The sequence below is a fragment of the Tenacibaculum sp. 190130A14a genome (genome assembly GCF_964048965.1).
Taxonomy (GTDB): domain Bacteria; phylum Bacteroidota; class Bacteroidia; order Flavobacteriales; family Flavobacteriaceae; genus Polaribacter; species Polaribacter polynesiense.
In genome coordinates, this window is sequence record NZ_OZ040189.1 from 288,357 (window position 1) to 749,729 (window position 461,373).

Below are 461,373 nucleotides of genomic sequence, written 5' to 3' on the forward strand. Positions count from 1 at the left end.
AGCTCTATCAAAAGAAATATAATGGTAGCTTCTCGTGATTTGTCAATTCCAAGCTTGTTTGAAAAGTTAATTGAACAAAGAGAACATTTAGCTTTAGTAGTTGATGAATACGGATCTGTAAGTGGTTTAGTTACCCAAGAAGATGTAATTGAAACCTTGCTAGGTTTTGAGATTATGGATGAGAGTGATAATGTAGCAGATCTTCAAAATTTAGCTAGAAAGAGTTGGGAAAACAGGGCTAAACGTTTAGGGATTATCGAAAGTGAAGAAAATAAAGACGAATAGTTTATTCGTCTTTTTCAAAAGTTAAATATACCGGAAAGTGATCTGAGTATCCTCCTTGATGCCAAGGACCAATATAGGTTCTAAACGGGCTATTTTTATATTTTCCTTTATAGCTTCGCATCCAATCTTTTGCGAAAATTTTAGCTTTTAAAAAACTATGGTAACTATCCTGCTCAAAAAAGTTTTTGGAGATAATTATTTGGTCAAACAAATGCCATTCTTTGTAAAAAGTTAAAGTCCCCTTACCTTTTTTGTATAAGCTTTTCATTGGGTTGTAAAAGTTCTCAGAAACTAAGTGTTCCTCTATACTTTCACTAGTAGGATTATCATTGAAGTCTCCCATAATTAATATTTTAGGATTTTCTGTTTCCTTTTTAATTTCATCAATGATGTAACGATTCAACTCAGCTGCCTTAATTCGTTTGTGTTTTGTTTCCTCTTCACCTTCTCTTCTTGAAGGCCAATGATTCACAATAATATAAACAAGTTCGTTGTATAAGCTTCCTTTTACTAACAATACATCTCTAGTATAATCTGGAGAACCATCATCATCTACCAAGTTTAAAGAATATGTTTTAGAAGAAAGTTCAATAAAAAAGTTTCTGTTATAAATTAACGATACATCAATACCTCTTTCATCGTTAGATTCAAAATGGATATAATCATAGTTGTATTTTAAAAGGTTGTTATGGCGAACTAAATCTTTTACAACGGTTGCGTTTTCTACTTCAACTAATCCCATAATTACGGGAGGGATATTTGCATGTTCCTTTCCCATTTGAGAAATTACAGAAGTGATTTTTTTTATCTTCTGATAATATTTTTTTTTGTTCCAACGGTGTTTTCCTGTTGGTGTAAAATCATCATCTGCCGTATGTGGATTGTTCACTGTATCAAATAAATTTTCAACATTGTAAAATCCAACTGTAAAATTGTTTTTTCTTCTACTTTTCAATTTAAATAAGTATTAAAATGAGGTTCCCCAAGGTATGAATTAATTATGTTTTAACACTTAAAATTACTTGGTTTTTAAGTTTTAATGGTTTGCAATAGAGCTGTTTTGTTAACTATATATTTTTTGATTGTAAATATTGATAAAAAATAAGAATAAATGGGAGAATTCTTAAAAAGTAACAATGTTAACTCTTTGTAAATAGGGAGCTTATTTAATGTGTAAATAACGAATAAAGAAGCTTTTAATAACTCAGATAATTAAAAAAAAGAGGAACTCTAAAGTATGTTTGTAATGCGTTTAGATAAGACGTAATTATTAACTTTTTAAACTTAAAAAAATGAAAAAATTAGTTGTTCTTTTAGTAGTAATGTTATTAAGCGCCCCTTCTTTTGCGGTTAATGACAATCCAGCAAAAAATGAAATTAGAAGCAAAATTGTAAAGCTTTTAGGAAGCACAGATTTTGCTGTACGTGAAGATGTAAAAACAAATGTTGATTTCTTAATTAATAAAAAAGGCGAATTAGTAGTCTTAAATATTGATTGTGCGAATCAGGAAATATGTGATTACGTAAAGTCTAGATTAAACTATAAGAAAATAGCGAGTGAATTAATATTAAAAAATAAGGTTTATAGAATGCCATTAGTGGTAAAGGCAAATTAAGATAAAACTTTAGTTGTGTTTAGAACCTCATTATTGATAATGAGGTTTTTTTATACTCTTTTTATAACATTGGTAACAATACCCCAAACGATAAAGTTGTTTTCTTCTGTTATTTCTATAATCGGATACTCAGGGTTTTCAGGTTTTAACCAAACTTTATCATGTTCAACGCGCAATCTTTTTACAGTAAATTCTCCATCTAAAAAACAAACGGCTATTTTACCATTTGTAGGAGGAATACTTCTGTCAATAACTAATAAATCATTATCGTCCAATCCTGCATTAATCATTGATTGACCACTTACTTTAGCAAAAAAGGTAGTTTCTTTATTTCTTATCAATTCTTCATCTAATGAAATACGAGTCTCTTCAAAATCATTGGTAGGAGAAGGGAACCCAGCTGAAATACCAATATCAATAAATAAGGAACCCTCGGAGGTACTTTTTTTAGGAGTGAATATGGTAAGAGGTTTCGCGGGTTTTAGTTTCATAATATACCGTTGTTTTATGGTGTGTTTGATAAACTAGTTTTAACAGTTAGATTTAGCTTTTCTTTTGAAAAGATGTTTGAGTTTATAAACTTTCACTAAGAGAATAAAAGTTGTTGTAATCAGCTTAAGCAAATATAGAAGTAAAGATAAGAAATTTGTACTTTTGTGCTCTATGATTGAAACTAGAGTAGCAATATCTGAAAAAGCGGTTTTAATAGGTATTATAACCCAACATCAAGATGAAAATCAAGCAGAAGAATATTTAGATGAATTGGAGTTTTTAACGGAAACTGCAGGAGGAGTAGCTGTAAAGAGATTTGTACAGAAAATGGAGAAGCCAAATCCTAAAACATTTTTAGGAACTGGTAAGCTTGATGATGTTAAGATGTATATTGAATCTAACAATATTGGTACTGCTATTTTTGATGATGAATTATCACCAGCACAGTTAAGAAATATTGAACGTATTTTGGACTGTAAAATTTTGGATAGAACAAATCTTATCTTAGATATTTTTGCTGGGAGAGCACAAACTAGTTCGGCAAAGGCGCAAGTGGAGTTGGCACAATACCAATATTTATTACCACGTTTAACAAGAATGTGGACTCACCTCGATAAACAAAAAGGGGGAATTGGTATGCGTGGGCCGGGAGAAACAGAGATTGAAACTGACCGTCGTATCATTCGTGATAAAATTTCGTTATTAAAAAAGAAGTTAGTTACTATTGATAAACAAATGGCGGTTCAACGTAAGAACCGTGGAAAAATGGTTCGTGTTGCTTTGGTAGGATATACAAACGTAGGTAAATCTACTTTAATGAATGTTGTAAGTAAAAGTGAAGTGTTTGCAGAAAACAAATTGTTTGCTACACTGGATACAACCGTTAGAAAAGTAGTCATTAAAAATATCCCCTTTTTAATGACAGATACTGTTGGGTTTATTCGAAAATTACCAACGCAATTAGTAGAGTCTTTTAAATCTACGTTAGATGAGGTGAGGGAAGCTGACTTATTGTTACATGTTGTAGATATTTCACATCCAAACTTTGAAGATCATATAGCTTCAGTAAATAAAATATTAGGTGAAATAGATAGTTTGGATAAACCAACTGTAATGGTTTTTAATAAAATTGATGCATATACTCATGAAATCATCGAAGAGGATGATTTGACTACTGAAAAGACTAAAAAGCATTATACAATTGAAGACTGGAAAAAGACATGGATGCATGATTTAGAAAAAGAAAGTATTTTTATTTCTGCTCTTAATAAAGATAACCTAGAAAACTTTAAAGAACAGGTATATGAAGAAGTGAAGAAAATTCATGTTCAACGCTTTCCTTATAACGATTTTCTATACGATTACGACTACTAATCACACATAAAAACAAATGAAAAACGCATTAAATTCTTTTTTTTAGAAAAAAAATACTATATTTAATGTGCAAATATGCAATTTTGTTTAACCCTTATAAGTCCCCTAAACGATGAAAAAAATGTATTACCCTTCCCCAAACTTCAGCAGTAATTTATTGATATCTAACTCATCTTTAGCGCTTCTAGTGTCTTAAAGAATTAAAAGATATATCATGAAAAGATTACTGCCATTACTTTTAGTAATGTGCATGTTCCAGCAATCGATAGTTGCTCAGGAAGTGTGTACTACTAATAAAGAATCCGTTGTTGTTGATGTGAATGAAATCGCACCAAAGAAATGCGAGGTTGAAGAGGTGCCTGTAAAAAAAGGAAGCCAAAAGAAAGCCCAAATTTCTAGTAAGCGATATTTTAAGAAAAGAGCACTTGAAAAGCAAGAGGCTATTCAGGTAAATGCATTAACAAATTTGAGCCTAGCTACTCACACAGTTGAGAATGAACATTTAAAAGACGTTAAAGAAAAGGTGCAACAAGTTGTGGCTACTATTTATACAAAAAAGGAAATGAAAGAGAGTGTTTCTTTTGGAGAAGTAGAAAGTATCCCTCAATTTGAATCTTGTAAAGATAGTGGTTTAAGCGGGATAGACTGTTTTAATTATGAGATGAAAAAGCACATTGAAGAGAACTTTACCTATCCAGAAGAAGCGCTGGTTAATGAAATTGAAGGAAATGTTTGGGTGAGCTTTATAATTAATATAAATGGATATGTAGACAATGTTAAAGTTACCGCTCCTAAATATGGTGAATCATTAAAAAAAGAAGCTGTTAGAATAGTTTCTTTGTTGCCAAAGTTTGTTCCTGGTAAGCAAAATGGAGTAGTTACAAATGTCGAGTATACATTTCCAATGAGTTTTACTTTAGCGGAGTAAATGTAATTTATTGGAGGTAAGGTGTTTAGTTTTTTTAGGAAAAAGCCCCTTTTTGAGCAATATTAACAGTTTTTAAAGGAAAAAAACTCTATTTTTGTATGCTAGTTCTGTTAGACCCCAAAACATTATGCTTGATGGAACTAGTGTAAAACTATAATGCCCCCAATATTATGACGAAAATACACCTGCTACTTATATTGGTGATGACAAGCATTACCAGTATTTTCTCACAACAAGAAGTTTGTGAAACCCCTGAAGATTCATTTGATGTGAATAGTATTACAAAATGTGCTGTTCAAGAATCTTCTTCAAAGAAAAAATCAAGACAAATTACGGTAAAAGTTTCTGCAAGCAAACGTTTCTTAAAAAGAAGAGAAGTTGCTCAGAAAAAAGCTGCAACAGGAGTTGGTAATATAGGTACTTCAGGAATACAAAACACTTCGGTTGAAAGTCCAATTGCCAAAGAACTTGCATTAAAAACAAATATCGAAGACCTTAAAAACAAATTATCTGCTGAGGAAGTTAGAAAAGCTTCTAAATTTAGTGAAGTAGATAAAATTCCAGCTTTCAAAGCGTGTAAGAAAACTAAGAAAGGAGAAAGAGTCGATTGCTTTAATGAAGAGATGATGAAGCATATTCAAAAGTATTTTCATTATCCAAGTAAAGCTGTTCAGGAATCGATTCAAGGAGAAGTTTGGGTTCGTTTTATCATTGATAAAGAAGGAAATGTAAAGAACATTAAAACACTAGGTCCTAAAAATGGAGAGACCTTAAACAATGTGGCCAAAAATGTTGTTTACAAATTACCACAATTTTCTCCTGCTAAAAAGAATGGAAGCCGTGTTGCTGTTAAGTATGGATTTCCTATTACATTCTCTTTAGAAGAGTAAGCTTACATACCCTTTTTCAACCAATTCAAAATAAATATATATGTTTAGAAAACTACTCTCAACTATTTTTTTGTTGTGTAGTTTGTCTTTTTACGCACAAACTACCATTGAAGGTAAAGTATTTGATGAATACTTAGAGCCTTTCCAAAGTGCAACAGTAAGAATTGACGATGTAACAGTAGTATCTGATGCTGACGGAAATTTTAAGATTACAACTAGTAAATCTTTACCCGTAAGTATGCAAGTTACTGCTTTTGGTTATCAAACTGAAGTCGTTAATGTTACTAGTTTAGATCAAGAAATTAACGTCATTTTAAAGGAAACTATTTCTTTAGAAGAAGTTGTAGTTTCTGCATCGAGAGCTCCAGAACGAGTTATTGAATCACCAGTAACAATTGAAAGAATGGGGATTACCGATATTAGAAATAATACATCTCCTAGTTTTTATGACGGATTAACAAACTTAAAAGGAGTGGAATCTCGTGAAAGTAGTTATGGATTCAAATCAATTAACACTAGAGGTTTTTCTACATTTGATAATACTCGTTTTGTACAGTTAGTAGATGGAGTTGATAGTTCTGTACCTGCATTGAATTTTTCGTTTGGTAATTATGTAGGGATTTCAGAGTTAGATGTACATAGTGTAGAGATATTACCAGGAGCATCGTCTGCTTTATACGGAGCAAATGCATTTAACGGTATCTTATTAATGAGAAGTAAAAGTCCATTTACCTATACAGGAATTAGTACTTCTTTTAAAACAGGATTTATTTCACAAGAGGCTTCAGCAGATGATGATTTATTCTACGATGTTGGTGTTAGAATGGCATATAAATTTAATGACTACTTAGCGGCGAAAGTTAACTTTAATTATTTTGAAGCAGAAGAGTGGCATGCTGTAGACCAATCAAACACATCTGGAGTAGGTGGAGTTAAGATTGACGGAACAAGAACAAGTAATACAGATTATGATGGTTTGAATGTTTATGGAGATGATTTTAGTGTAGATTTAAATGCGCTAAATCCATTATTACCATCAGTAAACGTGAGTAGAACTGGATATTTAGAAAGTGATCTTATAGATTATAAGAGTAAAAACTTAAAGTTTGATGGATCTTTACATTATAGACCATGGAAAAATGAGAAGTTAGAAATTATATTAAATTCACGTTTTACTTCTGGAGACCTAATTTATCAAGGTACGAGTAGATATGCCCAAAGAGGTAATTTTATGCAGCAGCATAGACTTGAGTTGAGAGGAGAAAATTTCTTTGCAAGAGGATATTATACAGCAAATGATGCTGGAAAAACTTTTGATTTAAGATCATTAGGTTTAGCGTTGAATGAGGTATATAATCCAAATACAAATTGGTACCAAGAGTACGCAGGAGTGTTTAGTGGATTAGTTACAATTCCAGGATTAAACCCAGGAAACGACGCTGATGCTAGAAGTTTTGCTAATAGAAATAGATTACAACCGGGATCTAACGCTTTCAATGCTGCGGTAAATCAAATTACAAATACTTCTGTAAATGAAGGAGGAGCTGCAATTTTTGATAATACTTCTTTCTACCATTTCGATGCTAATTATAATTTTAGAGATTTAATTCAATGGGGTGAATTCCAAGTTGGATTGAGTTACCGAAATACAGATGTAAATTCTCAAGGAACTTTATTTACCGATAGAGATGAGAAGATTAATTTCCAAGATTTTGGAGCTTACGCACAATTACAAAAGAAATTTTTAGACGATAGATTAAAGTTAACGACATCGATTCGTTATGATAAAACATCTGAATTAAAAGCGAATTATTCACCGAGATTTGCATTAAACTATTCATTAGGAGAAAGCAAGAATCATATTTTAAGAGCTTCTTTTCAAACAGGATTTAGAAACCCAAGTACACTTGAAAGATATTTAGGTTTAAGAATTGGACCTAGTGAATTTGTTTTAGGAACAGCAAATGATAATTTAGGACGTTTCAATGTTCAGGTAAATAACTTTGGAGGTGGTGGAACTTCTACCATTACAGGAGATTATGTATTCCAGAATGCAAGATTGATCGAAAATGGAGCAGCCGCTGGTTTAGAAACAATTAGACCAGAAAAAGTAAGTACGTACGAATTAGGGTATAGAAGTATTATCGGGCTAAGTGATAATAACGTTTTAGAGGTTGATATTAATGGTTATTACAATGATTATAGAGATTTTACTGCCTTTAAAAATGTATTTGTGCCAAATTACTTAGGAAACGGAACAAATGGAAATACCGCACTTACTAATGGTGATTTAACAAGGTTCTCAGTGTATGCTAATTCAAAGGCAGATGTAAGTTCTTATGGAGTAGGTATTGGTTTGAATACGAAAGTTTTAAAATCGTTTAATTTAGGAGCTAATTATACATGGTCTAGGTTTAGTTTTGACGAAAGTTCAGATCCAAGTTTTAAGCCTGGATTTAACACTCCAGAGCATAGATTTAAAGTGATGTTTGGAAATCCGAGTATCATTAAGAATGTTGGATTTAACGTGAATGTACGTTGGCAAAATGACTTTTTATGGGAGTCTAGTTTGTTAGATACCGAAATCGATGCTAGAACGATATTAGATGCTCAAATTAACTGGAGATTTACCAATAGATCTAGAATTAAAATCGGAGGAACAAATTTAACAGGAGATAACTATGTCGTTGCTCCAGGATCAGGATTAGTTGGTTCTATGTATTATATTTCATGGACGATTAATGATTAATGTTGAAGTAAGTTTATATAAAATAAAGCCGATGCAATCTGCATCGGCTTTATTGTTTTAAAGAGGTTACTTTATATCAATATTAAGAGTCTTGTAAGGCAAATAAAAAAGCAGACTTAATAGTCTGCTTTTTTATTAAATTATAGTTTTGTTTCTGTAATTATTCTACAGTTACAGATTTAGCAAGGTTTCTAGGTTGGTCTACATTTTTACCTAGCATTACTGCAATGTGGTATGAAAGTAACTGTAAAGGGATCGTAGTTAACAATGGAGTTAATGCTTCCTCGGTTTCTGGAATTTCAATAGTATGATCAGCAATTTCCTTTACGGTTTGATCACCTTCTGTAACGATGGCTACAATTTTACCACTTCGTGATTTGATTTCCTGAATATTACTTACTACTTTTTCATAATGTCCTTTTCTCGTTGCAATAACAAAAACTGGCATGTTTTCATCAATTAAGGCAATAGGTCCGTGCTTCATCTCTGCAGCAGGATATCCTTCAGCATGAATATAAGAGATTTCCTTAAGTTTTAAGGCTCCTTCTAATGCAACAGGGAAGTTGAATCCTCTACCTAAATATAAACAGTTCTTAGCGTCTTTATAAACTTCAGCTATTTCTTGAACTTGTGAATCAATTTTTAATAATTTCTCAACTTGATTTGGAATCAGCTGCATTGTTTGTAAATATTGTTGGAATGCAGTTTGAGATAATGTACCTCTTTTTTTAGCAAGTTTTAGAGCTATTAAAGACAATACCGTAATTTGAGTGGTGAAGGCTTTAGTAGAAGCTACACCAATTTCAGGACCTGCATGAGTGTACGCACCTGCATGTGTCTCACGAGCAATAGAAGAACCTACTACATTACAAACACCAAAAACAAAAGCTCCTTTAGATTTAGCAAGTTTAATTGCCGCTAAAGTATCCGCTGTTTCTCCAGACTGAGAAATAGCAATTACAACGTCTTTTTCGGTAATAATTGGGTTTCTATATCTAAATTCCGAAGCATATTCAACTTCAACAGGAATTCGAGCCATATCTTCAAAAAGATATTCTCCAACTAAACCAGCATGCCATGAAGTACCACAAGCAACGATAATAATTCTATCTGCGTTTAAGAATTTAGAAATATTATCATCAACACCAGCCATTTTAATAATCCCTTCGTCTGGTAACATTCTACCACGATACGTGTCAATAATGGCTTTAGGTTGTTCGTAGATTTCCTTTAACATGAAGTGGTCGTATCCTCCCTTTTCTATTTGTTCAAGGCTTAATTGAAGCTTTTGAATATTTGCATCAACTAATTTATCGTTGTCTATTTTACGAACTTTTATTCCTTTGTCCTTTTTTATAATAGCTAGTTCACCATCTTCTAAGTAGATAGCATCTTTTGTATATTCTATAAATGGAGAAGCATCAGAAGCAACAAAAAATTCTTTGTTATCGTTCCCAACTCCAATAGCTATTGGGCTTCCTAATCGAGCAACTACTAATTCGTTTGGCTTTGATTTGTCAAATACCGCAATGGCATATGCTCCAATAACTTGTGTTAAAGCAAGCTGAACTGCTTTTCCTAATTTACAACCTTCTGTCTTTTTAACCTCTTCAATTAGGTTTACTAAAACTTCCGTATCGGTATCACTCTGAAATTTATATCCTCGAGAAATAAGTTCTTTTTTAATAGTGTCATAATTTTCAATGATACCATTATGAACGATTACTAAATCACCAGATTCTGAAAAATGAGGGTGAGAGTTAGTATCATTAGGAACTCCGTGTGTTGCCCAACGAGTATGTCCAATACCAATGCGCCCAGCTTTTCGCTCCTCTTCTTTATTCGTAATTACTTCAAGGTCTGAAACCTTTCCTTTTGTTTTAGATAAATGCATTGTTTCGCCGTCATACATCATAACACCTGCACTATCATAACCACGATATTCTAATCGTTTTAATCCATTAATAACAATCGGATAAGCTTCTCTATATCCAATGTAACCAGTTATTCCACACATAACAATAGTTTATTTTTTTTCTGAATATGATATTTTTAAAATTGCCTTTTTAGCACCATTAGCATTGTCACCATCGTATAATGTTACAGCTCTTGGGTTCCAGTTGTAAGATTCTACGTTTGTATTTAATGCATTATTAGTACCAATAGCGTTGTCAGTAGGTGTATTGTATACTTTTAAAACTAAAGGATCATTTGTAAAATTAGTTTCCCCTTTTAATAATTTAGCTATATAATCTGTGATTCTAAAGGTATATTTCTCTGGTAATTTTTCAGTAACTACTAAGTTTCCATTAAAAACAGGTACTTCAAGATAAGCGTCAGACAATTGTGTTGGTTCAACATTCCCATTACTGTTCACAAAGTTTTGATACAAAAACAGTCTTTGTGGTACTAAAGCTGAGTCTCGACTAATTGTTTGATTTACATTGAAAGTTAATGCAGCATCATTAATTAACCAATTGTTAGCTCTTAACTCTGCCAATTTAATGTCGTCTAAAATTTTCACTTCAGCAATACTTCCTGCAGTTCCTTGAACAACAAAACTGTTAGCAGGAGCGGCATTAGTAGCATCACTCATTTTGTACATGCTGTTCGTGATACCTGAAAATTGGTAGCTATGGTTTTTAGCTACAGAGTCAATAACCTCACCAGCTGCATTTTTTACAGTAGTAGTTAATAACAAATCGATAGACGGTTTCAAATTTGTGTTTGCAAGAGTTAATGGTACAGCAGAACCATTATCTCCGTTATCAGTTACTTCAATTATAATCCCCTTTAAGATATTCTCAGTGAAAGCATCTTGAGATTCGAAATCTGAAGTATCATATTTGTCAATAAAATTCGTTTGGAAGAAACTCTTATTTAATGGAATATATTTAAAAGGATTTCCTGTAATGTTAGTTCCGTTTCCTACTTTCAAGGTATCTTTAAAGGTTCTTGGAGTGTCTGCTAAAACGGTTCTATCAAAAATATACATAGTGTCTTTCTCTACGTCTTTAAACGTAAAGGTAGAAACTAGACTTAATTCTGTTCCTTTGTCATACACAGCATCCGATAAAAAGCTGTTCGTTTTTGTAGGATCAGTTGGGTCTAATCTATTTAAGAAAGTGTTACTAGTATAAACTTTAACAGTAAAGCTTTTTTCTTGATCACCTAATAAATTATCAATTGTAAATTGAGGTTTTCCATCTGCATCTTTATCACCACTAGTAGCTTGTAAAGGAATCTTTAAAAGTACTTCTTCTAATACTGGAGCAGAAATAACATCCGTGTCCTCGTAGGTTTTATCCGTAAATTTTCGGTCTGAAGGAATCGCTAATTGAGAAATCAATGAAGCTTCAATTTTTTTAGCGTCTACATTATTGTAAACCCCCATCCAATAGTCTCCTCTTGTACCAAGTTCGATATTGTCAGCCCTTACAGCTTTATAAAAAGGAGCTGCTGTACTTGCATCAATATCAATTGGGGTTATTTCAACTTCTAATTCAATAGATCCTGTGTCAAACTTTGTATTGCTTACAATACTCGTTCCTATATCGTTAAAATCTTTTTCACAAGAAATGATTGTGGTTAATGCTAACGCACAAACACCTATAATACCAAATTTTTTAATCATTTTATTCGCTTAATTCTAATACGTTTTCTTTGTAAAATTCTAAATGAGATTCGGTTAGCATTTCTTCAGAAGGAAACTCAAGAATTTCTACTTCTTTTTCGCTAATAAAGCTTTCTAACTCCTCTGGTAATGATTCACTACCTTTAATTATAGCATCAGAATTTTCAATAGCACTTTTTAATATATTAATGTGATTTGGTGTTTCAAAAACAGAAATCTTATCGTTGTCGATTTGGTCAAAACGAACTTTGTTAGCTAACTCATTGTTTAACTCTCCTTCAAACCCATTGTTATATAATGAGGTAACGATTTTACTTTCAGTAAACAAAGGTTCTTCTTTATAAAATTCTCTTAAGTAAAGAGGTAATAAAGAAGCTAACCATCCATGAACATGAATAATATCTGGTGCCCAGTTTAACTTTTTAACCGTTTCAATTACACCTTTAGCAAAGAAAATCATACGTTCATCGTTATCATCAAATAACTTGTCATCTTCGTCTGTGTAAATAGCTTTACGCTTGAAATACTCATCATTATCAATAAAGTACACCTGCATTCTCTCTTTTGGAATAGAAGCAACTTTAATAATTAAAGGCATATCCATATCATTAATGATAAGGTTCATACCAGATAAACGAATTACTTCGTGAAGCTGATGTCTTCTTTCATTAATAACACCAAAACGTGGCATAAAAATACGGGTTTGAACTCCTTTTGAGTGGGCGTGTCTTGCAACATTAAATGCAGTAGATGATAACTCTGTTTCCGGTAAATATGGAATTACCTCAGAAGAAACATATAATATTCTCTTATCCTTCATTAAATCGAACTCTTTTTGTAAAGATGCAAAATTACGAAATTTTATGCTAAAATCATGTTAAATTGCTAATTTTGCGCGTATACGTAAGATTTGCAGATGAAAATTTTTAAATCAAAATCTGAATTAAAAGATTTTTTATTCACAATTAAAAAGAAAAAAAAGTCTATCGGATTTGTTCCAACCATGGGGGCTTTACATCAAGGGCATTTGTCTCTTGTAAAAAGATCTATAAAGAAAAATGACCTCACCGTAGTTAGTATTTTTGTAAACCCAACCCAGTTTGATAATAAAGAAGACCTAGAAAAGTACCCACAAACATTAGAGAACGATATAAAGTTATTAGAAAGTGTAAATTGTGATGTACTGTTTGCTCCTTCTGTAGAAGAAATTTATGCGTCAAGTATTACTTCTGAAAGTTTCGACTTTGATGGATTGGAACATCAAATGGAAGGAAAATTTAGAGATGGACATTTTGATGGAGTTGGTACTATTGTGAAAACTTTGTTTGAAATTGTTGAACCTACCAATGCTTATTTTGGAAAGAAAGATTTTCAACAATTACAAATTATTAAAAAACTAGTTGAGAAATATCATATTCCAGTTAAAGTTAAAGGAAGACCTATCTTTAGAGAAGAAGACGGTTTAGCTATGAGCTCTAGAAATGTTAGGTTAACAAAAGAACATAGAGGAGCAGCGCCGTTTATTTATAAAGTATTAAAAAAGGCAAGGAAAAAATTTGGCACAAAAAGTGCTATTGAAGTTACGCAATGGGTTGAAAAACAATTCAAAAAGCATCCGCTGTTAGAGTTGGAATATTTTACCATTGCCGATGAAGCTACGTTAACAACTATTGAAGAGAAAAAATCTGATCAAAAATATAGAGCGTTTATCGCTGTTTTTGCTGGAGAGATTCGATTAATAGATAATATGAGTTTAAAAAAGAAATAAATTCATTAGAGTTTCATCAAAAAAATGAATGTAAAACTTTAAAAAGTAGTAATTTTGCCCCTATGTTAGTACAAGTAGTAAAATCTAAAATCCACCGAGTAAAAGTTACAGGTGCTGATTTAAATTATATAGGAAGTATTACCATTGACGAAGATTTAATGGATGCCGCTGGAATAATTGAAGGAGAACGTGTTCAAATAGTTAACAATAACAATGGAGAACGTTTAGAAACTTATGCAATTCCTGGTCCGAGAGGAAGTGGAGAAATCACGTTAAATGGTGCAGCTGCCCGCAGAGTTCAAAAAGGAGATGTGCTAATTTTAATTGTATATGCTTTTATGGAATTGGAAGAGGCAAAGAACTTTAAGCCAAAATTAGTTTTTCCTAACGAAGCAGATAATACCCTTTCATAATTTTGAATTTCAAAAAAGTTTTAAAAATAATATTACCTCTCATTTTGGGAGGTTTTTTGGTATGGTATTCTTTGTCAAAAGTTTCTGTTGAAACATTGATGCAATACTTTAAAAAAGCAAATTATTGGTGGATTGCTTTAGGATTGTTCTTTGGTATTATAAGCCATTTATCTAGGGCATATCGTTGGAAGTTTTTACTAGAACCAATGGGATATAAGCCTGATTTTGGAAATAGTACTATGGCAGTTTTGGTAGCGTATTTAGTAAATTATGCAGTGCCAAGAGCAGGAGAGGTGTCTAGAGCGGCGGTAATGACGAATTATGAAGATATTCCGTTCGAAAAGGGATTCGGAACCATTGTTGCAGAGAGAATAGCAGATTTATTAATGATGCTCATCATTGTAGCAATTACGCTATTTGTGCAGTTTGATTTTATTTATGAACTGCTCACTAAAAATTTCGATCCCGTTAAAATAGGAATTGGTCTTGGAGTTTTAGCGATTGGAGGATTTGTATTTACAAGGTATGTAAAAAAAGCAGATTCAGGAATCGGCTTGAAAATTAAAAACTTTGTTGCTGGATTGATTGAAGGAGCTACAAGTATTTTTAAAATGAAAGATAAATGGGCTTTTATTTTTCATACCGTATTTATTTGGGTAATGTATGTGGTGATGTTTTGGGTTACAATTCAAGCTATTGAAGGGCTTAATGTGCCTCTTGGAGGTGTTTTGATAGGCTTTATTGCAGGAGGGTTTTCTATCGCTGCAACCAATGGAGGAATTGGTTTATACCCTGTTGCTGTGGCAGGAGCCTTTGCTTTATTTGGTATCGCAGAAGAACCAGCAAATGCGTTTGGTTGGATTATGTGGACAGCCCAAACAGCAATGATTATTGTTTTTGGAGGATTATCATTCTTATTCTTACCCATATACAACAAGAATAAATAATTAATTATACATAGATAATAAAAGAGGTATGAGCTAATCATACCTCTTTTATATTTTAGAGAGATCATATTTATTAAAACCTATGTAAGTTTATTTAGTTTAGTTTATCCTATTTTTGTCTTTGTTAAATTGCACCCTGAAAGGGATGATATTCAATTAGATTTGTAAGAATGTTTTGACACAAGAAAGAGTTAGATACTGTTTTATGGGGTGATGAAAGGAGCAGTCAGTAACTTTGTTAAGAGGAGAATCAGGAATAGAAAAGACTGTCGCAACTTAAAATACACCTTGAACGATTGAATGCAAGTAACTCAATTGTTTAATTCGTACAGAGACAAATACTCGGTAAATTTTTTAAGAATATTGAAGAAGTACAGCTAATGTAGTGGTAAATGATTCGAATCGAACTTTATATATAAATTCTATTGTAAGTACCATAATATATATAAAACATAAAGAAAGAGTTTATTTCTTTGATTTTTGGAATTCAAAATATTAGATGAATAGTGAAAAAATGAATTTTATTAGAGACGATAAACGTGTAAATGTTGAAGATTTAGAGAAATTGGAATTATTGATTAGTAACAGTTTGCCAAAAGATTATGTTCAACATATGATTGAGTTTAATGGAGGTTATCTGGCCTCTGGAGGTGTTAAAAATTACTATTACGATAATAAGTGTGTCAGTTTTGGTAGGTTATTTGACCTAGACAAGGTAAAGGATATGTTTAATGTAAAACATGAATTTCTTGTTAATCAAGGAATCTTGTCAATAGGTTCTGTTGTTGGAGGATATATTGGTATGGGCTATTCGCATAACAACTTAGGAGAGGTTTTTGTTTATTACTCTGACGGGAAAACGGAGAAAGTAGCAGAGTCCTTTAGTGAATTTATTGAAGAGTTAACTTTGGAAGAAGACGATTTTTTATAATATAAATAGAGAAATCTCTTTTTAAGTTAAGAGCTCGTTAAATTTTGGCGAGCTTTTTTATAACTAGGCTACATGACTGTTGGAGTCAATATTGTGGTATGCAATATGTTTAATGGGTTGAATAATGTAAGTAATTGTAAACAATGGAATGCCGTTGTGTAAGAGTTGATACAAAAGCAAAATTTGGTTCTACCTATAACTTAGTTAGTGTTGAAAAGCGTTACGATAGATTATCTTTAATTTTTGAAGGGGATGAAACTAGTGAGGAGATAGTCTATTCAATCAATAAAATTGAAAAAGTTAAAAAAGGAGTGTTAGAAGATGGATATACGATGGGGAATCAAGCAGGGTTTATTGGGCATGCATTTGGACCTGATGTAACTGATCGTGAGTTTCCTGAAGGAGGTTATCAAGTTTTTGATTCTTTTACGCTCGATGAAGAAGGAGATACGAAGGAACTTTTTATAATATCAATTGATGAAATTTTAAAGCTTCTTGAAGAATTCAAAGACTTTTTGATAGAAAACGGAAGGTAATTTTAAAAATGCGTATGCATTTTGTTTTTTTTATAAGAATGGTTATGGTTAATGATAAAATAACAACGGTTTATCCAATATAAAAATAAAACTATGAAGTACAATTTTATAAATACAAAAACAAAATTTGGTTCTACCTATAACTTAGTTAGTGTTGAAAAGCCTTACGATAGATTATCTTTAATCTTTGAAGGAGATGAAACGAGTGAGGAGATAGTCTATTCAATCAATGAAATTGAAAAAGTTAAAAAAGGAGTGTTAGAAGATGGATATACGATGAGGAATCAAGCAGGGTTTATTGGGCATGCATTTGGACCTGATGTAACTGATCGTGAGTTTCCTGAAGGAGGTTATCAAGTTTTTGATTCTTTTACGCTCGATGAAGAAGGAGATACGAAGGAACTTTTTATAATATCAATTGATGAAATTTTAAAGCTTCTTGAAGAATTCAAAGACTTTTTGATAGAAAATGGAAGGTAATTTTAAAAATGCGTATGCATTTTGTTTTTAAGGTAACAGCCCATCTTTATGATGAGCTGTATTGTTTAAAAGAAAAGATAAAAGCATATTTAATTTTGAAACTTGTAACTTTGAATCTTTCAAATTCTAAAAATGCCAAAAACCAAAACAACTTTTTTCTGTCAAAACTGTGGTACACAACATGCTCAATGGGTAGGACAATGTAATAATTGTAAACAATGGAATACCGTTGTGGAAGAGGTGATACAAAAAGAAGAAAAAAGGAACTGGAAATCTTCCTCTAATACACAAAAGAAAGTAGCAAAACCGTTACGAGTAGAAGAAATTCAATTAAATCCAGAAGAACGTTTTGGTACCAAAAACCAAGAGTTAGATACTGTTTTAGGAGGTGGTTTGGTGAAAGGTGCGGTAATTTTGTTAGGAGGTGAGCCGGGAATCGGAAAATCTACCTTGTTGTTACAAATAGCATTACAAATACCGCAAAAAGTATTGTATGTTTCTGGAGAAGAAAGCCAATCACAAATTAAAATGCGAGCTGAGCGATTGAATGCAAGTAATTCCAATTGTTTAATTCTTACAGAAACCAATACTCAGCAAATTTTTAAGAATATAGAAGAAGTTCAGCCAGATGTGCTAGTTATTGACTCTATTCAAACCCTACATACAAATTCTATTGAAGCTTCTCCTGGGAGTATTTCTCAAATAAGAGAAACTTCTGCTGAGTTGATAAAATTTGCAAAAGAAACGGCTACTCCTGTATTATTGATTGGACATATCAATAAAGAAGGAAATATTGCGGGGCCAAAGATTTTGGAGCATATGGTTGATGTGGTATTGCAGTTTGAAGGAGATAGAAATCATACCTATCGAATTTTACGTTCTCAGAAAAACCGTTTTGGGTCTACTGCTGAATTAGGAATTTACGAAATGCTTTCTGATGGTTTGAGAGAAGTGTCTAATCCATCAGAAATATTAATTTCTAAAAAAGATGCAGATTTAAGTGGTACTGCAATAGCTTCAACTTTAGAAGGGATTCGTCCATTAATGATAGAAATTCAGGCATTGGTGTCTACGGCAGTATATGGAACTCCGCAACGTACTACCACAGGCTATAACTTAAAACGCTTGCATATGATTTTAGCTGTATTAGAAAAAAGAGCAGGTTTTAAATTAGGAGCAAAAGATGTATTTTTAAATATTACAGGAGGGATTCAGGTAGATGATCCTGCTATAGATTTAGCAGTAGTAGCAGCTATTTTATCATCAAATCAAGATGTAGCAATTAATCCAGATGTATGTTTTGCTGCAGAAGTCGGTTTAGCAGGAGAAATAAGACCCGTTTCTAAAATAGACCAACGAATTTTGGAAGCTGAAAAGTTAGGTTACAAAACTTTTGTTACTTCTAAATACAATAAAATAACAAGCAAAAACCATTCTATCAGGCTAGTTTTAGTGAGTAAAATAGAGGAGGCTTTTGCCACGTTGTTTGCTTAGTTGTTTCGGTATTTTTATTATAAACGTCTCAAAGAAAAATGACCAGAGAACGTTTTTCCATTTCCGAGATCTAGGTTGAACCAGTACTCATTTGAAGGCATTTCTGCTCCATTATAAAAACCATACCATTTTTGTTTGTTTGCCGTTAATTTTTCTAAAATTTTACCATAACGATCAAATATAAGAACGCTTGCATTAGGAAAGTTGTTTAAGCCTTTTATTTCCCAGAAATCATTAATACCATCATTATTGGGAGTAAAGAACCTAGGGTAGTCAATTATCGTTACTTCTTTAGAGTCTTCTCCACATCCGTTTTTATCTCGAACATAAACTGTGTAAGTTTCATTTTTTAGATTTTCAAAAACATTATCATCCTGAAAATCTTGCCCGTTTATAGAGTATTCAAATACACCATCGCCAGTAACGATAATTTCTAAAGTATTATTGTCAGATAAATCAGTGACTTCGATATTGGAGATTTTTGGTAGTTCGGAACGAGTTAAATTAAAACTGGTGTAGTTTTTACATTCAATCCCGTTTTCGGTTTTGGTAAATTCTAAAACATAATTACCTTCCTTTATCAGAGTAGCATTACTTGATTTAGAAATAATACTGCCGTCTTCATGTGTCCAAAGATAACTGCTCATAGAGGTATCAACTTCTAATGTTAGAGACTTCTGTAAACCACAAATAACGTATTCTTTTTGTAATTCAATTGTTGGTGTTTGATTAACTAATAGGTGGAAACTTGTTTCAGAGAAGCAAGAAGGATTTAAAATATTTTCAACTTTTACATTAATTAACTGATCATAGGCAACAGTATTTTGAAAATTTAAAGGAAAAGAATTTGGTAAGATGTTTCCTTGATCATCAAAATATGTAATCTTTAAATTCGGTTGACTGCCGATAATTTCTGTTTCTAAACTAGGAATGCTAAAATTAGCAAATCCATTACCTTCATCACAAGCATAAATATTATTGGGTTTATTAATACTAGGTTGAGTACTTGTGATTAATTGTATTGTTGTTTCTGAAAAACATCCAGTAGAGGAATTTGTTACTCTGACTTTGATAATTTCATTAAAAGGAGTTGTATTGGTATAGGGGTTTGGTAATGGATAGGGTAATAAGTTGTCATTTTGATCATAAAAAGTAACTGTCATTCCAGATTGCCCCCCTAGAACTTGGTCTATAATTGTAGAGGTGTCGAAAGAGTTAGAAATTCCATCGTTATTATCATCACAACCAATTAAGTCATCTAAGCTGTTTGCTATTGGAAGCGGGGTTACTTTTAGGTTTACTGATTGTTCAGAATAACAATTGGTAATAGAGTTTATTAATCTTACATAAATCAAATCTTGATTAGGAACAATATTTGTGTAATTAGAATAAGAAGAGTGGTTAATTAGATGGTAATTACTATCGTAAAATTCTAAGCGTTCATCAGAAGTTGTATCAATTTTTATAGATGTTAAATCAAAATTGGAATACCCGTTGCCAATATCACAAGAAATAATGTCTTCTATGGGGTTTAGTTCTGGTAGGGGTTGGACCAGTAGTTGAAATGTTGTTGTTGTAAAACATTGAGGGTTGTTAGTAAAGAAAACATGAGCCGTTATTTGTTGTGAATTTTCAGTTGTATTAGTCATTGGGTTTGGCAATGGACTTGATAATAGTGCCCCATTTTCGTCATAGTATTCAATAGAAACATCAGGTTGATTTCCTGTGATTTGATTTTGAACATCAGAAGTGTCAAAATTAGACGAAATTCCAGACTTAAAAGAGTCTTCACAAGCATGTAAATCGGGTTGATTATTTATGGTTGGCGGAGAAGTTATTATTACTTCAGTGGAAATAACTTCTGTTTCTGTTCCACAAGTTACAGTTGCTGTAACGTTAAAAACACCTTCTTTTGAAAAAACATGATTGGGCTTCTCGAGTGTTGATGTGTTGTCAGCTCCACTCGTTGGATCATCAAAATTCCATAAAACAGAATCAAAATCTCCATTAATCACGAATTCCGTTGCTTCTGAATAACAGGTGTTGTTATGTGATATAGAACCATTTAAGTCGGTTTTATCTAAAAGGTATTTGTAAAAAAGAACATCCCTAGCATTATTCCCACTATTATTAACAATAGTATTGTCATTAACTGTTATTGATTTGCTTGTGTATGAAGAGGTTAGGTATATGGTTTTGCCTATGGCCAATAAGGGACCGGCAAGATCGTAATAATCAGGATAGCTGTTTTCACCTTCCGATTTAAGTACTAACTCAGAGGTAAAATTCGTTAAGTCTACTTTAAATAATATTAAGTCTATATTATATACGTCTGGAATAGGTTGTGTAGTGGTTAGGGTTTGCCCTCCAATAGTTATCTCCTTCTTAAAGCTTGATAATACAAACAAATCAGTACCCTCATGAGTTATAAAGGCTTTTTTTTCAACATCTCCAATACCATTTCCTATCAAGCCATAATAACCGCAATTGTCAATAATTTTATATTGATTTAGCTCACCAGTTTCTTTTGATACTTCCATTAAAACACTTCCCTGGTAACATTCGTTATCGATAGTGTTATCTATGGATAATGCATTAGTGTAAAAACTTGACGAACCCCAATACATGCTCCAGATATATAATTTCTGATTTGTTTCATTGTAATATATTGTTTGGGGTTCAAAAGCTCTGTTAGATGGGTTGTTTGATAACTCTTGAGTCCACAATAGATTAAGATTTGAATCAAGTTTTATAAGAGATGAGGTATGTTTATTAGCAGCAGAGTCTAGAATTTCTCCCGTAAAATAGATATTACCTAATTCGTCAATTTCAGAATCATTAAATGTTTCGTTTGAAGTATCACCATAGTGTTTTGCCTCTATTAAACTACCTGAAAGATTAAATTTAGCTGTAAAATATTGACTTCCTACTCCACTGGGTATGTCTATACCTATATGAGTATCAATGTATTGGTCTAGTTGGCCAACTACATAAACATGATCATTCCAATAATGCACTTTTCTTTTTAAATAGTACTCGTCACTTATTTTCTTTACCCATTCAATGTCACCATTAGAATTTAATTTTATTAAGCTATTTCCTCGTTCTATAGTAAAACCATCTACAATGATAGGACTTGAAGAATTGCTAATTGTAGTATAGATGTTATAGTTATTGTCTATGGTTGTACTAAATAATCTCGCAGAAGGAAAATTTCTTTCCCAAATTAGATTACAGTTAAAATCATATTTATGTATAGCCGCTTTCCAACCTTGTTCTAGGTCCATAGTTAATATGATTCCATCTTTTGTCTTATCAAGATCTTTAATATAATCTTCAACATGTCCTCCTATAGATTTCCCACAATCAAAACATTGAGAATATGAAAAAGTAGTATAGATCAATACTAATATAAAAAGAGATTTCGTTTTCATAGAGGGGAGATTTAAATAGCAAGTGCAAATATATGTTTTTTAGCTATTACAATTTAGGGATACCGAGAATATAATACCCTTGCTTTTTCCCTTTTGAGTTTTTGGCGTGATCAATTGTCCAAGTATAAGAATTGTTTTTTAGGTTTTTCAATAGGTAGTTTTTAATGTCACTAAAGGTGTACATTCTAACCAAAGAAGCTTGTCCATCCCAGGCATAAATAAAAGGAATTATAGGGATTAGATAGGTAAAAATGATTTGCTTTATGGTTACCCCTTTTGTGAAAGGAGTCATAAATAGTACCATAAGTATCATGATTGCCATAGAAATTGGTAAAAGCAACCACCAAAGTAACGTAGGAATATTATTTTCTCCCATTTCATAAATTAAAATAGGTTGTTTGTTTTCTTGAGCAGTTTGTAAGATTTTTTGAGCGTTTTTTGGTGGCATATGATGAAAGCTATTCATCATGGTTTTTAATCCTTCTGGTGCATTTTTAAAATCAGTAGCATTTAAAGATTCTTGTTGATAGTGTATATACTCTTTGTTTGCATTATTAATGCGATTTATTACTGCAATATTCGGATATAAGTCAGTGAGTAATAAGTTTACGGTAGTTGCTGAAGTTTTATTGATTCTTTCAATAACATCTAGCATAACGCCTCCAGATCCAGATCCGAGATCAACTATTTGAGTAAAATTGTATTGCTCTTTTGCACTTAAAATAAGGGAGGTTACTACATCTTTGGTTTTAAGGAGTTTTAATAGTAAAGCAAGTAAATTTGTAATACTACTTCTAATAAAAGAAGGCAACCAATGAAAGTCTTCAAACTCAAAAAGTTGTATCCGTTTCATAAAAGATGCTTTTTTGATTTTAAAGATACAGAAAAACCCTTACTATTTATAAGGGTTTTAATAGATACTTGTTTGAAGTAAGTATGAATATTTTTAAAAAAGGAAGATGTATCGAGAATAGATCGGTTGTTTGAAAAATTTAGTTCTCGACACAAACTGTCCTTAATTATTATTGTAATTTATATAAAGAGATGTATGTTTAACAACACCCGCCACCATCATAATGATAAGTAGACTCACTAATAAAAATATCATCTCTACCTAAGTCAGCTAAAGCTTGTGCAGTTTTATCACAAATAGCAATAGGTTGATTCTTTAATAAAGTATGCCCTTTTTTATCATCAAAATAATCTTCGTCACCAAAGTAAATTGCAGCTTTTCCTGTGAAAACACAAGGTCCATCTTCTGGCATTGGATCTTTAATAGCAGCTACTTCAATAGATTCGATGTAGATTAACTCATCTGTCGGGTAGTTCTTCGGGTCTAAGATTCGATAAGGTTTTCTTGCTCTAATTTCAATCGTTCCAAAACCAGCATCCGTTAACATTTTCACATATTCTGCAATTGGTAAGCTTCCACTTAAACAAAGTGCACGTAGACGTTCATCGTTACGCAATGTTTCATTCATTGGTTGCTCACAGGTAGGGTCACTCATTACCAAACGCCCGTGTGGTTTTAAAACACGATACATCTCTGCAATCGCTTTTTTTAAGTCGTCTGTTTTAAAGATGTTAAATAAACAGTTTTGCGCTGCAACATCTACTGAATTGTCTTCTACAGGTAAGTTTAGCGCATCTCCTTTACGTAGATCTACAAACTCGCTTTTGAACCAGTCGTTTTCCTCTTCTGCTATTTTAAAGTTTTTGCGAGAAGCCTCCAGCATTTCATCTACAACATCTAATCCAATTACGCCTCCTTTGTTTCTGTTAAAGTAAGCAAATTGTAATAATTCCATTCCTCCACCAACACCGACATAAAGCATTTTAGGATTGTTGGTTAAATCACGAGCATGCACCGTTGAACCACATCCGTAATTCATTTCTTGCATGATTCTAGGTATTTTTAAACCTGGTAACTCCCAAATAGGATTGGTTGTGCAACATAAGCCAACATCAGGAGTTAAGGCAGCTTCTTTATATACATCTTTTGTAGTTTCTAAATAACTCATCTATTTGTCTTTTTTTATTAAAAAGTCTATTGAAAATTTATCTAAACTTTTAGGAAGTAATAGTAAACCTACTAAAAGTATTGTTCTGTACATTACATGAGACAAATCCCATATAGGGTCTTTCATTCCATGACCAATTGTAACAATTACTAATACAGAAGCTAAAAAATACAGAGCAAGATCTCTTTTAAAACCTATAATTAGTAATAGTCCACCTATTAACTCTATGATAGAAGTATAATAAGCAGTGAAAAGTAACAAAAAATCAGGAAGTAGGTCGGTGTAACTTTTAAGAAAAAAGTTCTCATATACATTATTTAATCCAAATTTAAAGACTTTTCCAAATCCTTGGAAAAAGAAAACAAATCCCAGAATTAAACGCATGGTTGCTACCGCTATTTGCTGATTTCGAATCACTATATTTCTTTAATTAATTCTTTGAAAAGTGTAATCATTTTAGGTTCAGCCTTACCAGCTACTTCAATGATTTCTTCAATATTAACTGGTTGCAGGTTTTTTGGATCGCACTCATCAGTTAACACAGATACAGCAGCACATGGTAATTGTAAATGTTTTGCTACAATAACTTCAGGTACAGTGCTCATTCCAACGGCGTCAACCTCTAAAATCTGGAGCATTCTGTATTCGGCTCTTGTTTCTAATTGAGGACCTACAACACTTGCATATACACCTTCTTTCAAGTCTATGTCGTTAGCTTTCGCAATAGCTTTCATTTTTGTATTTAATTCTTTTGAATAAGGTTCTAACATGTCCGCAAAAAGGTCACCTAATTCTCCCGATCCTTTAAATGCTAAAGGAGAACTTCCTTGCAGGTTTAAATGGTCTTCTATTACCATTAAATGACCTTTTTTAAAGTTTAAATTTACAGCACCAGCAGCATTTGAAATTAATAAGGTTTTAATACCTAAAGCGTGTAAAGTTCTAATTCCGTAAGTAACCTCCCATAAATTGTAACCTTCATAAACATGAAAGCGACCTGACATAACAAGTACTTTTTTTCCAGAGAGTGTACCGTAAATTAGTTTTCCTGAATGAAACTCTACTGTAGCTTGAGGGAAATGTGGAATTTCTGAATATGGAATTTCATGCGCTATGTCTATTTCATTTACTAGTTTACCCAAACCAGTACCCAGTACAATTCCAATTTCTGGATTAGTAATTCCTTTATCTTGAAGAAACGTTTTTGTTTCTTGTAAGTCTAATTGTTTTTTTAGCATTTTTAGTTTTGTGTTTGACGTTGTATCACAAAGTTGTTGTTTTAGAAATGTAAACTTTGCTTGACTAAAGTTTATAAAAAACGATCGAATGCAGGGTTGCCTTTAATGTCATCAAAAACATCTACATCGTTTAAGGTTTCTAACAAATGTACTGAAACCTTTTGTAAGTCATTTAAACTATTGTGTAGTACTGTTGAGGTACCCCATTCTTTATTTTTAAAAAGATTATCATGTAGTTTTTTCATTCCTAGTAAGTAATACCCTCCATCTTCTGCTGGACCAAAAACAACATCGTGCAAATTGAGCTTTTCGAAAGCTTCGTTGATGTGTTTTTCTTGTAAATCAAATAAGTCACTACCAATTATCAACACCTTGTCATACTGGTCGTCAAAAGCTTGTTGAAAAGCATTTTGCATTCGTACTCCTAGGTCTTCTCCTGTTTGTGCATACTTATGATAAGCAGTAGTATCCCAAATGTCATTTTCTCTAATTTTTACAGAATAATAAACAGCTTTATCACAATTTAGTTTTTCTGTAACTTCTTTAGTATGATTTAATAAGAATTTATAAATGTTTAGTGCAGATTCATCGCCAATAGTTTTGGCTAAACGAGTTTTTACTTTTCCTAGTTCTGGATTTCTAGTAAATATTAACAATAGGTTCTTATTCATATATCTTTTCTCCTTTGTATAACCACTTACTCCATTCTTTATTGAAGGTGTGGACTTTTTCAGTGGGTTTGTTTTCTTTGTTTACTAAAGTGTTGTTTTGGTTTTTCCACTCAAAAATACCACCGTACAAATTGAAAATATTTGTATATCCTTGTTTTTGAAGTTTTTCAGCAATGTCCTCAGAGCGAATGCCTAAAGAGCAGTATACCACAATTTTGGTGTTTTTATTTTGAGGGAGTTTTTTTAAGGTTTTCTCTAAGTTGAAAAAATCATAACCAACGCAAATAGCATTTTTAAGATGGCTTATTTCAAATTCTTTGGGTTCTCGAGCATCTAATAAAATAACATTGTTTTCGTTCTGTAACTCTGTTATTGAAATATACGGAACACTTTCTGTGTTGTATTTTTTAAGCAACTGATTTAAATTCTTTTGAGAAAAAGAATTTAAACTAATTAAGAGAAGAAAGAAAACAATATTTTTCATGGTTTAAGCTACGGTTCCTTGACAGCTACTTCCTGCTCCTGCAGTACAGCCATAGCAGTGTTGGTTGATAATAATATTTCTGTTTTGTAACAACTCTTCATTATATTCAGATATATGCTTTGCTTTACTAGCTACTTTTAAGTTTAGCATTTGATTAAAATCGCAATCATATAAGTAACCATCCCAACTTACAGATAATGTATTGGTACACATTACATTTTCAACGGCCATTGGATTGTAAGCTTCTACTAAAGCATACATATAATCTTCATAGTTTTCAGAAGCAATTAAATAGTCTAAAAATCTGCTAATAGGCAAATTCGTAATGGCAAATAAACTATTAAATGAGATGCTAAAATCTTCATCTAAAGCCTTTTTGAAATCATTTTCTAATGCAGCTTGATCTCCAGGTAAGAAAGCCCCTGAAGGATTGTAAACCAAGTCTAGTTGTAATCCTGTTCCATCAACTCCATATCCAACTTCATTTAGCATTTGTAATGCTTTGATAGATTTATCGAAAACCCCATCACCACGTTGTTTATCTGTTTTTCCACGGGTCCAATGTGGCATTGATGAAACCACATGAACATTATGTTTCTTAAAGAATTCAGGTAAATCGTAATACTTTTTGTTGGCCCTAATTATGGTAAGGTTAGAGCGTACAATAAAATCTTTAATACCAGCTTTTGATGCTTCTTCAACGAACCAACGGAAATTTGGATTCATTTCGGGCGCTCCACCTGTTAAATCTAAAGTGTGAGCTCCTGTTTTTCGAATTACATCTAAACATTGTTCCATGGTTTCTCTGGTCATGATTTCTTTTCTGTCAGGACCGGCATCTACATGGCAATGTGCACATACTTGGTTGCACATATAACCAACATTTATTTGTAGTATTTCTAGTTTTTTAGGTTGTAAAGGAAACTGATTGGTTTCTTTTATTTTTTCAGCAAACGTGGGTAATTCACCATCAGCAAAAATTCCATTAGATAAAATTTCAAGCTGACGTTGGGTGTTTGCTAAGTCGTTATTTCTAGATTTTAAAGATTTTTTCATCTTGTAAATTTGTGTCAGGTCGAGCGCAGTCGAGACCTTTATGCTATTTCTCAACTGCGCTTGAGAAAACGTATTTAAGAGACGTTTTACATCTCCAGTTTATTCACTTTGTTCATCATTTGAACTCCATGAACTAAGGTAGCACCACTTTTGATGGCTGCTCCAACATGAATGGCTTCCATCATTTCTTCTTTGGTAATTCCACGTTGTAAGCCGTCTTTTGTATACGCGTCAATACAGTATGGGCATTGCTCGGTATGTGCTACTGCTAAAGCAATTAAACTTTTTTCACGAGCAGTTAAAGCACCTTCTTCGAAGACTTTTCCATAATAATCAAAGAACTTGTTACCAAGTTCTTCGCTCCATTCTGTTATTTTACCAAACTTACGTAAGTCTGCAGGGTCATAATATGTTTTAGACATGTTTCTTTGTTTCTATATGAAAAGTAAAAGTACCAAATAGTTTTTACAATTATTAGTGAGTCCCGTTGATGAACATGGGGGTTACTTTCCGTTTAAACTCCAGTCATATTCTAAATAACTAACTTTAGGGTTGTTATTAACCTTAGTTTTTGAGTATTTATTAATAAAGTCTATAAGGCTTCCTTTTTTAGTAAAATCTCCTTTGAACCATTCGAATATTTTAGATAATTGAACTTTGTTTTGTGAAATCTTATTTCTCTTAGTGTCATTGATAAACTTTCTCATTAATAAATCTGTTTTTGACTCGTAATTACTTTCTGTAAAAGCATAGTTTGGTAATTTCGGACAAGATCCTGAGGCACAGTTTACCGCAACATGAATTTTAGGGTCATTGTACTTTTTACGTAAAATCTCATGTTCAATTTGATTTAAAGTGTAAATTTTTCCTCCAACTTTGGCAAAAGGTATTTCCCAAGCATTTTTCCCTTTCTTTTTAATCTTCATAATGCTTTTAAGTGGGTAGTTATCTAAAATTAATTTGATAGTGTATGCGTTATAAGCGTTTGCCCAAAAAGCTTTTGCTTTTGCAGGAGACCAAGATTTCTGAGGTTTTGTTTCTGCCAAATAATTTAAATAAGTCTGAAGCTTGGCTTCATCCGCTTTAAAATTCTTATAGTTTACATTTCCTTTTGGATCTACGTGCTTTTTTAACAATGCGCTATAAGCACTTGTTTGTGCATTTGTATTTAAGAAAAAAGTTAAACTTAAAAGTAAAAATATCTTTTGCATGATTTCGATTTTGAGTTTTAGACGTGAGTATAAGGTATACATTACAAAGAATATTCCAAAAAAAATCTTAAAACAAAAAAAGCCTTAACAAATAAATGTTAAGGCTTTTGTACTGAAGGCGGGACTTGAACCCGCACGGGCATTACGGCCCATTGGATTTTAAGTCCAACGTGTCTACCAATTCCACCACTTCAGCGTTTATACTGTTATATGACTACTTTTTAAAGTTAAAATTAAGCCTCACTCGTTTAAAAGTGAGGCTTAGTACTGAAGGCGGGACTTGAACCCGCACGAGCATTACGGCTCATTGGATTTTAAGTCCAACGTGTCTACCAATTCCACCACTTCAGCATAATCTCTTTAAAAGGATTGAGCGAAAGACGGGATTTGAACCCGCGACCCTCACCTTGGCAAGGTGATGCTCTACCCCTGAGCTACTTTCGCGTAGTCATTTTTATTTTTAAGAACTTGTGCATTACTGCGAATGCGGGTGCAAATATAACACCATTTTTTTAATTACAAAGCAGTTTTTTAATTTTTTATTATTTATTTCAATGTGGTTTGGAGTAAAAATAAGAAGGTGAGGTTTTTAGCTGTATTACTATGTTGAAATTTAAAAATGAACCGTAAAGATTTTAATACTATATAATGTAGTAAAGCTATGGTTATTCAGATGGAATCAAATATCTTTGCAAAAATTTTTTAGAACAATATAGAGTGGAATCGGTTTCAACTTTAAAAAATAAAACTACAATTAAAGAATTGTTCTCTGATTTTAAGCAGCTTACAAAAGTTGGTTTGTCGGTAAGTGTTGTTTTTACATCTGTAACTGGATATTTGTTAGGTGCAGAAGAAATAAATTCAACAATCATTTTACTATTGGCAATTGGTGGATATTTAATGGTTGGTGCATCAAATGCATTTAATCAGGTGATAGAAAAAGATATTGATGCTGTAATGCAACGTACAAAAAATCGTCCATTGCCATCGGGAAGAATGTCTACAACTACTGCTTTAATAATCGCAACGGTATTTACAATTGCAGGTATTGCAATATTATATTCGATCAATGCAAAATGTGCATTATTTGGTGCAATTTCTATATTTCTTTATACAAGTGCTTATACTCCTTTAAAAGCGGTAACTCCGTTAGCGGTGTTTGTTGGAGCTATTCCAGGAGCCATTCCTTTTATGTTAGGCTGGGTAGCTGCTACTGGTAAATTCGGAGTAGAAGCTGGGTTTCTATTTATGATTCAGTTTTTTTGGCAGTTTCCCCATTTTTGGGCGATTGGTTGGTTGCAATATGAAGAATATAAAAAAGCAGGATTACACATGCTTCCTATGGATAAAAAAGACAAAGGAGCTGTGGCGCAAATTATATTTTATACCTGTGTAATGATAATGATGTCTGTAGCCCCAGTTTTAAAAGTAACAGGAGCTTTTTATATTCATCCAATTACGGCTGTTATTGTGTTCTTGTTAGGAACGTTGATGCTTTACTATGCATTCATCTTATACAAGACAGAGAAGAATACAGATGCAAGAAAATTAATGTTGGCAAGTGTTTTTTATATAACCATAGTGCCAATTATATATGTAGTAGATAAATTTTTACATTAATGAGTGAGCAAACTTTACAAGAAGAGTTAAAAGTTGGTAAAAGAAAGTCGGCAAAGCCAATGTTATGGATTTCCATGATTAGTATGGTGATGTTTTTTGCAGGATTAACAAGTGCATACATTGTTAGTCAAAAGAGAGAAGATTGGGTGTCTTTTGATTTGCCAGACGCATTTTACATTAGTACAGTGTTAATTGTATTAAGTAGTCTTACCTTATATCTGTCTCAAAACTTTTTAAAGAAGAACAATTGGAACCTTTCTTTCATGTTATTAATTACGACATTAGTATTAGGATTAGGTTTTGTTTGGTATCAATACGTAGGATTTAATGAATTAAGAGCAGCTGGGTTATATTTTACAGGACCAGAAAGTACCGTGTCTACATCCTTTATTATCGGTATTACTTTTATGCACGTTTTACACCTGTTAGGAGGAGTGATTGTGTTATTGGTTGTTATTTATAATCATTTTAAAAAGAAATATTCATCTACTGATATGCTTGGTTTTGAGTTGGGTGCAATCTTCTGGCATTTCGTAGATTTACTATGGATACTGTTATTTTTATTCTTTAAGTTTTACAAATAATATAAAATGCGTAATTTTGGCGCACTGTTTTAACAAAAATTAACAAAAAGAGATTTATGGGAGCAAATATTGCTGTAAATTCTGACAAAAAAGAGACCTGGGGCGGAGGTGGTGTGAAACCATTTGGCGCTAGTTATGGTAAAATGATGATGTGGTTTTTCATCTTATCAGATGCGTTAACCTTTTCTGGGTTTTTAGCAGCGTATGGTTTAACACGTTTTAAATTTATTGACTCATGGCCAATCGCTGATGAGGTATTTACGCACATTCCGTTTTTTCACGGTAATTATCCAATGATTTACGTTGCCTTTATGACGTTTATCTTAATTGTATCTTCGGTAACAATGGTGTTAGCAGTAGATGCAGGTCATAAAATGCAACAAAAGAAGGTAGCAACATATATGTTTATTACCATTATTTTTGGTATTATCTTCGTTGGATCTCAGGCTTGGGAATGGAAAACATTTATTAATGGTTCTTATGGAGCTGTTAAAACTTCTGATAATCATATTTTACAATTTGTCAAAGACGGTCATCAAGTGGCTTTAGCTGATTTTGTTCACGGTGATAGAAAAGATGGAAGAGTTGAGCACACAGCTAAAAATGGATTATGGTTTAACGATGAGGCTACAATTTCTCAATACTCTGTAGCACAAGTTCAAGAAGCATTTAAAGCAGATCCTTCTTTATTAATTAGAACTGAAAGAATCAATCCAGAGACAAAACAAAAAATTATTTTGTCTAGAGAAGAGAGTTTGGTTCAATTATCAAAAGCAACAGGAGTTGTAGAAGGAGCTAACTTAATACAAAACGAATATGGTAACCCAATTTTTGCAGATTTCTTCTTCTTTATTACAGGTTTCCACGGTTTCCACGTATTCTCTGGTATTGTATTAAACATTATCATTTTCTTCAATGTTGTGTTAGGAACATATGAGCGAAGAGGACATTATGAAATGGTAGAAAAAGTAGGTTTATATTGGCACTTTGTAGATTTAGTTTGGGTATTCGTATTCACATTCTTCTACTTAGTATAATCATAAAAATATTGTAAAATGGGTCACGCACACGAATCAAATACAAAAAGAATTTGGATTGTTTTAGCAATCTTATCTATTATAACAGCAGTAGAAGTAGTGTTAGGTATCTATAAGCCTAAAGGATTGTACTTAGGAGGCTTTTTAGGAACTAGCTGGTTAAACTGGATATTCATCATTTTAACAATTGCAAAAGCTTATTATATTGCTTGGGCATTCATGCACTTAGAAGGTGAAAAAAAATGGTTTAGACGTTCAGTTGTTTGGACAGCGGTTTTCTTAATTTGCTACTTAGTTACTTTAGTATTAATAGAAGGAAGCTATTTACATGAAACATTAGCACCACTTGTAAAATGGTAAGGTGTATATGAAATGATATAAGGTGGTGTTAAACCACCTTTTTTTTGCATATTACTAAACTTAAATTGAGATGAGTAAAAAACAAAAGTATATAGTACTATTCGCTTTATTTATTGTTCCGTTATTGTTTTATATTTTCTTACAATTAGGAACACATAATTTCGGAAAGCTTCCAATAGTTACAAAAGATGTGTTGGATGTTTCATTATTAGAAAAGAAACATACATTTAAAGGTAAAGTATCGGTAGTTGTGTTTGCTGGAAATGATGTTGCATTGGCAGAAGGTGAATTGTTTAACCTAAACGAAAAGGTGTACAAAAAGTTTTATGGGTATACCGATTTTCAAATGATTTGTTTGGTAACAAAGGAACAGGAAGAAGCAGTAGATAAATTCATAAAAAAGGTAAGTATTAACACGAATTTGGTTAAATGGAATTTTGTTTTTGCCTCTAAAGAAGAATTAAACGCGATATACGACAGCTTTAAAACAGGAGAACAATTGGATGCCAACGCACATGTTACAAAAGCTTATATTGTAGATAAGGAGAACAATTTACGCAGAGGAAAAACTACTATTAAGACAAATAAGGCACCAAGTACTTTTGGGTATAATATGAAGTCGGTAGCAGAACTTAAAAATGATATGCATGATGATGTAAAAGTAGTTTTGGCTGAATACAGTTTTGCTTTAAAAAAGAATAGGAGTGAGGACAGAAGAAAACTAAATATTTCAAATGAAAAAAAATAAATATTCATACGTAGGTATTTCCTTTATCGTATTGTTGTTTGGAATTTATTCAATCCCAAAAATTGTAAAGCACTTTCAAACTGCAGATTTATATAAGTTAAGTAAGGTGCCAGATTTTGAGTTTATCAATCAAAATGAAAAAACAATTACAAACAAAGATTTTGAAGGCAAAGTATATGTGGTAGAGTTTTTCTTTACAACTTGTCCTACGATTTGTCCAATAATGAATACCAAAATGGTCAATATTCAGAATGAGTTTATGGGGAATCCTAACTTTGGAATAGCCTCTTTTTCAATAACTCCTGAAATAGACACTCCGCAAGTTCTTAGAAATTATGCTAAGAGATATGGGATTAATCATGTTAATTGGCACTTGCTTACGGGAAAACCGGATGACGCGGTATTTGACTTGTCAAATGAAGGATTTAAACTACCTGTTGGTGTGGGAAGCCAGGATCATGGAGGTTTTTACCATTCAGGATTATTTGCTTTAGTTGATAAAGATGGTTATTTAAGATCTAGATATGACGAACATGGTAATCCTATTGGTTTTTACAGAGCTTTAGAAGAACACGGATTGTCAGATCAAATACAAGAGTTAAAAGAGGATATAAAACTTTTATTAAATGAGTAATAATTCAGTAGAAGAGAAAAAATACAAAAAGTTTATCTCAATTGTTTCAATTATAATTCCAGTAGCAGTGGCTGGGTTGTTTATGATTAATTTGAAAAGGTTAGGTTTTGATGTAGAGCCTTTACGCTTTTTACCACCAATTTATGCTTCAATAAATGGGTTAACAGCGGTTTTATTAGTGGCTGCTGTGGTGGCAATAAAGAAAGGAAATAGAAAATTGCACGAGCAATTAAATATGTTTGCTATTGTTTGTTCGGTGCTCTTTTTAGTGATGTATGTTGCCTATCATATGACCTCAGACTCGACTAAGTTTGGAGGAGAAGGAGTAATAAGATATGTGTACTACTTTATTTTGATTACCCATATTTTACTTTCTATAGTAGTGATCCCTTTTGTTTTATATACGTTTATGAGAGCACGCTTAGGTCAGTTTCCAGCTCATAAAAAAATAGCAAAAATCACATTTCCATTATGGTTGTATGTAGCCGTTACTGGTGTAATAGTGTATGTAATGATATCTCCGTATTATGTGTAAGAAACTTTTATTTGGGGTACTGTTATTTTGGTCGTTAAATATCTCATCTCAATGTGCTATGTGTAAGGCTGTAGTTGAGGGAGGGAATGAAACCATGGCAGAAGGAGTGAATGAAGGGATAACTTATTTAATGATATTTCCTTACATCCTTGTAGGGATTTTGTTTTACTTCATTTATAGGCATAATAAGAAGGCGAAAAATTAATTTACAAATTCTAGTAAATTAATTGTAACATATTGTAATTTTAGTCGTCATATAAAAACAAAATAAAAAAAAGATGTTCGATTGTGGACTGTAAAGTGTTCATAATCAAACATTTTTTAAGTTGATTTTTCTGTAATTGTTTTGTTTTTAAAGAATTACAGAGCGTTTCTTTTTTTGGAACGGCAATTGACAGACTTAAATGAACAAAAAAATATACGTCTTGAAAACAAAAATTGTACTACTAGCCACTTTATTTGCTTCATTAGCAGGGTTTTCTCAAAAACAATGGACTCTTAAAGAATGTGTGGATCATGCATTAAAAAACAACATAACTATTAAACAGAATAGATTAAGTGTTGATATTGCTAAATCAGATGTGAAGAATGCAAAAGGAAACTTTTTACCAACTTTAAATGCATCTACAGGAGGTAATTTAAACTTCGGTTCTACATTTGATCCTGTAACGAACGATAGGGTTTCTACCAGTACCTTTGGGGGATCTGCAAATTTAAGAGCAGGAATTACTGTTTTTAATGGTTACAGAAACTTAAATACATACAAACAAGCTAAGTTAGGAGTTGAATCAAGTAAACTTGATCTTGAAATTATTGAGAATGATATTTCATTAAGGGTTGTAAATACCTATTTAAGTGTATTATTTGCTAAAGAAAACCTAGAAGTAGCAAGAGTTCAGGCAGAAAATAGTAAAAAACAAATAGAAAGATCTCAAGCTCAGTTTGAAGCTGGAGCAATTCCTAAAGGAGATTTACTAAATGTACAATCTACTGCAGTAACAGACGCACAAAATTTAGTGACTCAAGAAAACAATTTAAACTTTACCTTATTACAATTGGCACAATTGCTACAGGTAGATTCGGAAGGTTTTGATGTTCAAAAGTTAGAAATAGACAAACCCTCGGTTGCTATTTTATATGATAACGCCGGAGTGGTTTACAAAAAAGCATTAGGAAATCGTCCTGAAATTGAAAAAGCAAAATTAGATATAAAGAATTCTGAATATGGAATCAATATAGCAAAGTCTGGTTACTTACCTACAGTATCTTTTTCTGGTAGTATTGGAAGTAATTATGGTTTTAATTTAGATTTACCAGCTGGTTTTTCTAATACGTCTCTTTTTACTCAGTTAGATAATAACTTGGGTTATGGTGTAGGATTTAGCGTTAATGTTCCAATTTTTAATGGGTTTAAAAATGACGCTAATGTGCAACGCTCAAAAATTAGCAAGTTAGTTTCTGAAACGAGGTTGGAAAATCAAAAATTACAACTGCGTCAAACAATTGAACAAGCATATTTAGACGCTAAAGCAGCGGCAAAGGCTTATGAGGCAGCTTCAATCTCTTTAGAAGCACAGAACGAAGCATTTAAAAATGCACAAGAAAGCTATAACTATGGAGCTATGACTCAGTTTGACTATGATCAAGTACGAAATAGATTAGTAAATGCAGAAGGAGCTGCAATTAGAGCAAAATATGATTACGTCTTTAAAACGAAAGTATTGAAGTTTTACTTCGGAGAATCTATTTTAGATTAATTTTAAAGCATAAAGTACAAATTTTAACCTCACCAATTTGGTGAGGTTTTTCTTTGTGTATCTTTGTCAAAAAAATAAGATAGGTGGCAACAATTCTTAATATTGAAACAGCAACAAAAAATTGTTCAGTGAGTATTGCTAAAGACGGAAATGTTTTGGCGTTAAAAGAACTTAATGATGGGAATTATTCGCATGCGGAGAAATTACATCCTTTTATTCAGGGTATCATTAAAGAAGCTTCTTTAAGTATGAAAGATATCGATGCAGTTGCTGTTAGCAAAGGGCCAGGGTCTTATACTGGACTAAGAATTGGTGTTTCGGCAGCAAAGGGCTTGTGTTTTGCTTTTGATAAGCCGTTAATTTCAATTGATACATTAACTTCCTTAGCGTACTCTATTGACGTTAAAGACGCTTTAATAGTACCTATGTTAGATGCACGTAGAATGGAGGTTTATGCAGCAGTTTATAATGAGAATTATCGTCAAATAAGAGAAATAAAAGCAGAGGTCATAGATGAAAATTCCTTTGCTGAATATTTAAAAGATCGGAAAGTGTATTTTCTTGGTGATGGTGCAGCAAAGTGCAAAGAAACAATAATACATAACAATGCTATTTTTATTGAAGGAAAATTTCCTTCAGCAAAAGAGATGGCGGCATTAAGTTATGACAAGTACAAAAAAAACGACATCGAAGATGTCGCTTATTTTGAACCTTTTTATTTAAAAGATTTTGTGGTTACTCCAGAGAAAAAGAAAGTTTAACCTTCTTTTTGTATCTCCACCGAATGTGGATAAGGAATTTCAATTCCTGCCTTATCTAGAGCTATTTTTACATTTTCAGTAGTACCAAAGTATACATCCCAGTAATCAGCTGTGTTTACCCAAGGACGTACGGCAAAATTAACCGAGCTATCTGCCAATTCAGATACATTAACAGAAGGAGCAGGGTCTTGTAATACTTTTGAGTTAGAAGTTAAAACTTCCATTAAAATTTCTTTGGTTTGTTTAATGTCCGCGTCATAAGATACTCCGAAAGTTAAATCAACACGTAGCTTACCTTCAGCGGTATAATTAATAATATTCCCATTAGATAAAGCTCCGTTAGGAATAATAGCTAATTTGTTTCCAGGAGTATTTAAATGGGTCGTAAAAATTTGAATTTCTTTAACAGCCCCGGTAATTCCTTGAGCTTCGATTAAATCGCCAACTTTAAAAGGTTTAAAAATCATAATTAGTGCTCCTCCTGCAAAATTAGATAACGAACCCTGTAAAGCTAAACCAATAGCTAAACCAGCAGCACCAATAATCGCAGCAAAAGAAGTTGTGGCAACACCAAGCTTAGAAACTACAGTAACAAATAATAAAGCCTTTAAAGCCCAGCTTAATAAATCTGCTAAAAACTTTTGTAACGTAATATCTACGTTTTGCCTTTTCATTATTCTTTTAGCTGCTTTAACAATAAATTTAATTATAAATAAACCTACAATTAAAATAGCCAAAGCGGTTAGCACTTTAGGTGTGTACTCTACTAATAAGTCTTGAATTTTATTCCAATACTTTTCCATGTTTAAAATTTAAAAAATTAATAATTGATTATTTGAGTTAATGGTAGTAGTGGTTTTTAGTTAAAGTTTAGAAAAGCAAAAATACTAAACCTAGTAATGCAGGTATCGATTGTACAAAGAAAATTCTTGGTTTTTTTGTAGAATAGGCTCCGTAGATACCAGCTACAAACACACAGCATAGGAAAAAGATAGCTACGTCAGTTTTTTGACTTATCATAGCCCAAATTAACCCAGCGGCTAGAAAACCATTATACAATCCTTGATTGGCTGCCAAAGTTTTAGTTTCTTCCGCAAATTCCTTACTTTTTAAACCGAAAGTTTTAATTCCTTTGGGTTTGGTCCAAAGAACCATTTCTAAAATAACGATGTAAATATGAATTAGAGCAACTAATCCAATTAAAATGTATTGTAATGTATTCATGCTTTCAAAGATAAAAAAAGCAGTTTTGAGAATCCAAAACTGCCAGTAGTATAGTTTTTATATTTAGTTTATTACTTTACTTCAAAAGTAACCTTAAGGTTTACTCTGAATTCGCTTACCTCATCATCGTTAACTACAACACTCTGCGATTGTACAAAAGCAGATTTGATGTTTTTAACCGACTTCGAAGCTTGCTTAATAGCTTTTTTAGTTGCGTCTTCCCAACTTTTTTCTGAGTTTGCTAAAATCTCAATAACTTTCATTACTGCCATAATAATTTTTTTTAGTTAAAAATGAGTTTGAATATACTAATTTTTTGGGAGCTAGAGGAGTAGCAAAAATAGGGGTATTTATCTCTATGTTAACTTAATGTTATGTAAATGTTTGTTTTTTGTAAAAAAATACATATATTTGTAATGTTAGTGTTAATAATTAAAGTGTTGAATATGAAAAAAATAGTTGTAATAGCATGTATGTTGTCGGCTGCTTTAATGCAAGCTCAAGAAATAACGCCTAAATATGAAAAGGCAGGAGATATGGTAAAAGTAACTTCTTACTATGAAAATGGTAAAGTTAAAGAACAAGGTTTCTTTAAGAATAAGAAGTTAGAAGGTACTTGGGTTACTTACGATAACGAAGGAAACAAAACGGCTATTGCACACTATGATCAAGGTAAGAAAGTAGGAAAATGGTTCTTATGGCATAAAGATGGTTTGAAAGAAGTGAATTATGAAAATAATGCCGTAGCCAGCGTTCAACACTGGAAAGAGTCTACTAATATTGCAATAAAATAATTGTTCAACCAAATATTCTTGGTTATATAAAAAAGGTCAGGTTTTTACCTGACCTTTTTATTTTCTTCCAAAATCTGCGGGAATCTCTCCCCAAGCTTTGGTTTCCCATTTTATAAGAGGATTCTTATAAGTATTGTTTTGAAGCCAAGTTTCGGCTCTTTTTATTAAATCTAGTATTTCTTTATTTGAGCTATCGAAAACAATATTAGTTCTGCATTGCTTTTTTTTAACCCAACTCATTGCAATTTTAGAATCTGAATAGATAGGAGTAGTTTCCATTTTTTTACTCTTTAACAAAGCAATTCCGTGCACTAAAGCTAAAAATTCTCCAATATTATTGGTGCCATTTTTAAAAGGGCCCATTTTAAAGATTTCTTTTTTAGATTTAGTAAATACACCTCTGTACTCCATAAGTCCAGGGTTTCCTGAGCATGCAGCGTCAACAGAAATGGTATCTAATAGAGGAGTGCCATATTTGGCTTTTTCAGAAGCAGAAAGTGTGGGCTTTTTAGTATCCTTTCCTTTATAGTCTTCATATTTTTTTTTCAAAGCAATCTCTGCTTCATCTTTACTAGAAAAAGCTTTGTATTGTGCTCCTTGAAAGCCGTCAATTTGTTTTTTGCAAGTTTCCCAAGTAGAAAAAACACCGGTTTTTTTTCCTTTCCAAACTACATAGTATTTCTTTTTTTTAGCCATGCTTAATAATTACTTCTTCAATTACTTTAGGAAAATGCTTGTATTCTAACTCATGAACTTTTGCTGCAATGGTTTCTGGAGTGTCATTTTCTGAAAGAGTAGTAGAAGCTTGAAAAATGATGGCTCCTTCATCATAATTTTCATTTACATAATGAATAGTAATCCCAGTTTCAGGCTCGTTTTGTTCTTTTACAGCTTTATGAACATGCATACCGTACATGCCTTTTCCTCCAAATTTTGGCAGTAAGGCAGGATGAATATTGATTATTTTGTCAGGGAACGCCTCAACAATTTTTGAAGGAATTCTCCATAAAAAGCCTGCCAAAACAATAAAATCGGCCTCAACATGTAAGAAATTTAATACAGTATCTTCTTTGGTAAAGTTCTCTTTATCAAAAAGTGAAGCCTCTATATTTAAGCGTTCACATCGCTCAAAAACTTTGGCATGCTCATTGTTAGACAGCACATGAGTAACAGTAGCAATCTTAGAAGAATTGAAATAATTGATGATATTTTCGGCATTGCTTCCGGATCCAGAAGCAAAAATTACAATGCGTTTCATGGTTTTTTGTTGTATTGTTACTGCAAAAAAAAGAATAATTATTAACAACAAGGGCAACAATAACAAAAGATTAAAGGATTTTTTTTATTTTAGACATCACATTTTTTAGCAAAAATTAGAATTAAAAATTAAGATTTGTATTTTTGCCCCGATTTTAAATTTTAAAACTTATAAAATTATGTCAGACATTGCATCAAGAGTAAAGGCAATTATCGTAGACAAATTAGGAGTAGACGATAACGAAGTAACTACAGAAGCTAGCTTCACAAACGATTTAGGAGCAGATTCTTTAGATACTGTTGAGTTAATCATGGAGTTCGAAAAAGAATTTGATATTCAAATTCCAGATGATCAAGCTGAAAATATCGCTACTGTAGGTCAAGCGGTAAATTATATTGAAGAAGCAAAAAAATAATTTATATGCAATTAAAGCGAGTTGTAGTAACTGGACTTGGCGCATTAACGCCAATAGGAAACAATAAAGAACAATATTGGAACGGCTTAGTTAACGGAGTTAGCGGAGCAGCACCTATAACGTATTTTGATGCTGCCAAGTTCAAAACTCGTTTTGCATGTGAGTTGAAAGACTTTAACGTGAATGATTTCATACATAGGAAAGAATCACGTAGAATGGATAAGTTTACACAATATGCAATGGTGGCTTCAGATGAAGCGATTGCAGATTCGAAGTTAAACTTAGACGAAGTAAACAAATTACGCGTAGGTGTAATTTGGGGAGCAGGAATTGGAGGTTTAGAAACTTTCCAAGAAGAGGTATTGAATTATTCAAAAGGAGATGGAACTCCTAAATTCAATCCTTTCTTTATCCCAAAAATGATTGCAGATATTGCTCCAGGAAACATTTCTATTAAAAATGGATTTATGGGGCCAAATTATACAACAGTATCTGCATGTGCATCATCTGCTAATGCAATGATTGATGCATTGAACTACATTCGCTTAGGACACTGTGATGTAGTTGTAACTGGTGGTTCTGAAGCTGCGGTTACAATTGCAGGTATGGGAGGTTTTAATGCAATGCACGCGTTATCTACTAATAACGAAAACCCAGAAAAAGCGTCAAGACCTTTTGATGCTACAAGAGATGGTTTTGTTTTAGGAGAAGGAGCTGGAGCTATTGTATTAGAAGAATACGAACATGCCAAAGCACGTGGAGCTAAGATTTATGCAGAAGTTGTTGGTGGAGGATTATCTTCTGATGCTCACCATATGACTGCACCACATCCAGAAGGAATCGGTGTAATTGCAGTAATGAAGAACTGTTTAGAAAATGCAGGTTTACAACCAGAAGATGTAGATCATATTAATACACATGGTACATCAACTCCATTAGGTGATGTTGCTGAATTAAAAGCGATTTCAGAGGTTTTTGGAGATCATGCGAAGAATATTAATATCAACTCTACAAAATCAATGACAGGGCACTTATTAGGAGCTGCTGGAGCTATTGAAGCTATTGCTACCATTTTAGCAATGGAACATGGAGAAGTTCCTCCTACAATTAACCATGCTACAGTTGATGAGAATATCAATCCAGAGTTAAACTTAACGCTTAATAAATCTCAAAAAAGAGAAATTAAAGTAGCTATCAGTAATACATTTGGTTTTGGAGGGCACAATGCTTGTGTTGCATTTAAAAAATTAGCGGAATAATATATGAATTTCCTTCGTAGAATAGTAAGACCACAATCAACAGACGATGAGGATTTTTACTATGAACTAAAGGAATTGCTAAATTTTAAGCCCATAAAGCTTTCTTATTATAAAAAGGCTTTTATACATCGATCAATGAAAATGGTTGATGGTAAAGGGAATCCTATAAATTACGAACGATTAGAGTTTTTAGGAGACGCCATTTTAGGATCTGTGGTATCTTCATATCTCTATAAACAATCACCAGATGGTAATGAAGGGTATTTAACCCAAATGAGATCTAAGATTGTTAGCAGAGAACACTTGAATACTTTAGGGAAAGATTTAGAGCTGATACGCTTTGTAAAAAGTAATATTGCTAAAGAACATATTAGTGATAATATACATGGTAATATATTTGAAGCTTTTATAGGAGCTATTTATTTAGATAGAGGATATAATTATTGTCATCAATTCATTTATGAACAGGTAATTTTACGCTATGTAGATATAGAACGCTTAGAAGGTAAAATTTCGAGTTATAAGGGGTATATCATTGAGTGGTGTCAAAAAAACAAGAAGAAGTATAATTTTCAGTCCTACGAAGATACTGGGAATCAAAATAAAAAGCACTTTAGTGTTCGAATTAGTATAGACGGTACCGTTATGGCAAAAGGAAGAGCAACTTCTAAAAAGAAAGCAGAGGAAATTGCAGCCAAAAGAGTATACTATGCTATGCAAAATCAAATGAAAAATTCCTAACTTCTTAAGAAAACGTTTTCGTTAATTTCACAAATTCTTTTCATTTCATTCCTTAACTTAGCAAAAAACAAATTGTTGTTTTTATGCAAGCTTATTCGTTAGAAATCAATGATTTTTGGTGTGCTGAATATACATTAATCGGTATTCACACGCCCTTAAATGACTATAAACTTGCCTATAAGTTAAATCAAATCTTAGATATAAGATTGATTAAAGCCAGTTATGAATTAGACTTCGAAGATAATTTTAATAAGTCTTCGTATCCAATTTTTGATTATTTAGATAAAGAATTAGATAATAGCTGGTTTTTAATAACAAATGTTTTTAAAGAAAAAAGAAAAACAGATGGTATCGGGTTATTTGAAGAAAGTTACTTTAAAACCTTTCTAATACCAGAAAAGAAGAAAGTAGATTACTTTTTAAAAATTGAAGGAGATTTAGATTATGAGTTTATCATAAAAATGGTTGATAAGATTAATCAAATTCCACAAATTTTAACCTCATATACTATAGATTCTGAAACACTAAAATCTAAAGAGAACTTAATTTTTTAAGATATGCCACATAACAAAAAGACGAAAATAGTAGCAACATTAGGACCCGCAACAAACACGAAGGAGATTTTAGCTGAAATGGGAGCAGCAGGGGTTAATGTTTTTCGTATTAACTTTTCACATGCAGATTATGATGTTGTAAAGGAACGCGTTCGTCAGATTCGTGAGATAAATGAAGAACGAGGATATAATGTAGCAATTTTAGCTGATTTGCAAGGGCCTAAACTTCGTGTAGGAGTTATGGAAGACGATGTAATATTGAAGGATAATGATACTTTTATATTTACAACTGAAGAGTGCACTGGTACGGCAGAAAAAGCATATATGACCTATCAACGTTTTCCTAAAGATGTAAAGGTAGGAGAGAAAATTTTAGTTGATGATGGAAAACTGATGTTTGAAGTTGTATCAACGGATAAATCAAAAGAAGTAATTACTAAAGTATTAGTAGGAGGGCCGTTAAAATCTAAAAAAGGAGTTAACTTACCAAATACCAATATTTCATTGCCAGCTTTAACTGAAAAGGATAAAAAAGATGTAGTTTTTGCACTAGAACAAGAAGTAGATTGGATTGCTTTATCGTTTGTAAGAACCCCTGAGGATTTACGTATGTTACGTGATCTAATCAAGCAGAAATCACGTTATAGAGTACCGGTAATAGCAAAAATAGAAAAACCAGAAGCAGTTGAGAATATTGACGCACTAATACCATATTGCGACGGTTTAATGGTGGCTCGTGGTGATTTAGGAGTAGAGGTGCCTATGCAAGATGTACCATTGATACAAAAGAGTTTAGTTCAAAGAGCAAAACAAGCAAGACTTCCTGTAATTATTGCTACACAAATGATGGAAACTATGATTGAAAATCCTGTACCTACAAGAGCAGAGGTTAACGATGTAGCGAATTCAATAATGGACGGTGCAGATGCTGTAATGTTATCTGGAGAAACTTCTGTAGGAAAGCATCCAGTGAAGGTAATCAAGAAAATGACTGAGATCATTGGAAGTGTTGAGTTTTCACCATTGATTAAAGTACCGCATAACCCTCCTCACATCAGAACGAATCGATTTATTACAAAATCTGTTTGTCATCATGCAGCTCAAATGGCAGATGATATTAAAGCTGCAGCTATTTCTACATTAACAAATAGTGGATATACAGCGTTTCAAATTTCAGCCTGGAGACCAAAATCGCATGTAATAGCTTTTACCTCTGAAAAAAGAATCTTAGGAAAGTTAAATTTACTTTGGGGAGTAAGAGCATACTTTTATGACCGAGATTTAAGTACAGATGATACTATTGATGATATTAACGAAATTATTAGAGAAAAAGGTTTTGTGAAGTCAGGAGATTTTATAATTAATTTATCTTCTATGCCAGTAGAAGCAAAAGGAATGGTAAACACTTTACGTGTATCTAGTATAGATTAGAAATAAACATATTTTAAATAAAAGAGGCGTTACTTTATCAGTAGCGCCTCTTTTTGTTTTATAGTTTTATCTTTCTAGAAGATATAATGGCATCATTGGTAACAAACGGCATTGGCATCATTACTTCTGTTCTGGGTTGTATATTCAATGATGGGTTCGATAATAAGTCATAAGAAATTTCATTCAATGTAAGATTAGGTGTTTCATTTTTATCTAATACGAATGAAAGATTTAGGCTGGTATCTGTATTACCCATTTGATATATTAAAAGGGTACCCTTATTGGTAAAAGGTTGTCCTTTATTAACTAAAGCATTGTTGGCAGTTAATTTCTGTATGCTTAAAGGAGTGGTGTTTACTAATTCATACTTATTTATTGCTCTCTGTGGAAGAATATTAATATCAATATGTCTTAGGTTTTCTATTATGGTATCTTTAGCAATGGTAACAATTGAGTTTTTAAGTTCAACATGCTTTGCTTTTTTATGATAGTTAAATAGGGTATTATATTTACTTTTTCCTTCTGCGAAAGAAATACTTCCTTCTTTATAATCTTTATCAAATACTTGTTTTGTATAATTATCTAAGTTTTTATTGTAAGTTCCCCAATAGGCTTCTTTAGAGTCTTGATTTTGTATATATACTAGACTATTCGGAAACTTTTTATCTACAGAAAACCCACTATGGTAAAAAGCAAGAATGAATACAATAATCGTAGCAAATCCAGTTATAGATTGAAGTCTATTTTTCTGTTTTTGTTCATGAAAAATTGGTAATAAAAAAACAATAATCAAAATGGTTAAAATAGAAGCTACGAATAGAATTTTTAATCCTAACGCTATAGGAAATAATTCAACCATTGGACTAAAAATATATACTGTAGGAATACCAATAATGGCAAAAAGTAAGGACTTATTCGCTTTTTTAATGTCCATAAAAATTAGGATAGACAAAATTAAAAGAGATGAATATATTGGGATAATCAAAAATCCAGCTCCTTGTAAATATTGATACACCAATGTATTGATAAGTAGCCCTAGAAGAATAGGAGCAATAAATAAATCGGTAGTTTTTTCTTTACTAAAATGATTGTAAATTTTAAAAGTAATCCAAAGGCTTAAAAAAACTGTGGCAAGAATATAGTAATGACCATTGTAGGTAAAACCATGTAAAATATCATTATATTTAGGATGAATTACCAATATTAATTTCCAAAGCAGGTAAGAAATACCACCTCCTATAAATAATGAAGCTAATAAAGGAAGAAACCCTTTAAACATGCCTTGTAGTGTAATTCTTCCTCTTTTCAATCCAATAAGAATTAAAAGTACAAGAGCCGCAAAACCTACAACCAGCATTGGCAAAATCCAACTGAAAGGATAGCTTAACAGTTTTAAAAAGGGAAAGTTTAAATAAATATAATCTTCATTACTATGAAAGTCATTTAAATTGGCTTCAGAAAAGTACTTCAATGTGGTTACCAAATAATCTGCTTGGTGCAATAAAGATTCTTTATTCATTCTATCATAAGAGTCTTGTGCGGTATGATAGTCAAAATGATCATCAATAAAAGCAAAATTGAATCCGTTGATATTTGCATTTTCTCTAAAAATAGTTAAATCTGTGTCGTTTGGTAGCTTTTTGTATACACTATACATTAAAGAACTGGCGGCAGGATAATTTGGAGATGCATTTAAAAATTTAGATAATAATTTTTGATTTTTACCATTGGTTTCCATCAACATAAAACTAGAACCTCCACTACCTCGAGCTTCAAAATTTAATACTAGCCCTATGTCTTTGGCTAAAGGATGGCATTCTACAAATGCTTGAGCTCCCAATAAACCAAGCTCTTCTGCATCAGAAAAAAGAACAATGATATCATTTTTAGGTTTTATACCTTTATCTAAAAAAGCTCTAACGCCTTCAAGAATGGTAACAATTCCAGATCCAGCATCACTAGCGCCAAGAGAAGAATGTGGGTTTGAATCGTAATGACTTAAAAGTAATAGCGATTTTCCTTCTTGTGTTCCTTCAATTTTAGCAATGATGTTTTCTACGGTAGTACCAGCACGCCATTTGTTATTTACTACAGATTGAATTTGGACTTCAGGGGTAAGACCGATTTTTTTTAATTCATTCACTAAATATTTTTGAACTTCTTTATGTTCTTTAGTACCTACATGATGAGATTTTTTAGAAATGTTTCTAAGATGGTATAAAGCATTGTCTACTAAAAATCCAGATTCTTTAAGGTTTTCTGAGGTTTGTTTTTCTGAAGGAATAATGTCTTTAAAACTCCAATAAACGGTAAAAAGGATAACGAGAATTGAAGCAAATTTGGTGGTTGATTTCATTAAATTTTCTCTTTTGATAAAAGTAGTAAATTAATTCCTATAGTTGTGATAGATGTTAAGTTGTTAAAAATCAGTATATTTAAGTCTAACTAAAAAACTAATCATTATGGGGATAATAAACTTTCAAGGGAAAAGAACAAATCAACCTGAGAAAAAAAGTGAACCAATTTTAGTTTCTGACTACATGAGTAAGAACCTAATAACTTTTAAAGAGAATCAGCCGATAGAAGATGTGATAGATACCTTGATTCAAAATAAAATATCTGGTGGTCCTGTGGTAAATGAAAAGAATGAGTTGATTGGAATTATTTCTGAAGGAGATTGTATGAAACAAATATCTGAAAGTAGGTACTATAATTTACCGATTGATCAAAATAATACCGTTGGAAAAGCAATGATAAAAGAGGTAGAAACTATTGATGGGAATATGAATATTTTTGATGCTGCCAATAAATTTTTAACGTCTAGAAGAAGGAGATTTCCAATTGTAGAAAATGGAAAATTGGTTGGTTTAATTAGTCAAAAGGATGTTTTAAAAGCGGCAATGAAATTAAAAGGAAATACTTGGAAATAACTAATCTTGTTTTACCAATAAATACATTTCATTTTCAAGTTCCAAATAGCCTTGGTCATATACATAAAAGTAGGTGTTACCTGCTTTTGTTGTATATATAGAGGTAATAAACTTGAAGTCAAAACCTTTATCAAACAATTTTCTACGAGTTACTTTGGTTTTACCTAAAGTATTTAATTCTGAAAGAACTTTGTAGTTTTTTCGCAATCTATTGTTCGTATTTCTAATCAGATTTTTACTTTCCTTATTTACTTTGTTATTGAAAGCATTTCTGCAATAATCGGAACAAAACTTTTTGTCTATTCTACCAATTACTTTATCACCACATTCTAGGCATTTTTTATCGCTCATAGTCTGTTTTTTTTAGTTCATACCATTTTGCGTTATGTCCTTCGAAAATAAAGTCGTTGACATATTGCAGACCGATTTTTTGCAAGATTTTATTCGATCCAATATTGTCGGTTTCAGCGGCTCCATAAATGATGTCGTAGTTCATTTCTTTAAAGCCAAAATCTAAACAAGCAAAGGCCGACTCTGAGGCATATCCTTTTCCCCAGAATCTAGGAATTAAACGATAGCCTATATCAATAAACTCAGTAAAGCCATTTAGTTCTTCTCGTTCTCCAGTATTGAATTTTAATCCAGACCAACCTATAAATTCGCCAGAGGCTTTTTCAAAGGCAGCAAATCTTCCAATACCATTTTCTCGGTATTGTTTTTCAAAAAAGGTAATAATGTCTTCTGCTTGTTTATATGTTGTAATAGGGCGGTTTCCAAGATATTTATGAACTTCAGGGTTTGAGTCTAATTCAAAAATTCCTGCTGTATCTTGTTTTTGAAATTCACGTAAAATTAACCGTTCTGTTTCTAGATAAAATGTCATTTGTTTAAGATAGTTAAATATTTAGGCCAGGGACCTGTTGCTTCTTTATATTGTTTAGCCATAGTTCTTGAAACTTGAGCTATATGTCCCAAATCATGCACAACCCAGGCAGCCAATAATTCACTTGCGGTAACCGTTCCAAACTCGGGATGAATACCGGTAAGTTGAAGTTGATTTACTGATAGGTTTAAAGAATGCAAATAACGGATGTTTTCTTTCCGAAGTTTTTTAAACTCTATAAGTAAATCGGTTAAACTTTTTCCTTGAGAGAGCTCAAATTGTGCGAAACGATCAAAAGGAACAAAATGTTTATGATCTTCAAATAAGATGATTTTTAAACGAGGAATCCAATCTGTTTTTTCACCGTGAATTAAGTGCCCCAAAACATCAAAAGGTGACCATGTGTTTTCACCTTCATTGGCATAAATCCATTCATCAGAAAGATTTTCTAATAAATTTATTAATGTATTTGGAGTTTTTTCTAAAACCTCTAAGCCCTTATCAATACTGAATTTCATGAGGTAAATATACTAAAAATATCCGATTACATTCATTTACAAACGAAAACAAATGATTACAAACCAATTATAGCTTGCATGATGTTGGATATTTGCAGTGTCGATTTATTGAAACGGCAATGTCTTAACTGTTTAACGAAAAAATAATAATTATGAATGCACTTAAAAACAGAGTACAGTTAATAGGAAACCTAGGTAACACACCAGAAGTAATCACTTTAGATAGTGGTAAAAAACTAGCTAAATTTTCTTTAGCAACAAACGAGACTTATAAAAATAGTCAGGGACAAAAAGTAACAGATACACAATGGCATTATATTGTTGCTTGGAACAAAACTGCAGAAATTATTGAGCAATATCTACAAAAGGGTAGCGAAGTAATCATTGAAGGAAAACTAACTTCAAGATCATTTGAAGATAGCGAAGGACATAAACGATATGTAACAGAGGTTGTTTGTAATGAATTACTAATGTTAGGAAACAAGTAGAGGGGAGAATTGCTACATCACCGCTAGAAAAGAAATTGAAAAATAAAGAATAAAACGGGCTAAATTGTTTAGCTCGTTTTTTAGTTAAAATAAAAACGTACTAAAACGTTTGTGGTAAGTCCTAATGATAATCGAGTAAACTTATCTACTTCGTTTGCACTTTGATTAATGCGATAATAGTTGTTAATAGCATTTTCACTACCTGTAACATTCCAAACAGCAACTCCAAAATCAGCTCCTACTTCTTCAGAGATTTTATATCGATAGGTAGCGGAAGCATCCATTCTAAAATAGTTTGATAATCTGCTGTTATTTGCATTTCCAAAGTTGATACTATTGTTAACTATTTCTTGGTTTTCTACAGGTTGAGAAGTAGGTTTTCCAGTTTGGTAGTTAATTCCTGCCGAAATTTTGAAAGCCTTGTAAGTATAGGTGTTACCAAGTGTAATTGAATGTGTAAAATCAAAATTACTTGGAAAATTGCGATCTTCTAGATTTTTAAAGGTGTACTTGTTTTTTAAGAAGGAATAACTTAACCAAGTGTTGAGATTTTTAAGTTTTTTTCGTGCTAAAAACTCTGCACCCCAAACATTGTAACTTCCTTTTGCTTTCTCAAACTCATATTTTGTAGTAAAACTTTGACTTTGCGTGGTAATTCCGTTTACTGTTTTATAATAACCTTTAGCATCAAGTAACAATGATTTGTTTTTATAACTGATTCCAAATGATAATTGTTTGCTTGTTATTACAGGGATTTCATCGTCATCAGACAATTGCCAACGCCTTTTTTCAATTCCTAAAAAATCATTTTGAAAGTTGATAATTTGTGAAACATTTTGATGTTTAAACTCTCCTAATACTTCTGTAGTAATCTTAGATGATATTTTCTTATGTACACTAATTCGAGGCTCAATAATGGTTTTATTAAACTTTTCAATATAGTTGAATCTAATCCCGGGTTTTATGATAAAATCATTTTCTAGGTTTTGGAACTGGATTTGAGCAAAAAGAGCATGTTCTCTAATTACGTCAGAACGTAGCCTAAGGAATCTGGGATTATCAACATCATTTAAATTAGTCACTTTAGATTCTGTGAAATTATACCCCAAATTATACTTCCAGTTATATTTATGATAACTTGCTTGTAACTTAGCCCCAGATTCAGACACAATGTTTTCCTGTAAAAAACGTTGATTGTCAAAAATATTTACATTAATAGCTTGCAGTTTGTAATCAGTTTCATACAGATTTAACTGTGTAGAAAAATCATCTGTCCAGTTTCTTTTATAACTAATTCCTCCTGCGATAGTATTTTGAGATAAACTACTTTGTTTCGTCTCTACATTCGTGTTTATTGTAGCGGTTTCATCAAAAGTTAAGTCGTTATTAATAGTGATGAAATTAATGCGAATTTCATCTTTTTTACTAGGCTTGTATAGCCAACGAAGTGAAGTGTCGTAAAATTTAAACTCTTGATTAGAGTTCGTCACATTGATACTGTTGTTTTGTACTTCTGTATTCTGTGTAACACGTTCAAAATACTCTTCATAAGTAGGTGTTCTTACCCATTCATCAATTGATCTTCTTGCTGCAATTTGTAAGGATGATTTTTTCCCTAAAGGGAGATCCAAAAACGCGTTGGCATTGATAAAATTTAAACTAGCACTTCCTTTCAACTCTTTTTGAATCTTATCATCAGTTTTCATGTGGATTGTTCCTGAAACTCCATTAGAAAAAGAAGCATCTGTTCCGTTAGTGATAACAATTGCTTTTTGTGTAATTTGTGGATTAAAACTAGAAATAAGTCCAAAGAAATGACCAGATTGATACATTTTAATATCATCCCAAAGAATAAGGTTTTGATCGTGAGATCCACCTCTTATATTAATATTAGAAACTGTTTCATCTGCACTTTGTATACCAGGTAATGCCTGTATCGAGTGAAGTACATCTGTTTCAATTAAACCTGGAAGTAATGAAAATTCAGAAAAGTTAATAGCAATACTTCCGTCAGCCACCTTATCTATTCCTTTTACCAAATATCCAGTTAGTGAAACATGACTTAGTTTTTCTTCCTGTTCTTGTAGGTAAATAGTTTTACATTCATTTTTTGAAAAAGATGCCAACGTAAGTGTAACGGGTTGATGTCCTAAAAATCGAATGGTTATTTTCTCAGATGGAAAACGAACTTTGGTTTCAAAATACCCTTGTTGATTGCTAACCGTATTGCTAAAGTTTGTATGAATGGTAGCTCCTTCTAAAATTGACTGATCCACAAAGCTTTTTAAAAATCCACAAACCTTATATACTTTAGAAATACTATAATGATTTGCATCTATTTTTGTGAAAATTAGCGAGGTTTGAGACTCAATGTTTTTAAATTTATGAACTAAAGAGGTTTCTTTCGAAATTGGGCGTATGCTGATATTTTCAATTAAATCACTGTTGTAATTAAACCGAATAGTATGTTGGTTAGAGATCTCTTCGAGTATGTTTTTTAAGGGTAGTTTACTTTGCGCAGTAAGTATGAAATTGCTTAAAAAAAATATCCAAAAAGTAATGTAATTCCTTTTAGTTTGGGTCATCAGAAATAATAATTTCTGTTTTATTCTTAATATTATACGTTAGATTAAAGGGATGAGTGATTGCTTTAATTGCACTTTCTAAGTTAGTGTGTGTAAATGCCCCTGTAAAATAAATCTCTTTGTTTTGTATGTTAGAAATCACAGTAACCTTATACTGTTTCTCTAATTCTGTTATAACGTCTTTTAACAATACACGCTCAAAAATACTTTGGTTATGTAACCATTGCGGTGTAGCAATAACAATGTTTCTTTTTTCTTCTGAGGTATTTGTTAAAACGAATTCAGAACCAGCAGGGAGTTTTACTGTTTTTTCATTATAACGTACTTCTACCAAACCTTCATAACAAGAAACCCTGAAAAGACCATCTCTAGAAACAACGTTAAATTCGGTACCTAAAACACTAACAGTTCCGTAAGAAGTATTTACATCAAAACGACTTCCTTTTTCTACATCAAAAAAGGCTTCACCCTTTAGGTCAAGATTTCTATTTTCTTCCCAGTTTTTTGATTGGTATTCTAATTTAGAAAGTTCATTTAACTGAACAACAGAATGATCTGGAAGTGTTATGGTTTTACTTTCGGAATATTGCGTGTCAAATTCTTTTATTGAAGGATTGTTCACAAAATAGAATAGTGAAAAACCAATAATTAGAGCTGCCGCAATTCTTGGAATTATTTTCTTCCAATTGGTGTTGTTTTTAGCAGATAAACGATTCTCTAAAGTTTCAAATGAAGTAACTTGAGCGTGTTTTTTAGCATTAAACCGTTGTCCTTCTTCAATAATTTCATTAAAAAAAGGAGCATCCTCTAAAGCATCAAAAGCAACTTGCTCATCAGGCGTTAGTTCATTTTTTAACCATTTTTCTATTAACTCATTTTTCTCCATTATTCCTCTTTATATATATAAAACAACTTGCTTACTTATTGTCCCATTATTTTTTATTCAATTCTTCTAATTGCTCTTTTAGCTTTTTAAAAGCTGCATAAATTTTATGCTCAGCAACTTTTTTAGTGATTCCCATAACTTCAGCAACTTCTTTGTGGGTTTTTCCATCAATTTTACTCAGCATAAAAGCAACACGTTCTTCTTCTTTTAAACTAGCTAAAGCTTTTTCATATCGTTGTAAAAACTCTTTTTTTCGCAGAACAAATTCAGGAGACTCATTGGTATAGTCGTTTGGTTTTACTTCCTGATATTTGAGAACTACCTTTTGATGTTTCACTGCATTTAACATTAAATTATTAGCAACAGTATATAGAAATGATTTTGCTTTTTCTGGAGTTACTTTAGCACAGTTTTCCCAAAGTTTAATAAAAGCATCTTGTGCTTTGTCACTTGGGTTTAACATATCACCATACTTATAATATAAAAAGTTACTAAGCCCTTGCGCATATTTTTCATAAATCGCGGCGAAGTGCTTTTTGTCACATATATTTTCAAATAAAGACTTTGACAAACTTAAGGAGGGTTTAAAAACTTTAGAAAGATAGAAATTTTTTTGGGACATTTAAAAATGAAGTTGTTTTAGAATAAAGACGAATTAAAAAACAGATTTATGAGAACTTTAAAATCCACCTTGTTATTACTAAGTACAATTCTGATTCTTTTTTCATGTAGAACAGAAGAACTTAAAATTATAGATCCACCTGTACAAAAAGCTCTTGTAGAAGACTCGCCTGTTGTGAAATTAATGAACAGAGCAGTTTTAAGAGATGGATCAAAAGATAATATTATAGATAAAGCTAGTTGCTTAAGTATTAAATTACCAGTTACGGTAGTGGTTAATTCTAAGGAAATTACTATTGATAGTGAAGACGGTTATGAAGAAATAGAAGCTATTTTTGATTTATTTGATGATGATGTAGATACTTTAGAAATTAAATATCCGATAGAAGTTATTTTAAGTGATCACACTATAGTTACCGTAAATTCAGACGATGAATTGGAAAACTTAACTAAAGACTGTAAGGGAGAAAATGAAGAAGATGACGATATCGAATGTTTAGATTTTGAATATCCTTTTACGGCCTCTGTGTTTAATGAAAACAATGATTTAATCTTAACCATAACCCTTGAAGATGATGAGCAGTTGTATGAATTATTACATGATTTGAAAAAATATGCTGCCGTTACAATCAATTTTCCTATCAACGTTAAATTATCGAGCGGAACCGTTCTTACAATTAACAGTTTAGAAGAGTTGGAAGAAGCTATTAGTAGCGCAGTTAATAGTTGCGATGAAGATGATGATAATGACTATGAAGATGATGATTGCGATGATTGTACCACCGATATCCTTAAAGAATTTTTTGAAAAGTGTGATGAGTGGAAAGTAGATAAGTTAAAAGTTAACGACGTAGATTATACAGATGATTATGAAAAGGCTACTTTTTACTTTAGAGAAGATGGGTCTATTAAAGTAACTAAAAATGGAAACATATATGAAGGAGAATGGGAAGCATCAGGAGACGCAAATGATATTATGATTACGATTAATGTAGATGGTTTAGATAAGTTTAATAAAACATGGACCCTACATGAATTAGATGATGAAGATGATGAAGTTCAAGTTAGTCTGTACTCTGGAGATGATAAAGTACGTTTTGAAAGTTTCTGTAACCAAGGGAGTAATAGTGGAGATAACTTAAGCGAAGTATTAATAGCTGTAAATAGTGTTTGGGTAGTAGAGAAGTATTTAGAAAATGGAGAAAATAAAACGGAAGATTTTGAACCATATGAGTTTTATTTTGAGTCTTCAGGTGAAGTAAAAGCAAAAACTGCTACTACTGTAGATAACGGAGAATGGAAATCATTTAATGATGGAACAGTGTTATTTATGGAGTTCCCTTCTCATGATATTTTAGAAAGGCTTAATGAAGATTGGAAGGTTATAGAGATTTCAGATACTCAAATAATGTTAAAGACCTACGATAGTAGTGGAGCAATTGAAAACATGTTGGTTTTCAATAAAAAATAGTTACTCCCAATTAATTCCTTTTATTTATTCTTGATGAACCAGCCAGTTAGTTAGTTACTCGGCTGGTTTTTTTGAGTCTTCTTTTAAGGTGTACCTGTGATGTGCTCGATGTAATTTTTTCTGAATACGTTCTCGTAGTCTTTGAGGTTTTAGTACTTCAATACTATCTCCAAAACCAAGAATTAAACGTTCTAATTCAAAATTTGGGATAACCAAAATATTAAAAATTGATCCTTCTTCAGTTTGTTTTATTAATCGTTGTGATTTATGAAAGGGCTTAGTAATTACATACGGAGCATTTGCTTTATCAACCCAAAAAGAGATGCGTTGAGGTCGAGCGTTTGAAACTGTCACACCAACCACATCTTTATAATAAAGATCTCCTTCAATCATTTTATCAATATAGGTTACATCTTTTAAAACTTTAATGGAACTAATACGATCTAAAGCAAAGGTGGTTTCTGTATTTTTTACCAAAGCCAATAAGAACCACCGGTTGTTGAATTCCTTCAATAATTGTGGGTGTAATGTAATGGTATTGGGTTTATCTGCTTTAAAAGATTGATATACGATTTCAATGACTGTTTTCTGTTGAATAGCATTATACAAAGGGTCGATAAATTCTAACCCCTTTAACTGTTCATTTTTATCTAAATGAATAATAGCTCTGTTCTCTTTTTGAGAAGAATACACAGAATCTTCGAGTCTCTGTAAAACACCATCCATCTCTTTAAATAAGGAAAAATCTTTGAATTGACGTAACACCTGAATGGCATCATTCATTACTTTTACATCATTCTCCGTTACAGGAATGTTCATAATAGAATACCCTTCTTCGGCATATCGATAATACTTACGTTGGTATACTTCAATAGGAGCATTATATCCTAATTTATCACTACGCATCATTTGTATATCTAGCTGAACAGTTCGTTTGCTTACGTATACATCTTTTCCTTCATATTCATATAAAGCATCAGAACAAGCATCAATTAAATCATCTAAGGTCCATCGACGCAAGGTATTTCGTAAACACTGATCAATTGTTTTATATCGGATTAAAGCGTTTTTATTAGAGGCCATTTATAAATTGTTTAGTTCATTAGTTAAATTGATACGCGCTTGCTTTTCAAATAAATCATTAAAAGTTTTAGAACCATAAATAGCTTCTTTATCTAAAAAATGTTGCAGTACTTTTTTACGACCTTTTTTATACATAAACCTTGGAACTAACTGATATTCTTTACGAATCAACTTTGTATAATTAGTATAAACCGCCGAAGACTTTCCTAATATGGTAAGATCGAAATCAACTAAAAATTGTGTGTCATTATCGGAAGCTTGGTGAGTTTTTGTAGCGATAATTTGCCGGTAAATACTTTCTAAAGAAGACTTTGATAAAATACGTTCTAATTCAAGTAAAGCAAAATCTGCACTCTTTTCTTCGTTGTCTTTGTTCCAGATATTGTAAATCACATCATGATAAAAAATAGAAAAAGCAACGATATCTGAATTTTCTAAATGCTCTTGGTATTCATCAAAATAAGAAAATAGTTCTTTTAAATGTGTTAAGTTATGATAAGCTCTATGTGACTCTGAATATTTTTGATGAAGGTTGGTCCAAAGCTTCTGAATATGTGCTTTGTTAGTGGTATATTTCTCTAAAAGACGAAAGAACCTATTTTCTAAATCCATATTGTTTTTTTGTAAAAATCATAAAATAATTTTTAGTACGCAAAAACATTGCGTAATAGTGTTAAATATTTGCAGTGTGATTAAGAAAAAGTCTTCGTTTTAGTGGGGAAATGCTATGAAAAGAAAATTAGAAGAATTAAAACAAAACAAAATGAAAATTACAGGAAAAGATTTAATTGAAATGGGTTTTAAATCAGGAAAATGGTTTCCAGAGGCTATGGAATATGTCAATTCAAATGAATTGACAGAAGTTGAAATGATGGACTATTTAGAGCAGTTTAAACCTGTACCGGAGATGCCATTGTTAAAAGAACCAGCTAGTTTTAGAATCAATATTAAGGCAGAGAATGAATTAGAAGAAATAAATGTAAACTCTGTAGTTCATTCGATGGAAGTATTAATGAAAACACCAACATTAGTAAACGGTGCTATTATGCCTGATGCTTGTCCTACTGGACCAGCAGGAACAATTCCTGTAGGTGGGGTAGCAGTTGCTAAAAATGCTATTCATCCAGGAATGCATAGTGCAGATATTTGTTGTTCGGTAATGTTGACGGATTTTGGGAAAGCAAACCCGAAGGAAGTATTGGATGCAGCTCATAGTATAACTCATTTTGGTTATGGAGGTCGTTCAAGAGAAGAGCAATTTAGATTCCCAATGGATTTATTAACAGAGATAGAAAATAATGTATTTTTAAATGACCAAAAAAGTATTTCGGCAGCACGTTCACATTTAGGAACTCAAGGCGATGGAAACCACTTTTTATTTGTAGGGAAATCAAAGAATACTGGAAATACAATGTTGGTTACGCATCATGGAAGTAGAGGTTTTGGAGCAAATTTATATGCTAAAGGAATAAAAGTCGCAGAACGATTTAGAAAAGAATTGTCGCCACAAACTTTAAAACAAAATGCTTGGATTCCTTATGAAACTGAAGAGGGGAAGGCCTATTGGGAAGCCTTACAAATTATAAGAAAATGGACAAAAAAGAATCATGAAGTATTACATGATGCTACTTTGGAAAAACTAAGAATTGAAAAAGAAAATCGATTTTGGAACGAACATAATTTTGTTTTTAAAGATGGTGATTTGTTTTACCATGCAAAAGGAGCAACGCCGTTGAATTCGAAATTTATGCCAGATATTACGGGGCCAAGGCTGATTCCGTTAAACATGAGTGAACCCGTGTTGATTGTCGAAGGAAAATCAACAGAAAGTAATTTAGGGTTTGCACCACACGGAGCAGGAAGAAATGTAAGTAGAACACAACATAGAAAAAGTAAAACAGGAACTTTTGAAGAAATATTTGAAGAAGAAACAAAAGGTTTAGATGTACGTTTTTTTTCTAATGAAATTGATATAACAGAATTACCTTCTGCATATAAAAATGCAGAAACAGTTCGTAACCAAATGGAAGAATTTGGTTTAGGCGAAGTGATTGATGAGGTATTGCCTTTTGGATGTATTATGGCGGGAGACTGGCAAAAGAATGCTCCTTGGAGAATTAGAAAAAGACAAGATAGAAAGAAGAGAACGAATAAATAAATCATAGAAATCTAAGAAACACGTTTTATAATCAACATACCTAAAAAGAGAAGCTATAATGGCAATAAGTTCTTTAGAAAAATCAATTGAGTATCTGTACGAGGTATTTTCTCCATATAAAGTTTCTGGAAATTTAAGAGAAAGAAGTTGTGAGTGTTGTGTTACAAATGAAGATATTACAAGATTATTATCTAAGTCATTACATGAGTTAGAAGTTAATGATATTAATAAATTTACTAGTAAGGCTGTTACAACCTTTGGAGATGAACAAGATTACAAACATTTTTTACCAAGGATACTTGAATTGGTTGCTATCTCTGAAGATTCACTTATAGATGATTTTTTAACTTTTGAAAAATTAAATTATCTAGAATGGGAAACATGGAATAACAAGGAAATAATAGCTGTTGATTTATTCTTTTATTACCAATTTGAAAACTCTTTGAAAAACGAAAATGTATCAATTGAATATTTTAATTCTTCTCTAGAATTGATTTGTAAGTATAAGAGTATAGATACAGTGATTAAAATATGGGAGTATAATTTTTCTATACTCTCTGTGAAATTTATTGTTAATTATGTTTTATTAGGTTCAATGATAGACCTATCTCAACATCAAAAAGAAATATTGGAAGAATGGTTTCATAGCGAGTACATTTTAAATCAGTTATCTAAACAGTTCTTTAAAGAGCATTTTAACGAAGAGTTTAAAGAAAGAATCTCCATAGTTTATACCATTTTGGAAAATAATAATAAACTTAATTCGTAAGTAGAGTGGTTGTTAGTAGTAAAAAAAATGAAAAAGAAATCGAGTATTTGGATACTATAGATTTTAAAGACGTTATCTATATAACAGAAGACAATGAAATCTATAGAAAGGAGCGTTTAGTTAAAGTGATAGGATTACCAGTATTAGTAGCTCCTATAGTTAAAATAGTTTCAAAAGAATTATTCATTTTAATAAATAAAAATGAAAGTAGAGAAAATAATTGCTGGCTTATCGATAATTACGGTAACATTGAAAAATCATTTTTTATTGATTGTCCTTTAGAACTTATTACTACTCAAAAATATATAATAGCCTCTTATAGTGATTCTATGATGGATATAGGGTCTGAGTTTGGAGATGCACAATTAGTTGTTTTTGATTACCAAGGAAATATTGTTTTTAAATACAATTCTGATAAAAATAAAAGTAGGATAGAATTTTTGGAGATTAAGTGTTTTTTAAAAAAAGACGAGTCTACTATTTTATTTATGTCCTATGGAAAAACAAAGTCAAAAAATGATTTTTCAATAGTATCGTTTAGCTTGATTGATTTTTCATCAAGAGAATTGTTTGAACTCTCTGATCTTAAAATAAAAAATGAAAAGCTTTATTTTACAGCTTTTATAGTAAAACATGATCAATGGTTTTTTCTTTGTCAACAAGATAGATATCATATTGTTGTTTACAGCCTAGGTCCTGGCGATAATTTGGAATTATACAAAAAAATAAGAGGTGTTGTTATAAAACCAATAATAGGATTGATTAATCAAGGGGTTCAAATCAAAGTTTGTACAGATATTAATATGAAAAAATCAGAATTGATCTCTATAAATATTTAGCTTTTATGCCTAAAAACAGAGGAAAAGAAGGAAAAGACAATAAGTTATTCGGACAAGCATTTATGCAGCGAAAAATGAAAGAAGCGGTAAATGATATGTCGTTTTTATTAGAAAGAGGTTATGGAGAATCGTCTTCTTGTGAGTTGGTAGGGAATCGATATAAGTTAAGCAAACGCCAACAACAAGCCATTAAAGGAATGGCAGCTGGAAATACTGCTGTTAAAAATAGAGAAGAGAAGCTACTTTTTAAGGAGAATCTTAAAAATAAGGAAATCATTATTGATGGATTTAATCAGGTTATTTTGCTAGAAAGTATGTTGTCGAGTGCGTATTTGTTTAAAGGAAAAGATACTGCATATAGAGATTTATCTTCTTTGCATGGAACCTATAAAAGTGTGAGTCAAACAAGCAAAGCTGTTGAAATGATAGGTGACTTACTACATCGTTTTGAAGTAGCTAAGGTAATTTGGTGTTTTGATAAACCGGTTTCTAATAGTGGGCGTATGAAAACAAAATTGTTAGCACTGGCTGAAGAAAAGCAATACAATTGGGAGGTTATTTTAGAGAATAATCCCGATAAAGTAATTGCTAATAGTAATTATGTAGCTATTACTTCTGATGCATGGATTTTAGATCGAGTTACAAACTGGTATAATTTAATGGATGATGTGATTCCGGAAGAATACCAGTTTTTAATTAGTTGTTAGGGAAGAAATTAAAAAATGGAAAAGGAAATTTTGTTTCATAAACTAGTTGAGGTACAAAACTATTTCAAACAGGAAAAAGAAAAGCATTATCTAGTTGCATGTAAAGAAGAACATTTAGAATGTTTTGCTGAAAGTTTAGTCAATAAAAGCAGTATTGTAGAATTAAATGCTCCTTATTTTGAAGAAGAAATAATTATTGATAGAAGCATATGTGTTGATTCGTTTTCTTTTTTAAACGAGAAAATGGAACTTTTGAAAACAGTTAAGCACTTTGAAAAAACAATGATCAATGATTTTTTGATTGTACTAGGACAAAGATTAACTTCTGCTACCATAAGAACAGAAGAAGGATTACCTCCTTTAGACCAAGAAGTGTTTAAGGTGAGTTTTAATTCCTATAACACTCAAATTAGTAAAGCCGTGAGAGCATTTGAAAAACATTCAGAAAGAACAAAAAATAGTTTTTGGGGAGTTATAAAGGGGAATCCTTGTGAAAAAGAAGAAAAAGTAAAGGAATTATTATGGCATATACTTCAACATAAAACTTGGTGGAATGTTTTTTATCATTACAAACATGAATTGATTTATGAAGTACGAATCTCGTCTGGACATGGAGCGAGATGGAAGAAAAATAATTTAGAATTTATTGGGTTTGTAGAGCCTTTTCTCAACTCTAAAACTTAATTTAAAATCAATCTAATAGAAAAAATCAAATAAAAATATCATATTTGCAATAGTTCATTGAAATGGCTTTCTAATTTTATGAGATATGTAAGACAATAGTGTTTTACATAATTTATAAAATGTAATTATTGTGAATTGGAAAATTCAAAAATTAAATAATGGAGAAATCATTATTTCAAAAGAGCCAGGTAATTCTATGTTACCTATTTTAAAATCAAAACAACCGGTAAAGTTAAAACCAATTAGTTGGGAAGAATGTGAGGTTGGAGATATTGTTTATTGTAAAGTTCGTGGAAACTGCTTTACACATCTTGTAAAAGGAAAAAACAATAAAAGAGGTTTGTTAATAGGAAATAACCATGGAAGAATTAATGGATGGACTAAAAATGTATATGGAATTGTAGTAGAAATATTACCAATGCCATAGGCATTTCAGAAAAGAAAGATAATAGAGAATATAGCTTCTCACACATTTTATAAATTATAATAAAAACAAAATATAACCTATGCGCATGCAATTAATACACATATCGGACGCTGAGAAGCGATTTTTATGTCGTTACCAATAGGTTATTGTAGTATAAAATCACTAAAAAGCGTCCAAGTTTAAAATTTGGACGTTTTTTTTATGAAAAATTTTCAGGCTGTTGAAAAAAGAGTTGCCCGTACTACATAACTAACTACCAGTAGGTTACTAATCTGAAGAAATTCGGACAGGAATTGTATACTTTAAATACAAGGTAAGTAACTGAAAATCAGAAAAATAAATTCAAAAAATATTTGTGTAGTTCAAAAATCCCTTTCATATTTGCATCGCAATTCAAGCAAAACAAGAGTACAGTTTTAACTACTATGTTTATAATTATCAGGGGAGTCTGGTTTTTATATAAGAAAAATAGAAAGTAAAGCTTAACACATTAAAACGAAGTAAACATGTTAAAATATCAATTAAACATTAGTACAGTAATAGAACCAGGTTCTTTTGTACACATGCTTCGCGATTTTCTTCATAAATAGAAATTACTATAACTTATATATGAGAAATCCGAAGCCTAATTAAAGTTTCGGATTTTTTTATGCCTTTTTAAATAGCCTAGTTTAAAATTCGAAACAATCATTCGACCTTAACCTTTATTGATAAGGTGTTTTATGTATGGGAAATTCCAATTGCTATATGCGATTGAATTTTACCAGTGGGAAAATAGTAGCCTAAATGAAAAAGTAATAAGTAGTAATAGTTGCTAAACATTAAGAGGCTTTACAAGAAAAAATAATCTAGTAAAGAACTTTTAAAAATGAAAAAGAATTGGAATATAAACAAGGTACAAAAAGAGGAAAGAAGTTTTTTAAACCTGGTAGATAAAAAATACCAAGAGTTTAATATGCCAACACGATACAAAGGAACAATTGACTCAATGCTTCAAGAGTTTTTTTCGAAAACTAGTAGAAAAAGACATGTATGGAAAAGAGAAGTTTTCAAAAGACTTTTGGTTCACTTGTATAATCAAAAATGTTATGGATTACTTAGAAACTATAATAGTGTAGAAGTTTTACATAATATAAGTTCTTTTGGTAATAGAATAGCAAGAACGATAGAAGATTGGGAGCGTAAAAGTTTACATAAAGAAGAGCAATTAAGATCATTAATAAGACACTGTTTTACCATATATGAAACACCTCGTTTTCTTGAAAGTTCATTTTTTGGAGCTGAGAAAAAATACATGCTTTGGTATGTGCAGTTAGGAAAAGGGAAAAGTGTTAAAGAGCTGAGTCAAATGCCAGTAAACTTAACGAGTAAAATGGCACATGAGTTTAGAAATGCTCCAGCATATTTTTTGGTAGATGAAGCTTTGAGATATGCACAAGCCATAGGTTATGGAGCATCAAGAGAAAAGGCAAAGATGATTTCATCTTCGAGGCTTTCAATTATTAGAGCAAATGAAGAAGTGTTTTGGGCTTCAGTAGTTCATTTTTTTGTTAGACAGGAAAATCTAAAAAAAGACGAGTTGGATCTTGTGATTGATTATATCACATTTAAATATAGAGAAGACAAATCATTTTCTATGAAAAATAGAACCTTAGATGCTCTTGTAAATAGTACTAGAGAATGGCATAGAACTGTTTATGAAAATGAAAAAGAAGAGGTTTTGTATTGGAAGTCATCTGGAATAAAGCCTTTATACGTTGAAGAAATTGAAAATGGTAAGAAGGTTATTTATAAAACAATCGAGTTATTAAATTCAATGCAATTATATGATGAAGGATTTGAAATGCAACATTGTGTTGGTGAATATGATCATGATTGTAAAGTTAAAAATTGCACCATTTTTTCATTGCAAAAAATAGTAGAAGGAGCATCAATAGAACGTTTGGCAACAATTGAAGTAAGGTTACCAGAATATGAAATAGCTCAAGCAAAAGCTAAGTTTAATGATGTGCCAGATAAAAAGTCTTTTGAATTGATTGATACATGGATTGATAATTCACAAGTCAAAGCAAGAAAAAAGATGGACTATGAAAGGCAGTACTATGTAAATGATGGAGTTGTAGAGAATATACAATCAAATTCAGAGAATCAAGGAGCAATAATAGCAGCTGTAAAAATCATCTTGTGGCTGTTATATATCCTAATGAAGATGGCTGCGACAAGTTAAAAAAGAGAGATGATAATGTAATTTATGTTATCATCTCTTCAAAAGAAAAATAAAAAGATGGGAAAGAAATTAAAAGGAAAAGACCTAATCAATTTAGGCTTTCCAAAGAATAATAGCATAAACATCGCCTTAGGGCAAATTAACCGATATAGAAAAAAGGAAAAGAAAGAACGCATTTTAGAAGAAGCAAAAGACGTATTGCTTCATCCAGAAAAATATCAAGGAAATGCGATTTGGGGGAAAGTTGCAGAAGGTTTAACCAAACCAGTAGAAGTTAAAAAGCATCAATTGCGAAATACAAGAGCTCCATTTTCAATTTATGGAGAAAACGAAATTGATGAACAAGCAAAGTATCAGTTATACGATGCTTTAAAATTACCCATAGCCGTGCAAGGAGCTTTAATGCCCGATGCACATTCAGGGTACGGTTTGCCTATAGGCGGTGTATTAGCTACCGAAAATGCTGTAATTCCATACGGAGTGGGATTAGACATTGGTTGTAGAATGGCATTAAGCATATTTCCGATGAAGGCCTCTTATTTAAAAGGGAAGCAACATCAAATGGAAAACATATTAAAAGAGCACACCAAATTTGGAATGTATGAAACCCATGCTAAAAAACAAGATCATGAAATATTCGAGCGTAGAGAGTTTCAAGACATTCCTTTGGTGAAGAAGTTAAAGATGAAAGCATATAATCAACTAGGAACTTCGGGTGGTGGAAATCATTTTGTAGAATTCGGAATTGTAAACATCTCTGATGAAAACAATGAATTCAATGTTCCAGTTGGTGAATATGTTGGACTATTAACGCACAGTGGCTCGAGAGCTTTGGGAGCAAACATTGCTAAACACTATACTTATTTAGCAAGTAAGCAATGTCCGCTTCCCAAAAATGTACAACATTTAGCATGGTTGGATATGGATACACATGACGGACAAGAGTATTGGCTAGCTATGAACTTAGCTGGAGATTATGCAAAGGCATGTCATGATAATATTCATAAACGAATTGCAAAATTGTTAGGTATAAAACCATTAACAATGATTGAGAATCACCACAATTTTGCATGGAAAGAGAAGGTAAATGGAGAGGAACGTATTGTACACAGAAAGGGAGCAACACCTGCTAATAAAGGAGCATTAGGAATTATTCCAGGATCTATGACTGCGCCAGGATATATTGTTCGTGGTTTAGGAAATCAAGAAAGTTTACAATCAGCGTCACATGGAGCAGGGAGAAAACATTCTCGAAGAAAATGTAAAGAGAAATTTACCAAAAGCGATATCAAACATCAATTAAAGATGAATGGAGTAAGCTTAATTGGAGGAGGAGTAGACGAAGCACCTATGGCCTATAAGAACATTAAAAAAGTAATGGGAAATCAGCAAGAGTTGGTTGAGGTAGTAGGAACTTTTACTCCAAAGATTGTAAGAATGGATAAGTAGTATTCAAAGATTAAATGTGAATTAGAAATCGTCATTACGATGAGCAAAACTTTGTGAAGCGAAGAAGTAACCTGTTTATCAAATAGGGGATTACTTCCTTCCACTCACAATGATAACAGTAAAAAAAAGAAAAAGTTATGGGAGCAAATCATAATATAAAAAGATATGGAGAGGTATGGCCAGATTATAAAATAGAGTTTGGTCTTAAAATTTTAGAAAAATTAAAACAATGGATTGTAGTTTCAGGAGGTTGGGCCTGGCATTTTATGTCAGAAATGAACCACAAAGAGTTCAAACATGCACATGACCATAAGGACATAGACATTTTTGTGAATCCGAAAAATGTAGGAATTGTAATGCAAATTTTACTGGAGGATGGATTCGAAAAAGTTTGGACTAGATATGACCATATGCCGAGCAACGAAAATTTTAGACGCTATGAAAAAAAAGAATGGTTACCAACAGGAAAAGAAGTCAGAGTAACGATTGATTTTTTCGAATCCAAAACAATCGAAAGTGTTGAGGTAAATGGTTGGAATGTGGTTGAACCAAAGACCTTGTTAGGTTTTTATGCAAACATTCATACAAGTGATAAATGTTGGGCAGTAAAATCGGCTATTAAGCTTTTAGAAAAGGGAGAAAACCTGATTGGAAATCCATTGTTGTCAAAAATCCCGTTGATGGGAATAACATAAAAAATGGAAACAAAAGTAATTCAGTTTACCGCAGGTCGTGGTCCTGCTGAATGTACTTGGGTAGTAGCAAAAGTTTTAAAGGTTTTTATAAAAAATGCTATAGAGAATAAAATTAGCTATGAAGTTCTTTACAAAGAACAAGGAGTTGAAAATGGAACGGTGCAATCCGTTTCCATTCAACTCAAGGGAAAAGAATTATCGGCATTTTTAAAAAACTGGTTAGGCACTATTCAATGGATTGGAAAATCGACATTTAGAAAATACCACAAACGTAAAAATTGGTTTATAGGCTGTTTTGAATTGGAATGCACAAGTGAATTAACACTTGCTGAAAAAGACATCGAATTTCAAGCGATTAGAAGTTCAGGTCCAGGCGGACAACATGCAAACAAGGTAAGTTCTGCAATTAGAGCAAAACATCGTTTAACAGGAGTTCAAGTATTGGTTTCAGAAAGTCGTTCGCAACATCAAAACAAAAAAATAGCCATTCAACGTTTAAAGAATTTGGTTGTTGTATATCATATTGAACAATTAAAAAATGCGGTTAGGCAAGAGTGGGAAAACCATTTGAATTTAGAAAGAGGAAACCCAATTCAAGTATTTAAAGGAACCGATTTTAAACATCAGAAAAAGAAAAAAATACCCTATAAATCTAAACGAAATCAATTGAAGAAAGATTTACGTAAAGAATTAGAATAACAAAGAACTCGTCATTACGATGAACGAAACAAAGAAAGATGAAAACATTAGCAAACAATTACATATTTAAAGCATTAGATGCTTTTCCATATGATTTAGAAGAAGCTATGGAAGCTTTGACGTATGCATTGGCATATGAAGAAAAAAATGTGATGGCTTTGTGTTTAATGGGACGCATATATGCAGAACATTTATGTGATTTTGAACAAGCGAAACAATATTATACGGAAGCCTTAGCCGAAAACATCAATGCGTTTCATGTATATCCAAATTATATCAATGTCTTATTATGGAATGAAGATCACAATGAAGCAGAGCGATTAATCGATTTTGCATTGACCTTAAAAGGAGCCGATAAAGGAGTGTTGCATGTTGCAAAGGCACAATTGTATGAGCAAAAAGAAAGCTATAAAAAAGCATTAAAGTTTTTAAAGGAAGCAAAGAAGTATACCTATAATGAAAGTTATATGTATACGATTAAAGAGCATATTTCAAGAGTAGAAGACAAGATTCCTAAGAAAAAGAAGCAAAAAAGTAAAAAAAAGGAGAACAAGAAATGCTATGGCTAGAAATAATAAATTGGGTAGTGAATATACCAAGATGAAAAGGAGAGAATTTCGAGTAAAATGTAAAAGAATCTTAAGGTTAAGAAAGAAGGGGATTTTTATAGAATTTCCTTTGTATAGGAAAACAATGAATTGGGATTGGTAATTCTATACAAAAACTCCAAGAGGGAAAATTGCTAAAAAAAGCCTCATTATAACAAGGCGTATAATGAGGCATTCATAAAAGCTCTTTGAATAGAAAAAATGAAAAAAAATGAATAAGAATAAAATAATTGTAATAGATATAGAAGCTACTTGTTGGGATGGAAAAATTCCACCAGGGCAAGTAAGTGAAATTATAGAATTTGGTATTTGTGTTTTAGATACTGAATCTGGAGAAATAGAAAAGAATAAAGGAATTTTAGTAAAACCAGAACGCTCTGAAGTAAGTTCATTTTGTACAGAGCTTACTACAATAACTCAAGACTTACTAGATAAAGAAGGTGTTTCATTTGAAGAAGCCTGTAATCAATTACGAAAAACATACAATTCAAAAGAATATGTTTGGGCGAGCTATGGTTTATATGATTTGAAAATGATTAAAAACCAATGTAACATCAGAAACATTGAGTACCCTTTATCACAAGAACATATAAATGTAAAAGAGTTGTTTAGAGAAGTAAAAGGAATGTCTAGAAAAGTAGGAATGAAAGGGGCTTTAGCTATACTAAATATACCTTTAGAAGGAACACACCATAGAGGTGTAGATGATGCAAAAAATATTGCAAAGGTTTTGCATTGGAGCTTAAAAAACAAAAAGGAAGCTGAACGTATTTAAAAATTGATTACTATTGTACTCACAAATGAAATTAGATTTTATACATATCAGTAAACAATTAGAACTTTGTTCGTATGGAACTTGCCCGGATATTGGCAAGACGGATGCTATGTATACTAATTTCAAGAATTATAATCGGTAGAAATTGATAAAAAGAGATACAAATACAAGCGTCCAATGTAAATTGGACGCTTTTTTTATGAAAAAAATTAAAAGGAAAAATGTTAGACTAATAAGATTTAAAATAAAGAGCTAAAACTGAAAACAATTGAGAGACAGACATTTGTAAATAGGAACTAAATTCGTTTAAATACGAACAGGAAATCTATTGTTTTAAAACAAATATAACTAATTGATAATCAGTAAAATAAATTAAATTTTTCCTTGTGTAATTAAAAAATAGCATTCATATTTGCAACGTCAAAACGAATTAAAAAGAATCGTATAAACAATATAAAATGAAACAGTATTTACAACATAGTATAACCTATCATAGTCAATTTCGTTCGCCGAAAAATGATCTACTATTATGTGGAGGAGACGCTGGGTTCATTTATAAAAAGGAGATAGATGATGGAAATATAAATTAAGTATTTCTTCATTTAAAAAGCATTAAAGCATCTCCTTGTACGAGATGCTTTTTTTATGCGATAAAACTAGGATGGACAAGCCAATTTGGTGGTGGCCACAGTTTTGAAAACTGTTCGGAGTTAACGACTCGTGTGGGTTCGAATCCCACTCCTTCCGCAAAAAAAGACAAGGTGGCTGAAAGGTTAAGGCAGCGGACTGCAACTCCGTTTTTTATGAGTTCGAATCTCATCCTTGTCTCAATGATTGAAGTAATTCAAACTTGTTTGAGAATTACGGAAATCCACTTTGTGGCTAGATGAGAACGCGCAGCACTCTCATCCTTGTCTCAATGATTGAAGCAATTCAAACTTGTTTGAGAATTGCGGAAATCCACTTTGTGGCTAGATGAGAACGCGCAGCAATCTCATCCTTGTCTCAATGATCTTTGAAATAAAAAAATATATCGTCATTCCGAAGGAGGAACGACTGAAGGAATCTCCTAACAGTAAAAGAGATCACTTCATTTCATTCGTAATGACATAATAAGGAAGTGTTGAGCAATTGGTTGGCTCGCTAGACTGTAAATCTAGTCTTTTTTAAGCGTGTAGGTTCGAGTCCTACCACTTCCACAAAAATGCTCCGCTGGCCAAAATGGTAAAGGCATCACGTTTAAGCCGTGTGATTTCTTGGTTCGAATCCAAGGTGGAGTACAAAATGGTTCATTGGGGTAATGGCTAGCCTTCCCGACTGTCTCTCGGGAGATACGAGTTCGATTCTCGTATGAACCGCTTTTACTGGGAAGATAACGATTGGTTGTTTACCTGCTTTGGATGCAGGAGGTTGTAGGTTCGAGTCCTGCTTCCCAGACAAAACCTAGAAAGGTGTGTGTTCACGGTGACTAAGGGGCATACGAATAGTTCATAGTTGTAAAAAGAAAAAGTAACCCCTAAAGTCACCAAAATTGAGGTATAACTCAGCTGGTAGAGTACCGTGCTTTTAACACGGGAGTCTTGGGTTCAAATCCCAATGCCTCAACAAATAGCAGGAATGACGGAACGGTATACGTGTCTGATTTAGAATCAGAATTTTGAGAGTTCGAATCTCTCTTCCTGTACAAAGAAACCCGTGATGTAATGGTTAGCATACAAGACTTTGACTCTTGTTGTATAGGTTCGACTCCTATCGGGTTTACAAATGGTGGCTTTAGTTTATTTGGTAAAACATTTCGTTGTGGTTGAAAAGAACAGGGTTCGATTCCCGAAGTCACCCTAAAAAGTAGTAATAAAAATAGAAAAAGAAGAAATAGTGGAACAAAAATGGAGAAATTTTAGTGGAAAAGTATTTGATGAATCTATTCTAAACGTGCTTGAAAAAGCAATTGTAAAGGAAAAGAAAGAAGGATATCGTTTAAAGGTTTGTGTTGGGTCAGATTCTCAAGCTTATAAATCGCATATTGAATATGCAACAGCAATTGTTGTATTGAGAGAAGGTAAAGGAGGCTTTATGTTTGTTAGAAACACAAAGGGAACCAAACAAATATCTATCAAAGAACGAATGCTTAAAGAGGTAACAATGTCTGTAAACATTGCCTATGCAATTTGCGATATGTTAGACAAGCATAATGTTGCCCTAGAGGTTCATGCAGATATTAATACAGATCCGAAGTTTCAATCGAGTGTTGCCTTGAAAGATGCTATGGGTTACATTTTAGGAATGGGGTTTGAATTTAAAGCGAAACCTTACGCATTTGCAAGTTCATCTTGTGCCGATAGAGTAGTATAATCGTAAATTTTTAAAATAAAATTGCACTACGCAAAAAGGCTACGTTAGACCTTCTAGAAATGAAATTTTGATTCTAATTATGCTTACTATTGGTTTAATGAAGAAAAAGAAAAGCCTTTTTATTTGTTAATTATGAAAAGGCTTTTTTTAGAGTTAAATAGTTGTTTTGTGCCAACCGAAAGGTTTGAAAGGTTCATCGACAAGTGTTGTAGTTATTTATAGTTTTTATACGTTGGTCTAATCATTGAGAGTGTTTTTTACTTCTACCTGAATAAATACATTATCCTTAACAAAAAAGTACTTGCATTTAGTTCCGAAATTCTTCCTTAAATAATTTTCAAACATAGCATCGTGTAGATTATGATTTTTATAAGCTTTGGATTCTGTAAGTAATTTCTTAAGACTTTGAGGTTTTAATTTAGCTTTTAAATCCTTAAACACCGCCTTTTGCTTAAAATACATATAATTTAAAGGTTTCTTTTTTTCTGAAACACAATAACGAATATCTGCATCGTTTTGTAATTGCTTTTTAATTAATAACTTTTCATTATACTTAATAAGCAATGTATCAACGTTACCGTTAATATATGGTACTTCTTCTGAAAAACATATTATTGAATCAACTACAGCCATTTCAATAAACTCATTACCTTTTACGAGGAAATAAGTACTGTATTTATGTTCATCAAAATACCTAAATAGTTTAGCCGCAATATAATCGTTATTAATTTTAGCCTCTTTATATATTTCTTCAAAAGTTTTTATAGTTGATGAGGTAGTTAAATCCCTAAATGTTTTTCTTTTTTCAAAGTGAATTGATCGTTCTTTGCTTCTTTGATTTACAAAGACATAATTATAAATAGTTTTATTATCGGGGTCAATGCGTCCTTTTAAAAGCGTTTCATCATACTTAATAAATAAAGTATCGTTTTTTCTTTCTTGGCTTTGTACCTTAACAAAGAGTAATACTAATAATATAAATAAGATTTTTTTCATATTCGTTCAATTTTTAAATACAAGTTTACACCATTTAAACTTTAAATTGGCAGGTGATTCACTTATATAAAGTAATCGAAACACTTACTTTTATGTTAATAGTTCATACTTAATTGTATACGTTTTCGAGCTAAATCTACTTCTAAAACTTTTACTTGTACATGCTGATGCAAGCTTACATGCTCATTGACATCTTTTACAAAAGTATCAGCCAAATTAGACACATGTACCAGTCCACTTTCTTTGATTCCTATATCTACAAAACAACCAAAGTTGGTAATGTTGTTTACAATTCCAGGAAGAATCATTCCTGTTCTTACATCATCAATAGTTTTTATATGCTCATTAAAGCTAAAAGCTTTTGCTTTTTCTCTAGGGTCTAATCCTGGCTTTTCTAATTCCTTAACAATGTCTTGTAAGGTTGGTAAACCATAAGAATCGGTTACATATTGTTGTAGCTTGATTTGATTTAAAACAGCTGAATTTCCGATTAACCCATCAACCTTAGTATTTAAGTCTTTGGCAATTTGTTTTACCAAGCTATAACGTTCTGGGTGTACTGCAGAGTCATCTAATATATTATCTCCGTTTTTTATACGTAAAAAACCAGCCGATTGTTCAAAAGCTTTTCCTCCTAATCGAGGTACTTTTTTAATAGCAGTTCTATTGGTAAATGCACCATTTTCATTTCGATAGTTTACAATATTCTCTGCTAGTTTTGGCCCAATACCCGATACATAACTCAATAAAGAAGCACTAGCGGTATTGATGTTAACCCCCACTTTGTTTACACAATGTGCTACAACAGTATCTAATGATTTCTTTAAGCTAGATTGCTCTACATCGTGTTGGTATTGTCCAACTCCAATCGATTTTGCATCTATTTTCACCAATTCTGCCAAAGGATCTGCTAATCTACGTCCGATAGATACCGCTCCACGAACCGTTACATCGTAATTAGGAAATTCGTCACGAGCAATTTTAGAGGCAGAATAAATGGAAGCACCTGCTTCACTCACGACAAAAACTTCTATTGCATTTTTAAAATGAATTCGTTTGATTAGTTGTTCGGTTTCTCTAGAAGCTGTTCCATTTCCGATAGCAATGGCTTCAATTTTATAAGCATCTGCTAAAGAACTAATTTTCTTTATAGCTTCTGTAGATTGATGTTGAGGTGCGTGCGGAAAGATTGTTTCGTTGTGCAATAAATCTCCTTGTTCATTTAAACATACTACTTTACATCCCGTTCTAAATCCAGGGTCAATAGCTAGAACTCGTTTTTCACCTAATGGAGCACCTAACAATAACTGCTGTAAATTTTTAGCAAATACTTTAATAGCACTTTCATCTGCTTTTTCTTTAGCAATATTAAGTGCCTCTGTACTTAAAGAAGGTAATAACAAACGTTTATAAGCATCGGCAATGGCTAATTCAATTTGATCGGCACATTCGTTATGAGAGCGGATAATTCGATCTTCCATTTTTTGCAAGGCACGTTCGTTATCGATTTCAATTTTTACACGAATAAACCCTTCTTTTTCGGCACGTAAAATGGCTAATAAGCGATGTGATGGAATGCGACTTAAGTTCTCTTCCCAATCGAAATAATCTTTGAATTTTTGAGCTTCATGCTCGTCTTTTTTTGTTTTAACCACTTTGGTAGCAATGGTTGCAAAACGTTCTAATTGATAACGAATATTATTTCTAATATCAGTTCGTTCATTAATCCATTCAGCAATAATATGTCGTGCACCTTCCAAGGCTTTTTCTTCAGACTCAACTTCGTTGTTCATGTATTTAGAGGCAGTGTATTCTAAATCATTTACACGTTGACTCATAATCATTTTAGCCAAAGGTTCTAATCCATTTTTACGAGCAGTTTCTGCTTTGGTTTTACGTTTCTTCTTATAAGGAAGGTAAATGTCTTCTAGGGTGGTAAGGTCTTCTACTTTTTCTATTTTTTCTTTTAATTCTTTGGTTAAAAGACCTTGTTCTTCGATGGTTTTTAAAATAGCAACTTTTCTTTTTTCAAGTGCTTCAAATTGCTCTTTTAATTGTACAATTTGACCAATTTCTACTTCGTCTAAATTTCCTGTTTTTTCTTTACGATAACGGGCAATAAAAGGAACCGTACAATCTTCATTTAATAATTCAATGGTATTTTGAATTGATTTTTGAGTGATTTGTGTACGGGAAGTGATATAGGATATTAGTTGCATTTTAGATTATTATAATTTAGTCAAATTTATAAAAAGTATATTTTTTCGTTTTTGGTAAATAAGCTCCTAAAACAGTTTTGTTCTCTATTTTAAATATGTTTATAGCCTTAGGTTTTTTAAAATCATTATCATAGTTATGGTAAATTCCATCAGTATTTTTGTCTTTAGTTGACTTTACAAAATCAGCTATTTCATCATAAACATTTCTTTTAACGACTCCTTCTTTATGATTAAAATTCTCATCAAATAAACAGTGTATCTTAATTGATTTGGTAGTTAAGTAATTAAAAAAAGAAGTTGAGTTTGGAGAAGAAAAACTTTCTATATTTAGTATGTTTGGAGAAAAGCCCATAAGTCCCATTTGAAAGAATATTAAGGCGGTCGAAGATCCTTTCATTGCTTGTTTTTGAGCTCCAATAACTACCTCATAAGTGTTATGATGTTTTATCACTCCAATACCTATATTGCTTTCAGAAATTTTTCTCAAAAATTTATTCGTTTCTTCAAAGTTTCTGTTGTTTTTAAAAGCGCCTCCTTCTTGAACTATTGAGGAGTTTTTAAAATTAATAGGCTCATTTATATTCGCTTCAATTCGTTTGATTTTTTGTTTATTCTTTAAATTATGAATAGCGCAAATTAATTTATTTTTTGAAGCGGTTACAAGAAATAGATTATTGTTATAAATAAAAGAGTTTGATCGTTTATACATATGCTGCTCTTCGAACAAAGGCTTTTTAACTTTTTCAAAAGTATAAGACCCATTAGCTAGATTTAAGGTTAAAATCTGAGTGTAAAAACGATTTTTGTCTAGTGTAAGGATAACATCATTATTTTTTATATATAATTTGTTAAACCTTGATGTTAACTCCATTGAAGTGGGGGATAGCTGAGTTCTTTCAGTTGAGTATGCTGCACCTTCGAAAAAGGTATTCTCTACAATTTGAGTTTTATATGGGTTTTCATTGATTTTGGTAAGCTCATATTCTATGTTTTTTACTTCTCTATGATTGGCTTTTTTATAATCGGCTAGTAATTTTTTTAACGAGATTTTTCTTTCAGCATTTATTAAAAATTCCTCTTTTTCTAAATGGAAGACTGTAGTTGTTGTTTTATTAGTAAACGTAAAGTTTTTAGAGATAATATTGGATGTTTTTTCATCTAAAAAAAGTAAATGTGAAGTATCTCCTTTATTAACACTTTGAAGAAAAATTAGTTTTTTAACCTTAAGGACATCTTCAATAAACTCAACTTTGTTTGACTTAAAGTCAAACTTAACCATCGCAAACTTGTCCTTTTCTTTATTGGAAAGAATTAAAGTATAATTGTTTTGTTTATTGTATAATTTACTAACAAGCACACTATACTTTTTCTTTATGTCTTGTAAAGCTAAGTCTTTTTGATAGTCAAAATTTTTGTTTAAAAGATGAGCGTGAATGGTCTTTTTTTCTAACAAAAAAGTAGCAATACTATTGTTGTAATTATTGAAAATAGAAAAGGATTTTTTAATGTGATATTTAGAACCATTTTCTTCAAGGTAAAATTCCCCAATTTTTTCTTGAGAATTTGCACAGCTAAGCCAAAAGAAAATTAGGGTTACGACAATTTTTTTCATAGAAATTTTAATTAAAAAACCTCACTAAAAAAGTGAGGTTTCAAATATAATAAAATGTTGTTTTTTAAGCGATAAACTCACCATTGTTTACCTTTTCAGAAGGTTGTACAAAAGCTAGTTTTCCATCAGGAGTATCTGTCATTAAAATCATACCTTGACTTTCTACACCTCTAATTTTTCTTGGAGCTAAATTGCAAAGTACTGTTACTTGTTGACCAACAATATCTTCGGGCTTAAAGCTTTCAGCAATACCAGAAACAATAGTACGAACATCGATACCAACATCAACTTTTAATTTTAAAAGCTTTTTAGCTTTGGCTACTTTTTCAGCTTCTAAAATAGTTCCTACTCTCATGTCCATTTTAGTAAAATCATCAAACTCAATAGTCTCTTTTTGTGGTTCAACAACTTTATTAGCAGCTTCATTTGCTTTTTTAGTAGCTTCTAATTTTTCTAATTGCGCTTCAATAGTTTTATCTTCTATCTTAGAGAATAATAACTCGCCTTTATTAACTTGATGATTTGCTGACAACAATATTTCTTTTTCAGAAATATCATTCCATGTTAAGCTATTATCAATATTTAAGATTGATTTTAATTTTGAAGATGTAAATGGTAAAAATGGCTCAGCTAATACAGCTAAACCTGTAGCAATTTGCAATGCTATATTCATAATAGTTTTTACACGTTCTTCATCCTCTTTAATTACTTTCCAAGGTTCTTCATCTGCTAAATACTTGTTTCCTAAACGTGCTAAATTCATTAATTCTTGAGAAGCTTCTCTAAATCGGTAGCGCTCTACAGATTTACCAATTACATCTGGGAATTGTTGTAATTGATCTAAAGCATCTTTATCCGCTTCCGTTAACTCTCCAGCTGTTGGAACAACTCCATTGTAATATTTGTTTGTTAAAACAACAACACGGTTAATAAAGTTACCAAAAATAGCTACCAATTCATTGTTGTTTTTAGCCTGAAAATCTTTCCAAGTAAAATCATTATCCTTACTTTCTGGTGCATTTGCAGTTAAAGTATAACGCAGCACATCTTGCTGATTAGGAAACTCTTCTAAATATTCATGTAACCAAACAGCCCAATTTTTAGAAGTAGATAATTTGTTTCCTTCTAAGTTTAAGAATTCGTTAGCAGGAACATTTTCTGGTAAAATATAATCACCATGAGCTTTTAACATTGATGGGAAAATCAAACAGTGAAATACAATATTATCTTTACCAATAAAGTGTACTAATTTAGTATCCTCTTTTTTCCAATAATCTTCCCAGTTTTTACCTTCTCTTGCCGCCCATTCTTTAGTAGCAGAAATGTATCCAATAGGAGCATCAAACCAAACATATAGTACTTTACCTTCTGCTCCTTCAACTGGAACAGGAATTCCCCAGTCTAAATCACGAGTTACTGCACGAGGTCTTAAACCATCATCAATCCAAGATTTACATTGTCCTAATACATTAGGTTTCCAATCGTTTTTATGGCTTTCTAAAATCCATTCACGTAAAAAAGCTTCGTGCTTATCTAATGGTAAAAACCAATGTTTTGTTTCTTTTAATGTAGGAACATTTCCTGTAATTGCCGATTTAGGATTAATTAAATCAGTAGCATTATGACTCGTTCCACATTTTTCACACTGATCACCATAACTTTCTTCATTTCCACATTTCGGGCAAGTACCAATTACAAAACGATCTGCTAAATATTGATCTGCTTCTGCATCGTATAACTGTTCCGTAACTTCTTCAATAAACTCTCCGTCATTGTACAATTTTGTAAAAAAATCAGAAGCTGTTTTATGATGGATTTCTGCTGAAGTACGCGAGTAATTGTCAAAAGAAATACCAAAATCTTGAAAAGATTTTTTGATAATTCCGTGGTATTTATCAATAATATCTTGCGGAGTAACACCTTCTTTTTTAGCACGCATTGGAATAGCTACTCCGTGCTCATCTGAACCACAAATGTAAGCTACATCTTTTCCTTTTTGGCGTAAATAACGTGCATAAATATCTCCAGGCACATATACCCCTGCTAAATGTCCTATATGAATAGGTCCGTTTGTATAGGGTAATGCAGCTGTAATTGTATATCTTTTTGGTGTACTCATTTTCTTCTACTAAAATTAAACCGCAAAAGTACAAAAAAGCAATTTTTAAAACTGTTATAAAATAGGTACATTTGATAGATTTTATAGTTTAGAATCAAGAAATAAAGCTTGATTATGAAAAAAAGAATATTCTTATTGTTTTTTATACTGGTAATACCTTCAGTATTTTGTCAAACTGAAAAAATGAATTTAAAAACACCGCCTTATTTAGCAAAAGGAGACACTATTGCTATTGTAGCTCCTGCAGGAATCTTAAAGAATCGAAAACATGTTATTGATAAGGCCAAAGAATTGGCTGAAAGTTGGGGACTAAAAGTGGTGTATGGAGAACATATGTTTAATCAAAATCATCACTTTGCAGGAACTGATGAAGAGCGATGTGAAGATTTTCAAAAAGCTTTAGATAATCCCAATATTAAGGCTATTTGGTCGGCACGAGGAGGTTATGGTTCTGTACGAATTTTAGATAGATTAGATTTTACAAAGTTCTTAGAACGTCCTAAATGGATTATTGGTTATTCTGATATTACTGCTTTTCATAATCATATCCATAATTTGGGAGTGGAAACATTACATGCAATGATGGGAACTAGCATGCAAGACCAGGTAACTGATATTGAGCATACAATTACAACCTTTAAAAAAGCCTTGTTTGGAGAAGGTTTAAGTTATAAGATTCCTTCATCAAAGTATAATAGAAAAGGAAATGTACAAGGTGAATTGGTAGGAGGGAATATTGCTATTTTGGCTTCAATGTTGGGGTCAAATAGTCAAATTTCTACGAAAGGAAAGATTTTGTTTATCGAAGAAATTGGAGAATACAAGTATTCTATAGATAGAATGTTGCAGAGTTTAAAAAGAGCTGGATACTTTAATGGAGTAAAAGGAATTGTAGTAGGAGATATGACAAAAATTAAAAAGAATACAACTCCTTGGGGGAGCTCTATAGAACAATTAGTTTTAGATGTGGTTCCTGAAGATATTCCTGTTTTGTTTGATTTTCCTGCAGGTCATGAACCTGATAATAGGGCATTAATTATGGGAAGAGGAGTAATACTAGATATTAATGAAACTACCTCCAATGTAATTTTTAAATAGTGGCTATACATAATGAATTAGGAAAAAAAGGAGAACAAATTGCGGTTGATTTTTTAGTAGAGAAAGGGTTTACTATTGTAGAAAGAAATTATAGATTTCAAAAAGCAGAGGTTGATATTATAGCTCGAAAGGATGAGTTATTATTAGCAGTTGAAGTAAAAACGAGATCTTCAATAGATTTTGGAGATCCGCAAGATTTTATAAATTCCAAAAAGATAAAACTACTACTTTCAGCAATAGATTATTATGTAGTAGAAAAGAACTTAGATATTGAAGTAAGGTTTGATGTTATTGCAGTGGTTATAGATAAATCCAAAACAGTAATAGAGCATATTGAAGACGCTTTTTTATATTTTTAAAAAAGAAAACCCAACTTATATAAGTTGGGTTTTCTTTTTATGAAGTCAGTTTTAATTAGTGACTTTCAAAATATTTTTTTACATCTTCGAACTGATCAGGCATTGCAATGATCTTCTTATCTTTATCTAAAACGAAATAAGAAGGAGTACCTAATAAGTTATATTTTTGAACAGTTTCATTACTCCATTTATGTTCTGGGTGCGTTCCTATTGCATTATGCCAATTCGGAAGTTTATTTGTAGTAAATGATACCCAAGCATCTTTATCACTTTCATTTTCAATACCAAATGAAATTACTGAAATGTTTTTGTGACTTTGCATAAAGCTATGTAATTCAGGTACATCTTTTACACAGTGAGGACAACTAGTACTCCAAAAAACAAGTAAATAGTTATCACCATCATTTAATGAAGATAATTGATAATCTGTTTCTCCTTCTTTCCAAGAAAAGTCTGGAGCAACTCTACCCACGGTAGCATTTAAAATTTGTAATTTTTCTTTTTTAAACTCTTCGTCTTGATCTTCTGATGGTAAGTCTTCGTAATATTCAGCAAATAACCAATCCACCATTTCTCCGTCTCTCTTATCAGTAAAAGAAGTGATTAAAAAGTGTACAAGGTCCTTTTTTAATTTACCTTTTGATACTTTAGATAAAACCGTTTTTATAGACTCTTTATAAATCTCTTTTTGAGCTTCTGGGTCTTCAGCAGTATTTAAATAGAAAATATAGTCATTTACCTTGTCAATAATGAAAGATGAATTGTATAGTTGCTTACTATCAAACTCTACAAACCTAAAGAAGTTTTCAATGGTGAACTCAGAAAATTCTTCAACACTTTCAAAAAGACTTGAAGGGTTGTATCGTTGAGAAGCTTTAATGAAGTGATGTACTAACATTCCTTCAGATTTAGTCTCAAACCCATCTTGTAATTCTTTTAAAGACTTAAGATCTTTTTTATAGGCTTTTTTCGTGTCTTTGTTAGGGTTTTTAATATACTCTAGCAAATATTGGTCTAATTTGTTTTGCTTTTTAGCATATGCTTGTAAATAATCTGCGTATAACTTATTCTCTCTTGAAGAAGTAAATACAACCGATTGGTCAGGGAATTTAGGATTAAAGATAAACTCAATATTTTCTTTATTAAATAAAAAATCTATAAATCCTGAACCTTGATTTCTATAAGTTGCTCTATATGCTCCTGGTGCAGCGTTCTTAGGTAATTGAATTGTAAATCTACCTAGAGCTTGCTTTTCCCCATTTACATTTACAGTGTCATACTTTATCGTAGTATGTCCTATAAATTTAGGTTTTACACCTTCTAATTTATGTAACATTAAAAAGTCACTTTTCTCTGGCGGGGTCATGGTACCTTTTATGGTATACTGAGCATTCGCTACTGATGTTGCAAATATTAATAAAGCAAGTAATTTTCTCATCATCATGATATAAAAGGGTTATTTTAAAGGTTTAAAACTAGTTATTTACCTACTAGTATCCAAGAAGTATGCCGAATTTATTTTTTCTTCATTATTTTAGTCTCCTTGTAATTTGTTAAAGGTTGAAAATGAGCTTTCAAAATAAAGTAGTATGGATAACTGGTGCTTCTTCTGGAATAGGAAAATCACTGGCAATTGAGGTTTCTAAACAAAATGTATTTCTGATTCTTTCTTCTAGAAGAAAAGAAGCATTAGAAGATGTAGTTAAAGAGTGTAGTTTTCCGGAAAACATTAAAGTGCTTCCTATAGATCTAGAAGCTTACGACACCCTTAATTTAAAAGTAGAAGAAGCAATTTCTCTGTTTGGTAGAATTGATGTTTTGGTAAACAATGGAGGTGTTAGTCAACGCTCTTTGGTGAAAGATACTAAAATTGAAGTGGATAAGCGTTTAATGGATATCAATTATCTTGGTACCGTAGCTTTAACAAAAGCCTTGTTACCTCACTTTGTTCAAAATAAATCGGGTCATTTTGTTGTAACAACCAGTATTGTTGGGAAAATAGGAACTCCTTTACGATCTAGTTATGCCGCCACAAAACACGCATTACATGGTTTTTTTGATAGTCTTCGTGCAGAACATCATAAAGATAATATTAGTGTTACGCTGGTATGCCCTGGTTTTGTAACAACTAATGTTTCAAAGAATGCATTAACAGGAGATGGAAGTCCGCAAAATTTGATGGATACGGCTACTGCGAATGGAATTGCTCCTGATCGATTTGCTAAATTAATGCTTAAGGCAATTAAAAATAAACGAGAAGAAGTTTATATAGCGGGCGCCAAAGAAAAACTTGGAGTATACGCAAAGAGGTTTTTTCCGAAGTTATTATCCAAAATGATTCGCAAATTGAGTGTTACTTAATCAAAAAAATTAATAGAATCAAAATAATTAATAATAGCTTCTTTCATCAATACAGTTTGCTCTCCTGGTTTTAAACTAGGCAGTTCTGTCAATGTTTTGTAGTGTGGCCAACCGTCATTGTCAAAAAAGTCGAATTCATAATACCCATAAGGTTCAAGTAATTTACATATAGCTATATGCATTAAGTTTACTTTTTCGTCTTTTTTAAATTTTCGTTGTCCTTGTCCTAATTCTTGAACACCAATTAAATAGATGATGGCATCAATGGTAAGCTCATCTCCTTCTGCAAATTGTTGTGATAATTTCTGATTCACAACATCCCACTTTTCCTTTAAGTTATTTGAAGTACTCATTTAAATTTTTGAGAAGCAAAGATACGAATGAGTTGTGTATATTTACATTGAAATATTTAAATGCCTATGAATACTTTTGATATAATTATTGCCGCTTTATTACTTTTTGGATTTGTACGTGGATTAATGAAAGGTTTGTTTGTTGAGGTTGCATCATTGGTAGCCTTAGTAGCTGGAGTTTATGGAGCTATTCATTTTTCATATTTTATTGGAGATTGGTTAAAAGGGAGTGTAGATTGGGAAGAAAAATATATTTCATTAGCAGCCTTTGCAGCAACATTTGTGGTAATCATTGTGGTCATTGCTTTGTTGGGGAAAATTTTAACAAAAATTGCTGACTTTGCTTCATTAGGAATTTTAAATAAAATATTAGGAGGGGTGTTTGGAGCGTTAAAAATAGGACTAATTTTAAGCGTGATTTTTATCTTTTTTGGAAAAATGAATGATACGATTCCATTTGTCTCACAAGAAAGTTTGAATGAATCTATTTTATATAAACCGGTAAAAAAGATTGCTCCAACAATATTTCCATCGATCATAAAAGATGAAGATGATGCTGAAGAAGAGAAGTCCACAACTAATGAGGAAAGTGTCTAATGGATAGTGCGTCAATTCGTGGTTTTATTACCTTGATCCTGATTTCAATTGCGTTATTATTGTCTGTTTTTTTATTAACCGTAAAAACAAAGAATAAGACGGGCAATAGGTTAATGGCTATATATTTTATAACGTTCGCAATTCATATTAGTGTCTTTTTTTATGCAAATTATGTAGAGGTTCCTATTGTCTTAGATAGGCTTCGAGATCAAATAGCTTTTTTTGCAAGTCCATTATTGTATTTATACGTTTTGTCTTGTATTTATTCTGATTTTAAACTTCAACCAAAACATCTCTTACATTTTATTCCTTTTGCCATTGAGTTATTCATGTATTTTCCTAATTTTTACTTGGCTTCAAATGAGCAACGAATACTATTTTATGAGAATTATTACTCGTACCCTGAAGTGAAAATATCTTTAGTTTATGGTGTTTCAGTGGCTTTGTTTTATTTGGTGTTGATATTTATCGAATTAAGAAAATATAGAAAACTCTTATTAGAAAATTATTCATCCACAAAAAATTACAATTATAAATGGTTGTTTCAACTAGCGGTTATTAGTGTGGTATTACTACTATTTTCTGCGATAAAAAGTATTTATAAATTGTTTGATAGTGATGATGCTACATTAGATATCATGCGTATCATAACAACACTTTTATTACTTGGTTTTTTATGTTGGATTGTGTTAAAAAGTATGTTGCAACCAGAGTTGTTTAGAGGTATCGACACTAAACATCAATTGGTGCGAACAATGTTAGAAAATGAAGGGAATGAAGTGGATGAGGAAGATGAAATTTCTACACAAATAAATACATTAAAAACTTATATGGATAAAGAAGAGCCTTTTTTAGATTCTTCACTTACAATCCATAATCTCGCAAATCAAATGAATATTTCTTACAGAGATTTATCGGTGCTAATTAACCATCACTTGAAACAACATTTCTTTGATTTTGTAAATGGTTATCGAATAGAAAAAGCCAAAGAAATACTTCAAAATCCATCAAATAAAAAGCGAACCGTATTAGAGATTCTGTATGAAGTTGGGTTTAATTCCAAATCTTCTTTTAATACGGAGTTTAAAAAGCAAACGGGTTTAACACCTACTCAATACAGGAGAAACTATTGGTAGTCAGTTTTTTGTAATAAAGTCGAACGTTTGCTGTAGATACTCAAACGCATTTGTTTTGTAAAAAAGAGTTCGACTTTAAGCAGTCAGTCGCCTACCTTAAAGAAGTGCCGCACTTTTGTTCTCGAATTAAAATTTTATTTATGAGAACTCAAAAAATCTTGATGCTAATTACATTGTTATGTACAACCTTACTTTCTGCTCAAGTAACAATTTCAGGAAAAATTAAAGATAAAAATGAAGTCATTTCTTTTGCAAATGTGGTGCTTAAAACCAGCGAAGGGAAAATTATTGCAGGTACTACTTCTGACGATCAAGGATATTTTAGCTTAAATTGTAAAGAAGGAAACTATCGTTTATTGGTTAGTTTTATTGGTTATAAAAATTTAGAAAGAGAGTTGTCAATAAAGGAATCAATTCACCTTGGAGTTATAGAAATTGAGGAAGAGGAAAATGTATTGAATGAAGTAGTTGTTAATTCTGAGAAAAAATTAATAGAACAAAAGAATGATCGTTTGGTTTTTAATGTTGCTAATAGTGTCTCTGTAAGTGGAGGAGATGTTGTCGATGTTCTTAAAGTAGCCCCTGGAATTTCAGTGCAAAATAATGCCATAAGTATGGTTGGTGGAGAAGCTACTAGAATTATGATTGAAGGAAGAATGGTACAACTTTCAGGTGAAGACCTCATAAATTTTTTAAACTCGATTGCAGCCGATGATATTAAATCTGTAGAAATTATTACTAATCCACCAGCACAATACGATGCAGTTGGGAACGGTGGGATTATCAATATTATATATAAGAAAGGAAGGAGAAACTCATGGAAGAATACAACTTCTTTAGCGTATAATGCGAATAAATATGGGTTTTTAACACTTCGAAACAATTTTTCTTTTAATAAAAATAAACTGCAATTAAATGCTTCTGTGAGTACTGTTAGAGGAGCGTTGCCAAATCAAGAGAATAGTTTAACTTATTTTCCAACAAGTGTCTGGAAAGTCGCTATTGAAACTAAAGAAAGGCGTAAAAATAATGCTGCTAGATTGTCTTTGAATTATGAATTGTCAAAAAATATTGAAATAGGAGGGCAGTACCTTGGTAATTTCAATACACCAAGTGATGATGCTCCTGGAAGAACAGAGTTTTATAATGTAGGAAATCAACTAGATAGTGTATTAGTTAAAACAGAACCGAGAAAAACGCGAGTGTTTAGTCATGTACTTAATTCATATGTTGTTTTAAAATTAGATACATTAGGTAGAAAACTGTCAGTTGATTTTGACTATTTTGATTACGAAAACACACTAGATGCAAAGGCTGTGGTAAATACATTTTCTCCACAAAATGAATTGATAAATGTAAACCAATCGGTTAGAAATTATAGCAAACAAAAAATTAATAACTATAATATAAAGTTAGATATGTATCATCCGTTAAAAGGGATGGATTTATCTTATGGAGTGAAGTTTAGTTTTGTGACTACTAAAAATAAATTAGAAAACTATAATACGATTACTGGAACGCCAGTTTTTGATACTAATTTATCTAATGAATTTGAATACGAAGAGAATGTGCAAGCTTTTTATGTTAATGCTTCAAAATCTATTAGTGATAAATGGAGCGTTCAAGCTGGCTTGCGTTTAGAGAATACAGCAACCAAAGGAGTTTCAAAAACGTTGAATCAGACCAATAAAAATAGTTATGCAAAACTGTTTCCATCGGTTTATGTGAGGTATCAAAAGGACGAGAATAATACGTTTAGTTTTAATTATGGAAGAGGGATAAACCGTCCTATTTTTAGAGATTTAAATCCGTTTAGAAATTATTTAAACAGTAATGTATATTCTGAAGGAAATCCGTTTATGCAACCTTCTTTTGTAGATCGTTTTAACTTAATTCATAACTACAAAGGTAAATTGGTTACAACACTTTATTTTCATCATATGCAAGACGGATTTGGAACGTTGTTTTCAGCAGAGCCAGAGAATAATATTCAAGCGGTAATAAGAAGAAATTATTATAAGGGAGTGTATTGGCAACTTTCTGAGTTGTATACCGTAAAACCATTTTCTTGGTGGAGAAGTCAGAATTATGCTCATATTTCAGGGAACTCTTCTACGGTTTTTAATGAGTTTGATGTTCCTGTTAAAAATGGTATACAGTTTAGTTTTTCAACGAATAATACGTTTAAAGTATCGGAGGATACAAGTTTACAGGTCGATTTCTTTTACCAACCGACATCATCTGCTAATATCTATACGCTGGGTACAATGTATGGTCTAAACTTAGGGGTTAAAAGAAGTTTTTTTAAGAAAAAGATTCAAGCAGCTGTTTTGTTTAATGATGTTTTTAATACGGCTAGTTTAAATAATTTAACATCCGAAATTAATGGAGTAAGGAATGTATATAGTCAAAACTATAATAGTAGACATGTTCGTTTTTCTCTTTCTTATAGTTTCGGAAATAAGAAAATAAAAGTAAAAGATAGAGGATTTGGAAATAGTGATGAGCAAAATAGAGCAAATTAAACAGTATAAAAAAACCGAAGCAAATCGCTTCGGTTTTTCATTTATAAGGTTGTTATTTTATAACATAGTTACTTTTCCTGTTGTTAAAGAGTATACTCCTCCAACAATCTTAATTTCACCATTGTCTTCCATTTCTTGTAATATCTTACTTCTTTCACGGATTCTTTCAATCGTCATCTTTACATTGTTTTCAATAGTTTTGTCAACAAATGCCTTATTAGATGAATTAGCTTCTCCTTCTACTTCTTCTGAAGCAGCTTTTGCAGCTGGTACGATGTTATCTAACATCGCTGTAATATTTCCTAATTCAACACCATCACAAGCAGCTTTTACAGCTCCACAGCTTTCATGTCCCATTACAAATACTAATTTACTACCTGCAACGGCACAAGAGTATTCCATACTACCTAAGATGTCTACGTTTTCAAAGTTACCTGCTACACGAGCAACGAAAACGTCTCCAATAGTTTGATCGAAAACCATTTCTACTGGTACACGAGAATCGATACATGATAAAATTACTGCTTTAGGAAACTGTCCTCCAGTTGTTTGTTGTACTAAATCAGTAACATTTGAAGATGTTAAGTTGTTGTCTACATAACGCTTGTTACCATCTAATAAATCTTGTAACACAGTATCTGCAGTGAAACCTGATTGAACTTCTTTTGTTATTGCTGTATTTCTCATAATTGTTTTTTAATTAATTTTTTTAATATATGTCTTTTATATTTTCTTTTGCCCACGATTGGCATTCTTTAAAAGTGCTAAAAATATGTTCTTCAGGAATAAAATCTGGAATCAAACCAATACGTTCCATCATATATCTTGGTTGTCTTAATAAACCAACAAACAATACTTGAACATGGGTTCCGTTCGATTTTAAATCTTGAATCATATCTTCCATAGCGTATAACCCAGATTGATCCATATACTGCATGAGATCTAAGCGCATAATTACGGTAGTTGCAGTTTTCGGAATCTGTTTGGTCATGGCTTGAAAATCACTGGTATATCCAAAGAATAAAGGTCCTTTGATATGTTTAATGAAAACTTCTTCTTTTAGTTCTATTGGGAAATCTACTTCATCATCCCAAGCTTCTTCAAAAGTTAATACTTCAGAGCGTTCAGCAGTTAAATCACCAATTTTCTTCATGAACATTAAAGAAGCAATGATTAAACCAATTCCTACTGCATAAACTAAATTCCAGAAAGTAGATAACACTAAAACAACTAACATTATTAATACTTCAGAACTTAATTTTATTGGACCTAGTTCAATATCTCTAGGTAAAGAAGGAATTGCTTTTAATCCTTTATAATCCATTACTCCTATACCAACGGTAATTAGAATACCTGCTAAAACTGCTGCGGGTATTTTTGAAGCAACGGGACCTAATCCTAAAAGGATAATTAACAGCATTACACCAGCAATCATACCAGATAGTTTGGTTTTTCCACCTGAATTAATGTTTACTACTGTTCTAATTGTAGCTCCTGCACCAGGAATTCCTCCAAATACGGCAGCTATGGTATTTCCAATACCTTGTCCAACAAGCTCTTTGTTAGGCTTGTGTTTGGTTTTGGTCATGTTATCTGCAACCACTGAAGTTAATAAGGAATCAATAGCTCCCAATAAGGCTAATGTCAATGCTGTAAAGAAATAAGGTGTGACATTAGCGAGTTTGAAACCAGTAAATATTTCCAAATTCGGAGCTGGAAATCCTTGCGGTATTTCTTCGATAGGTCTATAATCTAAGCCAAAAGCTACGGCAATACCTGTCATTACAACAAGTGCAACTAGAGTACTAGGTATGGCAGTTGTTATTCGCTTAAAACCATAAATAATAAATATGGTTCCTAATGCTAAAGCGAGTTCTAACCAACTAATATTTTTTAAAGCTCTGGGAAGCACATTAAAAGTGCCCATTACTCCAGAAGCTTCTTTTCCAGCTAGGGTTTTACTTTCGTTTAAGATATTTTCTTGAGTAATTTTTTCAGCTCTCTTGATGGTTTCTTTAAAATCTTCAAGAACTAATATACCTTCACTAGCTTCTTCTTTTAATATGTTTTCCAATATGATTTCCTCGGCCAAAGGTTTAAATTGCTCTACATATACAGGGTCTTCCTTGGCATAGTATCCAACAGAAGGTAGTATTTGTGTTACCAAAATGATTACTCCAATAGCTGTCATAAACCCTGAAACTACAGGGTAAGGAATATATCGAATATATTTTCCTAAACCAATGGCACCTAAACCTATTTGCATTAAACCTGCTAATAAGAAAACGGTTAATATAATAGGCATAGCCTTATTAATATCTCCATCATTAGCAGCAATAATAGTTGCAATAACTACCATACTTACTGCAGTCATCGGAGCAGTAGGACCAGAAATTTGAGTATCGGTACCTCCAAAAAGAGCAGCGAAGAAAGCTATTAAAATAGCTCCATATAAACCTGCACTAGGACCTAAACCAGAAGATACACCAAAAGCTAAAGCAAGAGGTAAAGCCACAATTCCGGCAGTTACACCACCGAATATGTCTCCACGAACGTTAGAAAATAGTTTTTTCATAAGTAAAGATGATTAGTACTTAAAAATACTAATTTTTTTTGATTGCTTTGGTCTTTTTTGATTTGATGATACGATCATAACACTTAAAAAAAGAGAGTGCAAATGTGTAAAACACTACACTCTCATATATGTTTATGCTGCTTTTGGACGTAATTTAAAGAATTCGATAAAGCTTGGTGGGTTTTCAACAATACCTCTTTCAGATATTAATTTAATATCGATATTTCTTTCTTTTGCTTTGTAGGCAAAATCTTCTAAGATTTCTATGATATCATTATCTAAATATCTTGTTTGTCTTACATCTAGTTCTAAATATGTGTTTTCTGGAAGATTATCTAATTCTTTTAAAATAGCTCCTTTGTTAAAGAAAGTTACTTCTTCTGCTAAAGTCATTTTAATTTTGTGCTGTCCGTTACTCTTATCTTCAATATGTAAGAAGTGAGAGTTTTGGTAACTCTTAAATAAGATTACTACAATTCCTACAGCTAATCCTAATCCAATACCTAATAATAAATCACCAGTTACAACCATTGGTACAACAGTTGCCATAAAAGGAATGAATTGCTTTCTTCCTAATTTGAACATGTTTATAAATGTAGCAGGTTTTGCTAATTTATATCCTACGATTAATAATACTGCTGCTAAAGCAGATAACGGAATTTTATTTAATAACGTTGGAATTAATATGATTGAAATTAATAAGAAGAAACCATGGATAATTGCTGACATTTTACTCTTACCACCTGATTGAATGTTTGCAGAACTACGAACAATTACCTGAGTAACTGGTAATCCTCCAATTAAACCAGAAACAATATTACCCACTCCTTGTGCTAATAATTCTCTGTTTGTTGGCGTTACGTTTTTGTCTGGGTCTAATTTATCAGTAGCTTCAACACATAATAAAGTTTCTAAACTTGCAACGATAGCAATAGTAAATGCCACAATCCATACATCTTTATTACCAATAGCTCCAAAATTAGGGAATGTAAATTGCCCTAAAAATGAATCAATTCCATCAGGAACAGGAACGCTTACTAATTGAGAAGCATTAATACCTAATTGCTCGTTACCTTCTGTAACAATATAAAAGATAATACCTACAACAACGGCTACTAAAGGACCTTGAATTAACTGGAAGATTTTACCTTTTTTAGATAATACCTGTTGCCATAAAATTAAAATACCTAATCCTATAAAACCTACTAAGGTTGATCCTACACTAATAGCATCTAATGAAAAATCAGCTGATTTATCATATCCAAAGAAAAAAGGAATTTGTTTCATAATGATAATGATACCAATACCTGTTAACATTCCTTTAATTACAGAAGAAGGAAAATAATATCCAATAACTCCTGCTTTTAATACTCCTAAAATTAGCTGAATAACACCTCCTAATACAACGGCTACTAAAAAGTTTTCAAAACCACCTAAGGTTGCAATCGAAGTTAATACGATTGCTGCTAATCCAGCAGCAGGTCCACTAACTCCAATTTTAGATCCACTTATACTTCCTACTACAATACCACCAACAATTCCGGCAATTAAACCTGAAAATAAAGGGGCTCCACTGGCTAAGGCAATACCTAAACATAAAGGTAACGCCACAAAAAACACAACTATACTAGCTGGTAAGTCGTTTTTGATTGTTTTAAACATACACAATAATTTTCTTTAGCTAACTTATTCAATTAGCTGATAAATTTGATTTTAATAAATATTTGTTGATCCTTATAAGTATTCTCAATACTTATTTATAAAAGGGAAAGTTGAATTTTATATTTAAGATAACTCCGGAGGTGGAGATTCTAAGCTATGGTAGATAGTTTGGTATAATTCTAAATTATACGTGTTAATCTTTGCTTTACTGTTAGCAGAAGAGACATTTATAAAAGCTACTTCTGTTTTTAAAATTTTTATTTCTTTAACTTCTTCTGATTTTTCGTTAGAATCTGTGTCCTCTTCAATGTCAAGGAGTAAAGAAGTTTCACAAATGTCATAATCGCTTAAGCTCACAATTGTAGGTACTGTTATACTAAATAACAATAAAAAAGTTAGGGAATATGTAAATAAGCTCTTGAGCATTTTTTAATCAAAAAACACAAATATAAGCAGTTGAGCCGTTGTTTTTTGTTAAAGAAGCTTAAAAATTTTAGAACTCTTTAAGATTTGTAGCAAGTGTCCAACCTATTTTTCCATCAGCAAGCTTGATTTTTTTCCAATTGTCGACGGTATCTAACACTTTTACCTTAGTGCCTTCATGTAAGGTAAATACTGCATCTGAATTATCAGTTGGAGCATTTTTAATCTCTATTTCCTCAGGGAAAATAATGGCTTGAATATTATTTTTTTCTTGATTATACTGGTTATAGGTTATCACTAACGTTACGGCTAATAGTAAAAAAGAAACGATACTAGTGGTAAAAAATAAACGCTTTCTATTAGGAGAATAGGCAAAGTAAAATAATAAGAATAAAGTCGATGCCAAAATTGATAATAGAATGTTTACAATAGCCCAAGTATTGTAGGTCAGCTTTTGTAAAACATTTTCATTAATTTTTTGAAAGATTGTTTTTGGCAAGGCTTCAATTCTATCAAGTGTTAATCTTTTAGCAAAGATTAAATTATTTTGAGCGTCTTCGTTTAAAGGGTTTAGTTTTAGCGCTTTTTCGTAGTTATAAATTGTAGGAGCTACTTGGTTTAGTTTGTAGTGACAATTACCAAGGTTATAGTACAATTCTGAAGAAACATTTCCTTGTGCTATAATTTCGTTATACTTTTTTATTGCTTCAGTATATTTTCCTTCTTTATACAGGGAATTTGCATCAGTAAATAGAGCTTCGGCGTTTTGTGCTAAGGCTATGCTTGATATAAGCAATAATAATATTACAAGTGTTTTCTTCATCATAATTGCTTGTCTAATTCCGTAATTACTTGTTTTGCTTTTTCGTACTCTTGATTCATTTGTACATTGTCAATAGGAGTATAACGGGCAAAATCACAATCGTTTAGTACAGATATAAAGTTGTCAATATCTGCTTGGTTTACATTTTTGTCTTGTAATAATGATGTTATTTTTTCTCTACTTATATCAGAGGTTTCTACTCCAAGTTTCGCTTTTAAATAGTTATGCAAAGCACGCTCTAGTGCTTCATAAAAAGCTTCTTTATTACCTAATTGTTTTTGGGCTTGGGATAAATATTTTTTAGCAAGCTTATCAGCTTTTCGTAACCTGTTACCTACTATATCTCCTGCGCGTTCTTCTCTTTTTTTGTTAATAAAAATTCCAACAGGTATTGCTATTAATGGTAACATCAATAGTACATAGAATAAAGTAGATTTGAAGAAGTCTGATTTTGTTTCGGATTCAAAGTTTGTAGAATTTTGAATATATCTAAAGTTGTTTCCAGTAACAGTTACCTCCCTTTTAGCCACTGCGTTGTTGTCAGAATTGGTAACCAATTCTTTTCCTTGTAACACATCAACATATAAATCTTCTGTGGTAATAGTTTGATACACCTCTTCTTTTGGGTTGAAATAAGAAAAACTCACTTTAGGAATTTTATATTTCCCTTTAAATTCTGGAACTACTGTATAATTATCAGTTACGCTTCCTCTTAACCCTTTTGAAGTTACTTTAACCTTTTCTTTTCGTTCTGGTTGATATACTTCTAATTCTTTTGGGGTTTCAATCTTCGGAAGTTCAAATAGTTTTAAATTACCTTCTCCGTTTACTGCAACTGTAATTTGAGAAGATTCATTTGCTTTTAAGGTGTTTTTACTCAGTGCCACGTCAAAAGAAAATTCTCCTACTGCACCATTAAAATTCTCTGGTTTATTAGCTAAAGGAAGCGATTTCGATCGTATAATTTTTTTAGCTGAAGCAAATTCTTTACGAACTTGTTTGGTAATGGCATTTCCAAAGAAATCTGCTCTTCCTGTTGGAACGCCCACGATAATATCCATTTTCATTGGATCAATGGTAAGCTTTCCATCTTTGGTAGGGATTAACAAAGCCTTTTGTAGGGTAACATAACGATAGCGTTCACCATTATATTTACCCATTTTAACTTGGATTCCGTTGATCTTAATATCTTGATTCCAGAAACCATTGTATTGTGGTGCTTCTGTAACTGCATAATCGTAAACATTTACATTTTCACTTACATATAATCTATATTCAACGTAGATTCCCTCTCCAACAAAAGGTCTTCCATTTGAAACTTCAGCAACTAAATGTATGTTTTGTTGTGCGACATAGTTAGGGTCATTAGGGTCTTTAGGTAATTCAACCGCATTTAAAACAATGATTTTAACAGTGTTTGATTTGATGGTTTCTCCGCCTAATTCAATACTTGCAGCAGGAAGCGTGAATTCTCCTTTTCTTTTTGGTTGAAGGATGTAAGTATATTTTTGAGAAAAGCTTGCTTTACCATTTACCCAAGATTGACTTACAGATTGACTTGGGCCTCCAACTACTTTAAAGTTTGTGAACTTTGGAGGGGTGAAATTATCGGCTCCTTGCTTATTAATAGAATATTCAACACGTAAACGTTGGTTCACACCCAATTTATTCTTGCTAACAGCAGCTTTAAATACGGTGTCTTGTGCATTAATACTACAAGTTATTAATGCAATAATGAATGATATGTAAAACTTTAACTTCATGTTATTTTTAAGTCGCGTAAAAATACTAAGATTTTAAAATATTAAAAATTACCAATCCTTTTCTTGCTTTACTTTTCTTCCCTTTGATTTTTTAACATTCATTTTCTTTTGAGTCTTCTTCTCTTCGTTGTTTAAACTCTCCAATAATTGTTTCATTTGTTCGGGGGTTAACTTTCCTTGTTGAGGTTTAGGTTGTTGGTTTTTATCTTTTTTATCGTTCTTTTTAGGATCCTGTTGGTCTTTTTGATCATCATTTTTTTGATCTTTCTTTTGATCCTTTTTGTCTTTATCGTCTCCGTCTTTCTTTTGGTCTTTCTGGTCTTTGTTTTTGTCTTTTTGATTTTGTTGATCCTGCTTGTTTTGCTGATCTTTATTCTTTTTGTCCTTGTTTTTGTCTTTGTTATCTTTTTGATTTTGTTGCTGCTTCTTTAAATTCTTTTGAGCAACTGCAAGGTTATAGCGTGTTTCGTCATCATCAGGAAAATTACGCAATGAGTTTTTATAGGCATCAACAGCTTGTTGATATTGTTTTTGCTCCATCATTGCATTCCCGATATTGTGGTATGCTTGTGCTTTTTCTATTTTATCTTTAGAGGTTTTGGTAGTTAATTCGTACTGTGCTACTGCTTCCTTATAGTTTTTATCTTGATATAAGGCGTTACCATAATTATAGTTGGCCTTTTCATATTTGCTGTTTTTATCTAAGGCTTTGCGATATGCAATAGCGGCATCTCCAAACTTTTGTTTGTTATAAAGTTTATTCCCTTCTCTTAAAAGTGTTCGGGCTTCACGTTGCAATTTTAAAGTGTCTCGTTGCGCATTTGCATTAAAAACTCCAGAAAATAAAATAACCAGAAAGAGTATACCTTGTAATTTCTTCATCTTCATTTACTATTTAGATTCCTCATTAAACAAATCAACTTTTTTCAACCATTTGGTTTTTCTTTCAAAGAAGAACATGTCTATTATTAAAAACAATAAACCAATACCTAAAAACCACTGAAATTGATCTTTATAATCTGAAAATTGTTTTGTTTCAAATTCACTTTTTTGAGCGTTTGAAATAATATCTTCTATAGTTTTAACTGGTTTCTCCGTTTTGTTTCCATCAATATATATACCATTAGAAGCTTCTGCTATATCTTGTAAGATATCTGGCTTACGTTGTGTTATAACTGTTTCTCCTTTATTATTCTTTTTATAACCAATAAGTGCGCCATTTAATTTTAAAGGGATTGGTCCACCTTTTTCAGTTCCTACACCAACCGTATAAACTTTTACACCTTCGTTTGCTATATTTTGCGCTATTTGTTTTGTTTCTTCTTGATGATCTTCACCATCAGAAATAATAATTAAAAAGCGATTGGTTTGCTCATCGTTATTATAATAGGTTTTTGCTAATTCTAGAGCTTCATTAATGGCCGTTCCTTGACTTGAAACCATATCTGGATTAGCATTTTGTAAAAACATTTTAGCTGCAGCATGATCTGTCGTTATTGGTAATAAAGGGTAAGAGTTACCCGCATAAATAATTACTCCAACACGATCACTTCCAAGTTTATCAATGATTTTAGAAATAATTTGTTTCGACTTTTCCAGTCTATTAGGAGCAATATCTTCTGCTAACATACTTTTTGAAACGTCTAAAGCAAAAACCACATCAACACCTTCTCTTTTTACCGTTTTTAACTTAGTTCCCATTTTAGGATTGGTTAAAGAGATAATTAAGAACGATAATCCTATAATGAAAAAGATGAATTTTAAAACAGATTTAAAAGTAGAAGTATTAGGAGCTATTTTATGTAATAGTTCTAAACTAGCAAACTTTTTTTGCGTTCTCTTTTTCCACCATATAACCAATAAAAAAACAACTATTAATATTGGAATAATAGTGAATAAATAAAAATATATTGGTTCTTCAATCTTATACATAATTAAATAAAGCTCTTAAATAAAGTGTTCTTTAATAAAAATTCTAACAACAAAAAGATTCCAGCTAAAAAAACTAAAAGTCTATACTTTTCAGTGTAGTTGTAATATTTAAATTCTTCTATTTTAGTTTTTTCTAACTTGTCAATCTCATCATAAATAGCTTTTAACTTTGAATTGTTGGTCGCTCTAAAATACTTTCCTTCTGTTTCTTGAGCTATATGTTTTAATAAATCCTCGTCAATTTCTACTTGTTGGTTTTTGAAAGAAAGTTTACCAGTTCTTGGGTCTCTTGCCCATGGGAATGGAGCCATGCCGTTGGTACCAATTCCTATGGTGTATACTTTAATATCATTTCCTTTAGCAAGTTCAGTAGCTGTTTTTGGGTCTACAAAACCTGCATTGTTAACACCATCGGTTAGTAAAATGATTACTTTACTTTTGGCTTTACTTTCTTTTAATCGGTTCACAGCAGAACCTAGTCCCATACCAATAGCAGTTCCTCCTTCTAACTGTCCCCATTTTATTTCAGAAATGGTTCTTTTTACAATCGATTTATCACTTGTAATTGGAGTTTGTGTAAAACTTTCACCAGCATAAACCACAATTCCGATTCTGTCATTCGGACGACGATTAACAAAGTCGGTAGCTACTCTTTTTAGGGCCTCTAATCTGTTTGGTTTGAGGTCTTTCGCAAGCATACTAGCCGATACATCAATAGCCATTACAATATCAATTCCTCTGTTGGTCTTTGTTTTTTTACTCACTGCAACATTTCGAGGCCTTGCTAACGCAACAATCAATGCACTTAATGCCAATAGTCTTAATACGTATAATAAAGGTTTTAGTTTAGGTAAAATACTTTTATTTACCTCAAACGCTTTAGTGCTAGATATTTTTAGTTTTGCACTATCCTTTTTTCTAGTATAAAAATTCCAAAAAGCTAATAATGGAATCAATGCTAATAGCCATAAAAATTCTGGACTATGAAATTCAAAATTATTCCACTTCATCTTCTGCTTCTTCTATAGGTTTCGTTTTAATATTATTAATCACACTTTCAGCATCTTTTCTGTCTTGTTCAATCTCGTGCGATAGTGGTTTGGATTTAGCAAACTTAACTAAATCGGCTTCTTGCAATAACTCCTTTAATTTTTGAATAATTTCTTTATCAACTTCAATGGTGTCTATCTCTTTAAAATCAGTTAATGTACCAATTAACTCATCCGTTGTATTTTCAAGAGCGGGGATGTTTAATTCTCTTTCAATGTATCCTCTTACAATATCGGTTAATTCAGAATAGTATTGTTTAATTTTATTATTCTGCCAAAGTAGTTTTTCGTCTAAATTTTTTAGTTTTTCTAACGCTTCTTCGTAAGGAGGTAGGGCCGGAATATTTTCTTTTTCTATTTCCTCTTTTTTCTTTCTAAAGAAGAAATAATAAATAGCTAAACCAATAACTGCTAGTGCAACTAAAGCCCACCAGATGTAATGTTTAAAATCGTCAAACTGATAGGGTTCACCTTTAATACCTTTAATTGGATATTTTTTCACTTTAGTAGTGTCAATAGGAACTGTTGCTACATTAATAAGCAAACTATCTGTTAAATAAGCTTGGTTTTTAATGAAAATTTGCTGACGGGGTATATAGAAAGCACCACTATCGAAACCTGTTAGCACGTATTTTTGTATCAGTTTGTTATTTATAGTATCAATTTTTAGGGTGTCAACTACCTCAAGACCGTTTAAGTTAGCTAGTTTAGGAATGATAACATTTTGAGTTTCGTTTATTGAAATTTTATATTCAAACTGTTCTCCAATTCTAATGTTAGTAGTGTCTACTTCAGCTTTGACCAAAGATTCTTGAGCAAAAGCAGAAGCACCTAAAAATAAACATATGTAAAGCAAGTGTTTCTTCATTGCCAACTATTATCCTTTTTGTTTAAAGTATCCTAAAAGCTTTTTTACATAACTTTCATCAACGCGAATATTGATGGTTCCTGCACCACTTCTTTTAAATGTGTTTTTAAAATAATCGGAAACTCTTAGGGAGTTAATTTTATATTGTTTTCTAACAGAGGAAGAACTTGTGTTTATGTAATGCACAGCTCCGGTTTCTGCATCTAGCATAGGTACCATACCGATATTTGGTATTTCCTCATCATGTTTGTCATAGACTCTTATCCCAGTGACATCATGTTTGTTTCCTATGAGTTTTAATGTTCGCTCATAGTTTTCATCCATGAAATCAGAAAGCATAAAAACAATCGCTTTCTTTTTCATCACGTTTGATAAAAATTTAAAAGCTTGTGAAATATCGGTTTTTCTACTTTCTGGTTTAAATTCAATCAGTTCACGAATAATACGCAAAACATGACTTTTTCCTTTTTTAGGAGGGATGAAAAGTTCGATTTGATCTGAAAATAAGATTAATCCAACTTTATCATTATTTTGAATAGCAGAAAAAGCTAGTGTTGCTGCTATTTCTGTTATAGTGTCTTTTTTAAATTGTTCGGTGGTACCAAAAAATTCAGATCCAGAAATATCTACCATGAGCATCATGGTAAGTTCTCTTTCTTCTTCAAAAACTTTTACATAAGGCTCGTTATAACGGGCGGTGACATTCCAGTCAATAGCTCGAATGTCATCGCCAAATTGATATTGTCGAACTTCAGAAAAAGTCATACCTCTTCCTTTAAAAGTAGAATGGTATTCGCCTCCAAAAATATGATTAGACAAACGACGTGTCTTAATCTCTATTTTTCGTACTTTTTTGAGTAATTCTTTTGTATCCATTTATTAGTTTAACCAAGTTTCTGGTAACGGAGGTAGCTCCATTTCAGTAACTTTACTCTCTTTTTTTATAGAAAATAAAGGAGCATCTTTTACAGTTAGATTTACATTGTTTTTTTCTGCAATCTCCTTAATAACATCAGCAATGTTTCTCTTTTGTGCCAATACTAAGCTGTTCATGATTAAGTTTGACTCTGTTTGTAGATCAAAACAATCAACATGAAAAGCAGGTTTATTGTCGAGATAAATAACTGCTTCAGTACTTTTCTTTTTTGGTAATTCTAAAATCTCTTTCGTACCAGTTAATGTCTTGTACGTCGTTAATTTAAATGTCATTTAATAGCTAAATTTAAGGGGTGAAATTTCTAGTTGAGTTGTTAGTTTTTAGCAAAACAATCAGGGTAGCTATGTAATGTTTACTATTACCTAGGGAATTTGAACCTCTACCTAGGGAACTTGAATCTCATTTATTATTGAGTTTATTATGTCTATAGATGATATATTTTCAGCTTCAGCTTCATAAGTAATACCAATTCTATGACGTAAAACATCGTATACAACTGCTCTTACATCTTCTGGGATTACATATCCTCTTCTTTTTATAAATGCATAACATTTTGCAGCTTTTGCCAAAGCAATACTACCACGAGGAGAAGAACCAAAACTAATTAAAGGTTGCAGTTTTTCTAAGTTGTAACGTTCTGGGTAGCGTGTGGCAAAAATGATGTCTAGAATATATTTTTCAATCTTTTCGTCCATATACACCTCATTAACAACCTCACGAGCTTTAATTATTTGGTCAATAGAAATCACTGGGTTGATTTTTCCAAAACTTCCATTTAAGTTTTGACGTAAAATAATTTGCTCATCTTGTAATTGAGGATAGTCGATTACAACCTTTAGCATGAAACGGTCTACCTGTGCTTCAGGTAAAGGGTAGGTTCCCTCTTGTTCAACTGGGTTTTGAGTAGCCATCACTAAGAATGGTTCGTCTAGTTTAAAAGTTTCATCACCAATAGTTATTTGACGTTCTTGCATTGCTTCTAGTAAAGCAGATTGTACTTTGGCAGGAGCACGGTTAATCTCATCAGCTAGTACAAAATTGGCAAAAATAGGTCCCTTTTTTATAGAGAAATCATTTTCTTTTACATTGTAAATCATAGTACCTACTACATCGGCAGGTAGTAAATCAGGGGTAAACTGAACTCTACTAAAACTACCTTGAACAGCTTTGGATAAGGTGTTTATGGCTAGTGTTTTAGCTAATCCTGGAACACCTTCAAGTAAAATATGTCCGTTACCTAAAAGCCCAATTAGTAATCGTTCAATCATTTGTTTTTGACCAACAATTACCTTGTTCATTTCATTTGTTAGTACATCAACAAAAGCACTTTCTCTTTCAATTTTTTCATTTATTACTCTTACGTCCACATCCATAGTTATTGAATTATGTCTTAGATTTTTAGTGAAACAAAGCTACAATAATAAGAAAATAACTATTGTTAAAGTAAGGTTAAAGCAAAAAGATGGGTTAATAAATTATTGTTAATAAAATTTATTCAGTGTTTTAACATATTTACAGGGTATTTGTTAAGAAATTAAGGGATTTATTGCTATTATTGCTGTTAACTAATCAAAATTAATTATACAATGAATTTACAACCAAAACTTCTTTTAGTAAGTTTTTTATTGATGGCGTTTGCTATAAATGCCCAAAATGTAAAAGGAAAGGTTACAGATCAAAATGGAGAAGCGCTCCCTTTTGTGAATGTAATTGAAAAAGGAACCACGAACGGTGTAACCACCGATGATCAAGGGTTATTTAGTATAAATGTACTAAAGTTACCATCCACACTAGTAGTTTCATCAGTTGGTTTTACTACCGTTGAAAAAACAATCAATTCAGCAAATTTTGTTGTTATTCAGATAGCAGAATCTAGTGAAAGTTTAGATGAAGTAGTTTTATTAGGGTCTCGTAATAAAGCAAGAACAGTGGTAGATTCTCCTGTTCCAGTAGATATTATAGATGTTACTGAATTGGCGAAAACATCACCTCAGGTAAACCTAAATCAAATCTTGAATTATGTAGCTCCTTCGTTTTCATCAAATACACAAACAATTTCGGATGGTACGGATCATATTGATCCAGCCTCACTAAGAGGATTAGGACCAGACCAAGTGTTGGTGTTAGTGAATGGTAAGAGAAGACATAGTTCTTCGTTAGTAAATGTTAATGGTACTTTTGGTAGAGGTAGTGTTGGAACAGATTTAAATGCAATTCCAGCAGCAGCTATTGAAAGAATTGATGTATTAAGAGACGGTGCAGCGGCACAGTATGGTTCTGATGCTATTGCAGGGGTTATTAATATTGTACTAAAGAAGTCAACAAATGAATTGAATTTATCTGTTACTTCAGGAGCAAGTATTTCTAAAAACTCTAATGGACAAACTGGAGGTATCGATGGTGAAAGTGTAAATGTATCTGCAAACTATGGTATTAACCTTGGTAAAAATGGTGGGTATGTGAATTTTACAGGAGACTTTGACTATAGGGATCCATATAACAGAATGAGTGAGTTTAGAGGGCAAATTTTTAATGCTTACAATTCGGTAGAATGGGTAGCAAGAAACTCAGGTTTAGACTTAGCAAACCTTTCAATAGGAGATATTAAGTTTGCAGCTCAAGGAGTTACTCATTTTGATTTAGCAACTAAAAACTCAATTAACGCAGCAGGGTCAATCGATGATTTAAGAACAATTTTAAATTTCGATACTACAGATGCTGAACTAGCGGTAAGAGGTTTAGAAAGAAGTGATTTTAACATGAGAGTTGGTCAATCTGGATTAAGAGGAGGGCGCTTTTTTGCAAATATGAGTTTACCTATTGATGAAACAACAGAATTGTACTCTTTTGCAGGATTTAGTTCAAGAAAAGGAAACTCTGCTGGTTTTTACAGGTTACCTTCTCAATCGAGAACCTATACACCTTTGTATATTAATGGATTCTTACCAGAAATAAATTCTAAAATTATAGACAAGTCTATTGCTGTAGGAATTAGAAGTAAAGCAGGTGACTGGGATGTAGATTTCAGTAATACTTGGGGAACAAACAGTTTTGATTTTGAAATTTCAAACACATCAAATGCTTCATTATTAAGCGCATCACCAACTCGTTTTGATGCAGGAGGGTTTGCATTTACTCAAAACACAACAAATCTTGATTTTAGTAATAATTACGAAGATATCTTTAGCGGTTTAAACGTGGCGTTAGGTGCTGAGTACAGAACTGAGTTCTACGATATTATTGCTGGAGAAGAAGCTTCTTATACACAATATGATGCAAATGGATTACCAATAACACCATTAACTTCAGCTTCAACTGATTTCTTTGGAAATGCTAGACCAGGAGGATCGCAAGTTTTCCCTGGGTTTACACCTAAGAATGCATTAAGTAGAGATAGAAGTAGTTTTGCTGCTTATGTAGATTTAGAGGCAGATTTAACAGACAAGTTTTTAGTTAGTGGAGCAGCGAGGTTTGAAAATTATAGTGATTTCGGATCAACAATAAACTTTAAGTTGGCGTCTCGCTATAAGTTAAGTGATAATCTTAATTTAAGAGCAGGAGCAAATACAGGGTTTAGAGCGCCTTCATTACACCAGCGTTATTTCAATGCTGTAGCAACTCAATTTATTAATGGAGTACCGTTTGAAGTAGGAACTTTTTCAAATGATAGCGATTTAGCAAATCAGTTAGGTATTCCTAAGTTAAAGGAAGAGGAGTCTGCAAGTGTTAGTTTAGGTTTTACAGCTAAAATTCCTAGTGCAAATCTTAAAGTTACAGCAGATGCCTATTTTGTAGCGATTGAAGATAGAGTAATATTAACAGATCGTTTCAATATTCCAGCTGGTTTTGCTACGAACGCAAATGCAGCGGCATTTTTTGCAAATGCTATTGATACAGAATCTAAAGGTCTTGATATTGTTGTAACACATCAAGCAGAATTAAATGAAGGAATGACTTTAAAGTCTGATTTATCTGCTACTTTTTCACAAACAAAAAGAGTAGATGATATCCATTCTTCACAAGTTTTAGTTGACTCTGGACAGGAAGATAGTTATTTCAGTGAAGCTTCTAGAATTTATTTAGAAGAAGCAGTTCCAAGGACAAAAGTGAATTTATCGAATACGTTACTAATGAAGAGGTTCAATGTGTTTTTAAGAAATGTTTATTTCGGAGAAGTAACAGAAGCTAGTAATGTTATTGCAAATCAACAAGTATATGGAGGAAAGTTAGTAACAGATTTCTCGGTTGGATTTAAAGCTACAGATGAATTAACACTTACAGTAGGAGCTAATAATATTTTTGATGTGTTTCCTGATAGAACGAATAGTACAAATGGAAACTTTAGCTCAGGAAGGTTTGAGTGGTCTAGAAGAGCACAGCAATTTGGAATTGGCGGAAGATTTGTTTTTGCGCGTTTAAACTTTGTATTAAAATAAGCTAATCCTTACTATTATGAAAAAAATAAAATTATCAATATATACGTTGCTGTTATCTATTGCTTTTATAGGATGTAATAGCAGTAACACAGAGTTGGTTGAAGGAACAGTTACTCCAACAACCCAAGTAACGATAGGATTTACAGATTCAAATAATAATCAAGATGTCCTAGAAGACGGAGGAAACGTAAGTTTCCAAGTGTCTTTGTCAAAAGCTTTACCGTATGATATTACTGTTGAATTTGAAGTAGAGTCAAGTGATGCTAGTTTAATGAGTAGTACTATTTCGGAAGTAAACTACGAAGAGAAAGTGGTTATTAGTGCAGGGCAAAAAACTGCTGATGTCGCTTTATCTTTTGTAGATGATGGTAAAAGTGATGCTGTAGAAACTTATACAGTTAACTTAAAGAATGCTTACACTACAAGTACTTTAACAACGCACTTTGTTACAGGAAGTAATGCTGCTGATAGTATGAGTAGAGTTATTAATGTATATGATTCATTACCAACAGTAATTGAAGCAGATAAAGGAACAGTTTCTTTATTGTTGGAGTGGCCAGGAGCAGAAGATTTAGACTTATATTTAAGAAGTGAACCAACAATTTTCTCTACTGTATTAGCTAATAGTTGGTTTTCTCAACCTGAGTCTGTTGATATTACAGAAGCAATGGGAGATGGAGATTTCTATTTAGGGTTAGATAATTTCAATTTACCTACGCCTTATGATGTAAGATGTACTTTGAAAATTGTATTACCTGATACTTCTACAGAGACTTTAATGACTGATTTAGTAACTACTGAAACCGCAGCTGCTAATGGAGAACCAGATGTATGGTTTAAGATTACTAGAAGAACAGATGGAGATAAGTCAACCTATTCAATAATCAAAATAAGATAATAAGATGAAAAATATATATAAAAAAATTAGCTTTTTATTCATATTAAGCTCGGTTATCTTTTTCAGTTCTTGTGCTGTAAATGATGATGATCCAGTGGTAGCTGTTACAAAAAATACAATTACAGCTCAAACAGAAAAAACATTCGAAAGAATAGAGTCGAGTGTTACAAGTTATACAGCTGTAATAAACTTCTCTCAAGCAGTTACAAACTTTTCGAGAGTATATTATACAGTAAATGGAACTCCGTTAGAAGCGGATGTTGATGAAGGATCTACTTCTTTAGAAGTAATGTTAGATTTCTCTGACCCTTCAGTGCTTTTTCAAAGTGTTGAAATCACTGACTTTAAAATAATTGATGCCAATACAGATAATGTAGAGCCAGTAGTTTCTGCAACATTGAAAGAATTAAATGTTGTTAAAGGAACAGATAAGTTCTTATTTATTTTAACATGGGAAGGAGATAGTGACCTAGATTGTGCTACAATTCAGAGAACTCCAACTGGTGTAACTGCAATTGATTTGTCAGATGGTACAACCAATACAGAAGTAGTAAGACTTCCAGAAGCTATTGCAGATGGAGATTATGCATTTGCAGTATTACCTTGGACAGTAAGTAGCAATGCAATTAAATGTTATTTAACAGTAATAAATGGAAGTCAAGTAGAAAAGTTTACAGGAACGCTACGTGACGCTACACCTGGAGGATTTTTCGGGTATACAACTATAGCAGATTTTGTTACCATTGAAAAAACCACAGATGCTGGTTCTGGAGAAGCAATGATGTCTTTAACACAAGTTTTATTTGAATAATTCTGGTTAAGAAGTATTCTCATAAAATAAAGAATAACACTAAAAAAGACCAAAGATTTTAATCTTTGGTCTTTTGTTTTTTTATAGTTAAAAATGTTAAAAAAGTATTTTTTATATTTTTTTAACCTGTAAATAAGTTAGATAACTTAAGTAATTAAAATAATTATTATTAATATTGTTACTACTAACTTAAAATTTTAATTATGAATTTAAAAACAATGCTACTAGCGTTGAGTTTTCTTGTTGTGTCTATTTCACACGCTCAACAAATCAAGGGTAAGGTTGTGGATGATCAGGGTGAACCTGTTCCTTTTGTGAATGTATTAGAAAAAGATACAGCAAATGGTGTAAGCACCAACGATCAGGGGGAATTTGAAATAACCGTAAAAAAAATGCCCGCAACACTGGTGTTTTCCTCTGTTGGATTTGCTACCCAAGAAAAAACATTGTACTCCGTTGCTTATGTAAATATTACATTAAGTGAAGATGGGGTTCTTGATGAGGTTGTTATCTCAGGATTGGCAACATCTACCAAAAGATCTAATTTAGCTAATACGGTTTCAACCATTAGTGCGGCTGAATTAACACAGGTTACTTCACAATCGGGTTTTGATAGTGCGTTATCAGGAAAGTTTACAGGAGCTGAGATTAAAGCGAACTCTGGAGCTCCAGGAGGAGGTATTTCTATGAGATTAAGAGGGGTTACATCAATCTTTGGAAATCAACAACCTTTATTTATTGTTGATGGAGTTTATGTTGACAACCAGTCAATTTCATTAGGAAATGACGTAGTAAGTGAAGCTGCTGGAGGAGGTAATGCTTCCACAAATCAAGATGATGCTTCTAACAGGATTGCAGATATTGATCCGGAAGATATTGAGAATGTAGAAATTTTAAAAGGAGCTTCTGCTGCAGCGATATATGGATCTAGAGCAGCTGGAGGGGTAGTTATTATCACTACGAAAAGAGGAAAGTCAGGGAAAGCAAGAGTAACGTTTTCTCAAACATTAGGGTTAAGAAGCCCAACAAGGTTATTAGGATTAAGAGATTGGGATCAGTCAGAAATTACAGCTTTAGGTGGGCCTCAAAATCCAACATTAAGAGATTACGAAGCTGAATTGTTTGATCATACCAGGGTTTCAACAACTACAAGATTTACAACTTCTGGGGGATCAGAAAAAACAGATTACTTCTTTGGTGCAACTTATAAAGATGAGCCAGGATTGGTTGAAAACACTGGTTATAAGAAGACATCTATTCGTTTAAATATAGGTCAGAAGTTTACAGATTGGTTAGATTTGTATGTTACTTCGAATTATATTAACTCAATAGGTGATAGAGGATTCTTTAACAATGGTAATGCAAATAGAACGGTTGGATATGCGTTAGCTTTTACCTATCCATGGGAAAACTTATCTCCAGTGGATGGAGTGTATCCAGCTGGAGGAGCAGGGTCAAATGTTTTAGAAACAGTGGCGATTACAACAAATAGAGAAAAGGTAAATAGATTTATAGGTAGTGCTACCACCAATGTTAAAATATTAGACGAAGAAAATAATCAACTGAAATTAGTATTACAAGCTGGTTTTGATCAATATACTTTAAGAACTACCAGTATTTTCCCAAGAGCATTATCATACTTTAGAGATCCGTCTACTTTAAGAGGGGCGGCAGTTTCAGGGTCAACAGTTAATACTAATTATAACTTATCTGCTTTCTTAGTACATAAATTAAAATTAGATAATGGATTGAGGTTTACTACACAGTTAGGTAGTTTCTTACAAGATTTTGATAGGAATACTGTACTTTCTATTGGAACTGGATTTGATGGTTCTTTAACGAATTTAACCTTAGCGAGTAACAAGAATATTTCTCAAGTTGAAAGATTACAAAAGGACAAAGGGTTTTTTGTTCAAGAGGAAATTAACTTCGACGATAAAATAATTGGTACTATTGGTTTTAGAGGAGATAAGTCTACTAATAATGGGCAGGCTAATAAAATGTATTATTATCCAAAAGCTAACTTGGCAATTAACTTACATAAGTTTGATTTTTGGGATTTTGAACCAATTTCAACCTTTAAACCAAGAATTGCATATGGGGAGGCAGGAAGGTTTCCAAATTTTGATGATAGATTTACTTTAACAGATGCTCAATTTATTGGAGGAAGCTCAGGATTAGCTCCTGATACTTTTAGAGGGAATCCGAATATTGGACCGGAAAGACAAAAAGAATTAGAATATGGTTTTGATATAGGACTATTAGATGGAAGAATTACTTTAGAAACAACGTTCTACAATAAGAAAATTGATGACTTATTAATTGAAGCACAAGTTCCAACATCTTCTGGTTTTACGAGAGAAATTAAAAACGCTGGAGAGTTAAAGAATACAGGAATCGAGTTAGGATTAACTGCAGGAGTTATAGAAAAAGAAGATTTTTCTTGGAATACGAATGTAAGATGGTGGAAAAATAAATCAGAAGTAACAAGACTTGATGTTCCTAGTTTTACAACTGGTGGTTTTGCGGCTTCTTTAGGAACGTTTTTAATTCAAGAAGGACAAAGTGCGACACAGATTGTAGGAACTTATCCTAATGATGGATCTATGACGCTAGAAGAAATTCTTAAGATTGATCCAGATCTTGATGGATTTGCAGTGTATGGAAATGCAGAACCAGATTTTCAAATGTCTTGGCAAAATAGTATTCGATACAAGAATTTTGATTTATCGTTTTTATGGCACTGGAAAAAGGGAGGAGATGGAATTAACTTAACTACTTTATTATACGATTTAGCTGGAACGACGTGGGATTATGACGATACAGGTTTAGATCCATCTGGTCAGTTAGCAAATGGTCCTTATAGAGCAAGTCAGGCTTTTTCAAATCCAGACCCAGTAATTGAAGATGCTGGTTATATAAGGCTTAGAGAGGTTGGACTATACTATACTTTTGATGAGGGAACATTTAAAGGTTTAGAGAGAGTTAAAGTTGGAATTTCGGGAAGAAACTTAATTAACATATTTGATTATAATAGTTACGATCCTGAAGTATCTAATTTCGGAAACAACGTGTTAGCAAATAATGTGGAGGTAACACCATACCCTGCTTCAAAGTTTATCAACTTTCACCTTAATGTTAATTTTTAAAAAAGAGAATTATGTTATTTAAAAATATATATAAAATAGTATTATTAACAGTTACCGTGTCTTTTTTCAGTTGTGAACTTGAAGAAATACCGAATTCAAATGCTCCAACACTTGAGAGTTTTGGTAATGAAGCTTCTCAAGCAGATATTCAGTCATTGGCAGTTGGTTTAGAAGCTGTAATGAGAAATGATTTAGACTTTCATTATGAAACCGTGAGTTATTTGGGGAGGGAATATTATGACCTTTCTGGAGTAGATCCAAGATATACTGGGGAAATTTTAAAAGGACCATTAGATAATAATGGGTTTTTAACAACACGTGCTTATGCTGCATGGTATAGGGTAGTAAAAGCAGCCAATGTGTTAATTTCTGCAGTAGAGAATTCTAAAGCAGGATTTGATACTTCAGTAAAAGCATCGTATTATGGCTATGCAAAAACGATAAAAGCATATGCGCTTTTAATGTTGGCAAACAGGCAATATACCAATGGTATAAGAATTGATGTTTCTGATCCAGATAATTTAGGTCCATTTGTAGGATATCCTGAAGCGTTAACTGCAATCGCAGGGATATTAGATGATGCAGCTACAGATTTAGGTGCTTCGCCAACGAGTTTCGATTTTCCGTTAAGTCCTGGTTATACAAATTTTAATACACCAGCAACATTTTTAGAATTCAATAGAGCCATAGCAGCAAGAGTTGCATTGTATCAAAATGATAAAGCAAAGGTTTTAACACTCTTAAATCAATCGTTTTTTGATTTAAGTGGAGGGTTAAATATGGGAGTTGCACATGTTTTTGGTGCAACAGGTAATGATATCTTAAACAGTTTATTCTATGTTTTAGGGCAATCAGGGCAAGAATTTGTAATTCATAATAGCTGGATTGCTGATGCAGAAGCTGGAGATACACGTGCAAGTAACAAATCGTTCTTGCTTTCTTCACCAGCATCATTTGACGGATTATCTGGTACACATCAAATTTCAGTGTATACAAGTAATACAGATCCGGTTTATCTTATAAGAAATGAAGAGCTAATTTTAATGTATGCAGAAGCAAATATTGGAACAGACAATACAGAAGCTATAGATGCAATTAATGTGGTAAGAAATGCAGCTGGATTAGCAAATTATTCAGGTGGAACTACAGATACTGATTTATTGGAAGAAGTGTTAAATCAAAGAAGGTATTCTTTACTTGGTGAAGGACATCGATGGATTGATTTAAGGCGTCTAAACAGATTAAATACAACCTATATTCCTTTAGATAGAGCGGGAGATAATATTCTTGAAGCTTTTCCAACACCATTTAGTGAACTAGGTATATAATTCAATATATGTAATAAAAAAAGCATCTATTTTTAAATAGATGCTTTTTTGTTTAAATGTGGTATTCTTTTAAAGCCAAAGAGTCTTTTTCAAAAACACCATAGGTATAATACTTTATCCAATCACCCGTGTTGATATAATAACTGTTTTCTTTTAATTGAATTTCTAAAGGAAGATGTCTATGACCAAATACAAAATAATGATAGTCTTTGGTCTCTAATTTGCGCTTACAATATTGTACTAGCCACTCATTATCTTCTCCTAAAAACTTAGCATCATCATCCCCTGAGATTAGTTTGTTTTTTACCGACATGTATTGACCTAATTTAATCCCTAAATCAGGATGCAGCCATCGAAACATCCATTGAAAAGGTTTAAAGGTGAATACTTTTTTCATGCGTTTATAACCTTTGTCATGTGGTCCTAATCCATCTCCATGGCCAATTAAAAACAGCTTTCCATTAATTAAAAACTCTTGAGGTTTATGATATACAGGAATGTTTAATTCTTTTTCAAAATAATCCGACATCCATAAATCATGATTCCCTACAAAAAAATAAATTGGGATCCCACTATCTTTAATTTCTGCTAGTTTTCCTAATACTCTTACAAAACCTTTAGGTACTACAGTTTTGTATTCAAACCAGAAATCAAATAAATCACCTAATAAAAAAATAGCCTCAGCATCCTTTTTTACTTCGTTTAACCATTGTACAAACTTTTGTTCGCGAGGAAAGCTCTTTTCTGGTGTAGGTGCTCCTAAATGTTGGTCAGAGGCAAAATATACTTTTTTATTGTTTTGCGTTGTAATTGAAATCAAATCGGAAAATTTTATCAAAAATAGCTATTTTATTTGTCTAACTTTGTGAAAAACGATTTATATGGAAATTGTATCTGTAAATTTAGGAGAAAGAAAAGAAATAGACTGGAAAGGGAAAAAGGTAACTACAGGAATTTTTAAATATACTGTTGACACCCCTATTTTTTTAGATATAGAAGAAGTTAGAAAGGATGTGATTTGTGATAGAGAGCATCATGGAGGAGTAGATCAGGCGGTATATGCATATTCAATTAAACACTACACTTATTTTAAAGATTTATATCCAGATTTAAATTGGGAAATGGGTATGTTTGGTGAAAACTTAACCATGTCTGATTTGGAAGAAACAAAAATTCATGTAGGAGATGTTTATAAAGTGGGAGAAGTAATTTTAGAAGTTACTAAACCCCGTCAACCTTGTATGAAACTAGGAGTTAGATTTAATAATATGAAAGTTGTAAAAGAGTTTTGGAATACAACTATGAGTGGTGTGTATTTTAAAGTTTTACAAACTGGGTTTGTTAAGAAAGGAGATATGTTTGAGTTAGTGCAATCTGATGAAAGTCAACCTACAATTGCAGATATCTACACTGAAAAAAGAAAGCAAAAGGCATGATAAATCCATTTGATGATACTTACTTTATGAAAAGGGCCTTACAAGAAGCTCAAATAGCCTTTGACAAAGGAGAAGTTCCTGTAGGAGCTGTTATTACCCATAAAGATCAAATCATTGCAAGAGCGCATAATTTGACAGAACTACTTAATGATGTTACTGCGCATGCAGAAATGCAAGCTTTTACTGCTGCTGCAGATTATTTAGGGGGGAAATATTTAAAAGATTGTACGTTGTACGTAACGCTAGAGCCTTGTCAAATGTGTGCAGGTGCTAGTTATTGGACCCAAATAGGAAAGATTGTATACGGAGCGAGTGAGCCTAAATTAGGGTACAGTGTTTTACAAACTAAGTTACATCCAAAAACCAAAGTAGTTTCTGGAGTTTTAGAAGAAGAGTGTAGTTTTTTACTGAAGAAATTTTTTGTCGAAAAACGTAATTTAAACTAAAGAACTTTAGAACAAAGTTTGTTGTTTGGTGCCACTTTCATGTTCTAATAACCATTTTTTTCGCCATACCCCTCCTGCGTATCCAGTAAGTGAACCATCTGAACCGATTACCCGATGACAAGGAATAACAATCCAAATTGGATTTTTACCATTTGCAGAGGCCACTGCTCTAATAGCTTTTACATCTCCAAGTTTTTTAGTTTGTTCAAGATAACTTCTGGTTTTTCCAAAAGGAATGTGTAGTAGTTCGCTCCAAACAGATTGTTGAAAAGGGGTGCCTTTCGGATTCAGTTTTAAATCAAATTCTTTTCTGTTTCCATTGAAGTATTCTTCTAATTGCTCAATACAGTTCTGTAATTCATTTGGAATATCTTGAGTTTCCTTTGAAGTAGCAACATGATTGTCTAATACTGAAATAGATTGAATACCATCTTCGTTACCAACAATTTCGGCTGTTCCAATAGGAGTTTGATAATATGCAGTATAGAGGCTAGACACCGAAGACTTCTTTAGAGTTTTGAGTGGTAATTTCGGAAATTTCATCAAAACTTAAACCATAAATGTCTACTAATTTGTCTATTACATTCGTGATATAAGAACTCTCGTTGCGTTTTCCTCTATAAGGAGTTGGGGCTAAATATGGCGCATCAGTCTCTAAAACAACATGCTTAATATCTATTTGATTTAAAAACTTATCTATTTTACCATTTTTAAAAGTAGCAACCCCTCCAATTCCTAATTTCATATTGTACGAAATGGCTTTTTGAGCTTGTTCTAAAGTTCCAGTAAAGCAATGGAAAATTCCATATAAATCTTCACTTTTTTCTGTTTCTAAAACTTCAAAAATTTCATCAAAGGCTTCTCTACAATGAATAACTATAGGAAGTTTTTTTTCTTTTGCCCATTGAATTTGCGTTCTAAAGGCTTCTTGTTGTTGAGGTAAAAAGCTTTTATCCCAATACAAATCAATTCCTATTTCACCAATAGCGTAAAAGCTACGTTTGTCTAACCACTCTTTTACATGAGCTAATTCTTCTTGATAGTTTTCTTTCACTGAAGTAGGGTGTAGCCCCATCATTAAGAAAACGTCGGTTGGATAGTTTTTCTCCAAATCGAACATTCTTTCGGTGTATGAACTATCAATAGCTGGTATAAAAAAACGAGAAATACCTGCGTTTTTAGCTCGCTGCATCATATCATTTCTATCTTCATCAAATTGTTCAGAATATAGGTGAGTGTGTGTATCTGTAATCATTTATAGCGTATCTTTACAGCTAGCAAAAGTACGAGAAATGGCAAGTTTGAAAAAAGTATTGAGAAAAAAGAAGTATATAAAAATAAAATTAAAGAAAATAATCACCAATCATTTAGAGTTAGAGGCTGAAATTAACGGAGTGAAAGGGCGTTTTATTTTAGATACAGGTGCTTCTAATTCTTGCGTAGGATTGGATTTAAAAGAGCATTTCAACTTAATATCTGAAGAAAGTGAAATAAAAGCGGCAGGTGCTGGCGCTACCGATATGGAAACACAAAAATCTGAAAATAATACTTTAAAAATTGGAAAATGGAAAACAAACCAATCTAATTTAGTGTTGTTTGATATGTCGCATGTAAAGGCAGCATTAACTCAGCATAATGCCGAAGAGGTGCATGGAATTATTGGTGCTGACGTGTTAGAAAGTGGTAAGGCTTTTATTGATTATGATAAAAAAGTGCTGTATTTGAAAAAATTAAAGAAAAAAAAGCGTAAAAAATTGTACCGTGTACCTTTTTAAAACGATGAAAATTTGTTAAAAACTGTTAAAATTTCAGTGCTAAATATTAGTTTTTCTAACTTAGGAAACATATTCATGTAAACCGATTTTATTGGTTTTTAAGAAATTTAGATTAAGAGTTTAGTATATTATTTTAAATGTTATAAGATGAAAGTCTTGTAACATTTTTTTTTGATAGGCGTCGAATAGATGTAATCAAATAAAATCAATAACCATGAAAACTTCAGTAAATAACTTAGTATTAGAAAGAGGAATTTTATCCTCCGTTTACAAACAAGAAATTAAAAGAAACATTCGATCAATGAAGGCAGAATCATTATCTCGTGTTAAAAACAAATTAAAAAGCGACAGCTCAAAATTGTATAGTGAAACAGCTACAATTTTAAAAGTCTCAATGTTTGCTATTGCTTTAGTACTTCTCGTTGTGTAAATAAAAAAATCTCACAACAAACGTTATGAGATTTTGAAAATTAATAATTAAGTCTTTTTCCTAGTTCAATTAATCTTTGGTCAAATTCATTTTCTTTATCGATTTGAATGACCTCAATATGAACATGTTCATAAAAATATTTTCTAAGATTTTTTATTAAGTCCTTTTGAGAATCAATCGAAATATTTTCAAAACCAATAGTATAACTAAAATCATCTGTATTTGTGTATTGGCCTAAATATATGTTTTGATTAGAGACTAAACCTTTAGTTTGTCTCAGAGATTTTATAAAATCTTTCTCTGTAGATTTTTTAGGATGTTTGAAATAGGAATAGATTTGTTCAATTTTAACTTTTTTAGAATCTAAAGATTGTTCGCTTAAATTTAAAATAACATCATTTGTAACATCAATTCCTCCATTAGAGTTTGTTTTTATACTTGTTATCGTATTGGATGGACCATATGGAATCGACCACCATCCAAAAAGAATAGATATGAAATTATACCTTAAAGTATGTTTTTTGACCTCATTACTTTTTAAAAAGTATACAGGAGAACAAACATGTATGTTACCTACTATTAATGAAATGCTATATTGATAAGTTATAAATTTATGTGTTTTGTTAGATGCTTTATTTTTAATTTCATCAACATTATAACCTTCAATATTCTTTAAACGATATATCATATATTAAGAAAGAATAGCTTTTATTCTTTTTACAGCTTCACGTAATTGTAATTCTGAAGCAGCATATGATAAACGAATGCAATTTGGTGCACCAAATGCTTCTCCAGTTACAGTGGCAACATTTGCTTCTTCTAACAATAGCATAGAAAAATCATTAGCATTGTTAATTTCTTTTCCTTGAATTGTTTTTCCAAAGAAAGCCGAAATGTCTGGGAAAATATAAAAAGCACCTTCTGGTACATTCAATTTAAAACCATCTATTTCGCCTAGAAGTTGTAACATCAAATCTCTACGGTTTTTAAATTCATCTACCATGTATTGAACTTTTTCAGGAGATGCCTTAACCGCTGTAATAGCCGCACGTTGTGCAATACAATTGGTTCCAGAAGTAATTTGCCCTTGCATTTTAGTACATGCTTTTGCAATCCATTGAGGAGCTCCAATAAAACCAATTCTCCAACCAGTCATGGCAAAAGCTTTGGCTAAACCATTTACAGTAATTGTACGATCGTACATGTTTTCTATGGCAGCAAAACTAAATGGTTTATCTCCATAGTTAATATGCTCATAGATTTCATCAGATAATATATATATCTGTGGATGATTTTCTAAAACCTTTGCTAGCGCTCTATACTCTTCTTCAGAATAAATAGATCCACTAGGGTTATTTGGTGAATTAAAGAAAATCATTTTTGTTTTTGGTGTAATAGCTGCCTCTAACTGCTCTGGAGTAATTTTAAAATCATTCTCGATAGAAGAAGGGATTTCAATAAATTTTGCTTCGCAAAGCATTGCAATAGCAGAATAGCTTACCCAGTATGGAGCTGGTAATAATACTTCGTCACCAGGATTTAATAATACCTGTGCTACATTAGCAATCGACTGTTTTGCTCCAGTAGATACAACGATTTGATTCGGTGCATAGGTTAAGTTATTATCACGCTTAAACTTTTCGCAAATAGCTTCTTTCAATTCAACATATCCGTCTACTGGTGTATATGAATTATAATCTTGATTAATAGCTTCAATTGCTGCGTCTTTAATAAAGTCTGGAGTGTTAAAATCAGGTTCTCCTAAACTTAAGCTAATAATATCTTTACCTTGTCCTTTTAATTCTCTTGCTTTAGCAGCCATGGCTAAAGTTTGTGAAACAGGTAAATTTTGAATTCTGTTTGATAATGCTTGTGACATTGTGTTTATTATTGTGGTGTTGTTACGCTAGTTGTGGTTTTTTTCCTAGTTCGGCTAAATGTCTAAAGTGCTCTATAATAGCTCTTCTAGTTGTTCTATATTCGTGATAAGGTAAATTGAATTCTTTAGCGGTCTCTTTAACGATTTTTGCTAACTTATCATAGTGAATATGCGAAATGTGTGGGAAAATATGGTGTTCTACTTGGTGGTTTAAACCGCCAGTATAAAAGTTAATTAACCAGTTTTTAGGAGCAAAATTAGCCGTTGTGTATAATTGGTGAATTGCCCAAGTGTTTTTCATGTTACCATCTTCGTCTGGCAAAGGCATTTCAGTTTTAGGTACAATATGAGCTAATTGAAAAATAACACTTAAAATAATTCCTGCAGTATAATGCATTGCAAAAAAACCTATTAACACTTTCCACCATGCAATATCTAAAACAGCAATTGGTAATACAATCCAAAGGGCATAGTATAATACCTTAGATACTACTAGTTTAGTCCATTCAGTTGCAGGATTTGGAAATTCACCGTACGATAATTTTCTTTTTAAATAACTGTGCATTTGTTTAAAATCGGTAGTGATAGCCCAGTTAATCGTTAATAAACCATATAAGAAAATTGAGTAGTATTTTTGGAATTTATGAATCCATAACCACTGTGCATGTTTAGAAAAACGAATAACTCTACCAGCATCAATATCTTCATCATGTTCAGGAATGTTTGTATACGTGTGGTGTAAAACATTGTGTTGTACTTTCCAGTTATATACGTTTCCAGCTAAAATATAAATACTACTTCCAAAAAGTTTATTTACCCATTTTTTGCTAGAAAATGATTCGTGATTTGCGTCATGCATAACGTTCATACCTACACCAGCCATTCCTACTCCCATCACTAAAGCGAGTGCTAATTTTATCCATTGAGACATATCAATAGTTAAAATCAAAATAAAAGGCACAATAAATAGAGAAAGCATAACTGCTGCCTTAATATAAAGTTTCCAATTCCCTGTTCTTTTAATGTTATTCTCTTTAAAATAAGTGTTTACACGTTTGTTAAGGGTTCTGAAAAACTTTGCTTGGTCAATTCGAGAAAAGTTTATTGTCTTCATTTGTTGTTTGTTATAAGTCGCAAAAATAAACGTTTTTACTACATGGTTATTGCTTTTAAGCTACTTTTTAACAATTTGAATATCTTTTATTGAAAAGTAAATGTTAGTGATTTGTTTTTTACTTTTGCACCGAAACTTATACCCAATATGGAAATCATTAAAAAATACTTTCCGAATCTTACGGAACAACAAATAGAACATTTTTCTAAATTACAAGAGTTGTATGAAGACTGGAACTTAAAAATTAATGTAGTTTCTCGAAAAGATATTGACGAGCTGTACTTACGACATATATTGCATTCACTAGGAATAGCAAAAGTAATGCAGTTTCAGCCAGGAGCCAATGTAATGGATGTTGGTACTGGTGGTGGTTTTCCAGGGATTCCTTTGGCAATTTTATTTCCAGAAACAAACTTTCACTTGGTAGATTCTATTGGAAAGAAAATTAAGGTGGTAAATGAAGTCGTAGAAGGCTTAGGTTTAGAGAATGTAAAAACTACGCACGGACGTGTAGAAGAAGTAAAGGAAACCTATGATTTTATAGTGAGTAGAGCAGTAGCACAAATGGAGACTTTTCATCGTTGGATTAAAAACAAGGTGCAAAAGAAGCAAAATCACGATTTAAAAAATGGGATTCTTTACCTAAAAGGAGGAGATTTAACCGAAGAATTAGTAAAATTCCCGAATGCTACCATTTATGATTTACCTAGTTATTTTGAAGAAGATTTCTTTGAAACAAAAAAAGTAGTTCATTTACCAGTAAAATTTAAGGGGTAAAAGAGGTGCTATTCTGAGAATTTTTCAGAAAGCAGGTTCCATAGTTCTGAATATCCATCATCATATCCTAAAGCCCAAATACCAACACCACCAAGATGGTTGGTTTTTATCCAATCGTATTTGATAGCAAGAGATTTTTTGTTTTCGAACCAAATTTCTTTGTAACTATTGTCTGAATTTTTAATGGTAATATAGCTGGAAGAGCTTTCAGGGTCAAATAATACGTTGCTTTTTAAAGAATCGATATAGATTCGTTGAATGTTTTTATATGGAGGATGAGATCTGAACCTTTTTACTTTTGAAGGGATTTTGTTAGAATAAGTATCCCATTCAGCACCATAATAAGGGAGTCCAATAATTAAGTTTTTGTTCTGAACACCTTTATTGAGGTAATGCTGAACAGAAGCTTCAAGTCCTTTTCCGAAAGTTCTACTATTTTGTAAAGGGCTAACAGGCCCCGCGATTTTACTAAAGCTGCCATAATAGTCGTAACCCATCAAAGTGTAAAAATCTATAGAAGAATTAAGGGTATTGATATCAAATATATTGTTCCAATCTATTCCATATAAACAAAGAGAAACCATGTATTCAGGGTTGGCTTTTTTTAGTTTTTTTGAAAGCGATGTGATAAATTGAGCGAGTTTTTGTTTATCTTTTTTAGCAACTCCTTCAAAATCAATATTGATACCATTAGCATTTCTGTAAGCAAGTAGTGCTATTAAATTATTTGTCAGTGTTTCTTGAGATTTTGCGCTGGATAGGAAAACAGAGTTGTCTTTACTTCCAAAGTTTGAAACAGAAAGAAATACCTTGCAATTATTGGCTTGTGCACTATCTATTAAAGCAGTTGTTTTCCATTGATGGATGTTTTTATAATTCCCTGTTTCAGGAATGATTTTATAGGTAAAATAAGAGATGCCCCAGAGTAAAGAGAAATTATAATTTTTATAGGTAGATCCGTTAGAATATAGATGCCAACCAAAAGTTCGGTAGTTTTTTTTGAGTTTTCTTTTTTTATGAATAACGATTCTATCTGAGACCTGGTTAAGGCTGTCCCACTCTTGTTCTTTTGTTAAAGAACTACTACTATAGGTTTTTTCGTGTAAGTTTTGTTGACTAATAAAATCTTGTTTAAGCGTTTTGTTTTTGCAAGAAATTATTAGGAATGCTAAAACTAGGGGGACTAATTGTTTCATGGTTTGATAGTAATTTAGTGTATTAAAACTACCATAAATAAACGAATATTAATACCAACGTCTTTTCTTTTTCTTAGAGTTTGCAGATTTTCTACTTTTTTTATGTTTGCTAACCGTATTGGGTTGTTTTTTAGGTTTGGGTTTTACTAAGGGAAAAGGATGGTCTTCTACAACTTTTATATCTCTTTTTAAAGTTTCTTGAATGGTTTTAATATAACTCAATTCATCCTTGCTACATAAAGAAAAAGCAATACCCGATTTCCCCGCTCTACCAGTTCTTCCAATTCTATGAATATAGGTTTCAGGAATGTTGGGTAGGTCAAAATTAATAACAGCATCTACTTTACTAATATCAATACCACGAGCGGCAACATCTGTAGCAATTAAAATAGTTGCCTTTTTGTTTTTAAAATCTTCAATGGCTTTGTTACGAATCGCTTGTGTTTTATCACCATGGATACTGGTAACTTTGTATCCGTTTTTTAGTAGAGTTTGTTCAAGTTTATCAACGCCAAACTTGGTACGTCTAAAAATGATGATTTTACCATGAATTTCATTTCTAAGAAGGTGTAAACATAAATCTGTTTTATTGCGTTTTGGAACATAATACAATAACTGACCAATATTTTTAGAAGTACTACCTGACGGAGCAATGGTTATTTTTTCTGGATCGAATAACATCGATTTTGCCAAATCAGCAATTTTAGAAGGCATGGTTGCCGAAAACAAAAGAGTTTGTTTTTTACGAGGGCATAACTCTTCAATTCGTTTTACATCATCTATAAACCCCATGTCTAACATTAAGTCAGCTTCATCTAGAACAAATGTTTTTAATAAACGTAAGTCAATAGTACCTTGTTTATGTAAGTCGATAAATCTACCAGGAGTTGCAATCAAGACATCTACTCCTTTGGTTAAAACATCTATTTGCGGAGCAGTAGACATTCCACCAAAAATAGCAGTACTTCTTAAATTAGTGTATTTGCCGTAGGTTTTGAAGCTTTCCTGAATTTGAATTGCTAACTCTCGCGTAGGACTAACAATTAAAGCTTTTATTTTTTTGCCACCTTTTTCTGAGTCTTGTTCTTTTAATAAGCTTTGGATAATTGGTAATGCAAAAGCGGCAGTTTTTCCGGTTCCGGTTTGTGCGGTTACAATTACATCTTTTTTATGCAATGCAACCGGAATTACCTTTTGTTGAACAGGTGTAGCAGTATGGTGTTTGTGCTCGGTAAGTGCTTTTAAAATTGTTTCGTGTAATTGTAATTCAGAAAACTGCATTCGATAAAATTTTGAGCAAAGGTAGGTGAAAAGAGTTGAAATAGACAGTGTATAGTAGGTTTTGCACTTTTTTTACATTTCATTGACACTTTTGACGAAGGACTCAAATAATTTAGTGGAAACATTAAAAATTAGAGTATGAGCATCATCAAAAAAATCACGGTTTTAATTAGTGTAGTTTTTACAATAGCATTGGTAAGTGGCTATGCCACGAAGAGTTCAAAAACTTCCAATAAAAAGGCAGAAAAGAAAGTAGTAGTTAAATCAAAAAAAATGATTCATATGTTTGTGACACATGGTCATTGCAGTACCCCATTTGAGGGAGTGATTGAAAATATGAATGTTTATACCCCTATGTTACAATATGAAGAAAATTCGTTGGGTAATATGAAGATTTCTTTTGAGGCAAATCCAAATACATTTCATGTTAACAGAGCAGAAGAGTTAACACCAAGAGTACAAACCCCAGGTTTATTTATTGGAATAAATAATGAAAACATAACTTTTAAATCTACGAATGTGTATAGGATGGGAGTTGATTGGTATCAGGTAAATGGTAAAATGACTATTAAAGGAGAAGAAAGAGAGGTAAAATTGTTTGCTACTAGTATTCGAGGGTCGTATGATAGTGGAGTGAGTTCAATGGTGTTACAAGGACGTGTAAATTTATTTGATTGGGGAATTGATTACGATAAACTTGTCAATGGAAAATCTGAAGATATAGCAACAAAATGGTTGTTTTTACATTTGAAAGTAGATTTGTGTTAAAAAACAAAAGTCATAGGTTGATTTAACTTATGACTTTTAATATAATTTTGATTAACTAGATAATACTCTTTATTTAGTGTCTTTTTTGAGTTTAGAAGCCATTATAAAGGCATTATATGCATTAATGATTTTACCTGATTTGCTCAGTTCAGAAAAAGGTATTTGTTTTTTCTGATTGTTGGTGTCAGAAATAGTAACAAGAGTGTCATAAGAAGTTCCCGATTTCATGATGATTTCTTTTATTTCACTTGCAGATAATTCTGGGTAATAAGACCATAACAATCCCGCTAAACCAGATACCATAGGAGCGGCTAAGGAAGTACCTCTAGAAAATTGATATTTGTCGTCTATTTCAGTAGTGTAAATTTTGACTCCTGGAGCGAATACATCTACGGTTTTTTTACCGTAACTAGAAAAATCTGTCAGCAGGTTTTTGCTTAAATTATAGCCGCTTGCACCAACAGCAATAAAATTATTCACTAGCTCTAAATCCCCCTGGTGATCTTTTGGGTAATATTCATTTACATCGGTGTTTATGGCGTCATTTCCTGCTCCATGTACTATAAGAACGTTTTTGCTTTCTGCATATTTGATAGCATCCAGAACCCAGTCTTGATGTAGAGAAAAACGTTTTCCCCAACTCATGTTTATTACTCGTGCACCATTATCTACAGCATATCTAATAGCTAGAGCAATATCTTTGTCGTGTTCATCGCCAGAAGCAACCATAACGACAGGCATTATCTTGATGTTGGTAGAGAATCCTTTAGCTCCAATGTTGTTGTTTCTATTAGCTCCAATAACACCTGAAACAGATATAGAGTGATTAAAGGGAACCTCACCCGAAACATTCGGATTTCCATAAAACTTATCGTTTATGTCGTTTGGATTGTCTCCAATAACTTCTCGTTCGTTATAGTTTAAGTTTAATGTGGTGTTTAACATACCACCGTACCATTTTTTGTAATGTGTAAGTGTGTTTATTAAATCGGTTTCTTTGGCGTTTTTTAAAAACTTAGCATGTGTAATTGTAACAGAATCTTTAGCAGTTTTTAGTAAGTTGTTTAAATCTTGAATACTAATGTTTTCTTTTTTTAAAAGACCTTTTAGACTGTTGTTGGCTGAATCATATTTAGTAATCCATTTGTCAAAATTACCGAGTGTGGTTTTGTATCTTTCAATTTTACTTTCTAACTGTTTTTTAGCTTCTAAATAAAGTCTGTGCTCTTTTGATGCATTTTCATCTAGGTCCGTTGAATTCTTTGTTTCAAATTTATGTTGGTATTTTTTTATGATTCGTACAATTTCCGAACTTTGATATTTTATGTATTGCCCTTTGGTATTACTTAGGAAATCCCAGCCATTCTTATCGTCAATATATCCGTTTTTATCATCGTCAATATTATTGTTGGCTATTTCTCCCTTGTTAATCCATATATAACCTTTTAAATCTTCGTGGTCAATATCTAATTTTGTATCAATAACAGCTACAATTACCTCTTTTCCTTTTGTTTTACTTAAAAGTCCTGAGTTATATAGCTTATCTAAACTAATACCGGGTATTGTATCTTTTTCAAAATCTTTATGATACCAACTTTTTAATTCTTTATTGGAAAGTTTTTTACTTTTAGTTAGTGTGGAGTTATTTTGATTTTCTTGACAAAAGCCGTTACTTAATGTAAGTGTGAAAATAAGGGTGAGAGCAATTTCTTTGATATTCATTTTACAGTTTATTTTAAACATAGCGAATGTAGTTTAAAATAAAAGAAAAACCAACTCTTTGACGCTTGTTAAGTTGTCAAAAAGTTGGTTGTTTATTATAATATAATCCTATACTTTAATAGTAAAAGTACAGCATAGTTTTTTTATCCTAAGAAAGGGTATTTGTAATCTTGTGGGCTTACAAATGTTTCTTTAATTAACCTTACAGATGTCCAACGTAATAAGTTCTGTGCAGAACCTGCTTTATCATTTGTTCCAGAAGCTCTAGCTCCTCCAAATGGTTGTTGTCCTACAACCGCACCAGTTGGTTTGTCATTGATATAGAAGTTTCCAGCAGCATTTTCTAAAGCTTTAGATGCTTTTTCAACAATGTATCTATCTGTAGAGAAAATTGCACCAGTCAAAGCATATTCTGTAGATTCATCTACTAACTTTAATGAAGCTTCCCATTCTGCATCTTCATAAATATAAATAGTAATAACAGGACCAAATAACTCTGTACACATAGTAGCGTATGTTGGAGATTTTGCTACAATTACAGTTGGTTCAATAAAGTATCCTTTCGATTTGTCATGACCACCACCAATAATAACATCAGCATCAGCGTCTGCTTTAGCAGCATCGATATAACTTGCAATTTTATCAAAAGAACCTTCATGGATTACAGCATTGATAAAGTTGTTGGTATCCTCTGGAGACCCCATTTTTAATTCGCTAGTTTGTGCAACTAAATGTTTCTTTACATCTTCCCACATAGAAGCAGGGATATATGCACGAGAAGCAGCTGAACATTTTTGACCTTGGTATTCGAAAGCACCTCTAGTAATTGCTGTAGCAACTTGTAATGGATTTGCTGAATTGTGTGCCCAGATAAAATCTTTACCTCCTGTTTCACCAACAATTCTTGGGTATGTTTTATAGGTTTCAATATTGTTACCAATTTGTTTCCATAAGTGTTTGAAAACATGGGTAGACCCTGTAAAGTGTAATCCAGAAAAATCTGGAGAAGCTAATACAGTATCAGTAATCATTACTGGATCACCATATACAACATTAATTACACCGTCAGGTAAACCAGCTTCTTTAAATAAGTCTACAATTACTTGAGCAGAATATGCTTGGTGATCAGATGGTTTCCAAACTACTACATTCCCCATTAAAGCTGCTGCTGCAGGTAAATTTGCAGCAATAGAAGTAAAGTTAAATGGAGTAATTGCATATACAAAACCTTCTAAAGGTCTGTATTCAACTCTATTCCATATTCCTGGAGCAGATTCTGGTTGATCTTTAAAAATTTGAGTCATAAACTCAACATTGAAACGGAAAAAATCAATCATCTCACAAGCAGCATCAATTTCTGCTTGGTGTACATTTTTAGACTGTGCAATCATCGTTGCAGCATTCATCTTAGCACGGTAAGGACCTGCTAATAACTCAGCAGCTTTTAAAAAGATTGATGCACGTTCCATCCAAGAAACAGAAGACCATGCTTCTCTAGCGGCTAAAGCTGTTTCAATAGCACTATCTACATGAGATTTATCAGCTGTGTGATATTGCCCAACCACATGTTTATGATCATGAGGAGGTGTAATATTTCTTGTATTACCAGTTCTTACTTCTTCACCATTAATGTGCATTGGCACATCAATATTACTGTTAAACATAGATTTGTAAGTAGCTAACAATTCTTCTCTTTCTGGAGAACCAGGAGCGTATCCTTTCACAGGTTCGTTGACCGCTTTAGGAACATTGAAAAATCCTCTTGTCATTTTGTATGTTGTTTGTTAAATTAAATTTACTTTTGGAAGACAAAGTTAAGTTTATTTTTAGTAATGACCTGACGATTTTTACGTCTATATTTAGCAAATTGAAATACTTTATGTGCACGGTAACTTATTTGCCCTTAGGAAATAACAATTTTATACTAACCTCTAATAGAGATGAAGATCCAAATAGAAAAACAATTCCGCCAAAGGAATATCTTGAAGATACAGTAAAACTGACCTATCCAAAAGATGAATTGGCAGGGGGAACTTGGATTGGTCTTAGTGAAAAAAATAGACTTATTTGCTTGTTAAATGGAGGCTTTACAAAACACCAAAGAAAAGAATCTTATCGTATGAGTAGAGGGGTTATTGTAAAAGAATTATTAAAAGTAGAGAACCCAGTTGAAATCATCAATCACTTCGATTTTGATGGGATTGAGCCGTTTACCATTGTATTGGTAGATTGGAAAAAAGAATTAAAGGCGTACGAATTAGTTTGGGATGGAGACGTAAGACATTTTCAAGAATTAGGAGAAGAACCAAAAATTTGGTCGTCGTCAACTTTATATACAGAAGAAGTTAAGCAATTGCGCAGAGAGTGGTTTGCCGAATGGGTTGAGGAAAATTCAAGCTTTCAACAAGAAGAAATAGTGAAATTTCATCAAGATGAAACTAAAGGAAACTCTGAAATTTCATTAAAAATGAAGCGTTCCAGAGTTGAAACCGTAAGTGTTACTTCTGTATCTAAAACTGAAGAAGAAGTATCATTAAAATACTATGATTTAATTCCTGCCTAGTTTTAAGAAATTAAAAAAGCAACAAAAGAAATTACTACAACTCCTATAGCTGCTAGCGTAATAAAAACAGTGTTTACAAACCAATATTTTATAAAGGTTTTAATATAGCCTTGGTTGTAAAATTTTTTCATTGCTAAATAAAGGTATACAAGAAAGGCGATACTAAATACCCACCAAGCATTTTCATTGTGATTTATGTTGTAGATGAGTAAGAAAATGGTTAATAAAATGAAGAATACCGTTTGGGTATGAAATACAAAAACAAGGTGTTCAACATAGGTGAATTTTCTTCTGATATAAATAAACTTAATAAACAAAGTGAAAATTGGGAGCAATATAAATAACGAAACAGAAGCATAAGAAATAAGTTGTTTTAAGAAGGCTTTTCCGTTGGAATTTTCCCATGAGTTAATTACGTTTACCCTTGTGTAGAGAAACTTGTTAAAAAAGGTTTTTTCAATCTTTAAACTGTCCAGTGCAGTTTGAGTAGCTATGCGTGGGTTTTCATATTGAAACCTCTTCATTCTTGAGATGCTAGATCCAAAATTAAAGTTAAGATTTTTGTTGTTTCCTTGTTTTAAAGCTGTGGAGTCAAGCTGAGGTATAAATTTTGTGATTTGTTTTTTGGTGGTTGAGTCAACACCTTTTAGTGTTTCGTTTAAGCCAGCTTTAATAGCATTATTAATCGAATCCAGTTCCTGTTGTGTTAGGTCTTTTGTAGGTTCGTTAAAACTAATTTGTTTTGGAGCCGTGTCATTGTTTAAGTCAGTGAAATTTTGATAGGTGTTTATGAGTCCTAAAACTAAAAAGAACAAGATAGAAACGGTTAGGTAAAATCGAAAAGGATTCGTGTATCTAACGCGTTTACCTTCGATATAGTTTTTAGAAACTTTACCAGGAGAAATTAATAAAGGGATAATGGTTTTCCAAAATTTCGCATCCCAAGAGAAAAAGCCATTAAAAACTTCTTTTACAAAGCTTACAAAGGTAATTTTAGATCCTTTGTTTTTTTGCCCGCATTCGGGGCAAAATTTTTCTTCTTTAGTAAACGGGTATCCACAATTTAAGCAGTTTGGGTCCTTGTAAAGGACTACGCTTTTCTTTTTGATCATTAGTTAAGAGTGGGAGTTGAAGTTAGTTGAAAAGTTGGGATAGTAACCAAAAATTCTTCTTTAGTATTTATGTTTAACATTTTATAATTTCCTTTCATAGCACCTGTTGAAGAGATTAGAAAACAATTGGACCTATAATTGTACGTGTCTTTAGGTAATAACACGGGAGTCTCACCAACAACACCTTCTCCTTCAACAAACTCTGTAGTGTTTAACGCATCAAAAATAGTCCAAAACCGTTCTAAAAGTTTTACTGTTTCCTTTGACTTGTTTTCAATCATAATATAATAGCTAAAAGCAAAGTATTTGCGATGACCACGAATCATAGCTCCGTTGTAAACGGTCTTTACAGAAATTTTTATGCCTTTAGTTATTTGTTGAAACATACCATAAAAATAAAGGTTTTTTAGGTTTATTCCAACACTAGAGCTATCGATTTTGGTTGAAATAGCCATTTCCAACACCAATTACTCTATCATAAATGCCTCCAAAAGGTTTGTAGTAGATAATGGCTGTGTATTCATTTTCAGTTTGATAGAATGATCCACTAAGCTCAATGGTGTTTAATATATTATTCTTGTCAACGGTTACATAATTGTAGTTATAAAATCCCTGTTTGAATAAAATTCGTGCTTCATAGAGTTTAGTTTTTGGGTTGTACCACATCTTGTTTTCTTCTGTAAGCTCGTAATTGTTAAAAGCACCATAAACGTAAATGTCTTTATTTTCAAAAGGTTCAAAAAGATCAAATGAAAAATGAACCATAGAGTAATCAGCTTCTGTATTGTTGTCATTGCCCTCCACTGTTCTTACTACAAATTGTCCATTTATGTCAGGGTTGTAGGAATATATTTTATCTACCCTAGGTTCATCTGTAAAAAGATAAGAATGGTAAATATCCTGCAATTCAGTTTTTCCAATATTAAAATTGGTATTTCGAATTTGCTTGCTGTCAAAATTTAGAAATTCATTTCCACCCCAAAAATTAGTTTTTACGGTATGATTGTATACTAGTTGGTTTGGTTTAATAAAAACGGGCTCTATATTTTTAATGACAGTATTCCAGTTATGGTTTTGAAAAAGTACAGCATTGATTTCCTGTGAAGGGGTGTTTATGTTTAAACCATTGTGGTTCACTGTAAACTGAACAGTTTGTTGTGTGTTGTTAGTGCTTGCGTTTCTGCTAGGGTATACAGCTACTCCTACAGTTGTTAAATCTTCATAAAAAACACAACGACGAGTAAAAACTACATTGTAATCTTCGTCAATTACAGAAACAAGATAATTACCACTTTTGGTAATAATGGTATTCTGATTAGGAAGATCTACACTGTAATGGGTGTAGTTTTGTAGTGTGTTAAAAGAATTGGTAACATTGATGATTTCGATTTGCTCAAATCCATTAATATATTGATTGGTAGCAAGACTACTTGGTTTCCAATCATGAGTCATGTGCTCAATTTTATATTGATATTCTTTGCTGTCAGCATCTAAGTCATCAAAAGACAATTCGAGTACTTGGCCTAAACGTACAATAGGTGTGTATTGGTTTTGGGCGTGTTTTGGTTTGAATTGAATTGTTTTGATGTTTTGCGAAAAAGCAACTCCACTAAGCCAAAATAATACGTAAACAAAATTTTTAATCATAAAAACAAAAGTATCAAAATACACGCCAAAGACAAATTATTTATTTAGAACAATTATAAATAAAAGAGAGTAGAAAAGATAAAAAACCAAATGCTTAATTTAAAATTTCAAAATCTGTAAATTTGCGTGTTTTTTTAGAAAATCAAATAAATAGTTACTATGTCAAAAGACATCCGTATAAAGAAGGGGCTTGATATAAAGCTCGTTGGCGAAGCAGAACAGGTAACTACCGAACTTTCCCTTGGTAGTGTTTTTGCTGTAAAGCCTAGTGATTTTCACGGCGTAATTCCAAAAATTTTAGCAAAAGAAGGTACTGAAGTAAAAGCAGGTCAAGCACTTTTCCATGATAAGGGTGATGAGCGTGTTTTATTTGCTAGTCCGGTAAGTGGTAAGGTTTCTGAAATCGTTCGTGGAGCTCGTAGAAAAGTTTTAGCAATTAAGATTACTGCTGATGGTAAGCAGGAATACAAAGATTTTGGAAAGGTTGAGGTAGATTCAATGTCTGGAGAAGAAGTGAAGAATCACTTGTTTACTTCAGGTTGTTGGCCTTTTGTAAAGCAACGTCCGTATGATGTTGTGGCAAACCCAAACCAAGCACCAAAAGCAATTTTTGTATCTGCGTACGCTAGTGCACCTTTAGCAGCTGATTATGATTATGCTTTAAAAGGTAAAGAGGCTGAGTTACAAGCGGCATTAACAGCATTAACCAAGTTAACTGAAGGTAAAGTTCATGTGTCTATTGCAAAGAATTCAACATTATCTCCATTCAAGGATTTAAAAGGAATTGAGTTGCATAAGGTTTCTGGGCCACACCCAGTAGGAAATGTAAGTACTCAAATAGCGCAAATCGATCCTATCAATAAAGGAGAAGTTGTGTGGGTAGTTAGTCCTCAAGACTTAGTAGTAATGGGAGAATTATTCTTAACAGGGAAATTCAATGCTACTAGAACAATTGCATTAGCAGGTTCTAAATTTAACAAGCCACAATATGTAACCGCAGTAGCAGGAGCTCAAATTGGGGATCTAGTAAAAGGAAACTTAGAGCAAGAAAATGCACGTGTAATTAGTGGTAATGTATTGAGTGGAGAGCAAGTTGGTGAAAATGATTTCTTAGGGTACTATGAGAACATAGTTACTGCTATTCCTGAAGGAAACGATTATGAATTATTTGGATGGAATAAGCCAGTTTTTGATAAAGTTTCTACATCAAGAGCATTTACATTCTCTTGGATGAATCCGAAGAAAAAATACGATTTAAATACAAATACTAACGGAGAACATAGAGCATTTGTGGTTACTGGTTCTTATGAAGAAGTATTTCCATTAGATATCTATCCGTTGCAATTATTAAAAGCTTGTATGTATAAAGACCTTGACGAAATGGAAGGGTTAGGAGCTTATGAAGTTGCACCAGAAGATTTTGCGTTAACAGAATTTATTTGTGTATCTAAACAACCTCACCAAAAGATAATTCGTGAAGGATTAGATTTAATGAGAGAAGAATTAGGATAAGATATGGGCTTAAAACAAAACTTACATAATTTAAAAGAAAAATATAAAGGTACTAAGATGGCACCTGCGTTTAACGCAATCCACACCTTTTTATATTTGCCTAATGAGATTACTCACGGAGGAACTCACATCAAGGCAGCAGATGATTTAAAGCGTACGATGAATATCGTAATCATGGCATTAGTTCCGTGTTTAATTTTCGGAATGTTCAATGCAGGTTACCAACACAACGCGGCAATCAATGGATTTACAGAAGGAATGTCTTTCTTTAGTGGAGACTTCTGGAATATGGATAATTTCTTCATTGGTTTAAAGAAGATTTTGCCATTAGTAATCGTATCATACTTAGTTGGTTTAGTTATCGAATTTATTTTCGCAGTAATTAAAGGACACGAAGTAGAAGAAGGATACTTAGTAACGGGAATGTTAGTTCCGTTAATCGTTCCAATAGATTTACCATTATGGATGTTAGCAGTAGCAGTTGCTTTTGGAGTTGTTATTGGTAAAGAAGTGTTTGGTGGTACTGGAATGAATATTTTAAATCCAGCATTAACAATTCGTGCATTCTTATTCTTTGCATATCCAACATGGATGTCTGGAGATAAAGTGTGGGTGCATGGAGCTGTTGAAAAAGCCGGAACTGCAGATGCAATTTCAGGAGAAACAATTTTAGGTAGTTTAGCACAAAACGCAGCACCTAATTTCTCTGTTTCAGATATGTTCTTTGGATTTGTTCCTGGTTCTATTGGAGAAACGTCAACACTTTTAATCCTATTAGGAGCGTTATTCTTAATCTTTACAAAAATTGGAAGTGCTAGAATTATGATTTCTTCGGTAATTGGAGCTTTAGTAATGGGATTCATCTTTAATCAAGTAGTTGATTTTGGATGGATCGGTGAAACTAGCAAGTTCTACGGATTAATGAGTTTAGATTTCTGGAAGCATTTATTAATTGGAGGTTTCGCATTTGGAGCTGTGTATATGGCAACTGACCCTGTATCGGCTGCACAAACAAATAAAGGGAAGTTAATTTACGGTTTCTTAATTGGATTTATTTCAATTATGATTCGTGTATTCAACCCGGCATATCCGGAGGGAGTAATGTTAGCAATTTTGTTAATGAATGTATTTGCTCCAACAATTGATCACTACGTGGTTCAAGGAAATGTAAAGAGAAGATTAAAACGTTTAAAAGCTAAAACTGCCTAATTATGAGTAAGAAGACAGACGGTAATATTTACACGGTACTATTTGCCATTGGTATGGTAATAGTAGTAGGAGCATTATTAGCAGGAATCTTTTCATTGACAAAACCTCTTATTACAATTAATGAGAAGGTAGAAAAGCAGCAAAATATTTTGTATGCAATGGGAGTGAATGAAAACGATGAAACAAGTGTAGCTTTTATAGCTGCAGACAAAGCAGAGGATGAGTTTGTTAAGTATATCAAAAAGCAATTAGTAATTGAGGGAGATAAGGTTTCTGAAGATGCTAAAGCATATTTAATTGATGTAAAGAAACAACAAACAGCTGCCAAAGAAGGTAAATCTCGTAAGCTTCCTTTGTTTGTTGGAGAAAAAGATGGTCAAACATTTTACATTGCTCCAATTAGAGGAAAAGGTTTATGGGATGCTATTTGGGGATATGTTGCTATGGATAAAAATATGGTAGTTCAAGGAGTATTCTTTGATCACAAAGGAGAAACACCAGGTTTAGGAGCTAACATTAAGCAACGTTTCTTTATGGATGATTTTGCAGGTGAAGATTTAATGAACAATGGTTCTTTCAAAGGAATTACGGTTTCTAAATCAAATGCAGATCCAAAGAATGAAGATAAAAATGATAATGAGGTAGATGCTATTGCAGGAGCTACAATTACTGGAGACGGTGTAGCTGCAATGATTAAGTCAGAATTAGCATTATACGTGCCTTACTTTAAAACATTGAAATAAATATGGGACTTTTATCAAAGAAAGACACAAAATTAATCACTGACCCGTTAGCGGATAACAATCCAATTACGATTCAGGTATTAGGTATTTGTTCTGCATTAGCAATTACTGCAGAGTTACAAGCTTCAATAGTGATGTCTATTTCTGTATTATTTGTATTAGGAGTAGGTAATGTGGTAATCTCATTAATGAGAAATATTATTCCATCTAAAATTAGAATTATTGTACAGTTAATCGTAGTCGCAACATTAGTAATTATTGTTGATTTAGTATTAAAAGCTTTTGCTTATGAGTTGAGTAAAACGCTTTCGGTATTCGTAGGATTAATTATTACGAACTGTATTATCATGGGACGTTTTGAAGCATTTGCTTTAGGTAATGGCCCATGGAGATCATTCTTAGACGGAATAGGAAATGCATTAGGATATGCAGTAATTTTAATTGCTGTAGGATTCTTTAGAGAGTTGTTAGGTTCTGGTACTTTATTAGGAATTAAAGTATTAGGAGACCCAATTGAAAAAACAGGATTATATGCTTTAGGATATGAGAATAACGGATTTATGTTATTATCACCAATGGCATTAATTGTTGTGGGTATCATTATTTGGGTACAACGTAGTAGAAATAAAGCATTAATCGAAGACTAAACGCAGAGCGTTTCAATAATATAAGATTATGGAGCATTTAGAATTATTTTTCAAATCGATATTTATAGATAACATGGTATTTGCTACGTTCTTAGGAATGTGTTCTTACCTTGCAGTATCTAAAAAAGTATCTACAGCAGTTGGTTTAGGAGCAGCGGTTATTTTCGTATTAGCTGTAACTGTACCAGTAAACTGGTTGTTAGATCAATATTTATTACAGCCAGGAGCATTATCTTGGTTAGGAGCAGAGTACGCAGATTACGACTTAAGTTTCTTATCATTTATCATGTTTATTGCAACTATTGCAACCATGGTACAATTAGTAGAAATTATTGTAGAGAAATTTGCACCAGCATTGTATAACTCTTTAGGTATTTTCTTACCACTTATCGCAGTAAACTGTGCTATTTTAGGAGGGTCATTATTTATGCAATCTCGTGAGATTCCAACATTAGGATTATCATTTACTTATGGTGTAGGTTCAGGAATTGGATGGTTTTTAGCAATTTTAGCTATTGCAGCTATTCGTGAAAAAATCAGATATTCATCTGTACCACCAGCTTTAAGAGGATTAGGAATTACATTTATCATTACTGGATTAATGGCTATCGGATTTATGAGTTTCGGTGGTATGTTAACAGGAGGTGATGATGCAGGTAAGAAAGAAGAAACACAAGCTGTAGTAGCTCCAAAAGTTGAGGAGAAGGTAGAGGAAGAAAAAGAGGAGACTGCTGCAGAGGAAACAAAAGAGATAGCTACTAACACTAAAGAAATTACAGAATAATATGTTTTTAGAAGTAAGTACAGGAGGAACGGTACTAATCACAGTATTAGCATTTTTAGCAGTAACCTTAGTTTTAGTAGGTTTATTGTTATTTGTTAAGCAAAAGTTAGCACCATCAGGACCAGTAAAGATTACCATTAATGGTGATAAGACAATTGAAGTACCTTCAGGAGGAACTTTATTGTCAACTTTAGGAAACGAGAAAATATTTTTACCATCTGCATGTGGTGGAGGTGGATCATGTGTGCAATGTGAATGTCATGTAAACGCGGGTGGAGGTGAAGCTTTACCAACAGAAACGCCTCACTTTACTCGTAAAGAATTGGCACATGGTATCCGTTTAGCATGTCAGGTAAAAGTAAAGCAAGACATGGATATTTCTATTCCAGAAGAAATTTTCGGAATTAAGAAATGGGAAGCTGTTGTAGTTAGAAATTATAACGTTGCATCTTTTATCAAGGAATTTGTAGTTGAAATTCCAGAAGATATGAATTATAAGGCTGGGGGGTATATTCAAATTGAAATCCCTAAGTGTGAGGTGAAGTTCTCAGATATGGACATTACTGCACACCCAGAAGAACACGATACTCCAGATAAATTCCAGGTAGAATGGGATAAGTTCGGTTTATGGCCGTTAGTAATGAAGAATGATGAGTTAGTAGAAAGAGCTTACTCTATGGCTTCTTACCCAGCAGAAGGACGTGAAATTATGTTGAACGTTCGTATTGCTACACCGCCATGGGATAGAGCTAAGAACGGATGGATGGATGTAAATCCAGGAATCGCATCGTCATATGTATTCTCAAGAAAGCCTGGAGATAAAGTAACTATTTCAGGGCCTTATGGAGAATTCTTCATTAACGAGTCGGATGCTGAAATGTTATATGTAGGAGGAGGAGCTGGTATGGCACCAATGCGTTCTCACTTATATCACTTATTTAAAACCTTAAAGACTGGAAGAAAAGTTTCTTATTGGTATGGAGGTCGTTCTAAGCGTGAGTTATTCTATTTAGAGCACTTCTGGGCATTAGAAAAAGAATTCCCGAACTTTAAATTCCATATTGCATTATCTGAACCATTAGAGGAAGATAATTGGAAAGTTAAAGAGAATTTAGAAGCTGAAGGAGATGGGTTTGTTGGATTTGTTCACAACTGTGTTATCGAACAATTCTTAAGCAAACATGATTCACCAGAAGATATTGAATTATACTTCTGTGGACCACCTTTAATGAACAAAGCCGTACAAAAAATGGGTGAAGATTTTGGTATTCCAGATGAAAACATTCGTTTTGATGACTTTGGAGGATAAAAACAAAGTAACTATTAGATATAAAAAGCCGAGCATTTTGCTCGGCTTTTTTTTATATTTTGAAATTCTGATATGCGAAAGGTAAATTAAACGTTCGTAAACAAATTTTATACGTTCGGAAACTATTTTGATACGATACCTAATTAAACAGTTTATTTTGTTTGTAGATCCTTAATATAGTAAGGTTAATAAGTTAAAAAGGAATTGTGTTTAAAAATTAAGTTATGAATTGTCCAAATTGTAATTCAATCGTTGTTAAAAGAATTAAAAGAAATAAGTTACAGAGAGTACTTTTTTTCTACAAAAAAAGGTTTAAATGTTTCACTTGTAAACAAGTATTTATGAATTAGAAGCTCTTGGTGTTTTAAAGAAAGATCGAGTGTTTTTAATTATTACAAAAGTATTTCAAGAAGTTTGTAATTTATTTAGAAAAAAATAAATAAATTTAAATAACTTTTAAGATTGAGTACTTTTACAGAATGAAAAAGATATTAATACTATTATTGTTTCTTAGTTTAACAGCCTTTGCTCAAACTGGTCCAGGTGGTGTTGGAGCAAGAGATGGTAGCAGTACTCTTCGAGTTTGGTTACGTGCAAATGATGTGAATGCAGATGGCGATATATCCAATAACCCAACAGTGGGAAGTACGGTAAGTGCTTGGAATGATTTTAGTGGTAACGGTAATAATTATACCAATAGCTCAGCAACAAGGTCACCCTCATATGCTAGTACGCCTTTTGGTTCTGTAAACTTTAATGCGGCAACCAATCCTGCTCAGGTTTTAAATGCTAATACAGGAGGTACATATACAGATGCGAGTGCTTTTTTTGCCATTAATCCGGTAAATGTTGGTAGTAGTAACTCTTTATTTGATAATACTTCTTATTCATTAAGAATTGAACAATGGTCGAATACGAATAGAATTGGACTCACAAGATATGGTGTGGCTGACTATTCTTCTTCCTTAATACCGCAATTCAATTCAAATACGATTGTTTCTTATCATAAAAACTCATCGTCTAGTAATGTTACTATTTATTCTAATAATAGCGTTGCAACAATCAATATTGGAAGTTCTTCAGCAGGTATACCATATGATAGAATTGGTAGAAATTCAAATGGAGCCGATGAGGCAAGTGGAGATTTCTACGAGATAATACTATATAATAGTAGATTAAACACTGCAGAACGTGTAATAGTTGAGAATTATTTAAGTGCTAAATTTGGAAGTATTTCAGTGTCTGATAATGTGTATAATGAAGATGAAAATGGAGACTTTGATCATAAAGTAGCTGGTATCGGTCAAGCACCCGACGGATCGAATCACTTAGATTCACAAGGTACAGGTATTGTCAGAATAAATGGGCCAAGTGATATTGATAATAATGAATATTTGATTTGGGGAGAAAATGTTGAAGATTCAGATTACGCATTCACACAAGTAGGGAAAAGATATAGAGTAAATACAGTTTGGAGAGTCAGTGAACGAGGAGATCTAGAAGATGTTAGTGCTGCTATTAGCCAATCTGATCTTGATTTAACAGGAGTGCCAACAGGAGTTTTTAAATTAGTAAGAAGTACTGTTGCCGATTTTAGTACCATAGCAGAAGAATATGACTTGTCCTTAGCGGGAGGAACATATTCAGGCACGGTTTCTTTTGATGATAATGATTATTTTACTTTAATGGTGGTTCCTTCTGTAGATTTAAAGCTTACAAAAACAGTTGACACAGCTATACCTAAGGTTGGAGATGTTGTTACTTTTTCATTATCAATAACCAATAGTGGTCCTCAAAGTGCTACTGGAGTCCAAGTAAGAGACTTGTTACCTACTGGCTTAACATACAATGCTGGAAGTTCTACTATAGGTACAGGAACCTATAATCAAGTTTCTGGATTATGGGATCTTAGCGGTGTAACCATAACTAGTGGGCAAACTATAACTGTTCAAATTGCGGCAACTGTAGCGTCTGCAGGAACCATTATAAATACAGGTGAAGTAATTAACGTAGATCAGGAAGATATAGATTCTGACTCTGTAGAATAAAAGAGACTTTTTATACACAGATAATGGTTGTACCTTTGCAACAAATTATTCTGAATGATTACGTTTCAAGATTTAGATTTATCCAATCCACTAAGAAATGCCATAGAAGATTTAGGGTTTGTAACTCCAACACCTATTCAAGAGGAAGCTTTTCCCAAAGTTCGCTCTGGAAATGATGTAGTAGGAATAGCACAAACAGGTACAGGTAAAACTTTTGCCTATGTGTTGCCTATTTTAAGAGATCTTAAATTTTCAAAGCAAGAAAACCCGAGAGTACTCATACTAGTTCCTACAAGAGAATTAGTAGTACAAGTGGTAGAGGAAATTGAGAAGTTGGCAAAGTATATGACACTTCGTGTTTTAGGAGTGTATGGTGGAGTAAATTTAAATCGCCATAAAGAGGCAGTTGCGCAAGGATGCGATGTTATTGTAGCTACCCCTGGTCGTTTGTATGATTTGGCAGTAAGTCGAGTATTAAAATTGAAATCAATTCAGAAATTAGTGATTGATGAAGTAGATGTGATGCTTGATTTAGGCTTTCGTTTTCAGATTTTAAACATTTTTGATTTACTTCCAGAAAGAAGGCAAAATGTGATGTTTTCCGCTACGATGACAGAAGATGTAGAAGCTTTGATTGATGATTATTTTATTGCACCTAAGAAAATAGCTATTGCGGTTAGTGGTACGCCTTTAGATAATATTGAGCAGAGTTCTTATAATGTGCCTAATTTTTACACAAAAATTAATTTGTTAAATGAACTACTGTTTGACAAACAAGAGTTTCATAAAGTACTTGTTTTTGCTCCTAATAAAAGAAATGCCGACCGAATTTTTAATTTATTAGAAGAAGAGTTTCCAGGTCAAAACTGTGTAATTCACTCTAACAAAACGCAAAACTATCGTTTACGATCTATAGAGGAGTTTAATAAAGGGAACCATAGAATTTTAATAGCAACTGATGTAATTGCTCGTGGTCTTGATTTAGTCGAAATTTCGCACGTAATTAACTTTAATCCTACACAGTACCCTGAAAACTATATGCATCGAATAGGGCGTACAGGAAGAGCTTCTCATAAAGGAAAATCAATTTTATTTGCTACTGAAAAAGAGCAGTTAGCGAAAAAAGAAATTGAGGAGTTAATGAATTATGAAATTCCGTTAGTAGATATTCCAGAACAGGTTGAAATATCAAACCAATTAACTGAAGAGGAACGTCCGAGAGAAGATAAGTCACAATCTGCCAATAGAACTTCTCAAGAGTATGTCCCTGGCCCTGCTTTTCATGAAAAGAAAGAAAAAAACAGAAAGGTCAATTTAGGAGGGTCTTATAAAAGAGAAATAGCTAAAAAATATAAAAAGCCTAAAACAAGAGGGCAGAAAAATACAAGTAAGAAGAATAGAAAACGTAAATAATGAGAGCACTTACCGAGCAAGAACTACATAATTTAGGTATGAATATCATTGGTAAGAAACTCCAAGAGAAAGGCTATGAGTTTGTTGCTATCAACAGTAAACTAAAGAGCCATCCTCAGTTTGTGTTATTTAAAAAAGGAGAGCCTACAATTTTTGTTCTTGTAAAAGTTTCAAATAATATTCAAAATCCAGATTCTTACGATGTTTTATGGATGGAAACGTTTAAAGAACATGCCAAAAAACAAAATGCAAAAGTTTGGTATGCAGGTATAGGTATAGCAAATGCAGAAAGTATAGACTTACCTGTTTTTAAAGACGAACCGTATTATGTTGCTTTTGAAGATTTTATAGATATATTGTAACTTATTGTTTTTCAAAGCATTGTATTTTGTAGAGCGGAACCTACCAGTTATACATACTTTTTTACCATTTATACATAAACCACTGAAAAACAAGGATAAAACCTAGTTTAGATGTATATTTGTGTAGGGGAAATTTTAAAAATCTACAAATGAAAAAAAAGTTACTTAAGGGGATTCAGGACTTTTTAAAGAACATCTTAGCAAAATTATCGGAATTTGGAAAAGGGGCCAGTTACGCTATTAATCACTAAGACCTACGAAAAAATTAAGTTTTGAAGAAAAACACCAGCATTTAGGAAAATGCTGGTGTTTTTTTATATCATATTTCTAATGTCTTGTTTTATCTACAACTAAACATTGTTGGTTTGTTGTTCAGAGGCTTTTCGTTCGAGCTCTGCTTGGAATTCTTCCATTACAGGTTTCACAGTACTTTCTGGTAAATCAACAATTTTAATATACATCAATCCGTCAATAGCATTGTTAAATTTTGGATCTACATTAAAAGAGATAATTCGAGCATTTTGTTTAATGTACTTTTTTATTAAAACAGGAATACGAAGTGCACCTGGTTCAAGTTCATCAATAACTTTATCAAATTTATTCATATCTGATTGCGTAGAGTCAAAAATGAAATCTTTATCAGCATCATTTAAACGAACTTTAAACTCTTTCTTAGGATGGATATATTGTGCTAAATAAGGATCGTAATAATGAGATTTCATAAACTCAATCATTAACGATTTAGAAAATTCAGAAAACTGATTGCTAATACTTACACCTCCCATTAAATACTTATGCTCTGGGTAGCGTAGAGTTACGTGAACAATACCTTTCCAAAGTAAAAATAATGGCATTGGTTTTTGTTGGTATTGTTTGATGATGAAAGCGCGTCCCATTTCAATGGTTTTTTCCATCATGCTATGAAGCTCAGGCTCTACTCTAAACAATGTTTGAACATAGAAACCATTAATACCATACTTTTTATATATTTCTTTACCTAGTCCCATTCTATAGGCACCAGCAACACATTTTTTTTCGTTGTCCCATAAAAATTTATGGTAGTAGTACTTGTCATACTTATCTAAATCAATAGACTTGTTCGTTCCTTCACCTACCTCTCTAAAGGTAATTTCACGTAAACGTCCTATTTCATGTAAAATATTCGGGATGTCTTTGGCATGTGCAAAGAAGACTTCGTAATTTTTACTTTGTAAGAGTCTCGCACCAGATTCACGTAATTTATCTACCTCTTTAGCAAATAACTCAGGATTTCTTTGAGACGTTATATTTTTTGCCTTTTTAGGAATCTTTAAGTTTTGAGTAGACAAGATTTTTTGAGGCGTTTTCTCAAAAGGATTCGCCAACATATATGTTTTCTTTCTTAAGAAATGATAAAAATCTGGAATTTCAGAATAGTTGTCTTGATCTTTAACAGAAATAGGTTTTCCTATTCTCACTTTAATTACCCTGCTTTTTTGAGAAAGCAATTCAGAAGGTAATTTAGCCGTACGTAGGGTATCACTTATTTTTGATAAAAAGTAAAATAACTTACTGTTTTTTGCATGGAAATAAATAGGGATAACCGGAACTTTTGCTTTTTTTATCAAGCGAACTGCTCCTTCTTCCCACTCTTTATCTACCATAAGTTTTCCGTCTCTGTAGGTAGAAACTTCTCCTGCAGGGAATATACCTAAAGGTTTTCCTTCACGTAAATGCAATAATGCATTTTTAATACCAGCTACACTAGATTTTGCGTCCTTATGATTTTCGAACGGGTTTACCGGCATTACATAAGGCTTTAAAGGCTCTATTCTATGAAGTAAAAAATTAGCGATTATTTTATAGTCTGCCCTGTGTTCAACTAAAAGCTTTAATAATAAAATACCATCTATTCCTCCTAATGGATGATTAGAAATGGTAATAAAAGGCCCCTCTTTTGGAATACGTTTTAAATCCTCTTCTGGAATTTCAAATTCTATTTGAAATTCATCAAGCAATCCATTTAAAAACGGTAAGTCCTTCTTATGCTTATGTTTGTTATATATTTTGTTGGCAGTGGAAATGCGCAAAATCTTCATTAAGAGCCATCCAGAAAACGTTCCAAACGCTCCAAATTTATCAACTCCAATAGCTTTTGCTATTTCCTTAGGTGTTACTAATCCCATTTAAAGATATCAATTAGACGTAACTGCAAATATAACGGAAATTTGTGAGCTTTAATAGCTTTTATTCTATGACCAACTGAGCGGTCTCCGTATTAATTTGACGAATAATCGATTTCCCCCTTTTTTGTATAGCTTTTATAGCATCATCGTTAAAATGACGAATGGTATAAAGCGTCACGTTTCTGTATGATTTGATATTAAAATCTGCTTGTAAATCGTTTAAAAAATCGTCAAACCTGTGATACTTATCTTCAATACAAACAGAAAAACTTATGGCCGAATTTTGGATAAGATTAACTTTCAATTTGTATTCGTGTAATTTTTTAAAAACATCACTAATGTTATGTTCTACCATAAATGAAAAATCCTTTGCAGAAATGGAAACTAAAATTTGGTTTTTCTTTACAATAAAACATGGCACTTCAGGAGTAATTTTTTTTCCTCTACCTACACAAGTTCCTGTTTTAGAAACATCATCAAAAGAGCGAACAAATAAAGGAATGTTTCGTTGTTCTAATGGCTGAATTGTTTTTGGATGAATTACCGAAGCTCCATAAAAAGCCATTTCAATAGCTTCTGTATAGGATATTTCTTCTAATAACTCAGTTTCAGTAAATACACGTGGATCAGCATTTAAAACACCGTCTACATCTTTCCATATTGTAACACTATTGGCATTCAAACAATAGGCAAAAATTCCTGCTGTAAAATCAGAACCTTCTCTTCCTAAAGTGGTGGTTTCTGATCCAGAACTCCCCAGAAATCCTTGGGTAATATTGAGTTGACTAGTATTTACATTTTCTTGAATTAACTTTTGTGTAAGGCTCCAGTTTATTTTAGCTCCTCTATAATTGGCATCTGTTTTTATAAGTGTTCGTACATCTAACCATTGGTTTGAAATACCTATATCCTCTAGGTAGGCACTTACTATGCTAGTAGATAGCAATTCACCAAAACCTACCATTTGATCGTAAACAAAATTGTAATCGTTGGAAGTATTTTTTATCATGAATCCACTTAGTTCACCAAATAAAAAAGTTACTTTCTGATAAATCTCATGCTCTTTGTCAAATAATCCATTCATCATGTCTTGATGAAAATCTTCAACAAAGTTCAATGACTCTTTTAAATCATCTTTTTTATAGAAATAACTATTTACAATACGTTCAAAAGCATTGGTCATTTTACCCATGGCAGAAATAACTACCAAAACATTTTCAGTACCTTCATGTTGTAATACTCTAGCAACATTTTTTACTCCATCAGGATCTTTGACAGAAGCCCCTCCAAACTTAAATATTCTCATTACAAAATTTTGATAAATTGTCTTCACTCATATGGCAAACTCTCCATTCGTCATAAACAGTTGCACCGGTGCTTTTATAAAAATCAATAGCGTTTACATTCCAATCTAAAACTTCCCATGCAACTCTTTTAAAATTGTTGTCATATGCATATTGTAAAACAGCAGCATATAAAGCTTTACCAGCGCCAATTCCTCTTTTAGACTTAGTAACCATTAAATCTTCTAAATGAATGGTTTTACCCTTCCAAGTAGAGTATCTTTCATAGAATAAAGTCATTCCTGCGATAGATCCATCACTCTCTTCAGCAACAAAGGTTTTAAACTTTGGATTTTCGGAAAAACCATCACGTATCAAATCTTCAACAGTTATTTTAACCGCATTGGGCTCTTTTTCAAAAACAGCTAATTCCACAATTAAATCATGAATAGCTTGGGCATCTTTCAAGGTGCCTTTTCGAATGGTAAAACTCATAATTTGAAATTTTAGGTAAAGATACTTTATAAAATTCTCCAATAAAACAAATGAGAAATTAAAACATATCAATTTTTTTTGTTGAAAATTTTTAAGTTTTAAACATTCGAAATCGTTGTAGTTCCGCAAAAAAGTTGGCATCTTTGTACACAACACAAAAATTTAACATGAATAACAAGCACACCACTCTTGGAGAGTTTATTATAGGTAACCAAAAGGACTTTAAATATTCTTCAGGAGAACTATCTCGTTTAATTAATTCTATTCGTTTAGCGGCTAAAGTAGTAAACCATGAAATTAGAAAAGCTGGTTTAGTTGATATTACAGGAGCAGCTGGTGATATCAATGTACAAGGAGAAGCACAGCAAAAACTTGATGTTTTAGCAAACGATTTGTTTAAACAAACATTAATTAACCGTGAAATTGTTTGTGGTATAGCGAGTGAAGAAGAGGATGATTTCGTAGTAGTTGAAGGGAAGAATAAAACAAATGACAATAAGTATGTTTTATTAATGGATCCGTTAGATGGTTCTTCAAATATTGATGTAAATGTGTCAGTGGGAACTATTTTCTCTATTTATAGAAGAGTATCTCCCGTAGGAACCCCAGTTACAAAAGAAGATTTCTTACAGAAAGGAAGTGAGCAAGTTGCGGCAGGATATGTTGCGTATGGTACTTCTACCATGTTAGTTTTTACAACAGGAAATGGTGTTAATGGATTTACTTTGAATCCAGCAATTGGTACTTTTTACTTATCACATCCTAATATGCAATACCCTGAAATCGGAAAAATTTATTCTGTAAGTGAAGGGTATTTTACACATTTTCAGGAAGGTATGAAACGCTTTTTAGTACATTGTAAAGAATTGAATGAGGCAGATAACAGACCATATACAGCGCGTTATATTGGTTCACTAGTTTCAGATTTTCATAGAAATATGATCAAAGGAGGGGTGTATATTTATCCTGCTACAGAAATAACACCAAAAGGAAAGTTACGTTTATTATATGAATGTAATCCAATGGCATTTATTTGTGAGCAAGCAGGAGGGAAGGCCTCTGATGGTTTTACAAGAATAATGGATATTAAACCTACCGAGCTTCATCAACGTGTTCCATTTTACTGTGGAAGTATTCAATTAGTTGAAAAAGCAGAAGCATTTATGAAAGAGTTTTCATCAGATGAGAAACCGGAATATTAAAGAATAAGTATTCTTTATACTGAAATAAAATTTGAATAAGGCAAACAGTTGTTTGCCTTATTTTTTTAGAGTAAATTTACACTTGTAAAAACGAAAAATTAATCAAATAAAAATCAAATAATTATGGCTTTTGAATTACCAGAATTAGGATATGCATACGATGCATTAGAACCACATATAGATGCTAGAACTATGGAAATTCACCATAGCAAACACCATAATGGATATACAACTAAATTAAATGGAGCAATTGCTGGAACTGATTTAGAAGGAAAGTCTATTGAAGATATTTTAACAAACTTAGATATGAGCAACGGAGCTGTTCGTAATAATGGAGGTGGATTCTATAACCACTCATTATTTTGGACAGTTATGAACCCAGAAGATAGAGGATATTTATCAGGAGAATTAAAAGATGCTATTGAAGCTGAATTTGGTTCTAAAGAAGCATTTATCGATGCTTTTTCTAAAGCAGCTGCTACACAGTTTGGATCTGGATGGGCATGGTTATGTGTGCACAAAGGAGGAAAAGTTGAAGTATGTTCTACTCCAAACCAAGATAACCCATTAATGCCAGGTGTTTCTTGTGGAGGTACTCCAATTTTAGGATTAGATGTTTGGGAGCATGCATACTATTTAAACTACCAAAACCGTCGTCCAGATTATATTGATGCTTTCTTCAAGGTAATTAACTGGAATGAAGTTGAAAGAAGATATGCAGAAGCTAAGTAATTAGTGTTTGTATAAAGAATAAATAAAACCCGCTTTAGAGCGGGTTTTTTTATACTATACTTTTTGTAATCGTAAACCTTGTACTCGTTGTTCAAAACTATCTTCTTCTACAGGAAGAATTACGCTATCAAATAACTCTAGTAAATCATCAGAATGTTTTTCAGAAGTTAATTGACGTAAGTTAAAATATACAAAAGAGCTCCATAAAACAGCTTTTAATTCTGTTTTAGTTTCATTCCACATGCGAATTTCAACCAATAAATTTTTGCTGCCATATTTAATTAATTGAGAATCGATTGTAACTGTTTCCATTAATGTTGCTGGTTTTAAATAAGCAATTTGATGAGAGCCTACTACCCAACTTTTACCGTTGTTTTTTCCATGTGCATAAATGTCTAAATTGTAGTTAGCAATAAGTTGATCTTCTCTTGCATTAATTAAATAATTGAAGTAAGAAGCATTGTTTAAATGGTTAAAAGGATCACAATCTTGAAATCTTATTTTTGTTCTGCTTTCTAGAATTTTTGGTAGTTCCATAGTGTAAAGTTTAATTAATATACCGATTGGTATATTTTTGGTTAAAAAAATATTATTGTTCTAATTCTTGTTTTATAATGTGTTTCATTGTTTGTGCTAGATCGATAAGGTAGCTATCATCTTTCATAATATACGACATATACACTGCGCCTTCTATCATATAAAAGAAACGTTTGGCATACAGCTCACCGTCTATAGTTGATTTTATTTCTTTCGACTTTTGCCCCATTTTTATTAAAAAAGAAAATTGTTCTAAGATTCTGGAATTATAAGAGCGAACTAAATTAGCAATAGCCGTATTCTGATTGTTAGAATCTACACCTATATTTAAAATTGGGCATCCACCAAATTGTTGACTATACCTATAATATGCTTTATAAAACGTAGCTACGTTGTGTAGCATAGCTAAAGGTGTTACTCCTTTATTTATATGTTGGTTTAAATCTTTTAGAACTTTTCTAACTGAAAAACGAAAAGCTTCAATGGCTAACTCTTCTTTATTTTCAAAATGTCCGTAAATAGCACCTTTTGTCAAACCTGTTGCTTGAGTAATCTTAGATAAACTCATTGCAGAATACCCATTTTTATTAAAAATAGGAGCAACAGTTTCAATGATATGTGCTTTTGTTTTTGCTGATTTAGACATTTATCATGTATTTCGAGGTAAAGATATAAAAAATATACCAATCGGTATTTTTTAATATCAAAAAAAAGCCCCGAAATTAAAATGGGGCTTCTATTATGCTTTTAATGCTTGCTCTAAATCTTTTAATAAGTCGTCAATATCTTCAATTCCAATACTTAAACGAATTAGTGAATCGGTAATTCCAATTTTTAAGCGTTCTGCTTCTGGAATTGATCCATGCGACATTGAAACCGGGTGGTTAGCTAAACTTTCTACTCCTCCGAGTGATTCAGCAAGCGTAAAGACGTTGATATTTTCTAAAAATTTAAAAGCAGCCTCCCTACTTTCATCCTTCAATTTAAAAGAAACCATTCCTCCGAAATCGTCCATTTGTTTCTTGGCAATTTCATGATTAGGATGATCTTCAAACCCTGGGAAATATACAGTTTTTACTTTAGGGTGATCTTTTAAGAAATTAGCAACAGCTTTTCCATTTTCACAATGACGTTGCATTCGAACGTGTAAAGTTTTAATCCCTCTTAAGGCTAAAAAACTATCCATTGGACCTGCTATTGCACCAGCCGCAAATTGAATAAAATGTAAATCTTTGGCAAGTGTGGCCTCTTTTACAATAAGTGCCCCCATGATTAGATCAGAATGACCGCCTAAATACTTTGTAGCAGAATGCATTACAATATCTACACCTAAGTCTAATGGTCGTTGTAAGTAAGGAGTAGCAAAAGTATTATCAACAGCCACGAGTATTTCAGGATTTATTCTTTTTACAGCAGAAGTAATTCCTTCAATGTCTGCAATCTTCATGAGTGGATTGGTAGGCGTTTCTAACCAAATTAGTTTAGTGTTGTCTGAAATAGCATTGGTTATATTGGAAACAACATCAGCATCAACATAAGTGAATTGTAACTCATATTTTTCAAATAGTTGGGTAAACAATCGGTATGTGCCCCCATAAATATCATCCCCTGTAATTACTTCATCTCCTGGTTTTAGTAATCGCAGTATGGCATCAATGGCTGCTAAACCAGATGAAAACGCAAAACCATGGGTTCCATTTTCTATGGCAGCAAAAGAATCTTCTAAGGCAGTTCTGGTAGGGTTGCTTCCTCTTGAATAAGCGTAACCTTTATGAATTCCTGGACTTACTTGTGCATAGGTAGAAGTTTGGAAAATAGGAGGCATTACAGAGCCTGTTGCTTCTTCATGTTTTTGTCCTCCATGAATGGTTTTGGTATTGAATTTCATCTACTGTGTTTTTAATTGTTATACCAATTTCACCAAAGCCATAATGATTCCTAAGTGAATTCCTTCATGTAAATTGTTAAAAGCAACGGCTCTTTCAATGGAAGTTAATTCAAATCCCATGCTTGTCATGTATGGAGTATATTCAGTAAAAATACCAGCTTCAAAATCTTCTTTCAAAGTATCAGGTAATCCCATTAATAACTCTTTAACTTCTTCCCATTCTTCTTCTGTAAAATCTTCTGAAGGAGCAGTACCTTTTCTATATTTTTCGATTAAATCATCAGGTACTAAACATTGGTTACCTGATAATTTATAATGTAATAATTGCTGTGTAACTACTAAGTGAGCTACATTCCATGCAATGTTGTTTTTAAAACCTTCTGGAGTTATATGAAGTTGTTCAAGGGTTAAACCTTCAATTTTTTTTAGAACAATTTCTCTAGATTTTTTTAAAACCTCAAATTCTGTATTCATTTTCTGATTATTTTAGCGATATCAAAGATACTTATTTAACATGAAGAAAGTTTATTTTTTACAAACCTGTGATACGTGTAGAAGAATACTAAAAGAAGTGAATATAGAAGGTTTTGAAAAACAAGAAATAAAGTTACATCCGATTACAGTTCCTCAATTAGAATCGCTAAGAGAAATGACTGATAGTTATGAAAGTTTATTTAATAAAAGGGCTAAGCTGTATAGAGAAATGGATTTGAAAAATCAGAATTTAACAGAAGCTGATTATAAGCAATATATTTTAGATGAATACACTTTTTTAAAGCGACCAGTTTTTGTTGTAGAAAATGAAATATTTATTGGAAACAGTAAAAAGGTTGTTGAAAGTCTTAAAGATCGTATAAACTAAAAAAGCAGCAGTATCAACTGCTGCTTTTTTTTTAAGTTTTTTCTTTTAGTTAAAAGCTAATTCTCCATTTTTAGATGAAATTAGTGATGCAAGTTCATCTTTGGTTAGTTTGGTTGTAATTCCTAATAACACAAACTTATCTCCATCACCACTAGCTTTAATGATGATTTCTCTAATGAAATCATTTTTTTCAAGGAATAAGATTTCAGCTTTTCCTCCTTTGTCTTTAGCTCTAACTAAAGTTTTTAAATTGTTTCTTCTTGAGAATTTTTTAAAATCTCTGGCAACGTCATCATCTTCGTTGTCAAAAATCATTAATTTGAAATCGCTCGATTTCTTAATCAAGTTTTTAATTTCAGTATCATCTTCATCATCAAAGAATTTTCCTGCAAAAGAACTTGATACGTTAATAGAAAAAGCGGTTTTGTCTTTGTTAGCTTTGTAAAAGCTTTTGAATTTAGTTTCTTGTGCGCTAACGTTTAAAAGGAATAAGCAAAAAATAGCTGTTATAAATCGTTTCATAATATTTGGTTTTGAAAGGAAGACGACTAGCTCTAAATTTTGTTACAAATGAGAAAATGGTACCAGTATCACGTTAAAGATAATTGGTTGTAAAATAGGACTATATTTGTATGAATAGAATTAGATGATAATATTGTTATGAAGAAACTTAGTCTTATTGTTTTACTCATTTATTCAATGCTGTCTTATGCTCAAAGTAGTTTTAATAGAGCTATAGAGCAATTAGGAGTTGATTTAAAATATTATCCGGAAACAAAAATTGAAGAAAAAAGTTTAACAATAAACTTGTTTAAGGAAACTAAAGAATTTTGTGAAGAGAATATCCCTAAAATAAACGTCATAAATTTTAATGAGTTTTCCAAAGCTAGATCAGTAGAAATAAAAAGTAAAAAGCCTTTGGGAGGAAACATCTATTTAAGGCTTACAATAGAAGAATGGACCTTTTCTGATGTTAAAAGAGCGCGAGATTTTGAGCGTAAATTTAAACTTATTCGTCATTTAGATTGTTTGAATAAAGGGGGTATTGAGTTTTGGAGAGTTAAAGAAAAGATGTATTTAATAATAAGTCCAGCAACAATGTTTAGTTACGAATTTGGAAAAGTAAAAAAGTCTATGAATAAAATACTAATATATTAGAGGAAGTGAGAAACAAAAAAAGTCTCAACAAATATTGTTAAGACTTTTAAGTTGGCCTACTAGGACTCGAACCTAGAATATCGGTACCAAAAACCGGTGTGTTACCATTACACCATAGGCCAATTTTCATAATGCAAATATAAAAACAAAGTTTTATATTTAAAAAAACAATAAACAGTTTTTATGAAAAAATCCTTACGAAACTCGTAAGGATTAGTTGGCCTACTAGGACTCGAACCTAGAATATCGGTACCAAAAACCGGTGTGTTGCCATTACACCATAGGCCAATTGCTTATTGCGGGTGCAAATATAGAGCTAATTTTGAATTCAACAAACTTTTTTTATTTTTTTTCATTTAACACAACTTTATACGGTTTGAACCCATTTTAAGAGATTCAAAATTATATTTTTGTTTCTAGTAAAAAACAGAGAGGAATTAATACTTTCGTATATTATTTTAGATCAAAGACTATGAACAATTTTAGCTATAAAAAATGGAATACTATTTTAGGATGGGTTTCATTTGCAATTGCATTAATCACCTATACTTTGACATTAGAGCCAACGGTGAGTTCTTGGGATTGTGGAGAATATATTTCTACAGCCGTTAAGTTAGAGGTAGGGCACCCACCAGGGGCGCCACTATTTCAAATGTTAGGAGCCTTTTTTGCAATGTTTACTAATGATCCATCTCAGTTTGCTAAAATGGTAAACTTTATGTCAGCATTGGCAAGTGCTTTTACCATTTTGTTCATGTTTTGGAGTATTACCAATCTAGCTAAGAAGATGGCAGTGAAAAATAATAAGTTTGGTAACGGAGAAAAAATTGCTGTTTTAGGAAGTGGTTTGGTAGGTGCATTGGCTTATACGTTTTCAGATAGTTTTTGGTTTAGTGCCGTAGAAGGGGAAGTATATGCAATGTCTTCTTTTTTAATGGCTTTATTATTTTGGTTAGGTTTAAAATGGGAAAATGAAATTCATTCTTCAAGAGGAAATAAGTGGTTAGTATTAATCAGTTTTGTAGTTGGATTATCGTTTGGAGTACATATTTTATCATTATTGGTTATTCCTTCAATAGTCATGTTGTACTTCTTTAAAACCTACAAAAATATTACACTAAAAACCACGGCAATTGCTACACTAGTTTCTATTTTGGTTTTGGCTGGAGTGTTTAAATTTTTATTCCCTTTCACATTAAAGTTTTTTAGTGTTGCTGAATTGTTCTTTATCAATTCAATAGGATTACCATATAATTCAGGAACAATTATAGCAGGGTTATTATTGATTGGATTATTCTACTACGGATTAAGTTATACACGTAAAAAGAATTTGGTAACGGCAAATACATTGGTCTTATCAGTGTTATTTATAATGATTGGTTTCTCGTCTTGGTTAATGTTACCAATTCGTGCAAATGCCGATACAGTGATTAACGAAAATAATCCATCTAGTGCACGTGAGCTATTAGCGTATTACAACCGTGAGCAATATGGAGATGCCAATGTGTTTTATGATAAATATTATTCATTTGCGTATGATAGAGAACAAGATAAAACGAATCCATATAAAGATGATAAACCAAAATACGAAAAAAGAAATGGCAAGTATGAAATTGTAAATAATTACAAGAATGTATTGCCTAATTGGTCAAGCAAACACAAAGGGTTTATACCAAGAATGGTAGATCCGGGAGCAGAACAATATTATAAGAAAATAGCGGGTATTCCTGCTCGTAGTAAACGAAGACCAACGTTTTTGGAGAACATGAAATTTATGGTCGATTATCAGTTCGGATACATGTATGGTCGTTATTTTATGTGGAACTTCGTAGGAAGACAAAATGATATTCAAGGACATTTAGATTATGAAAATGGAAATTGGTTGAGTGGTGTTAACTTTATCGATGAAATTCGTTTAGGCCCTCAAACTAACTTGCCAGATGAAATTCAGAACAACAAAGGAAGAAATAAATATTACTTCTTACCACTAATTTTAGGAATCATAGGGTTGCTGTACCATGCAAAGAAAGACCAAAAGAATTTATATGTTTTAGGATTGTTCTTTGTGTTTACAGGTTTCGCTATTATTTTCTACACCAACCCAAAACCATTTGAACCAAGAGAACGTGATTATGCAGTTGTAGGATCGTTTTATGTATTTGCTATGTGGATTGGTTTTGGAGTCTTAGCATTATACGATTACTTAAAATCATATGCATCTAAGAAAACCATTGCTATGGCAGTTTCAGTGGTTTCTTTATTGGCTGTTCCTGTATTAATGGGATTCCAAAACTGGGATGATCATGATAGAGGTGATAGATATACTGCGCAATTAAATGCACAAACTTATTTAGAAAGTTGCGATCCGAATGCAATCATATTTACCATTGGTGATAATGATACCTTCCCACTTTGGTATATGCAGCAAATGGAAGGAGTTCGTACCGATATTAAAATTGTAAACACAAGTTTATTTGCAACAGATTGGTATATAGATCAAATGAAGAAGAAAACGTATGAAGCAGATCCGATACCATCTCGATTAACGCACGATCAATATAAGTACGGAACGTTAGATGTGGCTTATTTCTATCCATTACCACAATTAAAAGATTCTATTTTACCAATTGGAGATTTTATGCGTTGGATAGAAAGTGATAACGATGCTACATATTTAAGTGCTGGAGAAGATTCTAAAGAAAAGTTTTATCCAACGAACAGAATACGTATTCCAGTGAACAAAAAGAACGCTATTGAATCTGGAATTGTAGCATTAAAAGATGCAGATAAAATATTAGACTATATAGATATTGAAATAGGTGAAGTATTGCCTAAGAACAGAATTTTAATGTTAGATATCTTAAATAATTTTGACTGGAAACGTCCAATTTATTTTACAGGAGGATCTAATTCTGATGATGAATATATTTGGATGAAGGATTATTTACAGTTAGACGGAATGGCCTATAAATTGGTTCCGATTAAAACATCAAATGAAGGAAAGTCAATGTTTGATATGGGACGTATCGACCCAGAGAAGATGTATGCTAATGTAAAGAAGTGGGATTGGAAGACTATTAATAATGGAGAAATCTATTTAGACGAACAAACTAAGAGAAATGCTATTTCGTTACGTAATAACTTAATGCGCTTGTCTGAAGAGTTTTTAAAGAAAGGAGATTCTGTACAAGCAAAGGATGTATTGGATTTATCTTTATACAAAATGCCAATTAAAGATTTTGATCATTATAGTATTTCATTAGGATATCCTGAGTTGTATTATCGCATTGGTGATAATGAGAAAGCACAAGAAACCGCAGGAACCTTAGCAGATATCTTTAAACAAAGATTAAAGTATTACAGTACTTTTAGAGGAGACGATGAAAACTTAATATTAGAAAACCTTGAAACTACTTTGTACATGTATCAAAATGTTGTGCAACAGATAGCGCAATATGATAAGGATGAAGAGTACGGTAGGAAAATGTTTGAAGATTATGTAAATCATGCTAGGTTGTTCAAGCATTTAATGCCAGAGGAAGAAGAACCGTTATTAGAAGAATTAGACTCTATAAAACCATAACATCTTGAGGTTTTATCTAATCAAAACACCACGTATTATAAAGAAGCTATTCTTTAATTATACGTGGTGTTTTGCATCTAAACAAAAAGAAGTTTACTTAACGTTTGACGATGGACCAACCCCTAAAATAACTTCATTCGTGTTAGATGAATTGGAAAAGTACAATGCGAAAGCTACTTTTTTTTGCATTGGAAAGAATATTGAAAACCATCCAGAGATATTCAAGAGAATTGTTGATGAAGGACATACGATTGGGAATCATACACAGAATCATTTTAACGGATGGGAACATACTAAAAATGATTATGTAATCAACGTTCAAAGGTGCGAAGAGGTAATTGGTCAATATACTGCAGGAATTTCTCAAAAACATTTGTTTAGACCACCTTATGGAAAAATTAAACGTTCTCAGGCACACGAATTGAGAAAAAAAGGATACCAGTTAATTATGTGGGACGTGTTGTCTGCCGACTTTGATAAGCGCGTGTCTAAAGAGGAATGTTTAAGAAACGTAATGTTACATACAAAGAAAGGAAGTATTGTAGTGTTTCACGATAGTGTTAAAGCTAGCGAAAGACTATGCTATGCTTTGCCAAAAGTATTAGAAAAGCTATCGAAAAAAGGATTTAGTTTTAAGGCAATTTAAACGTATTGCTGCACTAAACCAATTAAAGTATTTGCATCTTGCTCACCTGTTTGACGCCACATCATTTCCCCATTTTTATAAATCATAAAAGTAGGATTTCCTTTTACACGAAGTGCCTCAGCAAGAATTTCATTCTTCTTTATGTCAATCTTGATAACTTTGGCTTTATCACCTAAAGCAGCAGCAACATCTCGAAGAGTATCTAAACTAGGTTCAAATTCTTCCCAATCTGTGTAAAAATCGATTAACACAGGTTTGTTGATACTTATGATTTCACCAAACTTTGTCATTTTTTGCATACGGTTTTTAAGTAAAATGCCTAAAATTACTAATTTTTTTATTATGTCTATATGAAATTAAGGTTAAAAATGCTGAAAATCAGGCTTTTTTTAACTTTATGACGGTGATTTCGGGCCAAATTCCCACTCTTCCAGGAAAAGCATGGTAACCAAAACCTCTATTAACATTAATAAACCTTCCGAATTCATTGTATAAACCAGCCCATTGTTTGTATACATATTTAGCCGGACTCCATTTTATAAACCCAGGAATTTCAATTCCGAATTGTAGCCCATGTGTATGTCCACTTAACGTAAGCTGATAATTAAAATCATCTTCTTTTATCTTGTATTCCCAGTGGCTTGGGTCGTGGCTCATTAATACCTTAAAATCTTCCTTTAGAATTCCTTCAGAGGCTTTTTGTAAATCACCAGCTTGGTTAAATCCTTTTCCCCAGTTTTCAACCCCTACCAAAGCTATCTTTTCACCATTTTTTTCAAGATACCTGTTTTCATTTAACAACAATTCAAATCCAATTTTAGGGTGAATATCTTTAATTGCTTGAAAATTGGCTTGTTTCTCTTCTTTTGAATTCCATTTTGAGTAGTCTCCATAATCATGGTTTCCAAGAATTGAATACTTTCCCATAGGTGCTTTTAATTGTGAAAACATAGGAATCCAAGCATCCATTTCTTTAGCAAAATTGTTTACAATATCACCTGTAAATAAAATGACATCAGAATTTTGTTTGTTTATTAAATCAACACCATACTGAATTTGTTCTTTATTGTCGAAACTTCCTGAGTGAATGTCGGTAATATGAGTAATCGTAAAACCTTCAAAGGCTTCTGGTAAATCAGCAAAAGGCAATTCATATTGAATTACTTTATAATTAAACTTTCCTCTAAAAATACCATATAAAATACTGGCAAACGGAATGGCAGCAATTCCTAAGGCTAGTTGTGCTATGAACTTTCTTCTTCCCGCTAAACTTTGAGTTTCTTCTTTAGAGAAATAAGAAATTCCTTTTTGAAACCATCTTACAATATCTTCTCCTAACATAAAAAGTAGGATGACTAATTTGGGCAATAATACAATTAACAGTGCCCCAAAAGCATATTGAAATTGTCTTGTTTGCCCAGAGCTTCTGTCTGAAGAAAAAATAACATAGAAAAAGTTAATATAGGCTAAAGCTCCAGCAAGTAACCAACCATATCGTATAAATTTATTCTTGGTTACAGTTTTGATTGCTTGAAAAGCGTAAGTTTCAAACACAATGATTAGTGTTGAAATAAGAAGTAAAGGGATTACCCAACGAGGCATAGTGTACTGATTTTTAAAACGAAGCAAAGATACGTCGATTCCTAAAAATCAATTTTTAACATCATGTTAAAGTTTTGTACCTTGTCATCACTTAAAAACAGATCAAATGTCAGGTAAAAAAAGGCTATTCTTATTAGATGCTTATGCATTAATTTTTAGAGGATATTATGCGTTTATTAAAAATCCAAGAATCAATTCTAAAGGAGTAGATACTTCTGCTATTTTGGGATTTACCAATTCTTTACTGGATGTTATCAAACGAGAAAAGCCTGATTATCTTGCAGTATGTTTTGATAAAGGGGGAAGTGTTGATCGTGTGGAAATGTTTGAGGCTTACAAAGCAAATAGACAAGAAACTCCAGAGGCAATCCGCGTGGCAGTACCATATATAGAGCAGATATTAGAAGCAATGAATATTCCTGCAATTGTAAAAGAAGGGTATGAGGCAGATGATATTATTGGAACATTAGCAAAAAAAGCAGAAAAGGAAGATTTAGAAACCTATATGGTTACCCCCGATAAAGATTATGCGCAGCTAGTTTCTGAGACTACTTTCATGTACCGTCCACCACGAATGGGGAATGGTTATGAAAAATGGGGAGTAGAAGAGGTAAAAGAGAAGTTTGGAGTAGAAAGACCTGAACAAGTTATCGACTTTTTAGGAATGATGGGAGACTCTGTAGATAATATTCCTGGCTTACCAGGAGTAGGTGAAAAAACCGCTAAAAAGTTCTTAGCAGCTTATGGTTCTATGGAAGGTTTGTTTGAAAACATTCATGAACTGAAAGGAAAGATGAAAGAGAAAGTTGAAGCCAATCAAGAATTAGGATTACTTTCAAAGAAATTAGCAACAATTATGTTGGATGTTCCTGTTGAGTTAGAGCTAGATAAACTAGTAATGGAGCAACCAAATATTGAAGCAACCAAAACAATTTTCACAGAACTAGAGTTTCGTAGGTTAACCGATAACTTATTAAAAACTTTTTCAGTAGCAACAGAAGAAACAACTGCAACACCAAAGAAAACAACAAGTGGAGTAAATAAAGAAGGACAGTTTGATTTGTTCGCAGCACCCGGTGGAGGTAATGTAACAGAAGAAACTCAAATAAGTGGATTTAAAACTATTGAAAACACCCGTCATTTTTATCAATTAGTTGATACACCTGTATCAAGAAAATTACTCTTGACAAAGTTAATGCAGCAAACTTCTGTTTGTTTTGATACGGAAACAACAGGTTTGAAAGCTTTAGAAGTTGAGTTGATTGGAATTGCTTTTTCTTGGGAAGAAGGGAAGGGATATTATGTTGCCTTTCCAGAAAATCAAGAAGAAACTCAAGAGCTATTAGAAGAGTTTAGACCATTCTTTGAGAACGAATCTATAGAAAAGATAGGACATAACTTAAAGTATGATATTAAGGTATTGTCAAATTACCATATGCCTGTAAAGGGTAAGTTATTTGATACAATGATTGCACATTATTTGATTAATCCAGATATGCGCCATAATATGGATGTACTTTCAGAAACCTATTTGAACTATCAACCTGTTTCGATTACTGAATTGATAGGTAAAAAGGGGAAAAATCAATTGTCTATGCGACAAGTTGAATTGCCTAAGCAAACAGAATATGCCGTTGAAGATGCCGATGTAACTTTGCAGTTAAAAGAGCATTTTACAAAGGAATTATCAAGTGGGAATGTTACCGAATTATTCAATGATGTAGAAACACCATTGGTATCTGTATTGACAGCAATGGAAATTGAAGGAGTCAACTTAGATACAGAATTTTTAAAGTCTTTATCGAAAGAATTGACGGAAGATATAGCAAAACTTGAAAAGAATATTTATGAGCAGGCAGGTGAAGAATTCAATATAGCATCACCAAAGCAATTAGGACCTGTCTTATTTGAAAAATTGAAACTGGTAGACAAACCTAAAAAGACGAAAACAGGACAGTATTCTACTGCAGAAGACGTATTGTCTAGTTTAAAAGAACATCAGATTGTTTCAGATATCTTAGAGTATCGTCAGTATAAAAAATTACAAAGTACGTATGTAGATGCTTTACCAAATGAAATAAATCCTAAAACGGGAAGAGTTCATACGGTATATGCACAAGCGGTGGCAGCTACAGGACGTTTAAGTTCGAATAATCCGAACTTACAAAACATTCCAATTCGTACAAAAAGAGGACAGGAGGTGCGTAAAGCGTTTATTCCTAGAGATGAAAACCATGTGCTGTTAGCAGCAGATTATTCTCAAATAGAACTACGTATTATTGCAGCGCTGAGTGAAGAAGAAAACATGATTAAAGCTTTCCAAGAAGGTGAAGATATTCATGCTTCTACCGCAGCAAAAGTATTTGATGTAGCTATCGATGAGGTAACTCGTGAACAACGTAGCAATGCAAAAACGGTAAACTTTGGAATTATCTATGGAGTGTCTGCTTTTGGATTAAGTAATCAAACAAACTTAACAAGAAAAGAAGCTAAGGCCTTGATAGATGCCTACTATGAAACGTATCCGAAGTTAAAAGCTTATATGTCTAAGCAAGTAGATTTTGCTCGTGACAATGGATATGTAGAAACCGTTTTAAATCGTCGTAGGTATCTGAAAGATATCAATTCTAGAAATGCTATTGTACGCGGAGCGGCTGAACGAAATGCTGTAAATGCCCCAATACAAGGTTCGGCAGCCGATATTATTAAATTGGCTATGATTAACATTCATAAACGATTTGAACAAGAGAATTTCAAATCTAAAATGTTATTACAAGTGCATGATGAATTGGTATTTGATGCACATAAAGATGAGTTAGAGATTATAAAACCTATTATCAAAGAAGAAATGGAAGGCGCATTTAAAATGAGCGTTCCATTAGATGTTGAAATGGGAATTGGTCAAAACTGGTTAGAGGCGCATTAATTTCTAATGCGTAAAGTTTCCAAAATAAACCATATTAATATCCAATTCTTTATTTCCAAGTGTTGAACCATCATGAAAGCAGTTGTCTGTTGGTGCGATGTAATATTGATATGGTTCTTGTTTTATTTTTACAACAGGATAATCAGGGAAATATTTAAAAAATGTTTCTGCAACATTGTATACAGTCACTTTAGTAATATCTGTTTTTTTCTTTAACATGTTATACACTTGAATCATAGAAAGATTCATGTATAAAAAATGACGTGTTTCAGTTCCTATGTTGATACAAATTCTATTACCAAACTTGTGTGTTGTGTGCAGTGTCATAAACTGAGTTCCATCATTGTGAAGCCCCATATATTTCTTTTCTTCAACAGTAAAGTTATCTGGTAACCTGGTAATATCACATGCCACCATTTCTACATTTGGTAAATTGGTAGTAATGCAATGTAAATGAAAGGGTTTGCTGTTGGCAATCGTTGCTAGAAAGTTGTTGAGTTCGATATTCAAAGCCATGGTTAATTCTTGGTCTTTTGCGAAAGAAGCCATTACATCTTCTCTGTTTTTACAAGAACTAAAGTCAATTTTTGTAAAAAGATCTTTTACTTTTTGTGGTAATTCACCGAGGTAAATATGATTGTGGTCTTTTAACTCCGTATTTGGATTTAGAATTCTTTTTTCATCATTATTTAATGCTTTCCAGTCTCTTTTTGGAATATAAGCTTCATCAATATATAGAGGCAAAAAAGAATAGTGTTCATAGCTTACTTCACTTCCTTTATGTTGAGAATGATGTATTACCCCAGAGTTAATGTGCATCGTCTCAAAAGAATCTGACAGTCTACTGTGAATGCCAATTCCTTTTTTCATTTGTATTAGATTTTCCATATTATTTAAAAGTTTGGTTAGTTGATTTTTAATATTGAAAATTTCCAAAATAGACGATACACACATCTAAATGTTTTGCTCCTAAAGTAGAACCATCATGAAAACAATTATCTGTAGGAGCAATATAGTACTGATAAGGTTTTTGTTCTATTCTAATTACTGGGTAATCTGGAAAGTGTTTAAAGAAGTATTCTGGTATTGTAGAGATGTTTACTTCTTTCAATTCCTCTGGATTCATTTTCTCTTTCAGCATGGTATGTGCTTCCGTTAAAGAAAGGTTTACAAATAAGAAATAACGAGAATCTTTTCCAAGATTAATACTTATTCTATTCCCAAATTCATGAGCGGTTTCTATAGTCATTAATTGGGTACCATCATTATGTATTCCTAAGAATTTCTTATCACCTTGCTTATAGCCTTCAGGCAACATTGTAGTATTGCAGGCAACCAATTCTACATTTGGATAGTTAACTCCAACACAATGAAAATCGAATTTTTTTTGATTGGAAATAGGCGCTAAAAAATTGTCTAGTAGCTGTGTTGCTTGAAGCACTAGATCTGGATTGGTTCCTAGTTTTTCAAAAACCTGTTCACGATCTAAGCTTTCTTCTAATTGTAATTTTTGAAAACAGTTTTTTAAGTCTTCAGGAATTGTTCCTAGATATACTGTATTAAAGTCATTTCTACTTTCATCAGGTTCTAATAAATCTAATTCTTTTACAGTAAGTTGTCTCCAGTCTCTTTTATTTACATAAGCATGGTCTACATATTCAGGAACAAATTGTTCATCTAAATAATTTACCAAGGCAGCTTCTTGATCTGTATGATGCAGTGTTCCAGAATTAATAGTTATAGCATTAGCTCCCTCAGGAAGTGTGTTGTGAATCATTAATTGTCGTTTAATTTCCATAGTGCTGTTTTTTAAGTTTAGTATTGAAACTTTCCAAAATAGATCATTATTACATCTAAATTCTCCATTCCGTAGGTAGAGCCATCATGAAAACAATGATCGGTAGGAGCAATGTAATATTGATATGGTTTTTGAGGGATTTTGATTACAGGATAATCGGGAAAATGCTTAAAGAATAGTTTAGCAATGTTAGCTAAGTTAATTGAATCTCTCGGAATGTTTTTTTCTTTTTTTAGCATGTTATATGCTTGTGTTAGAGAAAGGTTTACATATAAGAAATAGCGCGTTTCTGCTCCAAGGTTTATAGTGAATCGATTTCCGGATTTATATGACCCATGAATAGAGGTTGGTTCAGCTCCATCGTTATGAATTCCCATATACTTTTTGTCTTCTTCTGTGAATCCTTCAGGAAGCACTGTGGTATCGCAAGCAACCATGTCTACATTTGGAAGATTAGCTCCAACAAAATGAAAATGAAAAGGGAGGTCGTTTGCAAAATCGGTCAAATACGATTGCATGTAGTTACTTAACTTCAAAGTAAGCTCTTTTTGATGTGTCATTTTTAAAACCACATCATCAGGGTGTACAGATTCTTGGAATTTAAGCTCCTGGAAAATTGTTTTTAAGTTCTCGGGGATGTCTCCAATATATATGGTGTTGTAATAATTTCTAGAATGATTTGGTTTTGATTTTATAGTAGTAATTTCTTCAAGAGATAGTTTTCTCCAATCTCTTTTTACTACATATGCGTCATTTTCATACTTAGGAACAAAGTTCCAATCTAGGTAGTTTACACGACTTTTTTCCTGATTAGTATGGTGAGTTGTTCCAGAATTGATTCTGATATCATCGTATATTGCTTCTGTAGAGCTGTGCAATTGTATTCCGTTAATAATTTTCATATGCTATACTTTTGATAATTGTGGAAGTTGATCAAATAACCCTGTATATACAATAGTCATGTCAATTTCTTTGTTTCCGTATGTCGAAGCATCATGGAAAAAATTATCTGTTGGAGCTACGTAAAACTGATAAGGTTTTATTTCCATTTTAATTACTGGGTAGTCCGGGAAATATTTAAAGAAATATTGAGTGATGTTGTTAGGGGATAATTCCGTTTTTTTAACATCAATTTTTTGACTTAATAAGTTGTATGCTTGAATTAAGGTAAGGTTGGTAAATAGTAAGGTTCGCGATTCATTACTGAGGTTTATAGATATTCTATTGCCAGATTTATACGCGGTATGTACCTTAAAAGGTCTACTTTGATCTATGTGTAAACCGATATAAATAAAGGCATCATCAATATAGTGGCATGTAATGGTTTCTCTATTTGGCATTGCTCGCGTAATGCGATGAAATTTGTAATCTTTGGTTGAAGAAGAGTTTTCTAAGAAGAAATGGAGCTCTTCATTTATTTTTTTAACAAGTTCCTTGTTCTTTTCAAAAGCAGGATATACTTCATCTGGATGCTTACAGTTTTCTAAACCAAGAGATGTAAATAGCTTTTTTAAATTGTGAGGTATTTCACCAATGTATAGGCTTTTACTGTAATTAGAAAATTGTGTGGTGTTATTTACCAACAGTTTTGTTTCTTCTTTTGAAAGAGATCTCCAATCGTGTTTTGGAATATAAGAATTAGCATCATATTGAATTCCGTTACGAGTCTCTGCTGTATGCACCCCAGAGCTATTTACTTGTAATTGGTTTTGAATATTAGGTATGCCTCCGAAAATATCTATGCCTTTTACTAACTTCATACCTCCACTTCTTTTTTAAATGAGTATAATTTTTTCTGTACTTCGTTATTTATTTTTAAGACATTACTGGTGTTGAAATCACTGATAATGTTTTCATAAGTCAAGGTTTCAATATTTAACTGATCCAGAGTTTCTTGAGGTAGCGAGTCTATAATATCGTTTTGAATAAAAGAAATCAATCGAACCATATCTTTACAATACATAGTTGGATTATTAAAGCCATTTTCAAAAGAATATCGATGTCCTAAAAACCCTCCACCACAAATATCATATACAGGACAATTCAGGCATTGTTCACATACGTTATCATGGGCTTTATAATAAATTTGAAAAGTTTCATTTTCAAATAAATCTTCAATGGTATTTGTATGAATGTTAATTTCATTTCTAGTAATGCCTTCAAAACAAGCTCTTAAAGAATCTACAACTTCAATGCTACCATCGGTTTCTAATACGATAACACCATTGGTTTGTTTTCCTATGAGTTGATTTCCTATGCCTTCAACTCCCACAACCATTTTCACAAGGGATTCGAAGAAATAAATTCCTGGTCGGTCCTTATCATCCTTCCATATTTTATATAATTCTATGAACCAATCAGCGTATGGAGTATAGTTGATGTCGTTTGCTTTTTCTGTATTGAGCCCTAACGGAGCTTGGTCATAATGACCATCTGGGAGTAATAGGTTTACTCTTTCCACTCCTAAATTTTTAACCTCATGGTAAAGTTCCTGTACAGGAATGTTAATATTAACTACTAACAGAAGTCCCATAAGGTTGTAATTTTTTCCGAGTTCTATGGCTTTAGCTACTTTAGTGTAAGAGCCTTTTCCATTATGAAAAACTCGATATTCATCATGATATTTTTTAGGTCCGTCAATACTAATACCCACAGAAATATCATTTTTTTGTAATAAAGTATACCATTTTTCATCTAGGGTTACTCCGTTTGTTTGTACTGTGAAATTGAATTCTAAATTGGGAGCTGTATTTTTAAAAATGGAAACACAACTTTCAAAATAATCAGGTTTTAAAAGGAGGGGTTCTCCTCCATGAAACACAATTTGAACGTATTTAATATCTGCCTTTTCACAATAGTTTTTTAGCTTTTCTGCAAACTCAGTTATCGTGTCTAAAGACATAAATTTTGGTTGATTTAAATACGTTGAATCACCCATATTGTACATGTAGCAGTAGGAGCAATTTAAGTTGCATCTACTGGCAATTTTTAAAACAAAAGAAGATACTTTATACATAGATTTAGTTTTTGTTAGGAAAACTAGATAACCTTTGTAAAAAAGATTATCTAGTGAACATTTTAATATTAACTCATAATATTAAAGTGCTGCTTGTAAGAAAGTATCATGCTTGTCGTAAGCAGAAACTCTTTCATTTTGTAGGCTGATTGCAACTACAGCACACGATCCTGGACCTCTTTTACCAAAGATGGCTTTGTAAAGGTCTAACTTGTCGTCATTAAAATCTTGTAAAGTTTTAGTTAAAACTTCTTTTTCCTTCAAATTTGAAGCGATTTTTGATTTTTTTTCCATGGTTGAAAAAATTTAAAAGTTATAAAATAATGCCATCAGTTAGGACATGGCAATTGCCCTTCATTTTGGTGTAAATGAAACTCTTTTATATGTTTGTTATAGTCGCCTTTGAATATCACTATTTCCTGTACTTCTATAACGTTGGTTTTTTACTGTTGTCTTTCCAAATGCATAGCGTATTGCAAGAGCTACACTTTGAGTGTCATGATAATTAGTGTCATTTATTTTGATGCCACCTACATTGATATTGTATCGGTCTTTGTTACTTCTAAAAATGTCTCTAGCTGATAATGAGATATTAAAGTTTCCTATGTTTTTTCTGAGTGCTAGCTCTGTTTCTAAACGATTTCCAATCTCTGTATTTACAATGGTAACCGGAAAGGTGTTTTTTGTATAAATAGTTAAAGAGAGTCCTTTCTCTTTAGAAATCATTATCATTTGATTCAATGCCAAATTGAATAAAAGTGTTTTACTATTGATAGATACGTTGTTGTTTGCGTAGCTTCCCGTTGTTTGAATATGTCCAAGAAGAGAAGAAGAGTTAATTCGCCACCAAGGTTTTACTCTTGCAGAGAGTGCAGTACTTACGAAATAGGCATATTTGTTTCCGTAATTTGTTTTTCTATTAACAATAATGTCTTCTTCTGAATTAAACGGAAGCGCATAAAATTCATCAAGAGTTTGGCTAGCTCCAATTTGGGAAGTAAGTCTTACTTTACCAATACTTCTAGTATAGCTAAGTTCTTGACGATAATATCTTGAAGGATTTAAAAATGGGTTTCCTTCAAAATAAGTTTTATCGGTTGTATATTCTCTAAAAGGGTTTACATCCCAAAAACTCGGACGTGTAATTCTGCTTGAAATTGATAATACGTAGCTGTTCTTTTTGTTTGGAGCAAATTTTAAAAACGCCGTTGGGAAGAAGTTTACATAATTTCTATCTACTACTTGATTGTTTTCAAGATATCCTTTAGCAACAGTGTTTTCTATTCTACTACCTATTTGATAAGACCAAGTCTTATTAATTTTGTGATTTATGAGCGCGTAAAAAGCATGGATATTTTCATCATATTGAAATAAATTACTTCTCTGTAGGTCATTTTCCCAACCTAATAAATCGGCCGTTCTGTTTTCAAATTTCAAATCGTTATGATTTTCAGAAAAAGAAAATTTTACTCCTGTTTCGAAAGTGAGTTTTTTATTGATAGGAAGTGTAAAATCTATTTTTATGGTTTTATTCGTTACTTTTTGAAGTGTTGTATTTCGAAACCAATCTCTGGTATATAAAACTGTAGCAGGAGTAACATTTGAAAGTAAGTTAGTCTTACTTACACTGAAATTGTCTGAAGTAAATTTTAGATAGTCTGCATCAACAGATAGGCGTTCTCCATTCTTGCCTAATTTTCCTACATAATTCAGATTGACGGAATAATTATGATTTTTCTGAGTATCGTCATTTGTGGTAATTGCTAAAGAATCGGTTGCTATATAAGTATCTAAACTATGAGCATTTCTATCTTGCTCTTCATCAGATCCTGAATACTCAAGAAACACACCCAGAATATGATTTTTGTTAATATTATAATCTATTCCAATGTTTGTTCCAGAGTACAAAGTTTTCATACTGTTTTCTCTATCAATAAACCTGGTTTGAATACTAGAAGGGTCTAGATGATGGTAGAAAATATCTTTTTCGAAAGAAGTGTTTCGTTCTCTATTGCTTACATAGGAAGTAGAGTAGAGGTTCCAATTAGATTTTCTGTAATTTAAATATACACTTCCTGCTTCAGAAAACACCCTAGTTTTACGAGCACTGAGACTGGCATTTCCAAGAAGCCCTTCTTCTTTGTTTTTCTTTGTAATAATATTTAATATTCCCGCTCCTCCTTCTGCTTCAAATCTACTAGAGGGTGTTGTAATAACTTCTATGGCTTCTAAATTGTCTGCAGGAAGACTCTTTAAATAGTTCATTAAAGCAACTCCAGAAAGTCTTTTTTTTCTGTTGTTTATATATACAATAACTCCCTGTGTTCCTGCAATTTCTATATTACCTCCTTCAGAAGTAGAAACAAATGGGGTTCTGTTAATTGTTTCCCATACGCTACTTCCTATTATTAAATCAGAATTAGCAATGTTAAAACGAAGTCTGTCTGTTTTTCTTTCAATAATACTTTTGTTCGCATTGATTTCAACTGTTGCTAATTTGGTGTTCTCTTTAAATTGAAAGTTGAAAGTTTTATTGCTAGATAGCTTTATAGAAACAATTGAATCATTAAAAGCTACATGATAAAAACTTAATGAGTAGTTGCCTTTTTTTAGACGATCTATTTTATAGTGACCTAAACTATCGGTTAATAGGTTTTTTATTAAAAGACTATCTTTTTTAAGACTTATAAATACGTCGGAAAGTGGATTGTTATATGTATCGGTAACCTTTCCTTTTAAGGTGTATTGAGCAAAGGCTGTTTCACAAAAAAGAACGATTAAAATAAAAGCAAAGATTACTCTTTTCATGCAATTTTTGATATCAAAATTTAAAACGATTAATACTGTTTTAGGTTTTGAATCCGACCAAAAGAAAATCTTGATTTTTACACTATTTACAATAAAAGATACATCAAGTGTTTTACTTGTGTAGTGTATTGTATGATAGTATAGTGAAAAGCATTTTTTTGGGGGACTCAAACAAAAAAATAATTTACTATAACTTATTCTTTTCGGTACTAACTTACAATAAAATTACTATACTTCCTAAGAGATAAAAACAATTGATATAAATTTTACTCTTTAGTGTAGTCGAAAGAACTTCTTTACAAAGAAATGTATGAAAAAGTTAAGGTAGAATTTTTTGTACTTTGTTTTGTAATTCTGGAATAACTTCTTGTTCGAACCATGGGTTTTTTGTTAGCCAAAATCTATTTCTGGGAGAAGGATGCGGTAGTACAAAGTACTTGGGTAAGTATAAAGGGTAATTGTTAACGGTTTCAGTCAATGTTCTTTTGGCTCGGTCCTTTAAATAATAGTTTTGTGCATACATTCCGATTAATAAAACCAGCTCAACATTTTTTAATTCGTTAAAAAGTTTGGCGTGCCATTCAGGAGCACATTCTTTTCTAGGGGGTAAATCACCACTCTTTCCTTTTCCTGGATAGCAAAACCCCATAGGGATAATTCCAAACAGTTCCGTGTTGTAAAATTGTTCGTTGGTTACATTAAGCCATTTTCTTAACTGTTTTCCGCTTGCATCATCCCATGGTATTCCCGAGGCATGAACTTTTGTTCCTGGCGCCTGACCAATAATGATAATTTTAGAATTAGGGCTTGCATATACAACAGGTCTAGGTGCTATGTGTTCTAAACAAATTGTACAGGAACGAATATCAGCGAGTAATTTTTCCATGGAATTAAAGTACAAAAAAAGCATCGCCTAAACGATGCTTTTTTTAAATGTATATAAACGATACTTATTTAAATAGTCTAAATATATCATTACCATTAGCAAATAGTAATAGCGCCAATAATAACACAAATCCGGTAACTTGTGCATATTCTAAAAACTTATCGCTAGGCTTTTTACCTGTAATCATTTCCCATAAAGTAAACATAACATGTCCACCATCTAAAGCAGGAATAGGTAATAAGTTCATAAAACCTAACATTATTGATAAAAACGCCGTAATATTCCAGAAAGTTTCCCAGCTAAATTCTGAAGGGAAGATACTTCCAATAGAAATAAATCCTCCAAGTCCTTTATAAGCACCAGTACTTGGATTAAAGATTTTTTTCATTTGTTTTATGTAGCTCGTCAAGGTAGTCCATGCTTTATTTGTACCAGCAGGAATCGCTTCTCCAAAAGAATATGATTTTTCTGCTAATTGGTAGTATCCTAATTTTTCCAAATCTTTTAATGATACAGCTCCCCAACGTACACCAAGATTACCATGGTTTGATACTTTAGCAGGTATTTCTACATCTTGGTTTTGTCTTTTTAAAGTAAGTGTAACGTCTTGTCCCTTTAATGTTTGTAGCATAGGCTTGGCCTGATCGTAATAAGAGATTTGTTGTCCGTTAATTGCCACTACAATATCTTTTGGCTGTATGTTCGCGTTCGCGTTAATAGAGTCTTTTTCAACTGCCGCAATAATAAAAGGATATCTAGGTGTAATAAAAGCCCCAGCATCTTTACCTCTATCTACTAATTGAGAGATGAAATCATTAGGAATCTCTTTAGTAAGAGTTTCTCCGTTTCTTTCTATTGTGTAACTATTACCATTGATGAACTCTAAAGGTAATTCTCTAAATTTTTCAATTTTATTACCATCAATAGTTAGTATTTTATCACCTGTTTGTAATCCTAAATCTTTTCCAAGTTGGTCTTGTACCCAAACTCCATCTTTTAAACTTTCGTTTGGTAAAAACTTTTCACCATAAGCCCACATTAAACAGATGTAGATTAAAATACCTAGCACGAAATTTACAAATACTCCACCTAACATAATAATTAAACGTTGCCATGCCGGTTTAGATCTAAATTCCCAAGGTTTAGGTTCTTCTTTCATTTGCTCAGTATCCATGCTTTCATCAATCATACCAGCAATTTTCACATATCCTCCTAGAGGAATCCATCCAATACCATAAACAGTTTCACCTATTTTCTTTTTGAATAAAGAAAACTTGTAGTCAAAGAATAAATAGAACTTTTCTACTTTGGTTTTAAAGAGCTTAGCGGGAATAAAATGTCCTAATTCGTGTAGCACAATTAATAGCGATAAACTTAAGATGAATTGTGATGCTTTTATTAATATCTCCATATGGGTACTTTATGTCTGAGTTTTAAAATCTGACAAATGTACGTTTTTCAAAAGAGTTCTAAAAGTTTGAAGTTTAGTTAGGCGATTGATTTAACAAACTTTTTAAGAAATGAGCCGTATTCCCCTGTTTTTTAGTCGTATTTTTGTGTAAAATTTGAAAGAAGTGGATTTAAAATTCTTTAAAAAATCTAAAAGTACAATAATCTTTTTGTTAGTATTTACAGCAGTTGGTATTCCTGTGTTTTATCATTTAGTTAAAGCAGATACTAAACTACCAATATATAATCCTGCAGATATCAACCCCAAATTAGTTGATGCTTCTGTTAGAAATAAAACAAAGAACCATACTATTGGAGACTTTTCTTTAATAAATCAAAACGGAGAAACTGTTACGAATGCCGATTATGATGGGAAGATTTATGTTGCTGACTTCTTTTTTACCCGTTGTCAAACCATTTGTATTTTAATGGCTTATAATATGACTGAGCTTCAAGAGCATTATAAAAATGACGATGAGGTTATGTTTTTATCGCATTCTGTAACTCCTGTAATGGATAGTGTTCCGCAATTACGTAAATATGCCAATGAGAAAGGAGTTATTGATGGTAAATGGAATGTTACTACTGGAGACAAAAAGCATATTTATAACTTAGCGCGTAAGCATTACTTTGCTACCTTAGATGAAGGTGATGGAGGAGCAAATGATTGGGTACATACGGAGAATTTTGTTTTAATAGATAAAGACCGCCGTATTCGTGGTGTTTATGATGGAACTAAGAAAGAAAATATGCAGAAAATAATTGACGATATTACCTTGCTAAAAGAAGAATACGCAAAATAATTATTTCAGTTTATTTCCGTCGCTATCAAAATTCTTATTCAATTCTTGCTCGGTTTTAATCACTGAAACCGCTAATGATAAAATCATAATTGCCATTGGTTGCCACGTAATTTCTTTACCAAAGTATGCTAAGGCCAAAGAAGCAACTAATGAAATTGCTGAATAAACTAAAAATTGCTTGATAAAAAAGCTGTTTGCAAATTTCCAAATAGTTTCGTTACTCATCGTTTTATTAGTACGATACCCGTAAATAGAATTTATCTTTTTTGGAGGGAAAAAATAAAAAATTAAGCTGAACAAAAAAAGAACACCGTTCACAGAAAGTACGTAATAAATAGACTCCATAATTAGTTTTTAATGGATGCTAAGATACCGCTTAAAATTTGATTGACATCTGCATTTTTACTTAAACTCATGCGTACAACAACCAAGTCGTGCTCTGGAAAAATGAATACATTTTGTCCCTTGTAGCCATTAAAAGAAAACATGTTTTTAGGAACATCTGGGTATTTCCCTCCAGTGTTTAACCAAATTTGAGCACCATAACCACCATCTACAGAATTACTTGACCCCGGAGTTGGTGTAGTTGCATAGTCAACCCAATCTTTATCAAATAAATGTTCTCCATTCCATGCTCCCTTGTTTAAATACAAAAGGCCAAATTTAGCCCAATCTCTTGGTGTTGCCCAAGCATAAGAAGATCCCACATAATTTCCACTCATATCGGTTTCAATAAGCATTGAGTTCATTCCTATTTTGTCGATTAAGGAAGTATACCAAAAATCTAAATATTCTTGATGTGTATTAAACTGTTTGCGTAAAATTCCAGAAAGTAAATTTGTGGTTCCTGAAGAGTAATTCCAAGTTTCATTAGGCTTCCCAATCAGAGGTTTATCAATTTGACTTTTGGTCATGTCTTTTTCTAAGAAGAGCATCTTGGTTACATCTGAAATGGTGTTGTAATCTTCTTCCCATTCCAAACCAGAATTCATTTGTAATAAGTTATGAATGGTAATGTTTTTTCTTTCGTCGTTACTCCATTCTTTGATAGGAGCTTTATCATGAACATTAATTTTTCCTTGGCATTGTAAAATTCCATATAACGTACTGGTAATACTTTTGGTCATAGACCAACCAAGAAGTTTTGAATCTTTATCTAAGCTGTCAGCGTATCTTTCTGCAATGATTTGGTTTTTATATACAACAACTGCGGCTCTAGTTTTGTTTTTCTCATTAAATAGCGTGTCCATTACAGTATTTAATTTCTTGTAATCAACATTGCTAAAAACAGTGTCTTTTTGTGGTGCATTTCCATAAGGAAAAGGTGTTGTATTATCAGGAACGGCTCTTTGAGGTACTAAAAATTTTTGATTGACATCGAAATCAGAAGAAACCAAAACAGCTCCTAAACCTTCTCTGTAAACAGCCTTTCTTGTTAAAAGTCCATATACAGAACCTGTAGCATATTTTTCTGATGCATTAATTTCGTCAGAGGTTAAATTAATAGGAGAGAAGTTATTGTCGTTATGATCGGTATAACTCAAACTTCTACCTGCTAAAAAAACAGAAGAGGCAGTGTTTTTTGCAGAGTATCCTGCAAGGATGTTTAATTTTGGATAATTGTATGAAAAAGCAATTATAATAACAACTACAAGTAGTACTAAAAATCTTTTTAAAAGCTTCATGGAGGATTTTTTGAGCAAATGTAAGAAAATCAGAATACTACTGTGTAAAAACTCTATTAAATAAATTAGGAATATGTAATGGATGATTGTTGGTTTGAGATACAAGCCCTACCTTTGTTGTAAATTTTATGAATGTATGTTTGATATAAAAAAGATTCGTGCAGATTTTCCAATTTTAAATAGAAAAGTTCACGGAAAACCTTTGGTATATCTTGATAATGGTGCTACCTCTCAAACACCGCAAGTGGTTATAGACGCTATTGTAGATTATTATACAAACTACAATGCAAATATTCATAGAGGAGTACATACGTTAAGTCAAGAAGCAACTGATAAATATGAAGAAGCTCGAATTAAGATTCAAAAACATTTTAATGCAAAGCATCCCTATGAAATTATTTTAACCTCTGGTACTACACATAGTATTAATATTGTAGCATCTGGATTTGCTGCAATTTTAAAAGAAGGTGATGAAATTATAGTATCGGCTTTAGAGCATCATTCTAATATTGTTCCATGGCAAATGCTATGTGAGAAAACAGGTGCTGTATTAAAGGTAATACCAATAAATGAAGATGGATCTTTACAAATGGGAGTGTACCATGAGCTATTGAATAATAAAACAAAACTAGTTTTTTGTAACCATGTGTCAAATGCTTTGGGAGTGATAAACCCAATAGAAGAATTGATACATGCAGCTCATAAATTTGGCGCTTATGTGTTAATTGATGGAGCACAAGCATGCCCTCACGTAAAACCAGATGTTCAAGAGTTGGATGTTGATTTCTATGTAGCTTCAGCGCATAAAATGTGTGGGCCTACGGGAGTTGGGTTATTGTATGGTAAAGAAGAACTGTTAAATATGTTACCTCCGTACCAGGGTGGAGGAGAAATGATAGAAACAGTAACCTTTGAAAAAACAACATACGCAGGATTGCCACATAAGTTTGAAGCTGGTACGCCGAATATTTGTGGAGGTATTGCCTTTGGAGTGGCGGTAGACTATATGAATGAAATAGGTTTTGAAGCTATTGCTACTCAAGAAGACAAATTGTTGCAATATGCAACAGAAGAATTAGAGAAAATAGAAGGATTGAAGATTTATGGTACTTCAAATAAAACTTCAGTAATCTCATTTAATTTAGAAGGAATTCACCCCTATGATGTTGGAGCAATTTTAGATAAACTTGGTATAGCGGTTAGAACAGGACACCATTGCGCACAGCCAATTATGGATTTTTTCTGTATTCCAGGTACAATAAGAGCATCGTTTACTTTTTATAATACCTTAGAAGAGGTAGATGAACTAGTAAAAGCGGTAAAAAGAGCACAGATGATGCTGTCGTAAACAATTTATAAACTCTATTTTCAAGTAGCCTTTCTAAAGCGTTTTTTAGAAAGGCTATTTTGTTTTTAATATGATGGGTTTTAATGAGTGAAATTGATATTTTTTCAAAAGTTTTTGTTAAAATTTGACGTTTTTTTGATGTTTTTGTTAAATTTTTACAAAGTTGATTTAGGGTGAAATGCTAGCTCGCCTACTGTTTTTATTGAGGAAATTGGAATTTGTTAAAAAATTTTTGTCAACACAAAAAAGTTATATATTGCAAATCGTTAAAAAAACCCTTCAAAAATTATCAATATGATAATTCTTTAACTATTACTCAACTAAAAAGTTAAGCTGGTGTTTTTTTTGCAAAAATTATTACTGCCTACGGTAAGGTGGTTAAGTATTAACTATATTTTAATTTTTACAACATGAAAAGAATTTTTTTAACACTAGCTGTTGCAGCTGGAGTTTTGGTAGGTTGCCAAGAAAACTCAAAAGACAATGATGCTATTGACGTGCAAGAAGTCGCTATCGACATGAGCGATTTTTCGGTAAGTTATGAGGAATCAGACAAGAGTAGAGGAAACTCACAATGTCAGTCAATGCAAGTTTTAAATAGGCAAATCAAAGAAAATCCAGGGTTATACAAAAAGATGTATGACGTAGAATACGCTACTCGTAAATTTATTGCTGCCAAGAAAGGTGGTAATGGAAATGGAAATGGTGGTGGAAACACTGGCGGTGGAGGTACCGGCGGTGGTGGTGGAACTACTGATAACTTAGGTGTTATTAATATTCCAGTTTATGTGCATGTGGTGTACAGCAACTCTCAACAAAATATTAGTGATGCTCAAATCGCATCTCAAATGAGAGTTTTAAATGATGACTTTAGAAAGCAAAATTCTGACGCTAATAATACTCCAGCTGAATTTGCAGGAGTTGCAGCTGATTCTGAGATTACATTTACGTTAGCAGGTACTTTCAGACACGCAAACTCAACTTCTTCATGGGGAACAAACAATGCTGTAAAGCAAGCGTATCCACCAGTAACTCCAGAAACTCACTTAAACATTTGGGTTGCTAATATTGGAGGAGGAATTTTAGGATATGCACAATTCCCAGGAGGTTCTTTAGCTACTGATGGTGTAGTATGTGCACCTCAATACTTTGGAACTACAGGATATGTAGAGGCTCCATTTAACGGTGGTCGTACAATGACTCACGAAGTTGGACACTACTTAAACTTACGTCACATTTGGGGAGACGGAAGATGTCGTCAAGATGATTTCGTAGCAGATACTCCTTCTTCTGATGCGCCTAACTACGGATGTCCTTCTTATCCTACAGTAAACTGTCGTTCAAACGATATGACAATGAACTATATGGACTACACAAATGATGCTTGTATGTCTATGTTCTCAGAAGGTCAAAAATCTAGAATGAGAGCTATCTTCCAACCAGGAGGAGCTAGAGCTTCTATGCTTAACTAATAAATTATTATTATAGATATAGAAAAAGAGCTGTCTTTAGTGCAGCTCTTTTTTCCTTTTACTAAGTAAGTTAGTGAATATGTTTTTAGATAAAAACAAACGACCAAGCATTTGCTTGGTCGTTTAATGTTAGTTGTGTTGTATGTTGTTTATTGTCTAGTCCATCCAGCTCCCCAAGTAGCATAGTCAGTACCAGTAGCACTTGCATTCTCAGTTAAGAAATCAGCAGTTGGAAAAGCTACTCCTGTATCGTTTTTAACGTTTGTAGTTACATCTTCAAACTTTACGTCCGTTGCTTTTAAATCTCCTGAAGTAACTCCAGCTCCTGTTGGGTTATCTGTAGCATCTCCATCTAAATCAAATCCTTCTGCGAATCCATCAAGTAAAACATTTGTAAAGATTCCTTGAGTACCAGCTCTTAAACGGATAGCTTCGTTTCCAGTTCCAGATCCTAATCCAACAATAGTTAAGTTAGTTACTGTTGGCTTAGAGAAATACTTAGGGCTTGATAAGTTTCCTATATCAGTATTGTACCCATCAGCTTCAATTCCTTTATCATGGTCAGTCCCGTGCTTTACATAAGCATCTGTAATTGTACCAGTATATCCTTCAGTCCAGTCGATAGAATCATCTTGAGCGTTTACAACAGATACATTGCTTACGTTTACTGTTCCACCAAAGAACTCAACTCCGTCATCCTTCCCTTCAAACATTTGGATGTATTCAATAGTTGTTAAGTTACCAACACCGTAGAAAGAAAATCCATTGTTCTCAGATTGACCATCAGCTTTACCTCCAGAATATTCAACACGTACATAACGTAAAATTCCTGAGTTATCGTTCGCAACATTTCCACCGTATGGTAAACTTGCAATTTCTGAAGTAGAAGTAGCAGTACCACCAGCAACAGAGTTAATAGGAGCTTTACCTAATAAGATTAATCCTCCCCAGTCTCCAGCGTTTGGAGTTGTTGCAGCAGAAGTAAAGATAATTGGTTGAGAAGAAGTTCCTTCAGCCATAATCTTAGCTCCTTGAGCAATTGCTAAATAAACATCAGCACCTGTTGCAGCAGCTTTAATAGTAGTTCCTGCTGGGATAGTTAATGTTGTACCGTTCTCAAAAATAGTTGGACCAGTAATTGTGTAACATTTAGTAGGGTCTAAAGATAAATCAGAAGTATAATTTCCTTTTAACTCTACTTCGCAAGGTGTAGGGTTAGTTCCACCTCCGTTATTGTTATTAGTAACGCTGTTGTCAGTAATAATGATATCAGCAGTATCATTGTCTCCACAAGAAGTGAAAATCGACGCAGCTATAGCTAATCCTAATAATAAATTATTTTTCATTGTTTTAAAGTTTATGTTCTATGTTTGTTAATTAAAATTTGTATTTCAGTCCTAATCCTAAGTTTGTACCTCTTTTATATTTTGATAAGGTTACATCTCCAATAGAAGTATTTTCTCTTACTCTTTCTATAGATGGATCTAATAAGTTTCTTGCATTTAAATTGATTTCCCATTTTTCTCCAATTTTATTCTTCCAAATAAAATCTAAAGTTGGTACTCCTTTTTCAATTACATTTCCTAATTGTCCAGCTCCTAAAGCATCTATTCTATCTGAGAAATAAGAGAATACTAATGAAGCAATTGGTTTATAGTTTTTATAATGGGTTGGACTATAGTTAATATTTGCATTGATTAAGAATGGAGATGCTCCTTGTAATTCATCACTATCTCTGTTAAAAGAAGTAGTAAATTGCGATTGTCCTCCTGAGATATTTCTAATCAAATCTTGCTCTGTATGCATGTAGGTGAAGTTGAATCCAGCAGAAAGTTGCGTTTCTTCATCTTCGTTTTGGATTAAATTTTTACGAGCTTCTAGTTCTACACCAATAACAGTTGCCTTGTTACTAGTTCTGAAATAACGTTGGTTACCCGCAGCACTACTTTCTGCAACTAAGTTGATAGGGTCATTAATTTGTTTTCCAAATACACCAATCGATAATAACTCATCTCTTGAAACAAACCATTCATATTTTAAATCTAAATTGAAGATTCTAGAAAATGATGGGTCGTCTAATAAGTTAGGGTTACCAGCAACTCTTTGTCCAATTCCTTCGTAGATAAATGGAGCTACCTCTTTAAATTCTGGAACAGACACAGTGTTGCTAAACGTAAAACGTAAATTTTGATCCTCTTTAAGAGCGTACTTAATGTTTAAGTTTGGTAAGAAGAATGTTTCCGATACACTTCTAGATCCAGGATCGCTTGGGTTAATGTTAATTACGTTGTAATCTACTTGTTGATTAAAAGACTCTATTCTAACCCCTGGTACAACAGTCCATTGCTCACCAAATTTAATTTCAGCAGAAGCGTAACCAGCATGTATTCTTAATTCACCATTATAAGTATTTTCATTGATTCCAGGCACACTTACAATATTAGTTCCTGTGTAGCTAGGAATAGTTCTGAATACATCTAATCTGAATATTTTTCCCGTTTGATTTCTAAAGATCTGTGCATTATCAATATTGAAAATAGCATCTAAATTGTTTACATCAGTAATTTCAAATCTACTATCTAAGATGTCGTATCCGTAACGAATGTTTTCAAAACTTCTTTCTTTAATTCTTCCGTTATAACCAAAGTTTAAGGTAAGATTTTCAGAAGTTTGGTAAGCCAAATTAATTCTACTGTTTAACTCTTCGTCAATAATCTTTTGGAAATAACGTTGGTTGTCAAAAGAGTTGTTCGTAAAGAATACAGGGTTCGTGTTAGGGTCGTTATCTAAAGCTAGATGGAAATTTTCCATACTAATTCTTTTTCTATCTGGTTCATGAGCGAATACGTTGTTGTATCCAACTCCCCAAGTAAGTTTGAACTTATTGTCTTCAAACTTGTGCTCACCTGTTAATTGATTTACAAAAACTAAATCTTGATTGTACTGAACATTCATTTGATAAAAACCTTGATCAGTATCAATTAAAGCGTCTCTGTTTTTACCTAAACCTTTATATCCGTAATATCCAACTTGATCACTAGAGCTATTTAAGAATAATGAAGTATACTTCAATTTGTTGTTGCTGTTAATACGATATAAAGCACTTAACATAGCAGTAGTTGAAGTTGAGTACTCGTACTCTTGTGAGTTAGGAAATTGTTTTTTAAATACGTTCGTATAATCTACTAATGGCCCTTCTCTATATTCGAAATCTCTGCTAAAAGAAGCAGTTCCGAATAAGCTTAATCGTGATCCATCTTTAAAATCAAAAGATTTTCCAGCATTGATTCCAATTGAGTTATTGATAGGGCTTCCTGCGTTTACTGGATCTACACCATGTGATAAAACGATAGCATAAGGATTGTTTCTGAAGCGATTGTAGTATCCGAAGTTTCCAGTTCCTTCGCTTTTCTTGAAATCTTCACCCATAGCTCTAGTGTTAGCTCCAGACCCTAAGTTTATCTCTACAAATCCGTTTCCTTTATATTCTTTAGATGAAACATCAATATTACCAGCGGCAAAATCCCCATAGAAAGTAGAAGAGTATGCTTTACTGATAGATACATTTTGAATGATATCAGAAGGGAATAAGTTTAGGTCGATGTTTTTCTTTGCAACATCGTTAGATGGTAATGAAAGTCCGTTCATTGTAGTATTTAGGTATCTATCACCTAATCCACGTACATATACATTACTTGAACCTTCTTGTTTAGAAACACCAGAGATTTTGGAAACGGCACCAGCAGCATCAGAAATACCTTTGTTAGATAATTCTTCAGCTCCAATACTTTCTTTGATAACGACTGCTTTCTTTTGTTCTAGTAATAAAGCGCTTGCTTTATCCTTACTTGTAGAAGCTTTAATCTCTACCTCGTCTAAAGCAACTCCCTCGCTAGCTCCTAAAACCTGATCTACTACTAAAGTTTCATTTGCTTTAACTATGATTTGTTTTTCAATAGTTTGGTAACCTACAAAGCTGAAAACAATTGTTTGGTTTCCTTCTGGTGCTGAAAGGGTATATTTACCATCAATATCAGTGGTCCCTCCAATAGTTGTTCCTTTTATAAAAACATTAGCGAAAGGTAATGGTTCGTTATTCAACTCTTTGTCGGTAACCGTCCCCGCTACGGTTCCTTTGCTTTGTGAAAAGACGAAGCTTGTAAAGCAAAAAAGAGTTATAAATAATATTTTTTTCATTAGAATAATTTGAGTTCTGTTTAATTCGAGGCAAAATTCAAATTACTGTGTAAAGCTAATGTTAGAGATAAATTATACTTGTATTATTAGAATGTTTACTTAATGTTAAGTAGTGTCTTTTTTGTTTCTTTAATGTTAAGTGATAGGACGTATTTCTCTTAATTTTAGGAGTTAGAAAATGCTGTATGCCTTGATATTACTAGGTTTTTAGATGAGTGTAATTGTCGAAATTTCGTGTTAATTTATTGTTTGTGAGTGTGATTGCTTGTAAGTACATATTTGTATTTTATAAGGATGTTACAATGAATGTTGTGGTTTTTAAATTAGAAAGAAGTTAAGCTAGGGTTGTTTGTTTAAAAAGTAAGTTTTTACTAGAAGTAGGCTAAATAGCTTGTAAAAAACAAACCTCTGTACCGAAGTACAGAGGTGTTTATTTTTTTAAAATTTTTAATATTTTTTTGGTAGATAAATATTCAAAGTGACGTTGGGTTACTTTAAAAGTTTTATCCAAAATTACTGTTGCTGGTAATGAGAAGGGTCTATTCTTTCTGGAAGCTAATAGTAACGGAATTTGATGAATTGGATTTCGGTTTTTACCAACTTGATCATTGGTGTAAGCTCTTCCTTCAAATTCGATAGGTTTTTTGGTTTCAGAATCCATTTTAACGGCATAATACTCTGAATTTAAAACGGCGATTACTTCGGGATTCTTAAAAGCAACCCTATTCATTTTTTTACAGTAGGTACACCAATCGGCAAAAAATGAAATGAATACTTTTTTGGGTTTTACAGCTAAGGAGTCATCCAGTTGTTCAAAAGAAATCCAGTTGACTTTTTGTTGTCCGGTTGCAGTAAAAGTAAAGTAACCAAAGATTAAGAAGAATACTATGTTATATTTACTAGGTTTCATTTAGTGAAATTTACCAAACTTTATGCCAATAAAAAATGTTCTTGGAGCATTTGGTCCGTAAATATAGTCAGAATCTCTAGTTGCACCAGTGTCAAAATCATCCTGATATGCATTGAACATATTTTTTACCCCTGCAGAAATAGTTGTCATAAAATTATCACTGAAGTCAAGGTGCGATTCTAATTTTAGATTTAAATCAAAGAAATTACCTACTTCATTTAGTTTTAAGAACCCTGTGTCACTTATTACTCTAGGAACAGTCATTTCTCCTGTGTAGGTTCCTGTAAGATCTATATTGAATTTTTCACTTGGAATCCAAGAGGTATTTATGTATCCATAAAAATTCGGGTTTCTTACAAATTCGTCAACAATAATATCCGACTCTCCAGGAGTTCCATCTGTTTCAAATAAAACTTGTGGTTCATCGTACTTTGATGCTTGCAAAGTACCTCCTAATTGAAATTGCCATTTTGGATTTGGAGAAATTCCAAATTCAAAATTAGCTCCATAAACTTTAGCTCCAGAACCATTTCTTACTTCTTCAACAATAGAACCATTCGCTAATGTTGAGCCTGTACTTACTAAAGTGAAAGGATCTTCTAGTGTGGTATAGAACCCTTCTAGTAAAAAGTCTAATTGTAGTAAGTTAATGTTTTTAGAATAGTTTAAAGAACCTGTAAAGGCATTCGAAAATTCTGTTTTTAAATTTTCAGAAAGAATAACAAATTGAGGTTCACCACCGACACTAGAGATGTGAACATCTTCATTAAATGCTTGTGGAGCTCTAAAACCTCTTGCGTAACCACCTCGAAATTTCAAGGCGTCTGTAAATTGATAAGAAACCGTTAATCTTGGAGATAAAGTTGTTTGACTCACGTTTACGTTTCTAGCAATAGCTCCAACGGTATAACTTCCATCCACGTTTACATTGTCTAAACGAGCGCCAAACAATGCTGTAAATTTTTCAGAGGGTTTCCATTCATATTGTCCGTAAACACCAAATGATTTTACTGATTGATCTACCAGGCGATTGTAACCGGCAATTTCATCTTCAGTTGAAGTGAAATTGTATTCAGTACCAACAGTTAAAACATCTTTGTTTTTAAAAGATTTAGTGTATTGTAAACCATTTACCCAAGCCAAATCTTTAGTTGTTCCAAAAGCATTATTAGCCAAAATACTATCCTGTGCTGTTCTTCCACCACCAAGTCCGCCATAATAACTACCACGATCTGTGTAAGATGCTGAGGTGTAAATTTGGAATTTGCTCGAATCATCTTTGCTGTACACTTCATAATCTGCACCACCAATAAAAGTATCGTGATCTAATTCTTCAGTAATATCTGTGAATTGAGGGGCAAGATTTAATTTATCTCCACCACGTCTGTGTTCTTTTATAGAATTTAAGTTTACGGATATTCTGCTTTTTTCAGTTGGTTTTATAAAAGCCTTTGCGCCTACAGTAGTATTTTTCAATTCTACTAGTTCAGTAAAACCATCACCATTAGCGTCAAAACTTTGACGGTTTCTGTTCATTCCAAACAACGAAATTCCGCTATTCAAATCATCAGCAACTACAGAAGTGTTAAATGTTAATGTTCTATCAAGTTTTTTACCATCAATAAAGGCAAAGTTAGAACCTATTTCCCAAGTATTTAAAACAGGGTCTTTTGTAATTACGTTTACAGTTCCTGCAATAGCACTTGAACCATATAAAGCCGACCCTCCACTACGAACTACTTCAATACGTTCAATAATATTAGTAGGGATTTGTTCTAAGCCATATACTCCAATTAATGAGGTGAAAACAGGTCTACTGTTTAATAAAACTTGGGTATATCCTCCATCCAATCCATTTAAACGGACCTGAGTAAATCCACAATTTTGACAGTTGGTTTCAACACGAACTCCAGGAGCGTAATTCAACCCATCTGCCATAGAAGCAGATTGTGTAGCGGTTAACAATCGTGGCTTTATGGTTGATACTACCACAGGAGTTTTTTTACGTTCTACTCTACTTCTAGTGGCGCTAATTACAACTTCGTCTAAACCTAATACATCTTCAAATAATTCAAAGTTTAGGTTGATTTGTTCATTAGATGTAGCAGTAACTTCTTTAGAAATCTTTCTGAATCCTTGTGAACTTACTTCAATCATAATTTTACCAGAAGGAACATTTAATTTATAAGATCCATCTTCGTTTGTGGTTACTCCCTGAGTTCCGTCTTTTACATAAACAGAAGCGAATGGAATTGGTTTGCTATTAGAGGTAACTTTTCCTGAAATGGTTTGACTAAAACCAGTATAAATTATTTGTGAAAATAAAAATATGAAAAGCGCGATTGGTGTTCTCATTATAAATTAAATTTTATGCAAATATATCTTTAACGCAACTAAGTTGCAATAATAAATTACATATTGTTTTTTTATTTGTTTTCTGCAAAGGTAAATAAATTTTTAGTCTTGCCTAAAAATTTATTTATATAAAACAAATTTTGTAAGTTTGCTTGTCTAAAAAAAATAAAGATGTTTAGTCAGTCAGAAGAAAACTATATAAAAGCAATTTATCATTTAGAAGTAGAGGTAACTAAAGGTATTAGTACCAATGCAATTGCTAAGAAATTAGAGACGAAAGCTTCTTCTGTAACAGATATGATAAAAAAGCTTTCTGAAAAGGAAGTGGTTGTTTATAAAAAGTATCAAGGAGTTACACTGACAGCATTTGGAAAACGAACAGCGATTAATATTATCCGTAAGCATCGCTTGTGGGAGGTGTTTTTAGTAGATAAACTAAATTTTTCTTGGGATGAAGTACATGAGGTTGCTGAGCAATTGGAGCATATAAAATCGCCTAAGTTGATTGATGAGCTAGATGCCTACTTAGGATTTCCTAAAAGAGACCCACATGGTGATCCGATTCCAGATAAAGAAGGTAATTTACATACCATAGAAAAAAGTTTGCTCTCTACCTTAGAAATAGGGGAAGAAGGAATATGTGTAGGTGTCGATGATAGTTCTTCTGAGTTTTTACAGTTTTTAGATAAACAGCAAATAGCGCTAGGAAAGAAAATAAAAGTAGTGAACATTGAACCTTTTGATGGTTCTTTATCTATAGAGCTAGAAGAGAAGGGAATGTCAATTTCTCACAAGATTGCTAATAATTTATACATTCAAAAAACAACAAAATAATAAATTAAGAAATGAGTTTATTTGATCAAATAGTAGAGTTTTGTAAAGAACACCCTATTCAGGGGGCTTTATACGCTACAATATTTACATGGGGGCTAACGGCTCTAGGAGCATCATTGGTTTTCTTTTTTAAGAAAATGAATAGAGCAGTTTTAGATGGTATGCTTGGTTTTACTGGAGGGGTAATGGTTGCGGCAAGTTTTTGGAGTTTGCTATCGCCAGCAATAGATAATAGCCCAGGAGAAGGTTTTGTAAAAGTAATTCCCTCGGCTGTAGGTTTTGCTTTGGGAGCTTTAGCTTTATTTGGCATGGATAAATGGTTGCCCCATTTACATATTAATTTTAAGGAAGAAGAAGCAGAAGGAGTTAAAACTAATTGGCACAAAACCACTTTACTAGTTTTAGCTATTACATTACATAATATTCCGGAAGGATTAGCTGTTGGAGTATTGTTCGGGGCTGCTTCAACGTTGGTTGGAGTAGAACAAACAGAAATGATTATTGCAGCTATTTCATTAGCTATTGGAATAGGGATTCAAAATTTCCCAGAAGGATTTGCGGTAGCTATGCCTTTGAGGAGACAAGGTGTTAGTAGAAGAAAGAGTTTTTGGTATGGACAATTATCGGCAGTAGTTGAACCATTTGCAGCAGTTTTAGGAGCTTTAGCAGTATCATTTTTTACTCCTATTTTACCATATGCTTTGGCTTTTGCTGCAGGAGCGATGATTTTTGTAGTGGTAGAAGAAGTAATACCAGAAACACAACGAGATAAATATACAGATATCGCCACGTTAGGTTTTATAGCCGGGTTTATTGTAATGATGACATTAGATGTTGGTTTAGGATAAAACAAAATAATATATAAAGTTCCCGCTTTTTGCGGGGTTTTTTATGTTAATAAGGGAGATTATGGAAATCGTATTCTTACTCTCATAGATTCTATGTAAATTGCTTTTTGTAAAAAAATATTAGTGCAACAACCATCAACTTTTCAAGTTTATAATGCTTCTGCCGGAAGTGGAAAAACATTTACTTTAGTAAAAGAATATTTGAAGATTTTATTAGAGTCTGAAGATATTTATCGCTTTCAAAAAATATTGGCAATCACATTTACCAATAAAGCAGCTGGTGAAATGAAAGAACGTGTGTTGCATAATTTGCAGGTTTTTTCTGAAGGAGAACATAATGATTTATTGGACGCAATTCTAGAAGAAACTGCAATAGATCGGATTGTAATACAAGAAAGAAGTAAGAAAATTATCAATGCCATACTTCAAAATTATGCGGCTTTTTCAATTACCACTATTGATAGTTTTACCCATAAGATTATTAAGAGCTTTGCCTATGATCTAGGATTGTCTTTAACCTTTGAAGTAGAAATGGATGCTGTTTCTTTATTGAATGAGGCAGTAGATGTGTTAATTTCTAAGATAGGAACTGATAAAGCATTGACAAAGCTTCTAATTAAATTTTCTTTAAGTAAAACAGACGACGATAAATCTTGGGATATATCTCGTGAATTGAATGAGTTTTCTAGAATTCTATTAAATGAAGATGATGTAAAGCATTTTAGAAAATTATCAAATAAAAAAATTGAAGACTTCACCTCTTTACAAGAAAAACTTCATAAGCATCAAGATAACATAGAACAGCGATTACAAACAATTGGAGAAGAAGGGGTTCGAGTAATTGAAAACTTAAATATAGCGCACAATGATTTTTATCGTTCTATGTTACCTAATCATTTCGTAGCACTTAAGAAAAAGCCAACATCGGCAAAATTTTTTGATGAAAGTAAATTGCGAGAGCGCATAGAAGAAAGCACATTTTATGCAAAGTCAAAATCTGATGATATAAAAGCTGCTATTGAAGGGGTTTTACCAGAGTTATTGAAATTATATACAGAATCGGAGCAATTATATCAACAATTTTTGTTGAATAAATTGGCCTCAAAAAGCATTATTCCATTAGCGGTTTTAAATAATATAAATTCAGAGTTAACTCATATAAAGGAGGAGAATAATTTGCGATTAAATGCGGAATTTAATCAATTGATTTCTGATAATATTAAAGATCAACCAGCTCCATTTATCTATGAGCGAATAGGGCAGCGTTTTATGCATTATTTTATAGATGAGATGCAAGATACTTCTGTGTTACAGTGGAAAAATTTGATTCCACTAATTGATAATGCTTTAGCACAAGAGAATAGTAATTTAATGTTGGTAGGAGATGGTAAGCAAGCTATTTATAGATGGAGAGGAGGTAAGGCAGAGCAGTTTATAAATTTAGGAGCAGAAAATGAAGGTTCTGTGAATCCTTTTCATATCGAAAAAGAAGTAAGAGAATTACAAAGAAATTTTAGAAGTTATTCTGAGGTTATCAATTTTAATAACCAATTTTTTCAGCATACGGCTAAATTTCTTCAAAATGAATCGTACCAACAGCTTTTTGAGGAAGGAAACAAACAATTAGAAAATTCTAAAAAAGGAGGTTGTGTTACGCTTAGCTTTTTAGAAAAGAATGAAGATAAAGAAGAAGAGAAATTAAAGTACCCAAAGCAAGTATTAGCAACCATTAATAAATTAAAAGAAGAGTTTTTACTAAATGAAATTTGTGTACTAACACGTAAAAGAAAAGATGGAGTTGAAGTGGCTAATTATTTAGCTGAAAACGGAATTTCAATTGTGTCTTCAGAAACGTTATTACTAGAGAACAGTGCTAAAGTAGGTTTTATAGTAAATTTACTTAGAGTGTTACAGTTTCAAAATGATAAAGAAACACTATTGGAGGTGTTATACTATTTGTACGAACATATAAATACAAAAGAAGATAAACATACCTTTATATATAAGAATATCTCACTAAACAATGAGCAGCTTTTTAAAGCTTTAGAAAGCTATGGGGTCTTTTTTGAATTATCAGCATTTTATCAACTCCCATTTTATGAGAAAGTTGAAGAAGTTATAAGGAGTTTTCAATTGATAAAATCTTCAGATGCCTATGTGCAATTTTTTCTCGATGTTATTTTAGAACAGCAAAGAAAAGGAACGAGCATTCCAGATTTTTTAGAGTTTTGGGAGGAGAAGAAACATTTGTTAAGTATTGTTGCTCCTGAAAGTAAAAGTGCTGTTCAGATAATGACCATTCATAAATCAAAAGGATTAGAGTTTCCAGTGGTGATTTTTCCATATGATTTAGATATATACAGACAAGTAAATCCCAAGGTTTGGTTGTATGATTTACCTAAAGATACATTTGATAGTTTTGATGAGTTACTGGTTCCATTTGCTAAGGAGTTAAATTATGTGAATGACGTAGGGGCTCATATTTATCAACAGCAAAGAGAAGAACTAGAACTTGATAATTTTAACTTATTATATGTGGCCTTAACAAGGGCAGTTGAACAGTTACATATTATTACGGAGAAAAAATTGTCTTCTAAAGGAATAGAAAATACTAATTTTTATTCAGGGGTGTTTATCAATTACTTAAAAAGTATAGGGATTTGGAATGATGAAGAATTGGAGTATTCTTTTGGAGAAGCACAAAGGAAAAGTTTGATAGAAAAGATTGAGTCGCATACGATTCTTCAAGAAAAATTTATTTCAACATCATGGAAGTCTCATCATATTCAAATGTTGGCTAGTGCTTCTAAATTATGGGATACAGAACAAGGTGAGGCAATAGCGTATGGTAACCTTATTCATGAAATGATGGCGAAGGTTCATAATAAGGATGATGTTGAAAGGGTAGTCATGTTGTACTATAAACAAGGAGTGTTAACTGGCCAGGAAAAAGAAACTATATATAAGGTGTTGAACGAAATAGTATGTCATCCGCAAATAGTATCGTATTACACAGCGTATAAAAGGGTAATAAATGAAAGAGAAATTGTAGATGTAGATGGACAGATAGTTATTCCAGATCGACTAGTTTTTACTAAGAATGGAACAGTGGTAATTATCGATTACAAAACTGGGAAACCACATAAAAAGTATCATCAGCAATTATTAAAGTATGAACAAGTACTGAAATCAATTAATCTTTTTGTTGAGAAAAAAATACTTGTTTATATAAATGAAGAAATTTTAATAGAAGAAGTTTAAAAAGAATATTTCAAACTTGTAATTTTACGACATCAAAACAAACAATTATGTACGGATCAATAAAAGAGCATCTTCAAAAAGAGATTCAAGAAATCAAGGATGCAGGATTGTATAAAACAGAAAGAATCATTACTTCATCTCAAGATGCAGTAATCAAAATATCTACAGGAGAAGAGGTAGTTAATTTTTGTGCAAATAATTATTTAGGATTGTCAAACCATCCAGAAGTAATTCAAGCTGCTAAAGATACTATGGATACACATGGTTTTGGAATGTCTTCTGTTCGTTTTATTTGTGGAACACAAGATATTCACAAACAATTGGAAGCAAAAATTGCTGAGTTTTATCAAACTGAAGATACCATATTGTACGCGGCTGCGTTTGATGCAAATGGAGGAGTGTTTGAACCGTTGTTAACAAAAGAAGACGCAATTATTTCAGATAGCTTAAATCATGCTTCTATTATCGATGGAGTTCGTTTGTGTAAAGCAGCAAGATATCGTTATGCTAATAACGATATGCAGGCTTTGGAAGAACAACTTATTGAAGCCAACAAGAATAACCATCGTTTTAAAATTATTGTAACAGATGGAGTTTTCTCAATGGATGGTATTGTAGCAGAACTTGATAAGATTTGTGATTTAGCTGATAAGTACGATGCACTTGTAATGATTGATGAATGTCATGCAGCTGGTTTTATTGGTGAAACTGGACGTGGTACTTTAGAGTTAAAGAAAGTAATGGGACGTATTGATATTATTACTGGAACTTTAGGAAAAGCTCTTGGAGGCGCAATGGGAGGATATACTACAGGTAAAAAAGAGATTATTGAAGTTTTGCGTCAACGCTCACGTCCTTATTTATTTTCAAATTCATTAGCCCCAGCAATTGTAGGTGCTTCTTTAAAAGTGTTTGACTTATTGTCAAACGATACGAGTTTACGTGATAAGCTAGAATGGAATACAAATTATTTCAGAGCTGAAATGGAAAAGGCAGGGTTTGACTTGGTAGGGGCTGATGCTGCTATTGTACCTGTTATGCTTTATGATGCTAAGTTATCTCAAGTAATGGCAAATAAATTATTGGAAGAAGGAATTTACGTTATTGGGTTCTTTTATCCAGTAGTTCCAAAAGAACAAGCTCGAATAAGAGTTCAGTTATCAGCTGCCCATGAAAAAGAGCATTTAGATAAGGCGATTAAGGCATTTAGTAAGGTAGGAAAAGAGCTAAATGTAATTTAAAGAACTTTATACAAAAACTTGTATTTCTTGTAAGTTTTTGTAGATTTGTTTTTGTAAATAAGTTTTAACAACTTACATTTGCGATTATATAAACGAACTTTTAATTTAAATTTTTAATAATGAAACAATTAAAATTAGCTGTGATGGCTTTATTTACGTTTGCTGCCGTAAGCGTAAGCGCACAGGATTCAGATAATCCATGGGCAATTGGTTTCGGTGTTAACGCTGTTGATGTTCAATGGCCTTGGGCTGATGGACCTTCAATGGAACAATTAGGGAAAGATTATATCGGTGTTAGTGACTGGAATGTTTTACCTTCTATTTCAAGATTAACTGTAGACCGTTATTTAAATGATGGATTTACTTTACAATTAGCAGGTTCTATCAACAAGATCGAAACTGTAAGATCAGAAAATGATACTGATGAGTTGTATTGGGCTATCGATGCAAATGTAAAGTATGACTTAAACAATGCTTTTGGTCAAACTGGATGGTTTGATCCTTATGTATATTTAGGTGGTGGTTATACTTCTTATGCAGACGAAGGTGAAGGAATGTTAAATGCTGGTGTTGGTTTCAATACTTGGTTTAACGATAACTTAGGATTAAATTTCCAAACTGGATATAAGCAAGAATTTGCTGATAAAGTACCAGTACACTTCCAACACTCTGTAGGATTAGTGTTTAAATTTGGAGGAAAAGATACTGATGGAGACGGAATCTACGATAAGGAAGATGCTTGTCCAGAAGTTGCTGGATTAGAAGAATTCAACGGATGTCCTGATACTGATGGTGATGGAATCAAAGATTCTGATGATGCTTGTCCAGAAGTAGCTGGTTTAGCTGCTTTAAATGGTTGTCCTGATGCTGATGGAGATGGTATCGCTGATAAAGATGATGCTTGTCCAAACGAAGCTGGAACTAAGGCAATGAACGGATGTCCAGATGCTGACGGTGACGGTGTTGCTGACAACAAAGATAAGTGTCCTAACCAAGCTGGTCCTGCTGCAAACGGAGGATGTCCTTGGCCAGATACTGACGGAGACGGAGTATTAGACAAAGATGATAAGTGTCCAAACGAAGCAGGTGTTGCTTCTAACAACGGGTGTCCAGAAGTAATCATTACTAAGGAAGCTGAGAAGAAATTAAACGATTTCGCAAGAGCTATTTACTTTAACTCAGGAAGAGCGTCTTTCAGACCAGGAGTTTCTGAAAAATTAGATATGATTGCTGCAATCATGAAAGAATACTCAAAAGCTAACTTTAGCATCCAAGGTCACACAGATAGCCAAGGTAGAGCTTCTACTAACAAGAGATTATCTGAAAAAAGAGCTAAGGCTGTTTTAGATTACTTAGTAGGGAAAGCTGGAGTAGCAGCTAACCGTTTAACTTCAGCTGGATTTGGTGAAGATTACCCAATCGCTGATAACAAAACTAGAGCTGGTAGAGCACAAAACAGACGTGTAGAAATTAAATTAGTAAAATAATTTAATTCAAACCAATAAAATGAAAGCCTCGATTATTTCGAGGCTTTTTTTTGTGCTTTATTTATAAAAATACTTGTAAACTTTTTTTAGTTTCAATCAAAAAAATTACCTTTGCACCTTGAAAAAACGAGCTAAAGCTCACACAACAAAATAAATAACTTTAATTACATATAGTAATGTCTACAATAACAGGTAAAGTTTCTCAAATTATTGGTCCAGTAATCGATGTTGAGTTTAATACAGAAAATACTGAATTACCAAAAATTTATGATTCATTAGAAATTAAAAAAGCTGATGGTTCTACTTTAGTATTAGAAGTACAGCAGCACATTGGTGAAGATACAGTTCGTACTATTTCTATGGACGCAACTGACGGATTACAAAGAGGGCAAGAAGTAATTGCTACTGGTAACCCAATTCAAATGCCAATTGGTAACGATATTTATGGACGTTTATTTAACGTAACTGGTGAAGCTATTGATGGTTTAGGAGATTTGCCTAAAACGGGTGAAGCTGGTTTACCAATTCACCGTCAAGCACCAAAGTTTGAAGAGTTATCTACTTCTACAGAAGTATTATTTACTGGAATTAAAGTAATTGACTTAATTGAGCCTTACGCAAAGGGAGGTAAAATTGGATTATTTGGAGGAGCAGGAGTAGGAAAGACTGTATTAATCCAGGAGTTAATTAACAACATCGCAAAAGGACACGGTGGTTTATCTGTTTTCGCAGGAGTAGGTGAAAGAACTCGTGAAGGAAATGATTTATTACGTGAGATGTTAGAATCTGGAATTATCAAATATGGTGATGATTTTATGCATTCTATGGAAGAAGGTGGATGGGATTTATCTAAAGTTGATAAAACAGGAATGAGAGATTCTAAAGCTACATTCGTATTTGGTCAGATGAATGAGCCACCAGGTGCACGTGCACGTGTTGCTTTATCTGGTTTAACAATCGCTGAGTATTTCCGTGATGGAGCGGGTGAAGCACAAGGGAAAGACGTATTATTCTTCGTTGATAATATCTTCCGTTTTACACAAGCAGGTTCTGAGGTATCAGCATTATTAGGACGTATGCCATCAGCAGTAGGATACCAACCAACATTAGCAACTGAAATGGGGGCTATGCAGGAGCGTATTACTTCTACTAAAAAGGGATCTATTACATCTGTACAAGCGGTTTACGTACCTGCGGATGATTTAACTGACCCTGCACCGGCAACAACGTTTGCCCACTTAGATGCAACTACAGTATTATCTCGTAAGATTGCCGAGTTAGGTATCTATCCAGCGGTAGATCCATTAGATTCTACATCTAGAATCTTAACTCCAGAAATTTTAGGAGATGAGCACTATAATACAGCACAAAGAGTAAAAGAGTTATTACAACGTTATAAAGAATTACAAGATATTATCGCAATCTTAGGTATGGAAGAATTATCTGAGGAGGATAAATTAGTAGTTCACCGTGCACGTCGTGTACAACGTTTCTTATCTCAACCATTCCACGTTGCAGAGCAATTTACAGGAATCCCTGGAGTATTAGTAGATATTAAAGATACTATTAAAGGATTCAACATGATTATGGATGGTGAGTTAGATAAATACCCTGAAGCAGCATTTAACTTAAGAGGATCAATTCAAGATGCAATTGATGCTGGAGAGAAGATGTTAGCTGAAGCTTAAAAACTATAAACTATGTTTTTAGAAATAGTAACGCCAGAGGCAATTTTATTTTCATCAGAAGTTGATTCTGTTGTAGTTCCAGGAATAAACGGTGATTTTCAAATGTTGAACAATCACGCACCTATAGTTTCAATTTTAGGTGAAGGAACTATCAAGATTCACACGCACACAAGTGAACACTTAGAATTTGACGATTTAAGTGGGCATTTCTCAAAACAAGCTGATGACGATAAAGTATTAACGTTAGATATTAAATCTGGAACTGTTGAAATGAAAGATAATAAAGCAATTATTTTAGCAGATTAATTACCAGTTTAAAATACAATGAAAAGCCAAACAATTTTGTTTGGCTTTTTTATTTTCACATGTTTTTAAAGAAATGAAATAGTTATCTTTGCAAGGATGAAAACAATATTTTTATTTATTAGTGGCCCTGAGATTTTCGTAATACTACTTATTGTAGTAATGTTGTTTGGTGCTAATAAAATACCAGAAATAGCAAGAGGATTAGGAAAGGGAATGCGTCAAATAAAAGATGCTACAAATGATATTAAGAGAGAGATAAATGAAAGTGCTAACAATCATGGTATCGATACTGATTTCGTAAAAGATATTAATAAGGAAGTAAATGAGGTAAAAGATAATATAGATGATTTTACTGGTCCTATTAAAAGAAATATGTAAAAAAACTCCCGATATATATCGGGAGTTTTTTATTTGATTCTACTTATTGTTAAACCATCTCGAATGGGTAATAAAACCGTTTCTAAGCGAGGATCTTCGTTAAGTAGTGTATTGTATTCTAAAAGTACTTTAGTATCTTTATCTTTAGGGTCAAGCGTTTCTACAACTTTACCACTCCATAGCACGTTGTCTGATAAAATAACACCTCCTGGATTCATTTTATGAATAATTAAGTTAAAGTAATTTACATAATTTGATTTATCAGCATCTATAAAAACTAAATCGAATTTATCTTCAATGGTAGGTATTATATCTAGCGCATTTCCTACATGTTGAATAATTTGATCTTTATATTCAGATTTTTGAAAATATTTATATTGAAGTTCTTCCAATTCTTCGTTTTTATCAATGGTATGCAGTATTCCATTCTTTTGCATACCTTCTGCCAAACATAGCGCTGAATAACCAGTATAAGTACCTATTTCTAAAATGCTTCTAGGGTTTATTAACTTTGAAATCATAGACAAGACTCTTCCTTGAAAAGCACCACTAAGCATACGTGGATTTAAAACTTTCTGCCATGTCTCTCTTCCTAACTCTTTAAGAATAGAAGGTTCTTGCTGTGAGTGATTTACAACGTAATTGTCAATTTCTTCAGGTAGAAAATGCATAAAATAAAATTTAAAGCAAAGGTATAAAAAAACGGAATTTACTTAGGTGTAAACCCCGTTTCAATCTAACAAAAAATCAAAAAACGGTTTTTAAACTAAAACCGAAAAAAGTGTTACAGTTTAAATTGTTTTAATTGCTCTTTCAGGGCCTCTTTATCTGAATTAGACAAACACTGAGTTTCCTGTTTGCTGCAATTAGAAGCTTTCATCTTAAAAAGTTTACTCATAGTTCTGTTTTGTTTTGTGTACATGGCACAAACCTTACAAACTAAAAGATGAAAGTTTAGTTTTATTTTTTCTAAAAATGTTGCTTCTCCATATTGACTTTTGTCGCATATGGTAGTAGCTTCATCACAGGTAATTAAAAATTTTCTAAACATTGTTTTACGTATTAAACCAGTTCTTTTCCATACAATTTCTTAGCTGGGTTCTAGCTCTATGGATTATAACCCATAAATTTGACGGGGTAATATCAAGTTCCTTACAAATTTCCTCTGTTTCAAACTCTTGTATTGTTTTCATTCTAAAAACCATACTATATTTCTCCGGTAAAGCATCGATACAATCGTCAAGTTGCCCTTTTAGCTCATTGTTCTCAATTGTTTTTTCTGCTTCATTTTTCCATGATTGAGGCACCCTTTCTTCAATCCAGCTACCCTCATTTTCACCATTGTCATAAAAATTCATACGAACTTCGGCTTGACCTTTTTTCGAATTGATCTTACGATAATAGTCAATAATTTTTCGTTTCAAAATTGACACAAGCCAAGTTCTTTCAGTAGACTTGCCTTCAAAATTTTTTGCCGATTTTAATCCAGCAAAAAAGGTTTCTTGAACTAAATCTTTTGCGATGTCACTGCTATTTACTCTAACTACTGCATAGTTAAAAAGGTAATCAGCGTAAGTGTCAATCCACTTGTTGGGGTCTAAGGAATTTTCATTTTGGTTCATCACGCCAAATATACATTATTTTTTACTGAAAGGGAACGTATAAATCCTACTTAAACCATTCGGAGTATTCTTGATATGTTTTACAATATCTTCCAAAGACTTCTTTTGTTTAAAGGATTTAGTTATTTCACTCGGATTCGAAGTAAAATAAAGGGTTTGTGTGTATATGTCAACAAACGGACAGTAATCCAATCGTTTAGAATTAATATTTGGGAAATGTACCGCTTTTTCCCATTCATTATTTTTTCCTTTTCTACTTATGTATATGTCCCCTCTACCTAAATCATCTTTTCTGCCATAAGATGTAAACAAAATAAAGCTTTCATCAGGAGCTATAAAAGCATTAAATTCATACTTCTCTGAGTTTACATTGGAATTTAAAGGGATAGGTTTGAGATATTTTCCATTTACAAATCTACTAACATAAATATCTTCTTTCCCAATAGAGTTTTCATATTCAGCTGTAAAAAATAAATCTCCATTATTGGTTACAGATGGGTAAAATTCATTGGCAGCTGTATTTATATTTGTACCAACATTAATAGGCTCTGACCATTTATCAGATAAAGATGATCGAGTAACATACCAAATATCAATATCGTTTTTTATTTCTCCTGAAGAGTTATCTTTTCTATTTGAAGCAAAAAATAATTTTAAACCATCAGGCGATAAAAAAGGTTCTAAATCTTTGTATTGACCTGAAAAAGAAACCACCCTTGGTTTTTGCCATTTACCATTAATCTTTTTTGAGTAAGCTATAAAAGAATATTCTTTGAGGTAGCTTTCTATGGTAAAATAGAATTCATCTTGATTTTTATTCATAGAAAAATCACGGACATTAGGTAAATCTTCAAACAATTCAGATAAGAAAAGTGACGGTTTTTGAGCAAAACCTATTTGAGAAAAAATAATAGTAACTAAAAAGAAAAACTTCTTCATAATTAACTCTTCTTAGCTTTACAGTTTCCTCTTCTTCTCATGTCTATTAGGTAAACAATTTCCCATTTTCCGTTATTGTTAAACAATTGAAAAGAGTTTGCTCCGCAATGACTAAAATTACCATTAAAATAAAACTCATATGGAGTCCATACAGAAGCCAGATTTCCATCAATATGTATGTTCCAAGATAATAGTTTTTCTAAATAAGTGTTTTCAGGTTTCTTACTTGCTATATTTTTTAATAATTGTTCTTTAGTCTCTGTTTTTAAATGTTTTTCGCCTTTTTTATTGGTAAAGGTGGTTTGTACTTTAAGATCTTTATGAAGCGTTGAATTTACAATAGCACTATCTCCTTTATGAAGCCCTTCAAAAAAAGTATGAATAGTTTGTTTAATTTCAAATTCTTGTTTCTTGCTATTTTGAGCATTAATAATGCTAGAGAAAACAAGAATAATCAAAAAAGTAATGATTTTTTGCATAACATTATGATTAGTTTGGTTGGTAAAACTATTTAAAACCAAACGTTTAAAAAATAATTTAAACAAAGATTAACAGAAGATTAACGAGTCAAAAAAAGAGAAGGATAATTGATTATTTGTGTATTTTTACAAACATTAAATTAAGAAACGATGTCTGTAGCAAAAAAGCAATATAAAAGGATTACAACAAAATCATTGGTAGAAATGAAATCTAATGGAGAAAAGATTTCTATGTTAACGGCTTACGATTATACAATGGCAAAGATTGTTGATGGGGCTGGGATTGATGTGATTTTAGTTGGAGATTCTGCATCAAACGTAATGGCAGGTCATGAAACAACATTACCTATCACCTTAGATCAAATGATTTATCATGCAAGCTCTGTGGTGAGAGCTATAGATCGTTGTTTAGTAGTAGTAGATTTACCTTTTGGTACCTATCAAGGAAATTCAAAAAATGCTTTGGAGTCTGCTATTAAAATTATGAAGGAAACGGGAGGTCATGCTGTGAAACTAGAAGGAGGTAGTGAAATAGGAGAGTCTATTTCACGTATTCTTACGGCAGGAATTCCTGTTATGGGACATCTAGGGTTAACACCACAATCAATTTATAAATTCGGTACCTATACGGTAAGAGCAAAGGAAGAGGAAGAAGCAAAGAAACTGATGGAAGATGCTAAATTATTAGAAGAGTTAGGATGTTTTGCTTTAGTTTTAGAAAAGGTTCCGGCAAAATTAGCAAAGAAGGTAGCTGAGAGTTTAACAATTCCGGTAATAGGAATTGGAGCAGGAGCAGGAGTAGATGGACAAGTATTAGTTACTCATGATATGTTAGGTATGACACATGAGTTTAACCCTCGTTTTTTACGCAGATACCTTGATATGTATGCGGAAATGACCGATGCTTTTAAACAGTATATAGACGACGTAAAATCGGTAGATTTTCCAAACGAAAAAGAACAATATTAAAAGTAACCTTCCGGATGGAAGGTTTTATTTTTTATAGTTATGAAAGTACTACATCTAGATACGAATCATTCTTTATTAATACATCAGCTTAAAGAGTTAGGCTTTACCAATGAAGAAGATTATACTTCTTCAAAAGAAGAAATTGTAAATAAAATAAACCAGTACGAGGGGATTGTAATTCGCAGTCGATTTACCATTGACAAGATGTTTTTAGACAAGGCAACCAATCTTAAGTTTATTGGTAGAGTAGGAGCAGGACTAGAAAATATAGATTGTGATTATGCGATTAAAAAAGGAATTACTTTAATTTCTGCACCAGAAGGAAATAGGAATGCCGTAGGAGAACATGCTCTAGGAATGTTATTGTCATTATTTAATAAACTGAATAAAGCAGATAAGGAAGTTAGTAATGGTAAATGGTTAAGAGAAGAAAATAGAGGTGTTGAACTTGATGGGAAAACAGTTGGTTTAATCGGGTATGGAAACATGGGGAAAGCATTTGCTAAGAAATTAAGAGGGTTTGATGTAAATGTTTTGTGTTATGATATTAAGCCAGATGTAGGAGATGAAAATTGTAAGCAAGTATCGTTAGAACAATTACAGCAAGAAACAGATGTTTTAAGCTTACATACTCCTCAAACAGCTTTAACGATAAATATGATAGATGCTAATTTTATTGAAAGCTTTTCGAAACCTTTTTGGTTGATTAATACAGCAAGAGGGAAATCTGTAGTAACTAAAGATTTGGTTACAGCTTTAGAATCGGGCAAAGTACTTGGAGCCGGTTTGGATGTGTTAGAATATGAGAAAAAATCATTTGAGAACTTATTTACTAATAACGAAATGCCAGAAGCGTTTCAGTATTTAATTAATGCAGAAAATGTAATCTTATCACCTCATGTTGCCGGTTGGACTATTGAAAGCAAAGAAAAGTTAGCTCAAACTATTGTAGATAAAATCAAAGCAAAATTTTGTTAACTTGCCCTTATGAAGAAAACAATCTTTGTTTTTTCGGCGTTAATAATCGCATTACTATCACTTTTTCAAATAAGTAAATACACCATCATTTCGGGAGGGGTGAGGACAGAGGTAATTATTTCGGTAATTGCTGTATTATCTTTTTTTGTAGGAATATATTTTAATAAAAGAATAAGAAAACCCAAGAGAAAGGAAGAAATAAATATAGATGTCTCTAAAATTAAAGAGTTAGAGATTACTTCTAGAGAGTATGAGGTTTTAGAATTAATTGCTCAAGGACTTTCAAATAAAGAAATAGCAGGAACTTTGTTTTTATCTGAAAGTACCATTAAAACTCATGTATCGAATCTATTGGTTAAGCTCAACGCCAAAAGAAGAACTCAAGCTGTTCAAATAGCTAAAGAAATCAATATTTTATAACTTTAAATACTAAAGTATGAGTAGATTGGTACTTTAGTATGACTTGTAAATTTTGATAAGAAACTACTTTTGAAAGTATAAATATTTAATTTTTAAAATTATGAAAGAAACAGTTCTAAAATATGGTTTGTATGGAGTAGCAGCTGGATTTGTGATTTTTATGTTACACCTTATTATTGGTATAGATAATTTTGATTACTCAACCAATGAAATCTTAGGGTACCTTTCTATATTTTTATCCTTGTCCTTTATTTATTTTGCTATTAAACACTATAGAGATAATGTGAATAATGGAGTAGTATCTTTAGGAAAAGGAATTGCTATTGGAGTTTTAATTTCTGTATTTGTTGGTGTAGGAATAGGTATTGCTGATTTTGTATATACAAAGTTTATCAATCCAGATTTCTTTTCTAACTACGAACAGATGCTTAAAGATCAAAGCAGGGAAGATGAAATTATAAAAATGACTAGTACTATGGCGGCTTTATTTATGCTTGTGCTAGTTACTATTATAGGATTTATCATATCTTTATTATCAGCACTATTTTTACAACGAAAATAAAATACTATGCAATACGAAGCTAATACACCAGAAGAATATATTGCTCAGATTCCTGAAGAAAGGCAAGCTGTTATGGAGCAATTACGAAATACGATTCTGAAAAATCTACCCAAAGGATTTGAAGAAGGTATCAATTATAAAATGATAGGATATTATGTTCCACACTCTATTTATCCAGATGGCTATCATTGTGATACAAATTTGCCTTTACCATTTATGAATATCGCTTCTCAAAAGAACTCAATAAACTTATATCATAACGGAATTTATGCTAAAAAAGAGTTATTAGATTGGTTTGTAGAAGAATATCCTAAACATTCTAATCGTAAATTAGATATGGGGAAGAGTTGTATCCGTTTTAAAAAAATTGAAGAAATTCCTTTTGAGTTAATCGCTGAGTTATGTAAGAAAATGACAGTAGAAGAGTGGATAGAAATTTATGAAACTAACGTAAAGAATAGGTAATGAAAAAAAAAGGTAGAGTAACGGGTATTGGAGGTGTTTTCTTTAAAACAAACAACGTTCAAGAAACAAAAGATTGGTATAGAGAACATTTGGGTTTTAATACAGATGATTGGGGATGCACATTTTGGTGGAAAGATACGGAAGGAAAGAATGCATCTACACAATGGAGCCCTTTTAAGAAAGACACTGCGTATTTTTCACCTTCTACAAAAGACTTTATGTTTAACTATCGCGTAGAAAACTTGGTAGAATTATTAGAAGAACTTAAAGAGCAAGGGGTAACAGTTATAGATAAAATAGAAGAGTATGAATATGGTAAGTTTGGTTGGATAGTTGATTTAGATGGAAATAAAATTGAATTATGGGAGCCAAAAGACGAAGCTTTTTTATAAATTTAACCCATATCAACTTAAAAATTAACTTATGGAAGTAGTAAACGAAAATGGAAACCCAGTTCCAACTCAAGAAAGTAAAAGAATCTTAGCAGGAATCTTGGCAATTATTTTAGGAGGTTTTGGAGTGCATAAATTTGTCTTAGGGTATACTAAGGAAGGTTTAATATTATTAGGAGCAACTTTATTATCGATGCTTTTAATGTGTTTAATTATTGGAGCATTTTTAATTTATATTCCATGGATTATTGGATTGGTAGAAGGAATTATTTATTTGACTAAATCAGATGAAGAGTTTGTTCAAACATATCAGGTAAATCAGAGAGGTTGGTTCTAAGCTTTTAAAATATGGAAGAAGAGAAGAAAAGTTTTGAAGAGAATCTAAACGAAGGATTAGATAAAGCAAAAGAAATCATGGATAACGTGACTGAAAAAGCTAGTGGTATTGCTGGTGAAGCAGCGGAGCATGTAGCTGATTTTGCTGAAGACGCTAAAGAGAAGATATCAGAAGCAATGTCTAAAGAATCTGTTCAAAATATAAAAGAGAAAGCAACAGGAATAGCTTCAGAGACTAAAGATAGTTTAGAAGATATGGTAGAAAAAGCTTCTGAGGTTTTAGGAGAAGCAAGTGAACATGTAGCCGATTTTGCAGAAGAAGCAGAAGAGGACGTTCAAGAAGTTGTAAAGAAAAGTAAAAACTTCTTTCAGAGATTATTTGGAAAATAGACCAAACTAAACAATAAAGAAAAAAGCGCCAACTGGCGCTTTTTTTATGCTATGTTATTTGTTTTATTTGTTCTAATTACGGCTTGTTCGTTTTTCCAATCAATCCACCTTTGACCACGAATTCTTCGCATTACATTGTCAACAGTTCGCATGATAAATACATTGTAAATAGCCTTTCCTAAATTTTTAGGGTTACGCGCAATTGCTCGTAAGCTCATTGAAAAACCAGGTGTTATATAACGCATGTAATGCCAATAACCTTCTGGCATATATAAAACATTACCATGCTCTAATTCAGCAACGTGTCCATGCGCTTTTTTTAAAGCTGGCCATTTCTCAAAATCAGGGTCGTTAAAGTCGATGTCTTCTCTAGTAATTAATGAATGAGGTATTTTATATAAGAACTTATTTTGTTTTTGGTCAAACAAAATACACTTCTTCTTGCCTTCAAAATGAAAATGGAAAATATTAGCTAAATCTATGTCGTAATGCATAAATGTATACGAATCTCTACCTCCAAAAAATAACATTGGAAGTCCCTTCATTAAGCGTAAGCCAAAATCTGGGAATTTGAAATCCTTTTGTAGTTGAGGAACTTCTTTTAAAATATTCCATAAAAAGATTCTAAATTTTGTAGGCTCTTTTTTTAGAAGATCCACATATTCACTCATTTTCATGGTTGCATGTGGTTCGTTAAAGCCGTCTTTGTAATCTACAGGTCTATCATCATACAAAGGAACTGTTTTATCTCCTGCAACCTCTTTCATGTACTCTAAAGACCACTTTTTGTATGCTGGCCAATCTTCTATAAAGTTTTCAATAACAACAGGTTTCTGTGGTTTGAAATAGTTTTTGATAAAATCTTCTTTTGTTATGGTTTTTACCCTGTCAATTTGAGTAAGATTCAATCCCATGGCTATCTGTTTTAAAAGAGCAAAGTTAAGAAATCGTTACGATACTTTATTCTTAAATTTGATAGATTAAATTTAATGTATGATAGATTTATCTGAAGATTTTTGGAGTAAGAAATACCAACATAATAAAATAGGTTGGGATTTAGGTGAAATTTCAAATCCGTTGAAAGAATATTTTGATCAGTTAAAAGATAAAAGTATTCGAATATTGATTCCTGGCGGAGGTAATTCTTATGAGGCTGAGTATTTGTTTAAGCTTGGTTTTACCAACGTGTTTGTTGCAGATTTGGCAAAAGAACCATTAGAAAAGATTAAGGAAAGAGTACCTGATTTTCCTCAAAATCAGTTACTACATATAGATTTCTTTGATTTGAAAGATGAGTTTGATTTGATTATAGAACAAACTTTTTTTTGTGCAATTAATCCTAGTTTAAGAGCAAAATATGCACAAAAAGTACATGAGTTATTAGTTGATCAAGGAAAGTTGGTGGGACTCATGTTTGATGCAAAACTAAATGAAGATCATCCACCGTTTGGTGGTAGTAAAGAGGAATACTTAGCGTACTTTGAATTAAATTTTACAATAGGAATTATGGAGCCATGTTATAATTCAACTGGAAACAGACAAGGAATGGAGTTGTTTGTGAAGTTGATAAAAAAATAGCCATCAAGTAACTGATGGCTATTTTTATAGTATAGTTGATGTGAGTTAACTTCTTAAAGCTTTAGCTTCTTGTTTTTTCAACTCATTTCTTTCAATTTTATGATCTGGTCTAGTCCACTTAGGTTTTTCACCTAAAGCTTCGTATTGTGAGTCTACAGCTTCAACCGATTCTCTTTGTTCATGCTTATAGAATGCTTTTTGCGGATTTAACCCTAAATCTTCAAACATTTTCATGTCTTCATTAATATCTGGGTTAGGAGTTGTTAATAATTTATCTCCTGCAAAGATAGAATTTGCTCCTGCAAAGAAACACATTGCCTGACCTTCTCTACTCATTTGTGTTCTACCTGCCGATAAACGTACTTGAGAATCTGGTAATACAATACGAGCAGTTGCTACCATACGTACCATTTCAAAAATGTTTACTGGTGGTTGGTCTTCTAATGGAGTTCCTTCTACGGCAACCAATGCATTGATTGGCACAGATTCTGGATGTGGAGAAAAACGTGTTAAGGTCTCTAACATTCCAGCTCTATCCTCTAAAGATTCTCCCATTCCAATAATTCCACCAGAACAAACGGTAACATTTGTTTTACGAACATTTTCAATAGTATCAACTCTATCTTTAAATGCACGTGTAGAAATTACATCGTCATAATAATCTTCAGAAGTATCAATATTGTGGTTGTAAGCATAAAGCCCTGCTTCTGCCAAACGTTTTGCTTGATTTTCTGTAACCATACCTAAAGTACAACAAACTTCCATGTCTAACTTATTAATGGTACGTACCATTTCTAATACTTGGTCAAACTCTGGTCCATCTTTTACATTTCTCCATGAAGCACCCATACATACTCTTGAAGAACCTCCTGATTTAGCACGTAAAGCTTGTGCTTTTACTTGATTTACCGTCATTAAATCATTTCCTTCAATATCGGTATGATAACGTGCAGCTTGTGGACAATATCCACAATCTTCAGAACAGCCTCCTGTTTTAATAGAGATTAATGTACTTACTTGTACTGTATTTGGATCGTGGTATTTTCTATGTATAGTAGAAGCTTCATATAAAAGCTCCATTAATGGTTTGTTATATATTGCTAGAATTTCTTCTTTCGTCCAATCGTGTCTTATTTCACTCATAAATTCAAGTTGTTTGTTGGGGTAAAAATAAGGATATTATTTTGATACTAACACCGAAACTGCATTTCCTCCAAATCCAACGGCGTTAACTATTATTTTTTTTATCTTTTTAGGGTGTTTTTGTGTTGCTATAAAAGGAACTTCTATTGCTTGTTGATGTGTTAGCATAAGCACTGCAAGTTCTAAACTTAACAATCCAGAAGCACCAAATGTGTGTCCTAATTTCCATTTATTTGTAGTTAAGAAAGGAAGGTTATTTTCAAATACTTTTTTAATGGCATTTACTTCAGAAAGATCTCCCTTAATAGTTCCTGGAGCATGCATAACAATAGCATCAATATCTTCAATGTTCGTGTTTTTTAATGCCATTTGCATTGATTTTTGAAAACAATCGGCGTTAGTAGATACTGAAGTATTGTGTTCTAGTATTTCTGTAGCATATCCAATTCCTTCAATGGTAGCTATCGCGTTTTCTTTTACTCCACTTTCTAAACAGAAGGTTGTAGCACCTTCTCCTAAGACCATGGTGTTTTTTTTCTTGTTTAGATCTAATGCTTTACAAGGAGTATCTTCACCTTCGTTTGAATATACCTTGAGCGCTTGCATTTGAGCAATGGTAAAATCGGTTAAAGAAGCTTCACTCGCACCAACCAAAAACTTATCTGTTAATCCAGATTGTAACCAGGCTACACCGTTTAATAAAGAATGTAGTCCTGTAGAACATGTAATTGAATGAGAAATTTCAGGCCCTTTACTTTGCAAATCATGAGCAATCCATGAGGAAATATTTCCAAGAGTAGTTGTTGGAGAGCTTAAGGTTGAAGAAACTCCTTTGTTTAAAAACTCTTTGTGATATTTTTCGAATAAAGAAGTAGCTCCACGAGAAGAACCTATGTTTATTCCGAAGTTGTCTTGAGTGGTCCAATTAGCATTTTGAACTGCTTTACGCGCTACAAAAAGAGTATAAAGAACCGTTTCGTCAAGATTTTTATACTTGTTGTCAGACAATCTAATTTCTTCGATTTTTTTTCGATCATCAGAAGAAAGCTGCGCTACCCAAGCATTGTTCTTTTTAGAAAGAAAATGTTCAGATTTTAAGTAATTGTTCCAAATAGATTTTGAATCACTTCCTAAAGCGGAAATAGAAGCAAATGATGTTATTGAAATAGGTTTGTTCAACTCAATAAAATTTTGGCAAAAATAAGGCTTCTCAAGAGATTCAGAAGAAAATTAATTAGTTATCTTGCTAATAAAAAATATGAGTGAGCAACATCAAAAAAGTTGGTTTAGTAGAAATTGGCTATGGTTTATTCCTGTAACAGGTTGTTTAGGTATAATTTTATTGTTTGTTTTTGGTATCGGTACAGTGATTTTTGGAGTTTCTAAAATGATAAATAATTCAACTCCAGTAGAATATGCGATAAAGAAGGCTTCTGAAAATGAATATGTTATAGAGAGCTTAGGGACTTCAATTGAAAAGTATGGTATTACTTCTGGAAACATATCATTGAACAATAATGATGGCGAAGTTGATTTTTCAATTCCTATTAGAGGAGAAAAAGGAGAAGGAACTCTGGTTGTTAGAGGGATAAAAACAGATGGAGTTTGGACCTATGAAGACTTATATGTTCATATTAAAGAAACCCAAGAAAAAATCAATCTATTAGAAAATGAAAAGATCCTAGAAAGTATCTAGAACCTTTTCTATAGTTGTATAAATTTTATTAAGCTGCGCTTCTGTAATAACATAAGGAGGTTGTATGTAAATAGTATTTCCTAAGGGTCTTAGAAAAATACCATCATTCATAAAAGATGTAAGTAGTTGATCTCTTAAGCTACCATATCTACTAGAATTTGTTTTTAAATCGATAGCTAAAATTACTCCTTTATAGCGAACTTCTGTAATTTTAGTATGGTCTTTTATTTTATTGGCAAAAGTTGAATGAGCAGCTGTAATTTGTTGAATGTTTTCCTGAATTTCTTCCGATTGTAATAATTCAATACTAGCAAGAGCAGCACGACAAGCGATAGGATTTGCTGAATAGGTATGGCAATGGAAGAATCCTTTTGCAATATCAGAACTTAAAAAAGCAGTATAAATTTCTTCTGTACAAGAAGTAATCGCCATTGGAACTAACCCTGCAGTCAATGCTTTACTTAAACAAATAATATCTGGTTTTGTGTTGATTTCGTTTGAAGCAAAGTTACTTCCTGTTTTTCCAAATCCAGTCATTACTTCATCTGCAATGGTTAGAATATCATTCTCTTTACAAAATTGTAGAATGATATCTAGATCTTCTGCTTTATGAATTTTCATACCTGCTGCACCTTGTACCAAAGGTTCATAAATAAATCCTGCTACTTTTTGTTTAGAAACAAGCTGTTTCAATTGATCAATAATAGCTTGGTTGTTTTCACCATTAGGAACAGGAATTCTCTCTACATGCATTAAAAAATCCTCAAAAGGTCCGTTGTAAACTGAAAGCCCAGATACAGACATAGCTCCAAAAGTATCCCCATGAAAACCATTTTCTAAAGCAATAAACAAACTTCTCTTTTCACCTTTGTTAAAATGATACTGTAATGCCATTTTAATTCCTGCCTCTACAGCGGTTGAACCATTATCATTGAAGAAGATTCTGTTTTGATTTTTCGGAAGAATTTTAATCAATTCTTCAGAGAGTTTTATTGCAGGTTCATGAGTAAAGTCACTAAACATTATCTGATCTAATGTTTGCATTTGCTCAGCTACCTGACCGGTAATGTACGGGTTACAGTGCCCAAACATACAAGTATACCAAGAAGAAATAGCATCAATATAGTCGTTGCCATTTTCGTCCGTTAACATACATCCTTTTGCTTTAACAATACCTAAACTATTAGGGTGTGTTTGGTGTTGTTTTAAAGGATGCCATAGGTGTTTTTTATCTCGTTCTTGTAAACTCATAATTTATCTTTAAAAAGGTTGGCATACTCTTTTATAACATTTTTGTCAAAGTAAGGTTCTTCTTCAATACGTCCTATTACAGGTACATTGGTCATTTTTTTGATAATACTTTCAGTAGTAGGGTGCTCATTCCCTGAGAAAAGAAGAGAAACATCGAAGCCTCTCTCTTTTAAATAATTTATAGTAAGTAAAGTATGGTTGATACTTCCTAGATAATGACGAGAAACTACAATGATTTTATAATTGGGTTTTAAAATATCTAATAAGGTGTGTTCATTATTTAAAGGAACTAATAGTCCTCCCGCACCTTCAATAACTAAATTGTTTTTGGTAGCAGGTTCTTTGATGTTATCTATATCAATTGTGATTCCATCAATTTCGGCAGACGCGTGCGGACTCATAGGTGTATTCAATCCATATGAGTTAGGATGAAAAACAGTTTTTTTATTTGAGATTAATCGCTCAACTTTATGTGTGTCTGAATATTCTAAATCGCCAGATTGTATAGGTTTCCAGTAATCAGCTTCTAAGGCTTCTGTTATAATGGCAGAAGCAATCGTTTTACCTACTTCTGTTGAAATTCCTGTGATAAAATACTTTTTCATTTGAAGATTGTTTTACAATCGTTACATATTAGTTTTCTACTTTCAAAAAAAGGAAATAGCATATAGAAAAAATTTTTTCGCTGAGGAGGAGCTACTAAGATTTTAGTAGAGTTGCATTGTATACAATATATATCATCACCATTGGTATTTTTCTCGTAAGTTCTTACTTCATTATATACACGAACAGCATCTTCTAAGTCATTATTATGAACTAATAACTTTACTCCACCGATAGCTTGACTTAACAAAGGATCTGAATCAATGGTTTTTTCATCCATTAGCATGGTTTTAAAACCTTCAGAGTCTAGTTTAGATTTTATAACTTGAGCTTCTGTTGAATATTCAAAAACTTCTAAAATTGTATAGTCATCTCTCATGGCTACTTCTTTTAGAGAACAAAAGTAGCAAGTTGTTCTAAAACATTGGTAATTTCTTCTCTTGAATTATAAGAATGTAGACAAAAGCGTAGACGTTCTTGATTCGTTGGAACAGTAGGGGAAAGAATTGGCTTTACGTTATAATTTTCATTTTGCAGTTGAGTGGCAATTTTTTTTACTTTTTCATTACCTGCAATAATACAACATTGTATAGCGGCATCACTTTCTATAAAGGTAAGGTTAAGTCGTTGTGATTCACTTTTAAAAAACTTGATATTTTCTTTGAGCTTCTTTTGAAGAATTTTCCCTTCGAGACTACTTAAATAATCATATCCAATTTTTATAGTAGCAAGCGCGTGAGGAGAAAGTCCAGTAGTGTAAATAAAACTCCTTGCAAAATTTATCAAATAATTGATAAGAGATTGACTACCTAAAATAGCAGCGCCATGGCATCCAAGACCTTTTCCAAAGGTGATAATCCGAGCAAAAACTGATTTTTCGAGATGAAGCTTTTGGACTAGCCCATGTTCGAAAACTCCCAATGCGTGGGCTTCATCTACAATAAAATATGCGCTGTGTTTATTGCAAATGGTTGTCATTGTTTTTAAATCTGGAGTGTCACCATCCATAGAGAAAACAGATTCGGTAACAACATATATAGTATGCTCTACTGTTGAGGTTGTTTTAGAATAACGAATAATTAGTTTTTCTAAGTCTACTATATCGTTATGTTTAAACTTGTAAGCTTTTGCATTAGAAAGTTGAATTCCATCACGTATAGAGGCATGGATGAACTCGTCATATAAAATGATATCACCACGTTGAGGTATAGATGAAAAGAATCCTAGGTTAGCGTCATATCCAGAGTTAAAAATTAAGGAAGCTTCAGAAATATGTGCTTGGTTCAATTGTTTTTCTACAAGTGGATATAAATTGTGGTTTCCAGAAAGTAATCGTGAACCAGTAGCTCCATTTATTTTTAAATTATTGTTTGTTAGAAACAAATGTGTTTTTTCAAAAATAACTTCAGTATTAGCAAACCCTAAATAGTCATTTGACGATAAATCAATTAAATTAGTTTGTAAACTAAGGGTTCTGAGAGCATCTTGCTCCGTTCTCTTTTTAAGTTTTTGTTGAAGTTTATTTGGAAATCTCATTGTAGCAAAAATAAAAAAGACTTACGAAATAGTAAGTCTTTTTTTTGCTCCCCCTCTTGGGCTCGAACCAAGGACCCTCTGATTAACAGTCAGATGCTCTAACCAACTGAGCTAAGGAGGAATGTTCTTATAGAACAATATATGTATGTTGTGGAAATTATCGGCTCCCACGTTGCCTTTGTTGTTTTTTGCTCCCCCTCTTGGGCTCGAACCAAGGACCCTCTGATTAACAGTCAGATGCTCTAACCAACTGAGCTAAGGAGGAATTTAAATCGTTATCTGATTTAAAATGCGAGTGCAAATTTAAGGTCTTTTTTAATATCTGCAAACTTTTTTTTAAAAAAAACCTAGAAAAATCAAGTTTAGTTTGAAAATCAAAAAGTTAATATTGAAGGTTTGAATGAAAACAAAATTGAGGGAATCCGTTTTTTGACTAAAAATAGTGCAAAAAAAAGAACTATGTTTAGTAAAAGTTGTACTTTTGTCTTCATTATTTTTATATAGAAAAGTATCATAAAATATATGGACAAGTTTTCGTTCTTAAACGCAGTACATTCAGGATTTGTTGGAGATTTATATGAGCAATATCAATTAAATCCAGATGCGGTAGAACCAAGTTGGAGAGCCTTTTTTCAAGGATATGATTTAGCAAATGAAAATTATTCGCTAACAGATGAAGAAGTTGAGGTAGAAATCCCTGAAGAAGTAAGAAAAGAATTTTTAGTAATCGATTTAATTAACGGTTACAGAACACGTGGGCATTTGTTTACTAAAACAAATCCAGTTCGTGATCGAAGAAAATATACGCCAACATTAGATGTTGAAAATTTTGGATTGTCTCAGAAAGACTTAAGTACGGTTTTCAATGCTGGAGAAATTTTAGGTATTGGAGCTAAAAGCTTATCAGACATCATCGATCACCTGAAAGCTATTTATTGCGACAGTATTGGGGTCGAGTATATGTATCTTCGTAACCCTGAGGAATTAAAATGGTGGCAAAACCGTTTAAATCATAATGATAATCACCCGAAGTACGATGCTGAAGCAAAGAAGTATATTCTTACAAAATTAAATCAAGCCTCAACTTTCGAAAGTTTTTTACAAACAAAGTATGTGGGTCAAAAGAGATTCTCTGTAGAAGGAGGAGAAACATTGATTCCCGGTATTAGTGTTGCTCTAAGAGATGCTGCTGAAAAGTATGGTGTTGAAGAATGTGTATTAGGAATGGCGCACCGAGGTCGTTTAAATACCTTAGTAAACATCTTCAAAAAACCTGTAAGAGATTTATTTAGTGAGTTTGAAGGGAAAGATTTTGAAGATCAAGATATTGATGGAGATGTAAAATATCACTTAGGGTTAACGTTAAGTAAAGAATACAAAGGCGGACAAAAAATGAAGATGAATTTGGTTCCAAATCCATCTCACTTAGAAACTGTTGCGGCAGTTGCTGAAGGAATTGTTCGTGCTAAAATAGACCAAGATTACATTGGCGATAATGGTAAGATTTTACCAATTATAGTGCATGGTGATGCAGCAATCGCAGGTCAAGGTATTGCTTATGAAGTTGCTCAAATGATGACCTTAAATGGTTACAAAACTGGAGGAACAATTCATGTGGTAGTAAACAACCAAGTAGGTTTTACAACGAACTATTTAGACGCACGTTCTAGTACCTATTGTACCGATGTAGCAAAAGTAACTTTATCTCCAGTTTTACATGTGAATGCAGATGATGCAGAAGCTGTGTGTCATGCAATGGAAATGGCGGTTGAATATAGAACTAAGTTTAAGAAAGATATTTACATTGACTTATTAGGATATCGTAAATATGGACATAATGAAGGGGATGAGCCTAGTTTTACACAACCTAAATTATATAAATCTATTAAGAAGCATAAAAATGCAAAAGAAATTTATGCAAACAAATTAATAGAAGAAGGAAGTATAAATTCTGATTATGTAAAAGAAATTACAGATGAATTCAAAGCGCATTTAGAAGCAGAGTTTACAGAATCTAAGAAGAAAGAAACTTCAAAGATTCAAGACTTTATGCCGGATGTTTGGGAAGGATTTGTTCGTAAGCAATTAGAAGATATGTTACAGCCAGTAGATACTACCTATTCGGTTGATGCATTAAAAGGTATTGCAAAAGTAATTTCTACAACTCCAGAAGGACATAAGTTTGTAAGAAAAGCGGAGCGTATTTTACAAGGACGTGAAAAAATGGTTTTTGAGCAAAACTCTTTAGATTGGGGTACGGCCGAAAACTTAGCGTATGGAACCTTATTAGAAGAAGGATATAATGTACGTATATCTGGAGAAGATGTAGAAAGAGGTACCTTCTCTCACCGTCATGCAATTATGCGTGATGAAGAAACATTAGAAAGAGTAAACCTATTAAATACCAATCCGAATAATAAAGGAGAAATGACTATTTACAATTCTCATTTATCGGAATATGGAGTGTTAGGTTTTGATTATGGATATGCAATGGCAGCTCCAAATACATTAACTATTTGGGAAGCGCAGTTTGGTGATTTTGCCAACGGTGCACAAATCATGTTCGATCAATATATTTCTTCAGCAGAAGATAAATGGAAATTGCAAAACGGATTGGTAATGTTATTACCACACGGTTATGAAGGGCAAGGACCAGAGCACTCTTCAGCAAGAATAGAACGTTTCTTACAATCATCTGCTATTGACAACTGGACGGTTGCCAACTGTTCTACACCAGCAAATATGTATCATATTTTGCGTCGTCAAATGAAGCGTGATTTTAGAAAGCCGTTAGTGGTGTTTACACCTAAGAGTTTATTACGTTTGCCTAGAGCTGTAAATACCATAGAAGATTTAGCAGAAGGAGCTTTCCAAGAAGTAATTGATGATACTATTGATGCTACTAAGGTGAAGAAAATGGTCTTTTGTACAGGTAAGTTCTACTATGACATGTTAGAAGAACGTGAGCGTTTAGGAAGAGAAGATGTTGCATTGATAAGAATAGAACAATTATTCCCATTACATAATGATAAGATTAAAGAAGTAATGGATAAGTATCCAAATGTAGAACGTTATGTTTGGGCTCAAGAAGAACCTAAAAATATGGGGTCTTGGGGGTATATGTTAGAGCGATTTGAATTGGCAAGATTAGAATGTGCTTCGAGAGATTATCACTCGGCACCAGCTGCGGGATCAAGTGCTCGTTATAAGCGTCGTCATCAAAGAGTATTAGACAAAGTTTTTGATTAAATAAAGAAAGAAAGTATTTCAGAATAAAAATAAAAAACATGAGTGTTTTAGAAATGAAAGTTCCTTCTCCGGGGGAATCAATTACAGAAGTAGAAATCGCAACTTGGTTAGTTGAAGATGGTGATTATGTAGAGAAAGATCAACCTATTGCTGAAGTTGATTCTGACAAAGCAACGTTAGAATTACCTGCGGAAGAGAGCGGAATTATCACTTTAAAAGCTGAAGAAGGTGATGCAGTAGCAGTAGGAGCTGTAGTATGTCATATTGATATGAGTGCTGCAAAACCAGAAGGAGGAGCAGAAAAGAAAGAAGCTCCAAAAGCAGAGGAGAAAAAAGAAGCTCCTAAAGCTGAACCGGCAAAAGAAACTTATGCAACAGGAGCTGCGTCTCCAGCGGCTAAGAAAATTTTAGCTGAAAAAGGAATTGCTGCTTCAGAAGTTAAAGGAACTGGTAAAGATGGTCGTGTAACAAAAGAAGATGCTGTAAAGGCGGTTCCATCAATGGGAACTCCAGGAATGGGATCTCGTGGTACAGAGCGTAAAAAATTATCAATGTTACGTCGTAAGGTTGCACAACGTTTAGTTTCTGTAAAAAATGAAACTGCTATGTTAACTACCTTTAACGAGGTAAACATGCAACCAATATTCGACTTACGTAAAGAGTATAAAGAAGATTTTAAAGCAAAACACGGAGTTGGTTTAGGATTTATGTCTTTCTTTACTTTAGCTGTGGTTAGAGCGTTAAAAATGTATCCAGATGTAAACTCTATGATTGATGGAGATTACAAAGTAAGTCATGACTTCCAAGATATTTCAATTGCAGTATCAGGTCCTAAAGGATTAATGGTACCCGTAATTAGAAATGCTGAAAACTTAACGTTTAGAGGAGTAGAAAGCGAAGTAAAGCGTTTGGCATTGCGTGCTCGTGATGGTCAAATTACAGTTGATGAAATGACAGGAGGAACATTTACAATTACCAATGGTGGTGTATTTGGTTCTATGTTATCTACACCAATTATCAATCCTCCACAAAGTGGAATTTTAGGAATGCACAACATTGTAAATCGTCCAATGGCGGTAAATGGTGAGGTGGTAATTCAACCAATTATGTATGTTGCATTATCTTATGACCACAGAATTATTGATGGTCGTGAGTCTGTTGGGTTCTTAGTAGCTGTAAAAGAAGCTTTAGAAAATCCAGTAGAATTATTAATGGACAACAATCCTAAGAAAGCTTTAGAAATGTAATCGAAAATTTCGATAGATCATAAATTGAAATCCTGCACATATGTGCAGGATTTTTTTTAACTTGACTTTTTTCAATAAAATATCTTTACAAAATATGCCCCCGATACTTATAAAATGGCGTACATATTTTTTAGTTCTTATGATAATGGCCTCTTTGGGAGTTTTTTACTTCATACAGAAAGGTACCACCGTTGAAATTGTTGTTTCGAAAATTATTGTTTCTATCTTTTTTACATTGTATTTTTTTGAAACTTTGAAAAAATCGAACTACGCATTAAGTGTAAGTTTGTTGCTCTTTTTTTTATCTACCATACTTTTTACAGTAGAAAGCAAAAGTGTTATCGGAATGTTTTTGTTGTTTTTTTATAGAATGACCTTAATGAAGGTAGTACTCAATCGAAAAGTAGATTGGAAGTTGTTTTTAACCGTTTTTTTAATTGCTATTTCAATTATGTCGTTGTTGTTTGTACTAGTTTTTAAAAACACACTATTTTATTACTTATCAATCTCAACAACATTAGTTTTGATAGGGTTAATATCTTTAGCTTTTACTAATATTATAAGTCGTAGTTCACCTAAAAATGTTTTGTTTTTTATTGCTATCGCACTTTTTGTGGCATGCGATACTATTTTTGGGGTAAAGAAATTAGAAATCGCAGATAATATCAATATTGTAATTGGTACTGCTTGCTATTATATTAGTTTCTTTTTAATAGTGAAATCTAGAGAGTTGGAGCCTTTTAATGATTGAAACTAGAAGTTGCTATAATTTGTCAGTCCAGCTGCAGTAAATCCAGCACGATTGTATTTTATAATCTAATAAGATTTGATTGAGTAACAACAATAAATTTAATGCTTAGAATAAATAAGAGGATGAACGAAAGTTCATTTTTTTTGTTTTTTGTAACTTTAGTAGCATTTAATTTTTAAAGTAGTATGAATGCTATTTACCATAATTTTTTAATCAAAGCTCCTTTACATAAAGTTTTTGATGCAGTATCAAAGCCAAAACAAATAGAGAATTGGTGGGCATTGCGTTGTGCTGGAATACCAGAGTTAGGAGCTCAATATAACTTGTATTTTGGTGAACCTTATAACTGGTATGGTAAAGTAACTGTGTTTGTTGTAAATCAATCTTTCCATATTAAAATGACAAAAGCTGACGAAGATTGGATACCTACAACTTTTGGTTTTGATTTAGAGGAGAAAAAGGAAGGAACCTATCTGCGATTTTTTCATAAAGATTGGCTAGTCATAAATGATCACTTTAAACATTCTTCATTTTGTTGGGCACAGTTATTAAATGGATTAAAGAATTATGTAGAAAAGGAAGAAATAATACCTTTTGAGCATAGAAATTAAAAAGAATAAGAAATATGAAACTAGGAGCTTTTTCAATCAGTTTAGCAGTAAAAGATTTACAAAAATCTAAAGAGTTTTATGAAACGTTGGGGTTTTCTGTATTTGCTGGAGATATTGCAATGAATTACTTAATTATGAAAAATGGAAATGCACTTATTGGGTTGTTTCATGGAATGTTTGAAAACAATATTCTGACGTTTAATCCTGAGTGGGATGAAAGTGCAAATACTTTGGAAGAGTTTGACGATGTGCGCAGTATTCAAGAGCATTTAAAGAACAATCATATTCAAATAGAAAGAGAAGCGGAAGAAGGAAGTACGGGGCCTGCAAGTATCGTTTTTTTTGATCCTGATGGGAATACAATTTTAATAGATCAACATGTAAATAAAAAATAAGGAACCATGTTTGATAAATGATTCCTTATTTTGTCAAGGGCTTACTTTAGGGGTAAGGGGTTATTTTATTTGTCGTTTAATGTCCAGTCATATTCTAAGTATACTACTTCTGCACCATCATTTGCCTTTACCTTAGAATATCTGTTAATATAGTCTACTAAAGAATTTTTAGAAGTGAAATCTTCTTGATACCACTCAAAAATTTTAGATACTTCTACTTTGTCTAGAGATATCTTGTTCTTATTAGGGTCGTTGATAAATTTTTTCATCAATCCTTCTAACTTAGTATCTATATTTTTTTCGGTAAATGCGAAATTAGGAAAACAAGGACCAGATTTAGAAGCTGCGTTTAAGCCTACATGAACTCTTGGGTCATCATGCCATCTTCTTAAAATTTTATGTTCTATATAATCAAGTGTATACGTTTTGTTTCCTACTTTAGCAATAGGTAGTTTCCAAGCGTTTTTTCCTTGGCGTTTGATCACCGTAATATTTTTTAACGGATAACTATCTAATATTAATTTTATAGTGTATGCATTATAAGCATTCATCCAAAAAGCTTTTGCTTTTTTAGAAGACCATCTTTTTCCTGGAATAGTACTTTCTAGATGTTTTAAATAAATATCTAAAAGCGCATGATTTTTTCTTAATCCTTTGTAATCTATGTTTCCTTTAGTGTCAACATAGGTTTTTAGTAAGGCGTCAAACACATCTGTTTGAGCTTGCGTTTGTTGAATGCTTAAACATAAAAATAAGCAAACGAGGGTAATTGTTTTTCGCATAGTTTTTGAATTTTGGTAGATTTTAACTAATCACGAAAGTTTAGACGAAGAACGCTTTTAATCTTTACAAGAATTATTAAATTTTTGAAAAAATTAAGAAAAAAAAGCACTATTTCTAAGAAAAATAGTGCTTTGTAGTAATTATTTTAACAAGTTTTTTATAAATCAAAACCGATGTTAACACCTAATTTGTTTGCAATTAACTTGGTAATTCTCTTTTTTACTTCTGGTATCTTTACACTTTCTAAAACAGTGTTAGCAAAAGCATACATTAATAATGCGCGTGCTTCTTTTTTAGGGATACCTCTTTGTTGCATATAAAATAAAGCTTGTTCATCTAATTGCCCAATAGTACAACCGTGTGAACATTTTACATCATCTGCAAAGATTTCTAATTGAGGCTTAGCATTAATTGTAGCTTTGTCGCTAATTAATATATTATTGTTTTGTTGGTAAGCGTTTGTTTTTTGCGCCTCTTTCTCAACAATTACTTTCCCGTTAAAAACTCCTGTAGAACGATCACTGTAAATACCTTTATAATCTTGGTGACTTTCACAATTAGGTTCTATGTGATGTACTAATGTGAAATGATCTACATGCTGTTTTCCTTCAGTAATAGTAACTCCTTTTAAGATAGAATCAATATGTTCTCCTTTTTGATAGAAGTTTAAATTGTTACGGGTAATATTTCCTCCAAATGAAAATGTATGTACAGAACAAACACTTTCTTTTTGTTGCTCAATATAAGTGTTGTCAACTAAAGATGCATTGATATTGTCATTTTGAATCTTATAGTAATCAACAGTAGCATGTGTATCTGTATAAATCTCAGTTACTGAATTTGTTAATACAGGATTGTCTGTTAAACTTTGGTGACGTTCTATAATTTGTACGTGTGCATTTCTTTCTGCAACCACTAAGTTACGAGGTTGTAACATCGTTGCGCTTTCATTTCCGGTAGTGAAGTTGATAATTTGAATTGGTTTTTCAACTTCTACATTTCTTGGAATATGAATAAAAGCACCTTCTGTAGCAAAAGCAGTATTTAACGCAGTTAAGTTGTCTTGCTTTGCAATTTTATTGAAATAATTTTCAATAACTGGCTTGTACTTTGATTTTGTAAGTGCGGCAGAAAGTAAACAAACGTCTAATCCATCATGCGTAGTTTCCGATAAAAAAGAACTGTACTTCCCATCGATAAAGATAATCTTATAACTATCAATATCATGTATAAAATACTTCTTTACATCTGCTAACTCAATGGCATTATCGTGGTCAGGAAATAAGCTATAATCTTCTTTTAAAATTGAATTTAAAGAAGTGTATTTCCAGGTTTCCAATTTTTTGGTAGGAAACCCTAGTTTTTCAAATTCTTGTAGCGCATTGGTGCGGATTTCATGAATATCAGAATTGATATTTAATCCATTTTCAAAAGCTACATATGATGATAATATTTTTTCTTTTAACTCCATTCTTTCAATGTTTAGTTGCAAACAACTAATTATGAGTTTACTTCATCCTTAATCCAATCGTATCCTTTCTCTTCTAACTCTAATGCTAAAGAAGCATCACCAGTTTTTACAATTTTACCATCGTGTAAAACGTGAACATAGTCGGGAACGATATAATCTAATAAACGTTGGTAGTGCGTAATAACGACTACAGCATTGTCTTTTGATTTTAATTTATTTACACCATTAGCAACAATACGTAAAGCATCAATATCTAAACCAGAATCTGTTTCATCTAAGATAGCTAATTTAGGTTCTAACATTGCCATTTGGAAAATCTCATTACGTTTCTTTTCTCCTCCAGAAAACCCTTCGTTTAAAGAACGAGATAAGAACTTACGATCGATCTCTAATAGTTCAGATTTTTCACGAATCTTTTTTAACATGTCTTTTGCAGGCATTTCTTCTAAACCTTGAGCCTTACGAGATTCGTTGATGGCTGTTTTAATAAAATTGGTTACAGTAACACCAGGGATTTCAACTGGATATTGGAATGATAAAAATACTCCTGCATGTGCTCTTTCTTCTGGAGCTAATTCACTAATATCTTCACCTTCTAATTCGATATTTCCAGAAGTAACTTCGTAATTTTCATTTCCTGCAATTACAGATGATAAAGTACTTTTTCCAGCACCATTTGGTCCCATAATAGCATGTACCTCTCCAGCTTTAACTTCTAAATTGATTCCTTTTAGAATGTCTTTGTCTTCTACCTGTGCGTGTAAGTTTTCTATTTTTAACATTGTTCTTATGTTATTGGCTTTAGCTAGGCTAAAAGCATTTTTTTATTGGTTATGTTTCTTATTGGTTGTTTAACCAACAGAACCTTCTAAACTAATTTCTAATAATTTTTGAGCTTCTACAGCAAACTCCATTGGTAATTTATTTAATACCTCTTTGCTAAATCCGTTTACAATTAACGCAATGGCTTTTTCAGTATCAATACCTCTTTGATTACAGTAGAATAATTGGTCTTCTCCAATTTTACTTGTAGTAGCTTCGTGCTCTATTTGAGCCGATTTATTTTTAGCTTCAATGTATGGGAAAGTATGTGCGCCACATTCATTACCCATTAATAAACTATCACATTGAGAGAAGTTACGCGCATTTTCGGCTCTAGAACCTATTTGTACTAAACCTCTATAGCTATTTTGCGATTTTCCTGCAGAAATTCCCTTAGAAATAATGGTAGATTTAGTATTCTTTCCTAAGTGAATCATTTTTGTACCTGTATCAGCTTGTTGGAAATTGTTAGTTACTGCAATGGAATAGAATTCTCCAACCGAATTATTTCCTTTTAATACACAACTCGGGTATTTCCATGTTACAGCTGATCCTGTTTCTACCTGTGTCCAAGAAATTTTAGCATTTGTTTCGCATAAACCTCTTTTGGTAACAAAATTGAAAACTCCTCCTTTTCCAGATGCATCTCCAGGGAACCAATTTTGTACGGTAGAATATTTTATCTCGGCATCATCCATTGCAATTAATTCTACTACTGCTGCGTGTAATTGATTTTCATCACGTTGAGGAGCAGTACATCCTTCTAAGTAAGATACATAACTGCTTTCATCTGCAACTACTAAGGTACGCTCAAATTGACCTGTTCCTCCTTCGTTAATACGGAAGTACGTAGATAATTCCATAGGACAACGAACACCTTTTGGAATATAGCAGAAAGATCCATCTGAAAATACTGCTGAATTTAAGGCTGCATAAAAATTATCAGTTGGTGGAACTACAGAACCTATATATTTCTTAACTAATTCAGGGTGTTCTTGAATTGCTTCAGAAATAGGCATGAATATAATACCCTTTTCGGCTAAAGTTTCTTTAAATGTGGTTGCAACAGAAACAGAATCCATTACAATATCCACAGCAACATTAGCTAAACGTTTTTGTTCTTCTAAAGAAATACCTAACTTTTCAAAAGTTGCCAACATTTCTGGATCAACTTCGTCTAAAGAGTTTAGTTTTGGTTTTTGTTTAGGAGCAGAATAGTAAGAAATAGCTTGAAAATCTGGCTTCTCATATTTTACATTAGCCCATTCTGGTTCTTCCATTTGTTGCCAAATTCTAAATGCTTCTAAACGCCATTCAGTCATCCATTCGGGCTCATTTTTCTTTTTAGAAATTGCGCGAACGATATCTTCATTTAAACCCGCTGGAAATTTATCTGCTTCAATATCTGTATAAAAACCATATTCGTATTCTTTGGTTTTTAATTCTTCTCTTAAATCGTCTTCAGTATATTTACTCATCAGTTTTCGGTCTTCCGTTATCTATTTTACTAAAAAATTAAAACTTATAGTGAGAAACTTTCTCCACAACCACAGGTTCTATTGGCGTTAGGATTGTTAAAAACAAATCCTTTCCCGTTTAAACCTCCAGAGTATTCTAGTGTAGTACCTACAAGGTATAGGAAGCTTTTTTTGTCAACAACGATTTTCACACCGTTATCTTCAAACATTTTATCGTTTTCTTGTTGTTGTTTGTCAAAGTTTAAGTCGTATGATAATCCTGAACATCCACCACTTTTAACACCAACACGAACATAATCGGTAGTGGCGTTAAATCCATCATCAGTCATTAACTCAATAACTTTCTTTTTAGCTGTATCTGAAACTTTTATCATATTTAAATAGATTAACTCTAAATAGATGGCAAATATACAACATAAGGAGCATTAAATCATAGTAAGTTAGGTTATGATTTTGTTATTGACTTATAAATAATATTTATAGAAGTAATTACTCTTGAAATTCTTTGTTGTTAACAAAGTCGTTATCCGAGAGTGTTAAAAGGAAAGATTTTAAATCTGCTTTGTCTTTATCTGTTAATTTTACGCCTCCGTCGTTCACTTTTTTCATTAAAGGATCTACGGTTGGAGATGGTTTCAAGCCTTCAGAATAATGATTGATAACTTCCTCCAAAGTAGCAAATCTTCCATCGTGCATGTATGGAGCTGTAAAAATTAAGTTGCGAAGAGAAGGTGTTCTAAATTTTCCATTATCATTAGGGTCACCGGTTACTTTTCCTAAACCTAAATCAGAAAAGGTTGTGTCCAATCCGTTGTTGTGAAATTTGTTATCTGTCCAAAGTGGGTTGTTGTTACTTCCGTGACAATGAAAACAATCACCTCTTGTTTCATCCATAAAAACATCAAACCCGTTTTTTTCTTCTGGAGTTAGTGTTGCATTACCAAGTAAAAATTGATCAAATTTTGAATTTCCAGAAATTAATGTTCTTTCAAACTGAGCAATAGCTTTGGTAACTAAACTTGAGTCTATTTTAGCAGTGCCAAAGGCTTGCTCAAATAATGTAGGGTATTCTGGGTCTTGTTGTAATTTTTGAGCCACTACTTGCCATTTACTGTGCATTTCAATAGGGTTTCTAACAGGCTCGAAAGCTTGTCTCTCCAAGCTTAATTCTTTTCCGTCCCAAGCAAAGCGTTCATCAAAATTCCACGCCAAATTAAAGAGAGGCATGGAGTTTCTCGAACCAAAATTACCGTCAACTCCTTCACTAAAACGAGTGTTATCTGTAAAAGCTCTTTTTGGGTCGTGACAACTCGCACAAGATTGGCTATTGTCTTTAGATAGTTTCTTATCAAAAAACAATTTTTTTCCGAGTGCAATACCCTCTTCTGTCAAGGGATTGTTGGAAGGTATTACTGGAGTAATTATTTTTTGTTGAAATAATTGAGGAATATTGAGAGTTGCTGGCTTAGGGGTATACACAGGCTCTTCTTCTTTTGATGAACAACTCAGCAAAAGAAGAAAAACGATTAAGTGTATACATTTTCTAAACATTGATATTTGTTATTGTGTTATGGTTCCTAAGCTAAATACTCCACTTTTACCATTAGCATGCATTTGTTTTTGAGCATCAAAATTTGGCATTAGCATGGTGTTTAATACGTTTAAATCCCAGTCGTTAGGGTTTTTAAACCATTCAGCTATGTTCATTTTAACTTCAATAGTGGCGTTGTTTGAAATGTTTATAGAGCCTAAATCTACCGTGAAAAAAGTGTCTTCTGTTTCTTTGGTAGCAGTATTGTAGGCTTTAATAGCATGGTAGTTGAAATTAGCTTGATTAAAGCTAGCATCTTTGTACTTACCATCCATTTGCATAAAATGATAACCACCTCCTAACATTGCTGGAACATCCCATAATGTTGTGTTGAGATCAGCATATTCACCATCTTTATTGTCCTCATTATTAAATCCAAAAACAAAACTTAATTGATATGATCCTTCAGATACCTTTTTAGGTAACTTAAACGTAAGGCTTTCATCTTCACTAACATCTACGAGTTTATAACCATCAAAAAGAGTAACATTTCCTTTTCCATCCATTAAAGCTACTCTAGAAATTAAGTAACGTAACCTGTCAATACTTAATTTAGTTCCCAGTTTGTTTGTATACTCTGTTTTGCTTAGATCTGTTTTTGTAAAGCTTGTACCATCCCAATTTTGAGTAAACTTTAAGCTTACAGTTATTTCTTTGATTAATTCATCATTATCTGAGCTACATGAGAGTAGTACACATAAACTAAATAATAGTGTTAGGTATTTCTTCATTCTGTTTTATATTGTAATTATTTTAATTTTATTATTAGGGCATCAGAAAAGCCTTTGTTGGTGCTAATATCAGCATTATTGCTGCTGCTTTCTCCAACAGCAATTATATTTCCATTTGAAAGTTCGGTAGCATCATAACAAAAATCGATATTACTTCCACCAATTGTTTTTTGCCATAGTAAATTTCCTTGCTTGTCTATTTTTAAAACCCAGGCATCGTTTTGTCCTTTGTTGATAATATCGTTATTACTACTTCTAGTACTACCCGATATAAGAAAATTACCATCGCTTGTTTTTTTGATAGATCGTCCAACATCAAAACTGCTTCCGCCTATAGATTTTTCCCAAAGTAATTCACCAGATGAACTGATTTTAAGAATCCATAAGTCTGCTCCTCCATTGTTAGAAGAAACGTTTTTATCAGTACTTCTTGCATCACCAATAACAATAAAATTTCCATCATCTGTTTTCGCTATGGCTCTTGCTTCATCTAGGGCAGATCCTCCATAGGATTTTTCCCAAAGAAGAGTTCCTGTTTTATTTATTTTAACGACCCAAAAGTCATATTCGCCTTTGTTATCATTGATATCTACATCAGTACTATCTGAAGAACCAACAAGAATATATCCATCGTTGGTTTCAATCACATCGTAGCAGGTGTCTGTATTGGCTCCTCCAAAATATCTTCTCCATTCAATACTTCCACTTGAATTTAATTTAATTCCCCAGTAATCTCCTCCTGCATGTCTTGCAACTGATATAGCTCTTGAATTTCCTTGTCCGCCCGAAGCAGTAACATCCAAGATAGCTCCTATGAAATAACCGCCATCGCTAGTTTGTATGAGAGAATATCCTTGGTCTGATCCAGAAAAACCGGTATTTGTTTTCCATTGAACGTCACCAGAAGCATTTAATTTTAAAATCCAAACATCTTCAAAACCTTCGTTTGCCGTTAAGTCTATATCGCTACTTTTACTGTAACCTACTATAGCAAACCCCGAATCATTAGTGTTGATGATTTTATATGCTTTTTCGTCTTGAGTACCTCCTAAAGTTTTTTGCCATTCAAGTTTATCTGACTGGTCAAATTTTAATAGCCAAAAATCATATTGAACAGTTGTTTTAGTGGTTGTAATATCTCCATCAATACTTTGCGTAAAACCTAAAACAAGATATCCTCCATCATTTGTAGCTACAACACTTTGAGCACTTTCATTTCGAGAACCTCCAAGGGTTTTGACAAGATCAACAGTGTGTTTTTTAACTGAAGAACCTGGTGTGTTATCTGAACTACAGCTATATAATACACTGAAAACAAGCAAGTATTTTAAGAATGGTTTAAACATTTATCTTATTGTTTTTTTAAGATGAATAAACCTCTATTTGAATCGCTTACTACAATTTTTCCACTTTTAAAATAAGGGTAAACATTCCAAACACCATTAAAGCTAGCATTGTTGTTTTCTGGATAAGTGTCAAAATATCCAACCTCTGAAATACTTTTACTTCCAATACTTGTAATATCAATAAATCGCACTCCCGCTGCATAGTTGGCTAAATAAAAAGTATTGTTTTTAACATATCCATTATGGTCAATAGCGTCAGTAGGACCATTATAAATGAAGTGTTGTGTTGGAGCATCTAAGTCGGTAAAGTCAAAAACGATTGTTCTTGTTTTACCTCCAAAATTTTGTTCATCCAACTCATCTCCTAAAATAAAATATTTTTGATCTTCTGTAAACCAACCTTGATGTACATATCCCACATTTGAATAAGCAATTTTGGCTAAATTCTTAGGGTTAGATTTATCGGTAATGTCTACAATAACAACCTCGTTTTCATTACTTCCAATTAATATTTCCTTACCCGTATAATCTGTGTCTGGTCCGTTGTAAGTTACCACTTGAGCATCATGGCTATAGTTGTCAGTACCCCATCCTCCTTCACTTTTTGGATTTTTAGGGTCTTGTATGTTGATAAACAGTGGTCCTCCTTTGTATGTGCCACTTTTACTAGTTCCAACAGGATAGGCATATCCTGATTGCTCATTGATTACAATATTATGGGCACTTCCAAACTCGTCAAAATGTTTGTCTGCAGTAAATGTTGCTGGAGGATTACTTACATTTCTTAATCTTGTCAAATCGAATACTTGCATACCATGTCCAGATGCTTCACTTACAATAAAAGCATGGTCACTGTAAACCTTAATGTCTCTCCAAGTACTTCCAATATTATTTACACTAGGAAGTTTTCCTAAATATACTGGGTTTTCAGTGTCGCTAATATCAATAAAAGCGGTTCCATCTCTTAACCCTACGATAGCATACTCTTTATCATTAGTTGGATCGGTCCATCCCCAAGAATCATTAACAAAGGTGGTGTTTAAGTCAGATAAGTTAAGATGCATTAATAAGTCATAATTGTTACATGGATATATTCCAGCTATACCAGATTCACATTTTACAAAGTTTTTTGTTACTGGAGGAGGGGCTGTTGTGTCACAAACATCTCCCATTCCGTCATTGTCGGTGTCTTTTTGGTCAGGATTTGCAGTTAACGGACAATTGTCATTTATATCTTTAACACCATCATTATCATCATCATCATCACAGATATCTCCGATACCATCTTTATCGTTGTCAGCCTGATCAGGATTTGCAGTATCTGGGCAATTGTCTTGAACATTTACAATGCCATCTTTATCTCTATCGGTATCTGCATTCTCTGTTGGAGAACAAGAGAAAATTAAACAGATAATGAAAACGTAATTTAAGGTTTTAAGGTAATTCATATGGTTAGAATTTGGGGTGTACTAAATTAGTGAATTAAGTATTTGTATAACAGTAAAAAACTAATAAACCCTACTTTTATTGTCGTATGGCGTAGTAGTGATTATCTTTGCAGCATGTTAGAAGATAAAAATCAAGAAAGAACATCGTTAGCTGAACTTGGGGAGTTTGGTTTAATTAATCATTTAACCAAACATTTTAAGTTACATCATTCAACAACAACTAAAGGAATTGGAGACGATGCAGCTGTTATTAGTACAGAAGGAGATGAATTATTAGTAACAACCGATTTATTAGTAGAAGGAATACATTTTGATTTAAGTTACATGCCTCTAAAACATTTAGGATATAAGGCTGTAATGGTAAATTTATCAGATGTATATGCTATGAATGGTCAAGCGAAACAAATAACAGTTTCAATTGCTGTTTCAAATCGTTTTCCTCTAGAAGCATTGGAAGCATTGTATGCAGGAATTCAATTAGCTTGTGATACTTATAAAGTTGATTTGATTGGTGGAGATACTACTTCTTCAACAAAAGGGATGTTGATTTCGGTAACCGCTTTAGGAACTGCTAAAAAGGAAGAAATAGTTTATAGAGATGGAGCAAAACCAACCGATTTAATTGTAGTTACTGGAGATTTAGGAGGAGCTTATTTAGGGTTACAGGTTTTAGAAAGAGAAAAACAAGTTTTTCAAGTAAATCCACAAAGCCAACCAGATTTAGATAAATACACGTATATCATAGAAAGGCAATTAAAGCCAGAAGCGAGAAAAGATATTCCTGAGCTTTTAAAAGAATTAGAGGTAAAGCCAACATCGATGATTGATATCTCCGACGGATTGTCTTCTGAAATTATGCATATCTGTACACAGAGTAAAGTAGGTTGTAAATTATATGAGGAGAAACTTCCATTAGATCCACAGGTAATTTCAACTTGTGAAGAGTTTGATTTAGACTCAACCATGATTGCTTTGAGTGGAGGCGAGGATTATGAATTGTTGTTTACGGTTTCTTTATCTGATTATGATAAAATAAAAGGAAATCCAAATTTAACAGTAATTGGTCATATTGCTGAAGAAAATGAAGGAATGAACCTAGTTACTAGAGCGAATCAAGAATTGGCATTAAAAGCGCAAGGTTGGAATTCTTTTAAAGGAGGAGAAGAATAGTAGTTATATAAATATTATATTAGTAAAAGGCACCTGAATATAAGAGGTGTTTTTTTTTGTTTTATGTGTAATTGGTTGATTTTTAATGAATAGGTGTCTTGCTTTAATTGAAAGAAAAAGTGGTATAAATATTGTATATTAGTCAAACGAAAAATTAATATTAATCTACAAAAAATTAAAAAAGAATGGGAATTTTTTCATTTATCAAAAACGCCGGAGCTAAAGTTTTCGGAATTGGAAAAACAACTGAAGAAGAAGCAGCTGATAAGTCAGCAAAATTAAGAGATGCAATTTCTACTTTAGAATTGGAAGTAAATGATCTTGGAATTGTTGTAAACGATGATAAAGTAACACTGTCTGGAGAAGCTGCAGATTTAGCAACTAAAGAAAAAGTAGTTTTAGTTGTTGGGAATACAGAAGGTATTGCAGAGGTTGAAGATAATATGACTGTTGCAGAAGTTGAAGAAATTGAAGAAGCAGCAATGGCACAGTTTCATACTGTAGAAAGAGGTGATTCTTTAAGTAAAATAGCAAAAGCGTTTTATGGAGACGCTATGAAATATCCAGTAATTTTTGAAGCGAATAAGCCTATGTTAACACATCCAGATAAAATCTATCCTGGACAGGTTTTAAGAATACCACCATTAGTGGACTAATCAAAAGTTAATCAACCAAAAAAAAGCACTGTAAAAAACAGTGCTTTTTTTATGCTTGTTTTTTATTTATACTGAAATTTGCAGTTTTATAAAATTATGAACGCAAGAGTTTTAGCATTGGTGGCAGTTTCTATTGCTACCGTTATATATGGAATAACCTTTACGGTAGCCAAAGAGGTAATGCCTCTATATATTAAGCCATTTGGATTTATATTACTAAGAGTAGGAGGGGCTGCTTTTGTTTTTTGGTTATTAGGAATACTTATTAGAGCTCCAAAAATCGACAAGAAAGATTATAAGTTTATTGCAGTAGCAGCTTTTTTTGGAGTAGGGTTGAATATGTTAACCTTTTTCAAGGGGTTGAGTTACACAACACCAATTAGTGCTGCTGTAATGATGGTAACCACACCGATTTTGGTATTGGTTTTTTCTTCTATTTATCTAAGAGAAAAATTACATTCGAAGAAAGTATTAGGAGTAGTTATAGGGCTCATTGGGGCAGTCGTTTTAATTGTTTACGGAAATACTGCAGAAGCTCAAGGAAGCAATGTAATGTTGGGAAATTTTTTGGTTTTTATTAATGCAGCATCCTATGCCGTTTATCTCGTTATTACTAAAAAACTAATTGCCAAATATCATCCTATTCAGTTTGTGAAATGGTTGTACTTGTTTGGGTTGTGTTTTGTAGTACCATTTGGGTATTCTGAACTGTCTGAAGTGCATTGGGTTAGTATGCCTATTAGTATTTATTTAAAAGCAGGTTTTGTGGTAGTTTTTACTACATGTGTTACATATTTGTTTAATCTATTTGCACTTTCTAAATTAAAACCAACAACGGTAAGTGTTTTTATTTATTTACAACCTGTAGTAGCTACTATATATGCTTTATTTGTAGGAAGTGATCAATTGAATTTAGTGAAAATTATAGCTACCATTTTTATTTTTTTAGGAGTGTTTTTAGTAACCACACAAAAGTCTTCTACCTCCAATAAATAATGTATCTTTGCAAATTATAAAATTGAAGAGATGATACAATCCATGACGGGTTATGGTAAATCTGTATTACAGTTACCAACAAAAAAAGTTACCATAGAAATCAAATCGCTAAATAGTAAGAATTTAGATTTAAATGTTCGAATTCCTTCTTATTACAAGGAAAAAGAACTCGAAGTTCGAAAAAAAATAGCGAAAGGTTTAGTGAGAGGAAAAGTAGACTTTTCAATTTATGTAGAAATGACTGCTGATGAAACTTCAACAACTATTAATAAAGGAGTTGTAAAAGAATATATGCAGCAGTTAAAGAATGTACTTTTTGTTGGGTCTCAAGATGATGTGGAGTTGTTAAAAATGGCTGTAAGAATGCCAGACGCCTTAAAGACAGAAAGAGAGGAGTTAAATGAAGATGAGTGGAATCAAATAGAAGCAAATATTTCAACAGCACTCAAAGAGATTATTCAATACAGAACTGATGAGGCTGCTTCATTAGAAATTGATTTTAAGGAGCGAATTGCTAATATAAAGACAGCATTAGAAGAGGTAAAGAAATTAGATGAAGAACGTATCGAGCATGTAAAAGCTCGTTTGGAAAAAGCCTTATCTGAAATTGAAGTAGAAGTAGATAAAAATCGCTTTGAACAAGAGCTTATTTATTATTTAGAGAAATTGGATATCAACGAAGAAAAAGTTCGTTTAGCAAATCATCTAGAATATTTTTTACAGGAGTTAGGAAGTGATACTTCTAACGGAAAAAAACTTGGGTTTATAGTTCAAGAAATTGGAAGAGAGATTAATACTACTGGTTCTAAGGCTAATTATGCACCTATCCAGAAATTGGTAATTCAGATGAAGGACGAATTAGAAAAAATTAAAGAACAAATATTAAACGTATTATAAAATGGCGAAAGATTTTCAAGGTAAATTATTTGTGTTTTCAGCACCTTCAGGTAGTGGTAAGACAACAATTGTACGTCATTTATTAGCACAAGAAAGATTTGGTTTAGAATTTTCAATTTCTGCAACTTCGAGAGAACCAAGAAGTAATGAAGTTGATGGTGTAGATTATTATTTTATTTCTGCTAAAGATTTTAAGCAAAAGATAAAAACAGATGAGTTTTTAGAGTGGGAAGAAGTTTATATGAATAACTTCTACGGAACATTAAAAACTGAGGTTGAACGTATTTGGGCACAAGGAAAGCATGTTATTTTTGATATAGATGTTAGAGGAGGTTTACGAATTAAAGAAAAGTTTCCAGAAGAAACTTTAGCGGTTTTTGTAAAACCACCAGATATTAATGAGTTATTGAGAAGATTAAAGAGCAGAGGAGAAGAAAGCGAGGAAAAAATAGCAGCAAGAATTGCAAAAGCACCAATAGAGTTAGCAACGGCTCCAATGTTTGATAAGGTTATTAAAAACTATGATTTGGAAGTTGCTTTAAAAGAAGCAGAAGCATTGGTAGATGATTTCTTAGGTTTAACAACAGCTTCAAAAGAAGAAGAGTAAATGAAAAAGATAGGGTTGTATTTTGGTACTTTTAATCCAATACATGTAGGGCACTTAATTATAGCTAATCACATGGTAGAAAACTCAGATTTAGATGAAATCTGGATGGTAGTTACTCCGCATAACCCTTTTAAAAAGAAAAGTTCTTTGTTAGATAATCACCATCGTTTAGAAATGGTGTATTTAGCAACAGAGAATTATGATAAAATTAAGCCTTCAGATATTGAGTTTAAGTTACCGCAACCTAATTATACTATAAATACCCTAACTCATATCTCAGAGAAATTTCCAGATTATAATTTCAGTTTAATTATGGGAGAAGATAATCTTAAGGGTCTTCATAAATGGAAAAATTATGAGGCAATTTTAGAAGATTATCAAGTATATGTATATCCTCGAATTTCTGAAGGGATTATCGAAACTCAATTTGATAATCATTTAAAAATAACAAGAGTCAATGCTCCTATAATTGAAATTTCTTCAACAATTATTCGAAATGGAATAAAAGAAGAAAAGAATATTCAACCCCTTATAGATTCTAGGGTTTGGAAATATATCGACGAAATGAATTTCTACAAAAAGTAAAAAAAAATTATGTAAGGATTAAACTTTTTAAAAATCGTAAGGTCATAAGAATGATTAACTTTTAAAAATTATTTATTATGAATTTACGAAATATTTCTAGAGTTTTTAGCGCATTATTTTTAACCACATTTTTATTTTTAGGGAGCTGTAGCTCAGATGACGGACTTAACCTTGATAATGAGTTAGAGTTAAGAACAGAAGAAGTAGAAGAAATTGTTCTTGCAGATGACATTTCTACAGAAGTAGAAGAGGTTTTAGAGGATGATGCTTTAGATGTTGATTTGTCTTCTAAAGGATCAACATCGAGTAGTGTTGCTCCTTGTGTAACAAGAACAGTTGAAACTACAGCAACTAGTAAAATTGTAACGTTAGATTTCGGTGATGGGTGCGAAACTAAAAGAGGAAAGGTTTTAAAAGGAAAGATTATTATAACGTATGTAAAAACTGATACAGGACATTCTAAATCTGTAAGTTTTGAGGCGTTCTCTGTAAATGATAATACTGTTGAAGGAGGTTTTTCTGCTGAAAAAATTAAAGAGAATACTAACGGAAACCCACAATCAACTATTACTGTAGATGTTAAGATTACAATGACTAGTGGAGTTGAAATTTCTAGAAAAGGTGAGAAGGTTAGAGAGATGATTGAAGGAGCAGATACTAGAGAAAGAGGTGATGATGTGTTTTCTATTTCAGGTAATTGGGAATCTGTAAATAGAGATGGAGTTGTAAAAACTGCGGAAATAACTACAAACTTAATTAGAAAGTTTGCGTGTAAGTTTATAGTTAGTGGAGTAGTTGAGTTATCTAAAAACGATAGAATATATACATTAGACTTTGGAGATGGAGAATGTGATAATAAAGCTACTTTAACCGATTCTGAAGGAAATACAAAGGAAATAACATTGCGTCGATAGAGAGATAGTTTTAGTTCAATTAGATGTTTAATAAGGTCGGTTTTCCGACCTTATTTTTTTGAAAAAAAGTATTTTTACTTGATAATCAAAAACTTTTCTGATTTTTGAGGGTCAAATAGATGTTAGCTAAATAAAAATGAAGACGCATTTTGATTAACGAACAAGAATTTATTCGCGAATTAACAAATAAAAGAAAGCAAGATAAAGCCTTCACTAAATTGTTGGATTTATATCAAGAACGTTTATATTGGCATATTCGTAAGATTGTAGGTACGCATGAAAATGCAAATGATGTATTGCAAAATACATTTATTAGGGTGTATCGAAGTTTAGGTAATTTTAAGCAGCAAAGTTCATTACATACATGGATGTATCGAATAGCGTATAATGAATCTATTAGGTTTTTAGAATCTCAGAAAAAAAGAGCGTATCCTTCAATGAATGAGGTAAACGATCAGTACATTGAAGATTTAAAAGCAGATGTGTTTTTTGATGGGGATCAGGCACAGTTGTTGTTACAAAGAGTATTGCAAGAATTACCAGAAAGACAACGAATTGTATTTCAGATGAAATACTTTGATGATTTAAAATTTAAAGAAGTAGCAAGCATCACAAATATTCACGAATCAACGGTGAAAACTAGCTATTATGCTGCTGTAAAGTATATAGAAAATCATATTACATCAGTTGATTTTCGACAAAAAATAAATGAATTATTAGTGAATAACGAATAATGAAAATGAGAGAAAGACATAAAGAAGATTTGGGTTTGGATGTTCCTTTAGGGTATTTTTCAAAATCTAAAGCAGACATTCTAGAAGCTACAGTTAATAAAAAATCAAAGGTAGTTAGTCTTAATAAGAAGCTTTATTATTGGTCGGCAGCTGCTGCGGTTGTAGCGCTCGTTTTTACCTTGTCGGTTTTTAACCCATTTAAAGAAGAAGTTAACAATGATATTTATAATGATGTTTTAATAGCAACATTATCTGTAAACGAAAATGAAATTGATGGAGTGGTAGATGAGTTTATTGATGACAATCTACTTACAGAAAATATATTTTTGGAATAAATTATAGTAAAAAACAATGTCTAAATAGTTAGATAGATGAAATCAAAAACTACATATTTAATAATAGCCTTTTTGTGTTGTTTAAATCTGTTTGCTCAAGAAGAATATCAAAATTTGAATTTGACTTCCCAACAAAAAGAACTTTTAAAACAACAAAAGGAACTCATTAAACAAAACAGAGATGCTTTTAAAGCGACGCTAACAGATGCTCAGAGAGAAATTTTAAAGAATACCGCGTTAACAAAGGAGCAGAGGAGAGCAGCTTTCAATAAAACATTGACACAAGCACAACGACAAATTTTACTTAAGAATAGGAATAATTTAAAGAGAGCCAAGGTAAAATTTCGCGCAACACTATCAAGAAAGCAAAAACAACTCATAAAAAATAGAGTAAAAAGAAACAAAGGAAATAATAGAAATAATCTCAGGAAATCTATTCGAACACGTAGGTTGAATAGATAATGAAGTTGTATAATTATGATTTAGTAGATAAGTGGTTAAGTTTTAATCTTAATCACTTATTTTTGTTTTTATGCAAAGAGTAAAAATTTTTGTTTTTTTTCTTCTATTAGCCCCATTACCACTGTTAGCCCAAACCGATCAGGTGGATGAGTTTATAGATGATTTATTAGGTGAAGATGATTTGATTAATGAGCTTATAAAATCCTCTTCTGTTCGTCATCTTGTTCAGGTAGGAGTGGATTATAATGACAAAACGTATTTTTCGGGAAGAGATATTGGAATTGACCAATTTCATATAGTTCCAAGAATAAGTTATGTACATTCTAAAGGTTTTTTTTCAAGTATTTCAGGAGTGTATTATAGTGGGTTTTCTCCCAAATGGGATTATACTTCCTTGTTGTTAGGTTATGGAAATAGTTTTGATAAACATAAAAAGTTTAATTGGTCCGTTTCTTATGCAAGGTATATATATTCAAATGATATAGAAGGTCTTTTTGAAAATGCTATTTCTGCAAGTGTTGATTATTTAAGTAAGAATAGAAACTTTGGTTCCGTGTTAGAGTCAACTTTTTTATTTGGAGGAGATACATCTTTTCAATTAACATCAACAACATTTAAAGAGTTTGAGCTGTATCAAAGAAACGGTTTTGAAATAAGTTTAAGACCACAAATAGAAATTACAATTGCACAACAAACTATAGAACAGATTAGGATTGATAGAGATGGTGTAATTCCAGTTATTATATATACTCAAAATCATGAGTTTGGTTTAATTAATACAGAGGTTAAATTTCCTGTTCAATGCAGTTATAAATCTTTTGATTTTGAATTGGGGTATACTTTAAATATTCCAAATTCTCTACCAGATGAAGGAGCGCTTAAATCAAGAGGTTTCTTTAATATATCCTTGTCATATACAATGTTATTTAATTAATAGATTGTAGAATCTTATTCTTAATCTTTCGTTATAATTACTATAACGATAATGAGTAATCAACCTTAATTACTATTTTTACACAAAGTTTTTTACAATAGTGGCCAAGAAAGAATCAAAAAGGAAAAAAATAAAACAAAAACTAACCGATAAATATAGGTTGGTAGTTTTAAATGAAAATACATTTCAAGAACGCTTTTCATTAAAGTTATCTCGATTAAATGTTTTCGTTTTTGGAGGTATTTTTTCAATACTGTTAATTGTATTAACTACCTTATTAATTGCCTTTACAGGTTTAAGGGAATATATACCCGGATATTCGTCTACAGCTTTAAAGATGAAGGCAACAAGGTTAACTTATGAAACAGATTCTTTAAAAAATAAACTAGCCGTTATTCAAGCATATACCAGTGCGTTACAACCTGTTCTAACTGGAGAAATAGAACCAGAAAAAGTAGATTCTATAATTTCTGAAACACAAACATTAGCTATTGATGATTCAAAACTTCTAGCAACAAAACAAGATTCTTTGTTTCGAGAAAAAATTGATAGTAAAGATCGATTTCCTCTTTCGGAAGGAGGTGAGGGAAGGGCTAAGGTTGTGTTCTTTTCGCCTTTAACGGGAAGTATCAGTCAACAGTTTAATGCAGATGATAAACATTTTGCAATAGATATTGTAGCTCCTACAGGTACTCCTGTAAAAGCTGTAGCAGATGGTACCGTTATTTTATCAGAATGGACTGCCGAAACAGGGTATGTAATTACGATACAACACGCTAATAGCTTTATTTCTATTTACAAACATAACGGAACTTTACTGAAGCAGCAGGGAGATTTTGTAAAAACAGGTGAAGCCATTGCTAATGTAGGTTCTACAGGAGAATTGTCTACAGGACCACATTTACATTTTGAATTATGGAATAGTGGTTACCCAGTAGATCCAACTAATTATATAGATTTTCAATAACATGTCGTTAAAGTCTTTTTTAGCAAAACCTTTTGCCAAATTTGCAGTTAAGCAAGTCAATAAGTGGGCAAAGAATCCGATAAAAACTCAAGAAAAAGTATTTCAATATTTAGTATCTGAAGGTTGTAAAACAGCTTTTGGAAAAGACCATGACTTTGTATCTATTAATACTTATCAAGATTTTAAAAAGAGAGTTCAAGTAAATGATTACGAAGGGCTAAGACCTTATGTAGATCGAATGGTAGCTGGTGAGGAAAATATACTTTGGAAAGGAAAGCCTATATACTTTGCAAAAACCTCTGGAACAACTTCTGGGGCTAAGTATATTCCTATAACGAAAGAATCGATGCCAACGCATATAAAATCGGCTAGAAATGCCTTGTTGAGCTATATTAATGAAACTGGAGATGCTAGTTTTGTGAATGGGAAAATGATTTTTTTACAAGGAAGTCCTGTATTAGAAGATAAAAATGGAATTAAGTTAGGTCGTTTAAGCGGTATTGTAGCGCACTATGTACCTAATTATTTACTTAAAAATAGATTGCCAAGTTGGGAAACTAACTGCATTGAAGATTGGGATACGAAGGTGGATAGAATTGTTGAAGAAACCTTACCAGAAGATATGTCGGTTATTAGTGGAATACCTTCTTGGGTTCAGATGTATTTTGAAAAGTTGATAGAAAAAACAGGAAAGTCTGTTTCTGAACTTTTTCCAAACTTTAATTTTTTTATCTACGGAGGAGTTAATTTTGAACCGTATAAAAACAAGTTTGAAGCTCTTATAGGAAAAAAAATAGACTATATAGAGTTGTACCCAGCTTCTGAAGGATTTATAGCATATCAAGATTCTCAGAAAGAGAAAGGGATGTTATTGCAGTTAGATAGCGGAATTTTTTATGAGTTTATTCCTGCAAATGAATTTTTTGAGGAGAATCCGATGAGAATATCGTTGAAGGATGTTCAGTTAGGAGTAAATTATGTGATAATTTTAAATACAACTGCTGGTTTATGGGGATATAACATAGGAGATACCGTAGAGTTTACTTCATTAAAACCTTATAGAATAAAAGTTACAGGGCGTATTAAGCATTTTATTTCTGCATTTGGAGAACATGTTATTGGGAAGGAAGTAGAAAAAGCATTAAATGATGCGATTGTAGGTACTAATGTAAATGTGAGTGAATTTACCGTTGCACCACAAGTAAACCCTGAAAATGGCTTGCCATATCATGAGTGGTTTATTGAGTTTGAAAATGAACCGGAAAATTTAGATGAATTGGCTGTGAAGATTGATGCTTCTATGCAAGAACAAAATATTTATTATCAAGATTTAATTGAAGGAAAAGTGTTACGTTCGCTGGTCATTAGAAAAGTGAAAAAAGGAGGGTTTCATGAGTATATGAAATCTATTGGTAAATTTGGAGGTCAGAATAAGATTCCTCAATTATCTGATAATAGAAAAATAGCGGATGTGTTGTGTAACTTTTTAATAGAATAATTAGAAGTTAAATTTAAAGTGTTTTTTTTCTTCATAAATTGTTTCGTACTCTATAAATACTTGAACGTTTCTAAGTTTTGTTCCTTTTAGTTTAACTAATAATTTGGTTTGTTCCGCTGGAAGTATTGAGTTTTTTCCATATTGATAACTTCCTAATCTGTTTTTAACTTCGCCAGATTCTTGAAGGAAATTTTCAAGAGAAGAGTAGGTTATTCCCTTACGTTCAAATGAAATTTTCTTGATTATAGCTGGCCCGAATCCATGATTGGAAATAGAAACAGTTAATGTGGAGTCCATTTGAATTAAATGATAGTCTAAATAAGGTTTAACAGAAAGTTTATTGTGATTTTGAGAAACCTTTATTTGCCATATTGATACAAATAGCGCAATTAAGGCTATTAAAATGACAGCGTAATTAGATACTTTTTCAAGAGATATTTTGTTCATTTGATTTATTTTTTAGCCGTAATAAAAAGGTAATCACCTAGATCATTTTCATATTTATTAATAATTGCATTGATTTGATTTGTATCAATGTCTCTTTTTAGCTTTTGTAGCCCCCGTTCTATTTCAGTTTTGTTAGATAAATCTGAAAAAGAGGAAATTCCGTTTCGAATGGCTTCGTTAAAATACATCTGCGGATTTTGTTTCCCACAGTACAAGAATTTATCTTCTAAATCTGGTTTAATGAAATATTTTTCAGAAGTATTACGTTTAAAACCAGAAGATTGTAATGCATCCAAAATATCTTCATGTTTTGGCATTTGATTAATGGAGTCTTCTAACATTTTAGGAAAGTATTCATTTAACCAATAACCTTGCATCTGCTCTTGAGTAGAAGTAAAAAGAACCAATTTGCAATTTGGTTTCAATACTCTAAAAAGTTCTCTAAAAGCCAGATTGATATCTTTCCAATGATGAATTGTCAGACTGGCAATAATTCCATCTATAGAATCACTGTTTAATTGCGTGTTCTCTGCTGTGCCAATTCTCCAATCAATTCTATTGTTCTTTTCTTTTGCTTTGAAAAGCATGGTTTCTGAAGGGTCTATTCCTATAAAACTATAACCTCTTTGTTGAAATTGATTGGTATAGTTTCCAGTGCCACAGCCTATATCTAAATAAAGTTTGCTAGGTTGAGGTTTTAACAGGAATAAGAGTCTTTCTGTTAAATATTTATCTGCTTTTCGGGTTTGATTATAACCTTTACCTATTTTATCGTATTTGACATTCATTTTTCCATGTATAGAGTTCTAAGATACTTCTTTTTAAAATGGAAATGAAGTATTATTGATTGAGTAATTGTTGTTTTTTCTTTAGTAGATATTCCCTTTCTAACAGATTGCGTACTTTTTTCAAAGCAAGGTCTATATAAATTATCGCTTGTTTGGTTTTACCTGTTTCTTCATAATATTTGGATTTAGTTCCATAGTATAAATAAGAACGTTGCTCGAGTTCTTCTGGAGCAAGTTGTTCAAAGTAATAATTGGCTTTTACATAGTTTTTTTGTTCAATACAAACTACAGCCATATTTAATAATATAGAAGGAGATGGGGCGATACTATATAAAGAATTATACCAATGTAAAATTTTGTCCCAGTCGGTTAATTCAAAAGAAGGCGCTTTGATATGTTCAGCTGCTATAGCTGCTTCATAATGATAAGAAGAGTATTCATTGGTTTCAACAGCTTTATTCATCATAGCGTTGCCCAATTGAATGAGTGGAAACGACCATTTGTTTCTGTCTTGAGATTTTAAGTCTAAAATTTCGTTAGAGGTATTAGTTTTAGCATCTAAACGAGCCGCATGAAAACACATCAAAGCAAACAGTGCATAAGTCATTGGTGTTTGAGTATGTTTATTTTTTAATAAAGATTTGCAAAGGCGCATTGCTTCACCACACATGTCTTTTTGAATTAAAACATCCTTTTTGTTAGAGTGAAATCCTTCGTTGAAGATAAGGTACAATACTTCTAGAACACTTTCTATTCGTTTTGGCAACTCTTTTCCTTGCGGAATTTTAAAGTCTATATGTAGTTTTTGAATATTGTTTCGAGCTCTAAAAACTCTTTTTCTAATGGTTCCTTCTTTGGTGAGTAAGGCAGAAGCGATCTCTTTAGAACTAAATCCCGATATTGTTTTTAAAGCAAAAGCAATTCTATCTTTTTGATCAAGTTGTGGATGACATGCAGCAAAGATCATTCGTAATTGTGCATCTTCAATTTCATCTTCTAAAAACAGTTCACTAATAGCAATGGTATCTACTCCATTTTTTAACTCAGGTAAGTGCTTTCTTTCAGTTTGGAGTTTTTTAAAGATGTCTAAAACTCTGTTTTTTGCTACCTGTGTTAACCAGGCCTCTGGGTGCTCAGGTAATTGTTCCTGCCATTTAAGATTGGCTTTTAAAAAAGCATCCTGAACGGCATCTTGAATAATTTCGAGATTAGAAAAACCAAAAATCCTCGTTAAAACAGAAACCATCTTTCCGCTATGTGTTCGGAAAAGATGGTCTATCATTTTATGTTCCATTATTGATCAAAAACCATGACTTCTCTAATCTCTACAGTATTTCCTAAATCGTAGTCTGGGAAATCTTGTGCAATTTCTTGGACGGCATCAAAATCTTTAGCTTCAATAATATAATATCCACCAACGATTTCTTTTACTTCAGCTGAGGTTAAATCGGTAACTGTTCTGTTTTTACCAACAATACGTCTAATTTGAGGTGTTAAAGCATTTCCATGTTTTACTATGCCTTGTTTCTCCATTTTTTCACTCCAAGCAAACCATTTGCCCATTCGGTTTTGTACTTCTTCAGGAGAAAGCCCTAAATCTGCGTATTCAGTTCCAACAAAAATCATCATAAATTCTTTCATAATTTCTAAATTTTTAAAGTTATTTCTCTTAGGACGACTGATGAGAATAAAACGGGACTATTTTCTTTAAAAATAATGAACTTAATTTTAAAAGACTCCAAATTAATAAAAAATAAAACCGCTGATAAGTACTTACCAACGGCTTTGAATGTAATAATAAAACAAAATCTATTTCTTTCTTAAATATATATTACCACTAATTGTTTTTAAGTTTAATGAGGCAATCCCATTTTTAACTGTGCCATAAATTTTACTGCCTACAACATTTCTCTTGTTCTTATTAAATTCTATGTCTAAATCTGAATATACAGTTCCTGTGAGCGTTTCAGCTTTAAATTTGGCATCGGTTACTACCAAATCGATATCTCCGCTAATTGTTTTAAGATTCATTTTTTTAGAATGTTTTTTCACAGTAACGTTACCGCTAATTAAATCTAGCGTAAGTTTTCCGTCATAACTTAATGCATCTACATCTCCCGAAATACTTTTAACTTTTAAAGCAATTCCATTAGGAACATACACAGTATAGTTAATTTTTATATCGTTGTGTTGGTCGCAATAGTTATAACTTTTAGATTTTTTTCCTTTACTTGTTCCTGTAGTTTTCTTTTTATACCTTTTGAATAGGTTTCCGTAGTCTGAAGTAACTTCATATTGACTATTTGATGCTTGACCTTTTAAACTAAAAGTATCATTGTCTTGATTATCATTAATATTTACTAGAGCTTCTACAGATATTTCATTTCTACTCCAGTTTTTTACTTCTATTTTTTCTGCGAACTTTACGTTTACAAATACACTTTCAATATTAGAAGCGCTGATTTTTTCGGTAACTTTTTTCTGTGCTGTTAGGGTACTATAAGACAATAGAAGCCCTATGAAGAAGATGAATCTTTTCATTGTATATGTTTTATGTTGTTAAATTTATTTTTTACGTAAGTAGATGTTTCCCAAAGAAGACTTTAATTTAATTTTGACACCTCCGTTGTTTATAGGGCTAACTATTTTTTTAATACCACTTACATTTCGTAATCCAGGTTTAGGAGTTGGTACATCAATATCAAAATTTGTATACACTGTACCATTTGTTTTTAACTCTAAACTAGCTTTGGTATTTGAAGGAATAGCAACATCGATTTCACTTGTAGATGAACTTACTGTAATAGGAGAGGTTTGACTTACTTTAGAAAACTCAATGTTAATTGGTCCAACATTAGAATGCGCAGTAATAGGTCCGGTAACATCTGTCATATGTATACGTCCGACATTAGTATTTACCTCTACTTCAGCAGTAAATCCAATTACCTCTATGCTTCCTAAGTTTCCAGTATCTACTGAAATGCCTACATTTTTTGGTAGTTCTATTTGAATTCCATGACGTTGAAAGTGAGATTTTAAATCTCTTATGATTAATGTACTTCCGTCTTTTGTTATTGAAAAACCAAATCCATTTGTGTTGTCTTTTCCTCCGGGGTAAATAGCCGTTAACCCCTTTCTTTTATCCTCTCTTTCTTTATGTCTTTTGTTTGAATGATTTTCATGAGACTCTTGAGCTTCATGATCTTCATCATGGTCGCAATTTCCGCAATTATCGTGTGATGATTTTAAATGTGAAATTGTTAACGAATTGGACGCACCCACTACAATTTTGGTTTTGGTATTGGTTTCAATACGCACCTTCTTTACTCCTGATAAAGCTTGAGTATATTCTTTGTTTTGAGCAATTGAAGCTCCACTAATAAATAATAGTATCAATAATATTTTTTTCATGATTTAATATGTTTTTCTCTAGAACAAACTTGCGATGTTGTATTCTAACTGTTGTTTTACGTATGTTGGTGTTTCGTCGTTGTCTAATAGTTTTTTCATAGGGTCGAGCGCTCTTTTTTCTTGAATCCTAGCTAGAATTTGAATTAATTCAATTTGCATAGTAGGTACTTTTTCCGTTTCTAACGATTTTATCAATGCTTGCCTTACACTTTCTAATGAAGAAAACTTTGCCAGTGCTTCTGCTGCAGCCAAACGCACGTTTACATTTTTATCATTAAATAACTTTTGTATAAGAGCATTAATTATTTGAGTGTCGTTATTATTAAACTCTTCTGCTTGAGAAACTGCAAGAATACGTTTACTAGCAGATTGGTTTTCTAATAGTGCCAACACTTGTTGTTCTTTTATATTTGATGAATTATGGTTGCTTGATTGTTGTCCAATTAAATAAGCACTTATTACGATTAAAATACTTGCGGCAATTCTTATATATGTTTTCCAAGGCGTATTTGAACGAATAGGAATAACTTTTGGTCCCTGCTTCTCAATTTCTTCATGAAGCATTTTCTCAAAATTAGCTTTTAGTTGCTTGCTAGGAACTTCCATACTATCAGAAGAAAAAAATGACAACAACTTCCTTGTGTGTTCTAGTTCTTCTTTACAGCTATTGCAAGATTCTAAATGAGTTTCAATAGTATTCATCTCATCTTGTGAGAGTTGTTTTTCGATATAATCAATGAGTTTATCTTGTATTTGGTTACAATCCATAATTAATTGTGTGTTGTTTGAAAGAAAATATCCTTTAACTTTTTTAAAGCTCTGTGTACTTTTACTTTTACCGCTCCTTCCGAACTTCCAATGATTTCTGCTATTTGTCCGTAGTTTATTTCCTGAAATCGATGCATTACAATCAATTCTCTATCGGACTCATTTAAACGCAAAAGTGATTTTTGTAAATGTTCTAGCTCTTCTTGATTACTGTTGGTAATTAATGTTTCATCAGTGCCTATAAGTTCATTTTCTATAATATTGGTTCTTTCTTTTTTTTGTTTTTGATAATAACTTGAAAAAATGTTTCTTGCTATTGTATAAATCCAAGAAGTAAAGTTTCCGCTTTTATAGGAAGTTCGATATTTCAAAACTTTTACAAATACCTCTTGAGTTAAATCTTCACTAACCATTTTGTTATGTACCATTTTGTTGAAAAAATTAAAGATGCGAACATGATATCTATCAAATAAAATAGACAATTGTTTTAGTTCTCCATTAGCTACTGCTAACATTAATTCTTCATCAGTTAGATGTTTCAACGAGTGTTAGTTTTGGTTAGTTTCTATCTTTAAAACCATCAATTTATAAAAAGGTTACATTCTTTTTTATTTTTTTTTGAAATAAAAAACCTCATAATTAAATTATGAGGTTGAAGTATTATTGTTGTTCTGTTTCGAGTTCAAAAACTTTTTGAATCATTTTATCACTCTTGTGCTGTAGTTTATACATGCCTATATCATTGAATAGATCTCTAGCAATGAGTATTTTCAAGTTACGTCGAATAAGCTGATTTGTTTTTAGGGATAGTTTATAGTCCTTCAACTGATTAAAAAACTTATTTGAAACTTCGTTATTTTTATCAAATTCCTTGATAAACTCGTCTATACTAAGTTTAGACAGTTGAACTCTGTTGTTATCAACATAGTTAAAAGCAAAGTTGTTTAGACGTCCAAAGAATATAGTTGGAATATAAGCGCTTGTATCAATTGGTACAAAAACGTCTGGAACAATACCACCGCCGCCAAAAACAATTTTTCCTTTTGGAGTTTTGTACTGTAAGCTATCTACTGTTTTAATACTGTCTTTATGAAAGAGTTCTCCGTTTTGGTATCTATTTCTAAAATCTTCATTGTAATTTGTAGTACTTTCCTCTTTTTTATAGGGTTTTTGAATAGATCTACCTGTTGGAGTATAATAACGTGCTGTTGTTAAGCGAACTGCAGAACCATCTCCTAGGTCCATTTCTTCTTGAACAAGTCCTTTTCCAAACGAACGACGTCCAATAATGGTTCCTTTATCGTTGTCTTGTAAGGCACCGGCAACAATTTCAGATGCAGAAGCAGAATTTTCATCAATTAAAACATAAAGTCCTCCTTTTTCAAAGTCACCTTTGTAAGTGGCAAATGATTCATTAACGTCCCCTTTATTGTTTTTAGTAAATACAATAAGTTTGCCGTCTTCTAAGAATTCATCAACAATTTTATTGGCAATGTCAATAAATCCGCCGCTATTACCTCTTAGGTCTAACACTAAATCGGTCATTCCATTTAAAAGTAGTTCATCTAAAGAGGTTTTAAATTCTTTATAGGTATTACGAGCAAAGCGATCTAATTTAATATACCCTATGCTATCGTTAAGCATATAAGCTACATCAACACTTTTAATATTTACTTTATTTCTATTTAGAGTTACATTGAAAATACTGTCGTTTGATTTACGGTACATTTGAAGGTTTACTTCTGTGTTCGGTTGTCCCTTTAAACGTTTTAAAATTTGTCCAGATTGCAAGTCTTTTCCGTATAAAGTATCGTTATCAGCAATTAAAATTCTATCACCAGCTTTAATCCCTTTTTTAATACTTGGCCCGCCTTTGATAGGTTGAATAACAGTAATGGTATCGCCAATCATTCTAAACTGTACACCAATACCAACAAAATTACCTTGCATATTTTCTGTCACTAATTGTAGGTTTTCTTTAGGGATATATACAGAGTGAGGATCTAATTTTTCAAGCATTTGAGCAATTGCTCCGTCTAAAAGTTCATCAGTATTCACTTGATCAACATAATCACGTTGAATGTAGTTGATTAAACGTTTTATTTTTTGTTCGTTGGCAGAACTGTTGCCAACAATAGGTTTGCTACCCGTACCAAAAAATGATCCGATAAACATTCCGAAAACTACGGCAACTGAAAAATATATAGGTAAATTATTTTTGTTCATAAGGTAAATGCATCAATTCTACGCCTGCTTTTTCTAAAAATTCTAAACCTGAAGTATCCTTGTATGCATCTGCATATACAACACGCTTAATACCTGCTTGGTGTATAAGTTTACTACATTGTTGACATGGAGATAATGTAATATACAATGTTGCTCCTTGGCATGATTGGGTAGAAGATGCTACTTTTAAAATGGCGTTTGCTTCTGCATGTAAAACATACCATTTAGTATAACCTTCTTCATCTTCACAATAATTTTCAAAACCAGAAGGAGTTCCGTTATATCCGTCAGAAATAATCATTCTGTCTTTAACAATTAAAGCGCCTACTTTTTTACGAATACAATGGGAAAGTTGTCCCCATTCTCTTGCCATTTTTAAATAAGCAATATCGTATTTTAATTGTTTTTTATTCAAGATTGAGAATTTTACTTAGCTAATTTAGTTAGAAATGAAAAAGAAAGATGTTAATTTTTACCAAAAAACACGGTCAAACATCATTTGCAAAGCAAAACCAATTACAATTGAAGATGCCACTAAAATCCAATCACGTCGATTTACACCAAAAATAGATTGAACTAAAGATCCTACAAGTAAAATTAATGCTACAATAATAACTTGGGCAGCTTCTACTCCTAAAGCAAATTCCAAAAGAGGTAAAAATTTATCACTTGTTTTACCTATCATCATTTTAAAATAGTTAGAAAAACCTAGTCCGTGTACTAAACCAAAAAACAATGCAAAAAACAGATTTTGATTTTCTTTCCCTACAGATGCTTTTTTAGCGGTTAATACATTCATTAAACCTGTAATAAATATGGTTAAAGGAATCAAAAACTCTACCAACGCAGGATTGATGTTAAGAACTCCATAAGCCGACAAGGCAAGTGTTATAGAATGCCCTATAGTAAATAATGTAATAAGCCATAGTACTTTTTTCCATTGTTTAAATTGGTATACAACAGCTAATACTATTAAAAATAAAATATGATCATAGGCTTTAATGTCTAATACATGGAATAAGCCCATTTTAAAGTAGAAAATGAAATCGTTCATTTAGGGTTTAAATTTTAATTTGTCGGTCTATTTGTTGGTCTAAAGATATAAAAGTTTCGGTTCTGGAAACCCCTTTTATAGTTTGAATATCTTTATTTAACAAATGCATTAAGTCTTCGTTGTTTTTACACATTATTTTTATAAAAATAGCATAGTTTCCTGTTGTATAATGACTTTCAACAACTTCTGGAATATCTTTTAAGCGTTTAATAGCAGAAGAATAAAGGCTTGAAGAATCTAAAAACACACCAACAAAAGCCGTAGTAGTATATCCTAAAGCTTTCGGATTTAAAGTCATCTTATAACCATCAATAAGATCTGAATCTTCTAATTTACGTAACCTTTGATGTATGGCAGCTCCAGAAATTCCTACTTCTCTTGCAATACTTAAAATAGGAGTACGTGCATCTTTCACCAATCGCTTAATGATGATTTTGTCTATTCCGTCTATTTTTGGCTTTTTACTCATTTTTATAAGTTTGATGATAAAAATAGAAAAATCCACTCGTTTGAGTGGATTTTATCTGTATTCTTTTATCTAAAAATTAGATTAACAAAACTCATCATAAGCTTCTGCTAAATTTGCAGCAATCATTTGAGCAGAACGACCTTCAATGTGATGGCGCTCTAACATGTGTACTAAATTTCCGTCTTTAAATAATGCAATGGCAGGTGAAGAAGGAGGGAATGGAATCATGTATTCTCTAGCTTTTGCAGTAGATTCTTTTTCTACTCCTGCAAAAACAGTTGTTAAATGATCTGGTTTTTTATCAGCTCCTAAAGAAGCAATAGCTCCTGGTCTAGCAGTACCTGCTGCACAACCACAAACTGAATTTACCATGACTAAAGTTGTTCCTTCTTTTGCTAAAGCTGTATCAACATCTTGAGCAGTATATAAAGCGTCGAAACCAGCATCTATCAACTGATCGCGCATTGGTTTTACTAATTCTTCTGGGTACATATTTTAATTTAAATTTTTCACAAAGATACCTTTTTTACATGCATAAACCAAGTTAGTTAACTAGATGAAAAGTATTACATAAGATGGATTATGTTTTCTAGTTATATTTGTCTTTTTAAATTTTTGAAATGGGAAAATTTGCAAAATGGTTAGGTGCTGGAGCTGGATTTACACTTGGAGGTCCAATTGGTGGAATTATTGGCTTTGTAGTTGGTAGTTTTATTGATGGTATTTCAGTGGAAGATTTTGTAGAAGAGCAAAAAGAGTACGAACAAAAACAGCACCATGGAAGAAGAGGAAGACCTACTTCTGGAGACTTTGAGATAAGTTTATTAATACTTGCTTCTATTGTTATTAAAGCTGATGGTAAAATTGATAAAAGGGAGTTAGATTATGTAAGAATGTATTTTGTAAAGATGTATGGTAAAGAAAGAGCAAATCATGCATTTAAACTTTTTAATGGGATTATTAAGAAACAAATATCTACAAGACAGGTTTGTTTACAGATACGTCAACACATGTCGCATTCTACAAGATTGCAATTAATTCATTTTTTATTTGGAATTGCTCAGTCAGATGGACAAGTATTGCCTTCTGAGGAACTAGAGATACGAAAAATTGCTGGATATTTATATGTTAATGAGTATGATTATAGTTCTATCAGAGCTATGTTTTATAATAATTCCGATAGCGATTATAAAATTTTAGAAATAAGCAAGAATGCTTCAAATGATGAGGTAAAAAAAGCTTACAGAAAAATGGCTAAAAAATATCATCCTGATAAATTGCAAGGTTTGGGAGAGGAGCATTTAAAAGGAGCGAAAGAGAAATTTCAGAAGATACAAATTGCTTATGAAAAGATAAAAAAGGAAAGAGGAATGTCATAATAGATTCTTTTTTTTATATTTATGTTGAGGGGAGCAAATTTTAATGGATATATGGGGAAAAAAATACTTTGCTTAGGACTTTTGTTTTTAAGTTTTACAGGCTTTGGTCAAAAAAGATATGCAGCAGATAAATACTTTGAAGATTACGCGTATAAAAAATCTGCTAAATTATATGAAGATATATACAACGATGGTACTACTTCGTATCAAGTATTAAGTAGATTGGGAGATTGTTATTATTTTAATTCGGATTTTATTGAAGCCGAAAAATGGTATACCAAATTAGTAGATAAATATTTGAGTGTACTATCACCAGAATACTTTTTTAGATATGCTCAGGTTTTAAAGAGTAATGGAAAGATTGAAGAGTCTGATAAATGGTTGCTGAAACTTAATGAGGTGAAAAAAGAAGATTCTAGAGGTCAGTATTTGGTGAATAATCAAGGGTATTTTTCAGAATATACCAATAGAAAAAAAACATTTATAAATATTCATAACCTTTCCACAAATACAAAGTATTCTGATTTTGGAGGCTTTACGTTTGATGATCATTTTTATTTCGCATCTACCAAACCAGATGATAACAATAAGAAAATATACAAATGGAATAATCAACCACATTTAAATATTTATAAATCAGAAGAGGTATTTAATACTGAAACCATGATTTTAGATCTTTCTTCACCAGAAAAGATAAATGCACTTTCTTCAAAGTATCATGAGTCAAGTATGGTAATTACCAAAGACGGGAAAACCATGTACTTTACCAGAACTAGCTTTGATGGTAAAAAGTTAAAAGGAGGAGAAAATAAAGTCGCAAATTTAAAAATTTACAAGGCAGAAAAGATTGGTAGAATGTGGGGTAATATTAAAGAATTACCTTTTAATAATGATAGTTATTCTATTGGACATCCTGCTTTAAGTGAAAATGAAGATATACTATATTTTTCATCTGATATGCCAAATGGTTTTGGAGGGACAGATATTTACAAAGTAGCTATTTTAGGAGAGAACGATTATGGTCAACCAATAAATTTAGGAAATGAAATTAATACTGAAGGAAGGGAAATGTTTCCTTTTATAGGGAGTGATGGAACGATGTATTTTTCTTCTGATGGTCACTTAGGTTTAGGAGCTTTGGATGTTTTTGAAGTTAAAAAGGAGCAAAATGTTTATAAAGGTCCGATCAACCTGGGAGCACCTGTAAATGGCGCTTATGATGATTTTGCTTTTGTTATTAATAATGAAAAAAACAGAGGATTCTTTTCGTCTAACAGGAAGAATGGAAAAGGAGATGATGATATTTATAGTTTTTTAATTTATCAATGTAAGGAGGATATTAAAGGTTTTGTAACCGATTCTGAAGATAAGACTCCAATTAAAGAAGCTATTGTTAAGTTGGTAGATAAAGAGGGGAAAATTGTAGCAGAGAAAAAAACAGGAAGAGAAGGAGAATATACCTTTTATGAAATTGAATGTAATAGAGAATTTACTGTGGTAGCTGAGAAAGAAGATTATGATAATAGTATCATAGAAATACGTACTAAGGAAACTAATGAAGAAGAGATAATCGCTAATTTTGAATTAAAATCGTTGATAGTGGAAGATCAAATAGTAATTAATCCTATTTACTTTAGTTTTGATAAGTACGAAATTAGAAAAGATGCAGCTTATGAATTAGAAAATGTTGTTGCAGTGATGAGTAACCACCCAGAAATGGTTATAAAAATAGAATCACATACAGATAGTCGTGGATTGAAGGATTATAACAGATGGCTTTCAGATATGCGAGCGAAAGCAACAAGAGATTATATTGTTTCAAGAGGTATTGCTCCAGAAAGAATAGAAAGTGCCATTGGTTATGGGGAAGATCAATTGTTAAACGATTGTAATGAGGCTCGTAAAGAATGTAGTGAAGAAGAACACCAAAAGAACAGAAGGTCTTATTTTTATATTATTAAAGGAGGTAAAGGAGTTAGTGTTGTTGGACAAAATGAAAATAAATAAAAAGAAGACATTTTAAATATCAATTAAAGTTAATGGTCATAAAAAAACCACCTTTAAAAGGTGGTTTTTGTTTTTTAATTAAATGATGTGTTAATCGTTAATAGTAACAGTTAATGTATCGTTAATAAGAACACCTGCTAATCCTACAGGGAAAAATTGTAATTCAATTGTTTCTTCACCTTCTGCATTACCATCATCAACAATAGTAATTAGATTATTAACAACATGTTCTAAGTTTACGCTGGCATCATACCCATAGTAGTAACCATCTTGTAATAAGAAAACACTTACTTGATGAATTGTAGGAACGTTAAAAACGAAATCTTGACCTTCAATTGCGGTTCCTCCAACAACTCTTACACCTATTTGGCCAGATACCCAAGCAAAAAACTCTTGTGCATCAAACCTTTCTTCTACTAGGTTCTCCTGAACAATAGTAAAAGAAGGACTATTACCTTCCGTTACAGTTACACTGGCTTCTTTAATGACAGCTTTAGAAGAATTTTCTCTAGGGATTTCCTCCAAGTCTTGATCTTGATCACATGAAGTGAACATTAATCCTAAAAACAGGATACTGAATAATTTTATATATATAGATTTTTTCATTTCTCTTAATTTAAAAAATTTAAAATTAATTTACATCCCAAAATATTTTAGAAGTAAAAGCATCACCTCTTGTTTGAGGAATAACATTTGCAGAATTACCTGAAACTTCAGATGCTGGATATAATAATCTTACTGGAATATTTGGATCAGTAAGGTTAAGAGGTAATGGTAAATTACTTGGGAATCCAGTTCTGTTGTATTCTATCCATAATTCACCACCCGAAACACTTGTTAAAGCAATCCATTTTTGAGTTAAAATTGCTTCTAATGAATTTCCTCCATTAAATCCAAGCGTAGCATCCATATCTGTAGCAGTAATATAAGTACTAGCACCACTTGCTCCTAATGAGTTAAATGAGCTTGTAATTCCTTGGTCAAATAAAGCTTTAGCATTACCTGTCAAATAACCTCTTTGTACAGCTTCTGCCTGTAAGAAATAGCTTTCAGCAGCAAGCATGATAGTTAAATCAGCATCAGCACCTTTTAAAACTCCATCTCCTAAAGCAGCAGAGTTTCCTGTTCCGTTTTGTTGAGTTCCAGCAAAAGTATTTCCGTCTCCTGTTTTCCATAAACGTTCTAACCTTGGATCATTAGAGTTGTCTAACAAATTGAATCCAAATTGAGAAGGTCCTGTTTGTCTTCCTCTATTTGTTGCTACATCAGCAGGAGTAAATCCATAGATTTCCCAGAAAGGATTTTGTCTGTCATCTGCATCTTGATAACCAGGGTTTAATGTAACATCTGCATCAATGAATTGAACCCCATTTAAGTCAGCAAACTTAGCATTGATATATGATAATAAATCAGCATCTGTTTCTGCTTTTAAAATTAAACGAACTAGAAGTCTAAGTTTTACTGTTTGTGCAAATTGCTTCCACTTAGCCATATCTCCACCAAAAACAATGTCGCTTGCAGAGAAATCTTCTGAGTTAGAGTTTCCATCTATTAATGTTATTGCATTGTCGGTTAACTCAATTAAACTCTTGTAAATATCTTCTGCATCATCATATTTAGGGAATAAGTTTTTGGTTCCCATATGCATTTCAGTGTACGGAGCATTTCCATATAAATCAACAATATATTGTAAGTAAAAAGCTAAAGAAACACTTGCGGCAGCTTTTTGATTACTCCAATCCTTACCATCATCATAATTTAATATGGTCGTGAAATTTAATGTGTTGGCATACAAATCATCCCAAACATCATTGTAAAATGTACTTGTGAATTGATATCTACTTTCTAAACCGTATGCATCGTTAAAAGAAAGGTAGTTTCCAGACCATGCAACTCCCATCCAATTACCAACTCTGTTTAATCTGTTTGCATAAACTTCAGCAGATAAAGTTTCTGCTCCAACAAAAAGTCTGTTTGGATTTAAAGAATTAAAATCTGGATTATCTATAGGGTCATTTACATCTAAATTACAAGATGCAATACTTAGTAAAAGTATAAATACTGACGTTAGTTTAAATATTTTTTTCATCTGTTATTTTTTTAAAATGCTACATTAACCGAAACAGTATAAAATCTAGTAGGAGGTGTTATACCATACCCCGCAATTCCAAGTCTTCCAGCAAATTCAGGATCATTATAATCGAAGTTGTCAGAAGGTAAAATAGTAAGTAAGTTTCTTCCACTTACACCAACATTAACTCGGCTTACATTAAGTTTTTCAATAAGCTTAGTAGGTAAATCATAGCTTAAAGAAACCTCTCTTAATTTAAATGCTGTAGCATCTGTAATAAAGTTTTCATCTATCGTATTATGTTCTCCCGTATAATAATCATATGCGTGATTGTAAGGGTGGAAGTTTGGATTACCACCTGCAGATAAAACGGTTGTGTTATCTGTACCTGTACCCACTACAGTTGAGTTAGGGAAAACGAAAGGAAGTCTGTCATTATATGTAGTTTCAACAGTTCTACCTTGAGAAGATAGTTGGTTTTTAATTCCTGAATAGAATACATGTCCGGTTCTGTAATCTGCAACAGCAGCAAAACGGAAGCCTTTATATCTAGCATTTAGAGAGAAGTTTAAAACATAATCTGGAGTTGTTTGACCTAATTTTTTTAATCCAGCTGCTACTAATGGTGTTCCATCAGTATCTACAACAACTCTCCCTTGATCATCTCTTTCGTAAGCAGTTCCTAATAATACAGGGAATTGTTCACCCTCAATTGCATATGCACCAATAGTACCCGTTCCGTTATCTACACGAACACGGTCTGATTGATCTGTAACTCTATCAACAGTAGATCTATAAGTACTAAAACCAACTCTACCGCTTAATTCTAAATCTTCTGTTTTTATAGGAGTAAATCCTAAATCAACTTCTAAAGAGTTAAAAGAGGTCTTACCAACATTTATAAGTGCTCTGTCATAACCACTTGTACTAGAAGAAGAAATTCCTAAAATTTGATTATCAATACTACCAAAAGAATAAGAAGCGTCTAAAGTAATTCTTGGCCCTCTGATGTTTAAAAACTCTAAGTTTGCATTGGTTTCAAAAGAGTTTACAAATTCTGGTTTGATATTTTGGTCAACAATCGTATTGTCAGCGATTAAAGATACTTGTCCTGTACTTGGATAAAAAGTATCGTTTATAGCCACGTTAGCAAGTTGTTGTGGAGCAATAGCTTGAGCATTACCTGTTTGTACAAAACTTGCAGAAACTTTTGCTTTGTGGAAAAATTTAGTCTTTAATCCTTCAATAGCTTTTGTAGGGATAAATGCTACTCCCACAGATGGGTAGAAGAAACTTCTGTTTTGACTTGGTAACACAGAGTTCCAATCATTTCTTGCAGTTGCATTTAAGAATAAATAATCCTTATACCCTAAATCTATTTGTCCGAATAAACCATTTGTTCTAGATCTAATGTTTCTTTCAAAAAAATCAGGGATAGAAGTAATGTTAGATAAATGGAAAAAACCAGGAATAGCTAAATCTAATCCTCCATTTACTTGACGAGAGTATCTTCTATCTTGTGTGTTAAATCCAACATTAGATTTAAATGTTAAATCTTCATTTAATCTGTAATCAAAATTAACTAAGAAGTCCGTATAGATATAGCGATCGCTATCGTTGTCTACACGATACCATGAACGAATTGATCTATCACCGAATACATAGTTTTGGGTATCTGTGTAAGAATTTCTTCTAAACTGCACGTCGTTTTGTGTAGTTCTTACAGAAGATCTTAATACAGCATTGATATTGTCGTTTAACTCATATGAGATTTCTCCAGATAAATCTACAATTCTACGTCTTCCTAATCTTCTGTCATTTTGAAGTGTCCAGTATGGACTTGTATCATAAATGGTCCAGTGATCGTTGTTATCCCCACTGTTAAAAGCTTCAACAGGAACGTTACCAGGAGTATTAGATAATCTTTGGTACATGCTAATTACCTGGTCATTCTCATTTCTGTTATTAACATTGTCTGTTTTTTGTTCCGTATATCTAGCAATGGCTTGAAAAGAGAATTTACCTAGCTTTTTACCAGCTGTTAAAGAGAAGTTGTTCTTACTTAAGTCACTTGTAGGAATTACTCCATTAAGATCTTGTCTTAAATAGCTAAAGTTGATAAAACCAGTTTCTATATTTCCGCCAGACATAGAAATAGAATTTTGGTAGTTGTACCCAGTATTGAAGAAAGGTAAAATGTTATCTTCAATATGTTTATAAGGGAAATTTCTAAAATTTCCATTAGCATCCGGAGTACCCACAGAAACAATAGCTCCATTATATGGAACACCCCAAGATCCTTGATCTACAGTTTCAATGTTTCCTCCCCATCCTTGACCAAAACGCTCTTGTGTTTCTGGTAAAAATGCAATTTCTTCTACAGTAACAGATGATTTAATGTTAAAAGAAAATTTATCTGCTTGTTTAAGCCCTTTTTTTGTGGTAACGATAATTACCCCAGCAGAACCTTGTTCACCATATAAAGCAGCACCATTTGCTCCTTTTATAACGTTCATCGATTCAATAGTGTTTGGATCTAATGTAGATAACACTTCAGCTGAAGATATAATGTTATCAATTACAATTAATGCAGAAACTCTACCAGAAATAGATCTAACCCCTCTTAGCGTGATTTGAGTATTTGGTGTTAAACCAGCAGAGGTAGTGTTGATTTGTAATCCAGAAACTTTACCTGCTAATGCCTGTGCTGCATCTGGGTTAACTGCTTGGTTAAGTTCTTCTGCCTTTACAACTTGATTCGCAGTTGTAATTTCATCAGGTTTACGCTTAATACCTATTGCAGTTACAACAACTTCTTGTAAAACGTTTTCGTCTTCTGCCATTAAAACGTCTATTTTGTTTGTTGCGCCTACCGTTTTCTCAATAGTTGCCATCCCAACAAAACTGAAAACTAAAATGTCTCCCGTGTTTGCCTTGATTGAATAGTTACCATCGAAATCTGTTTGTGTACCTGTAGCAGTGTTTTTAACAAGTACATTTACTCCAGGTAAAGGTCCGTTAGAATCGGTAACTGTACCAGTGATTGTTTTTTCTTGTGCGAGTGTTACATGCACAATAAACGCTAGGAATAGCGTTAGAAATCCATTAAACTTTTTTCTCATTGTGTTTTTAGTTTGGGTTAATTTCGAATCAAAATTCATAAAATTAATTCGTTAAAACAATTTTTTACTTCAAATAAGCACTTAAAAATATGCTTTATTTTTTATAAATATGTTAAAATTTAAACAAATCCTTATTTCTTGTTAAATATTATACTTGCCGTTTTTGGTTAGATTTATTAGAAAATACGTAGTTTTGCAGTTTCAATAATACGAACGATAAAAGAGTATGAAATTTACTGAATACAAAGGACTTGATTTACCAAAAGTGGCAGAAGAAATCTTAAACTATTGGGAGGAAAATAACATCTTTGAAAAGAGTATAACTTCACGAGAAGGAAACAAACCTTTTGTGTTTTTTGAAGGACCACCTTCTGCAAATGGTTTGCCAGGAATTCATCATGTAATGGCACGTGCTATTAAAGATATTTTTTGTCGTTATAAAACCCAAAAAGGGTATCAGGTTAAACGTAAAGCAGGATGGGATACGCATGGTTTACCTGTTGAGCTTGGGGTTGAAAAAGAATTAGGAATCACAAAAGAAGATATTGGTACGAAAATAACAGTAGAGGAATATAATACTGCTTGTAAAACGGCAGTAATGCGTTATACTGATATTTGGAATGATATGACCCGTAAGGCTGGGTATTGGGTAGACATGGATAGTCCATATGTAACTTATCAACCTAAGTACATGGAGTCTGTTTGGTGGTTACTAAAACAAATTTATAATAAAGACTTATTATATAAAGGATATACGATCCAACCTTATTCACCAAAAGCAGGTACCGGATTGAGTTCGCACGAGTTAAATCAACCTGGAACATACCAAGATGTTACAGATACTACCGTAGTGGCTCAATTTAAAGCAATAAAAGAAACGTTACCAAGTTTTTTACAGGTAGAAGGAAATGTACATTTTTTAGCATGGACAACTACTCCTTGGACCTTGCCATCAAATACAGCGTTAACAGTAGGTCCTAAAATTGATTATGTTTTAGTTAAAACGTTTAATCAATATACGTTTGAGCCTATACAAGTAGTACTTGCTAAAAACTTAGTAGGGAAACAATTTGCTGGAAAGAAATTTAATCAAGTAGAGAATGAAGCAGCCTTAGAAGAGTACAATGCAGGAGATAAGCAAGTACCTTATACAATTGTTAAAGAGTTTGTAGGGAAAGATTTGGTTGGAATTAGATATGAGCAATTATTAGATTATGCTTTACCATATCAAAATCCGGAAAATGCGTTTAGAGTAATTTCTGGTGATTTTGTAACTACGGAAGATGGTACAGGTATTGTGCATACTGCTCCTACTTTTGGAGCTGATGATGCTTTGGTTGCTAAACAAGCTACTCCAGAGGTTCCACCGATGTTAGTATTAGATGAAAATGAAAATCCAGTTCCATTAGTAGATTTACAAGGGAGATTCAGGCCAGAAATGGGAGAGTTTGCAGGAAAGTACGTGAAGAATGAATATTATGCAGATGAGGAGGTTCCGGAGAAATCGGTTGATGTAGAAATAGCGATCAAGTTAAAAACTGAAAATAAGGCCTTTAAGGTTGAGAAATATGTGCACAGTTATCCTAATTGTTGGAGAACTGATAAGCCAATTTTATATTATCCATTAGATTCTTGGTTTATCAAAGTAACCGATGTAAAGGATAAAATGTTCGAATTAAATGAAACAATTAATTGGAAACCAAAATCAACAGGAGAAGGTCGTTTTGGAAATTGGTTAAAGAATGCAAATGATTGGAATTTATCTCGTTCTCGTTTCTGGGGTATTCCATTACCAATTTGGAGAACAGAAGATGGAACGGAACAAATTTGTATTGGTTCTGTAGAAGAATTGAAATCAGAAATGGCAAAAGCAGTAGAAGCTGGTGTAATGACTGAAGATATTTTTGCTGATTTTGAAGTTGGAAATATGTCGGATGATAACTATGATAAAATCGATTTACACAAAAATGTAGTAGATAGAATTACATTGGTGTCATCTACAGGAAAACCAATGAAACGTGAAAGTGATTTAATTGATGTTTGGTTTGATTCTGGTTCTATGCCTTATGCACAATGGCATTATCCGTTTGAAAATAAAGAATTGATAGATACCAAAGAATCTTATCCAGCTGATTTTATTGCAGAAGGAGTTGATCAAACAAGAGGATGGTTTTATACATTACATGCAATTGGAACAATGGTATTTGATTCTGTTGCTTATAAAAATGTAGTATCTAATGGATTAGTGTTGGATAAGAATGGACAAAAAATGTCTAAGCGTTTAGGAAATGCTGTAGACCCTTTTGAAACTTTAGGGAAATATGGTGCAGATGCTACGCGTTGGTATATGATTTCAAATGCTAACCCATGGGATAACCTAAAGTTTGATTTAGCTGGAGTAGAGGAAGTACGTCGTAAATTCTTTGGAACTTTATACAATACATACTCATTCTTTAGCTTGTATGCTAATATCGATGGTTTTACTTATGCTGAAGATGAGGTTCCTTTAAAAGATCGTCCAGAAATTGATCGTTGGATTTTATCTGAATTAAATTCATTAGTTAAAAATGTAGATGCTTTTTATGCAGATTATGAACCAACACGTGCTACACGTGCTATTTCTGATTTTGTACAAGATCATTTAAGTAACTGGTATGTTCGTTTGTGTAGAAGAAGGTTCTGGAAAGGAGAGTATGGTCAAGATAAAATATCAGCATACCAAACATTGTATACCTGTATGCTAACAGTAGCTAAATTAGCATCACCTGTAGCACCATTTTATATGGATAGATTGTATAAGGATTTAGTCGGTGCTACTGGAAAAGAGACCTTTGAAAGTGTTCATTTAGCAAACTTCCCAAAATACAATGAAGCTTTAGTAGATAAATCTTTAGAACGTAAAATGGAAAGTGCGCAAACGATTTCTTCTTTGGTATTGTCATTAAGAGCTAAAGAGAAAATAAAAGTACGTCAACCGCTTAAAAAAGTGATGATTCCTGTATTAAACGCAACTCAAAAAGAAGAAATTTTAGCAGTAGCTGATTTAATTAAATCTGAGGTAAATGTTAAGGAAATTGAATTATTAGATGATGCATCTGATATTTTAGTAAAACAAATCAAACCAAATTTTAAGGCATTGGGGCCAAAGTTTGGTAAGGATATGAAGTTGATTGCGAGTAAGATACAGTCTTTTGGTCAGGAGGAAATTTCTAAAATTGAAAAAGAAGGGGGAATTTCCGTGGAAATTAATGATAAATTGATTACCTTGGAAACCACAGACGTAGAGATTTCATCAAAAGATATTGAGGGGTGGTTAGTAGCAAATGCAGAAGGTATAACAGTTGCATTAGATGTTACTATAACAGATGATTTACGTAAAGAGGGTGTAGCTAGAGAGTTAGTAAATAGAATTCAGAACGCTCGAAAAGATTCAGGGTTAGAAGTAACTGATAAAATAAAATTAACAATCTTAAATACTGCTGATTTACAAGAGTCGGTATCTTCAAATGAAGTTTATATAAAGACAGAAACTTTAACAAATGAGTTGGTTTTTGTTGATACGTTAGATAATGGTACAGAAATTGAATTCGATGCCATTAAAAGTAAAATGTTAATACAAAAAATATAGCATTATGGATGACGTTAAAGTAAGATACTCTGATGGAGATTTACAAGAGTTTAAAGAAATCATCTTGAATAAGATTGAGAAGGCGGAAGAGGATTTAAAATTATTACAAGCCTCTTACAAAAATGGATCTGATAATGGTACTGATGATACTTCACCAACATTTAAGTCGTTTGAAGAGGGATCAGATACTATGGCAAAAGAAGCAAACATGCAGTTAGCTATTCGACAAGAGAAGTTTATTAGAGATTTAAAAAATGCTCTTGTTCGTATTGAAAACAAAACATATGGTGTTTGTAGAGTAACAGGTAAATTGATTCAAAAGGAACGTTTAAAATTAGTTCCTCATGCAACTTTAAGTATAGAGGCAAAGCGTAAACAATAAAGAAAAGATAGTAAACCTAATAAAAGGGCGATCATTTAAATGATCGCCCTTTTATTTGACTGTTTGCTTACCAGTCGTATTTTTTATGTGCGTCTAATCTTACAAAAATGAAAAGGAGTAATGTGAATCCCCATAAGGATGAACCTCCGTAGCTAAAGAAGGGTAGTGGAATTCCAATGGTAGGAAGTAATCCAATAACCATTCCTACATTTACTACAACATGAAAGAAAAGAATTGATGCGAGTCCATAACCATAAATCCTTCCAAATTTATTTGTATGTGTTTCTGCTAAATAGATAATACGATATAAAAGAATCATGAAGAGTACAATGACTAATGTAGAGCCTATAAATCCCCATTCTTCACCAACAGTACTGAAAATATAATCTGTATGTTGCTCTGGAACAAAGTCTCCTTGTGTTCTGTCTCCTTGTAAAAAACCTTTGCCAGCAAATCCACCTGAACTGATAGTTAGCTCAGATTGATGTGTGTTATAACCAATACCACGGGTGTCTTTAATTTTTCCTAAAAGAATATCAAATCGGTCTTTTTGATGCTGCTCTAAAATATTGGTGTACATATATCCAACACCAAATATAAATATACTCGAAGCTAAGTATGCTCCTGTAATGAGTGGCCAGTTAAAGCGAAAGAATTGTTTGTTTTTGTAGGTGTAATATATCACGGTTAGAGTTAATATAGACAAAGAGCCTAATAAAACCCATTTGGTTCCAAAATTAATAGTTAAAAGAAAGAGTAGGATGGAAGTGACTCCTAAAATAAAATACTTTAATGTTAGTCCTTCTCTATTCAATACAAAAAAGAAAGAGAAGAATATTAAAACAGAACCCATATCCGGTTGCAGTGCAATAAAGAATGCAGGTAAGAAAATGACAATAAAAGCCTTAATTTGATTTTTTAGGAGCTTTAAATTGTATTGTCTATCACTCATTAATTTTGCTACGGCTAAAGCAGTAAATGCTTTGGCAAACTCGGAGGGTTGCAGTCCGATACCGCCAAAATTATACCAGGAAGTTGCGCCATTAATTTTTTTTCCAAAAACAAGTACTCCTGCTAATAAAACTAATGCAAACAAGTAGAAAACACTAGCGAAACGTTCGTAAAACTTAGCGTTAAAAAATAAAATAAAAATAATAAGGGGAAAGCTACAACAAATAAAAATTAGTTGTTTTCCATATTTGGTGCTAAAATTTAAAATACTTGATGTTTCTTCGGTAAGAGAAGAAGCGTAGATGTTCATCCATCCAAAGGCAACTAATAAAAGATATATGAGTATAATAACCCAATCAATTCCCGCAAATATGTTATTTCGTTCCTGTCGCAAGTGTGTCTTTTTTAGGAATTAACTTTTCATAGATACTTTGAAGATTTGCATTTTTCATTCTATCTTCAAGCGGTTTCCTTGTTGTTTTTCCAGTTAAATATTTTTCAATCATTAGACTTGTTATCGGTGCTGCATAGGTAGAACCGTAACCTCCATTTTCTATATAAACAGCCATGGCGATTTTAGGATTGTCTTTCGGGGCAAAGGCAACTAAAATAGAGTGATCTGGTGCCTGTACCTTTTCTCCATCTACTATTTTAATTTTGTTTTCAGCGGTCCCTGTTTTTCCACAAATATCAAGTCCTTTTACTTGATACCATTTTGCAGTACCATAGGTGAATACCTCATGCATTGCATCGATAGCTAAAGGAAAATGCTTAGGGTCGATCGTGGTATTTCTTTTCTTGGTAAATGTGGTATCAACAATACCTTTGTTATCAATACTTTTTACAATATGTGGTGTATAAAAATATCCTTTATTAGCTATAGCCGCAGTCATATTCGCTAATTGCATTGGAGTCGTCTCTATTTCTCCTTGTCCAATGGCGTTTGAAATCGTATAGGTAGTTCGAATTCCTCGTTTGTACCATCTGTCATAGAATTTTGCATCAGGAATTCTACCAGGTTGTCCTGAAGGCAAATCGTATCCTAAGTAATCACCAAGACCGAAGCTTTTAGCGTGTTTGCTCCAGTTTTCAATACCTATCTTAGGGTCGTCATATTTATCAATTATTTTTCTATAAGTAGTTGAGAAATAGCTGTTGCAAGATTTAGCAATTGCTGTTTTTAAACGAATAGGTCTACCAACAATCCCACAGTGACAGGCCATGAATTCATTTTTTCTATTACCATATTTATAACCATGATAACAATAAGTATAGAAATTTTCATCTATAACACCTTCCTGAAGACCTATTAACCCATTAATTACTTTAAAAGGAGATCCAGGAGGATACATTGCTTGTAAGCCTCTGTCAAAAGTAGGTCTGTTAATAGTGTCATAGAATAATTTCATCGAGTTTGGTGAACGTTTCCTACCTACAAGCATGTTTGGATCGTATGATGGAGCAGTAATTAATGCTAATATTTCACCAGTTCCGGGTTCAATAGCTACAATCCCACCTCTTTTTCCAGACATAAGCAATTCTCCATACTGCTGTAATTCGCTATCAATAGTTAATGTTAAATCTTTACCAGCTAAGGCTAAAGTGTCATATTTACCATTTTTATATGAACCAGTAACTTTATTGAGGTTGTTTCTTTTAAAACGTTTTTTTCCTTTAATACCTCTTAGGTCACTTTCATATTGGGCTTCAATTCCCATTTTTCCAATTAATTCGCCTTGCTCGTAATAATCACTTGTTCGTGCTTTGTGTTCATTAACTTCAGCAATAAAACCAACGACATTTGCGGCAGATTTAATTGGATAGTCTCTAATGATACGTTTTTGAATATAGAACCCTTTAAACTTATGTAGTTTTTCTTGAAGAAAGGCAAAGTCTTCTTTAGCCAGCTGTTTTAAGAAAACGGAAGGCAGCCATCGAGCATATTTTTCGGCTTTTTTAAAACGCTTTTTAAAGTTTTCCTTATCAATTTTTAATAATGAACAAAATTCTAAGGTATCAAGAGGTTGTACATCTTTTGGTATGACCATTACGTCATAAGATAATTGGTTAGCTACAAGAAGTTTACCATTTCTGTCGTAAACATAACCTCGTTCTGGATAGTCGTATTCTATTTTAATAGTAGCGCCATACAACGGATTCGAATTACCACCTCTTATAATTTGAAGTTGAAATAAACGTGCGATGTAAACAATGCTTATTAATGCAATTAAGAAAATGAGTAAAAAACTACGTTTCATGAATGCTATTTAGAAAATAAAAACCTACCTAAAAAATACAAAATTAATGTAAAAATGCTTGAAAAAAAGGTGTTTAACAATACATTAATAAAATTACTAAAACCAAAATTGATCAAAACAAAGAGTATAAAATGATGTATAACTGTTAAAATAGCAACATAATTAAATACCTTGTCAAAAGATTCTAATGATAGTGTAAAAGTTTGGTAGTCAGATTCCGATTTTTTGAAGATACTCTTTATAAAGAACAAACGTATGTATGCAATAAAAAGTGTAGCAAACGCATGTATTCCTCCAGAATTTGTAAAAGTATCAACCAGTAATCCTAGAAGAAAAGCGAAAATTAAAAAAGGAAATCGATTAATTCTAATTGGATATGCAAATACAAAAGCAATATATAAATAGGGATTAATATATCCCATAAGCTCAATATTGTTCAATATTAAAACTTGGAGTAACAATAGTGAAACGAATAAAATTGCTATTTGTAAAGGTTTATTCATTCGTTGAGTTTAACGTTTTTATTTCTTGTTTGTTGAGATTTGCAATAATATTAACATAACCTAAATTCGTCATATCATTGAATAGTGTTACATTAATTGTATTTGAAGCGGTAACCTTTTCAGGTAAATTAGCGACAGTACCAATTAGAATACCTTCAGGGAAAATGGTTGATTTACCTCCGGTAACAATGGTATCTCCAATTTTATATTGGGCTTGTCTTGGAATGTCGGTAAGTTGAACAGTTGTGTAGTCTTTTCCATCCCATTTTAAAGTTCCGTAGTGCTTGTTTCCTTTGAATCCTGCATTGATTCTACTTTTTGAATTTAAAATAGACTGTACTCGGGCATAACTGTTTGATACATTGTCTATAATACCAATAACACCTTTACTGTTTACAACAGCCATTTCTTTTTGAACTCCATTTTTGAGTCCTTTATTTATAGTAATAAAGTTATTTGGGCTTAGATAATCGTTGATAATGATTTTTCCTACAGTATATCTGTAGTTTTGATTGTAGATACTATCAATAATTGCTGAAAAATCAATGGAGTCCTTGTCTTTTGTATACGTTTCAAGCAAGTTTTTCAAGCGGTTGTTTTCCTCAGCTAAAAGTTTGTTTTCATTTTTTAAATTGAAATACTCACTAATATTGGCGCTTTTTTCTGAAATATTACCTGTAAATGAGTTGGTAGAGCTAATAAACTTACTTCTATGAAAAGAATGATTATTAATGATTAATGCAACAGCAATTATTTCTAAAAAAATAAAAAATAGGAAGTATTTAAACTTTCGTAAGAAATAAAAAAGCTGTTGCATAAATAATCATTGGGTTTTATTTAATTAAAACCGTTTTATATTTTTCTATGTTTTTTAATGCAATTCCAGTACCTCTAACTACTGCTCTTAATGGGTCTTCAGCAACATAAACTGGTAGGTCTGTTTTTCTAGATAAACGTTTGTCTAGTCCTCTTAACATAGAACCACCTCCAGCTAAATAAATACCTGTATTATAAATATCTGCTGCTAATTCAGGAGGAGTTTTTGATAAGGTTTCCATAACTGCGTCTTCAATTCGTAAAATAGACTTATCTAAAGCTTTTGCAATTTCACGATAAGATACTTGTACTTGTTTTGGTTTACCACTTAATAAATCTCGACCTTGCACCATCATGTCTTCTGGTGGCGTATCTAAATCTTCTGTAGCAGAACCAATTTGTATTTTTATTTTTTCAGCAGTACTCTCTCCAACATAAAGGTTGTGTTGTGTACGCATGTAGTACATAATATCACTTGTAAATAAATCACCAGCTACTTTTACAGATTGATCACATACAATACCAGCTAAAGCAATAACAGCAATTTCGGTTGTACCTCCACCTATATCAATAATCATATTGCCTTTAGGCTCCATGATGTCAATACCAACACCAATAGCCGCTGCCATTGGTTCGTAGATTAAATAAATCTCTTTAGCATTCATATGACGAGCAGAATCAATTACTGCTCTTTTTTCAACTTCTGTAATTCCAGAAGGAATACATACAACCATTCGCAAAGATGGTGGAAAAAGCTTCTTTTTAATTGCTGGAATTTGTTTAACAAACTCTTTAATCATTTCTTCTGAAGCTTGGAAATCTGCAATTACTCCATCTTTTAAGGGGCGAATAGTTTTTATATTCTCATGAGTTTTTCCTTGCATTTTGTTAGCTTCATGACCAGTTGCAATAATTTTACCAGTCATTCTATTTCTAGCTACTATGGAGGGGCTATCAATAACTACTTTGCCGTTATGGATAATAAGTGTATTTGCAGTTCCTAAATCAACTGCAATATCTTCTGTCATAAAGTCGAAAAAACCCATATGCTATTCGGTATTTCTATAATTTAAGGTGAATCTTACAAATCTAATAAAAATATGCTTGATTTCACGACGTTTGTTCTTAATGTTTAAAATGTCTTGTCCCTGTAAAAACCATGGCTAAATTGTGGTCATTACAATAGTCAATACTCAATTGATCTTTAATAGATCCTCCTGGTTGAATTACACTTTTTACTCCAGCTTTATCTGCTATTTCAACACAGTCTGGGAACGGAAAAAATGCATCACTCGCCATAACAGCTCCGTTTAAATCGAAATTAAAACTATTTGCTTTATCGATAGCTTGTCTTAGAGCATCAACTCTACTTGTTTGTCCTGTACCACTTGCACATAACTGTTTGTTCTTTGTTAAAACAATAGTATTTGATTTGGTATGCTTACATATTTTAGCTGCAAATAGTAAGTCTTCTAACTCACTTTCAGATGGTTTATTGTTGGTTACATACGATAAATCCTCTAACTTATCTGTTTTATTATCCTTTTCTTGAACTAAGGCTCCATTTAGGCAAGTTCTAACTGTTGTTTCTGGTAATGCTACTTCCTTTTGAACTAATAAAACTCTGTTCTTTTTTCCTTTTAAAATATCTAAAGCATCTTCGTCAAATGAAGGAGCAATTACTACTTCACAAAATAGTTTGTGAATTTCTTCTGCTGTTGCTTTGTCAATATTTGAATTTGAAATCAAAATTCCACCAAAAGCAGATACTGGGTCTCCAGCTAAAGCGTCTACGTAAGCTTGATAAATCGTATCTCTTTGTGCAAAACCACAAGCGTTATTGTGTTTTAAAATAGCAAATGTTGGAGCTTCTCCTTTAAACTCATTCATCAAGTTAACAGCAGCATCAACATCTAATAAGTTATTATAGCTTAATTCTTTTCCATGTAGTTTATTAAACATAGCATCTAAATCACCAAAGAAAAAACCTTTTTGATGTGGATTCTCACCGTAACGCAATACTTTTCCATTTGTTTCACTAATTTTTAAAGCTGCTTCTTCATGGTTTGCATTGAAGTAGTTAAAAATAGCAGTGTCGTAATGAGATGAAATATTAAAAGCTTTTGCAGCAAATTGTTTTCTCTCAATTAGTGAAGTAGTTCCGTTGTTTTCTGAAATAATATTTAAAAAATCATCATATTGTTCCATTGAAGAAACAATCACAGTGTCTTTAAAATTTTTAGCTGCTGCCCTAATTAAAGAAATACCACCGATATCTATTTTCTCAATAATGTCTTGTTCAGGAGCTCCAGATGCTACCGTTTTTTCAAATGGATATAAATCTACAATTACTAAATCTATTTGTGGAATATCATATTCAGCCAATTCAGCAACATCTCCCTCATGTTCTTGACGGTTTAAAATACCTCCAAAAACTTTTGGATGTAAAGTTTTTACTCGTCCTCCTAAAATTGAAGGATATGATGTAACGTCTTCTACCGGTACAACATCAATACCTAGTTCTTTTATAAATTTCTCTGTACCTCCTGTAGAATAAATAGTAACGTTAAGCTCGTTTAATTTTTTAACTATTGGAGCTAAACCATCTTTGTGAAAAACTGAAATTAATGCAGATTTAATCGTTTTTGTCGTGTTCATTTGTTGTTGTGTTGTTAAGCGTGCAAAATTACTAAAACAAGGGCGCTTATACAACAGTATATTTACAAGTTATGGGGAGTGCTAAAAAAACAAAACACCATCAAAAAAATACTTTCTTGATGGTGTTTTGTTATAACAAAACGAAAATTTTAATGTTATTCAGCGTTTTCTAAAAAATTACGGAACCACATTGCAAATTTTTCGTAAAGAGACAATCTTGTTTTCGAATGCGCATTTCCTAATGCGGCATAAGAAGGGAATTCTTTGTTACTCATCTTAAGGGGATTAAAAAAAGTTAAAAATTTGCTTTGAGCACCAAATTAAATAAAAAAATGCTAATAATCAAATATTTAGGGAATAAATTATAAAATAGTCGCTACTTTTTTACAAACATGTTCTAAAAGTTCTTCATCTTGAGGTGTGAAAGGGTTAACTGTATGAGAATCAATATCTATTTGACCAATGTTTTCTCCGTTTATAAAGATTGGTATTACAATTTCAGATTTTACTTTCCACCCACAAGAAATATAGTTGTCTTGTTCACTAACATCTTGTACTACAAAGTTCTCATTGCTTACAGCAACTTGTCCACAAATACCTTTACCAAAAGGAATAATAGTGTGATCTGTTGGTTCTCCATTATATTGAGCTAACTTTAATTCTTCTTTGTCTCCGTTTTTAAAATAGAAACCAACCCAATCATAATAAGATATTTCACCAGCTAAATAATCACATATCTGTTGTAATTTTTCTTCTCTTGAGTTTGTTGAAGAAATAATACCATCTACTTTATCTTTTAATTGCTCTATGTTCATTTTATATGTTTTAGTAGCTTATTCGTAATAGCTTATAAAAGCTTACAAAAATACTTTTAACAATTGTCTTATTAAAGTTAAAAATCAATTTTTGTAAATTTGTCCTGTTAATGAAACAATATTTTACTAAAATATCATCTGTATTACTTGCACTTTTAGTGTTGTTTTCTACATTTTCTTTTACTGTAGAGAAACATTATTGTGGTGATTTTTTAGTAAATACTTCTTATTTTGGAGAGTCAGATGGTTGTGCTGGAGAAGCAGCAGGAACCGATTGTGGAGTTAAGAAAGTTATAAAGAAATGTTGCAAGGATGAAGTTGAACAAATTGAAGGTCAAGATGAACTTCAAAAAATGTCAATAGATAAAATATCTTTTCAACAAAAAGCATTCATACTTTCTTATGCAGTTTCGTATAAATTGTTATTTCAAGGCTTGGAAAAACAATTTGTTCCACATAAAAACTATTTACCACCCAAACTCTTTTTTGATCTAAACGTTTTACATGAGGTTTTTACCATATGATTTTACACACTATTTTTTTAGAAATAAAATAATAAAGGTGTAATACAATTATATGATAAAAAATGAAAACATATATAGTTAGCATATTAATGCTAATATCATCTGTAGCATTTTCTCAAGAAGAATTTAAGGGAATGATTATGGATAAAAATAACTCTAAAGATAATTTGGGAGTTATGGGAGCCAATGTTTGGTGGTTGAACACTGAAATTGGAACTACAACAAATGAAAAAGGATGGTTTACATTACCTTATAAAGAGGAGTACAAGAAATTGGTAGTTAGTTTTATTGGGTATAAAACCGATACAATTTATGTTGAAAGTTTAAAACCAATTCATCATTATTTAACTGAAGAAAGTGTTTTAGAGGAGGTTGAAATAGATGCGAAAAAAGAAGCTACACAACGTTCATATTTGCAAGCACAAAATTTAGTTACCATTAATAGTGAAGAGCTGTTAAAAGCAGCTTGTTGTAATTTGTCTGAAAGCTTTGAAACGAATCCATCTATTGATGTGAATTTTTCGGACGCATTAACTGGAACAAAGCAAATTAAAATGTTGGGTTTAACAAGTCCGTATTTGTTAATTACTCAGGAGAATATTCCGTCAATAAGAGGAGCGTCTCAAGTGTTTGGACTAAGTTTTACTCCTGGTACTTGGGTAGAAAGTATTCAAATTACTAAAGGAGCTGGGAGTGTAGTGAATGGTTTTGAGAGTATTTCTGGACAAATTAATACAGAGTTAGTAAAGCCATCTACAGATAATAGCTTGTTTGTAAATGCCTATGGTTCTCTCGGTGGTAGATTTGAGTTAAATACTCATATAAACAAAAAGCTAAGTGATAAATGGGATACAGGATTGTATTTACATGGAAACTACAGAGGACAAAAGTTTGATCGAAATAAAGATGGGTTTTTAGATAACCCACTAGCCGATCAAGTTAATGTGCTAAATAGATGGCAATATACCGATGCCGAAAAAGGTTGGGTGAGTTTTTTTAATGTTCATTTTGTAAATGATAATAAGCAAGCGGGTCAATTAGGTTTTGATCCAGGTATTCATAAAGGATCAAATACTATTTGGGGAAGTGAGATTAAGACCAATAGGTTTGAGAGTTCGGTTAAAGTAGGGTATGTTTTTCCTGATTTACCATTTCAAAATGCAGGATTTCAAGCAGCCTATAGTAATCATAAACAAGATTCTTATTTTGGGTTAAGAGACTATGATATTCACCATGAGAGTTTTTATAGTAATCTGATATTTAACTCTATTATTGGAGACACACGCCATAAGTTTAAAACAGGAGTTAATTTTACCCATGATAATTATGATGAGTTTATTAATACTACTTCAACTGGAGCTGTTAATTTTAATAGAGATGAAACTTCTTTTGGGGCTTTCTTTGAATATGGGTATGATAATTCAGAAGATATAAGCATTACTGCCGGAATTAGAATAGATACGCATAATTTATTAGGAACTTTTGTTACTCCTCGTTTGCACGTAAGATATACTCCATGGGAAAAAGGAGTGTTAAGAGTATCTGTAGGAAGGGGAAAGAGAAGTGCCAATATTTTTGCTGAGAATCAAAAGTTATTTGCGTCTTCAAGAGCTATAAATATTGTTAATGCTGGCGGAAATATTTATGGTTTAGATCCAGAAGTAGCATGGAATTATGGAATCTCATTTTTGCAAGGGTATAAGTTATTTGGTAAAAAAGGGGATATTACATTTGATTATTATATGACTGATTTTAAAAATCAAGTGGTTGTAGATTGGGAGGATCCTCAAGGAATATCTTTTTATAATTTAAATGGAAGTAGTGTAGCAAATAGCTTTCAAATAGAGTTGAATCAAAATATCATTCCATATTTCAATACGAGGTTCTCGTATAAGTTTTATGATGTAAATACTGATTTTGTTTCTGGGAATTTATCAAAATCATTACTAGCAAAACATCGTTTTTTTGCGAATGTTTCTTACGAAACGACCAAAACACTCCAGCAATCTAATTGGAAGTTTGATGTAACTTATAACTGGATAGGGGAGCAACGTTTACCAGGGTCTTCTGAATATACCGAACCGTATAATTTGATGAATGCTCAGATAACAAGAGTGTTTTCAAATTCATTTGAAGTATATGCAGGAGGAGAAAATATTACAAATTATAAACAAAGTAATCCAGTATTAGGAAGTGAAAATCCTTTTGGTGCAGATTTTGATACAACAATTGTATATGCACCAATTTTTGGAGGGAATTTTTATGCCGGTTTACGATATAGACTAAATTAACTTTTAAACTAATTAAAAATGAAAAAAGTAGTATTATTAATAGTAGTGTTGTTTTTTAGCTTCACAGGATTTGCTCAAAAGAAAAACGCAAAAGTTACGTTAGAGGTAGATGGAGTTTGTATGATGTGTAAAAACAGAATAGAAAAGGCTGCTCTAAATATTAAAGGTGTAAAGTTTGCTAATTGGAATGTTAAAACGCATCAACTTATGGTTATTATGGATGAGCGTAAAACAAATATTAAAGCTGTTAAGCAGAAAATGGCAGATGTTGGTCATGATACAAAAGAAATCAAGGCTACAGATGAGGCGTATAATAATTTACATCCATGTTGTAAGTACAGAGATGAAGAAATAAAAAAAGATCATCAAAAGGAAAAAAGCTAATAAAAAAAGCCGAGTATTAAACTCGGCTTTTTTTATTATAACATTTGTAAGTTATTTAACTCTTGATTGGTTAACTCTCTCCATCTACCACGAGGTAAATTCTTTTTAGTTAATCCAGCAAAAATAACACGGTCTAATTTAACTACGTGATATCCGAAGTGTTCAAATATTTTACGTACAATTCTATTTCTTCCAGAGTGAATTTCTATTCCAACTTCTGTTTTTCGTTCACCTTCTACATAAGAAACAGCATCAATAAATACTTTCTTTCCTTCAATAATTACATCTCCACGTAATTTTTCTAAATCCGCTAACGTTAATTTCTTGTCTAATGAAGCGTGATATAATTTGCGTACATTATGTTTAGGATGAGTAAGTTTCTTAGCTAACTCCCCATCATTGGTAAAAAGTAATAACCCGGTGGTGTTTCTATCTAAGCGTCCTACAGGATAAATACGTTCTTTAGTGGCATTTGAAATTAACTCCATTACTGTCTTTCTACCACGGTCGTCTTCCATTGTAGTAATATAGTTTTTTGGTTTGTTCAAAAGCACATAACGCTTTTGCTCCATAGAGATTAATGTTCCATCAAACTTTACTTGGTCTCCTGGTTGAACTTTATATCCCATTTCGGTAATCAACTTGTCGTTTACAGTAACACTACCATGTTCAATATAAGTGTCTGCTTCTCTACGAGAACAAATTCCTGAATTGGCAATGTATTTATTTAAACGTACTCCATCATCCTTTTTTTGTGCTTGTTTTGGAGCAGATGATTTTGGTCTTCTGAAGTCTTTTTTAAACTGACCTTTTCCTTGAGGATTGCTGTTTTTACCAGCTTGTCGTCCTCTCGACGAGTTTTTTCTTTGCATTTCTTGAAAATTTTAAGCGCGCAAATGTACGCTAATTATTTGATTTTTAATCTAAAACTTGTACAACTTTATCTAAAAGTAAAGTCTTATCAATAAATAATAAACTAAAAACACCTATTAGCAACAATATTTTTAAAACATTATGTAGTAAGCGATACTGGTTTTTATCGGTTGCTTTCCAGATATAAAAGCCGATAAAAACAAGAATAACAGCTGCTAAATAGAAATAGTATTTCATATATTCTATTGCAGGGTAGTTAAATAAAATGCCAACAGGAATTAGTGTTAGAAGTAATAAAAATACAATAGCTTTTTTGGTGTTTTTCTCTCCGTACTGAACAGGAAAGGTATTATAGTTATTCGCTACAGCTCCTTTGATATTTTCTAAGTATTTAATTAATTCTCTAACCATTATAACTAGAAATAGAAAGAATGCATGAATAAAAATTACTTTAGAAAAGTTTTTATAATGAATAAATACCACAAAAAAAGGTAAAATGGTAAGCACTGTGGCTGCAATGAGTCCTGAAATTGGATATTTTTTTAGTTTATGAGAATAAAACCAAATTGCGAAAATATATATTGCAAAAAATAAAGCAGCTCTCCAGGATACTAACCAGCCAAAGCAAAATCCAACAAAATTTAGAAAAAAATATAAACTTAGTTTGGTTTCTTGTTTTACATATGCATCTAAATTAGATTTAACAGGTCTGTTAATTTTGTCTGCTTTTAGGTCGTAGAAATTATTAATGATATACCCCGCAGCGATAACACATACGGTGGCTAATACAAGATAAAGTAGATGCCAGTCAAAAATTACTTTTTTAATCGAATGTGCATCAGAAAAAATAAAAATAGCAGCCAAATATTGTGCTGCTATTAATACTAGTATATTATATCCTCTAACAACAGATAAAAGGCTAAATAGTTTGTAGGTTAAACTTCTGTTGTTGGTACTCATAAGTAATTTAAAATCTGTAAACTACCTCTAATTTGTATTCTTTTAAAATGCTCTTTGCTTTGTCAAAATCTTCGGTAAACCCTAAGATATATCCACCACCACCAGAACCACAAAGTTTCAAATAGTAATCATTGGTTTGAATACCTTTTTCCCAAACTTTATGAAATGCATCTGGAATCATTGGTTTAAAGTTTGCTAAAACTACTTTAGATAATTTTTTAACATTACCAAATAACGATGTTACATTTCCTTTTAAGAAATCATCAATACAAGCATCTGTATATGTAGCAAACTCTTCACTTATCATTTTTCTAAAACCTTCGTTTTTCATTTTATTCATAAAAATGTTAACCATAGGTTCGGTTTCTCCGATTTGTTCAGAGTCTAATAAGAACACTGCTCCTTTACCTTCTTTTTGAGAAGGAATGCCAGCTGGTTCAATATGTTCTTTCGAATTGATTAATATTGGTAAGCTTAAATAAGAATTTAACGGATCTAAACCAGAACTTTTTCCGTGGAAAAATGATTCCATCAAAGAAAAGATTTGCTTTAATTGTAAAAGTTTATCGCGTGTAAGGTTTTCTAAAACCGTAATTTTATCGTTGGCATATTTGTCATAAATAGAAGCAACCAAAGCTCCAGAGCTTCCTACACCATATCCTTGTGGGATAGAAGAGTCAAAATACATTCCTGCATCAATATCTTCTTTTAAATGTGCCAAATCAAAAGAAACAATGTCAGAATCTAAATTAGATAAATAATTGTAGAAGTTCTGCAAACTTTCATTTGACTTTAAAGCTTCACCATTTAAGTTACGTACCGTTTTTAATGCTCCTTTGTAAGTATTGAAAGGAATTGCTAATCCTTTGGAATCTTTAATAATTCCATACTCTCCAAACAACAATATTTTAGCATAAAATAAAGGTCCTTTCATAGGTATAGGTTTTAACCGCAAATATAAATAAAGTATTTTTTAAATACTTGTTATTGAATGTTTTTGTAAAAGGTTTTCCAAACACCAACCTTTTCTCCGTTATGGTACTTTCCTTTGGTTTCAATCTTTCCGCTTTTATAAAACGTTTTCCAAATACCATCTCTTTGTCCGTCTTTGTATTTTCCCTGTTCTTTTAGTTCACCACTTTCAAAATATACTTTCCTAACTCCATGAAGCTGTCCTTTTTTGTAATTAGCTTCGTGGTATGGTTTACCATTTTGATGGTAATAGGTAACTAATCCTTCAAATTCCTCTTTGTGTGGTTCTACAGAGGTGCTGAATCCTTCCATTTGTATTTGACCATTTTTAAAATAGTCAATAATCCAAAATCCATTTCCTTTTTTCTGTGGAGCAGGACGATAATATGACGCATTGTCTTTTGAGGTTTCTTGCCAATTAGCATCAAACCATATTGTTTCTTGCGCGTTTGCTGATAAGGTTAAAAAACTAACCAACATGAGCAGGTAAAATGTTGAAGTCTTCATAATTAAAGGGAATTAAGTTATACAATCTGAGCGCCAAAGCCCACATTATCACAAATATAATGATTTTTTTGGCAGTAATTGCTTAAAGTTTCCTTAACGAATTTTTCAACGGCGTCTTGCTCGTTTTGAGGGTATAATAAATGAACATTTGCTCCTGCATCTAAAGTAAAACAAATATTGCTATTGGTTTCTTGTCGGTATTCCCAAATTTTATTAATAATTTCTAAAGTGTTCGGCTTCATTAATATAAAATAAGGAGTACTCGTAAGCATCATTGCGTGCAATGTTAATGCTTCACTTTCTACCAACTCTATAAAGCTTTTGATGTCTCCGTTTTGAAGTATAATGGCTAATTTTGTGAGATTATCATTGGCCTGTTTAAATCTATTTTCTGCATAAGGATGATTATGCATTAGATTGTGTCCAACGGTTGAAGAGACCTGCTTCTCTCCTTTATCTACTAATAAAATAGTATCACAATAATTTTCAAATATAGGATGTACTTTGTGTGGGAATTTTATTCCGTACAAATCAGAGCTTCCTTCAATTTCAGGATGTTCACCCCAAACAACTAAAGGTCCTTCAATACTTCTACTTGCACTACCAGAACCTAACCTTGCTAAGAATGAGGCTTTCTGTTTAATAAAAATTTCTGTTGTAGAAGGACTTAATTCCTTCTCTAAATTCATCAAACACATGGCAATGGCAGACATTCCACTTGCAGAAGAGGCAATTCCACTACTATGTGGAAAAGAGTTCTCTGAATGTATGATCATTTTATATTCTAAGATATACGGACAGTATGTTGCAATTCGCTCAAAGAATTTTGCAATTTTAGGTTTAAAATCATCTTTCTTTTTGCCTTCAAAATAAAGTTCAAACTCAGCCGAATTACTTTTTTCTTTCTTTGTAAATTCAACTTTTGTTGTCGTATTGCAATTGTTCAAAGTAAAACTTATTGACGCGTTTTTAGGTATTTGAGGTTCGCTTTTTCCCCAATATTTAACCAAGGCAATGTTACTTGGTGTTTGCCAAGTAGTAATTAAGTTTTCTACGTTTTTTTCTGAAGATTTAAAAATAAATTCCGAAGTATTCAATGCTCTAAATTTTGTTGTAAAGATAGAACATCACCTACACTTGTGCTAATTTTTGTAAAACAACATCTTTGTAGGTTCTACTTATTGGAATTGCTTTATTTTCAATTTCAATGAACTCATTTGTATATGAGTGAATCTGATGCATATTTACAATAAAGGAACGATGTGTTCTTAAGAAGAAATCAGAATTAAGCTTTTCTTCCAAATTAGAAATTGTATCTCTAGAGGTAATGGTTTCTTTTTGAGTAACAATTTTCACATAATCTCCTAAGCTCTCAACGTAAAAGATATCCTTAAAGTCAACTTTAATCATTTTTCTATCCGCTCTTACAAACATAAAGTTAGAAGTGTTAGTTTCTTGATGAGTAGTAGTGGAGCTTTTTTGCTGGATGGTTATTTTTTGAATGGCTTGCAAGAAACGGTCAAAAGAAATTGGTTTTAACAAATAATCAGTTGCTTGAAGATCGAAACCATCAACGGCATACTCTCTGTATGCAGTAGTAAAAATAATATGAGAAGCATTTCCTAATATTTTAGCTAAGCTTAAACCTGTAATTTCAGGCATATTAATATCAAGGAAATAAATATCTATATTTTCATCGTGAGTAGTTTGAATAACTTCTAGAGCATTTTGATAACTAGCTATAAGGTGTAAATTAGGTGTTTTTTCAACATATGTAGCAAGTATTTCTCTAGCCACCGGTTCATCATCTACTATAATACAATTTAATATACTACTCATTTTTTAATGGAATTTTTAAATCTACAACATAGGCTGTCACTGTTTGATGAATGTTTAAATTGAAGTTAGCATCAAATAACATGTGCAATCTTTTTTTAATATTTTCTAAACCAATTCCTTTTTTAAGGAGAGATGTTTTTGTAGCAGAGTTTTTAATATAGAAAAACAAAAAATCCTTCGATGTTTTTAAGCTAATTTGAATGCTTAGTTTACCATCTATATGTTTACCATGTTTAAAAGCATTTTCAACAAAAGGTAGTAAAATCATAGGAGCAATTTGAATTATACTAGTATGAATTTCCTTGTCAAATTTAACGTGTAAATTTTCTTGAAACCTCATTTTTTCTAGTGCTATATAATCTTCAATATGTTGAATTTCATTACTTAATAACACACTTGGTTTTTCTACTTGATATAAGATGTAATCTAATAAGTTGGATAGCTTCAAGATCATGTCTGGAGCATTGTCAGATTTTTTTAAAGCAAAACCATATAAAGTGTTCAAAGTGTTGAATAGAAAATGCGGATGTATTTGCATTTTTAAAAACTTCAATTCTTGTTCCTTTAATTGTAGTTGTGTTTCCAAGAATTTATTTTTTAAATCTTCACTTTTTAAAGCAGATTTATAATTATGCATAACCAAGCCTAACATAATCACTACTAAAACTACAAAGTAAACTCCAAATACAATGAAGGGGAGTGTTTTGGTTAAAGGAGAAGCTTCATTTACTGTGAGATTATATGAGAATACTAAACCATAAAGAATAGACAGAATAATAAAAAAAGAGCTTACAATAAATGTGTAAACCGTGTAGAGTATGAATAATCCTTGTTTTTTTTGTAATAAATACTTAGGAATAAGAAAAAATAAAAAGAAATAGCCGGTACAAACAGTAATGGGCATTAAAAACAACGAAAATTTATTTACATAAGCGGTGTTTTTGGTACCATACCCTAAGAAATAGGTGTAAAAAAAGTAAACTCCAATCCAAAATAAAACATGAATTGCTGCTGTAGCTAACCATTTAAGTATTGACGAAGTTTTTTTCATTAGTGCAATATCTTTCTTTTTTTGAAAAAGAGATGTTTTTTGCGATAAAAAACGAAAAAAAAGAGGTGAATAACAAAATTGCAGGTTATCCTGCAAAAAGTGTAGTTTTAGTTTTTAATTTCGCATCATATCGAAATTAAAAAATAGGAGTCAATAACTCCAGTAAGTTTGGAGCATAATAACTTTAAAATTTAATACAATGAGATTTTTAATTTTTGGACAGTTTTTCGATAGGTTAAACGAAGGAGGACCAGTTTTTATGTACCCATTATTTTTTATGATGTTGGCTTGTATTGGCTTGATTGCTTTTTCTTTTCTTAGAGGAGATGAAAAAGGAGTCCTTAAAAAAACAGTACATCATATTAGTTTGTTTGCGATAGTTTGGGGGTTTTTAGGACAAATGATTGGTTTAATAGGTGCTTTTGATGCAATATCTGTTGCTACAGGAATAACTCCGCAAGTGTTAGCTGGTGGTTTAAAAGTGGCGCTTTTATGTCCAACTTTTGGAATGGTTGTTTTCTTAATTGCTAGATTAGGAATTATTGGGTTGACTCTTAAAAAAGGAGAAGCGTAAAAAGATTCAAATACTTTTTAAAATTATAATTATGAAGAAACAAATAATTGTTTTTATGGGATTGCTATGCTCTTTTTTTACCTATGCACAGCAAGCAGAATTAGATCAACTTTTGACGTCTTTTGAATCAGAACAAAAGGCTATGGGAACAGTTTCTATTTTTCAAAATGGAATGGAGGTTTATAATAAATCTTTTGGTAAAGCAAACTTGGCTCTAGACAAAATAGCAAATGAGAATACCAAGTATAAGATAGGGTCAATATCGAAAGTTTTTACTGCTAGTGTGATTTTAAAGTTAGTAGAAGAAAAGAAACTTAAGCTAAGCACATCACTAAGTATGTACTTTTCAAAGGTGCCCAATGCAAATAAAATAACGATAAAACATTTGTTAAGTCACCAAAGTGGTTTGTATAATATAACTGATGAAGAAGGGTTTCATACTTGGATACGTAAACCAAGGAATAGAAAAGAGATGCTTGGTAAAATTATAAAAGGAGGAACTGTTTTTGAGGCAGGGACACAAACCGCTTATTCAAATTCTAACTATATTCTTTTATCATTTATCATAGAAAATATAGAAAACAAACCATTTGCAAGAGTTTTACAAGATCGAATTTTTGAACCACTTAATTTAAAAAGAACAACTTTTGGAAAGAAGTTGAAGCCTAAAAAGAACCAAGCATATTCATATTTTTTGAAGGAGAATAGTTGGACGCCTATTTATCAAGAAACTGATTTAAAATCTATTAAAGGAGCTGGAGGGATAGCGTCTACAGCAAAAGAAGTGAATACTTTTTTTAATGCACTTTTTACTGGGAAAATAATTTCAAATGAACTTATTGAAATAATGACTACACCAGTAAATGAATGGGGATTAGGTATATCTGTGTTAGATTTTCAAGGGATGACCATTTATGGACATGATGGAGGAATTGATGGATATCAATCATTAGCAGTGTATTTACCAGGGTTAAAGACATCTATTGCTTTTACATTTAATGCAGCTACCATTCCAGCAACGCAAACTGCCATTCAAATACTACAAACCTATCTTTCTGCTGGAGCAAAAAAATAAAGATATGAGAAAATTAGTACTATGTTTTCTGTTGTTTTCAGTTGGTTTGTTCGGACAAAAAGAAAACAAAGGAGATGCTTTTAGAAAAGAAGGGGATTTAGAGAAAGCTATTGTTGCGTATAAAGAAGTGTTTAAAAGGGATGCTTCAAATTATGGAAATACCTACAATTTAGCCTGTGCCTATGCAATCATGTATCAAAAAGACAGTGCTTTTCATTATTTAAATAAAGCGTTGAAAAATGATAACTCTTTATGGGCTTTAGCAGACAATGATTTGTTATCGTTGACAGAAGATGAAAGATGGCCGGCTATTGAAAAACAGCAGCTTGAGAAATATCAGAAAGAAAAAGGAAAACTTAAAAATCCTTTGTATGCAAAACAACTTCTAAGAATTATCATGAAAGATCAAGCTTTAGATTATCAATTAGATATGGCAAAGAGGCATTATATGAAACAAGGAAAAGCTCCACATTGGTATTATCCATTGGCTAAAATGAAGGAGAAAATTGGGGAAGGGAATTTTGTTGAAATGGAACGTTTGATTAAAGAAAAAGGATGGCCTACATATGAAATGGTAGGGAAGTTGGCAGCTGATGGACCTTTGTTGGTTATTAATCATCATAAAGAAGATGCTATTCGAGTAAAGTACTTGCCTAGAATTAAGGAGGCCTGTTTAAATAAACAGGGAAGTTGTATGGAATATGCCAAAATTCAAGATAGAATTTTAGTTAATGCTAACAAACCACAACTTTTTGGAATGCAGTTTCGATATAATGCCATGAGAAAATTAGAACCCTTTCCAATAGAGGATCCGGCATATGTGGATCAAAGAAGAAAAGAAATAGGTTTAGGGCCGTTAAAAGAATACTTGAAAAGAAAGATAAATTACACTTGGAATGTTAAACAAAAATAGAGATGGTGTTTTTGGTTAATTAGTAGAAATACTCAATTCTCTCAGTAGAATTGGGTATTTTTGTAGTATGAATAGAAGAATAAAATTAATCTGGGATTTTAAAGGTCCAGATGGATTAGAAACTGCAAAGCATCACTGCATTCACTTAACTGAATTTGCTCAGATTGATAATTTACCTTATCACGAGGTAAATTATAAAGAACTTAATGAAATGCATACCATTGCTTTTGTAATCGTAGATGAGGAGCATATGAAAACTTTTAGAGATGCTTTAAAACCTCACCGAGGAGAATTAGCTTAAATCAAACTACGATGCCACATTTTATTATTGAATGTTCTGATAATCTTATCAAAAACACCTCTAAGCAAGAAGTAATGCAGTTGGTTTATGAAGCTGCAGAAGCATCAGAACTTTTTGCAAAAGGAGATATCAAAGTTCGAATAAAAGTATATGAAGATTATATTGTTGGAGGTAAGAAGGACGATTTTATTCATGTATTTGGAAATATTATGGAAGGAAGAACAACAGAACAAAAGAATAAACTCTCTTCAAGTATTGTAAAAGTATTAAAAGACCTTTTTCCAAATTCTCCAATTGTATCTATGAATATTAGAGATTTTGAAAAAATAGGGTATTGTAATAAATCTATGGTTTAGAATTACGACTAGTAGTTTCTTCAAAAGAAATATCATAATCTTCACGTAAAGTGCCCATTATTCTATCCCAAAAAAGAAAATACAATCCATAATTTCCATGAAATTTTTTATGATGTAAATTGTGGGCTACCGAGGTGTTTACCCATTTTCCAATCCATGTTTTGTGAAACCCTTTAGGATATAGTTCAAATCCTAAATGACCATATACATTGTATCCAATTTGAAATAGGAAAAACAATCCAATTGATGAAATGTGTACAGGAAGCGTAAACGCAATTAATGGTGCTATTAAAGCTTCTAAAAATGCTTCAAAAGGATGAAAAGCGTATGCTGTCCAAGGAGAAGGATTGGTGGATTTATGATGAATTAAATGTACTTTTCTATACCACTTAGGTCGATGCATCCATCTGTGTATCCAATAAAAATAAGTGTCGTGTAAAAAGAAAATCCATATCCAACTTAAGGCGTAATATAGATTAGAGTATTCGTTGAAATTATAATAGATGTTGGTGTAAGGTTTTAGGTAATAAAAAACAATCAACGATACTGTAGCAAAAATGGTTACCGATACAATAGAGTAACCAAAATCTCTTTTATAATCTTTAAATTTAGGTAGTTTCTTTTGAATCTTTCGAAACCATAGTTGCTTTTTAAAAAGAATATAAAACAATAGAAAAGTAATGCTTGCAAAAAGTAGATAACGAACTAATACAGTTGAAGCACTTCGAAACCAAAAATGAATAAAACTATTGTCTAAAATCATGATCTAAAATTGGTTGTTAAAGCTAACAAAAATATTTAGGTCAAGGTTTGTTTTAAAAAAAGTATCTTACGTAAAAAATATCATATGAAGAAAATAGGAGTCATAATAAGTGTTCTATTTTGTTTTTTTGAAAGCTTTGCTCAACATAATTATACGGCATACAATGCGCATGTTTCTATTGTTGATGCAATTAGAGTGCAATCTGAACTAATTGAAGGAAGAACTTCTTTCTTTGAAAAACAAGCAGCTCAAAAACCATTAATGTTTCAGAAAACAAAGGTAAGAGTAGGAGAGCTGAATCGATTATCAAACAACTTGTCTAAATATATTGAGAGAATACAAAAAGAAGTAGGTACAGAAAGTATTTTGTATGATTTGCTTGGAAAAGAAGCTTATAAAAACTCCATTTTTAAATCAAATGGTCGTTTAACGTATAAAGGAACAAAGCTTAAAAGAAAAATAGATAGTTTGTATGACTGTTCGTTAAAGATTAATGTTCATAAGCTCTCACAACTGGAAAATTTTTATGAAGGAAGATTTAATACCCATAAAGAGTATTTCGACTTTGATCAAAATAAAATAGATTATTTCAATCATTTGTTCTACGATAAATCGAACTACGGAATGATGATGGCAATGAATTATTTACTGTTAGATGTAAAAACTTTTCAATTACTATACTACGGAACCGTAATGAGTTATTAACCTTCCGCAATAGTTTTTGCACAAATAAATCCTCCAGTCCAAGCATTTTGAAAGTTGAATCCTCCAGTTACTGCATCAATATTCAAGACTTCACCAACAAAAAATAAGTTTTTGTGTAGTTTACTTTCAAAGCGTTTAAAATTAATTTCTTTTAAATCAACACCACCAGCGGTAACAAATTCTTCTTTAAAAGTAGATTTGCCGTTCGCATTAAAAACAGATTTTGTTAATTGATTGGCTAAATTTTGAAGTTGATTATTGTTTAAATCTCCCCAATTTTGACTTGGTTTTATTTCAGCAGCTTTTACAAATCGTTCCCATAATCTTCTAGGTACTTCGCTAAAAGGAGATTTTAAAGAAGCTTGTTTTTTAGCTTGTTGTTTCTTAAGTCTTTGTAACTCCTGAAGAATTGAAGCAGGGTTACTTCCTAACCAATTTACTTCTACTTTATATTGATAGCTTTTTTCGGCTAATATTCTAGCTCCAAACGCTGATAATTTTAATACTGCAGGGCCACTTAATCCCCAATGTGTAATCAATAATGGACCGTAGTTTTCAAGTTTTGTGTCTAAAATTTTAACCGTAGCATTTGGAACGGATATTCCCCCTAAATCTGAAATTCTATCATCTTTAATATTAAAAGTAAATAAAGAAGGTACTGGTTGAATAATGGAATGGTTAAGGCTTTTAGCTAGGTCCCAAACTTTTTTGCTACTTCCTGCTGCAACAACTAAATAATCAGCTGTAAATGTTCGGTCTTTTGTATGAACGAACCATTCATTTTCTTGTTGCTCAATAGAAGTTACTCCATGGTTTTTTAAAACCTTGATATTTAAATCTTCAACTAATGATTGAAAACAGTTAATAATAGCTTGAGACGTATTGGCTTCTGGAAATACACGATTATCTTCCTCTATTTTTAAAGGAACCCCTCTATTTTCAAACCACTCAAAAGTATCTCCAGTCATAAATTGATGAAAGGGACCTAATAATTCTTTTTGACCTCGAGGGTAGAACTTTGTGAGTTCTTTAGGCTCAAAACAAGCATGCGTAACATTACAACGACCTCCACCAGATATTTTTACTTTTTGCAATACCTCTTTCCCTTTTTCAAGAATGGTTATGTCCAAATTAGAATTGAACTCTTTTGCATTGATTGCTGTAAAAAAACCAGCCGCTCCTCCACCAATAATGATTACCCTATTCATTAGATGCTATTTTCTTTAGTCATAAAATACATGTCGATTCCCTTTGCCCAAAAATCTTTTTCAATACGTTGAAGTTTAAATCCCATTTTTTCATAAAAAAGATGAACAAATTGGGAAGTTCTTACAACAATATGGTCAATGTTTTTATGGTTGTTAATTACATGAAGTCTATGATTCATTAATTTTTTACCTACTCCTTTTCCATGAAACTCAGGGTGAATCATGTCCCAAGAAATTCGAGCTTCTTTCTGGTTATTAAAATAATTAATACCACCGCAGCCTATAATTTGATTTTGCTCGATAACAACAAAATAATCTTCGGTTTGATTTTCTAAATAGTCGATAAAATCTTCTTTTTCAGAAGAGTCGAAATATTGAGGAGTGTTTAAGTCTAATAACTTCAACAAAGATTCTTTGTCTTCTTTGGTAAAAGCCCTAATCATAAGCTGTAATTTTATAAAATCATTTTTGAATACGGAATGATAGTCTCAAATCCTTTTTGTTTGAAATAATCAGGAGTGTCTTCATTTCCAGTAACTAGAACGAAGTCACCACCCCAAGCTCCTAAACTTTTAACTTCTCCAAAATAATCTGCGAACAATTCCTTTTTTACTGGAGTCAATTTAATAATAGAACTAATAATTCTTTCGTGTTCAATAATTAATTTATTGAAATCATTTATAGAAGAAGATTGAATGAACTCCTTTGATAAAACAGAAATATCGTTGATTTCTTGAGTAATGTCTTTTTTGTTTTGTCTATACTGAGCAATGCCTTCTCTACTGTTTTGTTTTTGGTTTAAGTGAACAAAAAACAATTCCTGAGTAAAGTTCGGTAAAAAAGATATTTCTTCAATAATTGGTTTTTTATCGTTTAATTGATAAAAAATAGGAGTATTGTATTTTGCACAGGCAATATCATATCCACTTCCAGAAAAAGCATTCCATAAAAGTGTAAACGGATTCACTTCTGCCCATGTAGCAATATTATTGATTAAAGTAGAAGAACTACCCAATCCCCAATCTCTAGGGAAATCTAAATTAGTTTTTACAATATAACCCTGACGCTCATTTAAAAATGATGTGTTTAATAGTCTAGCTTCTTGTAATAAACATTGTAATGTTTCTGCTATAAATTCAGTGCTTCCTTCAATGTTTGAGTTAAAAGTAGCAGAGGTTAAACGAAGTTTAGGTAAATCAAAACTAGCTTCAAACCAACATTCACCGGTATGTGTAAAACTACCCCAAATAAGCTGAGGTTCTTTAATTGGTTCGATGGTTAAGTCTTGACCAAACTTAGTAGGTAGTGCTAAAGATGTTGCACCATCTAAAACTACATATTCTCCAGTTAATAATAATTTTCCGTTACTGTAAAGCTTTTTCAAAACTATTTGTCAGGTCGAACGCAGTTGAGACCATTGCTATTTATGGTTATATCTAAGTGAACTCTCGACTGCGCTCGAGGTAACACCTATTTTATACTAATCCGAATTGTTTAAAATGATGTGTAAAATGTTTTACATGAAATTTCTTCCAGTATTCATAATCTAACTCTCCAAAGAAAGGATGTACAATAGCTTTATTAGGGTTTTCTTTAAAGAAGCTTTCAAACCTATCTATTTGCGAAAATAAATCATTGATAGACTCCTGAATTGTATCAAATTTAACAGGGTAAGGTTCTTCAGATAACATAGGAGCCTTAAAACCAACTTGAATTTCATTTTCAGTATCTAAAAAAGGCTTTCTTCTGGTTGATTTTTCTTCACTAACAAACTCTTCAAGAACAACCTTTCCATTAGATATTTTTAACAAGAAACCTAAGTGTTCAATCATTTGCTGTCCATTCATTTTTCCAAATAATGGATGCTCATCTGCTTGTAAACTCATTAGTTTTTTTGAAAGCTCTTCTTTATTTAAAAAGTTAACCCAATTTACTTCGGGTTTTCGTAAAGATTTTATTTTTTCAACTACTGCGCTATGCGAAACAGTTCTGTTTTCAAAGTACTTTGTAATAAGTTCTTTTTCTTCTGAAGTAGCGTTGTATTGATTTAATATATTTTGCAAGTGCATTTTCATATGTCCATGCTGAATTCCTTTTGTTGTTAAGGCACGTAAAGCAGCAAAGTTTTGAGCCAATCCTGCGGCAGCCATAATTTGCATTAAGGTTCTTGCAGACGGGCGGCCCATCATATCTAATGATAATTTAGCCATAGGATGTAAAGCAGTTAATCCACCAACAGTTCCTAAAGCCAATGGAATTTCAATCCAGAATCTAAAAATTCCATCTTTGACCTCGCAATGCGTTAAACTTTTATAATGTCCATCTTTTGAAGCATAAGCATGTGCTCCAGCTTCAATGGCTCTAAAATCGTTTCCGGTAGCTAATACTACTGCATCGATACCGTTCATAATACCTTTATTATGAGTAACTGCTCGGTAAGGTTCTATTTCTGCAATTTGAACAGCTTGAGCGAATTTTTGAGCAAACTTTTCTGGGTTTTCACCACCCAATTCTTCAATTTTACAACTTACTTCAGCTCTTACTAAACATTCAGGAACATAGTTTGATAAAATACTCATAACAATTTCAATGTCTTCTTTTTGAAATTGTTTAGCCATTGCTTCTAAACACGAATTGATAAAATTCGCACCCATAGAATCTTTAGTTTCAAAAGTAACGTGTAACTGATAGTAGTTAGCAAGTTTATCTGTTTTATCTATTAATTCAATATCTAAAATTCCACCACCACGTTTTTCCATGTTTTTAGTAATGGAAGCCGTTGCTGCGTATAATTCTGTTTTTTGTTGATTGAAATAAGTAATTAAATCTTCTTTATCTCCAGAGTACATAAAATGTACTTGACCAATCTTTGTCGTAGCAATCACTTCAGTTTTAAAACCACCACGAGTACTCCAGTATTTAGCAACTAATGAAGCAGCCGCAACCACAGAACTTTCTTCAACAACCATTGGAATTACATAATCTCGACCATTAATTACAAAGTTTGGTGCAATACCATAAGGCATATAAAAATTAGTAATGGTATTTTCGATAAAATCATCATGTAATTGCTGTAAAGAAGCATCTACATTCCAATATTGTTTTAACGTTTGTATAATTTCTGGTTGATTATCAAAGTAGGTTTTAGCTAACCAATCAATTTTTTCTTCTTTGGTAAGTTTTGAAAATCCTGAAATAATTTTCGACATTCTATCTTCATTTTTGGTGCGTCAAAGATAAATGAATCCTGTTAAAATCTCTTTTATATTCACGATTTATAACTTTTTAGGACTGATTTTTGATGATTTTTCCGTAAACTTGGCAAACTTTTTACGTAAACAACAACTATAAATGAAGAAATTAATCATCTTTTTTTTAGGACTGACTTCACTATTACAAGCACAAAAAAAAGACATTACTCTACAGGATATTTGGAAAAAGGGCACATTTAGAGCCGATTATATGAATTCATTGAATTCAATGAATGGAAATTTCTACTCACTTTTAAATTATAGCAATACGGGTTCTACCGTAGATAAATACAATTATGAAACTTTAGAAAAAGTAGCAACAATTGTAAATAGCGAAGATTTAAATGGCTTAGCATACTTTGAATCTTATGATTTTAATAATGATGAAAGTAAATTAATCTTAGGAACCAAGTTTAAACCAATCTTTCGTCGTTCGTTTTTAGGAACGTATTATTTGTATGATATCGAAACAAAATCATTAAAACTGATTGGAGAAGATATTCAGCGTCCTACGTTTTCACCAGATAGTAAAAAAGTAGCGTATGCTAAGGATAACAACTTATTTATTAGAGATTTTTCTGATAATACTCTAGTAAAGGTAACTACCGATGGTGAAAAGAATAAAATTATCAACGGTATTACTGATTGGGTGTATGAAGAAGAATTTGGATTTGTAAGAGCATTTGAATGGAGTGCAGATAGTAAGAATTTAGCATTTTTACGATTTGATGAGAGTAAAGTGAAGACATTTTCAATGGATGTTTTTGGAAAAGGGAAATACCCATCACAACATGTTTTTAAATATCCAAAAGCAGGAGAAGATAACGCAAAGGTTACCTTATATATGTATTCATTAGAATCGAATAATACCGCAAGAATCGTTTTTGGAGAGTATGAATACATTCCTAGAATTAACTGGACAAAAGACGCAAATGTGTTGGCAGTTCGTACATTGAATCGTCATCAGAATGATTTAAAAATGTACTTTGTTGATGCGAAAACATACAGAAGTACTCTAGTGTTAAATGAAACTGATAAGGCTTATGTAGACGTTACCGATGATTTAACGTTCTTAGATGACAATAGTTTTATTTGGACAAGTGAAAAAGACGGATATAATCATATTTATCACTATGATAATAAAGGAACATTAATTAATCAAGTTACCAAAGGAAACTGGGATGTTACTTCTTATTATGGTTATAATGCCTCGAAGAATACTATTTATTACCAATCAGTAGAAAACGGTTCTATTAATAGAGGAGTATATAGTATTTCTTTAAAAGGGGAAAATAAAAAATTATTAAGTGAAGCATCAGGTACTAACGGAGCTTCTTTTAGTAACAATAAAAATTTCTTTATCAATACATTTTCTGATGCAAATACACCACCAGTGTATACATTAAGAAATGCAGATGGTAAAGTGTTGAAGACAATCAAAGATAATGCAGCTTTAAAGGAAGCTATTGCAGGGTTTAATTTGAGTAAAAAAGAATTTTCTACCATTACTGTCAATGGAGAAGAGTTAAACATGTATACGATTAAGCCTGCTAATTTTGATTCATCAAAAAAATACCCAGTATTAATGTATCAATATTCAGGGCCAGGATCTCAGCAAGTAGCAAACAGATGGAATGGGTCTAATGATTATTGGCACCAAATGTTAGCACAAGATGGATATATCATTGTTTGTGTAGATGGAAGAGGAACAGGATATAAAGGACGTGACTTTAAAAAAGTAACGTACATGAACTTGGTAAAGCACGAGACAGAAGATCAAATTGCAGTAGCAAAGAAGTTGGCAGAATTACCATATGTAGATGCTAAAAGAATTGGAATTTGGGGTTGGTCTTTTGGTGGTCATATGAGTACCAATTGTTTGTTAAAAGGAAATGATGTGTTTTCTACTGCAATCGCAGTAGCTCCTGTAACTACATGGAGATTTTATGACACTATTTATACAGAGCGTTATATGCGTACACCAGAAGAAAATCCTTCTGGATACGATGAAAATTCACCATTAAATTACCCAGAATTATTAAAAGGAAAGTACCTTTTAATTCATGGTACAGGAGATGATAATGTGCACGTACAAAATGCATATCGAATGGCAGAAGCTTTAATTCAAGCAAATAAGCAATTCGAATGGGGAATGTACCCAGATAAGAATCACGGAATTTACGGTGGAAATACACGTTTACACTTGTATACAAAAATGACAAACTTTATTAAAAACAACTTATAAAACTATGGCAAATTCAACTTCTATTAAACAAAAGGAATTATTTGGGCATCCAGTAGGACTATATGTGCTATTTTTTACAGAAATGTGGGAACGCTTTTCTTATTATGGTATGAGAGCAATTCTAGTATTGTATTTAGTTGCAAAAACTACGGATTCAAATGCCGGGTTAGGTTGGACCAATGGAGATGCGTTATCATTGTATGGAACTTATACAATGTTAGTATATCTTATGTCTATTCCTGGAGGTTGGATAGCAGATAAATTTTTAGGACAAAAGAAATCTGTGTTGTATGGAGGTATATTGTTAGTAGCTGGTCATAGTGTATTAGCGATAGAACAAATGTGGGCCTTCTACACAGGATTAGGGTTAATTATTGCTGGTGTTGGAATGTTAAAACCAAATATCTCAACAATGGTAGGAGGTTTGTATAAGCAGGGAGATATTCGTAGAGATAAAGGATTTACTATTTTCTATATAGGGATTAATGTAGGTGCATTTTTATCAGCCTTAATTGTAGGTTATGTTGGAGAGAAATATGGGTGGCATTATGGATTTGGTCTTGCAGGAATAGGAATGGCTTTAGGATTATTGCAGTACGTTTTAGGTCAAAAGCACTTAAGAGGAGTAGGTGATTTCCTTGGAGCATCGGAAAATTTAGAAGATAAAGAAGCAATGAATAAACCACTTACTTCTGTAGAGAAGGATAGAGTGGTTGTATTGTTAATTTCTTTTTTATTAGTAATAATTTTCTGGGGAGCGTTTGAGCAAGCTGGTGGTTTAATGAATATTTATGCGAAAGAGAAAACTAATAGAATGTTAATGGGATGGGAAGTTCCAGCATCTTGGTTTCAATCTTTAAATGCAATGTTTATTATTTTCTTAGGAACATCTGTTGCTGGTTATTGGGCTCATAGAAAGTTAAAAGGTAAAGTATCATCTTCTTTGTTTAAAATGATATTAGGACTAATAATTATGGGAACAGGTTTCTTTTTTATGACTGGAGCTGCAGCACAGTATGAAGCAGATGGAGCTTCGGCAATGTATTGGCTAGTTCTAGCTTATTTATTCCATACAATAGGAGAATTATGTATTTCGCCAGTGGCATTATCATATATAACCAAACTAGCTCCTGTAAAATACGCATCTTTAATGATGGGAGTTTATTTTGCAATGACCGGATTAGGAAATAAGGTGGCTGGATTGTTAGGAGAGTCAGCAGAAAGTTTCGGAGAGTTAACCATATTTACAGGAATTGCTGTTTTTTGTGTCGCATTTGGTGCATTGATGTTGTTATTCAGGAAAAAACTAGAAAAGTTAACTCATGGTGTTGAAGATAAAGAAGGAACAATACATGAGGAAGCAGAAGGATTTGAATTAGCAGATAGAAACTAATTAAAATAAAAACAAGCCTCGTAATAGGAATATTACGAGGCTTGTTATGTTAAATTATATACATTTATAATATGAGTTCAGATATAGAAAATCTATTTAAAGACAAGGTTTTAGGACACCCAGCAGGATTGTTTGTGTTGTTCTTTACAGAAATGTGGGAGCGTTTTTCTTACTACGGAATGCGTGCTATTTTAGTAATATTTTTAACTGGTGCTGTTACTGGTAACAATCCAGGATGGGGTTGGGATACTTCGGCTGCATTATCACTATTGGGAACATATGCACTTTTTGTGTACTTAACACCTATAGTTGGAGGTTGGTTAGCCGATAATAAAATTGGTTATAGAATGGCTGTTGTTATAGGGGCGTTATTAATGACCTTAGGACATGCTGCTATGGCTGTAGAAACACCTACCTTTTTATATATTGGTATTGCGTTGTTAATTGTAGGAAATGGTTTCTTTAAACCTAACATGACTTCTATTATTTCTAAAATGTATGCTGGTAAGGATGATAAGAAAGATGGAGCGTATAACATTTTCTATATGGGAGTAAATGCAGGAGCATTTATTGGAATTATGCTTTGTGGATGGGTAGGAGAAAAAGTAGGATGGAGCTACGGATTTGGACTAGCAGGTATTTTCATGTTGTTAGGAATGCTTCAGTTTTATTATGCTCAACCTATTTTTGGAAGCTTAGGTGATAAGCCTAAAAATGAAGAAAAAGACATGATAGATACTTTAGTAGAGAATCCTGATAATGGAGGAGTGAAGCTAAACAAGTTTTCTGTTCTTGATTATTCTTTAATAGGTGTTTTTATAGTTTCTGCTTTAATATTTATTATAAATGATCCGCTAAGTAAAATTGGTGATATTCAAGCATTGAACTTTACAGTTGCTGGAATGGGAGATTCTTTATTTTTTGCATTGGTCGCGGCTATAAGTTTTATTTTGTTGTTAATTGTTAGAATACCTAGGTATACGAGAATTGAACGAGATAGAATGATTGCATTTACAATTTTCTGTTTATTTACAATTTTCTTTTGGGCAGCATTTGAGCAAGCTGCAGGTTCATTACCAATTTATACAAGAGATTTTACTGATAGGGTATTAGAAGGAACAGCTGGAAGTGTTTTTAAAATAGTTGATTTATTAGTGACAGTTGTTCCAATGGGAATAATTACTTACGTATTATATAGTCTTTTCAAAAAAACCTTTAATAAAATAAGTTTATCAAACATAATTTTAGGGGTTAGTTTCTTGATCGTTTGGGCAATTATTTTATACAAGTTATATATTGAGTTTAGTGATCCAAAAGCGGAAGTGCCAATTACTTGGTTTGCTATTTTAAACTCTTTATTCATTATTGCTTTTGCGCCATTATTTACTAAATGGTGGGATAGTAAATATAATCCACCAGCATCGGTTAAATATGGATTAGGTTTAATTATTATGGCTATAGGATTTGGGTTATTAGCATTCGCAGCTAGTGATATCCCTTTAGGAGCTAAAACAGCTAAGTTAAGTATGGTTTGGTTAGTGTTAGCTTATTTGTTTCATACGCTTGGAGAATTATGTTTATCACCAATGGGACTTTCGTATTTGAGTAAGTTAGTTCCTGCAAGAATGGTTGCCTTCATGTTTGGGGTATACTATTTAGCAATTGCTATAGGGAATAAATTGGCACATTATATTGGTGGTGATATAGAAAAAATTACTGAAGAAAGTGGATTGTCATTTTTCTTCTTGATTTTCACGATAGTTCCAATAGCATTAGGATTGTTGTCGTTTGCGCTTCATCCATTACTTAAAAGGTTAATGCACGGAGTAAAATAAGATTTTACAAACGTTAAAATAAACTAAAAACCTATTGAGTGTAAAAACTTGATAGGTTTTTTTGTAAATTTGGAATACTTATTGAGACTTATAGGGTATGAAGAAATTAATATTACTAGCATTTATATTTGTAGGCACTATACAAATGACTGCGCAAAACGAAATAAACTGGTTGTCTTTTGAAGAGGCTATTGAGAAGAGTAAAGAGAATCCAAAGCCAATTTTAGTTGATTTATATACAGACTGGTGCGGTTGGTGCAAGAAAATGGATGCAACTACATATAAAAATGGAATCATTATCAAATACATTAATGATAACTATTACGCAGTTAAAATGGATGGAGAAGGAAAGGATGATATCACTTTTCAGGGGAAAACATTTAAATATGTTCAGCAAGGAAGAAGTAAATTTCATCAATTAGCGGCAGCTATTATGAGAGGTAAAATGAGTTACCCTTCTACAGCTTTTTTCGATAAAGATTTAAAGTTAATACAAACTGTACCAGGTTATTTAGCCAAAGAAAGATTTGAAAAGGTATTGGCTTATTTTAACAATGACAATTATAAAAAAACTGCTTGGAAAGATTTTGAAAAGAACTTTAAAAGTTCAATTTAGCAAGGTAGTTTTAGTACTTCAAAATATATGCGCCATTTTTACGAGTATTGTAAAATGGCGTTTTTTCTTTCTCGCAAGTTGCTTCCCATCGATTGATATAACTTTTATAGTTACTCCCGTCAACAACAATTATTTTAGGATTTAAACGAGTAATGAGTCTTGTTAAGTTTATTTTCGGAGAGTATTGTAGTATTACGATTGGCTTTCTTAGAGTGATGTTATAAATTCCTAAACTATCTACTAAAAGAATTGTGTCATTTCTTAATGAAAGAACATTAGGAATGTTATTTCGGAACTGTATGGTAGTTTTCTTATGTGTTTTGTAAGGGGCTACAACATTATAAATATATGGAGTAATGCTGTCATTGTAGTAAAGCAAAAATTTTCTCCCATTTCGTACTCCTATAAGAGAACTCTTGGTTTTATGAAAGACAATAAGTTCTTTTGTGGTGGTGGTTTTATAGTGCTTAGCTAACAATATGAATTGTACACCAATGATTGAAAGAAGTAATGAAACTAAAAGGAGTTTTCGTTTTTTCTGAATTATCATTTGAAAGAAGAGAATAATACATAAATACCAAACAAATACTTCGGGTAGTGATAGACTAATTTCTTTAAGTAAGAAAGCCTCTTGATGTCCAATCCAATTGATGAGAGAGTTCATTGAAGAAATTATGAACTCATAAATTGTAACAATAATTGTAGGAAGAAGGTCGGTTAAAGCTAAGAGAATTATAATAATTCCACTAATAAGAATGGTGGCAAGAAAAGGAATGATGAGAAGATTAGAAAGAATAAACAACATAGGGAACTGATTAAAATAATATAGACTCAGAGGTAGTATTGCAGTTTGTGCAGCAATAGAAACGGTAAAAAGTTGCCAGAATTTATCAATCAGCGCATATTTGGGTTTCCATAAAGCATACAATAGTGGTTGTATCCAAACAATTCCGAAAACAGCTAAGTAGCTTAATTGAAATCCAACATCGAATAAGAATAGAGGGTTAATTAGTAGTAACAAAAGCATAGAGCTAATTAATGAATGCTCTATGAGTTGTTTCCTTTTGAATATAAGACTAATCGAAACAAATGAAAACATGGTTGTAGCTCTTACTACAGAAGCAGATAAGCCTGCTATAAAGGCAAAAGACCATAAGCAACCAATAAGAAGTGCAGTTTTTATAAAACGACCTTGTTTATACCTTTCTAAAAAAGAAAAAAGAAGCGATAAGAACCATAAAATGACACCTATATGTAGTCCGGAAATTGCTAGAATATGAATTGCACCTGCTTTTGTATAACTATCAAGTAGTTCCTTGGAGATCTGTTGCCGTTCTCCAAGAAGTAATGCGTTTATAATCGTTAACGTTTCTTTTGAAAAATGGTATTTTTTTAATGTACACTTAATTTTATCTCTAATATTGGAGGCTATTCTATAAAAGGATGGAGAGCTCGTTTTTAAAGTTTTAAAGCTTTCATGTTTTGTAAAAACCTGATGATAAATGTGTTGTTTGGCTAAATAACTTTTATAATCAAACTGATATGGGTTTAAGGGTGAAGGTAATTCTTGAAATATAAGATATAAATAAAGTTGATCTCCTATTGTAGGAGGCTTTTGGATAGTGTCAATAGAAATGTTTAACAGTATATGACCAGATGTCTTCTTACTGTTAATTTGAGATACTTTTGCTACGAATTTGTAATTGAATTGACTTGGTTTTAGAATTTTTTGAATGGTTAGAATTCCTGAGCAATCTTTTTTATAATGTTTGAGATAATAATCTTTACGATTTCGAGGGTTCTGAATTAGTAAGATGCTAATACCAATTAGAACAAAGAGACAACTGCTTAAAATAGAAAATGAGATTTTGATGTTTTTCCATTTTAAAAGGAAAAGAATAACGAATAAAATTGAAGTAAAGATGTAAAGATTGTTTATTCCAAAACACCAAATATTCCATTGAAACTGTAAAATGATTCCAATGATTAAAAAGAGTAGAAATGAGGTAGGTGTGTAACGAACCAATTTTTTCATAGCACGTTAAAGCTATAGAAAAAACAAGGAGAAGAAAAGATGGCTGTACCTTTTCTAAATATAAGCTATTAAAAAGTGTAGGTTAATCTATGTTTTACAAAAATAAATGTGTAGCTGTAGTAGCTAGTTTTAAAGATTTGGTGTGTTCATTAAAATAAAAATGGAATGATATATTGAAAAAGCAAAACAAGAAGTCCAATAGCAATAAGATTTAGTACAATACCAACCTTTGCCATTTGATGTACTTTTATGTATCCACTCGCAAAAACTATAGCATTTGGTGGAGTGGCCATAGGAAGCATAAATGCACAGCTACTCGCAATGGTTACAGGAATTAGTAAATTAAGTATAGGTATTTGTAGGCCAATAGCTATACCCGCTACTACTGGAGCTAATACGGCTACTAGTGCTACATTACTCATCAATTCTGTCATAAAAAGCATCAGGAATATTAATAAAGAAGCTGTCAGTAAAACACTGATATTACTAGAGGCAATGGCAGTCGAAACTAAATCAACAATACCACTACTAGACATTCCTTTTGCAAGTGCTAATCCACCTCCAAAAAGTATTAAAATTCCCCATGCTAGTTTTTCTGTGTCTTTCCATTGTAAGATAAATTCTCCTTTTTTAAAATTAAAGGGAATAGCAAAAAGAGAAACCGCTGCAATCATACTAATAATAGTATCTGATAACTTTAATCCAGGAAACAACTTATTGATTAAAGTTCTAAAAATCCATAAGAAAACAGTAATTGCAAAAACAAGTAATACTTGCTTTTCTTTGGCCGATAATTTTCCTAGTTTGTTTAATTCTGAATCAATTACCTGTCTAGAAGCTTTAAATTGGAGGTTTTTGTTTGGATACATCCATTTTACTAAAACGAAATAAACAATAGTAATCATGACTATAGAAAATGGTAATCCAATGGCCATCCATTGTAAAAAGGAAATCTCTATTTGATATTCATTTTCAAGTAACCCTATTAAAACGGAGTTTGGAGGTGTGCCAATGATAGTAGCTATTCCGCCAGCATTTGCCGAGAATGCAATTCCTAGCATGGTAGCTAAAGCAAAGTTCTTGTCGTCTTTAGTAAAGCCATCTTCATCGTTTATCAATAGTTGAATGACTGATAAAGCTATAGGAAGCATTACTACGGTACTCGCTGTATTACTTATCCACATACTCAACAAACCTGTAGCAATCATAAACCCTAAAATAACCTTATTAGGAGTAGTTCCTGTAATTTTTATAATAGTAAGTGCAATACGTTTATGCAAGTTTACTTTCTCTAATGCTAACGCCAATACAAAGCCACCAAAGAAAAGAAAAATGATAGGACTCCCATAGTTAGCACCTACTTCAGCAATGGGCATAATTTTTAATAAGGGAAACAAAATTAAAGGCAATAACGCAGTAACGGAAATTGATACTGCTTCTGTTATCCACCAAGTAATCATCCATAGAGCTACTCCAATAACAGCATCTCCAATATCAGATATCATTTCAAAAGGTAGGTTTATGGTGATAAAAAAAATCAGTGGTCCTAGAATGAGACCAATTTTTTTTGAGTTTGGCATAACAAATAATAAGTTGACTTAAAGGAATCGAATATAATTGATTTCAAACAAATAAGTAAAAAAATGTAATTTCTTTTGTAGAGTGTTTTTAACCTCAGTGAGGATAGAAAATTGTAAGTAATAAAAAAGAGGAACTATATTCTTATAGTTCCTCTTTTTTGTTTTATATAAGTAAAATTATAATACTTCTACGAATAAACCTTCTTCAGTTTTTTCAACCTTAGCTATCTTATTTTTTGTTAATCCTTTGATGGTTTTATCCCATTTTTTGTTCGATAATCCGCTTTCAGCTTTTAAATCATTCAAACCAATTTTTTCAGCTTTTTGAAGTATAGCAAAAACAGCTTTTTCATCATCGTTTAATTCAACAGCAGGAGCTTTTTTCTCTGGTTTCATCTGAGGGAAGAATAGTACTTCTTGGATAGATGGATTGTTTGTTAAATACATAATTAAACGATCCATTCCAATTCCTAATCCAGAGGTTGGAGGCATTCCATATTCTAAAGCACGTAAGAAATCTTGATCAATAAACTCACCAGCTTCATCATCTCCTCTTTCAGCTAATTTTAATTGAGCCTCAAAACGTTCACGTTGGTCAATTGGGTCATTTAACTCAGAATATGCGTTTGCAATTTCTTTACCACAAACCATTAACTCAAAACGTTCTGTTAATTCCGGATTGTCTCTATGTTCTTTACATAAAGGAGACATTTCTTTTGGGTAATCGGTAATAAAAGTTGGTTGAATGTAGTTTCCTTCACATTTCTCACCAAAAATTTCATCGATTAACTTTCCTTTACCCATAGTATCATCTACCTCGATACCCATATCTTGAGCCGCTTTACGAATCTCATCTTCTGTTTTACCAGTAATATCAAATCCTGTAAAATGCTTAATAGAGTCTGCCATAGTTACACGAGCATATGGAGCTTTAAAGTCTACCTCGTATTCACCAAAAGTAGCTTTTGAAGTCCCGTTTACTGCAATAGCACAGTGCTCTAAAAGCTTTTCAGTAAACTCCATCATCCAGTTGTAGTCTTTGTAAGCCACGTAAATTTCCATGGCTGTAAACTCTGGATTGTGAGTTCTGTCCATTCCTTCGTTACGGAAATTCTTAGAAAACTCATATACTCCATCAAAACCACCAACAATTAAACGTTTTAAGTATAACTCATTAGCAATACGCATATATAATGGAATGTCTAATGCATTGTGATGTGTAATAAATGGTCTAGCAGCAGCACCTCCTGGTATTGGCTGTAAAATTGGTGTTTCAACTTCAAAATATCCAGCATCATTAAAAAACTGACGCATTGCGTTGAATAACTTAGTACGCTTAACGAAAACCTCTTTTACATTTGGATTTACAACTAAATCTGCGTAACGCTGACGGTAACGCATTTCAGGATCAGTAAATCCGTCGAATGTATTTCCTTCAGCATCAACTTTTGGTAATGGTAATGGCTTTAAAGATTTACTTAATAACTTAAAATCTTTAACCATTACCGTGATTTCTCCAACTTGAGTTTTAAACAACTCTCCTTCGATACCTACAAAATCACCAATATCTAATAGTTTCTTATAAACTTCGTTGTATAAAGTCTTGTCTTCTTCAGTACAAATTTCATCGCGATTAAAATATACCTGTACTCTTCCTTCACTATCTTGCAATTCTGCGAAAGAAGCTTTTCCTTGGATACGACGAGACATTAATCTACCAGCTATTACCACCTTTTTGCCTTCTTCAAAGTCCTGTTTAATCGCTTTTGAATTTGAATCTAATGGAAATAAATCTGCTGGGTATGGATTGATACCTAACTCACGTAACTTCGTAAGTTTTTCTCTACGTACAACTTCTTGTTCTGATAATTGCATGATTAACTTTTTGTTGTTTAAATTTAAAGGGGCAAAGATACAATCAATTACAAAACTAAACAACGTTAACAAATAGGAGATTTTTGTAAAAAATTATTTTTTTATTTGGTAGAATTAAAAAAGTGTGTATATTTGCAGGCTGTCTTTTTTTAAAAGCAGCATTTAGTTGTGTTGTTAAGGTGTTAAATCACCTAGGTTTTGTTAACCGATGGAAAGCTTCCCTGAGATGGGTTGCTTTTTTTTTGCTCTTAATTTAACTGAAAAAAGCTCCTTTGTAGCTCCAGAAGTCCATCATAAAGAGAATTAAATAGATTATAGAGATCGAGAATTTTATAGTAGCAGAAGCTAAAAACCCTATGAATGCTCCAAATGATGCTTTGATTGCTCTGGAAGTGTCTTTACTATCATAAATTAACTCACCAATAAAAGCTCCTACGAAAGCACCAATCAACATTCCAAAAGGAATAGGAGAAAGTAATCCTACAATTAATCCAATAGTAGTTCCATAAACTCCATATTTGGTGCCTCCAAAACGTTTTGTTCCTAAGGCGGGTATAAAATAATCTATGATAAATATAAAAATGGCAATACCAAGTGTAATTCCTAGGAAAGTCCAATTTTGAGGTATAACGCTAGTAGAATATAGAAGGAGTAATCCAACCCAACTAGTTAATGGGCCAGGTAAAATAGGTAAAAAAGAACCAATTAAGCCTAGACAAATAAATAGAAATCCTAAGATTAATAAGAGTAAATCCATTGAAATTTTTATTGATATGACGAATATAAAAACTGTTTGTTACATAATTAAATGAACTAAAAAATTAGTTTAAACTAATTTTTTAGTTATATTTGTGAGAGATAATTCATGTAAAGTATGAGAAAGAGTATCATAATAACTTTCATATCAATGATTTTTATTGGGTGTAATAATGGTAGAACTTATGAAGAAGTAACCAATTTTGAGCGGGAATATAAATTCGATTTTGAGATTGAAGAAAAGGTGCAAAAAGATACGGTGCCATGGAAACATCAATTGTCTGCTGGAGAATATGCTTTAAAAGGAAGTTATAAGAAAGCTCTAAAAGAATGGGGGAAAGTTATGAGAGGGAGAGAACTGTATTATTCTGAAAAAGAAATAGACTCCTTGAAAGCAAACTTTACGTTGGTAAATGCTAAACAGGAAATTGTAGCGCAATCGAAAGAAACAAGTATTGTGATTATTAATGAAGCACATCATAATACTTTCCATCGACTGTTTACAAAATCGTTGTTAAAAGATTTGTACGAAACTGGTTATCGTTATTTGGGATTAGAGGCTTTAATGAATGGCGATGAAAAAGACGCTTTTCTAAATACAAGAAAATACCCAATTAAGAAGAGTGGTTATTACACTAATGACCCTAATTTTTCAAAGTTAATTCGAGAAGCAACTGCAATAGGTTATCAAGTATTTTCTTATGAACAAACCTCTGGAGTTAATGGTAAAGAAAGAGAAATTGAACAAGCAAAAAATATACAGGAAATACTAAAAACCTCTAAGGGTAAGATTTTGATTCATTGCGGTTTTGATCATGTATTGGAAGGTAGTAAAAGGGGGTGGGAAAAGGCTATGGCAGGAAGAATAAAGGAATTTACAGGGGTTGATCCTTTAACAGTTAATCAAACTCAGTTTAGTGAAAGAGGAGAGGAAAGATATAATCACCCAATGTTGAAAGCTTTGCAAGTTAAAGAATCATCGGTGTTAAAAAATAAACATGATAGTATTGTAGGATACACTAGACGAAACTCTTGGACAGACATTGCCGTGCTACACCCTACAATAGAAGAGGAAGAAGGACAAGTAGTAGAGAAAAACTCAATTGAGCATGTATTGAATTTTGATAAAATCGATTTGGAATATCCGTTAATGGTGTTAGGTTTTAAAGAAGGAGATGATATTCATAAGGCGGTTCCGATACTCGTTACAGAATTAAAGGGGAAAAAGTCTGAGTTAAAGTTGTTATTGCCTCAAAAAGGGACGTATATATTTGTTGTTGTGAATAAAGAAAACAGAGCAGTTAAATTTAAAGAATCAGTATAAATTAGTTTAAATGAGCAAACAATTAACAAAAGCAGAAGAGCAAATAATGCAAGTTTTGTGGCAATTAAAAAAAGCTTCTGTAAAAGAAGTAATAGAGGAGTTACCAGAGCCAAAGCCTGCATACAATACGGTTTCTACTATTGTAAGAATATTAGAAACGAAGGAATTTGTAGGGCATGAGCCTAAAGGAAGGGGATATGTGTATTTTCCTTTGATAGCGAAAGATGATTATAGTAATCAGAGTTTACACAAATTGATGAATGGTTATTTTGGAGGGTCTTTTAAAAGTATGGTCTCGTTTTTTATGAAGGAAAATAAAATGGACATTACTGAATTAGAAAGTATTTTAAAGGAAGTAGATAAAAATAAAAAAAATGAAAACTAGTGCTATAAGTGTTTTGCTGGTTTTTTTAATCATATTTCTTGCTTGTGAGAAGGTTAAAAAAGTAAGTCATGAAGATGTTTTGGTCGTAAATTTAAAAGAAGAAACGAGTAAAGAAAAAGAAGTCTTTTTGAAACTAGATTTAGATAAAAATCATCAAAATTTATTGAATCCCGCTGTTAGTAAAGATAGTTTAAAGAGTGTATATCAATCTTGGGTAAAGCTTCATACAGATTTAAACGTGTTTTTAGGTGAAAAAAAATTTAATTGGGGGTTAGAAAAGACGCAAATAAAATTATTCAATAAAATTTATTTCAATAAAGAAGGTCGCATAAAAACATATGCTTTTAGAGTTTATGATTCAATATCTAAAGAAAAGGCAGATGAATTTAAAAAATTAATAAAAGACTTTGCTCAAGAAGTTAAGATAAAAATTAAAAGAGAAAACGCTTTTGCTCAGTGTGGAAAAATCTCTTTGCCTAATAACTAATATGAAACGTTATGATTAATTATATTATACAAGTTATATTATTTCAAGTGTTGTTTGTAGCGGTATATGATTTCTTTTTAAGTAAGGAGACATTTTTTACAAAGAATAGATGGTATTTATTAATTACTGCACTAGGCTCATTTATACTACCACTCATTAAAGTACCTACAATTCAACGAGCTGTTCCGCAAGAATATACCATTTTATTACCTGAGGTTGTGCTGTCACCACAAAAGGTTATTGAAAAATCGACATGGTATCAATCTGTTAACTATTTAGATGTGTTGTTTTATGCTGGGTGTATATTGTTTTTATTGGTTTTTGTATACAAACTTTATCAAATAGTAAGACTAATTTTTATATACGGAGCTGAGAAAAGACAAAACTACAAATTGGTTTTACTTCCAAAAAATTCGAAAGCATTTTCGTTTTTTAACTACATTTTTTTAGGACAAGGAATTTCAAAAGATAAGCAAGAAAAAATCATTCAGCATGAATTGGTTCATAGCCAACAAAAACACTCTTTAGATCTATTGCTTTTTGAAGGACTAAAAATTATTATGTGGTTCAATCCAATGGTATATGTCTATCAAAATAGGGTTGCATTAGTTCATGAATATATTTCAGATGAAGTAGTAAGTAAAACTACTCAAAAGGAAAATTATATAAACAATTTACTCTCAGATATTTTTCAAGTTGAGAGCATTTCATTCATTAATCAATTTTATAAACATTCATTAATCAAAAAACGAATACGTATGATGACAAAAAACAAATCCAAAGAAATTAAACAACTCAAGTACTTATTACTAGTACCAGTGCTTGCAAGTATGCTAATATATACTTCATGCAGTGAAGATCTACAGCAAGGAGAAGTTGCAAAAAAAGAGTTGATAACCATTCATTTGAAAATAGGAGATCGCTATGATAAAGAAATGAAGGGTAAGAAAGAGACTTATTTAGATTTTTATCAAGGAACAGAAGATCCGGGATGGGAGGAGATATCATATGCTGATCTATTGCCAGAAGAGAAAAATGAATATGACGCAGATTTGAATAGCTTGAAAAGTAAAAAAGATATTTATTTAAACACAATTGAGTTAAAAATTTATAAAAAGCCAAACGGTAGAAAGGTAATTGGGCATTTTATAGACTTTTCTAAAGTGAAAACTAAATCTACTGATACGAATGAAATAGGAGAGAATGTTCCCTTTGCCTTATTAGATAAGTACCCAACTTTTCCAGGATGTGCTGACGCAAATAAGGAGTGTTTCAATAAGAAGATGATGAAGTTTGTTGTTCAAAATTTCGATGCTAAATTGGCAAATAAACTGGGTTTACCAAAAGGGAAAAAGAGAATCTATGTGCAGTTTAAAATTGGACAGAACGGTGAGATTAAAGATGTAAAAGCAAGAGCACCGCATCCTGCTTTAAAAGAACATGCAATGGAAATAGTTCGTAAATTACCTAAGATGTTACCAGGAGAAAAAGATGGTAAAAAGGTAATTACTGGGTATACTTTACCAATCACGTTTAATGTAGAGTAAGCGTAATATGAGATGCCTTTTAGTAATCTTATTTTTTATACAAGTGTCTGGTATAGCTCAACAAGTGCCAGACACCATGTACTTGCCTAGTTTAATAAAAAAAGAACGGTCTTTTGAAATTTATATTGATGAAGGGCATAACAATTTTCATACAAAAAATAATAGGTACAAACCATTTGCAAATGTGTTAATAGGTGCTGGTTATAAGGTAAAAAGCTTTTCACATAAGTTTTCCAAAGAAAGTTTGAAAGATGTCAAGGTTTTGGTTATAGCAAATGCTTTGGTAGAAGGGGCTAGAGGTCCATTTGTTATACCAACACCTAGTGCTTTTACAAAGAAGGAAGTAACAAGTATAAAAAAATGGGTGCAAGATGGAGGAGCGTTATTTTTAATAGCCGACCATATGCCATTTGCAGGAGCAAGTGAGATGCTAGCAAAATCTTTCGGATTTACTTTCTATGATAGCTTTTTATTAGACAAGAATCAACGGGGAATCTTAGATTTTTCAAAAGAAAATTTACTTCTAGGAAATCATAAAATTACTTCTGGAAATAAGCAATATGAAAGGGTAAATAGCATTAGAACGTTTACTGGACAAGCGTTTAAAATTCCGAATACAGCAATTTCAATATTGAAAACTAATGAGGAAATGGTTGTACACTTACCTGATACCATGTGGCGTTTCTCAGAGAAAACAAAGAGATTTCAAGCAGCAAATTTATCACAAGGAGCTATCATGAAATATCACAAAGGAAAGATTGCTGTTTTTGGTGAAGCTGCTATGTTCACCGCTCAATTGGCAGGAAGAAATCAGTTCAAAGTAGGAATGAACGCAACCGGAGCAGAAGAAAATTACAAGTTACTCGTAAACCTTATAACTTGGTTAACAAATAAAGATTAATAAATTATGAAAAAGAAATTGTTTTATGTAGTATGTATAATTATTGGGTTAAAAGTAGAAGCACAGGTTTCTACATTTAAAACGATTGATAGTTTAACTACTATTGGAAGGTATCAACAAGCATTAGAATTATTGACATCCTTACCTGAAGATTATATAAAGAATAAAAAAATAGCACAGGTATATGAAACCTTAGACAATTACAAAACTGCATCTAAATTTTATGAAAAAGCATTGAGCCAACAAGAAAACTATATTATAAAATTAAAATTAGGAAAGGCCTATGTTAAGCTCGGGCAAACAACGAAGGCAATTTCACTTTTTGAAGATATTATCGAAAAGGATCCTGAAAATCTTTTAGCAAGGTATCAACTAGGAAAACTTTACCTAAAGAGAAAACAAAAACTAAAGGCAAAAGATGTTTTTGAAACACTGGTAAAAGCCGATAAGTTCAATGCTAATTATTCCTATTATTTAGGAGTTGCTTATGAAAAGTTAAAGAAAAATAATAAGCGTATAGATAGTTATTTAGACGCTTACAAAAAGGATAATGAACATATAAAAGCTATTGAAAAACTGGCAATAGCCTATAGAATGTTAAGAGATAAAGATTCTTCTAGTTTGTTTGTAGAAAAAGGATTGCAAGTAGCTCCTTATCATATCAATTTGAATAGATTAAAAATTAATGAGTCTTTTAGAAGTGAAAATTACAAGGAGGCTATTCGGTTGTTAAAAAGAATTGATTCGGTAAAACCTAATGAACACTATACCCATAAGATGCTAGCAAAATCGTATTACGAATTAGAACAATCTGATAGTGCTAAGATACATTTTGCAAGGGCGGTTAAAATTGACAGATCAGACTTTAAAAGTTATATTTTTTTAGGAAGCATATCTTTTGAAGCGAAAGATTATCAAGGAGCAATGATTAATTATTTAATGGCAACTATTGTAGGAAAAGAACCTAGAGATGAAGCTCATTTAGGTATGGCAAATGTGTTTTTTGAACAAAAGAAACCCAAAAGAGTTATAGAGCAATACAAAAAAGCAATTGCAGAAAATAGAAATAACTACAAAGCATTGTATTTATTGGCAAATTTTTCAGATAATTATTACAAAGACAAAAAAGTAGCGTATAAGCATTATCAAAGATATGTAGATAGATTTGAAAGTAAAGACTCTGTATTTACGGTGAATGCAGAAAGAAGGATAAAAGAAATAAAAAAAGAATATTTCCTAAAAGGTGAAATATTAGAATAGGTATATTTGGTATTTAAAGATCAATTTTGAAAATGAAACATGTAATTTTTGCAGTGCTAGTTATGCTAAGCTCTTTAGGGTTTAGTCAAGAAGAGGAGATAGATAGGAAAAAAGAGTTTGAAAAAGTACAAGAAGTTCCAATTTTTCCAGGATGTGAATCAGAACAAGGAAAAGAGAAACGAACAAAATGTTTCAATGCAGAAATGACAAAGTTGGTGTTTAAGTATTTTAGAACTAGAAAAGCTTTAAATTCAAATTTACCACCAGGAAGAGTGCGTATGATTTTGAGTTTTAAAATTGATAAAGAAGGTCATTTAAAAGATATTAAGACGGAAGCTCCTACCAAAAAGTTAAAAAAAGAATTGAAAAGACTAGCATCAAAGGTGCCCGAGTTAAAACCTGGAAAGATAGAAGGGGAGCCTGTAATAGTAGGTTATTCTATTCCAATTATTTTTACAGTTTCAAACTAATTTTTCGTATTTTCATCTCAAAATCAGTAAGATGAGAATACGTTTTTTTTTATGGTTGCTTATTCTTTTGACTTATTCTTGCAATAAGTTTTCTTCTTCTGGGAAACATAAATTGCAATTAGATACTATTATCGATTATACAAAAGTAGATGTTTCCCCTGCCTTTGTTAATTGCGATCATTTAGAAGGAAATGCAAAAGCTAAATGTTTTGAAAATGAACTTCAAGAAAAGGTACATGAAGAGCTTATTAAACATGCGTTTTCTGTAAAAGAAGATATTGATGAAACTGTCTTATTGATTATACAAATCAATAAAAAAGGGAAAGTTAAGTTAGAGGAAATACAGTCGTCAAATAATATCAAATCAAAGTTCCCAAACCTAGATAGTATACTAAAAAAATCTATAGAAAAACTTCCAATTATTACTCCCGCTACTAAGAAAGGTTTTCCAGTAATTACCGAATATACATTACCTATTAGGATTGCTAATGGTTGATAGAAGAGGCTTTTAAATTACATTTAACATAAACAGTATATTGTTACAATTTATTGATTCGCTCGTTTTAGAAATAACTAAACAAATAAAACCATAGTATGAATCAATTTATTGTAGAGACGAAAAATTTGAATTTTTCGTACTCAAAATCCAAAAAGGATATTGAGAATTTAGATCTCAAAATTCCGAAAGGAAGTATTTACGGATTCCTAGGTCCAAACGGATCAGGAAAAAGTACCACAATTCGTTTAATCTTAGGGTTGCTTAAAAAGCAATCGGGAGAAGTATCGTTGTTTGGAGAACCTTTTACTACTAAAACTAGAGTTGCTAGTTTAGATAAAATAGGAGCTTTGATTGAAAATCCTTCTTTGTATGAGCATTTGAATGCAGTTGATAATTTAAGAATTGCGGCTAATTATCGTGAGAATATTTCGTTAGAAAGAATAAATGAAGTTTTGGAAATTGTGAAGCTTTCACATGCAAAGAAGAAAAAGGTTAAAGCATACTCTTTGGGTATGAAGCAACGATTAGGGTTAGCAATTTCTTTGTTGAGTAATCCAGAATTTGTCATTTTAGATGAACCTACTAATGGTTTAGATCCGAAAGGTATTATTGAAATGAGAGAATTGATAAAGGAGTTAAATGAAAAGCATGGAACCACAGTGTTTATATCAAGTCATTTATTAAGTGAAATAGAGAAAACTTGTACCCATGTAGGGATTATTAGAAAAGGTAAAATGTTGTATCAAGATACTGTAGCTGCCTTAAAAGAATCTAAAGATAAAAGTATTGTTATAGAGATTGAAGTAGATAAGTTTATCGAAGCGCTAAGTGTATTAGGAGGTTTAGAAAAAGAGAACACCTCGGTTTCTAAAGATTTTCTGCAAATTGAAGTGATTAATAAAGAAGAAATAACAACAGTTATTGATGCTTTGAGAAAGAATAATATTCAGGTTTTTCAGGTGAATATTAAAAATAATTTAGAAGAACTTTTTTTATCACTAACAGAAAACTAATACCATGTCAGCATTAACTTTTTATATATCAAACACAAAAAATGAACTCATAAAACTTAAAAGAACCTTTGCATTTTGGTTAACCATAATAAGTGCATTAAGTATTCCTTTATTGTTTTTTATTGTATATGCCGTAAAACATAATTCTTTAGTACCTGGAGACGGGGTGAATCCTTGGGAGAAATTTATGATGAACCAAGTTAAAAATTCAATTCCCTTTTTTGTGCCAATGTTTATTGTTTTAATCACTAGTCTAATCATTCAAGTAGAGCATAAAGCATCTGGAATAAAACATATTTTTACATTACCTATACCAAAATGGAGTGTTTACTATGGGAAACTTACCATTGTGCTAGTATCTATTGTAGTAACCTATGTATACTTTTATATCGCTATTTTAATCTTTGGTGCTTTGTTAGGAGTGTTTTATCCGGATCTTGGATTTTTAGATTTTCAACCAGAATATTTTAAATACATTAAGATGTTGTTTCTATCGTTTATCGCATCCTTAGGTATTGTAGGTATTCAGTTTTGGTTGAGCTTTAGATTAAAGAATTTTATTATTCCATTGGCTGTAGGGATGATTTTAGTAATTGTTGGTCTTATAGCATCTCAAGCACCAGAATCTATTTATTTTCCTTATGCCTATAATTTGTTATCTATCAATTTAGGAGATAACGGACCGCTAACCTTTGGGTATTCTTCGGTACTAGTATACAGTGTTTTCTGTTTTGTAGTAACATGTATTTTAGGATACTTAGATGTTAGAAGATTAAATATAAAATAATCAAAAGAAACGCAGGGAATAGAACCGAAACGACACTTATACCTGTCCAAAAAAGAAAAATACCCTTTTGAAATATGTTCATTTCTAAAGGGTGTTTCCTTTTAATTTTATCTTGTATTTCAGAAATAGTAAGTTGAAGAAGCTGATTTTTATCCATGTTTAAGTCAATAATTCCAATCACTTTTAAACCTTCTTTATAACCTCGCATAACTTCAGATGGATAGTTTAACAGAGAAAATCCCATTGCCCAAACACTCATTAGTCCAATTGGAAGATGTTTCCACATACCTGTAGCAACTTCCCAACCAGCAATAAAGGCTTCACCTTTCCAAGTGGTATCGCAATTGTATAATACGTGTTGAATATCATGTATGTGGATTACTTTTTTTCTGAATTCTGAATTTGGTACTTTTATAGAAAATAGTTTAAAATGTAAATAGAACCAATTGTTATTTGAACCTCCTTCCTGTTCAAGTTTATTTTCATTATAAAAGTTTGTAAGAGCTTCTTGTAAAATCATTGTTGTGGTGTTTGTTCCAACAAAATTACAAGCTCAAAAGTGTAAAATTCTTGACAATTGTCAAGAATTTACTTTCCTCGAATTCTACTTAAAGTTTCTGGAGTAATACTTAAAAAAGAGGCGATGTGTTTTGAAGATACTCGTTGAAATAAATACGGTTTTTTAAGAAGTAATGTTTGGTAGCGCTCTTGTGCTGTATGTAATTGTAAATCATCTATACGTTCAACCAGTTCAATATAAATTTGTTGCATAAACAACCTACCATAGCGTTCATATTTTGGATTGTTTTCGAAGAGTTTTTCCATATCATTGATATGAACAGAAAAAACTTCTAAATCTTCTAAGGCTTCAATATTGTATTTACTCTTTTTTCGTTGAATTAAACTATCAATGGTGGTAATACTTTCCTTTTCTGCTGAAAAATGAACGGTAATATCCTTGTCTTCTTTGAAGTAAAATACACGTGCAATACCTGAAATTATAATATGAAAATGATTGCAAATAGAGCCAGCTTCGTGTAACAAATGATGCTTCGGAAATTTTTGATACACCATTATTCCTTGAAGAGCATTTGCAAACTCTGGGTTTTCTAATAAGAGAGCAGCATTATTTGAAGTATCATCATTCATTTTATAAACTTAAAAGTTCCTCTAAAAACCAACGTGTATTGGATAATCGTGGTATTTTATGTTGTCCACCAAGTTTACCTTTTGCCTTAAGCCAATCATAAAACAATCCTTCCCTTGCGGAATGAATTTTAGGCATAGACAAAGTCATGTTGTTATAGCGTTTTGCTTCATAATCTGAATTACAATTTTTTAAAGCATTATCAAGTAATTCAGTAAAGAAGTTGATATTCTCTGGAGCCTTTTTAAATTCTATAATCCATTCATGTGCTCCTCCTGTACTATCTTCATTCATAAAAATGGGACCTACGGTATAATCCTTAATCTCACTATTTGTTTTTTCACAAGCAGCTTGTAAAGCCTCTTCCGCATTTTCTATAATGAGTTCTTCTCCAAAAACATTGATATGATGTTTAGTTCTACCAGTAATTTTGATACGGTATGGAGTTGTTGAGGTAAATTTGATGGTATCTCCAATTAAATAGCGCCACAAACCGCTGTTAGTGGTAATAACCATTGCATAATTAACGTCTTTTTTAACTTGGGAAAGAGGAATAGCTACAGAGTTTTCTCCATCATATTCCCTCATAGGAATAAATTCATAGAAAATACCGTAGTCTAACATCAATAATAACTCATCAGAATTGTTTCTGTCTTGTATGGCAAAAAAACCTTCTGAGGCATTGTAGGTTTCGTAATATTTAAAATCCTTTTTCGGAATGAGTTTTTTGTATTGCTCTCGGTAAGGGTTGAAATTTACTCCTCCGTGAAAATACACTTCTAGGTTAGGCCATACTTCAAGAATATTGTCTTTACCAGTTTTTTCTAACACACGATTTAATAAAACTAACATCCAAGAAGGAACTCCTGCTAAGCTGGTAATATTTTCATGAATGGTTTCATCAATAATGGCCTCCATTTTGGTTTCCCATTCGCCCATAAGAGCCACCTCTTGTTTAGGAGCAGAGCTGAAATCAGCCCAAAATGGCATGTTTTCAATAATAATAGCTGATAAGTCTCCAAAATAAGATTCACTGTCTTCATAAATCGCAGAGCTACCTCCTAGTCGAAGACTCTTACCAGTAAAAAGTTGTGCTTCTTCATTATTGTTTATATACATACAAAGCATGTCTTTTCCTGCTTTGAAATGGCAATATTCTATGGCTTCATCACTTACAGGAATAAATTTACTTTTGGCGTTGGTAGTACCACTACTTTTAGCAAACCATTTAATTTTTGTTGGCCAAAAAAGATGTTGCTCACCTTTTCTACAACGCTCTATTAAAGGTTCAATGGTTTCGTATTTTTGAATGGGTACTTTTGAGGCAAAATCTGAATAGCTTTGAATGGTAGAGAAATCAAATTGTTTTCCAAATTCAGTGTTTTTTGCCGTTTGAACTAATTTAAAAAGCAATTCTTCTTGTACATCAATAGGATACTTTAAAAATAACTCTACTTGATGTTTTCGCTTTTTTAAAAACCAAGAAATTATTGAATTTATAAATGTAAATGGCATAGTTTAACGCTAAATTCAGATTTTTTACTGTAAGTTTGTTAAAAGCTAAAAGTAATAAAATTTAGAGAATGCAATACCAAGGAGTCTTAAAAAAAATGACCACCGAAAATTTAGATTCGGTGCAGTACTATTTAGATATGAAAACTGATTTTTTAAATATGAATCAGTTAATTGGTAGGCAGTTAGAAATGCATTTTGTTACTTATGAGTGTTTAAATTGCCATAAAGAAAAACAGATATATCGTCAGGGTTTTTGTAAAAGTTGTTTTTTTGAAACTCCTAATGCTGGAGATTGGATCATGCGACCTGAATTAAGTAAGGCACATTTAGGAATTGAAGACCGTGACTTAGAATACGAAAAGAAAGCCCAATTGCAACCTCATATTGTGTATTTGGCTAATTCAAGTAATGTAAAGGTAGGAGTAACTCGTAAAAGTCAAGTTCCAACGCGATGGATAGATCAAGGAGCTCATGAAGCTATTGAAATTGTAGAAGTGCCAAATCGTTACTTAGCGGGAATTACAGAAGTTGCCTTGAAAGAACATGTTGCCGATAAAACAAATTGGCGTAAAATGCTTAAGAATGATATTGAAGATGAAAATTTAGTTGAATGGAGAGAACGATTACAAGCTTTTATACCTCAAGAAGTCAAAGAATATTATATTGAGAATAATAATGAGACGGCACTCTCGTTTCCAGTAGAAAAATACCCAACAAAACCTAAAAGTTTAAATCTTGTAAAGCAAGAATCTTATACAGGAAAATTAGTAGGAGTTAAGGGGCAATACCTAATCTTTGAAGATGAAACTGTCTTTAATGTTCGAGCTAATGAGGGATTGGTTGTAAAAATTGTTTTGGTCTAGTTATAATTGATGAAACAATTTATCTAACTCAAGTTGTTTTTGTTGAATAGATTTTTGTTTTTGTAACTTCTGTTTCTCAAGTAGAAAAGGATAAAAAGATTGGTTTAAGTTAAAGTAATAAACCGATAACGAAACATCATTTTCTACTTTCAAAAAGGACTTTTTAGCATCCATAATTAAATTACTTTTTAAATTGAATAAGGTGTTTTCAGAAGGAAAATACTTGTTCTTGATATTATGATTAATTGTAACCGGATCAATGGTTGTTGGAAACGTTTGCTTAAAGAAAACTAGTTTACTTTTAAAGAAATGTAGCTCGATAATAATTTTATGTTTTCCTATTTTTTTTGTGTAGAATATAATATCACAGGTTTCTGAATTTCTTACAAATCTATAGGGTTCAATAATCAATCTTTTTGCTTTATTGAGGCTGGTACCAAAAGTTATCTTGGAAGTATGTGTTATTGTTTTGGTAGTTTTAACAATTGCCCTACTTTCAAACAAGCGATTGTATAACATGATGTAGCTCTCTACTTTTTTGTATTTGTTAGAGCAGCGATTGAAATAACTATTATAGTACTGTTTACTGTAAAGTAAATTATTAAGTTTTCGGATTACCAGCATGTCTCTTTTGTTTGTTTTAATGAGTCAGCTATAATCCCTCGAATTGTATATAGTCCTTAGTAAATATAGGTTTTTTTTAAAGGGAAACATAATTTTATACTGAAATAAAAAAGCGGATTCAATTTGAATCCGCTTTTTTATTAATGCTTAACCGCTATATGGTTGTTGTTCATTTTAAGTTCACTCAGCACATTTAATGCTTCGTTCATGTAAATGTCTTTCTTTAAGTTTTTATGCCATGCAACACGCTTTTCTTCCAGAATTGTATCCTTCTTGAATAGGTCTAATTCATATTTAGGAGATTCAAACGTTAGGTTAGATTCAAATTTAAATACGTCTTTAAATTTTTTACCTTCTTCAATGCGTTGCTCACTTTCCTTTTTAAACATATCATAGCTCAAAGCATACTTACTTTCATCTTGTTTTTTTCTTAACCATTTAGCATACTCATTGATTTTTTGAAACTTAACATCGTTCATAACGCGTTGTTTGCTATTGTATACAACATCACCAAAGTTACTGTATGAGTTTGTAGTACTGTATTTAGCCTGTGGCACTTTATCCCAAGCCAAAGCTCCTTCTAAATCACGTTCTCCAAAATCCATATAGCTATATCTACTTGGTAAAGAAACATCAGAATATACACCTTCTATTTGAGTAGAACCACCATTGATTCTATAAAATTTCTGGATGGTCATTTTAATAACTCCTAAATCATCTGGATAATCTGCATAAAAACGATTAATAGGTAGTATGTTTTGTACAGTTCCTTTTCCATAGGTTTGTTTACCCCCTATGATTACTCCACGTTTATAATCTTGCATTGCTGCTGCAAAAATTTCTGAGGCAGAAGCAGATAATTCATTTACCATCACCACTAAAGGTCCGTTCCATTGAATTTTAGGGTCAGAATCATTTTTTACTAATGGAGCTTCACCTCTGTATTTTACTTGTACAATAGGTCCTTTATCAATGAATAATCCTCCAATTTCAATAGCCGTTTTTAAAGAACCACCTCCATTATCTCTTAAATCAACAATTAATCCTTCTACACCTTCTTTTTTAAGACGAGCAATTTCTTGCTCCATATCTTTAGCAGCATCTCTTCTGTTAGCATCGTTAAAATCAATATAGAATTTAGGTAGGTTTATAATTCCGTATTTCTTGCCATCTTTTTCTACGGTACTTGATTTAACAAAAGTTTCTTCTAATTCAACTATATCTCTTGTAATAGGAATTACTTTTACAGAACCGTCTAATTTTTTCTTTACCGTTAAACGTACTTCCGTTCCTTTTTTTCCTTTTATAAAAGTAATGGCATCGTCTAAACGCATTCCAACAATATCTAAAGGCTCTCCATTTCCTTGTGCTACTTTTAAGATAATATCACCTGCTTCCAACTCTCCTTGTTTCCATGCTGGTCCACCAGAAATTAACTCTACAATGTGGGTGTAAATACCTTTCTTTTGTAAACGAGCTCCAATACCTTCTAGTTTTCCTGACATGTCTTGATCAAAACGAGATTTGATTCTTGGTGACATATATGAAGTATGTGGGTCAAAACCACTTACCACACTATTTAAAAATGTAGAATACCAATCTGAATTTTCAAGTTCTTCGATACGGATGTATAAATCGTCCATATTTTTTAAAACTTCAGACCTAGCTTCTTTTTCTAACTCTTTAAAAGATTTGGTTTTAGCGGTCCTATCTTTTTTAAGTTTTTCTTTTTGTTGGTTCTCAGCATCTTCTATTCTTCCTAATACAGAAAGTTTTAATTGTTTGCGCCAGTGGTCTCTTAGGGCAACTGGGTCTTTTGCATAAGGAACTTTATCATAGTCAACATCAATAAATTCTTTTTTGTTGTAATCAAAAGGTTTTGCTAAAATAGAACGATAGGTGTCTTTAGCTCCTTTAATTTTTTCTAAGAAACGACCATAGACCAATTTATAAAAGTCAATATTCGATTGACGTAATTGGTCGTCTATTAAGTATTTGTATTGAGAAAATTCTTTTAAATCTTTTTGCGTAAAATAACGTTTGCTCGGATCTAATCCATCAATAAAACTATTGTAAACATGTTCAGAAAAATCATCATTTAAGTCCTTTTGAACATAATGAAATCTTCCTAAAATATTTTTTAAAACGTAAATAATTACTCTGTCCTTATCAGGGTCTTTTGCGGTGGTAGTATTGTTAGCAAAAGTGCTATTAGAGAACATCCCAATAGCTAAAAGTGTGATTATAAATTTCGTCTTCATATACCTTCTAGTCGTGTTTTAAAGTTGTAGCATTATGCCTAGCTAATCTACTAAAATAATGCCAATTTTTTTAGTTTTCGTCTTTTTTATAAATCCCTCTAAAAACTTCTTTTAATTTTTGATCATTTTCGGCAATATAATCCCATACTTGAGTTACCGAACCATCTTTGTTTAGAGTCCAAGTAATTTGGTTGTAATATTTCCCTTTAGGAGAATTTACAAGCTTACTTTTTAAGGTCATTTGTTGGTTGCTGTAAGCACCTTTTAATTCTAGGGAAAATCCAGTGTTGTCTATCCATAACTGATTCCAAGAATTGTCTGTTTTGTTATAATAATTATAACTGGTTCCCTGACTTTGAGAAGTTTTAGAACTCCAATTTTCTTGAATGGCGCAAGCATTGGGAACTCTTACAATATTATTTGTTCCAATGAGCTTTCCATTGGTGTTATATACATTCCAATTTCCGACCCAAAAGTCAAATTGCGAATATTCTTTGTCTGAACAAGGGGCTTTTGTACTGTTTTGAGCATTTACTATCGAGAAAAAAGTCGACAGAATAAAAATGCTAATGTATATGATAATACGTGCCATGACCTTAAAGTTTGATACATACAAGATTACGGATTATTAGATTGAATCTATCTTTATGAAATGTTAAAAAAAATCTCCGTTTTTTGTGTTACATTTGTTAGAAAACTAAGATACTATGCAAGAAAGACCATTGATATTGGTTACGAACGATGATGGAATCACTGCTCCAGGAATTCGAATGTTAATTGAAATAATGAATAAAATAGGAGATGTAGTAGTAGTTGCTCCAGACAGTCCGCAAAGTGGAATGGGACATGCAATTACAGTGAACAATGTATTGCATTGTAATCCTATTACAATTGATGAAGGTCCGCAATTAGAATACAGCTGTTCGGGAACTCCAGCAGATTGTGTAAAAATGGCAAAAAATGAAATTTTGAATCGTGTACCAGATTTATGTGTTTCTGGAATTAATCACGGGGCAAATTCATCTATAAATGTTATTTATTCAGGAACCATGAGTGCTGCCGTTGAAGCAGGTATTGAAGGGATTCCTGCAATTGGTTTTTCATTACTAGATTTCGATTGGCATGCTGATTTTAGAGCAGCTAAAAAGTTTATAGAAAAAATTACATTGAACGTATTATTGAATGGTTTACCAGAAGGCGTTGTTTTAAATGTGAACATTCCAAAGTTAAAGGAAAATGACATTAAAGGAATACGTGTTTGTAGACAAGCAAATGGATATTGGAAAGAGGATTTTGATAAACGTAAGAGTCCTTTTGGAAAGGAGTATTACTGGCTTTCTGGAGAGTTTGTAAATAGAGATAAAGGTCAAGATACCGATATTTGGGCTTTGGAAAATGGGTATATTTCGGTGGTGCCAGTTCAGTTTGATATGACGGCACATCATGCAATTCAAAAATTAAATTCATGGGAATTATAAGAAAAGAAATAGCCATAGGTTTTTTGGTGTCACTTTTTGCTACGGTATGTGGAATGTTTATTTACTTAGAATATATTTCAGATACTAATAGTCTTTCTGAAACTCTTAGAAAAATAAAAGAAGGAGGCGTTTTAGGAACTGTCATCGCACTGTCTGCGATTCCTAATTTATTTGTATTCTTTATTTTTCTAAAGAAGAATCAAGATTATAGAGCAAGAGGAGTGTTATTAGGAACTATTTTTATAGCCTTGATAACCTTGTTAGTTAAGTTTTTTTAGTAGGATAGTTCAATGAAATATTACATTTTAGCAGGAGAAGCATCGGGAGATTTGCATGGGTCAAACTTAATGAAGGCTATGTATAAAGAAGATCCAAAAGCAGATATACGTTTTTGGGGAGGAGACTTGATGGAGTCTGTTGGAGGTACTTTGGTGAAACACTATAAAGAACGTGCTTTTATGGGGTTTGTTGAGGTGTTGATGAATCTTCGTAAAATCTTAGGGATGATTTCTTTTTGCAAAAAAGACATCGCTGAGTTTAAGCCAGATGTATTAATTCTAATTGATAATTCTGGATTTAATCTTCGTATTGCTAAATGGGCTAAAGAAAATGGTATCCGTACCAATTACTATATTTCACCGCAAGTATGGGCAAGTAGAGCAGGAAGGGTTAAGAGTATCAAAAGAGACGTTGATGAAATGTTTGTTATTCTTCCTTTTGAAAAAGAGTTCTACCAAAAGTATAATTATGATGTTCATTTTGTTGGGCATCCGTTAATTGATGGAATTGCAGGTAGAGCACAAATAGATGAAGAAGTTTTTCGAAAGGAGTATGATTTAGGAGATAAAGATATCATAGCCTTATTGCCAGGAAGTAGAAAGCAAGAAATAACAAAAATGCTTTCAGTAATGTTGTCTTTAGTAGATGATTTTCCAGAGTATCAATTTGTTGTTGGTGGAGCACCTAGTCAGTCAGAAGCTTTTTATAAAGAGTTTATCAAGGGTAAAAATGTAAAACTTATTAGTAATAAAACGTACGATTTACTGAGTATTTCTTATGCTGCTTTAGTAGGTTCGGGAACAGCAACGCTAGAAACAGCTTTGTTTAAAGTACCCCAAGTAGTTTGTTATAAAGGAAGTAATATTTCCTATCAAATAGCAAAACGAATTATTACGTTAGAATATATTTCATTGGTGAATTTGATCATGGATAAACCTGTGGTAACTGAATTAATTCAGAATGATTTTAATACACAAAGTTTAAAGTTAGAATTAACTAAAATACTTGAAGAAGAACATAGGGAAGATTTATTTTTAGCCTATTTTGAATTAGAACAAAAGTTAGGAGGAAAAGGAGCTTCTGAAAAAACTGCAAAACTGATTGTTGAAGGAATTAAATAGCTTATGATAAAAAAACTACTCTTTATATTTTTATGCTCTTTTATAATGATTTCTTGTGGATCATCAAAAAATGTAGCATCTTCAAAACCGTCCAAAGCAAAAACTAAAAAAAAGGTAACTATTGCCGATAAAATTGTTTGGACAGCGGTTTCTTACAAAGGTGTTCCTTACAAGTTTGGAGGAATGACAAAAAGAGGAATGGATTGCTCAGGATTAATTCATACTTCTTTTAAACAACGTAATGTGAATTTGCCAAGAACTTCTCGTGAAATGTATGCGAAAGGGTATGATATTCCTTTAAAGAAAGTACAACGAGGAGACTTATTGTTTTTTAAGACCGCAAGGAAAAAAGGAAAGGTAAATCATGTTGGTTTGGTAACTTCAGTTAAAAATGGAGATATTCATTTTATTCATTCTACTAGTTCAAGAGGTGTAATTGTTACTTCACTTTGGCAAAAGTATTGGAGAAAGGCTTTTATCAAAGCTAAACGGGTTTTATAGTATGAATAAAAGACTTCTTTTACTGATACTTATTGTTGGGTTTATCGTATTTCGTTTTATAAACCAAGGAGAGGAAGAAGTAAAAGAAGAGCATACTAAAGTAACTCAGATTATTTCCTTGGCCAATTCATACAAAGGAGTTGCTTATAGAGCAGGAGGTACTACCAAAAGAGGAATGGATTGTTCTGGATTGGTTACTACCGTTTTTAGAGCTTTTGATATGCAACTGCCTCGCTCTTCTGCTTTGATGAGCAGAGAAGGAGAGGAGATCTCATTAGAGGAGGTTAGAGAAGGAGATTTGCTGTTTTTTGACATTGCCCGTTTAAAAGGAAATATTAACCATGTAGGATTGGTAACTTCCATAGAAAAAGGAAATATCTTATTTATTCATTCTACAACCTCCAGAGGAGTGATCACTACTTCTATTAACGAACCTTATTGGAAAGAGGCGTTTGTAAAAGCAAAAAGAGTTCTTAACTAACTTTATTTTCGGATTAAAGAAAAATTGCCTTTTAAAACATTTCCATTTAACATTTCAGCTTTGTACCAATAATCATTAGAAGGCATTGGTTGTCCATTATAAGTTCCATCCCAACCAAGATCCAATTGATTTAATTCTACAAGTTTTGTTCCGAATCTGTTGTATATGGTTATTCTTTTTATTCCAAATTTATTATTGGTATTATTTGGCCAATAGTCATTGAGTGCATCATTATTTGGAGTAAAATAATTAGGGAATTCGGTTTGGTCAACAGGTTCTGGTTCTGAGCAATTCGAAGCGATTAATCGAAAAGTAGTTGTTTTAAAGCAATTAGGGTTTGCCTTATTAATAAGTTTAACCGTAATAACTTCTTCATTAGGAATGGAGTTGGTATAGTTGGTGGTTATTGGAATTTGATTATTGTTGTGATCATAAAAATCTACCACTAAATTACTTGTAGTGTTTAAAATATTTTCTTGATACTTTAAAAGATTGAATTCAGTAAACCCGTCATTATTATCATCGCAATTTTGAATGTTATCAATGGTTACATTTGGAACTGAAGAAACAATTAATTTAAAGGATGTAGTGTTATAACAGCTCGGAGCATCTTTAGTAGAAACCTTTACAGTTATGATTTCTTCATTAGGAATTATATTAATATATGCTTCAGGAAGCGGCTGCGGAATAGATGTACCGTTCCCATCAAGAAAATCTAAAACAAACTCACTGTTTTGATTTAATAACTCATTTGCTTTTTCTAATAAATTAAAACTAGCTTTATTATCGTTGTTATCATCACATGCTATAACGTCGGTTAAAGGAGTAATTGCTATGGAAGCGTTCGTAACGGTTAGATGAATTATTTTTACTTCGGTGCAATTAGCGTTGTTGGTTAACGTACAGGTATAAATTCCGGCATTTAGGTTGGTTATGTTTGAAAGTGTTGGATTTTGCAGAGTACTGGTAAAATTTTCTGGCCCTGACCATTTAAATGAATGACCAGAAGGTGCGGTGAGTTTTAAATCTTGACCTTCGCAAACGGTAATTCTCTCTAAGTTTGGAGGATTATAAGTAGAGGAAGATGTATTCTTAAATTTTAAAAACCAATAATCCCATTTTCCATTTGAGTTTTCAGTTTTATCTCCTGAAACATTTGATGTTGACCACCCTCCTAAAACATAAGATTCATCTGGAGCTTGAATAACAGCCATTAATTGATCAGTATCTGTTCCTCCTAAGGTTTTTTCCCATTCAATTATACCATCTTTATTAAGTTTAACCAACCAGTAATCTCTATCACCAACAGATTTTTCGGTTTTGTAAGCAGATATGTCAGAGGATGACATACTTCCTATAATAATACCTTTGTCTTTAGTTTCTTGAATATTACCAACCCATTCAGTACTCTCTCCTCCAATGGTTTTGTCCCAAATAATATTTCCGTCATCATTAATTTTTACTAGCCAAACGTCAGTGGAAATACATATAGAATTTTCAGTTTTCTCTCCAGAAATGTTCGAAGCAGCATCACCTCCAATAATGTAGTTTCCATCAGAAGTTGGTATGATGGATTGCGCATAATCTCCATTATCACCTCCAATTGTTTTGTCCCAAATAATATTTCCTGAATCATCAATTTTTATAATCCAATAGTCTCCTCCGAAACCTCTAGAATTTTCAGATTTTTCTCCAGATATGTTTGACATAGAGGAAGCGGCTAATATATAACCACCGTTGTTGGCTTTTGTAAGGGATTTTAAATAGTCAATATCATTACCTCCAAACGTTTTTTGCCATTCAATATCTCCATTGGCATCTGTTTTAATAATCCAAACGTCATTTTTTCCTCTTGAATTTTCTGTTTTATCTCCTGAAATATCAGAATAAGATTCTCCACCCATTAAAAAGCCACCATCATCTGTTTCTATGATAGACCAAAGCCTGTCAATTCCATTACCTCCGTAAGTTCGGTCCCAAATTATGTTTCTATTTGAATCGAGACGAACCACCCAGTAGTCAAAACTTCCTCTTGAGTTTTCAGATTTTTCTCCTGATATATTCGAGCTGCTATAACCACCAATAATGTAACCTCCATCTTTGGTTTGTTTTGTTTTAGTTGCTGTGTCGCTTGAATTACCTCCAATAGTTTTTTGCCATAATATAGTTCCAGTACTATTGTCAATTTTGGTAATCCAAAAATCATTTATACCTCTTGAGTTTTCTGTTTTGTCTCCTGAAATATTGGATTGAGAATAACCCCCTAAAATGTAATTGCCATCATTGGTGAGTTCAATTGAAGAAAGGTATTCATAATTAGATCCTCCTATTGTGTTTTGCCATACAATGCTTTGAGAGAAAACAGTGGTAAGATTGCACAATGTTAGTAGGAAGAATAGGCAATTTTTAATGCGATTGTTTCCCATTTACTTTTTCATAAAATTTAGGACAAATATAAGTAAACAATTAAAAAATGATGAGTTAAAACAATAGTTCTGTTTTATATGAATTGGATGGTATGAGGGAGGTTGTAGAATCTTTTGTTGTAAAGCAGAAAGATCAGGTTAAAGAATTGGAGTGTTTAAAATTATATCTTCTTTTTGTTTTTAATCATGGTATAAAAAGAAATAAAAAAGCAACCTCTGTAGAGATTGCTTTTAAAGTATTTTGAATTGGAGGGTACTTAGTTTAACATCCCCCACAGTTTGTCTTTTAATTCCATTAAACCTTGTTGTGCTACAGAAGAGATAAATAAAGCTTGGATGCCTTCAGGTAAATCTTGTTTGATTTCTTCTTTTAATTCATCGTCTAACATGTCCGATTTAGAAATAGCTAATAAACGCTCTTTATCTAATAATTCTGGATTGTGTTTACGAAGTTCGTTTAATAGAATTTCGTATTCTTTCTTAATATCATCACTATCTGCAGGAACCAAGAATAGTAACAACGAATTACGTTCAATATGACGTAAAAAGTAATGTCCTAATCCTTTTCCTTCAGAAGCTCCTTCGATAATTCCAGGAATATCTGCCATTACAAAACTTTGATGATTACGATATTCTACAATTCCTAAATTAGGTTTTAACGTAGTAAAAGCATAATCGGCAATCTTAGGTTTTGCAGCAGTTAAAACAGATAATAAAGTTGATTTTCCTGCATTTGGGAATCCTACCAAACCAACATCTGCTAAGATTTTTAATTCAATACGATACCATCCTTCTTTTCCTTCAATACCTGGTTGTGCATAACGTGGTGTTTGATTGGTTGGAGATTTGAAGTGCCAGTTTCCTTTTCCTCCTTTTCCTCCTTCTAGTAAAATAACATCTTCATCGTGTTCTGTTACTTCAAAGAGAATTTCATCTGTGTCTGCATCTCTAAAGATAGTTCCTAAAGGTACAGGAATTACAATATCTGCACCATCACTACCAGTACTTCTACTAGATCCTCCATCACCACCATGCTCTGCTTTAAAATGACGTTTGAATTTTAAATGGAAAAGAGTCCACATACTTTTATCTCCACGTACTACTACATGTCCTCCACGGCCACCATCTCCACCATCAGGACCTCCTTTTGCTACAAACTTTTCACGGTGTAAGTGAGCAGAACCTCTACCTCCTTTACCAGAAGCCGCATGGATTTTAATATAATCGACAAAATTTCCTTCAGTCATTTTCTTTTAATTTAAAGCTCATAAAAATAAGCTTAGTTGTTATGGTAAAACTCTCGTGTTAATGGGAGTTTATAATTTATAATTCATCAAATACGTCTGATAAACGATTGGTGATATCTTCAATACTACCTACTCCGTCAACTCCAAAGTAATTGTTTTGAGCTTGGTAGAAATCTTTTAAAATTGCTGTTTTAGTATTGTATTCGTTAAAACGGTTTCTAATTTTTTCTTCATCAGTATCGTCAGAACGTCCACTAGTTTTTCCTCTTTCTAAAATACGAGCTACTAATAAATCTTCTGGCACTTCTAAAGCTACCATTCCATTAATACGCTCTCCTTTTTCAGCTAAGAAAGTATCTAAAGCTGCCGCTTGAGATTCTGTACGAGGAAAACCGTCAAAGATAAACCCAGCTACTCCTTCGTTTTTGTTTACTTCAGCTTTTAGCATGTTAATAGTTACTTCGTCTGGTACTAAATCTCCAGCATCGATGTATGTCTTTGCTAAAAGTCCTAATTCAGTTTCATTTTTTATATTATAACGGAATACATCTCCAGTTGAAATATGTACTAAGTTGTACTTATCTTTTAAAATTTCAGCTTGGGTTCCTTTTCCGGCACCAGGAGGGCCAAATAATACAATATTCTTCATTTTGGGTTGTGATGTTAATTGATAAATAGCGGGTAAATTTCTTCCGTAACCGTCATAGTCTAAACCATAACCTACAATAAACTTGTCTTCAATACTCTTTCCAACATAGTTAATGTTCAGCTCTTTTTTATACACATCTGGTTTAAAGAACAAACTCACTATTTTAAGTTCTTTTACGTTTTGACTTTTAAAAATTTCGTAGATTTCTTGCAATGTCGTACCAGTATCTATGATGTCTTCTAAGATAATTACTGTACGTCCTGCTAAATCTTCATTAATACCAATTAGTTTCTTTACTTTATCAGAAGAACTCGTTCCTTCATAAGAAGCTAACTTTACAAAGCTCATTTCACAGGCACCTTTGTACTCTCGTAAAAAGTCTGCAGCAAATACAAAACAACCATTTAAAATACCCACAAAAAAAGGTATTTCATCTTTAGGTAAATCGTTTTGAACTTGTTGTGCTAGGGATTTTACTATGGTAGAGATTTCACTTTCAGAAAGGAACTCTTTAAAGTACAGGTCGTGGAGTTTTGTAATTTTCATCTGATTTTCAAAATGCAAAGATAACTTGTTGTTATGAAATGAAAAAACCGTTTTGAATTATATTCAAAACGGTTTAAATACCTATAAATAAGGTTTATTCTTTATCTTCTTTCTTCGTAGTATCAAACATAACTGGAGTAGCTACAAATAAAGATGAATATGTACCTACTGCAACCCCTACGATTAATGCGAACATAAATCCTTTAATACTATCTCCTCCGAAGAAGAAAATAGCTAACATTACTAATAATGTTGTTAAAGAGGTGTTGATTGTTCTACCTAAAGTACTGCTTAATGCTTTGTCTACTAAACTAGCACTAAACGATTTGCTGTTACCAGCGTACTCACGAATTCTATCGAAAATTACCACGGTATCATTCAGCGAGTATCCAACTACCGTTAAGATGGCTGCGATAAATGATTGTCCAATTTCCATATCGAAAGGCATTACTTTGTATAATAAAGAGAATACTCCTAATACCACTAATACATCGTGGAATACTGCTGCTACTGCACCAATAGAGAAAGACATTTTTCTAAATCTTAATAAGATGTATAAGAATACTACGATTAACGATCCTAATACTGCCCAAATAGCGGCTTGTTTAATATCATCTGCAATAGTAGGTTCTACTTTCATATAACTCATAATTCCATTTCCAGCTTTTTCAAAACCTGGCTTAAAGTTTTCATAAGTAGTATCTCCTAAATATTGCTTTAATCCGTTATATAATGCAGTTTGTACTTCATTATCAACTTCTTTACTTTCTTCGTCAATTCTAAACGCAGTGGTAATTTTTAATTGGTTATCTGAACCAAAAGTTTTAACCTCAGGAGCATTGTTTCCAAAAGCAGCTTTTAAGTTAGCAGCAACTTCATTCGCTTTCATTGGTTGATCAAAACGAACTACATAAGAACGACCTCCTTTAAAGTCAACTCCTTGCTTTAATCCTAACGTTAACATAGAAACTAATCCTACTGCGATAAAGAATCCAGATACGATATAAGCTAACTTACGTTTCTTTAAGAACTCGATGTTAATATTCTTAAACCAGTTTTTAGAGAAGTTTGTATTGAATGGTAAAGCAGAACCTTTTTCTACAGCACCGTCAATAAATAAACGTGTAATAAAAACAGCTGTAAATAATGAAGTAGCAATACCAATCATTAATGTTAAAGCGAAACCTTTAATAGGCCCTGTTCCAAATACATATAAGATAACCCCTGTTAATAAGGTAGTAATGTTTGCATCAATAATTGCAGATAATGCTCCTTTGATACTAAATCCTTCATCAACTGCTTCTCCTAAGCTTTTTCCTCCGCCTAATGCTTCTTTAATTCTTTCGAAGATAATTACGTTTGCATCTACAGACATACCAATTGTTAAGATAATACCTGCAATACCTGGTAATGTTAATACCGAGTTGAATGATGCTAAAATTCCGAAAATAAATAAGATGTTTACCACTAAAGCAACGTTTGCATATAAACCTGCTTTACCGTAGTATAAGAACATCCATACTAATACTAAGATGATAGCTAATCCGAACGACCATAAACTTGCGTTGATAGACTCTTGTCCTAAAGAAGGTCCAACAACCTCTGCTTGAATCATACGAGCTGGAGCTGGTAATTTACCTGCTTTTAATACTGTTGCAATATCTTTAGCTTCGTTAACAGTCATTAACCCTCCAGAAATCTGAGTACTACCATTTAAAATAGGTTCGTTTACAGATGGAGCAGTATAAACATAATCATCTAATACAACTGCTACGAATTTTCCAGCATTTTCAGTACTCATTTTAGCCCACTTCTTTGTTCCGTTACTGTTCATTAACATAGAAACTACTGGCTCAGATGGTCTTGTTGGGTGGAAATCTTGACGCGCATCAGCAATTACATCACCATCAATAGGTGCTTTATCTTTTCTGTTAGATTTGATAGCATATAACTTAAGCATTTCAAATAACTCAACATCTTGGTTTTGCGCATTTCTTTCTGGAGTAAAAGGCTTGTAATCCCATAAGAACTTCGCATAACGTAAGTTGTTTGGTAATAAAGCTCTAATGTCTTTATTTTTTAATAAGCTGTTTACTTTTGCAGTATCTGCAACCCTAGCATATCCAACTGTAGAACTTACTTGTTGAAGATTTGGTTGTAAATATGTAAATAACATTTTTTGCTCTGCTGCATCTTTAGATTCATCAGATTCACCTAATAAATCGTCAATACTATCTGCCTTTGTAGAGTCTTTTGCTTCTGTAGCTTCTTCAGCAGCGTCATCCTTTAATAATTCAATAGACTTTGCATTTGCTACTTGGAAGAACTGTACTAAGTCAGCATTTGTAAATACTTCCCAGAACTGTAATTCTGCAGTACTTTGTAATAAGTTCTCTACACGATCAATATCTTTTGCTCCTGGTAATTCTACTTGAATTCTACCTGAAGTTCCAATTCTTTGAATGTTTGGTTGAACTACCCCGAATTTATCAATACGGCTACGTAATACTTCAAAAGCAGTGTTGATAGAAGAGTTGATTTCTTCTTGTAAAGTCGATTTAACCTGCTCATTTGTTTTGTTGAAGTCTATTTTTTCACGTAAAGCTTTTGTTCCGAAAATGCTAGGGTCACTTAATTTAATACTTCCTTTGCTTGCTTTTTCGAACTCACTGTAGAATAAATCTAAGTAATTCTCTTGACTGTCTTTTTGTGCTTCATCAGCTTTCGCTAAAGCTTCTTTAAACACAGTGTTTTGAGAATCGTTAGACAATCCTATTAAGATGTCTTTTACAGAAACCTGTAAAATTGCATTAATACCCCCTTTTAAATCAAGACCAAGGTTCATTTCTTTCTCCCTGATGTCGTTGTAAGAGTACTGTGCAAATCCTAAGTTTACTACCTCTTTGTTGGCAACACTGTCTAAATATTTTCTTTCAAATCTAGCTAATGTTCTACCATCATTGTCTGGTACATTCTTTTTTGCGTATGCCTTGGCACTGTCTTCTACCTTGTTGGCGAAAAACGTGAAAGACAACTGATAAATACTTACTAAACCGAATAGAATAGCAAATAATTTAATTAATCCTTTGTTTTGCATTGTAAATAATTTAAATCGACTTTATTTTTAAAAAACGTGCAAATATAGGGTTTCAGCTAAAGAAAAGCGAATTCTTTTAACATATTTATCTCTTTCCTACAGAATTATGCAATTTTTAATAACAAATGGTCAAAATCATGGCAATTATATTGCGTATATTTACCTGCTTTTTTTTACAATAAAACAAACAATTTAAAAAGGATATTCATGGCACATTTAACAGATATAGAAATTGCCCAAGCGAAAGAATTAAAACATATAAAATACGTTGCTCAAAAATTAAGTATTGCTGAAGATGATCTTGAAATGTATGGTAAGTACAAAGCAAAATTACCTTTAGATTTAATTGATGAAGATAAAGTTAAAGAAAACAATCTAGTTTTGGTAACTGCGTTAACACCAACACCAGCTGGAGAAGGAAAAACAACAGTTTCTATCGGATTAACAGAAGGATTGAATAAAGTAGGTAAGCAAGCTACAGTAGTATTGCGTGAACCTTCTTTAGGACCTGTTTTTGGTATCAAAGGTGGAGCTGCTGGTGGAGGATATTCGCAGGTAGTACCAATGGAGGATATCAATTTGCACTTTACAGGAGATTTTAATGCAGTTGAAAAGGCCAATAATTTACTGTCTGCTTTGATAGATAACAACCTACAGAGCAAAGAGAATAATTTGAATATTGATCCACGTACCATATTATGGAAGCGTGTAATTGACATGAACGATCGTTCGTTGCGTCAAATAACCATCGGATTAGGAGGTACAGCCAATGGAATTCCGCGTGAAGATGGATTCAATATTACACCTGCCTCTGAGGTAATGGCGATTTTATGTATGGCGACTTCTTTTGATAATTTAAAAGAACGTTTAGGAAATATCTTTATCGGATTTACTTTTGATAAGAAACCAGTTTTTGCACGTGATTTAAAAGCACAAGATGCCATGGCTATTTTATTAAAAGACGCTATCAAACCAAACTTAGTACAAACCTTAGAAGAGAACCCTGCGATTATTCATGGAGGACCTTTTGCAAACATTGCACAAGGAACCAATACGATTATTGCTACAAAAATGGGATTGTCTTTATCTAATTATGTTGTTACAGAAGCTGGATTTGGAGCCGATTTAGGTGCAGAGAAGTTTTTAAATATCAAATCACAATATGCAGGATTGAATCCGAAGGCTGTGGTATTAGTTGCAACGATTAGAGCTCTACGTCATCATGGAGGATCTCCAAAAGAGGAATACAATACACCAAGTTTAGCACGTGTGCAAGAAGGATTTAAAAACCTAGAAAAGCACATTGAGAACATTCGAAAGTATGCTATTGAGCCTGTAGTAGCGATCAATTCATTTATTTCTGATTCTGAAGAAGAAGTAAACTTTGTAATTGATGCTTGTGCAAACCTAGGAGTAAAAGCAGTAGTATCTCGTGGATGGGCAAAAGGAGGTGAAGGAACCAAAGAATTGGCAAATGCGGTGGTAGATGTAGTTGAAAACAAAGCGACGCAGTTTAAGCCGTTGTATGCATGGGAGAGCCCAGTAAAAGAAAAGATTGAAACTATTGCCAAAGAAATTTACGGAGCATTAAACGTAGAATACAGTAAAAAAGCACAATTAAACTTACGTAGAATAGACCGATTAGGATTTAATGATTTTGCGGTTTGTATGGCGAAAACACAAAAATCTTTTTCAGATAATGATAAGTTAATCGGAAGACCAGAAGGATTTACAGTAACGGTAAGAGAAATTGAAATTGCTGCAGGAGCACAGTTTATCATTCCTATTTTAGGAAAAATGATGCGTATGCCGGGGTTACCAGCAAAACCTGCTTCTGAAAACATGACCATTGATAACAAAGGAGTTATTTCTGGATTGTCTTAAGAAACAATAACATTTATAAATTTAAAAACCAGCATATTTGTGCTGGTTTTTTTATGTTTTAAGGAATGAGATTTAGGGTAAGTGTTTTGTTAAGAGATATATAAAAACAAAAAAGCCTCACAAAAAGTGAAGCTTTAAAGGTGGTCCCACATGGACTAAGTGTTTTTAATCTTGATTGAACATTGTTGCTCTTAATTCGTTATTATACCTGTTGTTTTTGTTGACTTTATAGATTTTACAAGTATAATAATAATTATTGATATTTATAATTGTATGGCTTAAGTTGTATCTTTTGTTGTCACTTTTTTAATAAATCCTTATATTTGATAAAATTGAAATTATGTCAAATTCTCAGAGAACAAAAGGGCAAAATATACGTTTCAGGTTAAAGTCATCTCAAAAAGAGTTGAAGCCTATATATTTGGATTTGTCCTTAGGAAGAGGAAAGAGGTTTAGGTATTCAATTGGATATTCTGTAAATCCAAAGTATTGGAATGAACAAAAAGAAAGGGTAAAAAATGCTGTGATGGTAAGCAACTCTAATGAGATTAATGATAGGATTTCGGATATAGAATCTGAATTATTTGGATTTATAGCAAAGTGTGATTCTCAGCAAATACAAATTAATAAAGAGTTGTTGAAAGAGTGTTTAGATGTTTTTTTAAAAAAAGTTGAGCTTAAAGAGGAGAAAGAATACGATTTGTTGACCTATGGTAGAAAGTATGTTGACTTGAAAGAAAAAGAGTTGGGTAATAGTGGGGGAGTTAAAAAGTATAAACAGACCTTAAGGTTACTTGAAGATTTCCAAAAGGATTTAGGTTACAAATTAAGTTTTAAAAATATTGATAACGAGTTTTATTCTGAATTTGTGGATTTTTTGAATACTAAAGAGCATTCAAGAGATACAGGTTATGCAACAAACAGTATCGGAAAGCATATAAAAACAATAAAAACTTTTATGAATTCCTCATTAGAACAAGAGTTACATACGAACTTTAAGTTTAAAAAATTTAAGGTATTAGTAGAGGAGACAACAGCAATTTATTTAACTGAAGAAGAATTGCAGAAAATGTTAGACCTTGATTTATCTAAAAAACCTAAACTTGAATTAGCAAGAGATATTTTTATTATAGGATGTGAAATTGGTCAAAGAATTAGTGATTATTCTGATATGCAAAAACATGAGATAGTAAATCATAAAAAAGAAAAGTATATTAAAATAAAACAGGAGAAGACTGATAAACAAGTATTGTGTAGAATTACTGAAGTAATAGAGGATATAATGAATAAGAGATATAATGGAAGTCTTCCTCCTAAAATATCTCATCCATTATTAAATAGTAGAATTAAAGAGGTTGGTGAATTAGCAGAAGTCAATAGTGAAGTTAATTTTGAACGTACCCAAGGAGGGATTGGAGTAGTGAAGAAAATGTCTAAATTCGATTTAATAATGGGGCATACTGCTCGTAGAACATTTTGTACTTTGAAGTATATGGGAGGTGTTCCTATAAATGATATTATGGAATTGAGTGGTCATAGTTCAATTAAAGAATTTATGAAGTATATTAGAAACCCAAAAGAAGAAAGAGTTTCAATGATTACAAATACCGAAGCTTTTAGAAAATCATCCTTAAAAGTTAGTTAATGTTATTTAGTGAAAGTGTTATAGAAGAAAACCCTGAAGGGTACCTAACAAATGTTTTTTCGATAAAGTCTGATTTAGGTCTTTCGTATTTTGTGTTTATTAATTATAATGCTGATAGGAGTGCGAATTCTAAATATACAACTCTTGAGGAATCGAACCCTGAATTGTATTCTGAATTAAAAGAAGGGGAGTTTGTGACTAAATTTACCAATAAACTTAAAGAATTTTATATAGAAGGGTTATTTCAATATTATCAATCAATAAACTTTGATGAAGTAGAAATTAATAGATTCATAAAAGAGTTTAATTCTTTTAAAAATGAAATTATGAGTAATCAATTTAAAGGCGATATTACTTTTTCTCAAACTTATATAGATGTTGTGATAAGTGAGGTGAATATTTTGATTTCACGTATTTCAGAAATGAACGCTGCTTCGGAAAAAGACATTACTTCAGAAAAAGACACTATTTTAATTAAAAGCACTAAATCTGCTAATAATTCTTTTTTTACGCTAAATGACGGTATAAAGATTTCGTTTGTAGATTTAAGAAATTCATTAATAACAAGAGGATGTCTTGAAAAGTCCATTAAAGCAGTTACATTGGAAAATGTGTTCGATGATTATCATGATGGTAAGCAAAAACAAATTAATTGGATTGGTAGTAAAAATAAATTAGGTTTGTTTATTAAGTTACTTAAGGATAAAAAAATAATTACTGATGGTCAACCCTTCCTTATTGCAAAAAAAACTTTTTTAATTAAGGATGAAAAGATAACTACATTGACACCTCCTAAAAAAGAAGATTCAAAGAATTATTACAATAGTTTTGAGAAGATGCTCGATAATCATACGACTTCTACATAATTTTAATTTTTAAGGGGTTTTATTTTAATTTTAGACTTCTACTGTTTCTCCTGTGTTTAGATAATACTTCCCCCTCGCTTTTCCCCTTGTTATTTAAAAAGAACTGATTTTTAAGTTTTTGCTCACCTTAGATTTGTAGTAGAAATTTTAAATTATTTTTTTATGACAAAAGTTTTATTAAAAAGAAAAACAGGGGATGTTTTATCTCAAATATGGGATTTTTACAGTGATTTATTGGTTGATAAACTAATTGATAGGTTAGAAGGAAGAAATCATGCTTTACAAACGATTGAAGTTTCGTGTAGAGAAAAAGAAGAAGAGGAGGATAAACTTCTTTCGGTTCAAGATGTTTGTCAAATTTTTGGAGTTACGAGAGGTACTCTTAATAATTGGCGAAAGTTAGGTTATTTTAAACCTGATACTAAAGTAGGAAGGAGTCCTCGTTATAAAATGAGTTCTGTTCAAAGTTTTATTAATTCTAAAAATGAAAGTTATGATAGATTTAATTAAAATATACTTTGAAAATAAGGAAGAGATGGAGGATTGTGTTAAATCAAGGAAATTTAGAGGGCTGCATTCTAAATATTTTTATAATACCGATACATTAACTTATCCTATAAGAGCGGAACTTGATAATCTTAAACTGAATGTTACTGATAAAAGTGCAAGTATAGAGAATTCAATACATAAATATTTTAATAGTGTTTTTGGTAAGGGCGTTCAAAATTATAATGATTTTAGTTATTGCGATTTTATTCAGGCTTGTAAAGATTTAGAGGCTAAGTTAGGGTTGTCTTTTGAAGGTACTTATTTAACAAGGTTTGAATTTGGATTTAATATCAAGTTGGATTTTGACCCTACAGATTTTATCGAAGATAATGTGTTAATGTATAATTACAATGCACCTTGTTATGACCCAAAGTACAAGAGAAGAGAGAAGATTATAAAATTCTCATTGAGAGAATATGAGATAAAAATTTACAATAAATCTTTACAGTATGGGCTAAAGGAAGATGATGCTAATATTCTTAGGGTAGAAGTAAAGTATAAATCAAGAAGATTAATTCAAAAAATGGGGATATATAACATTAAAGATTTATACAATAAATCTGTACTCAATAATGTATATAATGATTTTATGAATAAGATAGAAAAAATTATTATTGTTGATGATTATAAAGGGAGCTTAAAAATGGATGCTAAGGAAAAAGATTTCTTTATCAAATGCACGAATCCAAATTATTGGATTGATTTAAGAAAAAACTATTCTAAAAATGTAAAAAACTTACACAAAAAAAGATTTTTAAAGTTAGTAGATAAATATCATTTAAGTAAAAAAAGAAATTATGTGTTAGAAAAGTTTAAATCTAAATTTGAAGAGTTAATGTTTTGTAGTAATAATTACTTTGAAAATCAATTAATTGCATAGAGGTGGGAAAAATCAACTATTGTAATAACATGAAAAGTAGTAAAATGAATTCAAGAGTAGAGTTTTTAATATAAGAGACCTAAGATATAAAGCTTAGGTCTTTTTATTTATCCTTTCATCAACATCATTGCTGAATTCTATCATTTTAGTTTCATTTAAATATTCTATTACTACCCTGTTTTGATGGAATTTCTTCATCAGAAAAACGGTCAGTTTTTCAATATAATTCTTTAGAGTATTTTCCTTTGTTGGAAATTTTGGATAGTTAATGAACTCTAATTTTAAATGTTTTTCTCTTTGATTGTTTAAAACTATTAACGAATCTATTACTGAACAACTCAAATAAAATTCTTCTTCTAACATGAGTTTCTTTTGATATTCAGAAATAGACTCCAATATTTCATTCTTTTGTATTGGCTTTTGAGAATACCCATACTCCAAACCAATATTTACAATTGCCTTAAAAGATTTTATTGTAGTTATCTTCATAATAAACAGCGTTCATAAGACTAATAAATTCTTGTGTTACTGATTTTATTTCCTCAAAATCTTTAGATTTAGTGTTGGTTTTATCTTCTAAATACAGCTTCCTATTAATCTCTAACATAATTGAACTAACTCTTTTGTCTTTTTGATAAAAATTCATTGGAACAATAGACCCACTATAAGGTTCGTCAACACCAAGACTAAAGCCTTTTGACTTAAAAAAGTCAATTGAAGCATCTATGAGTTTTTTAGGAGTATGAAAACTATCTGTTCCAATGTTAAAATCAGGACGATTTAAGATTTTGTTTAAATCTCTTTTTAAAGGTGTATCAGGAAAAGAATGACAATCAATAATTAATGACTGTCCGAATTCTTTTAACTCTCTTAAAACAGCTTTATTTAGGTCTGAATGATGTTTCCAATAATAGCTTGTAAGAATATTTTCTCTCAACTCCTCAGTAACGTTTCGGATTGGTCTTCCATCATCACTTTTCTCATATAATACACCCATTCCATACTTGAACATTACTTCCTTAGAATTATCTGAAAATCTTTCAGTATCACAGAATATTCTTGAAAAATCTGCTTTTACAGATTCCCAATTCTTAGATTCAAATAACTCATCGGTGTACCAATCTGTTAATTTTAAAACTTCTTGACTTAACTCATCTTTAGAAATAATAAATCCATCTTTATTTGGGAACTTAATTGAAGAGTGCGGAATGTGTAAAATCATTTTTTGCCCTGAATTTCTCGTATTTTCGTTTCTAAATATTTTCTTTCAGAAATAATCTTTTCTATGTCTTTGACTCTTTGCTTTTCAGATTTTTTTAAGTCATCATATCTCATGTAGAAATATATTGCTGCATAAAATAATATTCCAAAAACAAAAGCTATCATTGGTAGTCTTTAATCAATTAAATTTCTCTTCTTTAGTTCTTTAAAAAACTTATCACATTCATCTCCTTTAAAACTCATTCTATAAATCAAATCATCTACAAATGTATCATTGATGAATTTAAAATTTACACTACTCGATTCCATTTCTGAATGCCCATTAGAAAATATTTCTTGTGAAAACTTGCTATCAGATTTAATATCCTTGAATAAATAATCTATTTGTTCTGTTTTAACAATTTCATTGTTTTCATTCAACAAATCTATAGTTATTTCGTAAGCTCCATAAGGAACATTGTATTTAGATTTGTTTCCAAGCAGTATAGAACCACCGACTCCCCCATAAGAGTTTTTTGTGAGATTATTTTGAATCTTAATATTATCGAGAATATGCTTTCTCAATACTAATTTATTGAACTTAAAGACTTTTTTAGCATCATTACACTTTTCTTCTATCAGCACGTCATTTACATCATTGATATTAAGGCAACCTGTTTTTTTAGCAAAATCAAATATTTTACTATCGAATAAAGGAGAAAGACCTTTTGTTGATTCTATGTATAAATGACCTTTATTTCTAATAATATTAAATAAAACCATCCTCTCTTTTCCTTTATCTCCTATGTTTACATAAGCTTTAAATCTATTTGGTTCTTCTACAATGTTTTCAATATTAAAATTCTCTATAGTAATGTGACTATCCAACTTTTTAAGATTCGGGTACGTTTTAATAGCTTCTTTGTGATTTTGAAGTTTTAACTCATATAAGAAGTTTTTAAGCAAAAGCTCAGCATCACTTTTATTAAAACCTTTGTTACAGCTACATAGAACAATAAGTAAAACAGATGTAAATAGTCTTTTCATAGAAATACTTTAAAAGAATAACAAATCTAATAAAAATTTCAAATATAGGATTATACGCCTATATTAATTATTCAGGAATTCCACAATTTTGAATGTGGAAGAGTCAGAAAAAAAAGAGTTTCTAATTTTATTCGGAAAAAACTTCCGCAAAATCCGTAAATCCAAAAATTACTCCCAAGCAAAATTAGCCATAGATATTGATTCGGATGTTTCCCATATAAGTAGAATTGAAAGGGGTTTAACCAACACTACTGTAATTAAGTTAAAAGAAGTTTCTAAAGTTTTATCAATTCCTGTAGAGGAGTTTTTTAACTTTTAATATTTATAGATTGTTAATTCCTAAAGCCTTAAAAAACACATCATGCCTTTTTTCGGCAAAATCTACCAAATGATTATAGTCTATAACTTCAAAGTATAAATTAAGCTCAGGATTAACTTTATACAAAGTCCCATGTGGAGTCTTCTTAAAGCCATTTCTTTTAATGTTGTAATTGATTAAGTCTTTATGTAAATCACAAACAATATAACCAAATTTAGGAGTCTCATCTTCTAAATTGATATAATTACCTTTTGAATTTTTTGCTTTAGATTCTCCTAATTTTTCAAAATACATATCCAATTGATAATCTAATCGTTTATCATTTGTTGTATTCATGTCCCTTCCTGGTCTTTTAAACTCAAATAACACCATTGAATTTATGTTATTTGGGTTATCAGAATAAGCCATAGGAACATCGTATATAAATAAATCAGGTTCTCTCTGACTTGAAGATTCTAATTCAGTGTTAGACCTTAATTGTTTGTCAGATGCAGTAAAGGAATGAAAAGTTAATCTTTCGTCTAATAACCACAAATTATGATAATCATCAGGCATACTATTGGTGTCAGCTCCCATGGTGAAAATTATATTATGCAAATCCTCTTCTAACATATAGTTTCCTTCATCTCTCCATTCTAAATATTTTTTAAATAGCTTAATGATAGATTTACGCTTTATCATTAAGTCAGCTAATTTATCTTTAGAAAAAGAAGCTTCTTCTCTTAAGACATTGTGGACAATTTTGCCAAACTCATCTTTGTCGTACTTTCTTTTTTTGAATAATTTATTAAAAGCTTTTTCTCTTTTCTGTTCTAATTTAAAAGAAACTTCATGAAGTCTTGCTTCTAACAGGTCATCACTTGCATTTATAGGAATATCGTTGAAAGCATTCTCTATCGAGAGTAAATGCTTATATCTTAGCCTTGGTTTCTTTTCATCAAGGATATAACTTTTGATTCTAACGTTTTTCTCTTTTTCAGCTTCCTTAATAAAATCTGAATACGTGTCTTTTACCTTGTTTGCTAAACCTTTGCACAGCCCCTCTAACGAAATCCCATCATGTTCTTGCAATTTATCATCTTTATCAGGGAAACTAAATCTATTTCTCTGAGGTAGAGCTTTTTCATCTAAGAACTCACTTGTTACATATAGAGAAATATGAAATTTTTTATTTTCATCATCATGAAGTTCTTTAAAAGATGGAATGTACTTAGTTAAGGTTTTTTTATCTCCTACTTGTCTATTATTAGCACATAAGTGTATTGAATGAGATTGTACTCCGTTATAATTTTTTATATAATTAAGTGTAAATTCTCTATCTAAATCAGATAACTGTACGTTTTTTTGTGTATCAGCTATATCAATAACTGTTCTATAAATATCATTTAATACTAAAGCCTCTTCGATACTCTCTCCATCATCTAATAAGTAAATAGTCGGAACTGTTTTATTTAAAAAATACAATAAGCAATGTTGTATTATACCTTCCGCTATATCTTTTTTAGATACTTTATTAGTGTTTATGTATTTAGCATATTGTTCCTTGTAATTATTTAGCTCTATTTGTGTGTAAATTTCTGAAGGTACTTTAGAGTTTGAATCTATATTTACCTTTTGTAACCCTTTTGAGTTGTCAAATCGTAATACTCGCCTTAATGTTGTTTTGTTTTCTAAATAATAACTATCAATATCCATACTACCGAAACAAGCCAATACCGTATATCTTCCTATTCCTTTGCATCCATGTTTAGTCGCTCCATAATCTGTATAAGGAGTTCTAAAAGCATCAAATCTATTGTTAATAAAACCTATTCCATTGTCTCTAACAGAAAACCCTATGATAGGGTTGTGTTTTTCTTCAATATCTTCTTCTCCAAAATTTAGTTTAGATTCATTTAATCTCTTTATTGATATTACTATTTTTCCATCATTGATATTGTCATTATCTATAATACTTTGTATAGAGTTTACAACTACTTCCTGTAAAGGAAGTAAATATTCCTCAGGTCTAATATCTATACTGCTTATTAGACCTTTAAAATGAACCTTTTGTTCAATAACCTCTATTCCATTCATAGTGTTTTAATCTTTTATCCTACAAAAATATTATTATAGACTATAAAACTAAGCTATTTAATATAAAATACATAATTCTTTAATAGCAATAAACCTGATATTAAAAAGTCTAAATTAATAATCAACCTTTTATGATAAAAAACAAAGTATAAGCCAAGAGAGAAGTCTCTATCAGGAGAGGCTCATAAGTGTATAAATAAGATGTAAAAGAACGAGGCTTAATTCCTTAAGTAAAACATTATAAGTAAAACGTAAATTATTTTTCCTCTTCGTTTAGCTTTTTACCATACTCTTTGAGTCTATTACTTCCTGCTCCAAAATGTATTAATGCTCCAAAAAATAATATACATATTAAAAGGACTGAAGTAACAGGAGTAAACTCAAAATAATTATCTACACATATCCTATAAATTGAATAACCTAAAAAAATCAAAGGGAAAAAGACTAAGCAAATTACAGTTATAAATTTTAGTGGGAATTTAGTCCAACTTTTAATTTCATAATCTTTAAATTGATGTAAGACAATGTTGTCAAAAAAGAAATAAGGATTAATAATTTTCCTTGTATAGGAGTATTTGCCTAACTTAAAAAGATTCTTCGACACTTTTTCAAACAACGAGATTAAAAACTTATTGTTTGTGTAAATAGTGACATTCTTTAGAAAAAGAAATGTAAAGCAGACAGGAATAAAGCTAAGTAAAATGTTAGTGTCACTAATTTTTATAAATAATACTTCTATTTCTGAGTCAACTTTCTTGTTGTCAATTAAAAAATAGATTACAAAACATATAAGCATCCCAAATGAATTTTTAACCATTCTGCTATTGTTGTCTTTTATATTTTGTGCTATGTAATTAAAGTAATTTAAACTTATTCCTTCACTTTCAATGTTTTCGTCTTTAGTGTGATTAGTATATATCTCGTCTATTTCTTTATTTAAACTTTTAAAAATATTATCTATTTCACTCTTAGTCTCATTAAAACTACCTTGTAAAAAATCTTTTTCTTTCATTTCTTATTTTTTACTTCAAATATAACATCTTCGAATAATTAAACTATTATATACAAAACGTAAATTATTATGAAATTAGAGTTTGTAAAAAGACCGAGATAGTACCTACAATAAATGTACCCCTTCATTTTATTTTTTTTTAGCGTACCCCTATGTAATAATTGCAATACGTAAAAGTTAGCGATAAAATATTTTCTTATCAATAAAAAATAATATTATTTAGGAAAATGTAGCTTGTAGAAAGTGTTTTGACGGTAGTCAAAGGGGGTATTATATAGGGTAAATAAAAATTTTAACCTTAAAAGTTGTCTCTTATGTTGTCGCTGCTGAAAACAAAAAACCTGCAACTATTTCGTAATGAATGTGTTACAGGTTTTAAGTGTGGTCCCACATGGGCTCGAACCATGGACCCCCTGATTATGAGTCAGGTGCTCTAACCAACTGAGCTATAGGACCCGTTTTATTGGGTGTGCAAAAATAAAAACTTTTATTGAAATAAAAACAATTTTTTACACTTTTCTATTCATTAAATTTTCCCCAAACATACGCAACCCAAGCTTGGCTTTCTCAGAGATGTTTAGCATGCTTAAACTCTCAAAAGACTTATTGGTGTAGTACTCAATAAGTTGTTGTGTGTGTTGGGTAATATTGTTGTTGTTAAATATAGCCGTTACCGCTGCTACTTTAGCACCGTTGTCTTGTTCTTCAGAATTATAAAGTTTTACTAAAGTATTTTTGTCTTCTTCAGAAGCAACTTCTAAAGCCTTTAAATACAAATAGGTTTTCTTATTTTCAATAATATCTCCACCTACCTGTTTTCCAAAAGTTTTAGGATCTCCATAGGTGTCTAAATAATCGTCTTGTAATTGAAAAGCGATTCCTAAGTTTAATCCGTAGTTGTATAAATGATTGGCTTGTTCTTCATCTGCTTCAGAAATAATAGCGCCCATTTTTAAAGCTGCTGCTACTAAAACCGATGTTTTTAAACGAATCATTTCAATGTATTCCTCAATAGAAACATCATTTCTTGTTTCGAAATCAATATCCAATTGTTGTCCGTCGCAAACTTCTAAAGCGGTTTTACTAAATAGCTTTGCTAGTTTTTGAAAGATATGAGGTGGATAATTCTCAAAATACTGATATGCTAAAATCAACATCGCATCTCCAGAAAGAATCCCTGTGTTTAAATTCCACTTTTCATGAACAGTTGCTTTACCTCTTCGTAAAGGAGCGTCGTCCATAATATCATCATGTACTAAGGTAAAGTTATGAAATACTTCTACCGCCAATGCTGTTGGCAAGGCTTTGGTATAGTCACCTGAAAAGATATCTGCAGCAATTAACGTTAAGATAGGTCGAATTCTTTTACCTCCTAACTGTAGAATATAGTCTATAGGTTGATATAAGTTTTGAGGCTCTCTAACTATTTTTTGAGATTCTAAATAATTTAAAAAATCGTTTTGATATTGTAATAAGTCCAAATCTGAAATTTTTGGTAAAAATAATGTAAAGAAATATGCTGTGTAAACTTAAATGTTAAAAAATGTTTAAAACTTTGGAAACTTTTTTTGTTTCTAAAGTTTCCTGCCATATCTTTGCCCTCGATTATGAAGGATAAAATTTTAGAAAAGGCAGGAGCAATGTTTTTGAGCTATGGGTTCAAAAGCGTAACGATGGATGATATAGCTAGTGAGTTGGCCATATCAAAAAAGACACTTTATAAGTATTTTTCAAACAAGAACGATTTGGTAGATGCTTCTATAGAAGCGGTTCAGAAAGCAATTGACGATGCAATTATGTTTATTAAAGAACAAGATTACAATGCAATTGAAGAAGAATTTGCGGTAAAGAAGATCTTTAAAGAGATGTTTAAAAATGCTAAAACTTCACCAATGTTTCAGTTGAAAAAGTATTACCCAGAATCGTATACGAATTTAATCGATAGAGAGATTTGTATGTTTCGAGACTGTAATACCGATAACCTAGAAAAGGGAATTGAGCAAGGGTTGTACCGTCCAGAAATTAAAAGAGAGTTGGTAACCAACTTTTATTTCACATTAATATTCGGAATTTTTGATAGCGATTATTATGGTGAACGAATGGATGAACTCATGAAGGTTGAATATGAGGTGTTAGAGTATCATATACGAGCTATTGCCACTAAAAAAGGTCTTGAAATTTTAGAAAACGAATTATTAAACAACGCTATTTAACTATAATAATTAATGAAAAGAGGATTTATAATTCTTAACCTTCTCTTTGTGGTGACAATTGGGGTGGCACAACAAAAAGAAATGAGCTTATCAATGAAAGAGGCTATTGATTTTGCTATTAAAAATAACTACAATAATAAAGTTGCTTTGAATGATATTGAAGCAGCGAAAAAAAGAAAATGGGAAACTACAGCAACAGGGTTACCTCAAATTAACGGAGTTGTAAATTACCAAAACAATTTAAAACAACAATTTCCAGGGGTTGACTTTAACAACGATGGTACCATTGATTTTGGAGCAAAGCACAATATTACAGGTACAGTTACTTTAAGTCAGTTATTGTTTGATGGATCTTATTTAGTAGGATTACAAGCAGCAAGAACCTATTTGAAAATTTCAGAACAAGCAAAAGAGAAAACCGAATTAGCAACAAGAGAAGCTATTATCAATGCATACGGAAATGTATTGGTTGCTGAAGAGCGTATTGAAATACTAAAAGAAAACAAGAAAACTGTAGACCGTCAGTTAAAAGGTGCGGTAGAAGGATTTAAAGAAGGATTAACCGAAGAAGAAACGGTAGAGCAGTTTGAGATTACGCAAGGAAATATTATCAGTCAGCAAAGAAATGCTGATAGAAACAGAGAAATTGCGTATCAAATGTTAAACTTAGCTTTAGGAAATCCAATTGATACCAAGCTTACCTTAACAGATGGTTTAGATGATTTAGTATTGAATAATACCGATTTAAACTTATTAGGAGAGTCATTTGATTTAGACAATCATATTGATTTTAGAATTGCACAAAACGATAGAGAAAGTAAGCGTTTATTAATGAGGTTAGAAAAAAGTAAAGCTTTACCAAGCATCAATGCTTTTGTAAACTACTCAAGATTAGCCAACGCAAATAGTTTTGATTTCTTTAACTCATCGCAAGAATGGATTTCAACTTCTGTGTTCGGAGTAGGAATAAATGTACCAATTTTTAGCAGTTTAGGAAGAAGCGCAAAAACAGCGCAAGCAAGAATTGCTTTAGAAAGTGCAGACATCCGTTTATCTGAAACTAAACAACGCTTAAACTTAGAAGCACAACAAGCAAAAAGCAATTACCAATTAAGTATTGAAAATTACGAAACAGCTAAGAGAAACTTGGCATTAGCAACTCGTATTGAACGTAAGCAAAAGGTAAAGTTCGACGAAGGGGTTACTACAAGTATCGATTTATTAGCTGCTCGTAACCAGTTGTACGGACAACAAAACAGCTATTTACAATCAATATTAAACATCATAGCCAATAAGGCAAAATTAGACAACGCATTAAATACACCAATAAAATAAAATCAACTATAATGAGAAAAATATATTCAATAGTATTACTATCTGTACTTTTAGCTTCATGTGGAGGTAACAAAGAACAGTCTGTACAAGAAGTAATTGCTACCAATGATTTAGCTCAAATAAGAACAAAGAAAGCAGAGTTAGATACAAAACAGCAAGAATTAGCTGCAGAAATCAAACAATTAAACGATAAGATTTCTGAATTAGATACTAATAAAAAGATTCCATTAATTACCGTATTTTCTGCTAAAACAGCAGATTTTGTACACTACTTAGAATTACAAGGAGATGTACAAACAAAACAAAATGTTTTGATTTACCCAGAAATGGCTGGGCAGTTAGTAAGCATCTATGTAAAAGAAGGGCAAAAGGTTGTAAAAGGACAAACCTTAGCTAAGATTGATGATGGAGGTTTAGGAAACCAGTTAGCACAAGTAGAAGCACAAGCGGCTTTAGCAAAAACTACTTATGAGCGTCAAAAGAGATTGTGGGAGCAAAGAATTGGATCTGAGATTCAATACTTACAAGCAAAAACATCGTATGAAGCACAAAAGAATGCGGTAGATCAATTAAAAAGACAATTAGGAAAGTCTGTAATTAGAGCACCATTTACTGGAGTAATTGATGATGTAATTAAAGAACAAGGAACGGTAGTAGCACCAGGAATGGGAGCAGAAGTTTTTAGAATTGTAAACTTAGGAGATATGTACATCGAAACAGATGTTCCTGAAAGTTATATTACGTCTATTAAAAAAGGAAAAAGTGTAGAGGTGGAGTTTCCAATCTTAGGAAAATCATTACAATCTACAGTGCGTCAAGCAGGAAACTTTATCAATCCAGCAAACAGAACTTTTAAAGTAGAAATTGGAGTTCCTAATAAAGATAGAACAATCAAACCAAACTTAACAGCGAAGTTGAAAATCAATGATTATACAAATCCAAAGGCAATTTTAATTCCACAGAGTATTATTTCTGAAAATGCAAAAGGAGAGCAGTATATCTATGTAGTAAAAGATGTAAAAGATCAAAAAGGAGTTGCTAAGCAAGCAATTATTACTACTGGAAAAACGCAAGGAGATGTTATTGAGGTTTTATCTGGAGTAGAAAACGGAGCTCAGATTGTAGAAGAAGGAGCTCGTAGTGTAAAAGATGGGCAAGAGGTGAAGATCTTAGCAGTTTCTCAAGCAAAATAATCAACTAAAGACTACACGTTAAAATGACTGAAAAACAAAAAAAACAAGTCGATAAAGAGTTCGGTTTATCCTCTTGGGCAATTAATAATAAGACTACCATTTATGTAATGATGGTGATGATACTTATTATGGGTATTTCTGCCTTCTTAAGTATGCCAAGAGAGAACTTCCCAGAGATTAGAGAAACTAAGATTTATATTAGTTCTGTATATCCAGGAAACACTGCCGAAGACATAGAAAAATTAATTACTGATCCGTTAGAAGACAAATTAAAAACGGTAAGTAATGTGGTAGAGATTACTTCTACATCGCAAGAAGATTACTCAATGGTAGTGGTAGAGTTTGATGAAAATATTACCGTAGACCAAGCAAAGCAAAAGGTAAAAGACGAGATAGATCAAGAAACATCTGGTGAAGATTGGCCAACCTTTAACGGAGCTAAAGTAGAACCAAATGTGTTTGAATTGAGTATGTCTGAAGAAATGCCAATCTTAAATATCAACATCTCTGGAGATTATCCGGTAGATAAGTTAAAAGAGTTTGGGGAGTATTTAGAAGATGAGATTGAAGATTTACCAGAGATTAAGAAAGTAGATATCCGTGGAGCAGAGGAGAAGGAAGTAGAGATTGCGGTAGATATTTATAAAATGATGGCTGCTCAGGTGAGTTTCCAAGATATTATCAACTCGGTAAATGGAGGGAACTTAACCATGTCTGCTGGTAATTTAATTGCAAGTGGACAACGTAGAACCATTCGAATCTTAGGAGAAATAGAAGATCCACAAGAGTTACAAAACTTTGTAGTAAAATCTGAAAAAGGAAACTCTATTTACTTAAAAGATATTGCAAGTGTTTCTTTTAAAGATAAAGACAAAACTACCTATGCACGTGAGTTCGGAGAAGCGGTAGTAATGCTTGATGTAAAGAAGCGTTCTGGTAAAAACATGGTAGAAGCAGCAGAGAAGATTCAAGTAATTGTAAAGGATGCTAGAGAAAATGTTTTTCCAAGTAACTTAAAAGTTACGATTGCAAACGATCAATCATCAAAAACAATTGGTCAGGTAGATGACTTAGTAAACAACATTATTTTCGGGGTAATCTTAGTAGTATTAGTACTAATGTTTTTCCTTGGATTTAAAAATGCATTGTTCGTAGGATTTGCAATTCCAATGTCGATGTTCATGTCCTTAATGATTTTAAGTTGGTTAGGATATACCATGAACACCATGATTCTTTTCGGATTAATTATGGGGCTTGGAATGTTAGTAGATAATGGTATTGTGGTTGTAGAAAACGTATACCGTTTAATGGATGAAGGAATGCCAAGAATTGAAGCGGCTAAAAAAGGTATTGGAGAAATTGCATTTCCAATTATCATTTCTACAGCAACAACGGTAGCGGCATTTATTCCATTAGGAATGTGGCCTGGAGTAATGGGACAGTTTATGATTTACTTCCCAGTAACCTTATCAGTAGTATTAGGATCGTCTTTATTTGTAGCTATTTTCTTTAACTCTGTAATGGTATCTCAGTTTATGAGTGTAGAAGATAAAAACATGCCGTTAAAGAGAATTATTACCTTATCGGCTATCATGGGAGTGATTGGGTTACTGATTATCATTTTTGGTGGAGCGTATAGAGCTTTAGGATCAATCATGGTATTTACAGCAATTATGTTATGGGTATATCGAATGGCTTTAAGACCATGGGCAAATGCATTTCAAAACAATGTGTTGCCACGTTGGGAACGTTTTTATGAAAGAGCGTTACGAGCTGCTTTAAAAGGATGGAGGCCGTATGTAATTACTCTAGGAACATTTCTTTTATTATTCTTTGCTTTTGGAGGGTTTGGAGCTTCAGTTCAAAGCCAGAGAACAAAGGTAGAATTCTTCCCAGATAATACGCCAAATCAGATTATTGTTTATATCGAATATCCGCAAGGAACTGATATTGAGAAAACAAATCTGATTATGAAAGATTTGGAAGAACGTGTATACAACGTGTTGAATTCACCTGAATATATGCACGGTGATCATAATTTCTTAGTAGAAAGTGCAGTTTCTCAGGTTGGAGCAGGATCTGGAAATCCACAAACAGATGGTGGATCTACTGCAGAAATGCCACACAGAGGAAAGATTACCGCTTCTATGCGTGAGTATAAATACCGTGAAGGAGCAGATAGTAAGGAGTTACAAAAGAAAGTAACAGAGGCCTTAAAAGGAATTTATCCAGGATTGGCAATTTCTGTAGAAAAAGAAGCTGTTGGTCCACCAGCAGGATATCCTATTAATATTGAGTTAGAAGGAAAGGACTACGGAGAATTGATCAATACGGCAGAAAAAATGCGTGATTTTATCAATTCGAAAAGTATAGCTGGTATTGATGAGTTAAAGATTGATGTAAACAAATCTAAACCATCGATGTTGGTAAATGTAGACCGTAAAAAGGCTGGAGAATTAGGCGTAAATTCTTCTCAAGTAGGAAGTCAATTGCGTAATGCGATTTTCGGATCGAAAGCAGGTATTTATAAAGAAGACGGTGAAGATTATGATATCTATGTGCGTTTTAACAAGGATAACAGGTATAATAAGAGTGCTATTTTCAATCAGAAAATAACCTTTAGAGATATGGCTTCTGGTCAAATCAAGGAGATTCCAGTATCGGCTATTGCGAAACAAACCAATACCTCAGGATATAGCGCAATTAAACATAAAGATGTTAAGCGTGTGGTAACCGTGTATTCGGCATTGGCACCTGGGTATACAGATGCAGCAGCAATTGTAGCGCAGATTGAAAATGAAATGAAAACGTTTACGGAGCAACCAGATACTGTAAAGATTAATTATACTGGACAGATTGAAGAACAAAACAAGCAAATGGCATTCTTAATGGGAGCGTTCTTTTCTGGACTTGGTTTGATTTTCTTAATCTTAATTTTCCAGTTCAACTCTGTTTCGAAGCCTGGAATTATCATGTTAGCGATTTTCTTAAGTTTAATTGGAGTGTTTGGAGGATTGATTATAACTGCAAAACCATTCGTAATTATGATGACCATGATGGGTATTATCTCGTTGGCGGGTATTGTAGTAAACAATGGGGTAGTCCTCTTAGATTATACCCAGTTATTAATTGATAGAAAGAAAGTTGAAAATGGTATTGCTGAAGATGATTATGTAGATGTAAATACCTTAGGAGAAGCAATCATTAGAGGAGGTAAAGCTCGTTTACGTCCGGTATTATTAACGGCAATTACGACCATCTTAGGATTAATTCCGTTAGCAACTGGATTCAATATTAACTTCTATACATTATTCAGTGAATTTAATCCACATATTTATATGGGAGGTGATAACGTAATTTTCTGGGGTCCATTAGCATGGACAGTAATTTACGGATTATTCATAGCTACCTTCTTAACGTTAATTGTGGTTCCAATATTATTCTACCTAATAACACGTTTTAAAATGTGGTTGCGCAGAGTTATGTAAAAACATATTTGTTAACTAAAAAAAGGGTTGAAAGTCATCGTGCTTTCAGCCCTTTTTATTTTAATAAAGTTAGTTAATTTTTGAGATTCTTATTAATCAGGTAAACGATCACGATCTCTTTTGGTTCTGTTAAATCGATAAATAAATGTCAATGATGAAAAGCGTCCGATAGGTCTTTCATAACGATAGGCGGTATAATCACTTCCAGTAATTAATTGTTTACGTACACGAGAATCAAAGATGTTGTTCATGTTTAAGGTTAAAGTTGCTTTATCATTCCAAAAATCCTTACTAATACCAATATTCGCTTGGTATTGAGCATCTGTAAATATTTGTCCGCTTTCCCTTTCTCCCTGGTAATTAAAACTTGTTTGAATGGTTAGTTTTGAAAACCTCATTCGAGAGTTTACACGAGTTGACCAATTGTTATCATCTACCATGTATATGCCTCGCTGTGTAAATGAAAAATAGTTAAATTCACTTGAGAGTCTCCACCATTTGTACGGAGAGAAACGTACTGCTAGTTCAGCTCCGAATCTTTTTTCAGTTCCTGAATTGATGGGTTTTGAAACTAGGGCACCAAAAGAATTTGCTGTAACCAAGGTTTCAAATACATTGGTAGTTCGTTGAAAGTACACAGAAGGATTCACCGTAAACTTACTCCATCTTTTTAGAAAACCTAGTTCAAAAGAATTGGTATACATCGGGTCTAAATCTGGATTCCCAACTCGAATATTCCTACGGTCAGAAATTCCACCAAACGGATTCAAATGCCAGAAACTCGGACGACGAATTCTTCTACTATAACTCAATTGTAAGTTAGTACCTTGACTAAAATTATACGTCAAATGCGCTGTTGGAAATAAATCGGTATAGCTCTTGTCAGTTCTAAATTGATCCTTTCTATCAGTACTTCCAGTGTTGGCATGTTCAGCACGTAATCCTAATAAATATTGTAGTTTGTTTTTTCTATTTCCATATTGAACATAGGCTCCGTAAATACGTTCTTGATATCGTAATAAGTTATCTAAACTGTCCACTAAAACAGTATTGTCCCAAACCTTATAATCGCTATCAATATTTCTGATTTCTCCTTTAATACCCATTTCTACATGAGATTTTTCACTAATAGGGAGTTTAAAGTCTGATTGAAATAAGAAGTCTTTACTACTTTCAATGTCTCTACTTTTTAAAGTATTGGTTGTTGGGTTTACAGGAAATACTTGTTGCTCTTTTACCATTTCATTTTCGTCATCATTCCAGAAATCGTATTGAAGATTTAGCGTAAACTTTTGGCCTTTTTTATCGAAGGTTTTTACATAGTTAAACTCAATTTGATTTGCTTTTTGAGGTTCTCTATAAAACTCTTGCGTAGCAAGTTTACTATCGGTTTGTTGTGCGCTGTTTAAAAAATCAAACTCATATGAAACACTGTTCTTACTTAAGTTGTTTCTATGATAATAACTTAAGGTAATGGTGTTTTGATCGTTGATATAATAATCGCTTCCAAAATAAATATTAAAAGTACTTCTGCTACGAGTGCTTTCAGTTGTTCTGTTTGAAAAAGAAATAGGTGTATTGGTATTATCGAAGTTTGTTCTATTTAAAAAACCACTTCCATCAAATTTCATATAGCGATATCCAAGGTTAGAAAATAAATTGAATTTTTCCTTTTTGTAGTTTACGTTATAGTTAATACTATGATTGTCAGGAATACCTGCCGTTAACTGTAAAGAACTACCAAAGCGCCCTTTTTTATTCTTTTTAAGAATGATATTGATAATTCCAGCAGTTCCTTCTGCATCGTATTTTGCAGATGGATTAGTAATTACTTCGACCTTTTCAATATTTTCTGAAGGAATAGATTCTAATCCGTTGTTCGCAGTTAAAACAGAAGGTCTACCATTAATTAAGATACGCACGTTAGGATTCCCTCTCAAGCTAATTCCTCCTTCAATATCAACATTTACAGAAGGAACATTGTTTAAAATATCATTAACAGATCCTCCTTTAGAAATGAGATCTTTTCCAACATTAAAAACACGTTTGTCTAATTTGTATTCTGTGGTAGATTTTTCTGCAGTTATTTCGATTTCATCCAGTTTTTCAGCATCTTCTTCTAAGAAGAAGGTAGGAATTGTTTGGTTTTTACCTAATGAGATATTTTGAATAGACTTGTTTTTAAAGCCAATGAATTCAACTTTAACATTATAGGTTCCTTTTTTTACTTTTATAGTATATTGTCCGTTTTGATCAGTGGTTTCTCCAGCAATGATTTGTTGGGTTGTTGGGTTTGTTAAAATAACAGTCGCAAATTCTAAGGGTTGATTAGAATTTTGTTCAAGTACCTTTCCTTTTACGGTTATTTGAGCTGTTAAGACTACAGAGCTCAATAAAATGAGCATGCAGATTAAATTTTTCATTTCGTTTAATTTGAGTTATGCCACAAATGTGAAGCATTCTGTCAAGCGCTATTCTATTAGTAGATGAATACCCAGAGAAAGTCGACGATCTACGTTGTTTTTTGATGTTGATTAGTTTTAGGAGTCAAAAAGAGATGTTTAGGAGGTAAAAGCTAAGTTTCGTCTACTCATTGTAGATTTTGAGGGAATAGCGTTTATTTTTGTGGTGATATGGATGCACTACAAAAATTTTCTGAATACATTAGAAAGAACCAATATGCTCGTCATGTATTATTTTGGTTTATACTTTTTAGTTTAGATCTGCTAAGAGATATTATTATTAATGATAAGAATCAACATTTTACTATTGTTGAAGCCTTGATATTTAATGGTATAAGTTTTATAACTCAAATAATAGCGGCCTATTTTGTTGCTTATGTTTGGATACCAAAATTTATAAAAGCTAAAAAATATCTGCTTTCTATAATAGTGTTTTTAGGAGCGTTCTATCTGTTTGGAGTATTGAGTAGAGTTTTGGTAGTTCATGTGGCGGAGCCTTTGGTGAGAATACCTCCATTTGAACAAGAATCTATTCAAGAAATTTTCTCCGATTATAGATGGTTGCTAGCTAAATATATTCCTACCATTTTACTAAATGTTTTAGTGTTTGTTGCGGTGAAGTATTATTTTGAAGATTCAAGAGAAAAATCAAAAAAACTAACGCTAGCAAAAGAAAAGTCAGAAATAGAATTAAAAACATTAAAAGGACAATTGAATCCACACTTTTTATTCAATACCTTGAATAATATTTATTCACTTTCTGTTATTAATTCACCTAAAACTTCTACATCTATTAGTAAGCTTTCAGAGATTTTAGATCATGTTTTATATCGATGTAATGGGAAGTATGTATTGTTATCAAGTGAAATAGAGTTGTTAAAGAATTTTATAGAGCTAGAAAAGTTACGATACGATGAGCGATTGAAAGTTACATTTACAGAAGATATAGAAAATGATACAGAGATACCGCCATTGATTTTGTTGTCTTTAGTAGAGAACGCCTTTAAGCATGGAGCAGGAGAAGATAGTGGTTCTCCAGAAATCCATATTCATGTATCCAATAAAGATGCTAAATTTGTTTTTAAAATAAACAATACGATTTCTAAAGATTATCAATCAAATAATAAGGGAAATCTAGGCTTGTTAAATGTGAAAAAACAACTAGATTTGATTTATAATGATGCATATGAATTGACTATTGGAGGAACAGAAAGTACATTTGAAGTAACATTAATGGTGAATCAGTAAGTATGAATAAGAAAGTAAAATGTTTGTTGGTAGATGATGAACCATTGGCAATTAAATTGCTAGAGAAACACATTGCAAAAATTGAAAGCTTAGAAGTAGTAGCGACTTGCAATAATGCCATTAAAGCTTTTGAAATTCTAAATACACAGCAGGTAGATTTATTGTTTTTAGATATCAAAATGCCCAATTTAACAGGGATTGATTTTTTAAAAACATTGAAGAATCCACCCAAAACTATTTTTACAACAGCTTATAGAGATTACGCTATTGAGAGTTACGATTTGGGGGTGATTGACTATTTACTAAAGCCAATTACTTTTGAGCGTTTCTTTAAATCGGTTGACCGTTTTTTAAAGGATACCAATAAATCTGTTGAGGTAAGCTCTAAAAAAGATACTACTGAAGATTTTATGTTGATTAAGTCAGGAAATAAATTCCATAAAGTAGTGGTGGAAGATATTTTATTTATTGAAAGCTTAAAAGATTATATTAAAATTCATACGGTGAATAATAAAAGAATTGTTTCTAAGTATCGTATTAGCGAAATTGAAGAAGAATTAAAAGAGAAAAACTTTCTAAGAGTACATCGTTCGTATATTATTAATATAGATAAAATATCAGCCTTTACAGTAAACGATATTGAAGTAGATTCTACAGAAATTCCTATTGGAGCTAGTTATAAAGAAAAGGTAGTTTCTTTTCTAAATAACTGGAAGTAGCATTGTATTTTTGCTTTATGAAGAAGCAAGTAACATCGATTGAAGAAGTAAAGAGGAAACTAGAACACTTTTGTGTATATCAAGATCGATGTCATAAAGAAGTTGAAAAAAAATTAGCAGAATATCACTTAATTCCAGAAACCAAAGAGGTTATTTTACTACATTTATTTGAACACGATTTTTTAAACGAGGAACGATTTGCCAAGAGTTTTGCTAGAGGAAAGTTTCGAATTAAAAAATGGGGAAAACAACGTATTACAAGAGAATTAAAGTTAAGGGATATTTCTACCTATAACATTAAAACAGCGTTAAAAGAAATTGAAGAAGAAGATTATATAGCTTCTTTGTACGAGTTAATTGAAAAAAAGAACCAACAAGTTACTGAGGAAAACCTTTTTAAAAGAAAGAAAAAGGTAATTGATTTTTTACGCTATAGAGGTTATGAAACAGAGTTGGTGTTTAAAGCAGTAAATGAGGTTATTGCTTAAACAAGCTGTCTAGATTTATTTCTGCATCAAACTGCTTTTTCAAATAAATATTATTCAGCTTTGCATTCACACTTCCAAACAAGGTCAGTGTTTTCTCAATTTGAGCAGATACTTCATTCGCTTTGATGGCAGAAATATAGGTCATGTCTGCTAAACGTAAAACTTCATTTTCAAATACATTGATACGTGCTCTAAAAGCAGGAATCTTCATAATGTCAATATCTGAACTGTCTTTTAGTTGTTTTGTAAGTCGCTTTAATTCTAATGCATTGTTTAAAGCTTCGGTAGCAGAAACACTTTTAAACTCCCCTAAAAACTCTTTTAGTTCGTGATATTCATTCCAGTCTTTAAGTTTTTTAGTCGCTCTATCATCTAAGTCGGTATAATCAGCATAGGTTTTAACTGAGGTCATGTTTGTTTTGTTAACAACTTTCGACTTGTCTTCTTGTTTTTTAGCAGTACAACTAATACCGATTACAAATAATAATAAAATACCAATTCGATGAAACATACCCGTTTAATTATGGGGTAAAATTACATTTTTAATTGCGTATTTTTTAAATAAAAAAGTTAAACCTTTATTTTCAGTGGGTTAATTCGCTGTTTTTGATTGAAGTTAAATTTTAATAAAACATTTTTGCGAAAAATGAAATTTAGTAACTTTGAACTCTGTATTTTTTGAATTTTTAAAAATGAGTGACACGATATTAATTATTGGTGCTTGCGGGCAAATAGGAACGGAATTAACCCAGAAGTTAAGAACTATTTATGGAGGAACAAATGTAATTGCTTCCGATATAAGGGAAGGGAATGAAGAAATGATGCAAGAAGGTCCGTTTGAAATATTAGACGCAACAAGTCAAGAAGATATTTTAAAAGTAGTTCAAAAGTATAAAGTAAACCAAGTGTATTTAATGGCGGCAATGTTATCGGCAACAGCTGAGAAGTATCCGCAAAAAGCTTGGGACTTAAACATGACTTCATTACTTGCAGTTTTAGAATTGGCAAGAGAAAAACATATTGAAAAGATTTATTGGCCAAGTTCTATGGCAGCTTTCGGACCAACATCTCCAAAAATAAATACACCACAACAAACAGTTATGGAACCTTCTACAGTGTACGGAATAAGTAAGATTGCAGGAGAGCATTGGTGTAATTATTACCATGCAAAGTATGGTGTAGATGTTCGTAGTATACGTTATCCAGGTATTATTAGTTGGAAAACCTTACCTGGAGGAGGAACTACCGATTATGCTGTAGATATTTATATAGATGCATTAAAAAAAGGTACTTATGAGTGCTTTTTAAGTGCTAATACACGTTTGCCAATGATGTATATGAATGATGCTGTAAATGCTACCATTCAATTAATGCAAGCACCAGAAGAATGCATTAAAGTAAGAACTTCTTATAATCTTGCAGCAATTAGTTTTACACCAGCTGAAATAACTACTGAAATTCAAAAACACCTACCAGATTTCAAAATCACCTATAATCCAGATTTTAGACAAGCCATTGCAGATAGCTGGCCACAGATAATAGATGACACGAATGCAAGAGACGATTGGAATTGGAGACATGAATTTGATTTAACATCAATGACCCATGAAATGCTAACCAATTTGAAAGTAAAATTGGGAGGTGAGTTGGATGTGAAAGCTTTGTAATTTTTTACGACTACATATGCACGGAAGTCAAAAATATGTGTAACCTTAGTTACTGTATAATACAAGACTTGAGTGTAAATTTGTAATATAAATTATAGGTAGCGTTATGAAAGAAATTATAACAGAAGCTTTAGCAAAATCAATCAATTATTCAGACTATAGAAAACTAGTAAGTGATCTTTTAGAAGAAGGAAAATCTACTGGTCCAAATCAATCGGAAGCCTTGTTAAATTATAGTAAGTTAAACGATAAACGAATGAAGCGTTTAGATAAAACCGTTAAACTTACTGAATCAACTAAAGAAATAGCAGCTTCTTTAGAGATACCACAAACCTGGTTGGTACTTACAGAGGGATGGTGTGGTGATGCAGCTCAGAATATTCCTGTTTTAAATAAAATAGCAGAAGAAAATAAGAACATTTCATTACAATTGGTATTAAGAGATGAACATCCTGAATTAATGGATGCATTTTTAACCAATGGAGGAAAAGCGATTCCTAAAATGATTGTATTAGATGCATCTAAAAATGTAATTGATACTTGGGGACCAAGACCTAGTACTGCAACTCAAATGGTGTTAGATTACAAAAAAGAACATGGAGGTTTAGATGCCGAGTTTAAAAAAGACCTACAAGTTTGGTATAACAAAAACAAAGGAGAGAATGTGCAAGAAGATGTTGTTGAAATACTTAAAAAGTAGCATAAATTAGCAACTACTTCAAACACAAGGTATATATTTGCCAAATGTTTACCGATTTTGAAAACTTATCGCCTGAAGCAAAGGTTTGGGTGTACCCATCGAGCAGAAAATTTTATCCACAAGAAATAGAAGGATTGAAAGAAAAGTTACATCAGTTTGTAGCTGAGTGGAAATCTGATACTGATACTGAAGAAGTGTTAGCTTCTTATACGCTGTTATACAATAGATTCGTGGTGTTTTCGATTGAAGATAATACGGTTGTTACCAATCAAGATATTGATAAACAAGTGGCTTTTGTATTGCAATTACAACAAGAATACGAAATAGAGTTGCTCGATAAAATGAATGTATGCTTTAAGCAAGGAGAGCATGTTCAGTATAAGGAATTAAAGGAGTTTAAGAAATTACTTAAGAATAAATCGGTTTCAACAAAAACGGTTGTTTTTGATAACTTAATTCAAACAAAAGAAGAATTAGAACATTATTGGGAAGTGCCCATTACAGAAAGTTGGTACAACAGGTTTTTGTAAAATAGGAAAAACACCTTTTATTTAAGAGGTTGTCACTTAGGTGTTTAGGTTTTTTTGGTTGTATCTTGTAATGGTAACCAATAACCTACGCTAACATGTTGAAAAAAGTTACCTTAACAATTGTATTATTGTTTTTGTTTGTTGGATTGAACGCCCAGAATTCAATAGATAAAAAAACAAAAGACGACTTAACCACCATTACATTTACTACTTCTGAAGGTACGGTTAAATTATTTTTACCCAAACTATTTCAAAACGATGTGTTTTCTGGAACGATTGAAATTACTCCTCGAGGAAAAAAATCAAAGCATAAAAATAAGAATAGAAAATTACTAGAAAAGTATTCTTTCAATATAGGAAACCAACAGTTTTCTTTAGCGAATCGAATTTTTAGCACGGAATTTAGCCAAGAGAACTCAGTTGAGCTGATTATTAAAAATGCTAAAAACAGAATTTTAAATAAAGTATCTCTAGAAGTATTTTCAAATAAGTATAAACCTTCAGCTCACAACCCTGAATATATTGTTACCGATTATCCCTCTAAAATTAATCACGGTTTTGATGGAACTCTGTCTAATACCATAGCATCGATTGCAGGTAAAAGATTAAAAGTATTGGCAGAATCTACTTCGCAAATGTTTTTTAAAGCTCCAATAAATTTTTCTGGAGTTAAAGAACTCACTGTTAGTGATGCTGGAGAGAAAATTGTAACAAAGGTACATGTACTAGATTTAGAATTGTCTGCAGGAAAACTTCATTTAAAAAGAGGAGAAAGCACTTCGTTAAAAGTTAGGGTTTTTGGTTTTAAAGGATTAACAACTCCAATTCCTTTAACTATAACTAATTTAAGCCCTCGTAGCATTCGGTTAGGCGGAGGAAATAATCAAGAAATTATTATACATCCAGCAGAATATGCAGAAGGTTCTTACAGCACAGCTAAATCAATAAGGGCAATTAGTACAGGAGGATTTACAATATCAGTTTATGTAAAACCACCTACTACAACACATAAGGTAGGAGAGGATGCTTTATGTGATTGTGAATTAAACAATGAGAGTTTTTTACTATCAACCTCTGCATGTGAAGAGTTAAAGACGGATACTTCGCCCGAATCAGAAATTGACATGGAGCCCGAGCAAATTGAATCTAGTGTCGTTGTCGAAATTCCAGAAAAGATAGGAAAAGAGAATGCACCAGTAAATGTAAAAATAGGAACAGAAGAAGATATCGCAGCAGTAATTGTATCACATAAACATGTGTTAGATAAAGAATGGGAAACTATTGTAAAGGATTCAGTCGGTTCAGATGGTTATAATCTTTCATGGAACCCTCCATTAGGAAACGACGGGATACATCAATTTAGAACGCAAGTAGTTAATAAAAATGATAAAATACATCAACAGATAAGCTATTCGGAAATTAATGTAATTCCTACTGAAAAATTAGAAGCAGGATTAGGAGAAGTGTCTTTTTCTGTTTCTAATGCAGATATTCAACGAAAATTTCGTTTAGCAAATTCGTATAGAAATCAGAAAACAGGAATTAGTACTCAAGTAAGAAGATTGAGAAGGCAGTTGAAAAATAAATATAAAGAACGAAATGAAAATCGAACTTTATATAAAGAATTAGTTGCTATTGATGAGGTGTTAGATAAAGTACCAAAAGTTTATAAAGATTCATTGAATAAATTGGTAGATTCTTTGGTAAAATTGAAGGCTTTTGTTCCTGTAAAAATAGATACAGCCGCCCTAAATAAATCAGTTAAAGATGCGCAAGCAAAACATGATGCTTGTAAAGAACGATTAAAGAAGCTTAAAAATGAGCAAGAACAAATAGAAAAAGAAAGAGATGATTTAAAGAAGAAAATGGATAAAGCCTTGCAAGAATTAACCGATTTGCATTTAGATAATGACTGGATTGGAAAACATGGTTATCATCCAGACGGAAGGTATTGGTATGGGTATGTTGGAGACGAACGGGCAAATACGAATATCACACCAGAAGCACGTGCTATAAAAAACCGACTTAAAAAGTTAAAAGGACCATATAACAGAAGTATTAAAAAACTAAAAAAGCTACCTCAAAAAATAGTTGAAGCAGGAGAAGAATGTGATAAGCTTTCAAAAGACCTGGAAAAAGCAAAAGAGGCTGCCAAGAATGGAAAACAATATGTTGGTACAGAATTAGAAATAGAAGATAAATGCAGACAAATAAAAAGCTTGTTAATGCAATTAAAAAAATGGTGTGATGATAATGGAGCTAAATGTACTTTTAGAGGAAAGTTGAATGCACTTATAAATAAATGTCCTAAAGACCCAGAAGGAATCGCTGTTTTTTGGAAAGATTTTGAAAATTTACTGCAATTAAAACAACAAAAAGAAAAAGGATTTAAGGAGAAAGCAGATCAAAATCAAAGAGAAATAGATCGTATTAGAAGAGAAAAGGAGAATGCAGAAAGACGTCAAAAAGAGTTAGAGGAAAAGCAACGGATAGCTACAGAAGAAGCTGAAAAACTAAGAGAGAGAAGGAAAAAGGAAGCAGAAGAAGCGCGTAAAAGGGAAGAGTCGAGTAGTACAAGTTCTAGTGGTTCTGGAACAAGAAACCCAAAACCTAAAGAGATTTTGAAAGAGCCTATTGAGGTACCAGATAAGGTGTTAATGTTTAGGGCACAGAGCCATGTGTTTAGAGAGTTGTATACCGATTATTATATTAACAAAGGGCCTTGTCACTGTATTACAAAGGCAATAGCTTATGGAAACAACTCTTATTCAATGGCAAGTAAAATAATTGGAGGTATCGGAGTTGGAGTTGCCTTTGCACCCTTGGAAGCGTTCCCTGGCACTTCATTAGCAACTCGATTGGGAATTGGAGCATTGAAATCTATTGCGAATGCTGTTTTTGCTGGTGAAAAAATAACAGATGAAATAGCAAAGAATTTATTGGATGTAATGGGAGGAGAGATTTTTCCGAAGCTAATGGGAAATCAGTTTGCGGGAAATAGAATGAACGATATTGCCAAGAAAGGGTTAAATGCAGTTCTGGAAGCTGAAGGAGTTCGTGTAATTAAAAAGGAAGGTACAGTAAGTACACGAAAATGTGGTAAAGTAAAAGGAAAGTCTACCATGCTTTTTAATCCAAATACAGGATGGGTATCTATCATGATAAAAATTGAAAATTGCCCTCTTTTAGTAATCAAATATAAGGTAGATAAAAACGGTATACCTACTACTAAGCCTGTAGTAAAACAAATCAGATAATATAAAAGAGCCTTGAGTGTTTTTACTCAAGGCTTTGTTTTAAAAGAAAGAGAATCCAATTCCAATAGAAACACTATCGAGATGGCCATTGTCAAAGCCTTGAATCGCTTTTCTATGATAATCAATACGCAGTATGGTATTCCATCGGCTAAATCCTGTTATTTGCATTCCTAAGCCAAAACCATAGTAATTTCCGTTTTCGTATTTAGAAGAAGGTCTCCACATTTTTCCCATGCTGTATTCGGCAAAGAAATTATCGTTATCTCTTTCGATGATATTATATCGTAAGCTCCCGTAAAAAGGAATTGCATTGATGTCAAATCGAAAATGATGATCAAATCCAGCATTAATTCCAACTTGCCATCGACGGTGGAATTGATACCCTGCACCTAATCGAAATAATAAAGCACCTGGAATTAAAAAAGGTTCTCCATCATCGGGGTCTAAAGTATAATCTTCATTGATAGCAAAGGTTGTGCTAAGGCTTCCTGTGAAGTAAGGTTTTTTATAATTTTCTTGTGAAAAAGAAAATTGAGTAACAAGAATCACAAAGCATACAAGTAGTCTTTTTTTCATAGTAGTAATAGATAAGTTTTGCTTTGTGAAACAAAAACTATTCCATTCCTAAGGAGTTTATAAAACCTTCAATACTTTGCGCTTTTTCTACAGAATACTCTCCAATTTTAGTTCTTCGAAGTTTTGTTAAATGTGCTCCTGAGTTTAGGGCAATACCAAAATCATGAGCCAAGGAACGAATATAGGTTCCTTTACTGCATACTACCCTAAAATCAAGATTATTTCCATCTATTTGGGTTATTTCAAAGGTAGAAATGGTAATTTTTCTAGCTTTTATTTCTGTAGTTTTTCCTTGACGTGCTAATTCGTATAAACGTTTTCCATCTTTCTTAATAGCAGAAAAAATTGGTGGTTTTTGATCTATTTCGCCTTCAAACTGTTTTGTTGTTAAGTGAATTTGCTCTTCCGTAATATGGTCTACAGGAAATGTATGATCTATTTCTGTTTCTAGGTCATAACTCGGAGTGGTCGCTCCAATAGTTATTGTACCAGTATATTCTTTTACTTGCCCCTGATAGGTTTCTATATTTTTGGTTTGTTTTCCAGTACAGATAATCAATAATCCTGTAGCTAAAGGATCAAGAGTTCCTGCATGTCCTACTTTTATTTTTTTTATATCGAAACGCTTGCGAATATGCCAACGTAATTTATTTACCACTTGAAATGAAGTCCATTCCAAGGGTTTATCAATTAATAAAACCTGTCCTCCTTTAAAATCTTCCGCCGTCATGTTTATATAAAGTAATTAAAAAAATAAAGAATACCCGATTGCTATAATACCTACAATAGCACAATAAATAGAAAAATAAGAAAGTTTACTCTTTTTAACCAATGCAATCATCCAGTTACAAGCCAATAATCCAGCAACAAATGCAGCTATAAAACCAGCAGACATTGGAACTACTTCTTGCGATGAAAAGCTAATATCTCCACTCATTAAATCTTTTGCAATTTTACCAAAAATTAAAGGTACAACCATTAAAAATGAGAAACGTGCTGCTTTGGTACGATCCACTCCTAATAAAACAGAAGTAGAAATGGTTGCTCCCGAACGTGAAATACCTGGTAACATGGCAATTGCTTGAGAAATCCCAATAATTAGGGCATTACGAAATGATACATTTTTATCTGTATTCTTTGCTTTATCAGCTAACAAAAGTAAAACCGCTGTGATGAGTAGCATAAATCCTACAAACAAAATTTTTCCTCCAAAAAGAGCTTCTAGTTGTTCTTCAAACAGAAGTCCGATAATAACAGCAGGAATCATAGAAATGATGATTTTTAAAGAAAATTGCATCTCTTCATTCCATTGAAATTGAAATAACCCTTTGAATATTTCGGCTACTTCTTTTCTAAAAATAACCAACGTACTTAAAGCGGTAGCAAAGTGTAGAACTACGGTAAATGTTAGGCTTTCTTGTGGTACTGAATTGTCCCCTAAAATAGCTTTTGCTAATTCTAAATGACCACTTGATGAAACTGGTAAAAACTCAGTAAGTCCTTGTATAATACCAAGGATAATCGCTTCAATAATATCCATGCTTATTTTTTAGGATCGGCTAAAATAGCGTAAATTTCAATACCTAAACCAATAATTACTAAGGTAGGTGCTAAACGAATTCTTCTCCAGCTGTAAATTTCTGGGTTGAAAACATTTGGGTTGTCGCTTCCGCCTCCTGCCATAAGGATAAAACCTAAAGCAATAACGGCCAAACCTATAAGCATAAACATGTAGTTTCGCTTCCCGAACAAAAATGTGTTACTATCTGATTTTTTTTCTTTACCCATAAATACTTTATTAATAATATAAGTCGTTTGTTTGAAGGTTTAAAAAACGTTGTGTAGCAAAAAATGTACTAATCCATGTAATTAAAAAAGCAACTACAATAATACCTCCAGCAACATATCCCAAAGTAGTATAATCTTTAAGTAAGGCTAAGGTTGGTACGTACTGGTTTACATAATAAATTAAAATACCAATAGTTAAAATTGCTACAAATGCTCCAATCATTCCTAGTTTAATGCTTTGCCAGATAAAAGGTTTTCTAATAAAGCTTTTAGTGGCTCCTACCATTTGCATGGTTTTTATGTTGAATCGTTTTGAATAAATAGATAAACGAATTGAACTATTAATTAAAATGATTGCAACCAAGCCAAAAAATCCACTTAAAACTAATAACCAAAAACTAATACGTTGAATGTTTTTGGTCAATAATTCAACCAAAGGTTTATCGTAATTTACTTCAGCAATAAGTGTGTTGTTTTCAAACTGTTGCTCAATTTCCTGCATTTTTTCAGGAGTTACAAAGGCTGCTTTTAAATAGATGTCAATTCCATCTTTTAAAGGATTGTCTCCTAAAAATTGTAAAAAATCCTCCCCCAAATCTTTTTTATAAGCTTTGGCAGCTTGTTCTTTGGTAATGTATGCTATTTTATTAGTAAAAGGCTTTGCGGTTACTTCTTTTTGAAGTTTTACAAGCTCTTTTTTATCAATACTGTCTTTTAAAAATAAGGTCATGACCACTTTTTCTTTAAAGTGGTTCGCAACTAAAGTAGATTTTAAAACAACCAACCCTAAAACACCAATCATAAAGAGTACGAGAGCAATACTAACTACTACAGATACATAGGAAGATTGTAAGCGTCTTTTTTGAAAAGAATCAAAAGAAGTGTTCATATGATGAGGTTGTTATTTAGCGATGCAAGATACTAAATTTTGAAATTAAGTTCTTAGTGTTAGCATCTTCAACTTTTGTTAAAATTATGGCTTTTCTTGACACAGCTCTATGAGTACACCGTTGGTAGTTTTTGGATGTAAAAAAGCAACTAGTTTATTGTCGGCCCCTTCTTTAGGAGTTTCATTTAAAATGGTAAAACCTTCGTCTTTTAATCGTTGAATTTCACCGTGAATATCTTCTACAGCAAAAGCAATATGATGTATGCCTTCTCCCTTTTTTTCGATGAATTTGGCTATCGGACTATCTGGTTTGGTAGCTTCCAATAATTCAATTTTATTAGGGCCAGTTTTAAAAAAAGAAGTCTTCACTCCTTCACTTGCCACCTCTTCAATTTTGTAATGAGGCTCTCCAAACAATGAAGCAAAAAGTTGATTTGATTTTTCTAAATCTTTAACGGCAATACCAATGTGTTCAATTTTGTTCATGCAGTAAAAATAGAAAAATGTTAAGATATAGGCTAGCGGGAAAATAGAATCAAGAGTTATATAGAGGAGTTTTGCGTAGCGAATACACTTTTGGCTAAAGGGTGTTTTTCCTGTTTTTGATTTTTTTTTATGAATTAAGCTATTGTAAATCAATAGTGTTGAATTTTTAAAATTTTCATTTTAAAAATATCCTGTTATATTTAAAATGGAAAAACTTTAAATTTAAAACAATGAAAAAAACTAACCTGCTATTAATTTTTGCCATCACTTTTACTTTTTTATTCTCTTGTAAAGAGCACAAATGTAAATGTGATTGTGATGATTGGCAATCTCAAATTCCTGAAGGAACATTTTGTTATTCAGATGAAGGAAGAACGAAGGAAATGCTAAATTATGATGAGCTAATAGATATGTTGAAAAACTTTGACCGTACCAGAATAGCTCCATTAGAAAGTGCATTAGGGTATCAAGATGCCCGTGTGCATACTTATGACTTTGAGCAATTAAAGAAATACTTAGGACATATTGAAAATTTAAGTAAAAAATCTAAAGTAAAAATAACCGGAATTAGTTTTATTGCTGGAGCTAAGAAAGATTACAAAGGAACGGGAAGAACGTATCAAGATTTAATTTATATTCCAACTACTACGGTGAATGGGAAACAAATACCTTTTGATCCTTTGCATTCTGCAAGACAAGGAAAATTGGTGACATTTAAAGATATGTTGGCAAAGCATGGATATAAGTGGATTTACAATTCGGCGAAAGAATTTAAAGAGGGAAGGAATCCAAATTACGATTATTCATTACCTGTAAGAAGACAAAACGAAGCAGGTTTTTTTGCACCAACATTTGATAAAGGAGAAAGTGGAGCTGGAAATAGAGGAGTTTTACAACCACCATATTAGAACTAAATGGATACCCTATTTTACATAGGCTTTTTATTAGCAATCTTTTCTTTTTTGATTTACCTTTTGTATTTTAAAAAAAAGAAAGTTGATAGCATAAATTATTTTGTGTTATTTCTGTTTTGCATGTTTTTTTTTGATGCTTTAGGATTGCTTTTTTTTGATTTTGGCTATAATAACTCTTTGTATAATTTGTTAAGTTTACTGGAGTTTAATGTTTTATTTGTTTTTTATTTAAAAATATCTCAGGATCAGCTAACAAAAAAAACAATAAAGAGCACAATTGTAGTTTACAATTTAATATTAATTGTAAGTTCTATGTATTACGGGATGGATGTATTTTCTATTAAGTATAACACCATTGCACCTTTGTTCGGTGCATTACTAATTGCTATTGTTCTTTTACTTTATCTGAGAGAAATTTTACTTTCAGAAGAGATTTTAAATTATAAGAATAATGTGTTCTTTTGGATAACAACGGGTTTATTACTGTACTATCTTGGAACGATGCCATTAACAGCTATATTTAATTTAATGAAATCGGGAAGTAGTTTTTATTTTTTATATAAGATACAGTATGTTTTAACGATAATAATGCACGGCTGTTTTATTTTAGGATTACTATGGAGTTGGAAGAGAATCAGATAATAGTGTTCATAACTACTGTTTTAGTAGTTATAGGTGTTTTGTTTATAATAATTTTGTTTACGGTATTTCAACGTCGTAAGAATAAGTTATTATTAGAGCGTGCAGCTTCAAGAAAACAATTTGAAACAGAGATCGCAGAAACACAGATAGAAATTAGGGAAGAAACCTTAAGAAATATTAGTTGGGAGTTGCACGATAATATTGGGCAACTCCTAACTTTAGCCAAAATACAATTGCAACATGCTACTCCCGAAAATATGGGAGAAATTTCAGAAACGATTACCAAAAGTTTAACTGAAATTAGAGCGCTGTCTAAATTGATTAATCCAGAGTATATTAAAAATATCGAATTAAAAGAAGCGCTACAGTTAGAAATAGAACGTTTTAATAGATTAAAATATATCGATGCAAAACTGTATGTACATGGTGAAGAGACCATTATTAATCAGAAGCACAGTATTATCATTTTTAGAATTTTACAAGAGTTTTTTTCTAATACGATAAAGCATTCAAAAGCAACACAATTAGAAGTCTCATTAAGTTATAAAGAAAAAGAAATTGAGATAAAAGCAGAAGATAATGGTGTCGGTTTTGAAATGAAGAAAGTAACGATGAAAGGAATTGGTTTGAAAAATATAAAAACAAGAGCCAAACTTATCAATGCAGATGCAAAGTTGCGTTCTGTTCCAGAAAAAGGAACAACTTTAATAATTAATTACTATATTTAAAAGTAATTTACCCTAATCATTTTTCCCCATAAATTAATAATTAACGGTAAAGAAATTCAAGATGAAGTATTCAGTAGTTGTCGTAGACGACCACACCTTATTGTCTCAAGCAATAGAAGGGATGGTAAATACATTTGACAAATTCAAAGTATTGTACACCTGTAAAAATGGTAAAGAAGTAGAAGAAAAATTTGCTGCTTCTCCTAAAAATGTTCCAGACATTGTTTTAGTAGATGTGAATATGCCAGTTATGAATGGTATAGAAACAACAGAATGGATTGTTGAAAATCATCCAAATGTACATGTTATGGCATTGTCTGTAGAAGATGCAGATGGAACCATTTTAAAAATGTTGAAAGCTGGAGCAGTTGGGTATTTATTAAAAGATACTCAAAAAGGAGTGTTAGAAAAAGCGTTGATAGAGCTGATGGAAAATGGGTTTTATCATACTAAAGACGTCACTACATTGTTGTTAGATTCTGTTTCTGGGAAAAACAATAAAATGTCTATTCAACTAAAGGAAAATGAAGTCAAATTTATGAGATTGGCTTGCTCAGAACTTACCTATAAAGAAATTGCAGATAAAATGTTTTTAAGTCCTAAAACTATTGATGGATACAGAGATAGTTTATTTACAAAATTAAATGTACGTAATAGAGTAGGACTCGTAATGTATGCAATAAAGAATAAAATTTATACACCTTAAAATCAATAGCAGTTTACAATAAAATAGTTGTAAATTTGCAGCATGGAAGAAACAAACAGACAGAGAAAAATAGCAGGAGTATTACAACAAGATATTGTTGATGTACTTCAACGTGCTGCTCAAGATGGAATGAAAGGTGTGATAATATCAGTTTCTAAGGTATCTGTAACTGCAGATTTAGGAGTTGCTAAAGTATATTTGAGTGTTTTTCCATCTGAGAAAAGAGAAGAAATTTTAAAAGGAGTTATATCTAACACTGCAACAATTCGTTATGAACTAGCGCAAAGAACAAGAAATCAGCTTAGAAGAATGCCTGAGTTATTGTTTTTTGGAGACGATAGCCTAGATTATATTGAGGATATTGATAAATCTCTAAAAGGAGAAGATGTAAATCCAATAAAAAATCCAGAAGTTTTACCAAAACGTCAAAAGCGATAATGAATAAATTGTTACATTGGTACCATTAATTCATTAGTCGATTGAACTTTCCTTTATACATAGCCAAAAGATACCTGTTTACAAAAAACAGTACCAATGCTATCAATATAATCACCTTCATAGCCATGTTTGGTGTAGTAGTGGGTACCTTGGCCTTATTTGTTATTTTGTCGGGATTTTCAGGACTAAGAACATTAAGCGATTCTCTATTAGAAGCTTCCGATCCAGATATCAAAATTTTTACGAAAGAAGGAAAAAAGTTTGAGTATACCGACCGTATCAAAAAGATTTTAGAAGGAGAAGAAGTCGCTGCCGCTTCAGGGGTAGTGGAGGAGCGTGTTTTTATTCGATACAAAGACAAGCAAGAGATTGCTCAAATAAAAGGAGTAGATACATATTATAACGAAGTTGTAGCTATTGATTCGTCTTTAACTGTAGGAAATTGGTTAGATACCGATTATGTAAACACAGCGGTTATTGGTTATGGACTTGCTTATAAACTTTCGGTTAGTATTTACAGTTTTGGAGAAGGATTACAAGTGTTTGTTCCGAAACCAGGAAAGGGATTTGTAAATCCAGCAAGTGCATTTAGATCTAAAACTGTACAATTAACAGGAGTATATTCTGGCTCAGAGGAGTTTCAAAACAAATACATTTTTACCAATTTAAATTTAGCACAAGAATTGCTGCAGTACAATAGTTCTCAAGTTTCTGCTGTAGAAGTAAAGTTAAAAGATGCAGAAATGGGTGAAGCTTTTAGAACGAAACTACAGAAAGAATTAGGAGACACTTTTCTAGTAAAAACTCGAGCGGAACTAAATGCTTTATATTATAAAGTTGTAAATACAGAAAATTTCATTTCGTATTTAATATTCACCTTAGTAATTATCATTGCTCTTTTCAATGTAATTGGTTCTATTATTATGATGATAATAGATAAAAAACATAACCTCAAAACACTTGTGAATCTAGGAGCAAGTCTACAAGAAGTAAAACGAATTTTTGTGTTTCAAGGCTTTTTACTAACGCTTATAGGGATGGGAATTGGTTTGTTGATTGGAATTGTAGCGGTATTATTCCAACAAACCTATGGGTGGTTTAAAATTACTGCAACACTGCCTTATCCTGTTGAGTTTAGATGGGTGAACTTATTGGTTGTGGTAATTACAATTAGTACATTGGGTTACTCTGCAGCAAAGATTGCCAGTGCAAGAATTAATATGTCTTTTTTAAAATAAAAAACACTATTGAATCAATAGTGTTTTAAGTCTTATTTTATTTCTGGAATTAATGAATTTCCAAATTTAGCTTCAATCATGTTTAAAGTATCAAAAACATCTTTAGGATCATCAGAGGTAACTAATTTTGTTCTGTACTCTTTAAAATGCGGAATCCCTTTAAAATAATTGGTATAATGTCTTCTTGTTTCAACAACACCTAAATGCTCACCTTTCCAGTCAATAGACATTTCTAAATGACGACGCGCTACATTTACACGTTCTGCAATAGTCGGTTTTTCTAAATACTCACCTGTTTCGAAAAAGTGTTTTATTTCATTAAAGATCCAAGGGTATCCAATAGAGGCTCTTCCAATCATAGCCCCATCTAATCCATACTTGTCTCGCATTTCCATGGCTTTTTCGGGTGAGTCTACATCACCATTTCCAAAAACGGGAATATGCATACGAGGATTGTTCTTTACTTCAGCAATTGGTCCCCAATCAGCACTGCCTTTATACATTTGCGCTCTTGTACGACCATGAATAGAAATAGCTTTACATCCTACATCTTGCAAGCGTTCTGCTACTTCAACAATTCTAATAGAGTCATGATCCCAACCTAAACGAGTCTTTACTGTAATTGGTAGTTTGGTGTGTTTTACCATAGCTTCGGTAAGTTTCACCATTAAATCAATATCTTTTAAGATTCCAGCACCTGCTCCTTTTGAAACCACTTTTTTAACAGGGCATCCAAAGTTAATGTCAATAATGTCTGGATTTGTTTTCTCTACGATTTCTACAGAACGTAACATAGAGTCTATATTGGCTCCAAAAATTTGAATTCCAACAGGACGTTCTTTTTCGTAAATATCTAATTTAATAACACTTTTAGCTGCATCTCGAATTAAACCTTCAGAAGAAATAAATTCAGTATATACAACATCTGCCCCATTCTCTTTACATAAAGCTCTAAACGGAGGGTCACTTACATCTTCCATTGGCGCTAATAATAGCGGGAAATCAGGAAGTTCTATATTATCAATCTTTACCATAATTCTTAAACTCGGTGCAAAGTTAGTTTTATTTTTAATAGAAAAAAAGAGGTTCTTTTAATGCAAAAGAACCTCTTACTAAAAATTTTAAGGGGAATTAGAATACTCTAACAATATTAAATCCAAATGCCACATCATTAAACCAAGTTCCTTGTGTTCTTGTTAAGAAGCCTGAATCGTTGCTTCCAGCAGCATTGGTAAAGACTAATTGAAACACATGGCCGCCAGTTTCAATATCCAGTCCAACAGTAAAAGGATTTTTATAGATCGAGTTTTTATGGCGATTTAAGTTGAGAGCATAATCCGCATTAATACTCATTCTTTTGCTAATTTTTAATCGTCCACCTAATCCAATAAGAAACTGATTTAAATTATTGTCGCCTGTTTGTTGAAATTGCTGAAGGTTATTTTGACGAACAAAGGTCGGAGCAACTATAAGAGATAAATTTTTACTCACTCTCCTTGAAGCTAAAATTTGTGTGGTAATACTCACACGATCTTTAAAATCTATAGCTGGGAAAATAGCCGTTTTTGAAGCGGTTTCTATATCTACAGCACCGTAACCAACAATGTTTAAAGGAAAGTCTTTACCTTGTTTTTTAATACTAATTTTGGCGGTACCCGAATAGGTTTTTTCAAAGGAATCCCTGCTTAATCCAAATTGGATTCCATCCCAAAAACTATATACAAGTTGAATTTTTGTATTAGCTCCATCTAATCCAAAAAATTCATCAATTCCTTGTGAGAAAGGGCCAAACCTATGAGCAACAATTAGATAAAAATCACCTTTGCTGGCTATTTTTGTAGATTGTAAATTTCCTACTTGCATCGCTTTAAAAGCAGGTAGTTCATAAGTCAAATCTTTGTTGACTTCTTGTTGCAATTCATTTAGTAAATCATCTTGAGAAAAAGAGTAGTTTACTAAGAAAAGCAATAGTAGAGTTAATAGTCGTTGTTTAATCATGTTGAATATTTTTAATAATACAGTAGTTAAGTTTCAGTTCTTCTAATAAATCATCGTAGCCAATGATTTGTCCTTTTATATATACTTCTTGATTAAGTTGTACAGACCCTATATCTGATTGTTTTTTAAATTGACAATAAATGCCATTACGAAGCACCAGTCCAAAATTGTCTTTGGAATCTACCTTTCCTTTTAAAGTCACCATTTTATTTAGCCAAGGTTTAATCCCTTCTTTTTGTATCGTGTCTATAAAGCTAGAAGCTTTACCAACAAATACCGATTTTACCTTAGCGGTTGTTTTGTGTGGTTTAAAAACCACATAATTAAACACTAAGTAAAATCCTAATAGGAATAGGATTACACTATAAAATAGCCTTCTTTTATTTTTTTTCGGAAAGTTCATAATGGATATCAATATCTATACGATTTGCTATTTTCTTTCTTACAATACTGGGTATTTTAATATTGAAATCGGCTGGTGAAACAGAAAATGTAGATTTTAATACTATTTGATTGTTGCTTTTTTGAATAGATCCAATTGTTTCTATAGGTTTTTCAATACCTTTTATAGTTAAGATACCACTGATTTTATATGTTTTTTGAGAATTGATATTTTCCCAATTGAAATCATGTATACTTCCTTTAAAAGTTGCTTTTGGAAACTCATCAGAATCCATGTAGTTCTCGTTGAAATGTTCTTGCATTAAAGCAACTCTAAACCTGAAGGCTTTTATTAGTAAAAGTGTGGCAATCTTGCCACTATTAACGTCCAGTATTACTGTAGAGCTATTGTTTTTTGCTTCAACAGGTTCAAAGGCATCAACAGATGCTTTGAATGCTGTTACCCCTGTCCTGGTGAAGAACTTTTGACTAAAAGTAATTTGAGTGCAAAGCAAGAATAGAATTAAGATTCTCATAAGGGGCGTTTTTAGTTTTCAAGATATCCGTCGTCTTTCCAATTATTTATCAAATTAATAATTGATTGAACTCTTCCGGTAGGAGGCATGGGATTGGAACTACTATTGATTCTCGCAATTAGATTTCCATTTTGAGCAGCATTTTTAACTTGCGTAAAATTGGTTAAAGGGAGTCCTCCAGTTGGAGCTACTGCATCATGGCAACTTGCTGTTGCACAACTGCTATTTATAACAGTTTTCACATCTTTGTCATAGGTTGTTTTAGCTGTTGGTGTAGGGTTTACTGGTCCTGATGGACTAGCATCACTATCTGATGAGCAACTTGTTAAAGAAATACAAATACTGAATGCTAGAAAAAGTAATGATTTTGTTCTCATAAGTGTAGGTTTTAAGGTTTGTAATATTCCAGGGTTTTATATTCCTTGGTAATAATTAGCTAGAAAACAGGTAAGTTTCTAATAACTAGTTTTCTAAATGTTCGTGGGATTTTAGTTTTTGTATAAATAAAACATTCTAACTCTAATTCTCCCTACTAATTGAGTAGGAATTTTTAAAGAATGCTTACAGAGAGCATTGTTTTTTAGATATTTATTTTATTTGTTTACGGGGTTAAATACCCTATCTTTGCTGGTTATAAGAAGTTAGAAATACGTCGAATGAAGAATATTAGAAATTTTTGCATTATTGCACATATTGATCATGGTAAAAGTACTTTAGCAGATAGGTTGTTAGATTTTACTGGAGCTGTAACGGAAAGAGAGAAGCAAGATCAGTTGTTAGATAATATGGATTTGGAGCGTGAGCGTGGAATTACCATTAAATCGCATGCTATTCAAATGGATTATAAATATAACGGAGAAGATTATATTTTGAATTTAATTGATACTCCTGGACACGTAGATTTTTCTTATGAGGTTTCTCGTTCTATCGCTGCTTGTGAAGGTGCTCTATTAATTGTAGATGCCGCACAGAGTATTCAAGCGCAAACAATTTCTAATTTATACTTGGCATTAGAAAATGACTTGGAAATTATTCCAGTACTAAATAAAGTAGACTTACCATCAGCAAACCCAGAAGAAGTAACGGATGATATTGTTGATTTGTTAGGCTGTGATCCTGAGGATGTTATTCCTGCAAGTGGAAAAACAGGTTTTGGAGTAGATAAAATCTTAGAAGCAATCATTGAAAGAGTGCCTGCTCCAAAAGGAAATCCAGACGCTCCATTAAAAGCTTTGATTTTTGATAGTGTTTATAACTCTTATAGAGGAATTGAAACTTACTTTAGAGTAATTGACGGTTCTATTAAAAAGAATCAACAAATTAAGTTTATGGCTACTGGAAAACAGTATGGAGCTGACGAGGTAGGTACACTTAAATTAGAGCAAGTAGTTAAAAAGGAAATTAAGACGGGTGATGTAGGATATTTAATTACGGGTATTAAAGCTGCAAAAGAAGTAAAAGTAGGAGATACGATTACTGATTTTGCAAACCCTACTACAGATATAATTGAAGGATTTGAGGATGTAAAACCAATGGTGTTTGCTGGGATCTATCCGGTAGATACAGAAGATTATGAAGAACTTCGTGCTTCTATGGAGAAGTTACAACTGAATGATGCTTCTTTAGTTTTTCAACCGGAAAGTTCTGCTGCTCTAGGTTTTGGTTTCCGATGTGGATTCTTAGGAATGTTACATATGGAAATTATTCAAGAGCGTTTAGAGCGTGAGTTTAACATGACTGTTATTACTACGGTTCCTAACGTAAGTTATCATGCATTTACAAAGAAGAATCCAGATGAGATCATTATTGTTAATAATCCATCAGATTTACCAGACCCATCTAAGTTAGATAGAGTAGAAGAACCATTTATCAAAGCATCAATTATTACAAAAGCTGATTTTGTTGGTCAAGTAATGTCATTATGTATTGAGAAACGTGGTCAAATAGTAAATCAAACGTATTTAACACCAGAACGTGTTGAGTTGATTTTTGATATGCCATTGGCAGAAATAGTTTTCGATTTTTATGATCGTTTAAAAACGGTTTCAAAAGGATATGCCTCTTTTGATTATCATCCAATTGGAATGCAGAAATCAAAATTAGTGCGTGTAGATATGTTATTAAACGGACAATCAGTAGACGCTCTTTCTGCGTTATTACATGATAGTAATGCTTATTCAATAGGAAAGCGTATTTGTGAGAAGTTGAAAGAATTGATTCCGCGTCAGCAATTTGATATTCCGATTCAGGCGGCTATCGGAGCTAAAATTATAGCTCGTGAAACAGTAAAAGCTTTACGTAAAGATGTAACAGCAAAATGTTATGGAGGGGATATTTCTCGTAAGCGTAAACTTTTAGAAAAGCAGAAAAAAGGTAAGAAACGTATGCGACAAGTTGGAAATGTTGAAATTCCACAGCAAGCGTTCATGGCAGTTTTAAAACTGAATGATTAAAATACAAAACCTCAACTCCTGTTAGTTGAGGTTTTTTCTTTGAGATTATTTTTTATTTTTACGAACTAAAAAATAACTTAATTAAAAATTATTATGGAATAAAATTCGTTTAACTCCTTTAATGAAGGGAAAGTGCTAGTAGCAGATAGTTCGCAGCTAGAAAGAGTAGCTTTTTACAAGAAAACATATGCACATGTTGCTGGAGGTGTATTATTGTTTGTCATTTTTGAATTCTTATTGTTTCAAAGCAATGCAATTGTAGAATTTGCTTTATCTATGATAGATGGCTATAAATGGCTGTTATTACTTGGAGGTTTTATGTTAGTTACAAACTATGCAGAAAGTACCGCCTTAAAAACAACAGATAAAAACTTACAGTATATGGCGTATGCAGGGTATATCTTTGCTGAAGCCTTTATATTTATTCCTTTAATTTATATAGCAATAGCTTATACCCAAAGCTTTGATATCTTGCAACAAGCAGCTATTGTAACATTAACTTTATTTGCAGGTTTGTCGGCAGTAGTTTTAATAACGAAAAAAGATTTTTCTTTTTTAAGAGCAGCGTTAACTATTGGTTTTTTTATAGCGATAGGTTTGTTGGTTGCTGGAACTTTATTTGGGTTTAATTTAGGGCTTTGGTTTTCAGTTGGAATGTGTGTGTTAGCTGGAGGTTCAATATTATATCAAACATCTAACCTAATTCATAAATTTACTACAGAAGATTACATACCGGCAGCATTGGGATTATTTGCTTCTTTAATGTTATTGTTTTGGTATGTTTTACAGATATTTTTAAGTAGAGATTAATTGATTAGAAAAATATATAATGGAAACCTCTGTTAGTTCACTAACGGGGGTTTTATTTGTTTTTTTATTAGGTACATTCCGTAGATAAAACAAGGAGCAACCAATAGCACAGTTAGTAAAGCATTGGTAGGAGAACTTTGTGTTGATTGCTGGATACTAAAATCTAAGCCAACATGGTCAATTTTTGCAAAAAAGTCTATCAAGGCATGTGCTATTATTAACGGATATATACGTTTGGTTATTAAAAGTAATGCTCCGAACATGATGCCGATAAAAGTTGCAAATACTACCTGAGAAAGTTCACCATATATACCTTTGTCAAATCGAATTAAATGTAGTAGTCCGAAAACTAAAGAAGCTATAATAATAGCAGTATGAGGTTTGTTAAAATATTTTACTAAACTCGATTGTACAAATCCTCGAATACTTAATTCTTCAGCATATCCAATGCTTATACAATAGATAAGAAGCACAAGAATGTTTACGAAAGAGTTGGTGTGAATATCATCTGAGAAAAGAATGTTTAATCCGATCAAATAGGCGGCGCCAAATACAACCAAATATACCTTATGGGGCTTTATTTTTGATAACCCAGCTTCTTTTTCAAGACTATTAGAAATAATCATAAAATAAGAGAAAAACGTCAACAGAATATTGAATAGCGTTTTAACAATAAGGAGTGTCTTGTAAGATGTAATGTCAAGTTCAATTAAATATGTAATAGTTACTTGCTTTGTTACTGTTACAAGTACAAGAATTAGTATAAAGGCTAGTACTTTTCTAAATAGTCCAGATTCTTTCATAGTAGTTAGAAGATTTATGGTTAAGACGCTTTAGAAATCAATTTGTTACATGACTATCTAAATGTAGTTATTGTTCTAACCATTTTCTAAAATCAGCTGTTGTAGATGAACTTGTCATAGGTTTTTCGTTAACTCCTTTAAGTGTAATTAAAAGCCTGTTTTTAAAATGACTTTCAATAGTTTCAATGTAGTCTATACTTATTATTTCACTTCTATTAATCTTGAAAAAACGTGCTGGATTTAACTGACTAAAAATACTACTTAAGGTCTGTGAAATAGTGTGTCGTTTACCTTTTGCATCTGTAGCAATACAAAAATCACCAGCTGCTTCGATTAAACTAATGTCTCCAACATTTAGCAGTTGGATTCCTTTAGTTTTTTTGATAACAAAACGTTTTTTATAAGAAGTGTTTTCTTCCTGCAATGCAGACTTTAAATTGGATAGGGTGTTTGCGTTGAGTTTTTTATAGTTTCCTTGTTTAAATAAAGATTCATATTTTTCTATTGCTTTATTAAAATCAGATTTTGAATAAGGTTTTAAGATATAGGCAATTCCGTTGGTGTTAAAAGCTTTAAATAAATATTCGTCATGTGCAGAACAGAAGATAATTGGAACATCGATAGAAACTTCGTCAAACAAATCAAAAGAAATTCCGTCGAGTAATTGAATGTCAGATAAAATAAAATCGTAACTATTCTTTAGTAAAAGTGTTTTTCCTTCTGCATTAGATCGAGCAACGTCGTGAGAAAAGTTTTCTCCAAATGAACTTGTCAAATAATTGATTAACTTTTGATATGCAGGTATTTCGTCTTCTAAAATTAGGATGTACATAGAGCTAGTTTTCTTGACTTAATTTAATTATTGGAATAGAAACAATAAAACGTTGATTCGCATTTTTAATATCTACTTTTTTGTCGGATAATAATTGATAGCGTGTTTGTAAGTTCTGCAATCCGGTACCTAAACTTTCGGTGTTTGGGTTGTTTGATTTTGTATTATTTACCGTAAGCCAATCGTTGTTAATTGTAATTTTAGTTTGTACAGATTTTTCACTTGCTTTATTGTGTTTCACCACATTTTCTAAAAGCGCTTGTAAGGCTCCAGTTGGTATGAACTTATCGATTGTATCTACATCTTTTTCAATAGAGAATTTATAATCATTCCCAAAACGAGTTTCTATTAAGAAAATGTAATTTTCAGCGAATTGAAGTTCTTCAGATAGCTCCATAACTTCTGCATCTTTAGTTCGAATTAAGTAGCGGTATATTAAAGATAATCTGTTAATATATTCTTTGGCTTTTTTTGAGTCCGTATCAATTAAACTATCTAAAGTATTTAGATTGTTGAATAAAAAATGAGGGTCTATTTGTGAACGCAACAGTTTTAATTCATTTTCTTTTTGTTGTTTTTCAATTTTTAAAAATTGAGATTGGCCTTCATAGAATTTTTTCGTTAAGAGTACTCCTAATAACAATCCAATACTATCTAATAATCTAAAAACTGAAGATATAAAAAGATCTATTCCTGTAGGAAATTTAGCCCAATTACCTTCACCACTCCAGTAGTTGGTAACTTTATCGATATATCCAGTAATAAAAAGAATAGAAAGTCCGTAAAAGGTAAATTGAAAATACTTTTGTCTATGTACAAGGTAATTTGGAATTAACCAATACATAAAAAGCATTACGGCAAGTAAGGATAGAATGATTGAACTAGAAAAATCTATTAAATATTCCTTTAACATATTTTCTTCTCTATAATAATCAATAGAGTTGATGATAACTGTTACTGAGTAAACAATTATAATAGTAATCCAATCTGATTTGTCAAGCTTAGTATTCATAATAATTTTAGATAGACATCACATGTTATAGCATGTGATGTCGTGATGAAAACAAATGTAAAAGAAATTAATTAGTATCATCGATTCTGTTTTCTTCATCTCTAGAAGAATTACGTCTCGATTTTTTCTTTCCGAATTTAGAGCCAAAACTATAGGTTAATCTTAGTTGAACATTTTGTCGTGACCCATTACTTTCAACTTGTGCAGTACCATTTCCATAGTCGATAGTTCCGTTAAATCCTCGATTCAACATTTTATTGAATCCTAAGTTTACTTTTAATTTATCGTCTAAAAACTTTTTTCCAAAAGAGAAATCTAATCCGGCTAACCATTGAACATCAATTTGTCCTTCTAAGGCACCAGTTCCGTAATTTCCGCTCAACTCAAAGTTTACATCCCAAGGAAGTTTATAATTGGCTTGAATAAACCAAAACAGATTCCATTTAGATAAGTCTACTCCATGTATCGCAGAGTTATAACTATTTCTATTCACTATAAAACCAGTATATCCTTCTACATTTTTAATAAAGCTTAGAGGTCCAAATAATCTAAAGTTCCAGTTGGTGAAGTTCTCTACGTTTACTGCTTGTTGTCTAATTTGAGCAGTGGTATTGTTTTGTTTGATTAAATCGAAAATAACATCGTTTGTCTTACTGTAACCTACGGTAAAAAATGGTTGTCCATCGTAGGTCAAATTGAATTGATAATTATTGGTAAATGCTGGTTTAAGGTTAGGGTTTCCTTCTCCTGCCGAAAAAGGATCCAAAAACTCTTGAAAAGAATTTAAACTGTTGTAGGAAGGTCTTTGTATTCTATAGCTATAAGAGATACTTGCACCTATTTGATCGGTAATCTTTCTGCTAATTGAGGCGCTTGGAAAAAGTTTGCTAATTGGACGCTTCTTAACTTCTGTTGTTAAGGATCCGTCTTTCATAAAAATAGATGTTCCATTTGTTTTGCTATCCTCATAACGTAAACCAGCAGAAAAAGACCATTTTCCAGTAGTTGCATTTATTTTAGAATAAATCGCCAGAATTGTTTCATCGACTAAAAACTTACTGCTGTTATCTTGATCTAATTCAAACCCTCCAGAAGTGTTTTCTAGATATGACTTTAAATCATTATTTGTGTTTACTTGAGAATATTTACTTCCAAAACTTAACTTGAAATTATCAGAAAAAGTTTTGTTATAATCAGCTTTATAAGTTTTAATGGTATATTTTCCATCTTGTAAATATCTTCTGTCTGTAAAATCAACAGTACTTCCCATAACATCTGATAAAGTGTTGGTATTATCATTTTTATAATCGATATAATTAAAGTCAATGATTAACCTATCTGTATCTGTTTTATATTCATAGTAAGGATTAATGTTGAAGTCAACTCGATCTCGATCAAAAACATTTTCAGAAAACAATACATCTGTATTCGTAGGGTCAGAGATAATTGTTTTACTGGTAGTTGTTCTGTTAGATTCTCTTTTATTCCATCGACCTCCAATACCTATAGAGTGATCATCATTTATATAATAATCTAAGTTCCCGCTGAATGTAAGTCTACTTGGGTCGTAAGGTTCTCTTGTGGTTTGGTCGTAAGTTTCATTACCTACTGTTCTTACCAAGAATAAATCATCTCTCCATGTTGGTTTGGATTGACTAATACTTGTTTGCCAGTTTAGTTTGTTTTTATAACTAGCAATAGATGCTCTTGTGCCATATTCGAAGCCTTCATCTTCACCAATCCATCCTGTAAGACTTCCGTGAGTTCCTAAACGAACATTTTTCTTTAATATAATATTAATCACAGCTCCAGATCCAGAAGCGTCATATTCGGCACCAGGTTGCTCAACCACTTCTACTTTAGCAATGTTATCTGCAGGGAAATCTCGTAACAACGTATCGACATCCATATATTCTGTTGTTTTTCCATTGATCAGAATTCTAACACCGCTTTTACCTGCAATAGAAATTCCGTTGTTGGTAACTAAAACACCAGGTACTTTTCTCATAATGTCTTGTAGGCTGGTATTTACCATTTCTGTTTTTTCTAAATCAACAATAAGTTTTTCAGCCGTTTGTTTAATAATAGGTCTTTTAGATTTGATAACTACTTCGTTTAAGGTTTGGTTTTCTTCTTTTAATTTGAAGTTAAATGTTTTATTACCATTTAAATCAAATTCTTGGGTTTTTTCAATTTGAAACCCTAAAACCGAAACTTCTATTTGATAGGTGTTGGTTTTTAAGTTCTCAAAAGTATAGTGACCATTTTCATTGGTAACTGCTCCTTTCAATGAACTATTAGAGTTAATAGTTTTTAAAATGACATTGGCATAAGGAATAGCCTCGTTGTTTTGATCAGTGATTTTCCCTGTAATATTGTGTTGTGCAGACATTGAAATACCCCAAAGGAAAATTAAGAATGTAGTAATTGTAGATTTCATATTAATTCTTTTTTTACGAATAACACTTCAAAAGTGCTTCATTAATAGTAGCTAGGAAACGATAATCTGTTGAATCGGGATAAAATCCCGATGAACTAGATTGTATATTGTTTCTATGAAGTGAGACGCTTTCTAAAAAGAATTGGTTGCCTAAAAAAATAAAGTGCTTCTATTTTTTAGAAACACTTTACCTGAATACAATGAAAGGGAATGGGGTTATATTTTATTAATTAAGTTTTTATTCTTTTGAATTGGTGGTTTGGGTTTGGGTTTTTTACCAGGAAAAACGAGTGCAGTGCTAGAGAAAGTTGTTCCAAAAGTAACGTTGGCATAGTAAACTTGACTCATGGCATCTAATAATTGTGCTTCTGAAAGTTCCTTTAAAGGATGAATGAATACAGACCATAAAATATCATCGGTAATAGCATATTTAACATCTAAAGCAGTATGGAAATTAGCTATCAAAGAAGCAGTTTTTAACTCTTCCGTTAATTTATTGCTATGAGCTATTGGAGAAATAATTCTCATTCTATTGTGAGTAGAATCGGCAATACAAATAAAAGGGACTCCTTTTATAGAAAACTTCCACTGATTGTTCAGTTGTATTATACTGTCACTAACACTTGTTAAAACATTATTTAATTTGGTAGGAGTCATGTTTTGAGAATACAGACTTCCAATGCACAGCCAAAGCACTACAAAACTGAAACAAATTTTTCTCATGTATAGGAAGTTAATATTTTGACTTTTAGACGTTTTAAAAAAATGAACCTAACAAAAAAGCTTCAGAAATTTTTCTGAAGCTTTTAATTTTAATTTGATAAGGTATGTTAATCTCTATTGGCAGCGAGTAATCTCATTACCCAGTATAATAGCATTGCTAAAGAACCTAGCGCAGCAACTAAATAGGTTCTGGCAGCCCATTTTAAAGCATCTTTTGAACCAGCTAACTCTTCACGGGTAACAATATGTTTGTTCTCTAACCAAGTTAAAGCTCTGTTGCTTGCATCGTATTCAACAGGAAGTGTAACAAAACTAAATAGTGTTGCTATACCCATTAAGAAAACACCAGCAGCTAAAACCCAATAACCTAAACTAGACGTAGCTCCTAAGATTAAACCTCCCATTACTAAATATTGCGAAAACTTAGAGGAAACACTTACCATAGGTACAAGATTTGAACGCATTTCTAACCATTTATAAGCTCTAGCGTGTTGAACTGCATGTCCAACCTCATGGGCAGCCACCGCTGCAGCTGCTGCATTTCTTTGGTTGTAAACTCCTTCACTTAAATTAACCGTTTTGTTTCTTGGGTTGTAATGATCTGTTAACATTCCAGGTGTAGAAATTACTTGTACATCACTAATTCCATGGTCTGCTAGCATTTTTTCAGCAATCTCAGCACCACTCATTTGATTTCTTAAACGAACCTTAGAATATTTTTTAAATTTTCTTTTTAATGTATTGCTAACTATCCAGCTAAATAAAGAGATAGCACCAATAATTATATAGTATTCCAAACCTATTGCCATAATTATGTTTTTTAGTTCTTAATCTTATTTTTCTTTGATAAATTTACAACATAAATTATTCCAAATAATAATACAATAGAAATAAGTGTCAAAATGACAAGAAAACCTGAAATACTTATAGTATATACTGGCGGAACCATTGGTATGGTAAAAGATTATCAAACAGGAGCATTGAAAGCGTTTGATTTTAGTCAGATATTAGAGAAAATTCCAGAATTAAAGTTATTAAACTGTAATATATCTACAATCTCTTTTGAAGAACCCATCGATTCTTCAAATATGAATATTGATTATTATGTAAACATCGCAGAGATTATTGCTAATAACTATGAGAAGTTTGACGGATTCGTGGTGCTAACAGGTTCAGATACGATGTCGTATACTTCATCGGCAATTAGTTTTATGTTTGAGAATCTAAAAAAACCGGTGATTTTTACGGGATCTCAATTGCCTATAGGTCATCTACGTACAGATGCAAAAGAAAATTTAATTACTTCTATCGAAATAGCTTCAGCTTATAACGAAGAAGAACCTATAGTTAAGGAGGTAGGATTGTATTTTGAGTATAAATTGTATCGAGCAAACCGTACTACTAAAATAAATGCAGAACAATTTGAAGCATTTACTTCAATGAATTATCCTCCTATAGCTGAAAGTGGAGTGCATTTGAACTTTAATCATCATTTATTATTGGATCCTAGTAAAAATGGTGACAAGCTTATATTTAGAAAGAATTTAGACAATAATATAGCCATTTTAAAACTGTTTCCGGGAATTACAGAGAAGGTAGTTCGTGCCTATTTGAGTATCCCTGGGTTAAAAGGTTTGATAATTGAAACTTATGGAGCAGGAAATGCACCGACAAAGGAATGGTTTTTGATGTTTCTAAAAGACTGTATTGCACAAGGAGTGTTTATTGTGAATGTAACACAATGTGCTGGAGGGAGTGTTATTTTAGGGCATTATGAAACAAGTTCAGCGTTAAAAAGCCTTGGAGTAATTGATGGAAAAGACATCACAACAGAAACAGCCGTGGCAAAAATGATGTATTTATTGGGAGAAAAATTGTCAAAAGAAGATTTTAAACGCTATTTTGAGACATCGTTAAGAGGTGAAATAACGAATTAATGTAAAATTAACGTTATGAAAACAGGGGTAAAAGACTGGTTTTCTACTAAAAAAGCAGGAATACGTTAAATACTCTATGTTTTTTTTTAATGTCCCAACATTTTTTTGTTATTTGGCACTCTGAAAATTTGCGAAAAAATTAACGAGAGTGTAAAAACTATGCTAAAAGTTATTTTTTTCCGTTTTTTCATAGTAAAATTTGTATTTTTAACCCGTTAACTATTTAAAATTAATTATAACAAAATGAAAAAAGTAGTAAATATCCTATCAATTACAGGATTTATGTTTTTAGGAGCTATTCAATCTGTACAAGCTCAAGAAGCAGCTGAGTCGACTAAAACTTTTCGCCAAGAGTTAAAGCAACGTTTTATTGAAGGAGGTCCTGTATTCATGGGGATTGTATTAGTAGCTTTAATTTTAGGTTTAGCTATTGTTATTGAAAGAATCATCTATTTAAACATGGCTACTACTAACACTAAGAAATTAGTTGCTAGTGTAGACGACGCTTTAAGTTCAGGTGGAGTAGAGGCTGCTAAAGAAGTATGTAGAAATACAAAAGGTCCTGTTGCTTCGATTTTTTATCAAGGATTAGAAAGAGCTGATGAAAGTTTAGAAGCTGCTGAGAAAGCTGTAGTAGGATATGGTGGTGTACAAATGGGATTATTAGAGAAAAACGTTTCTTGGATTTCTTTATTTATCGCATTAGCACCAATGTTAGGATTCATGGGTACGGTAATCGGTATGATTGGAGCATTCGACGCGATTGCAGTAGCAAATGATATCTCTCCAGCGGTAGTAGCAGGTGGTATTAAAGTAGCACTTTTAACTACTGTATTTGGTTTAGTTGTAGCAATTATCTTACAAATTTTTTATAACTACATTATCTCTAAAATTGATAGTATCGTAAACAACATGGAAGATGCTTCAATTTCTTTAATCGATTTATTAGCTAAGTATAAAAAATAAGAAACATTTATGAATAAGTTATTAAAAGTTGTTGTTGCGATTATTGCTATTCTTGGAATAGTTGGTTTCGTGATGGTAGCTGGTGCTGAAGAAAAAACACCAGAAATGGATAGCGCAGCTGGCTTTATGGTAAATGTTGCTTATGTATTATTAGTAGCAACAGTTGTTGTAGCTGTAGCATTGTCGTTATTTAGTTTAATGAAAAATCCAGCGGCTTTAAAGAAGACGTTATTAGGATTAGTAGTATTAGGAGTAGTATTGTTAGTTGCTTATTTTACAGCATCGGATGCAGCAGTATATGACGCACAAGGAGCATTAGTAAAAGATGGTGAAGCAGGTGCAACTTCTAAATGGGTAGGAACAGGAATTACTTATAGCTTGATTTTAGGAGCTATTGGAATGGTATTCTTTGTTTGGGATTTATTAAAAGGATTAGTTAAATCATAAGAAAATATGGCAAGAAGAGAAAACCCAGAAATTAATGCAGGTTCTATGGCAGATATTGCCTTCTTGCTACTTATCTTTTTCCTAGTAACAACCACAATGGATGTTGATTCAGGAGTTTCAGTAAAACTTCCTGAAAAAGTTGAAACTCCACCAGATATTAAAATCAAAGAGAAAAACATCTTTGAAATTAGTATCAACCGTAATAATCAGTTATTTGTAGATAATCAAGTAATGGAATTAAAGGATCTTAAAGATGCTGCCATTAGTTTTATGGATAACGGAGGAGGTCTTGGAAATCCAGCTCCAGGAGAAGATAAAGGTAAAGAATGTGATTACTGTAAAGGAAATAAAGACCCTGAGTCTTCAGATCACCCAAATAAAGCTGTAATTTCTATTGAAAGTGATAGAGGTACTGAGTACGGAATTTATGTAGCTGTAAGAAATGAAATTCTTAGAGCAAATGCTGAGTTACGTAACCGCTTAAGTCAAGAGAAATACGGAATGAGTTTTATTGAGTTAGAAGAAGCTTTTAAAGCATCTAACAGAAAGGATGATGATTTAAAGAAAAAGGTTGAGGATATTAAAAATAGTTACCCTCAAATTATTTCTGATACAGATCCAACAAGTGTTCAATAATATAAAACAATTTAAGAATGTCTAAGTTTAAAAAGAAGAAAAAAGGATTACCAGCGGTATCGACGGCATCTTTACCAGATATTGTTTTTATGTTATTATTCTTCTTCATGGTAACTACAACAATGAGAGAAACAGATTTACAAATCGATGCTCCTCGTTTACCTAGTGCTACTGAAGTTAAGAAACTAGAGCGTAAAAGTTTAGTAAGCACAATATATGTTGGTAAAGCTAAAGACGCTAAGTATGGAACAAGTTTTAATAGAATTCAGTTAAATGATAAAATAGGAACACCAGATGAGGTTCCAGCTTTTATCTTTAGAGAAAGAGAGAATGTTTCTGAAGCTGAAATTCCATTTATGACTACTTCTATCAAAGCAGATAAAGAATCTAGCTATGGTACTTTAGCAGATATCCGTGAGAAATTAAGAGATGTAAATGCTCTTAAATTAAGTTTATCAACTCACAAGGGTAGCGCAATTAAGAAGTAAAGGATATATTACTTAAATATAAAAAAGAGCAATCGAATAGATTGCTCTTTTTTTATACAAAATACCTTATTTTTACGTTATAGTTATGATGAAAAAAATAATCATTTTATTTTGTGTTTTTTGGGGAATGAATGTTGTTGCTCAAAAAGATTCTTTACAATTGGGAGATCGCTATTTAGAGGATCAATTGTATATGAATGTTAGTTACAATGTATTAACGGGTCAACCAAACGGAGTTAATAGCAGTGGGTTTTCATATGGTGTTTCAGCTGGCTACATAAAAGATATTCCATTGAGTAAACAGGGTAATTATGCATTTGGAATAGGGCTAGGTTATAGCTATGATTCATTTAATCACAGTTTGAAGCTAGTTCAAAATAATAGTACAATATCTTTTGAAGTTGATGCGCAATCTACTTCTAATGTGTTTAGATTACATAATTTGGAGTTACCAATACAGTTGAGATGGAGAACTTCAGACGCAGTGACTTACTCGTTTTGGAGAGTTTATGCTGGTTTAGTAGTGCGTTATAATTTTTACAATGGATTTACCAATACTACTAACGGAGTAACCAGCAGAGTTACTAATGTTGCTAATTTTAATAATTGGCAAACAGCATTGACTTTATCGGCCGGTTACGGAACGTTTAATTTTTATGTTTCTTACGGGATATCTCCTTTGTTTAAGAACGCAACGTTGAATGGCCAGACAATTGATACTAAAGTATTGAAATTAGGGCTTAGTTTTTATCTTCTATAAAAAGGAAAAGGCAATAACTTGTCCTATAAATCCTAGAAAAAAACCAATGTAAATTTCTGGTACTGTATGAGCTTTTAAATCAAGTCTTGCTCTACCTAATATTCCACTTAAAACAAATAATAGTACCACAATACTAAAAATGATTGAACGTTGGTTAAATGCGTCTATAAGTAGGAAAAAACTTATACTAGCTCCCATAGATAAGAGATGTAAGCTTGACTTAATTTTAAAGAGAAACAAAAAGTACACTATAATTAAGCTAATCATAGTACCATAAAAAAGGAGTGCAAAATCACGAATCATAGGTAGTCCCATTAACATTTTTCCTAAAGAAAAGAAAAGTACCGTCATTAAAAATAATGGTATTTTTCGTTCATTAATAGTACTTACTTGATAGGATTTTATGAGTCCAAAACCTTTCAGTAAAATGAGTAGTAATAATGGAATAATATAGGTTGCTATAAATACAATACTAAAAATTACCAATTTTTGCTCCTGATTAAGTCTAAGATCACTTATGAGTAGAAAAAGCAATAAGCCTATAGTAGGCATAACTATAGGATGCAAAACTGTTGATATAAGTTTTTGCCAGTTCATTAAATTTCCTTTCTTAATCTTGCAACTGGAATATCTAGTTGTTCACGGTATTTGGCAACTGTTCTCCTTGCAATCGGATATCCTTTTTCTTTTAAAAGTTTCGATAGTTTTTCATCTGTAAGCGGTTTTCTTTTGTCCTCTTCAGAGATAACATTTTCTAATATTTTCTTAATTTCCCTTGTAGAAACATCTTCCCCTTGATCATTTTTCATAGATTCAGAGAAAAACTCTTTTATAAGTTTAGTACCATAAGGAGTAGAGACATATTTGCTGTTTGCTACACGTGAAACAGTAGATACATCCATTTCAATTTCATCTGCAATATCTTTTAAAATCATCGGTTTTAACTTACGCTCATCACCAGTTAAGAAATATTCTTGTTGATGATGCATAATAGCATTCATAGTTACCAATAATGTTTGTTGTCGCTGTTTAATAGCATCTATAAACCATTTTGCTGCATCTAATTTTTGTTTTATAAAGAGCACAGCATCTTTTTGAGCCTTACTTTTATCTTTGGAATCTTGATATCCTTTAAGCATATTATTATACTCTCGAGATACATGAAGCTCTGGTGCGTTGCGAGAATTTAAAGTTAGTTCTAATTGTCCTTCAAGGATACGAATAGTAAAATCTGGAACGATTTGTTCTGCAATTTTATTGTTTCCTGCATAAGAACTCCCTGGTTTCGGATTAAGTTTGCTAATCTCAGTAATTGCTTCTTTTAGTTGTTCTTCGTTAATAGCAAACTTATCTAAAAGTTTCTTGTAGTGTTTTTTGACGAAATGGTCAAAGGCTTCCTCTAAAATATGAATAGCTAAATCTCTACTAACCGTACTTTTTTTTGCGTTTAATTGAATGATAAGACATTCTTTTAAATCTCTTGCACCAACCCCAATAGGATCTAGTTTTTGAACAACTTCAGTAAGAATTTTTACAACTTTTTCTTCTGAAGTAAACACGTTTTGGGTGAAAGCTAAATCATCTACTAAATCAATTACTTCGCGACGAATGTAACCACTATCATCAATACTACCAACTAAAAATTCAGCAATAGAACGCTCTTCGTCATTAATTCTAAAGGTGTTTAATTGATTTTTTAAAGATTGATGAAAGGTAGTTCCAGCTGCATAAGGGACTTGTTTTTCATCATCATCTGAAGAATAATTGTTAGCCTGAGTTTTGTAACTAGGATACTCATCATCACTCAAATATTCATCTATATTAATGTCTTCAGCATCTATCTTTTCACTCCCTGCATCATCATAATCGGTATCGTTCACTAAAGAATCTTCAAAATTATCTCCTTCTTCTTTACCAGTATCAAGTGCTGGATTTTCTTCTATTTCTTGTTTCAAACGCTCTTCAAAAGCTTGTGTAGGCAACTGAATCAGCTTCATTAGCTGAATTTGCTGCGGTGATAACTTCTGAAGTAATTTTTGATGTAAACTTTGTTTTAGCATAAATACAAATATAGGAAATAGCCCTATAAAAAAATCGCCATTCTAAAGGAATGACGATTGTAATCTATATATTTTATGATTTTTTTAAAACTCTGCGTTTTGTGGTGTTCTCGGGAATGGAATTACATCTCTAATATTACTCATACCAGTTGTAAATAATACCAAACGTTCAAAGCCTAAACCGAAACCAGAATGTACTGCTGTTCCAAATTTACGAGTATCTAAATACCACCATAATTCTTCTTCAGGAATATCTAAAGCAGCCATTTTTTCTTTTAAAACATCTAAACGTTCTTCTCTTTGAGAACCTCCAACCATTTCACCAATACCAGGGAATAAAACATCCATAGCACGCACAGTCTTACCATCTTCATTTAGACGCATGTAAAAAGCTTTAATGTTTGCTGGATAATCAAATAAAATTACTGGACATTTGAAATGTTTTTCAACTAAATAACGCTCATGCTCAGATTGTAAATCTACTCCCCATTCGTTTACAGGAAACTGGAATTTTTTCTTTTTGTTTGGCTTAGAGTTACGTAAAATATCTATTGCCTCTGTATAAGAAACTCGTTTAAAGTTGTTTTCAACAACAAACTTTAAACGTTCAATTAATCCCATTTCGCTACGTTGTGCTTGTGGTTTCGTTTTTTCTTCTTGTGCTAAACGATTGTCTAAAAACGCTAAATCATCTTGACAGTTATCTAAAACATATTGTAAAACGTCTTTAATAAAGTCTTCCGATAAATCCATATTAGCATCTAAGTCGTTAAATGCAACCTCAGGTTCAATCATCCAAAACTCAGCTAAATGGCGTGTAGTGTTAGAGTTTTCTGCTCTAAATGTAGGTCCAAAAGTATATACCTTTCCTAAAGCCATTGCATATGTTTCAGCTTCTAATTGTCCAGAAACAGTCAAATTGGTTTCTTTACCAAAAAAGTCTTGACTATAATCAATAGTGCCGTCTTCTTTTAAAGGAGCTTTGTTTGCTTCAAAAGAAGTTACACTAAACATTTCTCCAGCACCTTCAGCATCAGATCCAGTAATAATAGGGGTGTTTACATAGTAAAAACCATTTTTCTGGAAATATTGATGTACCGCAAATGATAATGCCGAACGTAAACGCATTACAGCACTAAATGTATTAGTACGAACTCTTAAGTGTGCATTTTCACGTAAAAATTCAAAACTATGTCTTTTTGGTTGTATTGGATATTCTTCTGGATTAGAATCTCCTAATATTTCTAAGTTGCTTACTTGGATTTCTACTGATTGTCCTTTACCTTGACTTTCAGCTAAAGTACCAGTAATACTTACTGCAGCTCCAGTATTTATTCTCTTTAGAAGTGCTTCATCAGTGTTTTCGAAATCTACAACACATTGAATATTATTAATTGTAGAACCATCATTTAGAGCAATAAAACGATTGCTTCTAAAAGTTCTAACCCATCCTTTTACATGTACTTCTTGTAAAATCTTATCAGAATGTAATAATTCTTTAACGCTACTTCTTTTCATCTTTTTAAAAAATTGAAACGCAAAGATACTTTATTACAAAGAATTGAGCAATGAAGAGTTATAAATAAGCCGTAAACTTTTATTTGTCTTCTTTTGGAGGCAAAATTTTAAAGTTAGTTTCTTTTAATACCTTTTTATTAGCTATTTTTTTCTCAAATGATAATAGGAGAGAAGGTAATAACAATAGGTTTGAAACCATTGCTAATAAAAGGGTCACAGAAACTAAGCCCCCTAAGGCTATAGTACCACCAAAACTAGAAACAGTAAACACTAAGAATCCAAAGAAAAGTACAATGGAAGTGTAAAACATACTTACTCCAGTTTCTCTTAATGCAGCATACACAGCAGGTTTGATTCTCCAATTATTGGCAAGGAGTTCTTGACGGTATTTAGCTAAGAAGTGTATCGTATCATCTACAGAAATACCAAAGGCAATACTGAACACTAAAATTGTAGATGGTTTAATAGGGATGTCAAAGAATCCCATTAATCCAGCGGTCATTAATAAAGGAAGCATGTTTGGTATTAATGAAATCAAAATCATTTGTGGAGATCTAAACATCCAAGCCATGAAAATAGAAATTAATACAATAGCTAGCGATAATGAAATAACTAAGTTTTTAATAAGATAATTAGTTCCTTTTAAGAAAACTAAAGCCTTACCTGTCATAGAGATTTCGTACTTGTTGTCTGGAAACTGCTTTTTTATAACAGCATTTAAACGTTCTTGGATGATATCCATTTTATCAGTACCAATATCTTTCATGAAGGTAGTAATACGAGCATAACGACCAGTGGAGTCAACAAAATTTTTCAACATTCCTGAATCACTATTGGAATTTTTAGTAAAGGCAAAAATGTATGTTTTCTCTTGGCTAGTTGGTAATTGATAATATTTCGGATTTCCTTTATAATAGGCCTGTTTAGAATATTTTACTAAGTTAGTAACCGAGATAGGTTTTGAAAGCTCAGGAAAGGTTTCAATCGTTTCATTCAGCTTTTCCATTTTCTTTAAAGTAGAAAGCTTCATTACTCCTTTTTCTCTTTTGGTATCAATTAAAATTTCTAGAGGCATAATTCCACCAAATTCACTTTCAAAGAACTTAATGTCCTTGTAAAATTGCATTCCTTTCGGCATGTCTTCAATTAAACTACCAGAAACACGAATTTGATATAAACCTACCATACTCAAAATGATAATTACAACGGTGGTAATATAAATGGCTATACGTTGTTTTCTAACGGTATTTTCCATCCAGTTTACCACATCTTCCATCCATCTTTTTTCTAAGTGATTTAAATGCTTCTTTTGTGGAAGAGGCATGAAACTGTATAGAATTGGAATAATAAGTAATGCAAGAATGAAAATACTTATAATGTTTACTGACGCTAAGATTCCGAATTCACGTAGTAATTGGCTTTTAACAAATACAAAGGTTGCAAAACCAGAAGCAGTGGTAATATTTGTCATAAGCGTTGCATTTCCAATTTTAGAAATAACGCGCTGTAATGATTTTGCTTGGTTTCCGTGTTTCTTTACCTCTTGCTGATATTTATTTATTAAAAAGACCGCATTTGGAACCCCAATTACAATAATCAAAGGAGGAATCAATGCAGATAATACAGTAATTTCATAACGGAACCACCCTATAAACCCAAAGGCCCAAACCACACCAATACCAACAACTAATAGTGTGATAAACGTAGCTCTGAAGGAGCGGAAAAAGAAAAAGAAAATAATTGCTGTAATTAATAAAGCTCCAGCAACAAAAATTCCCATTTCATTCGTAATATTTTGCGAGTTTAAAGTTCGTATGTAAGGCATACCAGATACACGAACATCCATATTGTTAGAAGCTTCAAACGCTTTTATTTTAGAAATAAGCACCTTGTTGATAAAGTCTGCTCTTGCCGGTGTGTTTACAATGTCTTTATTTAAATAGATGGCAGTTTGTAAAGTTCCTTTGTCATTGTAAAGAAGATTTTCATAGAAGGGAAGCTTTTCAAATAGTTGCGTCTTTATTTTGGCAACTTCTTCATTGTTGGTTGGAAGTTTATCAAATAGAGGTTCAACAATAAATTTTCGTTGCTTTCTGTCTGCTTTTAGTTGTTTTACATCGGAAATTGAAACAGTAAAATCAACTTCAGGAACACTATCAAAAGTTTTGACTAATTTATTCCAAGCATTAAACTTTTCTGGAGTAAAAATAGTGCTATCCTTAACTCCAAGAATAATAAGATTACCTTCTTCTCCAAATATTTCTAAAAACTTGTTGTAGCGTATGTTTGCTTCGTGATTGTTTGGAAGTAAGTTGGCTTCTGTATAAGAGAAGCGCATATATTTTATCTGAGAAACTAAAGCTGCAGTAATTAAAGCAATTAAAGCTAAAACTATATAACGGTTACGAAGTATAAATCCTGCAATCTTAGTCCAAAAAGTCATCCAAAAAAAATTTTAGCAAAGGTAGATAAATAGTTATTATTAAAAGAAAAAAAGAGTGTTTAAAACACTCTTTTCAATAAGGTTATGTAGTAAGAAATTACACCGTCATAATTTCCTTTTCTTTTACCGTAAATTTTTCATCTATTTCCTTAACGAAATTGTCTGTTAATGTTTGAACATCTGCTTCAGCATTTTTTTTCATATCATCAGAAATATCTGTTTTTTTAATCTCGTTATTGGCATCTTTACGAGCGTTACGAACACCTACTTTAGCATGTTCTGCTTCTGCTTTTGCTTGTTTAGCTAAATCACGACGACGTTCTTCTGTTAATGGTGGAACATTGATCATAATGTTTTCTCCATTATTCATTGGGTTAAAACCAAGATTAGCAATCATAATTGCTTTTTCAATTTCTTGTAACATGTTTTTCTCCCAAGGTTGAATAGAAATAGTACGTGCATCTGGGGTGTTAACGTTTGCAACTTGACTTAAAGGTGTTTGAGAACCATAATAGTCAACCATTACATTAGCTAACATTGCTGGTGTTGCTTTTCCTGCTCTAATACTACGTAATTCTTTTTCTAAATGTGCGATTGCATTGTTCATTGCTTCTTTTGCACTATCTAAAATAAAATCTATTTCTTCCATTGTAACTATATTTTAAACCGTGAATGGTAATTTCGTTTTATTGATTATCAACTATTGTTCCAATTTGTTCTCCAGAGATTAACTTTAGTAAGTTCCCTTTTGTATTCATATCGAAAACAATAATTGGAAGTTTATTTTCTTCACTTAAAGTAAAAGCTGTCATATCCATTACTTTTAAGCCTTTTTCTAATACATCTTTAAATGTAATGCTTTCAAATTTAACAGCATTTTCATCTTTTTCAGGATCTGCCGTATAAATACCGTCTACTCTTGTTCCTTTTAAAATGGCATCTGCATTTATCTCAATCGCACGTAAAACAGCTGCTGTATCTGTTGTAAAATAGGGATTTCCTGTTCCTCCACCAAAAATAACAACACGTCCTTTTTCTAAATGACGGTTTGCACGTCTTTTAATATATGGTTCTGCAATTTCTTTGATTTCAATAGCAGTTTGTAAACGAGTATGAATACCTTCATCTTCTAAAGCACTTTGCAAAGCTAACCCATTAATACAAGTGGCTAACATTCCCATGTGATCACCTTGTACACGATCCATTCCATTGCTGGCTCCTGCAACTCCTCTAAAGATATTTCCACCACCAATAACAATGGCAACTTCTACCTTTTTGTCTACTACTTGTTTAATTTCTTGGGCGTATTCTTTTAATCTTTTTGGGTCAATTCCGTACTGACGGTCTCCCATTAGAGCTTCTCCGCTTAATTTTAAAAGGATTCTTTTGTATTGCATAATTTTATTGAAAGTTGTGCAAAACTACATATTTTTTTTGATTCAATTTTTTTTAAGCATAAAAAACCATCCAATAAAAGGATGGTTTTTAAATTTTATGTTTGAAGAAATTACCCTAAAGTAACTCTTACGAAGTTTTTAACCTCTACTTCACCATAAGAAGAAACGTATTCAGCAACAGTTTTCTTCTCATCTTTGATGAATTTTTGGTCTAATAAACACTGCTCTTGATCTAAGGTAGTGTTATCAGAAATAAATCTTTCCATTTTACCTGGTAAGATCTTATCCCAAATTTGTTCTGGCTTACCTTCAGCTTTTAACTGTTCTTTAGCAGCTTCTTCAGCTTGAGCTAAAGCTTCGTCAGTTAATTGTAAACGAGATACGAATTGAGGAACGTTCTTTAAAGTTTTACCTAAACGAACTAACTCTTCATTATCTTTAACGATAGCTGCAATTCTAGCTTCAGTTTCAGAAGCAACGTAAGCAGGATCAAAATCTTTATAAGATAAAGTAGTAGCTCCCATAGAAGCAGCTTGCATAGCTAAATCTTTAGTTAAATCTCCAGCTTTATCAACAGCAGCAGTTAAACCTACCATAGCAGCAATCTTACCAACGTGAGTATATGCTCCTACGTATGGTGCTTCAATTCTTTCGAAAGAAGTAATATCGATTTTTTCACCGATTACACCAGTTTGCTCGATTAATTTCTCAGCAACAGATACACCACCAATGTTAGCAGCTAAAAACTCTTCTTTTGTTTTAGTAGTAAATGCTACGTCTACAAACTCTTGAGCTAATGCTTTGAAAGAATCATTCTTAGCAACGAAATCAGTTTCACAAGCTAAAACGATAGCAACACCGTATGTGTTGTCATCACTTATTTTAGTAATAGCTACACCTTCAGTAGACTCACGGTCTGCTCTTTTAGCAGCGATTTTTTGTCCTTTTTTACGTAAAATTTCAATTGCTTTATCAAAATCACCTTCTGCTTCCACTAATGCATTCTTACAATCCATCATACCAGCTCCGGTAAGTTCTCTTAATTTTTTTACGTCAGCAGCTTTAATTGCCATTTTATTTTTGTTTTTAAGTTGTGATTAAAATTAAAATAAAATAAAGGCTTCAGTGTAATGAAACCTTTAAATTAAAATTATTTTGCTTCTTCTTTAGTAGCTTCAGTTTCTTTAGCCGCTTTAGCCTTTTCTTTATCAGCTTTTCTTTCAGCTAAACCTTCAGCAATCGAACCAGTAACATATGATAATACTTTGTCGATAGATTTAGAAGCGTCATCATTTGCAGGGATAACGAAATCGATCGGTCTTGGATCAGAATTTGTATCAACCATTGCAAAGATTGGAATGTTTAATTTTTGTGCTTCAGCAACAGCAATGTGCTCTTTCTTTACATCAATTACAAATAAAGCACCTGGTAAACGAGTCATATCAGAGATAGAACCTAAATTCTTTTCTAATTTTTCACGTTGACGGTTGATTTGTAATTTTTCTCTTTTAGATAATGCGTCAAAAGAACCATCTTGCTTCATTCTATCAATAGAAGCCATTTTCTTTACGGCTTTACGGATAGTAACGAAGTTAGTTAACATACCACCTGGCCATCTTTCAGTGATGTAAGGCATGTTTACAGCTTTCGCCTGCTCTGCAACGATATCTTTCGCTTGCTTCTTAGTAGCAACGAATAAGATTTTACGTCCAGAGTTAGCTATTTTTTGTAACGCAGCAGAAGCTTCGTCAATTTTAGCTGAAGTCTTATACAAATCGATGATGTGAACACCATTACGCTCTGTATAAATGTATGGAGCCATGTTTGGGTTCCACTTTCTAGTTAAGTGACCGAAGTGTACTCCACTTTCTAATAATTCTTGAATGTTTGCCATTTTAATAAATGTGTTTACGTTCTGTTTTTTCAATATTTCAGTAGTTATTAAGTCTGAAATATTTAGATACTAAACTGTTAATAAATAATATAATCTTATAAATAACAGCTCTAATAAACGATTAACGCTTAGAGAACTGGAATTTCTTACGTGCTTTCTTCTGACCGAATTTCTTACGTTCAACCATTCTAGGGTCACGAGTTAATAATCCTTCTGGCTTTAATACAGTTCTGTTTTCTTCGTTGATTGCAACTAAAGCTCTAGTAATAGCTAAACGGATTGCTTCAGCTTGTCCAGTTACACCACCTCCATATACGTTAACTTTAATATCGAAAGCTTCTAAGTTTTCAGTTAACATTAATGGTTGCTTTACTTTATATTGTAAAGTAGCAGTTGTAAAATAGTTATTTAACTCTCTTTTGTTTACAGTAATGTTTCCACTTCCTTGAGAAACATAAACACGAGCAACAGCTGTTTTTCTTCTACCTATTTTGTGTACAGTTTCCATAATTATTTAAGATCGTTAAGGTTAATAGCTTTAGGTTTTTGAGCCTCTTGACCGTGCTCAGTTCCTGCGTAAACATATAAATTTCTGAATAACGCACTACCTAATTTGTTTTTTGGTAACATACCTTTTACTGCTTTTTCGATTAATCTCGTAGGATCTTTCTCGAACATTTCTGTAGCAGTAAGTGATCTTTGTCCTCCTGGGTAACCTGTGTGACGGATGTAAGATTTATCTGTCCACTTTTTACCAGTTAAATTGATTTTTTCAGCGTTGATTACTACAACGTTGTCTCCACAATCTACGTGAGGAGTGAAATTTGGCTTGTACTTACCTCTAATAAGTTTTGCAACTTTAGAAGCTAAACGACCCAAGTTTTGCCCGTCCGCATCAACAACAACCCACTCTTTGTTTACAGTGCTTTTGTTAGCTGATACTGTTTTGTAACTTAATGTGTTCATAATTACACGATTAGTTTTTGTCTTATTAATAATAAATTTTGTCCTTCAAAAAGGTGTGCAAATGTACAACTAATTATTTGATTAACAAATAGTAACTCTTCTTTATTTTTTTAGGGAATAATTAACATATTATTAAGAAATACAGCGTTTACCTTTGCTCGCATATACGACTCAATCCTTACCCTAATGAAACATCATATTTTATATGCATTGTCATTATTATTGTTTTTAAAATCATATGGTCAAGAAAGCAATTTAATTCCCAAGAAAATTTATACAACAAATAAGTTAAGTTCAGCTCCTATAATCGACGGTGTTTTAGATGATGAAAGTTGGAAAGCACTTGAATGGGGAGGTGATTTTGTGCAGAAAGCACCAACAGAAGGAGTTGCTCCTACCTATCAAACCAAGTTTAAAATAGGGTATGATGATAAATATTTATACATAGCAATTAGAGCTTTTGATGAAGAACCGGATAAAATCGAAAGAAGATTGTCGAGAAGAGATGGCTTTGCAGGAGATAGGGTGAATGTGTTAATTGATAGTTATCACGATAAAAGAACAGCATTTGTTTTCACAACAACAGCAGCTGGAGTAAAAGGAGAAGAAATTGTAACTAGAAATGGAAATAACTGGGACGCAAGTTGGAACCCGATTTGGTACACGGATGCAGTTATTGATGATAAAGGTTGGACCGCCGAAATGAAAATTCCATTTAGCCAACTGCGTTTTGGTAAGGCCAAAGAGCAAGTTTGGGGATTAAATATTATCAGACAATTCTTTAGAGAGCAAGAACGCTCTTTATGGCAACGTATACCAAACGATGTTGCTGGTTTTGTTTCTGAAGCAGGAGAACTTCATGGTTTGAAAAACTTAAAGTCTCAAAAACAATTGGAAATACAACCGTTTACTGTATTACAATATGATTCTTATGAAAAGGAAGGGAATAATCCATTTAGAGATGGAAGCGATTTTAAAGTGAATGGAGGACTAGATGCTAAAATCGGAATAACAAATGATTTGACCTTAGATTTAACAATCAATCCTGATTTTGGACAAGTAGAAGCAGACCCTGGAGCTATTGCTTTAGATGGGTTTCAAATTTTCTTTAATGAGCAAAGACCCTTTTTTGTAGAGAACAAAAATATTTTCGATTTTCGATTTGCAAACGGACCAGATAATCTTTTTTATAGTAGAAGAATTGGAAGAAGTCCGCAGCTAAGTCCAGATGCAAATTCTGGAGAGTATGTAGATGTTCCAGTAAATACTTCAATAATAGGGGCAGCTAAATTTTCGGGAAAAACAAGAGATGGATGGTCTATTGGTATTTTAGAAAGTGTCACCTCTAGCGAATATGCCGAGATTGATGCTAATGGAACGAGGCGAGAAGAAAAAGTAGAGCCTTTAACAAATTACTTTGTGGCTAGGGTTCAAAAAGATTTTAATGACAGAAACTCTTATATCGGAGGAATATTTACAGCAACGAATAGAGCTTTAGGTGATATTACCAGTTTAAGGAAAGCGGCCTATACAGGGGGAGCAGATTTTAGACATGAATGGGATGATAGAAATTATTTTATTCAAGGTGATTTTGTAGCCAGTCATGTTATCGGAAGTAAAGAAGCCATTGAAGCTACACAGAGATCATTAACTCACCTATTTCAAAGAGTAGATGCAAGTCATGTTGAAGTAGATCCTAATAGAACTTCATTAACAGGAACGGGGGGAAGAATATTTGGTGGAAAAAGAGGAGGAGGAAATTGGCGTTACTGGGGAGGTTTGAATTGGAGATCTCCAGAATTGGAGTTAAATGATATCGGTTTCTTAAGACAGGCTGACGAAATAAGACAGTTTGCTAATGTTCGTTATTTATGGCAAAACCCTACTAAGATTTACAGAGATGCAAATGTGAGAATGGGAGTATCTTCTGCGTTTGATTTTGAAGGGAATTATAATCGAATAGAATATACATTAAGAGGTAATATTAATTGGATTAATAATTGGTGGACTGAAGTAGAGTTTGGTCATAAGCCTAGAATTTTTATCAATACTTTTTTAAGAGGTGGACCACGTTGGCGATATTCTGAGGAGAATTTTGCAGTACTTTTCTTTGGTTCAGATAGGAGTAAAAAGGTGAGTTTTAGAGCAGGAGTAGTACAAAGCGCTACAAAACAAAATAATTTTGCTTTTAGACGTTATGTGTTAGGAATGAACTACCAACCATTTGATTCTTTTAATATGTCTTTGGAGACGACTTTTAATGAGAATCCGAACAAAACACAATATGTAACTCAATTAGAACATAATGGGGCTATGAAATATATATTGGGAAATATTGATCAAAAGACTTTAACTATGACGTTACGATTGAACTATAGTATCAATCCTAACTTGTCTGTTCAATTTTATGGTCAGCCATTTATATCTAGAGGTAGATATTCGGATTTTAACTTAGTAAGAAATTCTACAGCTGAGAATTTAAATGAGCGAGTAGATTGGTTTGAGCCAAATCAAATTAGTTTAGTAAATGATGTATATGAGGTAGATGAAAATACAGATGGGACAACAGATTATACTTTTGGAAAGCCTGATTTTTCATTTGTGCAATTCCGTTCTAATTTAGTCGTTCGTTGGGAGTATATTCCAGGTTCAGAGTTGTTCTTGGTTTGGTCGCAAGGGACCAGTGGTTCAGAAGATCCAAATAGATCATTGTTTGGAAGTTTAGATAATAGAATATTAAATCAACCTTTAGACAATACTTTTTTAATTAAAGCAACGTATAGATTTGTTAAGTAAATGATAAACTGAAAAGATTAAGCATAAAAAAACTCATCATTTTTTAATGATGAGTTTTTTTATAAGTTGTTTATGTGATTACTCTACTTTTTGATCTAATAAATCAAAGAATTGATTTAAACGAGGTAAAATAATAATCTTGGTTCTTCTGTTTTTAGATTTGTTTGCAGGAGAATCATTAGCTACTAAAGGCATAAAGCTACTTCTACCAGCTGCGATTAATCTTTGTGGAGCAACGTTGTATTTGTTTTGTAATTCACGTACAATTGCAGTTGAACGCTTTACACTTAAATCCCAGTTATCTTTCAAACTAGAATTTCCAGCTATTGGAGTATCATCAGTGTGTCCTTCAATCATAACGTCCATTTCTGGTTGACCATTTACAACAGTAGCAACTTTTTCTAATACTTTAGAAGCTTTGTCCGTTATTGTATAGCTACCGCTCTTAAATAATAATTTGTCAGAAATAGAAATGAAAACAACCGTTTTTTCAACATTTACTTCGATGTCTTCATCATCAATACCTGCTTGTAATTCTTTCTTTAAATGGAAAGCAACTACTAAGTTTAATGAATCTTTTTTAGAAGCTGCTGCTCTAATCTTATTGATATACTTGTCTTTTTTGCTTAACTGCGTAAGAGTTTCTTTAATGTTATCGTTAGCACCTTTAGTCAATACAGTTAAGTTTTCAACTTGCTGTAAGGTGTTTTCCTTGTCTTTCTTTAATTCTTGTACTCTTGATTCTAAAGAAACAGCTTGATCTTGATACTTTTCCTTTTCAACTAAACACTTTGTAAGATTTGCTTTTACAGCTAATAATTCTTCTTTCGTTTGATCGTGTTTTGCTTTTAAAGCATCAAGTTCTTTCGTAGAAGCACAAGAAGCCATTAAAGCAACTGCTGATAATAATAAAAATATTTTTCTCATTTTAAATCTAAAATTTTAGATGCGTTATTAAATCTAATAAGAAACAAATTTATAAAAATGAAGACATAAAAAAGACTGTTAACAATCTTTTATGATATATTCAATAAAGTTATTTTTGTGATAAAATTAATTTTAAATGAAAAACATAGTATATGTACTAGCATTGCTAGTAATATTTTCTTGTAAAAAAGAAACGACAATTAAAGAAGTAAAATTGCAGGGAGGTGTTTTTGGAACGGTATATCACATTACATATCTAGGTGGTGATAATTATCAAAATTCAATAGACAGTTTGTTTCAGGCTGTGAATCAATCGTTATCTACTTATATTCCAACTTCAGATATTTCTATGATTAATGAAGGGTATGCTTTTGTAGTGGTTGATGATATGTTTGAAGAAGTTTTTCAAAAATCGAAACGAATTTTTAAAGAAACCAATGGTTATTTTGATCCTACCGTATGCGAATTAGTAAATGCTTGGGGTTTTGGATATAAAAAAGAGAAGAAAGATTTAGATTCGTTGCAAGTGAAAGAATTAATGAAGCTGGTTGGGTTTGACAAAGTTGAACTAAAAAATAGAAAGGTGGTAAAACAATCTTCTAAAATGTGTTTGGATTTTAATTCTATAGCAAAAGGATATGGAATTGATGTGATTGGACGTTTTTTAGAAAGTAAAAATGTTGCGAATTATTTAGTAGAAATAGGAGGGGAGATAAGAGCAAGAGGGAAAAACAAGCGAGGTAAATTATGGACAGTTGCTATTGATGATCCCAATACTGATGGAACTCGAAGTGTTTCTAGACTTGTGAAGTTAGATAATGCGTCTATGGCGGGTTCGGGAAATTATAGAAAATATCGAATGACGAAAGATGGAAGAAAAGTGGTGCATACCATTAATCCTAAAACAGGTTTTGCTACAGAAAGTAATTTGTTAAGTGCTACTGTATATGGAAAGGTTGATTGTGCAGATGTAGATGCTTATGCGACCTCTTTTATGGCAATGGGACTAGAAAAATCAAAAGTCTTTTTAGAAAAGCACCCTGAGATTAAAGCAGTGCTTTTATATGCGAATGAGAAAGGTGAGATTATAGAGTTTAAAAATTAGAAAGTAACTTTAAATTGTTGTTATGAAAAAAGTTTTTTTATTTATGATATTGCTTTCATTTTTCTCTTGTAAAGAGGAATGTACCGAAAGAGAAATTGTTTTTAAGTTGAATAAATTGTCTAATACAATTTATCTAGAAGAGGTTGATGGTTTACGAGAGTATTTTAAGAATAAGTCTTTGGAGCAGCCAAAAATGTATGGGGAGTTTTATCAAAGAATGGTGGTAATTGAGAAGGTAATTGGAGAGGTTGCGAATCTTAAAAGTGTTGAAGATAAAAGAGAACATATGGAAGGGCTGAGAAAAGAGATGAATGATTTAATTGAAGATCGAGATTTGAAACTTCTTTATCATGATGCGAATTCAGAAGATGTAGAGTTGTTTAATTCTTTGCTTGAGAATGATTTGAATAGGATGTTGTATTATCTTTATAAAGAGGCCTATGCGAATTCGAAAGCAGTTTTTTAGAGAACTATTTATAACAAACGGGTAAAATTTCACCTTTCATTAAGGCATATCGTTCTAGTAGTTCTGGAGCGATTTTTTTTGTGTAATCTATTTCATCAACTTGAAATCCAATAGAGCGTAATTTGTCAAAATAATCACGGCCATATACACGCACATGATCATATTGTCCGAATATCTCGGCACGTTCTTTTGGGTCGGTAATAGAATCGTCTTCAAAAGTGGTTTCTCTAGATAAATCTTGTGGGATTTGAAATATTCCCATGCCTCCTTTTTTTAACACGCGATACAATTCTTGCATGGCTTTTGTGTCATCTGGAATATGTTCTAAAACATGATTGCAAAAAATGATATCATAAGAATTGTCTTCAAACGGTAAATCGCATATGTCTGCTTTAACATCGGCAATAGGTGATTCTAAATCTGAAGTAGTGTAATAAATGTTTTTTAGTTTTTTAAAACGATCTAAAAAACATTGTTCTGGAGCAATATGTAATACTTTTCGCTGCGCATTGGAAGTAAAGAAATCAGTTTCATCCTTTAAAAACAACCAAAGTAAACGGTGTCTTTCTAAAGATAAAGTAGACGGAGATAATGCATTTTCTCGTTGTGCACCATATCCATAGGGTAAAAATTTACGGAACGATTTTTCATCAATAGGATCCGTAAATTTATCACCTTTTAACCACCAAGCTACCAAAGGGCGCACCCAATAACTCGCTTTGATTAAAATGGGTCTTGGAATAGTATTTAATACTGCCTTAAATAAAGACATCTTATAAGACTAAAGGTTGCTGTCTAAACTCGTTTTCCTCATCGCTCTCAATGCCTAAAGCTTCATAGATGTACTGGAAAGTAGATAATAGTTCTGGTTTGCCATCTACAATAGCTACATCATGTTCGAAATGAGCAGAAGGTTTATTATCTAAAGTAGTAATCGTCCACCCATCACTATGTTGACGGATTTTATGGGTTCCCATGTTAATCATAGGTTCGATTGCTACAACCATTCCTTCAACAAATTTCTTACCACGACCTCTTTTACCATAATTAGGCATTTCTGGATCTTCGTGCATCGTTCTTCCTAATCCATGACCTACCAATTCACGTACTACTCCATAACCATGTTTTTCACAATAATTTTGAATAGCAAATCCAACATCTCCTACACGATTCCCAACTTTTAATTGACGAATACCTTCGTATAAACTTTCTTTAGTTACTTGTAAAAGTTTTTGTGTTTCAGGAGCAATTTCACCAACAGCAAAAGTATATGCATGATCACCGTAAAACCCATTTTTAATAGCTCCGCAGTCAATAGAGATAATATCTCCTTCTTGTAATGGAGCCTTGTTTGGAATACCATGTACAACTTGAGTGTTTGGACTCATGCAAAGTGTATTCGGAAAATCATATAAACCTAAAAAACCAGGGATAGCTCCTTGTTCTCTAATAAACTCTTCAGCAAGCTTGTCGAGATATAAAGTAGAAACTCCAGGTTTTACTTCTTTAGCAAGCATTCCTAAAGTTTTAGATACTACCAAGGCACTTTCGCGCATTAGTTCGATTTCTTCTCTGGATTTTTGTATTATCATGGTGAAAATTTTGAAGCGCAAATTTACGTTTATTTTTGATATGGATGTTTGTATTCTTGACCAGATACGATTTTTAAAAAATCTTTTTCCACAGTACTGTCGTCAACAGCATGTTCAACAAAGCGACCTATTTCTTTTCCATCTTTGTAAAAGATAAAAGTAGGTACACGAATAATGTTTAAGTTTTCCTCTAAACCATTGGCTTTTTTTTGACGATTAACTCCAACTAACTCCATGTTTTTGTAGTTAAATTCTGCTTCATCTAAGATTTTATAAAGATTAGGAATCTCTCTTTGGCTATCTCCACACCAAGTTCCCATAAAGCCTTTGATCTTTACATCTTTTAGAAGAGGTTTGAGTTTTTCAACAACATCTTTATCTGTTTCATAATAGTTGTAAAAATCGTTGAACCATTCGCTACCATAAGGTTCTTGTTGAAAGCTGGTTTTATTAACAAAGCCAACTAGGTTTCCGTCGGTGTCTTTTACAGCCATTGTTTTTTTAGGTGCAGCACAAGCAACTATTAAGGTAACGGCAAATAATAATATGTTTTTTTTCATTGAAAATTTTTTAAACAAGTGAATGTCTTGTCATTTCTTTTGGTTGCTCCACACCCATTAAATTTAAAATTGTTGGAGCGATGTCACCCAAGATACCATTTTTAATTGATTTTAAATCTTTATCAATTAAAATCATAGGAACAGGATTTGTCGTATGTGCCGTATGAGGTGACCCATCAGGGTTAATCATTGTTTCACAATTTCCATGATCTGCAATTAGAATGGTAGTGTAGTCATTTTCTAATGCGGTTGTAACCACATCATTTACACAATTATCTACAGCTTCACATGCTTTTACAGCGGCTTCAAAAACACCTGTATGTCCTACCATATCTCCGTTAGCAAAGTTTAAACAAACAAAATTAACGTCTCCAGCTTTTAATTCAGGAACAATCGCATCTCTAATTTCAAAAGCACTCATTTCTGGTTTTAAATCGTAGGTAGCTACTTTTGGAGAAGGGCATAACAAACGTTTTTCTCCATTAAACTCTTTTTCTCTACCGCCAGAAAAGAAGAAAGTAACATGTGGGTACTTTTCAGTTTCAGCAATTCTTATTTGAGTTTTTCCAGCTGATTCTAATACTTCTCCTAAAGTGTTTTCTATATTCTTATTGTCATAAACAACATTGATATTGTTAAATGTATCATCGTAGTTCGTTAACGTTACAAAGTACAATGGTAGTTTTTTCATGTTGAAATCACCAAAGTCCTTTTGACTTAAAACTTCTGTTAATTGGCGTCCTCTATCAGTTCTAAAATTGAAGAAAATGACAACGTCATCATTTTTAATAGTTGCTTTTGGTTGATTGTTTTCATTAACCATAACTATTGGCTTGATAAACTCGTCTGTTACTCCATTATGGTAACTTTGTTCAATACTTTTATCTGCATTTGTACTGTAGGATCCTTTTCCATGAACTAAAGCGTCGTAAGCTAATTGAACACGTTCCCAACGTTTGTCTCTATCCATTGCATAATAACGACCCGTGATTGACGCTAATTCACCGGTAGTTTCTTGCATGTGTTCTTGAATGTCGTTGATAAAGTATTTTCCTGATTTAGGGTCACAATCACGACCATCAGTAAAGGCGTGTAAAAACACATTTTTTAATCCATAATCATCTGCCGCTCCTAAAAGGCCTTTCAAATGATTAATGTGAGAATGAATTCCACCATTGGAAACTAGTCCTAAAAAATGAACATTTTTATTATTTGCTTTAGCATACTCAAAGGCATTCAACAATTCTTGTTCTTGAGCTAAAGCTCCGTCTTTAACAGCATTGTTGATTTTTGCTAAATTTTGATATACAATTCTACCCGCACCCAGGTTCATATGTCCTACTTCTGAGTTTCCCATTTGACCTTCTGGTAAGCCTACATGTTCACCATCAGTACGCAATTCAGCATGAGGAAACTTGTCATAAAGAGAATTAATAAAAGGTGTTTTAGCATTGTATATAGCAGATACTTTTGGGTCTTGAGTAATTCCCCAACCATCTAGTATCATTAAAATAACTTTCTTGTTCATTTGTCGTGTTTTGAAGCACAAAAGTAAGAAAGATTTTTAGTGAGTACTTAAAAAATAACGAAACCGATTACGTAGATTAAAATAATAGCGACCAAAACAAATGACAATGCATTTTTAAGGAAAGAAATTTGCTGTTCTTTTCGAGTTTGTTTGCGAATTCTTTCTAAATCTAGTTTACTCGATTTTTTATCAAAATAGAGTTTACTGTTGTCTTCTTTTTGAAATCGTTCTAATTTTTCAAAAGATGTTTTTCGAGTTCTTTTATTGTGTTTTAAACTCGCAATCATAGCGGATGCACCTCCAAATCCCATAGCAAATAATTTAAAGTTACACCTATAAGTAGCTAAATATTTGAAAATGTTACAAATGTATAATGGAAATCGTCATTAAACAGATTGGAATGACGATTTAGATATACAACTTCTAGTGTATTTAATACTTGTAAAAACCTATAAAATAGGTAATGATTGCTAGGGCAATTATGAAGAATAGAACGAATCTTGTAAATCTTTTTCTATTCTCTTTTAGTACTTTTTCTCTAATGATTGCTAATTCTTTTTGTGTAATCTGCTTCTTTTCGATTTTACCAGAAGAACCTTTTAAATTCCCTATTTTGTCAAAAGAACTTATAGGTTTTCTTCTTAAGTTTTTAACCGTTTTATGCATTTCAGATGCTGGTCCAAAACCTCCTAACATAGCTTTTATTTTCTGTGTTTTCGAATTGCTTCTTTGATTTTTTCGATTCTATTTTCAGGGTCCGGATGTGTGCTTTGAAATTCTGGAACTCTGTTCGGACCTGCAGCAGCTTTTAATATTTCCATAACGCCAATTAAACTTTCAGGGTTATAACCAGCATCAATCATTAATTTAACCCCTAGTTCATCACTTTCTAGTTCGTCACCTCTACCGTTTTTTAATAAGGTTTGCTGTCCAATACTATTGGCAAGTTGACCTAAATCTGCACCTACAGAAGCACCCATAGTTAAAAGTTTCCAGAAGTTTGCGTCGGTAATACGTTCATTTGAGTGTTTCCCTAATACATGTCCAATTTCATGTCCTAATACGCCCGCAAGCTGATCTTCATTTTTTAACTTAGAAAATAGTGCATAGGTGATAAAAATTTGTCCCCCAGGTAATGCAAATGCATTGATTGCTCTATCATCTCTTAATAAATGAAATTCATATTGATATCCTGATTGTTTTGCAACAGTGTTATTGACCAATTTTGCTCCTACCTTATCTACTAGTGCTTGAGCATTATCATTCGGGAATAAACCTCCATGTTGTTGTGCCATCCTTGGGGCTTGCTGAAGGCCAATTGCTATTTCTTGCTGAGGAGATAAACTAATGGCTTGCTTTTTTCCGGTATAAGGATTGATTTCTTGTTGGCTACATTTTCTTAGATATGCAAAAGCAACAATCGCGATACCAATTAGTAATCTGATTCTAAAACTACCTCTTCTCATTATTTTAAAATTTTTTGATTTTTTGTTGTTACTGTAAAGTTACAAAATAAAGAGATTTAACAACAAGCTGTTTTTTGTGTTCTTTAAAAGATGTAAATTTACCGAGCAAACAACAACACTATATGAAGACTCATTTTGAATTGAATGAAGTAACCAAAAAGTTACCAAAGCACCTACATAAGTTTATTGTAAAACAGCCTTATGATGAATATACTGCTCAAAATCAAGCAGTATGGCGTTATGTGATGCGAATGAATGTAGACTATTTAAGTAAAGTGGCACATGAGTCTTATGTAGATGGATTGGAGAAAACAGGAATTTCAGTAGAGAGCATTCCTCATATGGAAGGGATGAATCGAATTTTAAAAGAAATCGGTTGGGCTGCAGTGTCAGTTGATGGATTTATACCACCAAATGCATTTATGGAATTTCAGGCATACAATGTTTTGGTGATCGCTTCTGATATGCGAACCATTGATCATATAGAATACACACCAGCTCCTGATATTATTCATGAGGCTGCCGGACATGCTCCAATTATAGCAAATCCAGAATATGCTGAGTATCTGCGCAGATTTGGAGAAATTGGAAGCAAAGCTATTTCTTCGGCTAAAGACTATGAAATGTATGAAGCCATTCGTTTATTGTCTATTTTAAAAGAGAATCCAAATTCAACAAAAAAGGAAATTAATGAAGCTCAAGAGAAAGTTGAGTGGTTGCAGAACAATATGGGAGAGCTTTCAGAAATGGCTCAAATTCGTAATCTGCATTGGTGGACCGTTGAATATGGGTTGATAGGAAGTGTTAATGATCCAAAAATTTATGGGGCAGGGTTACTATCTTCTATTGGAGAGAGTAAATGGTGTATGAAAGATGAGGTGAAAAAAATCCCATACACACTGGATGCAGCAAATGTAAGTTTTGATATTACGAAACCACAGCCACAGTTATTTGTGACTCCAAATTTTGCTCATTTGAGTTTGGTGTTAGAGCAGTATGCAAATACTATGGGTATAAGAACAGGAGGTTTAAAAGGAGTTGAAAAATTGATCGATTCTAAAAATTTAGGAACTATTGAACTGAGCACAGGAATACAAGTGTCTGGAATATTTACCAATGTGATTGCCGATGAAAGAAATCGACCAATTTATGTTCAAACAACAGGGCCCACTGCATTAGCAAATAGAGATAAGGAACTAATAGGACATGGAATCAATTATCATGCAGAAGGTTTTGGAAGTCCAATAGGAAAGTTAAAAGGAATTAATATTCCAATCGAAAATATGAGTCCGAGAGATTTGGAAGCTTACGGAATTTATGAAGGGCATGAAGTAACATTAGAGTTTGAAGGAGGCGTTAAGGTAGAAGGAGAAGTGATTACTGGTACAAGAGATTTAAGAGGAAGAATTCAATTGGTTTCTTTTAAAAATTGTACGGTAACACATGGAGATAAAGTGTTATTTCACCCAGATTGGGGAATTTATGATATGGCGGTTGGAAAAGAGATAAAAGCAGCCTTTTCTGGACCAGCAGATATAAATTCTTTTGAAGATATTGGGAAAGTATCAGAAACAAAAACACATAAAATTGTGTATTCTGCTAAGGAGAAAGAATTGTACAATTTATATTTGGAGGTGAGAACGATGAGGGAACAAGGGAATATTTCTGAAGAGAAGGTTGTAGCAACATTTATACGCGTAAGCCAAGAGTTTTCAAAAGATTGGTTATTGCCATTAGAGTTGTTGGAAATAGCCATAGAAAAGGATTTTTCAATTAAAGAAAAGATAAAAACGTATTTAGAAAACTTGAAAGGTAACTCAAGTTACACGAACTTAATAGAAAACGGTTTACATTTGTTGCCTCAACATTCAATGTAAAATGGGATTATTTAATTTATTTAGAAGAAAAGATATGAGTAACGAAATACAAACGTATTTAGAAAAAGGAGCAATAATATTAGATGTACGTACTTTACCTGAATGGAATGACGGACATACAGAAGGAGCAAAACACATTGTGTTAAATACAATTCCTGAGAATATTGAAGAAATAAAATCATGGGATAAGCCAGTTATTGCTGTTTGTAAAAGTGGAGGAAGAAGTGGTCAGGCTGCGGATTTTTTAGCACAGCATGGAGTAGATATTATCAATGGAGGTCCTTGGCAAAATGTTGATCAATACATGTAACAAGCAATAAATTGATTTTAAATTATAAAGAAAGTCTTATATTTCATTCTTAAAATGATTTATAAGACTTTTTTTTATGTCAATAAGTTTTTTCTAAAGGTTTAAAATGATATTTTAGTGTCATCCTTAAATTATAAAATAAACCTTATGATATTCAGTTTTTTAAAGAAAAAAAAAGAGAGTGCAAAATTTAATATATATGATACTTCTTTTTCTGAAGCATCCTTTGATTATACAGTAAAAGATGTGCAAAACAGAAAGGTGGATGCTATAATTTGTAGAGAGTTAATAAACAAAGAAGAGTGTGAAAAAATAGCGAAAATCTTATTGGAAAAAGAAAAGTTCAAAAAAGGAAATAAAGGGGATATAATAAATGAACCTAAATCTATTGTATCTGCAGAATTAGATCATTTGATAACAGAATCCTACAAATCTTTTGTTCCAAAGTTTGAAAAAGTATATGAAGTAGATCTAATTGGTAAAATCCGTGATTTGTTGAAAAGGTTAAATGAAGGGAAGGATGCAAAGCAACTTATTAAGGATAATACGGATTTGATTTCTCCAGCAAATTTTAGAATGATGCCAAGTTTGTTTTTACATTGTGGTAATCAATTTAATTATGTGTTTCCAAGAAACTATAATTTTTTATCTACTCAAGTAGAGGTACATAATCACCTGAGTTATTTTATGGTCATTCAAGAGCCTGAGGAAGGGGGACGTATTACACTTTATGATATTGGTTGGAATGAAGCAGAAGAATCTGTTTTTAGAACAAGTACGATCATAACTTTAACAGGAGAAAAATTTGATTTAGATAAGAAGAATTCAAAAAGAGGTAATGTTAAATTAGACTTAAAGGCGGGTGATTTATTGATTTTCGCAGGAGGTGAAATTTGGCATCGTGTTGAAGAAGTAAGAGGTAATAGGAAGAGAATTACCTTTGGAGGTTTTTTAGGTTTTGGAAATAAGTCTAATACTAAAGACGATTTATATATGTGGGCATAAGGTTTCTTGTTTTTAGTTAAGTTGCAAAAAAAATATAGGTATATAATTATATACCCAGTATTCTTCTGCCTATTTTTCGAATTGGTTCTGGAGTTTTATGCCACAAGAGCTTAAGACCTCTTAGTTTTTCTGTTTTTATGGTTGGTGTATCTTCTCCCATGATTTTCATATACTGCTCGCGGGTAATTACGTTTTCTTTGTTAGTGTTGCTCCAAGATATAATTTCATCAATTTTTGCTCTAGTAAAAGAAGGTATTGAAGAATTTTCTCCTTTTTTATTGATTGCTAAAAAAGCTGTTCTTTGACCTGGATTGGGATAGGCAAAAGGCGGATAGTATATAGTGATTACCTCTTCGAAATATTTTTGAAACTCCTTTTTTATATAATCTTCATGAGGGGATAGTAAATGTTTATGCATTTTATTATGTTCACTATCTAGATATGACCAGGTTACACCATCAATATAAAAAGGACCACCAAAAATACCTACATTAGAGTCGTAGTGTTCTACTTTACCACTTCTGTAAAGTAAAAGATTAAAATCTATTAAAGGTAAAAAGCATAATCCTCCTGGTTTTGTCCAGGATGAAATATTCTGAACAAACTGATTAAATTCATTCATGTTTTCTACATAACAATAGGCGCCCCACATACTTGATGTTATGTCCCAACAGTTATTCCATTGAGGATATATATCCTTAAAATTACCAAGGCGAAGCTCATTAATGTTTGGGTTGTTATGTTTTGTTTTAGCAAGCATGCTATTAGATAAATCTAACCCTGCTCGATGATGATTTGGAAATTTACTTAAAAAGTATCCTGTACCACAAGCCACATCTAGCCATTTGGAATTTTTTGATAGTAACTTGTCTAAAACTTTGATTTCGAATTCAGGAGAAGTTTTGTATGCTTCATTGTGAATGAACTTATCATCATAGTTATCTGCATAATATGCATCATATAGATTATTGATTACATCTTCCATTATAGTTCAAAATTGGCTTTTAATGTGTGTAAAGGGGTATTCATGATAGCCTCCATTTCAGGTAAAGATTGAAAAGGTTGTTTTATTTCCTTTTGAGGTTTCTGAGAAATTAATTGGTCTTTCATTTGTTGGAAATTATTGATGTAGTTACCAAAAGTTCTTGCACCATAATAAGACAAATCTTCTCTTTTAAACCTGTATTTGTTTAGTTCATTATTTGTGTTGTCAAATAAAGCCATTTCAAACTCATTAACATGTTTTGGAGCATAAGTAAGTTTAAAAGCAATTCTTTTTTTAAGCCAAGAGTTGTTTGGTCTTGATGCATGTATTAAAGCTTGATCATGAATAATAACTTCTCCTTTTTCTAAAACAACGTCTATTGCGTATTTTCTTATAAGTTCATCATATACACTCGATAAATTTTCTTTTTTACCGTTACCAAGAGTTAAAAAGGAGAAAGGTTCGTGGTTAAAAGCTAATTTATGTGATTTTGGCACTACTTGTAAGCAACCGTTAGAGGGAGTTGTTTTATCTATACCAGCCCAAATAGCGAATGGTTTTTCATATTTTTTTTGATCATAAAAGGAAGGATCAATATGCCAATGAAAATTAGTTGATTTGGTTTTTTTGACTAATAAAACTGAATTGAAAAATTCATAGTCTTGTGTTAAGTATTTGTCTAAACCTTCCTTCATTTTTTTATCAAAGAAATTATATACATCAACACATTGTTCGTCAGGAGTATGTATGTTAGGTAAAGTAGAGAAATCAAAAGAGTTAAACATTTTGTCTTTAAGCATGTTTTTTGTATACTTTTTAATTTCTCGGAGTTGTTTACGATTAAAAATTTTAAGAATTACATAACCATTTTCTAAATAATCATTATTTAGTTTTTCGTCTTTAAAAATTTTCATTTTAGTCATTTAGGTTTGGTTTTAAGTTTATTTTAATTCAAATTTTGCTTTAAGAGAATCATGAGGTAACTCCATTATACGCTCCATTTCAGCAAGTGTTTTATAGGGAAGAGTATCTGAATTTAAAACGGAGTTTTTCACAAAATCATTTTCATTGACGACTGATGAGTTAGTTTCAGGATTGTAGTAACGACAGAGATTTGGAGATACTTCTGATTTGTTTATTTGATAAATATCAAGATGATTGTTTGTTCTATTGAAGTATGACAATTCAAGTTTATCTACCTTTTTGGGTATAAGAATAATTTTAAAAGCAATTCTTTTCTTTAGATACGAGTTATTAGGATGGGAAGCGTGTAAAAGAGATTGATTGTGTATGATAACTTCTCCTTTTTCCAAAGGTATATCAACAGAGTGTTTTTCAATGAGTTGATTGTATGTGTCTTTTATACTTGTACATCTTGCTGTTGAACCAATTTCTTTCAAGGGCATAGGTTCATAATCAAAACATAGTTTGTGGGACTTGGGGATAATTTTTAAGCAACCGTTCTTTTGTGTTAAATTATTGACTCCTCCCCAAATATTAATGGGAGCTTCTAGTTCTTTTTGATTGTAGAAAGAAGGGTCAATATGCCAATGAAGTTTGTCGGCTCTATTTTTTTTTATTAGAAAAGTGGAATAAAAAAATTGATAGTCTTCGGAAATGAATTCAGATATTTTCTGAGTATAGATTTTTCTAAAGAAACTATGAACTTTCAAACATTTTTCATCAGGGGTTTGAGGATTTGGTACAGTAGAGAAATTGGCTTTGTTGTGTAACCTATCCGTAACTAAATTTTTAGCCATTTTTTTAATGGTATTGCAATCATCATTTGAGAATAATTTAATTTTCACATACCCTTCTTCTTTTATTTTTTGGTTAAGAAGCTCATCTTTAAATACTTTTATTGAATTCATTATAAAAAGAGGTTTTATGAGGTTAGAATTTTAGAAAAATAATGAGAAATAATTTTTGTAGGCTTTATATCATTGATAGGAGTTTCTAATATTTCATTAATTTTTTCATTTGAAATCTTTGCTTCTGGTGAGAATGAAACCTTAAACTTAGAGAATATTGGGAATTTTGTTTGATCCGAATAAAATTCTCTTAAAGTTTTTATCACTTCGTTTCTCATTTTTTCTTTTGGAATTTCATGTACGTTTATTGTTTGTTCATCTTCATAAAAATAACTAAAAGAGAACTTATCAACGTTTGAAGGTATTAATAATAGTTTATATGCTAGCCTATCTCTAAAAAAAGAGCGATTTGGAGAAGATGAATGAAAGATTCCTTGATCATGAATAATTACTTCTCCTTTTTTTAATGGTATTGCTAATGCACGTTCTTGGATTAGTTTTTTGTAATCATATAAATGACTAATAAGAATGTTTCGGTTTGGAGCGTATGGGTAAAGAGGGAGAGCTAATTTATTTGACTTAGGAATTAATATGAGGTTCCCGTTTTTAGAGTTTGTAGATTTGAATCCAGCCCAAATGGAAATAGGTCTTCCAAACTTTTCTTCATCATAAATACTTAAATCATAATGCCAAGGCAAGCTTTGAGATCTTTTAGGTTTATTTGCAATTGTAGCATTAAGGAATTCATAACCATATAACATATCTTTGATCTTCTGATTGATTAACGACTCAAAAAAAGAATTGTAATCTAAATCATCAGCTCCATTGGTGTTAAAGCTCATTACATTATCATGATGAGGTTTCTTTTGATTTTTTATTTTTTTTCCAAACTTTTCAATTCTTCGTACCTCTTCGTTGTTAAAAAGTTTAATCTTTATAAATCCATTTTCTAGAAATTCTTGATTTAATTTTTGATCTTTAAAATATGTTTTCATTACGTTGTGATTAGTTTTGTTGTTGATATTTTAATGTCTTTATTTATAAATTCTATAAAGTAAAATGTAGTTTAGAGATAACTTTTAATCTTCTATAGCATTTAATAGTTGCCTTGATCCATATATAGTTTGGGGTGAAAATTTAATTTTGCTAATTAGTTATATTAAGTTTAAGGTTTTGTTGAGCGACAGATAGAGCTGTGCTTATTGTGAATTCAGATGTTCCATTTAATTGAATTGTGTTGATTTTTAATAGTATTTGTTTTGAGTTTATATCAAAAATATAAAATTGTAGTGTGTATATTCCTTTAATAAGTCCTGGTAAAGTAATGTTGAAAGAAACTTCGTTTTTACCATTTTTAAGATTGTATTTTTCAGATTCGTATTTTACAATATCATTTTCAGCACAAATTAATCCATAAAACTTTACGTTAACAGGATTGGTGTTGTTTAATATGTTGTATTTTATTTCGATATTCTGATTGTCATCTAGTTTGAAATTATTTGGAGAGGTACTTTTTGTATCCTTTTCGAACAAAGATGTTTTTTTCTTTTTTTCAATAATAATGAAAGAATCAATGCTTAAGTTTGGATGTATAAAAAATGAATCTTCATTGTTTTTATTCCTTTTTTCTAGATAGGTTTCTAGCGAAGTAAAAAGAACTTTTGAATTCGTTATTTCAAATACTTTCGAGATAAGGTTTTGAACTCTTGTAATATTATGAGTAACTAATACAATAGTGACTCCTTTTTGTTTTAAAATTTCTAATTGAGCTATGCATTTCTGAATGAAATTGTAATCTCCAACAGCAAGTACTTCATCCAGTAACAAAATGTCTTTTACAAAAGTAATATTGAAAGCATAAGCGAGTCTTGTTTTCATTCCAGAACTGTAGTACTTTATTGGTTTGTTAAGAGAACTCTCAGATAACTCAGAAAAAGAAACAACTTCGTTTAGTTTTTGCGAAAATTCATTTTCTGGAATTCCATGCAGTGTGCCTAATAATTGTAAATTTTCATAGCCATTGAGTTCTTGGTTAAAACCCGAGGTAAGTTCATGTATTGCATTTATAGTTCCATTGGTATAAATACTACCGCTATCAGGAGAAAGAACGCCACTTATTAGTTTTAACAAAGTACTTTTTCCTACACCATTATTTCCAACAATTGCAACGAAGTCACCCTTATATATATCAATGGATATATCTGAAAGAATTAAGTCGTTATTCAAGTTGTTTCCGCTTATAATTTTTAACAAAGACTTCAAAGAAAGAGTTTTGTTAAAAGACTTTGATACATTTTGTATTGATATGGCAATTTGATTGTCCATTATAAAATTTCTGTAATTTTTTGATTAATAGACATGTATTTGTTTTTTAAAATGATGTAAGCAAATACGCTGCTTGCTATATATAAAAAGCATAGACTGTAATTGGTATTGATGTTTGTATTTAAATATGTTTTAGATAGGTTAATAAATTGATAAAACGGATTTATAACCATATAGGATTCGAAATTAGCTGGAATAGGGAAAACAATTCCTGAGAGGTAGAATAATAAATTGAAAAACATTTTTTGACCACCAAAAATATCTTTACTACTCAGTAAAAAAGGGAGTAATAAATAAGATAGAATTGTTGAAAATATGATTAAAGGAATGCAAAATATGCATGCCATAATAAAAGACTCAAAAGAAAAAGAGCCAGAAAAAATTAAAACAACTAGTAAAATTATAAGTTTTCCAACTAACAAGTACAACGACTCAAAAAAAGCAATTCCAAAGGTGGTTAAAACATTTCGAGGGTTGTTTTTTAATACGGTAATGTATTGACTTGTTTTGATTGCGGGTTTGTTGATAATGTCAATTACAAATTGCCATAAAAACAGGCCTTGCAAAACATAAATAGCATAATTGTCAATAGTGTTGTCAATTTTTAAAAAGCCAATATCAAAGATGAGTATCCAAACCAAAGCAGTGGCGATGTTGGGTGCAAAATCCCATAAATATTTGAACCTGCTGTTTTTGTAATTCGATTTTAGGTCGAATAAAAACAATTTAAATATTGCATGAATAGAAAGTGTGTTTTGTTGATTCATTGCAAAAGGTAATTTAATGATTCTTTAAAGATTTTTAGAATGGAAGTACTTTTTCTTAAAGTTATAAGTATATGAAATAGAAATAATCCCCAAAAAGTACTTGTATGTATTGGATATATCTGAATAATTAAAAGAAGCGGGAAAAATATGGTGTAAAATTCAAATAAAAATATGGTAAACGCTCTATCTTCTCTAATGTTAAAATATACAATAGCATTGCTGAATAGCATTTTTCTTCCAAAAAGAAGTAGAAGGTATATCGTAAATGCTATTATAGCATCACTGAAAGGAGCTGTAAGTACAAGTAAACTAATAAAAGAAAAGACTTCAATAGGGAGTAATACTTTTTGTAATATTTGTTTGCCTCTTTTTGAACTGGTTTTTACAAAGGTGTTTGTATTTGATTTGATATCGTTTTTAAGATCGGCATATTGGTGATTTAAAATACCACGAACTCCAAACATAAAAACCCAAAAAATAAATAATATATATTCCAGTTGTAAAAAAAAATCAACAGGAATTAATAAGAAAAAGACAAATAAGCATGGAAAAACATGTGAGCCTAAAGAATCAGCTATGACCCCTAAAAAACCTTGTTCTTTTAGTCTTATAAAAGGTATGTAATATAAAACAAATGTAAGAATAGATAGTATATAAAAGAATAAAGAGGCTGTGTTTAAAAAAAGACAAAATAAGATGTTGATTGTTAAAGTGGTCGTTAAAATACCATAGGTTTTTGTTTTATTTAAATTTTTAAAACCATTTTTCTTACCAGCAGATGTGTCTTGTTTGAGATCAAAATATTCGCCTATAATACTCACGGTAATTGCACCTAAAACGAGTCCCAATATTATTTGAATAAAAATTTTAAAGGAAATAGGAGTGGTTACATCAGAGTTTAAAATAACCAGGTATATGGGGATTAAAATTTGTGGGATTTTATATTCCCACCAATCATATACTCTGAAAAGACGGTGTGATAATATACTAGGCATATATTTTTCTCTTTAATCTTCTTCTTGAGCCATTGATAATTGATCTCACCAAGTATCTATTGAAATAATCACTAGAAAATACTTCTAGTACTGTTTTTAGAGATTTAGCTTTTACTCCAATAATCAATTTTCTAAGTCTTGATTCAACAATTGAAGTGTTAAAGGTTTTTTTCTCTTTAAGGGTCATTAAAGGTGCAAATTTCTGTTGCATATAAATACGATCTTCAATTACACGTTCAATAAAGGCAATGTCTGATCGGTTGTCACAAACATTGTCATCAGATACGTGTTTTGTCCAGAAAATCTTGTAAGTACCACCAACTTTTTTAACAGTGTTATTTAAAATAAGGTTAATAGTCAGTTCCCAATCATCACAAATTCGAATACTTTCGTCCCAAAGCACTGATAAAGATGTTCTTCGAATCATCATTGATGAAGAAGGAAAAATACATTGCGACAGTATATATTTTCTAATGGCAGCGTTAGAAAATATAAAAACATCTTCTTCTTTTTCAGTTTCATTTTGAAAAATGGTAAGGTCAGAGAAGCGTTTGAGGTTTCCTGCAATAGATCTTGTACTTCTAGACCAATTGGAGAAGAAAAGATCAAGATTGTATTTCAGCATATAGTTTAATGATTCTTCAATGAATACAGGTTCCCAAGTATCATCAGAATCTAATGAACAAATAAAATCACCTTGAGATTTTAGGTATCCAACTTTTCGTGCATTTGCCTGTCCTTGATTTTTATGGAGTGTAACAAGCTTTATTGTGTTGAAGGTTTTTAAAACACTATGAAGGTTGTCGGATGAACCATCATCAACAACAATGATTTCGAAATTTTGATAGGTTTGGTTCAGAACAGACTCAATACTTTTTGCAATAGAGTGAGCCCTGTTGTATACTGGAATGATAACGGAAATTAACGGGTTTTGCAAAATATAGAAGTTAGGTTAGTTAAGTAAAATATTTAAGAGTTTTTCTTCAGAAGGATATTCTTTTCTTTCAATATCCAGCATCGTGCTTTTGGCATTTTGCGCAATAACCGCCCATTTACTTTTCATTTGCCAAGCACGCTCCAAGGTTTTATCAAAATCAATAGTTGTAGGTGCCCCGATAAATCCATTGTAGCTATCCTCGATTACTTCATTAGCTCCTCCTGCATCTCCCATAATACAAACTTTTCCTAAAGACATTGCTTCCAACATGACTAGAGGCATACCTTCATGTCTTGACGATAAAATTAAACCATGAGCGTTTTTCCACTCTTTTTCAAGGTCTAGTTTGAATTTGCTTATTTCTACATTTTTTAGTTGATAATAATCTATTCTGTTTTGTAAAATTTGTTGATCTATACCGCTACCTATGAGCTTTACTTTTAAAGGTCTTTGTTTCCACTTCTCTTCAGCTAATATTCTTAACAAAATATCTTGTCCTTTTTCAGATAAGTAATATCTACCAATACATAAAAAGGTAAAAGTTTCAGTATGATAATTAGTTTCTGGGAAATCTTTTAAGTTCTGAAACTTATTCGGATTGTATACTACTGTAGCATTTTCAATTTTAGAAGCAATTTGTTCTTCTGTGATTGTTTGATTGTGTTTAGACACAAAAAAATTATGTTTGGCTTCTAGAAGAGATGTTTTGGCTTTTTTGATAGCTTCTTCACCTTGAATGAAACTTGTTTCAATAACTTTTTGAGAAATAGTATAATATTCAACCCCCAATTGATTGCACGCCCAAGCATAATCCAATCCATCATAATTGATTCCTTGAGAAATAATTACTTTATCGAACTGGTGTTTTTTTAGTAGATTAATCAATCCTTTTGTTCTAAAAATTTTATTGACTAAAAAGTGAATTTTGTATCTCTCTACAAAAGGAACCCTTAGTTTAATCAGTATTTTATAGATTAATTTATAGATGAAGTTTAGGCTGTTTAAAATAGAGAAAATAGCGACGTCATTGTCTTTTAACGCTTGAATTTTAACATGCCTATGGTCAATGATATCTTTATACAATGAAACATTGTGTTTTTTAGATTTAAGTAAATAGGCTAGATTATTCCATAATTCTTCACTTCCTCCCCAGGGCTCAGAGCAACTGGAGACAATTAAAATTGAATTAAATTTCATTGGTAGTAGTTGTAGTAGTTGTGTTTTTTAGGTTTAGTTCGTTGTTTATTTTCTAAAAGTAAAGTTTTTTATGAGAAAAAGAAAGTTTCTCTTTAAGAATTAAATCACGATAGAGAAATTGAGAAGTTTCAAAAGAGAAAATCTTATCTGTTTGTATGTGCGTTCTTTAGAATTTTATTGACGGAAAACCTTTTTCAAGTGTTTCTTTTTTTTGTTGTAGCTTTTTTAAGAAAATTTGATGAGCTTCGGAGTTAGGGTTGAAGGGTCTGTGTTGTATTCCTCTTTGAATAGATTCAACTTCTCTCATGGTGTTAAAACTATTTTTGTTGAACCAAACTGAAGTAAACTTTTCCCAAATGTAATCAATGGCTGTTTGATTCGGGTGAATCATATCTTCTGCATAGAAACGATAGTCTCTTAGTTCATCCATCATAATTTCATAAGAAGGAAAGTAAAAAACACCTTTTCTTGGAGTCACAATCGTATGAAGAGCTGCAAGCAAGTGTGATTTGCTACGTTGGTTTTCTACAAAACCATCTTTGATATGTCTAACAGGCGAAACCGTAAAAATAATACTGGTCTTTGAATTGATAGATTTGATAAGAGCAATAATTGCTCCTAAACTTTCAGAAATTTCATCAATTGTTAAAATCTCTTTTAAAAAGTTTTTTTGAGGAACTTTATGACAATTAGCAACAATGAAATCTTCTGCTATTTTTCTATAAACCCATGCGGTACCTAAAGTAATAATTACGTGAGAAGCATTTTTTAAAGAAGTGATTGTTTGATGAGTAGCCTGATTTAAATTGTTTAAAAGTTCTTCTTTGTTTTGTGAACTTAAGTGAGAGTGTGTGTCAAAACAATGCCAACGTTCGTTGAGGAGAAAAATATCTTTTTCAGAGTATTCTTTTTCATTAATACTTTGCAGAAGTAAGTTTTCAATAGCTTTTGGGTGAAATAAAATACCAAAAGGGTTTTGATAAGTTTTAAATTTTAAATGATTTAATTTATTTCCAATATTTTCTGAAAAACAAGAACCTATTAACAAAATGTTTGAATGGTAATCGATGAGGTTATGTTTTTCTTGTTCTAAAGGAATTTGTGTAGATAAAATCATTATTAAAAAGCTATTTGTTATTCAAAATTAAACATTTATATAGTTAAAAAACGTTGTTTTTACTTGTTTGTTTAAAAAAGTTGTATATTTGTTTAATTAAAGCTTGAATACGTTGAACAATATTAAGACCATATTTACAATCAAAGACCTTGAAAATATCTCAGGGATTAAAGCACATACAATTAGAATATGGGAAAAGCGATATAATCTTTTCAAGCCTAATAGAACGGATACGAATATTCGTTATTACTCGACAGAAAGTCTAACGAAGTTATTAAATGTTGCGCTTTTAAATAAACACAATTTTAAGATATCGAAGATTGCAATGATGAGTGAAGATCAAATTAAGTTGAACGCGAGAGAGTTGGCGTTTAAATATGCGGTTAACGATGAAGCGATTAATTCATTTAAGTTAGCGATGTTTCAATTTGATAAAGTGTTATTTAATAGTACTTACAATAAATTATTGCATAAAAAAACTTTTAGAGAGGTGTTCAAAGAGGTATTTGTACCCTTTTTGAATCATATAGGTTTGTTGTGGCAGACAGATACACTTTTACCGGCACACGAACATTTTATATCTAACTTGATAGCACAAAAAATTCAAATAAATATTGAGAAATTAGATTACTCAACTACAAGTACTGAAATCACTTATGTGTTGTTTTTGCCTGAAAATGAAATTCATGAGTTAGGTTTGATGTATTTGAATTATGAATTGGTATTGAGAGGTTTTCAAACAATCTATTTAGGGCAAAGCTTACCACTGAATAATTTGGATTATTTTTTTGATAGTGATTCAAAAGTGTGTTTTGTAACATCGATGACAGTTCGACCTTATGATGATAAAATAGTGAATTATTTTTACGAAATAGAAGATATTTTAAAAGGAACAAATCATAGTTTAATCGCTGTTGGAAAGAAAGCAATGGATGTTTCAGATCTTGAATTTAGTTCAGATATAAAAGTGTTTTCTTCTGTGATTGAGTTGATTAAATCCTTGTAATTTTTTTTAAAGAAAATAATTTTGTTTAATATTTTTTTGTTTTTGTTAAACAGAATTTTTACTTTTGAAATGTAAATAGCCTTAAAAGGCCTATTTTTTTAACTGAATTTAGTTTGTTTAATGTTTGTGAAAAAAGAATAAACAGTCTGAGTTAACCGAAAAGCGGACTTTAAAGAATCAGAGTAGGGTAATTTAAAATAAGTAAAGTTATGTTAACTAAAAGAAGTTTCATTAAGTTCCCCCTTGTTTTAGTATTTATACTAAGTTTTTGTACTCTTACATCTTGTTCAGATGATGACAAAGTAGTGATTACGCAAACACTCGTAGAAAGGGCAATTGAAAGACCTGATTTAAGTATTCTTGTAGAAGCTTTAACAAAAGCAGATTTAGTGAGTGCTTTACAGCCAGATGGTCCCTTTACTGTTTTTGCACCTAATAACGAAGCATTTCAGAAATTGTTAGATGCGAAAGCCGCATGGAATTCGTTAGACGATATTCCAGAAGACGTTCTTCGCAGTGTGTTGTTGTATCATGTTGTTTCTGGAAAGAATACCTCGTCAGATTTATCTAATGACCAATCAATAGCAACATTAAATGGAGCTTCTGTTGTTGTAGATTTATCAGGAGGGGTAAAATTGGAAACAGTATCAGGTCAATCAATATCGGTGGTTGAAGCAAATTTAGAAGCTGCCAATGGGGTGATTCATATTGTAGAAGAGGTGTTTTTGCCTATCGAATTACCTAAAGATATTACCGATTTAGCAATCGCTTCGGATGACTTGAGTATTTTAGTAGAAGCGCTTCAAAAGGCGGACTTAGTTTCGGCGTTGCAAGCAGATGGTCCCTTTACTGTTTTTGCACCTACTAATAAAGCGTTTCAAGATTTACTTGATAGTAGTTCTGAGTGGAATACTTTAGCAGATATTCCTACCGAAACATTAAAGAATGTCTTGTTATTTCATGTGTTAAGTGAAGAGAAAAAAGCGTTAGATTTATCAGATACCTATTTCAAAACGCTGGCAACAGGGCCAAATAGTGAAGCTCTTTCTTTACAAATAGAAACTACGGGAGGGGTGGAGTTTAATGGTGATTCTAAACCAGTAATGGTAGATAAAATGGCGTCGAATGGTGTTGTACATATAATTGATAAAGTAATGTTACCTCCAAACGTTGTCACATTAGCATTAAATAACAGCGGTTTTACAACGTTAGTAGCAGCCCTAACAGATAGCAGGCACACGGTAGATTTTGTGTCATTACTAAGTATGGATGGACCCTATACCATTTTTGCTCCAACAAATGATGCTTTTCAGGCCTTATTGGATAGTAATGCTTCATGGAACTCACTGAGTGATATTCCAATTGGAACATTGGAAGCAGTATTAAAATATCATGTTTTTTCAGGAGGAAATGTGCAGTCAGACGAATTAATGGATAATCAGGAAATAACGATGTTTGATGGCAATAAAGTTACAGTTGATTTAAGTAGCGGAGCCAAATTAGAAACGGGCTCAGGACAAACTGTTGTTATTGCATTGACAGATGTTCAAGGAACAAATGGTGTAATTCATGTAGTAAGTAATGTGTTATTGCCATAAAGTATAGAAAAATAAAAGTAGAGTATAAGGCTTGTTTTCAGGGTGTTATTGGTTAAATTTATAAATAAAAATTTTGAGTAAGAAAGTACATATCATAGGATCTGGTTTTTCCTCTTTAGCAGCTGCTAGCTATTTGGCTAAGGCGGGTTATAGTGTGGTTGTTTTAGAGAAAAATAATTATTTGGGAGGAAGAGCCAGACAGTTTAAAAAAGATGGTTTTACTTTTGATATGGGGCCAACTTGGTATTGGATGCCCGATGTTTTTGAAAAGTTTTTTGCAGACTTTGGTAAAAAACCTTCAGATTATTATCAATTGGAAAAATTACATCCAGCCTATGAAGTTTACTTTGGGAAACAAGATTCAATAGTAATACCTGGAGACTTAGAAAGTATATACGACGTTTTTGAAAAGGAGGAACAAGGAAGTTCTGTTCATTTAAAGCGTTTTCTAAAACAAGCTAAGGGTAATTATGATGTAGCTGTAAAAGATCTTGTTTATAAGCCAGGACAGAGTCCATTAGAACTTGTAAACCTAGAAACCATCAAAAGACTCCATTTTGTATTTGGTAACATAAGAAATCAGGTAAGCAAAAGAATTAAAAACAAAAAACTCCTCAAAATTCTTGAGTTTCCTGTATTGTTTTTAGGTGCGAAACCACAAGACACTCCCGCTTTATATAGTTTTATGAATTGGGCCGATTTTGGCTTAGGAACTTGGCATCCAGTAGGAGGTATGTATAAAGTAGTGGAGGGGATGGTTGAGTTAGCCCGTACTATGGGGGTTGAGTTTAAAACAAATTCTAACGTACAAGAAATAACGGTTAATTCAATAGGAGAAGTTAAGGGATTGGTTGTGAATGATGAGTTTTTACCTTCAAACATCGTATTGAGTGGAGCAGATTATCATCATACAGAAACACTATTACCCTCAAAATATAAACAATACTCAGAAAAATATTGGAATAAAAAGACATTTGCGCCCTCTTCTTTATTGTTTTACGTGGGGTTCAGTAAAAAGCTCAAAAATATAAAACATCATACATTGTTTTTTGATACAGAGTTTGATGAACATGCTGAGTCAATATATGGTCCCCCATGTTGGCCTAAAGAGCCATTGTTTTACGCGAGTTTTCCCTCAGTAACCGATGGTTCTTTTGCGCCAACTGACAAAGAGGCGGCAACTTTTTTAATTCCATTAGCACCAGGAGTAGAGGATACTCCTGAAATAAGAGAAAAATATTTTGATATAATTATTGAAAGATTAGAAGAATTAACGCAACAATCTGTTAAAGAATTTATTATCTTTAAAGAGAGCTTTTGTGTGAATGACTTTGTTAAAGATTATAATTCTTATAAAGGGAATGCATACGGGTTAGCGAACACCCTTTTGCAAACTGCCTTTTTAAGACCAAAAATTAAAAGTAGTAAAGTGAAGAATTTATTCTTTACAGGACAATTAACGGTTCCAGGACCGGGTGTGCCTCCGGCATTGATTTCGGGGAAAATAGCTTCAGATTTAATATTAAAACACAACTAAATATGAAAAAGCAACTCTTTGATGAGGTTTCTTATGCAAGTAGTAAGCTCGTAACACAAAAATATAGTACATCCTTTTCGTTGGCAACAAGAATGTTGTCACCAAAAATACGTGCAGCAATCTATAATATTTATGGTTTTGTTCGTTTTGCAGATGAAATAGTAGATTCTTTTCATGATTACGATAAAGAAGCATTACTGTTAAAGTTCGAGAAAGAGTACTTTTTATCGAAACATATGGGGATTAGTTTGAATCCTATTATGAACTCATTTATTCATACAGTAGTGAGTTATAATATATCGGATCATCTTGTACAGGCTTTTTTGAAAAGTATGAAGGCAGATTTATACAAAACCGAGTACCAAACTAAAGAAGAATACGAAGAGTATATTTACGGATCTGCAGATGTTGTTGGGTTAATGTGTTTGAAAGTTTTTGTGAATGGAGATCAAGAGAAGTTTGATGAGTTAAAAGATGCTGCGCAACGATTAGGATCTGCATTTCAGAAAGTCAATTTTCTTAGAGATTTAAAAGACGATTATCAAGAACTAAATCGTTCTTATTTTCCAAATGTCAATTTCGGTGATTTAAACGAAAAATCTAAGCAAGATATTATTGAAGATATTGAAAGGGATTTTGAATATGCTTATAAAAATGGAATTTTGAAACTTCCAGTAGAGGCAAAGTTTGGGGTGTATATGGCTTTTAGATACTATAAAAGATTGTTGAAGAAATTAAAGGCAGTGCATCATTCAAAGATCATGGAAACAAGGGTGCGTATTTCGAATCCGATGAAGATAAATTTATTGGCAAGAAGTTATGTCAAGTATAAATTAAACTTAATTTAATTAATGTTTTTTGCAATAGTTACCATAGCAACATTTATAGTAATGGAAGGCGTTACTTGGTGTACACATAAATATGTAATGCACGGTTTTGGTTGGTATTTACATGAAGACCACCATCAACCGGGGTATCCACATGTTTTTGAAAAGAATGACGCTTTTTTTGTTGTTTTTGCGATACCGAGTATGTTGCTGTTTTTCTTTGGTATACGTCCAGAGCTTAATTTTTTGTTTTTTATAGGGTTGGGAATATTACTGTATGGTATTGCGTACTTTTTAATACATGATGTGTTAATCCATAGACGTTTCAGGTGGTTTGATAGAACTACCAATTGGTACCTTAGAGGATTGCGAAAAGCGCATAAAGTACATCATAAACATTTAGGAAAAGAAGAAGGAGAATGTTTTGGTATGTTGTTCGTACCATTCAAATATTTTAAACAGTATAAAAAGTGAATCAATACGTATATCTAATATTAAACTTAGGTAGCTTAAGTATTCCATTGTTATATAGTTTTTTAGAAAAGAAATTTCATTTTATTCAATATTTTAAAATTGCTTTTTTAAGTATTGTTGTAGTTGCAATTCCTTTTTTAATATGGGACGGAATATTTACAGCAGAAGGTATTTGGGGGTTTAATTCCGATTATTTTTTAGGAACAAAAATCTTTAAAATGCCAATAGAAGAATGGATGTTTTTTTTCTGTATACCTTATGCGTGTTTATTTACACATGAAGTTTTAAAATATTATTTACCAAATTTTAAACTAACCAAATCAGTAACCGTACTGGTAAGTGTATTGTTATTATTAATTGTTTTTTTCTTACTTGTATTCAATCTAGGTAAGTGGTACACAACTGTAAATTTTGTGTTTTTCTTAGGATTGTTATTATACAGTTTAAAAAATCACTTAAAATCATTACAAGAATACCTGCCTAGTTTTATAATCATTTTGCTTCCATTTTTTTTAGTCAATGGAATTTTAACGGGAAGCTTTATTGAGAATCCAGTGGTATGGTATAACAACAATGAAAATTTAGGATTTAGATTGTTTACAATCCCTTTTGAAGATGTTTTTTATGCCTTCAATTTATTGTTTTCAATCCAATTAATCTTTAATCATTTAAAAAAGAAACAATTTGAAAGATAATAAATACATACGATTTCTAATATTCTTAATAACGAATTTTCTAGCCTTGGCTATTGGAGTTTGGTTAATGAACGACGGACCAAGAACAGATTGGTATTTATCATTAAATAAAGCACCATGGACTCCAGCAAATTGGGTGTTTGGTGCGGCCTGGACAACCATCATGTTACTGTTTTCAATCTATATCACAAGAGTAAGTTTTACCTATGCTTATTTAGCTAAGAAGTTACTACTACTTTATGGAGTACAATGGATTTTAAACGTAGGATGGAACTATGTTTTTTTTAATCAACATATGATTGTTTTTGGTTTGATAATTATTATAAGTCTATGGTTGTTAATAGGGTATTTCACCTTTGAGCACCTAAAAAAAGTAAGAGGGTACACATTATTTATACTACCTTATTTAATATGGATGACCATAGCTACAAGTTTGAATGCATATATAGTTTTAAACAATTAATAAGATGGCAAAAAAGAAAAATATAACTCAAGAAAAATTAATTGAATGGTATATGAATACTGTTTTGATTTCGGGGAAACCTCAATCTGTCTTTGCGTTTGCTCAACAAAACAATTTTGATGAAGGAGAGTTTTATAAAAACTTTTCAAGTTTTGAGAGTTTAGAGAAGGCAATTTTTCAAGTCTTTGCTAAAGAAACTATTCATATGTTACATAAAACTGAAGCTTACAAAGATTATAGTTCAAAAGAACGATTGTTAAGTTTTTATTTTACCTTTTTTGAACTGCTTACAGCAAATAGATCATATGTGTTATCGCAATTGAAAAATAGCAAAATGGACTTTAGTAAGCTTTCTGTATTAAAAGGTTTAAGAGAAGAGTTTAAAGTATTTGTTGGAGGCATTTCGCTTGAAAAAATAGATTTTAAAAATGAAAGAATTAACAAAATTCAGGATAAAACTATTGTAGAGAGTTATTGGTTCCAATTATTAATGATTCTGAAATTTTGGTTAGAAGATGAATCCCCAAATTTCGAAAAGACAGATGTTTTTATAGAAAAGACAATCAAAGCTAGTTTTGATATACAGCAAATAGCCCCTGTTAAAAGTGTGGTTGATTTAGCAAAGTTTTTGTGGAAAGAAAAAATGACGATGGTATGAAAACACTAAATAAAATACCTACGAGTAAAATAGAAAGGGCAACAAAGCTTGTTACTACAGGAGTAAAAGTTGGGGTTAATTACATGAAATATTATGGAAATAAAATAACCCAATCGGAAGAAGTAGCAAGAACAAAATTAAACGAAGAAAATGCAACAGACATATACAACGGACTGAAAGAGTTAAAAGGTTCTGCGTTAAAAGTTGCTCAAATGTTAAGCATGGAGAAAAATCTTTTACCCAATGCTTATGTAGAAAAATTCTCGTTATCTCAATTTTCAGTTCCTCCACTTTCAGGCCCTTTAGTAGTTAAAACATTTAAGAAATATTTTGATAAACTACCTACAGATGTTTTTGATACTTTTTCAAAGGAATCTGTAAACGCCGCAAGTATTGGGCAAGTGCACAAGGCTAGTGTGAAGAATAAAAATTTAGCCGTAAAAATTCAGTATCCTGGAATAGCAAATAGTATCTCATCAGATTTGGCTTTGGTGAAACCAATGGCAATGAAAATGTTTAACATCCAAGGAGAAGGATCGGATGAATATTTTAAAGAAGTAGAAGAGAAACTTTTAGAAGAAACAGATTATACTTTAGAGTTAAAACAGAGTAACGAAGTTGCAGAGGCTTGTAGTCATATTACTAACTTAAAATTCCCAAAGTATTATAAAGAATACTCTTCAGAAAGAATACTTACTATGGATTGGATGGACGGAATACATCTATCGGAATTTACAAATGAGAATAAAGACAGCGAAAAAGCCAATAAGTTAGGACAAGCGTTATGGGATTTTTACATGTATCAAATGCATGTGTTAAAGAAAGTGCATGCTGATCCACATCCAGGGAATTTTCTAGTTTCTCCAGAGGGAGAACTTATTGTCATTGATTTTGGTTGTATGAAAGAAGTTCCGGAAAGTTTTTATGTTCCTTATTTTGAATTGGCAAAGAAAGAAAATATAGAAGATCCGGTTTTCTTTGAAAGTAAACTATACGAGTTAGAAATTTTAAGAAAAGATGATTCGCAAGAAGAAATAACTTTCTTTAAAGGGTTGTTTTATGAAATGTTATCACTATTCACGCAACCTTTTCAAAGTGAAAGTTTTGATTTTTCGGACGGTGAGTTTTTTGGTAAAATAGCGGACTTAGGGCAAAAATATGCTCAAAGCACAGAATTGAAGAAGATGAATGGAAATAGAGGGTCGAAGCATTTTATTTATATAAATAGAACCTTTTTTGGATTGTATAATTTAATGCATGACCTTAAGGCAAAAGATATAAAAATTAACAATTTTAAAAGTTTATAATGCATATTTCGAGAGAAGAAATAGAGTCATTTTCGCATTTGTATAAGATAAACTTAATGAATAGTATATCAGGGTACAAATCGGCTAATTTAATAGGAACAAAATCTATTATTAGTGGAGTAGCTAATGTTGCGGTTTTTAGTTCTGTAGTTCATTATGGTTCAAACCCACCAATCTTAGGTTTTGTATTACGTCCAACAACGGTTATCAGAAATACATATAATAATATCAAACAAACAGGATATTATACTATAAACGCCATTAGCGAAAGTTTTATTGAAGACGCTCATCATACATCAGCTAAGTATGCTGCAGAAATTTCAGAGTTTGATAAAACAAACTTAACTCCAGAATATAAAGACGGTTTTTGTGCTCCTTTTGTAAATGAATCGCCATTACAAATAGGAATGAGATTTTTAGAAGAGTATCATATCAAAGCAAATGATACCATTTTAGTACTAGGAGAAGTTGTCGATTTATATATAGAAGAATCGATGTTGTCAAAAGACGGATTTTTAAACTTGTCGAAAGAAAATGTAGCTGCCATTAATGGATTAGATACCTATATGGTAGCCAAGGAATATAAAAGATTGGAATATCAAAGACCTAAGTAAATGAAAATATTAATCACTGGAACAACAGGTTATATAGGGAAAAGAATTATTCCCATCCTTCTCAAAGAAGGACATGACTTGCTGTGTACTGTGAGAGATATTAATAGAGTGCCTTTAGAGCTTAAATCAGAATTAAAAATTACCTTTTTAGAAGTTGATTTTTTAAACCCAACAGTAGTGCTTCCTAATGATATTGATGTTGCTTATTATTTAATTCATTCAATGTCAACAAGTAGTAGCGATTTTGAAAGTTTAGAAGAGAAATGTGCAGTTAATTTTAAGAAACTAGTAGAGCAAACAACATGTAAGCAGGTAATTTATTTAAGTGGAATTGTAAATGATAACTCTTTGTCAAAACATCTTCAATCAAGATATAAGGTGGAGCGTTTGTTACATAGTAATAGTTATTATACCACTACCTTTAGAGCAGGTATTATAGTAGGAAGTGGAAGTGCATCTTTTGAAATTATAAGAGACTTAGTGGAAAAACTACCATTGATGGTAGCACCGAAATGGTTGCATACAAAAACACAACCTATAGCAATACGAGATGTTTTAACCTATTTAACCAAGGCAGTATTAAACGATAAAGTCTACAATAAGTCTTTCGATATTTTTGGTCCGGAAATACTAACCTATAAAGAAATGTTATTGCAATTCGCTGAGGTAAGAGGATTGAAACGTTTGGTGTTTACCGTACCAGTTTTAACACCAAAATTGTCTTCCTATTGGTTGTATTTTGTTACGTCGACATCATTTAATTTGGCCAAATCATTGGTAGATAGTATGAAAGTTGAAGTAGTAGGGAGTCCTAGTAATATTAATGAAATAATTGGTGTACAACCAATTTCTTATAAAAAAGCTGTACAAAAGGCATTTGTTAAAATAGCACAAAACTCAATAGTATCCAGTTGGAAAGATGCAAAAATAAGTGGAGTCTTTAAAAAAGAATACACCGATTATATTGAGTTACCTCATTTTGGATGCTTTAAAGATGTGAGAAGTAGAAATATTGAAAACGAATCAGAAACGTTACAGAAAATTTGGAGTATTGGAGGGAAGACGGGATGGTATCGATTTAACTTACTTTGGAAAATTAGAGGATATATAGATAAGGTTTTTGGTGGGGTTGGTTTAAGAAGAGGAAGAAGGCATCCAACTGAATTAGAACCTGGAGATGCGTTAGACTTTTGGAGAGTATTATTGGCAGATCAAAAGAACAAGAGGTTATTGTTATTTGCTGAAATGAAATTACCTGGAGAAGCGTGGTTGGAATTTAAAATTGTTCGTAATAAATTATACCAACGAGCAGTATTTAGACCCAAAGGGATATTAGGAAGGATATATTGGTTTTCAGTATTACCTTTTCATGGAATTATTTTTAAAGGATTGATTAATCATTTATCAAAATAGAGAAGATATTTTTTTTGATTATATATTTTTTGTTTAACCTATTCGGTGTTTTGTTAAACAGTGTAAAATTAAGATTTTATGATGCATTCAAAAGAAGAAATAGTAGTAGTTTGGTTTAAAAGAGACCTTCGTTTGTATGATAACGAGGCGGTATCTAGTGCAATTAAATCGGGTAAAAAAGTACTATTTCTATATCTTTTCGAAAACAGTTTGTTGGCAGATGAACATTATTCTGAGAGGCATTGGAACTTCATCAAAGAATCTTTAAGAGATATAAATAAAGAGTTAGTAGCGTATAATACGCGTGTTTTAACTGTGAATTCTGAAGTTATTGGGTTTTTTAGATTTTTTCAATCTCAAGTGAATTTGTCAGCGGTATACTCGCATATTGAAACAGGAATTTTAAGAACCTATAATAGAGATAAGTCATTCAAAAGATTTTGTAGTAACAACTCGATTGCGTGGTTAGAAAATGTTCACAATGGGGTGTTTAGAGGCAGAAAAGATAGAGAGCAATGGAAGGAAGATTGGGAGGCATACATGAAGACTGAGAAAAGTACTTTTCAACCAGAAGAAGCAATGTTCTTTTCTAATGATGAAATTAACTTTTTAGCGAAAAACTTGAATGAAGTTTCCCTCAATACCGAAAAAGGAACTTTTCAACAAGGAGGCAGAACAATGGGGTTAAAATATATGAAAAGCTTTTTTAGTATTCGTTATGAAAATTATGCAAAGCATATATCTAAACCTAATGAAGCACGAGAAAGTTGTAGTAGGTTATCTCCATATATCGCTTGGGGAAATCTTTCAGTAAGAGAAGTTTATCAGCAAGCAAAATTGGTACAAGTACAAGCAAATAACAAAAGAGCTTTATATGCATTTACCTCTCGACTAAGATGGCAAGCTCATTTCATTCAAAAGTTTGAAATGGAATGTATAATGGAAAAAGAAAGTATAAACAAAGGTTTTCGAAAGTTAAAGAAAGACGTTACTAAAAGATATGTGAAGGCTTGGAAAGAAGGAAAAACTGGAGTACCTTTTGTAGATGCATGTATGCGTTGCTTAATAACAACAGGGTATTTGAACTTTAGAATGAGAGCCATGTTAGTGTCTTTTTTTACACACAATTTATGGCAACCATGGCAAGAAGCTTCTAAATATTTGTCGAAACTGTTTTTAGATTTTGAACCTGGAATCCATTTTCCACAATTGCAAATGCAAGCAGGAGAAACAGGGATTAATACAATAAGAATTTACAATCCTGTAAAAAATGGATTGGAACACGATTCAGATGGGAAATTTATAACCAAATGGGTTCCCGAATTGGCTAATTTACCAATAGCCTTTATACATGAACCTTTTAAAATGACAGCGTTAGAGCAAAGACTTTATGGATTTACTTTAGGAAAAGATTATCCAAAACCAATTATTGATATAGATAAATCTAGAAAAAAAGCATCTGATGCCATATGGAGAATGAAAAAAGATCCTGATGTAATGAAAGATAACTATAGAATTTTGAAAAAACACATTGTTAAGTAATATGCTATTTAATATAACACATACCGATAAAGAAGATGTAGCAGAAATCAATGCTCTTGTTGGAAATCCAATAGGTTTTATTGCTGCATTAAAATTGAGAGGAGTAGGCTCCGGAAGAATGATCATAGACAGTGTAAGTGCCAATTTTCAAAGGATAATTGCCAGTGTTAGTGATTTAGAATATGGAAGTATTGAGTTAAGACCAAAAGGAATAATGATTTATGTAACTAAGCAAATGGAGCGTTTTTGTTGGGTGGTTCCATATTACAAATTAGTTGTTTTTAATGATGGTTTTTTTAGTATCCATTCAGACAATAGTTTTATCAGATTTCGTAAAGATTTAAAATTTAGAGAAAATAAAAAATTCATAGATAAGATGATGGACTTAAAAGCAATGAAAACGATCAATTATTTTTTATGACAGAAAGAGCAATAGATAGAATTATAGAAATGGCTTGGGAAGATAGAACCACTTTTGATGCGATTAAATATCAATTCGATATAAAAGAGCAAGAAGTCATTAATTTGATGAGAAGGGAATTGAAACCTTCTAGTTTTCGACTTTGGAGAAAAAGAGTACAGGGAAGAAAAACGAAGCACGAGCAAAAAAGAACTTTTATGAAGGGAAGGTTTAAATGCACAAGACAAAAAAGCATAAGTAATAACAAGATTTCGAAACGCTCATGATATCACAACATAAAGCAGGTATAACAAGGAAAGAACATTTTAATGCAGCACATAGATTACATAACAACCATTGGAGTTTGAAAAAGAACCAGGAAATTTTTGGTAAATGTAATAATCCTAATTATCACGGACATAATTACGAATTGGAAGTAACCATTATTGGGGAAATAAATGAAGAAACGGGATATGTAATTGATACTAAAGAGCTGTCTGATCATATAAAAAGAGAGATACTAGAAGCGTTTGATCATAAAAACTTAAACTTAGAAGTAGTAGAGTTTAAAGATTTAAATCCGACGGTAGAAAATATAGCAAGAGTAATTTACAATAAGTTAAGAGAAGTTATTTGTAACACATTAGAAATTAAAATTAAACTTTATGAAACACCAAGAAACTTTGTTGAGTACCCCTATGAAAAATAATCTTTCGGATTTGAGTGTTGAAAGTATAGGAGATGATCATTTGTATACAGGAATTGAGACTCCTATGGTACCTGATGCATTTTTAATTTCTAATGAAGAAAAAAAGCAGAAAATAGCAGGGTTGTTTCAAGAGATTATGGAAACAATGGGATTAGATTTATCTGACGATTCTTTAAAAGGAACACCAAAAAGGGTGGCTAAGATGTATATAGAAGAGATTTTTTCTGGATTAGACCCGGCCAATAAACCCAAAATAGCCCTGTTTGAAAATAAATATCAATACAACCAAATGTTGGTTGAAAAGAATATTAGCTTTTATTCGAATTGTGAACATCACTTTGTTCCAATAATAGGAAAAGCACATATTGCCTATATCTCTTCCGGGAAAGTAATAGGACTTTCAAAACTCAATAGAATTGTGCAATACTATGCTAAAAGACCTCAAGTTCAAGAGCGGTTAACAAATCAAATAGGAAGAGATTTGCAAGATATTTTAGATACAGAAAGTGTAGCTGTTATTATTGAAGCAAAACATTTGTGTGTGTCTTCAAGAGGAGTAAAAGATGATACTTCAGAAACAGTAACATGTTTTTATGGCGGAGAATTTCAGTCTCCAAGAAAAATTGTAGAACTTCAAAATTATTTAAAATGAGTACAGTAAACTTAATTCAAGAGGCATTAGATTTTGAGAAAAATCATAAATCTTTTAGAACAAGAAACGAGAAAATTTTGGCTTCTAGAAGAGCAAAGGAAATAATTCTATCTATGAATGAAATATATAAGAAAACTAAAGATGGAAACCTAATGGATATCATGAAACGCTTAACCTTAATTAAGCAGAAAGTAGAAAAAAGATTAAAAGGTAGATTATGAAAACAGTAGTAGTAATAGGAGGTAGTAAAGGAATAGGAAAAGCTATTGTAAACAATTTGAAAGCGACCACTAAAATTATAAATATTAGTAGAACTCCAGCGGAGAGTCATGAGAATGTAGTTAATTATGAATGTGATGTAGTTAATGATGTTTTGCCAAATATTGAAGGCGAAGTTCATAGTTTGGTTTACTGCCCCGGCAGCATAAATTTAAAATCGTTTACCCGTTTAACTCTTGATGAATTTCAAAACGATTTTAATATCAATGTTGTAGGGGCAATTAAAAGTTTAAAAGCTTATGAAAACCAATTAGTATCATGCAATGGTAATGTAGTGTTATTTAGTTCTGTTGCAACTACATTAGGTATGCCTTTCCATGCAAGTATTGCAGCTAGTAAGTCGGCAATTGAAGGATTAACAAAATCGTTAGCAGCAGAATATGCAACCAAAATAAGATTCAATGCAATAGCTCCTACGGTGACTAATACCCCTTTAGCTTCAAGATTATTGAGAAACGAAAAACAACAAGAATCCATGAAGCAGCGTCATCCGCTTAAGAAATATTTAGAATCGAAAGAAGTGGCTGATTTAGCGTGTTATTTATTGTCTGATAAAGCTGCAGCAATTACCGGGCAAGTAATTCCAATAGACGCAGGTATAGTAACGTTAAAGATATAGTTATGAGATGGCTAGTAGTACTATTTTTATTTCTAAATGTAAATAATGAAATAATAATGTTTGACAAAGAAAAGCAATCTAAGTGGAGGGTTACGAATGATGATGTAATGGGAGGACTTTCAACATCTAAAATGATGTTAGATGAAAATGGAGTAGCTGTTTTTTCTGGAGAGGTTTCTACAAAAAATAATGGAGGTTTTGCCATGACAAGAATGCGCGTAAATGTTGTCTTAGATACAGAGAAAGAGAATATCGTGTTAAAAATAAAAGGAGATGGTAAAAAGTATCAATTAAGGGTGAAAGCCAATAGAAGAGATCGTTTTTGGTATATACAACATTTTCAAACCACAGGAGAAAAACAAGAAGTAGTATTACCGTTATCAAGGTTTTATCCATCTTTTCGAGGCTATAGACTCAATTTAGAAAATTTTTCTTCAAATAGAATTGAAGAAATCGCCATTTTGATAGGGAATAAAACAGATGAAAAATTTAAATTACAAGTGGAAAAAATATCAGTTCGATGAAAAAAATAAAAATTATGCTAATTATGACCTTATTTAGTTTTTTAGGAAATGCACAAACGGTAACTCCCAAAGAGTCGTTATTTGATTTAAAAATAAATTCAATTAATGGAGAAGAATTGAGTTTGGGAGCGTATAAAGGGAAAAAAATATTATTTGTGAATGTGGCATCAAAATGCGGTTTTACAAACCAATATGATGGTTTACAAGATTTATATACCAAGTACAAAGATAAACTAGTTGTTGTCGGGCTGCCTTGTAATCAATTTGGGGCGCAAGAACCAGGTACAGCAGAAGAAATTAAAACATTTTGTAGAATGAATTACGGAGTTGATTTTCCAATGACTGAAAAGATTGATGTGAAAGGAGAACAACAGCACCCAATTTATCAGTGGTTAACGCAAAAAGATAAAAATGGTAAAATGAGTTCTTCTGTGAAATGGAACTTTCAAAAGTACCTTGTAGATGAAGAAGGAAGATTGATAGATGTATTTTACTCAATGACTAAGCCAATGAGTAATAAAATAACAAAACGATTGTAAAGTGATTGCATTTAAAAAACATTCAGGAATTTATACCTTATCAACAGAGCAAATTTTAGAAGTGCCAATCAAAGAGGCATGGGATTTTTTTAGTTCACCAGAAAACCTGCAAGAGATTACTCCTTCGCATATGGGATTTCAAATAACTTCTGCTGTTGAAAGTAAGGCGTATGCTGGGCAAATTATTACATATAAAGTAGGAATATTACCAGGAATAAAATCAAACTGGGTAACTGAAATTACGCAAGTAAAAGAACAAGATTTTTTTATAGATGAACAACGATTTGGTCCTTACAGCATGTGGCATCATGAACACTGGTTTGAGGAGTTATCTAATGGGAATACATTAATGAAAGATAAAATATCGTATAAAATACCATTTGGTTTCTTAGGACATCTTGCTCAAAGTATTTTTATAAAGAAGCAGCTAAAGGGAATATTTGAACATCGATATGAAACACTAGAGAAATTGTTTAATGAAGGATAAAATTGCCATTTTTTGGTATCGTAGAGATCTACGATTGTATGATAACAAAGGATTGTCTAAAGCTTTACAATCTGGTTATAAAGTACTGCCGATATTCATTTTTGACGAAGAGATTTTAGATGCACTTCCAAAAGATGATGCAAGGGTGAATTTTATTTATGAGTCTTTAAAAGAGATAGATAAAAAACTAAAACAATACGATTCGTCTTTATTGGTTTTAAAAGGGAAACCACTTAAAGTTTGGAGTGATCTTTCTGAGGAATATGAGATTAAGGAGGTATATACAAATAAAGACTATGAGCCATATGCAATTCAAAGAGATACGCAAGTACAATCTTTTTTAGCGTCAAAGGAAATCGCATTTCATTTATGTAAAGATCAAGTGATTTTTGAAGAAAATGAGGTAGTCAAAAATGATGGAACGCCTTATACCGTATATACCCCATATAAAAACAAATGGTTGAAAGCTTTTTCAAAAGAAAAAGATACGCAGGAATATGAGATTGATTTTTCAGGTTTCTTAAAAAAGACTATCAATTTTCCGATGTTGGATTTTATAGGCTTTAAAGAAAGTATAATCAAAGTGAAGCCTTATGACTTTTCTCAAATAAGTTCTTATGATACTACAAGAGATTTTCCTGCAAAAAATACCACTTCATACATTTCTCCTCATTTACGTTTTGGAACAGTTAGCGTACGAGAAATGGTAAAAAAAGCACTTGACTTAAATCAGGTGTTTTTGAGCGAATTGATTTGGAGAGAATTTTTTATGCAGATTTTATATCATTTCCCTAAAGTGGTTACCCAGAATTTTAAATCGAAGTACGATGCAGTTCCATGGAGAAATAACAAAGAGGAGTTTGAAAAATGGTGTAGAGGAGAAACAGGATATCCCATGGTTGACGCTGGTATGCGTGAATTAAATAAAACAGGATACATGCATAACAGAGTTCGTATGATTACCGCAGGATTTCTATGTAAACATTTACTCATCGATTGGCGTTGGGGTGAGGCTTATTTTGCTGAGAAATTATTGGACTATGAATTGGCTTCTAATAATGGAAACTGGCAATGGTCTGCTGGTACAGGCTGTGATGCAGCACCCTATTTTAGAGTGTTCAATCCTACAGAACAGCTTAAAAAGTTTGATAAAGACTTACAGTATGTAAAAACCTGGGTAAAAGACTTTGAAGAATTGAGCTATCCGCAACCAATAGTTGAGCATAAATTTGCAAGAGAAAGAGCTATTAGTACTTATAAAAACGCATTATAAATGATAGCCAAAAACCGAGCAATTTACTCGGTTTTTGGCTATTGCTCTTTAATTTAACTAATTTTACTTGTTTAAAGTTTTAGCTAATACTTTCTATACAAGACTCAATTTTGGTAATTAATTATAACTAGTATTTATGTACTTTGTGTTGGGTTTTAACTCGGATTAAACTCAATCCCGAATCTCTTTAAATAATCCTCTATTGTTTCCAAACCCATTTCTTTTCTTCTTTCGTTTACAGATTCAGGATTTTCTAATTTATATAATTTTCCATTATCTATCTGCGAACCATATATTTGTGGTTTGCCAGCATCCATTAATATACGATCTTTCATTAAAGCATATTGTTGCTTGGATAAATCTCCATTTTCTACCGCTTTCTCAACAAATGGAAAGTATTTTTTTCTAACATCCTCATTTGAATGTTGTAACCCCAACCATATTGCATCCATGTGTTTTTGAGATACCTCATTTAATGTTGGCATACCGCATTTTTCAATAATGCTAATTATTAGCTCCTGATTTCTGTGATCTTCTTTAGCGTATTTAATAAGTTGATTTGATTTTCTAATCTTTTGATCACTTTTATAAACTTCACTCAAGATTTGATGTTTTTTACTACAATCAACTTCAATAACATCTACTGATCCTACATAAACAAAATTATCCCTATTAACATATAGGAATATCGAAATTATTAGGATAAGAGCAGTTAGTATACTCAGGAGTAATTTTTTCATTTTCATTTTTTAATTTATTTGATATATAGCAATTAAGATCCTCTTAGTTTTAGGGATAAAATATCAGTCAATTGCGAAGTTAATTTTTTTTAATTAAATATCACGAGAGAAAACTTTCGGTAAACAAAAAACTCGCTACTTAAAAGTAACAAGTTTTATATAAGTTTCTATTTAAGAGTAGTTACACTACATACTCTTTAGCTTTGTCTAATACTTTAGGCAATCCTCCTGGGTTTTTACCTCCAGCAGTTGCGTAGAAGTTTTGTCCACCTCCACCACAATGAAGGTTATGGTAGGTTATAAATTAACGAGAGAATGAGTAACTAGTACCTATAAGGAAGCATTGAACAAAGAGCTTTAATTACTCTTCGTTATCGTTATGTTGGGAAGGTGTTTTAGAAACCAAGATTTGATTTCTTTGAAGTCTTCTTCATTGATTTCTAAAAAAGAAATAAGCTTTTCAGACGATGTATATTGTAGAGAAATGCTATTGTTTGCAATGATAATGGATTGAAGGTTTTCGGTATTAAAAGTTTGTTTTTCCTTTTCATTGGTATAAAGAAAAGTATCATTTTTTAATTCAAACATAGCAGTTTTGTTTAAAATGGATTTTCTAAAACCAGCTAAATAAAGCAATACTATAAAAAGAGAATTGTTTATAGAATGAACCTTAGGCATCATAGCATAAAAACAAAATCCAATTGTTAGAACTGTTAGAAAACCATGTGCAGTGTTTTTTCTATAGTAATCATTTTCACTAGCAATGAATAATATATTATTGGTTGTTTTTACTTCTTGGTAAAATTTTTTATAAGTATCTACAATTGAATATACCAAAAGTAATATAAGAGCAATGGTGAAATAATAAGAAGGTATTTTATCTATATATACATTGATATCAAATCCAAAAAAATCTCTTAGTAAACGGGGTAAAACAACAATGCTAATAGGAATTAAAAAACGGACGAATTTTTTGGTTTTGGATTGCATACTTTCTTTTTCATTTTTTACAAATATAAAAAGGTTCAAAGAAATACAAACTTTGAACCTTTTTATAATTTTATAGAGCTTGTAGTTACACTACATACTCTTTAGCTTTGTCTAATACTTTAGGTAATCCTCCTGGATTTTTACCTCCAGCAGTTGCATAGAAGTTTTGTCCACCTCCACCACCGTGAATGTATTTACCTAATTCTCTTACTACTTTACCAGCATCATAACCACGTTCATTTGCTAAGTTTTTAGAGATATAGCAAGTTAACATTGCTTTTTCTGGATTTTCAGAAGTAGCTAATAAAGCAAATAAGTTGTCAACCTCTCCAGCCAATTCAAATAATAAGTTTCTAATACTTACCTGATCTAAATCTACTTTTAAGGCCAAGAATTGAACTCCGTTAATCTCTTGTAATTGATTTTTAAGATCTCCTTTCATATTCTTTGCTTTATCTTTTTGTAATTGCTCTATTTGCTTCTTTAAAGCGGCATTTTCAGTTTGTAAAGCACTTACCGATTTGGTAATGTCTTTAGGGTTTTTAAGTAATTGTTTTACCGAGTTAAAGTTACGCTCTACATCTTCAAAATATTCACCTACAGCAAGGTTGGTAATTGCCTCAATACGACGAATACCAGCAGCTACAGCACCTTCAGATTTGATTTTAAAATACCAAATATCTCCTGTTTGTTGTACATGTGTTCCTCCACATAATTCCATTGATTGTCCAAAACGGATTGCACGAACACTATCACCATACTTTTCTCCAAACAATGCCAAAGCACCTTCGTTAATAGCTTGTTGCATTGGAATATTTCTTTTCTCTTCTAAAGGAAGATTCTCACGAATACGCGCATTCACAAACTCTTCAATTTCTCTTAACTGATCTTTGTCAACCTTTGAGAAGTGAGAAAAGTCAAAACGTAAATAATCAGGACTTACTAAAGATCCTTTTTGTTCTACGTGATCTCCTAAAACTGCGCGTAACGCTTGGTGTAACAAGTGCGTTGCTGAGTGATTACTAGCCGATAAACGTCTAAACTCATCGTTTACAACTGCTTTGAATGTTTCGTTTAAGTTTTTCGGTAAATTTTTTGTAAAGTGAATGATTACATTGTTTTCTTTCTTTGTATCAATCACATAAATAACATCACCGTTTGGAGCTTCAATAAAACCTTTATCACCAACTTGTCCACCGCCTTCAGGGTAGAAAGGAGTCATATTGAAAACTAATTGGTATTGATCTCCATCTTTTTTAGTAGTTACTTTTCTATAACGAGTAAGTTTCACGTCAACACTTAACGTGTCATATCCAACAAACTCTTCCATTTCATCTTCTACTAAAACAACCCAGTCACCGGTTTCACTTGCAGAAGCTGCACGAGAACGGTCTTTTTGAGCTTTCATTCCAGCATTAAATTCTTCTTCATTTACATCATACCCTTTTTCACGAGCAATTAATTGCGTTAAATCTAATGGGAATCCGTAAGTGTCATATAATTCAAAAGCTTTTTTACCAGAAACCGTAGTTCCTTGAGTAGTTTCAATTACACGATCTAATAATAATAACCCTTGTTCTAAGGTACGTAAGAAAGAAGCTTCTTCCTCCTTAATTACATTATGAACTAAAGTATCTTGTTTTCTAATTTCTGGGAAAGCATCTCCCATTTGATGTGCTAAGGTTTCTGCTAACTTATAAATAAAAGGTTCTTTTTTATTTAAGAAAGTAAATCCATAACGAATAGCTCTACGTAATATTCTACGAATAACATATCCAGCACCATTATTACTTGGTAATTGTCCGTCTGCGATAGCAAAAGCAACTGCACGAACGTGATCTGCAATTACACGAATAGCAATATCAATCTTTTCATCTTTACCATATCCAACACCTGTAATCGTTTCAATTTCTCTAATTAACGGTGTAAATACATCTGTATCATAGTTAGATTTAACGTCTTGTAATACCATACATAAACGCTCAAATCCCATTCCAGTATCAATATGTTTTGCTGGTAATTCATCTAAAGAACCATTTGCCTTACGATTGAACTGCATGAAAACTAAGTTCCATATTTCAACAACTTGTGGATGGTCTTCGTTTACTAATGATTTTCCATCAACCTTAGCTTTTTCTTCAGCAGAACGAATATCTACATGAATCTCAGAACATGGTCCGCAAGGCCCTTGCTCACCCATTTCCCAGAAGTTATCTTTTTTATTCCCCATTAAGATACGATCTTCAGAAATGTATTGTTTCCAAATATCGTATGCCTCTTGGTCCATTTTTGTACCATCTTTCTCATCACCTTCAAAAACGGTTACATATAAAATATCTTTAGGAATCTTATAAACCTCAGTTAATAATTCCCAAGCCCAAGCAATAGCTTCTTTTTTAAAGTAATCACCAAAACTCCAGTTTCCTAACATTTCAAACATGGTATGGTGATACGTGTCATATCCAACTTCCTCTAAGTCGTTGTGTTTTCCAGAAACACGTAAACATTTTTGAGAATCAGAAATTCTATTATTTTTTGGAGTAGCATTTCCTAAGAAAAACTCCTTGAACGGAGCCATACCAGAGTTGGTAAACATTAATGTTGGGTCATTCTTTAACACCATTGGTGCCGAAGGAACGATATCATGTTGTTTTGACTTAAAAAATTCTAAAAATTTAGCTCTAATATCTTGAGATCTCATACTACTCTAGTATCTAATTATGTTAATTTTTAATTAAAAAACCACTTTCATAAAGCAGTTTTCAAACATTTTGTAAATTTGTGACTAACCAAACTAGTACATCCCCATAGGATGCTTCGTTTAATGAGCACAAAAATAGTACATTTAGCATTATGGCGAAAGTAAAATATTATTACGATCCAGAGACCCTTTCATACCGAAAAATAGAATCAAAGAAAAGCGATACTTTTAAGAAAAGTGTTTTATGGACTTTAGGAGCTATGCTAGTTGCTTTTTTTGGGTTTATTGGTTTTAGCCAGTTTTTAATGTCTCCCAAAGAACGCGCTCAGAAAAGAGAGCTTGACAATTTAAAACTTCATTACGAATTGTTATCTAAGAGAATGGAGGAGAGCTCTAAGATTTTAAATGAACTTCAAGAAAGAGATAATAATATTTATAGAACCTATTTCGAAGCAAATCCAATTCCAGAAGAACAGAGAAAAGCAGGTTTTGGAGGAGTAAATAGGTATAGACATTTAGATGGTTTTAATAATACAGAAATGATTAAAAATGTGACCAAAGAGATAGATGTGTTGTCTAAACAAATGGTAGTACAATCAAAATCACTAGATGAAATTGTTAAACTAGCGAAGGAGAAAGATAAGATGTTGGCATCTATTCCTGCAATTCAACCGGTAAAGAATGAAGATTTAAAAAGGATGGCTTCAGGTTTTGGAATGAGAATGCATCCCATATTAAAGTCATGGAGAATGCATAATGGAATGGATTTTACAGCACCTACTGGAACTCCGATTTTTGCCTCTGGAAATGGTAAAGTAGTAAAAGCGCATAGAAGTGCAACTTTTGGAAAGGTAGTATATATTGATCATGGGTATGGATATGAAACTATCTATGCACATATGAGTAAAATTACAGCGAAAAGAGGACAAAAAGTAAAACGTGGTGATTTGATTGGGTATGTGGGGAATACAGGTCGTTCTGCGGCACCGCACTTACATTACGAAGTTCATAAAAATGGTAGACCCGTAAATCCAATTTATTACTATTATGGAGATTTAACTCCAGAAGAATTTATTGCCATGCAAAAAGCATCACAACAAAAAGGACAATCGTATGATTAATACATAAGATACAAGGTAAAATATGCATGTAGATTTACCAGAAAAAAGATATTATAAAATTGGAGAAGTAGCTAAGGCCTTTGGCGTTAATACTTCTCTAATTCGTTTTTGGGATAATGAGTTTGATATTATTAAGCCCAAAAAGAACGCTAAAGGAAACCGTTTGTTTACCAAAGAAGATATTGAGAATTTTAAACTCATTTATAATTTGGTAAAAGAACGAGGTTTTACACTTGATGGAGCTCGTAAAAAACTTAAGAAAGATCCGGAAGTGGTTAGTAATCAGGAAATAATTAGTAGATTAGAAGCAGTAAAAGCAGAATTACTCAAAATAAAAAATCAATTATAACAACAAAAATCAAAAAATCATGAAAAAAGGTGTAATGGCAAGTCTTGGCTGCTTAGGTATAAGTATCATTGGAATTTTGGTATTAGCATTTGGAGTTATTATGTATGGAATTAAGTTTCATAATAGTGTAATAGATTTGAATGAAAATGTTGAAAAACAATGGGGTAATGTTGAAAGTGCTTATCAACGAAGAGCTGATTTAATTCCAAACCTTGTGAATACAGCAAAAGGATATGCAGAGTTTGAACAAGGAACTTTTATCAAAGTAACAGAAGCACGTTCAAAAGCAACGAGCATTCAAATAGACCCCAGTAATATTACTCCTGAACAGTTAAAACAATTCCAACAAGCACAGAGTGGGTTAACTTCTGCTTTATCGCGTTTGTTAGCAGTATTTGAGCGTTATCCTGATTTAAAAGCCAATCAAAACTTTATGGAATTGATGAATGAATTAGAACGTACGGAAAATAGAATTAATGTTGAGCGTAATCGTTTTAATGAAGAGGTAAAACCATATAATAAGTACATAAAAAAAATACCAAATAAATGGCTAGCTCGTTGGTATGATTTTGAAGAGAAATCATACTTTGAAGCGGAAGATGGATCTGAGAAAGCACCAGATGTTAAATTTGATTTTAAATAATATATGTCGTTAGTTGAAGAGTTTTTAACTTCAGAAGAAGAATTAGAAATTGTTCAAGCAATTCGACAAGCTGAACGAAATACTTCTGGTGAAATACGTGTACATATTGAGAGAACATCTCAAATTTCTCATTATAACCGTACGCTAGAAATATTTCGTATGCTTAAAATGTTTAACACCAAAGAGCAAAATGCGGTGTTAATTTATATTGCTGTGGAAGATCATGCCTTTGTAATCTATGGAGATAAAGGAATTAATAAGGTAGTATCAAACGATTTCTGGGATACTACAAAAGAAGCTATGCAAGAACAGTTTCAACAAGGAAACTTTAAACAAGGAATTATTAATGGAGTGTTGAAAGCTGGTAAGGAGCTGAAAGCGCATTTTCCTTGGAGTATTAGTGATGAAGATGAATTGTCTAACGAAATTTCTAAAGGATGATTCAGAAATTAGTAATGAGTTCTCAAATTTTAGTTGTTTGTAGAAGATTGTTAGTTTTAATAATCTTTTTAGTATCAGCACTGTCAATAGCGCAAAGCGGATTTAAAATTCCAGAAAAACCAAAGGAGCAAACCAGTGTATATGACAAAGCGAATGTTTTTACATCTGCTCAAAAACAAGCTTTAGAACAAAAGTTAATACGTTATTCAGATACTACTTCTACTCAAATTGTAGTAGCTACTGTTAAGACATTGAATGGAGATAATATTTCTTTAGTAGCTAGCAATTGGGGACATAAATGGGGAATTGGGCAAGAAAAAGAAGATAACGGTATTTTAATTTTGTTAGCTTTAGAAGATAGAAAAGTAGATATTGCTACTGGGTATGGTATTGAATACTTGTTAACCGACTTACTCGCAGAACGAATTATCAATAATGTCATGATTCCTGAATTTAAGAAGGGGAATTATGCTGTCGGAATGGATAGAGCAACCACTGCTATTTTTCAAGTTTTAAATGGTGAATATAAGGGAACTCGTAAAGAATCTGAAGGTTTTGATTTTGGATTTATAGTCTTTGTAATTATTCTTCTCATTTTCTTTATTTTGATTTCTCGTGGAGGAAGAGGAAATGGAGGAAGAGGTAATTACCGTAGAACCGACTCTAGAGATATTTTAGAAACTATTATATTGAGTAATGCTGGTCGAGGCGGCTTTGGAAGTGGAGGCTTCGGTGGTTCATCAGGTGGCTTCGGAAGTGGTGGTTTTGGCGGAGGCTTCGGAGGTGGAGGCTTTGGTGGAGGTGGTGCTTCAGGAAGTTGGTAGCTCTATATAATCTTTCATTTTTTTTGACGTTTACTGTTCTATGAAGAAGTTTGTTTTATATTTCGTTGTTGTATTGTTCCTATGTAGTTGTAATAATTATGGGCAGCTAAAATTGGTTGCCGATTTGCCTAAGAAATTAAAGGAGGTGTCTGGGACTGAATATTCAAATAGTGATAATGTGATTTGGATGCTAAATGATAGCGGAAATAAACCACAATTATTTGCTATTTCTACCAAAGGAAAAACAGAAAAAGTATTAGAGATTCAGGCTAAAAATAACGATTGGGAGGATTTAACTTCTGATGAGGAAGGGAATTTGTATATAGCAGATTTTGGAAATAATGCGAATGCAAGACAAAACTTAGTCATTTTAAAAGTTAACAAACAAGAGTTGTCAAAGAAAAATGTTGAGGTGGAGAAAATCCATTTTTCTTATCCCGATCAAACCAAATTTCCACCTAAGAAGAAGAAATGTTTTTTTGATGCAGAATCTATCTTTTTTAAAGATGGTTACTTATATATTTTTACAAAGAGTCGTGTAAAAAAACACTATGGGAAAACGAGTTTGTATAAAATACCTGCTAAAGAAGGAAATTATGAAGCTAAGTTGGTAGGAGAGTTTAACAACTGTGATGATATGGAATGTTGGGTAACTTCAGCAGCTATTTCTCCCGACAAAGAAAAAGTAGTCTTACTTACACATGAAGCAGTATTGCTTTTTACCGAGTTTGACGGAGATAATTTTTTCAACGGAACATTAACCGAATTACCATTTCAACATATTTCTCAAAAAGAAGGGGTGAGTTTTAAAGACAACAATACCCTTTATATTACCGATGAAAGGTCTCATGGTAAAGGAGGTAATTTGTACGAGTTTTCTTTGAAATGGTAAATCTTACGCTATTATATTACTTCTAAAAGTAGTAACACCCATCCCACAATAAATAATAAACCGCCCAATGGAGTAATTGGTCCTAAGAAACGAAGTTTCTTTCCTTTAGCATCCGATAAAACCAATCCATAAATACTAAAAGAAAATAACACAATACCAATTGCAAAAGCCCAAACCATGTATGCATTGGGTTGCTTAAAATATGCTCCAATAAATAGTAATACGATGGCATGATACATTTGGTATTTGACTCCCGTTTCAAAAGATTTTAACTGGTCTTCAGATAAAATTTTCTTCAATGCATGAGCTCCAAAAGCACCGAAAACAACGGATAGCATACCAAAAATACTGGCTATAATGAGAGGGGTTTGTGGTGTCATATGTAGTTTTTTATTTTTTTATGAAATTTTCAATGATGACTTTTTTTCCGTCAAAGAAATAAATTACTTTTTCAATTTGGTCAATAATAAACTGGTCAAATTCAAAGTTTATTTCTTTTAGAACAGTTGTAGCACCTGTATCTTTTTCTAATTGAACAATACTACTTTTTTTGTCTTTAGTTGTGCTAACAACAATACTAAAGTTGTCATTTTTTTGCCCTTTATTAAAACGACTAAATACAGAAAGTAAATCACTATCTAAGCCTAGTGAGTTAAGCTGTGTAATGTCATTTAAAGTGTTTTTATAGGATTGATAGGTACCATAAATACTTGAACTAGCTCTTGTAACAAAACCTAAATTGGTTGAAACTAGTACATTTTTAAAGGTTTGATCTATTTGATTAGGAATAAAACCAATAACTGACCTTGCTGTTCCTATACCTCTTCCAACCCAGTAAAAAGTGTCGCTAAAGAAAGAACCTTTTGCTTGATAGGGTAATTTCTTTTGATAAGCTATACTTCCATCTCTATAAAAGAAATAAAACTGGTTGTTTAAAGTCATAAAATATCCTTTTTCTCTTATTTCCATATGAGGAATCGCTCTTCCAAAATCAAACTTTTGCAGAGAAGAAGGAGCTTTTACTGCTTTTGGGTTAAAAATATAGAAATTGTTTTCATTGTATACTGGAAACAAATCGTGCGCTTGATCAAACCAAGCGTGGTAATAATGATGGTTTAATTTTAAGTTTCTGCTAATAAACCCCGCTTTGTTTAAAATCACATCTTTTTTCCAAATTTTATTCCCGTTTTCTATTGTTATTCTATTGGAAAGAGAAGGGGTAAGATACATGGCAGTTTGAGCATCTTCTAAAATATGAATTGGTATTTCATTACTTGATTTGGTAATTTTTACTTTCCTTTTCCAAGCTTTTTTTCCTAGAGTATCAACCTTAGTTAGGAAATTTTCTTGTACCACTAAATAGCCACTAGATACTGGAACTATTTTTTTTATCAGTGGTAATGTTTCTGAACGATTCCATTTTTTAGTTCCTTCAGCAACATTAATAATATTAAAGCCTTTTGAAGTAATGGTAATAAGTTCATCATTGATAAAAACACTTTGAGATATGTGTCCAGTAATTTTCGGTGTGTGTTTCCATAAAGCTTTTAAATCTTTTGTAGAAAGCGCTTGTATGGCCGTTTCTTCATTTAATTTTTCTTCTTTAATTTTGTTAGTGAACACATAGATGACATCTTTTTGTGAATTCATGTTAAACGAAGTGGTGTTCTTTTGATGAAAGAGAACCTCTCCAGTTTTACTAGCTACTTTTAAAAGAGTGTTGTTTTTTAGCCAAAAGATATTTTTATCTTGATCTAATTGTGTTATGTCTTGATCTAAAAGAGCTCCTTTCAGGTCCTTGAAAAAAGCACGGTTCGAAAGATTAGTTTCCCAAATGAGTTTCCCTGTCTGAAAGTCAAAAAGTGAGAGCACATATTTCTTGTTCTTGATTCCATCGACCAATACAGCCTTTTGCTCTGGTAAAATTAAGGTGTTGTTGACCGCTTTGAAACCTTGTGTTTCAGAATCGAAAAAAACGTTTCCATCCAAGACATTTACTAGGGTTTTAGAAACTCCTTTAGTACCTAAAGCATTCGATAATAACTTTGAACTTATAAAAGGTTTTTTACTAAAGATTACATAGGGCGTAAATGGAATTTCTGTATAGGAACTAAAGTCTACTTTTTTTAAGTCTTTGTTTTCCCATAAAACATTCTTTTTCTTGCTTGAATTTATAGCAACTACTTTTTTTGAAGTTTTTACTAAAACAATTCCAGTATTGGTGTTTAATATTTGCCCTTTGGTATTCTTAGATAACATAATAGTTTCTGTTTGGGCAGAAACTATTATTGTAAAACATACAGTGAAAATTAAATTAAAAACTCTTTGCATGGTGTTGTTTTTTAAAAGGCAAATCCAATTCCAAAAGAAAAACGGCTTTCATTTTCATTTCCTTGGAAATAAGAGATGTTTGCAGTAAACATATCGATACCACTTAACCAAACAGATCCTCCATAACTTGTATGCCATTTACTTGATTGAGCCACTCTAGGGCTCCATACTCTACCGTAATCAAATCCAGCAGAAACGCCTAATTTTAATGGTAATACAGCTGTTTTAAACCTTCCTAATTGCAAGCGTAGATCATTACTATGATAAAAACTTTCTTTCCCAGTAAAACGCTGACGGTTGAATCCACGTAAGCTTCGATCACCACCTAAAGTAGCTCCTTGATAAAATTCAAAACGATTTCCAAAATTAATATGTGTTCCAATTTCTGAGGCAAAAACTAAAGAACGATTGTATATTAAATTTTGATAAAAGGCTAATGAACTTTTGAGATATCCAAATCTTCTATCAAAATCATCAGATAGTGATTTTGCTCCTACAGCTAGGTCAAAGTTCATACCTTTGGTAGGGAAACTTTGATCATCAACTATGTTGTGGTTAAAACTCAACTCACTTCCGATAAAATAATTGGTATCGAAAATATCAATAGATGAATTTGGAGAAACATCCGTAATATATCTGTTCGGAGTATTTTGTATTTCAATCCCTTCAATAGAAGCAGAAACTTTTAAAATACTGCCTCCTCTTAATCTTTTTAGCAAGGATGGTGTAAAGCTTAATTCTCCTTTTTTAACTCTATAATAATCTAAATCATCTCTTTGATCACCTGTTGGCATTGAGAATTGCGTTTCATTACCCCAACCAAAGAAGTTAATTGCGTAATTATCACTTGTTACTTTAGCTCTTAGTTGTAAACTCCAATCTCCTATAAACTCCGTGAACTCTCCATTGTATTCAATATCGTAACCACTTGTTGCAGTATAGTAATTTGCGGCCAGGTTATGTTGACTTGCGAAAGGACGTTTTTTAAAACCTTGTTGGGTATAGGTTAGTGCAGCACCGAAGAAAAATCCATCATCTGGGTTACTTCCTAAACTTGGAAAAACAACCGTAGTATTGTTTTCTATATCTCTATGATTATAGGTGTTTTTAAAGTAATTGTCTGAACGTAAATCAGCCGTTTCTTTACTTCCTTTAACGGTGTTTTTCTTTGATTTATAATCATAAATCTTTGTTTTCTTTCCCCAACCAGACACAGAAGAGGTGTCATTATAAATGTCATGATCTTGTCCACCGATTAAACGAATTAAAATACTATCATCTACATCTCCAGAGATTAAGAATTCATCATCTCCATTCAATCCATAAATTTGAACTTCTTTGGTTTCATTGGTTTTAAAAGTTCGATTGTAAATTTCATCATCTTTTCTATAAACCGTAACATTAGTTTCGTCATCATTAAGTCGCTTAATAATAAATTTATCTTTTTTATCTGTACCAATGATATACACTGTTTTTGCTTGTTTTGTATAATAGCGCTTGGCAATATTCTTTAATTTATTTCTTCTTGATTTTATTTTAGCAATGGTTTCTTCACCATCAATATCATAAATAACTTGAGGTAGCTGTTTGATGGCTTTTTCAATTACTTCATCAGTAAGGTTTTGCTGAATGTATTCAGCTTGTTTATACCAATCTTCTAAGGTTAGTTTGTTTAAGAATTCAGCATCGAAGAAACGAGGATAATTATTGTACCACTTCATATCCTTAATGTCATGCTCAAAAGTTTGCATGTTTCTTACCAAAGGAGCAAACTGTTGAAATAAAGGAATCATAACTCCGTCAAATTTAGAAAAAGGTTGATCTCTATCTCTTGGAATTGGTCGATAATATGTTTTACCATCATCGGTTTTAAAAGAAGCCCAACGCCATTGATCTTCATGTCTGTCCCAATCACCAATTACCATATCAAACAAACGAGAACGCATTGCCCATTCTTGATCAATAGAGTGCTTTCCGTTTTTTCTTATTTTTTCTAGAACATCAAATGTGCTTACAATTTTCTTTGAATTACCAAAGCTTTTAACATCATCTCTATTACCAGCAGGACGTTCTTCTAATAGATATAATCCTCCACCAAATACATCATTATAATTTCCTAATGCCGGTTGTTTTGGCATGTAAAACATTCTTGGATTGGTATGATAAATATTTACAGCTTCTGCCATATCAGGAATCACAAAAGCAGCATATGGATGCGACATGGTAAATATGTCTTGAACCACATCAATTAAAAATGTTCCTTTTAAAACCCCACCCATAATTCGACTTCCATCTTTTACCATAGATCGTAAAACATATTGTTTTCCTTCTGGATTTTCTAATCGTAATGAATTGGTTTGGTTTCCACCTCCTCTTTGAATTGGTTTTAATCCACCATATAATTTCTCTAATTCTAATACAGGAACCTTTATTTTTTTACCATATTTTTCTCTGTGTAAATCTCCCCACATGAACTTATGGAAACCACTTACTTCCGTATTTTCTGGTTTATAAATAGAAGCTTCTATAAATTCTTTATGAGCATCATACTCTGGAAATTCATTAAACTGTTTTACTTCTTTTGGTTCAATAATTTGTTTATTGAATAGTAATTTATGTCCGTCTTTTTTATTTGCTGCATAGTATTCAATTACAGCAGAACCATCTTTATAATAGTTTAATATAGCATATCCATGATTACCGTAAGTAAATTGTGCATCATAACCAATTAATGCTGGAGATTGCTTTGACCCAGAACCACTAACAACTTGTTTGAATCCATCTTTCTCGATATATTGTAAGTTGTGTTCATGACCAGAAACAAACACAATGTTTTTATTGAAATCTCTTGAAATAGTTTGAATTCGTGTTACAAAATCAGTGTAGTTTTTGTTAAATATATCTGTTTGAATTCCTACATGTGAACGTAAAGTGTTTTTTAAAGTTCCAAGAATAGGAGCAGGGCTCATATGATCTTTAAAAGAAAAACTTCCTCCATGAGGTCCGTTAGAATACATAGGATGGTGCATTGCAACGACCACATTTTTATAACGGTTCTTTTTAAACAAACTCCAAACTTCATCTATAAAACGCTCACGAGTTTTAATATCACAGTCTTCGTTAATAGTTGGGTGTTTATTCCAATCGGCAATAAACCAACGACTATCAATAATGATAAGTGTTATATCATCGTTGATTTCTACTTTTTTCAACCCACATCCATTTTCTGGTAAAAACGATTTTTTCCCTAAAGCTTTTTCTACTATCTTTTCTTGACGCTTTAACCCTTTTAAACCATTATACCAATCGTGATTTCCTGGAATAAAAATAGGACTTCCTTTAAAGTTTTTTACAGCATCAATTTGGGTTTGAATACGATGTTCAGATAAGGCTCTGTCTTTATGTTCTTTTTTCGGAATTCCATAAGGATATACATTATCACCTAAAAATAAAGCAGTTGCATTTTTGCTTGATTTCTCCAACGCTTCTTGAAAGTAGGTTAAAGATGGAATTGTTTTTCCCATATCAGCATTTCCCGCATCACCAATCAAATAGAACGAATGAACTAATTCTTTCGTACTGTTTAAAGGTGTTGCGTCTTTCTTATTGGTATATTCTGCTTTATAGGTAGCACAACCTACAAATAATAGTAAAGTAGTTATATATAGAAAAGATTTCACAAAATTCATGAGTCTCGCTTTTTGTTATGTAAAATTACTCCTTTTTTAGGAATTTGTTGAGTTCTGTTTTTAGGAAAAACAGCAGGTTTTATAATTAATTTATCAGTCTTTGATATTCTTCTTTTGTATCGATATCAATTAAGTCGATAGTTTTTATTTTCATTACTTCTGAAAGATGATGTTGTAAAAATAACTTAGCTCCTTTGTCACCTTTGAGTTTAGTTAAGTTTTGAAAATATGCTTTCGGAAAAATAGCAGGAACTCCTACATTTTTCCCATAGTCAGAAGCAATAATGTTATGGGGATGTTCTTGAGAGGTGTTAAGTAATGTATTCAGGTAATCAGTATTTACATTGGGTTGATCTGCCAACATAATTAAAACATGATCAAAACTCCGGTTTTCAATATGCTCTATTCCTGAAGCAATACTTGAACTTAAGCCATCTTTGTATTCAGCGTTGATTATGATGGGAATTGATGATTGTTTAATTTCTTCAATAATTTGCGTAGCATTTGCGCCCAAAACACAAAAAGTTGCTTTTGCATTTGACTGTACTGCATTTTGAATAGCCCAGCCTAATAGTGTGGTATTTTTATAAGGAAGTAACTGTTTGATGGCTCCCATTCTAGAAGCACTTCCTGCTGCTAATATGATAATTGCAGTATTTTGCATCTTATTTGTTGTCATCTCAATGGGAGGCGGATGAGTGTTTTATGTTTATTTTATGGCTAAAATTTAACTATGGATTCGTCCAGTAATTTTCTTTAATGAAAATACTTCTTTTTTTCGAACTACCGATAATACTTCTGCTAAAATTGATAGAGCAATTTCCTCTGGGGTTTCAGCTCCAATATTTAAACCCGCTGGGGTATGTATTTTTTCTAAAAAAGTATCTGAAACTTCTGGTGCAAAATCAAATAATTCATTTAACAATCGTTCTCTACGTTTTGCAGCACCTAATATTCCAATATATATCGGGTTGTATTCTTGAAGTTTTACCAACCAACGTAAATCGTAAGTAAAATTATGATTCATAATAACCACTGCGGTATGTTCATTTATATGATCAAGAACAATGGTTTCGGGTGTTTGTGCCGTCACGGAATTTGCATGCGGAAAATCAGATAGTTGTTTAGGATCTTTGACAGAACTAACAACATCTACAATCCACCCTAATTGACTGGCTTGCGAACAAAGTTTTACTGCATCGTGTTCACCACCTACAATTAATAAACGAAATAAAGGTTGTAAAGTTTGTTGAAATACTTGTATTTCGTGAAAGTTCTTTGGATTGAAGGTATCTGAAAAAGAAACGTTTTGATTGTTTTGAAAACGTACAATTGATCCAAAATTACCTTCAATTTCATCTTCTTTTTGATAGAAAGATTCAATAACAAAAGGAAGTCTCTTCTCTAAGCTTTCAGAAAAGGAATCAATCAAAGCTGTACTAACTGTAAACGATTCTAGCAAAATATAAAGAATTCCTTCACAACCCAATCGATAGCGACCATCATAGGTCATTATTTTAGAAACTCCTGATTTAAAAACGGATTGTGCTCTTCGTTGCACTTCTTTTTCTACACAACCTCCACTCACTGCTCCTACCATTTTTCCGTCGGAAGAAAGCAGCATTCGAACGCCTGGTTTTCTATAAGAAGAACCATCTAAATCAACAACAGTAGCTAAAACATTTTGAATACCATTCCTTTGGTTAATGGCTGCTTGGGTAAGAATATCTTTAAATTCGTGCGTCATATGAGAACAATTTACAAAAAAGTTTTTTATTGGTTATTCCACCAAGTGCTATAGGTTTTCATACTATCTTTTAAAATTATAGGTTCACCAATTTTAGGAGTAATTAATGGAAGGTTTAATTCCTTAGCTTTTTTTGTTGCACGTTCAATTGGATCTGTCCATGAATGCATGGCAAGTTTAAAAGAGCCCCAATGAATTGGCATAATAGTTTTCGCTTGTACATCTACGCCAGCTTGTGCCGTTTCTTCTGGAAACATATGTATATCTGGCCACATTTCGTTGTACTGTCCACATTCTAACATAGCAAAATCGAACGGACCATATTTTTCACCTATTGCTGTAAAGTGCTTTCCGTAACCACTATCGCCACTAAAAAAGATATTGCTTGAGGCTGATTTGATCACCCAAGAACTCCATAAAGTACTCTGGCGGTTGTTCATTTTTCTACCTGAAAAGTGCTGAGATGGAGTACATACCAATTGAATGTTTTTGTAGGTGGTTTCTTGCCACCAATCTAACTCTGTGATTTTTTCTTCAGGAATTCCCCATGCTTTTAAATGTACCCCAACTGCTAAGGGCACAAAATAGTGTGCTACTTTCGATTTTAGCTTTTCAATACTTTCATAGTCTAAATGATCGTAATGATCGTGTGAAATTACAACGGCATCTATATGTGGAAGCTTTTCAATTTCTAGGGGCATTTGTTTGTTAAAACGTTTTTCTCCTAAAAATGTTAATGGAGCGGCTACCTCACCAAACATTGGATCTAGCAAAATGTTTTTTCCATCCATTTGAAGTAAGAACGCCGAATGTCCGTACCAAATTAATCGAGTTTCTCCTTTATAATCAGCTACGTTTGCCGAATCTATTTTTTGAACTTGTAAATCATCTTTTGGGCGCCCATTTTCAACAGTTGTAAAGAAGAATTTACGCGACATTTTTAACATGTCACCAAAACTGAAATCTTTAGGCACATTCGCATCTGCATTTCGGAATTTTCCGTTGTCATATTGTGCGGAACTAGCATACCCTTGATATGCTTTTTTAGTTACATTACCTCCAAAACTTGGATAAAAGTTAACTACTAACTGATAGGCAATTATAAAAACTGCAATTATAGAAATAACCGCTATTGTCATTTTTTTTAAGATTTTTTTCATGATTTATGATTGCTTTTCAGCTAATACATTGATGTCTTTATTTTCTAGATGTTTTAAGGTTTGCGAGTGATTTAAGGTATGAATCATCGCCAGCCCAATTTTAGTAGTGGTGGTAATATTTTTCGATTTTTTCATCAAACCGAAAAAAGGAGTCAGTATGATATAAATAACACTATACCAGTTGGTTCTTGATTTGATTCCTTTTTCAGGAATAATAGCTCCTGGGCGAAAAGCATACGCATCTTTAAACCCTTTGTTGAGCACGTAATTTTCTGTTTTTCCTTTTACACGTGCCCACATACTGCGTCCCTTTTCTGAACTATCTGTTCCAGCTCCTGAAATATAGTTAAAAACCATATTCGGATTTGATTCAAACAAAACATCAGCAAATGCTTTGACAGTATTGAAAGTAATACTGGTGTATTTTTCCTCATTCATTCCTACGGAAGAGATTCCCATTGCAAAAAAACAAGCATCATATCCAACTAGTTTTTCTTTTAGGCTAGCAACTTGTGTAAAATCGCTTAATAAAAGCTCTTCTAGTTTTGAATGCTCCATGTTTAAAGAAGAACGATTGATTACCAAAACTTTCTCAATATTTGGTTGTTCTAAACATTCTAACAAAATTCCTTTTCCTACCATTCCTGTAGAACCGGTAATAATAACTTTCATTGTTGTTTAATTTATAGTACAAAAATAGCTGCGTTCTATAACAAAGAATGTATGCATTTTACAGATTGTTGTATACATATTACAGTTTGTAAACCAATTCTATGTGTTTTTAGTTTTGAGAACGATATTTTGCTGGACTTGTTCCGGTTTGTTTTTTAAATAGTTTGCTAAAGTGTTGAGGATATTCAAAGCCTAGATCATAGGCAATTTCACTTACAGAATCTGTGGTGCCTAAGAGTTTATTTTTAGCTCTATTCACTACAAAGGCGTAAATATGATCCTTTGCACTTTTACCAGTTTCTTTTTTTAGTAAATCACTCAAGTAATTTGGAGACATGTTGAGTTGCTCTCCGCAATATTTTACGGAAGGTAATCCTAAAGTTGTAGGTTTGTCAGAAGTAAAGTAGTTACGTAATAAGGTTTCAAATTCCGTTACATGGTCTTGATGTAAGTTGGTACGCACATAAAACTGACGGTCATAATAACGATTACAATAGTCTAAGATTAACTCAAGCGTGGAGATGATTAATTTTTGGCTGTGCTTATCAATATTTTGATTGATCTCTAATTCAATTTTTTTAACCAAATCGGTTAAGGTTGCTTTTTCATCTTCTGAAAGATGTAAGGCTTCATGTACTTCATAATCGAAAAAAGAATAGGAGTTTATATTTCTTCCTAATTCTGATTTACGAATTAAATCAGGATGAAAAATTATAGTCCAACCTTTAGCATCTTCAGCTACTTTTTTCTCTTCAATAGACAATACTTGATTAGGTTTTGAAAATACCATAGTTCCATCTTCAAAATCGTAGTTGTTACGTCCGTATCCTAAAACCCCTTCGATTCCTTCTTTTAGAGAAATTGAGAATAAATCTGAATTATATTTAATACCGTAATACTGACTGAAATCAGGGAAATCCTTTGCCCACATAATTGTTATTAAGGGATGTTTTGGGGCAGATACCCCAAAGGTTTTGTTAATTTCAGTAATCGATTTTATATGAATAATTTCTTTCATTGAATTATGTAATGATCAACTATTAGTTTTATAAATTTACGTATTATTCTGCTTAAGAAACTTCTTGCATTTTACGAATTTGCTTAAGTAAGGTTCTTTTTGGAGTAAAAGGGATTGATTTCATCATTAAGTTTTGTGCAAAGGTTAATCCAGATACCACATCAAGCTTTCCTTGTTCCATGGCGTTGTACCCATCTTCTGCAACTGAACGAGCCGTAACGGTTTTTTCAAATAAGCCCGTTTTATCCATTCCTGAGGTTTTGGCAAATTCAGTTTCTGTAGCCCCAGGCATTAAGGTAGTTACGGTAATATTGGTGTCATGTAATTCTTCTGCAATAGCGTTTCCAAAGAAGGTTACATAGGCTTTGGTAGCAAAATAAATAGCTTGTAATGGGCCAGGCATAAAGGATGCTGTTGATGAGGTGTTTAATATTTTACCACAATTATGTTTTACCATTTCAGGTAAGAATAGATAGGTAAGCTCTGTTAAGGAAACCATGTTTAGGTTGATCATTTGTAATTGACGATCCCAAGGTAATTCATGAAATTTTCCTCTTAGACCAAATCCAGCGTTGTTAATTAAATACTCTACTTCAAAGCCTTTTTCTTTAACCTCATTGTATAATTCTTTGGCAGCATTGGGTTGACTTAAATCTTTTACAATAGTAATGACTCTAATATCGTATTTAACTTCTAAAGCTGTTTTTAATTCTTCTAGTTTTTCTTTTCTTCTTGCTACTATAATTAAACTTCCTCCTTTTGCTGCATGAATATGCGCTAGTTCTTTTCCTATTCCGCTACTTGCTCCTGTGATTAATGCTATTTTTTTCATCGTGTTTAGTTTTTATGGTTTTAGTTATCAAACATTTACGATGCAAAATTATAGCAGCTTTAGAGTGCCGATGTATACATTTTACGGAAGCTTGTATATATTTTACTGATGTAGTTTTATGAGCTACAACTCAACATAGAGCATCCTACTTTGTGTCGTGCCCATTCAGGTCGTTTGGCAAACCATTGTTGATATTTTGGTTGCTCATTGTAAGGGCTTTTTAGAAGTTGGTAGAATTCTTCAATGAGGCTGTAGTCTCCTTTATCTGCTTTATCAATAGCCAATTGCGCCATATAATTTCGTAAAACATATTTTGGATTTACTAAATCCATTTGTTGTTTTCTTTCAGGGTCTGAAAGAGGTTCTTCTTGTAGTCTATTTAAATATCTATCGAACCAATCTTTCCAATGTGTTTTGATTTCTTCAGAGATTTCGTTTGGTGTGTAAAAGGCATCTTTAATTTTATCAAAAGCTGTTTCAAAGCTATCTTCCGAAGAAATATTGGATAAGTTTCTATAGAAAATAGTCATGTCAGTTTCTGATAGTTGTAGTGTTTCTTCCAATCTACCAATTAGCTCTTTGTCATCTTTTTTAGAAGCTATTAATCCTAACTTGCCTTTTTTCATTGTAAGATATTTTTCTTCATAAATAGTATTATATTCATTTAGAATTTCTTGCAAAGGTTCGGCTTCTTCAATTAAAGGGTATAAGGCATTGGCCAATTGAAATAAATTCCAAAGACCAATATAGCCTTGGTTTCCATATCGGTATCTTTTAAATTGAGCATCGGTGGTATTAGGAGTCCAACCTAAGTCATAACCTTCTAACCATCCGTATGGACCGTAATCGATTGTTTGTCCGAGTATAGACATATTATCGGTATTCATAACCCCATGTACAAAACCTACACGTTGCCAATGAATAATCATGTCTATAGTTCTATTACGAACTTCTGTAAAGAAGTCGAGGTATTTTTCTTTTCCTTCCGAAGTAATATCTGCATAAAAATGCTGAATGGTATAATCGGTTAATTGTTTTAAAATTAAATGTTGTTTGCGAGCCGCCAGAATTTGAAAGTTTCCAAAGCGAATAAAACTTTGAGAAGCTCTACATACAATGGCTCCTTTTTCATAGGCTGGATTTCCGTTATACATCACATCTCTTAAAACTTCATCACCAGATAAAGAAAGTGATAAGGCTCTTGTAGTTGGTACTCCAAGATGATACATAGCCTCACTACATAAATATTCTCTGATTGATGAGCGTAGTACTGCTAATCCGTCTGCTGTTCTTGAATATGGAGTTTCACCAGCTCCTTTTAATTGTAGTGCCCAGCGTTGGTTGTTGTGAACAACTTCGGTTAAATTGATAGCTCTTCCATCTCCTAACTGTCCTGCCCAATTTCCAAATTGATGTCCGCCATAACACATGGCATACGGATGTGTGTTTTCTAAAACTTCATTTCCAGTAAATACTTTTAAAAAGACTTCCGATTGCGCTTCTTCTTTAGAAATACCAATTGCTGATAGCATTTCTTCGGAAACATGTATCAATTTTGGGTTGCTTGTTTTTTTAGGAGTCACGTATGAAAAACAGGCGTCTAATACCTGTCTGCGTGAGTTCTCTAAGATTTTATCGGCAGGTAATTCTTTGTTAAAAGTATCTTGGATGTTAAGCTTCATTTTTATTTTATAAATGCTAGAATGAAATTACAAATTTCTTTAGACTTTTCTTCTTGAACAAAATGTTTTGCATTTAATATATGAATATTCTCAGGGGCAATGTTTAAATCCTTGCTTACTAAATGCTCTTGAGGTTTCCATTTTAAAAAATCATCTTGATTTCCCCACAAGACTAAAGTAGGAATATTTAATGTTGGTAATAGCTTTTTATAACTAGGTAAATTATGACAAGTTCTAGAAAAGAAATAATACATTGCTTTGTTCTTTCCTTCCAACAATGGCTTTTGATATCCTTCTAAATCATTTTGACTAAGGTTATTGTGTAATAACCCCATTTTAAACAAATTCTTTATCAATAGTTTATTGGTGAATTTAAATGCATACAAAGCCATCACGAGTTTGGTAAATAGGTTTTTACCAAATCGCATTGGCGGAACAAATCCTTCTTCGTAAATAATGGTGTTTAAAATAATTAAATGCTGTACTCGATGTGGAGCTAATTTTAGTAATTCCCAGGTCCACAAACCACCAACATCATGAAACACATGAGACCAAGAATTGATTTCTAAATGATCCATTAAATCTAACAAACGTTGAGCTTGTTTAGGTTCTTCATATACATGGTAACCTTCAGGGGAATCACTGTTTCCAAAACCTAACATGTCTGGAGCAATGATGCGATAATCTTTAGCACTAAGAATAGCGATCATTTTTCGGTATAACCAACCAGAAGTAGGGATTCCATGAAGTAGTAGAATTACTTTGTCATCTTTATTCCCTATATCTATATAGGCTATTTTTCCTTCCGGGGTGTTGAAGAAGTTTTGGGAATTTCTAAAATCAGCATAGGTCATAATTTAACTTTTATAAGAAACATTACAGGTTTCGCAGATTAAGATGTCTTCTTTAAGTATGATTTTATCTAACTTAGAAGCTACTTCGTGCACAAAATTGTTATAAGTATTATGCTCTGGAGTAATGTTGTTGGCTTTAATTTTTTTATAATATTCACCTTCCCATTCTTGTTTTCCCCAACAATTCGGGCACGTACCTTCAGGAGCTTTCATGGTAGTATCTCCTTGTTCTTTTGCTGTGAAATAATTTTTGATACTTTCTATTATATTCATAATTGCGTTTTTAAATATTAAACTTCATTAGGGAAATATCGTTGTACCCAGGTTCCTATAATATTACCTGTGTATATACTATCTTGAGGGTTTGTTAGTAAATGATCTGCAGTATCTAAACTGATAAAACTTTTAGGGTGATGTGCGTTTATATAAAGTTCTTGAGCGTTATGAATGCTCACAATAGTATCAATTGGAGAATGGAATATGAGAATTGGTTTTCGAAGATTTTGGACAATTTCAGTTAAGTTGGTTTTGTCAAAATCTTCTACGAATTCATTGTTAATTTTAAAAGGTCGTCCTCCAATATTAATTTCTACTTCACCTTTTCGTTTTACTTCCTCAATACCATGAGAAAATAGGTGTTTCACATGACTCACATCAGCAGGGGCTCCAATGGTGGTTACTGCTTTTATATTTGAAAGTTTGGAAGCAGCAACAATAACAGCTGCACCTCCTAAGGAATGGCCAATTAATAAGCTAGGGGCTTTGTAATGTTGTGTAATGTATTCATTTACAGAAACTAAATCATCAACATTAGCAGAGAAATAGCTTTCTGAAAAGTTTCCTTCACTTCTTCCTAAACCAGTAAAATCAAATCGAATAACTCCAAAGCCATATTTTGTTAATGCGCGGCTAATATTTCTAACAGCATTTAATGTACTACTACAGGTAAAGCAATGAGCAAAAATTGCATAATGTTTTGGAGATTCATTTTCGGGAAGTTCTAGATGTGCTTGTAGTTTATATCCTTTGTTGTTTATGATGCTTAGTTTAGAACTTCTCATTGATAAGATGGTTTAAGGTTGTTTAAGTTTTTCTAACCATTTGATTAGTTCTTTATCTGTCGGATTTCTTAGCTTTTTCTTACCAATTGTTATGGTCGGGAAATTGAGCCTTTTATTTTCATATAAATTACGAAGCTCTTGTGCAAATAGCTCATTTTTTTCAACATCTAAAAAATCAAATTTTAAATTACGATCTTTTAAAAATTGCATATAGTATTGTGTTTTATGACAGCGATCTGCACCGTAAAGCTTAATTTTCATCTAAGATAATTGATAAATATATTCTTCTATTTCTTTATTTCTGGCGTTAGCAAAACCCTTATCGGTTCCTATTTTAACAAAACCAGTTTTTTCTAAAACCTTCTGAGACCCATAATTGTCAAATGCCACTCTTCCAAACAAAGGTCTTGTGTGTTCTTGCTTTAGAAATAGGTTCACAGCTTTGGTAGTTATCCCTTTTCCCCAAAATGCTTTACTAATTTGATAAGTTATTTCAGCCTCTCCAAACATAACATATTTTACAACCGATCCAATTACTTCATTTTCGAATACTATAGTTTGCATATGAACATCATTATCTTTCAATAATTTTTTCCACTTTGTCATATACGCCTCTTTATCTGTTGGGTCTTTGGGAGTAAAGGCGGCTAAATAATTTGCTTCGTTGTCTGTTTGATTTATGAAAAGTATAGTTAAATCGTCTTCAATAGTTTTTCTTAGTAGAATATTCATGACAGTTATTTTTTCAACTTATCGGCATACATTTTTCTAAACTTGGCAAGTTTAGGAGTAATTACAAAATTGCAATAGTTTTGCTCTTTGTTTTGATTGTAATAATCTTGATGATATTCTTCTGCAGAATAAAAAATTGTAAGTTCTTCTAAGGTAGTTACAATAGGATTGTCAAAATAAGGTTGTAATGTTTCAATAACCTTTGCAGCAATCTCTTTTTGCTGTTTATTATTATAAAAAATAGAAGAACGATATTGCGTTCCCACATCTGCTCCTTGTCTATTCAGAGTGGTCGGATCGTGAGTGGTAATAAAAATCGTAAGTATTTCTTCATAAGAGATAATATTAGCATCGTATGTTATTTGAACAACCTCGGCATGTCCTGTTAATCCAGAACACACTTCTCTATACGTTGGTTTGCCAGGAGCATTCCCTCCTGTATATCCTGATACTACTTTTTCAACTCCTTGTACTTCCTGAAAAATAGCTTCTGTACACCAAAAGCATCCACCACCAACTGTAGCTATTTGTTTAGTCATTGTTTTCTAATTTTATAGATAATGAATTTACGCAAAAACGAAGTCCGCTTGGTTCTGGACCATCTGGAAACACATGTCCTAAATGTGCATCACAGGTATTGCATAATATTTCTACTCGCACCATTCCGTGAGTGGTGTCTTTTTCGTATTGTACGGCATTTTGCTTTATAGGTTGTGTAAAACTTGGCCAACCAGAACTAGATTCAAACTTAATACTAGAGTCAAATAATGGAGTGTTACAACAAGTACAGTTGTATTTTCCTAAAGAAAAGGTAGAGCAATGCTCTCCACTAAAAGGTCTTTCTGTTCCTTTTAAGCGTGTAATTTGATACTCTTCAGGAGTAAGTAGAGCTTTCCATTCTTCTGTGGTTTTTTCTACTCTTTTATCTGGTTTAGGATTGCCGTTTACGGCAAAGTGTATAATGTCTTTCCAAGTAAGCATAATATGTTTTTTGTACTTTGAATATACTAATTTATGTTTTTTTTAGTTTTGTCGATAGGTATTGTAAAGCTTACGAAATTATAGCTACTAATACATTCGATAAATTTATGTTAATTTAGCAAAAAACATTTATATGGAAGCGTTATTCACGGAGATAGAAGCATTCGTTATTCATGAGTTAAATGAAAATTTAGATTCTAAATTTTTATATCACAATATTGCACATACACAGCGAGTTGTTGAGAAAACTAAGGAATTGATTGTAGATGCTAAAGTAGAAGGAGAAGAGGCCGAGAATTTAATAATGGCGGCTTGGTTTCATGATATAGGATATATCAGTTCTATGGAGAACCATGAAGATGCGAGTATTGAAAAAGCTTCTAAGTTTTTAAAAGAAAAAGGACTTTCTGAAGATAGAATTCAAAAGGTTTCTAAATTGATTGAAGCTACAAAAATGAGTGTAGTTCCTCAAACAGAATCTGAAAAATTACTTAAAGACGCCGATTGTTCTCATATAGGAGGTAAGAACTATGCAGAGTATTCTGAACTTTTACGAAGAGAGTGGGAGTTGACGCAGAATAGGGTCGTGAGTGATAATGATTGGATAGAAGAAAACATTAACTTTTTAACTACACAACATCGTTTTTATTCGGATACTGCATCAAAAAAATGGGATAAAGTAAAAGGGAAAAACTTAGTACAGTTATTAAAAGAACAGAAAAAAATAAAACAGGATACCAATAAGATAAAGCAAAAGAAAGAGGAGTTAAAGCTAAAAAAGAATAAGATAGAATTACCTGAGCGAGGAATTGAAACCATGTTTAGAGTAGCGCTAAGAAATCATATTACGTTAAGTGATATTGCCGATACAAAAGCCAATATTTTACTTTCGGTTAACGCTATTATAATGTCTTTAGCTTTATCTAATCTATTACCGAAATTAGATAATCCTTCAAATCATTATTTAATTATTCCGTCATTAATTTTCGTAGCTTTTACTGTTGTATCGATTATACTTTCAGTATTGTCAACAAGACCAAATGTTACTCAAGGTAAGTTTACAAAAGAAGATGTGGCTAATAAAAAAGTGAATTTGTTATTCTTTGGTAATTTTCACCAAATGAATTTGCCAGATTTTGAGTGGGCAATGGATGAAATGATGAAAGATCGTGATTATTTATACGGCTCGTTGACAAAAGATTTATACTTCTTAGGATTGGTATTGAATAGAAAGTATAAATTATTACGAATTACATATACCGTTTTTGCTATTGGAATAGTGGTAAGTGTTGTCGCTTTTGCTATGGCATTTAAAGCACAAGAAGTAGTTCCGGTATAGTAAATTTAAATTATATACATAAAAAAAGCGACGATACCGTCGCTTTTTCTTTTATGATTTAAACTCTTCCATTAACTCATCAATGGTAATCGTTTTTTTATCGTCAAAATCTTTATGATAAATAACTTCTACTCTTAGAGCTTTTAAACCAGACACTCCTTGTAAGTCTTCAATATCAAGCGTTTCTACTTCTCCTAGTAGGTTTTTAGATTGTAAATAGTTGATGTATTTTATGTATTCTCTTGCGTCTTTATCTTGAGAATATACAATGGCAATTTTACCAGGAATGGTTAATCGTTCATCGGTTCCTTTAATGTGAGCTTTGTCTATTCGTTTCTTGATAATTTCATAACGAATATTATAGGCTCCATCAACATCAAATTGCTTTTCGTCCATTCTAAACTTAATAGCTAAAGGATTGCTGTGTACTAGAATTAGTGAAGCAACTCTTAATTTATGTTCCATTTCATTGGTAGCTTTAAAAGCTACGTTTTCCATTTCGCACATTAGTTGTAATTGCCATAAACGTAAGTTGTATAAATATAAATCATCGAACTTTTGTTCACTAGTTAATGATTGTCCGATATACATATTATATTCAACACCGTCCGTTTTATAACGTTCAAAATAGTGTGGGAACATTTTTTGTGCGTCTTCTTGTTTTTTATCAATAAACTTGGCTAGTTTATCATTTAGAAGAGTTACACTATGCTCGTAATTTTTTCTTTTTTCGTACACTACATGTAAATGATCGTCTATACGATTCATATAAGTTTGTACTAAAGCATTTAATTCTGAATTAATCTCTTTAATATGGTTGAAAACAGGATAAATTTCACGTTTTAAGAAATCTAAAATACCAATTTCATCACCTGCTTTCAATCCTTCTTTTACGTCTGTTAAGTATTCAGAAACTCTAAACATTAATTCATCGTAAATAGGTAAAAATTCAGCCTTAAGAGCTTCCTTTAAAACAGAAATAGCTAAAGTAAGCTGTGTGGTTAAATCATCTTTAATTGCATCATTTCTGGCGATTGATGAGCCTTTAATGTCTGATTGACCATACAATGGGTATACATTATTAAAAACAATGTTTTCTATTTTAATATTTTCCTTTTTATCTAATATATCCTTTTGATATTTTTCTGCAGCTTCATAAAAACGCCATTTAACCGTAGGGTGTATTGACGTATAATGCTCTTGAATAGTCGCTTCAAGTGTATTCATGTGTTCTTCTGAAGCACGTTTAATTGCAGATTTAAAAACCGGAATTAAATCTTTTAGTTTGTTTTGATTTAAAGAGTTGAGTTCATAGGGTCTCGGTGAAGCAATTTCCAAAATAGCTATTTCTTTAGTCTCTTTTGATGCTTGAATTGGCAAAAGAATAATACTTCCAATATTTTCTCTTTTAAGATTTAAGTAAAACTCGTTGTAGTTAGAATCTTTACCATATTTCTCTACGTCTGAAATGGCAATAGCCTGTTTTTCGTTAAAAACTCTATGAATGATTCCCTGACAAAAGAAATTATCGTTGGAGCAAGAAACATCGTGGTCTACTTTTAAGATCAAACTTTGAGATTTTCGCAATCTTGAAGAAGCCAAATTGTTCATGGTTTCATCAAACATTGAATATCCAATTCGTAAGTCTTTTACATTGAAAAATTCACCTAAGTGTTGTTGTAAATCAACAATTAAGTTTTCATCAGCTCTCAATAAATCATTTTGAATGGCAGAAATAGTTTCATCTGCACTCACATCAAATAGATTCATAATTCCAAAACCTTTAAAAACATAACTCTGCGGCGGGAATTTTTCTTTCCAAATATCAATGTTGTCAAAATTGTCTAACAAAATCTTGATGTCATCTTCCGTAATCTTTGGTGCATTTTCTGTAGGATAAATATCCATAAAATCACCATTGAACGCTACCCTGTAATATTTGGTTATATTTTGAACTGTATCTGGAATATCAAAAAAGAAAGGCCTTTTTAAATCAATATGGTAATTGTAGTGATATGCTAATATTAAAGTACAAGCATGAATATACATTACATCGTCTTCAAAATTACGTACTCTAAATTCGTAATTGTCACCTGCGTTTTTTAGAATACTTTCAAATCGTTGTGTAAACTTGAATGAGGTGAAAGAAAAAGGAATGGTAGCCGCTTTAATTTCATTATTGGTTAAAGCGATTGGGAATAATCCGTCTAACAAAAATTCTATAATTTCTTTATGCTCTTCAAGTAATGATAAGTCAGAAAAGCCTTCGATTAGTTCAGGATGCTTTTCTACTCTTTCAACCATAATATTAGCTGAAGCATAAAAAGGATGATCTTTCGATTGCTCACTAGCGTACTCTTTAATCATGTCGTATACCTTGCTAAAGCTAACGTTAAGCTGCAATGGTAATTCTAAGTTAATAGTGTCTGAAGCAGATAATATTTTCATGATTCCCCTTGGTTCTTTTTATTGCAAATTTACAAAATAGTTGATAATTGGTCGTAATAGTGCAGTTTTCCTTGCTTTGAAGCATAAAAAAACCGCTTTAAAAGCGGTTTTTGTTTTAATTATAGAAATCATAATTTCTAATTTTTCCTTTTTTACCTAAACTATTAAACTTCCAGCTAAAACCAAGCATAAAGTATTGTTGTAAAACTGTACTTTCAGAATCTTCGATGTAGTTTAAGGTTGCTCTTCTTCTTACATTATTGTTTTGATTCAATAAATCATAAGCTTTTAGAGTAATAGATGCCTTGTCGTTAAGTATAGAGTAGGCTAGGGTAGCGTTCCAAAACCAAGCCGACTTGTTAAATCCAATTACATCTGGGTTGTAAGAATAACGAATGTCATTTCTCCATTCTAACTTTTTAGGTACACTAGTTCTAGTTCTTATTCTTAAAGAATGTCTTGTAAAACTTTGTTCTTGACTTACGCTATTTTCAAAACTGGTCTTTGAAAAAGAAATCTCATATCTAGGTTCTATGCTTAACACATTTTCTATTTCATATGAGAAACCTAAACTAGGACTAATAGAGTTTGTTTTTGCGCTGTTTTTAATATCGTTAAAAAAGCTAACGTTTTTGTATGAATTTAAACTAGCGCCGACTCTAACTTTAATACTATTAATCGAGTCTAATTGAATTTTCTTACTATAAGAACCACCTCCCCAAACATCGTATCCACCATCGGTGTTTCTATAGGTTGTTGTTCTAATTAAGTTATCATCAATGCTAGAACTTGAAACAATTTGGTTATTACGTAAGGTTCCACTTAAATAGAAGAACATACCCGTACGTGCACGCCAATTATATTTATTAAAGTTAATATAGGCTCTATGGCTTTGTGATGGCTTTAATTCAGGGTTACCTGTTATAATATTTGTTGGATTACTTACATCAGCAAATGGCTGTAATTGATTTAAAGAGGGAGCTCTGTTGTCGATATTATAATCGAAATAGATAGAAGCTTTTGAGTCGAAACGATATCTAAACCCAGCATCAACTCTCAAGTTATCAAAACTTCTCCTTAAGCTAAGTTGAGGTCTTAGTTCGTCAATATTTTCTAATGTTCTATTCACCAATCCCAACTCAAAATTAAAACGCCATTTCTTCTCACGATATACTAATTCCATGGCTGGAGTTTTTGTAATGTCTTTATAAGTAAAGTTAGAACTTAGGTCTGAGTTAAAATCGCTATAAGTTTGCGTAGTTGTATTAAAGTCGAAGGTGTTTTCGATATTTTCTCGTTCGTTATTTTGATATTGATATTTGGTGTCTAAGAAGAATTTCTTAGCAATTAATGGCAAACGAAAAGTGAATTGTGTTTGAATCCTATCAAAGTTTTCGTCAATAGTGCTTTTTTGATTTCTGTTTTCGATGCTTGGAGTTGTTCCGAAAATTTCTCTTGTCGAACTAAACAACTCTTCAGAATCTGATTGATCAATTTGATTTACTAAAGAAGCTTTTAAGAAGGCACCTTTTTTACCTATTTTTTTAGTGATACCAATTTCATTTCTGAAGTTTTTAGCATCAGCTTCCGTATAAGCGTTACTTGTAAAGTTATTGGTTAAAACTCTATTTTCATCTAAAGATTCTTCATCTCTAGAGAAGTTTCCTTTCCTTTTGTTTAAAATAAAGGAAGGGGATATGTTGATTAAAAATGTAGAATCTATTTCTATATCAAAATCTGCATTGATGCTATGATTTTCATTTTCGTCATTTGAGTTGGAAGTAGCATTTGTAAAATAAGTTCTATCTGTTAAATTGTATTCTCTATTATTTTTAGAGTTATCAAAAGAACTACTTCCTGAAAAGAAGTAATTTGCATTTACATCTACTCCTTTTCCATATTGGTCAGCATAAGTAGCTCCTGCAGTTTTAGATTTTATAATTCCAGATCCACCACCAAATCTACGTCCGTTGATACTAAATCCACCGTTACCACCAAACCACACAGAAGAGTTTCCTCCTCCAAACATTTTTTGAATTTCTCCAAAACTAAAACCAGGAGAATTGATATTGTTTGTGCTGGCTAAAACACTAACTCTAGTATTGTTATCGAATCTATTAACCATGGTAGCTCCTTCAAAACGTTCATCTGTTCCGGCACCTGCTGAAACTCTACCAAACCATCCTTTATTGTTTTCTTTTTTTATAGTAAGGTTAATCGTTTTGTTATTTGCATCTCCTTTTTCACCAGTAAAAGCTTCCGATTTTGATTTGGTATCGGTAATTTGAACTTTTTCAATAATTTCTTTGGAAAGATTTTTAGTTGTAATTGATGGGTCGTTACCAAAAAAAGGTTTCCCATTCACTAAAATCTTATTTACAGGTTTACCGTTTACGGTAATTTTTCCTTCTTCATCAACTTCAACACCTGGAAGCTTTTTTAATAAATCTTCAACATTGGCGTCTTTTTTTGTTTTAAAAGACTTTACGTTAAATTCTAAAGTATCTTTTTTTATGGTAATGGGAGCTCTTGATTTAACCACCACTTCATTTAGTAAATTAGTTTCATTTTTTAAAGTGATCGTACCAAGATTAACCACTGGGTTTTGATCTAAGGCAATTGTTTTACTGTAATTGTCCATTCCAACAAATGAAACAAACAGTTTTACATCTTTATGAAATGATTTTCCAGTTAAAGAAAAATTACCTTGTTCGTTAGAAATGGTGTAAGAAATTACCGCACTGTCTTTTGCTTTTTCTAAGTGAACTGTAGCAGCTTCAATGGGACTGTGTTCCTTTTCTGATTCAATTTTTCCAGAAATTTTAAACTGGTAAGATTGTGAAAACAAACTTGTAGCAAGTAATAAATTGAAAATGAGTAGTAGTTTTTTCATAGTTTTTGAGAGCTATTTTTTCCAAGCGTCAAAAAAAAGAAAAAACTACTAGAAAGAAAGTTTAAATATTGTTAAACTTTTTATTATTTCTGTCTAAAATAAATTCCAATTGGAACACCATTAAAATCATAATGCTCGCGTAATTTATTTTCTACAAAACGTTTATACGGATCTTTAATGTATTGAGGTAAATTGGCAAAGAATGCAAATTGAGGTGTATGCGTTGGTAATTGCATACAATATTTAATTTTTATAAACTTACCTTTTGTTGCTGGTGGCGGGAAGTTTTGAACAATGTCTAACATTGTTTCGTTCAATTTACTCGTTTGTATTTTTCTAGACCTGTTTTCATGCACTTGAACAGCAGTTTCGATTGCCTTAAAAATACGTTGTTTGGTCAATGCAGAAATAAATACAATTGGCACATCTGTAAAAGGAGCAATTTTCTTACGCACTTCGTTTTCAAAATCACGCATAGTATTGGTTTCCTTTTCAACTAAATCCCACTTATTTACCAATATAACAACACCTTTTCTGTTTTTTTCTGCTAACCAGAATATTTTTTCATCTTGTCCTTCAAATCCTCTTGTGGCATCAATTACGAGTACTGCAACATCACAGTGTTCAATAGCACGAACTGCACGCATAACTGAGTAGAACTCTAAATCTTCTTTTACTTTAGATTTTTTACGAATTCCGGCAGTATCTACTAAGTTGAATTCAAATCCAAAACGATTGTATTTGGTGTCAATAGTGTCTCTTGTAGTACCTGCAATATTGGTTACAATATTTCTATCTTCACCAATAAGAGCATTAATAAAAGATGATTTCCCTGCATTTGGTCGTCCAACAATCGCAAAACGAGGTAGTTCATCTTGTTGTTCTTCATCATCAAGTGGTTCTGGAATCTCTTCAACAATGGCGTCTAATAATTCACCAGTTCCACTTCCATTAATAGATGAAATAGTAAAATAGTCACCTAATCCTAAATTGTAAAATTCTACAGCATCAGCATCACGCATAGCATTGTCTACCTTATTTACGGCCATAAATAAAGGTTTTTCAACCTGACGAAGAATTTTAGCCACGGCTTGATCCATTGGCGTAATTCCTTGTTCAACATCCACCACAAAAACAATGATATCTGCTTCATCAATAGCTAATTGGACTTGCTTTCTAATTTCTCCTTCAAAAATATCGTCCGATCCAACAACATATCCACCAGTATCAATTACAGAGAATTCTTTTCCATTCCATTCTGTTTTTCCATAGTGTCTATCACGAGTAACACCACTTACAGAATCTACAATAGCTTCTCTACGCTTTACTAATCGGTTAAAAAATGTTGACTTTCCTACATTTGGCCTTCCTACTATGGCAACAATACTACTCATTTCTGCAAAAATTTGTGCAAAGATACAACTTACAATAAGATTAACTGTGTTTAATTTGGTAGGATGTTTTTTTGTACATTGTTAGGCAAATTTTAAACAATGGATGATAAAATTTACAATCAAATTTTTTTAAAACCTCGATTTCAAATTGACTTTAAAATGAATGCTGATATTTTAATTTCAAAGGTAGCAACACAGTTACAAGAAGAGGCAAAATATAGAACAAAGATTGTAGATAATCATTTGGTAGTAGATGTACCAGAAAAGGACGAGCATTTTTGGTCACCACAACTACATGTTGAAGTGGAACCGATGGAGGAGAATGCATCAAAACTTAAAGGGTTGTTCGGTCCTAAACCCGGGGTATGGAGTTTGTTTATGTTTATTCATTTTGGAGTAGCAACTGCTTTTATCATATTTGGAATTATTGCCTATTCTAATTGGTCATTAGATAAGGATATCTTCTTTCCAGTGGTTATGTTAATTGTACTCCCAATTATATGGGTTACTTTATATTTTTTAGGAAGACTGGGAAAGTCTACCGGACAAAAACAAATGGATGAATTAAAAGCTTTTACGTTACAATTATTAAAAAAGGTTGGTAATTAATCTTTATAACCAAACCTTCTTAATTGTCGCTCATTCGAACGCCAGTTCTTATTTACTTTTACATGTAAATCTAAAAATACTTTCTTGTCAAAAAAGTGTTGTAAGTCTTTACGAGCATCGGTACCCACTCTTTTAATGGCATTTCCTTTGTGACCAATAATAATTCCTTTTTGAGTATCTCTTTCAACCATAATAACAGATCGAATTTTGATAATATCTTCTTCTTCAATAAAACTCTCTGTTTCTACTTCTACAGAGTAAGGTATCTCTTTTTTATATTGTTGAAGAATTTTTTCTCGAATTGTTTCATTTACAAAGAAACGTTCTGGTTTATCAGTTAACTGATCTTTCGGGTAAAAAGGAGGAGCATCGGGTAATAGCTCTATAATTTTATAAAATACAGTTTCTACATTAAAGTTTTCTAAGGCAGAAATTACATAGACGAAAGAACTTGGAACTTTCTTTTTCCAGTATTCAATTTTTTCTTGAACTTCCTCTTGACTCGATTTGTCAATTTTGTTCAGTAATAAAATAACAGGTATTTTACTATTGATTATTTTATTAAAGAAGGCTTCGTTTTTTAATTCTTTTTCACCTACTTCAACCATATAAATAAGTACATCGGCATCTTCAAAAGCAGATTTTACAAAATCCATCATAGATTCTTGTAATTCATAGGCTGGTTTAATAATTCCAGGAGTATCTGAGAATACTATTTGGTAATCCTCTCCATTAACAATTCCTAAAATGCGATGTCTGGTTGTTTGTGCTTTAGAGGTAATGATTGATAATTTTTCACCAACTAAGGCATTCATTAAGGTTGATTTTCCAACATTTGGATTACCTATGATGTTTACAAATCCTGCTTTATGTGTCATACTGCAAAGATAAGTTGTTTTGGGTTACAAGAATGAATTTTTTAGTTGACTGTTTTTAGGATACTTAGCTGTTTTTACTGAAAATAAAGTAGATTTCATTTGGATAGAAGAGAGAAAAGGTGGTATGTTTGCAGTCCAAATCGCGGGATAGAGCAGTAGGCAGCTCGTCGGGCTCATAACCCGAAGGTCACAGGTTCGAGTCCTGTTCCCGCTACAGAGCTAAAGAATTGAAAACTAACGGATTGTTTACGACAATCCGTTTTTTTATGTCTTTAACTTTGTTACTTTTACGTGCCGTAAACACTACCGTAAACACTTTTGAGATGAAATTGAACTTTACAGAACCTAAAATTTACACTGGTGGCGTGCTGATTTCAGAGTGGTCGAAATTGACGAAATCTGAACAAAAAACAGCATTAAGTAGAGATTGGTTTATAT

The 461,373-nt window shown here is 32.1% G+C and carries 450 protein-coding genes, 19 tRNA genes and 1 pseudogene (2 of these 470 running past the window's edge); 229 read left to right on the plus strand and 241 right to left on the minus strand.

The annotated features are described in order from the left end of the window. On the plus strand, nucleotides 1–285 hold the final stretch of the coding sequence (locus tag ABNT22_RS01345; protein WP_348715680.1) for a hemolysin family protein. It extends 843 nt beyond the left edge of the window; the window shows 285 of its 1,128 coding nt (coding positions 844–1,128); its start codon lies off the left edge, out of view; its stop codon occupies nucleotides 283–285. Between the two features lies 1 nt (nucleotide 286). Here the strand turns inward: ABNT22_RS01345 and ABNT22_RS01350 are convergent, their stop codons facing one another. Beyond that, a complete protein-coding gene (locus ABNT22_RS01350; protein ID WP_348715681.1) occupies nucleotides 287–1,240 on the minus strand; it encodes an endonuclease in 954 nt (317 codons plus the stop codon). Nucleotides 1,241–1,577: 337 nt separating this feature from the next. On the opposite strand from ABNT22_RS01350, the gene ABNT22_RS01355 reads away from it, so the two are divergent. Continuing rightward, on the plus strand, nucleotides 1,578–1,901 hold the full coding sequence (locus ABNT22_RS01355) for a hypothetical protein (protein WP_348715683.1): 324 nt from the start codon (nucleotides 1,578–1,580) through the stop codon (nucleotides 1,899–1,901). 50 nt (nucleotides 1,902–1,951) lie between these two features. Here the strand turns inward: ABNT22_RS01355 and ABNT22_RS01360 are convergent, their stop codons facing one another. Beyond that, nucleotides 1,952–2,392: a translesion error-prone DNA polymerase V autoproteolytic subunit gene (locus ABNT22_RS01360; protein ID WP_348715685.1), complete on the minus strand. Its 441-nt coding sequence runs from the start codon at nucleotides 2,390–2,392 to the stop codon at nucleotides 1,952–1,954. A gap of 172 nt (nucleotides 2,393–2,564) precedes the next feature. Between ABNT22_RS01360 and hflX the strand changes: the two genes are divergently transcribed. The 4 genes from hflX (at nucleotide 2,565) to ABNT22_RS01380 (ending at nucleotide 8,334) form a co-directional block, all read left to right on the plus strand. Beyond that, the gene (gene hflX / locus ABNT22_RS01365; RefSeq protein ID WP_348715686.1) at nucleotides 2,565–3,767 is read left to right on the plus strand and encodes a GTPase HflX; all 1,203 of its coding nucleotides are present in this window, start codon (nucleotides 2,565–2,567) and stop codon (nucleotides 3,765–3,767) included. Between the two features lie 214 nt (nucleotides 3,768–3,981). Beyond that, nucleotides 3,982–4,695, plus strand: a complete 714-nt coding sequence (locus tag ABNT22_RS01370; protein ID WP_348715688.1) for an energy transducer TonB — start codon at nucleotides 3,982–3,984, stop codon at nucleotides 4,693–4,695. Between the two features lie 170 nt (nucleotides 4,696–4,865). Continuing rightward, on the plus strand, nucleotides 4,866–5,585 hold the full coding sequence (locus tag ABNT22_RS01375; protein WP_348715690.1) for an energy transducer TonB: 720 nt from the start codon (nucleotides 4,866–4,868) through the stop codon (nucleotides 5,583–5,585). A gap of 40 nt (nucleotides 5,586–5,625) precedes the next feature. Next, nucleotides 5,626–8,334: a TonB-dependent receptor domain-containing protein gene (locus ABNT22_RS01380; RefSeq protein WP_348715692.1), complete on the plus strand. Its 2,709-nt coding sequence runs from the start codon at nucleotides 5,626–5,628 to the stop codon at nucleotides 8,332–8,334. Nucleotides 8,335–8,494: 160 nt separating this feature from the next. Here ABNT22_RS01380 and glmS read toward each other — a convergent pair whose 3' ends face one another. The 3 genes from glmS to ABNT22_RS01395 are packed head-to-tail and all read right to left on the minus strand — an operon-like array spanning nucleotide 8,495 to nucleotide 12,788. Next, a complete protein-coding gene (glmS, locus tag ABNT22_RS01385; RefSeq protein ID WP_348715694.1) occupies nucleotides 8,495–10,351 on the minus strand; it encodes a glutamine--fructose-6-phosphate transaminase (isomerizing) in 1,857 nt (618 codons plus the stop codon). Nucleotides 10,352–10,360: 9 nt separating this feature from the next. After that, on the minus strand, nucleotides 10,361–11,968 hold the full coding sequence (locus tag ABNT22_RS01390) for a DUF4270 family protein (protein ID WP_348715696.1): 1,608 nt from the start codon (nucleotides 11,966–11,968) through the stop codon (nucleotides 10,361–10,363). A 1-nt stretch (nucleotide 11,969) separates the two neighbouring features. After that, nucleotides 11,970–12,788, minus strand: coding sequence for a glycogen/starch synthase (locus ABNT22_RS01395; protein ID WP_348715697.1), 819 nt, complete (start codon nucleotides 12,786–12,788; stop codon nucleotides 11,970–11,972). Nucleotides 12,789–12,884: 96 nt separating this feature from the next. Here ABNT22_RS01395 and panC point away from each other — a divergent pair, with 96 nt between their 5' ends. The 7 genes from panC (at nucleotide 12,885) to radA (ending at nucleotide 18,537) form a co-directional block, all read left to right on the plus strand. Beyond that, the gene (panC, locus tag ABNT22_RS01400) at nucleotides 12,885–13,736 is read left to right on the plus strand and encodes a pantoate--beta-alanine ligase (RefSeq protein WP_348715698.1); all 852 of its coding nucleotides are present in this window, start codon (nucleotides 12,885–12,887) and stop codon (nucleotides 13,734–13,736) included. A gap of 62 nt (nucleotides 13,737–13,798) precedes the next feature. Further along, entirely contained in the window at nucleotides 13,799–14,149 is a 351-nt protein-coding gene (panD, locus tag ABNT22_RS01405) for an aspartate 1-decarboxylase (protein ID WP_348715700.1), read from the plus strand. Nucleotides 14,150–14,151: 2 nt separating this feature from the next. Then, entirely contained in the window at nucleotides 14,152–15,096 is a 945-nt protein-coding gene (locus ABNT22_RS01410; RefSeq protein ID WP_348715701.1) for a lysylphosphatidylglycerol synthase transmembrane domain-containing protein, read from the plus strand. A 514-nt stretch (nucleotides 15,097–15,610) separates the two neighbouring features. Then, the gene (locus tag ABNT22_RS01415; RefSeq protein ID WP_348715703.1) at nucleotides 15,611–16,027 is read left to right on the plus strand and encodes an SMI1/KNR4 family protein; all 417 of its coding nucleotides are present in this window, start codon (nucleotides 15,611–15,613) and stop codon (nucleotides 16,025–16,027) included. Between the two features lie 143 nt (nucleotides 16,028–16,170). Further along, nucleotides 16,171–16,563: a hypothetical protein gene (locus tag ABNT22_RS01420; RefSeq protein WP_348715705.1), complete on the plus strand. Its 393-nt coding sequence runs from the start codon at nucleotides 16,171–16,173 to the stop codon at nucleotides 16,561–16,563. A 93-nt stretch (nucleotides 16,564–16,656) separates the two neighbouring features. After that, nucleotides 16,657–17,043 carry a hypothetical protein gene (locus ABNT22_RS01425; protein WP_348715707.1) on the plus strand — a complete coding sequence of 129 codons (387 nt, stop codon included), beginning with the start codon at nucleotides 16,657–16,659 and terminating at the stop codon, nucleotides 17,041–17,043. A 132-nt stretch (nucleotides 17,044–17,175) separates the two neighbouring features. Next, entirely contained in the window at nucleotides 17,176–18,537 is a 1,362-nt protein-coding gene (radA, locus tag ABNT22_RS01430; protein WP_348715709.1) for a DNA repair protein RadA, read from the plus strand. Nucleotides 18,538–18,554: 17 nt separating this feature from the next. Here the strand turns inward: radA and ABNT22_RS01435 are convergent, their stop codons facing one another. The 13 genes from ABNT22_RS01435 to ABNT22_RS01495 form a co-directional block, all read right to left on the minus strand. Then, nucleotides 18,555–21,971 carry a T9SS type B sorting domain-containing protein gene (locus ABNT22_RS01435; RefSeq protein WP_348715711.1) on the minus strand — a complete coding sequence of 1,139 codons (3,417 nt, stop codon included), beginning with the start codon at nucleotides 21,969–21,971 and terminating at the stop codon, nucleotides 18,555–18,557. Nucleotides 21,972–22,017: 46 nt separating this feature from the next. Beyond that, nucleotides 22,018–22,824: a class I SAM-dependent methyltransferase gene (locus ABNT22_RS01440; RefSeq protein WP_348715713.1), complete on the minus strand. Its 807-nt coding sequence runs from the start codon at nucleotides 22,822–22,824 to the stop codon at nucleotides 22,018–22,020. Nucleotides 22,825–23,023: 199 nt separating this feature from the next. Next, entirely contained in the window at nucleotides 23,024–23,992 is a 969-nt protein-coding gene (gene arsM, locus ABNT22_RS01445) for an arsenosugar biosynthesis arsenite methyltransferase ArsM (protein ID WP_348715715.1), read from the minus strand. Further along, complete coding sequence (locus ABNT22_RS01450; RefSeq protein WP_348715717.1) at nucleotides 23,993–24,409, minus strand: DoxX family membrane protein; 417 nt, start codon at nucleotides 24,407–24,409, stop codon at nucleotides 23,993–23,995. It abuts the gene before it with no gap. Then, nucleotides 24,409–25,230 (minus strand): purine-nucleoside phosphorylase, encoded by an 822-nt coding sequence (locus tag ABNT22_RS01455; protein ID WP_348715718.1) that lies wholly within the window; start codon nucleotides 25,228–25,230, stop codon nucleotides 24,409–24,411. The genes ABNT22_RS01450 and ABNT22_RS01455 overlap by 1 nt, the downstream gene beginning before the upstream one ends. A 71-nt stretch (nucleotides 25,231–25,301) precedes the next feature. Beyond that, nucleotides 25,302–25,901 (minus strand): TIGR04282 family arsenosugar biosynthesis glycosyltransferase, encoded by a 600-nt coding sequence (locus ABNT22_RS01460; protein WP_348715720.1) that lies wholly within the window; start codon nucleotides 25,899–25,901, stop codon nucleotides 25,302–25,304. Further along, the gene (locus ABNT22_RS01465; RefSeq protein WP_348715722.1) at nucleotides 25,894–26,385 is read right to left on the minus strand and encodes a rhodanese-like domain-containing protein; all 492 of its coding nucleotides are present in this window, start codon (nucleotides 26,383–26,385) and stop codon (nucleotides 25,894–25,896) included. Before ABNT22_RS01465 ends, ABNT22_RS01460 begins: the two co-directional genes overlap by 8 nt. 3 nt (nucleotides 26,386–26,388) lie before the next feature. Continuing rightward, nucleotides 26,389–27,441, minus strand: a complete 1,053-nt coding sequence (arsS, locus tag ABNT22_RS01470) for an arsenosugar biosynthesis radical SAM (seleno)protein ArsS (protein ID WP_348715723.1) — start codon at nucleotides 27,439–27,441, stop codon at nucleotides 26,389–26,391. Nucleotides 27,442–27,527: 86 nt separating this feature from the next. Continuing rightward, on the minus strand, nucleotides 27,528–27,863 hold the full coding sequence (locus ABNT22_RS01475) for an arsenosugar biosynthesis-associated peroxidase-like protein (RefSeq protein ID WP_086029663.1): 336 nt from the start codon (nucleotides 27,861–27,863) through the stop codon (nucleotides 27,528–27,530). Nucleotides 27,864–27,944: 81 nt separating this feature from the next. Next, nucleotides 27,945–28,652, minus strand: a complete 708-nt coding sequence (locus ABNT22_RS01480) for a DUF547 domain-containing protein (RefSeq protein WP_348715725.1) — start codon at nucleotides 28,650–28,652, stop codon at nucleotides 27,945–27,947. Nucleotides 28,653–28,762: 110 nt separating this feature from the next. Next, nucleotides 28,763–28,848 (minus strand) — tRNA-Leu (locus ABNT22_RS01485). Nucleotides 28,849–28,917: 69 nt separating this feature from the next. Further along, nucleotides 28,918–29,003: transfer RNA gene (locus ABNT22_RS01490), tRNA-Leu, on the minus strand. A gap of 21 nt (nucleotides 29,004–29,024) precedes the next feature. After that, nucleotides 29,025–29,096: transfer RNA gene (locus tag ABNT22_RS01495), tRNA-Gly, on the minus strand. Nucleotides 29,097–29,369: 273 nt separating this feature from the next. On the opposite strand from ABNT22_RS01495, the gene cyoE reads away from it, so the two are divergent. The 9 genes from cyoE (at nucleotide 29,370) to tsaB (ending at nucleotide 36,688) form a co-directional block, all read left to right on the plus strand. Then, the gene (gene cyoE / locus ABNT22_RS01500) at nucleotides 29,370–30,272 is read left to right on the plus strand and encodes a heme o synthase (protein ID WP_348715727.1); all 903 of its coding nucleotides are present in this window, start codon (nucleotides 29,370–29,372) and stop codon (nucleotides 30,270–30,272) included. After that, nucleotides 30,272–30,856: a heme-copper oxidase subunit III gene (locus ABNT22_RS01505; protein ID WP_348715729.1), complete on the plus strand. Its 585-nt coding sequence runs from the start codon at nucleotides 30,272–30,274 to the stop codon at nucleotides 30,854–30,856. Before cyoE ends, ABNT22_RS01505 begins: the two co-directional genes overlap by 1 nt. A 56-nt stretch (nucleotides 30,857–30,912) precedes the next feature. After that, nucleotides 30,913–31,893 (plus strand): cytochrome c oxidase subunit 3, encoded by a 981-nt coding sequence (locus ABNT22_RS01510; RefSeq protein ID WP_348715731.1) that lies wholly within the window; start codon nucleotides 30,913–30,915, stop codon nucleotides 31,891–31,893. Between the two features lie 18 nt (nucleotides 31,894–31,911). Next, nucleotides 31,912–32,253, plus strand: coding sequence for a cytochrome C oxidase subunit IV family protein (locus ABNT22_RS01515; RefSeq protein ID WP_348715732.1), 342 nt, complete (start codon nucleotides 31,912–31,914; stop codon nucleotides 32,251–32,253). Between the two features lie 70 nt (nucleotides 32,254–32,323). Continuing rightward, entirely contained in the window at nucleotides 32,324–33,001 is a 678-nt protein-coding gene (locus ABNT22_RS01520) for a hypothetical protein (protein ID WP_348715733.1), read from the plus strand. Further along, nucleotides 32,988–33,635: an SCO family protein gene (locus ABNT22_RS01525; protein WP_348715734.1), complete on the plus strand. Its 648-nt coding sequence runs from the start codon at nucleotides 32,988–32,990 to the stop codon at nucleotides 33,633–33,635. Before ABNT22_RS01520 ends, ABNT22_RS01525 begins: the two co-directional genes overlap by 14 nt. Continuing rightward, nucleotides 33,628–34,170 (plus strand): DUF420 domain-containing protein, encoded by a 543-nt coding sequence (locus ABNT22_RS01530; RefSeq protein ID WP_348715736.1) that lies wholly within the window; start codon nucleotides 33,628–33,630, stop codon nucleotides 34,168–34,170. Before ABNT22_RS01525 ends, ABNT22_RS01530 begins: the two co-directional genes overlap by 8 nt. 425 nt (nucleotides 34,171–34,595) lie before the next feature. Continuing rightward, nucleotides 34,596–35,927 carry a TolC family protein gene (locus ABNT22_RS01535; RefSeq protein WP_348715737.1) on the plus strand — a complete coding sequence of 444 codons (1,332 nt, stop codon included), beginning with the start codon at nucleotides 34,596–34,598 and terminating at the stop codon, nucleotides 35,925–35,927. 83 nt (nucleotides 35,928–36,010) lie between these two features. Continuing rightward, nucleotides 36,011–36,688 carry a tRNA (adenosine(37)-N6)-threonylcarbamoyltransferase complex dimerization subunit type 1 TsaB gene (tsaB, locus tag ABNT22_RS01540; protein ID WP_348715740.1) on the plus strand — a complete coding sequence of 226 codons (678 nt, stop codon included), beginning with the start codon at nucleotides 36,011–36,013 and terminating at the stop codon, nucleotides 36,686–36,688. Here tsaB and ABNT22_RS01545 read toward each other — a convergent pair. The 3 genes from ABNT22_RS01545 to ABNT22_RS01555 all read right to left on the minus strand — a co-directional run bounded on the left by ABNT22_RS01545 (nucleotide 36,685) and on the right by ABNT22_RS01555 (nucleotide 38,184). Beyond that, a complete protein-coding gene (locus tag ABNT22_RS01545; RefSeq protein ID WP_348715742.1) occupies nucleotides 36,685–37,491 on the minus strand; it encodes a mechanosensitive ion channel family protein in 807 nt (268 codons plus the stop codon). The genes tsaB and ABNT22_RS01545 overlap by 4 nt on opposite strands. A gap of 67 nt (nucleotides 37,492–37,558) precedes the next feature. Then, nucleotides 37,559–37,912 (minus strand): DUF1304 domain-containing protein, encoded by a 354-nt coding sequence (locus ABNT22_RS01550; protein WP_348715744.1) that lies wholly within the window; start codon nucleotides 37,910–37,912, stop codon nucleotides 37,559–37,561. A gap of 71 nt (nucleotides 37,913–37,983) precedes the next feature. Beyond that, nucleotides 37,984–38,184, minus strand: coding sequence for a dodecin family protein (locus ABNT22_RS01555; RefSeq protein ID WP_348715746.1), 201 nt, complete (start codon nucleotides 38,182–38,184; stop codon nucleotides 37,984–37,986). Between the two features lie 174 nt (nucleotides 38,185–38,358). On the opposite strand from ABNT22_RS01555, the gene ABNT22_RS01560 reads away from it, so the two are divergent. Then, nucleotides 38,359–38,706 (plus strand): nicotinic acid mononucleotide adenyltransferase, encoded by a 348-nt coding sequence (locus ABNT22_RS01560; protein WP_348715749.1) that lies wholly within the window; start codon nucleotides 38,359–38,361, stop codon nucleotides 38,704–38,706. A 57-nt stretch (nucleotides 38,707–38,763) separates the two neighbouring features. Here the strand turns inward: ABNT22_RS01560 and ABNT22_RS01565 are convergent, their stop codons facing one another. Together ABNT22_RS01565 and ABNT22_RS01570 are read right to left on the minus strand one after the other, a co-directional pair. After that, nucleotides 38,764–39,402 carry a ribonuclease H family protein gene (locus ABNT22_RS01565; RefSeq protein ID WP_348715751.1) on the minus strand — a complete coding sequence of 213 codons (639 nt, stop codon included), beginning with the start codon at nucleotides 39,400–39,402 and terminating at the stop codon, nucleotides 38,764–38,766. After that, nucleotides 39,395–39,964, minus strand: a complete 570-nt coding sequence (locus ABNT22_RS01570) for a phosphoribosylglycinamide formyltransferase (protein WP_348715752.1) — start codon at nucleotides 39,962–39,964, stop codon at nucleotides 39,395–39,397. Before ABNT22_RS01570 ends, ABNT22_RS01565 begins: the two co-directional genes overlap by 8 nt. A 178-nt stretch (nucleotides 39,965–40,142) precedes the next feature. Here ABNT22_RS01570 and ABNT22_RS01575 point away from each other — a divergent pair, with 178 nt between their 5' ends. The 5 genes from ABNT22_RS01575 to pyk all read left to right on the plus strand — a co-directional run bounded on the left by ABNT22_RS01575 (nucleotide 40,143) and on the right by pyk (nucleotide 44,364). Then, nucleotides 40,143–40,379: an acyl carrier protein gene (locus ABNT22_RS01575; protein WP_299105270.1), complete on the plus strand. Its 237-nt coding sequence runs from the start codon at nucleotides 40,143–40,145 to the stop codon at nucleotides 40,377–40,379. A 5-nt stretch (nucleotides 40,380–40,384) separates the two neighbouring features. Beyond that, nucleotides 40,385–41,638 carry a beta-ketoacyl-ACP synthase II gene (gene fabF, locus ABNT22_RS01580; protein ID WP_348715754.1) on the plus strand — a complete coding sequence of 418 codons (1,254 nt, stop codon included), beginning with the start codon at nucleotides 40,385–40,387 and terminating at the stop codon, nucleotides 41,636–41,638. 3 nt (nucleotides 41,639–41,641) lie between these two features. Next, a complete protein-coding gene (rnc, locus tag ABNT22_RS01585; RefSeq protein WP_348715756.1) occupies nucleotides 41,642–42,379 on the plus strand; it encodes a ribonuclease III in 738 nt (245 codons plus the stop codon). Between the two features lie 83 nt (nucleotides 42,380–42,462). Further along, the gene (locus ABNT22_RS01590; protein WP_348715758.1) at nucleotides 42,463–42,933 is read left to right on the plus strand and encodes an IPExxxVDY family protein; all 471 of its coding nucleotides are present in this window, start codon (nucleotides 42,463–42,465) and stop codon (nucleotides 42,931–42,933) included. Nucleotides 42,934–42,936: 3 nt separating this feature from the next. After that, complete coding sequence (gene pyk / locus ABNT22_RS01595) at nucleotides 42,937–44,364, plus strand: pyruvate kinase (protein WP_348715760.1); 1,428 nt, start codon at nucleotides 42,937–42,939, stop codon at nucleotides 44,362–44,364. A gap of 58 nt (nucleotides 44,365–44,422) precedes the next feature. Here pyk and ABNT22_RS01600 read toward each other — a convergent pair whose 3' ends face one another. Further along, on the minus strand, nucleotides 44,423–46,720 hold the full coding sequence (locus ABNT22_RS01600; RefSeq protein WP_348715763.1) for a M20/M25/M40 family metallo-hydrolase: 2,298 nt from the start codon (nucleotides 46,718–46,720) through the stop codon (nucleotides 44,423–44,425). Nucleotides 46,721–46,826: 106 nt separating this feature from the next. On the opposite strand from ABNT22_RS01600, the gene ABNT22_RS01605 reads away from it, so the two are divergent. Next, nucleotides 46,827–47,294 carry a CBS domain-containing protein gene (locus tag ABNT22_RS01605; protein ID WP_348715764.1) on the plus strand — a complete coding sequence of 156 codons (468 nt, stop codon included), beginning with the start codon at nucleotides 46,827–46,829 and terminating at the stop codon, nucleotides 47,292–47,294. Here the strand turns inward: ABNT22_RS01605 and ABNT22_RS01610 are convergent, their stop codons facing one another. The 3 genes from ABNT22_RS01610 to ABNT22_RS01620 are packed head-to-tail and all read right to left on the minus strand — an operon-like array spanning nucleotide 47,295 to nucleotide 48,695. After that, complete coding sequence (locus ABNT22_RS01610; RefSeq protein ID WP_348715766.1) at nucleotides 47,295–47,645, minus strand: hypothetical protein; 351 nt, start codon at nucleotides 47,643–47,645, stop codon at nucleotides 47,295–47,297. Next, nucleotides 47,635–48,177 carry a GNAT family N-acetyltransferase gene (locus ABNT22_RS01615; protein WP_348715769.1) on the minus strand — a complete coding sequence of 181 codons (543 nt, stop codon included), beginning with the start codon at nucleotides 48,175–48,177 and terminating at the stop codon, nucleotides 47,635–47,637. Before ABNT22_RS01615 ends, ABNT22_RS01610 begins: the two co-directional genes overlap by 11 nt. Continuing rightward, nucleotides 48,174–48,695, minus strand: a complete 522-nt coding sequence (locus tag ABNT22_RS01620; RefSeq protein WP_348715771.1) for a DinB family protein — start codon at nucleotides 48,693–48,695, stop codon at nucleotides 48,174–48,176. The genes ABNT22_RS01615 and ABNT22_RS01620 overlap by 4 nt, the downstream gene beginning before the upstream one ends. A 152-nt stretch (nucleotides 48,696–48,847) precedes the next feature. On the opposite strand from ABNT22_RS01620, the gene ABNT22_RS01625 reads away from it, so the two are divergent. After that, a complete protein-coding gene (locus ABNT22_RS01625; RefSeq protein ID WP_348715774.1) occupies nucleotides 48,848–49,183 on the plus strand; it encodes a single-stranded DNA-binding protein in 336 nt (111 codons plus the stop codon). A gap of 80 nt (nucleotides 49,184–49,263) precedes the next feature. Here ABNT22_RS01625 and ABNT22_RS01630 read toward each other — a convergent pair whose 3' ends face one another. From ABNT22_RS01630 to ABNT22_RS01640, 3 genes are all read right to left on the minus strand, one after another. Next, nucleotides 49,264–51,459 carry a TonB-dependent receptor gene (locus tag ABNT22_RS01630; protein ID WP_348715777.1) on the minus strand — a complete coding sequence of 732 codons (2,196 nt, stop codon included), beginning with the start codon at nucleotides 51,457–51,459 and terminating at the stop codon, nucleotides 49,264–49,266. 295 nt (nucleotides 51,460–51,754) lie between these two features. Next, a complete protein-coding gene (locus tag ABNT22_RS01635) occupies nucleotides 51,755–52,654 on the minus strand; it encodes a FecR family protein (RefSeq protein WP_348715779.1) in 900 nt (299 codons plus the stop codon). 46 nt (nucleotides 52,655–52,700) lie between these two features. Continuing rightward, on the minus strand, nucleotides 52,701–53,225 hold the full coding sequence (locus ABNT22_RS01640; RefSeq protein ID WP_348715781.1) for an RNA polymerase sigma factor: 525 nt from the start codon (nucleotides 53,223–53,225) through the stop codon (nucleotides 52,701–52,703). Between the two features lie 99 nt (nucleotides 53,226–53,324). Here ABNT22_RS01640 and ABNT22_RS01645 point away from each other — a divergent pair, with 99 nt between their 5' ends. Further along, on the plus strand, nucleotides 53,325–54,746 hold the full coding sequence (locus ABNT22_RS01645; protein ID WP_348715783.1) for a hypothetical protein: 1,422 nt from the start codon (nucleotides 53,325–53,327) through the stop codon (nucleotides 54,744–54,746). 54 nt (nucleotides 54,747–54,800) lie between these two features. Here ABNT22_RS01645 and ABNT22_RS01650 read toward each other — a convergent pair whose 3' ends face one another. Together ABNT22_RS01650 and ABNT22_RS01655 are read right to left on the minus strand one after the other, a co-directional pair. Further along, nucleotides 54,801–55,829 carry a WYL domain-containing protein gene (locus tag ABNT22_RS01650; RefSeq protein WP_348715786.1) on the minus strand — a complete coding sequence of 343 codons (1,029 nt, stop codon included), beginning with the start codon at nucleotides 55,827–55,829 and terminating at the stop codon, nucleotides 54,801–54,803. Beyond that, entirely contained in the window at nucleotides 55,830–56,441 is a 612-nt protein-coding gene (locus ABNT22_RS01655) for a hypothetical protein (protein ID WP_348715789.1), read from the minus strand. Between the two features lie 151 nt (nucleotides 56,442–56,592). On the opposite strand from ABNT22_RS01655, the gene ABNT22_RS01660 reads away from it, so the two are divergent. The 24 genes from ABNT22_RS01660 (at nucleotide 56,593) to ABNT22_RS01775 (ending at nucleotide 70,218) form a co-directional block, all read left to right on the plus strand. Beyond that, nucleotides 56,593–57,987: an RtcB family protein gene (locus tag ABNT22_RS01660; protein ID WP_348716690.1), complete on the plus strand. Its 1,395-nt coding sequence runs from the start codon at nucleotides 56,593–56,595 to the stop codon at nucleotides 57,985–57,987. A 58-nt stretch (nucleotides 57,988–58,045) separates the two neighbouring features. Then, nucleotides 58,046–58,756, plus strand: coding sequence for a hypothetical protein (locus ABNT22_RS01665; protein ID WP_348715792.1), 711 nt, complete (start codon nucleotides 58,046–58,048; stop codon nucleotides 58,754–58,756). Nucleotides 58,757–58,803: 47 nt separating this feature from the next. After that, the gene (locus ABNT22_RS01670) at nucleotides 58,804–59,595 is read left to right on the plus strand and encodes a hypothetical protein (RefSeq protein WP_348715795.1); all 792 of its coding nucleotides are present in this window, start codon (nucleotides 58,804–58,806) and stop codon (nucleotides 59,593–59,595) included. Nucleotides 59,596–59,600: 5 nt separating this feature from the next. Further along, nucleotides 59,601–60,302 (plus strand): DUF434 domain-containing protein, encoded by a 702-nt coding sequence (locus tag ABNT22_RS01675; protein ID WP_348715797.1) that lies wholly within the window; start codon nucleotides 59,601–59,603, stop codon nucleotides 60,300–60,302. 15 nt (nucleotides 60,303–60,317) lie between these two features. Then, a complete protein-coding gene (locus ABNT22_RS01680; RefSeq protein WP_348715799.1) occupies nucleotides 60,318–60,986 on the plus strand; it encodes a hypothetical protein in 669 nt (222 codons plus the stop codon). A gap of 130 nt (nucleotides 60,987–61,116) precedes the next feature. Next, nucleotides 61,117–61,413, plus strand: a complete 297-nt coding sequence (locus ABNT22_RS01685) for a S26 family signal peptidase (protein ID WP_348715800.1) — start codon at nucleotides 61,117–61,119, stop codon at nucleotides 61,411–61,413. Nucleotides 61,414–62,281: 868 nt separating this feature from the next. Continuing rightward, nucleotides 62,282–63,640, plus strand: a complete 1,359-nt coding sequence (locus tag ABNT22_RS01690) for a PcfJ domain-containing protein (RefSeq protein WP_348715803.1) — start codon at nucleotides 62,282–62,284, stop codon at nucleotides 63,638–63,640. A 57-nt stretch (nucleotides 63,641–63,697) separates the two neighbouring features. Beyond that, complete coding sequence (locus ABNT22_RS01695; protein WP_348715805.1) at nucleotides 63,698–65,089, plus strand: RtcB family protein; 1,392 nt, start codon at nucleotides 63,698–63,700, stop codon at nucleotides 65,087–65,089. 137 nt (nucleotides 65,090–65,226) lie between these two features. After that, on the plus strand, nucleotides 65,227–65,784 hold the full coding sequence (locus ABNT22_RS01700; protein ID WP_348715807.1) for a hypothetical protein: 558 nt from the start codon (nucleotides 65,227–65,229) through the stop codon (nucleotides 65,782–65,784). 3 nt (nucleotides 65,785–65,787) lie between these two features. Then, nucleotides 65,788–66,483: a peptide chain release factor H gene (gene prfH / locus ABNT22_RS01705; protein ID WP_348715809.1), complete on the plus strand. Its 696-nt coding sequence runs from the start codon at nucleotides 65,788–65,790 to the stop codon at nucleotides 66,481–66,483. A 38-nt stretch (nucleotides 66,484–66,521) separates the two neighbouring features. Next, the gene (locus ABNT22_RS01710) at nucleotides 66,522–67,052 is read left to right on the plus strand and encodes a hypothetical protein (RefSeq protein WP_348715810.1); all 531 of its coding nucleotides are present in this window, start codon (nucleotides 66,522–66,524) and stop codon (nucleotides 67,050–67,052) included. A gap of 250 nt (nucleotides 67,053–67,302) precedes the next feature. Next, nucleotides 67,303–67,866 carry a 3'-5' exonuclease gene (locus ABNT22_RS01715; protein WP_348715812.1) on the plus strand — a complete coding sequence of 188 codons (564 nt, stop codon included), beginning with the start codon at nucleotides 67,303–67,305 and terminating at the stop codon, nucleotides 67,864–67,866. Nucleotides 67,867–68,324: 458 nt separating this feature from the next. Beyond that, nucleotides 68,325–68,456 (plus strand): hypothetical protein, encoded by a 132-nt coding sequence (locus ABNT22_RS01720; protein ID WP_348715814.1) that lies wholly within the window; start codon nucleotides 68,325–68,327, stop codon nucleotides 68,454–68,456. Between the two features lie 69 nt (nucleotides 68,457–68,525). Beyond that, nucleotides 68,526–68,613 (plus strand) — tRNA-Ser (locus tag ABNT22_RS01725). Nucleotides 68,614–68,621: 8 nt separating this feature from the next. Continuing rightward, nucleotides 68,622–68,694 (plus strand) — tRNA-Cys (locus tag ABNT22_RS01730). Between the two features lie 288 nt (nucleotides 68,695–68,982). After that, nucleotides 68,983–69,065 (plus strand) — tRNA-Tyr (locus ABNT22_RS01735). A 7-nt stretch (nucleotides 69,066–69,072) separates the two neighbouring features. Next, a tRNA-Leu gene (locus ABNT22_RS01740) sits at nucleotides 69,073–69,146 on the plus strand. Nucleotides 69,147–69,152: 6 nt separating this feature from the next. Further along, nucleotides 69,153–69,224, plus strand: a tRNA-Asp gene (locus ABNT22_RS01745). Between the two features lie 6 nt (nucleotides 69,225–69,230). Beyond that, nucleotides 69,231–69,303: transfer RNA gene (locus tag ABNT22_RS01750), tRNA-Pro, on the plus strand. A gap of 95 nt (nucleotides 69,304–69,398) precedes the next feature. Continuing rightward, a tRNA-Lys gene (locus ABNT22_RS01755) sits at nucleotides 69,399–69,471 on the plus strand. A gap of 6 nt (nucleotides 69,472–69,477) precedes the next feature. Beyond that, nucleotides 69,478–69,550, plus strand: a tRNA-Leu gene (locus ABNT22_RS01760). Nucleotides 69,551–69,555: 5 nt separating this feature from the next. Next, nucleotides 69,556–69,627, plus strand: a tRNA-Gln gene (locus ABNT22_RS01765). A 6-nt stretch (nucleotides 69,628–69,633) separates the two neighbouring features. Beyond that, a tRNA-His gene (locus ABNT22_RS01770) sits at nucleotides 69,634–69,704 on the plus strand. 37 nt (nucleotides 69,705–69,741) lie between these two features. Next, entirely contained in the window at nucleotides 69,742–70,218 is a 477-nt protein-coding gene (locus ABNT22_RS01775) for a ribonuclease H-like YkuK family protein (protein ID WP_348715817.1), read from the plus strand. A gap of 237 nt (nucleotides 70,219–70,455) precedes the next feature. Here ABNT22_RS01775 and ABNT22_RS01780 read toward each other — a convergent pair whose 3' ends face one another. The 4 genes from ABNT22_RS01780 to metG form a co-directional block, all read right to left on the minus strand. Beyond that, on the minus strand, nucleotides 70,456–71,214 hold the full coding sequence (locus ABNT22_RS01780) for a hypothetical protein (protein ID WP_348715819.1): 759 nt from the start codon (nucleotides 71,212–71,214) through the stop codon (nucleotides 70,456–70,458). Nucleotides 71,215–71,309: 95 nt separating this feature from the next. After that, the gene (locus tag ABNT22_RS01785; protein WP_348715822.1) at nucleotides 71,310–73,433 is read right to left on the minus strand and encodes a Tex family protein; all 2,124 of its coding nucleotides are present in this window, start codon (nucleotides 73,431–73,433) and stop codon (nucleotides 71,310–71,312) included. A 16-nt stretch (nucleotides 73,434–73,449) separates the two neighbouring features. Continuing rightward, nucleotides 73,450–75,045: a hypothetical protein gene (locus tag ABNT22_RS01790; RefSeq protein ID WP_348715826.1), complete on the minus strand. Its 1,596-nt coding sequence runs from the start codon at nucleotides 75,043–75,045 to the stop codon at nucleotides 73,450–73,452. 64 nt (nucleotides 75,046–75,109) lie between these two features. Then, nucleotides 75,110–77,164, minus strand: a complete 2,055-nt coding sequence (gene metG, locus ABNT22_RS01795; protein ID WP_348715829.1) for a methionine--tRNA ligase — start codon at nucleotides 77,162–77,164, stop codon at nucleotides 75,110–75,112. A gap of 114 nt (nucleotides 77,165–77,278) precedes the next feature. Between metG and ABNT22_RS01800 the strand changes: the two genes are divergently transcribed. After that, nucleotides 77,279–78,262, plus strand: a complete 984-nt coding sequence (locus ABNT22_RS01800) for an LD-carboxypeptidase (protein WP_348715832.1) — start codon at nucleotides 77,279–77,281, stop codon at nucleotides 78,260–78,262. Beyond that, on the plus strand, nucleotides 78,262–78,621 hold the full coding sequence (locus ABNT22_RS01805; protein ID WP_348715835.1) for a YraN family protein: 360 nt from the start codon (nucleotides 78,262–78,264) through the stop codon (nucleotides 78,619–78,621). Before ABNT22_RS01800 ends, ABNT22_RS01805 begins: the two co-directional genes overlap by 1 nt. A gap of 55 nt (nucleotides 78,622–78,676) precedes the next feature. On the opposite strand, the gene ABNT22_RS01810 is transcribed toward ABNT22_RS01805, so the two are convergent. Continuing rightward, on the minus strand, nucleotides 78,677–80,059 hold the full coding sequence (locus ABNT22_RS01810; RefSeq protein WP_348715837.1) for a TlpA disulfide reductase family protein: 1,383 nt from the start codon (nucleotides 80,057–80,059) through the stop codon (nucleotides 78,677–78,679). Between the two features lie 128 nt (nucleotides 80,060–80,187). On the opposite strand from ABNT22_RS01810, the gene ABNT22_RS01815 reads away from it, so the two are divergent. Further along, nucleotides 80,188–80,982, plus strand: coding sequence for an SDR family oxidoreductase (locus ABNT22_RS01815; RefSeq protein ID WP_348715840.1), 795 nt, complete (start codon nucleotides 80,188–80,190; stop codon nucleotides 80,980–80,982). Here ABNT22_RS01815 and ABNT22_RS01820 read toward each other — a convergent pair. Beyond that, complete coding sequence (locus ABNT22_RS01820; protein ID WP_348715842.1) at nucleotides 80,979–81,335, minus strand: hypothetical protein; 357 nt, start codon at nucleotides 81,333–81,335, stop codon at nucleotides 80,979–80,981. The two genes, ABNT22_RS01815 and ABNT22_RS01820, sit on opposite strands and share 4 nt — an antisense overlap. A gap of 66 nt (nucleotides 81,336–81,401) precedes the next feature. Here ABNT22_RS01820 and ABNT22_RS01825 point away from each other — a divergent pair, with 66 nt between their 5' ends. From ABNT22_RS01825 to ABNT22_RS01835, 3 genes are all read left to right on the plus strand, one after another. Next, the gene (locus ABNT22_RS01825; RefSeq protein WP_348715845.1) at nucleotides 81,402–81,932 is read left to right on the plus strand and encodes a CvpA family protein; all 531 of its coding nucleotides are present in this window, start codon (nucleotides 81,402–81,404) and stop codon (nucleotides 81,930–81,932) included. 113 nt (nucleotides 81,933–82,045) lie between these two features. Continuing rightward, nucleotides 82,046–83,068: a helix-turn-helix domain-containing protein gene (locus ABNT22_RS01830; protein ID WP_348715848.1), complete on the plus strand. Its 1,023-nt coding sequence runs from the start codon at nucleotides 82,046–82,048 to the stop codon at nucleotides 83,066–83,068. Nucleotides 83,069–83,208: 140 nt separating this feature from the next. Then, entirely contained in the window at nucleotides 83,209–85,593 is a 2,385-nt protein-coding gene (locus ABNT22_RS01835) for a TonB-dependent receptor family protein (RefSeq protein ID WP_348715851.1), read from the plus strand. Between the two features lie 57 nt (nucleotides 85,594–85,650). On the opposite strand, the gene ABNT22_RS01840 is transcribed toward ABNT22_RS01835, so the two are convergent. The 13 genes from ABNT22_RS01840 to ABNT22_RS01900 form a co-directional block, all read right to left on the minus strand. Continuing rightward, on the minus strand, nucleotides 85,651–86,280 hold the full coding sequence (locus ABNT22_RS01840) for a carbonic anhydrase family protein (RefSeq protein ID WP_348715853.1): 630 nt from the start codon (nucleotides 86,278–86,280) through the stop codon (nucleotides 85,651–85,653). A gap of 22 nt (nucleotides 86,281–86,302) precedes the next feature. Next, complete coding sequence (locus tag ABNT22_RS01845) at nucleotides 86,303–88,168, minus strand: SulP family inorganic anion transporter (RefSeq protein ID WP_348715856.1); 1,866 nt, start codon at nucleotides 88,166–88,168, stop codon at nucleotides 86,303–86,305. Nucleotides 88,169–88,300: 132 nt separating this feature from the next. Beyond that, a complete protein-coding gene (locus tag ABNT22_RS01850; protein WP_348715858.1) occupies nucleotides 88,301–89,830 on the minus strand; it encodes a SulP family inorganic anion transporter in 1,530 nt (509 codons plus the stop codon). Between the two features lie 123 nt (nucleotides 89,831–89,953). Further along, the gene (locus tag ABNT22_RS01855; protein ID WP_348715861.1) at nucleotides 89,954–90,187 is read right to left on the minus strand and encodes a hypothetical protein; all 234 of its coding nucleotides are present in this window, start codon (nucleotides 90,185–90,187) and stop codon (nucleotides 89,954–89,956) included. Between the two features lie 136 nt (nucleotides 90,188–90,323). Further along, nucleotides 90,324–91,079: an SH3 domain-containing protein gene (locus ABNT22_RS01860; protein WP_348715864.1), complete on the minus strand. Its 756-nt coding sequence runs from the start codon at nucleotides 91,077–91,079 to the stop codon at nucleotides 90,324–90,326. Further along, entirely contained in the window at nucleotides 91,076–92,839 is a 1,764-nt protein-coding gene (locus ABNT22_RS01865; protein ID WP_348715866.1) for a BatD family protein, read from the minus strand. Before ABNT22_RS01865 ends, ABNT22_RS01860 begins: the two co-directional genes overlap by 4 nt. A gap of 48 nt (nucleotides 92,840–92,887) precedes the next feature. Then, nucleotides 92,888–93,721: a tetratricopeptide repeat protein gene (locus tag ABNT22_RS01870; protein ID WP_348715869.1), complete on the minus strand. Its 834-nt coding sequence runs from the start codon at nucleotides 93,719–93,721 to the stop codon at nucleotides 92,888–92,890. Between the two features lie 9 nt (nucleotides 93,722–93,730). Continuing rightward, the gene (locus tag ABNT22_RS01875; protein ID WP_348715871.1) at nucleotides 93,731–94,771 is read right to left on the minus strand and encodes a VWA domain-containing protein; all 1,041 of its coding nucleotides are present in this window, start codon (nucleotides 94,769–94,771) and stop codon (nucleotides 93,731–93,733) included. Between the two features lie 2 nt (nucleotides 94,772–94,773). Continuing rightward, complete coding sequence (locus tag ABNT22_RS01880) at nucleotides 94,774–95,781, minus strand: VWA domain-containing protein (RefSeq protein WP_348715873.1); 1,008 nt, start codon at nucleotides 95,779–95,781, stop codon at nucleotides 94,774–94,776. Beyond that, the gene (locus ABNT22_RS01885) at nucleotides 95,768–96,688 is read right to left on the minus strand and encodes a BatD family protein (RefSeq protein ID WP_348715876.1); all 921 of its coding nucleotides are present in this window, start codon (nucleotides 96,686–96,688) and stop codon (nucleotides 95,768–95,770) included. The genes ABNT22_RS01880 and ABNT22_RS01885 overlap by 14 nt, the downstream gene beginning before the upstream one ends. 9 nt (nucleotides 96,689–96,697) lie before the next feature. Then, nucleotides 96,698–97,564 carry a DUF58 domain-containing protein gene (locus tag ABNT22_RS01890; protein WP_348715878.1) on the minus strand — a complete coding sequence of 289 codons (867 nt, stop codon included), beginning with the start codon at nucleotides 97,562–97,564 and terminating at the stop codon, nucleotides 96,698–96,700. Between the two features lie 3 nt (nucleotides 97,565–97,567). After that, a complete protein-coding gene (locus ABNT22_RS01895) occupies nucleotides 97,568–97,897 on the minus strand; it encodes a hypothetical protein (RefSeq protein WP_348715880.1) in 330 nt (109 codons plus the stop codon). A gap of 111 nt (nucleotides 97,898–98,008) precedes the next feature. Next, nucleotides 98,009–98,998, minus strand: coding sequence for an AAA family ATPase (locus tag ABNT22_RS01900; protein WP_348715882.1), 990 nt, complete (start codon nucleotides 98,996–98,998; stop codon nucleotides 98,009–98,011). 213 nt (nucleotides 98,999–99,211) lie between these two features. On the opposite strand from ABNT22_RS01900, the gene ABNT22_RS01905 reads away from it, so the two are divergent. The 5 genes from ABNT22_RS01905 (at nucleotide 99,212) to ABNT22_RS01925 (ending at nucleotide 108,247) form a co-directional block, all read left to right on the plus strand. Further along, nucleotides 99,212–102,061 (plus strand): TonB-dependent receptor, encoded by a 2,850-nt coding sequence (locus tag ABNT22_RS01905; protein ID WP_348715885.1) that lies wholly within the window; start codon nucleotides 99,212–99,214, stop codon nucleotides 102,059–102,061. Between the two features lie 16 nt (nucleotides 102,062–102,077). Further along, the gene (locus ABNT22_RS01910) at nucleotides 102,078–102,959 is read left to right on the plus strand and encodes a hypothetical protein (RefSeq protein WP_348721661.1); all 882 of its coding nucleotides are present in this window, start codon (nucleotides 102,078–102,080) and stop codon (nucleotides 102,957–102,959) included. 4 nt (nucleotides 102,960–102,963) lie between these two features. Beyond that, nucleotides 102,964–103,770, plus strand: coding sequence for a hypothetical protein (locus ABNT22_RS01915; RefSeq protein ID WP_348715890.1), 807 nt, complete (start codon nucleotides 102,964–102,966; stop codon nucleotides 103,768–103,770). A 203-nt stretch (nucleotides 103,771–103,973) separates the two neighbouring features. Continuing rightward, on the plus strand, nucleotides 103,974–106,919 hold the full coding sequence (locus ABNT22_RS01920; RefSeq protein ID WP_348715893.1) for a SusC/RagA family TonB-linked outer membrane protein: 2,946 nt from the start codon (nucleotides 103,974–103,976) through the stop codon (nucleotides 106,917–106,919). 11 nt (nucleotides 106,920–106,930) lie between these two features. Continuing rightward, complete coding sequence (locus ABNT22_RS01925; RefSeq protein ID WP_348715896.1) at nucleotides 106,931–108,247, plus strand: RagB/SusD family nutrient uptake outer membrane protein; 1,317 nt, start codon at nucleotides 106,931–106,933, stop codon at nucleotides 108,245–108,247. A gap of 52 nt (nucleotides 108,248–108,299) precedes the next feature. Here the strand turns inward: ABNT22_RS01925 and ABNT22_RS01930 are convergent, their stop codons facing one another. Further along, entirely contained in the window at nucleotides 108,300–109,067 is a 768-nt protein-coding gene (locus ABNT22_RS01930) for a UDP-2,3-diacylglucosamine diphosphatase (protein ID WP_348716692.1), read from the minus strand. Between the two features lie 61 nt (nucleotides 109,068–109,128). Between ABNT22_RS01930 and ABNT22_RS01935 the strand changes: the two genes are divergently transcribed. Beyond that, nucleotides 109,129–109,683: an MOSC domain-containing protein gene (locus ABNT22_RS01935; RefSeq protein ID WP_348715899.1), complete on the plus strand. Its 555-nt coding sequence runs from the start codon at nucleotides 109,129–109,131 to the stop codon at nucleotides 109,681–109,683. After that, entirely contained in the window at nucleotides 109,680–110,129 is a 450-nt protein-coding gene (locus ABNT22_RS01940) for a nucleoside deaminase (protein ID WP_348715902.1), read from the plus strand. Before ABNT22_RS01935 ends, ABNT22_RS01940 begins: the two co-directional genes overlap by 4 nt. Nucleotides 110,130–110,135: 6 nt before the next feature. On the opposite strand, the gene ABNT22_RS01945 is transcribed toward ABNT22_RS01940, so the two are convergent. Both ABNT22_RS01945 and ABNT22_RS01950 read right to left on the minus strand, forming a co-directional pair. Next, the gene (locus ABNT22_RS01945; RefSeq protein WP_348715904.1) at nucleotides 110,136–110,627 is read right to left on the minus strand and encodes a methylated-DNA--[protein]-cysteine S-methyltransferase; all 492 of its coding nucleotides are present in this window, start codon (nucleotides 110,625–110,627) and stop codon (nucleotides 110,136–110,138) included. Next, complete coding sequence (locus ABNT22_RS01950; protein ID WP_348715907.1) at nucleotides 110,620–111,384, minus strand: TatD family hydrolase; 765 nt, start codon at nucleotides 111,382–111,384, stop codon at nucleotides 110,620–110,622. Before ABNT22_RS01950 ends, ABNT22_RS01945 begins: the two co-directional genes overlap by 8 nt. 37 nt (nucleotides 111,385–111,421) lie before the next feature. On the opposite strand from ABNT22_RS01950, the gene ABNT22_RS01955 reads away from it, so the two are divergent. Both ABNT22_RS01955 and ABNT22_RS01960 read left to right on the plus strand, forming a co-directional pair. Beyond that, nucleotides 111,422–111,904, plus strand: a complete 483-nt coding sequence (locus tag ABNT22_RS01955) for a retropepsin-like aspartic protease (RefSeq protein WP_348715909.1) — start codon at nucleotides 111,422–111,424, stop codon at nucleotides 111,902–111,904. Nucleotides 111,905–112,118: 214 nt separating this feature from the next. Further along, nucleotides 112,119–112,334: a hypothetical protein gene (locus ABNT22_RS01960; protein WP_348715912.1), complete on the plus strand. Its 216-nt coding sequence runs from the start codon at nucleotides 112,119–112,121 to the stop codon at nucleotides 112,332–112,334. A gap of 40 nt (nucleotides 112,335–112,374) precedes the next feature. Here the strand turns inward: ABNT22_RS01960 and ABNT22_RS01965 are convergent, their stop codons facing one another. The 3 genes from ABNT22_RS01965 to ABNT22_RS01975 are packed head-to-tail and all read right to left on the minus strand — an operon-like array spanning nucleotide 112,375 to nucleotide 115,327. Next, nucleotides 112,375–113,022, minus strand: a complete 648-nt coding sequence (locus ABNT22_RS01965; protein ID WP_348715915.1) for a hypothetical protein — start codon at nucleotides 113,020–113,022, stop codon at nucleotides 112,375–112,377. Nucleotides 113,023–113,025: 3 nt separating this feature from the next. Next, nucleotides 113,026–114,213 carry a pyridoxal phosphate-dependent aminotransferase gene (locus tag ABNT22_RS01970; RefSeq protein WP_348715917.1) on the minus strand — a complete coding sequence of 396 codons (1,188 nt, stop codon included), beginning with the start codon at nucleotides 114,211–114,213 and terminating at the stop codon, nucleotides 113,026–113,028. A gap of 22 nt (nucleotides 114,214–114,235) precedes the next feature. Continuing rightward, nucleotides 114,236–115,327: an acyl-CoA desaturase gene (locus ABNT22_RS01975; RefSeq protein WP_348715921.1), complete on the minus strand. Its 1,092-nt coding sequence runs from the start codon at nucleotides 115,325–115,327 to the stop codon at nucleotides 114,236–114,238. A gap of 147 nt (nucleotides 115,328–115,474) precedes the next feature. Here ABNT22_RS01975 and rsmG point away from each other — a divergent pair, with 147 nt between their 5' ends. After that, a complete protein-coding gene (gene rsmG / locus ABNT22_RS01980; RefSeq protein ID WP_348715924.1) occupies nucleotides 115,475–116,104 on the plus strand; it encodes a 16S rRNA (guanine(527)-N(7))-methyltransferase RsmG in 630 nt (209 codons plus the stop codon). Nucleotides 116,105–116,112: 8 nt separating this feature from the next. Here the strand turns inward: rsmG and ABNT22_RS01985 are convergent, their stop codons facing one another. Further along, on the minus strand, nucleotides 116,113–117,300 hold the full coding sequence (locus ABNT22_RS01985) for a glycoside hydrolase family 18 protein (RefSeq protein WP_348715927.1): 1,188 nt from the start codon (nucleotides 117,298–117,300) through the stop codon (nucleotides 116,113–116,115). A gap of 48 nt (nucleotides 117,301–117,348) precedes the next feature. Beyond that, the gene (locus ABNT22_RS01990; RefSeq protein ID WP_348715930.1) at nucleotides 117,349–118,581 is read right to left on the minus strand and encodes a DEAD/DEAH box helicase; all 1,233 of its coding nucleotides are present in this window, start codon (nucleotides 118,579–118,581) and stop codon (nucleotides 117,349–117,351) included. Nucleotides 118,582–118,719: 138 nt separating this feature from the next. Here ABNT22_RS01990 and ABNT22_RS01995 point away from each other — a divergent pair, with 138 nt between their 5' ends. Further along, nucleotides 118,720–119,349, plus strand: coding sequence for a YceI family protein (locus tag ABNT22_RS01995; RefSeq protein ID WP_348715933.1), 630 nt, complete (start codon nucleotides 118,720–118,722; stop codon nucleotides 119,347–119,349). 69 nt (nucleotides 119,350–119,418) lie between these two features. Here the strand turns inward: ABNT22_RS01995 and ABNT22_RS02000 are convergent, their stop codons facing one another. Continuing rightward, complete coding sequence (locus tag ABNT22_RS02000) at nucleotides 119,419–121,071, minus strand: S8 family serine peptidase (RefSeq protein WP_348715935.1); 1,653 nt, start codon at nucleotides 121,069–121,071, stop codon at nucleotides 119,419–119,421. A gap of 143 nt (nucleotides 121,072–121,214) precedes the next feature. Next, a complete protein-coding gene (gene pruA / locus ABNT22_RS02005; protein ID WP_348715938.1) occupies nucleotides 121,215–122,840 on the minus strand; it encodes an L-glutamate gamma-semialdehyde dehydrogenase in 1,626 nt (541 codons plus the stop codon). Between the two features lie 98 nt (nucleotides 122,841–122,938). Between pruA and ABNT22_RS02010 the strand changes: the two genes are divergently transcribed. Beyond that, nucleotides 122,939–123,634 (plus strand): NRDE family protein, encoded by a 696-nt coding sequence (locus tag ABNT22_RS02010; RefSeq protein ID WP_348727210.1) that lies wholly within the window; start codon nucleotides 122,939–122,941, stop codon nucleotides 123,632–123,634. Between the two features lie 2 nt (nucleotides 123,635–123,636). On the opposite strand, the gene ABNT22_RS02015 is transcribed toward ABNT22_RS02010, so the two are convergent. The 3 genes from ABNT22_RS02015 to ABNT22_RS02025 are packed head-to-tail and all read right to left on the minus strand — an operon-like array spanning nucleotide 123,637 to nucleotide 126,393. Next, nucleotides 123,637–124,746, minus strand: coding sequence for a DUF3667 domain-containing protein (locus ABNT22_RS02015; protein WP_348715943.1), 1,110 nt, complete (start codon nucleotides 124,744–124,746; stop codon nucleotides 123,637–123,639). Beyond that, nucleotides 124,746–125,201 carry a Co2+/Mg2+ efflux protein ApaG gene (gene apaG, locus ABNT22_RS02020; protein WP_348727212.1) on the minus strand — a complete coding sequence of 152 codons (456 nt, stop codon included), beginning with the start codon at nucleotides 125,199–125,201 and terminating at the stop codon, nucleotides 124,746–124,748. Before apaG ends, ABNT22_RS02015 begins: the two co-directional genes overlap by 1 nt. Next, nucleotides 125,176–126,393: a DUF5103 domain-containing protein gene (locus tag ABNT22_RS02025; RefSeq protein ID WP_348715948.1), complete on the minus strand. Its 1,218-nt coding sequence runs from the start codon at nucleotides 126,391–126,393 to the stop codon at nucleotides 125,176–125,178. Before ABNT22_RS02025 ends, apaG begins: the two co-directional genes overlap by 26 nt. 159 nt (nucleotides 126,394–126,552) lie before the next feature. Here ABNT22_RS02025 and ABNT22_RS02030 point away from each other — a divergent pair, with 159 nt between their 5' ends. The 9 genes from ABNT22_RS02030 to ABNT22_RS02070 all read left to right on the plus strand — a co-directional run bounded on the left by ABNT22_RS02030 (nucleotide 126,553) and on the right by ABNT22_RS02070 (nucleotide 136,420). Next, on the plus strand, nucleotides 126,553–127,905 hold the full coding sequence (locus ABNT22_RS02030) for a Na(+)-translocating NADH-quinone reductase subunit A (protein WP_348715951.1): 1,353 nt from the start codon (nucleotides 126,553–126,555) through the stop codon (nucleotides 127,903–127,905). A 3-nt stretch (nucleotides 127,906–127,908) separates the two neighbouring features. Then, a complete protein-coding gene (locus ABNT22_RS02035) occupies nucleotides 127,909–129,114 on the plus strand; it encodes an NADH:ubiquinone reductase (Na(+)-transporting) subunit B (RefSeq protein ID WP_348715953.1) in 1,206 nt (401 codons plus the stop codon). 2 nt (nucleotides 129,115–129,116) lie between these two features. Next, on the plus strand, nucleotides 129,117–129,857 hold the full coding sequence (locus ABNT22_RS02040; RefSeq protein WP_348715955.1) for a Na(+)-translocating NADH-quinone reductase subunit C: 741 nt from the start codon (nucleotides 129,117–129,119) through the stop codon (nucleotides 129,855–129,857). Nucleotides 129,858–129,859: 2 nt separating this feature from the next. After that, nucleotides 129,860–130,504 carry an NADH:ubiquinone reductase (Na(+)-transporting) subunit D gene (locus tag ABNT22_RS02045; RefSeq protein ID WP_348715957.1) on the plus strand — a complete coding sequence of 215 codons (645 nt, stop codon included), beginning with the start codon at nucleotides 129,860–129,862 and terminating at the stop codon, nucleotides 130,502–130,504. A 28-nt stretch (nucleotides 130,505–130,532) separates the two neighbouring features. Then, on the plus strand, nucleotides 130,533–131,288 hold the full coding sequence (nqrE, locus tag ABNT22_RS02050; protein ID WP_348715959.1) for an NADH:ubiquinone reductase (Na(+)-transporting) subunit E: 756 nt from the start codon (nucleotides 130,533–130,535) through the stop codon (nucleotides 131,286–131,288). Between the two features lies 1 nt (nucleotide 131,289). Next, nucleotides 131,290–132,597: an NADH:ubiquinone reductase (Na(+)-transporting) subunit F gene (gene nqrF / locus ABNT22_RS02055; protein ID WP_348715962.1), complete on the plus strand. Its 1,308-nt coding sequence runs from the start codon at nucleotides 131,290–131,292 to the stop codon at nucleotides 132,595–132,597. 479 nt (nucleotides 132,598–133,076) lie between these two features. Further along, on the plus strand, nucleotides 133,077–134,645 hold the full coding sequence (locus ABNT22_RS02060; protein ID WP_348715963.1) for a DUF11 domain-containing protein: 1,569 nt from the start codon (nucleotides 133,077–133,079) through the stop codon (nucleotides 134,643–134,645). Nucleotides 134,646–134,702: 57 nt separating this feature from the next. Further along, nucleotides 134,703–136,058, plus strand: coding sequence for a DEAD/DEAH box helicase (locus ABNT22_RS02065; RefSeq protein WP_348716694.1), 1,356 nt, complete (start codon nucleotides 134,703–134,705; stop codon nucleotides 136,056–136,058). Then, nucleotides 136,058–136,420 carry a Na(+)-translocating NADH-quinone reductase subunit F gene (locus tag ABNT22_RS02070; RefSeq protein WP_348715964.1) on the plus strand — a complete coding sequence of 121 codons (363 nt, stop codon included), beginning with the start codon at nucleotides 136,058–136,060 and terminating at the stop codon, nucleotides 136,418–136,420. The genes ABNT22_RS02065 and ABNT22_RS02070 overlap by 1 nt, the downstream gene beginning before the upstream one ends. A gap of 350 nt (nucleotides 136,421–136,770) precedes the next feature. On the opposite strand, the gene ABNT22_RS02075 is transcribed toward ABNT22_RS02070, so the two are convergent. From ABNT22_RS02075 to ABNT22_RS02085, 3 genes are all read right to left on the minus strand, one after another. After that, nucleotides 136,771–138,585: a GNAT family N-acyltransferase gene (locus ABNT22_RS02075; protein WP_348715965.1), complete on the minus strand. Its 1,815-nt coding sequence runs from the start codon at nucleotides 138,583–138,585 to the stop codon at nucleotides 136,771–136,773. Nucleotides 138,586–138,646: 61 nt separating this feature from the next. After that, on the minus strand, nucleotides 138,647–139,891 hold the full coding sequence (locus tag ABNT22_RS02080; RefSeq protein ID WP_348715968.1) for an aspartate kinase: 1,245 nt from the start codon (nucleotides 139,889–139,891) through the stop codon (nucleotides 138,647–138,649). Beyond that, the gene (locus tag ABNT22_RS02085; RefSeq protein ID WP_348715969.1) at nucleotides 139,878–140,363 is read right to left on the minus strand and encodes a GNAT family N-acetyltransferase; all 486 of its coding nucleotides are present in this window, start codon (nucleotides 140,361–140,363) and stop codon (nucleotides 139,878–139,880) included. Before ABNT22_RS02085 ends, ABNT22_RS02080 begins: the two co-directional genes overlap by 14 nt. Nucleotides 140,364–140,530: 167 nt before the next feature. On the opposite strand from ABNT22_RS02085, the gene fbp reads away from it, so the two are divergent. Both fbp and ABNT22_RS02095 read left to right on the plus strand, forming a co-directional pair. Continuing rightward, nucleotides 140,531–141,565 (plus strand): class 1 fructose-bisphosphatase, encoded by a 1,035-nt coding sequence (fbp, locus tag ABNT22_RS02090; protein WP_348715972.1) that lies wholly within the window; start codon nucleotides 140,531–140,533, stop codon nucleotides 141,563–141,565. Between the two features lie 123 nt (nucleotides 141,566–141,688). Then, a complete protein-coding gene (locus ABNT22_RS02095; RefSeq protein WP_348715974.1) occupies nucleotides 141,689–142,297 on the plus strand; it encodes a superoxide dismutase in 609 nt (202 codons plus the stop codon). 54 nt (nucleotides 142,298–142,351) lie between these two features. Here ABNT22_RS02095 and ABNT22_RS02100 read toward each other — a convergent pair whose 3' ends face one another. The 4 genes from ABNT22_RS02100 to ABNT22_RS02115 form a co-directional block, all read right to left on the minus strand. Further along, a complete protein-coding gene (locus ABNT22_RS02100; protein WP_348715977.1) occupies nucleotides 142,352–142,834 on the minus strand; it encodes an acyl-CoA thioesterase in 483 nt (160 codons plus the stop codon). Between the two features lie 52 nt (nucleotides 142,835–142,886). Further along, nucleotides 142,887–143,480 (minus strand): TetR/AcrR family transcriptional regulator, encoded by a 594-nt coding sequence (locus tag ABNT22_RS02105; RefSeq protein WP_348715980.1) that lies wholly within the window; start codon nucleotides 143,478–143,480, stop codon nucleotides 142,887–142,889. 93 nt (nucleotides 143,481–143,573) lie between these two features. Further along, a complete protein-coding gene (locus ABNT22_RS02110) occupies nucleotides 143,574–144,722 on the minus strand; it encodes a cystathionine gamma-synthase (protein WP_348715983.1) in 1,149 nt (382 codons plus the stop codon). Nucleotides 144,723–144,740: 18 nt separating this feature from the next. Next, nucleotides 144,741–145,196 carry a DinB family protein gene (locus ABNT22_RS02115; RefSeq protein ID WP_348715985.1) on the minus strand — a complete coding sequence of 152 codons (456 nt, stop codon included), beginning with the start codon at nucleotides 145,194–145,196 and terminating at the stop codon, nucleotides 144,741–144,743. Between the two features lie 40 nt (nucleotides 145,197–145,236). Between ABNT22_RS02115 and ABNT22_RS02120 the strand changes: the two genes are divergently transcribed. Further along, nucleotides 145,237–145,584, plus strand: coding sequence for an arsenate reductase family protein (locus ABNT22_RS02120; RefSeq protein WP_348715987.1), 348 nt, complete (start codon nucleotides 145,237–145,239; stop codon nucleotides 145,582–145,584). Between the two features lie 45 nt (nucleotides 145,585–145,629). Here the strand turns inward: ABNT22_RS02120 and ABNT22_RS02125 are convergent, their stop codons facing one another. Beyond that, complete coding sequence (locus ABNT22_RS02125) at nucleotides 145,630–146,106, minus strand: DUF4252 domain-containing protein (RefSeq protein WP_348715990.1); 477 nt, start codon at nucleotides 146,104–146,106, stop codon at nucleotides 145,630–145,632. Nucleotides 146,107–146,244: 138 nt separating this feature from the next. Between ABNT22_RS02125 and ABNT22_RS02130 the strand changes: the two genes are divergently transcribed. After that, the gene (locus ABNT22_RS02130; RefSeq protein ID WP_348715993.1) at nucleotides 146,245–146,742 is read left to right on the plus strand and encodes a hypothetical protein; all 498 of its coding nucleotides are present in this window, start codon (nucleotides 146,245–146,247) and stop codon (nucleotides 146,740–146,742) included. Between the two features lie 51 nt (nucleotides 146,743–146,793). Here ABNT22_RS02130 and ABNT22_RS02135 read toward each other — a convergent pair. Both ABNT22_RS02135 and ABNT22_RS02140 read right to left on the minus strand, forming a co-directional pair. Beyond that, a tRNA-Gln gene (locus ABNT22_RS02135) sits at nucleotides 146,794–146,864 on the minus strand. Between the two features lie 95 nt (nucleotides 146,865–146,959). Continuing rightward, a tRNA-Gln gene (locus tag ABNT22_RS02140) sits at nucleotides 146,960–147,030 on the minus strand. Nucleotides 147,031–147,214: 184 nt separating this feature from the next. On the opposite strand from ABNT22_RS02140, the gene ABNT22_RS02145 reads away from it, so the two are divergent. Further along, the gene (locus ABNT22_RS02145; protein WP_348715996.1) at nucleotides 147,215–150,325 is read left to right on the plus strand and encodes a DUF2723 domain-containing protein; all 3,111 of its coding nucleotides are present in this window, start codon (nucleotides 147,215–147,217) and stop codon (nucleotides 150,323–150,325) included. 4 nt (nucleotides 150,326–150,329) lie between these two features. After that, nucleotides 150,330–150,971 (plus strand): polysaccharide deacetylase family protein, encoded by a 642-nt coding sequence (locus ABNT22_RS02150; protein ID WP_348715998.1) that lies wholly within the window; start codon nucleotides 150,330–150,332, stop codon nucleotides 150,969–150,971. Here the strand turns inward: ABNT22_RS02150 and ABNT22_RS02155 are convergent. Together ABNT22_RS02155 and ABNT22_RS02160 are read right to left on the minus strand one after the other, a co-directional pair. Beyond that, nucleotides 150,968–151,261 carry a thioredoxin family protein gene (locus ABNT22_RS02155; RefSeq protein WP_299105084.1) on the minus strand — a complete coding sequence of 98 codons (294 nt, stop codon included), beginning with the start codon at nucleotides 151,259–151,261 and terminating at the stop codon, nucleotides 150,968–150,970. The two genes, ABNT22_RS02150 and ABNT22_RS02155, sit on opposite strands and share 4 nt — an antisense overlap. A gap of 88 nt (nucleotides 151,262–151,349) precedes the next feature. Next, entirely contained in the window at nucleotides 151,350–152,573 is a 1,224-nt protein-coding gene (locus ABNT22_RS02160; protein WP_348716000.1) for a metallophosphoesterase, read from the minus strand. Between the two features lie 106 nt (nucleotides 152,574–152,679). On the opposite strand from ABNT22_RS02160, the gene polA reads away from it, so the two are divergent. Further along, nucleotides 152,680–155,499 carry a DNA polymerase I gene (gene polA / locus ABNT22_RS02165; RefSeq protein ID WP_348716002.1) on the plus strand — a complete coding sequence of 940 codons (2,820 nt, stop codon included), beginning with the start codon at nucleotides 152,680–152,682 and terminating at the stop codon, nucleotides 155,497–155,499. A 3-nt stretch (nucleotides 155,500–155,502) separates the two neighbouring features. On the opposite strand, the gene ABNT22_RS02170 is transcribed toward polA, so the two are convergent. The 9 genes from ABNT22_RS02170 to rseP form a co-directional block, all read right to left on the minus strand. Further along, nucleotides 155,503–156,387 carry a hypothetical protein gene (locus ABNT22_RS02170; RefSeq protein WP_348716004.1) on the minus strand — a complete coding sequence of 295 codons (885 nt, stop codon included), beginning with the start codon at nucleotides 156,385–156,387 and terminating at the stop codon, nucleotides 155,503–155,505. 28 nt (nucleotides 156,388–156,415) lie between these two features. Further along, on the minus strand, nucleotides 156,416–157,297 hold the full coding sequence (locus ABNT22_RS02175; protein WP_348716006.1) for a hypothetical protein: 882 nt from the start codon (nucleotides 157,295–157,297) through the stop codon (nucleotides 156,416–156,418). A 17-nt stretch (nucleotides 157,298–157,314) separates the two neighbouring features. Beyond that, nucleotides 157,315–158,199: a hypothetical protein gene (locus ABNT22_RS02180; protein ID WP_348716009.1), complete on the minus strand. Its 885-nt coding sequence runs from the start codon at nucleotides 158,197–158,199 to the stop codon at nucleotides 157,315–157,317. Between the two features lie 3 nt (nucleotides 158,200–158,202). Then, entirely contained in the window at nucleotides 158,203–159,057 is an 855-nt protein-coding gene (locus ABNT22_RS02185) for a hypothetical protein (RefSeq protein WP_348716011.1), read from the minus strand. After that, on the minus strand, nucleotides 159,054–160,313 hold the full coding sequence (locus ABNT22_RS02190; protein ID WP_348716014.1) for a radical SAM protein: 1,260 nt from the start codon (nucleotides 160,311–160,313) through the stop codon (nucleotides 159,054–159,056). Before ABNT22_RS02190 ends, ABNT22_RS02185 begins: the two co-directional genes overlap by 4 nt. A gap of 81 nt (nucleotides 160,314–160,394) precedes the next feature. After that, a complete protein-coding gene (locus ABNT22_RS02195) occupies nucleotides 160,395–160,607 on the minus strand; it encodes a hypothetical protein (RefSeq protein ID WP_348716017.1) in 213 nt (70 codons plus the stop codon). Nucleotides 160,608–160,703: 96 nt separating this feature from the next. Beyond that, nucleotides 160,704–163,121 carry an outer membrane beta-barrel family protein gene (locus ABNT22_RS02200; protein ID WP_348716020.1) on the minus strand — a complete coding sequence of 806 codons (2,418 nt, stop codon included), beginning with the start codon at nucleotides 163,119–163,121 and terminating at the stop codon, nucleotides 160,704–160,706. Between the two features lie 319 nt (nucleotides 163,122–163,440). Beyond that, on the minus strand, nucleotides 163,441–164,007 hold the full coding sequence (locus tag ABNT22_RS02205) for a uracil-DNA glycosylase family protein (protein WP_348716023.1): 567 nt from the start codon (nucleotides 164,005–164,007) through the stop codon (nucleotides 163,441–163,443). A gap of 64 nt (nucleotides 164,008–164,071) precedes the next feature. Beyond that, nucleotides 164,072–165,418 (minus strand): RIP metalloprotease RseP, encoded by a 1,347-nt coding sequence (gene rseP / locus ABNT22_RS02210; RefSeq protein WP_348716025.1) that lies wholly within the window; start codon nucleotides 165,416–165,418, stop codon nucleotides 164,072–164,074. A gap of 163 nt (nucleotides 165,419–165,581) precedes the next feature. On the opposite strand from rseP, the gene ABNT22_RS02215 reads away from it, so the two are divergent. Then, on the plus strand, nucleotides 165,582–166,259 hold the full coding sequence (locus ABNT22_RS02215; protein ID WP_348716028.1) for an SCO family protein: 678 nt from the start codon (nucleotides 165,582–165,584) through the stop codon (nucleotides 166,257–166,259). Here ABNT22_RS02215 and ABNT22_RS02220 read toward each other — a convergent pair whose 3' ends face one another. Together ABNT22_RS02220 and ABNT22_RS02225 are read right to left on the minus strand one after the other, a co-directional pair. Then, nucleotides 166,260–166,604, minus strand: coding sequence for an SdpI family protein (locus tag ABNT22_RS02220; protein WP_348716030.1), 345 nt, complete (start codon nucleotides 166,602–166,604; stop codon nucleotides 166,260–166,262). It abuts the gene before it with no gap. Nucleotides 166,605–166,606: 2 nt separating this feature from the next. Continuing rightward, entirely contained in the window at nucleotides 166,607–167,944 is a 1,338-nt protein-coding gene (locus tag ABNT22_RS02225) for a serine hydrolase (protein WP_348716033.1), read from the minus strand. Between the two features lie 136 nt (nucleotides 167,945–168,080). Between ABNT22_RS02225 and ABNT22_RS02230 the strand changes: the two genes are divergently transcribed. Further along, entirely contained in the window at nucleotides 168,081–169,292 is a 1,212-nt protein-coding gene (locus ABNT22_RS02230; protein ID WP_348716035.1) for a cysteine desulfurase, read from the plus strand. A 410-nt stretch (nucleotides 169,293–169,702) separates the two neighbouring features. Continuing rightward, entirely contained in the window at nucleotides 169,703–170,764 is a 1,062-nt protein-coding gene (locus tag ABNT22_RS02235) for a zinc metalloprotease (RefSeq protein WP_348716037.1), read from the plus strand. Nucleotides 170,765–170,913: 149 nt separating this feature from the next. Here the strand turns inward: ABNT22_RS02235 and ABNT22_RS02240 are convergent, their stop codons facing one another. The 4 genes from ABNT22_RS02240 to ABNT22_RS02255 all read right to left on the minus strand — a co-directional run bounded on the left by ABNT22_RS02240 (nucleotide 170,914) and on the right by ABNT22_RS02255 (nucleotide 178,226). Next, on the minus strand, nucleotides 170,914–172,110 hold the full coding sequence (locus ABNT22_RS02240) for a multidrug transporter (RefSeq protein WP_348716040.1): 1,197 nt from the start codon (nucleotides 172,108–172,110) through the stop codon (nucleotides 170,914–170,916). A 31-nt stretch (nucleotides 172,111–172,141) separates the two neighbouring features. Beyond that, the gene (locus ABNT22_RS02245; RefSeq protein ID WP_348716043.1) at nucleotides 172,142–174,961 is read right to left on the minus strand and encodes a TonB-dependent receptor; all 2,820 of its coding nucleotides are present in this window, start codon (nucleotides 174,959–174,961) and stop codon (nucleotides 172,142–172,144) included. A 430-nt stretch (nucleotides 174,962–175,391) separates the two neighbouring features. Then, a complete protein-coding gene (locus ABNT22_RS02250) occupies nucleotides 175,392–175,871 on the minus strand; it encodes a thioredoxin family protein (protein ID WP_348716045.1) in 480 nt (159 codons plus the stop codon). Further along, nucleotides 175,872–178,226, minus strand: coding sequence for a TonB-dependent receptor (locus tag ABNT22_RS02255; RefSeq protein WP_348716048.1), 2,355 nt, complete (start codon nucleotides 178,224–178,226; stop codon nucleotides 175,872–175,874). 171 nt (nucleotides 178,227–178,397) lie between these two features. Here ABNT22_RS02255 and ABNT22_RS02260 point away from each other — a divergent pair, with 171 nt between their 5' ends. The 8 genes from ABNT22_RS02260 to ABNT22_RS02295 all read left to right on the plus strand — a co-directional run bounded on the left by ABNT22_RS02260 (nucleotide 178,398) and on the right by ABNT22_RS02295 (nucleotide 188,269). After that, nucleotides 178,398–179,060, plus strand: a complete 663-nt coding sequence (locus ABNT22_RS02260; protein WP_348716051.1) for a metal-dependent transcriptional regulator — start codon at nucleotides 178,398–178,400, stop codon at nucleotides 179,058–179,060. Nucleotides 179,061–179,071: 11 nt separating this feature from the next. Then, entirely contained in the window at nucleotides 179,072–179,908 is an 837-nt protein-coding gene (locus ABNT22_RS02265; protein WP_348716053.1) for a ZIP family metal transporter, read from the plus strand. A 123-nt stretch (nucleotides 179,909–180,031) separates the two neighbouring features. Continuing rightward, nucleotides 180,032–183,169 (plus strand): UvrD-helicase domain-containing protein, encoded by a 3,138-nt coding sequence (locus tag ABNT22_RS02270; protein WP_348716056.1) that lies wholly within the window; start codon nucleotides 180,032–180,034, stop codon nucleotides 183,167–183,169. A gap of 47 nt (nucleotides 183,170–183,216) precedes the next feature. Next, nucleotides 183,217–184,410 (plus strand): glycine C-acetyltransferase, encoded by a 1,194-nt coding sequence (gene kbl / locus ABNT22_RS02275; protein ID WP_348716059.1) that lies wholly within the window; start codon nucleotides 183,217–183,219, stop codon nucleotides 184,408–184,410. A 119-nt stretch (nucleotides 184,411–184,529) separates the two neighbouring features. Next, nucleotides 184,530–185,897 carry an OmpA family protein gene (locus ABNT22_RS02280; RefSeq protein WP_348716062.1) on the plus strand — a complete coding sequence of 456 codons (1,368 nt, stop codon included), beginning with the start codon at nucleotides 184,530–184,532 and terminating at the stop codon, nucleotides 185,895–185,897. Between the two features lie 176 nt (nucleotides 185,898–186,073). Continuing rightward, complete coding sequence (gene atpD / locus ABNT22_RS02285; protein WP_348716063.1) at nucleotides 186,074–187,585, plus strand: F0F1 ATP synthase subunit beta; 1,512 nt, start codon at nucleotides 186,074–186,076, stop codon at nucleotides 187,583–187,585. A gap of 12 nt (nucleotides 187,586–187,597) precedes the next feature. Beyond that, nucleotides 187,598–187,891, plus strand: a complete 294-nt coding sequence (locus ABNT22_RS02290; protein WP_348716065.1) for a F0F1 ATP synthase subunit epsilon — start codon at nucleotides 187,598–187,600, stop codon at nucleotides 187,889–187,891. 96 nt (nucleotides 187,892–187,987) lie between these two features. Next, nucleotides 187,988–188,269, plus strand: a complete 282-nt coding sequence (locus ABNT22_RS02295; RefSeq protein ID WP_348716066.1) for a twin-arginine translocase TatA/TatE family subunit — start codon at nucleotides 187,988–187,990, stop codon at nucleotides 188,267–188,269. 29 nt (nucleotides 188,270–188,298) lie between these two features. Here the strand turns inward: ABNT22_RS02295 and ABNT22_RS02300 are convergent, their stop codons facing one another. From ABNT22_RS02300 to ABNT22_RS02320, 5 genes are all read right to left on the minus strand, one after another. Beyond that, entirely contained in the window at nucleotides 188,299–188,940 is a 642-nt protein-coding gene (locus ABNT22_RS02300) for an O-methyltransferase (RefSeq protein WP_348716067.1), read from the minus strand. Between the two features lie 113 nt (nucleotides 188,941–189,053). Next, nucleotides 189,054–189,320: a hypothetical protein gene (locus ABNT22_RS02305; protein WP_348716069.1), complete on the minus strand. Its 267-nt coding sequence runs from the start codon at nucleotides 189,318–189,320 to the stop codon at nucleotides 189,054–189,056. 4 nt (nucleotides 189,321–189,324) lie between these two features. Beyond that, nucleotides 189,325–189,891: a sigma-70 family RNA polymerase sigma factor gene (locus ABNT22_RS02310; protein WP_348716696.1), complete on the minus strand. Its 567-nt coding sequence runs from the start codon at nucleotides 189,889–189,891 to the stop codon at nucleotides 189,325–189,327. A gap of 15 nt (nucleotides 189,892–189,906) precedes the next feature. Further along, nucleotides 189,907–190,830 (minus strand): hypothetical protein, encoded by a 924-nt coding sequence (locus tag ABNT22_RS02315; RefSeq protein WP_348716071.1) that lies wholly within the window; start codon nucleotides 190,828–190,830, stop codon nucleotides 189,907–189,909. A gap of 2 nt (nucleotides 190,831–190,832) precedes the next feature. Beyond that, nucleotides 190,833–191,309 carry a nuclear transport factor 2 family protein gene (locus tag ABNT22_RS02320; protein ID WP_348716074.1) on the minus strand — a complete coding sequence of 159 codons (477 nt, stop codon included), beginning with the start codon at nucleotides 191,307–191,309 and terminating at the stop codon, nucleotides 190,833–190,835. Between the two features lie 150 nt (nucleotides 191,310–191,459). Here ABNT22_RS02320 and panB point away from each other — a divergent pair, with 150 nt between their 5' ends. The 8 genes from panB (at nucleotide 191,460) to ABNT22_RS02360 (ending at nucleotide 195,821) form a co-directional block, all read left to right on the plus strand. Next, the gene (panB, locus tag ABNT22_RS02325; RefSeq protein ID WP_348716076.1) at nucleotides 191,460–192,278 is read left to right on the plus strand and encodes a 3-methyl-2-oxobutanoate hydroxymethyltransferase; all 819 of its coding nucleotides are present in this window, start codon (nucleotides 191,460–191,462) and stop codon (nucleotides 192,276–192,278) included. 39 nt (nucleotides 192,279–192,317) lie between these two features. After that, a complete protein-coding gene (locus ABNT22_RS02330; RefSeq protein ID WP_348716079.1) occupies nucleotides 192,318–193,256 on the plus strand; it encodes a 2-hydroxyacid dehydrogenase in 939 nt (312 codons plus the stop codon). Between the two features lie 9 nt (nucleotides 193,257–193,265). Beyond that, nucleotides 193,266–193,676 carry a response regulator transcription factor gene (locus ABNT22_RS02335; protein ID WP_348716081.1) on the plus strand — a complete coding sequence of 137 codons (411 nt, stop codon included), beginning with the start codon at nucleotides 193,266–193,268 and terminating at the stop codon, nucleotides 193,674–193,676. Between the two features lie 100 nt (nucleotides 193,677–193,776). Further along, the gene (locus tag ABNT22_RS02340; protein WP_348716084.1) at nucleotides 193,777–194,238 is read left to right on the plus strand and encodes a DUF4199 domain-containing protein; all 462 of its coding nucleotides are present in this window, start codon (nucleotides 193,777–193,779) and stop codon (nucleotides 194,236–194,238) included. A 6-nt stretch (nucleotides 194,239–194,244) separates the two neighbouring features. Continuing rightward, complete coding sequence (locus ABNT22_RS02345) at nucleotides 194,245–194,703, plus strand: DUF1801 domain-containing protein (protein ID WP_348716087.1); 459 nt, start codon at nucleotides 194,245–194,247, stop codon at nucleotides 194,701–194,703. Continuing rightward, entirely contained in the window at nucleotides 194,703–195,095 is a 393-nt protein-coding gene (locus tag ABNT22_RS02350) for a VOC family protein (protein ID WP_348716089.1), read from the plus strand. The genes ABNT22_RS02345 and ABNT22_RS02350 overlap by 1 nt, the downstream gene beginning before the upstream one ends. Nucleotides 195,096–195,126: 31 nt before the next feature. After that, nucleotides 195,127–195,432 (plus strand): TM2 domain-containing protein, encoded by a 306-nt coding sequence (locus ABNT22_RS02355; protein WP_348716092.1) that lies wholly within the window; start codon nucleotides 195,127–195,129, stop codon nucleotides 195,430–195,432. 11 nt (nucleotides 195,433–195,443) lie between these two features. Next, complete coding sequence (locus tag ABNT22_RS02360; RefSeq protein ID WP_348716094.1) at nucleotides 195,444–195,821, plus strand: hypothetical protein; 378 nt, start codon at nucleotides 195,444–195,446, stop codon at nucleotides 195,819–195,821. A 44-nt stretch (nucleotides 195,822–195,865) separates the two neighbouring features. Here ABNT22_RS02360 and ABNT22_RS02365 read toward each other — a convergent pair whose 3' ends face one another. Then, entirely contained in the window at nucleotides 195,866–196,735 is an 870-nt protein-coding gene (locus tag ABNT22_RS02365) for a cupin-like domain-containing protein (protein ID WP_348716096.1), read from the minus strand. Nucleotides 196,736–196,814: 79 nt separating this feature from the next. On the opposite strand from ABNT22_RS02365, the gene ABNT22_RS02370 reads away from it, so the two are divergent. Continuing rightward, the gene (locus ABNT22_RS02370) at nucleotides 196,815–197,399 is read left to right on the plus strand and encodes a methyltransferase domain-containing protein (RefSeq protein WP_348716098.1); all 585 of its coding nucleotides are present in this window, start codon (nucleotides 196,815–196,817) and stop codon (nucleotides 197,397–197,399) included. Nucleotides 197,400–197,444: 45 nt separating this feature from the next. Here ABNT22_RS02370 and bioB read toward each other — a convergent pair whose 3' ends face one another. Together bioB and ABNT22_RS02380 are read right to left on the minus strand one after the other, a co-directional pair. Next, nucleotides 197,445–198,542, minus strand: coding sequence for a biotin synthase BioB (bioB, locus tag ABNT22_RS02375; protein ID WP_348716101.1), 1,098 nt, complete (start codon nucleotides 198,540–198,542; stop codon nucleotides 197,445–197,447). A gap of 36 nt (nucleotides 198,543–198,578) precedes the next feature. Continuing rightward, the gene (locus ABNT22_RS02380; RefSeq protein WP_348716104.1) at nucleotides 198,579–199,721 is read right to left on the minus strand and encodes a beta-ketoacyl synthase N-terminal-like domain-containing protein; all 1,143 of its coding nucleotides are present in this window, start codon (nucleotides 199,719–199,721) and stop codon (nucleotides 198,579–198,581) included. A gap of 79 nt (nucleotides 199,722–199,800) precedes the next feature. Here ABNT22_RS02380 and ABNT22_RS02385 point away from each other — a divergent pair, with 79 nt between their 5' ends. After that, nucleotides 199,801–200,238 (plus strand): cytochrome c oxidase assembly factor Coa1 family protein, encoded by a 438-nt coding sequence (locus ABNT22_RS02385; RefSeq protein WP_348716107.1) that lies wholly within the window; start codon nucleotides 199,801–199,803, stop codon nucleotides 200,236–200,238. Here ABNT22_RS02385 and bioA read toward each other — a convergent pair. The 6 genes from bioA to ABNT22_RS02415 all read right to left on the minus strand — a co-directional run bounded on the left by bioA (nucleotide 200,224) and on the right by ABNT22_RS02415 (nucleotide 203,893). Continuing rightward, nucleotides 200,224–201,489, minus strand: coding sequence for an adenosylmethionine--8-amino-7-oxononanoate transaminase (gene bioA / locus ABNT22_RS02390; RefSeq protein WP_348716110.1), 1,266 nt, complete (start codon nucleotides 201,487–201,489; stop codon nucleotides 200,224–200,226). The genes ABNT22_RS02385 and bioA overlap by 15 nt on opposite strands. Continuing rightward, nucleotides 201,486–202,094: a dethiobiotin synthase gene (bioD, locus tag ABNT22_RS02395; RefSeq protein WP_348716112.1), complete on the minus strand. Its 609-nt coding sequence runs from the start codon at nucleotides 202,092–202,094 to the stop codon at nucleotides 201,486–201,488. Before bioD ends, bioA begins: the two co-directional genes overlap by 4 nt. Next, nucleotides 202,091–202,471 carry a DUF2007 domain-containing protein gene (locus ABNT22_RS02400; RefSeq protein WP_348716115.1) on the minus strand — a complete coding sequence of 127 codons (381 nt, stop codon included), beginning with the start codon at nucleotides 202,469–202,471 and terminating at the stop codon, nucleotides 202,091–202,093. Before ABNT22_RS02400 ends, bioD begins: the two co-directional genes overlap by 4 nt. A gap of 11 nt (nucleotides 202,472–202,482) precedes the next feature. Continuing rightward, complete coding sequence (locus ABNT22_RS02405; protein WP_348716117.1) at nucleotides 202,483–203,628, minus strand: pyridoxal phosphate-dependent aminotransferase family protein; 1,146 nt, start codon at nucleotides 203,626–203,628, stop codon at nucleotides 202,483–202,485. 47 nt (nucleotides 203,629–203,675) lie between these two features. After that, nucleotides 203,676–203,749: transfer RNA gene (locus tag ABNT22_RS02410), tRNA-Asn, on the minus strand. A gap of 70 nt (nucleotides 203,750–203,819) precedes the next feature. Further along, a tRNA-Asn gene (locus tag ABNT22_RS02415) sits at nucleotides 203,820–203,893 on the minus strand. A gap of 257 nt (nucleotides 203,894–204,150) precedes the next feature. Here ABNT22_RS02415 and ABNT22_RS02420 point away from each other — a divergent pair. From ABNT22_RS02420 to ABNT22_RS02440, 5 genes are all read left to right on the plus strand, one after another. After that, nucleotides 204,151–206,877, plus strand: a complete 2,727-nt coding sequence (locus ABNT22_RS02420) for a 2-oxoglutarate dehydrogenase E1 component (RefSeq protein ID WP_348716119.1) — start codon at nucleotides 204,151–204,153, stop codon at nucleotides 206,875–206,877. Nucleotides 206,878–206,915: 38 nt separating this feature from the next. Then, nucleotides 206,916–208,124, plus strand: a complete 1,209-nt coding sequence (gene odhB / locus ABNT22_RS02425) for a 2-oxoglutarate dehydrogenase complex dihydrolipoyllysine-residue succinyltransferase (protein ID WP_348716121.1) — start codon at nucleotides 206,916–206,918, stop codon at nucleotides 208,122–208,124. Nucleotides 208,125–208,503: 379 nt separating this feature from the next. Next, a complete protein-coding gene (locus ABNT22_RS02430) occupies nucleotides 208,504–208,875 on the plus strand; it encodes a hypothetical protein (RefSeq protein WP_348716124.1) in 372 nt (123 codons plus the stop codon). Between the two features lie 185 nt (nucleotides 208,876–209,060). Beyond that, on the plus strand, nucleotides 209,061–209,486 hold the full coding sequence (locus ABNT22_RS02435) for an SRPBCC domain-containing protein (RefSeq protein WP_348716126.1): 426 nt from the start codon (nucleotides 209,061–209,063) through the stop codon (nucleotides 209,484–209,486). Between the two features lie 14 nt (nucleotides 209,487–209,500). Then, entirely contained in the window at nucleotides 209,501–209,881 is a 381-nt protein-coding gene (locus tag ABNT22_RS02440) for a VOC family protein (protein WP_348716129.1), read from the plus strand. Nucleotides 209,882–209,946: 65 nt separating this feature from the next. Here ABNT22_RS02440 and ABNT22_RS02445 read toward each other — a convergent pair whose 3' ends face one another. From ABNT22_RS02445 to ABNT22_RS02485, 9 genes are all read right to left on the minus strand, one after another. Continuing rightward, nucleotides 209,947–210,663 carry a DUF547 domain-containing protein gene (locus tag ABNT22_RS02445; RefSeq protein ID WP_348716131.1) on the minus strand — a complete coding sequence of 239 codons (717 nt, stop codon included), beginning with the start codon at nucleotides 210,661–210,663 and terminating at the stop codon, nucleotides 209,947–209,949. 158 nt (nucleotides 210,664–210,821) lie between these two features. Beyond that, complete coding sequence (sufD, locus tag ABNT22_RS02450) at nucleotides 210,822–212,135, minus strand: Fe-S cluster assembly protein SufD (protein WP_348716134.1); 1,314 nt, start codon at nucleotides 212,133–212,135, stop codon at nucleotides 210,822–210,824. Between the two features lie 29 nt (nucleotides 212,136–212,164). Further along, a complete protein-coding gene (gene sufC / locus ABNT22_RS02455; RefSeq protein WP_348716136.1) occupies nucleotides 212,165–212,917 on the minus strand; it encodes a Fe-S cluster assembly ATPase SufC in 753 nt (250 codons plus the stop codon). Nucleotides 212,918–212,986: 69 nt separating this feature from the next. Continuing rightward, nucleotides 212,987–214,435, minus strand: a complete 1,449-nt coding sequence (gene sufB, locus ABNT22_RS02460) for a Fe-S cluster assembly protein SufB (RefSeq protein WP_348716138.1) — start codon at nucleotides 214,433–214,435, stop codon at nucleotides 212,987–212,989. A 44-nt stretch (nucleotides 214,436–214,479) separates the two neighbouring features. Then, nucleotides 214,480–214,809, minus strand: coding sequence for an iron-sulfur cluster assembly accessory protein (locus ABNT22_RS02465; protein WP_348716140.1), 330 nt, complete (start codon nucleotides 214,807–214,809; stop codon nucleotides 214,480–214,482). Between the two features lie 115 nt (nucleotides 214,810–214,924). Then, nucleotides 214,925–215,986, minus strand: a complete 1,062-nt coding sequence (locus ABNT22_RS02470; RefSeq protein ID WP_348716141.1) for a cytochrome-c peroxidase — start codon at nucleotides 215,984–215,986, stop codon at nucleotides 214,925–214,927. A gap of 9 nt (nucleotides 215,987–215,995) precedes the next feature. After that, the gene (locus tag ABNT22_RS02475) at nucleotides 215,996–216,757 is read right to left on the minus strand and encodes an MbnP family protein (protein ID WP_348716143.1); all 762 of its coding nucleotides are present in this window, start codon (nucleotides 216,755–216,757) and stop codon (nucleotides 215,996–215,998) included. 17 nt (nucleotides 216,758–216,774) lie between these two features. Continuing rightward, the gene (locus tag ABNT22_RS02480; RefSeq protein WP_348716145.1) at nucleotides 216,775–218,103 is read right to left on the minus strand and encodes a hypothetical protein; all 1,329 of its coding nucleotides are present in this window, start codon (nucleotides 218,101–218,103) and stop codon (nucleotides 216,775–216,777) included. Between the two features lie 5 nt (nucleotides 218,104–218,108). Further along, nucleotides 218,109–219,551 (minus strand): choice-of-anchor B family protein, encoded by a 1,443-nt coding sequence (locus ABNT22_RS02485; protein ID WP_348716147.1) that lies wholly within the window; start codon nucleotides 219,549–219,551, stop codon nucleotides 218,109–218,111. 114 nt (nucleotides 219,552–219,665) lie between these two features. On the opposite strand from ABNT22_RS02485, the gene thiL reads away from it, so the two are divergent. From thiL to ABNT22_RS02550, 13 genes are all read left to right on the plus strand, one after another. After that, nucleotides 219,666–220,721, plus strand: a complete 1,056-nt coding sequence (thiL, locus tag ABNT22_RS02490; RefSeq protein ID WP_348716150.1) for a thiamine-phosphate kinase — start codon at nucleotides 219,666–219,668, stop codon at nucleotides 220,719–220,721. Between the two features lie 185 nt (nucleotides 220,722–220,906). Further along, complete coding sequence (lysM, locus tag ABNT22_RS02495; RefSeq protein WP_348716153.1) at nucleotides 220,907–221,377, plus strand: peptidoglycan-binding protein LysM; 471 nt, start codon at nucleotides 220,907–220,909, stop codon at nucleotides 221,375–221,377. A 96-nt stretch (nucleotides 221,378–221,473) separates the two neighbouring features. Continuing rightward, a complete protein-coding gene (locus ABNT22_RS02500; protein WP_348716155.1) occupies nucleotides 221,474–222,373 on the plus strand; it encodes a DMT family transporter in 900 nt (299 codons plus the stop codon). A 30-nt stretch (nucleotides 222,374–222,403) separates the two neighbouring features. Beyond that, nucleotides 222,404–223,270: a YicC/YloC family endoribonuclease gene (locus ABNT22_RS02505; RefSeq protein ID WP_348716156.1), complete on the plus strand. Its 867-nt coding sequence runs from the start codon at nucleotides 222,404–222,406 to the stop codon at nucleotides 223,268–223,270. 1 nt (nucleotide 223,271) lies between these two features. Next, nucleotides 223,272–223,877, plus strand: a complete 606-nt coding sequence (gmk, locus tag ABNT22_RS02510; protein ID WP_348716157.1) for a guanylate kinase — start codon at nucleotides 223,272–223,274, stop codon at nucleotides 223,875–223,877. Then, a complete protein-coding gene (nadD, locus tag ABNT22_RS02515; RefSeq protein ID WP_348716159.1) occupies nucleotides 223,878–224,462 on the plus strand; it encodes a nicotinate (nicotinamide) nucleotide adenylyltransferase in 585 nt (194 codons plus the stop codon). Nucleotides 224,463–224,539: 77 nt separating this feature from the next. Next, nucleotides 224,540–225,376 (plus strand): hypothetical protein, encoded by an 837-nt coding sequence (locus ABNT22_RS02520; protein WP_348716161.1) that lies wholly within the window; start codon nucleotides 224,540–224,542, stop codon nucleotides 225,374–225,376. Nucleotides 225,377–225,525: 149 nt separating this feature from the next. After that, complete coding sequence (locus ABNT22_RS02525) at nucleotides 225,526–226,110, plus strand: RNA polymerase sigma factor (RefSeq protein WP_348716163.1); 585 nt, start codon at nucleotides 225,526–225,528, stop codon at nucleotides 226,108–226,110. Nucleotides 226,111–226,115: 5 nt separating this feature from the next. After that, nucleotides 226,116–226,445, plus strand: a complete 330-nt coding sequence (locus ABNT22_RS02530; RefSeq protein ID WP_348716164.1) for a hypothetical protein — start codon at nucleotides 226,116–226,118, stop codon at nucleotides 226,443–226,445. A gap of 36 nt (nucleotides 226,446–226,481) precedes the next feature. Next, on the plus strand, nucleotides 226,482–226,907 hold the full coding sequence (locus ABNT22_RS02535) for a hypothetical protein (protein WP_348716166.1): 426 nt from the start codon (nucleotides 226,482–226,484) through the stop codon (nucleotides 226,905–226,907). 70 nt (nucleotides 226,908–226,977) lie between these two features. Next, nucleotides 226,978–227,841, plus strand: a complete 864-nt coding sequence (locus tag ABNT22_RS02540; RefSeq protein ID WP_348716167.1) for a hypothetical protein — start codon at nucleotides 226,978–226,980, stop codon at nucleotides 227,839–227,841. 100 nt (nucleotides 227,842–227,941) lie between these two features. After that, complete coding sequence (locus ABNT22_RS02545) at nucleotides 227,942–228,808, plus strand: M23 family metallopeptidase (RefSeq protein WP_348716170.1); 867 nt, start codon at nucleotides 227,942–227,944, stop codon at nucleotides 228,806–228,808. Between the two features lies 1 nt (nucleotide 228,809). Then, nucleotides 228,810–230,306, plus strand: coding sequence for a GH3 auxin-responsive promoter family protein (locus ABNT22_RS02550; RefSeq protein ID WP_348716172.1), 1,497 nt, complete (start codon nucleotides 228,810–228,812; stop codon nucleotides 230,304–230,306). Here ABNT22_RS02550 and ABNT22_RS02555 read toward each other — a convergent pair whose 3' ends face one another. The 13 genes from ABNT22_RS02555 to ABNT22_RS02615 form a co-directional block, all read right to left on the minus strand. Continuing rightward, nucleotides 230,307–230,753, minus strand: a complete 447-nt coding sequence (locus ABNT22_RS02555; protein ID WP_348716177.1) for a hypothetical protein — start codon at nucleotides 230,751–230,753, stop codon at nucleotides 230,307–230,309. 5 nt (nucleotides 230,754–230,758) lie between these two features. After that, a complete protein-coding gene (locus ABNT22_RS02560) occupies nucleotides 230,759–231,541 on the minus strand; it encodes a class I SAM-dependent methyltransferase (RefSeq protein ID WP_348716182.1) in 783 nt (260 codons plus the stop codon). A gap of 52 nt (nucleotides 231,542–231,593) precedes the next feature. Next, nucleotides 231,594–232,835 (minus strand): RNA polymerase sigma factor, encoded by a 1,242-nt coding sequence (locus ABNT22_RS02565; RefSeq protein ID WP_348716185.1) that lies wholly within the window; start codon nucleotides 232,833–232,835, stop codon nucleotides 231,594–231,596. Then, the gene (locus ABNT22_RS02570; RefSeq protein WP_348716186.1) at nucleotides 232,835–233,182 is read right to left on the minus strand and encodes a YciI family protein; all 348 of its coding nucleotides are present in this window, start codon (nucleotides 233,180–233,182) and stop codon (nucleotides 232,835–232,837) included. Before ABNT22_RS02570 ends, ABNT22_RS02565 begins: the two co-directional genes overlap by 1 nt. A gap of 168 nt (nucleotides 233,183–233,350) precedes the next feature. Further along, the gene (locus tag ABNT22_RS02575) at nucleotides 233,351–234,082 is read right to left on the minus strand and encodes a DUF4097 family beta strand repeat-containing protein (RefSeq protein WP_348716189.1); all 732 of its coding nucleotides are present in this window, start codon (nucleotides 234,080–234,082) and stop codon (nucleotides 233,351–233,353) included. Nucleotides 234,083–234,106: 24 nt separating this feature from the next. Next, nucleotides 234,107–234,952, minus strand: coding sequence for a hypothetical protein (locus ABNT22_RS02580; RefSeq protein WP_348716191.1), 846 nt, complete (start codon nucleotides 234,950–234,952; stop codon nucleotides 234,107–234,109). Nucleotides 234,953–234,970: 18 nt separating this feature from the next. Then, nucleotides 234,971–235,720, minus strand: coding sequence for a HEAT repeat domain-containing protein (locus tag ABNT22_RS02585; RefSeq protein WP_348716194.1), 750 nt, complete (start codon nucleotides 235,718–235,720; stop codon nucleotides 234,971–234,973). Between the two features lie 2 nt (nucleotides 235,721–235,722). Next, the gene (locus ABNT22_RS02590; RefSeq protein ID WP_348716195.1) at nucleotides 235,723–236,262 is read right to left on the minus strand and encodes an RNA polymerase sigma factor; all 540 of its coding nucleotides are present in this window, start codon (nucleotides 236,260–236,262) and stop codon (nucleotides 235,723–235,725) included. Nucleotides 236,263–236,380: 118 nt separating this feature from the next. Next, entirely contained in the window at nucleotides 236,381–237,946 is a 1,566-nt protein-coding gene (locus ABNT22_RS02595) for a S41 family peptidase (protein ID WP_348716198.1), read from the minus strand. Next, nucleotides 237,933–238,364, minus strand: a complete 432-nt coding sequence (locus ABNT22_RS02600) for a dCMP deaminase family protein (protein ID WP_348716698.1) — start codon at nucleotides 238,362–238,364, stop codon at nucleotides 237,933–237,935. The genes ABNT22_RS02595 and ABNT22_RS02600 overlap by 14 nt, the downstream gene beginning before the upstream one ends. 54 nt (nucleotides 238,365–238,418) lie before the next feature. Next, on the minus strand, nucleotides 238,419–239,000 hold the full coding sequence (locus ABNT22_RS02605; protein ID WP_348716199.1) for a HupE/UreJ family protein: 582 nt from the start codon (nucleotides 238,998–239,000) through the stop codon (nucleotides 238,419–238,421). A gap of 7 nt (nucleotides 239,001–239,007) precedes the next feature. Beyond that, a complete protein-coding gene (locus tag ABNT22_RS02610; RefSeq protein WP_348716202.1) occupies nucleotides 239,008–239,469 on the minus strand; it encodes an Lrp/AsnC ligand binding domain-containing protein in 462 nt (153 codons plus the stop codon). A gap of 81 nt (nucleotides 239,470–239,550) precedes the next feature. After that, nucleotides 239,551–239,961 carry a BrxA/BrxB family bacilliredoxin gene (locus tag ABNT22_RS02615; RefSeq protein ID WP_348716204.1) on the minus strand — a complete coding sequence of 137 codons (411 nt, stop codon included), beginning with the start codon at nucleotides 239,959–239,961 and terminating at the stop codon, nucleotides 239,551–239,553. Between the two features lie 128 nt (nucleotides 239,962–240,089). On the opposite strand from ABNT22_RS02615, the gene ABNT22_RS02620 reads away from it, so the two are divergent. Continuing rightward, a complete protein-coding gene (locus ABNT22_RS02620; protein ID WP_348716207.1) occupies nucleotides 240,090–240,848 on the plus strand; it encodes a molecular chaperone DjiA in 759 nt (252 codons plus the stop codon). 51 nt (nucleotides 240,849–240,899) lie between these two features. Further along, a complete protein-coding gene (locus ABNT22_RS02625) occupies nucleotides 240,900–242,855 on the plus strand; it encodes an OmpA family protein (protein ID WP_348716209.1) in 1,956 nt (651 codons plus the stop codon). A 90-nt stretch (nucleotides 242,856–242,945) separates the two neighbouring features. Here the strand turns inward: ABNT22_RS02625 and ABNT22_RS02630 are convergent, their stop codons facing one another. Genes ABNT22_RS02630 through ABNT22_RS02640 form a run of 3 tightly spaced genes read right to left on the minus strand, consistent with a single transcriptional unit; the run spans nucleotide 242,946 to nucleotide 248,048 of the window. Beyond that, nucleotides 242,946–243,461: a hypothetical protein gene (locus ABNT22_RS02630; RefSeq protein ID WP_348716211.1), complete on the minus strand. Its 516-nt coding sequence runs from the start codon at nucleotides 243,459–243,461 to the stop codon at nucleotides 242,946–242,948. 25 nt (nucleotides 243,462–243,486) lie between these two features. Continuing rightward, a complete protein-coding gene (locus ABNT22_RS02635) occupies nucleotides 243,487–244,944 on the minus strand; it encodes a SusD/RagB family nutrient-binding outer membrane lipoprotein (RefSeq protein ID WP_348716214.1) in 1,458 nt (485 codons plus the stop codon). 11 nt (nucleotides 244,945–244,955) lie between these two features. Further along, nucleotides 244,956–248,048 (minus strand): SusC/RagA family TonB-linked outer membrane protein, encoded by a 3,093-nt coding sequence (locus tag ABNT22_RS02640; protein ID WP_348716216.1) that lies wholly within the window; start codon nucleotides 248,046–248,048, stop codon nucleotides 244,956–244,958. A 226-nt stretch (nucleotides 248,049–248,274) separates the two neighbouring features. Between ABNT22_RS02640 and ileS the strand changes: the two genes are divergently transcribed. Together ileS and ABNT22_RS02650 are read left to right on the plus strand one after the other, a co-directional pair. Next, a complete protein-coding gene (ileS, locus tag ABNT22_RS02645; RefSeq protein WP_348716218.1) occupies nucleotides 248,275–251,676 on the plus strand; it encodes an isoleucine--tRNA ligase in 3,402 nt (1,133 codons plus the stop codon). Between the two features lie 4 nt (nucleotides 251,677–251,680). Beyond that, nucleotides 251,681–252,058, plus strand: a complete 378-nt coding sequence (locus ABNT22_RS02650; protein ID WP_412766888.1) for a TraR/DksA family transcriptional regulator — start codon at nucleotides 251,681–251,683, stop codon at nucleotides 252,056–252,058. A 67-nt stretch (nucleotides 252,059–252,125) separates the two neighbouring features. On the opposite strand, the gene rodA is transcribed toward ABNT22_RS02650, so the two are convergent. The 7 genes from rodA to ABNT22_RS02685 all read right to left on the minus strand — a co-directional run bounded on the left by rodA (nucleotide 252,126) and on the right by ABNT22_RS02685 (nucleotide 260,059). After that, a complete protein-coding gene (rodA, locus tag ABNT22_RS02655; protein WP_348716220.1) occupies nucleotides 252,126–253,403 on the minus strand; it encodes a rod shape-determining protein RodA in 1,278 nt (425 codons plus the stop codon). After that, complete coding sequence (gene mrdA, locus ABNT22_RS02660) at nucleotides 253,384–255,267, minus strand: penicillin-binding protein 2 (protein WP_348716223.1); 1,884 nt, start codon at nucleotides 255,265–255,267, stop codon at nucleotides 253,384–253,386. Before mrdA ends, rodA begins: the two co-directional genes overlap by 20 nt. Before the next feature lie 5 nt (nucleotides 255,268–255,272). After that, complete coding sequence (mreD, locus tag ABNT22_RS02665) at nucleotides 255,273–255,770, minus strand: rod shape-determining protein MreD (protein WP_348716226.1); 498 nt, start codon at nucleotides 255,768–255,770, stop codon at nucleotides 255,273–255,275. After that, on the minus strand, nucleotides 255,763–256,587 hold the full coding sequence (gene mreC, locus ABNT22_RS02670; protein WP_348716229.1) for a rod shape-determining protein MreC: 825 nt from the start codon (nucleotides 256,585–256,587) through the stop codon (nucleotides 255,763–255,765). The genes mreD and mreC overlap by 8 nt, the downstream gene beginning before the upstream one ends. 16 nt (nucleotides 256,588–256,603) lie before the next feature. Next, complete coding sequence (locus ABNT22_RS02675) at nucleotides 256,604–257,632, minus strand: rod shape-determining protein (protein WP_348716232.1); 1,029 nt, start codon at nucleotides 257,630–257,632, stop codon at nucleotides 256,604–256,606. Between the two features lie 79 nt (nucleotides 257,633–257,711). Continuing rightward, nucleotides 257,712–259,244: a bifunctional phosphoribosylaminoimidazolecarboxamide formyltransferase/IMP cyclohydrolase gene (purH, locus tag ABNT22_RS02680; RefSeq protein ID WP_348716235.1), complete on the minus strand. Its 1,533-nt coding sequence runs from the start codon at nucleotides 259,242–259,244 to the stop codon at nucleotides 257,712–257,714. Between the two features lie 362 nt (nucleotides 259,245–259,606). Further along, a complete protein-coding gene (locus ABNT22_RS02685; protein WP_348716238.1) occupies nucleotides 259,607–260,059 on the minus strand; it encodes a GAF domain-containing protein in 453 nt (150 codons plus the stop codon). 110 nt (nucleotides 260,060–260,169) lie between these two features. Between ABNT22_RS02685 and ABNT22_RS02690 the strand changes: the two genes are divergently transcribed. The 3 genes from ABNT22_RS02690 (at nucleotide 260,170) to ABNT22_RS02700 (ending at nucleotide 263,258) form a co-directional block, all read left to right on the plus strand. Continuing rightward, nucleotides 260,170–260,583: an HYC_CC_PP family protein gene (locus tag ABNT22_RS02690; RefSeq protein ID WP_348716240.1), complete on the plus strand. Its 414-nt coding sequence runs from the start codon at nucleotides 260,170–260,172 to the stop codon at nucleotides 260,581–260,583. 62 nt (nucleotides 260,584–260,645) lie between these two features. Beyond that, nucleotides 260,646–262,874, plus strand: coding sequence for a TonB-dependent receptor domain-containing protein (locus ABNT22_RS02695; RefSeq protein WP_348716243.1), 2,229 nt, complete (start codon nucleotides 260,646–260,648; stop codon nucleotides 262,872–262,874). 18 nt (nucleotides 262,875–262,892) lie between these two features. Next, nucleotides 262,893–263,258 (plus strand): heavy-metal-associated domain-containing protein, encoded by a 366-nt coding sequence (locus tag ABNT22_RS02700; protein ID WP_348716246.1) that lies wholly within the window; start codon nucleotides 262,893–262,895, stop codon nucleotides 263,256–263,258. Between the two features lie 35 nt (nucleotides 263,259–263,293). On the opposite strand, the gene ABNT22_RS02705 is transcribed toward ABNT22_RS02700, so the two are convergent. The 7 genes from ABNT22_RS02705 to ABNT22_RS02735 are packed head-to-tail and all read right to left on the minus strand — an operon-like array spanning nucleotide 263,294 to nucleotide 269,460. Next, entirely contained in the window at nucleotides 263,294–264,130 is an 837-nt protein-coding gene (locus ABNT22_RS02705) for a pseudouridine synthase (protein ID WP_348716248.1), read from the minus strand. 46 nt (nucleotides 264,131–264,176) lie between these two features. After that, nucleotides 264,177–265,091 carry a geranylgeranylglycerol-phosphate geranylgeranyltransferase gene (locus ABNT22_RS02710; RefSeq protein WP_348716250.1) on the minus strand — a complete coding sequence of 305 codons (915 nt, stop codon included), beginning with the start codon at nucleotides 265,089–265,091 and terminating at the stop codon, nucleotides 264,177–264,179. A gap of 7 nt (nucleotides 265,092–265,098) precedes the next feature. Continuing rightward, nucleotides 265,099–266,025, minus strand: coding sequence for a mevalonate kinase (locus ABNT22_RS02715; RefSeq protein ID WP_348716252.1), 927 nt, complete (start codon nucleotides 266,023–266,025; stop codon nucleotides 265,099–265,101). A 50-nt stretch (nucleotides 266,026–266,075) separates the two neighbouring features. Continuing rightward, nucleotides 266,076–266,570: a hypothetical protein gene (locus ABNT22_RS02720; protein WP_348716253.1), complete on the minus strand. Its 495-nt coding sequence runs from the start codon at nucleotides 266,568–266,570 to the stop codon at nucleotides 266,076–266,078. Nucleotides 266,571–266,587: 17 nt separating this feature from the next. After that, nucleotides 266,588–267,667 (minus strand): diphosphomevalonate decarboxylase, encoded by a 1,080-nt coding sequence (locus tag ABNT22_RS02725; RefSeq protein ID WP_348716255.1) that lies wholly within the window; start codon nucleotides 267,665–267,667, stop codon nucleotides 266,588–266,590. A 34-nt stretch (nucleotides 267,668–267,701) separates the two neighbouring features. Then, the gene (locus ABNT22_RS02730) at nucleotides 267,702–268,409 is read right to left on the minus strand and encodes a LytTR family DNA-binding domain-containing protein (RefSeq protein ID WP_348716257.1); all 708 of its coding nucleotides are present in this window, start codon (nucleotides 268,407–268,409) and stop codon (nucleotides 267,702–267,704) included. Beyond that, nucleotides 268,402–269,460, minus strand: coding sequence for a sensor histidine kinase (locus tag ABNT22_RS02735; protein WP_348716259.1), 1,059 nt, complete (start codon nucleotides 269,458–269,460; stop codon nucleotides 268,402–268,404). The genes ABNT22_RS02730 and ABNT22_RS02735 overlap by 8 nt, the downstream gene beginning before the upstream one ends. Nucleotides 269,461–269,659: 199 nt before the next feature. Between ABNT22_RS02735 and ABNT22_RS02740 the strand changes: the two genes are divergently transcribed. The 5 genes from ABNT22_RS02740 (at nucleotide 269,660) to ABNT22_RS02760 (ending at nucleotide 272,679) form a co-directional block, all read left to right on the plus strand. Then, nucleotides 269,660–270,034 carry a MotA/TolQ/ExbB proton channel family protein gene (locus ABNT22_RS02740; RefSeq protein WP_348716261.1) on the plus strand — a complete coding sequence of 125 codons (375 nt, stop codon included), beginning with the start codon at nucleotides 269,660–269,662 and terminating at the stop codon, nucleotides 270,032–270,034. Between the two features lie 31 nt (nucleotides 270,035–270,065). Then, nucleotides 270,066–271,109: a serine hydrolase domain-containing protein gene (locus ABNT22_RS02745; RefSeq protein ID WP_348716263.1), complete on the plus strand. Its 1,044-nt coding sequence runs from the start codon at nucleotides 270,066–270,068 to the stop codon at nucleotides 271,107–271,109. Between the two features lie 4 nt (nucleotides 271,110–271,113). After that, a complete protein-coding gene (locus tag ABNT22_RS02750) occupies nucleotides 271,114–272,022 on the plus strand; it encodes a DUF6624 domain-containing protein (RefSeq protein ID WP_348716266.1) in 909 nt (302 codons plus the stop codon). Nucleotides 272,023–272,089: 67 nt separating this feature from the next. After that, nucleotides 272,090–272,323, plus strand: a complete 234-nt coding sequence (locus tag ABNT22_RS02755; protein ID WP_348716268.1) for a hypothetical protein — start codon at nucleotides 272,090–272,092, stop codon at nucleotides 272,321–272,323. 11 nt (nucleotides 272,324–272,334) lie between these two features. Beyond that, nucleotides 272,335–272,679: a 5-carboxymethyl-2-hydroxymuconate Delta-isomerase gene (locus ABNT22_RS02760; RefSeq protein WP_348716270.1), complete on the plus strand. Its 345-nt coding sequence runs from the start codon at nucleotides 272,335–272,337 to the stop codon at nucleotides 272,677–272,679. On the opposite strand, the gene ABNT22_RS02765 is transcribed toward ABNT22_RS02760, so the two are convergent. Then, nucleotides 272,669–273,442, minus strand: a complete 774-nt coding sequence (locus ABNT22_RS02765) for a sterol desaturase family protein (RefSeq protein WP_348716273.1) — start codon at nucleotides 273,440–273,442, stop codon at nucleotides 272,669–272,671. The two genes, ABNT22_RS02760 and ABNT22_RS02765, sit on opposite strands and share 11 nt — an antisense overlap. An 84-nt stretch (nucleotides 273,443–273,526) precedes the next feature. On the opposite strand from ABNT22_RS02765, the gene ABNT22_RS02770 reads away from it, so the two are divergent. After that, nucleotides 273,527–274,147, plus strand: a complete 621-nt coding sequence (locus tag ABNT22_RS02770; RefSeq protein WP_348716275.1) for a hypothetical protein — start codon at nucleotides 273,527–273,529, stop codon at nucleotides 274,145–274,147. On the opposite strand, the gene ABNT22_RS02775 is transcribed toward ABNT22_RS02770, so the two are convergent. The 4 genes from ABNT22_RS02775 to ABNT22_RS02790 form a co-directional block, all read right to left on the minus strand. Further along, a complete protein-coding gene (locus tag ABNT22_RS02775) occupies nucleotides 274,144–275,355 on the minus strand; it encodes an NAD(P)/FAD-dependent oxidoreductase (RefSeq protein WP_348716278.1) in 1,212 nt (403 codons plus the stop codon). The two genes, ABNT22_RS02770 and ABNT22_RS02775, sit on opposite strands and share 4 nt — an antisense overlap. After that, complete coding sequence (locus ABNT22_RS02780; protein ID WP_348716280.1) at nucleotides 275,355–275,798, minus strand: GNAT family N-acetyltransferase; 444 nt, start codon at nucleotides 275,796–275,798, stop codon at nucleotides 275,355–275,357. The genes ABNT22_RS02775 and ABNT22_RS02780 overlap by 1 nt, the downstream gene beginning before the upstream one ends. Nucleotides 275,799–275,809: 11 nt before the next feature. Beyond that, nucleotides 275,810–276,739, minus strand: coding sequence for a GYDIA family GHMP kinase (locus ABNT22_RS02785; protein ID WP_348716283.1), 930 nt, complete (start codon nucleotides 276,737–276,739; stop codon nucleotides 275,810–275,812). A 91-nt stretch (nucleotides 276,740–276,830) separates the two neighbouring features. Next, the gene (locus ABNT22_RS02790) at nucleotides 276,831–278,564 is read right to left on the minus strand and encodes a hydroxymethylglutaryl-CoA reductase, degradative (RefSeq protein ID WP_348716285.1); all 1,734 of its coding nucleotides are present in this window, start codon (nucleotides 278,562–278,564) and stop codon (nucleotides 276,831–276,833) included. 142 nt (nucleotides 278,565–278,706) lie between these two features. On the opposite strand from ABNT22_RS02790, the gene ABNT22_RS02795 reads away from it, so the two are divergent. From ABNT22_RS02795 to ABNT22_RS02810, 4 genes are all read left to right on the plus strand, one after another. Beyond that, nucleotides 278,707–280,851 carry a S9 family peptidase gene (locus ABNT22_RS02795; protein ID WP_348716287.1) on the plus strand — a complete coding sequence of 715 codons (2,145 nt, stop codon included), beginning with the start codon at nucleotides 278,707–278,709 and terminating at the stop codon, nucleotides 280,849–280,851. 4 nt (nucleotides 280,852–280,855) lie between these two features. Then, nucleotides 280,856–282,244 carry a peptide MFS transporter gene (locus tag ABNT22_RS02800; RefSeq protein ID WP_348716289.1) on the plus strand — a complete coding sequence of 463 codons (1,389 nt, stop codon included), beginning with the start codon at nucleotides 280,856–280,858 and terminating at the stop codon, nucleotides 282,242–282,244. A 71-nt stretch (nucleotides 282,245–282,315) separates the two neighbouring features. Continuing rightward, nucleotides 282,316–284,079, plus strand: a complete 1,764-nt coding sequence (locus ABNT22_RS02805) for a peptide MFS transporter (RefSeq protein WP_348716292.1) — start codon at nucleotides 282,316–282,318, stop codon at nucleotides 284,077–284,079. 97 nt (nucleotides 284,080–284,176) lie between these two features. Then, nucleotides 284,177–284,695, plus strand: coding sequence for a thioredoxin family protein (locus ABNT22_RS02810; RefSeq protein WP_348716294.1), 519 nt, complete (start codon nucleotides 284,177–284,179; stop codon nucleotides 284,693–284,695). A gap of 10 nt (nucleotides 284,696–284,705) precedes the next feature. Here ABNT22_RS02810 and ABNT22_RS02815 read toward each other — a convergent pair whose 3' ends face one another. From ABNT22_RS02815 to ABNT22_RS02830, 4 genes are all read right to left on the minus strand, one after another. Then, nucleotides 284,706–286,730 (minus strand): ComEC/Rec2 family competence protein, encoded by a 2,025-nt coding sequence (locus ABNT22_RS02815; protein WP_348716296.1) that lies wholly within the window; start codon nucleotides 286,728–286,730, stop codon nucleotides 284,706–284,708. A 149-nt stretch (nucleotides 286,731–286,879) separates the two neighbouring features. Beyond that, nucleotides 286,880–288,310 (minus strand): DASS family sodium-coupled anion symporter, encoded by a 1,431-nt coding sequence (locus tag ABNT22_RS02820; RefSeq protein WP_348716299.1) that lies wholly within the window; start codon nucleotides 288,308–288,310, stop codon nucleotides 286,880–286,882. A 177-nt stretch (nucleotides 288,311–288,487) separates the two neighbouring features. Then, nucleotides 288,488–290,185, minus strand: coding sequence for a lysine--tRNA ligase (gene lysS / locus ABNT22_RS02825; RefSeq protein WP_348716302.1), 1,698 nt, complete (start codon nucleotides 290,183–290,185; stop codon nucleotides 288,488–288,490). Between the two features lie 253 nt (nucleotides 290,186–290,438). Beyond that, entirely contained in the window at nucleotides 290,439–290,942 is a 504-nt protein-coding gene (locus tag ABNT22_RS02830; protein ID WP_348716304.1) for a DUF456 domain-containing protein, read from the minus strand. A 150-nt stretch (nucleotides 290,943–291,092) separates the two neighbouring features. Here ABNT22_RS02830 and ABNT22_RS02835 point away from each other — a divergent pair, with 150 nt between their 5' ends. The 10 genes from ABNT22_RS02835 (at nucleotide 291,093) to ABNT22_RS02880 (ending at nucleotide 299,614) form a co-directional block, all read left to right on the plus strand. Further along, complete coding sequence (locus ABNT22_RS02835; RefSeq protein WP_348716305.1) at nucleotides 291,093–292,265, plus strand: hypothetical protein; 1,173 nt, start codon at nucleotides 291,093–291,095, stop codon at nucleotides 292,263–292,265. 10 nt (nucleotides 292,266–292,275) lie between these two features. Continuing rightward, complete coding sequence (locus tag ABNT22_RS02840) at nucleotides 292,276–292,650, plus strand: BlaI/MecI/CopY family transcriptional regulator (protein ID WP_348716307.1); 375 nt, start codon at nucleotides 292,276–292,278, stop codon at nucleotides 292,648–292,650. Further along, entirely contained in the window at nucleotides 292,640–293,137 is a 498-nt protein-coding gene (locus tag ABNT22_RS02845; RefSeq protein ID WP_348716309.1) for a hypothetical protein, read from the plus strand. Before ABNT22_RS02840 ends, ABNT22_RS02845 begins: the two co-directional genes overlap by 11 nt. 11 nt (nucleotides 293,138–293,148) lie before the next feature. Beyond that, on the plus strand, nucleotides 293,149–294,684 hold the full coding sequence (locus ABNT22_RS02850) for a M56 family metallopeptidase (protein WP_348716310.1): 1,536 nt from the start codon (nucleotides 293,149–293,151) through the stop codon (nucleotides 294,682–294,684). 7 nt (nucleotides 294,685–294,691) lie between these two features. Continuing rightward, nucleotides 294,692–295,585 (plus strand): hypothetical protein, encoded by an 894-nt coding sequence (locus ABNT22_RS02855; protein ID WP_348716313.1) that lies wholly within the window; start codon nucleotides 294,692–294,694, stop codon nucleotides 295,583–295,585. Between the two features lie 6 nt (nucleotides 295,586–295,591). After that, nucleotides 295,592–296,845, plus strand: a complete 1,254-nt coding sequence (locus ABNT22_RS02860; RefSeq protein ID WP_348716314.1) for a tetratricopeptide repeat protein — start codon at nucleotides 295,592–295,594, stop codon at nucleotides 296,843–296,845. Nucleotides 296,846–296,877: 32 nt separating this feature from the next. Then, complete coding sequence (locus tag ABNT22_RS02865; protein ID WP_348716316.1) at nucleotides 296,878–297,315, plus strand: hypothetical protein; 438 nt, start codon at nucleotides 296,878–296,880, stop codon at nucleotides 297,313–297,315. Nucleotides 297,316–297,346: 31 nt separating this feature from the next. Continuing rightward, the gene (locus ABNT22_RS02870) at nucleotides 297,347–297,811 is read left to right on the plus strand and encodes a hypothetical protein (protein WP_348716319.1); all 465 of its coding nucleotides are present in this window, start codon (nucleotides 297,347–297,349) and stop codon (nucleotides 297,809–297,811) included. A 98-nt stretch (nucleotides 297,812–297,909) separates the two neighbouring features. Further along, nucleotides 297,910–298,827, plus strand: a complete 918-nt coding sequence (locus ABNT22_RS02875; protein WP_348716322.1) for an ABC transporter ATP-binding protein — start codon at nucleotides 297,910–297,912, stop codon at nucleotides 298,825–298,827. 4 nt (nucleotides 298,828–298,831) lie between these two features. Next, complete coding sequence (locus tag ABNT22_RS02880) at nucleotides 298,832–299,614, plus strand: ABC transporter permease (protein ID WP_348716324.1); 783 nt, start codon at nucleotides 298,832–298,834, stop codon at nucleotides 299,612–299,614. Here the strand turns inward: ABNT22_RS02880 and ABNT22_RS02885 are convergent. The 3 genes from ABNT22_RS02885 to ABNT22_RS02895 all read right to left on the minus strand — a co-directional run bounded on the left by ABNT22_RS02885 (nucleotide 299,592) and on the right by ABNT22_RS02895 (nucleotide 302,276). Further along, a complete protein-coding gene (locus ABNT22_RS02885) occupies nucleotides 299,592–300,134 on the minus strand; it encodes a hypothetical protein (protein WP_348716326.1) in 543 nt (180 codons plus the stop codon). The two genes, ABNT22_RS02880 and ABNT22_RS02885, sit on opposite strands and share 23 nt — an antisense overlap. A 68-nt stretch (nucleotides 300,135–300,202) precedes the next feature. Continuing rightward, nucleotides 300,203–300,763 carry a Crp/Fnr family transcriptional regulator gene (locus ABNT22_RS02890; RefSeq protein WP_348716327.1) on the minus strand — a complete coding sequence of 187 codons (561 nt, stop codon included), beginning with the start codon at nucleotides 300,761–300,763 and terminating at the stop codon, nucleotides 300,203–300,205. 1 nt (nucleotide 300,764) lies between these two features. Then, entirely contained in the window at nucleotides 300,765–302,276 is a 1,512-nt protein-coding gene (locus ABNT22_RS02895; protein ID WP_348716330.1) for a GH3 auxin-responsive promoter family protein, read from the minus strand. A 68-nt stretch (nucleotides 302,277–302,344) separates the two neighbouring features. On the opposite strand from ABNT22_RS02895, the gene ABNT22_RS02900 reads away from it, so the two are divergent. Next, nucleotides 302,345–303,139 carry a DUF2797 domain-containing protein gene (locus ABNT22_RS02900; RefSeq protein ID WP_348716333.1) on the plus strand — a complete coding sequence of 265 codons (795 nt, stop codon included), beginning with the start codon at nucleotides 302,345–302,347 and terminating at the stop codon, nucleotides 303,137–303,139. Here ABNT22_RS02900 and ABNT22_RS02905 read toward each other — a convergent pair whose 3' ends face one another. From ABNT22_RS02905 to ABNT22_RS02915, 3 genes are all read right to left on the minus strand, one after another. Continuing rightward, nucleotides 303,140–303,763 (minus strand): hypothetical protein, encoded by a 624-nt coding sequence (locus tag ABNT22_RS02905; protein WP_348716335.1) that lies wholly within the window; start codon nucleotides 303,761–303,763, stop codon nucleotides 303,140–303,142. A gap of 140 nt (nucleotides 303,764–303,903) precedes the next feature. Next, on the minus strand, nucleotides 303,904–306,024 hold the full coding sequence (locus ABNT22_RS02910) for a carboxy terminal-processing peptidase (RefSeq protein ID WP_348716337.1): 2,121 nt from the start codon (nucleotides 306,022–306,024) through the stop codon (nucleotides 303,904–303,906). Nucleotides 306,025–306,094: 70 nt separating this feature from the next. Then, a complete protein-coding gene (locus ABNT22_RS02915) occupies nucleotides 306,095–306,616 on the minus strand; it encodes a hypothetical protein (RefSeq protein WP_348716339.1) in 522 nt (173 codons plus the stop codon). 115 nt (nucleotides 306,617–306,731) lie between these two features. On the opposite strand from ABNT22_RS02915, the gene surE reads away from it, so the two are divergent. The 5 genes from surE to ABNT22_RS02940 are packed head-to-tail and all read left to right on the plus strand — an operon-like array spanning nucleotide 306,732 to nucleotide 309,884. After that, the gene (surE, locus tag ABNT22_RS02920) at nucleotides 306,732–307,502 is read left to right on the plus strand and encodes a 5'/3'-nucleotidase SurE (protein WP_348716340.1); all 771 of its coding nucleotides are present in this window, start codon (nucleotides 306,732–306,734) and stop codon (nucleotides 307,500–307,502) included. Next, the gene (locus ABNT22_RS02925) at nucleotides 307,490–307,780 is read left to right on the plus strand and encodes a hypothetical protein (RefSeq protein WP_348716341.1); all 291 of its coding nucleotides are present in this window, start codon (nucleotides 307,490–307,492) and stop codon (nucleotides 307,778–307,780) included. The genes surE and ABNT22_RS02925 overlap by 13 nt, the downstream gene beginning before the upstream one ends. Nucleotides 307,781–307,792: 12 nt before the next feature. Continuing rightward, the gene (gene lpxB / locus ABNT22_RS02930) at nucleotides 307,793–308,902 is read left to right on the plus strand and encodes a lipid-A-disaccharide synthase (protein WP_348716343.1); all 1,110 of its coding nucleotides are present in this window, start codon (nucleotides 307,793–307,795) and stop codon (nucleotides 308,900–308,902) included. Between the two features lie 3 nt (nucleotides 308,903–308,905). Then, nucleotides 308,906–309,403 carry a C40 family peptidase gene (locus ABNT22_RS02935; protein WP_348716345.1) on the plus strand — a complete coding sequence of 166 codons (498 nt, stop codon included), beginning with the start codon at nucleotides 308,906–308,908 and terminating at the stop codon, nucleotides 309,401–309,403. Nucleotide 309,404: 1 nt separating this feature from the next. After that, nucleotides 309,405–309,884 (plus strand): C40 family peptidase, encoded by a 480-nt coding sequence (locus tag ABNT22_RS02940; protein WP_348716347.1) that lies wholly within the window; start codon nucleotides 309,405–309,407, stop codon nucleotides 309,882–309,884. A gap of 2 nt (nucleotides 309,885–309,886) precedes the next feature. Here the strand turns inward: ABNT22_RS02940 and ABNT22_RS02945 are convergent, their stop codons facing one another. The 4 genes from ABNT22_RS02945 to secDF all read right to left on the minus strand — a co-directional run bounded on the left by ABNT22_RS02945 (nucleotide 309,887) and on the right by secDF (nucleotide 317,849). Next, entirely contained in the window at nucleotides 309,887–312,310 is a 2,424-nt protein-coding gene (locus tag ABNT22_RS02945; protein ID WP_348716349.1) for a T9SS type B sorting domain-containing protein, read from the minus strand. 257 nt (nucleotides 312,311–312,567) lie between these two features. After that, nucleotides 312,568–313,557, minus strand: a complete 990-nt coding sequence (gene obgE, locus ABNT22_RS02950; protein WP_348716350.1) for a GTPase ObgE — start codon at nucleotides 313,555–313,557, stop codon at nucleotides 312,568–312,570. A gap of 76 nt (nucleotides 313,558–313,633) precedes the next feature. Then, a complete protein-coding gene (locus tag ABNT22_RS02955; protein ID WP_348716352.1) occupies nucleotides 313,634–314,752 on the minus strand; it encodes an adenylate kinase in 1,119 nt (372 codons plus the stop codon). 94 nt (nucleotides 314,753–314,846) lie between these two features. Next, a complete protein-coding gene (secDF, locus tag ABNT22_RS02960) occupies nucleotides 314,847–317,849 on the minus strand; it encodes a protein translocase subunit SecDF (protein WP_348716354.1) in 3,003 nt (1,000 codons plus the stop codon). A 207-nt stretch (nucleotides 317,850–318,056) separates the two neighbouring features. Here secDF and ABNT22_RS02965 point away from each other — a divergent pair, with 207 nt between their 5' ends. The 5 genes from ABNT22_RS02965 to ABNT22_RS02985 all read left to right on the plus strand — a co-directional run bounded on the left by ABNT22_RS02965 (nucleotide 318,057) and on the right by ABNT22_RS02985 (nucleotide 323,673). After that, entirely contained in the window at nucleotides 318,057–319,733 is a 1,677-nt protein-coding gene (locus tag ABNT22_RS02965) for a formate--tetrahydrofolate ligase (protein WP_348716355.1), read from the plus strand. Between the two features lie 340 nt (nucleotides 319,734–320,073). Continuing rightward, complete coding sequence (locus tag ABNT22_RS02970; RefSeq protein ID WP_348716356.1) at nucleotides 320,074–321,378, plus strand: site-specific integrase; 1,305 nt, start codon at nucleotides 320,074–320,076, stop codon at nucleotides 321,376–321,378. Then, the gene (locus ABNT22_RS02975) at nucleotides 321,378–322,244 is read left to right on the plus strand and encodes a hypothetical protein (RefSeq protein WP_348716357.1); all 867 of its coding nucleotides are present in this window, start codon (nucleotides 321,378–321,380) and stop codon (nucleotides 322,242–322,244) included. Before ABNT22_RS02970 ends, ABNT22_RS02975 begins: the two co-directional genes overlap by 1 nt. 162 nt (nucleotides 322,245–322,406) lie before the next feature. Beyond that, entirely contained in the window at nucleotides 322,407–322,754 is a 348-nt protein-coding gene (locus ABNT22_RS02980) for a helix-turn-helix domain-containing protein (RefSeq protein WP_348716358.1), read from the plus strand. Next, nucleotides 322,738–323,673, plus strand: coding sequence for a hypothetical protein (locus tag ABNT22_RS02985; protein ID WP_348716360.1), 936 nt, complete (start codon nucleotides 322,738–322,740; stop codon nucleotides 323,671–323,673). The genes ABNT22_RS02980 and ABNT22_RS02985 overlap by 17 nt, the downstream gene beginning before the upstream one ends. Nucleotides 323,674–323,766: 93 nt before the next feature. On the opposite strand, the gene ABNT22_RS02990 is transcribed toward ABNT22_RS02985, so the two are convergent. The 3 genes from ABNT22_RS02990 to ABNT22_RS03000 form a co-directional block, all read right to left on the minus strand. After that, complete coding sequence (locus tag ABNT22_RS02990; RefSeq protein ID WP_348716362.1) at nucleotides 323,767–324,162, minus strand: hypothetical protein; 396 nt, start codon at nucleotides 324,160–324,162, stop codon at nucleotides 323,767–323,769. Beyond that, on the minus strand, nucleotides 324,134–324,895 hold the full coding sequence (locus ABNT22_RS02995) for an N-formylglutamate amidohydrolase (RefSeq protein WP_348716364.1): 762 nt from the start codon (nucleotides 324,893–324,895) through the stop codon (nucleotides 324,134–324,136). The genes ABNT22_RS02990 and ABNT22_RS02995 overlap by 29 nt, the downstream gene beginning before the upstream one ends. A gap of 173 nt (nucleotides 324,896–325,068) precedes the next feature. After that, nucleotides 325,069–325,920 carry a hypothetical protein gene (locus tag ABNT22_RS03000; protein ID WP_348716366.1) on the minus strand — a complete coding sequence of 284 codons (852 nt, stop codon included), beginning with the start codon at nucleotides 325,918–325,920 and terminating at the stop codon, nucleotides 325,069–325,071. 94 nt (nucleotides 325,921–326,014) lie between these two features. On the opposite strand from ABNT22_RS03000, the gene ABNT22_RS18385 reads away from it, so the two are divergent. Continuing rightward, nucleotides 326,015–326,239 (plus strand): helix-turn-helix domain-containing protein, encoded by a 225-nt coding sequence (locus ABNT22_RS18385; protein ID WP_348716368.1) that lies wholly within the window; start codon nucleotides 326,015–326,017, stop codon nucleotides 326,237–326,239. A 3-nt stretch (nucleotides 326,240–326,242) separates the two neighbouring features. Here the strand turns inward: ABNT22_RS18385 and ABNT22_RS03005 are convergent, their stop codons facing one another. From ABNT22_RS03005 to ABNT22_RS03020, 4 genes are all read right to left on the minus strand, one after another. Then, nucleotides 326,243–328,315, minus strand: coding sequence for a hypothetical protein (locus ABNT22_RS03005; RefSeq protein WP_348716370.1), 2,073 nt, complete (start codon nucleotides 328,313–328,315; stop codon nucleotides 326,243–326,245). Between the two features lie 256 nt (nucleotides 328,316–328,571). Continuing rightward, a complete protein-coding gene (locus ABNT22_RS03010; protein ID WP_348716372.1) occupies nucleotides 328,572–329,327 on the minus strand; it encodes a hypothetical protein in 756 nt (251 codons plus the stop codon). A 382-nt stretch (nucleotides 329,328–329,709) separates the two neighbouring features. Continuing rightward, a tRNA-Ile gene (locus ABNT22_RS03015) sits at nucleotides 329,710–329,783 on the minus strand. A 53-nt stretch (nucleotides 329,784–329,836) separates the two neighbouring features. Then, on the minus strand, nucleotides 329,837–330,808 hold the full coding sequence (locus ABNT22_RS03020; protein WP_348716431.1) for a polyprenyl synthetase family protein: 972 nt from the start codon (nucleotides 330,806–330,808) through the stop codon (nucleotides 329,837–329,839). A 126-nt stretch (nucleotides 330,809–330,934) separates the two neighbouring features. On the opposite strand from ABNT22_RS03020, the gene ABNT22_RS03025 reads away from it, so the two are divergent. From ABNT22_RS03025 to ABNT22_RS03040, 4 genes are read left to right on the plus strand one after another with little or no spacing between them, the layout of a single operon-like run. Continuing rightward, entirely contained in the window at nucleotides 330,935–331,540 is a 606-nt protein-coding gene (locus ABNT22_RS03025; RefSeq protein ID WP_348716432.1) for a TetR/AcrR family transcriptional regulator, read from the plus strand. 12 nt (nucleotides 331,541–331,552) lie between these two features. Then, on the plus strand, nucleotides 331,553–332,875 hold the full coding sequence (locus ABNT22_RS03030) for a TolC family protein (protein ID WP_348716433.1): 1,323 nt from the start codon (nucleotides 331,553–331,555) through the stop codon (nucleotides 332,873–332,875). An 11-nt stretch (nucleotides 332,876–332,886) separates the two neighbouring features. Continuing rightward, nucleotides 332,887–334,068 carry an efflux RND transporter periplasmic adaptor subunit gene (locus ABNT22_RS03035; protein WP_348716434.1) on the plus strand — a complete coding sequence of 394 codons (1,182 nt, stop codon included), beginning with the start codon at nucleotides 332,887–332,889 and terminating at the stop codon, nucleotides 334,066–334,068. A 23-nt stretch (nucleotides 334,069–334,091) separates the two neighbouring features. Further along, entirely contained in the window at nucleotides 334,092–337,556 is a 3,465-nt protein-coding gene (locus tag ABNT22_RS03040) for an efflux RND transporter permease subunit (protein ID WP_348716436.1), read from the plus strand. 92 nt (nucleotides 337,557–337,648) lie between these two features. Here the strand turns inward: ABNT22_RS03040 and ABNT22_RS03045 are convergent, their stop codons facing one another. Then, nucleotides 337,649–339,979: a TonB-dependent receptor domain-containing protein gene (locus tag ABNT22_RS03045; RefSeq protein ID WP_348716437.1), complete on the minus strand. Its 2,331-nt coding sequence runs from the start codon at nucleotides 339,977–339,979 to the stop codon at nucleotides 337,649–337,651. A gap of 210 nt (nucleotides 339,980–340,189) precedes the next feature. Between ABNT22_RS03045 and ABNT22_RS03050 the strand changes: the two genes are divergently transcribed. The 3 genes from ABNT22_RS03050 to ABNT22_RS03060 are packed head-to-tail and all read left to right on the plus strand — an operon-like array spanning nucleotide 340,190 to nucleotide 342,473. Then, nucleotides 340,190–341,266, plus strand: coding sequence for a sensor histidine kinase (locus ABNT22_RS03050; protein WP_348716439.1), 1,077 nt, complete (start codon nucleotides 340,190–340,192; stop codon nucleotides 341,264–341,266). Nucleotides 341,267–341,268: 2 nt separating this feature from the next. Then, entirely contained in the window at nucleotides 341,269–341,985 is a 717-nt protein-coding gene (locus ABNT22_RS03055; protein ID WP_348716441.1) for a LytTR family DNA-binding domain-containing protein, read from the plus strand. Nucleotides 341,986–342,002: 17 nt separating this feature from the next. Further along, on the plus strand, nucleotides 342,003–342,473 hold the full coding sequence (locus tag ABNT22_RS03060; protein ID WP_348716442.1) for a regulatory protein RecX: 471 nt from the start codon (nucleotides 342,003–342,005) through the stop codon (nucleotides 342,471–342,473). Here ABNT22_RS03060 and ABNT22_RS03065 read toward each other — a convergent pair. Beyond that, the gene (locus ABNT22_RS03065; RefSeq protein WP_348716445.1) at nucleotides 342,463–342,984 is read right to left on the minus strand and encodes a hypothetical protein; all 522 of its coding nucleotides are present in this window, start codon (nucleotides 342,982–342,984) and stop codon (nucleotides 342,463–342,465) included. The genes ABNT22_RS03060 and ABNT22_RS03065 overlap by 11 nt on opposite strands. 181 nt (nucleotides 342,985–343,165) lie before the next feature. On the opposite strand from ABNT22_RS03065, the gene ABNT22_RS03070 reads away from it, so the two are divergent. From ABNT22_RS03070 to ABNT22_RS03085, 4 genes are all read left to right on the plus strand, one after another. After that, nucleotides 343,166–344,140 (plus strand): NAD-dependent epimerase/dehydratase family protein, encoded by a 975-nt coding sequence (locus ABNT22_RS03070; RefSeq protein ID WP_348716447.1) that lies wholly within the window; start codon nucleotides 343,166–343,168, stop codon nucleotides 344,138–344,140. Between the two features lie 106 nt (nucleotides 344,141–344,246). Next, complete coding sequence (locus ABNT22_RS03075) at nucleotides 344,247–344,840, plus strand: thioredoxin family protein (RefSeq protein ID WP_348716448.1); 594 nt, start codon at nucleotides 344,247–344,249, stop codon at nucleotides 344,838–344,840. Nucleotides 344,841–344,884: 44 nt separating this feature from the next. After that, nucleotides 344,885–345,370: an ABC transporter ATPase gene (locus ABNT22_RS03080; protein WP_348716450.1), complete on the plus strand. Its 486-nt coding sequence runs from the start codon at nucleotides 344,885–344,887 to the stop codon at nucleotides 345,368–345,370. A 95-nt stretch (nucleotides 345,371–345,465) separates the two neighbouring features. Next, a complete protein-coding gene (locus tag ABNT22_RS03085) occupies nucleotides 345,466–348,627 on the plus strand; it encodes a hypothetical protein (RefSeq protein ID WP_348716452.1) in 3,162 nt (1,053 codons plus the stop codon). A gap of 39 nt (nucleotides 348,628–348,666) precedes the next feature. Here the strand turns inward: ABNT22_RS03085 and ABNT22_RS03090 are convergent, their stop codons facing one another. The 6 genes from ABNT22_RS03090 to mce all read right to left on the minus strand — a co-directional run bounded on the left by ABNT22_RS03090 (nucleotide 348,667) and on the right by mce (nucleotide 352,366). After that, nucleotides 348,667–349,203, minus strand: a complete 537-nt coding sequence (locus tag ABNT22_RS03090; RefSeq protein ID WP_348716454.1) for an outer membrane beta-barrel protein — start codon at nucleotides 349,201–349,203, stop codon at nucleotides 348,667–348,669. 37 nt (nucleotides 349,204–349,240) lie between these two features. Further along, entirely contained in the window at nucleotides 349,241–349,933 is a 693-nt protein-coding gene (gene truB, locus ABNT22_RS03095) for a tRNA pseudouridine(55) synthase TruB (protein WP_348716456.1), read from the minus strand. 15 nt (nucleotides 349,934–349,948) lie between these two features. Then, nucleotides 349,949–350,743 carry an undecaprenyl-diphosphate phosphatase gene (locus tag ABNT22_RS03100; RefSeq protein WP_348716457.1) on the minus strand — a complete coding sequence of 265 codons (795 nt, stop codon included), beginning with the start codon at nucleotides 350,741–350,743 and terminating at the stop codon, nucleotides 349,949–349,951. Between the two features lie 2 nt (nucleotides 350,744–350,745). After that, nucleotides 350,746–350,991, minus strand: coding sequence for a DUF3098 domain-containing protein (locus tag ABNT22_RS03105; RefSeq protein ID WP_348716459.1), 246 nt, complete (start codon nucleotides 350,989–350,991; stop codon nucleotides 350,746–350,748). 10 nt (nucleotides 350,992–351,001) lie between these two features. Continuing rightward, nucleotides 351,002–351,880, minus strand: coding sequence for a cell division protein FtsX (locus ABNT22_RS03110; protein ID WP_348716460.1), 879 nt, complete (start codon nucleotides 351,878–351,880; stop codon nucleotides 351,002–351,004). A gap of 84 nt (nucleotides 351,881–351,964) precedes the next feature. Next, nucleotides 351,965–352,366 carry a methylmalonyl-CoA epimerase gene (gene mce, locus ABNT22_RS03115; RefSeq protein WP_348716462.1) on the minus strand — a complete coding sequence of 134 codons (402 nt, stop codon included), beginning with the start codon at nucleotides 352,364–352,366 and terminating at the stop codon, nucleotides 351,965–351,967. Nucleotides 352,367–352,596: 230 nt separating this feature from the next. Here mce and ABNT22_RS03120 point away from each other — a divergent pair, with 230 nt between their 5' ends. The 5 genes from ABNT22_RS03120 to ABNT22_RS03140 all read left to right on the plus strand — a co-directional run bounded on the left by ABNT22_RS03120 (nucleotide 352,597) and on the right by ABNT22_RS03140 (nucleotide 357,032). After that, on the plus strand, nucleotides 352,597–353,274 hold the full coding sequence (locus tag ABNT22_RS03120; protein ID WP_348716464.1) for a hypothetical protein: 678 nt from the start codon (nucleotides 352,597–352,599) through the stop codon (nucleotides 353,272–353,274). A gap of 623 nt (nucleotides 353,275–353,897) precedes the next feature. Continuing rightward, on the plus strand, nucleotides 353,898–354,650 hold the full coding sequence (locus ABNT22_RS03125) for a sensor histidine kinase (RefSeq protein WP_348716466.1): 753 nt from the start codon (nucleotides 353,898–353,900) through the stop codon (nucleotides 354,648–354,650). Between the two features lie 61 nt (nucleotides 354,651–354,711). Then, nucleotides 354,712–355,356, plus strand: a complete 645-nt coding sequence (locus ABNT22_RS03130) for a response regulator transcription factor (RefSeq protein WP_348716468.1) — start codon at nucleotides 354,712–354,714, stop codon at nucleotides 355,354–355,356. 42 nt (nucleotides 355,357–355,398) lie between these two features. After that, nucleotides 355,399–355,794, plus strand: coding sequence for a 30S ribosome-binding factor RbfA (gene rbfA, locus ABNT22_RS03135; protein WP_348716470.1), 396 nt, complete (start codon nucleotides 355,399–355,401; stop codon nucleotides 355,792–355,794). A gap of 41 nt (nucleotides 355,795–355,835) precedes the next feature. Beyond that, complete coding sequence (locus ABNT22_RS03140) at nucleotides 355,836–357,032, plus strand: ABC transporter permease (protein ID WP_348716472.1); 1,197 nt, start codon at nucleotides 355,836–355,838, stop codon at nucleotides 357,030–357,032. A 32-nt stretch (nucleotides 357,033–357,064) separates the two neighbouring features. On the opposite strand, the gene dusB is transcribed toward ABNT22_RS03140, so the two are convergent. From dusB to ABNT22_RS03165, 5 genes are all read right to left on the minus strand, one after another. Beyond that, the gene (dusB, locus tag ABNT22_RS03145; protein WP_348716474.1) at nucleotides 357,065–358,066 is read right to left on the minus strand and encodes a tRNA dihydrouridine synthase DusB; all 1,002 of its coding nucleotides are present in this window, start codon (nucleotides 358,064–358,066) and stop codon (nucleotides 357,065–357,067) included. A 97-nt stretch (nucleotides 358,067–358,163) separates the two neighbouring features. Continuing rightward, entirely contained in the window at nucleotides 358,164–359,030 is an 867-nt protein-coding gene (locus tag ABNT22_RS03150) for a DUF5777 family beta-barrel protein (protein ID WP_348716476.1), read from the minus strand. Continuing rightward, nucleotides 359,023–359,433, minus strand: coding sequence for a hypothetical protein (locus tag ABNT22_RS03155; RefSeq protein ID WP_348716478.1), 411 nt, complete (start codon nucleotides 359,431–359,433; stop codon nucleotides 359,023–359,025). Before ABNT22_RS03155 ends, ABNT22_RS03150 begins: the two co-directional genes overlap by 8 nt. Continuing rightward, on the minus strand, nucleotides 359,411–359,947 hold the full coding sequence (locus ABNT22_RS03160) for a YceI family protein (RefSeq protein WP_348716480.1): 537 nt from the start codon (nucleotides 359,945–359,947) through the stop codon (nucleotides 359,411–359,413). Before ABNT22_RS03160 ends, ABNT22_RS03155 begins: the two co-directional genes overlap by 23 nt. Before the next feature lie 11 nt (nucleotides 359,948–359,958). Further along, entirely contained in the window at nucleotides 359,959–360,324 is a 366-nt protein-coding gene (locus tag ABNT22_RS03165; RefSeq protein ID WP_348716482.1) for a hypothetical protein, read from the minus strand. A gap of 279 nt (nucleotides 360,325–360,603) precedes the next feature. On the opposite strand from ABNT22_RS03165, the gene lepA reads away from it, so the two are divergent. Together lepA and ABNT22_RS03175 are read left to right on the plus strand one after the other, a co-directional pair. Further along, nucleotides 360,604–362,400: a translation elongation factor 4 gene (gene lepA / locus ABNT22_RS03170; protein WP_348716484.1), complete on the plus strand. Its 1,797-nt coding sequence runs from the start codon at nucleotides 360,604–360,606 to the stop codon at nucleotides 362,398–362,400. A 132-nt stretch (nucleotides 362,401–362,532) separates the two neighbouring features. After that, entirely contained in the window at nucleotides 362,533–363,210 is a 678-nt protein-coding gene (locus tag ABNT22_RS03175) for a Bax inhibitor-1 family protein (protein WP_348716486.1), read from the plus strand. 32 nt (nucleotides 363,211–363,242) lie between these two features. Here ABNT22_RS03175 and ABNT22_RS03180 read toward each other — a convergent pair whose 3' ends face one another. From ABNT22_RS03180 to ABNT22_RS03205, 6 genes are all read right to left on the minus strand, one after another. Then, complete coding sequence (locus ABNT22_RS03180; protein WP_348716488.1) at nucleotides 363,243–364,013, minus strand: CPBP family intramembrane glutamic endopeptidase; 771 nt, start codon at nucleotides 364,011–364,013, stop codon at nucleotides 363,243–363,245. A gap of 67 nt (nucleotides 364,014–364,080) precedes the next feature. Then, nucleotides 364,081–364,845: a LytTR family DNA-binding domain-containing protein gene (locus ABNT22_RS03185; RefSeq protein WP_348716490.1), complete on the minus strand. Its 765-nt coding sequence runs from the start codon at nucleotides 364,843–364,845 to the stop codon at nucleotides 364,081–364,083. A gap of 4 nt (nucleotides 364,846–364,849) precedes the next feature. Beyond that, nucleotides 364,850–365,857: a sensor histidine kinase gene (locus ABNT22_RS03190; RefSeq protein ID WP_348716492.1), complete on the minus strand. Its 1,008-nt coding sequence runs from the start codon at nucleotides 365,855–365,857 to the stop codon at nucleotides 364,850–364,852. Nucleotides 365,858–365,924: 67 nt separating this feature from the next. Continuing rightward, entirely contained in the window at nucleotides 365,925–368,297 is a 2,373-nt protein-coding gene (locus ABNT22_RS03195; RefSeq protein ID WP_348716494.1) for an outer membrane beta-barrel protein, read from the minus strand. A gap of 216 nt (nucleotides 368,298–368,513) precedes the next feature. Next, nucleotides 368,514–369,020 carry a hypothetical protein gene (locus ABNT22_RS03200; RefSeq protein ID WP_348716496.1) on the minus strand — a complete coding sequence of 169 codons (507 nt, stop codon included), beginning with the start codon at nucleotides 369,018–369,020 and terminating at the stop codon, nucleotides 368,514–368,516. Between the two features lie 107 nt (nucleotides 369,021–369,127). After that, entirely contained in the window at nucleotides 369,128–369,829 is a 702-nt protein-coding gene (locus ABNT22_RS03205) for a zinc metallopeptidase (RefSeq protein ID WP_348716498.1), read from the minus strand. A 93-nt stretch (nucleotides 369,830–369,922) separates the two neighbouring features. Here ABNT22_RS03205 and ABNT22_RS03210 point away from each other — a divergent pair, with 93 nt between their 5' ends. The 6 genes from ABNT22_RS03210 (at nucleotide 369,923) to ABNT22_RS03235 (ending at nucleotide 374,254) form a co-directional block, all read left to right on the plus strand. Further along, entirely contained in the window at nucleotides 369,923–370,957 is a 1,035-nt protein-coding gene (locus ABNT22_RS03210; protein ID WP_348716500.1) for an asparaginase, read from the plus strand. Between the two features lie 243 nt (nucleotides 370,958–371,200). Further along, nucleotides 371,201–371,923, plus strand: coding sequence for a MotA/TolQ/ExbB proton channel family protein (locus ABNT22_RS03215; RefSeq protein WP_299108170.1), 723 nt, complete (start codon nucleotides 371,201–371,203; stop codon nucleotides 371,921–371,923). 9 nt (nucleotides 371,924–371,932) lie between these two features. Continuing rightward, complete coding sequence (locus ABNT22_RS03220; protein ID WP_348716503.1) at nucleotides 371,933–372,370, plus strand: hypothetical protein; 438 nt, start codon at nucleotides 371,933–371,935, stop codon at nucleotides 372,368–372,370. Between the two features lie 6 nt (nucleotides 372,371–372,376). Continuing rightward, nucleotides 372,377–373,006: a biopolymer transporter ExbD gene (locus ABNT22_RS03225; protein WP_348716505.1), complete on the plus strand. Its 630-nt coding sequence runs from the start codon at nucleotides 372,377–372,379 to the stop codon at nucleotides 373,004–373,006. A gap of 17 nt (nucleotides 373,007–373,023) precedes the next feature. After that, on the plus strand, nucleotides 373,024–373,494 hold the full coding sequence (locus tag ABNT22_RS03230; RefSeq protein WP_348716506.1) for a biopolymer transporter ExbD: 471 nt from the start codon (nucleotides 373,024–373,026) through the stop codon (nucleotides 373,492–373,494). Between the two features lie 85 nt (nucleotides 373,495–373,579). Continuing rightward, nucleotides 373,580–374,254, plus strand: coding sequence for a porin family protein (locus tag ABNT22_RS03235; RefSeq protein WP_348716508.1), 675 nt, complete (start codon nucleotides 373,580–373,582; stop codon nucleotides 374,252–374,254). Here ABNT22_RS03235 and ABNT22_RS03240 read toward each other — a convergent pair. The 10 genes from ABNT22_RS03240 to rplM all read right to left on the minus strand — a co-directional run bounded on the left by ABNT22_RS03240 (nucleotide 374,249) and on the right by rplM (nucleotide 384,532). Beyond that, the gene (locus ABNT22_RS03240) at nucleotides 374,249–374,851 is read right to left on the minus strand and encodes a hypothetical protein (RefSeq protein WP_348716510.1); all 603 of its coding nucleotides are present in this window, start codon (nucleotides 374,849–374,851) and stop codon (nucleotides 374,249–374,251) included. The genes ABNT22_RS03235 and ABNT22_RS03240 overlap by 6 nt on opposite strands. Continuing rightward, nucleotides 374,851–376,314 (minus strand): RNA polymerase factor sigma-54, encoded by a 1,464-nt coding sequence (gene rpoN / locus ABNT22_RS03245; protein ID WP_348716512.1) that lies wholly within the window; start codon nucleotides 376,312–376,314, stop codon nucleotides 374,851–374,853. Before rpoN ends, ABNT22_RS03240 begins: the two co-directional genes overlap by 1 nt. 84 nt (nucleotides 376,315–376,398) lie before the next feature. Continuing rightward, a complete protein-coding gene (asnS, locus tag ABNT22_RS03250) occupies nucleotides 376,399–377,832 on the minus strand; it encodes an asparagine--tRNA ligase (RefSeq protein ID WP_348716513.1) in 1,434 nt (477 codons plus the stop codon). 79 nt (nucleotides 377,833–377,911) lie between these two features. Next, entirely contained in the window at nucleotides 377,912–380,275 is a 2,364-nt protein-coding gene (locus ABNT22_RS03255) for an efflux RND transporter permease subunit (protein ID WP_348716515.1), read from the minus strand. Nucleotides 380,276–380,372: 97 nt separating this feature from the next. Further along, nucleotides 380,373–380,924: a ribosome recycling factor gene (gene frr / locus ABNT22_RS03260; protein WP_348716516.1), complete on the minus strand. Its 552-nt coding sequence runs from the start codon at nucleotides 380,922–380,924 to the stop codon at nucleotides 380,373–380,375. Between the two features lie 37 nt (nucleotides 380,925–380,961). Further along, nucleotides 380,962–381,672 (minus strand): UMP kinase, encoded by a 711-nt coding sequence (gene pyrH / locus ABNT22_RS03265; protein WP_348716518.1) that lies wholly within the window; start codon nucleotides 381,670–381,672, stop codon nucleotides 380,962–380,964. 110 nt (nucleotides 381,673–381,782) lie between these two features. Continuing rightward, nucleotides 381,783–382,745 (minus strand): translation elongation factor Ts, encoded by a 963-nt coding sequence (gene tsf, locus ABNT22_RS03270; protein ID WP_348716520.1) that lies wholly within the window; start codon nucleotides 382,743–382,745, stop codon nucleotides 381,783–381,785. Nucleotides 382,746–382,822: 77 nt separating this feature from the next. Further along, on the minus strand, nucleotides 382,823–383,566 hold the full coding sequence (gene rpsB, locus ABNT22_RS03275; protein ID WP_299108144.1) for a 30S ribosomal protein S2: 744 nt from the start codon (nucleotides 383,564–383,566) through the stop codon (nucleotides 382,823–382,825). A gap of 121 nt (nucleotides 383,567–383,687) precedes the next feature. After that, nucleotides 383,688–384,074: a 30S ribosomal protein S9 gene (rpsI, locus tag ABNT22_RS03280; protein ID WP_348716522.1), complete on the minus strand. Its 387-nt coding sequence runs from the start codon at nucleotides 384,072–384,074 to the stop codon at nucleotides 383,688–383,690. Between the two features lie 2 nt (nucleotides 384,075–384,076). Further along, on the minus strand, nucleotides 384,077–384,532 hold the full coding sequence (gene rplM / locus ABNT22_RS03285) for a 50S ribosomal protein L13 (RefSeq protein WP_299108140.1): 456 nt from the start codon (nucleotides 384,530–384,532) through the stop codon (nucleotides 384,077–384,079). Nucleotides 384,533–384,718: 186 nt separating this feature from the next. Here rplM and ABNT22_RS03290 point away from each other — a divergent pair, with 186 nt between their 5' ends. Beyond that, a complete protein-coding gene (locus ABNT22_RS03290; RefSeq protein WP_348716524.1) occupies nucleotides 384,719–387,328 on the plus strand; it encodes a DUF5916 domain-containing protein in 2,610 nt (869 codons plus the stop codon). A gap of 78 nt (nucleotides 387,329–387,406) precedes the next feature. On the opposite strand, the gene ABNT22_RS03295 is transcribed toward ABNT22_RS03290, so the two are convergent. Continuing rightward, nucleotides 387,407–388,255 carry a flagellar motor protein MotB gene (locus tag ABNT22_RS03295; protein WP_348716525.1) on the minus strand — a complete coding sequence of 283 codons (849 nt, stop codon included), beginning with the start codon at nucleotides 388,253–388,255 and terminating at the stop codon, nucleotides 387,407–387,409. Between the two features lie 136 nt (nucleotides 388,256–388,391). Between ABNT22_RS03295 and ABNT22_RS03300 the strand changes: the two genes are divergently transcribed. Together ABNT22_RS03300 and ABNT22_RS03305 are read left to right on the plus strand one after the other, a co-directional pair. After that, on the plus strand, nucleotides 388,392–389,360 hold the full coding sequence (locus ABNT22_RS03300) for an FAD:protein FMN transferase (protein WP_348716526.1): 969 nt from the start codon (nucleotides 388,392–388,394) through the stop codon (nucleotides 389,358–389,360). A 22-nt stretch (nucleotides 389,361–389,382) separates the two neighbouring features. Then, nucleotides 389,383–389,826, plus strand: a complete 444-nt coding sequence (locus ABNT22_RS03305) for a hypothetical protein (protein ID WP_348716527.1) — start codon at nucleotides 389,383–389,385, stop codon at nucleotides 389,824–389,826. A 4-nt stretch (nucleotides 389,827–389,830) separates the two neighbouring features. On the opposite strand, the gene ABNT22_RS03310 is transcribed toward ABNT22_RS03305, so the two are convergent. From ABNT22_RS03310 to ABNT22_RS03340, 7 genes are all read right to left on the minus strand, one after another. Beyond that, nucleotides 389,831–390,598: a class I SAM-dependent methyltransferase gene (locus ABNT22_RS03310; protein WP_348716529.1), complete on the minus strand. Its 768-nt coding sequence runs from the start codon at nucleotides 390,596–390,598 to the stop codon at nucleotides 389,831–389,833. 1 nt (nucleotide 390,599) lies between these two features. After that, on the minus strand, nucleotides 390,600–391,418 hold the full coding sequence (gene map / locus ABNT22_RS03315) for a type I methionyl aminopeptidase (protein WP_348716531.1): 819 nt from the start codon (nucleotides 391,416–391,418) through the stop codon (nucleotides 390,600–390,602). A 29-nt stretch (nucleotides 391,419–391,447) separates the two neighbouring features. After that, the gene (locus tag ABNT22_RS03320; protein ID WP_348716532.1) at nucleotides 391,448–391,978 is read right to left on the minus strand and encodes a thioredoxin family protein; all 531 of its coding nucleotides are present in this window, start codon (nucleotides 391,976–391,978) and stop codon (nucleotides 391,448–391,450) included. Between the two features lie 10 nt (nucleotides 391,979–391,988). Continuing rightward, a complete protein-coding gene (gpmI, locus tag ABNT22_RS03325; protein ID WP_348716534.1) occupies nucleotides 391,989–393,506 on the minus strand; it encodes a 2,3-bisphosphoglycerate-independent phosphoglycerate mutase in 1,518 nt (505 codons plus the stop codon). Nucleotides 393,507–393,553: 47 nt separating this feature from the next. Further along, complete coding sequence (locus ABNT22_RS03330; protein WP_348716536.1) at nucleotides 393,554–393,817, minus strand: hypothetical protein; 264 nt, start codon at nucleotides 393,815–393,817, stop codon at nucleotides 393,554–393,556. Between the two features lie 121 nt (nucleotides 393,818–393,938). Beyond that, entirely contained in the window at nucleotides 393,939–394,202 is a 264-nt protein-coding gene (locus tag ABNT22_RS03335; RefSeq protein WP_348716538.1) for a hypothetical protein, read from the minus strand. 5 nt (nucleotides 394,203–394,207) lie between these two features. Then, nucleotides 394,208–394,972, minus strand: a complete 765-nt coding sequence (locus ABNT22_RS03340; RefSeq protein ID WP_348716540.1) for a M48 family metalloprotease — start codon at nucleotides 394,970–394,972, stop codon at nucleotides 394,208–394,210. A gap of 122 nt (nucleotides 394,973–395,094) precedes the next feature. Here ABNT22_RS03340 and ABNT22_RS03345 point away from each other — a divergent pair, with 122 nt between their 5' ends. The 3 genes from ABNT22_RS03345 to ABNT22_RS03355 all read left to right on the plus strand — a co-directional run bounded on the left by ABNT22_RS03345 (nucleotide 395,095) and on the right by ABNT22_RS03355 (nucleotide 398,164). Then, on the plus strand, nucleotides 395,095–396,849 hold the full coding sequence (locus ABNT22_RS03345; RefSeq protein ID WP_348716542.1) for an aromatic amino acid hydroxylase: 1,755 nt from the start codon (nucleotides 395,095–395,097) through the stop codon (nucleotides 396,847–396,849). 1 nt (nucleotide 396,850) lies between these two features. Further along, on the plus strand, nucleotides 396,851–397,159 hold the full coding sequence (locus ABNT22_RS03350) for a rhodanese-like domain-containing protein (RefSeq protein ID WP_348716544.1): 309 nt from the start codon (nucleotides 396,851–396,853) through the stop codon (nucleotides 397,157–397,159). A 147-nt stretch (nucleotides 397,160–397,306) separates the two neighbouring features. Next, complete coding sequence (locus ABNT22_RS03355) at nucleotides 397,307–398,164, plus strand: hypothetical protein (RefSeq protein ID WP_348716545.1); 858 nt, start codon at nucleotides 397,307–397,309, stop codon at nucleotides 398,162–398,164. A gap of 46 nt (nucleotides 398,165–398,210) precedes the next feature. Here the strand turns inward: ABNT22_RS03355 and ABNT22_RS03360 are convergent, their stop codons facing one another. The 10 genes from ABNT22_RS03360 to ABNT22_RS03405 form a co-directional block, all read right to left on the minus strand. Beyond that, entirely contained in the window at nucleotides 398,211–399,149 is a 939-nt protein-coding gene (locus ABNT22_RS03360) for a class I SAM-dependent methyltransferase (protein WP_348716547.1), read from the minus strand. After that, nucleotides 399,149–400,072: a phytanoyl-CoA dioxygenase family protein gene (locus ABNT22_RS03365; protein ID WP_348716549.1), complete on the minus strand. Its 924-nt coding sequence runs from the start codon at nucleotides 400,070–400,072 to the stop codon at nucleotides 399,149–399,151. The genes ABNT22_RS03360 and ABNT22_RS03365 overlap by 1 nt, the downstream gene beginning before the upstream one ends. 18 nt (nucleotides 400,073–400,090) lie before the next feature. Next, nucleotides 400,091–401,020 carry a phytanoyl-CoA dioxygenase family protein gene (locus ABNT22_RS03370; RefSeq protein ID WP_348716551.1) on the minus strand — a complete coding sequence of 310 codons (930 nt, stop codon included), beginning with the start codon at nucleotides 401,018–401,020 and terminating at the stop codon, nucleotides 400,091–400,093. Between the two features lie 14 nt (nucleotides 401,021–401,034). Next, nucleotides 401,035–401,955, minus strand: a complete 921-nt coding sequence (locus ABNT22_RS03375; RefSeq protein WP_348716553.1) for a phytanoyl-CoA dioxygenase family protein — start codon at nucleotides 401,953–401,955, stop codon at nucleotides 401,035–401,037. A 151-nt stretch (nucleotides 401,956–402,106) separates the two neighbouring features. After that, nucleotides 402,107–403,285, minus strand: coding sequence for an ABC transporter ATP-binding protein (locus ABNT22_RS03380; protein ID WP_348716555.1), 1,179 nt, complete (start codon nucleotides 403,283–403,285; stop codon nucleotides 402,107–402,109). After that, nucleotides 403,285–404,052, minus strand: a complete 768-nt coding sequence (locus ABNT22_RS03385) for a hypothetical protein (RefSeq protein WP_348716557.1) — start codon at nucleotides 404,050–404,052, stop codon at nucleotides 403,285–403,287. The genes ABNT22_RS03380 and ABNT22_RS03385 overlap by 1 nt, the downstream gene beginning before the upstream one ends. Further along, nucleotides 404,049–405,047, minus strand: a complete 999-nt coding sequence (locus tag ABNT22_RS03390) for a hypothetical protein (protein ID WP_348716559.1) — start codon at nucleotides 405,045–405,047, stop codon at nucleotides 404,049–404,051. The genes ABNT22_RS03385 and ABNT22_RS03390 overlap by 4 nt, the downstream gene beginning before the upstream one ends. Further along, nucleotides 405,040–405,984 carry a glycosyltransferase family 2 protein gene (locus tag ABNT22_RS03395; RefSeq protein WP_348721663.1) on the minus strand — a complete coding sequence of 315 codons (945 nt, stop codon included), beginning with the start codon at nucleotides 405,982–405,984 and terminating at the stop codon, nucleotides 405,040–405,042. Before ABNT22_RS03395 ends, ABNT22_RS03390 begins: the two co-directional genes overlap by 8 nt. Before the next feature lie 15 nt (nucleotides 405,985–405,999). Further along, on the minus strand, nucleotides 406,000–407,181 hold the full coding sequence (locus tag ABNT22_RS03400; RefSeq protein WP_348716563.1) for a glycosyltransferase: 1,182 nt from the start codon (nucleotides 407,179–407,181) through the stop codon (nucleotides 406,000–406,002). A gap of 166 nt (nucleotides 407,182–407,347) precedes the next feature. Beyond that, nucleotides 407,348–408,298, minus strand: a complete 951-nt coding sequence (locus tag ABNT22_RS03405; RefSeq protein ID WP_348716565.1) for a GSCFA domain-containing protein — start codon at nucleotides 408,296–408,298, stop codon at nucleotides 407,348–407,350. Nucleotides 408,299–408,410: 112 nt separating this feature from the next. Here ABNT22_RS03405 and ABNT22_RS03410 point away from each other — a divergent pair, with 112 nt between their 5' ends. The 22 genes from ABNT22_RS03410 (at nucleotide 408,411) to ABNT22_RS03515 (ending at nucleotide 425,914) form a co-directional block, all read left to right on the plus strand. Next, nucleotides 408,411–409,304 (plus strand): MerR family transcriptional regulator, encoded by an 894-nt coding sequence (locus ABNT22_RS03410; RefSeq protein WP_348716566.1) that lies wholly within the window; start codon nucleotides 408,411–408,413, stop codon nucleotides 409,302–409,304. A 209-nt stretch (nucleotides 409,305–409,513) separates the two neighbouring features. Further along, entirely contained in the window at nucleotides 409,514–410,902 is a 1,389-nt protein-coding gene (locus tag ABNT22_RS03415) for a fasciclin domain-containing protein (protein WP_348716568.1), read from the plus strand. A gap of 73 nt (nucleotides 410,903–410,975) precedes the next feature. After that, a complete protein-coding gene (locus ABNT22_RS03420; RefSeq protein WP_348716570.1) occupies nucleotides 410,976–412,439 on the plus strand; it encodes a phytoene desaturase family protein in 1,464 nt (487 codons plus the stop codon). Nucleotides 412,440–412,441: 2 nt separating this feature from the next. Further along, nucleotides 412,442–413,287: a phytoene/squalene synthase family protein gene (locus ABNT22_RS03425; RefSeq protein ID WP_348716572.1), complete on the plus strand. Its 846-nt coding sequence runs from the start codon at nucleotides 412,442–412,444 to the stop codon at nucleotides 413,285–413,287. Between the two features lie 3 nt (nucleotides 413,288–413,290). Continuing rightward, a complete protein-coding gene (locus tag ABNT22_RS03430) occupies nucleotides 413,291–413,740 on the plus strand; it encodes a beta-carotene hydroxylase (RefSeq protein ID WP_348716574.1) in 450 nt (149 codons plus the stop codon). Further along, the gene (locus tag ABNT22_RS03435; RefSeq protein WP_348716576.1) at nucleotides 413,737–414,435 is read left to right on the plus strand and encodes a lycopene cyclase domain-containing protein; all 699 of its coding nucleotides are present in this window, start codon (nucleotides 413,737–413,739) and stop codon (nucleotides 414,433–414,435) included. Before ABNT22_RS03430 ends, ABNT22_RS03435 begins: the two co-directional genes overlap by 4 nt. Further along, the gene (locus ABNT22_RS03440) at nucleotides 414,425–414,898 is read left to right on the plus strand and encodes a TspO/MBR family protein (RefSeq protein ID WP_348716578.1); all 474 of its coding nucleotides are present in this window, start codon (nucleotides 414,425–414,427) and stop codon (nucleotides 414,896–414,898) included. The genes ABNT22_RS03435 and ABNT22_RS03440 overlap by 11 nt, the downstream gene beginning before the upstream one ends. Nucleotides 414,899–414,902: 4 nt before the next feature. Further along, a complete protein-coding gene (locus tag ABNT22_RS03445) occupies nucleotides 414,903–415,556 on the plus strand; it encodes a TetR family transcriptional regulator C-terminal domain-containing protein (protein WP_348716580.1) in 654 nt (217 codons plus the stop codon). Then, nucleotides 415,553–416,863 (plus strand): ABC1 kinase family protein, encoded by a 1,311-nt coding sequence (locus tag ABNT22_RS03450; RefSeq protein ID WP_348716582.1) that lies wholly within the window; start codon nucleotides 415,553–415,555, stop codon nucleotides 416,861–416,863. Before ABNT22_RS03445 ends, ABNT22_RS03450 begins: the two co-directional genes overlap by 4 nt. A gap of 56 nt (nucleotides 416,864–416,919) precedes the next feature. Next, a complete protein-coding gene (locus ABNT22_RS03455) occupies nucleotides 416,920–417,477 on the plus strand; it encodes a flavin reductase family protein (RefSeq protein ID WP_348716583.1) in 558 nt (185 codons plus the stop codon). Then, nucleotides 417,478–418,890, plus strand: coding sequence for an SDR family oxidoreductase (locus ABNT22_RS03460; protein ID WP_348716585.1), 1,413 nt, complete (start codon nucleotides 417,478–417,480; stop codon nucleotides 418,888–418,890). It begins immediately after the preceding gene. Nucleotides 418,891–418,968: 78 nt separating this feature from the next. Further along, nucleotides 418,969–420,432: a cryptochrome/deoxyribodipyrimidine photo-lyase family protein gene (locus ABNT22_RS03465; protein ID WP_348716587.1), complete on the plus strand. Its 1,464-nt coding sequence runs from the start codon at nucleotides 418,969–418,971 to the stop codon at nucleotides 420,430–420,432. A 1-nt stretch (nucleotide 420,433) separates the two neighbouring features. After that, nucleotides 420,434–420,853, plus strand: coding sequence for a hypothetical protein (locus ABNT22_RS03470; protein WP_348716589.1), 420 nt, complete (start codon nucleotides 420,434–420,436; stop codon nucleotides 420,851–420,853). Further along, nucleotides 420,850–421,119, plus strand: coding sequence for a TIGR03643 family protein (locus ABNT22_RS03475; RefSeq protein ID WP_348716591.1), 270 nt, complete (start codon nucleotides 420,850–420,852; stop codon nucleotides 421,117–421,119). Before ABNT22_RS03470 ends, ABNT22_RS03475 begins: the two co-directional genes overlap by 4 nt. Next, nucleotides 421,116–421,541 carry a 6-pyruvoyl trahydropterin synthase family protein gene (locus ABNT22_RS03480; RefSeq protein WP_348716593.1) on the plus strand — a complete coding sequence of 142 codons (426 nt, stop codon included), beginning with the start codon at nucleotides 421,116–421,118 and terminating at the stop codon, nucleotides 421,539–421,541. Before ABNT22_RS03475 ends, ABNT22_RS03480 begins: the two co-directional genes overlap by 4 nt. Beyond that, nucleotides 421,498–422,193 (plus strand): GTP cyclohydrolase I FolE, encoded by a 696-nt coding sequence (gene folE, locus ABNT22_RS03485; protein ID WP_348716595.1) that lies wholly within the window; start codon nucleotides 421,498–421,500, stop codon nucleotides 422,191–422,193. The genes ABNT22_RS03480 and folE overlap by 44 nt, the downstream gene beginning before the upstream one ends. Beyond that, on the plus strand, nucleotides 422,190–422,414 hold the full coding sequence (locus ABNT22_RS03490) for a hypothetical protein (protein ID WP_348716597.1): 225 nt from the start codon (nucleotides 422,190–422,192) through the stop codon (nucleotides 422,412–422,414). The genes folE and ABNT22_RS03490 overlap by 4 nt, the downstream gene beginning before the upstream one ends. Continuing rightward, nucleotides 422,411–423,091, plus strand: a complete 681-nt coding sequence (locus ABNT22_RS03495; protein ID WP_348716598.1) for an SDR family oxidoreductase — start codon at nucleotides 422,411–422,413, stop codon at nucleotides 423,089–423,091. The genes ABNT22_RS03490 and ABNT22_RS03495 overlap by 4 nt, the downstream gene beginning before the upstream one ends. Before the next feature lie 2 nt (nucleotides 423,092–423,093). Continuing rightward, nucleotides 423,094–423,615, plus strand: a complete 522-nt coding sequence (locus tag ABNT22_RS03500) for a CIA30 family protein (protein ID WP_348716600.1) — start codon at nucleotides 423,094–423,096, stop codon at nucleotides 423,613–423,615. Beyond that, complete coding sequence (locus ABNT22_RS03505) at nucleotides 423,612–424,154, plus strand: glutathione peroxidase (RefSeq protein WP_348716602.1); 543 nt, start codon at nucleotides 423,612–423,614, stop codon at nucleotides 424,152–424,154. Before ABNT22_RS03500 ends, ABNT22_RS03505 begins: the two co-directional genes overlap by 4 nt. 1 nt (nucleotide 424,155) lies before the next feature. After that, on the plus strand, nucleotides 424,156–424,641 hold the full coding sequence (locus tag ABNT22_RS03510) for an SRPBCC family protein (RefSeq protein ID WP_348716604.1): 486 nt from the start codon (nucleotides 424,156–424,158) through the stop codon (nucleotides 424,639–424,641). Continuing rightward, a complete protein-coding gene (locus ABNT22_RS03515; RefSeq protein WP_348716605.1) occupies nucleotides 424,631–425,914 on the plus strand; it encodes a deoxyribodipyrimidine photo-lyase in 1,284 nt (427 codons plus the stop codon). The genes ABNT22_RS03510 and ABNT22_RS03515 overlap by 11 nt, the downstream gene beginning before the upstream one ends. 155 nt (nucleotides 425,915–426,069) lie before the next feature. Here ABNT22_RS03515 and ABNT22_RS03520 read toward each other — a convergent pair whose 3' ends face one another. The 3 genes from ABNT22_RS03520 to alaS form a co-directional block, all read right to left on the minus strand. Next, entirely contained in the window at nucleotides 426,070–426,654 is a 585-nt protein-coding gene (locus ABNT22_RS03520) for a DUF6624 domain-containing protein (protein WP_348716607.1), read from the minus strand. A 357-nt stretch (nucleotides 426,655–427,011) separates the two neighbouring features. Beyond that, on the minus strand, nucleotides 427,012–427,644 hold the full coding sequence (locus ABNT22_RS03525) for a hypothetical protein (protein ID WP_348716608.1): 633 nt from the start codon (nucleotides 427,642–427,644) through the stop codon (nucleotides 427,012–427,014). Nucleotides 427,645–427,729: 85 nt separating this feature from the next. Next, a complete protein-coding gene (gene alaS / locus ABNT22_RS03530; protein WP_348716609.1) occupies nucleotides 427,730–430,345 on the minus strand; it encodes an alanine--tRNA ligase in 2,616 nt (871 codons plus the stop codon). A gap of 152 nt (nucleotides 430,346–430,497) precedes the next feature. On the opposite strand from alaS, the gene ABNT22_RS03535 reads away from it, so the two are divergent. From ABNT22_RS03535 to ABNT22_RS03560, 6 genes are read left to right on the plus strand one after another with little or no spacing between them, the layout of a single operon-like run. Beyond that, the gene (locus tag ABNT22_RS03535; RefSeq protein ID WP_348716611.1) at nucleotides 430,498–431,466 is read left to right on the plus strand and encodes a M23 family metallopeptidase; all 969 of its coding nucleotides are present in this window, start codon (nucleotides 430,498–430,500) and stop codon (nucleotides 431,464–431,466) included. 22 nt (nucleotides 431,467–431,488) lie between these two features. Further along, nucleotides 431,489–431,815, plus strand: coding sequence for a MerR family transcriptional regulator (locus ABNT22_RS03540; RefSeq protein ID WP_299108056.1), 327 nt, complete (start codon nucleotides 431,489–431,491; stop codon nucleotides 431,813–431,815). A 19-nt stretch (nucleotides 431,816–431,834) separates the two neighbouring features. Beyond that, entirely contained in the window at nucleotides 431,835–432,458 is a 624-nt protein-coding gene (locus ABNT22_RS03545) for a LemA family protein (protein WP_348716613.1), read from the plus strand. A 3-nt stretch (nucleotides 432,459–432,461) separates the two neighbouring features. Continuing rightward, the gene (locus tag ABNT22_RS03550; protein ID WP_348716615.1) at nucleotides 432,462–432,899 is read left to right on the plus strand and encodes a TPM domain-containing protein; all 438 of its coding nucleotides are present in this window, start codon (nucleotides 432,462–432,464) and stop codon (nucleotides 432,897–432,899) included. Then, nucleotides 432,896–433,723, plus strand: coding sequence for a TPM domain-containing protein (locus tag ABNT22_RS03555; RefSeq protein WP_348716617.1), 828 nt, complete (start codon nucleotides 432,896–432,898; stop codon nucleotides 433,721–433,723). The genes ABNT22_RS03550 and ABNT22_RS03555 overlap by 4 nt, the downstream gene beginning before the upstream one ends. 40 nt (nucleotides 433,724–433,763) lie before the next feature. After that, nucleotides 433,764–434,615: a hypothetical protein gene (locus ABNT22_RS03560; protein WP_348716619.1), complete on the plus strand. Its 852-nt coding sequence runs from the start codon at nucleotides 433,764–433,766 to the stop codon at nucleotides 434,613–434,615. Between the two features lie 11 nt (nucleotides 434,616–434,626). On the opposite strand, the gene ABNT22_RS03565 is transcribed toward ABNT22_RS03560, so the two are convergent. The 17 genes from ABNT22_RS03565 to msrB form a co-directional block, all read right to left on the minus strand. Further along, nucleotides 434,627–434,995, minus strand: coding sequence for a DUF423 domain-containing protein (locus ABNT22_RS03565; protein ID WP_348716620.1), 369 nt, complete (start codon nucleotides 434,993–434,995; stop codon nucleotides 434,627–434,629). 10 nt (nucleotides 434,996–435,005) lie between these two features. Continuing rightward, nucleotides 435,006–436,946: a PQQ-binding-like beta-propeller repeat protein gene (locus ABNT22_RS03570; protein ID WP_348716622.1), complete on the minus strand. Its 1,941-nt coding sequence runs from the start codon at nucleotides 436,944–436,946 to the stop codon at nucleotides 435,006–435,008. A gap of 11 nt (nucleotides 436,947–436,957) precedes the next feature. Next, nucleotides 436,958–440,635 (minus strand): ShlB/FhaC/HecB family hemolysin secretion/activation protein, encoded by a 3,678-nt coding sequence (locus ABNT22_RS03575; protein WP_348716624.1) that lies wholly within the window; start codon nucleotides 440,633–440,635, stop codon nucleotides 436,958–436,960. An 85-nt stretch (nucleotides 440,636–440,720) separates the two neighbouring features. Next, nucleotides 440,721–441,299, minus strand: a complete 579-nt coding sequence (locus ABNT22_RS03580) for a nucleotidyltransferase family protein (protein ID WP_348716626.1) — start codon at nucleotides 441,297–441,299, stop codon at nucleotides 440,721–440,723. A 63-nt stretch (nucleotides 441,300–441,362) separates the two neighbouring features. Next, on the minus strand, nucleotides 441,363–442,382 hold the full coding sequence (locus tag ABNT22_RS03585; RefSeq protein WP_348716628.1) for an XdhC family protein: 1,020 nt from the start codon (nucleotides 442,380–442,382) through the stop codon (nucleotides 441,363–441,365). A 26-nt stretch (nucleotides 442,383–442,408) separates the two neighbouring features. Next, nucleotides 442,409–443,542, minus strand: a complete 1,134-nt coding sequence (locus ABNT22_RS03590; RefSeq protein ID WP_348716629.1) for an MBL fold metallo-hydrolase — start codon at nucleotides 443,540–443,542, stop codon at nucleotides 442,409–442,411. Between the two features lie 3 nt (nucleotides 443,543–443,545). Continuing rightward, nucleotides 443,546–444,214 carry an NAD-dependent epimerase/dehydratase family protein gene (locus tag ABNT22_RS03595; RefSeq protein WP_348716631.1) on the minus strand — a complete coding sequence of 223 codons (669 nt, stop codon included), beginning with the start codon at nucleotides 444,212–444,214 and terminating at the stop codon, nucleotides 443,546–443,548. A gap of 109 nt (nucleotides 444,215–444,323) precedes the next feature. Beyond that, nucleotides 444,324–445,232, minus strand: a complete 909-nt coding sequence (locus ABNT22_RS03600; protein WP_348716633.1) for a helix-turn-helix domain-containing protein — start codon at nucleotides 445,230–445,232, stop codon at nucleotides 444,324–444,326. A 52-nt stretch (nucleotides 445,233–445,284) separates the two neighbouring features. After that, entirely contained in the window at nucleotides 445,285–446,064 is a 780-nt protein-coding gene (locus ABNT22_RS03605; RefSeq protein ID WP_348716634.1) for an SDR family oxidoreductase, read from the minus strand. A gap of 116 nt (nucleotides 446,065–446,180) precedes the next feature. After that, nucleotides 446,181–447,746: a protein adenylyltransferase SelO gene (locus tag ABNT22_RS03610; protein ID WP_348716636.1), complete on the minus strand. Its 1,566-nt coding sequence runs from the start codon at nucleotides 447,744–447,746 to the stop codon at nucleotides 446,181–446,183. 2 nt (nucleotides 447,747–447,748) lie between these two features. Continuing rightward, nucleotides 447,749–448,600 (minus strand): alpha/beta hydrolase, encoded by an 852-nt coding sequence (locus ABNT22_RS03615; protein WP_348716637.1) that lies wholly within the window; start codon nucleotides 448,598–448,600, stop codon nucleotides 447,749–447,751. Between the two features lie 3 nt (nucleotides 448,601–448,603). Beyond that, the gene (locus tag ABNT22_RS03620) at nucleotides 448,604–448,873 is read right to left on the minus strand and encodes a hypothetical protein (protein ID WP_348716639.1); all 270 of its coding nucleotides are present in this window, start codon (nucleotides 448,871–448,873) and stop codon (nucleotides 448,604–448,606) included. A 17-nt stretch (nucleotides 448,874–448,890) separates the two neighbouring features. Continuing rightward, nucleotides 448,891–449,661, minus strand: coding sequence for an alpha/beta hydrolase family protein (locus ABNT22_RS03625; RefSeq protein WP_348716640.1), 771 nt, complete (start codon nucleotides 449,659–449,661; stop codon nucleotides 448,891–448,893). Nucleotides 449,662–449,673: 12 nt separating this feature from the next. Beyond that, complete coding sequence (locus tag ABNT22_RS03630; RefSeq protein WP_348716642.1) at nucleotides 449,674–449,922, minus strand: glutaredoxin family protein; 249 nt, start codon at nucleotides 449,920–449,922, stop codon at nucleotides 449,674–449,676. After that, nucleotides 449,923–450,393 (minus strand): GNAT family N-acetyltransferase, encoded by a 471-nt coding sequence (locus ABNT22_RS03635; protein ID WP_348716644.1) that lies wholly within the window; start codon nucleotides 450,391–450,393, stop codon nucleotides 449,923–449,925. 5 nt (nucleotides 450,394–450,398) lie between these two features. Further along, a complete protein-coding gene (msrA, locus tag ABNT22_RS03640) occupies nucleotides 450,399–450,932 on the minus strand; it encodes a peptide-methionine (S)-S-oxide reductase MsrA (protein ID WP_348716646.1) in 534 nt (177 codons plus the stop codon). Then, complete coding sequence (gene msrB, locus ABNT22_RS03645; protein WP_348716647.1) at nucleotides 450,925–451,374, minus strand: peptide-methionine (R)-S-oxide reductase MsrB; 450 nt, start codon at nucleotides 451,372–451,374, stop codon at nucleotides 450,925–450,927. Before msrB ends, msrA begins: the two co-directional genes overlap by 8 nt. 133 nt (nucleotides 451,375–451,507) lie before the next feature. Here msrB and ABNT22_RS03650 point away from each other — a divergent pair, with 133 nt between their 5' ends. Further along, nucleotides 451,508–452,713, plus strand: coding sequence for a Pycsar system effector family protein (locus ABNT22_RS03650; RefSeq protein WP_348716649.1), 1,206 nt, complete (start codon nucleotides 451,508–451,510; stop codon nucleotides 452,711–452,713). A 51-nt stretch (nucleotides 452,714–452,764) separates the two neighbouring features. On the opposite strand, the gene ABNT22_RS03655 is transcribed toward ABNT22_RS03650, so the two are convergent. From ABNT22_RS03655 to der, 3 genes are all read right to left on the minus strand, one after another. Further along, entirely contained in the window at nucleotides 452,765–455,161 is a 2,397-nt protein-coding gene (locus ABNT22_RS03655; protein WP_348716651.1) for a GAF domain-containing protein, read from the minus strand. A 115-nt stretch (nucleotides 455,162–455,276) separates the two neighbouring features. Next, nucleotides 455,277–458,054 (minus strand): outer membrane beta-barrel protein, encoded by a 2,778-nt coding sequence (locus ABNT22_RS03660; RefSeq protein ID WP_348716653.1) that lies wholly within the window; start codon nucleotides 458,052–458,054, stop codon nucleotides 455,277–455,279. Nucleotides 458,055–458,137: 83 nt separating this feature from the next. Next, the gene (gene der, locus ABNT22_RS03665) at nucleotides 458,138–459,448 is read right to left on the minus strand and encodes a ribosome biogenesis GTPase Der (protein WP_348716655.1); all 1,311 of its coding nucleotides are present in this window, start codon (nucleotides 459,446–459,448) and stop codon (nucleotides 458,138–458,140) included. A 99-nt stretch (nucleotides 459,449–459,547) separates the two neighbouring features. On the opposite strand from der, the gene ABNT22_RS03670 reads away from it, so the two are divergent. Further along, nucleotides 459,548–460,057 carry a GTP-binding protein gene (locus tag ABNT22_RS03670; RefSeq protein ID WP_348716657.1) on the plus strand — a complete coding sequence of 170 codons (510 nt, stop codon included), beginning with the start codon at nucleotides 459,548–459,550 and terminating at the stop codon, nucleotides 460,055–460,057. Here ABNT22_RS03670 and era read toward each other — a convergent pair. Then, nucleotides 460,054–460,944, minus strand: a pseudogene (gene era / locus ABNT22_RS03675) (GTPase Era); the annotation flags it as partial. The gene ABNT22_RS03670 and the pseudogene era sit on opposite strands and share 4 nt — an antisense overlap. Nucleotides 460,945–461,076: 132 nt before the next feature. On the opposite strand from era, the gene ABNT22_RS03680 reads away from it, so the two are divergent. Both ABNT22_RS03680 and ABNT22_RS03685 read left to right on the plus strand, forming a co-directional pair. Then, nucleotides 461,077–461,149 (plus strand) — tRNA-Met (locus tag ABNT22_RS03680). 52 nt (nucleotides 461,150–461,201) lie between these two features. Next, a protein-coding gene (locus tag ABNT22_RS03685; protein WP_086031725.1) for a tyrosine-type recombinase/integrase crosses the window boundary here: on the plus strand, nucleotides 461,202–461,373 show its beginning. It continues 1,199 nt past the right edge of the window; only the first 172 of its 1,371 coding nucleotides appear in the window; the start codon lies at nucleotides 461,202–461,204; its stop codon lies beyond the right edge, outside the window.

What these genes read in the sequence shown, in the direction of transcription:
- ABNT22_RS01355 (WP_348715683.1), top strand. Translation starts at nt 1,578, where the DNA reads ATGAAAAAATTAGTTGTTCTTTTAGTAGTAATGTTATTAAGCGCCCCT.
- ABNT22_RS01360 (WP_348715685.1), bottom strand. Translation starts at nt 2,392, where the DNA reads ATGAAACTAAAACCCGCGAAACCTCTTACCATATTCACTCCTAAAAAA.
- hflX (WP_348715686.1), top strand. Translation starts at nt 2,565, where the DNA reads ATGATTGAAACTAGAGTAGCAATATCTGAAAAAGCGGTTTTAATAGGT.
- ABNT22_RS01370 (WP_348715688.1), top strand. Translation starts at nt 3,982, where the DNA reads ATGAAAAGATTACTGCCATTACTTTTAGTAATGTGCATGTTCCAGCAA.
- ABNT22_RS01375 (WP_348715690.1), top strand. Translation starts at nt 4,866, where the DNA reads ATGACGAAAATACACCTGCTACTTATATTGGTGATGACAAGCATTACC.
- ABNT22_RS01380 (WP_348715692.1), top strand. Translation starts at nt 5,626, where the DNA reads ATGTTTAGAAAACTACTCTCAACTATTTTTTTGTTGTGTAGTTTGTCT.
- glmS (WP_348715694.1), bottom strand. Translation starts at nt 10,351, where the DNA reads ATGTGTGGAATAACTGGTTACATTGGATATAGAGAAGCTTATCCGATT.
- ABNT22_RS01390 (WP_348715696.1), bottom strand. Translation starts at nt 11,968, where the DNA reads ATGATTAAAAAATTTGGTATTATAGGTGTTTGTGCGTTAGCATTAACC.
- ABNT22_RS01395 (WP_348715697.1), bottom strand. Translation starts at nt 12,788, where the DNA reads ATGAAGGATAAGAGAATATTATATGTTTCTTCTGAGGTAATTCCATAT.
- panC (WP_348715698.1), top strand. Translation starts at nt 12,885, where the DNA reads ATGAAAATTTTTAAATCAAAATCTGAATTAAAAGATTTTTTATTCACA.
- panD (WP_348715700.1), top strand. Translation starts at nt 13,799, where the DNA reads ATGTTAGTACAAGTAGTAAAATCTAAAATCCACCGAGTAAAAGTTACA.
- ABNT22_RS01415 (WP_348715703.1), top strand. Translation starts at nt 15,611, where the DNA reads ATGAATTTTATTAGAGACGATAAACGTGTAAATGTTGAAGATTTAGAG.
- ABNT22_RS01420 (WP_348715705.1), top strand. Translation starts at nt 16,171, where the DNA reads ATGGAATGCCGTTGTGTAAGAGTTGATACAAAAGCAAAATTTGGTTCT.
- ABNT22_RS01425 (WP_348715707.1), top strand. Translation starts at nt 16,657, where the DNA reads ATGAAGTACAATTTTATAAATACAAAAACAAAATTTGGTTCTACCTAT.
- radA (WP_348715709.1), top strand. Translation starts at nt 17,176, where the DNA reads ATGCCAAAAACCAAAACAACTTTTTTCTGTCAAAACTGTGGTACACAA.
- ABNT22_RS01435 (WP_348715711.1), bottom strand. Translation starts at nt 21,971, where the DNA reads ATGAAAACGAAATCTCTTTTTATATTAGTATTGATCTATACTACTTTT.
- ABNT22_RS01440 (WP_348715713.1), bottom strand. Translation starts at nt 22,824, where the DNA reads ATGAAACGGATACAACTTTTTGAGTTTGAAGACTTTCATTGGTTGCCT.
- arsM (WP_348715715.1), bottom strand. Translation starts at nt 23,992, where the DNA reads ATGAGTTATTTAGAAACTACAAAAGATGTATATAAAGAAGCTGCCTTA.
- ABNT22_RS01455 (WP_348715718.1), bottom strand. Translation starts at nt 25,230, where the DNA reads ATGCTAAAAAAACAATTAGACTTACAAGAAACAAAAACGTTTCTTCAA.
- ABNT22_RS01460 (WP_348715720.1), bottom strand. Translation starts at nt 25,901, where the DNA reads ATGAATAAGAACCTATTGTTAATATTTACTAGAAATCCAGAACTAGGA.
- ABNT22_RS01465 (WP_348715722.1), bottom strand. Translation starts at nt 26,385, where the DNA reads ATGAAAAATATTGTTTTCTTTCTTCTCTTAATTAGTTTAAATTCTTTT.
- arsS (WP_348715723.1), bottom strand. Translation starts at nt 27,441, where the DNA reads ATGAAAAAATCTTTAAAATCTAGAAATAACGACTTAGCAAACACCCAA.
- ABNT22_RS01475 (WP_086029663.1), bottom strand. Translation starts at nt 27,863, where the DNA reads ATGTCTAAAACATATTATGACCCTGCAGACTTACGTAAGTTTGGTAAA.
- ABNT22_RS01480 (WP_348715725.1), bottom strand. Translation starts at nt 28,652, where the DNA reads ATGCAAAAGATATTTTTACTTTTAAGTTTAACTTTTTTCTTAAATACA.
- ABNT22_RS01505 (WP_348715729.1), top strand. Translation starts at nt 30,272, where the DNA reads ATGAGTGAGCAAACTTTACAAGAAGAGTTAAAAGTTGGTAAAAGAAAG.
- ABNT22_RS01510 (WP_348715731.1), top strand. Translation starts at nt 30,913, where the DNA reads ATGGGAGCAAATATTGCTGTAAATTCTGACAAAAAAGAGACCTGGGGC.
- ABNT22_RS01515 (WP_348715732.1), top strand. Translation starts at nt 31,912, where the DNA reads ATGGGTCACGCACACGAATCAAATACAAAAAGAATTTGGATTGTTTTA.
- ABNT22_RS01520 (WP_348715733.1), top strand. Translation starts at nt 32,324, where the DNA reads ATGAGTAAAAAACAAAAGTATATAGTACTATTCGCTTTATTTATTGTT.
- ABNT22_RS01525 (WP_348715734.1), top strand. Translation starts at nt 32,988, where the DNA reads ATGAAAAAAAATAAATATTCATACGTAGGTATTTCCTTTATCGTATTG.
- ABNT22_RS01530 (WP_348715736.1), top strand. Translation starts at nt 33,628, where the DNA reads ATGAGTAATAATTCAGTAGAAGAGAAAAAATACAAAAAGTTTATCTCA.
- ABNT22_RS01545 (WP_348715742.1), bottom strand. Translation starts at nt 37,491, where the DNA reads ATGGAAAAGTATTGGAATAAAATTCAAGACTTATTAGTAGAGTACACA.
- ABNT22_RS01550 (WP_348715744.1), bottom strand. Translation starts at nt 37,912, where the DNA reads ATGAATACATTACAATACATTTTAATTGGATTAGTTGCTCTAATTCAT.
- ABNT22_RS01555 (WP_348715746.1), bottom strand. Translation starts at nt 38,184, where the DNA reads ATGGCAGTAATGAAAGTTATTGAGATTTTAGCAAACTCAGAAAAAAGT.
- ABNT22_RS01560 (WP_348715749.1), top strand. Translation starts at nt 38,359, where the DNA reads ATGAAAAAAATAGTTGTAATAGCATGTATGTTGTCGGCTGCTTTAATG.
- ABNT22_RS01565 (WP_348715751.1), bottom strand. Translation starts at nt 39,402, where the DNA reads ATGGCTAAAAAAAAGAAATACTATGTAGTTTGGAAAGGAAAAAAAACC.
- ABNT22_RS01570 (WP_348715752.1), bottom strand. Translation starts at nt 39,964, where the DNA reads ATGAAACGCATTGTAATTTTTGCTTCTGGATCCGGAAGCAATGCCGAA.
- ABNT22_RS01575 (WP_299105270.1), top strand. Translation starts at nt 40,143, where the DNA reads ATGTCAGACATTGCATCAAGAGTAAAGGCAATTATCGTAGACAAATTA.
- fabF (WP_348715754.1), top strand. Translation starts at nt 40,385, where the DNA reads ATGCAATTAAAGCGAGTTGTAGTAACTGGACTTGGCGCATTAACGCCA.
- rnc (WP_348715756.1), top strand. Translation starts at nt 41,642, where the DNA reads ATGAATTTCCTTCGTAGAATAGTAAGACCACAATCAACAGACGATGAG.
- ABNT22_RS01590 (WP_348715758.1), top strand. Translation starts at nt 42,463, where the DNA reads ATGCAAGCTTATTCGTTAGAAATCAATGATTTTTGGTGTGCTGAATAT.
- pyk (WP_348715760.1), top strand. Translation starts at nt 42,937, where the DNA reads ATGCCACATAACAAAAAGACGAAAATAGTAGCAACATTAGGACCCGCA.
- ABNT22_RS01600 (WP_348715763.1), bottom strand. Translation starts at nt 46,720, where the DNA reads ATGAAATCAACCACCAAATTTGCTTCAATTCTCGTTATCCTTTTTACC.
- ABNT22_RS01605 (WP_348715764.1), top strand. Translation starts at nt 46,827, where the DNA reads ATGGGGATAATAAACTTTCAAGGGAAAAGAACAAATCAACCTGAGAAA.
- ABNT22_RS01610 (WP_348715766.1), bottom strand. Translation starts at nt 47,645, where the DNA reads ATGAGCGATAAAAAATGCCTAGAATGTGGTGATAAAGTAATTGGTAGA.
- ABNT22_RS01615 (WP_348715769.1), bottom strand. Translation starts at nt 48,177, where the DNA reads ATGACATTTTATCTAGAAACAGAACGGTTAATTTTACGTGAATTTCAA.
- ABNT22_RS01620 (WP_348715771.1), bottom strand. Translation starts at nt 48,695, where the DNA reads ATGAAATTCAGTATTGATAAGGGCTTAGAGGTTTTAGAAAAAACTCCA.
- ABNT22_RS01625 (WP_348715774.1), top strand. Translation starts at nt 48,848, where the DNA reads ATGAATGCACTTAAAAACAGAGTACAGTTAATAGGAAACCTAGGTAAC.
- ABNT22_RS01635 (WP_348715779.1), bottom strand. Translation starts at nt 52,654, where the DNA reads ATGGAGAAAAATGAGTTAATAGAAAAATGGTTAAAAAATGAACTAACG.
- ABNT22_RS01645 (WP_348715783.1), top strand. Translation starts at nt 53,325, where the DNA reads ATGAGAACTTTAAAATCCACCTTGTTATTACTAAGTACAATTCTGATT.
- ABNT22_RS01650 (WP_348715786.1), bottom strand. Translation starts at nt 55,829, where the DNA reads ATGGCCTCTAATAAAAACGCTTTAATCCGATATAAAACAATTGATCAG.
- ABNT22_RS01655 (WP_348715789.1), bottom strand. Translation starts at nt 56,441, where the DNA reads ATGGATTTAGAAAATAGGTTCTTTCGTCTTTTAGAGAAATATACCACT.
- ABNT22_RS01660 (WP_348716690.1), top strand. Translation starts at nt 56,593, where the DNA reads ATGAAAATTACAGGAAAAGATTTAATTGAAATGGGTTTTAAATCAGGA.
- ABNT22_RS01665 (WP_348715792.1), top strand. Translation starts at nt 58,046, where the DNA reads ATGGCAATAAGTTCTTTAGAAAAATCAATTGAGTATCTGTACGAGGTA.
- ABNT22_RS01675 (WP_348715797.1), top strand. Translation starts at nt 59,601, where the DNA reads ATGCCTAAAAACAGAGGAAAAGAAGGAAAAGACAATAAGTTATTCGGA.
- ABNT22_RS01680 (WP_348715799.1), top strand. Translation starts at nt 60,318, where the DNA reads ATGGAAAAGGAAATTTTGTTTCATAAACTAGTTGAGGTACAAAACTAT.
- ABNT22_RS01690 (WP_348715803.1), top strand. Translation starts at nt 62,282, where the DNA reads ATGAAAAAGAATTGGAATATAAACAAGGTACAAAAAGAGGAAAGAAGT.
- ABNT22_RS01695 (WP_348715805.1), top strand. Translation starts at nt 63,698, where the DNA reads ATGGGAAAGAAATTAAAAGGAAAAGACCTAATCAATTTAGGCTTTCCA.
- ABNT22_RS01700 (WP_348715807.1), top strand. Translation starts at nt 65,227, where the DNA reads ATGGGAGCAAATCATAATATAAAAAGATATGGAGAGGTATGGCCAGAT.
- prfH (WP_348715809.1), top strand. Translation starts at nt 65,788, where the DNA reads ATGGAAACAAAAGTAATTCAGTTTACCGCAGGTCGTGGTCCTGCTGAA.
- ABNT22_RS01710 (WP_348715810.1), top strand. Translation starts at nt 66,522, where the DNA reads ATGAAAACATTAGCAAACAATTACATATTTAAAGCATTAGATGCTTTT.
- ABNT22_RS01715 (WP_348715812.1), top strand. Translation starts at nt 67,303, where the DNA reads ATGAATAAGAATAAAATAATTGTAATAGATATAGAAGCTACTTGTTGG.
- ABNT22_RS01720 (WP_348715814.1), top strand. Translation starts at nt 68,325, where the DNA reads ATGAAACAGTATTTACAACATAGTATAACCTATCATAGTCAATTTCGT.
- ABNT22_RS01780 (WP_348715819.1), bottom strand. Translation starts at nt 71,214, where the DNA reads ATGAAAAAAATCTTATTTATATTATTAGTATTACTCTTTGTTAAGGTA.
- ABNT22_RS01785 (WP_348715822.1), bottom strand. Translation starts at nt 73,433, where the DNA reads ATGCAACTAATATCCTATATCACTTCCCGTACACAAATCACTCAAAAA.
- ABNT22_RS01790 (WP_348715826.1), bottom strand. Translation starts at nt 75,045, where the DNA reads ATGAAAAAAATTGTCGTAACCCTAATTTTCTTTTGGCTTAGCTGTGCA.
- metG (WP_348715829.1), bottom strand. Translation starts at nt 77,164, where the DNA reads ATGAGTACACCAAAAAGATATACAATTACAGCTGCATTACCCTATACA.
- ABNT22_RS01800 (WP_348715832.1), top strand. Translation starts at nt 77,279, where the DNA reads ATGAAAAAAAGAATATTCTTATTGTTTTTTATACTGGTAATACCTTCA.
- ABNT22_RS01810 (WP_348715837.1), bottom strand. Translation starts at nt 80,059, where the DNA reads ATGAGAAAATTACTTGCTTTATTAATATTTGCAACATCAGTAGCGAAT.
- ABNT22_RS01815 (WP_348715840.1), top strand. Translation starts at nt 80,188, where the DNA reads ATGAGCTTTCAAAATAAAGTAGTATGGATAACTGGTGCTTCTTCTGGA.
- ABNT22_RS01820 (WP_348715842.1), bottom strand. Translation starts at nt 81,335, where the DNA reads ATGAGTACTTCAAATAACTTAAAGGAAAAGTGGGATGTTGTGAATCAG.
- ABNT22_RS01825 (WP_348715845.1), top strand. Translation starts at nt 81,402, where the DNA reads ATGAATACTTTTGATATAATTATTGCCGCTTTATTACTTTTTGGATTT.
- ABNT22_RS01830 (WP_348715848.1), top strand. Translation starts at nt 82,046, where the DNA reads ATGGCTATATATTTTATAACGTTCGCAATTCATATTAGTGTCTTTTTT.
- ABNT22_RS01835 (WP_348715851.1), top strand. Translation starts at nt 83,209, where the DNA reads ATGAGAACTCAAAAAATCTTGATGCTAATTACATTGTTATGTACAACC.
- ABNT22_RS01840 (WP_348715853.1), bottom strand. Translation starts at nt 86,280, where the DNA reads ATGAGAAATACAGCAATAACAAAAGAAGTTCAATCAGGTTTCACTGCA.
- ABNT22_RS01845 (WP_348715856.1), bottom strand. Translation starts at nt 88,168, where the DNA reads ATGAAAAAACTATTTTCTAACGTTCGTGGAGACATATTCGGTGGTGTA.
- ABNT22_RS01850 (WP_348715858.1), bottom strand. Translation starts at nt 89,830, where the DNA reads ATGTTTAAAACAATCAAAAACGACTTACCAGCTAGTATAGTTGTGTTT.
- ABNT22_RS01860 (WP_348715864.1), bottom strand. Translation starts at nt 91,079, where the DNA reads ATGATGAAGAAAACACTTGTAATATTATTATTGCTTATATCAAGCATA.
- ABNT22_RS01865 (WP_348715866.1), bottom strand. Translation starts at nt 92,839, where the DNA reads ATGAAGTTAAAGTTTTACATATCATTCATTATTGCATTAATAACTTGT.
- ABNT22_RS01870 (WP_348715869.1), bottom strand. Translation starts at nt 93,721, where the DNA reads ATGAAGAAATTACAAGGTATACTCTTTCTGGTTATTTTATTTTCTGGA.
- ABNT22_RS01875 (WP_348715871.1), bottom strand. Translation starts at nt 94,771, where the DNA reads ATGTATAAGATTGAAGAACCAATATATTTTTATTTATTCACTATTATT.
- ABNT22_RS01880 (WP_348715873.1), bottom strand. Translation starts at nt 95,781, where the DNA reads ATGAAGTGGAATAATTTTGAATTTCATAGTCCAGAATTTTTATGGCTA.
- ABNT22_RS01885 (WP_348715876.1), bottom strand. Translation starts at nt 96,688, where the DNA reads ATGAAGAAACACTTGCTTTACATATGTTTATTTTTAGGTGCTTCTGCT.
- ABNT22_RS01890 (WP_348715878.1), bottom strand. Translation starts at nt 97,564, where the DNA reads ATGGATACAAAAGAATTACTCAAAAAAGTACGAAAAATAGAGATTAAG.
- ABNT22_RS01895 (WP_348715880.1), bottom strand. Translation starts at nt 97,897, where the DNA reads ATGACATTTAAATTAACGACGTACAAGACATTAACTGGTACGAAAGAG.
- ABNT22_RS01900 (WP_348715882.1), bottom strand. Translation starts at nt 98,998, where the DNA reads ATGGATGTGGACGTAAGAGTAATAAATGAAAAAATTGAAAGAGAAAGT.
- ABNT22_RS01905 (WP_348715885.1), top strand. Translation starts at nt 99,212, where the DNA reads ATGAATTTACAACCAAAACTTCTTTTAGTAAGTTTTTTATTGATGGCG.
- ABNT22_RS01910 (WP_348721661.1), top strand. Translation starts at nt 102,078, where the DNA reads ATGAAAAAAATAAAATTATCAATATATACGTTGCTGTTATCTATTGCT.
- ABNT22_RS01915 (WP_348715890.1), top strand. Translation starts at nt 102,964, where the DNA reads ATGAAAAATATATATAAAAAAATTAGCTTTTTATTCATATTAAGCTCG.
- ABNT22_RS01920 (WP_348715893.1), top strand. Translation starts at nt 103,974, where the DNA reads ATGAATTTAAAAACAATGCTACTAGCGTTGAGTTTTCTTGTTGTGTCT.
- ABNT22_RS01925 (WP_348715896.1), top strand. Translation starts at nt 106,931, where the DNA reads ATGTTATTTAAAAATATATATAAAATAGTATTATTAACAGTTACCGTG.
- ABNT22_RS01935 (WP_348715899.1), top strand. Translation starts at nt 109,129, where the DNA reads ATGGAAATTGTATCTGTAAATTTAGGAGAAAGAAAAGAAATAGACTGG.
- ABNT22_RS01940 (WP_348715902.1), top strand. Translation starts at nt 109,680, where the DNA reads ATGATAAATCCATTTGATGATACTTACTTTATGAAAAGGGCCTTACAA.
- ABNT22_RS01950 (WP_348715907.1), bottom strand. Translation starts at nt 111,384, where the DNA reads ATGATTACAGATACACACACTCACCTATATTCTGAACAATTTGATGAA.
- ABNT22_RS01955 (WP_348715909.1), top strand. Translation starts at nt 111,422, where the DNA reads ATGGCAAGTTTGAAAAAAGTATTGAGAAAAAAGAAGTATATAAAAATA.
- ABNT22_RS01960 (WP_348715912.1), top strand. Translation starts at nt 112,119, where the DNA reads ATGAAAACTTCAGTAAATAACTTAGTATTAGAAAGAGGAATTTTATCC.
- ABNT22_RS01965 (WP_348715915.1), bottom strand. Translation starts at nt 113,022, where the DNA reads ATGATATATCGTTTAAAGAATATTGAAGGTTATAATGTTGATGAAATT.
- ABNT22_RS01970 (WP_348715917.1), bottom strand. Translation starts at nt 114,213, where the DNA reads ATGTCACAAGCATTATCAAACAGAATTCAAAATTTACCTGTTTCACAA.
- ABNT22_RS01975 (WP_348715921.1), bottom strand. Translation starts at nt 115,327, where the DNA reads ATGAAGACAATAAACTTTTCTCGAATTGACCAAGCAAAGTTTTTCAGA.
- rsmG (WP_348715924.1), top strand. Translation starts at nt 115,475, where the DNA reads ATGGAAATCATTAAAAAATACTTTCCGAATCTTACGGAACAACAAATA.
- ABNT22_RS01985 (WP_348715927.1), bottom strand. Translation starts at nt 117,300, where the DNA reads ATGAAACAATTAGTCCCCCTAGTTTTAGCATTCCTAATAATTTCTTGC.
- ABNT22_RS01990 (WP_348715930.1), bottom strand. Translation starts at nt 118,581, where the DNA reads ATGCAGTTTTCTGAATTACAATTACACGAAACAATTTTAAAAGCACTT.
- ABNT22_RS01995 (WP_348715933.1), top strand. Translation starts at nt 118,720, where the DNA reads ATGAGCATCATCAAAAAAATCACGGTTTTAATTAGTGTAGTTTTTACA.
- ABNT22_RS02000 (WP_348715935.1), bottom strand. Translation starts at nt 121,071, where the DNA reads ATGAATATCAAAGAAATTGCTCTCACCCTTATTTTCACACTTACATTA.
- pruA (WP_348715938.1), bottom strand. Translation starts at nt 122,840, where the DNA reads ATGACAAGAGGATTTTTCAATGTTCCTAAAGCGGTCAACGAACCTGTG.
- ABNT22_RS02015 (WP_348715943.1), bottom strand. Translation starts at nt 124,746, where the DNA reads ATGATCAAAAAGAAAAGCGTAGTCCTTTACAAGGACCCAAACTGCTTA.
- apaG (WP_348727212.1), bottom strand. Translation starts at nt 125,201, where the DNA reads ATGGCTATTTCAACCAAAATCGATAGCTCTAGTGTTGGAATAAACCTA.
- ABNT22_RS02025 (WP_348715948.1), bottom strand. Translation starts at nt 126,393, where the DNA reads ATGATTAAAAATTTTGTTTACGTATTATTTTGGCTTAGTGGAGTTGCT.
- ABNT22_RS02030 (WP_348715951.1), top strand. Translation starts at nt 126,553, where the DNA reads ATGTCAAAAGACATCCGTATAAAGAAGGGGCTTGATATAAAGCTCGTT.
- ABNT22_RS02035 (WP_348715953.1), top strand. Translation starts at nt 127,909, where the DNA reads ATGGGCTTAAAACAAAACTTACATAATTTAAAAGAAAAATATAAAGGT.
- ABNT22_RS02040 (WP_348715955.1), top strand. Translation starts at nt 129,117, where the DNA reads ATGAGTAAGAAGACAGACGGTAATATTTACACGGTACTATTTGCCATT.
- ABNT22_RS02045 (WP_348715957.1), top strand. Translation starts at nt 129,860, where the DNA reads ATGGGACTTTTATCAAAGAAAGACACAAAATTAATCACTGACCCGTTA.
- nqrE (WP_348715959.1), top strand. Translation starts at nt 130,533, where the DNA reads ATGGAGCATTTAGAATTATTTTTCAAATCGATATTTATAGATAACATG.
- nqrF (WP_348715962.1), top strand. Translation starts at nt 131,290, where the DNA reads ATGTTTTTAGAAGTAAGTACAGGAGGAACGGTACTAATCACAGTATTA.
- ABNT22_RS02060 (WP_348715963.1), top strand. Translation starts at nt 133,077, where the DNA reads ATGAAAAAGATATTAATACTATTATTGTTTCTTAGTTTAACAGCCTTT.
- ABNT22_RS02070 (WP_348715964.1), top strand. Translation starts at nt 136,058, where the DNA reads ATGAGAGCACTTACCGAGCAAGAACTACATAATTTAGGTATGAATATC.
- ABNT22_RS02075 (WP_348715965.1), bottom strand. Translation starts at nt 138,585, where the DNA reads ATGGGATTAGTAACACCTAAGGAAATAGCAAAAGCTATTGGAGTTGAT.
- ABNT22_RS02080 (WP_348715968.1), bottom strand. Translation starts at nt 139,891, where the DNA reads ATGAGAATATTTAAGTTTGGAGGGGCTTCTGTCAAAGATCCTGATGGA.
- ABNT22_RS02085 (WP_348715969.1), bottom strand. Translation starts at nt 140,363, where the DNA reads ATGAGTTTTACCATTCGAAAAGGCACCTTGAAAGATGCCCAAGCTATT.
- fbp (WP_348715972.1), top strand. Translation starts at nt 140,531, where the DNA reads ATGAATAACAAGCACACCACTCTTGGAGAGTTTATTATAGGTAACCAA.
- ABNT22_RS02095 (WP_348715974.1), top strand. Translation starts at nt 141,689, where the DNA reads ATGGCTTTTGAATTACCAGAATTAGGATATGCATACGATGCATTAGAA.
- ABNT22_RS02100 (WP_348715977.1), bottom strand. Translation starts at nt 142,834, where the DNA reads ATGGAACTACCAAAAATTCTAGAAAGCAGAACAAAAATAAGATTTCAA.
- ABNT22_RS02105 (WP_348715980.1), bottom strand. Translation starts at nt 143,480, where the DNA reads ATGTCTAAATCAGCAAAAACAAAAGCACATATCATTGAAACTGTTGCT.
- ABNT22_RS02110 (WP_348715983.1), bottom strand. Translation starts at nt 144,722, where the DNA reads ATGAAATTCAATACCAAAACCATTCATGGAGGACAAAAACATGAAGAA.
- ABNT22_RS02115 (WP_348715985.1), bottom strand. Translation starts at nt 145,196, where the DNA reads ATGAATACAGAATTTGAGGTTTTAAAAAAATCTAGAGAAATTGTTCTA.
- ABNT22_RS02120 (WP_348715987.1), top strand. Translation starts at nt 145,237, where the DNA reads ATGAAGAAAGTTTATTTTTTACAAACCTGTGATACGTGTAGAAGAATA.
- ABNT22_RS02125 (WP_348715990.1), bottom strand. Translation starts at nt 146,106, where the DNA reads ATGAAACGATTTATAACAGCTATTTTTTGCTTATTCCTTTTAAACGTT.
- ABNT22_RS02130 (WP_348715993.1), top strand. Translation starts at nt 146,245, where the DNA reads ATGAAGAAACTTAGTCTTATTGTTTTACTCATTTATTCAATGCTGTCT.
- ABNT22_RS02145 (WP_348715996.1), top strand. Translation starts at nt 147,215, where the DNA reads ATGAACAATTTTAGCTATAAAAAATGGAATACTATTTTAGGATGGGTT.
- ABNT22_RS02155 (WP_299105084.1), bottom strand. Translation starts at nt 151,261, where the DNA reads ATGACAAAGTTTGGTGAAATCATAAGTATCAACAAACCTGTGTTAATC.
- ABNT22_RS02160 (WP_348716000.1), bottom strand. Translation starts at nt 152,573, where the DNA reads ATGCCTCGTTGGGTAATCCCTTTACTTCTTATTTCAACACTAATCATT.
- polA (WP_348716002.1), top strand. Translation starts at nt 152,680, where the DNA reads ATGTCAGGTAAAAAAAGGCTATTCTTATTAGATGCTTATGCATTAATT.
- ABNT22_RS02170 (WP_348716004.1), bottom strand. Translation starts at nt 156,387, where the DNA reads ATGGAAAATCTAATACAAATGAAAAAAGGAATTGGCATTCACAGTAGA.
- ABNT22_RS02175 (WP_348716006.1), bottom strand. Translation starts at nt 157,297, where the DNA reads ATGGAAATTAAACGACAATTAATGATTCACAACACACTTCCTGAGGGA.
- ABNT22_RS02180 (WP_348716009.1), bottom strand. Translation starts at nt 158,199, where the DNA reads ATGAAAATTATTAACGGAATACAATTGCACAGCTCTACAGAAGCAATA.
- ABNT22_RS02185 (WP_348716011.1), bottom strand. Translation starts at nt 159,057, where the DNA reads ATGAAGTTAGTAAAAGGCATAGATATTTTCGGAGGCATACCTAATATT.
- ABNT22_RS02190 (WP_348716014.1), bottom strand. Translation starts at nt 160,313, where the DNA reads ATGTATAAAGTATCTTCTTTTGTTTTAAAAATTGCCAGTAGATGCAAC.
- ABNT22_RS02195 (WP_348716017.1), bottom strand. Translation starts at nt 160,607, where the DNA reads ATGGAAAAAAAATCAAAAATCGCTTCAAATTTGAAGGAAAAAGAAGTT.
- ABNT22_RS02200 (WP_348716020.1), bottom strand. Translation starts at nt 163,121, where the DNA reads ATGAAAAGAGTAATCTTTGCTTTTATTTTAATCGTTCTTTTTTGTGAA.
- ABNT22_RS02205 (WP_348716023.1), bottom strand. Translation starts at nt 164,007, where the DNA reads ATGGAAAAATTACTCGCTGATATTCGTTCCTGTACAATTTGTTTAGAA.
- rseP (WP_348716025.1), bottom strand. Translation starts at nt 165,418, where the DNA reads ATGGAGATATTAATAAAAGCATCACAATTCATCTTAAGTTTATCGCTA.
- ABNT22_RS02220 (WP_348716030.1), bottom strand. Translation starts at nt 166,604, where the DNA reads ATGGAGTCTATTTATTACGTACTTTCTGTGAACGGTGTTCTTTTTTTG.
- ABNT22_RS02225 (WP_348716033.1), bottom strand. Translation starts at nt 167,944, where the DNA reads ATGAAGCTTTTAAAAAGATTTTTAGTACTACTTGTAGTTGTTATTATA.
- ABNT22_RS02230 (WP_348716035.1), top strand. Translation starts at nt 168,081, where the DNA reads ATGTTTGATATAAAAAAGATTCGTGCAGATTTTCCAATTTTAAATAGA.
- ABNT22_RS02235 (WP_348716037.1), top strand. Translation starts at nt 169,703, where the DNA reads ATGAAAAGAATTTTTTTAACACTAGCTGTTGCAGCTGGAGTTTTGGTA.
- ABNT22_RS02240 (WP_348716040.1), bottom strand. Translation starts at nt 172,110, where the DNA reads ATGAAAAATAATTTATTATTAGGATTAGCTATAGCTGCGTCGATTTTC.
- ABNT22_RS02245 (WP_348716043.1), bottom strand. Translation starts at nt 174,961, where the DNA reads ATGAAAAAAATATTATTTATAACTCTTTTTTGCTTTACAAGCTTCGTC.
- ABNT22_RS02250 (WP_348716045.1), bottom strand. Translation starts at nt 175,871, where the DNA reads ATGAAACCTAGTAAATATAACATAGTATTCTTCTTAATCTTTGGTTAC.
- ABNT22_RS02255 (WP_348716048.1), bottom strand. Translation starts at nt 178,226, where the DNA reads ATGAGAACACCAATCGCGCTTTTCATATTTTTATTTTCACAAATAATT.
- ABNT22_RS02260 (WP_348716051.1), top strand. Translation starts at nt 178,398, where the DNA reads ATGTTTAGTCAGTCAGAAGAAAACTATATAAAAGCAATTTATCATTTA.
- ABNT22_RS02265 (WP_348716053.1), top strand. Translation starts at nt 179,072, where the DNA reads ATGAGTTTATTTGATCAAATAGTAGAGTTTTGTAAAGAACACCCTATT.
- kbl (WP_348716059.1), top strand. Translation starts at nt 183,217, where the DNA reads ATGTACGGATCAATAAAAGAGCATCTTCAAAAAGAGATTCAAGAAATC.
- ABNT22_RS02280 (WP_348716062.1), top strand. Translation starts at nt 184,530, where the DNA reads ATGAAACAATTAAAATTAGCTGTGATGGCTTTATTTACGTTTGCTGCC.
- atpD (WP_348716063.1), top strand. Translation starts at nt 186,074, where the DNA reads ATGTCTACAATAACAGGTAAAGTTTCTCAAATTATTGGTCCAGTAATC.
- ABNT22_RS02290 (WP_348716065.1), top strand. Translation starts at nt 187,598, where the DNA reads ATGTTTTTAGAAATAGTAACGCCAGAGGCAATTTTATTTTCATCAGAA.
- ABNT22_RS02295 (WP_348716066.1), top strand. Translation starts at nt 187,988, where the DNA reads ATGAAAACAATATTTTTATTTATTAGTGGCCCTGAGATTTTCGTAATA.
- ABNT22_RS02300 (WP_348716067.1), bottom strand. Translation starts at nt 188,940, where the DNA reads ATGCATTTTCTACCTGAAGAAATTGACAATTACGTTGTAAATCACTCA.
- ABNT22_RS02305 (WP_348716069.1), bottom strand. Translation starts at nt 189,320, where the DNA reads ATGTTTAGAAAATTTTTAATTACCTGTGATGAAGCTACTACCATATGC.
- ABNT22_RS02310 (WP_348716696.1), bottom strand. Translation starts at nt 189,891, where the DNA reads ATGAACCAAAATGAAAATTCCTTAGACCCCAACAAGTGGATTGACACT.
- ABNT22_RS02315 (WP_348716071.1), bottom strand. Translation starts at nt 190,830, where the DNA reads ATGAAGAAGTTTTTCTTTTTAGTTACTATTATTTTTTCTCAAATAGGT.
- ABNT22_RS02320 (WP_348716074.1), bottom strand. Translation starts at nt 191,309, where the DNA reads ATGCAAAAAATCATTACTTTTTTGATTATTCTTGTTTTCTCTAGCATT.
- panB (WP_348716076.1), top strand. Translation starts at nt 191,460, where the DNA reads ATGTCTGTAGCAAAAAAGCAATATAAAAGGATTACAACAAAATCATTG.
- ABNT22_RS02330 (WP_348716079.1), top strand. Translation starts at nt 192,318, where the DNA reads ATGAAAGTACTACATCTAGATACGAATCATTCTTTATTAATACATCAG.
- ABNT22_RS02335 (WP_348716081.1), top strand. Translation starts at nt 193,266, where the DNA reads ATGAAGAAAACAATCTTTGTTTTTTCGGCGTTAATAATCGCATTACTA.
- ABNT22_RS02340 (WP_348716084.1), top strand. Translation starts at nt 193,777, where the DNA reads ATGAAAGAAACAGTTCTAAAATATGGTTTGTATGGAGTAGCAGCTGGA.
- ABNT22_RS02345 (WP_348716087.1), top strand. Translation starts at nt 194,245, where the DNA reads ATGCAATACGAAGCTAATACACCAGAAGAATATATTGCTCAGATTCCT.
- ABNT22_RS02350 (WP_348716089.1), top strand. Translation starts at nt 194,703, where the DNA reads ATGAAAAAAAAAGGTAGAGTAACGGGTATTGGAGGTGTTTTCTTTAAA.
- ABNT22_RS02355 (WP_348716092.1), top strand. Translation starts at nt 195,127, where the DNA reads ATGGAAGTAGTAAACGAAAATGGAAACCCAGTTCCAACTCAAGAAAGT.
- ABNT22_RS02360 (WP_348716094.1), top strand. Translation starts at nt 195,444, where the DNA reads ATGGAAGAAGAGAAGAAAAGTTTTGAAGAGAATCTAAACGAAGGATTA.
- ABNT22_RS02365 (WP_348716096.1), bottom strand. Translation starts at nt 196,735, where the DNA reads ATGGGATTGAATCTTACTCAAATTGACAGGGTAAAAACCATAACAAAA.
- ABNT22_RS02370 (WP_348716098.1), top strand. Translation starts at nt 196,815, where the DNA reads ATGATAGATTTATCTGAAGATTTTTGGAGTAAGAAATACCAACATAAT.
- bioB (WP_348716101.1), bottom strand. Translation starts at nt 198,542, where the DNA reads ATGAGTGAAATAAGACACGATTGGACGAAAGAAGAAATTCTAGCAATA.
- ABNT22_RS02385 (WP_348716107.1), top strand. Translation starts at nt 199,801, where the DNA reads ATGAGTGAGCAACATCAAAAAAGTTGGTTTAGTAGAAATTGGCTATGG.
- bioA (WP_348716110.1), bottom strand. Translation starts at nt 201,489, where the DNA reads ATGAGTTTACAAGAACGAGATAAAAAACACCTATGGCATCCTTTAAAA.
- bioD (WP_348716112.1), bottom strand. Translation starts at nt 202,094, where the DNA reads ATGAAAAAGTATTTTATCACAGGAATTTCAACAGAAGTAGGTAAAACG.
- ABNT22_RS02400 (WP_348716115.1), bottom strand. Translation starts at nt 202,471, where the DNA reads ATGAGAGATGACTATACAATTTTAGAAGTTTTTGAATATTCAACAGAA.
- ABNT22_RS02405 (WP_348716117.1), bottom strand. Translation starts at nt 203,628, where the DNA reads ATGAGATTTCCAAATAAACTTCAACAAAAACTTAAAAAGAGAACGGAG.
- ABNT22_RS02420 (WP_348716119.1), top strand. Translation starts at nt 204,151, where the DNA reads ATGGACAAGTTTTCGTTCTTAAACGCAGTACATTCAGGATTTGTTGGA.
- odhB (WP_348716121.1), top strand. Translation starts at nt 206,916, where the DNA reads ATGAGTGTTTTAGAAATGAAAGTTCCTTCTCCGGGGGAATCAATTACA.
- ABNT22_RS02430 (WP_348716124.1), top strand. Translation starts at nt 208,504, where the DNA reads ATGAAGGTAGTACTCAATCGAAAAGTAGATTGGAAGTTGTTTTTAACC.
- ABNT22_RS02435 (WP_348716126.1), top strand. Translation starts at nt 209,061, where the DNA reads ATGAATGCTATTTACCATAATTTTTTAATCAAAGCTCCTTTACATAAA.
- ABNT22_RS02440 (WP_348716129.1), top strand. Translation starts at nt 209,501, where the DNA reads ATGAAACTAGGAGCTTTTTCAATCAGTTTAGCAGTAAAAGATTTACAA.
- ABNT22_RS02445 (WP_348716131.1), bottom strand. Translation starts at nt 210,663, where the DNA reads ATGCGAAAAACAATTACCCTCGTTTGCTTATTTTTATGTTTAAGCATT.
- sufD (WP_348716134.1), bottom strand. Translation starts at nt 212,135, where the DNA reads ATGGAGTTAAAAGAAAAAATATTATCATCATATGTAGCTTTTGAAAAT.
- sufC (WP_348716136.1), bottom strand. Translation starts at nt 212,917, where the DNA reads ATGTTAAAAATAGAAAACTTACACGCACAGGTAGAAGACAAAGACATT.
- sufB (WP_348716138.1), bottom strand. Translation starts at nt 214,435, where the DNA reads ATGAGTAAATATACTGAAGACGATTTAAGAGAAGAATTAAAAACCAAA.
- ABNT22_RS02465 (WP_348716140.1), bottom strand. Translation starts at nt 214,809, where the DNA reads ATGATAAAAGTTTCAGATACAGCTAAAAAGAAAGTTATTGAGTTAATG.
- ABNT22_RS02470 (WP_348716141.1), bottom strand. Translation starts at nt 215,986, where the DNA reads ATGTTTAGAAAATGTATACACTTAATCGTTTTTCTTCTTTTGCTGAGT.
- ABNT22_RS02475 (WP_348716143.1), bottom strand. Translation starts at nt 216,757, where the DNA reads ATGAAGAAATACCTAACACTATTATTTAGTTTATGTGTACTACTCTCA.
- ABNT22_RS02480 (WP_348716145.1), bottom strand. Translation starts at nt 218,103, where the DNA reads ATGTTTAAACCATTCTTAAAATACTTGCTTGTTTTCAGTGTATTATAT.
- ABNT22_RS02485 (WP_348716147.1), bottom strand. Translation starts at nt 219,551, where the DNA reads ATGAATTACCTTAAAACCTTAAATTACGTTTTCATTATCTGTTTAATT.
- thiL (WP_348716150.1), top strand. Translation starts at nt 219,666, where the DNA reads ATGTTAGAAGATAAAAATCAAGAAAGAACATCGTTAGCTGAACTTGGG.
- lysM (WP_348716153.1), top strand. Translation starts at nt 220,907, where the DNA reads ATGGGAATTTTTTCATTTATCAAAAACGCCGGAGCTAAAGTTTTCGGA.
- ABNT22_RS02500 (WP_348716155.1), top strand. Translation starts at nt 221,474, where the DNA reads ATGAACGCAAGAGTTTTAGCATTGGTGGCAGTTTCTATTGCTACCGTT.
- ABNT22_RS02505 (WP_348716156.1), top strand. Translation starts at nt 222,404, where the DNA reads ATGATACAATCCATGACGGGTTATGGTAAATCTGTATTACAGTTACCA.
- gmk (WP_348716157.1), top strand. Translation starts at nt 223,272, where the DNA reads ATGGCGAAAGATTTTCAAGGTAAATTATTTGTGTTTTCAGCACCTTCA.
- nadD (WP_348716159.1), top strand. Translation starts at nt 223,878, where the DNA reads ATGAAAAAGATAGGGTTGTATTTTGGTACTTTTAATCCAATACATGTA.
- ABNT22_RS02520 (WP_348716161.1), top strand. Translation starts at nt 224,540, where the DNA reads ATGAATTTACGAAATATTTCTAGAGTTTTTAGCGCATTATTTTTAACC.
- ABNT22_RS02530 (WP_348716164.1), top strand. Translation starts at nt 226,116, where the DNA reads ATGAGAGAAAGACATAAAGAAGATTTGGGTTTGGATGTTCCTTTAGGG.
- ABNT22_RS02535 (WP_348716166.1), top strand. Translation starts at nt 226,482, where the DNA reads ATGAAATCAAAAACTACATATTTAATAATAGCCTTTTTGTGTTGTTTA.
- ABNT22_RS02540 (WP_348716167.1), top strand. Translation starts at nt 226,978, where the DNA reads ATGCAAAGAGTAAAAATTTTTGTTTTTTTTCTTCTATTAGCCCCATTA.
- ABNT22_RS02550 (WP_348716172.1), top strand. Translation starts at nt 228,810, where the DNA reads ATGTCGTTAAAGTCTTTTTTAGCAAAACCTTTTGCCAAATTTGCAGTT.
- ABNT22_RS02555 (WP_348716177.1), bottom strand. Translation starts at nt 230,753, where the DNA reads ATGAACAAAATATCTCTTGAAAAAGTATCTAATTACGCTGTCATTTTA.
- ABNT22_RS02560 (WP_348716182.1), bottom strand. Translation starts at nt 231,541, where the DNA reads ATGAATGTCAAATACGATAAAATAGGTAAAGGTTATAATCAAACCCGA.
- ABNT22_RS02565 (WP_348716185.1), bottom strand. Translation starts at nt 232,835, where the DNA reads ATGGAACATAAAATGATAGACCATCTTTTCCGAACACATAGCGGAAAG.
- ABNT22_RS02570 (WP_348716186.1), bottom strand. Translation starts at nt 233,182, where the DNA reads ATGAAAGAATTTATGATGATTTTTGTTGGAACTGAATACGCAGATTTA.
- ABNT22_RS02575 (WP_348716189.1), bottom strand. Translation starts at nt 234,082, where the DNA reads ATGAAAAGATTCATCTTCTTCATAGGGCTTCTATTGTCTTATAGTACC.
- ABNT22_RS02580 (WP_348716191.1), bottom strand. Translation starts at nt 234,952, where the DNA reads ATGAAAAAAATATTATTGATACTATTATTTATTAGTGGAGCTTCAATT.
- ABNT22_RS02585 (WP_348716194.1), bottom strand. Translation starts at nt 235,720, where the DNA reads ATGGATTGTAACCAAATACAAGATAAACTCATTGATTATATCGAAAAA.
- ABNT22_RS02595 (WP_348716198.1), bottom strand. Translation starts at nt 237,946, where the DNA reads ATGAACAAAAATAATTTACCTATATATTTTTCAGTTGCCGTAGTTTTC.
- ABNT22_RS02605 (WP_348716199.1), bottom strand. Translation starts at nt 239,000, where the DNA reads ATGAACGATTTCATTTTCTACTTTAAAATGGGCTTATTCCATGTATTA.
- ABNT22_RS02610 (WP_348716202.1), bottom strand. Translation starts at nt 239,469, where the DNA reads ATGAGTAAAAAGCCAAAAATAGACGGAATAGACAAAATCATCATTAAG.
- ABNT22_RS02615 (WP_348716204.1), bottom strand. Translation starts at nt 239,961, where the DNA reads ATGTACCCAGAAGAATTAGTAAAACCAATGCGCGATCAGTTGATAGAT.
- ABNT22_RS02620 (WP_348716207.1), top strand. Translation starts at nt 240,090, where the DNA reads ATGGGAAAATTTGCAAAATGGTTAGGTGCTGGAGCTGGATTTACACTT.
- ABNT22_RS02625 (WP_348716209.1), top strand. Translation starts at nt 240,900, where the DNA reads ATGGGGAAAAAAATACTTTGCTTAGGACTTTTGTTTTTAAGTTTTACA.
- ABNT22_RS02630 (WP_348716211.1), bottom strand. Translation starts at nt 243,461, where the DNA reads ATGAAAAAATCTATATATATAAAATTATTCAGTATCCTGTTTTTAGGA.
- ABNT22_RS02635 (WP_348716214.1), bottom strand. Translation starts at nt 244,944, where the DNA reads ATGAAAAAAATATTTAAACTAACGTCAGTATTTATACTTTTACTAAGT.
- ABNT22_RS02640 (WP_348716216.1), bottom strand. Translation starts at nt 248,048, where the DNA reads ATGAGAAAAAAGTTTAATGGATTTCTAACGCTATTCCTAGCGTTTATT.
- ileS (WP_348716218.1), top strand. Translation starts at nt 248,275, where the DNA reads ATGAAATTTACTGAATACAAAGGACTTGATTTACCAAAAGTGGCAGAA.
- ABNT22_RS02650 (WP_412766888.1), top strand. Translation starts at nt 251,681, where the DNA reads ATGGATGACGTTAAAGTAAGATACTCTGATGGAGATTTACAAGAGTTT.
- mrdA (WP_348716223.1), bottom strand. Translation starts at nt 255,267, where the DNA reads ATGAAACGTAGTTTTTTACTCATTTTCTTAATTGCATTAATAAGCATT.
- mreD (WP_348716226.1), bottom strand. Translation starts at nt 255,770, where the DNA reads ATGAATAAACCTTTACAAATAGCAATTTTATTCGTTTCACTATTGTTA.
- mreC (WP_348716229.1), bottom strand. Translation starts at nt 256,587, where the DNA reads ATGCAACAGCTTTTTTATTTCTTACGAAAGTTTAAATACTTCCTATTT.
- ABNT22_RS02675 (WP_348716232.1), bottom strand. Translation starts at nt 257,632, where the DNA reads ATGGGTTTTTTCGACTTTATGACAGAAGATATTGCAGTTGATTTAGGA.
- purH (WP_348716235.1), bottom strand. Translation starts at nt 259,244, where the DNA reads ATGAACACGACAAAAACGATTAAATCTGCATTAATTTCAGTTTTTCAC.
- ABNT22_RS02685 (WP_348716238.1), bottom strand. Translation starts at nt 260,059, where the DNA reads ATGAACATAGAGCAATTAAAAGATAAAGTAGATGGTATTATTTCTTCA.
- ABNT22_RS02690 (WP_348716240.1), top strand. Translation starts at nt 260,170, where the DNA reads ATGAAACAATATTTTACTAAAATATCATCTGTATTACTTGCACTTTTA.
- ABNT22_RS02695 (WP_348716243.1), top strand. Translation starts at nt 260,646, where the DNA reads ATGAAAACATATATAGTTAGCATATTAATGCTAATATCATCTGTAGCA.
- ABNT22_RS02700 (WP_348716246.1), top strand. Translation starts at nt 262,893, where the DNA reads ATGAAAAAAGTAGTATTATTAATAGTAGTGTTGTTTTTTAGCTTCACA.
- ABNT22_RS02705 (WP_348716248.1), bottom strand. Translation starts at nt 264,130, where the DNA reads ATGCAAAGAAAAAACTCGTCGAGAGGACGACAAGCTGGTAAAAACAGC.
- ABNT22_RS02710 (WP_348716250.1), bottom strand. Translation starts at nt 265,091, where the DNA reads ATGAGTACCAACAACAGAAGTTTAACCTACAAACTATTTAGCCTTTTA.
- ABNT22_RS02715 (WP_348716252.1), bottom strand. Translation starts at nt 266,025, where the DNA reads ATGAAAGGACCTTTATTTTATGCTAAAATATTGTTGTTTGGAGAGTAT.
- ABNT22_RS02720 (WP_348716253.1), bottom strand. Translation starts at nt 266,570, where the DNA reads ATGAAGACTTCAACATTTTACCTGCTCATGTTGGTTAGTTTTTTAACC.
- ABNT22_RS02730 (WP_348716257.1), bottom strand. Translation starts at nt 268,409, where the DNA reads ATGAGTAGTATATTAAATTGTATTATAGTAGATGATGAACCGGTGGCT.
- ABNT22_RS02735 (WP_348716259.1), bottom strand. Translation starts at nt 269,460, where the DNA reads ATGAAAAAAACTTCGTCAATACTTAAATGGTTAGCTACAGCAGCAATT.
- ABNT22_RS02740 (WP_348716261.1), top strand. Translation starts at nt 269,660, where the DNA reads ATGAGATTTTTAATTTTTGGACAGTTTTTCGATAGGTTAAACGAAGGA.
- ABNT22_RS02745 (WP_348716263.1), top strand. Translation starts at nt 270,066, where the DNA reads ATGAAGAAACAAATAATTGTTTTTATGGGATTGCTATGCTCTTTTTTT.
- ABNT22_RS02750 (WP_348716266.1), top strand. Translation starts at nt 271,114, where the DNA reads ATGAGAAAATTAGTACTATGTTTTCTGTTGTTTTCAGTTGGTTTGTTC.
- ABNT22_RS02755 (WP_348716268.1), top strand. Translation starts at nt 272,090, where the DNA reads ATGAATAGAAGAATAAAATTAATCTGGGATTTTAAAGGTCCAGATGGA.
- ABNT22_RS02760 (WP_348716270.1), top strand. Translation starts at nt 272,335, where the DNA reads ATGCCACATTTTATTATTGAATGTTCTGATAATCTTATCAAAAACACC.
- ABNT22_RS02765 (WP_348716273.1), bottom strand. Translation starts at nt 273,442, where the DNA reads ATGATTTTAGACAATAGTTTTATTCATTTTTGGTTTCGAAGTGCTTCA.
- ABNT22_RS02770 (WP_348716275.1), top strand. Translation starts at nt 273,527, where the DNA reads ATGAAGAAAATAGGAGTCATAATAAGTGTTCTATTTTGTTTTTTTGAA.
- ABNT22_RS02775 (WP_348716278.1), bottom strand. Translation starts at nt 275,355, where the DNA reads ATGAATAGGGTAATCATTATTGGTGGAGGAGCGGCTGGTTTTTTTACA.
- ABNT22_RS02780 (WP_348716280.1), bottom strand. Translation starts at nt 275,798, where the DNA reads ATGATTAGGGCTTTTACCAAAGAAGACAAAGAATCTTTGTTGAAGTTA.
- ABNT22_RS02790 (WP_348716285.1), bottom strand. Translation starts at nt 278,564, where the DNA reads ATGTCGAAAATTATTTCAGGATTTTCAAAACTTACCAAAGAAGAAAAA.
- ABNT22_RS02795 (WP_348716287.1), top strand. Translation starts at nt 278,707, where the DNA reads ATGAAGAAATTAATCATCTTTTTTTTAGGACTGACTTCACTATTACAA.
- ABNT22_RS02800 (WP_348716289.1), top strand. Translation starts at nt 280,856, where the DNA reads ATGGCAAATTCAACTTCTATTAAACAAAAGGAATTATTTGGGCATCCA.
- ABNT22_RS02805 (WP_348716292.1), top strand. Translation starts at nt 282,316, where the DNA reads ATGAGTTCAGATATAGAAAATCTATTTAAAGACAAGGTTTTAGGACAC.
- ABNT22_RS02810 (WP_348716294.1), top strand. Translation starts at nt 284,177, where the DNA reads ATGAAGAAATTAATATTACTAGCATTTATATTTGTAGGCACTATACAA.
- ABNT22_RS02815 (WP_348716296.1), bottom strand. Translation starts at nt 286,730, where the DNA reads ATGAAAAAATTGGTTCGTTACACACCTACCTCATTTCTACTCTTTTTA.
- ABNT22_RS02820 (WP_348716299.1), bottom strand. Translation starts at nt 288,310, where the DNA reads ATGCCAAACTCAAAAAAAATTGGTCTCATTCTAGGACCACTGATTTTT.
- lysS (WP_348716302.1), bottom strand. Translation starts at nt 290,185, where the DNA reads ATGCAATTATCAGAACAAGAAGTTGTACGTAGAGAAAAACTTACGAAG.
- ABNT22_RS02830 (WP_348716304.1), bottom strand. Translation starts at nt 290,942, where the DNA reads ATGGATTTACTCTTATTAATCTTAGGATTTCTATTTATTTGTCTAGGC.
- ABNT22_RS02835 (WP_348716305.1), top strand. Translation starts at nt 291,093, where the DNA reads ATGATTTTTATTGGGTGTAATAATGGTAGAACTTATGAAGAAGTAACC.
- ABNT22_RS02840 (WP_348716307.1), top strand. Translation starts at nt 292,276, where the DNA reads ATGAGCAAACAATTAACAAAAGCAGAAGAGCAAATAATGCAAGTTTTG.
- ABNT22_RS02845 (WP_348716309.1), top strand. Translation starts at nt 292,640, where the DNA reads ATGAAAACTAGTGCTATAAGTGTTTTGCTGGTTTTTTTAATCATATTT.
- ABNT22_RS02850 (WP_348716310.1), top strand. Translation starts at nt 293,149, where the DNA reads ATGATTAATTATATTATACAAGTTATATTATTTCAAGTGTTGTTTGTA.
- ABNT22_RS02855 (WP_348716313.1), top strand. Translation starts at nt 294,692, where the DNA reads ATGAGATGCCTTTTAGTAATCTTATTTTTTATACAAGTGTCTGGTATA.
- ABNT22_RS02860 (WP_348716314.1), top strand. Translation starts at nt 295,592, where the DNA reads ATGAAAAAGAAATTGTTTTATGTAGTATGTATAATTATTGGGTTAAAA.
- ABNT22_RS02865 (WP_348716316.1), top strand. Translation starts at nt 296,878, where the DNA reads ATGAAACATGTAATTTTTGCAGTGCTAGTTATGCTAAGCTCTTTAGGG.
- ABNT22_RS02870 (WP_348716319.1), top strand. Translation starts at nt 297,347, where the DNA reads ATGAGAATACGTTTTTTTTTATGGTTGCTTATTCTTTTGACTTATTCT.
- ABNT22_RS02875 (WP_348716322.1), top strand. Translation starts at nt 297,910, where the DNA reads ATGAATCAATTTATTGTAGAGACGAAAAATTTGAATTTTTCGTACTCA.
- ABNT22_RS02880 (WP_348716324.1), top strand. Translation starts at nt 298,832, where the DNA reads ATGTCAGCATTAACTTTTTATATATCAAACACAAAAAATGAACTCATA.
- ABNT22_RS02885 (WP_348716326.1), bottom strand. Translation starts at nt 300,134, where the DNA reads ATGATTTTACAAGAAGCTCTTACAAACTTTTATAATGAAAATAAACTT.
- ABNT22_RS02890 (WP_348716327.1), bottom strand. Translation starts at nt 300,763, where the DNA reads ATGAATGATGATACTTCAAATAATGCTGCTCTCTTATTAGAAAACCCA.
- ABNT22_RS02895 (WP_348716330.1), bottom strand. Translation starts at nt 302,276, where the DNA reads ATGCCATTTACATTTATAAATTCAATAATTTCTTGGTTTTTAAAAAAG.
- ABNT22_RS02900 (WP_348716333.1), top strand. Translation starts at nt 302,345, where the DNA reads ATGCAATACCAAGGAGTCTTAAAAAAAATGACCACCGAAAATTTAGAT.
- ABNT22_RS02905 (WP_348716335.1), bottom strand. Translation starts at nt 303,763, where the DNA reads ATGCTGGTAATCCGAAAACTTAATAATTTACTTTACAGTAAACAGTAC.
- ABNT22_RS02910 (WP_348716337.1), bottom strand. Translation starts at nt 306,024, where the DNA reads ATGAAGACGAAATTTATAATCACACTTTTAGCTATTGGGATGTTCTCT.
- ABNT22_RS02915 (WP_348716339.1), bottom strand. Translation starts at nt 306,616, where the DNA reads ATGGCACGTATTATCATATACATTAGCATTTTTATTCTGTCGACTTTT.
- surE (WP_348716340.1), top strand. Translation starts at nt 306,732, where the DNA reads ATGCAAGAAAGACCATTGATATTGGTTACGAACGATGATGGAATCACT.
- ABNT22_RS02925 (WP_348716341.1), top strand. Translation starts at nt 307,490, where the DNA reads ATGGGAATTATAAGAAAAGAAATAGCCATAGGTTTTTTGGTGTCACTT.
- lpxB (WP_348716343.1), top strand. Translation starts at nt 307,793, where the DNA reads ATGAAATATTACATTTTAGCAGGAGAAGCATCGGGAGATTTGCATGGG.
- ABNT22_RS02935 (WP_348716345.1), top strand. Translation starts at nt 308,906, where the DNA reads ATGATAAAAAAACTACTCTTTATATTTTTATGCTCTTTTATAATGATT.
- ABNT22_RS02940 (WP_348716347.1), top strand. Translation starts at nt 309,405, where the DNA reads ATGAATAAAAGACTTCTTTTACTGATACTTATTGTTGGGTTTATCGTA.
- ABNT22_RS02945 (WP_348716349.1), bottom strand. Translation starts at nt 312,310, where the DNA reads ATGGGAAACAATCGCATTAAAAATTGCCTATTCTTCCTACTAACATTG.
- obgE (WP_348716350.1), bottom strand. Translation starts at nt 313,557, where the DNA reads ATGACTGAAGGAAATTTTGTCGATTATATTAAAATCCATGCGGCTTCT.
- ABNT22_RS02955 (WP_348716352.1), bottom strand. Translation starts at nt 314,752, where the DNA reads ATGAAAATTACAAAACTCCACGACCTGTACTTTAAAGAGTTCCTTTCT.
- secDF (WP_348716354.1), bottom strand. Translation starts at nt 317,849, where the DNA reads ATGCAAAACAAAGGATTAATTAAATTATTTGCTATTCTATTCGGTTTA.
- ABNT22_RS02965 (WP_348716355.1), top strand. Translation starts at nt 318,057, where the DNA reads ATGGCACATTTAACAGATATAGAAATTGCCCAAGCGAAAGAATTAAAA.
- ABNT22_RS02970 (WP_348716356.1), top strand. Translation starts at nt 320,074, where the DNA reads ATGTCAAATTCTCAGAGAACAAAAGGGCAAAATATACGTTTCAGGTTA.
- ABNT22_RS02975 (WP_348716357.1), top strand. Translation starts at nt 321,378, where the DNA reads ATGTTATTTAGTGAAAGTGTTATAGAAGAAAACCCTGAAGGGTACCTA.
- ABNT22_RS02980 (WP_348716358.1), top strand. Translation starts at nt 322,407, where the DNA reads ATGACAAAAGTTTTATTAAAAAGAAAAACAGGGGATGTTTTATCTCAA.
- ABNT22_RS02985 (WP_348716360.1), top strand. Translation starts at nt 322,738, where the DNA reads ATGATAGATTTAATTAAAATATACTTTGAAAATAAGGAAGAGATGGAG.
- ABNT22_RS02990 (WP_348716362.1), bottom strand. Translation starts at nt 324,162, where the DNA reads ATGAAGATAACTACAATAAAATCTTTTAAGGCAATTGTAAATATTGGT.
- ABNT22_RS02995 (WP_348716364.1), bottom strand. Translation starts at nt 324,895, where the DNA reads ATGATTTTACACATTCCGCACTCTTCAATTAAGTTCCCAAATAAAGAT.
- ABNT22_RS03000 (WP_348716366.1), bottom strand. Translation starts at nt 325,920, where the DNA reads ATGAAAAGACTATTTACATCTGTTTTACTTATTGTTCTATGTAGCTGT.
- ABNT22_RS03005 (WP_348716370.1), bottom strand. Translation starts at nt 328,315, where the DNA reads ATGAATGGAATAGAGGTTATTGAACAAAAGGTTCATTTTAAAGGTCTA.
- ABNT22_RS03010 (WP_348716372.1), bottom strand. Translation starts at nt 329,327, where the DNA reads ATGAAAGAAAAAGATTTTTTACAAGGTAGTTTTAATGAGACTAAGAGT.
- ABNT22_RS03025 (WP_348716432.1), top strand. Translation starts at nt 330,935, where the DNA reads ATGAAGGATAAAATTTTAGAAAAGGCAGGAGCAATGTTTTTGAGCTAT.
- ABNT22_RS03030 (WP_348716433.1), top strand. Translation starts at nt 331,553, where the DNA reads ATGAAAAGAGGATTTATAATTCTTAACCTTCTCTTTGTGGTGACAATT.
- ABNT22_RS03035 (WP_348716434.1), top strand. Translation starts at nt 332,887, where the DNA reads ATGAGAAAAATATATTCAATAGTATTACTATCTGTACTTTTAGCTTCA.
- ABNT22_RS03040 (WP_348716436.1), top strand. Translation starts at nt 334,092, where the DNA reads ATGACTGAAAAACAAAAAAAACAAGTCGATAAAGAGTTCGGTTTATCC.
- ABNT22_RS03045 (WP_348716437.1), bottom strand. Translation starts at nt 339,979, where the DNA reads ATGAAAAATTTAATCTGCATGCTCATTTTATTGAGCTCTGTAGTCTTA.
- ABNT22_RS03050 (WP_348716439.1), top strand. Translation starts at nt 340,190, where the DNA reads ATGGATGCACTACAAAAATTTTCTGAATACATTAGAAAGAACCAATAT.
- ABNT22_RS03055 (WP_348716441.1), top strand. Translation starts at nt 341,269, where the DNA reads ATGAATAAGAAAGTAAAATGTTTGTTGGTAGATGATGAACCATTGGCA.
- ABNT22_RS03060 (WP_348716442.1), top strand. Translation starts at nt 342,003, where the DNA reads ATGAAGAAGCAAGTAACATCGATTGAAGAAGTAAAGAGGAAACTAGAA.
- ABNT22_RS03065 (WP_348716445.1), bottom strand. Translation starts at nt 342,984, where the DNA reads ATGTTTCATCGAATTGGTATTTTATTATTATTTGTAATCGGTATTAGT.
- ABNT22_RS03070 (WP_348716447.1), top strand. Translation starts at nt 343,166, where the DNA reads ATGAGTGACACGATATTAATTATTGGTGCTTGCGGGCAAATAGGAACG.
- ABNT22_RS03075 (WP_348716448.1), top strand. Translation starts at nt 344,247, where the DNA reads ATGAAAGAAATTATAACAGAAGCTTTAGCAAAATCAATCAATTATTCA.
- ABNT22_RS03080 (WP_348716450.1), top strand. Translation starts at nt 344,885, where the DNA reads ATGTTTACCGATTTTGAAAACTTATCGCCTGAAGCAAAGGTTTGGGTG.
- ABNT22_RS03085 (WP_348716452.1), top strand. Translation starts at nt 345,466, where the DNA reads ATGTTGAAAAAAGTTACCTTAACAATTGTATTATTGTTTTTGTTTGTT.
- ABNT22_RS03090 (WP_348716454.1), bottom strand. Translation starts at nt 349,203, where the DNA reads ATGAAAAAAAGACTACTTGTATGCTTTGTGATTCTTGTTACTCAATTT.
- truB (WP_348716456.1), bottom strand. Translation starts at nt 349,933, where the DNA reads ATGACGGCGGAAGATTTTAAAGGAGGACAGGTTTTATTAATTGATAAA.
- ABNT22_RS03100 (WP_348716457.1), bottom strand. Translation starts at nt 350,743, where the DNA reads ATGGATATTATTGAAGCGATTATCCTTGGTATTATACAAGGACTTACT.
- ABNT22_RS03105 (WP_348716459.1), bottom strand. Translation starts at nt 350,991, where the DNA reads ATGGGTAAAGAAAAAAAATCAGATAGTAACACATTTTTGTTCGGGAAG.
- ABNT22_RS03110 (WP_348716460.1), bottom strand. Translation starts at nt 351,880, where the DNA reads ATGAACACTTCTTTTGATTCTTTTCAAAAAAGACGCTTACAATCTTCC.
- mce (WP_348716462.1), bottom strand. Translation starts at nt 352,366, where the DNA reads ATGAACAAAATTGAACACATTGGTATTGCCGTTAAAGATTTAGAAAAA.
- ABNT22_RS03120 (WP_348716464.1), top strand. Translation starts at nt 352,597, where the DNA reads ATGAAAAAAACTAACCTGCTATTAATTTTTGCCATCACTTTTACTTTT.
- ABNT22_RS03125 (WP_348716466.1), top strand. Translation starts at nt 353,898, where the DNA reads ATGGAGTTGGAAGAGAATCAGATAATAGTGTTCATAACTACTGTTTTA.
- ABNT22_RS03130 (WP_348716468.1), top strand. Translation starts at nt 354,712, where the DNA reads ATGAAGTATTCAGTAGTTGTCGTAGACGACCACACCTTATTGTCTCAA.
- rbfA (WP_348716470.1), top strand. Translation starts at nt 355,399, where the DNA reads ATGGAAGAAACAAACAGACAGAGAAAAATAGCAGGAGTATTACAACAA.
- dusB (WP_348716474.1), bottom strand. Translation starts at nt 358,066, where the DNA reads ATGGTAAAGATTGATAATATAGAACTTCCTGATTTCCCGCTATTATTA.
- ABNT22_RS03150 (WP_348716476.1), bottom strand. Translation starts at nt 359,030, where the DNA reads ATGATTAAACAACGACTATTAACTCTACTATTGCTTTTCTTAGTAAAC.
- ABNT22_RS03155 (WP_348716478.1), bottom strand. Translation starts at nt 359,433, where the DNA reads ATGAACTTTCCGAAAAAAAATAAAAGAAGGCTATTTTATAGTGTAATC.
- ABNT22_RS03160 (WP_348716480.1), bottom strand. Translation starts at nt 359,947, where the DNA reads ATGAGAATCTTAATTCTATTCTTGCTTTGCACTCAAATTACTTTTAGT.
- ABNT22_RS03165 (WP_348716482.1), bottom strand. Translation starts at nt 360,324, where the DNA reads ATGAGAACAAAATCATTACTTTTTCTAGCATTCAGTATTTGTATTTCT.
- lepA (WP_348716484.1), top strand. Translation starts at nt 360,604, where the DNA reads ATGAAGAATATTAGAAATTTTTGCATTATTGCACATATTGATCATGGT.
- ABNT22_RS03180 (WP_348716488.1), bottom strand. Translation starts at nt 364,013, where the DNA reads ATGAAAGAATCTGGACTATTTAGAAAAGTACTAGCCTTTATACTAATT.
- ABNT22_RS03185 (WP_348716490.1), bottom strand. Translation starts at nt 364,845, where the DNA reads ATGTACATCCTAATTTTAGAAGACGAAATACCTGCATATCAAAAGTTA.
- ABNT22_RS03190 (WP_348716492.1), bottom strand. Translation starts at nt 365,857, where the DNA reads ATGAATACTAAGCTTGACAAATCAGATTGGATTACTATTATAATTGTT.
- ABNT22_RS03195 (WP_348716494.1), bottom strand. Translation starts at nt 368,297, where the DNA reads ATGAAATCTACAATTACTACATTCTTAATTTTCCTTTGGGGTATTTCA.
- ABNT22_RS03200 (WP_348716496.1), bottom strand. Translation starts at nt 369,020, where the DNA reads ATGAGAAAAATTTGTTTCAGTTTTGTAGTGCTTTGGCTGTGCATTGGA.
- ABNT22_RS03205 (WP_348716498.1), bottom strand. Translation starts at nt 369,829, where the DNA reads ATGGCAATAGGTTTGGAATACTATATAATTATTGGTGCTATCTCTTTA.
- ABNT22_RS03210 (WP_348716500.1), top strand. Translation starts at nt 369,923, where the DNA reads ATGACAAGAAAACCTGAAATACTTATAGTATATACTGGCGGAACCATT.
- ABNT22_RS03215 (WP_299108170.1), top strand. Translation starts at nt 371,201, where the DNA reads ATGAAAAAAGTAGTAAATATCCTATCAATTACAGGATTTATGTTTTTA.
- ABNT22_RS03220 (WP_348716503.1), top strand. Translation starts at nt 371,933, where the DNA reads ATGAATAAGTTATTAAAAGTTGTTGTTGCGATTATTGCTATTCTTGGA.
- ABNT22_RS03225 (WP_348716505.1), top strand. Translation starts at nt 372,377, where the DNA reads ATGGCAAGAAGAGAAAACCCAGAAATTAATGCAGGTTCTATGGCAGAT.
- ABNT22_RS03230 (WP_348716506.1), top strand. Translation starts at nt 373,024, where the DNA reads ATGTCTAAGTTTAAAAAGAAGAAAAAAGGATTACCAGCGGTATCGACG.
- ABNT22_RS03235 (WP_348716508.1), top strand. Translation starts at nt 373,580, where the DNA reads ATGATGAAAAAAATAATCATTTTATTTTGTGTTTTTTGGGGAATGAAT.
- ABNT22_RS03240 (WP_348716510.1), bottom strand. Translation starts at nt 374,851, where the DNA reads ATGAACTGGCAAAAACTTATATCAACAGTTTTGCATCCTATAGTTATG.
- rpoN (WP_348716512.1), bottom strand. Translation starts at nt 376,314, where the DNA reads ATGCTAAAACAAAGTTTACATCAAAAATTACTTCAGAAGTTATCACCG.
- asnS (WP_348716513.1), bottom strand. Translation starts at nt 377,832, where the DNA reads ATGAAAAGAAGTAGCGTTAAAGAATTATTACATTCTGATAAGATTTTA.
- ABNT22_RS03255 (WP_348716515.1), bottom strand. Translation starts at nt 380,275, where the DNA reads ATGACTTTTTGGACTAAGATTGCAGGATTTATACTTCGTAACCGTTAT.
- frr (WP_348716516.1), bottom strand. Translation starts at nt 380,924, where the DNA reads ATGGAAGAAATAGATTTTATTTTAGATAGTGCAAAAGAAGCAATGAAC.
- pyrH (WP_348716518.1), bottom strand. Translation starts at nt 381,672, where the DNA reads ATGCAATACAAAAGAATCCTTTTAAAATTAAGCGGAGAAGCTCTAATG.
- tsf (WP_348716520.1), bottom strand. Translation starts at nt 382,745, where the DNA reads ATGGCAATTAAAGCTGCTGACGTAAAAAAATTAAGAGAACTTACCGGA.
- rpsB (WP_299108144.1), bottom strand. Translation starts at nt 383,566, where the DNA reads ATGGCAAACATTCAAGAATTATTAGAAAGTGGAGTACACTTCGGTCAC.
- rpsI (WP_348716522.1), bottom strand. Translation starts at nt 384,074, where the DNA reads ATGGAAACTGTACACAAAATAGGTAGAAGAAAAACAGCTGTTGCTCGT.
- rplM (WP_299108140.1), bottom strand. Translation starts at nt 384,532, where the DNA reads ATGAACACATTAAGTTACAAAACAGTATCAGCTAACAAAAGCACTGTA.
- ABNT22_RS03290 (WP_348716524.1), top strand. Translation starts at nt 384,719, where the DNA reads ATGAAACATCATATTTTATATGCATTGTCATTATTATTGTTTTTAAAA.
- ABNT22_RS03295 (WP_348716525.1), bottom strand. Translation starts at nt 388,255, where the DNA reads ATGAGAAAAATATTTTTATTATTATCAGCAGTTGCTTTAATGGCTTCT.
- ABNT22_RS03300 (WP_348716526.1), top strand. Translation starts at nt 388,392, where the DNA reads ATGAAAAACATAGTATATGTACTAGCATTGCTAGTAATATTTTCTTGT.
- ABNT22_RS03305 (WP_348716527.1), top strand. Translation starts at nt 389,383, where the DNA reads ATGAAAAAAGTTTTTTTATTTATGATATTGCTTTCATTTTTCTCTTGT.
- ABNT22_RS03310 (WP_348716529.1), bottom strand. Translation starts at nt 390,598, where the DNA reads ATGTCTTTATTTAAGGCAGTATTAAATACTATTCCAAGACCCATTTTA.
- map (WP_348716531.1), bottom strand. Translation starts at nt 391,418, where the DNA reads ATGATAATACAAAAATCCAGAGAAGAAATCGAACTAATGCGCGAAAGT.
- ABNT22_RS03320 (WP_348716532.1), bottom strand. Translation starts at nt 391,978, where the DNA reads ATGAAAAAAAACATATTATTATTTGCCGTTACCTTAATAGTTGCTTGT.
- gpmI (WP_348716534.1), bottom strand. Translation starts at nt 393,506, where the DNA reads ATGAACAAGAAAGTTATTTTAATGATACTAGATGGTTGGGGAATTACT.
- ABNT22_RS03330 (WP_348716536.1), bottom strand. Translation starts at nt 393,817, where the DNA reads ATGGGATTTGGAGGTGCATCCGCTATGATTGCGAGTTTAAAACACAAT.
- ABNT22_RS03335 (WP_348716538.1), bottom strand. Translation starts at nt 394,202, where the DNA reads ATGTTAGGAGGTTTTGGACCAGCATCTGAAATGCATAAAACGGTTAAA.
- ABNT22_RS03340 (WP_348716540.1), bottom strand. Translation starts at nt 394,972, where the DNA reads ATGAGAAGAGGTAGTTTTAGAATCAGATTACTAATTGGTATCGCGATT.
- ABNT22_RS03345 (WP_348716542.1), top strand. Translation starts at nt 395,095, where the DNA reads ATGAAGACTCATTTTGAATTGAATGAAGTAACCAAAAAGTTACCAAAG.
- ABNT22_RS03350 (WP_348716544.1), top strand. Translation starts at nt 396,851, where the DNA reads ATGGGATTATTTAATTTATTTAGAAGAAAAGATATGAGTAACGAAATA.
- ABNT22_RS03355 (WP_348716545.1), top strand. Translation starts at nt 397,307, where the DNA reads ATGATATTCAGTTTTTTAAAGAAAAAAAAAGAGAGTGCAAAATTTAAT.
- ABNT22_RS03360 (WP_348716547.1), bottom strand. Translation starts at nt 399,149, where the DNA reads ATGGAAGATGTAATCAATAATCTATATGATGCATATTATGCAGATAAC.
- ABNT22_RS03365 (WP_348716549.1), bottom strand. Translation starts at nt 400,072, where the DNA reads ATGACTAAAATGAAAATTTTTAAAGACGAAAAACTAAATAATGATTAT.
- ABNT22_RS03370 (WP_348716551.1), bottom strand. Translation starts at nt 401,020, where the DNA reads ATGAATTCAATAAAAGTATTTAAAGATGAGCTTCTTAACCAAAAAATA.
- ABNT22_RS03375 (WP_348716553.1), bottom strand. Translation starts at nt 401,955, where the DNA reads ATGAAAACATATTTTAAAGATCAAAAATTAAATCAAGAATTTCTAGAA.
- ABNT22_RS03380 (WP_348716555.1), bottom strand. Translation starts at nt 403,285, where the DNA reads ATGGACAATCAAATTGCCATATCAATACAAAATGTATCAAAGTCTTTT.
- ABNT22_RS03385 (WP_348716557.1), bottom strand. Translation starts at nt 404,052, where the DNA reads ATGAATCAACAAAACACACTTTCTATTCATGCAATATTTAAATTGTTT.
- ABNT22_RS03390 (WP_348716559.1), bottom strand. Translation starts at nt 405,047, where the DNA reads ATGCCTAGTATATTATCACACCGTCTTTTCAGAGTATATGATTGGTGG.
- ABNT22_RS03400 (WP_348716563.1), bottom strand. Translation starts at nt 407,181, where the DNA reads ATGAAATTTAATTCAATTTTAATTGTCTCCAGTTGCTCTGAGCCCTGG.
- ABNT22_RS03405 (WP_348716565.1), bottom strand. Translation starts at nt 408,298, where the DNA reads ATGATTTTATCTACACAAATTCCTTTAGAACAAGAAAAACATAACCTC.
- ABNT22_RS03415 (WP_348716568.1), top strand. Translation starts at nt 409,514, where the DNA reads ATGTTAACTAAAAGAAGTTTCATTAAGTTCCCCCTTGTTTTAGTATTT.
- ABNT22_RS03425 (WP_348716572.1), top strand. Translation starts at nt 412,442, where the DNA reads ATGAAAAAGCAACTCTTTGATGAGGTTTCTTATGCAAGTAGTAAGCTC.
- ABNT22_RS03430 (WP_348716574.1), top strand. Translation starts at nt 413,291, where the DNA reads ATGTTTTTTGCAATAGTTACCATAGCAACATTTATAGTAATGGAAGGC.
- ABNT22_RS03445 (WP_348716580.1), top strand. Translation starts at nt 414,903, where the DNA reads ATGGCAAAAAAGAAAAATATAACTCAAGAAAAATTAATTGAATGGTAT.
- ABNT22_RS03450 (WP_348716582.1), top strand. Translation starts at nt 415,553, where the DNA reads ATGAAAACACTAAATAAAATACCTACGAGTAAAATAGAAAGGGCAACA.
- ABNT22_RS03455 (WP_348716583.1), top strand. Translation starts at nt 416,920, where the DNA reads ATGAATAGTATATCAGGGTACAAATCGGCTAATTTAATAGGAACAAAA.
- ABNT22_RS03460 (WP_348716585.1), top strand. Translation starts at nt 417,478, where the DNA reads ATGAAAATATTAATCACTGGAACAACAGGTTATATAGGGAAAAGAATT.
- ABNT22_RS03465 (WP_348716587.1), top strand. Translation starts at nt 418,969, where the DNA reads ATGATGCATTCAAAAGAAGAAATAGTAGTAGTTTGGTTTAAAAGAGAC.
- ABNT22_RS03470 (WP_348716589.1), top strand. Translation starts at nt 420,434, where the DNA reads ATGCTATTTAATATAACACATACCGATAAAGAAGATGTAGCAGAAATC.
- ABNT22_RS03475 (WP_348716591.1), top strand. Translation starts at nt 420,850, where the DNA reads ATGACAGAAAGAGCAATAGATAGAATTATAGAAATGGCTTGGGAAGAT.
- ABNT22_RS03480 (WP_348716593.1), top strand. Translation starts at nt 421,116, where the DNA reads ATGATATCACAACATAAAGCAGGTATAACAAGGAAAGAACATTTTAAT.
- folE (WP_348716595.1), top strand. Translation starts at nt 421,498, where the DNA reads ATGAAACACCAAGAAACTTTGTTGAGTACCCCTATGAAAAATAATCTT.
- ABNT22_RS03490 (WP_348716597.1), top strand. Translation starts at nt 422,190, where the DNA reads ATGAGTACAGTAAACTTAATTCAAGAGGCATTAGATTTTGAGAAAAAT.
- ABNT22_RS03495 (WP_348716598.1), top strand. Translation starts at nt 422,411, where the DNA reads ATGAAAACAGTAGTAGTAATAGGAGGTAGTAAAGGAATAGGAAAAGCT.
- ABNT22_RS03500 (WP_348716600.1), top strand. Translation starts at nt 423,094, where the DNA reads ATGAGATGGCTAGTAGTACTATTTTTATTTCTAAATGTAAATAATGAA.
- ABNT22_RS03505 (WP_348716602.1), top strand. Translation starts at nt 423,612, where the DNA reads ATGAAAAAAATAAAAATTATGCTAATTATGACCTTATTTAGTTTTTTA.
- ABNT22_RS03515 (WP_348716605.1), top strand. Translation starts at nt 424,631, where the DNA reads ATGAAGGATAAAATTGCCATTTTTTGGTATCGTAGAGATCTACGATTG.
- ABNT22_RS03520 (WP_348716607.1), bottom strand. Translation starts at nt 426,654, where the DNA reads ATGAAAAAATTACTCCTGAGTATACTAACTGCTCTTATCCTAATAATT.
- ABNT22_RS03525 (WP_348716608.1), bottom strand. Translation starts at nt 427,644, where the DNA reads ATGCAATCCAAAACCAAAAAATTCGTCCGTTTTTTAATTCCTATTAGC.
- alaS (WP_348716609.1), bottom strand. Translation starts at nt 430,345, where the DNA reads ATGAGATCTCAAGATATTAGAGCTAAATTTTTAGAATTTTTTAAGTCA.
- ABNT22_RS03535 (WP_348716611.1), top strand. Translation starts at nt 430,498, where the DNA reads ATGGCGAAAGTAAAATATTATTACGATCCAGAGACCCTTTCATACCGA.
- ABNT22_RS03540 (WP_299108056.1), top strand. Translation starts at nt 431,489, where the DNA reads ATGCATGTAGATTTACCAGAAAAAAGATATTATAAAATTGGAGAAGTA.
- ABNT22_RS03545 (WP_348716613.1), top strand. Translation starts at nt 431,835, where the DNA reads ATGAAAAAAGGTGTAATGGCAAGTCTTGGCTGCTTAGGTATAAGTATC.
- ABNT22_RS03550 (WP_348716615.1), top strand. Translation starts at nt 432,462, where the DNA reads ATGTCGTTAGTTGAAGAGTTTTTAACTTCAGAAGAAGAATTAGAAATT.
- ABNT22_RS03555 (WP_348716617.1), top strand. Translation starts at nt 432,896, where the DNA reads ATGATTCAGAAATTAGTAATGAGTTCTCAAATTTTAGTTGTTTGTAGA.
- ABNT22_RS03560 (WP_348716619.1), top strand. Translation starts at nt 433,764, where the DNA reads ATGAAGAAGTTTGTTTTATATTTCGTTGTTGTATTGTTCCTATGTAGT.
- ABNT22_RS03565 (WP_348716620.1), bottom strand. Translation starts at nt 434,995, where the DNA reads ATGACACCACAAACCCCTCTCATTATAGCCAGTATTTTTGGTATGCTA.
- ABNT22_RS03570 (WP_348716622.1), bottom strand. Translation starts at nt 436,946, where the DNA reads ATGCAAAGAGTTTTTAATTTAATTTTCACTGTATGTTTTACAATAATA.
- ABNT22_RS03575 (WP_348716624.1), bottom strand. Translation starts at nt 440,635, where the DNA reads ATGAATTTTGTGAAATCTTTTCTATATATAACTACTTTACTATTATTT.
- ABNT22_RS03580 (WP_348716626.1), bottom strand. Translation starts at nt 441,299, where the DNA reads ATGCAAAATACTGCAATTATCATATTAGCAGCAGGAAGTGCTTCTAGA.
- ABNT22_RS03585 (WP_348716628.1), bottom strand. Translation starts at nt 442,382, where the DNA reads ATGACGCACGAATTTAAAGATATTCTTACCCAAGCAGCCATTAACCAA.
- ABNT22_RS03590 (WP_348716629.1), bottom strand. Translation starts at nt 443,542, where the DNA reads ATGAAAAAAATCTTAAAAAAAATGACAATAGCGGTTATTTCTATAATT.
- ABNT22_RS03595 (WP_348716631.1), bottom strand. Translation starts at nt 444,214, where the DNA reads ATGAAAGTTATTATTACCGGTTCTACAGGAATGGTAGGAAAAGGAATT.
- ABNT22_RS03600 (WP_348716633.1), bottom strand. Translation starts at nt 445,232, where the DNA reads ATGAAAGAAATTATTCATATAAAATCGATTACTGAAATTAACAAAACC.
- ABNT22_RS03605 (WP_348716634.1), bottom strand. Translation starts at nt 446,064, where the DNA reads ATGAAAAAAATAGCATTAATCACAGGAGCAAGTAGCGGAATAGGAAAA.
- ABNT22_RS03610 (WP_348716636.1), bottom strand. Translation starts at nt 447,746, where the DNA reads ATGAAGCTTAACATCCAAGATACTTTTAACAAAGAATTACCTGCCGAT.
- ABNT22_RS03615 (WP_348716637.1), bottom strand. Translation starts at nt 448,600, where the DNA reads ATGACCTATGCTGATTTTAGAAATTCCCAAAACTTCTTCAACACCCCG.
- ABNT22_RS03620 (WP_348716639.1), bottom strand. Translation starts at nt 448,873, where the DNA reads ATGAATATAATAGAAAGTATCAAAAATTATTTCACAGCAAAAGAACAA.
- ABNT22_RS03625 (WP_348716640.1), bottom strand. Translation starts at nt 449,661, where the DNA reads ATGAGAAGTTCTAAACTAAGCATCATAAACAACAAAGGATATAAACTA.
- ABNT22_RS03630 (WP_348716642.1), bottom strand. Translation starts at nt 449,922, where the DNA reads ATGAAAATTAAGCTTTACGGTGCAGATCGCTGTCATAAAACACAATAC.
- ABNT22_RS03635 (WP_348716644.1), bottom strand. Translation starts at nt 450,393, where the DNA reads ATGAATATTCTACTAAGAAAAACTATTGAAGACGATTTAACTATACTT.
- msrA (WP_348716646.1), bottom strand. Translation starts at nt 450,932, where the DNA reads ATGACTAAACAAATAGCTACAGTTGGTGGTGGATGCTTTTGGTGTACA.
- msrB (WP_348716647.1), bottom strand. Translation starts at nt 451,374, where the DNA reads ATGCTTACTTGGAAAGACATTATACACTTTGCCGTAAACGGCAATCCT.
- ABNT22_RS03650 (WP_348716649.1), top strand. Translation starts at nt 451,508, where the DNA reads ATGGAAGCGTTATTCACGGAGATAGAAGCATTCGTTATTCATGAGTTA.
- ABNT22_RS03655 (WP_348716651.1), bottom strand. Translation starts at nt 455,161, where the DNA reads ATGAAAATATTATCTGCTTCAGACACTATTAACTTAGAATTACCATTG.
- ABNT22_RS03660 (WP_348716653.1), bottom strand. Translation starts at nt 458,054, where the DNA reads ATGAAAAAACTACTACTCATTTTCAATTTATTACTTGCTACAAGTTTG.
- der (WP_348716655.1), bottom strand. Translation starts at nt 459,448, where the DNA reads ATGAGTAGTATTGTTGCCATAGTAGGAAGGCCAAATGTAGGAAAGTCA.
- ABNT22_RS03670 (WP_348716657.1), top strand. Translation starts at nt 459,548, where the DNA reads ATGGATGATAAAATTTACAATCAAATTTTTTTAAAACCTCGATTTCAA.